This is a genomic window from Novosphingobium olei (assembly GCF_037076535.1).
Taxonomy (GTDB): domain Bacteria; phylum Pseudomonadota; class Alphaproteobacteria; order Sphingomonadales; family Sphingomonadaceae; genus Novosphingobium; species Novosphingobium olei.
On the sequence record NZ_AP029021.1, the window covers coordinates 502,686 to 959,460 of the forward strand.

Genomic DNA, 456,775 nt, shown 5'->3' on the forward strand with positions numbered 1-456,775 from the left:
GATCCAGCACGAGAGGATCACCTGCTTCGGCGCGGTCCCGGCGTTCTTCGAATTCATCGCCGCGCTGCCGCAGTTCGAACAGGCGGACCTGTCCTCGCTCCGCCTCGCCACCGCTGGCGGCGCGCGGGTCAGCCGGCAATTGCTCGAAACGTACCGCGCCAAGGGCATCGTCATCCGCCAGATCTACGGCCAGACCGAAGTCGGCGGCAACGCCACGATCATGCCCGAACACCTCGCCCTCGCGAGCCCGGAAAAGTGCGGCTGGGGCGGCGCGTTCATCGACATCCGCGTCGTTCGCCCCGACGGCACCGACTGCGCGCCGGGCGAACAGGGCGAAATCGTGATGCGCTCGCCCGGCATGATGGTCGGCTACTGGCGCAACCCGGACGAGACGGCCAAGGCCCTGCGCGACGGCTGGCTCTGGTCGGGCGACATCGGCGTGCTCGACGAGGACGGCCTGCTGACCTTCGTCGACCGGATGAAGGACCTGATCATTTCCGGCGGGCTCAACATCTCCGCCGCCGAAGTCGAGCGGGTGGTGTGCGAATTCCCGGGCGTGACCGAGGCGCTGGCCATCGCCGCGCCCGACCCGAAGTTCGGCGAAACCCCGCTGGTGGTCTACCACGGTGCGGCTGAAGTCGATGTCGCGGCGCTGATCCGCCACTGCGACGCCAATCTCTCGAACTACAAGGTGCCGCGCTACGTCGCCTTCTCGGCCGAGCCGTTGCCGCGCCTTGCCACCGGCAAGCTGTCCAAGCCGGCGGTGCGCGAGGCTTATGCCGGCGCGCACGAACGCCTTCCCAAAGTTCGCTGATCATCTCCGACCAAGGAGCCAAACCATGACCGAAACTGCTGCGATTTCGCGGGCCATCCCGCCGCACGTACCCGCCGATCTCGTGTTCGATTTCGATATCTATGGCGATGAACGCGTCGGCAGCGATGTCCAGGGCACCTATGCCGCGGCGCTGGCGCAGGCGCCCGATATCTTCTGGACCCCGCTCAATGGCGGGCACTGGATGGTGCGCCGCATGGATGCGATTGCCGCCGTGGCGGGCGATCCCGAACACTTCTCGGTGCGCGAGATGCAGATCCCGCGCGTGCCCAATCCGCCCTTCTTCATTCCGCTCAGCCTCGATCCGCCCGAAAACCTGCCCTATCGCCGCGCCATGTCGCCGCTGTTCGGCCCGGTCGCGGTGAAGGCGATGGAGCCCCGCCTGCACGAATGGGCGGCCACGATCATCGACGATGCGCTCGCCACCGGGGGCGAGTTCGATTTCATGGCGCACGTCGCCAAGGTGTTCCCGGTCAGCGTGTTCATGGAACTGATGGGCATGGACCTGTCGCGCCTCCAGGAATTCCGCGCGATTGCCGAAGCCTTCTTCGAAAACCAGCACGATGCGGCCAGGATCGAGGCGCTGAGCGGCCAGATCCTCGGCATCCTCAAGGGCCTCGTCGATGAAAAGCGCAGCGCACCCGATGGCAAGCTGATGAGCCACTTCATCGAGGCTGACATGGGAGACGGCCGCCGGATGAGCGAGGAGGAGATCCTCGCGATGAGCTTCGTGCTCTTCCTCGGCGGCATGGACACGGTGACCAACGTCACCGGATTCGCTTTCCAGCAGCTGGCGCAGATGCCCGATCTGCAGGCCCGCATCGCCGCCGATCCGGCCGGCCTGTCGACCGCGTTTGCCGACGAGGCCGTCCGCCTGTTCGGCGTGGTCAACACCCCGCGCCTTGTCGTCAAGGACATCGACCTGCTCGGCGTGCCCTTCCGCGAAGGCGAGATGGTGCTCAACCTGCTGCCCTGCGGCAGCCGCGACGACCGCAAGTTCGCCTCGCCCAACGTGTTCGACATCGATCGCAAGAAGGCGGCGCACGTTACCTTTTCCACCGGTCCGCACTTGTGCATCGGCCATGTGCTGGGGCGCGCGGAAATCCGCGTGCTGGCCGAAGAGTGGTTCAAGCGCGTCAAGTCGTTCCGGCTGGCGAGCGACGATCCCCGGCCCTTCCGCACTGGCACGGTCATGGCGCTCGAATCGCTGCCAATTGCCTGGGAACCCAAATGAACCATCGCCTTGACGGGGCCGACGCCCCTTACTGGCAGGGCCTTGAACAGGGCCGCCTGCTCCTGCCGCGCTGCGCGCATTGCGCGCGCTGGGCCTGGCCTGCCGCGCATCGCTGCGGCGCGTGCGGACATATCGGCGTCGTCTGGGAAGAGCGCCCGCTCAAGGCCACGCTCTATTCGTGGACGCGGACCTGGCACCGCTTCGGCATGACCGAAAGCCTCGACGTGCCCTACGTCAGCATCGTGGCCGAAGTCGCGGACTGCGGCGTGCGACTGATGGGCCGGATGGACGATCCGGCGCCTGCCGATCCGCGCATCGGCGAAGCGCTGACCGGCCGGATCGACGCAACCCTTGTCGGTGACGACCGCATCCCCGCCATCATCTGGAGCCGCACCGCATGACCAGCCATCCGTTGTACGGCACCACGGCGGTTGCGGGCGTCGGCCTGCGCCAGTTCAAGCGCGGCGCCGCGCCGCTGCCCGAACGCAGCCTGCTGGTCGAAGCGATCCTCGATGCCTGCGCCGAAGCCGGTCTCGATCCGGCCGAGGTCGACGGCTTCGTCTCCTATGGCGACGACAAGAACGAACCCGTCCGCCTGATGCCCGATCTCGGCACGCGCCGCCTGTCCTATTCGGCGGCCGTGTGGGGCGGGGGCGGCGGCGGCATTGCCGGCGCGTTCGGCGTCGCGGCGGGCGCGATCCTGTCCGGCCAGGCGAGCGCGGTCATCGTGTTCCGCGCCCTTGCCGAAGGGGCGAGCGGGCGCATGTCCGCTGCGGTCATGGCGCACCACCTCAACGATCACCTGCTTGCGGCCGGGCTCGTCGCGCCAGCGCAGATGTGCGCGATCCGCGCCCAGCGCCTGTTCGAACACCACGGCGTGAACCCTGCGCTGGTGGAAGATCTGGTGCGCGCGTCCTACCACCACGGTCGCAACAATCCCGAAGCCGTCGCCTATGGGCAGGATTTCGACATCGAAGCGCTGCGCACCAGCCGCTGGATCGCCGAACCCTTCCGCCTCTACGACTGCAGCCGCGAAAACGACGGGGCAGGGGCGCTGCTGCTGGTCTCGGCCGAACGCGCGCGCGATCTGGCCAAGCCGCCGGTCTACCTGCTCGGCTGCGCGCAAGGGGCTGAAGCGGGCTGGGGCGACCTGATGGAGAACGACGCCGACGACCTCTACGCCACCGGCGGCTTCCGCGCCGTGGCGCGCGACCTCTACACGCAGACCGGCCTGTCGCCGGCCGACATCGACTGCGTCCAGCTCTATGAAAACTTCGACGCGCAAGGCGTCATGTCGCTGATCGACCACGGCTTCTGCACCTACGAGAACGCCGCGGACGTGATCCGTTTCGACAACCTCATCGCCCAGGGCGGCGCACTGCCGGTCAACACCGCCGGGGGCAACCTGGCGCAGGGGTTCATCCACGGGATCGGCCTGCCCATCGAAGCCGTGCGGCAATTGCGCGGCGAAAGCGCGAACCCTGTGGCCGGCGCACGCACCTGCCTGCTGGCGGGCGGGCCGGGCGCGCCCACGGTCAGCTCGGCGATCTTCGCCAACGCGGTGCTCTGAAGCCTTTCGGGTCGCAACCCCGGGGATCGCCGATCCCCGGGGCCGATTGGCCTTTCTCCCGGCGCGGCGTCAGCCCTGCAGGATGGCCGGCGCCCTGGGCAGGAACACCGTCTTGGTCTCGCAGAACGCTTCCAGCCCCTCGACGCCGCCCTCGCGGCCGATGCCAGATTTCTTGAACCCGCCGAACGGATTGGTCAGGTCGAACTCGCGCCCGTTCTGCGTGAAGGTGCCGGTGCGGATGCGGCGCGCCACGGCATAGGCGCGGTCGGTGTCGTGGGTGAACACCCCGCCCGACAGGCCGAAGTCGCTGGCATTGGCGATTGCGATGGCTTCTTCCTCGCTGTCGTAGGGGATCACTGCCGTCACCGGGCCGAAGATTTCCTCCTGCGCGATGGCCATGGCATTGGTGGCGTTGGCAAAGACGGTCGGCTCGATGAAGTATCCGCGTTCGAGCGCTTGCGGGCGCACTCCGCCGGTCGCCAGCCGCGCGCCTTCGGCCAGGCCCTGCGCGACATAGGAAAACACCTTGTCGCGATGGCGCGCCATGGCGAGCGGCCCCATCATCGTGCCCGCCGCTTCGGGATCGCCCACGACCACCGCCTTCATCGCTGCGGCAAGGCTTTCGACATAGGCGTCATGTTTCGCGCGGGGCACCAGCACGCGGCTGAAGTTGATGCAGACCTGCCCGCACAGCAGCGTGATCAGCGGGGCGAGCGCCGGGCCGAGCGCGGCGGGGTCGTAGTCGTCGAGCACGATCGCGGCGGACTTGCCGCCCAGTTCCATCGTGTAGCGCGCCATGCGGGCCGCGCAGACTTGCGCGATGTGCAGGCCCACCACGGTCGATCCGGTGAAGGCCACCTTGTCGACGCCGGGATGACGCACCAGCAGGTCCGACGCCTCGCGGTCGGCGGGCAGCAGGTTGATCACGCCGGGCGGCAGGTCGGCCTCCTCGGCCGCTTCTGCCAGCAAAAAGGCTTCGAGCGGGGTCTCGGGCGAAGGCTTGAGGATGACGGTGCAGCCAGCGGCCAGCGCGGGCGCGAGCTTGACCAGCAGCGAGGCGAGCGGCCCGTTCCACGGCGCGATCGCCGCCACCACGCCCACCGCTTCCTTCACCACCACGGCGGTATCGCACGCCATGCCCTGCGCCGGGCCGACGCGCTCGAAGGCGTAGGATTCGGCCATCGCCGCATACATGTCGAGCAGGCCGGCAGCGCCGGCGCTGGCGCCGCTGGCCATCCATGCGGGCACGCCCACCTGGCCCAGCCAGCACGCATCGGCCGCCGCGCCGCGCCGGGCCAGCGCGGCGGACAGGCGGCGCATCCCGGCGGCGCGCTCGGCCGGGCTCATGCGGGGCCAGGGCCCGTTGTCGAACGCGGCGCGGGCGGCGGACACCGCCTTGTCCACTTCGGCAGGGCCGGCTGCCGCAACATCCTGCAGCGGCTGCTCGGTCGCCGGATTGACCGGACGCAGCCGCGCGCTTCCCTCCACATCGATCCAGCGCCCGCCGATGAACAGGCGATCGGGCTGGGACACGCGCGCCAACGCTGCGGAAATCGTGGTCATCGAAACTCTCTCCCATGCTCGGTGGCTCGGCGCCGACCTATAATCTAACACCATAAGATAAGGCCCGCGACAAGGGCTTTGCTGCGGCCACCCGGTGCATATATCTATTGATAGTAGATTTAGGCGATGATACGCCTTCGTTCGAATCGAAATACGGAAGAGGATATGTCCATGAACGCTCCTGCTGCGCTCGCCGCCGCCCCGGCGCTGCCCCTGATCCAGACGTTCGCGGACCTCAGCGAAGGCCAGCGCCTGGCGATGAAGCAGATCGCGCGGCATGACGAAGCGGTCGTTCCGAAGATCGAATTCACCAAGCCGGCCACCATCTTCACCTCGCCCGAACGCTTCTCGCTGGAGCAGGAGCACCTGTTCCGCGCCCGCGCCGTGCCGCTTGCGATTTCGGCGCTGGTGGCAGAGCCGGGCACCGCGATGGGCCACGATGCGCTGGGCATTCCGCTGATCATCAGCCGCGACAAGCAGGGCCAGGTCCACGTCTTCCTCAACGCCTGCCAGCACAAGGGCGCCAAGCTGCTGGAAACCTGCGATCCGGTGAAGGCCGGGCGGATGACCTGCCCCTATCACGCGTGGAGCTTCGGGCTCGATGGCAAGCTGCTCGCCGCCGCGCGCGCGGAAACCTTCATCAATCTGGACAAGACCGCCCGCAATCTGGCCGAACTGCCCGCGCGCGAACATGGCGGGATCATCTGGGTGATGCTCGATCGCCATGCAGAGCCGGACTTCTCCCCGCTGGTGCCCGAACTCGCCGACGATCTCGAAGCGCTCGATCTGCCGCGCATGCATGTCTACGGGCGGAAGCGGTTCGAAATCGCCGCGAACTGGAAGCTGGTGCTCGAACCCTTCCTCGAAGGCTACCACGTCCAGCGGCTGCACGCGCAGACCGTGGGCCCGATGTTCGCCGATGTGCCCAACGTGGTCGACCTGCTCGGCCCGACGATCCGCCAGCTTTCGGGCAAGGCCAACTTCACGCCCGAAGACCTCGATATCGAAGGCGAAAACGTCCACAAGACCGTCACCACGGTCTACAACATGTTCCCCAACTGCGTGGTCATCACCAGCCCGTGGTACATCTCGGTGATGCTGCTGCAGCCGCGCAGCGTCGATCACACCACGGTCGAATACCACATGCTCACCCGCAGCAAGCCCGACAATCCCAAGGCGGAGGAGCTCTACGCCCGCTCGTACGAGATGATCCTCAACGTCTTCGGCAACGAGGATTTCCGCGCAGCCGAGATCAGCCAGGCGGGGCTGTCCACCGGCGCACTCGACACGTGCGTCTATTCGGGGCTCGAAGCCTCGATCGCCACCTATTACGGGGTTCTCGACAGCTACCTGCCCTGATCGGCACATCGCGCTGGATTCCGCGCGCACCGCGTGGAATGAAGCGGTTTAATCGATCGATTAGGAAGCCCTGTCGCCCATGACCTTGCCCGTTGACCGCCCGCTCGCCGGCATCCGCATCGTCGATGCCGTCGGCGGGCCGCTCGCCGCGATTACCCGCCACCTCGCAGACCTTGGCGCCCGCGTAGACCGCTTCGCCGGCGACGATGGCCGCGATGCGCCGTGGCAGGCGGGCAAGGTGCTGCACGACGGCGCGATCGGTTCGGCCGAGGCGGACGCCGCCATCGCCGCCGCGCATGTCGTGGTGGTCGATGCCGCCGACTGGCCGTCGCTGGCCGATTGGCGGCGCAGGCGGCCCGAGCTCGTCTCCATGGCGGTGAGCCCGTTCGGAACCGACAGCTGCTTGTCCCACTGGCAGGCGACCGGCCCAGTAATCCACGCGATGAGCGCGATGCTCTCGCGCTCCGGCATCGGGCTCGGCGATCCGCTGTTGCCGCCGGGCGATCTCGCCCAGCTTTGCGCCGCGGCGCAGGCCGCCTTCGCGCTGACCGCCGCGCTTTATCGCGCGCTCGGCAGCGGGCGGGGCGCGCATTTCGATTTCTCGGTGCTCGAAGGCGCGGTGCAGGCGCTCGATCCCGGCTTCGGCATCAACGGCAGCGCCACGCTGGGCAAGCCGGTCGGCCTGCTCGACCGTGCCCGCCCGCCCAAGGGCCAGCTCTACCCGATCTTCGCCTGCGCCGATGGCTACGTCCGCATCTGCCTGCTCGCCAAGCGGCAGTGGCGCGGCATGTTCGCCTGGATGGGCGAGCCCGCGCAGTTCGCCGCTCCCGAATTCGACACGATGGCCGCGCGCTACGCCTCGCCCGATCTCATCCCGTACCTCGCCGCCTTCTTCGCCACGCGCACCCGCGCCGAATGCGAGCGCGAAGGCCAGGCGCACGGCGTGCCGATCGCGGGGCTGCGCTCGATGGCCGAATTCGTCGCCTCCGACCACGCTGCGGCGCGCAAGCCCGTGGTGTCCACGGCGGAGGGGCGGCAACTGGTCGATGGCGCCAGCACGGTCGATGGCGCGCGCATGGGGCCGCTTGCCGAACCGGTTGCGGCAAGCTTCGGTACCGTGCGGGAAAAGACCTCGGACGGGTTGCCGCTCGCCGGGCTCAAGGTGCTCGATTTCGGCGTGATCGTGGTGGGCGCCGAACAGAGCCGCCTGCTCGGCGACCTGGGCGCCGATGTGCTCAAGATCGAAAGCCAGGCCTTCCCTGACGGCAGCCGGCAATCCTATCTCAAGCACGGCATGTCGGTCAGCTTCGGCGCGGGTCACCGCAACAAGCGCAGCGTGGGGCTCGATCTGCGTTCCGAGCGGGGCCGGGCGCTGTTCCTCGATCTGGTACGGCAGGCCGATGTGGTGTGCTCGAACTTCAAGCCCGGCACGCTCGAAAAGCTGGGCCTGGGGCGCGAGGTGCTGCTGGCCGCCAATCCGCGCATCGTCCTGTCCGAAAGCTCGGCCTTCGGCGACAGCGGGCCGTGGAGCGGGCGCATGGGCTATGGCCCGCTGGTCCGCGCCGCGACCGGGCTCACGCTCGCCTGGCGCTATCCCGACGATCCGGTAAGCTTCAGCGACGCGATCACCGTCTATCCCGACCACGTCGCCGGGCGCATCTGCGCGATGGGGGTGGTCGCCCTGCTGATCCGCCGGTTGCGCACCGGGGCAGGGGGCCTGAGTTGCGTATCGCAGGCCGAAGTCATGCTGTGGCACTTCGCCGAGTACCTGGCGAGCGGCGAGATCGCGCCGGTGCGCGAAGCGCCGTGGGGCGCCTATCGCGTCAAGGGCGATGATGACTGGATCGCGGTCACCGTGCGCAACATGGCCGACTGGCAGGCGCTGGCCGCGCTCATCGGCTATGCCGATGCCGCTGCTCTCGATACGCCCAGCAAGCGCCACGCCGCGCGCGATGCCATCCGCGCCGCGCTGGAACAGTGGCTTGCCGGCCATACCCGCGACGATGCCGTGGCGGTCCTGCAGGGCGCGGGCGTGCCTTCGGCGCCGATGCTGCGGCTGGCCGAACTGCCCGAACATCGCTGGTATCGCGAACGCGGTTTCTTCCGCGTCGAGGATCATCCCTGGCTGGTGGAAAAGGTCATGGGCGAAAGCTTCGTGGTCCACGGCAACGACGTGCCGCCCCCGCCGAACGTGGCGGCGCCGCTTGCCGGCGAGCAGACGCTCGAGGCCATGCGCGACTGGCTCGGCCTAACCGACGACGCGTTGGCCGACCTTGTCGCCCAAGGCGTGCTCGAACCGACGGGCGAGGCGCTGCTGGCCGAAGCGCAGAGGCACGTGGCCACGGCCCCCGCTGCGGCCTGATCGCGCGCCGAGCTTCCTTGTTGGGCTAATTTTCGCCGGCGTCGGTGCCGGAATCCGTGTCACGCGTTGTTACGATCCAGCAACAAAGGTGGATGATGACGCAGCGGGTTCTTGAACGTGGTCCAACGCTGGAGCGGCTTCGCGCGCTCAAGATGGCGCGCTCGACGCATGCCTACGTGCGCGGCAACACGCAGAAGTTCTACGAATGGCTGGCAAGTTCGCCCGCATCGTCGCACTTGCCCGAAGCGCCTGCGGTGTGGATCTGCGGGGATTGCCATCTGGGCAACCTGGGCCCGGTCGCCAGCACCGAAGGCGATGTCGACGTCATGATCCGCGACCTCGACCAGACGGTGATCGGCAATCCCGCGCACGACCTGATCCGGCTGGGACTGTCGCTGGCAACGGCGGCGCGCGGGTCGGACCTTCCGGGCGTGACCACCGCGCACATGATCGAGGAAATGGTCGTGGGCTATGACCACGCCCTGTCGCTGGGCGACGAGGACGAAACCCCCGAACCCAACGTCGTACGCACGGTGCGCAGGCGGGCGCTCGGCCGGCGCTGGCGGCACCTTGCGCAGGAACGGCTTGACGATGTCGATCTACGCCTGCCGCGGGGCAAGAAGTTCTGGGCGCTGACCGATGCGGAACGCGCCGAGCTGGAACGCCTGTTCACCCGGCCCGAAGTGTGCGGCGCGATCCTGGCGCTGAAGGGGCGCGATGCCGACGATCGCGTCCGGCTGATCGATGCCGCCTATTGGCGCAAGGGCTGCAGTTCGCTGGGCAAGCTGCGCTATGCCGCGCTGGTCGCCATCGGCGGTTCGAAGAAGGACCCGGGCGGCTATGCGCTGATCGACCTGAAGGAGGCGGTTGCGACCGTTGCGCCCGTGACCGCCGCCGCCGCCGCGCGCATGCCTTCCGATCCGGCGGAGCGGGTGGTCGCCGGTGCCCGCGCGCTTTCGCCCAACCTTGGCGATCGCATGCTGGCAACACGGGTGATGGACAAGCCGGTGGTGCTGCGCGAACTGATGCCGCAGGATCTGAAGCTGGAAGTCGACCAGTTCACGCGGGCAGAGGCGACGCGGGCGGCGCGCTATCTCGCTTATGTGGTCGGCGTCGCCCATGCCCGGCAGATGGACTTGGCTGAGCGGCGCGAATGGCGCCGTTCGCTGGCGCAGCGCGCGCGCAGCGAACTGGATGCGCCGTCATGGCTGTGGGACAGCGTGGTGGACCTGACCGCCTCGCACGAGGCGGGCTATCTCGAACATTGCCGCCGCTACTCCCTGCTGGAAGCGGCCTGATACCAAGGTCCGCGCACCTTGGTATGAGAACGGTCAGCCCGCTGCGCGCCTTGCTTCGCCTCCGTTCTGCACGGCAAGCAGGCGGGCAACGTCGCGGCCCGGAACGGGGCGGCTGATCAGGTAGCCCTGGATCATGTCGCACCCTTCGCTGCGCAGCGTATCGAGCCATTCCTGCGTTTCCACGCCTTCGGCCAGCGTTTCCATGTCGAGCGCATCGGCCAGCGTGGTGATCGCGCGGACGATGGCGCGGGCGCTGTCCCCTTCGCCCAGCGCGCGCACGAAGCTCTGGTCGATCTTGATCTTGTTGAACGGGAACGAGCGCAGATAGCTGAGCGAGGAATAGCCGGTGCCGAAATCGTCGAGCGCCACGCGCACGCCCAGCGCTTGCAGCGAATGGAGGATCTTGAGCGTCTTTTCGACATTGCCGATGAACACGCTCTCGGTGATTTCCAGCTCCAATCGGGCGGCGGGAAGGCCAGTCTGTGCCAGCGTCTGGGTGACGCAGGTGGCAAGGCCATCGGCAACGAGCTGGCGCGGCGAGATGTTGACCGCCACCGAGATGTCGTCGGGCCATTGCGCCGCCTGCCGGCAGGCTTCGCGCAGCGCCCATTCGCCCAGCTGGACGATCAGCCCGGATTCCTCGGCGATGGGGATGAACACCGTAGGGCTGACCATCCCGTGTTCCTTGTGCGGCCAGCGCATCAGCGCTTCGAAGCCCTTCACCCGGTTCTGCGAGATCGAGAACAGCGGCTGGAAATAGAGCTCGAAGTCGCCATCGCGGATCGCGTGGCGCAAGTCGATCTCCATCCGGCGGCGGCGGCTCGCTTCGGCATCGAGCTCGGGCTCGAAGAAGTGGTAGGCGCCCTTGCCGTCGCTCTTGGCGCGATAGAGCGCAAGGTCGGCGCACTTGAGCAGCGCATCGGCGGTGTCGGCATCCTGCGGGCCGATGGCAATGCCGACGCTGGCCGAAACCAAGATGCTGCGCCCGTCGATCACCATTTCGCGATTGAGCCCGGTTTCGAGCACGCGGGCCAGCGCGGTGCAGTCGGTCGCGGGATCGAGTCCGGGCAGCAGCAGGCCGAATTCGTCACCGCCGAAGCGGGCGACCATCGCATCGGGGAAGCGGTCCTGCAGCGCCAGCGCAACGGTGCGCAGCAGTTCATCGCCCACCGGGTGGCCCATCGCATCGTTGATCGCCTTGAAATCGTCGATGTCGATGAAGGCGACGAGCGTGCGGTGCTGGGCGTTCTGGCGCGCGACCGCGCGGTCCAGCTTCTCGATGAAGAAGCGGCGATTGGGCAGGCCGGTCAGCACGTCGTGAAGCGAGGCGTGCATGATCTGCTGTTCGCGCTCTTCCACCGCATCGACCATATTGTTGAAGCTGAGCGCGAGCGAGCGCACTTCGGCTGCGCCTTCGACCCGGACCTTGGACACCGCGCCTTCGCCATAGGCGCGCGCGGCGTCCGCCAGCGAGCGCAAGGGGCGGGCGATCCCGCGCGACAGGCGGATCGCGGCGATGGCGCCGGCGATCAGGCCGATCATGCCGATCAGCGCCAGCACGATGCGCAGCATGGTGTAGCGGGCCATGGCCGCTTCGATCGAATGGGCAAGGACAAGGCGCGGCGCGCTGCCGTCCTGCAGGCTGGCGACCGCAGACACGCGCACGAGCTTGCCGCCGCGGCTGCCCTCGACTTCGGCGATGCGGCCAAGCGCGACGGCGCCGAGCCCGTTGCCAAGCTCCGCGCGATCGACCACGCGCGCTTCGACCGGGACGGCCGAGAGCCGGGCAAGCTGCGCCATGTCGGCCGGCCCCAGCGTCTTGGCGAGCACCAGCCATCCGGCAAGGTCGGGCATCTCGATCGGCACGGCAGCGGCGAGCGCCTGCGCGCGGCCAAGGCGGATGACGCCGCGATCGGCCCCGTTTTCAAGCCGGTTGAGCAGCGCGGCGCCGTTGATCGGGTGCCCCGGGCCGGACGCGATCACGCTGCCGTCGAGCTGGACGATCGCCGCCTCGCTCGCCCCGGCGCGATCGCGCAGGCTCTGCAGCGCGGAAACGAGCGTGGGCGCATCGCCGGTGGCGAAGGCTTCGCGGAAGCCGAAGTCATGCGCGACGACTTCGCCCGAATCCGCCAGCTGCTTCTGCCGGGTGGCGATGATCTGGTCGAACACGCGGGCATTGGCGGCAAGGTCGCGCTCGGCGGTTTCGCGGGCGAAGCGGGCGATGCCCGAACTGGCGACGGCGATGGTCACCGCCATCACCACCGCGAGCAGGGCGACATAGAGCAGGGCGATGCGGCTGCCGAGCGTGCGCACGCGCAAGGCGACGAAGCCGCGCACCGCGCGGACCAGCCTGTCTAGCGGCGAGCCCGCCCGCCGGTTCATGCGCCGTTGTCCGGTCGCACCGCCACGGCAATGCGGGCGCGCTTGCCCGGATCGAGCACCAGCTTGCCGCGCCATTCGCCGTTTGCCCCGCGGATGCGCGGGTGCCACACGACGATGTCGTAGCTGCCGTGGGCCAGGCCATCGATGCTGGCAAGGCCGTTGAGATCGCTGCGCGCGGCATAGGGCGTGTCGGTCACGCGGATATAGCCGCGCATCTTGTCGTGGATGTTGCAGCCCAGGGCGATCGTGCCGGCGATGCGGAACTGCTGCGTGCGCGTCTGGTCCTGCCCGTACAGGTCGATGCGGAACGGGCCGGGCTTCGAAAAGCTGTAGATCGAGTGGCGCACGGTGTCGAAGTTGGGGAAGGCGACCACCGCGCCCTGCGGCACGATCAGCGTGCCGGGAACGAAGGTCTGGTTCTTCTGCGCCATCGCGTTGCGCCACGGGAAGGACGGGCGGCGGGTGTCGCCGGCGGGGGGCCGGATCTCGATCACCGCATCGCGCAGCGGCATTCCGGCCTGGTCCACCACCTGCACCGGCAGCGTCGCGAGCGGGGCGGCCGAGGCCAGCAGCGGTGCGGCAAGCAGCATGCCGACAAGGGCGCAGCGACGGGGGGCGGTGCGGACGAATCGGATATTGGACGAGGGGCGCATGGCGCTTCGATTGACCGAAAACTCCTAAGAAACTCGAAACCGACACGACGGCATGCTTTAGAAATTCCTAAGAAATTCTGGTTAATTCCATTCGAACTCTTTCGAATTCGGTGCCATCTTCGTGACCCTATCCATGACCAACCCTGCATCCGGCGCACCCGGCCGGACCCGCCGCCGGCTGGCGGTCGCCGGCGCTGCCGCCGCCGCCGCGCTGCTGGCTGGCGCCACGCCCGCCCAGGCCGACCCGCTGCTCGATGGCGACAAGCTGATCCTGACCAACGGCATTGCCTCGATCGAAGGGGCGAGCGGGGGCGGGTTGGCGAGCTGGTCGACCATCGCGGGGATGGAAACCGATCGCGGCATCGGTCTGTCCGCCCATGTCACCGGCATCGCGCTGCCCGACTATGGCTGGGAAAGCCACGGCGTTGCGGTGGGCATCCGTGACCGCGTGGAGCTGTCCTATGCCCGGCAGAACTTCGACACGCGCAAGGTGGGCGCGGCGCTGGGGCTGGGCGAAGGCTTCCGCTTCAATCAGGACATCTTCGGCGCCAAGCTGCGCCTTGTCGGCGATACCGTCTATGGATCGCCGTGGCTGCCGCAGATCAGCATCGGGGTGCAGCACAAGCGCAGCCTCGACGGCGCGATCGTCCGCGCGGTGGGCGCGAAATCCGCCAGCGGCACCGACTTCACCGCCAGCGCGACCAAGCTGATCCTGTCGAAAAGCGTGCTGGTCAACGCCACCGCGCGGTGGACCAGTGCCAACCAGTTCGGCCTGCTCGGCTTCGGCGGGCCCAAGGGCAGTGCGCGCACGCTGCAGTTCGAAGGCTCGCTCGCCTACATGCTCACCTCGCGCCTCGTCGTCGGCGGGGAAGTGCGCACGCGGCCCGACAACCTGGGCATCGCGCGCGAGGACGATGCGCACGACCTGTTCGTGGCCTGGGCGTTCGATCGCCACGCCACGGTGACCGCCGCCTATGTCGATGTCGGCTCGGTGGCGACCTTCGATGGGCAGCGCGGCGCGCTCGTCTCGCTCCAGCTGGCATTCTGAAGGACTTGCCCGTGTCTGTGCTTTTCGCTCTCGCTCTCGTTGCCGCCGATCCTGCCGCTGCCGAGCCGGCGGCCCCGCCGCCCGAATCCGCCGCGCAGGAGGATCCTGGCGCGGTCGACTGGGCCAAGGAATTCGGCGTCGCCAAGAAGGTGCCCGATCCCGTAACCGGCGAACTTCCGGTCGATCCCTATTCCCAGTCCCTCGCCAACGCGGGGTCCACGCCCTTTACCGGCGCGCGCATGGCCGAGGCGTTCGGCGGGCAGGCGGGCATCCGCCGCATCGTGGGCCGTTTCGTCGATCTCAACATCGCCGATCCGCGCATTGCCGACATCTTCAAGAACCACGACATGATCCGCCTGCGCCGCACGCTGTTCGAACAGTTCTGCTACCTGCTCGATGCCGGCTGCACCTATTCCGGGCGCGACATGAAGAGTTCGCACAAGGGGCTGGGCGTGACGCGCGGCAACATGAACGCGCTGGTCGAAAACCTGCAGCGCGCGATGCGCGAGAGCAAGGTGCCGTTCGCCGCGCAGAACCGCCTGCTCGCCAAGCTGGCGCCGATGGACAAGGACGTCGTCGAGCGCTGAGCCGCGCAGGCGCCGGCAGCGGCGGAAAGTCTATTTAAACGATAGACAAATTCGCGCGAGCGGATATCAGTCCGTCCCGACGCGCCCCACGCGACCACGCGCGGGCGGCTTGCTTTCAGGGATTACGGACATGACCGATATCGCCGCCTCGCGCGGGGTGACCCGCCGTGCCGCGCTGGCCGGGGCCGCCGCTGCCGCAACCTCGCTCGCGCTTTCGCCCGCCGCTTCGGCCGCAACCCCGCCCGCGCGGCGGCCCAACGTGCTGTACATCATGGCCGACGACCTCGGCTATGCCGACCTGTCGTGCTATGGCCGGCGCGATTACCAGACCCCGGTGCTCGATGCGCTGGCGGCGCAGGGCACGCGCTTTACCCAGGCCTATGCCAACAGCGCGGTGTGCACCGCGACGCGGGTGGCGCTGATCACCGGGCGGTACCAGTACCGTCTGCCGATCGGGCTGGAGGAGCCGCTCGCCAACCGCCAGAACATCGGCCTGCCGCCCAGCCATCCGACGCTGCCTTCGCTGCTGGCCAAGGCGGGCTATCGCACGTCGCTGGTGGGCAAGTGGCACCTGGGCAGCCTGCCCGATTTCGATCCGCTGAAGAGCGGGTACCAGCACTTCTATGGCCTGCGCGGTGGCGGCGTGGATTACTACACCCACGCAACGAACGCGGGCACGCCCGACCTATGGGACGGCGGCACTCCGCTCGACCAGGCGGGCTACATGACCGACCTGCTGGGCGATCGCGCCGTGGCCGAGGTGCGGGCGGGCGCGAAGGAGGGTAAGCCCTGGTTCCTCAGCCTGCATTTCACCGCGCCGCACTGGCCGTGGGAAGCGCCGGGCGACGAGGCCGAATCCGTGCGCATCGCCGCGAAGAAGGACCCGCAGGCGCTGTTCGACTTCGATGGCGGTTCGCTGGCGACCTATGCCGCGATGGTGCGCCGGATGGACGAACAGATCGGCCGCGTGCTGGCCGCGCTCGATGCCACGGGCCAGGCCGACAACACCATCGTGGTGTTCACCAGCGACAACGGCGGCGAACGCTTTGCCGACACCTACCCCTTCACCGGGCGCAAGACCGAACTGCTCGAAGGCGGCTTGCGCATTCCCGCGATCGTGCGCTGGCCGGGCGTGGCAAGGCCCGGTGCGACGAGCGCGCAGCAGATCATCACGATGGACTGGCTGCCGACCTTCCTGGCGGCTGCCGGTACCGCGCCCGCGCCCGACGTGCCGAGCGATGGCATCGACATCCGCGCGGCGCTGACCGGCGGCACCCTGCCCGAACGCACGCTGTTCTGGCGCTACAAGAACCACGCGCAGCAGGCGGCGCGGCGCGGGCAGTACAAGTACCTGAAGATCAACGACAACACCTTCCTGTTCGATGTCGAGGCCGATCCGCAGGAGCGCGCCAACCTGAAGGACCGGGAGCCCGAGGTCTATCGCGCGCTGGTGAACGAGTGGAAGGCGTGGGACGCGACGATGCTGCCGCTCGACCCGGCTTCGCAGACGCACGGCTTCCTGCCGGGCGACCTGGCGGATCATTACGTCGCGAAGGAGTGACCGGGCGGCACCCACGCCGCCTTATCCGGCGGCGAGCCCGGACGATAACGCCTTTGGGAAGTGTACGGACCTGCGCGACCGGCGCGGGCGCCATGCGTGGCGCGTGCGCGTGGAGGGCAAGAGGAACGCTGTGGCGAGTGGCCGGCGGGGCGTTGGCTATCCCGGATCGGCTCAGCCTGAATTCGGACGGGGGCTCGAAACCCGGGCGGCGGCTCGCAAGGCGGCCCGGTCCGTAGCGATAAGTCCCGCGAGGATAAGTTCCGGGATTGGTCGCGGCCGCATGAAGGGGCCGGACCGGACTGGAACCGGACTCGCAAGGGAGGCGCTGCCACGCGGTTGAACCACCGCACCACATCCGCCCGTCCGTTGCAGTGGCGTTGGGTGTGCCCTGAGGGACTTGGGGCTTAACGCCCTCGCTGACCGCTTCCGAGGAAGCGGCCTCCCGCAGCGCCGACCCGCGCCGGTCGCGTCGGGCCTTTCCCATCGTGGAGATTGGCCCGAAGGAGCGAAGAGCAAGCCGGCCATGCCGCTCCCGGTCCGTGGGGTGGCGTATAACCTATATGGTACGTTTTGTCAAGGTTGGGAAGGAAGGGCAGAGAACAGGACAGATGCGAGGGGGTGACCCCCTCGCGCTCCCGGGACGTCTTCCGGCGCTGGTCAAGCGCTTTGGGGAGGTGCTGCGTTCGATCTCGCTGTTGCGCTGCAAGGACAAGGGCAGCCCTTCGACAGGCTCAGGGCAACGGGTATGGGGGAGGGGGTGGTTCTTGCTTCCGGGCTCGTCATGCCAGCGCAGGCTGGCATCGTTGGCGGTTTGCGGAACGGTTGGGAGGCGCTTGGCGGCCAGCGATCCCAGCCTTCGCTGGGATGACGTTATGTGCGCTCCCACACCCCGTCCGTCCTGAGCTTGTCGAAGGACTGTTCTTTTCTTTGGGCCGCGCGCCGCGCTCGCACCCCTCCACCACCATGAAGGGGTGATAAGCGTCTGTCTTTATTCAGGAATTCAGAATCTCAGGCCGCGTGAGATGGCCCAGGCTACGGCGGCGGCGATGATGATGCCGATCAGGGCGGCGAGGGGGTGGGCGCGGACGGGTTCGATCTTTGCGCCTTCGCCGGGCACGGCCTTGCCGGTGACCATCGGGGTGATCAGGTTGGTCTTGAGCACGAAGCGGTAGTAGAGGATCGCGAGCACGTGCAGCGCGATCAGCGCCAGCAGGACGGTGAAAGTCGCCTCGTGGATTTCGGCGGCCTGGCGACCGGCTTCGAAGCTGACGTAATCGGACAGCGGGCCGGATTCGAGGCCATCGACGTCAACCGCGAACAGCCCGGCGCCGACCATCGTGAACAGCGTGACGAGCAGCGCCGCGACGCTCCAGCCGCCCATCGGGTTGTGGCCGAAGCTGGGCGTGTGGCGGCGCGCGAACAGGCCGCGGGCATAGGTGGCAACGGCGCCCGGCGCGCGCAGGAACTGCGAGAAGCGCGCGGTGCGGCTGCCGAAGAAGCCCCAGAACAGGCGGAACACCAGCAGGCCGAGGATGGTGTATCCCGACAGGCGGTGCCGATCCATGTCGTGGTTTTCGCCACTCCACCACGAAAAGGCGACGAGCGCGACGAGCGCCCAGTGAAACACACGCGTCGGCAGGTCCCACAAGGGGACCTTGCCGGCTGGCGGCTGAGTTGCGTCCGTCGCGCTCATCGCTGGATCAGTCTTCCTTGCGGAACTTGCGGTGGCATTCGCCGCACACGCCGCCCAGCGCCTTCATCTGGCCACCGATCGCCGCGGCATCGCCGGTTCCGGCAGCGGCCACGAACTTGTTCGCTTCGGTGACGAGGCGGGCGTTGAGGCCATCGAACGTGGCGCGGTCGGTCCAGATTGCGGGCAGGGCGTCGGTCTTGAGGCCCGAGGACGGACCGGTGCCGGCGGGGAACAGCTTGCCCTGCTGCGGCGCGACCGCGGCGATGACCTTGGCATTGGCGAGCACCACGCCCTTGTTCGGCGCGCCCGACTTCAGTTCGCCACCGATGGCCTTCATCGCCTTGCCCATCTTTTCATAGTTGGCGTGGCGCAGGCTGACGGTCTGCTGCGGCGTGAGCGCGGAGACCGAGGCGACGCCGCCGGCAAGCGCGCTGGCCGCGGCAAGGGCAAGGACGAGGGACTTGGGCTGGATCATGGAACGTTCCGGATGCTTGAGGGAAACCATCGCGTGGCGCGCCCGGCGGGCAGGGCCGCCCGACGGTGCGAAAGAGCGTTGCGGGCGACGGGCGGGATCATGCTGTGCCGGTGTGGCGTCATCCGAAACCTTACGTCATGCGGGCGTTCTTCGCGGCCGCAATATTGCCGCCAAGCCGCGCGGAGGCAAGCGGAACGAAGGGATTCGGTACGCTGTCTGTACAATTCTTGCGAAAAACCTGTATGTGTATGCCCTTACGCGGTCGTGTGGCGCTGCAATCCGTGCCATCGCGCCTGCAAACAGGTCGCATCGGCGCAGGAGGGCGCAAAGCGGACGCATGACGATCAGCCCGAATTCATCGAGCCTGCCCCTGCGCATGGCGCTGATCGCGCTGGCCGTGAGCGTGCTGGTGTTCGTGCCCGGCGTGCTTGCCGAACGCTCGCTGGTGACCGTGCGCCAGGAAAGCGAGCGCGCGGGCTATTCCGCATCGGCCCTGCGCGAATACCTCGAGATCGGAACGCTGGCCGATTGGGCGCTGGCCGAAGTGCGCAGCGGGCGCGTGAAGGACGAGGCTACGCGGCGGATAGTGGTCGACCGGATGCAGGCCCAGATCGCCCGCATCGACCGCGCGACGAGCGCGGAGCTGGCGGTGATCCGCAAGGGGGCGTTCACGCCCGAGCGCGCGGCGGAAATGAACGAGGAGGAGAAGGAGCAGCGCCAGCGCACGGCGATGCTGCGCGCGATGGCGCCGCAAGTGCTGACCGGCTTCTACGAGGACGAATGGTGGCGCCAGATCCGCTATGGCGTGCAGGGCGAGGAAGCCGAAGTACGCGCGGCGCAGATGCGCGCGGTGGTCGCGCTGGAGCAGACGCAGATCGCCTTCTTCGCGACGTCGCTGGTGCTGGTGATCGCGGCGGTGATCGTGGCGGTGTGGGCGCGCGGCAACATCGTCGAACCGTTGCAGCGGCTGCTGAGTTCGACCCACCGCGTGGCGCGGCAGGACTTCGGCGTGTACCTGCCCGACAAGGGCCCACGCGAATTCCGCGCGCTCAACCGGTCGTTCAACGCCATGGCCGCCGAGATCGGCCGGGCGCAGGCGCGGCTCGAATCCGTCAATCGCCGGCTGGAGGACGAAGTGCGCGCCCGCACCGCCGACCTGCTTGCCGCCAACGCATCGCTGCGCGAGATGGACGATCGGCGGCGCGGGTTCATCGCCACCGCAGGGCATGAACTGCGCACGCCGGTGGCGGTGCTGCGCGCCGATGCCGAAGTGGCGCTGCGCGAGGCGCGCCCGACGATCGCCGGGCTTCGCGGCAGTCTTGACCGCGTGGTGCGCACGGCGGGCACGCTCGGCCGCCTGATCGAGGACATGCTGCGCGTGGCGCGCGCCGATGCCCCGGTGCTGTCCTACGAGCGCGAGAGCGTCGACATGGGCGATCTTGTCAGCCGCGCGCTCGCCGAGTTCCGCCCGGTGATCGAGGCCGACGGCGGCACCATCACGCTCGCCGGCCTTGGCACGCCGCTGCCGGTGCGGGTCGACCCGCTGCGCATCCAGCAGGTGCTGCGCATCGTGCTGGACAATGCCGTCACCCATGGCGGCGACGCGCTGTGCGTGTGCGTGCAGCTGCGGCTGGAGGCGGGCTTTGCCGTGGTGCGCATCTCCGATTGCGGCGAGGGTATCGATCCGGGCCTGCTGCCCAACCTGCTCGACCGCAGTGAATGGCCGCGCCGCCGCAGCGAGGACGGGCACGGGCTTGGCCTGACCATCGCGGCAACGATCATGGAAGCGCACGATGGCACCATTGCCATCGCTTCGGAAACCGGCTCTGGCGTGACGGTGACGCTGCGCCTGCCGTGCGAGGGCGCGCTGCCTGCGCGCGATGGCGGCCCTGCGGGCACGACGGGCGCGCTGGCCGCGGCGGCGACGCTGGGCGACGAGAGCAAGGAGGGGAACGGCGAATGCGGTTGCTGATAGTCGAGGACGAAGTGAAGCTGGCCGATACGCTGGCGCGCGGGCTGGAAGCCGAAGGCTACCGCGCGAGCCACGTCGGCACGGGCGCGGCGGCGCTCGACTTTGCCGCGCGCGAGACGTTCGACTTCGTCCTGCTCGACCTGATGCTGCCCGACATGAGCGGGTTCGACGTGGCCGAGACGCTGCGCGAACGCGGGATCGAGGTGCCGGTGATCATGGTCACCGCGCTCGACGAGGTGAAGGACCGCGTCGCGGGCCTGCGCGCCGGGGCGGACGACTACATCGTCAAGCCATTCGCCTTCGAGGAACTGCTCGCGCGGATCGAGGCGGTGCTGCGCCGCGCCCAGCCGTCCGAAGCGACCGGCGGCAGTCCGCTCGCCGCGGCGACCGGGCCGGTGTCGTTCGGGACGATCACCATCGACCACGTGCGCAAGCAGGCGACCGTCGACGGCAAGCCGTTCACGCTGACGGCCAAGGAGCTGGACCTGCTGACGCTGCTGGTGCTGTCGCCCGGCAAGGTGTTCTCGCGCCACGAAATCCTGCGCTCGGTGTGGACGATGGACGACGATCCGCTGACCAACATCGTCGAGGTCTACATCAGCCGCCTGCGCCGCAAGCTGAGCGGATGCGGCGCGCAGATCGAGAACGTGCGCGGCTTTGGCTACCGCATCGCCGAGGCGGCCTGAGGCGGCCTGAGGCGGGCGCCGGTCAGCCGGTGATGCGCAGGCGGGTGAAGATCATCCCGCTGATCGGCTCGCCGCCATAGACCGGCTTGAGCGTGGCGGGCAGGCCGATGGCGCTGACCAGGCCGCCGAAATCGAGCGCGACCTTGCCGATCGGCACCGAATGATAGCCACCGAGGCTGAGCTTCGAGACATTGAACACGCGGCCTTCGAGCGGGCCGGAATCGAACAGCTCGCCCTTGTCGCCGTTCTCGCCGCGTCCGAACACGGTCCAGCGGCCCCACTGCAGCGCGCTTTCGAGCAGGAAGGCATTGGTCGCATGCGCGTGGTGATCGCCGCCGGTCGGCGCGTTGCGGCCCCAGGCGAGTGTCGTCTGCAGGTTGCGCCGCTGGCCCAGCGGCAGGTTCCAGGTGGCCGACGCGGTGGTGCGGTGCACGTCCTCGTCCGGGTGGAGGCCCTCGGGGCTCTTGAGGAAGCCGTGGCTGACCTGCAGCGAAAGGTTGGCCGTGGGGTTCCAGCTGGCGCGCGCCGACCAGCTGTCGAAGCGCGGGCGTTCGATGTCCCAGCGGTTCTGGTCGGGCTCGCGCCCGGTGAACAGCGAGCCTTCGAGCTTGACGTTGCCGGCGACGATCCCGGCAGTGGCGACGCCGAAGGTGACATGGGTGGAATCGAGCCAGTGGTGCGAGATCGGCGCTTCCGGGTTCGCCATGCCCGAAAAGCGGTGCATGAAGGTGGTGGGGCCCAGCGCCGGTTCGCCCGGCAGGCCGAAGTAGACGAAGCCCGACACCCGATCGCCCAGCGGATGGCTGTAGGATGCGGCCAGTTCCATGAAGGCATCGTGCGGGTGCTGGCGATCGACCAGTTCGGTGCGGCCGTCGGCGGTCTCCCCCGTGGCGAGCAGCAGCGGGTAGCCGCGCTTGCCCATCAGCGGATCGAGGCTGCCCATCGCGCGCAACGTCAGCGTGCCGCCGCCCAGCGGGTGCTGCGCCATGCCCATCAGCATCGAGGCGGCAAACGCCTTGTCATCGCCGCGCGGGCCGCCCTGCCAGTCCTGCACGACGGTGAGGTTGCCGTGGACCATCGTCGCCCAGCCGCCGAGGCGGCCCATGATCGCCATCATCGGCGCCGAATCCGGCTGCCAGCTGGTGCCCGACGCATCACGCATCATCGAATAGCCGCCCAGCGCGCCGACCATGCCGCCCATGTCCATGTGGTCCATGCTGGCGTGGTCCATCGTGGCGTGGTCCATCGTGGCGTGGTCCGTCTGGTCCGCGCGCGTTGCCGGTGCGGCCATGTCCATGCCCGGCATTGCCCCATGATCCATCGCGCCATGGTCCATGGCCTGATCCTGGGCAAAGGCAGGCGTGGCCGCAAAGGCGAGGGCGAGAACGAGACCGTGGCGCAAGATGCAGACTCCCCGCGCGTGGCTTGACGCGCCGGTTGCAGATGAAACGAGCGCGCCGGAACGTCAACCGCAAGGCCGCCCGAAGGCTGCCTCAAATGCGGGTAACTCGCTGATTCGAAGAAGAAGTGGTGCCCAGAAGAGGGACCGTGACGTGCAGACAAGGCGTTACATCACAACGGTTTGCTGCCCTGATTCGCGAATTCGATACCGTCAAAAATACCGTTTCGCGCTTCTGCTTGGTCCTCGATGAGGACTCAAATCGCTGCGGACAGAGTTTCGACGCGCATTGCACCACACAGCATATGCTCGAAACCAGGCCCCGATCGGCGTCCGCAGCAAACGTGGCCATGTTAAGCGTCCACCTCCAAGCCGGCAACATCGGGGGCAATCAATTCCGCTAGCTGCTGTTGAACCACCTGCTTTCCAGTGGTCAGGTTTACGCTTGCGATCCGCAAGCGTTCATCGCCTTTCATTATGGCGTAAGCGGCTTTCAGACCATCGGCTGCTAGACCGGCGTGATGAGGGTATAACAACATCACCTCGCGGCACTCATAGAGTCGGGCATACGCCATCATCTGATAGACGTCTGACTGCGGCACTCCGCGTTTCTTGTCTTCGGGATTTTGACCAACCAGCTTCCACTTGGTGTCGATCACCAACTGAACCTGCCCATTCCGCTTGATCAGAATGTCCGGCGTCGTCTGGAAGCGCGGCCTGCCGCCTTCGCACTCCTCCATCAGGCAATAGCGCAGACCACTCTGCGAATGTACGGTCAGATCGGTCCCCAACAAAGCCTTGCGCGTCAGAGCTGCGATATAGGCTTCGAACAGATCGTTCATAGCGAACAGCAGTGTAATCCCCTGGCCCGCTCTGGCATCGTGGTTGGTGCGCTGCCATTCACGTTTTAGGAATAGCTTCGCCAGTTCGTAAAGGCTTTCCCAGCGACGGTTTGTCCGATCAATTCTCACCTGCGTCCAGGGTAGCGCACCGATAGCCACGTCGCTCACATCGGCGAGGATGAAACGGAGCTCGTCCAACCGCCGCTGCGTTTCCAGCGCGCGCGCGTGACTGCGCAGCAGTAAGACACAGGCCTTCATGATCCGCAGCAAGGGGGTGTCTGGATTCAGAGTGTCGAAGCGGCAGGCAAGCCGGTCGGGTCGCACGGCGTGATGGGTGAACTGACGGATGACATTGAGTCGCCCCCTCAGCGTCGCTAGATCGTCTTCCTGAGACATATAGCCGCGGGGCAGGCCGCGTCGTGCTTCGGCCAGCAGGCGATCAGTAAACAGGCGGATCAGAATATCGAGCAAGGTTTCCTTCTGCCGCGCCATTGCCAGCGCCTGTCCGTCTCCGAGTTTGAGACCAAGCGCGACGTCGAGCATTGACATGAGCCGAGTCCGGATTGCCTCGTCGCCCTCAGCGACGCCGGAATCGATTTTGGGCAGAATTTCAAGACTGCAACCCGGGGCGGCAATAACTCCAACAACTTGCTGGGCTCTTAGCTCGCTGTATCGATCGACAAGGATATTGTTCCCTGACTGATTCGCCAGCGTATGCGACCGCGCAGCCCGAAGTAGGGCATTTGCCTGACTCCGGGTGAAGGCGTTCTTCGGCGCTGCTCCGGTGTCATTGTGTACGCCCGTAGGCCCCCATTCGTGGACGGTCAGATGAGTCACGGGTGGAACCCGGCGATGGCGCGATCGGTAGGATCGGTCGCGCTCGGCGGGAAACATGCCAACCATTCACGCCACGAGCAGGCGGCAACCTGCTCGACAGGCACGCCGGGGAGCAGATGGGTGGCCAGCTCGGCGATCACTCGCCAAGCTCCTCCGCCGGCTTGACCACTTTGCCGATCAACCGATCGAATGCATCGGCCTTAAACGGTGCGAGCACCGACCAGCTCGAAACCCGGTCGCCTTCGATGCCCGGCGGCGGATCAAGCATGTCTTCCCGGATGAACCCGTCACCCAGCACCGCATGAATACGGCTCCAGTCCTCGAAGAAGTATTCCTGCATCAAGGGAATGACCTTGTCGCGCATGGCTGCGTGAACTTGCTCGGCTGTCTCGCAGTTAATGAAAAATGCGTGTCCGATGCGGTGCTCGCGATCGATGAGATATTCAATCCGCTGGTTGATGGTGGTCAGAACCCGGACAAGGTCGATTCCTGTCCGTTTGCTGGCGTCCAAAAGTAGGTCGGGCTCCGGGGCCATTTCCCGAAAATTGAACCGCCGACGAAGTGCTGTGTCAAGCAAAGCGATGGAGCGGTCCGCCGTATTCATCGTTCCGATGATGTGGAGGTTTGCGGGGACACCAAAGTCTCGTTTTTTTGAATATGGAAGCGTTAGCTTTAGTTCATTCGGCATTCCGAGCCGCTTGTCCGGCTCGATCAGGGTAATGAGCTCCCCGAAGACCTTTGAAATATTTGCACGATTGATCTCATCAATGATCAGTGCAAACTGGTCTGGAACCCCGTCCGTCTCGGTCTCTTCTCCGTCATCGTTCTCGACGTCGCCAGTAATTAGCCGGCCAAGAGCAGCCAAGTTTACGCGCTTCGTCGGCAGGGAATAGAGCGTGCGCATCGTGAAGTTGCCGTCGACAATTGTGTCGAGCGGCAAAGGCTCATCCAATGTGAGGAGCCAGCGCACATCACGTCGATGCGCATAATAACCGTCAGCCGAAGGTTCAAACCGATACTCGCCAGTCACCTCGGCAATCGCCCGAAAGGCGGTATTGCCGTACGGAACTATGACAATGTCACTGGTCTGAGCCCCTAAATTTCCTCCAGTGATAAGTAGAGTCCGGCCCTGACGAGGAGACGGACGAATGAAGCGGAGCAGGTTCAGCGAGGAGCAGATCATCGCTGTTTTGAAGGAGCAGGAAGCGGGGATGGCGACGGTGGATGTATGCCGTCGTCACGGGATCAGCTCGGCGACCTTCTACAAGTGGAAGTCGAAGTATGGCGGGCTGGAAGTGTCGGATGCCCGGCGGTTGCGCCAGCTGGAGCAGGAGAACGAGCGGCTGAAGAAGCTGCTGGCGGACTCGATGCTCGACAACGCCATGCTCAAGGAGATCAGCGCAAAAAAATTCTAGCGCCCCGTGCCATGCGGCAGGCGGTGGCTCATCTCCAGGAGGTCTTCGAGGTGAGCCAGCGTCGTGCCTGCGCGGTGCTGGGCGCGGACCGGACCATGGTGCGTTACGTCAGTCGTCGGCCTGACGATGCGAAGGCGCGCGAGCGCATCAGGGAGCTGGCCAGCCAGCGTCGCCGGTTCGGCTACCGGCGGCTGCACTGGCTGCTATGCCGGGAAGGCTGCGCAATGAACCACAAGAAGTTCCGACGGCTCTATCGAGAGGAGCGGCTGCAGGTGCGCCGTCGTGGTGGTCGCAAGCGGGCGTTGGGCACGAGGGCACCGATGACGGTCCCACAGGGACCCAACCAGCGCTGGAGCCTCGACTTCCTATCCGATGCCTTCGCCTGTGGCAGGCGGTTCCGGATCTTCGCCGTGGTCGATGATTACAGCCGGGAGTGCGTGCGCCTGATCGCCGACACGTCGATCTCGGGCGCGCGGGTCGGGCGTGAGCTTGATGCTGCAGTCTTCGAGCGGATGGCGCGGCCCCATACTATCGTCAGCGACAACGGCACCGAACTGACCAGCATGGCGATCCTGCGGTGGTCGAAGGAGCGCAATGTCGAGTGGCACTACATCGCGCCAGGCAAGCCCTACCAGAACGGGTTCATCGAGAGCTTCAACGCGCGGCTCAGGGACGAGTTCTTGAACGAGACGATCTTCACCAGCCTCGCCCATGCCCGTCAGGAGCTGGAAGCCTGGCGGCACGACTACAACCACTTCCGCCCCCACTCGAGCCTCGGGAACCGAACCCCAGCCGAATGGGGACGGGGTCAATCGGCAAACCGTATTGGGGGCATGCCCCCAATACGGTTGTTGCCATCACGCCCAGCGATGGGCATCACAACGGCCCAAGGCTCTACTCGTAGCTGGTAGAAACTTCGGGCTCAGACCACTGCTAAACCAAGCCCCTGCAAGCCACGTTCAACCCGTTGGCACCGACGGCAGCGACTGGTCTTGGCTTTGTCCGCTAGGGGCTCGCCCTTCCACAACCGCTTGCCCAGCCAGTCGCGGAATTCATCCTTGCGCATTCAATGCCCCCTTGATCATGCCCTCAGCTACCCTCACCATCGGCGAGACCATAGAAGATCGCGATTTGCCGCTTCACCTCCTCGCGTAGAGCATTGGAATCCTTCACCCTCAATTGCTTGTCACCCGCAAGGTTGAAGCCAATGTCCGTGTCGGGAGAACCTATCGCTTCGTTGTGAACCAGCAGAAAGTTCTCGTCCGGCAAACCGCGCCCACGATTAAGGCCCATTAGGTAACCGATTTCGTGGTGAACATTCTTGTTGCCGCCGGAAAGATCGGCAATCATCAGGCCAGAGTTCTCGATCAAATCAAGAATCTCTTGAGTGATCTTATAGGAATATCCAGTGTCGAATCTATCGACACGGATTTCGCGTAATTTGATGTCGAGTTGATGCCCCTTGTTCAGATCATCGATGGCCGCTTTGATGGCATCAAAATTCTGCTTCGTCTTTTCCGCAAACCACATCGAGATGAAAATCTGACGCTTACGTGATTCAGCGATCTTTTCAAAAATCTTGATCAGGTCAGCCGCGTTGATCGATCCGAGTTCATATTGGTGCGTGCGTAAGACCCAGTTGGTGAATTGGGTGATCTGGCCAGCGCTTGCGCCCGGTTTCAACTGCCAGAACAGGAAGGCGGCGAACAAGCCCTGCGCGCGGGAATGCTGGAGGCGTTCGTCGGCGTAGATATCGTTGACCGCGCGGATTGCATTGAACAGTGCATCGGTATCGGGAAGGTTGCCCAGCTCAAGCCGGACAAACTGGCCCTGCACATCCTGCAGGGACTGTATCAGGGTAGAGCGATAGCATTCCTCCGCTCCCACCACCTTCCCAAACACGGTTCGAAGGTGCGGCAGGTAATCGAAGTTCAGCCGCGCGCCCAGTTGGCGGCATTGGAGGTATTCAGTACCGAACTGCCCGTTCAACACTTCGTCGGGAAAACCATCGCTATCGTCGATAATGCCGCGAAGCGACTCCTCACTCGTCAGCTTGCGTGCTTTGGAATTGATGTTGTGGAACAGCGCCTTTTCATTGCGGGCGGCGTCAGCCTGACTGAACAGGATGATGCAGAACGGGGCGACGAAGCGGTCGTATTTTTCGTCATTCAAGGCCTCGAGCGCGCTCAGCCGGTGATTGCCGTCGATGCGTTTGAACAGCCTTTCACCGTCGGGTACCGATATGTCATAGCGAGAAGTGCGTGGGATGATGCGTAGATCGTTGGTGTTGGACCTGAATTTTTGCCCCCGCATAACAAGCTGCAAAGGGTCGTCCGCCGGCGCTCCGGCCTCCCCATAGGCCACATTAAGGGTGGCTGAGAGGATGATCTCAGGGAAGAACAGGTATTCGCCCGCTTCGAAATAGCGTTTAATTTCATCGACGTGCTCAGGCGTCAGCTCGCGCTGATAGGCAGGGTCGGCAACCGAGACGCTGGCGATTTCGCGCAGCGTGGCATAGCCACGGATGCATGGGAAACCGCCGAGTGAGAGCTCATATTTTCCTTCGAAAGTGATCCTCATGCGGCCTCTCCCAACAGGATCGCCTCGATTTCGCGCTTGGCGCTCTCAAGTTTGGCGGTAGCTGACTTTTCTAACTCTATGGCCTGATCACGTTTGGCACGAATTTCCTGCACAAGCCTTTCCTGCAAGCTTCTCGGTGGCAACGGCACGACAAGTTTTTTGAGAAAGTCATCATCGACTCGCCGATGGCCAGACGAACCCGTGAAGAACCGCTTAGCTTCTCTGCGGAGCCGGCCCATGCGCAGTAGCGAGTGGACATATTCAGGCAGGACAGCGGTGCTGCGCGGCCGAATTACATGGAACTCGGTCGATCCAAAGCCGACCCCGTTCGTTAGGTCCCGGGCGACTGCAGATTTCCCGTTCTCCATGCACGGCGTGATCTTTGCCCAAAGCACATCGTTATCGCAGAAGGTCGTGTACCCCGAACATTCTTCGATCCGCCGTTCGTCCACATATTCTACAATCCCTAGTCGGTCGGATATGGCGTCCATCGGGACAAATCCCGCCAGATCAGTGTCGTGCAGTCTGCCGAAAGATGTGCGCGGGTTGATATGACAAATCCGGCCCAAAGGCACAGAATCGAGCGACGCAGATTCAAGCGAAAACTTGGACTGATGCACCGGTGGGTCAAACCGCCATCCGCTAAGGTCGGCTGCAGCAACGCGGAATTTGCGGTTGATTAGCGTGTTTTCGATCTCCGGCAGTAAGTTAATGTCGAGTTCCGATAGGAGGAAATCGTCAATCGACTCCAGTAGCGCAGCAGCTTCAGCCCGTGCGTTTTTCAGCACTCCGATGGCATTGTGATACTTTGCCACTAGCGCTTCCTGCTCCGTTTGAGACGGAATTGGCAGTTTTATGCGCTTGAGTTCTGTAGATGTGATAGCTGGGTAATTACCGCCACTCGAACGTTGTTCCATTTGCCGAAGACTGATTTGAGACCGAAGGACCAGCAGAAGGTAATCGGCACTGATGCGTCCTGTATCGACGTGACGAATTACCCCAAAACCAGTCGAAGCTATGAAGGGATTGGGAAGATGATCGGCCGCCCTTGCAATCGCGCCACGGCTGGGCCTCGTCATTGAGACGAGCAAATCGTTGGGATGCACAATCATTCGTGCCCGACTTGCGGCCTCTTCGACCGGAACGAGGTCGAGCATCTTTATGTCACCTGTCACAAGGTCGATGCTTGAAATTTCAAGGTACGGAAACTCATCCCCAAAAAGAGATTGCTGATCCCATGCTTCGGAAGAGAAAACCGAGACAGAACCAAGCGTCGCAAAAGATCCACGTTCGATCTTATTCGTCAGCTCACGGAAGGATGCCCTATAGAATGCGGGATCATGCCGAAATTCAATTTCACCCCAACCCACAACGAAGAAACGCTCTCCGTCGAGATTGGGGTCTAGACAAAAGGGTGCGTCGCTCCCGCCTCGATATGGGCGATGAAGCGGCTTAGCTCTCCCGCCACTGCCTCCAGTTCGTTGGTCGCGGTTGGGCGTCCGGTGGCATCGTAGCCAATGTCCTCCGCAATCGCCATGTAGATTTCATAGTCGGAAACCCTGGCCTTCACCTCGGCCAGATATTTGTCGTTCAGCGCCTCGCGCAGGTTTTCAATGCGTTCGTTGTAGTCATCATTGGTGTCGGCCTTCCACTGCGCGAACGCATCGGTCTCCATATGCTTGGTCTTTGCGGCCTCAGCCTCGGCCTTCAAAGCCTTGCGGATCGCTGGGGTTAAAGTGCCCTGTTCGGACAGTGCCTCGGCCTTGGCGATCATCTCCGCATCGATGCGCTGGCACTCTGCATCCCCGCGTTTTAGAACCAGCTTCTTCTCGGCAATCAGCTTTTCGAGCGCGTTCCCGCCGTCCTTCGCATCATGCAGCTTGTCCTGTGCCTGTTCCTTGATCCGCTGGATCGCAGCAGTCGTCTTGGCGTCGTACTTCTTGAGGAAGAGCACCGAGCTTTTTACCCCCGCCCCATTGGCAGCGAAGGCGAACTGCGGCAGCGAGACCACGCTTACGATCCGCCAATGCTCCTCAATCCAGTTGCGGACATATTGCATCGACGAATTGGTCAGGATGCTGTCCGGGATGACCATCGCCATATAGCCGCCGGGCTTCAGGAAGCGGTGGCATTGCTCGATAAACAGCACTTCGGTGGTCTGCTGATCGCGGTTCTTTTCGGTGAAGGTCAAGCGGATGACCTCACCGTTGCCCGCGTCTTTCTGCACGACACGGACATTGTTCATCTTGGCGTCGACCCAGTCGATGTCCTTCCGGCCAAGATCGTAATTCTGCAGGTAGCTCTTCTCCGCCAGCTTGACCTTCGAGCCGAACGGCGGGTTGGTGATGATGAAATCAAAGGTTTCAGGGATGAAGCCCTGGTTGCCAGTCGCCAGGCGCATGGCATCGATCGATTCCAGCCCGTCGTGCGAAATGACATTGGTGTGGCCATCATCGTGGATGATCATGTTCATTTTGGCGGTGCGGGCGATCCCTTCGGAAATCTCGATCCCGTACAGATTGTTCTCGGCAAAATCGTGCCAGTGCTTCCAGTGCTGACGGTCCCCCTTGGTGAAGTAGCCATCCTCAGCCATCGCGTCCGCCTGTCGACGCACCTTGTCGAGAGCATGCAGTAGAAATCCGCCACTCCCGCATGACGTGTCGATCACTGCGCTTTCATTTGTGATTGGCAGCGCATCGACAATGAACTTCACGATGTTGCGCGGCGTGAAATATTGGCCGAACTCACCCCGGAAAAAGCCGGTCATGAACGTCTCGAATGCGCGGCCCTTACTGTCGAGGTCGGTTTCGCTGAGGTTCGTGTCGGCGAGATAACCAACCACTGTTTGCAGCTCGGCATTAGACAGGCGGATGTCGTCTTGGAACACCTCCTTGTCCTTGGCGCGACCCTGTTCGTAAATTGCCTGAACACGCCTTTTTAGATCATCGCCCTTGTCGCGGTCGCTCTTGAAGACCTGAAAGTCGTAAGGCTCACCCGGCTTACGCGGCGCGCGCTCATCCCAGATCTTGCAGAAGATCAGCTTGTCGAGCTCATCAAACGCTTCCGCCGGGTTGCGCTTGCCGCCCGCCCATAGGGCATCGTGCGCCTGTTTGAATTTTCGGGTCAGCTCGGTTTCCTGGACGACTTTCAGCTCGAAGCCGTTGACCCCGCCCTTTGTGAAGCGAGCGGCCGCGACATCCGCCTTGCCGAAGCGGGGGATGTCCGGCTCTCGGTTCTCGGCCCGCTCCATGCCGCCAAACCCGGCAACCTTGAAATAGTCATTGCGGATGCCCGACGTCATCCACATGAATTCTGCCTTCAAGGAATTGGCATAGCCGAAGCCCTGTTCGACAGCCTGATCCAGTTCGCCCTTGCTGGCTTCTTCCCGCTTGCACTCTACGACGATGTAAGGGGTCTTTCGCGCCCTGTCCTTGAAGACAACAATGTCGGCGGTTAGGCTCGGAACGCGATGTGGGACCGGAAATTCAATATCAAGCTGGTCAGCTGGGTATCCATAGTCCAAGATCAAAGCGACATAAGCACCGGCACGGACGATCTCCTCAGGATCGCTCAGGCGGTACTTCTTATTTTGGGCGCGGTAGGAAACGCTCTTCTGGTCGGCATCAATTGCAATCAGCTTTGCGTCTAGACCCCTCTGAACGATTTCAGGCACTTCCATTCCAATTTCCCCACGCGCGATTTTGACATCCCTCTTAGCGATCTGGTTGGTCTGAGGCCATGGCGAACTTCCAACAGGGGTGCGGTCACCCACACATGAAAAGATAGCGATCCCGTTGATGTGTGAGCGCCGCCGTCGCGCACCAGATCCCGTTGTAACCCAATTGTGATGCTACGCTTGCCACAGCAAATTCAATTGATTTCACTTGAAATTCGGATCCTGTGCGTTGGCCAGCAGGCTTCTGAGCGCGTCCAACGTTATGAGCGTGCATCTGCCGATCTTGATCGTTTCCAGCTCCCCTGACGCAATCAGCTGGTAGAGCTTGGACCGGCCTATCCCAGTCATCCGCACGGCATCGGGAATCCGGACGGCGAGCGGTTCGGCACCGTTTGTTCGGGTCGTCCTCGGGCGACGATCGAATGGGAGGTCGAGTTGTTCGTCCTTTGCAGACGCCTTGGCTTCCCGGCGCCTCATTCGCCCTTCTCCTGCGCGAGCTTGTCGAGCTGCCGCTTATGCGCTTCGTGCACCTTAGTCCGGAGGGTCGCATCGGGATGGGCAAGCAGAAGGCCATCGAGAGCGCACATGATGAAGACCAGACGGCGTTTGATGAACTCGGCGTTCTGCCTCGCCTCCTCACGCAGCTCTTGGCCCTGGAACAGGTCCGTGACGATGGCACCGATCCACTGGCTGCGGCTTTGCTTGGCGCGGGTGGCTTCATCCTGAACCCAGGCGGCGACGTGCTTGGGCAGATAGGTCTGGATGGAAACATTGCGTGTCATGCTGGACTCCATTCTGGTGGAGCCTGGATCACACTGCGAAAGGCAAGTTTGTTCTACTTATGTTCGATCACGCAGTCAAGCTCGTTGGAACTGGCGCATTTCCTCGCCTTTCGGCCATATGTGATTTGCGGGAATGCCTAAGACTGATCGCAAGTCAGATTTGACGGAGAAGCTGCCAATTTCTCCGATGCGCACTACCGTACTGTTATATATTAATTTTATCTCCAGTCTTCCCTGCGATTTGTCGCGTAGGGTGTGCATGTCAAGTCCCGATAATCCAGATGCAAAGCCCTGTGTTTGGGTTGGCGCAATTAATGGGGAAAAGTTCTCGTTTCCGAGGGTTTGAGCGGTTGAGCGGCATTCGAGCGGCACCTTCCAGTCACTGGAAACATGCCCAGCGTTCCGGAAAAATTCCAGATTGGGGACCAAATAGCCATCATGGGAATTCCAAGTTCGCGGCGCTTTCCGCAAAGGCTCGCAGTCCGCGTAAGCGACAAAGCGTGAGCCAATACCTTGACCCCAAACGCAAGCACACGAGCGAATCTTCAAACGTCAGAAGCTCACGTAGACAGAGCTTGATACGCCGAAACAATCGCTGTGATCTGCCTTGTGTTCAGGGTCTGCACCTGGTCCGTGGTGAACGCCTGAAGCTGGTCGCTCGACAGCGCGGAGATGTTGCCTTCCGAAATGCCTGTGAGGCCGTTGGTGCTGATCGAACCAAGCTCGGTTGTAGTGAACGTGGCGAGCCCATTCGCGCTAAAAGCCTCGATCTGAACTCCGGTAAAGGCAGCCACCTGTTCGGGAGTAAATGCGGCTGCCTGTTCGAGAGAGAGTGCGCCGATTTGTACGGGTGACAACCCCACGATAGCTCTAGGTGCAATGGCCGCGATCTGATCGTTCGAGAAGGCCTGAATACGTGTCGCTCCAAGCGCGCCGATCTGCAGAGCATTGAACCCGCCAACCTGCATTCCTGTGAGCACTGATACCTGGTCGGTGCTGAGAGCATTGACCTGGTAATAGGAGAATGCCGCCAGTTGTTGCGGCGTGAGCGCGGCTGTCTGATCATTGTCAAGAGATGCCACTTTGTCGGCGGTAATTCCGGTGACAGCACGAGGGTCAATCGCGGCAATGTCTGCAGGCGAGAAAGTGCCAAAGGCATCCCGGCTTAGAGCCGCGATCTGCTGGCCGGACATTGTGGCAATCTGCGCTGGCACGAGCGCCGCCACTTGCCCCGACGAAAGACCTGAGATTTGCGCTGGCGAGAATGCCGCGATGGCTCTTCCATCAAGTGCCGCGACCTGTTCGATGGACAGCGCAGAAATGGTTGAAGGGGACAGCGAAGCGATTTGAGTTCCGCTGATAGCGTGGACCTGCGTCGCCGACAGCGCGGCGAATTGCGCAGGCGTCAGCGCGGCAAGTTGGCTGGGCTGCAGTGCGGCGACTTGTGCTGCCGAAAGACCTGCAACCTGCTCTGGCACCAAGGTGCTAATCTGATCGGTTGTCAGGCCGGTAATAGCGGTCGTCGACAGCGAGGACAGGTCGGTAGAATCGAGAGCCGCGAGAACCTCGGATGACAGTGCGGAAACTTGCGCTGCCGACAATGCCCCAAGCTGCACGGGCAATAGGTGATCGGCCTGCGCGGGCGTAAGCGCAGAGACCTGTGCTTTACTCATTGCAGCTATCGTGGCCGTGCTGAGCGAACGTACCTGAGCAGGTGACATTGCACTCAGCAAGTCGGTCGAAATGGCAGGGATTTGCCTTGCCGTCAGGCCGCCGGTTTGCTCGGCAGAAAGCCCGAGCACTTGCGACTGCGAAAGCGCCGCAATCTGATTGGCAGACGCCGCGCCGATCTGGGCGGGCGAAAGGAGGGCGAGGCGCTCCTGATCCAGCGAAGCGAATGTCTCTATCGGCAACCCGGTGATCGAACCGGACGGTATCGATGGAAGCAAATCGTCGCCGATCGCGGCCAGCATGTCAGGCGTGAAAGCTGTAAGCTGCGAAGACGAAAGCCCCCCGATTTGAATGTTCGTGAATCCAGCGATCTGGGCCGGGGACATGGCAGAAATCTGTGCCGCCTTGAGGCCCGCAAAGGCGCTTGGTCCGATGGCCCTTACTTGCTGTGTTCCCAGCGCCGCAACGACGGGAGTGGGCAATGCACCAACTTGCACGCTACTTAGGCTGCCGATCTGCGCGGTATCCAGGGAATCAGTTTGCGCAGCCGTTAGAGCGCCAATCTGCGTAGTACTCAGTCCCGCAATTTGCCCTGAAGTCAGGCTGCCTATCTGAGCGTCAGTCAGAGCCGAAATGGCTTCGGCGGAGAGTCCACCGATTGCTGCGGATGTCATGGCCGCAAGGCGATCAGGCGCCAACGCTGGAAGTACGCTTGTCGCGATCGCTGCTGCCTGAGATCCGCCAAAACTCGCCGCCTGCTCGGTAGTCAGGCTACCGATCTGCTCAGCAGAAAGGACGGTGATCTGGGTCGGCTTGAGGGCGGCAATTGCCTTGGTCGACAGCGCCCCAATCTGTTCGGCGGACAGGGCAGCAATGTTGTTGTCTGGAAGGCCCGCAACCTGAGCGGCGGACAGCGTCGATACCTGCGCGGCAGAGAATCCGTCCATCTGTGGACTTGTCAGCCCCGCCAGTTGCGCAGGCTTGATAGCCGCCAACTGCGCTGTGCTGAGTGAAGCGATCTGTTCCAGGGTGAGAGCAGGCATCTGGCTGGCACTTAGGCCCGCAATAGCCTTGGTGGTAAGCGCAGCAACACCGGGCGTCGTGATTGCAGCCAGGCCCTCGTTGTTGATTGCCTGGACCTGCAGCGAGGTGAGGTTCGCAATTTGCGCGGGCGTGAGGTTTTTGACCTGGTCCGCGCTCATCGCACTGATCTGGGTGGCAGTCAGCCCACCGATGGCCTGCGGCGCAATCGCAGCGACCTGAGCCGACGACAGTTTTGCTACGGTCGTAGTAGCCAGCGAACCGATCTGAACGGCGCTGAAGGCTCCGATTTTCGCCGGATCGAGCCCGGCCACTTGTGACTGAGTAATCGCCGCGACCTGAGCGACCTTCATCGAGCGTACTTGTGGGATGGTGACGCTTGCCAGCTGATCGGTCGACAATGATGAGACCGACGCTGCGCTCATCCCTGCAAAAGCAATTACGCCAATGGCTGCGACATCTTCCCCGGACAATCCACTCACCGAACTCGAACTCAGAGCGCCGATTTGGGAGGCACTGAAGGCGGCGATCTGGGTCGTTGAGAATGCCCCTGCTTGTTCAGCCGAAAGCGCGCCAATCTGTGCAGTGGTCAGACCGGGAACGGCCTTGACCGATATAGCCGCTATCTGTTCTCCCGACATGGCAGAAATGGCTGCAACCGATGTAGCTGCAAGCTGTCCCGCGTTCGCTGCCTGCACCTGCGTTGTCGTAAGAGCCGCTGCTTGCGGTGCCGTAAGTGCGGCGAATTGAGAAGGTCGAAGGCTGGCGATCTGACCTGCAGAAAGTCCGGCCAGTTTCGTCGGCGCCAGACCTGCTACCTGCTCGGTGGTCAGGCCGGTTATCGCGGCGGGCGCTATTGCGCCAAGCTGGGATGAAGAGAAACCACTGAGGGTGGCGGTGCTAAGTGCGGGGATTTGCTTGCCCGAAAGCATGACCACCTGAGCTGAGGACAACGCAGCAGCCTGGGTCGGCGACAATGCACCAAGCTGCGCGGTCGAAAGGCCAGAGATGGCAGCCGGTTTGATCGCGCCAATCTGCGCGGACGACAGGGACGCGAACTTGTCTGGCGTGATCGCTGCAAGCTGCGCGCCGCTCATTGCACCGATCTGCTCGGGCGTCATCGCTTGAGTCTGGGCAGATGTCAGAGACGCAATTTGCGTTGTGCGAAGCGAGGGTATTTGCCGGGTCGTGAAGCCCGCAATTTGATCTGGTGAAAGTGCTGCCAGTTGGTCATTGGTCAGCCCGGAAACCGCGCTCGGATTTAGCGCGCCAATTTCGGCTCCGGTGAACTTGGCCAGGCTTGCCGGGGCCAGGACGGCGATCTGCCGCGAGCTCAGATTGGTAATCTGCCCTGCAACAAGCCCGCCGATCTGATCCGCTGACAATCCCGAAACCTGCGCTGTGGTAAGCGAAGGTATGGCGGTCGAGGCGATGGCGCCGACTTGCGAGGGCGATAGCGCCGACAGGTTCGCTACCGAGACCGCCGCCAATTGCGAGCCGTTAAGCGAACCCATTTGTGCCGACGTCAAAGCGGACAATTGCTCGGGCTTCAGCGCGGTGACCTGCCAGGGCTGAAGCACTGCCACTTGTTTCGGTGTGAACGCGGCTACCTGCTCAGCCGAGAGCGATGAAATCGTCTGGGCAGATTGGCTGGTGATGACAGCAGCGTTGAGACCGGCGATCTGCGATGGTGAGAAGCTGACAACCGCATTGGTGCCGAACGCCGCGATTTGTTTCGTGCCGAGCAGGTTGATCTGGCTGGCAGTCAAACCCTTGATCTGGTCGGCGGAAAAAGTGGCAAGTTGCGTAGGTGCAACGGCTGCCAGAGAAGTCGGTTTGATGGCCGAAATCTGATCGCCTGAGAGATCGGTCAGCTTGGTCGAAATCAGTGACGCAATCTGACCTGGGCCGAGGGCTCCAATCTGCGCCGACGAAAGTCCTTGGACCTTCCCGGGCGACAGCGATGAAATTTGAGCGGACGTGAATCCAACCATCTGCGCGGCTGTCAGGCTTGCGACCTGATCAATGGAAAGTGCTGCCAGGCCTTGGGGCGTAATGCCTGCAATTGCGCCGGGAGATATCGCGGCGATGTCATCGGTCGAAAACAGCGCAAGCGTTGCTGGCGCCATTGCCGTAAGTTGGCGGGCGTTGAACCCGGCGACCTGCTCGGGCGTCATCGCCTCAACTTGGGCACCGGACATGGCTGCGATTTGTGTGGTCGACAATGATGCGACTTGGGGGCGGGTAAAACCCGTTACTTGATCGGGCGATAGCGCCGCCATTTGCGAACGCGTGAGACCAGACATGGCTCTGGCCGCTAGCGCAGACACCTGCTGCTTGGAGAGCCCCGCAACGACATCGGTGCTAAGCGCGGAAACCTGAACTGCCGATAGCACTCCAGCTTGTTCGGTCGTGAGTTCCTGAACATCGACCGGGGTCCACTGCCGTATCGCAGTGGTCGAGAGCGACATGATCTGCCGAGTGGTGAGCGAGCCGATCGAGGTCATTGGAAAGCTATACGAAAACAGCCTTAATATCTGAGACGCCTAGGATTAGGGCTTTCCCGTATCAAGCATCCTCAGTGTAATTCACCAACATAAGGCGATTGACAGCGACATATGCGGCAACTCTAAAACAACAGTTGCTGGACCATCAGGCAACTGCTTCCAGCCCTTTGCGCTGGATGATCGAAAGCAACCTTAGCGCCGGGCCACCAGGCCGCTTCTTTCCGCGCTCCCAGTCGGAAACGAGGTTCTTCGACACATTGAGATAGCGCGCAAACACCGGCTGCGAGACATGTTCCGCCTCGCGGATCGCCTTGATCTCCTCTGGCTGGAGCGGGGTTGCCTGGACTAGGCAAGACTCGTCGAACTCGCGCAGTGTGCGCTTGTCGATGGATCCGGCCTCGTGCAGTCCTTCCATCATCTCGTGAACGGCGGCAAGCGCCTCGCTCTTATAGGTCCTGGGCATCGTCATTCACCTCGAACAGTCTCTCTTCGCGCACCTCGGTATCGATTTGCGCCTGCGTCAGTGCGAGCACGATCTTCGCGGCCTTCTTGTAGACCTTCAGCTCGGCCGCGCTGAGGTTGGCCTTATCGCTCTTGGCAAAGCCAAAGGCGAATATGGCCCGCTCCTCGTGGCGGAAGAAAACCAGCGTCCTATAGCCGCCGGACTTGCCTCCACCTTCGCGTGCGACGCGCTGCTTGATCAGGCCGCCGCCGAGATCGGCGTCGATCAGCCCACCATTGGCCTGATTTATGGCCGCAACAAGCGTCGCGTCACTTATTCCTTCACGGCTCGCAAACTTCGCAAACCAGCGATTCTTGTAGATGCGGGTTTGCTGCTTACCGGTCATAGTCACCATCCGACTATCATACTTTGTATTATGCTTCAATGGACAGTGGCACCGCCTCAGGGTCGGCCGGTCAGCATTGCCCGCTCGATCGCAGCGCCGATCGCCTCGGCTGCGTCCAACAGGTGCGCGTCCTCGAAGTGGGCATAACGGGATGTTGACTTGACCCTGGCGTGGCCGAGAAGTCGACCAATCATGGGAAGGCTCTCCCGGCCCATGACAGCATGACTAGCATAAGTATGCCGTAGATCATGGAGCCGCACATCCTTCAGACCGGCCTCATCGCGAAACTTCGCCCACGGGCTATGAATGCTCTGGATTTGACGATCGAAGCGCCAGTTCCAGAAAATCCATCGATTCTTGCTGCTGCGAGGCATGGCGAGGATCAGCTCACGCGCCTCATCACCCAGCCAGACTGTGCGCGGGCCGGTCTTGCTGTCACGCAGATGTAGGCGGAGGCCTTTGAGGTCGGGCCATTGCAGGGACAGAATTTCGCCGACCCGGCATCCAGTCAGAACGAGCAGCAGAATCGCCGAAGCATAAGCCTGCTCTGTCCGGTCCTCTCCAGCACGTGCTTTGGCAAGGACAGCGCCAAGCCGGGCTAGTTCGTCGTCTGACAGGAATCGATTGCGGTGGTTCTTCCGGTTCTGGCGGATACCATAGCAGGGGTTCGTGTTCTCGACGCGATATCCCCATTCCTCCGCCTTGTTCAGCGCAGCGCGCAAGATTTCGAGGCACCGGTTTGCAGCGCCGGGGCCAGACCTGTCAGTCAACGCGACGAACCATTTGGTCACTTCGGCCTCGTTGAGGCTATCCACAAACGCCTCCGGGAACGCCCCATCGATGTGACAACGGCGGTAGCCTGTGGCCGTTTCCTGCGTTGAGGGCTTCCATGCCGAGGAGCACTTCTCCCAGTATTCCCGCATGAAGTCGTCCATGCGCGGCGCATTGCGGATACGCTCGCGCGTAGTGGCTGGATCGTGGCCGACGCGCGCATGGGCAATGACTTGGCGCGCCACCATCACCGCCTGATGCCGCGTGATGACTGAAGCCGGACCTATCGTGATCGTCCGAACCCGTCCGCCCATCCGCGTCTGCACGATGTAGACATGCCGTCCGCTGGGATAGTGCCGAATGCCGAACCCGTTTTCCACGGCAATCCAGGTCGTCGTTCGCGCCTTGCCCTTCGGCGGTTGAGCCAATTTCGGGCTGACGCCGATCTCTGCCAGAGCCTTCTCGACGATCTGCTTGAGTGACAGGCTCGTCATGCGGAAAGTCCCAATGAGCCAGCGATCCCGCTCGATACCCGCGAAGCAGCGTCGGCAATCGTTTCGTCGGCGAGGTGAGCATATCGAGCAGTTGTCTCGGGCAGAACGTGACCGAGCAGTCCACCGATTGTTGCCAGCGGGACCTTTTCGCGCACAGCGACGGAGGCAAAGCTATGGCGAAGATCATGGATACGCACGTCGGGCAGCGCGCAACGCTTGCGGAAAGGATACCACCAATTGTCGATGTGGATGGGACGTGCGCCGGACTGGTTGGCGAAAACGTACTTGCTGTCTTCGCGCTTCTTGATCCCCTCAAGGATTTTCACGGCCTGGCTGTTGAGCCAGATGGTCTTGGGGCCTGTCTTGCTGTCGGGCAGGAGAAGTCGTGGCAATTGGACCCAGTCCCATTCCAGGTCGCGGATTTCGCCGAAGCGCGCACCGGTGAAGATCAGCAGGCGCGTGGCAGCGACCTGCGCCGGGTAATCTTCCTCGTCCGCGTCAAGTTCTCGGGCCAGACGACGGAACTCTTGGGGGCTAAGGAACCGCTCCTTGGACTTGGTCTTGAAGCGGGGCATGCCTCGGCACGGATTTGACCCTTTCCGAACGTAGCCGAGCTGCGCCGCATATTTGAACATGGCCGCCAGAACCGGGACCGCTCGGTTGAACTGGCTTTCGCGCACGGTCGCGCTATCGTCGCGCCAGCGCACAACGTCAGATTTGCCAATCAGGTCGAGCCGCATCGTGCCGAAGCGCGGTAATAGGTCGCGCCTGATCGCGTCGAGATTGCGCTTCTGCGTCGAGGCCTTCCAATGCCTTGCATAATCCGTCCAAAATTCGTCGGAATAGTCCGAAAACAATGGTGCGATCTTTACCGATACGCGGCGCGGCAAACCATCAAGCGCGACCTCGGCAAGCCGCTTGCGCGCCTCCCCCCGTGCGGTGGGGGCATCGACTTCGTCAACTTTCCCCAACGAGACGCGGCAATGCCTGCCACGGCGGCGCAGCCGAACGAACCAGTAGCGATTGCCGGACGGTCGAACCCGCAGCCCGAAGCCCGCAAGCTCCGTATCCCAGATGACGTACTCACTGGGTTCAGGCGGCATTTTCCGGCGAGCCAGATTGCCGTCAAGGAATGCCCGGTTCCCGGGCAAATGCCGTTTGGGGACCATATGGCCATCAGAACTATCGGAACTGCTCGGCAAAGTCTCGGAATTATTGCCAATTCTGGGGACCAGGCGGCCATCAGCAGCAGTCAAGCTGCCGAGCGCTTCAAGCGTTGCCTTTATTGAATTTGCTGCACTTTTGCCCATTTCTGCGGCTTAGGCCGCGTAGGGTGTGCTCTACACCGTACCCAGCTTTTGAGTCTCTGGCCGACCATTTTCCTGCAACAGACCAGGCGACACCGAATCACATTCCTGAGGAGTCGCAGCCGCTGCGGCGCCTGATGCAGGTTTTGTCAGTGTTTGAAGCAATGCTCGCGATGCCACGCTAGGAAGGCCGGATGCGGGCGCTCTAGCGGTCGCTGTGGTGGGATGGCGAAGCCGGTCTTGTTGATCAGTGAGCGGATGCTGTCGGGGTCGTTCGCCTGCCGGCTGACGAGAATCTCAAGGTCGTCATTCAATCCGATCAGGCCCCTATCGAACATCCAGTGGACGGTTCCTGAAAGGGCAATCCCATTGGTCACGATGTCCGGCCCGCCACGATCCACGGGCCGGATGTGGGCGGCCTCGACCTCAGCGCGGCGGCCGCCATTGATCAGTTTCAGGCCGGTTACCGCGCAGCGGGCATCATAGGCCTCAACCACGCGGCGGCGGAACAGTCGGTCGCGGACCAGGCGCGAGCCGAGATTCGCCACGCGGTCCCGCTCGATCTCGAACTGGAAAGGTGAGCGCTCCTCGCGCAGCAGGTTCTCGGGCGTCTCGTCGATCCTCGGCAGGAAGCTGTCATCTTCCGCGAGGCCAAGATCGATGATGCGGTTGAAGTCCTCCATGGATAGCGGCCGAACCGCAGACTGGGCGCGCCCAGAAATCTTGCCCTGCTCGTTGAGAACACCGCGTTCGACCAGCCCCAGGGGACCATTGAACGGGACCGGGTTGGGGAAGTCCAGGTAGGTGCCGGGTTCGATCAGGGCGAGATACATGTCCTTGGCGGTCGGGTCCGACACGACATGAGCTACTTTGGCCACCGCGAAGTATCCCCGCGTGTCGCGGATCTTGCTGGGCTCGTAGTAGATGATCCAATCGTCAATGCAGGCGCTGACGCGGGTCAGGTATTGGCGTGGGAACTGATACTGGTCTGCCGGGCTGTCGTCGTAGATCGAGTCCGTCCGATGAACGAAGATGCCTTTGGTCATGACACTCCCGCTCCCCCGTCAGCAGAATAGGCGCTTGCGCCGATTGTCGGTACGTCGCCCGTGGGCACTTCGGTGGCGTCGGGCAGGCCTTCCTTCTCGGCATGCGCCCTGACCTCGGTTGCCCGTTCCTCGATCTCCTTTGCGAAGACCTCCAGCATCGACAAACCTGCTGGCATAGCTGCCACCTCCTCGACCGCTGCGGGCAGTTCGCGCAGCAACCGTGCCGTCACCTGTTCCACCCGCTGCACCGTTCCCCGCGCTGCCAGACCTGCGGCTTCGGCCATGCGCCGCCAGTGGCGGCCGTAGATGTGGCGGCCTCGGCGTTGCCCGCCAATCGCCTGGGCGTGGTTCTGGGTGATGTTCGCCCAAGCGAGGCCAGACATCAGGTCATAGAGCGGGGCAAGCTGCGGCGCGCCCGGGCCGAGCAGGATCGAGTAATTCTTGGCATGCGAGTCGACGTTGCCGATCGCGATATTGAAGATCACGGCGTCGAGCAGCCGGGTGATGTCGCGCGCGGTCATATGCTGACGGACGAGGGCGAACATGTCGGCCATCGATGGGCCGCGCGTGCCGGTGCCGTTGAACTCATACTTGGCGGCAGGCGGGCGGCCGAGGGCCTGGCAGAAATCCTCCTGATGAAGGCGGCGGACATTGTTGCCGGTGCCTGTCCGGTCATAGCGCTCGACCAGCAGATAGCTGCGCTCCCCCGCAACGCCTGTGGTCACCGGCGCGACATTGAGACCGATGCGGCGGGCGAGAATCATGCACAGCGCTTCGTTCTGGACGCTGCCGGGCAGGCGTGGATTGTCGGGCTTTAGGATGTGCGTCGACGGCGCGCCGTTGACCGGTACTCCGATCTGACCGTCGATGACTGCTACCGGCAGCTTTTCCTGTGCGCCGGCAAGACTCATAGAGACGCCGTCTTCGCCCACAAGGAATGGTCGGGAGGGCAGTTCCTCGATGATCCGTTCAAGTGCACCGGCATTCGGGATCGGACGATAGCCGGGCTTGCCGCGCGGTTGCTGGGGCGCGATGCTGAGCGCGCCTGCCAGATCGTTGCCGGTCTGGGCGATCAGGCCGAGCGCGTCCTCCGGCGCAGCACCGAGTGCGCGCGTCATGGCGCGCAGCGGTTCGCCCTCGGGCAGGAGGTTCATCAGCCAGGGAAGGACTTGATCCCCCTCATAGGGCTCTGGCCGGATCGGCATGGCCAGCGAGATCGGGAAGTTGTCGGCGGATGAACCCCAGGCATCCGCATAGGCAAGGCGGGTTGGCTGCGCGTCGGCGCTGATCGTGGCGACCAGGCGGTCTTCGTGGTGCACCGGAAGGTCCACCGTCAGGCCTGCGGAATGCCGGTTGCGGTGAGCCGCAGGCCGACTGCCTTGGCTGCGGCGAGTGCCTTGCCGAGCTGCGCGGTGGGCTTCCCAGCTTCCAGATCGACGATGAAGCGTTCGCCGCTATTGATCGCGAGCGCCAGCTCCCGCTGGGTAAGGCCAAGGGCCTTGCGGGCCGAGGCGACGGCTGCGCCGAATTGGGTTGCGTTGTCGATCATGTCAGTCTTACCGAGCGGGAAGTTCTCATATGTGCTGTAGAGTTTCAAGAGCATTTCTTCCCGATCGGGAAGGAATCTCCTTAATGTTGAGGCCCATCCGGAAATTCTTACCGCTCGGTAAGTTGATTGGTGGCCTGGGCGGACGTTCCGTGCTATCGAGGGCGCGTCGAAGTCATTGGATCTGTCCATGTCGATCGCCAGCGCTCAATACGACGATGACGAAATACTGGCCATGACGCGGGCGGCCGCTGTATTGGTCGCGCGCTGGGGCGTTCAAGATGAAGCAGCAGAGCGGCTTCTCAACGGCGAAGGGCGGGCTGCAGCGCTGCTCGGCATCCATTACGCATTGCGATGCATATACGCTGACAGCAATAGAGCCGCGCGGTGGATAGGTGCACCTAACGAGGCCTTTGATGGAGCCAGCGCGCTTGATCTCATGCTGGCAGATGGCCTCGCAGGTATGCGGCGCGTCAAGGCCTACCTTGATGCGGAAATCGCTAGCTGAGCAGATAAGCGACCAGATCCTGAGCGATACAGCAGGATCAACCAAGGCCCGCGCTCGAGGCAGCAGGCGGCTTGCGGAAGCTACCTTGCAGGACCTTTGCGCCGGAACGCAACTGGTCAAGATAGTCAGCCCAGCTCTGCATCATCCTGATCCGCTCTCCCCAGTGCTCGCCGCGCGCGTAGGCGCGGCGGACATCATCGGTCTCGGCATGGCCAAGCTGGCGCTCGATCGCGTCGGGGTTCCAATGGCCTTGCTCGTTCAGCAGCGTGCTGGCCATGGCGCGGAAGCCGTGGGCGGTCATCGTGGTGCCATCGAACCCCATCCGCCGCAGCGCGAGGTTGATCGTGTTCTCGCACATTGGCCGGTCGCGCTTGCCTTGGGCGGGGAACAGGTAGCGGCGATTGCCGCTGATCTCGCGCAGCTCTTCCAGGATGGCGAGCACCTGACGGCTGAGCGGCACGCGGTGCGCAACACGCATCTTGGTCTTGTCGGCGGAGATGGTCCAGATGTTTCGGGTAAAGTCAAACTCGCTCCATTCGGCCTGCCGCAGTTCGCCAGGGCGCACGAAGACGTAGGGGGCGAGCCTTAGCGCCGCATGGGTGACCGGATAGCCTGAATAGGCATCGATCGCGCGCAGCAGATCGCCCGCTTCCTTCGGCGTCGTGATAGCGGCGCGGTGCGTCACCTTGGGCACGATCAGCGCACCGCGCAGGTCTGCTGAAACGTCCCGGTCTGCGCGGCCGGTGGCGATGGCATAGCGGAAGACCTGTCCGCAGGTGCTGCGCAGCCTTCGTGCGGTTTCGTAATGGCCGCGCTTCTCGACCGAACGCAGGACGGCGAGCAGTTCGGGAGCCTTGATCTCGCCGACCTTGCGGTCTCCGATGATGGGGTAGGCGAATTCGAGCAGCCAAGTCAGCTTGCCCACGGTCACATCGGCTCGACCCTCGCGTCGGGCCTTATCGAGCCACTCTTCGGCAACGGCCTTGAAGCTGTTCACATTGGCAAGCGGGCCGGTGATCTTGTCGATCTTGCGCTTGGCTGAGGGATTGATGCCCTCTGCGATCTGCTTCTTGATCTCCAGCCGTTTGGCGCGCGCCTCGGCGAGGGTGACGGTCGGATAGACCCCCAGCGCGGCTGTCGCTCGCTTCTCTCCAAAGCGATAGTCGACGCGCCAGCACCGCTGACCGGCCGTGGTGACCAGCAGGTAGAGGCCTCCGCCGTCGGAGAGCTTGTAGGGCTTGTCGCGCGCAACTGCCTTTCGGACAGCCAGATCGGTAAGCATGAAACCACCTTTTTGCCGGTTTCGATACCGTCAAAAATACCGTCGGATACCGTCAATTGCAACGATTTCAGCCGGATGCCGGTGGACGCCAGATCCGTGAAAAGCCTTTGATTTCTTGGATTTTTCCGGACGCTTGCGGATGCGTCCGGAAAGAAAAATGGTGCCAGAAGAGGACTCGCATCGAATAATGAATTGTGTGGTATAACAGCAACATAGGCAATGTGGTTTTTGCGAAGGCCCGCAGAAAAGCCCGCATTTCGATGTGGTCTAAAGGTTCGAGTCTTTTCATGGGACTCGAATCTTCCAGAAATGGCGGATTTCCGCCATTTCTGTACCGTGAACAAAAGCGGAAAATCTGGCAGCGCAGGGACCGAAAGGCCCGCAGAAATACGTTCTTGGGATGTTCCAGATCGGCCCGTCGGATCTCCCATGATCCCTGCCAAAGCAAAATTCAGAGCGGCTGGGGAGAAGCTAATCAGCTGAGCTACAAGTCGTCCGAGAATGCGATCACAGCCAGGGCCTTGGTTGCATCTCCGCGCCGTTTATATCGCCCAACAAGCGCGCCCTTGTCATCGGGTTGATTGATCCGACTGACCTCGAAAGACCCATCGACTAGAGGCGAGAGGCGATATCCGCGCCCATTCAATCGGCAGTACAGTTGCTTCGACCCTGATAGCGGCGTCCACTTGCAATCAGCTCCGGACAAATAGCGCCGCTCGAGCGCTAGGCGTTGTTCCTCTTGTTGGGCCCGGTAGCGCGCTTCCCGTTCAGCTTGAAGGCGCTGGCTTTCCACCTCGATGTGCTCTTGGAGTGCACCCACAATCGCGGGAAACTCGGTTCCTTCCATCTCCTCCCGAAGAAAGAGCCTTTCACAGGATTCCCTTAGTTCATCTCTAGGATAGTCGGTCAGATCCCGTTCTTGCAGGTCACGCATGCGCTGTGCGACGTCCGTCAGCGTCAACTGAGGCCCTGGCATTGCGTTGAGATGCTGGGTCAGGGCCGACAATGGAACCCAGCAGGGCGCTGCAGAGATGACCAGCCTTTCTCGTTCGGGGCCCCATTTCAGCCAGGCCGTGTTTTTCTGATTGAGCTTTGCAACAATCTCTGCGGCAAGGCGTGAGACGACATGTCCGTCTCGGATATGCTTCAGCGATGGGCTTTGCACATGATCGAAAAGCAATCTGCGGACGATGTCAGCCTGATCACGCAAGGTCGTTCTCCATTCTATTCAACAGAGGGTCCGGAGCGACAAGCAGTCTCCGATCTCCGTCTCAATCATGGGACAAGCTTGCGCAGCGCCCTGTTGCGAAGATCTGACAGCCGAAAGCGCTAGTTTCAGCCGCCTCCCAACATGTCCCACGTAACACCAAATCGCGCGAGATACTTACGCAGCCGGTCAGCATCATTGGTACTAGAACGTTTCGTGCGGGAGGCAGCAAACAGCGTGCGGCCAGCCTCAGAAAGCGAGCGGCTGGCGCGGCATGTCTCAAGGACATGAGCAAGCTGTACGCGGTCGAACGGGTCGATATTGGCCAACGCATTCTCGCCGAGGAGTTCCGAAATGACGTTGTCCTTCGAGGCGATTGAAGTGCTGCCTGACCAGAGTCGTCGCAACCGTGTGATCTCGGTTGCGACGACTTCGCTGTCGATCCGCCCCTTGGGTGAGAAGGTCGCCATCCGCGTAACGCTGGCAGCGAGATCGCGGAAGTTTCCCTGCCATTGCGCTTCGGCTGACATAGCAAAAGCAAGGTAGCGCTCGCGCGCTTCCTTGTTGAAGGTGACACGCTCACCCTCTCGCTGGGCGTGCCGATCAAGTTCATAATCAAGGTTCGGGGCAATGTCTTCGCGCCGCGCCGACAAGCCAGGGAGCGAAAAAGTCCAAAGATTAAGCCGGGCAAAGAGATCTTCTCGGAATGTGCCGTCCGAGACGCATCGAGCAAGATCGCGGTTGGTCCCCGCGATGAGCTGGAACTCGCTTTCTGCTTCGCGGTCGGCGCCGACGGGCAGGAAGCGCTTGTCCTCTATAGCACGCAAGATCATCGCTTGCTCATCGAGCCCGAGCTCGCCGATCTCGTCGAGGAACAGAAGGCCGCCATCAGCGGTGCGCAGCAGGCCAGGGCGATCACCCGCAGCACCTGTGAAAGCACCCTTCTTGTGCCCAAACAGAGCGGACATTGCGCTGTCACCGCGCAGGGTAGCGCAGTTCACTTCGACGAACTGGCCGCTCACCTGCCGCTTGAGCTTCTTCAGCTCGAAGATGCGCCGGGCGAGCTGGCTCTTACCTGCGCCGGTCGGACCCATCAGCAGGATCGGGGCGCGAGTGCGACTGGCGACCTGTTCGATCTCGTCGATCATCGTGTTGAACGCAGCATTGCGCGTTTCGATGCCAGACTTGAGGAACGACGTGCTTTCCGCGCTCTCGCTGGCGAAGCGTGTGGCGATGCTGTCGTAGCGCGACAGATCGAGATCGATCACGCTCCAGGTTCCCGCCGCATCAGGCGCGCCACGCCTGGGTTGGGTCTGGAGCAGGCGGCCGGGCAGGTAATGCGCCTCGGTCAGCAGGAACAGGCAGATCTGCGCCACGTGGGTGCCGGTGGTGATGTGGATCAGGTAGTCCTCGACATCCGGGTCGAGCGGTTGGGAACGCGCGAAATCGAGTAGCTTGCCGTAAACCTCTTCGAAGTCCCAGGCGTCGCCAAAGTCGATCACGTGGCGCTCGACCATCGTTTCGGGCGAAACCGAGGCGATGTCCTCGCTGACATACTCGGCCAGGCGGCTGTGCGCCGAGCCGTGGATCATCAGGAACCGATCGACCCGCAGGTCCTCGTGCATGCACAGGCCTACCGATGGCCGCCATTTCATCCAGCGCGATGGGCCGAACTTGGAAGCATCGAGCGTTGAGCCGAGAAAACTGATGACGGTGGTTGGCTTCATGCGCCTAGTTTATATTCTCTTATATGGAGATATACAAACTCTAGACTTTCTTGTGGAGCAGCCTCGCATCGATCATCGCTCGGGATTGAAAAATAATCATTTTAATACAGTGCATTATGCGATCTTTTTTCTCCAATAATCCAAACTGGCACGCCATCTGCAATTACTCTGGCGTCGGGTCGGTCGAACAGCCCGGCGCAAGCGGAACCAAGAGGCGGTCGGAATGGGCCGGCCGCCTCCGAGGTCCGAGGATTTCAAGGAGTTGGACTATGGCCAACAAGAACCTTTTCGCATCGGCGTTGTCGCGGTTCCTGCCGCGCGCCGATACGGTCAACCAGGCGGGTGGGTCCGCCTATGCCTATCGGCCCGAAGCCAAGCTGGCCCAGCTTGCCGCAACCGGCACACTGTCTGATGGCTTCTACTCGAGCGCGGAGACCCAGCTCGCCGATGTCGTGCTGGCCGCCAAGGACGTCGATCCCGAATGGGTCGCCAAGTGCGCGGTCTATGCCCGCCAGTCGGGTGCCATGAAGGATATGCCTGCCTTGCTGGCGGCTTACCTGACGATGGCCCATCCCGACCTGTCGGTCGGCGTGTTCAAGCGTGTGATCGATAACGGCCGCATGCTGCGCACTTTCGTGCAGATCATGCGTTCGGGGCAGGTCGGCCGGGCCTCGCTCGGCTCGCGCCCGAAGCGGCTGGTCCGCGAATGGCTGGAGCAGGCGTCGATGGCGCAGCTGATGCAGGCGGCCACGGGTAACGACCCGAGCCTGGCGGACATCGTCAAGATGGTCCACCCAGCACCGGCCAATGCCGAGCGGCGCGCCTTCTATGGCTGGCTGATCGGCAAGCCCTACGATGTCGCGGCACTGCCCGCCGAGATCGCGGATTTCGAGGCCTGGAAGCGTTCGCCCTCGGGCGAACTGCCCCAGGTGCCGTTCGAATGGCTGACCGCTTTCCCGCTCTCGCCTGAGCAGTGGGGACAGCTTGCCACCCGCATGGGCTGGCAGGCGCTGCGGATGAACCTCAACACGCTGGCGCGCAATGGCGCGTTCGCGGTGAACGGGGTCACCGAAGCGGTCGCGGCCCGATTGGCCGATCAACAGGCGATCGCCCGCGTTCGTCCGATGCCCTATCAGCTGATGGTGGCAATGGGCCAGGTGGGTGACGGTGTGCCGCTAGCCGTGCAGGCAGCGCTCGAAAGCGCGCTCGAAGCATCGCTGGTATCTGTGCCGAAGCTGGAAGGCCAGGTTGTGGTCTGCCCCGACGTCTCGGGCTCAATGAGCTCGCCCGTTACTGGCTACCGCAAGGGGGCCAGCTCGAAGGTGCGGTGCATCGACATTGCCGCGCTGGTCGCTGCCGCAGTGCTGCGCCAGAACCGCGATACCCGGGTGATCCCGTTCGAAGTGGACGTGGTCAAGCTGAAGCTCGACGCCAGCGCCCGCGTTGCCGTGAATGCGGCAAAGCTGGCCGGGGTTGGTGGCGGCGGGACCAATGTTTCGGCTCCGTTGGCGCTGCTCAACAAGGAGCGCGCGCGGGTCGATACGGTGGTGATCGTCTCGGACAACGAGTCCTGGGTCGATGCTTCGCGGCGCGGCGCCACGGCGACGATGAACGAGTGGAACAAGCTGAAGGCCCGCAACCCGGGTGCGAAGCTGATCTGCATCGACATCCAGCCCTATGGCTCCACGCAGGCCAAGGACCGGGCAGATATCATGAATGTCGGTGGCTTCACCGACGCGGTGTTCGACGCGATGGCGCGCTTTGCCTCTGGGCAGTCGCGCGATTGGGTCGAGATCGTTCAGACTACGGAGGTATGAAGGAAAAGGATCACGGCGAATGCCGGAAGGACTACATTGATAATGTCGGTGTCGCGGGTTCGATCCCCGCCTGTCCTTCGGGGCAGTAGCTCAGTTGGTAGAGCACGAATGTCTTTCCAAAATCTGGTCGCCGTGACCCTGCAACAGAATTCAGGAATTGCCGTGGCGAATGCCGGTGGGACTACATGTCTCCAAACCGAAGGTCCGACGAGTAAAGCGCCCAGAACCGCTCGCGGTGACGGGAGATGCGGGTTCGAACCCCGCCGCCGACACGTAGCTTAAGGACCGCGTCTCGCCATCCTTTGTCGCCACGGCAAACCCAATTCACGGCGAATGCCGGGCAAGGACTACATCCTGTCACGATGCAGGTCGCGGGTTCGAATCCCGCCGGGTCCACCAAGTGCGGGCCCGTAGCTCAGCGGATAGAGCGGCGCCCCTTGTGGGCAATGTCTTTCCCACTCCTCGTCGCCGTGGAACCGATCAATGCTGGCGAATGCCGACGGGACTACATCGGTAAAGGCCGAAAGGCCGAGCGGTTCGATTCCGCCCCGGAGCAATCCGGCCAGGGTTGCAAAGGGATGTCTCGTCAAACCTCGTCGCCAGTACCAGCAATTCGTCGGCGAATGCCGGTGGGACTACATGGGTAGAGCACCCGCCCTTGCAGCGGGAGGTCGGTGGTCCGAATCCACCCTCGGAGCAATCCGAAGTAGCTCAGTAAAATGTCTCGCCACACTTCGTCGCCGACACCATGATGAAACACGGGAGGTCAGCGATGACCAGTACGACTTTTGAATTCCAGGCCGTCGAAGGCGGCGTGCCGATCAAGATGTGGACGCGCGGTGTGCCGGTCGACGACAAGGCGCGCGACCAGCTTTCACGCGCGGCGAAGATGCCCTTCATCTTCAAGCATGTCGCGGCGATGCCCGACGTCCATGTGGGGATCGGCGCGACCGTTGGTTCGGTGATCCCGACCAAGGGCGCGGTAATTCCGGCAGCGGTCGGCGTGGACATCGGCTGCGGCATGATGGCGGCGCGCACCTCGCTGATGGCGCATGATCTGCCCGACAGCCTTGAAAGCATCCGCTCGGCGATCGAGCAGGCGGTGCCGCACGGGCGCGATGTCGGCCGGGGCAAGCGCGACAAGGGTTCGTGGGGCTCTCCGCCCCCGGCGATTGTCGAAGCCTGGGCCGTGCTGGTGCAGCGCTTCGAGCGGATCTGCGACAAGTTCCCGCGATTGAAGAACACCAACAACCTGGTGCATCTCGGCACGCTGGGAACGGGCAACCACTTCATCGAGCTGTGCCTCGATCAGGAAGCCCGGGTCTGGGTCATGCTCCATTCCGGCTCGCGCGGGGTGGGCAACGCGATCGGCTCGTTCTTCATCGAACTGGCCAAGCAGGACATGCGCAAGTGGCACATCAACCTGCCCGACGAGAACCTCGCCTACTTCCCGGAAGGGACCGACCATTTCGACGACTACGTCGAGGCGGTCGGCTGGGCGCAGGACTTCGCCGCGCTGAACCGCCGCATGATGATGACCAACGTCATCGCCGCGCTGCGGGGCCAGATCGCGAAGCCCTTCGATGCCGAACTCGAGGCGGTGAATTGCCATCACAACTACGTGACTAGGGAAAACCACTTCGGCGAAAACGTGCTCGTCACCCGCAAGGGGGCAGTGCGCGCGGCCAAGGGCGTGCTGGGTATCATCCCGGGCTCGATGGGGGCGAAGAGCTTCATCGTGCGCGGGCTGGGCAACCCGGAGAGCTTTGACAGCTGCAGCCACGGTGCAGGACGGATCATGTCGCGCACCGAGGCCAAGAAGCTGGTGACGCTCGACGAGCACATCCGCGACACCGAAGGCGTAGAATGCCGCAAGGACGCGGGCGTGATCGATGAGACGCCCAAGGCCTACAAGCCGATCGAAGCCGTCATGGCGGCGCAAGTCGACCTGGTGGAGATCGTCCACACGTTGAAGCAGGTGGTCTGCGTGAAGGGGTGATCCCTTTTGCGCAGGCAACCAACAAATCTTGAATGACGGGGCCATGATTACAATCGACGGATCGGAAGGCGAAGGCGGGGGGCAGATGGTGCGCAATTCATGCGCGCTATCGCTCGTGACCGGCGAGCCATTCCGGATCAGCAACATACGCGCAAAGCGTTCGAAGTCCGGCCTGATGCGCCAGCATGTGACTGCGGTGGAAGCCGCGTGCGTAATTTCGGGCTCGGAATGTGCCGGCCTTGCAGTCGGCGCGTCAGAGCTCGAGTTTCGTCCCGGCCGGGTGATCCCCGGCGAATATCAGTTCGCAGTCGGCACGGCGGGCTCAACCGGCCTCGTGCTCCAAACCGTACTGATGCCGCTCATCCTTGCCGATGGTCCATCGCGCCTCGTTCTCGAAGGGGGCACGCACAACATGCTGGCGCCGCCGTTCGACTTTATCGAGCGCACTTTTCTTCCGGTGATCAATCATATGGGGCCAAGTGTTTCTGCGCGGATCGTTCGGCACGGGTTCTACCCGCGAGGTGGCGGACGAATCGAAGTCGACATCACGCCTGCGCCTCTCCTGCCGGTCGACTGCGTCGACCGAGGTGATCCTGTGGGCGTGAACGCGCGAACGATCTTCACCGGCCTGCCGTTTGAGATTGCGGAGCGCATGTTGACGCGCGCGAAGCGCGACCTTGCCGACTGGCCCGACGACGCCTTTGCGGTCCGGGAGTTACCTCCAGAACAGGGGCCGGGAGTGATTCTGATGCTGGAGGCTCGCTATGCCAATGTCAGCGAAGTCGTCAGCGGCTTTGGCCAGCTCGGCGTGCCTGCCGAACGGCTGGCGAAGACAACGGCCGCGCGCATGAAGGGCTATGTTGAAAGTGAGGCATTTGCCGGGCCCTATCTCGCCGACCAGCTAGTTCTGCCTTTCGTATTGGCGGGAGCTGGGCGATTTTCAACCGTGAAGCCCACCCAGCACACACTGACTGCGATCGACATTGCGCGCCGCTTTACTGGAAGGCGGATAGAACTTGTCCAGCAGTCGCGTGGTGAGCATGTGCTGACGGTCGGATAGGCAGAGGATTTTTTGCTCGAACGGTGCCGGACGCCTTTCGGAATGCATCGACTCCGGCAGATCAGGTCCGCTCGAGAATCCATGAGTTGATATCTTCTTCCGCCCAGGCGACCGCATAGCCACCAAGCTGAACCGGTTTCGGGAACTTTCCTTCGGCCATCCAACGGTAGATTGTGGATCGACCGAGGCCGACCCGATGCTGGACCTCCTTTAGCCGAATGAGACGGGTGATCCGGCGTTGCTCGGGTGGGGCCAATGGTTCTGTTTCAGCCATGACGCCCTCCGAAGCCCGTGCCGCCTTCACCCAGTAGAGCATCCTTGCGTTCGAGCTCGTCGATGTGATCGGCGAGCAGCCTCGCCACTCGGTGGGCAGTTCCCTTTGCCCAACGGGGCTTCACGTCGTGGACCTGGTTGCCAAGGACGCGCTCGAGCGCAGAGGGAAGTTCGCCGACCAGTTCCTCGAAGAACTGGGCGATATCGGTCTGAAGCCAGCGAGTCGCCTGATCACCGCCAGCCCCCAAGAACAACAGCAAGTGAGCATGCGGCGCCATGCCTGATGAAGCGAGGATGCGCAGCGCTTCGCCAAGGCTGGGGCTTCTCTCGCCGCACAGCGTCCGACGCAGTGCATCCTTATGAAGGTCGGCCTCGCGCGCGATTTCGCAGCGGTTGCGCCCGCTCCGTTCAACGGCCGTTTGCAGCAGGTGCGCGAGGTCGCGCCGGGTTTGGCTTTCTCCAAGTACGCCCATGTCGATCACGGTTGTTTCTCCTCTGGCTAGCATGATCGACTCACCGGCTATGCGAAGAGGAAGGGTGTAGGAAAATGAAAAGAACATAAAAGGAACAAAGAGGAAGGCGCGAATCAGACATCTCCTGCGATTCGCTCAGAAATCGGCCGATTTGGCGCGGATTCCGACCTCATTGGCGCGATCTTCGGCCTGATTGGCGCTCAAGGAGATCGAGGCAGCGCGATTGCCGGCTCGCGCACCTCTTGATGTCGCTTTTTGCTTGGTCGGCAGGCCCCAAACAACGGTCGCGATTTCCTACAGGGGCATCGAGGGATCACGAAGAACAGACAGCGAACGGACCCACCGCTTGCTGCTCCTTCAACCCTCGAAAGGCCCTGCCTCATGAATACCCCTCTCCAGTTTGCCCGGCACACCCAGCTCAAGGACTACATCCTGCCCGCACTGGTTGCCCTCGCCGGTGCCGGCGCGGCCTATGCCGGCGCCGACACCACCTTCGATCCCGCTCTCGTGAAGTTCACCGATTTTCTCGAGGGCTCGGGCGGCAAGATCATCACCGTGCTCAGCCTCGCCGGCGGCCTCATCGGCCTCGCTTCAGGCCGCTTCACGCTCGGTCAGATCGCCGTTCCCGTGGGCGTTGGCATCGGCGTCGGCACTGGCGTGCCGATCGTCACCTCGGTCGTGACCGCGGTCATCTGAACAGCGGATCCGGTCACGGCGGGAGGGCGGCATCATGGCTGACAAGTACCTCGTACCCCAACGGCTCGACGATCCGGAGCTCATTGGCTTCTGGACCATCGACGAGTTCGCGGGGCTGCTGATCCCCTTTGCCTGGGGGATCCTGGCGCAGCACATCTTCATCGGGATCGCTCTCGCCTTTGCGACCTGGTTCGTCTTGCGGAAGGCGAAGTCCGGAAACGCGGGCTCGGCGCTGGTGCATGCTGCCTACTGGTACATGCCCGGGGGTTTCCTCGGGCTGAAAGCCACGCCGCCCTCCCATTGCCGCCTCCTGGCCGGCTGAGGGAGACGAGCGATGCGCGCAGAATTCGCATACGAAGAGGCCCAGAAATACTTGCGTCAGCGCAATTGGCTGGCGCTGGTCGCCGGCGGCCTCGCTGTCACTACGCTGTTCGGCGTGGGCGCGGCAGCAACCCGGGACCGGGAAGTCGTGCTGGTCCCGGTGACCAGCGAACGGCTCTCGCTCTCCAGTGCCGGACCTGACGCGCATTACCTCGAGCTCGTCACCCGCGACACCGCGCTGATGCTGCTCAACCGGAGCCCACAAGGCCTCGACTACTGGATGGCCGAGATCCTGAAGCTCGCCGATCCGGCCGCTCACGGCCGCCTCAAGGCCGAGCTCGTCAAGATCGTCGACGAGCAGCGCGGCTCGGACATCAGCCAGGCCTTCGTCATCCGCAAGATGGAGGTCGATCCGGCCGCCCTCACTTCGACCGTCACCGGCACGCTCAAGACCTTCGTCGGCGCGCAGGTGATCGCCAGCAACGATCGCAGCTTCCGGTTCCGCTGGAGCCGGCATGGCCTCGCCCTCGGCCTCGTCGGCTTCGAGCAGCTGCAAGACCAAAGCCAGAAGGACTGAAGACGGCCATGAGCTATCTTACCCCAACGACCGTGCTTGGCACCGGTCTCGCCTGTTTCGGAATAGGCGTCACTCGCCGTATCGACACCGGTTTCAAGGCGCTCGGCGCCGCCCTGTGCGCCCTCGCGTTCAGCGCGTCGCCGGCCTTCGCCGATCAGTTCGTCGAAGCTGCCGACAACGCCAAGATCGACTGCGTGCTCTCGCGCAGCGAGCTGACGCGCATCGCGCTGGTGGACGATGGCTTTGCCAACGTCTCGAAGATCGCCAGCGCCTATCCCTACAACGATTTCACCGTGACCCATGAGCCGGTCCGCGGCGACATCTACATTTCGGTGCCGCCGCAGTTTGCCGCCGACCGGGTCAGCTTCTTCGCGACGAGCAAGGCGGGCTACGTCTACAAGTTCGCGTGCCGGACGGCCGCCCAAGAGGCGAGCCAGATCTTCGTCACCAACCCGGCGCTGAAGACCCATGACGCCGAAGACTGGGAGCAGGCGGCAGGTCCCGATGAGACCGCGATCCGCCTGATCGAAGCCATGGCGGGGGATGCGGTGCTCCCCGGCTTTACGGCCCGCGCCGAACTGGGGCTCCCCCGCAAAACCGGAGGGATCGAGGTCCAGCTGGTCGCGGAATACTCCGGTGCCGAGCTCGTCGGTCAGCGCCTTATCCTGCGCAACCTTGGCAAGGAGCCGCTCGACCTCGCGGCCGACCGTGAGGGCCCGGCCGGAACAATCGCCTTTGCCTATGGCCGCGATGCGCTGCGTCCCGGCGAGACGACCAGCGCCTTCCTTGTCTTCCGCAAGGGAGGGCTCGAGTAATGGCACATGAAACCGAACGGACGGGCGGTGAGCCCGCCGCCAACAACAGCCAGGTGGCCGCCACTCCGGAGAGCCGGCGCGAAGTCGGACGCCGTAACCTCAATCGCCAGATCGCCCAGCGCCAGAAGGCTTTGCTGATTGGTGTTGGCGCCCTAGCCCTCATCGGCGGCGCGACGTTCCTGTTCAGCGGCGACAAAGGCAAAGGTTCGGGTGCTTCCGGCGAGGCGGTGTCGATCGACACCGGAGGGCTCGTTAATCGCAACCTGTCCGAACGCGAGTTCGTCGCGACTTACGGCAACCGGGCCGATGCACAGGACCGGGAGATCAAGGCGCTCAAGGAAGGCCAGGTGTCGCGCCCCGAGCTCGAACAGCAGCTCGCCGCGCTCAAGACCGAAAATGCGCAGATGCGCACCGACGGCCAGCACGCGATCGATGCGATCTCGGCAGAAAACGCGGCCTTGAAAGCGCAGCTCGACCAGGCCTCGCGCGCGCCGGCTACTCCAGTCATGCCGCCACCAGCCTATGGTCCTGGTGTCAATCCGGGTGTTGGCACCCCGACCCCAGGAGCAAACCGGCAAGGTGCCGACGGCCCGGCAGCGGACGCCAAGGTCAGCCTGATGAGCTTTGAGACCGGCGGAGCCGGACCCAAGAAGCCCGCCGGCGACACCGCCGCCTCGCAGCTCCTGCTGCAGGACAGCCCCGATTACCTGCCGCCTAACAGCTATGCGCCGGCTCGGGTCATTGTAGGTGTCGACGCCTCGACCGGTGTTGCCAGCCAGACCGATCCACTCCCGGTGGTGCTGCGGATTACCGGCCCGGCACGCTCGGTCATGCGGCGCGGCAAGGTGCTGACGACCGACATCACCGGTTGCCTCGTCAACGGCGCGGCCCGCGGCGATCTCAGTAGTGAGAAGGTCTACGTGAAGCTCGCACGCATGACCTGCGCGCAGCCGGGCGGCCGCTACGCGGTGAGCGAGGTCAAAGGCTTCATCAGCTTTGCCGGCAAGTCGGGCGTGCGTGGCCGCATCGTTAGCCGCGAAGGCAGCCTTGTTGGCCAGGCGCTGCTTGCTGGGATCGTCGGCGGCTTTGGCCGGGGTTTTTCCGCCAATGCCAATGGCGTCTTCACCGGCCAGATCGGGGCCGACGGCAAGCGTCAGGCGCTCTCGCCGACCGACATTGTCACAGGCGGCATCGGCCAGGGCGCCGGCGAGGCCGCCGACACGGTGAGCAAATACCTCATCGAACGCGCCGAACAATACCAACCCGTCGTCGAGATGCCGACCGGCATCGAGGTCGAGATCGTCTTTCTCGACGGCGTTCACGTCAGGAGCAACACGAAATGAATTACACGGATTTCCGGCCGGGCTTCAAAGCCCGCGCCGCTACGGCAGCGCTTGCCCTCACTACGGCCTTCGCCGTTGTCAGCCTCGGTCTCGCAGCGGTGACCTCTGCTCCGGCCCAGGCGAGTGACACCTTGAGCGCGGTGCGCGCCGCACTCAAGGCACGCCTTCCCAAGACCCCGATCGACGCGCTCACTTGCGAGGGTTTCGGCGGGCTGTGCGAAGTCGTGTCGGGGAGCACGTTGTTCTACGTCGATGGCTCTGTCCGTTACCTCCTGGTCGGGCGGCTCTACGACATGGAGACGCGCCGTGATGTGACGGCAGCGCGACTGCTCGAGCTCAACCCTGACCTCATCGCCGCCGGTGCAGCACGCGCGGGCGGCGAGAGCAAGGCGCAGGACGAAGAACCGGCAAACACGGTCCCGACCAAAGTCGATCTCACCAAGTTGCCCGCCGATGGCGCTGTGCGCTGGGGCAATCCGGCAGGTCCCAAAGTCGTGGTCTTTTCGGATTTCCACTGCGGGTACTGCCAGCGCCTGACCGGCGAACTCGCCAAAGCGGGGGTTCAGGTCGAGGAACGACCGATCTCGATCTTTGGAGCCAAGAGCCGCGCGCTCTCCGAGGCCGTCCTCTGCGCGTCCGATCCAGCCGCCGGGCTCCACGCCGCCTATGCTGGCGAGGCGCCGAAGACGCGTCCGGGCTGCAAGCCCAAGGGCCTCGATGCGAATGAAGCTTTCGCCAAGGCGAATGGCTTCAACGGCACCCCGGTCCTGGTGCGCGCGAGCGATGGCGCGGTCCTGCAGGGCTATCGCCCCGCAAACGAAATCCGCCGCTTTCTTGGTCTCACCCCGAACAAGGGAGGCCAGTGATGCGCCGCCCCGACGGACATTCCCTCGCTCCGCACCGCTTTGCGGCACTCGCCGTCCTTGTTGTCGCAATTAGCGGCTGCGCAGTGCTGGGCGGCAACGTCAAGGGGAGCTTCTCGTGCCGTGCGCCGGAGGGCAACTGCGCGCCGACCTCGGTGATCGATGAAGCGGCGACCCAGGCCTCCGGCAAAACGCCCGAAGCAATGAGGCCGCCCTCGGCACGCGTCTTGCCGCAGGTATCCGAGGGACGGCTGCGTGTCGTGCTCACGGCCTATCGCGACGCGGATGGGCGGACGCATGAAGCGCGGGTCGTCGAGGTGCCGCTGCCGACGAGCGCAGCGAGCCAGTTCCAGGATCCCGCGAGCCGCCGCGAAGTCGCCCGGGCACTCGCCCGTGCGGTGAGTGTCGCTCGCCATCCTGAGAGTGCGGCGGAGCCGCCGCGCCCGATCGTCTCCCCCGCCGATCTTCCTGCCGATCCTGCCACCACCGCCTTGCCGGACGTGCTCACTGCCCCCTTGCAGCACGCGCCGGCAGGGGGACCCGGGACTGCCTCCCTCCCGACCCGGGTCCCCCACCCAGACGCCCAGAAAGAGGAGCCCGCTCCTCAGGAAGGTCAAAAGCCATGACTTTCTCGCTTGCCAGCGCGCGCGACGCGCTGATGGGCTCGCTGTTTGCGGACACCGCCTCGGCCGAAAAGCCGCGTACGAGCTTCGGTCTCGACATGCTCTCGGACTGGCTCCCGTACCGGGTCTTCGACGAGAGCGCCGGGCTCTACCGCAATGCCCGTTCCAAGGGTTTCATCCTCGAGGTGACGCCGCTCATTGGCGCTGATGAGCGTACCGGTGAAATCCTGGGTCAGTTCTTCTCCGAAGGGCTGCCCCAGGGCGCCTGCCTGCAGGTGCTCAATTTCGCGAGCCCGCGCATCGGGCAGGTCGTCTCGCCGTGGTTCGCGCCCCGCTACGAACAGGGCGGGATCTACGAGGCGATCGCGCGCGAACGGATTGCCCGGTTCTATGATCTCGTCTGGGAGAGCGGTTCGGCGCACGCGCCCTTCCACGTGCGCAGCAGCCGTCTGATCGTCTCGCTTGGCGTGCCTGCAAGTGCCAGCGTCACCGATGCCGAACTCGCCGAATGCCGCGAGGGGCTCCTGGGGCTCATCCATTCGCTGGGTTTGGAAGCCCATGCGCTGCGGCCCTCGGCGCTGATCGGGCTGATCGACGAGCTGACGTCGCCAACCACGGCGCGCGAACCCGAGCGTGAAAGTTGGAATCCGCTCGAGCAGATCGACGTCCAGGCGATCCGCAGCGACATCGAGCTCGAGGTCGAGGACGACCGCATGGTGCTGCGCACCGAGCGGTTCCGCGAGATCGGCCGCGACCGCGCTGGCCATCCCGAAGTCGGCGAATGCCTGCCCGACAGCTTCGATCTGCGCCACTTTGCCGTGCGCGCGTTCCCCGAACGCTGGGCGCCTTGGGAATGCGCGCGCCTCATCGGCGACATGTTCACCGACAAGCTGCGGTTTCCTTGCCCGACTGCGACAATGCTGTGCCTCGTCTATCCCGACCAGGAGGCAGCTTCTGCGCGCGCGGGCTACAAGTTCATGCGCACCACGAGCCTGAGCCAAACCAAGAGCGCGCGCTTCCTCCCCAAGCTTGCCGACCAGTCGGCCGAATGGCGGCATGTCCAAAACGAGCTGCAGGCCGGCAAGAAGCTGGTGAAGCTATTCTACGGGCTCACCAGCTATTCGCCGCTCGGCCAAGGCGATGCGCATGAGCGGGTGATCAAGGCGATCTTCAAGGCCGCAGGCTGGGATCTCGCCGACGAGCGCTTTCTCCAGCTCCAGGGCCTGGTCGCATCCTTCCCCTTGAGCCTCGCCGATGGGCTGGCGGACGACATGCTTCGCCTGAAGCGCATGCGCACGATGCTGTCGACCACGGCGGCCAATATCGCGCCGATGCAGGGCGAATATCTCGGCCGCGCCGTTCCGCATCTTCTGCTTGTCGGTCGCCGGGGCCAGCCCTTCTGGTGGTCGCCGTTCGAGAACGGGGCCGGAAACCACAACATCGCGATCTGCGGCAAGTCAGGCTCGGGCAAGTCGGTCCTGCTCCAGGAGCTTTGCGCGGCCTTACGCGGTGCAGGCGCCAAGGTTGTCGTGATTGACGATGGCCGCTCGTTCGAGCACTCGGTCAAACTCCAGGGCGGCCGCTTCGTCGAGTTCACCCTGGCAGCCGGCTTCTCGCTCAACCCCTTCTCGATGGTCGACGATGCCCGGGCGGCGAGCGATGAAGACTACCGGCTCGACTGCTTTGCCATGATCAAGGCGATCATCGGCCAAATGGCGCGGCACGATGACAAGCCGAGCGATACCGAGCGCGGCCTCATCGACCGGGCGGTAACGACGGTCTGGGACACGCTCGGTTGCGGCGGCAGCATCGACGATATCGCGGCGGCCCTTGAACAGGGCGGCGGCGAGCTTGGGGCAAACCTCGCGACCGCGATCGCACCCTATTGTCGGGGCGGCAGCTACGGCGGGTTCTTTTCCGGCCAGGCCAGCTTCGCGCTCGACGATGATTTCACCGTCTTCGAGATGAGCGACCTTGCGAGCCGCGAGGAGCTGAGGAGCGTCGTCCTCTCGGCGATCATGTTCATGACCGGCCAAGCCATGACGCGGACCTCGCGAGCAACGCGCAAGCTGCTGCTGATCGACGAGGCCTGGTCGATGCTGCGGGGTGGCTCGATGGGCGAGTTCGTTGAGACCTATGCCCGCACCGCGCGCAAGTATGGCGGCGCGCTCGCGACCGCCACCCAGTCGCTCAATGACTACTACAAGTCGGACGGCGCCCGCGCCGCGCTCGAGAACAGCGATTGGATGCTGATCCTCCAGCAGAAGGCCGAGACGATTGCCGATTTTCGGCAAAGCGCCCGGCTCGACATGGACGATCGCACCGAGACCCTGATCCGGTCTTTGAAGCGCTCGGGAGCGGAATATTCCGAGATCTTCATCAAGGGCCCGGAGACCGAAGCGATCGGCCGTCTGGTCCTCGATCCGCTCTCTGCGACGATCTTCTCGTCCGACCCCGACACTTACGCCGCGATCCAGGCGCTCGAGGCTCGCGGCATGCCGCTCGCCGATGCAATCCGCAAGGTTGCGGGCCTCAGCCAAGGAGAGCGCTGATGGCCTTTCACCAGACGCCCTTCGACCACATTGGTGTGTGGTCGCCGCCGCAGCGCTTACTGCCGTTTCTACAAGGGACATGCTTCATCCTCATCGAGGCCTCGCGTTTTGCGGTCTCGAGTCTGCTGATTGTGCTCGGACTGCCGCTCTTTGCTTTCCTGTTCCTTGCGGGCTGGGACTTGGGGCTTCTGTTCACGCAGCTTGCCAATCTTGCCGACCACTACCGCGAGGCGGACGCAATCCGGCGGATTGCCTTCTCGCAGGACCTTCAGGGCGTGTTCCTCGCGACCTCGCTCGGCGTGCTTGTGGCACGCGCACCGCGGTTCCTGAAGCGCCTCGAAATAGCGCTCGCTCCGGCATCCAAGGAGACCACCAATGGCTGATGCTCGACCATTTCAGTCCTTCAATCGTTCCCTTGTGCTCCGGCTTGGCGGCGTACTCCTCGCGGTCTGCCTCCTTCTCTGGGGCGCCTGGGTCAGCCGCGAAGTGGCGCGTCCCCGTGAGCAAATCGTCACCGTGCGCTTGTCTGAAACGATCGCGCGCTTCGTCGATGCCGAAGCGCGCAGCGGGAAGGCACCTGAGGATGGGCAGGCACGAACGCTGGCTTACCTCCAGGCTGCCGAGGCCGCTGTGCGCGAGATGGGCAGCAACGGCCGGGTGGTGCTGGTCGCCGAAGCGGTACTGGCCGGTGATGTCCCCGATGCCACGGGCGAACTCGAACAGCGCGTTGCCGCCAAGCTTGGCCGGGAGAAGCGGCCATGACGGATCTTCTCGCGCGCACGCTGCGCCGGGTCCGGCGTCCGTTGCTCCTTACCGGGATTGTCGCCCTGCCGTTTGCCTGGGCGCCGATCGCCGCTTTTGGTGAGGATCATGCTTTCCTCATCAATGCGAGCCCGAGCCTGCCCAACTGGGCCTTCTGGCTCGACAAGCCGGCGCCGATTTCGCGCGGCAGCCTGATCTTCTTCGAGCCGCCGGCCTCGCCCATGTTGGACAGGCATTTCGGGAAAGGTCCGCATCTTTTCGGCAAGCGCGTGCTCGGCCTGCCGGGCGATGTGGTGAGCCACGAGGGCGCCGAGGTCCTGGTCAACGGGCGCAAGGTCGGCGCGCGCCTGGCGAAAACGCGGCTTGGCGTGACGCTCAGCCCCGGCCCCGAAGGCGTCATCCCGCGGAACTGCTACTACGTCGGGAGCGACCACCCGCGCGGCTTCGACAGCCGCTACGCCGAAGTGGGCTTTGCCTGCCGTGGCCACATCCTTGGCAGCGGGAGGGCGATCCTGTGAGGCGCGCGCTTATCCTTCCGCTCTGCCTTGCCTGCGTCCCTGCGGCCGAGGCTCGTGACTATGGCCAGCAAGGCGCGGTCTTCCCGGTGATCGAGCGCGATCTCCTCGAGCAGATCCATACGAGGCTCGCCGCCATGGAAAAGTCGGGCGAGACTGCGCGGCTCAACCAGGAACTGCAGCGGCGCACGGCGGCCCGGGTCAATCGGCCCGAGCCGGTCGACGGCCTTGTCCGCGCGAGCGCTGCCCGCCGCTGGAGCTTTGATCCGACGATCACGCTCGAGACCGATATTCGAGGGCCCAAGGGCGAGCTTATTCATGCCCGCGGCACGCGGGTGAACCCGCTCGACAGCGTACCACTGCGCGCCGAGCTCCTGTTCTTCGACGGCGATGATCCCGAGCAGCTCGCCTGGGCGCTGAGCCAGTCTAGGGCTGCGAAGCTCATCCTCACCAAAGGCGCTCCGCTCGAGCTGATGAAGGCACGGCAGCGGCGCTTTTACTTCGACCAGGGCGGCAAACTCATCCGCCACTTCGGGATCGGGGCGGTGCCGGCGCGGGTGCGCCAGCAAGGCCGCGCACTCGAAGTCAGCGAGATCGTCCTTCCACCCCGTCAAGGAGTCCGCCCATGACACATCTTCGTCGTCTGGTAGCGGCTGCGCTCGGAGCGCTGGGCCTGATGCTGGCCAGTCCAGCCAGTGCAGATGCGGGCCCCGGCCGCTGCACCGGCAGCTTCGTCAACCCGATCACTGACATCTGCTGGTCCTGCCTGTTTCCGATCTCGGTCGGGGGCCTCAAGATCTGGCCGTCGAGCCGTCCCGATCCTTCCAACCCGACCCTGCCGCTGTGCCTTTGCGGTTTGCGGCCGGGCATCGCCATGGGCTTCTGGGAGCCGGTCCGACTTGCCGACGTCAGCATGAAGCCTTGGTGCTTCGTCAACCTGGGCGGGATGAAGCTCGATCCCGGCTTCGATATCGGTTTTCGCTCGATCAAGGGGCCATCGGCGATCGGTGGGGCAAGCCAGAATTACTCGAGCTGGCACGTCCACTGGTATGCCTATCCGCTGATCTACTGGATGGAGATCGTCACCGATTTCCTGTGCCTGGAATCGGGCTCGATCGACATTCTCTACATCTCCGAGATCGATCCGCTCTGGCAGGACAGCGAACTCACGGCGATCATTAATCCCGAGGCGGTCCTGTTCGCCAACCCGCTCGCGCTTGCCGCCTGTGCTGCCGATTGCGTGTCCTCGACAGTCCACCTGCCGGTTGACGAGATGTTCTGGTGCGCTGGCTGCCAGGGCTCGATGTACCCGATGAACGGCAACGTCTCGGCCTCGATCGGGCACGTCCAGGCATCGCGGCTCGTGCTCTCGCGTTTTGCCTACAAGCTCCACCGCGAGCTCGTCGCCTGGGGCACGATGGGCAGCAAGGGGCTCTGCGGCAAATACCTGATGCCGGTGATGCGCAAGCAGCAATACCGCTTTCAGGCCACCAATCCGAACCCGGCGACCAAGGGCCGCTATGCCTGCCCCCCGATCGGCGCCGCCACCACCTTTCAATCGGCCGGACAGGTCATCCCCGCGATCGGCGAGGACATGGGCTACCTCGTCTGGCGCAAGCGGAACTGCTGCGCGCTATGAACCGGAAACTTCTTCTCATCCCACTGGGACTGGCTCTGCCACTCGCAGGGCTCGCGCTCGCCCAGAGTGCACCCGACGGCATCGACCTCGATGCCATTCGCGCCCGCTCGGCCGAGCATGCCGAGGACGCAGCCGCCCTGGCGGCGACTGTCCGCGGGCGGGCCGAAGCGGTGCACGATGACGCGCTCCAAACCCAGGACCAGGCCCAATCCGCTGGCGCGCGCTATGCCGACAGCCTGCCATCCGCCACGAACAGCATGGATGTCCTCGATTTCGATGCGATGGTTCGCGAGCGGGCTGAGGCGGAAAAAGCGCCGCTTGGCGAGAGCCCGCGCTTCATCGCCTTTGCCAGCCTGTCGATGCCGCCCGAGGCATTGAAGGCCTTGGTGCGCGACATGGGCCGAGCCGGCGGCGTGACGGTGCTGCGGGGCTTTCCATCCGGCGATTCCGCCCGGTTCAAGGCGCTCCTGACCGAGATCTGGCAAGGCGAGGATGCTCCGCAGGCGCTCGGGATCGACCCGCGCCTGTTCCGCGCCTTCCACATCGAGGCAGCGCCGAGCTTTGTCATGGTGGGGAGCGACTTCGCTCCTTGTGATGGCTTCGACTGCCAGGACGTCCCGCCGCCTCACGACCGGATCACCGGCAATGTGACGGTCGGGCAGGTCCTCGAAACCTTCAAAGACGGTGCCGGCCCCGGCGCCGCGCTGGCGCGCCTTCATCTTGCCCGCCTCGAGGAAGGAGAGGATCGATGAGAACAATCCTGACGCTGCTCTGCGCCGGGCTGCTATCGGCAGGCGCGGTTCAGTCGGCCACGGCCCAATCGAATTCAGGGCAGACGACCGCGGACGCGAAGGCTGACGGCAAGGCGTTCGGCAATGCGGTGATCGACCAGGTGAAGAGTGCAGCAACCACTGCACCCGATGCCTCGCGCATTCCCGGTTTCAACCCCGCCGGGACGCAGAGTCTGGAAGATCTGGCCGCCCATCCGGACCGGATCGAGGGCGCGGCGCGCAGTACAGCCACCTGCAATACGGCCATCCGCACGATCGAGGACTCGATGAACAATCGGGCGCGCTTCTCACCCCAGGAAATCAAGAGCATTCTCGCGCGATCGGGCAAGATCAGCGAGACCCCGCTCGACTACACCAGCGGCATGTCGGTGTCCGGCTCGAAGGGCAACTGTGTGCCGCTGCCGCCGGGCACCGGCTCGGTCGGCACTTACATGGCGACCTGCAACACCGGCTACACGGCCGAGCAGAAGTCCGCATCCTGTCCGATTACGCTCGATCCCAGCGCGGCCCCGCGACAAATCTATGGCTATTACTGCGTCGGCGGCAGCGGGGTCGATCCCGCCAGCATCTACGCTTGCAACCATTATCCGGCGCCGCAGTGCACGGTCACTCAGTCCTGGCCGATCAACCTCTGCGATCCCTATTTCGGGATCTACTGGGGCTGCAATTACCGCGACTTACGTGTCGACTTGGTGAGCTGCACCGCCCCGGTCGAGGGCGCCACGCCCTACACCACGACCACCGAAACCGTGGTGACGACCCAGCGCAATGAGAGCCAGTGCTCGGGTCTTGCGGGCGATGCCAATTGCTCGCAGGACAGCGAGGTCTGCACCGACAGCGATCCCGTCACCCGGATCGTCGACGGCGTGCCGGTGACCGAGCCCTGTTGGGCCTGGCAGCGCAATTACACCTGCTCGGCCAGGATCGCCGGCAATGATTGCAGCGAGCTCGAGGCGAACGGCAGCTGCCATTTCGTGCGCGAGGATTGCCTGACGGGTGACAGTACCTGCTCGACCGCCGAGCGCGTCTACGAGTGCCCGGTGCCACCGAGTGAGAGTTCTGGCCAGCAATATGTCTGCGATGGCGACGTCTACTGCATCGACGGCTCGTGCGAGACAATCCAGCGTGAAGCCAACGACGAATTCAAGGACGCGGTCGTCGCCTTGAGCGCGATGGACCAGGCGCGGCGCGAATTCGATCCTGGGACCATGACCCTGTTCAAGGGCGAGCGCGAGACCTGCTCGTCCAAGGTTTTCGGCGTGCTCAACTGCTGCAAGGGCAAGGGCTTCCCGCTCATCCCGGGCATCCAGCTCCTGGTCGCGCTCGGCTGCGGTCGCGAGGAAATTCTTCTTCATCAACGCGATGCGCAGGGCCTGTGCGCCTATGTCGGAACCTACTGCTCTTCGAGCTTCCTTGGCGTCTGTCTGACCAAGAAGAAGGTTTACTGCTGCTTTGAATCCAAGCTGACCCGCATCCTGCAGGAGCAGGGCCGCGCGCAGCTGCCCAAGCCCTGGGCCAAGCCCAAGTCCGAGCAGTGCCTGGGCTTCACGCTCGACGAGTTCGCCCGGCTTGACCTCTCCCGGATGGATTTCTCGGAAGTCTACGCCGAGTTCACCGACGCTGCGCGCCTCCCCGACGAGCTGCAGACCTCCGAACTGATCCAGCAGAAGATCCGCGACTATTATGAAAGGAGCAGCCAGTGAGCGCGCTTCGTACCTTTGTGACCGCCGCCCTCACGGCTGCGCTGGTCGTCCCGCCAATGCCGCTCGTCGCCCAGGACCATGGCTCGGATCAAGCCGTGACCGCCGGCGAGGCCGATGCCTTCTACTGCGGTGAGCGGCGTCTCGGGTACTGGTTCTACTGCGTGCGGCCCAAGCGGGCCGAACCGCGCGAGCAGGGATCGACGCCTCAGACGCAGTCGGCAACGGCCCAGCTGGAAGCCGTCACGGCCGAGCTACGCGAATTGAAGGCCCGTGCGATCATCGAGCCGACGCCTCAGAACGTGACCGCCTACATTCGTTTCCAGCGTGAGCAGCTTGATCGGGCCTCACTGTTTTCCGACGTCTGGCAGCGCGCGATCTGGCAGCAGCCCGAGCTTGACTACACGCTCGAGCGCCCCGTCGGCACGCTCGCCAAGCGACAATGGCAGGACGCCCGCGCCGCCGAGCGTGACACGATCATGGCGCACCTCGGTGACCGCTACGGTCTGTTCTATTTCTTCGCTCAAACCTGCGGCGCCTGCGAAGTCATGAGCCCGATCGTCAAGGCGGTCGCCGATCGCTGGCACCTGACGGTCCGGGCTATTTCGACCGACGGCGGTCCTTCGCGTCATTTTCCGCAATACACCGTGGAGAACGGGCAGCGCCCGCGCATGGGGCTTGAGCCCAAGATCACCCCGGCGCTGGTCCTGTGGGACAGCGAAGCGGGGCGCGCGATTCCGATCGGCTACGGGGTTCTGTCGGCCGACGAGCTGCAGGACCGCATCTTTCTCCTGACCTCAAAGGAAGCCGGCCATGATTTCTAAGCTGCGTACAGCGGCGCTCACGCTTGCCGCCACGAGCCTCGTTGCAACGCCTCTCCACGCCAATGTCGGCGACAGCATGGACCGCTTCATGAACGAGATGGGCGGCGCGGCCAATGTCACAGGGCCGAGCGCCTTCCAGGGCCAGTCGGCGGGCTATTACAGCCTCGGCAATGTCTGGACCCGCTTCCCGCAAAAGACGACCAACATCGCCAACCTCCAGCTGCCCAAAGCGCGGGCCGGCTGCGGCGGGATCGACATCTTCGCGGGAAGCTTCAGCTTCATCAACGCGAGCGAGATGGTCGCGCTGCTGAAAGCGGTCGCCAACAATGCGGTGGGCTTTGCCTTCAGCCTGGCGATCGACACGGTCTGCCCTGAGTGTTCGAAGATCATGCAGGAGTTTGCGCAGAAGGCGCAGCTCATGAACAACCTGTCGATCAACTCCTGTGAGATGGCGCAAGGGCTGGTCGGAGGAATCTGGCCCAAGGGCGACTTGGCCGACAAGGCGATCTGCGAGGCGATCGGCAACAGCGAGGGCATCTTCACCGATTACGCGGCGGCCAAGCATGGCTGCGGCACGCGCGGACAGCGAAGCGCGACCAACTCCGGGGCAGGCGCAAACTATGCCGACGTGAACCCGGCTGTGGCGCGCAATTACACCTGGCACGTCCTCAAGAAGTCGGCCTTCTTCAATCCCGGTGGGACATTCGACCGCGAGCTCGCCGAATATGCGATGACGCTGATTGGCACGGTCATCTACGTCCCGCCCAAGGACGATGAGCCGGGCAAGTTCGTGCCGTTTGCGGGCGATGCATCCTCGACCCTGGTGACCGCGCTGCTCGATGGGACGCAAGGCCAGACCATCCGGGTCTTTTCCTGCGACGAGCCGGACCTGTGCCTCAATCCGACGTTCCGGGACATGAGCCTCAGCTCCGCCAAGGCAATCCGGCCGCGGGTGGCTGCGCTCATCGGCAGCATGGTGGCTGCAATCCGCTCGGACACCGCGATTGGCGATGCCGAGAAGGAGCTGCTCCAGGTCGCATCGGTCCCCCTCTACAAGATCCTGACGGTCCAGGCCGCCTATGGCCGGGGCATGGCGACCGATGATCGCGACACGCTCGCCGAGATCACCAGCATCGATCTGCTCTACGCGGTGCTCGACCGGATCGTGTCCGAGGCCGGCCGCTCGATGGCGAGCTTCATCGCAGCCGACGAAGCCAAGCTCGCCATCTGGCGTTCGCAGGTCGCGGACGTCCGCTCAAGCCTCGCGCAGCGCCAGGCGACAGGGCAAGCCAAGGTCTCGGCCATCATGCAGATCATCGAAAAGACAGCGATGATCGAGAACATGCTGGCAGCCTCGATGTCGCCCTCGATGGCGGCATCGCTCGACTGGTCGCGCGCGCTCCAGTCCCGTTCCATCGTCCCCTAAGGCGAGACAAGTCATGATCGAGATCTTCACGGTCGGCGGCGGCGAGTACATCGTCAATGTCTTGAATGCCGTCGCCAGTTGGACGGGCGCGGGTGGCTACAAGAGCCTGATCCAGGTGACCATGGTGATGGGGCTGGCGCTCGCAGTCATCGTGCTTGCCTTCAATCAGGACTGGCGGGCCTGGCTCAACTGGTTCCTTGGCGCTACGCTCATCTACATGTGCTTGATGGTGCCGCGCATGGACGTCCAGGTGACGGACCGGGTCAACCCGAGCCTAGCCCCTGAGAATGTCGCCAACGTGCCGCTCGGTCTCGCGCTCATGGCGAGCTTCACCAGCCAGGTCGGCGATTATCTCACCCGCTCGGCCGAGCTCGTTTTTGGCCTGCCGGACGACCTCAACTACTCGAAGAACGGCATGATCTATGGCGCTCGGCTGATGGAGGCGACGCGCTCCCTGCGCATTTCGGACCCGGAGTTTGCCGCCAATCTCGACGAGCATGTCCGGCAATGCGTGTTCTATGACCTGCTGCTTGGCCGCTACTCGATGAAGCAGCTCGCCGAGAGTGATGACATCTGGACCACGATCGCGCCCGGAAGTGCGGCTCGGGCCCAGAAATTCCTGACGCGGCAAGCCGATGACAGCGTGACCGCTTCGATCGTCACCTGTCGCGATGCCTACACCGCGCTATCGAACCAGTGGGCGGGGTTGATCGATTCCATGGCGCTCAGCGCCGGACGGCAGCTTTATCCGCGTCAGAACGCGGCACTCGCCAAGAGCAAGCTGCTTGCCGACCTGCCAGTCGCCTACCAGTATCTCTCAGGCGTGTCGAAGAACGCGAGCTACATCTTCCGCCAGGTCCTGACGATCAACGCCATGAACCAGGCCATGCATGGGTTCGCCGGCGCGAGCGGTACCTCAAGCATCGACGTCTTCGCCCAGACCCGCGCCGATATCCAGACCGAGCGGACCTATGCCTCGATCGCGGAAAACGCGATGAAATGGGTGCCGATCCTCAATGTCGTGCTGACGGTCGTCTTCTACGCGATGTTCCCAGTGATCTTCCCACTGTTCCTGATGCCGAAGACCGGGCCAGTAGCGCTGCGCGGCTACATCACAGGGTTCTTCTACCTCGCGGCTTGGGGCCCGCTTTTTGTGATCCTGCACATGATTCTGATGTTCAAGGGCGCGAGCGATGTCGCGGCCGCCGGAGCCGGTACCGGCCTGTCGCTCGCAACCTTCGCAGGCATGACCGACGTCAACCGCGATATCGGGCTTCTGGCTGGCTATCTCGTGGCCTCGGTTCCGTTCCTGGCCGGCGGCGTCGCCAAGGGCGCGCTCGCAATCTCCGGCCAGGCAACCTCCTACCTCAACCCCTCGCAGAATGCGGCCGAGGAAGCGGCGCGCGAGGCGAGCACCGGTAATGTCTCGCTCGGTAACAGCAATCTCGATAATTCGACGGTCTTCTCACGCCAGTTTGCCCAAGGGGCGCTCAATCCGAGCATCTCCTACGGCGCCCCGCAGACGCGCGGATTCAGCGATGTGGGCACCCAGACGACGAGCTTTGGCGAGGCCGAGTTCGCGACCGTGCCGAATTCGCAGTACCCGTTCACGCCAACGCTCGGGCAGGATTTCACGAGCAGGCTCTCGACCATGGCGAGCCAGAGCCGGGGGCAGAGCGAGACATATTCGAACCTGGCCCAGCAATCGACCAGCTCGGCCGTCACCCGGTTCAACGAGATCCGCAACGCCTACAGCCAAGGCCGATCCTCGGAAACGGTCAGCGGCACTGGCAGCAACGACAGCATCGGTGCAGCCTTCAGCGAGGTCGACAATGCCTCCACCACCCTGCAGCGGCAGTTTGGCCTGTCGCGCCGGGCCGCCGACGACATCACCGTGTCGTGGTTCCTCAATGGTGAAGCATCTCTCGGCTTGAAAGGTGAAGCGGGCGTCGGAAGTGCATCTATTGGTGGTAAGGGAGGCCGGAATCAAAGCTGGACCGACAGCGACGTCGGCATTGCGTCTGAGGATCGCAACCGGATTTCCGGGACGCTGCAGCAGCTTTCTGATACGCGGAACTGGTCGAGCACGCGCGAAGGGTTCCTGCGCCAAACGAGCTCAAGTTCGAGTTCGCAGGTCTCGACCAGCGCCGCGGGTCTCAGCCGCTCGTTGACCGAAGCACAGACCTATTCGGTCGAAGCACGCCGCGCCGAAGAACTGGCGAGCCGACTTGAGAACCAGGCCTCCTGGTACGAAGGCGCGAACGCTGCCGGCTCGCTCAATCTCAGCCAAGTGTATCGGGAATGGGGCATGGCGGAGCTTGAAGCGAACCGCGACTATTACGGCCCAGTCCGCTTCGACGACATCAATTTCCAGATGAGCGCACAGGGCCAGCAGCTCCAGGCGCGGTTCGTGGAGAGCTACGCCGACCGGCTGCACGATGATATTGAAGGTCAATTGACGCTGCCCGAGTTCGCGCCGGTCAGCCGTCCCGCCGTTACGAGCCAAGGCAGCGTCCGCGCGCGTGGACCCCGTGGGGGCGGTGGATCAGGCAGTCTTGGCGCAGCTCCTGACACCTCGGGTATCAGCGAAGTAGTCCGCGCGGCACAGGCGCGCGGCCGCGGACGGATTGATCAATCGAGAGGCGGTCTAAACGCGATTACCCGCGGAGCCAAAGGGGCAAGCGAGGAGGCGGCCGACGAGGTGAAGGAATGGTAGAATCAGAGGATCAAATCGTTGATGACAACGAACGTGGCAAAAGCGGCTAGGCCGACGAAGATTGTGATCAACTTGATTCGCCCCCAAGGATCAGCCCACGTTTTCTTCCACGTGTACGCAGTCAGGCGATTTTCCGCGATGGCCCGGTCGATCTCTTTGAGACCCTTCCAGTCCTCAGTCGCAACCGGGTCGTCGGATGACTTCAACATAGGGCACCTATTCAGCAGGCAGGCTGCTCCGAAATCGCTGCAATATCCCAGAATTCCGAGCTTAATGCAGCGATTCTCGCACACAAAATCATGGGTGCCAAGCAGATGTTAGGCGGCAGTTTCATGAACTCAGTTCAAGATACCGACAGAAGGCATTCGCGAGTTGCATCTGACGAGGCGTGCGGCATTCGGCCTCGAAAACTTGCGGAGAGCCGACAAGGATCGTGACGCATTTCGCGCGTGAAGTCGCAACGTTCAATCGGTTCAGGCTGTAAAGAAACTCCATCCCGCGCGGCGCATCGGCATGCGAGGAGCTGGCGAGCGAATAGATCGAAATCGGCGCCTCTTGGCCCTGGAATTTGTCCACCGTCCCGACCCGCGCCTGGGGGAGCCGGCGTTGGATCTCGAACACCTGCGCATTGTACGGGGCGATGATCAGTATGTCCGCGATCCCGAGCGGCTTTTCGTTCCCCTCGCGATCGATCCAGGTCGCCCCCTGTGCCAGTATGTCGGAGACCAGTTCGGCGATAACGTCAGCCTCTTCGGATGAGCAATTCTGATTGCCGGAATGCTCGACGGGCAGAAACCTCAGACCCGTGCCATTGGCGATGCCCTTGGCGTTTACCCGCTGCCCGGCCGCTTCCGCCTTCGCTCCGAGCTTGCCCTCGTAAAAGAGCTCGGATGTGAACGCACAGATATCCGGATGCAGTCGCCAGGTGACGTCGAGAAACAGGCCTTCGTCGGGTGCGATGGTTTGCTTGCCCGAAAGCAAGTGGTCGAGAGCAGAGCAGCCGGTACCATCCGGGTGACTGCCTTGCATGGGCTGGTCGAGCTGCTGCGGGTCTCCGAGCAGAACCAGCGTTTTTGCCGCCTGCGAAACGGCCAGCACATTCGCCAGCGACATTTGCGCCGCCTCGTCGACAAAGAGAACGTCGAGACTTTCAAACGCATCCTCGGTCGACCACAGCCATGCTGTGCCGCCTGCAACGCTGCAATCCGCGTTGAGCGCGGCGAAGACCTCCGCATTGTTCTTCTTCGCGAACCGCAGCCGGTCGGTTCCTTCTTCCTTGGACCCGCCTTTCGGCTTTTGGATGCAGATCAGGGCGGTGTTGGTCTCCTCGGCGACCTCAATGACCTTGTTCAAGAGGTTGCGGATCACTTCGTGACCATTGGCCACGATCCCCACCTTCTTGCCTTGCCTGACGAGCTCGCAAATCATGTGCCCACCCGTGTGGGTCTTGCCGGTGCCAGGAGGCCCCTGGATCGGCAACACGCCTGCTGAGATGAGCGGGCCGATGCGCACGCCCGCATCAAGGGGCTTTTCACCGTCGCGCCGCACGGCGCTGCCGTCTGCAATGCGGGGCGCCACGCGCATCAGCATGTCGCGCGCCGCCTGGTAGGTTTCTCCCTCGTCCATGCCATGCTCGCAGACATGAGTTGCCAGTCTGACCAGCGCTTCCTGCATCGGTTTGGACGGCACATGCTCATGTACGAAGACCGCGGCCGGATGTTCGTCCGCCATCGCCGAGGCCTTCTTGATATCGATGGTGCGCTGTTCCCTCGAGATATCCTCAACGGTGCCCAGCGTCTGGCCGCCCTGCGTTCTCAGGCCTTTTCCAGCGCGAATATCGGCTTCCTGCACCGGGAAGCTGTAGCGATCGATCGGGCATTTGGCAGTGCCGCCGACCGTTTCCAAGAAGGTGAGACCTGCGAGGCCAGCGCGCTCGTCGATAAGCTCTTCTGCGGAGAGGTCACTGAGGCGGAAGTATTCCCACCAGGTCGCCTTCTCCTCGCGGCGGTGCCACTCGAGAAGATTGGCCAGGAGCCAGCGCGCATGCTGCTCGGCAGTGCGGTCTTCCGGATCGACAGGCACGCCGGCAGTCAGCTGCTCAATCAGCGGCGTGATCCGCTCGAGCCATTCGGAAAGGCCCTCGCTGGGTCCGCTCTCACCTGGTTCCGGTCTGGTTACCTCAATGCCTCGAGCAAGGAGCTTGGTGCGTTCGGCTTCCAGCCAATCGCGCAGAGCCTCGGTCGAGACACAGTCGTCGCGGTTGTAGGCTTCGACGGTCTGCCTATCCTCCGGCAGAATTCCCGCCGCGTCGTTCAGTTCGAGGCTCACCTGCAGCCGGTTGAGCGCCAGGTTGGCATCGGGAAGACTGGCGTCACGAATATAGCCATAAAGCGGTTCGAGCTTCTTGATGGAATAGCTCTCGACGCCCGCCCGCAGCGAATGGCGGACGACACTCAGCAGATCAACGAACACGAGGCCACGCAGCAGCGAATCCAGTTCGTCTTCGCGCGTGCCATATCGCCCCATCAGCCGTTTCAGCGCGCCAGGCTCGTACCCGCCGTAGTGGTAGACGTGGAGCTGCGGGAAGACCTTCATCCGCTCGAGCACGAAATCGATGAATGTCTCGAAGGCTGCCTTCTCGCCAGCCCGGTCAAGCGCCCAAAGCCCGCGGTACTGCGGCTGGCCTTCCTCACGGAAGTGGAAGCCCAAGAGATATTCCAGCCCATGCTGGCCGACGAAGGAATCCCCCTCGAAGTCGAGAAAGATGTCGCCCTCGCAAGGCTCAGGCAGGCAGTTGAGGCCGAAACCTGCCACCGGCGCCAGCAGTTCGTAGCGCAGTTCACCACTGGCTTTGGATTCGAGCTGGATCCTGGCCTGCTCGCGGACGCGGGTCAGAGATTCTTTCGAGCCACGCTCCGGCTTCCATTGCAGGGGCAGCGTCAGTTCCGCCAGCGCCGTCGCCGTCGTGACGCCGTGATCCTTGAGCTCTGCGATCTGCATCGAGGAAATGCCGGCCACGAGGCAAAGGTGATCGTCATCCCGGCGTTGCTTGTCGCAGCGCGTGCTCCAATTGCAGATATCACAGTTTGACGTCGGCTCCGGGTAGGTCTGCCCGGGCTTTTTGGTTTCGATCGCTCCAAGCAGTCCCTGCTTCACCTGACGGTGATAAGCGGCGAAATCGGCAAGCCGATACCGCTCCGGTTCAAAGTCGGTCCAGGGCGGGATGACGCTGGCGAAGACCGGCATGGTGCCTTGCACTTCCCCGATGAGCTCGGAGTAGAGGCACAGCTGGAGGACGGTGCCGCCTTTCGTTTCCCGGGCGAGCTTGGTGTCGGCGGCCTCATAGGACCAGTTGCCGAGGTCGCTTGGCGTATCAACGCGCTGCAGAATGTCGGCGCGGCCAACCCAGGATCCGCCTCTCAGCGCACCCTGGACGATCACATCAACGCCCGCCCGCATGGCGGCAATGGTTTGGGCGACGGCCTCGTCGCTGACGTCCACGCCTTCAATCACGACGCATGAAAGGCCTTGTGCGCGCAGATGGTCCACATAGGCCAGTTCGTGCTGCTTGCCGCGCTCCCAGAGCGCCTCGAGGGCTGGATCGAAGAATTTCGGACGCGAAAGTTCACCGCGCGCTGCCGCATGCTCCAATTGCGTCAAATGCCGACAATTCAAATAACCTACCAGGTCAGTTGCGCTGAGGCTCAAAGCGCTCTGATAGATCTGCATGCAGTCGACTCTCCTTAGATTGGGCGCCAACGTGAATCACAGAATTACTGCGGATTGGCCATAGCTTCATCGATGCTTCGGAATTTCCGAGTCCGCTTCATAGCATTTTCGTGAACCTCGATATTGCTCGATACGTCGTCGGCGGTGCTCAGCGCCTTGTCAGAGCGTACGTGGAGCGCCTAATCAAGACTTGCGGTGGGGGGAGACATTGTTGCCCCGGATACTGAGCTAAAGATACCCGAGGTAGATAATGTCGAAAGCGCTCCGCGATCTAATCCTGGCCAACGTGCCGCAGGATGGCTCAGCCATTGGTAACATGGCGCTGGTGGCGCTGCTGCGGGAAACTGTGCCAGGACTGACAGATGAAGAATACACTGGAGCAAAGGACGAGCTTGTCGCGGAGGGGCTGCTCGGCAAGGGTCGCGGCCGTGGCGGATCGGTGTTTCTGCTCGGGTTCGAGGACGACGAGGATGATGAAGGCGACGATAACTTCGCGCTGACCGCGCAGGAGCCTGCCGCACCGTCAGCCCCCAAGGCTGCTAGCGGCAAGAAAAAGGCGGCGCGCAAGACTGATGGGCCGATGCAGGTGCTAAGTTATCGCCATACCGAAACGCGGGTGAACAATCCCGAAGTGGGCATGGTCCACCCCGACAATGATCCGGACCAGCCCAAGACGGTGTGGAAATACGATCCCCACCTCGACCCCGAACTGATGTTCGACAGCCAGCGCGGAGCGGTCGAAAAGCTGATCGACGATGCGCTGGCGTCAAGCGATGCCGATGCGATGCGCGATGCGCTGGTGGAACTGAAACGGCTTCAGGAGCCGTATCTCAATTGGGCCGGCAAAGCCGAGGGAACGAGCTTTGCTGTCGATACTGTGTCGCTGCATGTGCATGAACGGGTGGACCCGGCGACGATCCTTGCCAATGCGCGCAAGCGGCTGAAGGGCGAGAACGCGGGTGAGGCATGGCGGCAGGCGGACCTGTTCGCCGCCGCGTTCGAGAACCTGCCGCTTCGGCAAGCGCTGGATTTCTACCACCATGAAAAGGGCTGGTCGAACCGGCTGATCGCAGGCGACAGCCTGCTGGTAATGAACTCGCTGCTGCACAAGGAGTCGATGGCTGGCAAGGTGCAGATGATCTACATCGACCCGCCTTACGGCATCAAATACGGGTCGAACTTTCAACCATTCACCAACAAGCGCGACGTGAAGGACGGGGCTGACGCGGACCTCACGCAAGAGCCGGAGATGATCAAGGCTTTTCGCGATACATGGGAACTCGGTATCCACTCGTACCTGACCTACCTGCGGGATCGGCTCCTGTTGGCCAAGGAGCTTTTGCACGAAAGCGGGAGCATATTCGTGCAGATTTCCGATGAAAATCTACACCATGTTCGCCAAGTGATGGATGAAATATTTGGTGCAAATAACTTTATTTCTAACATTGCTTTTTCGAAAACGTCTGGGCAGACAAGTGAACTTCTTGCAAATGTTGCCGATTATATTGTCTGGTATTCCAAAGAAAAGTCCTCTCTCAAATTCAGGCAGCTTTATTCGACGAAGGTGGTTGGTGGAGAAGGCGGGTCGGCTTATTCGAAGCTCAGGCTAGCCGACGGTTCGAGCCGGCCAATGTCCAAAATTGAGAAGATAGATCAAGCGAGTCTTCCCGAAGGTTCTCGCGTGTACCGCATTGACAATTTCACAAGTCAGCGTCCTCCGGGGAACTTCCCTGTCCCATTTCATGGCAGGGAGTTCGTACCAAACAAGGGATATTGGAAGACACATCTGGATGGTTTCCGGCGGCTCGGTGTCGCGGGCAGAATTGAGGCGACAACCGGCGGTATATACTACGTACGATATTTTGAGGATTTCCCGGTATTTCCGATCAGCAGTAGCTGGACGGATACTGGAGTCGCAGGCTTTGCGTCTGACAAAAGATATGTCGTGGAAACATCGGAAAAGGTGATTGAGCGCTGTCTACTTATGACCACCGACCCAGGTGATCTGGTCCTTGACCCGACATGTGGTTCTGGAACGACGGCTTTCGTATCGGAGAAATGGGGGCGGCGTTGGATTACCTGTGACACATCACGGGTCGCGATCACCTTGGCGAAAAGTCGCCTAATGACTGCGAGTTACGACTACTTCCGACTGCGTTATCCGCATGAGGGGCTGGGTGGCGGCTTTGATTATCAGACTGTTCCCCATGTCACTCTCAAGTCTATCGCAAATGAAGCCGGTCCTGACATTGATACGCTCTACGATGAAATGCACCCCGCTATCGCCCGGGCGCTCGAAGCTTTAAACTCTACTTTGCTTTCTGATCCGCCGGTAGTTTTCAAAATTGCGCAGGGACCGCGTAGTGGAAGGTCGCTGTCTTTTGCCAATGGCGAACGACTTGAAGAGTGGGAAGTTCCGTTTGTTCGACCTCACGAATGGCCGGCAAACACAACGGATGCCTTCGCCGATTTTCATGCGGCTCGACTGTCGATGCAAGCAGCTATGGACGCTGCTATCAAAGTCCATGCAGAACAGGAAACGCTTTACGATAGGCCGGACATAGACAAAAGCCGACTTCGTATTACTGGCCCTTTCTCGGTTGAGGCAGTGCCTGCGCCTTCCGTGCTCTCTCTGGACGACTCTGCACCACCAGAACAAGCTGACGCCACTGTAGCGCGGTCGGGCGAAACTTCTCGCCAGACGCAATGGCGTGACGAACTGATCCGCACCGGCATCCGCGCCAAGGGCGGTGCCATGATGAAGTTCACCGATCTTGAGGCGATCCCCGGCGTCAAGCATCTCCATGCGTCCGGTACGTTGGACAGCGGGGAGCGAGTCGTTGTCAGCTTCGGCCCGGAACACGCCGCGCTTGAACAAAAGCAGGTCGAGCGTGCCATTGAGGATGCCCAGACCCTCGTGCCCAAGCCCAAGTTTGTGGTCTTCTGTGCGTTCACCTTCGACCCGGAAGCGGCGAAGGATATCGACGAACTGAACTGGCCCGGTGTCACCTTGCTCAAGGCTCAGATGAACACCGACCTATTGACCGAGGACCTGAAAAAGGCCCGGTCGTCCAACCAGTCGTTCTGGCTGATGGGCCAGCCAGAGGTCGAACTGAAGTCGGTGGGCGACAACTGGCAGATCGAGGTCCATGGCTTCGACTATTTCGATCCCCGTGAAGGCACGCTGGTTTCCGGCGGCAAATCGAAGATTGCCATGTGGTCGCTGGACACCGACTATGATGGGCGAAGCCTGATGCCGCATCAGGTTTTCTTCCCTATGGCCGGCGCCAAGGACGGCTGGAACCGCCTGAAGAAGACGATCCGTGCCGAACTGGACGAGGACTTGCTGGAGCAATTCCACGGCACCGTTTCCCTGCAGTTCGAAGCGGGAGACCATCGCCGGGTCGCGGTCAAGATCGTCGATGACCGGGGTATCGAGTCGCTTAAGATCATGAACCTGGAGTGATGGCGGTGACCAAGCCAAAGTCGCTCATCATCAACACGCCGTTCGTGTGCCCACAGCAGCATTGGGCACCGAAGCAAGATGGTACGCTGGAAATCGTCCCGGAGCGCCGCCCCGCCAGCTACGAGGTGTTCGACGCCCGTAACAACACCCGGCGCACCGAGAAGCTCGAACTTGTCGAGACGATCCGGGGGCGCGTCGATCAATGGCGTGGTGCCGGTTATCCCGGCGTGACCATCGTCACCCGGCGCCTCCTCGAACACTGGCATGACAACACGGCGCGGGAATACCCGTTCTACTTCTGCCAGCTTGAGGCCATCGAGACACTGATCTGGTGCATCGAAGCGGCGGAGGAATACAAGCAGGGCATCTATGTGCCCGGCGATGGCGGGCCTTGGCAGCGGCTGTGCAACAAGATGGCGACAGGCGCGGGCAAGACTACGGTGATGGCGATGATCATCACGTGGCAGGTACTTAACGCGCTGACGTACCCGAAACGGAACAAGGATTTCAGCCGCGCCATTTTCATCGTCGCGCCCGGCCTGACGGTGAAGGGGCGCCTTCAGGTGCTGATCCCCAGCGCGGGCAGCTATTACGACGAGTTCAACCTGTGCCCGTCCGAAGCCCTGCGGCAGAAGCTCAATCAGGCGGAAATCCTGATCGAGAACTGGCACACGCTGATGCCGGCATCGGAGCCGAAGCGATCCGTGGTCAAGAAAGGGGCGGAGACCGACGAGGCGTTCACCCGCCGCGTTCTCGGCAAGCTCGCCGCGTTCAAAGACATCGTGGTCATCAACGACGAGGCCCACCACGCCTACCGTAAGCCTGCCGAGGTCAAGATAAGCAAGAAGCAGGCAGAGGAAGCCGGGATCGACCTCGACGAGGCTACCCGCTGGATTGAGGGGCTGGACCGTCTGCACAAGACCCGCCGCATCCAGCGGTGCTTTGATCTGTCGGCCACGCCTTTTGCACCGACCGGCAAGGCCAGCACCGATACCGCGCTGTTCGAGTGGATCGTTTCCGATTTCGGCCTCAACGATGCTATTGAAGCCGGGCTGGTGAAGACGCCGCGTGTCGTAGTGCGGGACGATGCGATGCCCGACGCGAAGACCATGCGGTCGAAGCTCTACCATATCTACCGCGATCCTGCGGTGGCGGAGGACCTAAACCGCAAAGCCGAACCCCACGAGGCGCTGCCAAAGCTGGTCAAGGATGCCTACACGATACTTGGGGCTGACTGGCGCGAGACCGCAAGACAATGGGCCGACAGCAAGCATCATTCGCCCCCGGTCATGCTCACCGTATGCAACCGGACGGAAACGGCGGCGCGCATCGAGCACTTCTTCAATCAGGGCGACTGCCATTGGCCGGAACTTCAAGCCCCCGGCAAGACCCTGCGTGTGGACTCCCGTGTTATGGAGAAGGCCGAGGTTGGCGAAACTGCCAGCGCGGACAAAGGGTATGAGGCCCGGCTGGAACAGGTGATCGACGAGGCCGCGATCCCCGAAACCAAGAAGGAACGCCTTCGGGCGATGAAGAAGGAGGAACTGCTCCGCGAGATCATCGACAATGTCGGCAAGAGGGGCGGTGCAGGTCAGAACCTCCAGAAGGTGATTTCGGTCGCCATGCTCTCCGAAGGCTGGGACGCAAAAAACGTCACCCACATCATGGGGCTGCGGGCGTTCACGTCGCAGTTGCTGTGCGAACAGGTCATCGGTCGCGGCCTTCGTAGGGTTGGTTACGACAAGGACGAAAATGGACTCTTTTTGCCCGAGTACGTCAACGTCTTCGGTGTCCCGCTTTCGATTTACGAGCCGGGCGAAGGTGGTGATGCCCCGCCGCCGCCAAAACCTAGCACGCAGATTGATGTGCTGCCTGACCGTGCCTCGCTTGAACTGAAGTGGCCGAACGTCCTTCGTATCGAAACGGTGGTGAAGCCGGAACTGACAGTGGAATGGGCGAAGGTCGAGCCGCTAACCCTCGATCCGGTCGCGACCGTCATCAGTGCCGAGATTGCCCCCGCGCTTGGCGGTGCGGCGGACATGAGCAAGGTGACGGCTATCGACCTGTCATTGCTACCGGAGGAGTTTCGCCTTCAACGGCTGACATTCGTCGCAGCGCGCAAGGCGTTCGCCGAACTCAAAGGCAACTTCAAGGGCAACGAGGAATACCTCGTTTTCCAGCTAATCCGACTGGTCGAGACCTTCTTGCGCTCAGACAAGATCGATATCCCGTCGCTATTCCATGGTGACCCGGTTCGCCGTCGCATCCTTATCGCGCTGAACATCGATCTGATCGTGCGGCATGTTCTGCGGTTCGTGACCGAGCAGAACACCACTGCCCTGACGCCGATCTTCGATGAAGAGAACCCGATTGGTAGCACCGGTCAGATGCGCGCTTGGTACACAACCAAGCCCAACATGCCGACTGTGAGATCCCACATCAGCCATGTGGTCGGCGACTCGGCGTGGGAGCAATATGCAGCGAATGTGTTTGAAAACCATGATGACGTAGTAGCTTACGCCAAGAACGATCATCTTGGATTCCAGATTCACTATTTGTGGCAGGGATCTCGCCGACGCTACATCCCCGATTTCATTGTGAGGCTGGCCAATGGCGTAACACTGGCTCTGGAAATCAAGGGGTCGGATAGCCAACAGAACAAAGCGAAGCGCGATGCTCTGGATGAGTGGGTAAAGGCCGTAAATGCGGTTGGTGGCTTTGGTCAGTGGGTTTGGGACGTCGTGTTTGAGCCCGCCCAGATGCACGATGTACTGTCGAAGCATGTTTGAACATCCGGAATGGCGCAAGCATGCCGCTTCTTGTTCAATCTCGGAGAAATTCGCTGAGATAGTGCTCCACCTTCTCCAGCGTTCTCCGGCGGGGTCTGCGCCCCATGCGTAGGTCCAGGACGAAGCGCGGATCGCCTACTGCCCTTCGCCCGAACCGGGTGGCGGACATGTGGGTCTCCTTGAGATGACGCTCGATACGCTCCAGCAGTTTCATGGCCTACCTCGAATCAGATTTGGCTTGTGTTCTTGGTATGTTCTTATTAGGAAGGCTCTATCGAGTCTAGGATGAATTCCTACATGCCACCTGGACCGCCCCTCGAAAGGCGCCGCCGATGGAGAATGTCAGAGAGGAGCTGGATCGTCTGATCCGGCAGAGAAACGTGGGTTATTCCGCGGTTTCGCGGCTGCTCAATCGCAATCCCGCTTATATTCAGCAATTCATCAAGCGTGGTTCGCCGCGCAAGCTGGATGACGAGGACCGGCGTATCCTTGCCCAGTTTTTTGGGGTCGATGAGCAGGTGCTCGGCGGACCCGCGCTTCCTATGCGTGATGGTTTGGTCGAAGTGCCAATTCTTAACGTCGATGCCTCCGCTGGGTTTGGTGCGATCGCGGAAAGCGAGACGGCCCATACTCGGTTCGGTTTCGATGAGCGGTGGCTGGGCAAGCTGACTCGGGCGAAAGGCCCCAGCCTGTCAATTATCCACGTCCATGGGGAATCGATGGAACCGACGCTGCGGGACGGCGATGAGGTCCTGGTCGACGCATCGGATCAAGGCTCGCGCCTGCGCGACGGAATCTACGTTTTGCGGGTCGACGATGCGCTTGTGGTGAAACGTGTGACGATCCAGCCAGGCGGACGGCAGATCACTATCTCGAGCGACAATGCCGCCTACCCGACCTGGACCGACGTTGAGCGCGCGTCGATCCATGTGGTCGGTCGGGTCATCTGGTTCGGTCGTTCTGTCTGATCGGCCGCGATCAGATCCCTGCAAATCGCTCTCGGTGGCGGGCCACGAAGTCTGCCCTTGGATGCAGTGATCGATCACGCGGCAACCGGATTTGCTGACCGGCCGGCGGAAACAGCTGCAGAAGCTCGGACGGCACCTTGTTGTGTGACACGAGCAGGCAGAGGTTGTCGTCGAAGGTGATGAGGTGGCGGTCGAACAGCCAATGAGCTGTTGCTGACAAGGCTACCCCGTTCTGGATGATGTCAGGACCGCCATCGGCGACCGACCAGATGTGCGCTGCCTGGGCTTCTGCCTTGCCGCCGCCATTGACGATCCTGAGCCCGGTGACCGCACAGGTATTGTCGTAAGCGTCGAGAACGTGATTGCGGAAGTTTGCGTCCCGGATCTTGCGGTTGACGAGCATCTGCTCGACCCGGCGCTCCGCGAAGTGATCGTGCAGGAGCAGATTGGTCTCCGGATCGATGCGTGGAGCATCGAGCTCCAACCGGATCCGGTTTTCGGGATCGAGAGTTTCGGCAAGGCCAGCATTGACGATGGCCACGAAATCCTCGTTCTCGAGCATGCGGACCGACTTGCCGCGCAGGCTCCGTCCGGCATCGCCCGGCTTTGCCATCTCGCGCAGAAACCGCTCGGCAAACCGGCCGCTGCCGTCGCGGTAGGGGACAGGCTGATCGAACTCGAGATAGTCACGGACCCGTGCGTAGAAGTGGCTGGGATCGCTCGGATCGGCATCGATGCGTTCGACGAAGGCCGCGGCGATATAGGCCATTCGCCCGCCAGAGACCCGCGTTTCGCGGTAAACAATCCAGTCGCTCGCGAGCTCTCGCGCAACCGACAGATAATTGCTCGGAAAGTGATACCGCTCGGTGATCGCGTCGTCGTACCGCGAATTGCCGCTGATCTCGAAAACGCCCTTCACAGTCCTGCCCGTAGCCCAAGTCGATAGACACCAGGTTGCCTGGAGAACGCCCCGCCGTCCAGGCTCGAAAGCGAAGAAGTCAGATGCCGATCTCGAAGGGCTTGGTGCGCTCCTTGGTCAGTTCGGGCGGCTTCTTCGAATGATCGTCCTTGGTCGAGGCGCCAGCAGCCAGACCCTTCGCGGCTGCCTGCCGGAGCCGCTCGGTTGCCTCCAACGCCGAAGTCTTTTCGCCGGTGTTGTGGGCCACAGCCTTCCCAAGCTTTTCCGCACTGTCGACCACGAGGGTCAGGTGATCGCGCAGGCGTGTCACGGTCACAAGGAAGGTCTGCTGGTTGGCAAGGTTGCGTTCACGGCTATCCATCACCGCAATCCCGCGATCCGAAGTGAGACCCTGGGCCATATGGGCATTGAGCGCGTAGGCGAGGTCAAGCCGCCTCAGCATCGGGTCCCCTCGCTCGAGTTCATGGCGCAGGCCGGATGACGTCACCAGCGTGACCCGCGCGTCCTCGACCGCTTCAATCCGCGCCTGGTCGGCATTGAACAGGCCCCGCCGATGATCGTTCTCGGTCCAGCGAATCCGATCGCCGTCATGGATCGAAAGGCGCTTCTCCTCGAACAGCGCGAGCCGATCGTCCTTTTCGCCAGGGCGGATGCGGCTCGGGCGAAGAGTTCGCATTCTGCCCTTGGCATCGCGGAGCCGGACCTCGCGAGATTTGTCGTCGATGCTCTCGACCTTGTATTCGCCGCGCGGGAGACGCTGCTGCTTGTCCGGGCTGCGAACATCGAGAACCATGCCGGGGCGGTAGGCCGAAAGGTATCGGAGTTCCTCTCGGGTCGCATTGACCCGCGACAGCACGGTCAGGTCCAGCGGGGTCTTGCCGAGCTCCCCATTGGCCTTGAGCCCGCGTTGCACGGCGTCATTGACCGCGCTGCGCAAGCGCCGGCCAGAGGCATAGATCGCGGTCCTATCGCGGTCCTGTGGTGCCAGCGCTAACCATTGCTCGGCAGCGACCAGCGCGCTGTCGCCCGTTGCCTCAATCGTCGAGCCTTTGAGATGACCGAGGGCGGTATGGACATCGCCCAATTGAGCAGCGGCCTGGGCGAGACGCAGCTGCGGGTCCCGGCCGCGCAGGTTGGTTGTCATGTCTGCGCGCGCGATGCCCGCCTTCTGGACGAGATCGAAGGGTTTGCCCGCATCGACGGCGCCGAGCTGGCGCGTGTCGCCAACAAGAACAAGCCGCCGAACGCCGGCAAGGTTGCCCAGCGTCACCAGGCGTTCCTTGTCGTGGTTCGAGACCATCGAAGCTTCGTCGAGGACCAGGACCCGGTCGCCCAGCTCTTCCTTCGCCTCAGCCTGAAGACCGGCATGGCCGGGGTCTTCCAGGAGCGGCGCCCAGTTCTTGAGCAGCCGAACCAAGGTCATCGACGTGATGCCGGTATCGCGCTCCAGCATCTGCACCAGGGTGTTCTGGACGGCGAGCCCGATGATCTCCTTGCCCTCCTCACCGAGGATCTGTGCCACGGGCTTCAGGACACTGCTCTTACCGGCACCTGCTACACCCTGGATGGCGATCGTCCGGTGGGTCGATGACAGGATCAGGCGCGCAGCCCCCTCCTGGCCAGTATTGAGGACGATACCGTGATTGATGGCAGCGACGGCCTTGACCCGTGCACCTGCTTCATTGCTGTCGAGAAGGGGGGCGACAGCATCTCTCCCGGCTTCGACGGCAGCGAGAATGCGATGCTCACTAGCAAGCGCCTCGCGCGAGGTGAGCCAGCCCTTGTGCTCTCCTGACCCTGGAACGAGATCGCCCGAACGGACCAGCGCGTTGACCCGCGTTTCGACGGCCGCGATCGTTGTGGGCAGACCGAAATCCAGCGCTGCTTTGTACAGGGCCTCACGCGGAAAGGCTGCTTCGCGCTGCGAGAGGTGGCGCACGGCAGATGCCGTTGCCTGGGCAGCGGCAACGGTTTCGCGGTCCTGCTTGAGCACGTGAGCCGGGATTAGCGGATCGGCAGGATTGCTCTTGATTCGCTCGGCAAAGTCCCGAAGCCACGCCTTGCCGCGCTCGATCAGGCTGGTTCCGGATGCGGGCGTGCGAGATGCTGGATTTGCGAGGGTCTGAGCCTGTTCAACCATCGCCGGCAGGTCGAGGCCTGCGGCCTGGGCATGGCCTTGCCAGCCCGACAAAAGTGCGCCCCTGTCGGCGACGGCCTGCTTGGCGCTGCGGGTGTCGAGGGCAGCAATCTTGCCAGCTTCAAGCCCGGGGCCCCGCCGCGCGTCGAGCACTTCCTGGCGCCGCGTGGAAAAGGCCATTACCTGCTCGCGTGTAAAGCCGGCAGCCTCGAAATTGCCGTGTTTGCCAACGGGCCCTACCGCATAGCCGAGCTTTTCAACCGAAAGGCGGAAGCGCGCCATCGTCATGCTGTTGAGGAGCGTGTTGAGCGACCAGAGCCGGTCGTTCTTCAATGTTCGCCATTTGCCATCGGCACCTTTTGTGGCGTTGGCGACTACGGCGTGGAAGTGGAGGTTGGGCTCCTGGTTGCGGTTGGTATCGTGCTGGAACAACGCCACGGTGAGGTTGCCGGTCTGTACCGTGCGCAGCTTCCCGTTTTCGACGAGGCGCGTTTCGGCCGCGTTCTTTTCGGCCCATCGCAGCGTCTCGATGACCGCTTCGCGATAGGCTTCGATGATCCGCTTGTCGCCGCCGACGAGGGCGAGAACCGACCAACTCTTGGGCAGCGAGAAAGTCAGGTCGGTCCCAGCGCGGTGCTGGTTTTCGTGGCCGACCCTGGTTCCGTCGGGGAGCTCGCCTTTGAGGAGCTTGTCGAAGACCGCGGCATCAACTTCTCCGGAAAGGCCCAGCGCTGCGGCGCCTGATCCCACCCATTGACCAGATCGGTCGGCGTCCGCGCTCGCGTAGTAGTTGTCGGCAGCAAAGTAGCTGGCCGCGCCGGAGGCTGACCTGACATTGGCAACCGAAAGCATGGATCCAGATCCTTCAAGCAAGGTGCCCCCTTGCTTTGCGGCCCTCAAAGATCGGGTTCGTAGAAGTCCTGTTCGCCGCTCTCGATGCCGCCTTCGAGCAAGTCCCGCTCGGCCCGTTCGCGAGGATGTTGTCGCTCGTTCGGCCGCTCGATCGGCTGCGGCTTGAGATCGCCCGAACCGGGCTTGTCTCCTGGTATGGGTGCCTTCTCATCAGGGGATGGCTGCGCCCCGTCGGTAGCTTCACTCCTGCCAGAGAGAAGCGGTCCTGGAGGCAGTGTCGCAGCTGTTCCGCCCGCCGCGGTGGCTTCGGTGGCTGCCTCACCCCTGCTCTCATCAAGCGCTCCCCGCACCTCATGGGAAAGCGTGGCTCGGGGCTGTTCGTCGCCCTTCTGGCTTGCCTCGTCGGGCGTGGGCCTCACGCCCTTCAGGTCGAGCTTCAACTGCCGGGGAGCGACCGGCTTGCCGGCACCATCGTCATTCGCGGCCGGCGCACCTTCGGCGGGTTTGGATCGCGATGCAGGCGAAGAGGTGCCCGCTGCGGCTCCCTCATCCCGGGCAGTCGGCTGGGGGCCAGGTTCGGATGCTCGCGCAATGAACCCTTCTGCCAACCGGGGTAAACGGCGCGGCACCAGGGTCACCGGAGCGGCCGGGAATCCGTCCGGGAACTTGAGGTAGCCGGAGAGCCGCGGCAGGTTCATGAACTGGTCCGGAAGGAGCAGTGGTTCGATCTGACGCCGGGGGGTCAGGCTGACGGCGTCGCGAGCATTGTTGTAGCCGTAGCTGTACCCTTCCTCCATGTCGCGCACCTGCCGATGTCCGATAAAGTCGGAACACCAGGTCGCCGTCTCCCGGTCCGCGGTTGCAAGGATGAGCTTGCTTCGAGCCAGCGACGACAAGGTCATCGCCATGTTCTCGCCGTAGACCTCCTTGAGCTTGGCAAAGGCATGGACGCCCGTGACGATCGCTCCTCCGAAATTGCGTGCGGTCTGGAGCCCTTTTTCCAGCGCTGGCAGCCGGTGCAATGCTCCCAGTTCGTCGACCAGGAACCAGATTCTGAGATCCGGTGTGCGCTCCATGGTCATCAGCGTGTTCATCGCGGTGTCGAGCCACAAGGTGAGCAGCTGCGAACAGATCGACATGTCGACGTAGCGCGCGGACAGGAACAGGATCGATCCCGGAGCGGATATACCTCGGGTCCAGTCCCGCACCGAGAAGCGCGGGCTATTGTTGGGCAGCAACTTGAGCGCCTTGGCATTGGCGTTGAACACGGCCCGGATCGACTCCGCCATGCGCGCCGCTTCGGGAGCGGTCAGCGGGTCGGCCATGGTGCCGCGCATGAGCTTGTGGACCTGCGCAAGATCGGCGGTCATGAGCCGGGTCGCGAGCGCGTGGTTGGTGGCCTGCCCGGTGCGCTGGAGATGCAGGCACATCTCGACGAAGAGCATGCGGGCTGCGAGCACCCAGAATTGCTCTGAGCCGCCACCATCGTGTGGAACGAGCGCTTCGGCGGCGGCGTGGAATTCGCCCTCGCTGGCGCAGTCATGGAACACGCTCCAGGTAGGACAGCGGGCATCGAGCGGGTTCAGGATGATGTCGCGCTCGGGGTCGTAAAAGGCCTCAATGAACGCTCCGGTGAGATCGAAAACCACCGCGCGTTGCCCACGCGCCCGGGCCTCGGCGAGGAGCTGGCTCAGGGCCACGGTCTTGCCGGTGCCGGTTGTGCCGATCAGCATCGTATGGCTCTGCTCAAGGCGCCATGGCCAGGACACGCCGGCGAGATGAGCCGGGCTGTAAAAGCCTGCCTCTTCGGTCGCTGCAGCGCCTGCCAGCCGCCATTTCCAGCCGAGCGCGGCTTGCAGCTCGTGAGCCCGTTCTGTGCTGTTGTGCCGGTCGATTTCTGCCTCGAGCTCGTCAAGGGTGACAAGCATCGCGCCGCGCTCGTGCTTGCGCTCCTTTGATTTGCCGCCAAACCGTTCAGCGAACCACCAAAAGGCGATAAAGGCAGGGACGAGGATGAGCGCAGAAAGGCCCATGCCGCGCCGAATGGCGGTGCCGAGGGCAGCTACGGCGTCACGCATTGGAGGAAAGTCGCGAACGACATTGAATGGCAGGCGGACGGTGCCGCCACCGGCCAGTTTCAGCTCCACCAGCTTGCCGGGATCGAACTCCATGAAGGCGTAGCCCGAAGCATAGAGATGCATCCATGCGAGGTAGATTTGGTGGTCGGTAAGCGCCGTGGTCACCTCCCAACAGGAGAGCCAGGCGGCGACAATGAAAGTCACCAAGAGCGGCCCTTTGAGTCCGGCCGCAAACATGAAGCCGAAGTGGCCGAGGAGCTGGCTGCCGCGCGTGAAGTTGAGGAGATTACGCTTCATCGCTGCCTCCCTCGGGTGCGGAGGCGCTGAGCCCGAGCCGAGCGAGCCTGCGATTGTAGGCCTCGTGTGTTCGCTGCCGCAACGAGCCATCAGTATGGCTGGCCAGGAGCGCTTCGAGGGCTACCGTGATGAACAGGTTTTGCCGTGCCGGGTCGAGGGCGCCAGGCCGCTTTCGCGCTTCGTTTTCCCGCTGCCAGGCATCGACCAGTTGATCGCGAATGACGATGCTGACGGAGACCTGCTGATCCCGGGCTTTGCCCTTGATCCAGTCAGCAAGTGGGCGGGGTACGTAGGTCTGAAGACTGAGATGCCGATCCATGTTCTGGGGTCCAATTGACCCTTGCGAACCTGGTTCGATCTTGCGGAAGACAGCGATGAGAGTAAATCAGGAACATTGGCGCGTCAATCGCGATAAACTGAAGCTACTTCAGAGAGTTAGGCGGATTCAATTTGCGCATAAATCGCGAATCCAAGGCATGCTTCATTCTCAAATTGGTTTGACACCAGCCCAAAAATTCAGCGTATCACCCTGATATACCTATACTAAATCTGGCAGTGTCACTGCGTACGGTGTGCTCAGTCTACCATGCTGCGAGTGCGTGATCCGGTCACTTCGCCGAACATTCGGAAGGGGTTGAATGGCCTCGATAGCGCGGAGCCAAAGCGCGTGCGGGCGCCGATGCCCGCACTCCGCTCGTCGCAACTGATCCCGAGCGGAAACGAACCAACGGCGAGCAAAAAAAGGGCAGGAACCGTTCCCGGCTCCCACCCTTTTCGGCGTCAGAATTCATCCAGCATCGACCCGTGAATGGTGTGGACGACACGCGTCGCCAGGTGTGCCGGCAGGGCGCAGTAGTCGCCTTCATCGAGGGCGATATATCCGAGCTCGTCGTCTGCCACGATGTGCTGATTGAAGTAGCTGTGCAGTGCCCGGCGTTCGGCGAGTTCCAGGGCCTCGAAGTAGCTGCGGGATGAAGCAGCGCAAGGTGCAGAATAAGCCATAAAGATCCTCCTGAGGTTGTCTCGAACGACAGAAGGAAGTGCGATGTTCGTGCGCATGACGGGTCAGGGACCGCGCGTCGGCGCGGCCGCGTCAGCGGCGGTGGGGGAAACGATTTTGTCGGGGGAGGGATTCATCCCTTCTCCGGCAAAATGGTGGGGCCCTGCCGTCCTTGAGGCGGCATACGGACGGACATCATGCTGGGCATTCCGTGAGCCAGCCTCTCTACCCTCTCGGTTGCAGGGGGCGGCTTTAGTCGGGCGCCGCTTTTCTCATTTCCTACACCCTGGGCGCGGTGGCAAAGGAGCTATCGAGGGACCACAAAACAAGGGGGCGGAAAGGACTGACATGCCCCGCAAGAACAATCCGGTCGATGCCTTGAAGAAGCTCCGGGAACAGCGCGACGAACTGGCGGCCAAGGAAGCAAAGCTTCGCCACGAGGCTGCGACTGCCCTCGGCCACATTCTGATCGAGTGCGGCGCCGAGACAATCGATCCGGCGCAGTTGCGCCAGATTGTCCGCGCATCAATGGCGCTCGGGATCGAGGAAACGCTGAAGCGGATCGCCCCTGCGTAGCCCCAACCAGCGGCGGCAAGGGGTTCGATGCCCCGCGCCGCCGCATAGCCACCGAGCAAAAGAAAAGGCCCCGATGGCATCTGCCACCGGGGCCTTGTCGTGGGGTAAGGACATTCAGTCCTCGTCGATATCGGGAGCGCCCTCGTTGCCGCCCGAACGGCCCTTGGTGAGGAAGTCGACCTTGTCGGCGATGATCTCGCAGCCGTAGCGCTTGGTGCCGTTCTGATCCTCCCACTGCGTGTAGTGGATGCGCCCTTCGACCGTCACGAGCTGGCCCTTGGTGCAGAACTTGGCGACGTTCTGGCCGAGGCCGTTGAAGCAGGTGATCCGGTGGAATTCACTGTCCTTGGCGGTGTAGCCGTTTTCGTCCTTGTAGGTCTTGCCATCCTTGCGGGCGGGACGGTCGGTCACGACCGAGATCGAGGTGATGCTGGTTCCGCCCTGGGTGGTGCGGGTCTCGGGGTCGCGAGCGATGCGGCCAACGAGGATAACGAGATTGGTCATGGGCTTTCTCCTGATCGAGCAATCCGGGGCCATCCCGGCTGCAAAACCCGAGCAGAAGCGCCCCGCGGCGAAGCGCACCGAAGGGAAACCCGGAACTGGTTCGGGTGGTGCGGGCAGTCGGGCACGCAGCATCGCGCCGAAAAGTGGGAACCGGTTTTCGGCACCAGCGATGCGCAAAATCGTGCCCGGCAACTCGGCCGGACCTGATCCGGGTTGCGCGTCTCGACGGGGGGTGATTCAGGGACAGGTTTGCATCGAAGCCGGGTGGAGCTGGATGCCTAGAACAGGTTTGCCCTGCCTCGTTTCCATCCGGTCTTGGCTGGATCATCCCTGCCCGACCTTCCACTGGAGAACCCCTTCCTAGATCATCGTACTGACCGCTCCTCCAACCGGTGGCTCATTCCTGGACGAAACTGCTTCGTCGGAGAGATGCATGTCGATCGTCACCCCTTCAGCGCCGTCCAGAGGGTTGCCTCGAAGCATCCAGGCCTGCGGCGTGATCAAGCGCGCCCAATCGGCAAAGGATGGGATCGAGCCCAGGTCTTCGCGTACGTGCTGTTCGCCGACCAGACGCACCGGAACGACCCGGCCATCGGCATTGACGAGGGTCTCGCCGAACAGGGTTTCGAGCATGAATATCCCCTCGGCATGGTGCCGCAGCGCGCGGTGCCGTGGGTCTGCCAGGATTGCCTTGGACTGGTCGAACCACTGGTGCAGCGGGAGATAATCATCGACCGTGCCGCCCCATTTCCGGACCGACGAGAGAGCGTGGTAGTAGCAGTGGGCCATGCTTGATCTCCTAGAGCTCGGTCGAATGATCATCGGTGGCGATGAAGCGCAGACTGCAGTCGAGCACGAAAGTCGCCTCAGCCACATCAATCACCAGTTCGCCGCAGGCACCGTCGTTGATCTCCCAGCCAGGATGGTGACGTTCAAGCGCCAGGTAGGTCAGCTGTTCGAGTGCCTGCCCGAGTGATTGCGGCTCTGCGGAACCGTCACCATCCGAGTTGCCTGCTTCGTCTTCCAGAATGGTGACATCGGGGCACGCGATCGCGGCACCAGCGGTATCGAGGCACGCGCATTCCTCAACAGCACCGCTGTCGCCGCAGCCATCAAAGCGGATCTCGACGCGGGCGATGCCGGCTTCCTGCAAGCGCGGGAGAATGACGGTCTTGAGCTGCTGAATCTCTTCGACCACCTGGGTCTGCCGCTCGGCCTGGCGAACGGCAAAATCGGCCATCACAGCCTCGATATCGATCATGAACTGCCTCCTGTAGAAAGGAGCCAACGACCTCCGCTGGCTCAAACTGACAGGCGCGCGCCTTTCCTCTGATGGGCGACGCCAGCGCCGATCCGGCGCTGGCGCGAAGACCGACAGGGCCCTAGTCGGTCCTGGCCGAAGAGCTCTTCGGATTGGTACCGAGCGGCCCGCGCCGATCGACCACGGTGATCCGCCGGGCCTTGGCTTCGATCACCAGACGTTCGAGCACGCCATTGCCCGGAAAGGCGATGACGTAGCGCGGATCGAGGGAGAGCATCCGCTCGTTGCGCTTGAAGCCGGCACGGGCACCCAAGCGCATATCGAGCGAGAACGTGACCTGGGGGATGCCGCGCCGTTCGGCCCAGCTCGACGCCAGGCGGTCGACGCCCTTGGTGTCACCGCCATGGATGAGCACCATGTCGGGCACGCGGTCGCGGACCTTGTCGAGCGTTGCCCAAACGTTGTTGCCGAAGGTCAGTGCATCCTCTTCGCATCCATGACGGGTGCGCCCGCCAGCGAAGACGACCGGGGTTCCTTCGGGCACCGCTGCACGGCGTTTGGCCTCGGCACGGGCGCGCAGGAAATCGCGACCTTCGACGAGCGCAGAAGTCATCATGGCGCTGTGATTGAAACGCGAACTGGAGACCGGCTTCCAGGAGGAACCGAACTCATTGAGGTACAGGGCTGCTGCGACTTCGCGCATCTCTTCGAGCGCCAGCATGGCGCTTTCGGCGCACTGCGCCCGCTCGACCTGGGTCTCGAGTTCATGGGTGTGGACCTCGGATCCATCAGCCGTAGCAATCAGCGCTCGGACCTCGTCGGTCGCCCGGTCAAGGGCTGTCGATTTGCGTTCCGCCGAGCGGTGAAAGATATTGACGAAGGCCCAGCCGAGATCCTCGGCATCGGCTTCAAGAGCGGTCCCCGACACCATCGCGAAGAGATCTGACCAGACCGCTTCAAGGGTTTGGACAACAGCCTCCCGAACCGGGAAATCGCTTGTCGATACGGGAGCGGGGCCAATCGAGAAGCCGGCAAGATCGAGCCCGGCGAGTTGGTCGGCGAATGATGTGTGCATGGGATGTCCTCCTGACTGACGTGAGGCCGACGCACCCGTTCATGGCTGCGCCAGCGAGAGCCCGTCAGGGCCAGCATTCAGGCAGGATTGCGCACCCGTCAGGGGAAACCCGGCTTGGCGGGCTGGCGCGGGCAGGCCTTGAGCCCGAAGGGCCAAGGCCAACACGGGCCCGCCCAAGCCGGGTTGCGCAAGGCTGGCGGCTGGCCCAGGGCCTCTCTCGCATGGCGACAGACCAAGAGCGGCCGGCATAGTTCAGTCAGGGATGGCAACCCAGCGCCGCGACCAACCAACTCGCAGGCCTCAAGCTGCGCGCTTGGTGTAGACCCCCTCGCCGTTCGACATGTGCCCGAGGCAATCATAGTCGCCGAACATGGCATCGAAACGTGATGCGATCTGCGACAGCCAGCGCTGTGCCCGCGGTGAGCGGGCCGTGCGCCAATCGGCGTCCCAATAGGCGCCGTCATCACGCTCCACGATCCAGACGGCCACCAGCCCGCCGTAGACCGATACGCCGAAATCCGCATAGGCATTGCGCATGAGGATCCGGTCCTCCCGGCCGCGCCAGCCGTCGTGCGGGATCAGCGAAGGGAAGGCTTTGCCAACCCGCTCGCGCAAGTCCTCGCGCAGCCATTCGTACTCGAATTCCCAGTCGTCCTCGGCTTCGACCTCGAGAACCGTGAATGCGACGATTGCGCCGCTGGGATAGCTGACCGATCGGCCCATGATATCCTCCCTCAGGCCGCGAGCGCAGCGTCGTCTGACGCGTCGTCAAACTGGCCAGGGGTGACCCTCCCGCCGAGCTTGAGCAGCAGGCTCGCGGCTTCTTCGGCCTTGGCTGCAGCGGTCAGGATGGCGCGGTCGTCATCCTTCAGAAGCTTTAGCCAATGCTCGATATAGCTTGCGTGGCTATCGAGGTGCGTGACCGGCAGCCCCAGCTCGGCGCCCAGCATGGCGCTTGCGAGTTCGGCGACCAGTTCCTCGGCGGCATAGGCAGCCGTACCGAAACGGTTCTTGAGATCGCGTCCCAAGCGGCTCGCATGGCCGGTCCAGTGCGACAGTTCGTGGGCAAGTGTGGCGTAGTAGTGATCGAACCCATTGAACAAGCTGGCCGGCGGCATCGTGACGCGATCCGCGGTCGGTTCATAGTAGGCCTCGCAGCCCTGATGACGCAAATTGACCGGGATGGCAGCAAAGAAGGCGTCGAGGTCGGCTTCGCGCCCTGCGGGCTCAACCAGTTCGAGCGTTGCAGCCGGATGGAAGTGCTCGGGCAGACCTTCGACCTGATCGGCATTGAAGACCGGATAGGCTTTCAGCACCCGGCGGGCTTCGTCGGTCTTTTCGCCGGTATCGGGGGCTTCCACCTCTTTGGTGTAGCTCTTGTAAAAGATCGCGATGGTCGACTTCTCGCCCTTGCGGACCTGGCCGCCGAGCGATTTTGCCTGATTGTAGGTCATCCAGAATGGCGAGGCGTAGCCGCACATGTCGGCCACCATCCACAGCCAGAACACGTTCATGCCCCTGTACGGTATCCCGCAGGCCCGCAAGGGCCGGGAGACCGGGACACCGCGCCATGGCTTGATCCACGGCTTCGTGCCTGCTTCCAGACGGGCGATGATTTCCTGGGTGATACGGGCAGCGGGCGACAGGCCGCCGCCCTGCTCCTTGCGATAGGCCATGATGGTTCTCCTGATTGAGGCATCTGGACAGTCGGCGACAGGTTCGCCGGTCAGTGCCACAGGTTCACGGGCCCCCTCTGCTCTGCTTCCAAAAAGGAAGCGGCCCTCCGGCGTAAGCCGAAGGACCGCTTCTCGAGGTACGAGTGGCCTTGCCTGTCAGGAGGAGGTCAGGCGGCCAGCTCGCGGGGGGTATGAGTTTCCTTGTCGACACCGAGCTCAGCGTCGCTTGCGTCGATCTCGGCTTCGCCAGCCTCCGGCGCAGCGGAGCCGAAGCGCATGACCTCAGGCACCCAAGCCAGGGCCTTTTCACGAACTTCGACCTCAGTGATGTAGGTGCCGGCGAAGACGCGCTCGGCGCTCATCGCGAGGTCACCCTTCTTGACCGAGGCAAAGCGCGAAGAGAGTTCGAGACCGCCGACATCGGTCAGCGCATCGAGGATCACCTGCTTCGACACTCGGTCGAAGTAGTTGGCTGCTGTCGGGCGCCACCACTGTGCCATATCGATGCCGATCAGGCTACCAAGGTGATCCTGGAACGGCAGCTGACGCTCGCCCGTCATGTTGAGGCTTGCCTCGAGCGACCGGGCAACGACAAAGCCAAGCCAGGCGGCCCGGCTTTCATCGGGCAGCGCCCGAAACAGATCGAAGCGGGCAGTCGCATCGGTGCCTGCACGCCAGCTTTCGTCGAGACTGGACCTGAGCACGGCCAGCGCGCCGCTCGCCGGAGCATCCTTGGCCTCGAAGCCAATGATCGGCCCTGCCGGAAGAGGCGCACGCAGCGTGGTTGCAGCCCGCGCCCGCCAGTCGTGCGTATCGGCATCAGCCAGCGTGAAGACCATGACATCGAGCGCAAGCCCGGGGTCAGAGGCAACATGCAGCGCAAGGACGTCGCGGCGCTGCATCGCGAGTTCGTCGACCAGACGTTTCGACAAGGTGGTCCGGCGCCTGTCCGAACCTTCTTCGCCTGCAACGACTTCGATCCCGTCGTCGGCTTCGGTGGGTTCAGCCTGACGCTCGCCGTAGAACACCGGCTGGAGAACCGGCGTGCCATCGCGGGAGAGCACCAGCACCATTCCTGCCTCGGCCTTGAGCTCGGGCGCGATAACCGGCGGTCGGGCACGGATTTCCTGGCATTCGCGTTCGATGGCCTCGATGGCCGCCTCGGCCGCTGCCACGGCCTCTTCGGCACTGTCCTCATCCTCGCGGATCGCCGCATGTTCGTCATAGGAGGCATCGAGATCGTCGAGCCGCGTCAATTCGGCTTCGGTCAGCGGCGCCGGTTCGGCGGGAAGCCTGACCAGCCCTTCGACCAGATCGTGGCTGGCATAGGGATCGAGCGTCGGCTTGACCCAGGCAAGACCCTGCTCGGCGGCGAGGGCTTTGGCCTGCTCTTCCATCTTTGCCGTCGCGAGGCTCTCGAGCAGCGCAACATCGACCCAGGACTCGCTGTCGTCGTCATCGAACAGTTCGCGCTCGATCCGGCCGCCGGCAGCGACGTAGGCATCGCGGCCGATAAGCCGTGCTCGTGGATCGCTGCCTCGGACAGTCCCGGAGAGGACCATGCGCCTAACGCTGTCGGGATTGGGCGCATAGTAGGCCGAGGAGACCTGCTCGAAGACGCGGGTCTGGATCTCCTGGTCCGAGGTCGCGCCAAAGGCTTTGGCGATGTCGAGAGTGATCTGGCCTGAGGCAAGGGCCTCGAACACGACCGGCGCAAGCGTTGCAAGGCGCAGACGGCCCTCGACAAAGCGGACCGTCAGACCGAAGCGGCGGGCAACATCTTCAACCGTCGCACCTCCTACCACCACCGCGGCAAAGGCCTGGGCCTCATCGGCTGGGTTCATGGCCAGACGGTGGAAGTTCTCTGCGAGGCTGGTTTCGATCGCGGCCTCAGCGCTGTCTTCGAGCACGAGGCAGGTGACTTCGTGATCGCGGGAAAGGATCTTTTCGTCGGCGAGCGCGAGCATCGCGCGGCGGCGACGCTCCCCAGCTTCGACCTCGAACTTGCCCTTGGCGGCGGGCCTGACGATGAGGTTCTGCAGCAGGCCGCAGGCTGCGATGCTGGCCTTGAGCTCGGTTTCGGCAGCTGGATCGCCGTGACGGCGGACATTGCGGGGAGACTGGACGAGCCTGTTCAGCGGGATCGACTTGATCATGGGACACACTCCTGATTGTGAGCCCGGTGCATCGACCATCGACGCCCAAATGGCTCAATCAGGGCAAAGCCCGCTCCACTCTTGTGCTTTCGCAGCAAATCTTCCGATAGCCACGGGCAATGACGAATGGCTATGGTTGCGGGCGATCCGGTTGGGCTCCTTTTAGGCTAGGGTCTCGCATTCCTCCTGCTGAGTTTACAGTGATGCATGGCTTCCGGTTGCATCCGCTGAATTCGTCTAAAGCCTTCTCAGTGACTTACTAATCTGAGGATCGCATGATAGCAGCATAACTGGGGTTCAATTGAAAAAGCTGGAATTCATGGGGGGATCCTTTGGCTCGCGGACCTAAAATCGGATCTTCGGACATTGCTCGGATTATTGAGCAAGCCGATATTGCAAGTGTCGCCGTGCGGCTTGGACTGCAGGTGGACAGCAGGTCCCGGCAACCGCGCCGTGCCATTTGCCCGTTCCATGATGACAAGGATCCGTCGTTAAATCTCTATCGCGGTGGCGTAGGGCGAGCTGAGCGCGACCATTATCATTGTTTCGTCTGCGGCGCTCATGGCGACGTCGTCTCCCTCATTCAGAATTATGAGAAGGTCTCGTTTTGGGAGGCGGTTCAGCGCCTCGCTTCGATTGAGGGTGTCGAGATAAGTTCTGTGCGCCAACCGGTCGTCAATCGTACGACTGGAGCGGCCCTTCTCGCGCGAAGCCTCGATGATATGCCGGCGACGGACCCAAAGTTCATCGCCTTTTGCGAGGAGCGAGGGTTCGATGTGGACTTTCTTCGCAGAAGAGGCGCGGCAAAATCAAGTCTCGACGATCTGATAAAACGCGCGAGAGTCGACCGCACGATCGAGGAGCAGCTCGTCGAGGCAGGCGTGCTTCGACGCGACGATGCCGGTGACCAGGTCGCCGATCTCTACGGACCAAAGTTGCGCGGCTTCTTTAGCGGCAGTCGCATCGTGTTTCCGATCGACGGGCCGCAGGGCGAGATTGTCGGTTTCGCTGCGCGCGCGCTTGACGATCAAAAACCAAAATATCTCTATTCATACGACTTTCCTCGCAGGAAATCGCTTTATGGCGAAGGACGCCTGCTCAAGGCACTTCAGGACATGCGTCTTACTGGCCGGCGTGAAGTCATTAGTATATATCTTGTGGAGGGAATTTTTGATGTCCTCCGTCTCGAACAGATGGGTCTTCATGCGTTAGGCGTTCTCGGCGCGCAGATCACGCCGGGCCAGATCGAACGCATCATCCGAATTCAGGAATTAGTTGCCGAATTTGATGGCGAGCTCCGCTTTTACATCTTTTTCGATTGGGATGATGCCGGCAAGCGCGGTGCGTACGATGCCGTGCTGCATCTCCTCAAGTTATTGGAACATGGTCATCCATTCGATCTGACAGTCATCTCCACACCGGCGGGAACCGTGGCTAAGGTTGATCCCGACACTTACTTGCGCGGTAAATCCTCTGAAACGGCGCGGGATCTGCTAGCGGCAGCGGGCGCTGGGCCACTTGAATTTCTTGCAGCTTATCGATTGGGGACAGAGCCCTCCAAGCTAGATTGGTCGTCGGTCAACCGCCTCCGGCTCGCATCGATTGCCCGAAGCGTCGCATATTCGCTGCGCGACCTGGACTGGGCGCGGATCATCGCCACATTACCAATCGCAGATCAACATTCTGGCCTGGCTCAGTTCGCGGCCTTGGTAAGCAGCTATGGGGGCCGGCAGGCTGCGTCGTCGCAGGCGCCGCAGCTTCTTGAGCAGTTTCGCGATCCTGCAGACGATCGCTCAGACCTTCTCACCGCACTGACACTCGGACGCTCGTCGACTTCGCGCCGAGAGTATCCCCTTGATGACGAAGCTTGGGAACGACTTGCGATCGCTGCGTCCCCTCTTTTTCACATCCATCGGGCGAGGCTGGCAGCGGCGGACGGGCCTTCGAGCCCGCTCCTGACGCGGCATTTGCCCAAAGGAGACGGTAAATACAGGCTCAAGGCCGGACCCGTTGCGCACGACGCAATTCTTCAGCAATATGCGCTAATCGAATTGCTGCGGGACCGCGACGATTGTCCAAGGTTTGCGGACAGCATCCCGGCCATACGATATGCGCGCGATTGTGTACTCGATGGGGGCATCTACAAGACCGGCAATGGGCGCCGACAACCCGCGTTGAGCTTTGCCTACCAGATCGACATGGCGATCGTAAACGGACTTACGCCGCCAAGGCGTGAGGGTATCTTTCGACCCTATTTCGAATGTTGGCGCTCGTTCATCGATTTTCTCGATGGTCGTATCAGGCGTTTTCGTCATGACGAGATGCAAATCCTGCGCCTCGACATTACTGGCTTTTACGATCACATTCGATCCGACATATTCAGCGATGCTCTCGCACAACCGCTCGAACGCGCACTCCACTGCCTGAATTTTGCAGATGGCGATATTGGTTCGTTCGCGCCCTTGCTCGCTCCTTCCGAACGTGCGGATGCGGTGGGGCGATCCGAAGTTTTCACCCGGTTCTTGCTCCAGCACAGCTTCGGACTTCGCTATTTCAACCCAGTTTCCGGCGAGGAAGCTATACAGGAGGCAAAGCGGGGCATTCCGCAGGGGCCTGACCTTTCCGCCTACCTCGCAAATATCGCTCTTTTCGACCTCGACGACATGATGGGCGCCGAGATTGCCAGGCTTAATGAGGCTGACACCGAACAAGGCGAGACAGAGGACCAAGACCGATGCTCGGCCGCCTACGCCCGCTACGTCGATGACGTTGTCATAATCTGCCGGGATTTCGAGACTGCCGCTCAACTTCGTCGCAAAGTTGAATCTCTGATTGCGCTCAAGGGTTTGTCGCTCAATCGCAAGAATGTGACGCCCCCACCGATGACGCGGGCGCAGGCGCGCGGCTGGATCACCGACAATCGTGCAGGTTTCGGTTTTTCCGGACCGCTTGCCGATTTGCCGACGACCGAGGCTATGGACCCGCTTGCCGACGCAGGCGAAATCGATCGGCGCACGGCGCTCGGTCTTCTGTTTGATCCGGATCTCGACAATCCGGGAAATGCCGAGATTGGGGTCGCCAAGATCAGCATCGCACTTACTGCGGCAGACATCCGGTTTAACGACCGCGCCAATGCATATCGACGCCTATGGTGCTTCGCGTCTGACAGACTGACTGACACCTCGGGCGAAAGTCTGGCTGCGTCCTTTGCAGAGCTACTCGCCAGGGCAGAACCCCGCGCATTGCTACTTGCAACCGAAACTGACCGGCTCGACATCGCTTTGGCGGCAATGGAGGGCCTAGACAGGGCGTTGCGTTTCGCGGTTCCTCCGGGCACATTCGGTGAAGAACTGTGCGAACGCATTGCGCGCAACCTGCAGACCTTATCTGCCTCGGTACTTGACGATCCGTTTACACCGCTCGAAGCACTGCTGCTTGGCAGCAACGATGGCCGGCTGCTTTCACGTTTCGACACGCGCTGCCAGATCGGAATTATCGCCTGCCTCGCCGCCGAGCAGCTGGGACCGCGCGAACGCACGTTCCAGTTCACGCACCTGCACAAGTTTCTTCTGCCGAATATAGGTGGCGGTCAGGCCCTACCGGAGGGCTTGCTACATTCACTTCTTAAGCACGACGCCGCGTTCGAACGCCAGTTGCCGACCCTCGTCGTCGCGAGCGGGCAATCATCGGATGCAGCCTTCTCCCGTCTTAATCAGACACTGGTCGAACTCCAGCGCGCAGCAGCCCATGGTGAGGATGAAGGTCCAGGCTCATTTACGCGATCCGAGCTGCGTGACCCCAACGAAGTCGTCAACGCTACACAATCGATCCTAAGCATCTGGGCTCCGGGGAATGATATCGATGGAGGTACAGAGCCTCCGACCGAAATCGAACTTGATGCAGCAGCGACGTTGGTCAACGTCACGTACGCCGTGTTTGGCGTTATCGCATCGCGTCGACCACGGTTGACACGGTTGATTGCTGGCGCGCCGGGCGCGATGCCATTGCCCTCGCCACCGGGCCTTAAGTCCTCCGGAATTCTGTTGTGGTGTCCTAATGGTCGCTTACTGCTCGCGTCGCCCGACGCAGCAGAAGCCCCGCCGGTTGGCGTGACTTGGACGGATTTGAATGAGCAGACTGTGCCTGGCGTCGCCTTGCGAGAAGCGACACTCCCCGCAGGCTGCAGACTGTTAGTCGAGAATGACCGGAGATGGTCGCCGGCAGAAATCGCAAATCTCTACCGCGCGGGGTTCACCCTGTTCGCGCAACAACTCAATCTCGATGCCGAACGTGTGCCAGTCCCGACAGCGTTCTCATTCTTCGCTAACATCGCAGATGACGTTATCGACTTTTCGAGCGTGCAGCTAATTTCATGGCCGGCGCCTCGGTCAAGCGTCGACGGCCACGCGTTCGTCCGTGTCGGGCCCTCGCTGGAGGCGCGCGGCGTTTACTCGGATGGAGCGGACTTGTGGCGCTATGGCTGGGCCGTGCGGGACGCCTGTAACCGCGCCGAGCCATCCCATGACGATGACGCCGGGATGGATGCCCAGGCCGCAACTGCGCTGGATGAGGATTTCCATCGGCGAGAAGCTATCGTCGCGCGCGTGCTTCCCCGGCTTTCTGGGGCCGATCGGTGGGGGCCGGGCGAGGGTGCGCCAGATAATCCGATCCCTACGCGCATCCGCCGCGCCCTGGCGTTGCTCGAGAGTTTCGATCGTGCCGGCACCGCTGCCGAAGCGGCGTCCTGCTTGGTCGCAGCCGTCTCTGAAGGAATGTTCATGAGCGAGCGCATAAATGCGCTCGACGACCTTACTTCGAACGGTAATGCAGCCGAGCTTCTTGCTCGAGCGACCAGAAGGGTGAGCCGCGCGCTTCCTGAAGCTGCTAAGCACTGGGACATTACTACCCCGCACTCGCTGCCGCACCGACGTAGCGCCGCGGCTTGGCAGACACTGTCAGTGGCAATCGGGAATGCGGGCACAAACATCCCTGGCGACGCCGCGGACTCGCTAAATGCGCTGGAAGCTGGTGCCGAAACACTCGCTGCAATCGCGGATCTGCGGGCGCTAGCATTTGAAATCGCGGCCGGCTTGCCCGAGGACTCGCTTAACCTTCTCGCCGATGCCGAGTTTGATCTTGCTTGGGTATCGGACATCGTGGGCCTTGATCTAATCATGATCAATGAGGGGTCGGCAACCACCGACCCCAGTCTCGCCATTCAGGTTACCAGGGTCGTGCGCGCGTTCTGCCAAGTGGTTCTAGGCCAACGCGGGGGGCTCAATTTCGTACGCGACCAGATCACGCCGTCCGGCTGGGTCGTGCTGGTCGCTATACTCATCCAAGTCGTGCCCGTACGCCAGCTAGGCAATTTTACCCGCCCGACCCTATGGCAGATACATTCTGGACCTGCCGGTGCTGAAGCTGCGCTCCAAGGCCTCCTGCGGTATTTTGCTAGCAGCTCGGAAGCGACCGCGAACGCCCCCAATTGGCCGTGGGACGTGTTCGAGCAACTTCTTCTGCAACGCCCCTCCGATCTGCCATCGCTTCTGCGGCAAGTCACCGACTCGACGGCAATCAGCGTTAGCGATGAAATATCTTGGTCGAATCCCCGAACTGGCGACAGCCAAGCCGACCGTCCGATCATGCGCCTGGCCGACGGCAGTTCCGTCAGCCTTGCCGAGTGGCAGATTGATGTGTCTTATGTGCGAGGCGAACGTGGCGCTTCGATGGAGGCCTATCCGGTCGGCAGCCGGATGCGCTTCCCGTATTCGATCTCGCGCCGCGGCGATCAAATCCTTGGCCTGCATCTCGTTTCGCGCAAGCTTGGCGAGGCCGCATTCGGAGGATCACTCCAGACTGAGTCATCTCCTGCGGAGCGCCGGTCGGTGCCGGAAGTCATGCCTGTTCCGGTAATCGTTGAAGGCACTTTAGAGGATCCCTCTACCGGCCAGGACCCCGCGACCTCGCTAGAAAATACCATAGTTCCATCCGCGCAGTCCGATCTGATTACGCTGGATGAGGCATTGGCGCTTATCGACAGAAAGCGCGTCCGATCCTGGAGCGATCGTTCCGTTGCCAAGAATTTCGGCACGCATCGAGTTGCGCTGGTCCAATGGGATGTTGCCGACAGCTATTACAGCCCGGGACACAAGGGTGGGGTTTACGAAGGTTTGGTCTCTCCCTCCGGTGACAAGCCAGCTGACCCGGCAACCGTTAAGAATGGCGGCGTATTTCTTTCGACGTCTGAACACCGCCGCCGCGCGCTGATCCGGGAAGTTCTGAAGGCCTGCGCGGAGTTCAAGGTCGATGGCCTCGTATTCCCGGAATACAGTCTCCGACCGGAAACGATCAACTGGCTTGCGCGTCAGCTTAAGACGCAACCACGGCAAATTACCGTTTGGTGCGGCACCTTCAGAGTTCCCAATGCGACACAACTCGACCTGGATTTCAGTGATAACGCGACGGCCCCCTATAGGTCGTCCATCGACGGACCGTTACCACCGGGGATCAACCGTTGGGAGGCGCATACAGCCGTTTTGACCTGTCTGCAGGCGAAGGTCGATGACCGCGCGATCGTGAAAGTGGAGCATTATGCGCGGCAGAAGCGCTACCCATCCGCTGCGGCCGGCGAATTGATCAGGCCGCCATTCGACCAGCCATGGCACCCGTTGCTGGTCGACGAAAGGGATCCGTTCAAGCTGGGGACGTTCTCATTGGAACTCGTCTGCTCGGAGATGTTTCCGCATGCCAGCAGCGCGAACTTCGTCGGCATCATTGAGGAAAACAACGAACTCGCTGACCGATACGGCCTAGGCAAGGGCGGCGAGACAATGTTCAACCATGTCAGCAATGACATTTACGAGTTCGCTCGATGGACGGCGTTTCGCAACGCAGCCAAGGTCGCCGGTGACACCAACCGCGCGCTTCTTAGAGGCGAAGCGCTCCAGCGGACGCTGATTGTCCTTCCCGCCATGACGACCCGATCGGCCGATTATCATATTTTCGGGCAAAACCAGTATCTGGCTGCTGGACTGGTCACTGCATTTTGCAATGCCGTCGTACCGCATGCGAGTTGCGGTCAGAGCGGCTTCATTGGCCTCGACGGGTGGAAGCGGACCGAAGGGATCAAGACGCCCTACGGATCCAAGGCTCCGGGCATCTTCCAGCTTGGCGATTCACACAGCGGCCCCTTAGGCGACACCGAAGCGGCTATGGTCATTGCCGACCTAGACTTGCTAAGAACCACGGATCAGCGCCCCCGACCGCATTATCAGCATCGGTCTTTGCGGCTTGTCGCGCATCTTCCAATCTTTTTCGCGACGGAAAAGGGGGGGCATGCCGGCGTCGGCGCATATCCAAACAAGCAGCGTCAGCCCCGGTCACGGACGATCGATGGGAAAGCATTCACCTTTGCGGAGGCACGCAGCAAGCTCGCCAAGGCGCTAGAACTCGAATCCGTCTGGCGGGCGAAACTGAATGTCGCTTCCCGCGATGAGGAACCGTCACCGGAATATCAGGCCGCCATCGCCGAAACGCTAGCGGCGCTTCGCGTGCTTGAGGAGTTTGCGGACGATCCTGCCTGGCTCCGTAAACGGACCGATTCCTTCAGATCCGAACGCTATGAAATGCCGCCAATGACACCATTGCCGGCTCTCGTCGATTGGCTGTACGTCGATGATCGATGGCTGCCGGGAACGAACAGTGCGGTGGCTCCGGTCGAAGGGGAAGACCCGCTGAAAAGCGACAAGCCATTGCTTGGCGTCCCTCGCTCGATGCAGGACGAACCACCGCGGGGCATCGGCTGACGTGGAGCGACAGATGACTAACACCGACTCTGAACGCTGCCTTGAAGACCTGGCACGCCGACTTGAGGCGTCGGGAGATTTTCGGGTCCTCCGGCGACTGAAGCTCAGTCAACGCATCGAGCCGAGCGACGGTGTCCAGACTCGAACGGGCATGTTTCTAGATGTTGAGAGTACCGGCCTAGATGTTCGCGTCAGCGAGATAATCGAAATCTCCGTCACGCCGTTCGAATACGGCCTTGACGAGCGAATCGTTTCGGTTGGACAGCCGTTGCACCAGTTCAATGAGCCAGCGGACCCGATTCCCGCCGAGATAACCGCAATCACTGGCCTGACAGACGAGCTTGTAGCTGGTCACCGGCTGGATATCCCCGCAATCGAAGCATTTGTGGAGCAAGCGAACATCATAATCGCCCACAATGCCGCGTTCGACCGACCGCTCGTCGAACGGATCTCCCCCATATTTTCCGCCAAACCGTGGGCCTGCACGATGTGCGATGTTCCCTGGAAGGAAGAGGGCGTCGAAGGGCGGCGATTGTCGGAGCTCTTGTCGGGCTTTAAGTATTTTTTCGACGCGCACCGCGCGGTCGATGATTGCGAGGCCGGTATTGCGCTTTTGACGATGACGCTTCCAAAGAGTGGCGAGCGGGTGCTCAGCAGCGTCTTGAGGACTGCGCGCCAGCCAACTTGGCGAATATTCGCGGATGCCGCGCCATTCGAGATGAAGGACGTTTTGAAGCATCGCGGTTACAAATGGAATGCAGACCGAGCGCTTGGCCCGAGGGCGTGGTGGAAGGAGGTTCCCTCCGATCTGGTCGACGCCGAGGTAGATTTCCTACAATCGGAGATCTTCCGGTCGCCGGTGCGTCTTCCGATGTTTGAGATAACTGCCTTTCAGCGCTATTCTATGCGTGCGATTTAGAGCCCCACGTTGGCATTCAGCGAACGCTATCGAAGAACACTTTTTTCCGAAGCAAGGGCTTTATATCTGGGGTGGCCGTTGGTGGCGAAAGCTGTTGTTTGATGCTTGGATTCCAAACCGCTGCAAAGTCCTAGCGGGGGTCGCTCAATCCCGACCGTTGATCAATGCATGTCGCGTTAATGGACGTGCTGAACACATAACATTATCCATTTGACGCGATGCTCCACCTCCACTGCACCAAGAAGCTGCTTGATCGGATCAAACCCGAGATCGCTGAGCCCAGACAGAGCGACACCGCACTGGGCAATTGGTATGCCACCGTCCTGTTCTGGAAGCCGCAGGTGGCGTTGCTGGTTTCTGAGCGCACGCTGCTTCCCGTGCTTATGCCGCTGGCCCCGGCGGCCACGCTTGCTCGAAGATTCCCCGCACAATTGGTGCTGGTTCTGAAGGAGCACGGCGTCCCAAGCGAATTCATCGCTCAGGAAGTTTGGCAGATGGACAAGGTCCAATATGTAAAGACCGCGAACCGGAGTGTCGTGGGCATCCTCATTGAATTCGTTAAGCAGGCCGAATTCTGGCTCGCCGCCTATGCTCATCAAAAGGGCGACGATGATGACCTCCTGGCGATTTCGGCTAAGCTCGCGGAGACCCCATGTAGCCCGTTATCCAAGGGGCCGATTTCGCCGGACAGAGCCCTTCATGAACTCGTGAAGGTTGGTGCACAGGTATAAGCCTGCTGGCCATCAGTTGCGCTCGGAGATCCTACAGCACTCGGCCGGAAACCCAGCCTACGCGGTCAGACAGGATCGATGGGCAAATCGACGATACGGAAAACAGCCCCAGATCCGGCATCACGGACAAGGTCAACGCGCTGGCCATCCCAGTGATAGTCGAGGTGCCGCCTCTGGAGCGGATTTGACGCGCAGTCCGGGTAAAAGAGCGCGACGCATTCCCCGCCGGGGTGCCGGATGCTCGGGTAGGCAATGCCGTCCGATCCCGCGCCCCTGAGGTGCCGCGCGAGCGCTTGAGATGCAGCATAGCTGTCGGGATCAAGCGCCGGACCTGGCTCTCCCGCCATAACTCGGAGATCATGCAAGTCTGCGTCGACTGACACGACGATCTCTCGGAACTGCGAAGTCCAGCCAGGCGCTTCCTTTGTCCGTGCCATGAAACCGGCATGGTGGTGGATCGTCTCGAACAGTGCAGTTTCAAACCGGTCCCCGACATAGAGCACACCATAGCTGCCATCCGTAAAGCGGCTCGGCCGGTCAGTGCTGACGTGGGTGAATGGCGCCATGAGGTAGGAGGCGCCGTTGCCGCCGACGCGCCGATCTACTGGAACGAGGTCTAGATTACCAATCGTCGCCATGATGCGAGGATTGGTCTTCTGCTCGGCCGAAATCAGCAGCGGCCAGTCCGCGGGATCGGCGATGTCCTCGAACAGGTCGATCGGCGGAAAGGCGCTGCGGATGATCCTGACAGCGCCCTTCCACTCAACTCTAGAAGCGGGAATTTCTGCTGCTTCGCTCACCAGCCACTGCGCTCAGCGTCGAGGTAGCGACGCACCCGCATGATGTCAGTGAGTTCACCTCCGAGCATCATATCGAGGGCGCTGGAGCCTCCGAACGCATCATTGGCTGCCCTAATCCAGGCATACCCGCGGGTCGCCTCCGAGAAGATGATTCGGAGCGCCTTGTGTATGCCCATGAGGTTGGAGAGACGCGCACGCCCATCGCGCGAAACACGTCCGGGGCCTTCCGCCTTCCATCGGCGATAGGAGCGCACTGGCATGTCGAGCAGCGTTGCCGCCTGCTCGTCGGTCAGCTCCCATTTACCGAACAGATTGAGGACCGCCCGGAACATGGCAGCTGCCTCGTCCTGGGTAATCGGATCGGGCCGGAAGGCGGTAACGGCAGTATCGACGGGTTGCAGAGCCAGCATGGCAGTTCTCCATATGGCATCATATACGGCATATAATGCCATTTGGCAAGGAACTATGCCGATGATGCCAGTCTGGCAATCACGCTCGCCGCGCCCTCGATCGGCACGAAGAGCCGGGTCTGATAGCGGATGATCTCGGTAAAGCAGCCTTGGGCCTTGTACCAGTCGAGCCGAGCAGCACTCCATCCCGTAAGCTCAAGTCGCTGTGAGCCATTGACCAGGCTGCGCTTGACTATAAGCAGCTCGCAGCCCGCGAATTCAATGGCCCGGCCAGTCGAAAGAACGGTCTGCACGATGTCATCGGCGGACAGCGTCTGTTCCCGCTCGAGACCCAGCGCCCGGCACAGTTCCGGAACACAAGGGACAGGAACCTCCCGGCCGAGAAGCGAGCGGCCATCCGCCGCCGAGATGCGGCTGACTCTGACAAAATCCGAAGGGAGCTTGTCCCAGACCGGCAGCAGGAGGCCGGTCGCAAGGTAGAGGCACTCGCGCTTGTGGCTGGTTTGCGCCTCCGCGACCTCGGTTGACCAGGCATCGCGGAAGGCGTCGATGGCAATATCCTCCCAGCTGCTCTCCGCCAACTGATCCTCGGTGATGTGACTGCGCTTGAGCGGGCGCAGCAATTCGAAGCGGGCGACGCGCGTACCGTCATCGGCAAGGATGCTTCGGGCGGGCACCAGCAAGGCGACTCGACCTGAGCGTGCGTTCCGAACCGGCCGCTGCCGCTGCCCGGTGATGCCGTGAAGCTCCTCGAGCCGCTTCAGTATGAGTGGCTTCAAGGCTCTGGCGATTTCCAGTTCGAGGAGATGGGTGGTCGCGCCCGATGCCGGATCGGTGCGCAGCAGCGTGTCGGACAGGACCGTGAAGTCCTCGACCGCGATGGTCTCCAGGCCAAGGTCGAGTGTACCGGCCTGCCGGGCGGCATCGATGCGCGCTTCGACCAGCCCCATGAACTCGTCGAAGATCGCGTTCTGCAGGGCTATGGGAAGCGCAAGAATGCGGTTGAGCCACCGCTGGATCGATGGCAGGTCATCGACCATCGAACCATCAGGCGCTTCGATCCGGAGACCTGTCAGCTCCTGAAAGCGCCCGAGACTGACGGCTTCGAGCTTGCCGGTGAACAACAGGCCGAACCAGCGATGGAGCGCCTCCTTGGCGTAGATGCTTTCGAGATTGTCAGCGGGATCGAACAGGTTCTGCCCGCCGGTCTGGCGCTGCCCGCGCGTAAGAGCACCAAGACTGTCCAGGCGCCGCGCGATCGTCGAGATGAAGCGGCGCTCGCCGCGCACATCGGTGGCCACGGGCCTGAACAGCGGAGCCGATGCCTGGTTGGTGCGATTGGTCCGGCCGAGCCCCTGGATTGCGGCGTCAGCCCGCCAGCCCGGCTCGAGCAGGAAGTGGACGCGGCGGGCCTGGTTCTTCGCGGCCAGATCGGCATGGTAGCTGCGCCCCGTTCCTCCGGCATCGGAGAACACCAGTATGCGCTTGGCGCCGTCCATGAACACCTGGGTCTCGGCGACATTGGCGCGCGGCGAGCGGGATTGGAGTTTCTGACGACCATCACGGTCGACGATGAGCCGACGTGTGCGACCGGTGACTTCCGCAACCTGGTCAACGCCGAAGCGTTCGATGATGGCATCGAGCGCAGTGGCAATCGGCGGCAGGGCGCAGAGCTGTTCGATCATCCGGTCGCGTGCGGAAAGCGCAGAGCGACAGAGCACGGGAGCGCCATGCTCGTCACTCATCGGCTCGGAGCGGGGATTGCCATTTTCGTCGGTGAACACGGTCATCAGGCGGACGGGGAAGCTCTTGGCGAGATAGTCGATCACATATTCCCGCGGGGATAGGTCGATCTCGAGAGCTTCGCGTTCCTTGTCAGACAGGTCGGCAAGTCGCCGGTCGAGCATAGCCTCTGCCGTAGAGACAAGCTGGACGACAACAGCATGCCCGTCGGCAATCGCCGTATCGATCGCGGGCAGCAGGCTGGGGAGCTTCATCGACAGAAGCAGCTGCGCGAAGAAGCGCTGCTTGGTTCCCTCGAAGATCGACAGCGCTGCAGACTTGGCACCCGAGTTGAGCGTCCCGCCGGTTTCGCTGTCGACGATCCGCGTGGCCTCCAGCGCTTCACGCAGGTTGGCGTGAATGATCGCCCAGGCTTCGGCATAGGCATCGTAGATCGCGATCTGATCCTCGGTCAGGCAATGCTCGAGGATCTCATATTCGACACCGGCGAATGAAAGAGCCCGGGCTGTGTAGAGTCCGAGCGACTTGAGGTCCCGCGCAACCAGTTCCATCGCGGCGATGCCGCCGTCGCGAATGTCGGCAACGAAGGTCTCGCGATTGGCAAAGGCGGTCTCCGGACCCCAGAGGCCGAGGCGCGTGGCATAGGCGAGGTTGTTGACATCGGATGCGCCTGTGGCCGAGGCGTAGAGCACCCTCGCTCGGGGCAGGAGGTTCTGCATGCGCACCCCGGCAATGCCTTGCTCCGATCCTTTGACCTTGCCTCGCGAGCCTTCGCCGCCAGCGGCATTGGCCATGGCGTGCGCTTCGTCGAACACGATCACGCCGTTGAAATCCTTACCGGCCCAGGCGAGGATCTGGTCCAGCCGCGTTGCGTCGTTTCGGCCTGAACGGAGGGTCGGATAGGTGACGAAGAGGATCCCGTCGCGCATGGCGATGGGGGTGCCGAGTTTCCAAGACGCAAGCGGCTGGATGTCGATCGGTAGGCCGCCCAGCGCTGCCCAGTCGCGCCGGGCATCTTCCAGCAGTGCCTCGTTTTTCGAGATCCAGATATGGCGGCGTTCCCCGCGCACCCATCGATCAAGAATGACGCTCGCAACCTGACGGCCCTTGCCAGCGCCCGTTCCGTCCCCGAGAAAATAGCCCTGCCGGTAGGTCTGGCCTTCTGCCGATGCCTTGAGCGAGCAGCCGTTGTCCTCTGGCTCGAACCGGCCGGGAAGATCGCGCGCATGGGCGCTTGCAGCGTAGATCAGCGTCTCTGCCTGGGCAGCAGACAGCAGCCCCTTAGCAACCAGCCCGTCGGGCAGCTGGGGCACAGCTTCGGGAATTGGTGCGGCGATCGACCCCATGGCGACGGACTCGACGAGCGGCGTCGGATGCTCGGCCGCGCCATCGATCACGATTCTGCTCGGGCGATAAGGCAGATAGTGGCCGACCTGAGGGGCAAGCGGCGCAGGGGTTTCGAGCGACCGGTAGGTGAGCGACCCGATGGCGGATGCCGTAGGCGTGATCCTGGCTGGTGTCGGCAGCGGCCTGCGCGGCACCGCCACCAGGCGAAACGGCGAACGAACCGGAAGGCTCGAGTGCTCGGTAACAGCCTCCAAGCTGGCGCGAGCCGGCAAAGCATCGACAAGATCGACCAGCTGGCGGAAGTCGTTTGTGCGGATGGCGACAGGTTCATTGGAGCCTTCCACCTTGTCGAAGACCAACAGCCGCGTGGTGATGGCGGTGCCCTGCCTGACGAACGCGCGTTCGACGACGGCATTGAGCCGCAGCGAGATCGGTCCCTTCAGCCCCGCCAAGAACTTCGCACAGTCGAACCATTCAGGCATGATCGCGACAAGCCGCCCCCCGGACGCCAGACGGTTCCAGGCCGACCGCAGATGGCGCGAGGCAGTGCGACTATCGTGCCCTCGCTCAATGCCTTGGGAATAGGGAGGGTTCATCAAGACGACGCTTGGGACGATGGCTGGATCGAGCAGTTCGTCGATCAGCTCAGCGTCATGGCCGGTCACTCTGGCCGCGGGGAACAAGGCGCTCAGGCAGTCGCGGCGAAGCGGCGAGATTTCGTTGAGATCAAGGCGCGAGCCAGCCTTGGCCGCCCAGACCGCGAGCATCCCCGTTCCGGCTGAGGGTTCCAGCACAAGTTCATCAGTGGCCAGCACGCAGGCCCGAGCAGCAAGCCAGCCAAGGCGCGGCGGCGTTGCAAACTGCTGCCATTCAATCTGCTCGTCGCTGCGATTGGTCTGGGTCGGAATTCGGTCATCGAGCCTGCAGAAGAACTGTTCCGCTTCATCAATCGGGCTCGAGAGCTGGATCTGATCGAACGTCTGCAGGTATTGAACCTGTGCCAGTTCAAGAGCTGCGTGGGCGTCACGCACCGACCAACGCCCGAGAGCATCGCTGCCCCCGAAGTGCTCGCTCATAATCCGCGTAACGTCGCTGCGTGACAGCGCGCGGCCTGCGGCGAGCTCTGAAGCCAAGATCTGGGCCGCCGTGGCAACAGCGGGCGGTGATGGTTCATCGAATGCAAAAGCAAGGGAAGAATTGGACATGGGAGCCTCCTGACGAGGTCCTGCCGCGGGCAGGCCTCAATCAGCCAAAGGCCTTCTCCCCTCTCTCTTCACGTCACGGCTTGGACCGCAGCCACGCTTGCAAAGCGTCGTTCCAGTCTTTCCCGTGACCGCGCGGGCGACGCGTGACGATCGTTCGGTTTTCACAAGCATAGGCGCTGCGCGCACGTTCCTCGGCAAGATCGCCGCCTGCATCATGGTCGACGAACAGGTGCAATTCACGCACGCTTTCCGGGATCGACACGAGGCCAAAACGCTCGTTGCCAAGTGAGGCCCAGCAAGGGACCTGGGTCAAGGCCTTGGCAGCAAGCGCGCTCTCGATACCTTCGGCAAGCCCGAGCCGCCCGTCGACAGGTTCGAAGAGGCGAACTGCGCCTGATGCCAAGCTCCCGAGTGCACGCTTGGGGTTGGCGAAAGGGGGAACCGCGGGCCTCAGCGGGTTAAGAAACGTGCGGTGAATTCCGACCAGCCCATGATCCATCGCCACTGCCGCGATCAGAGCAGGCAAGTACTGTGTGTTCCCCTTCGGTCCGAGCGGGGTGCGAGGGTGAAATCTGAGGGCGCGTGAGACCGCACGAATCCCGCGGGCCTGAAGATAAGCCTTGGCGGGAGTATCGTCGATTGGTCTTGCTTCGCGCCAGATGCGCTCTGCGAACGCATGGTAGGTGGGCTTGCCGACGCTGACGCCAGCATCGGCTTCGATCCTCCCTGAAATCATGCTTCGCGGCGAAACACCGCGTGCGGCGAGCGCAGTAAGGACCTGATCCTGGCTGCAGCCCGCGAAACAATGAAAGAGGATGGCGCGGCGTCCCAGAGTTACGCCGAGGGAGGGCGTACGATCATCGTGGGCGGGACATCGCGCCATGCCCTTGGAGCCGGACCAATACCCTCCCAGTTCCTCGCAAAGCTGCTTTGCCACTGACGCAAGGGACGAGCCGGTAGGACTGGATAACGCGTGGGACATGCGGGGCTCCTCAAGCTCAAAATACCGCCCCCTTGCGAGCGAGCTCTCCTCCCAATCGCCCGCGTAAAAGCACTTTCCTACACCTCATTGTTCACCATACGTTCCGTTTTGATTCGAGGCAATGCGACGAGATGGACGATGATCAGATTTGGAATGATAGGGATGCTCCTGATGAGCGTTTCCGCGGTGCAGGTTTCAGCCCAAGCAGACTCGCCATCCTTCGCGATATTCGAACATCGACCTACCCCTGTACAACCTGAGGCTGTCGAGCCGGCCCTTCCGGCACACGATGAGACGAATTTGAGTCTGAGCAAGGCGGCGTTCGCGCCCTCCTTCCGCGAGGTGATTTATTTGGCGAGTGTGCGAGAGGCAGAGCTTCGATATGGCCTACCCACAGGCTTGTTGCAGGCGTTGATCTGGACTGAATCGCGGTTCAATCCGATGGCGATCAGCCCCGCTGGCGCGGCGGGGCTGGCGCAGTTGATGCCAGGCACGGCTCGGTACCTCGGCATCACGAACCGGCATGATCCTGTCGCAAGTATTGATGGCGGGGCGCGCTACCTACGCGAGATGCTGGACAAGTTTGGGCAGATCCATCTCGCCCTCGCTGCCTACAATGCTGGACCTGGAGCGGTTTCGCGTGCTGGCGGCATTCCCAGAAATAGTGAGACGCCCGGCTATGTCCGCAGCGTGCTCGAACGATGGCAAGCAATTGGCTCGCGCATATGAAAGGTATTCGTCTAGGGATATACGAAGAGTGGATTGCTGGAGTGGGGAAGGCCGAATTTGATGGCTCGAAAAGAAGATCGAGGCACGAAGGATGACAATATCGTTCGCTTCGATTTCCGGGACAAACTGAAGAAGCAGCACGACAAGCGTCGGCGCAAGGAGTGGATGTTGGGTCTAGGCGCGTTCTCGATCGTATTCGCTGGAGGGATGTTGGCATTGAATTGGCCCGTGTCCGGTCTGACCTCGACCGCCCCGTCAGAACTCGCGCCTAAGCTTTCGCTGATGGCCGGAAGCACCTCAGCGCGCTTCGAGCTCTGCGGAATTACACGCCGCACCTGCGTCGTAGACGGAGATACCTTCTGGCTCGAGGGCGAGAAGATCAGGATCGCAGATATCGATACGCCCGAGATCAGCGAACCCAAGTGTGATTCTGAGTACCAGCTTGGTATGAAGGCGACTTACCGGCTTCGCGACCTGTTGAACGAAGGCACTTTCGAGGTCCGGCCGATCGGAAACCGCGACGAAGACCGATTTGGGCGTAAGCTTCGGGTCGTTGTTCGGGGCGGCCAATCACTTGGGGACCAGCTTGTGCGTGAGGGGCTGGCTCGCACATGGACTGGGCGTCGTGAACCGTGGTGCTGAAAGTGACCGTGCCATTGACTGGTCAACATTTGTTGTGGGACTTATCGGCAGGATCCGACCACGCGCGGACGTTCCGATCAGGCACCCAAAATGTCTTTTTCTAATTTAACCTACCAAGAGCCGGATATCGATTCGATCCCGGGGCGGAGAACTTTTGGCGAGCGCGAACCAGATCTACTGTACTCGCCTCTTGGCAACCATCAGACGACAAGCAAGCTCACGCTCCCCCCACCGGGTCGAGAAGGCGTCTGAAACCTCAAACCAGCTACCGTCGCTGCCTGCACCGTGATGGACGCCCATACAGGAACATTGGCACTCATGGCCCTTGGCGTTCTGGCAGGAGGGTGAGCAGATTTCCTGCTCACGATACGGCTGGATCACATAAAGGCGGCCATATTTCTGCAGCGCGCGATTCACGAAATCATCGAACCAGGCTTTCGGGATTTCCCAGAACTTGCGCGGTGCGATCCAGCTTGGTGTAATGCGGCGCCCGTTTTGGAGCCATTCGCGGTTATTGCTATCGAACGGCAACCGGACCCGCAAGAGCTCGCCTTTCCCCGTGCGCCGCAGAATGACGGGGATCTCGTCTTGCTTCCAAATGGCTTGGATCGACTGTTCCATGAAATGCCAACATTAGCAGGTTCGTCTCCGACCCTGAAAGCTAGAAATTGACGATTATCGGAGATATTGGAACATAGCAAAAACACCGACGCTCCGCTACACCTTTCCCCTAATGATCGTCACCGTTGTGGGAGACCTACCCAATGCCAGCGGGCACATATCGCGCATTTAAGTTGCCGGCTAGCTATTCGATCGAGGGCCGAGTTCATAAGAACGCGGTTAAGCAGCTTAAGCGGGCGGCGATCCATAAAGAATTCGCTGTTGGATCCAAGGCCATCAAGCGCTCCTCCTATACAGTCCTCCATCCAGACGAGGGCGCGCCGATCCTTATAGCGGACCGCCGTCTTACGGTTACGGACGAGCCGATCGATGTCTTCCGCTGCCGTAACTGGGATGCGTTCGTCGGCGGATCCAGCGAACTCGAAGGCGAATGGCTGATGCCTGCGCCCGCACGCTTTGAGCTACTATCTCCCATCCAAGCCATCGAGGCGCGCGACGCGGTGCTGAACGGTTGGCGCGGCGCATTCGAGTTTCGTGAGGAAAGGCGCGACGGCGATCGCGTGATCGAGACCGGGCTCCGTCCTCCTCAGATTGGGGCGCTATTCGGCGTGCTCTCCCACTGGAAGACGAGCAGTCTGCCCGCAACTGTGGTCATGCCGACCGGCACCGGAAAGACGGAAACGATGCTTGCGTTATTGGCGCGGGAGAGACTGTCGCGGCTGCTAGTGATCGTGCCCACAGGGGCGCTGCGCGATCAGATCGGTGACAAGTTCGTCTCGATGGGACTTCTCAAGCAGCTGGGAGCCTTGAGGGAGGACGCGCCCCTACCGATCGTCGCACTGCTGGAGCACAAACCCAAGACCGCCGAAGAGGTAGACGCCATCTTTATGGGCTGCAACGTGGTGGTCACGACGATGGCGGTCGCTGGTCAGAGCACCGAGGCGGTCCAGCGCCGCATGGCCGAGCTTTGCTCGCATCTATTCATCGACGAAGCGCATCACATCTCGGCCCGAACATGGGAGGCGTTTCGTGGGCACTTCGCTGATCGTCCAGTAGTCCAATTCACGGCCACGCCATTTCGCAATGACGGCAAGCACGTGGATGGAAAGGTCGTCTTTAACTAACCGCTTCGGAAGGCTCAGGCCGAAGGTTATTTCAAGGAAATCCGCTTCGCGCCGGTTGACGAACTGGACCAGGTCGAGGCTGACCAGGCTATTGCCATGGCCGCCATCGCGCAGCTTGCTTCGGATGCCGCTGCTGGTTTCAATCACCTCGTAATGGCGCGCTGTTCGGACATCAAACGCGCTGAACAGGTGCACGCCTATTACGCGGCACTCGCGCCCGAGCATGCGCCGCTGCTGCTCCATAATGGAATTCCTGCCGGCGAGGCCCGAGATGGTTTAGCCCGCCTCCGCCGCGGGGAAGCACGCATCGTAGTATGTGTGGACATGCTGGGTGAGGGTTTCGACCTCCCAGAGCTGAAGATTGCCGCGATCCACGATCCGCACAAGAGCCTCGCGATCACGTTGCAGTTCACGGGGCGGTTTACCCGCTTTCGCTCCGATCTCGGTGAAGCCACGATGATCGCCAATATCGCCGACCCTGGCGTCGGAGAGGCTCTACAGGACCTGTATGCGGAGGATGCGGATTGGAACGTCCTCCTCCGAGACCTTAGCGAGGGCGCCAACACTAGGCAGGCTCGTCGCTCGGACTTCATCGACGCGTTCCAAGATGCTCCCGACGTCGTTTCGCTGCGCAATATCTTCCCAAAGATGAGTGCGGTCGTGTTTCGGACAGGCACGCGACGGTGGCGGCCCGATCGGGCGATCGCCGCGATTGGTTCGACGGAAATCTATGCCGGTCCGACTGTGAACGAACGCAACAAGGTGCTGCTATTCATCACACGCGAGCATGATGCCGTGTCTTGGGGTGATGTCCGGGATATCCGAAACACCGAGTGGCACCTTTATCTCGTTCATTGGGACGAAGGACAGGGGCTCCTCTACATTAACAGCTCAAACAACAGCAGCATGCACGAAGATTTGGCCAAGGCCGTGGCTGGCGATGATGCAGCCATATTAAAGGGCGAACTTGTGTTTCGTTCGCTTCATAACGTGAACCGGCTGGTCCTTACGAATCTTGGTCTTAGCGATGTTATCAACGACCGGCTGAGGTTCAGCCTGCATGTGGGGCCGGATATCACTGATGCATTGCCAGAGGCAATGCGGACTAACAAGCGAAAGTCCAACCTCTTCGCACATGGTTACGAGGACGGCGCGCGAGTAACGATTGGCTGCTCGCAAAAGGGCCGGGTGTGGTCGATGATGACCGCTGAGGACCTCTCATCCTGGGTTGAATGGTGCCACGCGGTCGGTGCCAAGCTCCGCGATGATACGATCTCGACCCGCGATGTCTTCACCAACGTGATCCTGCCGGTTGAAATCAGTGAGCGTCCCGCCCTCATTCCGCTTCTGATCGATTGGCCGGAGGAATTCCTGAAGCGTGCCGAAGACGCTATCAAGGTCACAATCGATGGAGAATCCGTGCTGTTCTTTGATGTGGAACTGCAAGTTTTGGATTTTACGACCGATACGCCGATCCGCTTTCGGGTCGTCACTTCCAACAAGATCGCCGACTATATCGTTCGATTCGCGCCGGATGGCGTCTCCTACGAACCACAGGGCGCTTTTGCGGCCGACATCACGATTGGGCGCACCACAAGGTCGCTTGGGGACTGGTTCCGCAGAGAGCCGCCTGCGATACGCTTCGACAATGGCGGCTACCTTGAAGGAACTGAGTTATTCGTGCCTCCGATCGGGGCCGCGCGAAAGCCGTTCGACCGCGATCGGATCGTCGAATGGGATTGGGCTGGTGTCGATCTCTCGAAGGAATCGCAACGCGTGGAGAAGCGACCGGACTCAATACAGCGGCGCGTCCTTGATCGCCTTCTCGCCACTACCACAGAGGATGAATTCCCTATCATTTTTGATGACGATGATGCTGGCGAAGCCGCCGATATTGTCTGTATTGGGGTTCGCGACGGCAGGCTGGTAATCCATCTTTACCACTGCAAGTTTGCAGGATCCCCCAGCGCGGGGGCTCGGGTCGACGATCTTTATGCGGTGTGCGGCCAGGCGCAACGTAGCACGCACTGGCGTAGCGCAGTGCCGGAACTCTTCAAGCATCTTCGTCGCCGCGAGGACAGCCGCCGGGCAAAGCTCGCGGCTGCCGGGATTGACCACGTTTCGCGTTTCGAGCGCGGTGATCTTCGCGGCTTGCGCGATCTAGCCAAACAGGCGAAGCTTCTACTTCCGGAACTGAAGGTCTTTATCGTCCAGCCAGGGTTGTCCAAAAAGGCTTTGGTAAACCGACAGCTTGATTTACTCGGGGCGACCGAACTCTATCTGATGGACACAGCAGCGATTCCATTGGGTGTAATAGCGAGTGAGTAACTTCCGCTTACCCCATACTCCTGGGCCGGATGGGTGACAGACGCTACGTTCTCCGAGCGGCTCCTCAGGTTCGGGCCGCGCTTGGTAACGCTGCTTTGCTGGGAACTGTTGGCTTTGTAGGACTAAGTAAGCGACGGCTTGCTGCCTCATCATACCTGAAACCGGACAGGCATGAACCTCCCATTCTCGCTCATATCCTCGAGTGCCGCCACCGGTGCTACCCAGTCGGCAATGTCCGGATCTGACAAACGCTGACGTTGGGAAGCATCGTATGAAACGGCAGGGAAGTACCCGTTCCAGCTAGACCCTACAGGTGTTTAAAATCCTCGTCAGGCTCTTCCCGCAAACGCGCCCTTGATGACCTTGCCGCCCTCTCGGATCGTATCGAGATAGTCGCTCCACCATTGCGCCATGCGGACGCGCTCATCCCAGTGTTTGCCGCGGTGATAGACGCCGCGAACGGCATTGCTGTCACCGTGGGCCAAACCGCGTTCAATCGCGTCTGGATTCCAGAGGCCGCTTTCGTTCAGCATGGTGGAGGCCGTAGCCCGAAGACCATGGGCGGTGACTTCGTCCTTCGTGAAGCCCATCCGCCGGAAAGCGGCATTCAGGGTGTTTTCGCTCATCGGACGGACGGAGGCGCGAGCTGACGGAAACACATACCCCTCGGTGCCGACCATCTCGGCAAGTTCCTTGAGATACCCGACTACCTGCTTGGACAACGGCACGGCATGAGGGCGGCGCGCCTTCATCTTTCCCTCTGGGATGCGCCAGACGCCTTCTTCGAGGTCGATCTCTTTCCAATCGGCATGCCGCAGCTCGCCAGGGCGTACAAAGACATGGGGGGCGACAAGCAAGGCGTACCGGGTAATGAAATTGCCAGTGTAGTCCTGGATCGCACGGAGCAGCCCACCAAGATCCTTGGGCTCAAGGATCGCTGCATAGTGCTTTGCCTTGGGCGTTATCAGCGCCCCGCGGAGCATCGCCGTCGGGTCGCCTTTGCAGCGCGTCGTGGCAACCCCATAGCGAAACACGCGGCTGGCAAAGGATCGGGTCTTTTTGGCGGTCTCGTGCTTGCCCTTCGCTTCGAGGCGCTTGAGGGGAGCCAGCACCTCGAACGGCTCAATCTCGTCGATCGGACGGCTGCCGATGGCATCCGTCAGCTGGTCGAGGAAAAAGTTGGCCTTGATGATGGTCGCATCCGCCCGACCGTTCTGCACCATCATCTCATCAATGTACTCGCGGGCCACCGCCTCGAATGTCTGGGCAGAAAGAAATTCCGAACGGATCTTCTGCTTGCGCTTCTCCATCGCCGGGTCACCGCCCGCCGCGACTTTAACCCGCGCCTCATAAGCCGCTTGGCGTGCGTCCTTGATATTAATTTCGGGATAGGAGCCGATCGAGAGCTTCTTTTCAACGGTGCCGATTCGATAGCGGAATCGCCAGAGTTTTCCGCCCGATGGGGACACCTCGATGTACAATCCGCGGTCGTCGGCGACCTTGTACGGTTTGTCCTTTGGCTTGAGTGCGCGAAGCCGGGTTTCGGTCAGAGGCATGGGCGGGCCTTTTCCCAATGTGGTTTTCGCAAAGGCCCGTCAAAGGCCCGCAAAAATGTGCGGAACCCCCGAGAAAAGGCGGGACGATCCGGCACGATCCAAGGGCCAATTCCCTTGGATTTCTGCGGGTTTAATACACTTGCTGGGTTCTTCTGAGAAGAACAAATGGTGCCCAGAAGAGGACTCGAACCTCCACGCCGTTTCCAGCGCCGCCACCTGAAGACGGTGCGTCTACCAATTCCGCCATCTGGGCACGGAGGCGAAGGGCAAAGCGCCGTTTCGCCGGGTAGGAGCGCGCCTCTAGAGCGGGTCTGGCAGGGTGTCAACAAGGGTTTGTCGAAAGCAGCCGACTCTTTTTCTTCGGCATTGAACGGGCATGGCTCTCTGTGCCAAAGGCGGCAGCCGGAACTTGTGGGGCCCATCCGGAGTCCCCGCAGGGCAAGGCATTCACGTTCACACCAATTGCGGGCGGAACAGGGCATATGAGCAAGGGCAGGACGCGCGATCTCGAAGGACGGCTGGTGGCGCTGATCGGCGGCAGCGGCTTCTTCGGCACGCATCTGGCGCAGGAACTGCTGGCGCGCGGCGCGCGGCTGCGGGTCTGCAGCCGCCATCCCGAGCGCGCGTTCCGCGTCAAGCCGCTGGGCACGCTGGGCCAGGTGCAGCAGGTGGCGGTGGACATCGCCAAGCCGCACACGCTGGACGTGGCGCTGACCGGCGTGGATTCGGTGGTGAACCTGGTCGGCGCGTTTGCCGGCAACCTCGACGCGGTGCAGGGCAAGGGCCTGCGCCGGCTGGGCGAGATCGCCGCTGCCAAGGGCGTGCAGGCGCTGGTCCACATCTCCGCCATCGGCGCGGATGCCGAAAGCGACGTGGCCTATGCCCGCACCAAGGCGCAGGGCGAGGAAGCGTTGCAGGAGGCGTTCCCCGGCGTGACCGTGCTGCGCCCGTCGGTGATGTTCGGCGAGGACGACAAGTTCATCAACATGTTTGCAGGACTGATCGCGGCCTTCCCGGTGCTGCCGGTGTTCGGACCTGCGGCGAAGTTCCAGCCGGTGTTCGTCGACGACGTGGCCGAAGCGGTGGGCAACGTCCTGGCCGCGCCTGCGGCCCACGCCGGCAAGACGTACGAGATTGCCGGTCCCGAGCAGATCACCATGGCTGACCTCAACCGCCGCATCGCCAAGGCCGAGCATCGCGGCCGCGTGTTCCTGGATCTGCCGGACAGCATTTCGTCGGCGATCGCCACGTTCACCGGCTGGCTGCCGGGCGCGCCGCTCAGCCGCGACCAGTGGAAGCTGCTCGCCCAAGGCAACGTCGCCAGCGGCACGCTGCCCGGCCTGAAGGAACTGGGCGTCCATCCGCGCCCGCTCGAGCTGTTCCTTGACCGCTGGGCCGTGCGCTATCGCAAGTATGGCCGGTTCGGAGCGAAGACGCGCCTTGCCTGATGGCGGGGCGCTTAGCCCTCCATCACGCGCTGCGCGGGATCAGGCGTTGACGTCGGCGTAGTGCGTCGGCGGGTGGATCACGTCCATCCGTTCGGAAAGTAGCGGTCGAAAGCTGGGGCGGCTCTTGAACACAGAGTACCACCCCCTTGCCTGTTCATGCTGCGACCAGTCGATCCCGCCAAGATAGTCCACCACCGAAATCTGCGCTGCCGCCGCAAGATCGGCGAGGCTCATCGTCGCGCCCGCGAGCCAGGGGCGATGGTCGATCAGGTAATCAATGTAATCGAGGTGAAGGTTCGCCATGCGCATCGCTTCGCGCAGGATGCGGCTGTCGGGCGACTGGCGATAGACCAGCCGCTTCTTCATCCGCTCTTCAAGCAGCGGGTGCGTGACGTCGGCAAAGAAGTTTTCGTCGAACAGCGCGATCAGGCGGCGGATTTCCGCCCGGTTGGTTGCCGTGCCATTGATCATCGGCGCCTTGTCGACGGTTTCCTCGAAGTATTCGCAGATCGCGCGGCTGTCGACGATGGTGATCTGGCGTTCGGGATTGTGGATCACCGGCGTGCGCAGCGCAGGGTTGAGGTTCTGGAATTCGTCGCGCTGCTCCCACGGGTTTTCGCGGATGAGATCGTAGGCGATGCCCTTTTCGGACATCAGCAGGCGCACCTTGCGCGAGAAGGGGCAGAGGGGGAACTGATAGAGTTGCCACATGATGCGGCCGTCAATGGACGATGGCGGCAGGCCAAGTCCAGCGCCGTTGCAAGAGGCACCACAGTTTTGCACCGGGAACCTGTGGGGCCAGCCGGATTCTAGACCTTGCACGGCGAGATGCGAGGCAGGCGACCATGGCGGCAAGGGCATATTGGCAAGGGCAGATCCGGCTGGCGCTGGTTTCCATTCCGGTCGAGGTCTATTCGGCCACGCGATCGGGGGCGGCGATCGCGTTCCGCCAGATCCACGAGCCGAGCGGCAAGCCGATCAATTACGAGAAGGTGGTGGCCGGGATCGGCCCGGTCGATCGCGACGAGATCGTCAAGGGCTATGAAGTGAGCCGGGGCGAATACGTGCTGCTCGACGATGACGAGATCGAGGCGGTCAAGATCGAGAGCCGCAAGACGCTTGAGCTGGTGCAGTTCGTGGGCGCCGACGAGATCGAGCCTCTGTGGTATGAAAAGCCGTACTACGTCGTGCCGGCCGATGATCTGGCCGAAGAAGCCTATGTCGTGCTGCGCGAGGCTTTGCGCGCGGCTGGCAAGGTGGCGCTGGGTCAGCTTTCGGTGCGCGGGCGCGAGCAGCTGGTGAGCCTGAAGCCGTGTGGGCGGGGCATCGTGCTGGAAGTGCTGCGCTACGCCGACGAGGTGCACAAGGCGCGCGGGTTCTTTGCCGAGATTCCCGACGATGCGCCGTCCGAAGACCTGCTCGACCTGGCCACCACGCTGATCGAGAAGAAGACCGCGCCGTTCAAGCCCGAGGAATTCCACGACCGCTATGTCGATGCATTGCACCGGCTGGTGGAGAAGAAGGTGAAGGCGCGGGGCAAGAAGATCCTGGAGGATGTGTCCGAACCGGCACCGCGCGGTGGCAACGTGATCGACCTGATGGCGGCGCTGAAGAAATCGCTGGGCTCGGGGGATGGCGGCGGCGCAGAGAAGAAGCCGGCCGCGAAGAAGGCCGCGCAGCCCAAGCGTTCGGTGGCAAAGCCGGCCGCTGCGCCGCGGCGGAAGAAGGCCTGAGCCATGGCCAAGAAGCCGGTCGATCCGCTTGAAGCCTATAACGCCAAGCGCGATTTCGCGAAGACCGCGGAGCCCGCGGGCAAGCGCGCGGCGGGGAAGGGCGGCAATCGCTTCATCGTGCAGAAGCACGATGCAACGCGGCTGCACTGGGATTTCCGGTTGGAAATCGACGGCGTGCTCAAGTCCTGGGCGGTGACGCGCGGGCCGAGCCCGGACCCGGACGACAAGCGGCTGGCGGTGCGGACCGAGGACCATCCGCTGTCCTATGCCGAGTTCGAGGGGACGATCCCCAAGGGCGAATATGGCGGCGGCACCGTGATGCTGTGGGACCGGGGCACCTGGGCACCGATCGCAGGCAAGTCGGCCAAGGATCTCGACAAGGGGCACTTGCACTTCACGCTCGAGGGCGAGCGGATGAAGGGGGAGTGGATCATCTTCCGGCTGAAGCCGAGGGGGAAGGAAACCCGCGAAAACTGGCTGCTGCGCAAGGTGGAGGATGCCTTTGCCGAAAAGGGCGACGTGCTGGTGGAGCGGGGGCTGACCTCGGTACTGACCGGGCGGACGATGGCCGAGATCGAGGGCGACGTGAAAGGCGCGCATTCGCTGAAAGGCAAGAAGGGCAAGGCCTTTGCCGCCGAGATGGAGGCGGCGGCCAAGCGCAATGCCAAGGTTGCGCCGGCGCGCAAGAAGGCAGGCAAGGCGGCGCACGGCGCCAAGGGCTTGCCCACATTTCGCACGCCGCAGCTGGCCACGCTGGTGGACAGCGTGCCTGCCGGAAACGGCTGGATGCACGAGATCAAGTTCGACGGCTATCGCGCGCTGATCGCGACCGATGGCGCGGAGGTCCGCGTCTATACCCGCAACGGGCTCGACTGGACCGACAAGTTCGCCCCGCTGGTGTGCGAGCTTGTCAGGCTGGAACTGCCGCCTGCGCTGATCGACGGCGAGATCGTCGCCTATGACGACAAGGGCAATCCCGACTTTTCCAGCCTGCAGAAAGTGCTGAAGCGCGGCCACGGCGCGCAGGACGATACCACGCCGCTATCGTTCCACGCCTTCGACCTGCTCGAGCTCGACGGAGAGGATCTGGCCGCGCTGCCCAATATCGAGCGCAAGGAGCGGCTCCACGCTCTGCTGGCGCAGGCCAAGCCGCCGATCCACGTGGCCGACCACGTGATCGGCGCGGGCGAAAAGCTGTTCAAGGCAATGTGCGCTGCAGGGCAGGAGGGCGTGATCTCCAAGCGGATCGACGCGCCATACCAGAACCGGCGCAGCAAGAGCTGGCTGAAGGTGAAGTGCATCCTGCGGCAGGAGTTCGTGATCATCGGCTGGAAGAAGTCGAGCGCGCGGGGGCGGCCGTTTGCGTCGCTGCTGCTGGCGCAGAACGAGGGCAAGCGGCTGGTCTACAAGGGCAATGTCGGCACGGGCTTCGGCGGTGGGGCGATGGAGGAACTGGCCGCTGCAATGGGCAAGCTGGTGGTGGAGACGCCCCCTGCCGAAGTACCGCGCGAAGACCGACGCGGGGTGACATGGATCAGGCCCGAGCTGGTGGCGGAAATCGCCTTTGCCGAATTCACTGCTGAGGGATCGGTGCGCCACGCGAGTTTCGTGGGGCTGCGGGGCGACAAGCCCGCGTCGCAAGTCGTGCCCGAGCGGGTGGAGGCAGCGCCCGAGGAGGGGGACGTGGGCGCCGAGGTGAAGATCAGCAATCGCGACCGGGTGATATTTCCCGAAAGCGGTGAAACCAAGGGCATGCTGGCAGACTGGTACGCCCAGGTGGCGCCGCTGATGCTGCCGTTCGTGGGCAGCCGTCCGGTGAGTCTGGTGCGCTGTCCGCAAGGGCGCGGCAAGAAGTGCTTTTTCCAGAAGCACGATAGCGGCAGCTTCGGCGATCACGTGCGGCAGGTGCCGATCGCCGAAAAGGATGGGCAAGCCGAGGACTACATTTACGTCGAGGATGCCGCGGGGCTGCTGGCCTGCGTGCAGATGGGCACGATCGAGTTCCATAGCTGGGGCGCGCGGGTGGATGACGTCGAGGCGCCGGACCGGATGATCTTCGACCTCGATCCCGACGAGGGGCTCGGCTGGGACGAGGTCCGCCGCGCGGCACGGCACCTGCACGACCGGCTGGCCGACATCGGGCTTGCGAGCTTTGCCATGCTGTCGGGCGGGAAGGGCGTGCACGTGGTGGTGCCGCTGACGCCGGGCCATTCGTGGGAGGCGCACAAGGACTTCGCGCGGCGCTTTGCCGAGGCGCTGTCGATGGCCGAGCCCGACCGCTTCATCGCCACGATGAGCAAGGCGAAGCGCGTGGGCAGGATCTTCATCGATTACTTGCGCAACCAGCGCGGGGCGACGGCGGTTGCCCCCTATTCGGCGCGCGCGCGGGCGGGGGCGCCGGTCGCGCTGCCGATTGCGTGGGGCGAGCTCGACCAGTTCGACAGCGCGCATCCCTACTCGATCCGCGATGCCGAAACGCTGCTGCGGCGCGCCAAGGGCAAGGGCCTTGCCGGCTGGGGCTTTGCCAGCCAGACGCTCCCTGATCTGTAATCGCCGAAAAAAGTGCAAGCCAAGCCGCCTGACTTGCTGTAGGGGGCAGCGCAACGATGGCCCGGGCGTGTGCGCAAAGGGCATCACTGCCGCGGTGGGAGCGGCATCCACGACAACGACAAGAAAAGATCGGGCCGCACACCCGCTCCATAGGCATTTGTTATGACATTCGAAGGACTTAACTCCGCGCTCGACCGGGCGCTGACCGGCCATGGCTATTCGGCGCTGACGCCGGTGCAGGCCGCCGTGATCGAGGCCGAAGCCAAGGGTCGCGACCTGATCGTCTCTGCCCAGACCGGCTCTGGCAAGACCGTGGCATTCGGCCTGGCCATGAGCGACGAGCTGCTGGGCGAGCAAGGCGTGCTGCCCCAGGCCGGTGCGCCGCTGGCGCTGGTGATTGCGCCCACCCGCGAACTGGCGCTTCAGGTCAGCCGCGAGCTCGAGTGGCTCTATGCCGAAACCGGTGCGCGCATCGCCACCTGCGTTGGCGGCATGGACCCGATGCGCGAGCGCCGCACGCTGAACTTCGGCGCGCATATCGTGGTCGGCACGCCGGGCCGCCTGCGCGACCATATCGAACGCGGCGCGCTCGACTTGTCGAGCTTGCGCGCGGTGGTGCTCGACGAGGCGGACGAAATGCTCGACATGGGCTTCCGCGAGGATCTGGAAGAACTGCTCGACGCGACGCCGCAGGGCCGCCGCACGCTGCTGTTTTCGGCCACGATGCCGCGTCCGATCGAGATGCTGGCGAGCCGCTACACTGACAATGCGCTGCGCATTTCGACGATGAATGCGGCGCGCGGGCATGGCGACATCGCCTACCAGGCGGTGACCGTGGCGCCGGCCGACATCGAGCACGCCGTGGTCAACCTGCTGCGCCTGCACGAAGCGGAAACCGCGATCCTGTTCTGCGCGACGCGCGACAACGTGAAGCGGCTGCACGCGCTGCTGGTCGAACGCGGCTTTGCCGCCGTGGCGCTGTCGGGCGAACACAGCCAGTCGGAACGCAACAACGCGCTGCAGGCCCTGCGCGATCGCCGCGCCCGTGTCTGCGTTGCCACCGACGTGGCCGCGCGCGGTATCGACCTGCCGTCGCTTTCGCTGGTGGTGCACGTTGAAATCCCGCGCGATGCCGAAACGCTGCAGCACCGTTCGGGCCGCACCGGGCGCGCGGGCAAGAAGGGCACCGCGGTGATCGTCGTGCCGTTCCCGCGTCGTCGCCGCGTCGAGATGATGCTGCGCGGGGCGCGGATCGAAGCGGCGTGGATCGATGCGCCGGGGCCGGAGGAAATCCGCGCCGCCGACCGCGAACGCCTGCTCGGCACGCTGCTGCAGCCGGTGGAGGCCGACGAGGCCGACGCCACGCTGGTCCAGGAACTGCTGGCGCACAAGAGCGCCGAAGAACTGGCCATCGCGCTGGTCCGCGCGCATTCGGCCGCGCTGCCGCAGCCCGAGGATCTGATCGGCAACAGCCCCGAAGCCCGGGCCGAGCGCAAGCGTCCCGGTTTCGAGGACGTGGTGTGGTTCCGGCTCGACGTCGGCCGTCGCCAGAACGCCGATCCGCGCTGGCTGCTGCCGCTGCTTTGCCGTCGCGGCCACGTGACGCGCGGCGAGATCGGGGCGATCCGCATTTCGGCCAACGAGACTTTCGTCCAGATTCCGCGCGCGGCGGCCGACCGATTTGCCCATGCCGTGGCCCGCACGGCGGGTGTCGAGGGCGACGACGAAAGCGGCATCACCATCGAGCATTCGGCCCAGCCGCCGCGCGAGATGGCCCGCGACAACCGCCGCGCCGGCCCGCCGCATCGCGGTGAGCGCGCAAACGGCGACCGTCCGCATGGTGGCGAGCGTCCCTATGGCGATCGCTCGCACGGCGGGGACCGTCCCGGCGGCGAACGGCCAAGTGGAGGGGCGCCGTTCCGCAAGAAGGTCTACAAGGCCAAGCGCTTCGAGCGCTGAGGACGGCTGGGGGCTGATGCTCCCGTCCTTCCGCGCTAGTCGAAGGATCGCTCTGAGGCTTGGGGGCTGCGCTGTTTCGCAAGAAGAAGGGCAGCCCTTCGACAAGCTCAGGGCGGGCGGGCTTCTGATTGCGGAGCGTTTTGGCCCTATCGATTTGCGAGGTCTGCGGCTCGGCCGTCAGGTTTGTGCGCGAACCTCGGGATGCTCACTCTTTCCGTTTATCCTGAGCCTGTCGAAGGATCGTACTTGAGTTTGCGAGGCCGCGCTGTGCCGTTGAGGGTACGGCGGCCCTTCGACAGGCTCGGGGCGAACGGGGATAGGGGGGCGGACGTGCGCCCGCTTGTCAGATCGGCTCAACCTTCAGGACTTCGATGGCTTCGGCCTTGCCGTTGAAATCGATGCGTTCGCCCGCTTCCGCATCCATCATCGCGCGCGGGAGCGGGGCGGTGAAGGCGACCTTGCCTTCGCCGGCGTCCGCCTCGTCATGGCCGACGATGGCAATGGTGCGCTCCTGCCCGCCCATGCGGAAGGTGACGCGCGTGCCGAAGGCGACGCTTCCCCCATCGGCGGGGGGGATGAGCTCGGCGTTGGCGCGGCGGGCCTTCCAATAGCGCAAGTCCCGCTTGGCGGCCGCGAGCGCGGTCTCGTCGGGGTCGGCGGCGACCAGCGCTTCGAACTGCGCGATGCGGTCTTCGATCAGGGCAAGGCCGGTGGGCGTGACCCAGTTAGGACCGGGCGGGATCGGCACTTCGAACTTGGGTTCGAGATGTTCGTCGTCGCTTTCGCGGCGGAAGGCAACGCTCATGCACCTTGCTCCTGCGCCAGTTCGTAGGCTTCGCTGGCTTCCATCCAAGCGGTTTCGGCGTATTCCAGTTCCGAAGCCTTGCGACCGCGACGTTCCGAGAGCTGGCCCATGGTCAGCTTGGCGAGATCGCCCTTGACGCTGCCGGGCTCGAACATCGCGCGATCGAGCTCGCTGAGTTCGGCCTGGAGCTTGGCCACGCGCGATTCCGCCTCGGTCACGGTCTTCTTGAGGCCCTTCAACTGTTCGCGCAGCTGGGCATTGGCGCGGCGATCCTGCTTGCCGCTACCGCCCTTGCCGCCGGCGCTGCCTTCGGCCTTCGGCTGGTTGCGGCCCAGCACGAAGTCGATGTAATCCTCCATCGAACCGTTGAATTCGCGCGCGGTGCCTTCGTCGACAAGGACGAGGCGATCGGCGGTGAGTTCGACCATGTGGCGATCGTGGCTGATCAGCAGGACGGCGCCCTTGTACTCGTTCAGCGCCTGGACCAGCGCTTCGCGCGCATCGACGTCGAGGTGGTTGGTCGGCTCGTCCAGGATCAGCATGTGCGGCGCATCGCGCGTAACGAGCGCAAGGGCGAGGCGGGCGCGTTCGCCGCCCGATAGCGTGCCGACCTGCGCCGTGGCGCGCGGGCCGGAAAAGCCGAAGCGGCCCAGTTGTGCGCGCACCGCAGCGGGCGTCTTGCCCGGCATGGCGCGGGTCATGTGTTCGAGCGGAGTGGCATCGCCCGCCAGCTCTTCGACCTGATACTGCGTGAAGTAGCCGATCTGCATCTTGCCGGCCGCGTTCATGGCGCCTTCCATCGGCGCCAGCTGCGCAGCGAGCAGGCGCGCGAGCGTGGTCTTGCCGTTGCCGTTGCGACCCAGCAGGGCAAGGCGATCGTCGGGATCGATGCGCAGGTTGAGCCGGCGCAGGATCGGCGTTTCGGCATAGCCGACGGCTGCCAGATCGAGCGTGATCAGCGGCGGGCGCAGTTCTTCCGGGTCCGGGAAATCGAACGACAGCGAGGGATCTTCCATCATCGCCGCGATCGGCTGCATCTTGGCCAGCATCTTGGCGCGCGATTGCGCCTGCTTGGCGGTGGAGGCGCGGGCGCTGTTGCGGGCGATGTAGTCGCGCAACCGTTCGGCCTGCGCTTCCTGTGCGGCGCGCGCGGCGGCGACTTGGGCGGCGCGTTCGGCCCGCTGGCGTTCGAAGCTGTCGTAGCCGCCGGGGTAAAGCGTGACCTTGCCGCCCTGAAGGTGGAGGATGTGGTCGCACACCGAATTGAGCAGGTCGCGCTCGTGGCTGATCACCAGCAGCGTGGCGGGGTAGGACTTGAGGAAGTTTTCGAGCCAGAGCGTCGCTTCGAGATCGAGGTGGTTCGACGGTTCGTCAAGCAGCAGCACGTCGGGCTGGCTGAACAGCAGCGCGGCGAGCGCGACGCGCATCTTCCAGCCGCCCGAGAAGCTGTCGAGCGGCTGGCCCTGCATCTCTTCATCGAAGCCGAGGCCGGAGAGAATCCGCGCGGCGCGGGCAGGCGCGGTGTAGGCGTCAATCGCGATCAGGCGGTCGTGCACGTCCCCCAGGCGGTTGGGATCGGTGCAGGTTTCCGCTTCTTCGAGCAGCGCGGTGCGCTCCTTGTCGGCGGCGAGCACGGTTTCGAAGGGCGTGGCATCGCCGGCCGGCGCTTCCTGCGCGATGTAGCCCAGGCGGGTGCCGCGCGGCATCTCGATCTCGCCGTCGTCGGGCTCGATCTGGCCGATCAGCGCCTTCATCAGCGTGGACTTGCCCGCGCCGTTGCGACCGATCAGGCCGACCTTGCCCTTGGGCGGAATGGCAGCCGACGCGCGCGACAGGATTTCGCGCCCGCCAAGGCGCACGGTAAGGGACTGGATCGAAAGCATCGCGCGCCCCTAGCAGGGTGGGGCGAAGGGGGAAAGCGCAGCAGCCCGTCAGAAGCTGCCCTTGATGAGCAGCGTGAACAGCGGTCCGATCAGCTGGTTGCGTGTTTCGGTGAACAGGATGGGCGACTGGTCGCGGCGGCCGGCATAGACCACGCGGTCCCAGCGCCGGCGGGCGTTGAGGAGGTTGTCGGCCGAGGCGCGGACGGTGAGCCCGAACACGTTCTTGTTCTCGACATAGAGCCCGGCGAAGACAGGGCCCTCCCAGTCTCGACCGAATTCGCCGACGCGGTAGCCGAGCGACTGGTGCGAATAGTTGAACGAGCCGCCAATGGCCCAGTTGGTGCCGGGCAGATCGTCGCGCAGTTCGATCTCGGCAAGCCGGTCGGTGATGTTGCTGTAGGTGATGGTGCGCAGCGTGACCGGGTCCTTCAGCCGGGTGTGCTGCAGCAGCAGGTGCACATCGACCCGCGCGCCCTTCCAGCCGAGCGGTTCTAGCTGCAGCGTGGTGTTGCTTTCCAGGATGCGCACGCGGGCCCTGGGCACGTTGCCCACGGATTCGCCGTCGGGGCCCACGGGCACCACGGTGACGTAGTCTTCCACCTGCCGCCCGATGAAGCGCAGCTTGGTCGAGCCCCAGCGGCCGAGGTTCTTGTTGGCCTCAACCTCGAGCGTCCAGTCCTGCTGCGGCACCAGCTCGGCATTGCCGGCGTTGGCGTTGCCGTTGTCGAGAAAGCGGCGGGCTAGGAAATCGTAGAACGAAAGTTGCCCGACGCGGCGGCGGACGCGGACCGACAGGTCAAACGTCGGGTCCGGCTTCCAGGCGAGCGAGAGCGAGCCCTTGGGGCGGAAGAAGCGGCGTTGCAGACCGTCGGCTCCGGTCTGTCGCAAGGTCGACCATTCGGCGCCGCCGACGAACTGCAGCGTGACCGTCTTCGAGACCGGGCGGCTGACCGAAAGGCTGGCATCGTAGCGGTCTTCGGCGACGCCGCCCGTGCCGCCGGGGAAGGGTTCGCGGGTGAAGCTGCCGTCATCGGCGAGCGTGCCGACCGAGGCGACGTTGTCGAGGCGGTTGAACGCGCCTTCGCCAGCGATCTGCCAATCGCCGCCAAACATCTTCCAGCTGTATTCGGCGCGGGCGATGCGTTCACTGGTATCGCCGACCTGGGCATAGAGATCGCCATCGGCGGGACTCTGGTCGGCATAGGAGGTGACGACGGTCTGCAGGTAGGGTTCGTGGCTTTCGCGGTTGAGGCCGATCAGTTTCAGCCGGCCGGGGCCAAGCGCGAACTCGACATCGCCGCCCAGTTCCCAGTTCCACGTATCGTTGCGAACCTTGATCAGGCGCAGGCGATCGGGACCGCCCCACGGCGCTTCGGCGGGCAGGCGGGTGCGCTGCGAGCGTTCGTCGTAATGCGACCAGATCTTCTGGATCGAGGCGTTGAGGTTGATGACCGACGAGCCGGGGCCATCGATGACGAAGCGGCCGGCGAGTTTGGGATTGTCTTCGTCGCTGGTCAGTTCGTCGTGCCGGCGTTCGACGATTCTGCCGCCTGCGTCGCGGATCGTGGTGGGGCCGCCGGCGGCGCCGCGGTTGGCGTCGTTGACGAGGCTTATGGTATACTCGACCCAGTCCTGCCGGCCGCTGACCGAGATTTCGCCGTCGTAGAGCCGGGGGTGGGCATAGTGCGGGCGCACTTGCGGCTCCCAGCGGAACTGGCCCGAAAAGCTGTCGGTCCGGGCGATGATGTTGGCGACCTGGCCCGACAGGCCGGGCACCTTGAGCGTGGCCGCATCGACCAGCTCGATGCGTTCGACGGTGCTTGCCGGAATGCGCGAGAGCTGGGTGTAGATGTCGTCCGATTTGGACGAGAGGCGCTGGCCGTTGACCAGCACGTTGCCGCTCGCCTGACCAAGGCCACGCGCCTGTTCGGCTTCGCGGATCGAGAAGCCGGGCACGACGCGCAGCAGGTCGAGCGCGTTGCGGGGTGCGAAGCGCGCGAAGTCAGCGGGGGTAAAGACGGTCCGGCCGGATTCGAGCGCCGGGGTCGGCGCTTCCGTTTCCGGCGCGCTCGTCGATGCATCACCCGCAGCGAAGGCGGGTGTGGCAAGGGCCGAGGAGAACAGCAGCGGCGCGGCCAGATTGCGGAAAGATTGCATTGGCAATCATTGGCTTGCTCGCGGTGGCAGCGGGTGTCGTCATCGACGAGCGACAAACCGTGCCCGACCGGCGGCCGAACGACATGGGGTTAAAATTCCTGAAATATCGAAAGGGCCTTGCCAGTCTGCCGCAGTGCAACAATGGTAGCTCGTCCTATTGCTGCGGCCCGATGTGCAACCGCCACAGTTGATCCACAGCGGGACGGGAGGCCGTCATTCATGGTGTTCAACCGGTGCTCTGAGCGAGGTAGGCTCCGCAGGCGACCACGTGTGCGTGGCCCAAGCACCAATGGCCATTGTCACGATCCGGCCGAGGCCTCATCCGGCCAGTCTCATCCACTCCATCACGGTGGAGATGGACCCGGTCAGTAGGTCGACCGTGTCAGGATGGCTGTACCGAATGCGCCGCGATTGAAAATGGAAATGATCCAGATTGTGAACACGCTCGAGACGATCCATGAATCGGCATTGCTTTCGGCGGCGATGTTCGTTGCCTTTTTCGGATTTCTCCTGATTTTTTCCGAAGTCATCCAGAAGATCGACATCTTTCGTCAAAGCACCACCGTATCCAGTGATCGGTATGGCTCGCTGGATGGATTGCGCGGAATTCTCGCGTTTGGTGTGGTCACGCATCATGCCCTGACGGCTTATATCTATTTCACGACGGGCGCGTGGGACTGGAGCAGGAATCCGGTTCTCAATCACCTCGGGCAAACCACCGTTGCCATTTTCTTCATGATCACCGGCTTTCTGTTCACCGAGAAATGTACGGCCAGATCATTGAATTGGCGCTCGCTTTATATCTCGCGCATCGCGCGTCTGGCGCCGCTGTACAGCATTGTCGTCGTGATCGTGTTCGCCGCGGTGCTCGCCTTGTCGGACTTTACGCTGAGAGTGCCGCCGGCCGAGTTGCTGAAGCAGTTTGTCCAATGGCTGGCCTTTGTCTGCCTTGGCCGACCCGACATCAACGGCATGGCGATGAGCTGGACCCTGATTGCCGGTGTCAACTGGTCGCTGAAGTTCGAATGGGCGTTCTACCTGTTCGGCGTGCCGCTGCTGTTTGCCGTGTCGCGTGTGCTAAGCCGGGAATCGATGTTCGTCGGCTCGCTCGGCCTGCTCGCAGCTGCGATCGTCTTGGTGGGCATCCGCGGCGAGCTTGATGGGACGCCGCTGTACATGCTGCACTTCCTGTGCGGGATCACCTCTGCCTTCATTTATGAGAACAAGCTGGGAAGATCGATGATATCCTCGCGGATATTCCATCTCCTCGCCGCCTCATCCGCGATCCTGCTCGGATTTGTGCCCAACTCGCACAACGCCCTTGCTTTGGTGGTGGCGCTGCTGATCTTCCTCGCTTCGATCGGGGGCCTGTCGATCTTTGGCATTCTGAAGCGCCCGAGTGCGGTGTGGCTGGGCGATATCAGCTATGGCGTCTACCTGATCCACGGCCTGATACTCTACGCGACGTTGTACGCGTTGAAAGAGCATGGCCTGTTGCCGTACTTCGGATCGCCTTTGTTTATCGGCATCCTGCCAACGATCGGAGCCGTGGTGACGATCTTGGCTTCGCTTTCGTACGTTTACATCGAAAAGCCGATGATCGCTTTGGGCCGTAGCCTGGCAAAGAGGAAAACAGTCGGGGCGCAACCATGAGGCGCGCATGCGACGACGCCCGCATAGCGGGCCGTCGCTGATCCTGAGGCCCGCGTCAGTGGGCGGTGCCGAGCATCCGCATGCGTTCGCGCAGGACGTCGATGGCGATCTTTTCGATCTGCTCCATCGGACAGTCGGCATCGAGCAGCGCCGCAAGCGAGCGTTGCTTCTGGGCGATCAGGTCGATGCCCTGGAGCGAATCCATATGCCGCATGGCGATGTCCATGTCGGTGCACAGCCTCGCGCCGAGCGCTTCGACTTCCTGCGCGAGTTCTTCCAGCACCACCGCGATCTGACGGTGGGTGGCCTGATTGGCCATCGGCTTTTCCTTCCGTTCCGTCAGGCGGCTTCCGCAAGCTGGGCGCCGTCGCTCAGCGCCTGGAGATTGAGCACCATCACCATCTTGTCCTCGATCGCGGCAAGGCCTTCGAGGAACGGCACCACCGTGTCGTGGCCAGCGGTGGGCGGGGGCGGCTGCATCGCTTCGTCGGGCACGGTGACGATGTCGCTCACCGAATCCACGATCCAGCCGCCCACTTGCGCACCCAGCTGGGTGACGATGATCGCGTGGCGCGGGGTCGGCTCGGTTGCCGACCATCCGAGCCGCGCGGCAAGATCCACGACCGGCAGCACGGTGCCGCGCAGGTTGACGACGCCCGCCACATAGTGCGGCACGCGTGGCAGCCGCGTCGTCGGCGTCCATGCGCGGATCTCGCGGATCGACATGATGTCGAGCCCGAAGACCTGGCCTTCGACTTCGAATGTGATGAGTTCGCGGATCATGGCGCGGGCCTCCTGCAACGGGTGGATGGTGGGTCAGTGAGCGACGCGGCGGACCGCGGCGACGAGCTTCTGGGGATCGAACGGCTTGACGATCCAGCCGGTGGCGCCGGCTGCGCGGGCGCGGGCCTTCTTTTCCTCGCTGCTTTCGGTGGTCAGCACGAGGATCGGACGGTCGCGGTGGCGGCTGCCTTCGCGCAGCTTCTCGATCAGGCCGAAGCCATCGAGACGCGGCATGTTGATGTCGGTGATGACCACGTCGACTTCGTTCAATGCGAGCCAGTCGAGGGCGGCGACGCCGTCCTCGGCCTGGGCCACGTCGAACCCCTGGGTGGTCAGGGCATGGTTGAGCAGCGCGCGCATGGACGGGCTGTCGTCTACGGTCAGGATGCGGGTGGTGTTGCTCATTTCTCGGGCTCGCTTCAGGCTCAGAAGAGTTCGACGTCGCCGGTGGACTTGTCCGGACGGCCGGTGGGTTGGACGGGCGGTGCGAGGCGATCCTCGACCGTGCGGCAGCGCACCTGGCCGGAGGCCGGGCGGAAGTCGACGCGGCGGGCACAAGTGCCGCCAAGGTCCTCGCGGACCAGCTCGATGCCCTCCCTCTGCAGGAAAGCTCGGGCAAATTCGGCATTGGCGGTGCCAATGCGCATCATGTTGCGGTTGACGTTGGCGCCGCCGTAGAGGTGCGCCTTGAGCCGCCCCTTGCGCGCGCCCTTGCCGAGCATCGTGTTGACCAGAAGCTCCATCAGGTAGACGCCGTAATGTTCGTCCACCGTGGTGTTGCCGCATCCGGCCGGCGGTTCGGACAGCAGGAAATGGTTCATCCCGCCGACCCGCGCTTCCGGATCGAACAGGCAGGTGGCGACGCAGGAGCCGAGCACGGTCGAATACTCGGTCGACGGATCGCTGGTGGCAACAGCCTGGCCCTGCATCACGGTGACCCGCTCGACGGGGCGCGCCGCTGCGCCGGCGATGGGGCGTTCCATCATCATGTCAGGCAGCCTTGCTCAGCGCGTGGCGCGCGATGTGGCCGATCGGCGCGACCACACCCGCCGCGCCGAGCGAAATCGCGGCGCGCGGCATGCCGAACACGGTGCAGGTCGCTTCATCCTGCGCGATGGTGTGCGCGCCCTTCTGCGACATCGCGAGGAGTCCGCGCGCGCCGTCGCTGCCCATGCCGGTCAGGAGGATGCCCACGGCCTGTGGACCGACCAGTTCCGCAACCGAACCGAACAGGACATCGACGCTGGGCAGGTGGCCGGATACCGGCTCGCCCTTGCGAAGCTTGGTCGTCAGCAGGGCGTTGGCGCCGCCCAGCAGAAGGTGCCGGTCATCGCCCGGGGCGATATAGACGTGGCCGTCCTTGAGCGGCATGTCGGGTTCGGCAACCACGATCTTGGGCGGGCAGGATCCATCGAGCGTGCGCGCCACGGCGGGCGCGAAGCGGGCGTTGATGTGCTGGACCACCAGCGTGGGCGGGCAGTTTTCGGGGAATGCTCCGAGAAGGGTTTGCAGCGCTTCCACACCCCCCGTCGACGAGCCGATTGCGATGACCCGTGGCCTTTCGCGCAGGGAGCCGCGCGCTTCGGTCGTGATACGCTGGACTGACTGGCGCTGTGCCGCGGCTGCCGCCGGCGTGGCCGATGCGGCAGGACGCGCATGGAAGGTAACCTTCGATGCCTCGCGGATCATCTGCGCAAGCTTGCCGTTGTCGTCCATCGGCAGGCCGGTGCTGTTGTCGCTCTTGGCGTAGCAATCGACCGCGCCCAGCGCGAGCGCACGGGCGGTGGTTTCAGCACCCTTCTGCGTCGCACCCGAGACGATGATCACTGGCGTGGGGCGCAGTTGCATGATCTTCTCGAGGAAATCGAGGCCGTTCATACCCGGCATCTCGACGTCGAGGGTGACCACATCGGGGTCCAACTCGCGGATCACCTGGCGGCCTTCGGCGGCATTGGCCGCAGCGGCAACCACTTCGATGTCCGGCTCCTTGGCGAGGCGGCTCATCAGGATTGCGCGCATGGTGGGCGAATCGTCGACGATGATGACGCGGATGGTCATGCCGCATTCCTCCGGTAAATCGTGGGGCCCATGGGCGACAGCTCGGAGAGCGCCGGGCCGGTGACCCGCTCGCTGTGTCCGATGTAAAGCCAGCCGCCCTGCACCAGCATTTGCGCGAAGCGGGCGACGAGCCGTTCCTTTGTGGGATTGTCGAAATAGATCATCACGTTGCGACAGAAGATCACGTCGAAACGTCCTTGCATCGGCCAATCGCCGAGCAGGTTGAGCGTGCGAAACCGGGCAAGGCCGCGCACTTCGGGCGCAATCTTGGCGTCCTCGCCGCTGACCGAGGTCCACGCGCGGCGGAGCGGCTCGGGCACGGGCTTGAGATCTTCGGCGCGGTACGTCCCGCCTTCGGCTTTGGCGATGGCGTGGGTGGCGATGTCGCTGGCAAGCAGGCGAACGTCGCGCCGGGCGATTGCCTGACCAGCGGTGCGGTCGGGGCCGAGCAGAGTCATCAGCAGCGACCAGGTCTCTTCGCCGCTGGAGCAGCCCGCCGACCACAGGCGCACCTTGTCGCCGCGTTCGAGACGCGACAAGAGGTGCGGGCGGACGTCCTGCTCGAAATGTTCGAAGTGATGCGCCTCGCGATAGAAGAACGTGTGGTTGGTGGTGAGCGCGCAGATCGCCTTGCTGCGCTCGGCCGCATCCTCGCGCAGGCGAATGACGTAGGCCCCGAAGGTCTGGCAGCCCGAGGCGCGGACCAGCGGTGCCAGCCGCGAATAGACCAGCATCGCCTTGCCCTGCGGCAGGACGATCCCCGCTTCACGGTGCGCAAGATCGCTCACCGCCTTGAAATCAGCGGGGCCGTAGACGTCCGGGCTGATGCCCGGCAGCGTCTCGGAGAAGGTCGCGGTCAGGTTCACGCGGCCTCCGCCAGCGACTGGCCGGACAGCGAGCGCGAGACGAGGCCATCGACATCGACGATGAGTGCGACGCGGCCATCGCCGAGGATGGTCGCGCCGGCGACGCCTTCGACCGAGCGGTAATGCGTGTCGAGGCTCTTGATCACGACCTGGCGCTGGTCACAGATCGCGTCGACGAGCAGCGCGGCGCGCCCGGCGCGTTCGGTTTCGACCACGATCAGCACGCCTTCGTCGGCCTTTTCGACCGCGCCCCGCGCGCCGACCGCAAGGTGCAGCGGCACGACCGGGATGAAGCGCCCGCGCACGTTGATCATTGCGCGCGCCGCGCCGAGGCCCTGAACTTCCTTGGGATCGGGGCGAAGGCTTTCGACGACGTTGGCGAGCGGCACGACCAGGGTCTGGTCACCGACGTTGACGATCATGCCGTCGGAGATGGCGAGCGTCAGCGGTAGCGTGAGAGTGAAGGTGGTGCCGCGCCCTTCTTCGGATTCGATAGTAATGCGGCCGCCCAGATCCTTCACGTTCTGGCGCACCACGTCCATGCCGACGCCGCGACCGGAAATGTTGGAAATCTGCTGCGCGGTGGAGAAGCCCGGCGCGAAGATCAGCGCGTCGATCTCCTCCTTCGACAGCTGCACGTCAGGCGCGACGAGGCCCTTTTCGATCGCCTTGGCCAGTACGCGTTCGCGGTTGATGCCGCGGCCATCGTCCCCGATGCGGATGAGGATGCGGCCCGAACGGTGCTCGGCCGACAGGGTGAGCGTGCCATCGGCCGACTTGCCGGCCGCGATGCGGTCCTCGGCGCATTCGATGCCGTGGTCGACCGCGTTGCGGATGAGGTGGGTGAGCGGTTCGCCGAGGCGCTCGATCACGGTCTTGTCGAGCTCGGTGCTTTCGCCCGAGACTTCGAGCCGGACGTGCTTGCCGGTGCTGGCGGTCAGTTCGCGCAGAATGCGTGGCACGCGGCTGAACACCGAGCCGATCGGCTGGGCGCGGATCGCCATGGCCGATTCCTGAATGTCGCGCGTCAGGCCTTCGAGCACGGCGAGTTCTTCGGTGACGGCAAGGCCATCGCCGGCAAGGCGCTGGGCCATCATCGCCTGCGCGATGACCAACTCGCCCACGGCGTCGATCAGCTTGTCGAGCTTGCCGAGTTCGATGCGGATCGACTGCCCCGGTGCCGGCGGAGCGGGGACGCTTGCCTGCTGGGCGGCGCTTGGCGAGGGCGCGGGATCGGTGACCGAAGCGGTAACCGGCGCTGGGGATGCAGCCTGCGGGGCAGGTGCCGCCGCCGCCGGAGCGGACGCCGTTGCCGGTGCAGGCGCGGCAGGGGCCGGTGCTGGCGCAGCCGCGCGCGGCGCGGGCAGCTGGACGGCCGGCATTGGCGCGCTTTCGCCCACCGCGATGCCGCATTCATCGCCGACGAAATCGAAGATCTCGCGTACCGAATCCTCGGTCGCTTCGGGCGGGAAACCGAACGTCCAGCCGAGGTAGCCAGTGCCGATGTCGAGCGTATCGAGCGGGGGAATCGCGTCGATGTCGCATTCGATGCAGGCGCCACCCAGGGCGATCATCTCGCGCAGCATGAGCAGCGGTTCGCTGCCGTTGCGCATCGATCCCGCGTGCGGCCGGACCTTGAACAGCCAGACGGCGGGTTCGGCAGACCCGCCCTGATCGGCCGGCACTTCCCCGGACGTTTCCCCGCCCGATGCGGAACCCCCAACGGCGCCGGTAATGTCGTCGAGCATGGCATCGAAATCGAAGCCGAAATCATCGTCCGCGCTTGCCGATGCGCCCGCTTCCGCTTCCGGCGCGGCTTCCGGTTCGACGTCGGCACTGTGCGTGGCGGTTGCATCCGCGCTGCCGGCGTTGGAAGCCATGGCGGCCGTGAGTTCGGCCTGGAGGGCCGCATCGTCGGGCGTATCGCCTTGCCCGCGGGCAGCGCTGACATGATCGCTCAGCGTATCGAGTGCGCGCAGCAGCAGGTCCACGAGCGGCGCGGTGATCGCGACGGTGCCGTCACGAACGTCTGACAGCAGTGTCTCGAACGTATGGGTGAAGCCCTGCAGCGCGATGTAACCGAAAGCGCCGGCGCCGCCCTTGATCGAGTGGACGCCGCGAAACACGGCGTTAACGGTATCGGCGTCCTGCGTGCCGGCCTTGCAGGCCGCGAGACCCTGTTCGGCAGCGGCGAGCGATTCTTCGCATTCGGCGAAGAAGATGGCCTGAATTTCCTCGGCGTTCACAGCGCGCCTCCGCGCAAATCGCCATCGAACAGTTCCGCATCAAGCCCCAGCTGACGGGCGGTGTCGCGCAAGCTGGCGGAAGGATCGATCATGGCGCCTTCACCGGTGTGCCGCGCGCTGACCAGGACCTGGAGCATGGCCAGGCCGATCTGCGTGCATTCGCGCGCATCTATGTGGAGCGGCCCGGAGCCGAGCGCGGCGACCATCTCGGGCAGCAGCGCTTCGGCTGCGGCGCGGTCGCACCTCGACGGGAGGGTGATCGTCGGCATTGGTTCGGGTTCCCCCTTTGCGAGACCTCAACCGCGAACGCTTCCGACGATTCGGCTGGCGTGGAGCGGCACTTCGAAGCAGCGGACTAGCGCCCAAGCGGCAAAGGTCGGATTGCCCGCCGCTTAGGGTGAGATACCTATCAGGCGGGATGGAATTTGCTGGGCGGTTGAGCGCTATCAGCAGGACATGGGCGTCGCTCCAGACGTCCTTGAACTGATTTGAAAGTAAGGGCTTGTAACCAATGCACGATGCACGCGTCCTGGTGGTCGATGATTCCGCGGCGATGCGCGCCCTGTTCTCCGATATTCTCGATCAGGCGAAGAACGTCAGCGTGGTCGGGGCTGCCCGTAGCGCCGACGATGCGCGTGAACAGATCGAGGAACTGAAGCCCAACGTCATCACGCTCGATGTCGAAATGCCGGGCATGAGCGGGATCGAATTCCTTGAAGAGATCATGGAGAAGAACCCGCTTCCGGTTGTCATGCTGTCCTCGCTGACGCAGGCCGGCACCGAAACGTCGCTCAAGGCCTTCGAGCTTGGTGCGGTCGAGTGCTTCCCCAAGCCGCTGAAGGCGACGCCCGAACAGTTCGCCAAAACGGTCGGCAAGCTCGGCAAAATCGTGCTGGCTGCGGCCAACTCGAACGTGAAGGATCGCAAGGCAGGTCAGCGCCAGCATGTCGATGCTGGTGCGACCTTCGAATGGAATGGCCGCATCGTGGCGTTCAGCGCCTCGATGGGAGGCATCGACGCGCTGACCACGATCCTTTCGGGCTTTCCGCAGAACTGCCCGCCGACCGTGGTGTGCCTGCAGGCAGAGCCGATGCTGGTCGAAACCTTCATCAAGCGGCTCGACACCGACCTCAAGTGCAACGTCAAGGCTGCACGCGATGGCGCAGCGCTGACGCAGGGCACGATCCATATCGCCGCCGATCCACAGAGCCACGTGGTGGTCGAAGCCGGTCAGCCACCCAAGGTGCGACTGCTGCAGCGCGATCCGGTCGAAGGTGCGCGGCCGAGTGCGAACCTGCTTTACGGCTCGATCGCGCGCGCCGCGATCATGTCGGTTGGTGCGGTGTTGACCGGAATGGGCGCGGACGGCGCCAAGGGACTGAAGTTGCTGCGTGATTCCGGGATGGAGACCTTCGTCCAGGATCGCAAGACGGCACTCGTTGCCGAAACGCCGGACGCCGTGATCGCGCTGGATGCCGCTTCGCGCGAAGTCCCGCTCGACGATATCGGCGCCGCAATCCTCTCCAGTTGCAATCAGAGTTGAGGGAGCCCTGAAGGTCGCAAGAATACCCCGGACGACGCGTTTCCATTCCCCCTTCTTGGACGCGTCGTCTTATTGGTCCGGAACCGCTCGTCGTGCGGTTCCGGACCTTTTTGTGCGCGGGATTCAGATGTGTGGAGAAACCGGGGCTGGCGTCAGCCGGCGCTGCCCAGCATGGCGGCGCGGATCTCGATGAAATCGGCGCGGATCGCCTGAAGCGTTGCAGCGTCGAAACGCACCGCGCTGTCGAGCACGCTCTTGCGCGCGGTCTGGTACATGTGGATCAGCGCAGGGCCAGTCGGGTTTTCGGGATCCACGCCCAGCTGCAGTGCAGTAAGCGCCGCGGTGGCGCGGGTGAGCGCAGCGCTCTTGGCGGCATTGTCGCCATGGGCTTCGGCATAGATCGCCCGGCCGATCGAGCCGGTGAGCTGTTCGAGGCACAGGTCGACCAGCTGCAACGACGTCGCGCCCTTGACCCGTGCATCGAAATCGACGCGGCGATAGGCTTCGCAAGGGTCGCGGTGGAGCAGCATCGTTCCCTCTCCGGCTTAGTTGGACTTGGCGTTCCAGGCGTCGATCTGGGCCTGGAGAAAGGAGAGTGTCGATTTGGAGCCCGAAAGCCTTGAATCGAGCCCTGCGTATTGCGTGACCAGTTTCTGGCGGAGTTCTTCCTGCTTGGTCTCGATGTCGCTCTTCTGCGTTGCAAGCTTGCTCTGCAGAGCCGTCATGCTGGTAATCGAACCGCCCAGCGAGTTGGCGTTGGAGGTCGATGTTACCGCGCGAGACATTTTATCCAGCGTTGCGTAGACACCGTAGAGGCCGGTCGTGAACATCTTGGCCGCACCGGCGGGGCTGCTCGACAAAGTTGCGGAAAGACGCGTGCTGTCGAGCGTGAACGTGCCGTCACGGTTGGTCTTGAGGCCAAGGTCGGAAAGGGTGGAAGGTTCGCCCGTTGCGGCATTCGGCATGACCTTGCTGAGCGCCAGCGAATTAAGCTGACGCCGCAGTTCGCGCGCGCCGGGGTTGTTGTTCAGTGTTCCCGACGTGGGATCGGTGTCGGTGTTGAGTTCCGAAACCATCGTGTTCAGCGCGGAGACGAGATCTTCCATGGCCGTCTGGATCGCGCTGGCCGGATCGGAGAAGGTGATCGTCGTCGGCGATCCGACGTTTGTTCCGGTGAGCTTCAGCGTGAGGCCTGGAGCGGCGTCGGTGATGGTGTTGGTGGTCGACGTGCGCGAGACGCCATCGAGGACATAGGCTGCGTCGGTAGCGCTCGACTTCAGCCGCGTGGCGTCACCCGCCGGGGTCCATGCCAGATTCGACAGGCCTGGATCGCTCGCGTCCTCGGTGGCTTCGATCTGGAAGGCGTTGGCGGCGCCGTCCTTGCCCTTGAGCACCAGCTGCGCACCATTCGAGCCGGTCGCGACGTAGGCGGTTACGCCCGCGCCCTTCGCATTGATGGCGTTCGCCACGTCAGCGAGCGTGGCACCCGATGCCACGGTCACATCAACCTGGGCACGGCTGCTGTCGGCGGTGAAGGTCGTGCCGGATATCGTGCCGAAGCGGAGTGTCAGCGTGCCCGAGCCGACGGTGGCGGTCGAGCCGCCGCTGATCGCGGGCGAGACCAAGGTCTGGCCCTTGGCGATCGAGGTGACCTCTAGCGTGGATGTGCCGCTGCCGGTAAGCGAGCCCTTGGAAACCGTAGCGACCGCACTGTTGGCGATCTGCGGGTTGACCGCCAGGTCGCCCGTGCGCACGCGATCGCCGAACGAGGAGGCGATCGTCGAGACCATGCTCTTGAGCGTGGATGCGGCGGAAATCTGCGTCGCGAGCTTGTCGCTGCGCGAGCTGATCTGGTCCAGTCGCGACGCGAACTGCGCGCTGGCAAGCTGTTCGGCAAGGCTCGCGGTATCGATGCCGCTGCCGCCGCCGAGCGCGGAGACCAGCTTCGCCGTGGCCGAGCTGGACGAGGTGGCCGAGGTCGTCGAGGTCGAAGTCGTCGAGGTGGTGGTCATACGTCCTAGAACGGTTGGCGGGCGAAGCTGTTAAGCGCCGGCAGGGGGTTTTGCATCGCGTTTTTCGAGGCGCCCTTCGGCATCGAAGCGCAGTTCGATCGGCACGTCGATGCGCGGGCGGGCGGGGGTTTCGCCGCGCTTGAGCGAGAGCACGAAGGCAAGCACCGAGGCGACCGCGCCGTACAGCTCTTCGCGGATCGTCTGGTTCTCGCGCGTGGTGAAGTAGACCGAGCGGGCGAGCGCTGGATATTCGAGCGTGGGGACGCGCAGTTCGGCGGCCAGCTCGCGCATCGCCAGCGCCTTTTCACCGCGACCCTTGGCCAGCACGATCGGTGCAGGAGCGCGATCCGGGTCATAGGCCAGCGCCACCGAGAAGTGCGTCGGATTGGTCACCACGAACTGCGCATCGCGCATCGCCTTCTGCAGGCCGCCCATGGCAATATCGCGCTGGCGTTGCCGGATCGCCGCCTTGCGTTCCGGACTGCCTTCGCTTTCCTTGTGTTCGTCCTTGAGCTCCTGAAGGCTCATGCGAAGACGCAGGAAACGGCGCACCCACTGGATCGGGAAATCGATCAGCGCGATGATGGTGAGCCCACCGCCGAGCGCGAACAGCAGCGCGAGAAGGGTATTCCAGGCATAGGTCAGCTGGCTGACGACCTCGCCGCCGCCCAACCCGAGCAGCGCGGCAAGCCGGCCGTGTAGCCAGCTCCAGGCAATCGTGCCGAGCAGCGCCAGCTTGGCGATCCCCTTGCCGATCTCGATCCACCCTTGCGGACCGAGCATGCGCTTGAACCCGCTCATCGGATCGATGCGCGAATATTTTGGCGCAAGGTTGGCCGCGACCCAGCGGCCTTCGCCGCCCGGTCCCAGCTGGGCTGCGAGCGAAAAGAGCAGGATCAGTCCGCCAAGCACGAACACCGGCGGCAGCACGGCTTCGAGCGCCTGGATGATCAGGGTGCCGGGCGTGAAATCGTCGAGGCTGGCGCGATCCCAGACCAGTCCGCGGCGAGCGGTTTCGCCCAGCGCGGTGAGCACCCAGGGGCCCGCCAGCCTCATCCAGACCGCGCCGATGAGGATCGAAACAGCCGTCGTCAATTCGCGCGAGCGAAGGACGTCACCGTTTTTTGCAGCGTCCTTCTTGCGCTTGGCACTCGGGGCAAAGGTCTTTTCACCGGCGCTTTCGGCCATGGTTTCAGCGCTCCATCAGCGAGGCGCTGTGCGCGACAGCGGTGTGGGCGAGATCGGTGAGGCGATCGGTGACGAGCGGGGCCGAGGCGATCATGGCCAGCAGACCCGCCAGCACGCTTGCCGGAAGCCCGAGTGAGAACAGGTTGAGGCTGGGCGCCGAGCGGCTGATCACGCCGGTCATGACCTGAACCAGCAGCAGCAGCAGCGTGACCGGAAGCGCGATGACCAGCGCCGTGCTGAACATTTGCGTCGCAAAACCCGCGACTTGCGCCATGTGACCGGCGGAAAACCACGCAGTGCCCGGCGGGAAGGCGTGGTAGCTTTCGACCAGTAGCGAGAACCAGTCGAGATGGGCGCCAAGGCCCAGGAACAGCACCGTCATCACGACCGAGAAGTATTGGCCAAGCGCGGGCGAATGCGCGCCGCTTACCGGATCGGCCGTCGTCGCGATCGAAAGGCCCATGCCGCCGCCGATGAGCTCTGCCGCGATCAGCGGTGCGGCAAAGGAAAACTGCAGCACGAAGCCCATGGCCAGGCCGAGTACGGTCTCGTTGGCAATGGCGAGCATTCCGGCAAGCGAGAGAAGGTTGGGCGGTGCTGCAACATTCGTCCACCCACAGACGAGGACCGCGAGCGCGCCCGTTGCCATGACGCGCACCTGTGGTGGAACGGTGGTCGCCCCGAACAGCGGTGCGGCAAACAGGGCGGCGGCGATGCGGGTCATCACGAAGACCAGCCGCCAGAACTCCCCTTCCAGCGCGCCAAAGCCGAAGTCGAGCGCGATCATCGCCGATCAGCGTCCGGTCACGGCGATCTGGGCGAAGACATCCTTGAGGAAATCCCCGACGAGCCCGAGCATCGCTCCACCGAGCAGTACCAGCACCAGCGCGGTGATGGCAAGCTTGGGGACGAACGTCAGCGTCTGTTCGTTGACCGACGTCGCGGCCTGGATGATGCCGACGACAAGACCGACGGCAAGGCTGGCGAGCAGGACCGGGGCAGCGACCAGCGCTGCAACCCACAACATGCGGTCGGCAAGGCCGAGCAGGGCGGCGGTATCGTCCATCAGCCGAAACTCGACGCAAGGCTGCCCATCAGCAGCGCCCATCCATCGACAAGGACGAAAAGCAGCAGCTTGAACGGCATCGACACGATCGTCGGGCTCATCATCATCATGCCAAGGCTCATCAGCACCGAGGATACGACAAGGTCGATCACCAGGAAGGGTAGGAACAGCATGAAGCCGATCTGGAAGGCGGTCTTCAGTTCGCTGGTGACGAAAGCCGGCAGCAGGATCGAGAATGGCACGTCGGCGCTGCTCGCGAACTTGGGCGCATGGGCCATGTCGGCGAACATCGACAGATCGTGCTCGCGCGTCTGGCGGATCATGAACTTGTGGAATTCGGCGCCGGCGTTGGCGATGGCCTGCTCGGCATTGATCGTGCCGGCCGAATAGGGGTTGATCGCGGTCTGGTTCACCTTGTCGAGCGTGGGTGCCATCACGAACAGCGACAGGAACAGCGAAAGCCCGATCAGCACCTGGTTGGGGGGGGACTGCTGCAGGCCCAGCGCCTGCCGCAAAATGCCGAGTACCACCAGAATGCGGGTGAAGCTGGTCATCATCAGGATCAGGCTGGGCAGGATCGTCAGCAGCCCCATGATCAGGAGCAGCTGGAGCGACATCGAAAGGGTGCCGCCCGACTGCGCGCCAGCAAGCTGGCCGAACGCGCGATCAAGCGCGCCGGGGATGGCAGCGGCGGTCGAACCGGGTGCCGCTGCCGGAGCGGCGGCGGGCGCGGCGAATGCGGTGGCAGGCAAAAGCAATAGGGGCAGAATTACAGCGGCGCGCAGATCACGAAGACGCATGGCTTCAAACCTCGTCCGCGGCGCGGTCGGTGCGGGCCGGCGCTTCGGCGAGCGGGACAAGACCCGTCTTGCTCGCCGAGACGAGGATCTCGCGCCCGCGGAATTCGATCACGGCAAGGCGGAGCGTGGGGCTCAACATCTGCGTCTCGACGATCTTGACCGAGCGGGCGCCGGTGGTGGTGCCGAACTTGCCTTCCATCCGCTTCGCGAACTTGAGGCTAGCCCAGGCAAGGCCGCCTATCAGCGGCAGCAGGATGACCAGCTTGAGGATGTACCAGAGCATCAGGCAGCTTCCCCGCGCGGCGCGACCTGCTGGCCGACCAGTTCCACGATACGCAGGCCGAAGCGATCACCTTGCGCCACGACCTCGCCACGCGCGATGAGCTTGCCGTTGACCATCACGTCGAGCAGTTCGTCGGTCAGCCGATCGAGCATGACGACGCTTTCCTCGGCAAGCGCGAGAACGTCCTTGAGCTTCATCTCGGTCCGGCCGAGCTCGACGGTCAGGCGGACATCGACGTCCTTGAGGAAATCGAAGCCGCGGGTCTGGAAGGTCATCTATGCCTCTTTTTCAGGAAAGCTGGGTGAGCTGGACGGCGACGCGGTCATCGACCGCGCCGATGCTGCCGTGGGCGACCGTCCGGTCGGCGACGCGCAGCGGGATGGAACGGGCGATCGGTACGGAAAGCACCTGCCCGACTTCGAGCGCCGAGAGCACCGAGAGCGGCAGCGCCACATCGACGAGCACCGCCGTGACCGGCAAAGGCACATCGGCGTAGGGTGTATCTTCGGGCGAAGCCGGCTTGATCCGGCGGGCGGGCTTGCGGGGGGCGTTTTCGTGCTGGCCGAAAAATTCCGCGAGCATCGGCATCGGGATCGCGAGCCGCATTTCCCACGGCGTGCCGCCAGGTTCGGTGACCGACAGCGTCAGCACGGCGAGGCGGGCTTCGGCACTGTAGGGCTGCAGCTGCGCAAGGTTGCTGTCGCGCGCGATCGCAGTAATGGCCTCGGCCGTGCGCAGGCCGGTGGCAGCGGCAAACTGGTTGGCGAGCACGGCTTCAATGCGTTGCACCATCAGTTCGGCAGAAAGCGGCAATTCGCGCGGAAGAGGGTGGGGGGCATGGCCGGGGCCGCCAAAGGCGCGGTCGACAAGGCGCAGCGCAACTTCTGCGTCGATCGCCGAGAGCAGGCGTCCGCCCGTGCCCGCCACGCGATAGATGCTCCAGGCGGCAAGCCCCGGAACCCGGCCCGCCAGATCGTGAAGCACGAGCTCTTCCGGGGCCGCGCATTCGACCATCGGCGGTTCGCCACCCAGCAGCAGCGCAAGCGCGCCCCGCATGGACCGCGCCATGCGCTCGCTGGCGCGCGCCAGCGCGGGCAGGAGCTCGGCCGGGCCCGGGCCGGGCCGCACCAGCTCCGCCGCATGGCGGGCAAGAGGCCTTTCGGCGATGAGTGAGCGTTCGGGCTGCATCGTCAGATGTTCGTGCTGTCCGTCGGAAAGTGGAAATTCACTGGACGATGAAGGACTTGAAGTAGACGGCATCGACGCCGCCAAAGCCTTCGGTCTGGGTCAGGACCTTGTTGATCGCAGCGGTCATCCGCTTCTGCAGGCGATCCTTGCCCTGGCTCGACTGGATGTCGGTTTCGGGCGTTTCGGCGAGCACGTCGAGCAGCGCCGAGCGGATCGCCAGCTCATGCTTCTGCAGCCACAGGATCACGCGATAATCGCGCCGGGTCGAACAGGCGACCGACAGTTGGACGAGCGCGTCGCTGTCCTTGAGGTTCGAGGTGAACTCGTCGGCGAAGCTGTAGTAAACGGTACGATATTCGCTACCGCCCTCGCCTTCGGTTTCCTTACCCTCGCCGCCTTCGCCTTCGCCTTCCTTGGCTTTGGGCGCGAACGGATCCTCTTCCCCCTTCTTGATCAGCTTAGGGCGATTGTCTTCCTTGACTTCCTTTTCATGGCCGCCGCCGATGATTCCAGCCGCGACGAGGCCGTAGGCACCGCCGCCACCGATCGCGAGCATCCCGACTGCCACGCCGATGATCATCATCTTGCCGCCGCCCTTCTTCTTGGCCTTGGCTTCCTTGTCTTTCTTCTCGCTCATGCTGGATTCCCGAAAGGTCTAACGGCGCGGATCAGGCGAAGATGCCGTGGCGCGAATTGTTCTGCGGCGTTGCGGTCGTGGCGCGATCGCGCGTGGAAGGGCTGGCGGTGCCGGCGGTTGCCGTTCCGCGCGTTGCGGGCTGGCGCGGATCGCCTTGCCCGGCCTGCGCGGCATTGCCCTGGCTCTGGCCGTTCGCCCCGGTGCCGGCAGCGCCCGCGTCGGCAAGCTGGGCCTGCTGCGATTGCTGCGACTGGCGCGCCGTCGCTTCGTTTCGGTTCGCATCCTGCTGGCTGGCCGATGCTTGCTGGCCGGCGGAGGCGGCGGTCACGCTGGCCGATGCTACCGCCGGCGCAAAGCCCGGGTCGCTGCTGGACATGGCGACGGAAAGGCCGTCCTCTTCGGCCTTGAAGCGCAGCGAGACTTTGCCAAAGTCGGTATGGTTGAGCGCGACCGCTATCGGTGCCGCCGAACCTTCCGCGTCGGTCCGCGCACGGGCGATCGCGTCGACGAGCGTGCCGAAGCTCACCGGCTTCTGCACAGTCTGGTCGTTCGGCGCAAAGGCGACCTGGGCATTGTTGCTGGTGGTCTGGATCGGCGTGGTTGTGCCCGGTGCCACAGCGGTTTGCGCGGTCGCGGAAGCGTCCGCCTGCGTTTCGGACCTCGTGGCGCCAGCCTTGTCGAGCTGGCTGCTTGTTGCCGCAGGCTTGTTGTCGCTCTGGATGGCATCGGCCACCCGGGCTGGCAGGGCCTTGTCGGGGGTGGCGGTCCGGTCTTCGCGCTGCGAGCCAGCGGTGTTGCGGGGCGATGCGCCCGGACTGTCTTCCGCCTGGATCGCCTTGGCTGCCACGATGACCTCGGATGCCGGGGACTCGGCCGGCATCGGGACGTCTTCGCGGGATGCCTCGGGCAATCCGGTGCGGCTTGTCGTCGATGGCGCCGTCGTCGTCGCGGTCTGTGTTGCGGCAGACTTGAAGGTCTTCGCGGTGACGCCTGGTTTTGCTTCCGGCTCTGCCTCGGTGATGGTTCGCGTGTCGGTGGCGGGAGCCGTGGCCGTGGCATTGAAGGTAGCAGAGGCCCCAGCCTTGGTAGCTTGTCCGTCAAGCGGGGTTTCCATTGTCAGCGCGATCGCCGTGGTGTCCAACCCTTTCGCGCTTGGCGTTGCCGCTTCTTCCACGGTCGTGGTGACCTTGGGCGGAAGCGTCGTGGCGAGGGTCTGGACGCCTGAAGGGGCCGCATTGGTCGCTGATGGAGCGGAAAGCGTCGTCGTCGGTGCCGACAGGATTGCACGTGCCAGTTGCGCCGCGGCTTCACCTGCAATCGGGAGAGCTGTCAGCTGGGCCTGGACGAAATCAGTGGTTTCGTCGGTGGTCGCATCGTCGGTCGTCGCGTCCGCTTGGATCGTGGATGAGGGCATGCGTGCAGGGGCGGCCCCTGAAAGCTCAAGACCTGACTGTCGCAGTTGGCCGGTGGCGGCAACGGCGGCGGCAAGGCTCTGCCGGGCGGCAACGTCCTGCAAGCCTTTGCCGCCGGTCGATCCTTCGGGATTCAGCGCCTGAGCGTTGACGAGCGCCTCGGCAAAACCGGGCGAATTCGGGCTTGCGGTGGCGGAATTCGTGGTTGCACCGGCGGTCAGCGCCGCAAGGGTATCGCCGAGGGAAATCGTGTTTGCGGCATTGGCGGCAATCTCGACCATGAAACGGATCCTCCTCAACGATCTGACAGGACACACTCTTCAAGATGCGTGCCAGTTTGGGGCATCGGTCCGAAGTCGCTCAGCTTTCGTCGCGATTGCGACGTTGCGCCGCTGCCGGGGCCGCATTCGATTGCTGCAGCCGAGCGATGCGCCGGGCCTGCTGTTCGGCGCGATCCTGAACGGCAGCGCGGCGACGTTCGGCCTCGGCGGCTTCGGCCGCCCGCGCATCGGCGATCGTGCGAGCCCGCGCGACATCGCGTTCGTTGCCCGAAGCGATCCGCTCAAGCCCGCGGACGAACTTGTGCAATTGCTGCAGCGATCCGGCATCGGTTGCATCGCCACGCGCACCGTAATCGCTCACCAGCGTGCGGGTACGGTGGCCAAGGGCTTCGAGCTGGGCGAGGGTGCCTTCGGCCTTGCCCGCCTCAGCCAGCGCGGTCCGCCGCGCCACGTCACGAATGCGTTCCAGCCTTTGCAACCGCGCGAGACGGGCGCGCTCAGCCTTCATGGCCGAGCAGGCGGGTCAACGCCGCGATGCTGGCATCCATTGCGATGACTTCGCGCTGGCTCTGGGAGAGGAAGCCGCTGAGCGCGTCATGCATGGCAATCGCGCGATCGAGCTGGGGATCCGTGCCGTTGCGATAGGCGCCCATCAGCACGAGGTCGCGGTTCGCCTCGTAGGTGGCGACCAGAGCGCGGAACTGCCGGGCGAGCTGCTGATGGTCTTGCGCGGTGATATCGCTCATCACGCGGCTCAACGACGCGGCAATGTCGATGGCGGGATATTGTCCGCGCTGGGCCAGATCGCGCGAGAGGACGATGTGACCGTCGAGGATCGAGCGGGCCGTGTCGACGACCGGATCGTCCTGGTTGTCGCCATCGGCGAGCACGGTGTAGAGCCCGGTGATCGAACCGCCGCTCGCCGCGGAATTGCCGGCGCGTTCGACCAACTTGGTGATCGTAGCGAGCGCAGAAGGGGGGTAGCCACGTGCCGCGCCGGGCTCGCCCAGCAGCAACGCGATCTCGCGGCCGGCGTGGGCGACGCGGGTAAGCGAATCCATGATCAGCAGCACGCGCTTGCCCTTGGCGCGAAAGTATTCGGCCATGCTGGTTGCCAGCATCGCACCGCGAATGCGCAGGTTTGGCGCATGGTCGGCCGGCACGGCGACGACGACGCTGCGCTCGCGCTTGCTGCCGTGCATGTGGCGTTCCACGAAATCGGAAACTTCGCGCGCGCGTTCGCCGATCAGCCCGACGATGACGATCTCGGCCTCGGCGCCATGGGCGATCATGTCGAGCAGCACGGACTTGCCGACGCCTGAACCTGCCATCACGCCGATGCGCTGGCCTACGCCGAACGTGGTGAGCGCATTGAGCGCACGTACGCCTGTGTCGAAGGCAAGGCGTACCGGCGAGCGGTCGAGCGCGCCGGCGCGTATGCCGCCCGAAGGCCATTCCCGGCTCGCTTCGATCGCTGGGCCCCCGTCGATGGGCTTGCCTTCGCCATCGACGGCGCGGCCCAGAAAGGCTTCCCCGACCGGGAGCATGCCGGGCCGTCCTTCGGGCCGGACGCGCGAACCCGGGCGCAGCAGCACCGTGTCTCCCAGCAGCATCATCAGCGTGTTGCCGTTGCGAAAGCCGATGACTTCGGCGGCAAGCGAGCCCGCGCCGTGCGCGATCCGGCATTGCGTGCCGATCGGCACAGACAGCCCGCTTACTTCCAGCAGGCCACCGTCACAGGCGGACAGCAGGCCGAAGCGGCGCGGGGAAAAGTCTGGATGCGCTTCGGCGAAGCGGCCGAGCATGGGAATGGCGGGGCTCAACATGGCCGTGTTCAGCATTGCCTGAGCGCGTCCTCGATGGCCCGGCGCCACTGCTCGGGGCCATCCTCGACGCCGCCATGCGCGCCTTCGACGCGGATCGCGCCGCGTTCCAGCGCCGGATCGGGCTCGCAGTGCCAGGCTTCGGGAAGACGGGCATGAACCAGGGCCAGGTCTTCGGGATGAAGCCGGATCACGCGTGCATCGTCGGCTCTCGCCAGCATCGCGGCTGCGGCCGAAACCCTGCGTCCCAGCGCTTCCGCATCGGTCGCGACGCCCGCCAGCAGACTGTCGCATAACGCGAGAACCGTCTGGCGCAGGCGATCGTGCAACTGGTGGACAAGCGCTTCGTCCATGCGCACGAGCGCCGTCTCGATGCGGTGGCGCGCGGCATCGGCCTCGGCCTGTTCGACTTGCGCAGCACGCCGCGCATCCTCCGCCCCTTGCGCGTAGCCGTCGGCGAAGGCCTGTTGAACGGGATCTTCCTCGGGCTGGGCGGCTCCACGCGAAAGCGAGGCCGTCTCGATCGCGGTGCGCTCGCCCGCGGGCACGAAGCGCGCGTCGCGGGCAAAGGGGCCCGAACCGAGGCCGATCAGGTCGGCAAGGGCGTGTGCGCGTGGCGTGGATAGGGCGAACCGATCATGCAGCATCTCAGACATAATCGTCGTCGCCCGCGCCGAACACGATCACGCCTTCGGCCGACAAACGGCGGGCGGCGGTTATGATCGCCTTCTGCGCCTCGATCACTTCGGCCATCTTCATGCGACCGCGCCCCGCGATTTCGTCGCGCACGCCGTCGGCGGCGCGGCTGGACATGGCACGGAAGAAGCAGTCGCGCTGTTCTTCCGGAATGCCCTTGAGCGCGGCGATGAGCGTGTCGGAATCGACTTCGCGCAGCAGCGATCCCATCGACTTATCGTCGAGCACGTAGAGGTGCTCGAACTTGAACATCTCGTTTTCGATCGCCTTGGCCAGGGCTTTGTCCTGCTTGGCGATCTCGGGCATGACCCGCTTTTCGACCGCGCGGGCGGCCGCGTTGATGATGTCGGCGGCTTCGCGCGGGCCACCCATGGTGAGCGCGGCGCGGCCGTGGCATTCGGTGATGCGCCGAGCGAGCATCTCTTCCAGCATCACAATCGCCTCGGGCGCGACCGGGCCCAGCGTGGCGATGCGGTGAACCACCTGCGTCTGGATCGCGTCCGGCAGGGCGTGGAGGACCGCAGCGGCCACCTCGGGATCGAGCTGGACCAGCAGCACTGCGATCGCCTGCGGATGTTCATCGCGAACCAGCGGCACCAGCACCTGCGGCGTCAGCCAGCGTGCCAGCTCCAGTGAGCTGGTGGCGCTCGCCGCTTCGGGGGCGATGCGCTGCATCAGGCTGTCGGCCTTCACTTCTCCAACGGCGCGGGTCATCAGCGTGCGCACCTGGCCCACGCGATCATGCGCGGTCAGCCCCAGCTTCTCGGTCTTTTCGACAAAGCCAACGATGGCCTGAGCGATGGTGCGGGGTCCGATCTCGCCCAGCGCGCACATCTTTTCGCCGAGAAGGCGCAGTTCGCCAGGTTCGAGCTGGGACAGCAGGTGGGCCGCCTGATCGTCGTCCAGCAGCATGACCATGACGGCCGCGCGTTCGGGATCGCTGATCGTCGCGTCGCCCTCGATTGCGCTCATTTCGCTCATCGCGCGCCTTCCTCTTCAGGTTCCCTGAGCATCTGCCGCAGCGCTTCGACCGCGCTGTCCGGCTTTTCTGCGACCAGCCGCTGGGCGAGGCCGACCTGGGCGCTCAGCAGTTCGGGGTCGATCTGGCCGGTGGCGGGGTTGGTGAGCTGGGCCGGCCGCGTCGCCGCTCTTGCCCCTTCGACACCCTCGCCATCTTCGTCACCATCGCCCGCTTCGGCATCTTCATCTTCGTCGCCAGCCTTGCCCTTCTTCTTACGCGCCTTGCCGCCTGCCGCGGCGGGATCGCGCTTCAGCGCCTTGATCAGCGGCCGCACACCCAGCAGCAGCGTCATCAGCACCGCCAAAAGCGCCACCACGTTGCGCAGGATCGTTGCGAACCAGGGCGTTTCCCAGAACTTGGGCGGGGTCACCACAGCTGGCTGGAAGCTACGCACCGCCACGGCCACCTGATCGCCACGGGTCGTGTCCGCGCCGACGGCGGCGGAGACGAGCTGCTTGATCTGTTCGATCTCCGCCGGCTTGGCCTTGGCCATGATCGCGCCAGACAGCGCGACCGCGACCGAAAGCCGCTTGATCTTGCCGGGCCCAGCGTTGACCACCGCCACCTCGCGGCCAAGTTCATAGGTCTTGGTCGACGAACTTTCGCCGTTGGTGGGTGCAGCGCTGGGGGTTGCCGCCGGAGTCGGCGTGGCTCCCGGCGCGCCCGGCTGGGGCGTGGTCGGTGGAGGCGGGGTGTTGGAGAGAACGCCGGGCACGCCAGCGGCCGCACCTGCCCCAGAAGACTGGGAAGCGGACTGCGATTCCTGGCGGACCGCACCGTTCTTGTCATAGCTTTCGCGTGCCGACGTGGTCTGGTCCATGTCGAGCTCGACCTGGATCTCGGACGAAAAGTTACCTTCGCCGAGCATCGGGGTGAGGAGGGCGGAAACCTGCTGGCGCAGCTTTTCTTCCATCCGTCCCTGCATCTCTAGCCGATCGTTGTCGCCCGGCTTGTCGGACGACAGCAGCCGGCCGTGCTGGTCGATCACGCGCACCGCATCGATCGAAAGGCCCGGCACCGAGGCAGCGACCAGGTTCACGATTGCGGCGACCTGGCTGTCGGACAGCTGTCGACCGCGGGCGAGTTTGACCATGACCGAGGCCGACGGTGGCGAACTCTCGCGCACGAAGACCGACTTTTCCGGTTCCGCAAGATGGACGCGGACGGCCTCGATCCCGTCGATCTGCATGACCGTCAGTTCCAGCTCACGTTCGCGCGCGGCTTGCAGCCGTTCGCCTTCGACCGTGCGGCTGGCGCCCATCGGAAGCTTGTCGATCATCTGCTCGCCCGTTTCGGGCGTGGCGATCGCACCGTCGGAGGCGGCGACCATGCGGGCCTTGTAGAGATCGTCCTCGCCCACCGACAGGGCGCCAGTGGCGTTGTCGATGGTGTAGGGGATCGACGCCTTGTCGAGCGCCGCGACGACTTGCGCGCGTTCGCTGTCCGAAAGGTCCGAATACAGGACGCGTTGCGGTGCAGGCGCCATGGTCAGCCACAGGAGACCCGTGAGCCCCGCAGCGGCGACACCGCCGAACCATGGCAGGGCACGCCGCACCGGCGGCTGGCCCATGAACTGGCCGATGCGGGTGAGCACCGGGCCGCCGGCCGGATCGGTCAGCGGCGCAAGCAACGATGGTGCCGGTCCTGCCGGCAGGGTGCCGGAGGACGCGGGAACGAGATCCGCCATCTATCAGATCCCCATCCGCATGATGTCCTGGTACGCGGACAGCAGCTTGTTGCGGACTTGCAGCGTGGCTTCGAAGGCGACGCCGGATTCCTGCCGGGCGAGCATGACCTTGGCGACGTCGGTGACTTCGCCCTTTTCATAGCCCTCGCTCAGAACGTCGGCTTTCTGCTGCGTCGCAGAAACCTGTTCCAGCGCGGACTTGAGCGCACCGGTGAAGCCGCCAGCTGGAGCGGTACCACCGGTTTCGGCGGTCGCATCGCCCGGGTTGCGGATCTGCTGCAGCAGCTGCGAGCGTTCGACGATCTGCTGGCGCAGGGCCATGATCTGCTGAACGCCGGTTGCGCCGCCAATGGCGCCGATGCCGCTCATCGCCTGCCTCCCGCAGCGAGCCCGCCGAAGGCGATGCCGGCCTCACGAAAGCTGGCCAGGCGATAGCGCAACGTGCGTTCCGAAATGCCGAGCTGGCGCGCCGCGGCGACACGGCTGCCACCGCATGCTTCCAGCGTGGCGAGGATCGCGCGCGCTTCGGAAAGCTGCACGATGTTGGACAGCTTTCCGCCAGCCGATGCCGTCTCGGCCTGCGCCTCGATTCCGGCAAGGCGGACGGCGCGGTCGAACGCGATGTGCTCGGGGCCGATCTCGTGGGCTTTGCCGGCAAGGACTAGCGCGCGGCGGATCACGTTCTCCAGCTCGCGCACGTTGCCCGGCCAGGCGTGGCAGGCGAGCATCGCGATTGCAGCGTCCGATAGCCAAGGAATCGCCTGCCCGGCGGGCACGTGCCGCAGGATCATCGCAAAGGCGAGGGGGGCGATGTCTTCGCTGCGTTCGCTCAATGGACGCAGGGCGAGCGGAAAGACGTTGAGGCGGTAGAACAGGTCAGCGCGGAAGCGCCCCTCTTCCACCTCGAGCGGCAGATCGCGGTTGGCGCAGGCGATCACGCGAACGTCAACCTTGACCGGGGTGGTCGCACCGATTGGAACGACTTCGCCTTCCTGCAGCGCGCGCAGCAGTTTAGCCTGGAGCGACAGCGGCATCTCGGCGATCTCGTCGAGCAGCAGCGTTCCACCGTTGGCGGCGCGGAAGAAGCCTTCGCCAGCGGCATTGGCACCGGTGAAGGAGCCCTTCTGGTGGCCGAACAGCATGGCCTCGAGCATGGTCTCGGGCATGGCGGCGCAATTGATCGCGATGAACGGCTTGTCAGCGCGGGGGGAGCGCTCGTGGATGAAGCGGCTGAGGACTTCCTTGCCGGTTCCCGTCGGACCGTTGATCAGGACGGGAATCTCGCTTGCGGCGATGCGTTCGGCAAGCGCCAGCACCGAAAGGCTCTCGGGATCGGCCGCAATCGGCGCGCCCGGCGCCGAAGCACAGGCCATCAGCGCGGCCAGCGCGCCGGGCGATGCGCCGTCGGTGTAGCGAAGCACCAGGCGCTGACCGCCGGCGAGGCGGGCGATCGAGCAACTGTCCGCGCGCTCAAGCATCACAGAGGATCGCCGCGGGTCGGCAGGGATCTTGTCGGAAATGTCCCGCACTTCCACGCAGGCGCCGCCGAAGCTTGCCGCGATGCCCGTTGCACGTTGGACCAGCGGCGCGTGCAGACGGCTCGCCGCATCCGAAATGTGCAATCGTGTTTTCCCGCGACTCATCTTCTGAACCCCCGTCTTAACCATGTCTTCCGAGGGTCTTTTCGCGCGAAAACGTCAAACGGGCCGGAACTTTAAGCTGCGGGGTTTCCCCTAGTGTCAGCCCTGATGTCCGGCAGATTCCGGCAGGCGGCACCCTTAAACCCGGCAACTTTCTGCCGGTCTTACCCCCGACGGCCAGATCCATCGACGATCGGGCAGTCTTTCGGGAACGATCTCACTGGAGAGAAAAAATGGCGGTTATCAACACCAACATCAGCGCCATCAAGGCTGCCAACGCCTCCAACTCGGCTGGCAAGATGGCGGCAACGGCAATGGAGCGTCTGTCGACCGGCAAGCGCATCAACGGCGCCAAGGACGACGCAGCCGGCCTCGCGATTAGCACCACTATGACGGCGCAGATCAAGGGCATGAGCCAGGGCGTGCGCAATGCAAACGACGGCATCTCGCTCGCGCAGACGGCGGAAGGTGCGCTCAACGAAGTGACCAACATGCTGCAGCGCGTGCGCGAACTGGCGGTTCAGTCGGCTTCTGGCACGTACCAGGATTCGGACCGCGGCTACATGGACGCGGAAGTCCAGGAACTGTCGACCCAGATCAACAATGTGCTGACCAACACCAAGTTCAACGGCAACGCCGTGTTCGGCACCGCCGACAGCACTTTCACGATCCAGGTCGGTGCCGACACCAGCGATACCGTCGACATCACCAGCAAGGGCATCGCTGCGGTTACGTTCGATGTTAGCACCTCGGGCGACGCGACCACCTCGATCGGTGACGTCGACACCTCGCTCGGTGAAGTGAACGCCGCGCGCGCTTCGTTCGGTGCAGGCCAGAACCGCCTCGAATCGGTCGTCAACAACCTGAACGACAACATCACCAACCTGTCGGACGCGCGTTCGCGCATTCAGGACACCGACTATTCGGCCGAAACCACCGCGATGGCCAAGGCCCAGATCCTGAGCCAGGCGTCGACGGCGATGATCGCGCAGGCCAACCAGAGCCAGCAGAACGTGCTGTCGCTGCTGCGTTAAGATCGTCCAGAGTAATCGCCTGTCTCCACCAGGCGGCCCGGACCCGGCGATCCCCCGATCGCCGGGTTTCGGGCCGTTGGACATGCGGCATTGCCATGGCCAAGCCGCTATGGCTCGCAGTGCGAGTCGGCGCGAATTTTATTGCATATAATTAACAGTTTAGAGCCATCTGGAAATAAGTTGCCCGATCGCCGTCTCGGTTTTGGCAATCGATTGGCCCACCATCATGGCGGAAATGCGCGGAAATCCGTTCATCTCGCCTGCGGCTCGCCTCATCCCGAAATTATGCCATTGTATATGCGCGTAAATCTCGGAATTTTCTTATCGACATCGAAGCGACGCGGGCGCCGCACCTCTCTTCGACAGTTTCGGGGGTTAAGAAGGATGGCAAGAGCGCAGAGCGTGGTGGAGGTCGGATGCGGAGCCGTTGGTGCGACGTCTGCGGATCTGTCTGAATGTCCGGCGCAAGGGCGTCTGTCTGGCCTTGCCTCCGAACTCGAAGCGCTGGTCGGTGATGTCCGGAGCCGCCTTGCCTCTACATCGATCGATGGCGCCATCGATGCTGCCGATCAGGCACGCACCGCGTTCAACGCCGAAGAATTGACGCTCGGGATCGCCAAGAAGCTCTATCGCGATCGCCGCAGACGCGCGGAGATGTTCGATGCGGATCTGTTCGGCGAACCGGCCTGGGACATGCTTCTCGACTTGTTCATCGCCGCTTGCGAGGACCGTCAGGTTTCCACGACGAGCGCATGCATCGGGGCGAACGTGCCCGTCGCCACGGGGCTGCGCTGGATCCAGCTCCTCGAAAACCAGGGTCTGATCGCCCGCAGGGCGGACCCGCGCGATGCCAGGCGTGTGTGGATCTCGCTTACGGCTTCGGCTCGCCGGCGCTTGCGCACCTACTTTGCAAGCAGCCTTCAGCAACCGGGCCGGCCGGCGAATGCGGCCGGCGCGGCGGCTTGATCAGAAACCTGGCTCCCGGGAGTCGCAGCGCTGCGGCCTGCACAGTTCACAGTGCTTTCGCGGGGCGCTGAATTTACTGTGGGCCCCGCCGTACGATTGCGAGCGAGCGCTGGCGATCGCGGGCGATGGCCGCAATCGCTGCGGAATTAATTGAGCAGCAGGATCGACATGCGGCGGTTGCGCGGATCTGCCGGGTTGTCCTGAACCAGGGGTTCCTTGTCGGCAACGCCCTCGATGCGGTGGAAGCGGGATTCGGCGATGCCACTGCGCATCAGCGCCTGACGTGTCGCTTCAGCGCGGCCGGCGGAAAGCGACCAGTTGTTCGCCGCGTCTCCAGGCTTCCATTGCAACGAGTCGGTATGGCCGCGCACGGTGAGCCCTGACACGTCGGTGGACAGCACCTGTCCGATCGCGGTGACGAGTTCGAGCGCGTCGGGCGTAAGGATGGTGGTGCCCAGCTGGAACATCGAGAACTTGGCATCGTCGACAAGGTCGAGGCGGATGCCTTCCGGCGTCATGGTCATGCGCACCTGGCGCGACAACTTGCGCAACTTCTCGTTCGCGGCGAGCTTCTGCTGCAGCTTCTGTTCGAGCGCAGCCGTGCGCTTGACCTTCGACCCGCCGTCCTTGGCACCGCCGGTGGCATCGCGCGGGATGGTCAGGCTCTTGGTGCCGGTCTGGCCGGCGCGATGCTGATAGCTGTCGGCATCGGTCAGCGAAGATCCGCCGAGCAGGCCATAGGAGCCGGCGCTGCCTTCCTTCATCTTGACCAGAGTGGGCGTGAAGTAATCGGCGATGCCCTTGCGCTGCTTTTCGGTCGTTGCACCGAGCAGCCACATCAGCAGGAAAAAGGCCATCATGGCGGTCACGAAGTCGGCATAGGCGACTTTCCAGGCGCCGCCGTGGTGGCCGCCGGCAACCACGGTGATCTTCTTGACGATGATCGGCTTGGGCGGTTCAGCCTTGCCCTTGGGTGCCTTTGCCATCGCGAGCCGTCCTTCTTAGCGACCGCGCAGCGCGTCGAGCAGTTCGGAAAGCCCGGGGCGGAAGGCATGGCCGAGACCCGATCGCGCGCTTTCGACGACGAGTGGCTGCGGCCAGCCATGAAGGCTCGCGATGATGACTTGCTTGACGGCCTGGAAGATCATCTCGTCCTGATCGAGCACCTGCTTGAGCCGGCCCGCCAGCGGTGCGACCATGCCATAGGCGAGCAGAACGCCCATGAATGTGCCGACTAGCGCCGAACCGATCATCGCGCCCAGGATCGAAGGCGGCTTGTCGATCGAACCCATGGTCTTCACCACGCCGAGCACCGCGGCCACGATCCCCAGCGCGGGCAGCGCGTCGGCGAGGCCCTGCAGCGCGTGCTGCGCTTCGCTTTCTTCGTGGAAGTGCGTCTTCATCGCGTGGTCCATCACGTCCTCGACCGCGTGCACTTCAAGCGTGCCCGACGACACCACGATCAACGTCAGCGTATCGCAGATCAGCGCGGTGAGCGCGTGGTTGCCAAGCAGGCGGGGGTATTCGGCGAAAATTGGCGAATTCTTGGGATCGGTAACGTGACTTTCCAGGGCGACGGGGCCGTCGGAGCGGAGGATCTTCATCAACTTCGTGCACAGGACGATTGCGTCTATGTGATCCTGCTTGTTGTGCTTGGGACCCTTGAACACCTTGCCGAAGCCGGCGCCGATGCCTTTGAGTTCATGGAGCGAGTTGCCAGTGATGGTGGCGCCGAGCGCGGCGCCGCCGATGATCAGCATTTCGTGCGGAATCGCTTCCATCACCGGGCCGAGCGCGCCGCCGGTGATGGCGAAGCCGCCGAAGACCATCGCCAGAAGAACAACGATGCCGATGCCTGCGTACATGTCCGGGCAAGCCCTCTGGGTCGATTACTTGAGAAGGTCGAAGAGCGACAGGCTGGCAAGCTTGGTAAAGCTCGCCTGGCTTGCCTGAAGCACGGTCGACAGCTCGCTTAGGCGGGTCAGCGCCTCGGTCAGGTCGGTCGTGCCAAGCGTCGATTGCTCTTCGGAGCGGGTCTCTCCCATCACTTGCTGGCGCTGGGTGTTGAGGTCGATCCACGAAAGCCGTGCGCCGAGCACGGTCTGCGTGGTGGTAATGGAGTCCAGCCCATCGCCGAGCGTTGTCAACGCGGCGTTGGCAGCACTGGCAGCGCCGGTCCCGCCCGTGGTCAGCGTATCGGCAAGGCCCTTGATCGTGGCGAGCAGATCCTTGGACGTGCCGCCCGACTGGAATTCGAGGAATTCGGGGCCGGTGAAGCTGCGCGCCACCGATTGCCCATCGCCCAGCGAAAGCTCGCCAGCGCTGCCGCTGCCGATATAGCTGGCGTTGCCCGCGCTATCGAGCTGGTAGGCATTGCCGGCTGTATCGCCGCCGAAAAGCGCGTTGCCCGCGCTGTCGCGCGAATTTGCCAGTGCCACCAGGTTGCCGTGGATCTGGCCAAGTTCGGTGGCGATCGACTTGCGCTGGCTGTCGGTCAGCGTTCCGGTTGCCGCCTGGGTCGCCAGTTCCTTGGCCCGCGTCACGAAGCTGGCGAATTCGTTGAGCGCGGAATCGACGAGGTTGAGGTCGGCGGTCGCCCGGTTGGCCGCCGCAGTATCAATCTTGGCGATCGCATCGTTGCGCGCGAGCATCCGAAGGCGCGAAGCGGCCAGCGGATCGTCGGACGATGCGGTCAGCTTCTGGCCCGATCCGATCTGGCTCTGCAGCTGTTCGGCTTGCGAACGCAGTGAGGTGAGGTCGAGTGCGCCTCGGTCGAAGAAGGCGCTGGTGCTGGTGGCGAAGATCGTCATGGCGGGCCTTACCGGATGTTGAGCAGGGTATCGAACAGCGTCGTCGCGACCTGCATCACCCGGCCCGAAGCCTGGAATGCCTGCTGGTAGCGCACGAGGTTCACGGCTTCGGTGTCCAGATCGACGCCCGACTGCGCGGCAAGCGCGGTCTTGGCGGAATCCGAAATGGTCTTGAGCGCATCGCGCGTGATCTTGCGGCCGTTCACCGTGGCGGAGATGTCGAAGATGATGTCGTCCATCGCCACGGCGGGATCGTCGGCGTTGAGCGCACTCTGGAGTGAATCGAGGTTGGTGGTGTCCCGGCTGCCGGCCGCTGCACCCGATGCAGCAGTGGCGATCTTGCGCCCGTTCGCGGCGACCAGCGTGAAGCTTGCAGCAGTGGTGCCCGAGAAGATCGCTGCCCCGGGGTTGCCATCAAGGTCGCTGCCGGCTGCGTTGGCGGTGTTGACGGTGGTCACGATCTTGCCGGCGAGCGTGTCGAGATCGCCGTGGATTTGTGCGAGCTTGGACAGCGCCTGCTGCTGGCCGGCGAGCGAACCGCCCGACAGGGTAACGGCGGCCGAGCCGAGCGCGAAGCTCATCGTGCCGTTGCTTGCCGTAGTTGCGGTCAACGTCGTTGCCGTGCCGCCATCGACGAGCAGGGCGCCGCCCGACCCGCCGAGGCGGACCTGGACGCTGCCATCGGTTGCGAAGGTTGTCGCGACATCGCCGTACTGGCTGATCTGCTGGAGAAGGTTGTCGCGCTGGTCGAGCAGGGTCGTCTGGTCGCTGCTCGCATCGGCGGCGCGGGTCAGGCGCAGGTTGGTGCGCGCGAGCTCGGCAGCCATGCGGTTCACCTCGGTCACCCCCTGGTTCGCGGTGAACTGAAGGCCGTTGCCCACTGCATCGAGTTCCTGCGAGGCGATCTGGAAGGTGCCGGTCATGTTGCGCGCGGATTCGAGAACCGAGGCGCGCAGCGATGTGTCGGTGGGGTTCTGCTTGAGCTGCTGCAGCGCGCTCATGAAATCGGTCACCGAGCTGTAGGCGTTCGATTGTTCGATCGCCGCTTCGATGTTCTGCAGGCCGCTGACTTCGGCATCGGCCCGCGCGGTATCGGCGCCGGTGCGCCGCACTTCGGACTGGCGGAAGGCGTCTGCATTGCGCTGGATCTGGCTGACCCGCACGCCCGAAAGCGAAACATCGCGCGACGTGCCGAAATAGCCGGTCGAGGCAACTTCGGACAGCGAAGCGCTGCGCCGCACATAGCCGTCGGTCGATGCGTTGGCGATGTTCTGCGCGGTGACATCGAGCGCGATGCGCGCTGCTTTGGCGCCGCTGCGGCCGATCGAGAGCAGGTCGGAAGACATAGCTTCAGCCCTCCGTGGCTGACGGTGTGGCGGCGGTGGAGCCGGTGGTCGATGTTGCGGCCGCGCTGGTGGCGGCTGCGTTGCTCATCTCGAGCCCGCGTGCGAGCTGGGCCTCGATCTGGCGGGCGAGTCCGAAAGCACCGCTGTGGGCAGCTATCTCGGCAAACCTTTCATCGCGCATCTGGGTGAAGGTATCGTCATTCCCGCCTACGGGATTCCCCCCGAAGAGGTCCTTTTCCCCTCCGAAGCTGCCCTGCCGGGCGGCCGAGAGGATCTGGCGGACGAACATCGCCTCGAAGCCTTCAGCGGCCTGGCGCAGCTTGAGCCGCTCGGCCGTCTTCGCATCCTGCGCGGTGGCCGTCGTGTCGGTGACGGTGGAGGGAAGGAGCACGCTCACAGGATTTCCATCTCCGCCTTGAGCGAGCCCGCCTCCTTGAGCGCCTCGAGAATGGCGACGAGATCCGACGGGCTGGTGCCAAGCTTGTTGAGCGCATCGACCAGCGAAGAAAGCGAGGCACCGGGCTTGAACATCGCCACATGCGCTTCCTGTTCGGAGACGCTGATCTGGCTGTTGGGCGTGACGGCAGTCTGCCCGCGCGAGAACGGCCCAGGCTGCGAAACTTGGGGCTTTTCGTCGATCTTGACCACCAGCTTGCCGTGGCTGATCGCAGCGGGGCTCAAGCGGACGGCGCTGTTGATCACGACGGTGCCGGTACGGCTGTTGACGATCACCTTGGCGGCCGCCTCGGCCGGTGAGACCTGCAGCATCTCGATCGCGGCCATCGTGCTGGCGCGGCGGTCTGCGCCATCGGGCAGGCGCAGTGCGAGCGTCACGCCGTCTTCGACCGCCGCGGTGCCCGGATAGCGCGTGTTGATGGCATCGCGCACGCGGGCTGCGGTCAGAAAATCGGCCTGGAACAGGTTCCAGCGCAGGATCTCGCCCGTATCGAAACCGGTCGCGACCGCGCGTTCGACGCTTGCACCATCGGCGATGCGGCCCACGGTGGGCACGTTGACAGTCAGCTGAGATCCGTCCTTGGCGGTAATGCCGAGGCCGCCGACGGCAAGGTTGCCCTGCGCCATCGCGTAGATCTGGCCATCGGCGCCATAAAGCGGTGCCAGGATCAGCGCACCGCCGCGCAGGGACTTCGCCTTGCCGATCGTGCTCACGGTAACGTCGATGCGCTGCCCCGGCTTGGCAAAGGCGGGCAGATCCGCGGTAATCAGCACGGCGGCCGCGTTCTTGAGGCCGGGCGAGACGCCGGGCGGCAGCTGCACACCAAGGCGGCCGGAAACGCCGCGCATCGCCTGGGTAAGGTAATCGAGATTGTCGTCGCCCGTGCCAGGCAGGCCCACGACCACGCCATAGCCCGTCAGCTGGTTGGTCCGCACGCCCTGAAAGGCGCCCAGATCGCGCACCCGTTCGGCATGGGCGACCGGCGCAGCAAGCGGCGTGGCCAAGGTCATCAGGGCAAGGACGAGATAGAACAGGCGGCGCATGATCTTGGCTTCCCCGACGTCAGAACGGGCTGATTGCGTTGAAGAACTTGGACAGCCAGCCTTCGCGGCTGGCGCGGGTAACGGCGCCGTTTCCGGCATATTCGATGCGGGCGTCGGCGACGCGGCTGGAGGGGATCGAGTTGTCTCCGTCGATATCGCCCAGGCGGACGATTCCGGAGAACTGGACCCATTCGTTGCCCTGACTCAGCAGCAAGCGCTTTTCCCCCTTCACGAGCGCGGTCCCGTTGGCGCGGACTTCGGCGATGGTCACCGAAACCGAACCTCCCAGCGAGCTGGTCTGGGTCGCGTTGCCCTGTCCGTTGAACGACGATCCGCCCGAGGCTTTAAGGGCGTTGGGGTTGAGGAAGGACAGTGGGCCTGCGGTCGGCGGCACGATGTTGAAATCGCCGCTGCGCTGGGTCTTCGATCCTGCCGATTTCGACGTGGTCAATTGCTCTACCAGCACGATCGTCAGCGGATCTCCGACGGCGTGGGCGCGGCGCCCTTCGACGAGGCCGGCGTATCCGGCCGCCACGTTGAAGATCGCGCCGTTGCCCTGCGGCGCTGTGGGCGAGGGGGGCAGGGCAGGCTCGAAGCCTGGCGCCGGCTTTCCCTTGGCGTGCGCCGGGGGTGCGAGCCACATCCCGCCTGCGAGTGCAACGGCCGCAAGAAAGATGGTTGCCGGGCGCGGAAGACGGCGCGCCCGGCGGGGGACAAATACATCGTCGAATGCGGTGTCGAACGGCGCCCTGAACATCGTCACAGCGTCTGGTTCGCGTTCTTGAGCATTTCGTCCACGGCCGAGATCATCTTCGAGTTGATCTCGTAGGCGCGCTGGCATTCGATCATGTCGACCAGTTCTTCGACCACATTGACGTTCGATGCCTCGAGGTAGCCCTGTCGGATCTGGCCGCGTCCATCCTGTCCGGCGATGCCGACCTGCGCCGCGCCGCTGGCCGCGGTTTCGAGCAGGAAGTTGTCGCCCTTGTTCTGCAGGCCCGAAGGATTGGTGAAGCTGGCAATGGTGATCTGGCCGAGCTGGGTCGGTGTGCCCGAACCCGCCACCGTGGCCGAGACGGTTCCGTCCGGGGCGATCGTGATCGCGCTCGCACCTTCTGGCACGGTGATCGGCGGCTGCACGACATAGCCTTGCGACGTGACCAGCTGCCCTTCGGACGAGCGCGAGAAGTTGCCGGCGCGGGTGTAGGCCAGCTGCCCGCCGGGCAGCGCGACCTGGAAGTATCCGTCGCCGTCGAGCGCCAGATCGAGCGCATTGCTGGTCGATTGCAGCGAACCCTGGCTGTCGATGCGCGACGTGCCCTGAATGCCCACGCCGGTGCCGAGGTTGAGCCCCGTGGCATAGGCGGTTTCGCCGGAGGACTGCTGCCCGGCAACGCGGGCGTCCTGGTAGGCGAGCGTCGCGAAGTTCGCGCGGTCGCGCTTGAATCCGGTCGTACCGACGTTGGCGAGGTTGTTCGCGATCACGCGCATGCGCGTGTCCTGGGCTTCCAGACCGGTACGGGCGACGTGGAGGGCGGATGAAGGCATGGATCAGGTCTCCGTCAGGTAAGGCGCATCAGGGTGGCGCTGTTCTCGTCCACTTCCTTGGCCGTCGCGATCAGCTTGGTGCGCATGTCGAAGAGGCGCTGTGCCTCGACCATCTCGACAAGAATGGCGGTGGGATCGACGTTGGATTGTTCGAGGGCGCCGGTGTGGACTTTTGCTTCCTCGTCAGCCGGCAGCACGCCGCCGCCGACCACGCGGAACAGCCCGTCGAGTCCTTTTTCGATCTGGGAGCCCTCGAAGCTCGCAAGCTTCAGGCGGGCAACCTGCTGGGGCGGCGTGTCGGGCGTAGCGGGGTCGGCCACGAGCACCGATCCGTCGGGGCCGATCGAGACCTTCGATCCCAGCGGCACCGTCACCGGCCCGCTGTCACCGACGACGGGGCGTCCGTCGCCGTTGACCAGCAGGCCGGTCGGATCGATCGAGAGATCGCCCCGCCGAGTGTAGGCTTCGCTGCCGTCTTCGGCCTGCACGCTCAGCATCACCTTGCCTTCGAGCGCGATGTCGAGCGGGTTGCCCGTCTCGACGATCGTGCCCTGCTTCATGCTGGCGCCACGCACTTCGCCTTCGGTCATGGCGCGCGCTTCGAGGCTGGGGCCCTTCAGTGTGACGGGCAAGGCATTGAGCATTTCGGCGCGGAAGCCGGTGGTCTGGGCATTGGCCATGTTGCTGGCAATGACCCGCTGACGGACCATGGAGCCGCTCATGCCGGAATAGGCGGTGTAGATCAGGCGATCCATCGAAGCGGGTCCTCAGGCGTCAGGTGCGCAGGTTGATCACGGTCTGCGAGATCTGGCTGGCGGTATCGATCGCCTTGGCATTCGCCTGGAAATCGCGCTGCGCCGTGATCAGGCCGACCAGTTCCTCGGCAATGTCGACGTTCGAGCGTTCCAGTGCACCCGACAGGATGTCCCCGTACTGCCCAGCGCCCGGCTGGCCGTACGTCGCCGTGCCGGAGATGCCGGTCGAGACCCAGTTCGACGAGCCGACCTGCTTGAGCCCGGTCGGCGCGATGAACGAGGCGACCGCGATCTTGCCGACCACGGTATTGCTGCCATCGGCGTAGGAGGCGGTTACGTTGCCATTCTCGAGCACGGTCAGGCCCGCGAACTCCGCGCCGGCCGTGTTTGTCGAGGCGACGACGCAATCGGTCGGCGTGGTGCCCGTGACGTTGCCTGCGGCATCGGTCGGGAAAACCTGCAGCACGTTGTCCGAGCCGTCCTGAACCAGGCCATTCCCATCGAGAGAGAACGCGCCGTTGCGGGTGTAGTAGGTGTTGCCGGTGATAGACGACTTGGTCGTGAAGAAGCCGTCTCCGTTGACCATCAGGTCGAGCGCGGACCCCGTCTGCTGGACGGCACCCTGGGCAAAGTTCTGGGTGATGGATGTAAGCGTCGCGCCGATGCCCTGGATCTGCTTGGGATTGGTGAAGGCGCTGCCGGCCACGATGTCGGCGAATTCGGTACGGCTGCGCTTGAAGCCCACGGTTTCCGCGTTGGCGATGTTGTGGCTGATGACGTTCAGGTCTGTCTGCGCGTTCTTGAGGCCGTTAAGAGAGGTGTAGAAAGACATCGATCGTTCCTTGTTCTGATGGCGGCGAGGGGCTTCAGGCGAACTTGCTGTTGAGCGTCGCGAGCTGGTCCGAGATGGTCTTGAGCGTTTCGGCCATCGACGTGCTGTTCGACAGCGAGGAGAACTGGGCCAGCTGGGTCACCATCTGGATGTTGTCGGTCGGCTGGGTCGGATCCTGGTTCTGCAGCTGCGCGGTCAGCAGCTTCAGGAAGTCCCCCGCCCCGAGCGAGTCCCAGCCCGATTTCTTCGAGGTTGTGGTTGCCGTCGCGGTAGTCGCAGTGGCGGCGGTGTTGGTGACAGATGTGGTCATCACTTCATCCTCATCGTTTCGAGCATCAGCTGCTTGGCGGTCTGCATCGCCTCGACCACGTTCTGGTACTGGCGGCTGCTTTCGAGCATCTCGACCATCTCGGCGTTTTCATCGACCGGGGCGGACCAGACATCACCGTTGGCATCGGCCAGCGGGTGATCGGGGTTGTGCTCGCGGATGGGCGTGGCATCGGAGCGGTAGACGCCATCGACCTTGACCGTCGAAAGACCGGTCGCGCCATCGAGCTGCTGGGCAAACACCGCGCGCAACGGGCGGTAGGCTTCCTGTTCGCTGGCGGCGACCGTCCCGGCATTGGCCAGGTTCGACGCGGCGGCGTTCATCCGGACCAGCTGCGCCGACATCGCCCGACCGGCGACATCGAACAGCGTCATGGGGTTGCGATTGACGGGGCCGGCCACGATCAATCGCCCTTGATCGCGCGGGTGATCGTTTCCACCCGGCCCTTGATGAAGCTGAGCGTGGCGGAATAGCCGACCGCGTTTTCGGCAAAGGCGGTCTGTTCGGTGGCCATTTCGACGGTGTTGCCATCGAGGCTGGGCATGACCGGCACGCGGTAGCGCGTTGCCGTGCTGATCGCCTTGTCCTCGCTGGCGCCGCTGGTGCGGGCGGCAAGGGCCGTGGCAAAGTCGATGTCCTTGGCCTTGTAGCCCGGGGTGCCGGCATTGGCGATGTTCGAGGCGAGCTGGCCCATGCGTTGCGAGCGCAGTTCCAGCGCCGCGCCGTGAATTCCGAATAAGGTATCGCTCATCGTATGAGGGCCCTTGGTGCGGGGTGAGAGTATTCGTGCCGATCATTCAGCAAAGGGCGTGCCAATTGCGGCGAAACTTGCTGCAATGGGCGCCGATCCGCGCTTTGCAGTCTGCGCAGCGAGGTCCTGGCATCGTGTGCTTCCGGCAAAGCGTTGCCGCCTCCGGCAAAATCAGGGCGGGACCTGAATTTGTCTTCCGCCGTGCCGTTCTCGTTGGGGAGGAGGAACGAGCGCGCCATGGAGCTTGCCCATCTTATCAATACGTCCGCCGCGCTGGTTGTCGGCGGCGGCACCCTGCTTGCCACGGTCCTGCGCTGCGGGATCGGTGATTGCCGCACGACGCTCGTCGCCCTCGGCCGGCTGGCGCGCCCGACGTTCCATGCCGACAAGGTGCGGGCGGATCTTGCAGGGCAGGTCGCCCAAATCCGTCAGGACGGCGTGCTGCGCGCGCGCTTCCGCCATGTTGGCGATGCCGCCTTTGACGAGGCGACCGACGCCCTGATCCGTTCCCGATCGATCGAGGCCCTGATCGAACGCCATGAGCAGCACCGCCAGCGAAGGCGCACCGCGGCAACCGCTGCGGCGCGGACTTTGTTTCAGGCAGCCGATCTCGGCCCCGTGTTCGGCCTTGCCGGAACGCTCGTTTCACTGAGCCAGCTGCCCGCCGAAGGCGTTGCCCGGGCGGCGCTGTCCGGTGCCATCTCGCTTGCCGTGCTGACCACGCTTTATGGCGTGCTGATCGCCAACATCGTGTTCGCCCCGCTGGCCCGCGCCGTTGAGCGCCAGGCCGAAGCAGAAGAAGCGGCACGGCAGGAGGTGATCGACTGGCTTTCCTGGCAACTCGCGCCCGCCCTGCCGACGCAAGTCGCCGCCACGCGCGCTCCGGCCAGAACGCGTGGCGAGCCGGCGGCGTCAACGGCTCCAGCCGCGGCGGGGCCCGCTGCGGCGTCTGCCGATGCGCCCTTGCCAAGCGAAACCAGCATCGTGGACGAGGCAGCCTGACCCTTGCGCCCGTCGCTCACCTGGCAGACCATCCTTGCGGACCTGTCGCTGATCCTGTTCATGGTGACGGCCTCTGCGCTGTCCGATCCAGCGGCGGCGCCTGCCGCAAAGCCGCCGCTTCCTCCGCCAGCCCCAAAGGTGATGACCGCATCGCCGCAAGGGGAGCCGGTCGGCGTGTGGCGTGAAGCGCCCGGGATGCCAGCCCTTGCGCAATGGATAACGCAGGAAGGCGCCGATCCACGGCTGCGGGCGACGGTGCTGGTGCGCGAAACCGGCGATGCGCGGCGTGCACTGGACCACGCTCAACGGCTTGTCGCCCAGCTTGGCCCGCTCGAGCCCCATGCCCGGGTCGTGGTCGAGCCGAGCGGGCGCGACGGGGCAGGGGCCACCGTCACGCTGGGCTACGATGCCGATCCGGCGACGCGATGATGGCTGCGAGCCTGTGGCACGAAAATTGCTACACTCATCGCAAGATCAACAGCTTGCCGAGACAGTTCATGTTCAGCCGCCGCACCCTGACCCTTGTCGCCCCACTCGCCGGCCTGCTGCTGGCCGCACCGGCAACGGCTGCGGGTTTCGTCGATCCCGCGGCGATCGACCGGGCCGTGTCCGAATTTACCGGTTTGCCGATCGGTGTGCCGGGCGGCGCGCAATTGCCGGTCGATCGCCGGCTGCGGCTGCTGCCGTGTTCCGCTCCGTTCGCCCTGAGCTGGCGGAGCGCCGCGCATGACAGCGTGGTGGTGCAGTGTCCCGATCCGCGAGGTTGGCGGATCTTCGTGGCTGTGACGGGCCAGGCACAATCCGATGCAGGCCCCGCGGTGGCCAAGGGCGATGCCGTGACCATTGCCGCCACGGGGGACGGCTTTTCCGTGTCGCAACCGGGAGAAGCGCTCGACGCAGGGCCGGTGGGTGCCTGGATACGTGTTCGCACGAGTGCCAAGGCGGACTCGATGCGGGCCAAGATCGTGCGCCCCGGCCTTGTCGAACTGCCTGTAGAATAAGGCTTTTGCCGCCGGTCGGCAAAAAATCGCCGCTCCGGCTTAAAACGGGCCGCGCAACGTCGTTCTCTGCAATGTAACAACGCCGAGGAGCGGGACCATGCCACCCATTGAAATCGGACCGTCGCGCCCGGTTGGCGCGGTTCAGGTGAAAACCATCTGTGCCGACACCGGTCAGGTAGAGACGACCAAGACTTCGACGCCTGCAAGCGCCGCGCCGAAGATCGAAACCAGCGATGCCGTCAAGGGCGGTGCCGCACCGATCGATTCCGAGCGGGTCGCCACGATCCGCAAGGCCATCGACGAAGGCCGCTACCCGGTCATCCCCACCAGGATCGCCGACGCGATGATTGCCGCCGGAATGTTGTTGAGGAGCCCGCAGTAATGGCCATGTCGCTTGCCGCGCACGAGATTGCCCGCGAACCCATTGTGGACCCCGTGGAGCTTCGCGACACGTTGCGGCAGATGCTTGCCGTGCTCGAAGACGAAAGGCACGCGCTTGCAGGCCTGGACGTCGATGCGATCATGGGCTGCGCGGTGGGCAAGAACGCGCTCTGCGGGCGTCTCGACACCGCAGCCATGGCGATGGTCGACGAGGAATGCCGCGGATTGCTTGATGCTGCGCGGCGCCTGAACGAGGCAAACCGCCGCGTTCGCAACCTTATTGCGGCGAACGTGGCGCAGCGGCTTGACGCCATGACGGGTCAGCCCGCGCTGTATCGCGCCCATGCCGCGCCCGCGCGGATCGGTCGCGCGCGCTGAGCGCAAGCCGCATTCCGGCAAGGGCCACAGTTTGGCACGGCCCTTGCTGATCCCCTTTCGTGTGCCCCGCAGGGCGCGATGGAAAGGGAAGTGCGTGAGTTCAGTCCAGTCACTGCCGGGCGCGGGAAGGTCCGGCGAAGTCCACGCCGCGATCGCGCGCGCCGCCGAAGCCACGGGCGTAGATTTCAGTTATCTGCTTGCCCAGGCCAAGCTTGAATCCGGCCTCGATCCCTCGGCGCAGGCACGAACCTCCAGCGCCAGTGGCCTATACCAATTCACCGATGCGACCTGGCTTCGCACCTTGGGCAACCACGGCGCCGACCATGGCATGGGCTGGGCATCCGACGCGATCCAGAGCGGCGCCGTCCGCGATCCGCAGGTCCGTTCGCAATTGATGGCGCTGCGCTCCGATCCGCAAGTTGCTGCGCTCATGGCCGGCGAACTGGCCAACGACAATCGCGCCTACCTCGGCACAAATCTTGGCCGCGAACCGGACAGCGCCGAACTCTACATGGCGCACTTCCTCGGCTCGGAAGGCGCGGTGCGCTTCCTTTCCGCGCTCGATTCGGACCCCTCGCAATCCGCCGCCGCGATCCTGCCCAAGGCTGCCGCAGCCAACCGCGCGATATTCTTTGGCGCAGGCGGTGCGCGCAGCGTGGGCGAAGTAATGGACCTGGTGCGCGGACGGCTGGAGGCGGCGATGCCCGGTGTCGGCAGCACTTTGCCGGGGGCCGGCACTCTTGCCTATGGCGATGCCGCCTACCGCCCGACGCCGACGCTCGACTACCTGCCGGTTCCACTTACCCGCACGGGCGCCGAAGCGCCGACCTGGGGCGGGGACGTGGCGCGCGAATATCATGCCGTCGCCGCCGCCATGCCCACGGGCACGGCCCTCGCTTCTGCCACGATGGCCGATACCTTGCGCGAAACGTTCGGTATCGCCGAGGGCGGCGCAGCTCCGCAGCATGTACGCGCCGCCTATGGCCGCCTGCGCGCCTTCGGGCTCTGACGCATGCTGAAACGCTTCGGTTCAAGTCCGGGCGCTTTGGCGCTTCCGGCCGGGATTCTTACGCTCATCGTGCTGATGATCGTGCCGATCCCTTCGTTTCTGCTCGACGTGTTCTTCGTGCTCAACATCGCGCTTTCGGTCGCGATCCTGATGGCAGCGATGAACGCGGAAAAGCCGCTCGACTTCTCGTCCTTCCCGAGCGTGCTGCTGTTCGCAACGTTGCTGCGCCTCTCGCTCAACGTCGCCTCGACCCGCGTCGTGCTGGTCCACGGCCATGAAGGCGGAGCAGCCGCCGGCCACGTAATCGAAAGCTTCGGCGCGTTCCTGATCGGCGGCAATTTCGCGGTCGGGCTGTTCGTCTTCCTGATCCTGATGATCATCAACATGGTCGTCGTCACCCGCGGCGCCGGGCGCGTTTCGGAAGTGTCCGCGCGCTTCACGCTCGATGCCTTGCCCGGCAAACAGATGGCGATCGACGCCGATCTTGCCGCCGGCCTGTGCACCGCGGACGAAGCCAAGAACCGCCGTCGCGAAGTTTCGACCGAGGCCGATTTCTACGGCTCGATGGACGGTGCGAGCAAGTTCGTGAAGGGCGATGCGGTCGCTGCCCTGCTAATCCTTGGCGTCAACATCATCGCCGGCTTCTGCCTCGGCATGCTCAGCCACGGTCTTTCCGCGGGCGATTCCGCGCAACGCTACATCACGCTTGCCGTGGGGGATGCGCTGGTGGCGCAGGTGCCGTCGCTGCTGCTTTCGATTGCTGCCGCCGTCATCGTCACGCGCGTGACCGACACGCGCGACCTGTCTGGCCAGATCGGCGGGCAGTTCGCCAGTCCGCGCACCTGGCTGCCAGTCGCCGTGATCCTGGGCGCGATCGGCGCGATCCCGGCGATGCCGCAGACGGTCTTCCTGCCCGCGGCCGGCCTTGCCGGTTGGCTGTGGTGGAGCCTGAAGAAGCGCGAGGAGCGTTCGCGCCAGGCGCCCGTGGTTGAAGTCCTGCCGCCGCCCGATCCTTCGCGGATCACGCTCGAGGATGTCAGCGACCACACGCTCGTCACCATCGAGCTGGGCTATGGCCTCGTCCATCTCGTCGACGAGCGCCGTGGCGCACCGCTCGTCGCGCGCATCACCGGCGTGCGCAAGCAGTTGAGCCAGGCGTTCGGCTTCGTCGTCCCGCAGTTCCGGGTGCGCGATTCGCTCGAACTGCCGCCGGGCGACTATCGCATCCTGCTGGGTGGAGTCCTGCTCGGCAATGCCGCGATCCGGGCAGACCGGGTGCTGGCGATCGATGCGGGCGAGGCGCGGCGCGATCACGACCTGATGGGCGAGCCCACGCGCGATCCGAGCTTCGGTTGTCCCGCGCTGTGGATCGAACCCGCGCAGCGCGATCAGGCGATCGCCGAGGGTTTCCTCACGGTCGATGCCAGCACGGTCGTTGCGACCCACCTCAACCAGTTGCTGGGCGAGCGGCCGCACATGCTGCTCGGCCCTGACGAGGTGCGTTCGATCATCGAAGGCGTGCGTGAACGCAGCGCTGGCCTGGTCGAAACGATCCATCCCAATCCGCTGTCGCTCGGCGCGCTGACCCGCCTGTTCCACGCGCTGCTCGAGGACGGCATCAGCGTCGCCCACCCGCTGCCGATCCTGTCGGCGATCGGGCAGGCCGTGCAGCAATCCACTGAGCACGAACGCATGATCGATATCGTCCGCGCAGAGCTCGGCTCGATGATCGTCGCGCGGATCTGCCCACCCACGCAACGGCTGCCGGTGCTGACGCTCGAAGCCGGGCTCGAACAGATGATCGTCAACGGCATGCACGATCCCGTGACCGGCCAGCCGGTGATCGAGCCCGATCTGGCGCGTGCCATCGGCGAACGCGTGGCCGACATCGTTGCGGAACGTGGCCCTGCCGCGCCGCCCATGGCGCTTATCGTCCAGCCACGCGCACGGCGCGCGCTGGCCGCGCTGCTGCGCCTGCGGGCGCCGGGATGCCTTGTCATCTCGATCTCCGAATTGCCGCCGACGCAGCCGATCGAGGTCGTCTCGGTCATCGGCGAAGCGCCGGCGCCGCCCTCCTTGCCTGCTCCCACCGCTCAGGGACTTGCCGCATGAACTACGATCACCGCAGTTTCGCCGCCGCGCGCGCCTATCGCGACGACACGGCCGACCGCATCCGTCGCTTCCTTCCCATGGTCCGCCGCCTTGCCTGGCATGTGCACGGATCGGGGCGTGCCGGGATGGAGCTTGACGACTTGGTCCAGGCCGGGCTCGTCGCGCTGACCGAATGCGCGCAGAAGCACGCCGGTCCGACCGAGGACGGCTTTGCCGCCTATGCCAAGCTCCGTGTCCGTGGGGCCATGGTCGACCTTGTCCGCCGGGCCAATCCGCTGTCGCGATCGGCAGCAGACCGACGGCGCACGTTGCGCGATGCGACAGCTGCGTTGCAGACCAGGCTGGGGCGCGAACCCACCGAGCTTGAACTTGCGGCAGAGCTGGGCGTTTCAGGCGCCGATCTTGCCGACCTGCGCGCTGCGGCCGAGCCGGTGCGCTTCGAAGCCATCGACGATGCCTATTCGGATAGCGACAGTGCCTTCGCCGACGACCGGCCCGACAGCTTCGCGCTGCTGGCCGATGCCGAAATGCGCGAGCAGATTGCCGAAGCGATCGCAACGCTGCCGGAGCGGCTGATGATGATCATCCAGCTCTATTTCGTCGAGGAACTGAACCTTGCCGAAATCGCCGAGGTGCTGCAGGTGTCGGTACCGCGAGTGCACCAGCTCAAGGCTCAGGCGCTCGACAAGCTGCGCTCTGCACTGGGCGACGGGTTCGAGGTGTTGTGATGCCCCGCAACGACAGACCGATTTAGCGGCTTGCACAGGTCCCTCTTTTCTGTTTAATCGTTCGATTAAACAACTTTCCTGGAGAGGGACATGGCAATCAAGACCCGTATCACCGAAATGCTCGGCATCGAGCACCCGATCGTGCAGGGCGGCATGATGTGGGTCGGCACCGCCGATCTTGCCGCTGCCGTGTCGAATGCGGGCGGCCTTGGCATCATCACCGCGCTTACCCAGCCGACCCCCGATGCGCTGCGCGCGGAGATCGATCGCTGCCGCACGCTGACCGACAAGCCGTTCGGTGTGAACCTCACCATCCTGCCCTCGATCAATCCGCCGCCCTATGCCGAATATCGCCAGGCGATAATCGATTCCGGAATCAAGATCGTCGAGACGGCTGGCTACAAGCCACAGGAGCACGTCGATCACTTCAAGGAGCACGGGATCAAGGTGATCCACAAGTGCACCGCGGTCCGCCACGCACTGTCGGCTGAACGCATGGGTGTCGACGCGATCTCGATCGACGGCTTCGAATGCGCCGGCCACCCGGGCGAAGACGATATCCCGGGCCTGATCCTGATCCCTGCGGCCGCAGACAAGGTCAAGATTCCGATGCTCGCCAGCGGCGGCTTCGGCGACGGTCGCGGGCTCGTCGCGGCGCTCGCGCTGGGCGCCGAGGGCATCAACATGGGCACACGCTTCTGTGCCACCGTCGAAGCGCCCATCCACCAGGGCATCAAGCAGGCGATGGTCGATAACGACGAGCGCGCCACCGAGCTGATGTTCCGCAGCTATCACAACACCGCCCGCGTCGCGAAGAACAAGGTTGCGGTGGAAGCCGTCGCCATCGAACGGTCTGGCCAGCCATTCGAAGCCATTGCCCATCTCGTCAACGGGAAGCGCGGCAAGGAAGGGCTCGAAAACGGCGATCCTGATCATGGCATCTGGACCGCTGGCATGATCCAAGGCCTGATCCACGACATTCCGACCTGCCAGGTCCTGATCGACCGGATCATGGCCGAGGCCGAAGGCATCCTGAAGCAGCGCCTCGCCGGGTTCCTGGCATGAAGATCGACGCAACCACCAGCGCCGTCGTCACCGGCGGCGCATCGGGCCTCGGACGCGCGACGGCCGAAGCGCTTGGCGCTGCCGGCGTTAAGGTGGCGATCTTCGACCTTAACGAAGAGGCGGGCGAGGAAGTCGCCAACGCGATCGGCGGCCTTTTCTGCAAGGTCGACATCATGAGCGAGGAGTCGGTCGTGGCCGGCTTTGCCAAGGCGCGTGCCGCCCACGGGCAGGAGCGGATCACCGTTCACTGCGCAATGGCCAGCCGTAAGGGCAAGACGATCAGCCGCAACCGTGAGACCGGCGAATTCGTCCGTCTTTCGACCGAAGACTATGCCTTCGCGGCCGAGGGTATCCTGATCGCCAGCTACCGCGTCGCATCGCTCTCGGCGCTGGGCATGGCCAGCCTCGAGCCGCTCGAAGATGGCGAGCGCGGGGTGATCACGCTCACGGCATCGGTCGCTGCGCAGGATGCCCAGATCGGGCAGGTTGCCTACGGTTCGCTCAAGGCAGGCGTTAATGGCCTTGTCCTGCCGATGGCGCGTGACCTGATGGACCTGGGCATCCGCGTCAATTCGATCATGCCCGGCATTTTCGGCACTCCACTGCTCGGCCGCCTGCCAGAGAACGTGAAGGAAAGCCTCAACGCTTCGGTCCCCTTCCCGAAGCGTCTGGGCAAGCCCGAGGAATACGCCAGCCTGGCGATGGAACTGGTGCGCAATTCCTACTTCAATGGGCAGGCCATCCGCCTCGACGGCGCGATCCGCATGGCGCCGCGCTGATCGTCAGGACTTGGACCCGGGGGCGGCGACCATGATGGGATCGCCGACCCCGATCCGCTTGCCATCGGTAACGATGATCCTGTCACCGACCTTGGTGACTGCGAACAGCCGCCTGGCGAATTCCTCCGGCACGCCGACGCAGCCGTTGGTGGCATAGCCCTTGCGCACATTTGCGCCGTGGATCGACACGCCATCGTTCGTCATGCGCAGCATGTACGGCATTGGCGCATCGTAAATGTTCGAAACGTGGTCGGCGTCCTTCTCCATGATCGGGAAGACGCCGAGCGGGGTGGGCTTGTCGCCATAGCCCTTGAGGATGGCCGTCGCGCCGATCTCGTGCCCGTCACGGAATACCGACAGGGTGCGCGCGGCAAGGTCGACGGTGATGACTGTCGGCCCGGACGGTCCCTTGCTTTCGTCCCAGTAGAACTGCCCGTATTTGATCGGGCCGTCGATCTTGAGGATCGACCTGACCACGAACGGCCCATCGGGCAGGGGCTTGAGCGGTGCTGGCGAAGCGATGGTAGGCGCGGCCGACGACGGTGCGGCGGCACTGACCTCGATCGATCCGATCCGGTGGCGCAGCTTCGCGCTGGCGATGTCCACCACGTCACCGCCTGCCTGCCAGAACAGCAGCCCGCCAAGCACCGCGATCACGCCGGCCACAGGCAGGACCAGCGGGTTGCGGCTCAGGAAATCGAACGGTCCGGACTTGCGCATGACGGCGGGCTTATCTTCCTTTTCGCGGCGGCAATACCATAATGGATGTGATGGCGACGAGTCCCTTCAGGCCAGCGCAATGATCGCCATGGCATGTGTGCGTCGATGGAACAGGTGACCTCGTTCTGGCGCATGTTCGAGCGCTACCTCGACAGTGCGCCACCCCTTCTGCTTGGTGTCTTTGCGGCCATTGCCTTGAGCATGCTGGCAGCGGGCCTGGGCCGGGTATCGCCCCGGCTCGGCGGCTTCCTGCGCTTTAGCGGCAACATGCTGCTGCTGGGCGTGTTCGCGCTGGCGGCGATGCGCTTCATCCGGCTGGATCCGGCGTTCGATTCCCTGAGCGCGAACCTTGCCATGCCCGCCCAGACCGTATCGGGCGGAGAAACGCGCGTGCCCCTGTCGGCTGACGGACATTACTGGATCGAGGCGCGGGTCAACGGCACGCCGCAGCGCTTCATGGTCGACACGGGCGCGACCCTGACGGCGATATCCACCGAAGTCGCCCGGGCGGCGGACATTCGCCCCGATCCGCTGCGCTTGCCGGTTATCGTCCGCACCGCGAACGGGTCGACGCAGGCGCAGATGGCGCGGATCGGCGAAGTGCGCTTCGGCTCGATCGTCGCGCGCGACATGGACGCGATCGTCACCGGATCGACCGGCGGCCTCAACGTCCTTGGCATGAACTTCCTCTCGCGGCTCAAGGGCTGGCGCGTAGAGGACGGCGTGCTGGTACTTACGCCGCGTCATGCACAGGCGGCTTCGGTTCAGGACTGACCGGGCCAACTCCTAGCCAGGTGAGCCGGCGCCACACCGCTTCGAGCGGCCCCTGCCGGTAACGCGCAAGCCACCAGCGCGGCCAGGCGAGCATCGCCAGCCAGCCCAGTAGAACGAAGGCGGGCAGGGCGCCCCTTGGCAAAGATCGCGAAAGGTCAAGCCCCCATCCGGCGAACAGCGCGGACATCAGCACCGTCGTGCCGAGGTAGTTGGTGAACGCGCAGCGGCCCGCAAGCATGATCCGCCGCGCGAACGCCGCCGTTTCGACACGCGGCCAGATCAGCATCAGCAAGGCGGCATAGCCCATCGCCATCAGCAGGTGGGGCAGGGCCGACAGGTTGCCCAGCGCCGCGAACATGGCGCGGGGCGGAAAGCCGTGGCGCCACAGCCAGCCGAGCAATGCCAGCGTCATCGCTGCGCCAGTACCGGTCCCCAGGATCGCGAGGCGGCGCATGGCCTTGGCCGGCCACGCACCCGCGAAGAAGCCGCTCATCTGCAGCGCCATGCCCACCAGCATCAGCGGGAAGGTTTCGGTCACCGTTGCCAGCAGCGTTTCGAATGGCAGGAAGGGTGCAGTTTTCAGGCGCAGGCGGATCGCCTCGAAAAATCCTGCATGCAAGATCCTGAGATCAGCCGTCACAGACGCGGCAATTCGGACCATCATGCCGGCCTGATCCGCCATGTCGGCCGCGCCCGCCTGACCGGCAAGCACGCGCTGCTCCGCCGCAATCCCCTGCAATTCGCCGATCGCGCCGACGCCGTGGCTCATGAAATAGATGGCAAGGCCCAGCGCTGCGAGCGTGGTCGGCGCAAGACGGCGCAGCGCCAGCGCCCCGAAGCCGCACAGTGCATAGGGAAACAGGATGTCACCCCACCACAGCAGCAGATAGTGCAGGTATCCGGCAAGGGCGAGCCAGAAGAGGCGCCTCGCCTGCATCCATTCGGGCTGCAAGCCCCGCCGCCCGACCATGTCGCAGAACAGGGCGAGGCTGGCGCCGAACAGCAACGTGAACAGGACGCGCATCTTGCCTTCGAACACCACGAAGGCGAATGCGAACCATGCAGTGCCGGCGGCATCCGACTGGCCGATGCGCGGGCTGAACGTGGCCAGCGTGGGGCCCCAGAAACCCGTCACGTTGATTGCCAGGATGCCGAGGATGGCGACACCGCGGACGAAGTCTAGTGCTTCGATCCGGTCAGTCCCGGCGGGGGGCGTCGCGTGAAGAGACGCGGATGGCGCGGTCAAGCGCTCAGGGTTTCGTGACGAGGCAGGTGATGCCCGCCGCCTTCAGCCCGCCACAGGCGCGCGTCGCGTCGGCTTCGCTGGCATAGCCGCCGGCCTGCAGGCGCGTGATGCCTTGCGCCGAAAGGTCGATGCGGGCGTGGCCGGCGATTTCCGGCCGCAGCCGCGCCTTGGCCCACAACGCATCGGCGTTGGCCTTTGTGGCGAAGGCGCCCAACTGGACGCGCCACGGACCCGCGGCCGGAATTGGCCTTGTCGAAGACGGGGCAGATGGCGTGGAAGTGGCGCTGGCAGGAGCCGTTGCGGGCTTGGGGCCGCGCGAAGACCGCGGCGGAAGCGTGACCGCGCCGGCATAGTCGGCGCCTGCGCTGACGGGGCGGGTCGGATCGCTTTCGTAAGCCGGCACGCCTGCTGCCTGTCCGACCACGCGCACTGGCCGTGGCGGCACGGGCGCAGGGGTGGGCGGCGACGGAGGCTGGAGTTGCGGTTGGGGCTGCGGCTGGATTTGGGCGGCGGCGGCAGCTTCCTGCACGGCAAGGCCTCTCGCCGTGCCCAGGTCGGCGCCGCCAAGCTGGGTGGCGCGGGCGCGCTCTTCGCGCTGCTGCAATTCGCCGGCTAGCGCGATGCCGCGCTGGCGCTGGTCGAGCGGGATCGTCTGGTTCATCGTCGCAAGGCCCGACAGCGCCTGCGGCAGGCCGCTCGCCGCCGCGCGCGTCAGCAAAGCATAAGCACGGACCCAGTCGCGAGGTGCGAAGTCGCCGTTGAAGGCCGCCACCCCGACCAGGTATTGCGCTCTCGGCTCGCCCCGTTCGGCCGATTGTTCAAGCCAGGGCATCGCGTCCTTTTGGCGACCTGCCTGGAACACCAGAAGGCCATAGTTGTCCGCCGCGCGGGCATGGCCCTGTTCGGCCGCGGCGCGGTAGAACTGCTCGGCCTTGGCGAGATCGGGTGCGACTCCGCGCCCCAGCTTGTAGGCCTGCGCCATGTCGAACTGCGCGTCCGGATCGCCCTTGGCCGCCGGGCCCTGCCATTCCTTGACGGCACGCGCGTAATCGCCCTTGGTCCAGGCCTCGACTCCGGCACGGACGTCGGCAAATGCAGGCGCGGCCAGCAGCATGGCCGGCAGGGCGAGAATGATGACCGGTCGGCGCATGGATCGAGGCTTTCCCTTGTCTAGCCGCCAATAAAGCACAAGCGTTACAATAGCAGACATAGTCAACAAGGCATTAGCAAAGGCTTGACGACGCAAGCCCTGTCCCGGTTCGGGTCACGCAAGGGCGTTAACCAATATTTTAGGCAGTTTTGCGATTCCTACCGGCGAACCTGTTCCAAGGCTTCCAGGGGGATACGTTGCGCGTACTGGCATTGGCATCGCAGAAGGGTGGGTCCGGCAAGACGACCTTGTCCGGTCATCTCGCCGTTCAGGCCCAACGCGCGGGCGCCGGCCCGGTTGTCCTGATCGACATCGATCCGCAAGGGTCGCTGTCGGACTGGTGGAACGAGCGCGAGGCGGAATATCCCGCTTTTGCCCAGACCACCGTTTCGCGACTGGCTGCCGATCTGGCCATCCTGCGCCAGCAGGGCTTCAAGCTGGCCGTGATCGACACGCCGCCGGCGATCACCATGGCGATCCAGTCGGTCATCTCGGTTGCCGAACTCGTCGTCGTTCCCACGCGCCCCAGCCCGCATGATCTGCGCGCCGTCGGCGCCACCGTCGATCTGTGCGAGCGGGCGGGCAAGCCGCTGATCTTCGTAGTAAACGCGGCAACGCCTAATGCACGGATCACCGCCGAGGCCGCCGTCGCGCTTTCGCAGCACGGCACCGTGGCGCCGGTGACGCTGCACCATCGCACCGACTTTGCCTCGTCGATGATCGACGGGCGCACGGTCATGGAAACCGATCCGCGCGGCAAGTCCGCGTACGAAGTCACCCAGCTGTGGACTTACGTGTCCGAGCGGCTCGAAAAGAACTTCCGCCGCACCGTGTTCGCCGTGCCGCAGCCTGCCGCGTCCGCCGCGCCGCTGTCGCTTGCCGGTGCCCCGCGCCCTGCCGGTGGCTTCGGTCGCCGCGTGATCGGCTCGTGACGGAGGAAACCGACATGGCCGAACCTCGCCCCGTCGCCTCGCTCACTGCGGGGCTCCTCGCGCGCAAGGGCACCGCTCGCCCGGCGATGCGCCCGCAACTCCATTCCTTCGGCTTCGATGAAAGCCCCCGCCTGCCGCCCGTCCACAACGACGCTTTTTCGCCCGAAGACGATCTGGGCTGGAACGACATGGGCGAAGACAGCGCACCGGCGGAGATCCCCGGCGGCGTCGTTGCCATCACCCCGCACACGCCGGTGGCCGACGAAGCACCGCAACCCGAAGTGCTGCGCCAGATCGATTCGCTGGTCGACGTCATCACCCGCAAGGCCGCGATGGACGCGCGCGTCGCCGCGGCCGAGGCGCAGGCCATGCCACGCCCGTCGCGCCGCAAGGGTGAAGCACTGAAGGAAGGCCGCAAGGCGGCGTTTACCCTGCGCCTAGATGCCGAACGCCACCTGCGCCTGCGCATCGCCGCCGCGATCGAAAGCCGCAGCGCACAAGCGGTCGTCGCAGAGGCGCTTGACCATTTTCTTAACGCCATTCCGGGCATGGACGACCTTGCTCGTCGTGCGCGCGACCAGTGAACCTCGGGGAACAGACGTCATGACCCTCCGCGCCGATACGAAACGCCTTGTGACCGTTCGGGTGGCCCTGTCACTTTCGACGATCGTTGCTGCCGGCTTGCTTGCCGGGTGCACCTCCGGTCCGCATCCGTCGCGGCTCGCTGCCGGCGCGGAAGCGGCGGCCGTTGCCGGAAAGGCGGACAAGGGCGTATCGCTAGCGGAACAGGCCGTGCTGGCCGACCCGCGGAACCCTGCCTATCGCACGCTGCTCGGCAATGCCTATCTGCGCGCCGGCCGGTTCGAATCGGCTCGCCAGGCGTTCGATGAATCGATGCAGCTTGGCGAAGACAGCGGCAAGGCCGCGCTCAGCCTGGCGCTGGCAGACATCGCGCTGGGCCGCTTCGATACCGCCGCCGACACGCTGGAAGCCTATCGCGCGGCGATCCCGGCTTCGGACTACGGTCTCGCCATGGCGATGAGCGGCCGCACCGTGCAGGGCGTGAGCATTCTGGTGGGAGCCATCCGCGGGGGCGATAATTCGCCGAAGATGCGCCAGAACCTTGCCTTCGCCTATGCGCTGGCCGGACAATGGCGCGAAGCCCGCGTGATGGCGGCGCAGGACCTTTCGGCCGATCAGCTCGATGCGCGCATGCAGCAGTGGCTGCTCACGGCGGGCCCGCGCGAAACGCGCACCCGGGTCGCCACGCTGCTCGGTGCGCCGGTCCGCGCCGATGCCGGCCAGCCGCAGGCGCTGGCGCTGGCCAACTTCCCCGATGCGACGGGCGCGCGTCAGGCCGACGCCACCCCGAACACTCCTGCCGCGCCCGCCCCTGAGGTCGCGCCCCAGCTCGCACAGGCCGCGGCGCAGGAACTGCCACCCCTGCCTTCGGGCGAGTCGGCAAAGGCAACCCCCGCTGCTGCCCCCGCGCCGACGATCGCGGATGCCAGCCGCACGCCGTCGATGCTCCTTGCCGCCATCGATGCCCCGCAGCCGCGCCCGGCCTACCGTGTGGTGGGTGCCAACGTCGCGCACAAGCCGTCGATGATCGCGCGCGCGCCGCTGTCGGGCGGGACTCACCTTGTACAGTTGGGCGCGTTCTCAACCTCGGAAGGCGCGCAGCGCGCCTGGCGCCACTTCGTCGCGAAGAACCCCGCGCTCGGCGCACACAAGCCGGTGATCGCGCAGGTGACCGTCAACGGGCGTCAATTCTGGCGCGTCCAGGCTGCCGGCTTCCAGGGCTATGCCCGTGCCAGCGCGCTCTGCGGCAGCGTGAAGGCCAAGGGCGGATCGTGCCTGGTGATGGCCAGCGCAGCGCGCAGCGGTCCCGCACCGATGTCGGAAACGAGATTTGCCCGCCGGCGCTGAGCCGACGGTCTGGATTACCCCCTGAAATGAACCAACTGGGGCCGGGCGAGATCGTCCGGCCCCGTTTTTGTCGGCGTATGGTCAGTCGACCCGGCTTCCGCCCTTGAACAGGGCGACCACGCGTCCTTCCACCGGGCGGCGATCGAACGGGGTGTTGCCCGCAGCCGCCGCCATCTTGTCCGAATCGACGATCCATGGACGGACCGGATCGACCAACGCGATGTCGGCCTGCGCGCCAGCGCACAGCACTCCGGCATCGACGCCGAGCAGCGTGGCGGGATTGCGCGCCAGCAGGGCAAACGCACGCGCCATGTCGATATGGCCATCGCGCACCAGCGTCAGCGTCAGCGGCAGCAGCGTCTCGGCGCCCGCCATGCCCGGCTCGGCATCGCTGAACGGCAGGCGCTTGTCTTCCGCCCCGCGCGGATCGTGGCCCGAACCGATCACGTCGATGGTCCCATCGGCGATCGCCGCAATCACGGCCTTGCGGTCGGCATCGCTGCGCAGCGGCGGAGACAGGCGGCAAAACGTGCGGAAATTGGCTAGCTCGAGGTCCGAGAGCATGAAGTGGGCCGGCGTCACGCCTGCTGTCACGCGGATGCCCCGGGTCTTGGCCGCGCGCACCAGATCGAGCGCCCGCGCCGTCGTCACCTGCCGGAAATGCAGCCGCGCGCCGGTCATTTCAGCCAGCGCGATGTCGCGTGCGACGGCTAGCGCCTCCGCCTCGGCCGGAGCCGACGGCAGGCCCAAGCGCGTCGCCATCTCGCCCGCAGTCGCCACGGCGCTGCCGGTCACCCCGGCATCCTCGGCATGGGTCACCACGACAAGACCCAGCATCGCGCAATAGGACAGGAGGCGCAGCATCACGCCCGAATCGCCAATCCACTGCCGCCCGGTGGCGACCGCGCGCGCGCCGGCATCGCGCATCAGGGCGAGTTCGGCGAGGTGCGCACCTTCGAGACCCACCGTCGCTGCAGCCAGCGGATGCACCCACATGTCCGGCTTGCCTGACTGCGCCGCAAAGCGCACGCGCGCCGGGTGGTCGAGCGGCGGGCTCTGGTCGGGCATCAGCGCGGCGCGGGTAATGCCGCCGAAGTGGAACGCGGGCTTGTCGACCGCGAAGACGCCGAGGTCGACGAGGCCGGGCGCCACCAGCGCACCCCTTGCATCCACGACGTCGTCGCCGTCGTGCGCCTGAATGTCGGGCCCGATGGCGGCGATCCGCCCGTCGACGCAGCGAATGGCGCCAAGGACCGGTTCGCCTTCGGGCAGGACGAGGCGGCCGCCGATGATGGTGAGCGGGCGCGGGGTCATGCGGCGTCTCCGGAAAGGGCATTCCAGCCGGGAACGCGGCGCGTCCGGCGGGTCAGCACGTCGAGACAGGCCATGCGGATGGCGACGCCACGCTCCACCTGGTCGGTGATCAGGCTGCGGGTGGGATGGTCGGCAACCTGGCTGTCGATCTCGATGCCGCGGTTCATCGGGCCGGGATGCATGACAAGCGCCCCCGCGTCCGCCTTCGCCAGCCGATCAAGCGTCAGGCCATAGAGGTAGCGATATTCGCGCGGCGAGGGGATGAACTGGCCCTGCATCCGCTCCTGCTGCAGGCGCAGCATCATCACGATCTGTGCACCTTGCAGCGCAGCGTCGAAATCGTGGAACACGCGCACGCCCATGGCCTCGATATCGGCGGGCATCAGCGCCGGCGGGGCGCAGACGCTGATATCGGCACCGAGCGCGGTAAGGCTCAGGATATTCGAGCGCGCCACGCGGCTGTGCAGGATATCGCCGCAGATCGTGACCTTCAGCCCGTTGAGGTCGCTGCCGGGCGCAAGCTTCAGCGCATGGCGCATGGTCAGCGCGTCGAGCAGCGCCTGCGTCGGGTGTTCGTGCTGGCCGTCGCCGGCATTCAGCACCGGACAATCGACCTTTTCGGCAATCAACCGCACCGCGCCCGAGCTGCCGTGGCGGATCACGATGGCGTCGGCGCGCATGGCGTTCAGCGTCATCGCGGTGTCGATCAGCGTCTCGCCCTTCTTCACGCTGCTGGTGGCGGCATGCATGTTGACCACGTCCGCGCCCAGCCGCTTGCCGGCGATTTCGAAGCTCAGCAACGTGCGCGTCGAGTTTTCGAAGAAGGCGTTGATGATGGTCAGGCCCGAAAGGACTTCGGCGCGCTTGTGCGACTGACGGTTGAGTTCGACCCACTGCTCGGCTTCGTCGAGCAGATAGAGGATCTCGTGCCGGGCAAGCTGGGCGATGCCGGTCAGATCGCGGTGCTGGAAGGCGAGGCCGCCCTGCGGATAGCGTCCTTGCGGGTCCCGATCGACGGGGTTGGGGTTCGATGGTTGCATCGAAGACCACCCGTTAGTCTGCATAGTGTCTGCACTCAAGGGTTCGGGGTGGCAAGTTGCCGCGCAGGCCCGTAGATATCCCCCATGAACTTTGCCCGCTCGGTCTGGAAGATCCTTGTCGCCATCAAGGACGGCCTCGTCCTCGTGTTCCTGCTCCTGTTCTTCTGGGCGCTCTATGCGGTGCTGACGATGCGCCCGACAGCGGGGATGGTCCGCGACGGCGCGCTCTACGTAACGCTCGATGGACCGGTGGTGGAAGAAAAGGCGCGGCTCGACCCGACCGCGCTGCTGCTTTCGCGCCAGGCGCCCCAGCACGAAGTGCAGACCCGCGATCTGGCGCAGGCCATCGAATCGGCGGCGGACGACAGCCGGATCAAGGCCGTCGTGCTCGATCTCGAAGATTTCCCCGGCGGCAGCCAGGTGGCGATGGAGCGCATCGGTGCAGCGATGGACAAGGTCCGCGCGGCCAGGAAGCCCGTGCTGGTGCGCGCCATGCTCTACACCGACGATGCCGCCCTGCTCGCCGCCCATGCAAGCGAGGCGTGGGTCGATCCGGTCGGTGGACTGGTCCTTACCGGGCCCGGCGGCACGCAGCTCTACTACAAGACCCTGCTCGACAAGCTGCAGGTGAAGGCACACGTCTTCAAGGTCGGCACCTACAAGAGCGCGGTCGAGCCCTATATGCGCGCCGATGCCTCGCCCGAAGCCAAGCAGAACCTGCAGGCCCTGCTCGGGTCGCTGTGGGAAGACTGGCAGGCGAACGTCAAGCGCGCCCGCCCCAAGGCTGACATCGCGGCGATCACCAGCGATCCGGTGAAGTGGCTCGCAGCTTCGAACGGCGATGCGGCGCAGGCGGCGGTACGCTCGGGCCTGGTCGACCACATCGGCGACAAGGTGGCTTTCGGCCGCCACGTGGCCGAAATCGTCGGCGCCGATCCGGCAGGCCCGGACGGCGCATTCCGTTCTACCGGGCTTTCGACGTACCTCGCCGATCGACCCGCGCCATCCTCGGGCGATGCGATTGCCGTCGTCACGGTCGCGGGCGACATCGTCGATGGCAACGCGGGCCCGGGCGCTGCGGGGGGTGACCGCATTGCCGACCTGATCGACCAGGCGGCCTCCTCCGGCAACTATTCGGCGCTGGTGGTCAGGGTCGATTCGCCAGGCGGCTCAGTGCCTGCGGCCGAGCGCATTCGCGCTGCCATCGAGCGGATGAAGGCCCGCAAGATTCCGGTCGTGGTGTCGATGGGAAGTCTTGCCGCCAGCGGTGGCTACTGGGTTTCGACTCCGGCTGACCGCATTTTCGCCGAACCGGCGACGATCACCGGCTCGATCGGCGTGTTCGCGGTGATACCGACGTTCGAAGGCGCGCTGGGCAAGCTCGGTGTGACCACTGACGGCGTCCGCACCACACCGCTATCCGGCCAGCCCGACGTCCTTGGCGGGCTCAACCCGCAGATCGAGGCCGTTACCCAGAGCGAAATCGACGGGATCTACACCCGCTTCCTCGGCCTGGTCGGCAAGTCGCGCGGTAAGACCAGCGACCAGGTCGATGCCATCGCGCAAGGGCGCGTGTGGGACGGGGGCACCGCGCGCCAGATCGGTCTTGTCGATCAGTTCGGCGGCGTGGAAGACGCGCTCGCCTACGCAGCCTCGAAGGCCGGCGCCAAGCAATGGCATGCGGTCTGGCTGGGGGCGAGCAGCGATACCTTCGATAGCGTGATCGAACAGATCATGGGATCGAGCGCCGATCAGGGCGATGGCCAGGCAGGCGCGCGGGACATTGCCGGGCTGGTTTCGCGTCGGCAGGGCCAGCTTGCCAGCCGCCTGCTCGCCGATCTCGATCGCCTGACAAGCGGGGTCGGAGCACAGGTCTATTGCGTCGAATGCGCCGGCTTTTCCGCGCCGGCGCAGGCCAACCAAGAGCAGACAGGGATCTGGAAAACCCTGCTGCTCCGGCTGCTTGGCTGAAAGGGTCAGTCGGGCGGGGGCGCTTCGACCGGCGTGCCCGGCTCGATGACATCGGGCTGGGGCGGGCTGATCTCGTCGGGTTGTCCGGCCGGATCTTCCTGCGGGGTTGGCGTGGCAGGGGTTTCGGGCGGCGATTGCGGCTCGATGCGGTCGGGCTTCGGCGCGTCGGGTTGGCTGGCCATCTTCTCGGTGATCCTCGGCTCGTGTGAAGACCTGCAACGGGGGCGAGGATAGCATGGTTCCGCCCCGGCACGGCACGCCAAAGGCATGCTATCCATGGGTGCTTGCCCTTTGCGTGTGCCTGCGATAGGGGCACCGCTCGCTTTTCGCCGGATGCGGGCGTGGCGGAACTGGTAGACGCAGCAGGTTTAGGTCCTGCCATCGCAAGATGTGGGGGTTCGAGTCCCTTCGCCCGCACCAGAGCCGCCCGGCCGGCTCCGCCACCAACAAAATGACGTGACGTCTTACGAGAAAGTTGGATCACAGATGCAGATCGTCGAAACCAGCAACGAGGGCCTGAAGCGCGCCTACACCGTGACCATCGCCGCGGCCGACATCGCGTCGCGCGTCGAGGGTGAGATCTCCAAGATCGCCCCCCAGGTCCGCATGCCCGGCTTCCGCCCCGGCAAGGTGCCCGCCAACCTCGTGCGCAAGATGCATGGCCCCGCGCTGCACCAGGAAGCGCTGCAGACCTCGATCCGCGATGCGATGGACAAGCTCGTCGCCGACCACAAGCTGCGCCCGGCGATGAACCCGGATGTCGCGCTGGCCGATGGCTACGAAGAAGGCAAGGACGCCGAACTGACCGTCAGCCTCGAAGTGCTTCCCGAAATCACCGTGCCATCGCTCGACGGCATCAAGCTGGAAAAGCTGGTGGTTCCGGTCGAGGAATCGCAGGTCGACGAACAGATCGAGCGCATCGCCTCGGGCCAGAAGTCGTTCACCGACGCGCCTGAAGGCACCGCCGCCAAGGATGGCGACCAGCTGATCATCGATTTCCTCGGCAAGCTCGACGGCGTCGCCTTCGACGGCGGCACTGCCGAAGACCAGCCGCTCGAAATCGGCGCGGGCCGCTTCATCCCCGGCTTCGAGGAACAGCTCGTCGGCGCCAAGGCGGGCGATGAAAAGGTCATCACCGTGACCTTCCCCGAAGATTATCCGGCCGAAAACCTGAAGGGCAAGGAAGCCACCTTCGACATCAAGGTCAAGGCGGTGAAGCACCCGGGCGAATTCGAAGCCAACGACGATTTCGCCAAGATGCTCGGCCTCGAAAGCCTCGAGCAGCTGCGTGGCCTGCTCAAGGGTCAGCTGGAGCAGGAAACGGCCGGCCTTACCCGCACCGCGATGAAGCGCGCGCTGCTCGATCAGCTCGCCGCGGGTCACGACTTCGCCGTGCCGCCGTCGATGGTCGAAGCCGAATTCGCCCAGATCTGGCAGCAGCTGGAACAGGAAGCCTCGAACGAGGAAAATCCTGAGGAAGCGCTGAAGGAAATCGAGGCCGAGAAGGACGATTACCGCAAGATCGCCGAGCGCCGCGTGCGCCTTGGCCTGCTCCTGTCGGAAATCGGCCAGGCCAACGGCGTGCAGGTGACGCAGCAGGAAATGGAAATGCTGATCCGCCAGGCGGCGCAGCAGTACCGCGAGCAGGACCGCCAGCGCTTCGCCGAATACGTCCGTTCGGAGCCCATGGTCGCTGCCCAGCTGCGCGCCCCGCTCTATGAAGAAAAGGTCGTCGACTTCCTGTTCGACAAGGCCGAAGTTTCCGAACGCGAAGTGACGCGCGACGAACTGCAGGCCGCGATCGAAGCGGACGAGAACGGCGCTGCGCCGGCCAAGGTCGAATCGAAGAAGAAGGCTCCGGCCAAAAAGAAGGCCGCTGCCGCTGAAGAGGCTCCGGCCGAGGCCGCTGCCGAGGAAGCCAAGCCCGCCAAGAAGGCGCCGGCCAAGAAGAAGGCTGCCTCCGAAGACGCGCCGGCCGAAGCCGCTGCCGAGGAAAAGCCTGCTCCCAAGAAAAAGGCTGCTCCCAAGAAGAAGGCCGAAGAGGCCTGAGGCGCGGCTCCTCTGGCAAACAGGGGGCGTGATTGATAGGAAGGCCCGGTACGCGCGATGCGTGCCGGGCCTTTTGCTTTGTCCGATGGCCCGTGTCTCGGGGGTGGGGGGAGCGGAGTGAAGCAGCCAGCCGCGCGCGCCAACCGGCTCGATCGTGTCCTGCTAGGCGCCAGCCTCGTCGCTGCGGTTTCCTTCGTCGCCTGGCGGACGGGGCGCGGCAACGGGCTCGGCAACGATACTTACGCCATGCTCGTCACGTGGCAGGAAATGGTGCACCACGGTCGTTACGTCGCCTCGCGCTACACCGGCTACATCGATCCGCTGCCCTAGCGGCGCGGCATCATTCTCCCCAGCGCTTGAGCGAAGGTGTGGCCAGCGGCGCGGTGCGTGCGCGTTCGTAGGCGGCGCCGGCTTCGAGCACGCGCTTGTCGTCCCACGCCGCACCGATCAGGCTGAGCCCCACCGGCAGGCCTTCAACCGCGCCCATCGGCACGCTGAGGTGCGGATAGCCCGCGATCGCCGCCAGCGAACCCGCGCCGATGCCGGACAGCCCGTGCGATTCGGTCACCATGTCGATCGGCCAGGCGGGCCCTTCCGTTGGCGCCACCAGCAGGTCGACCTTGTTTTCGCGCAGCAAGCGGTCGATGCCCTCGGGCCCTGCCAGCCGCAGCGAGTTGGCGCGTGCCTGCTCATAGGCGGCGCGATCGGTCGTTTTGTCGGCGAGCTCGAACGTTTCCTGCCCGAACCAGCGCAGTTCGGTGTCGGCATGCGCGCGGTTGAAGGCAATCACGTCGGCAAGGCTGCGCACCGGCGGCGTGCCCGGCAGGCCGGCAAGGTACGCGCCAAGGTCGGCGCGCAGTTCGTAGAGCAGGACGGTGAATTCGTCGCGGAACATCGTCTCGTCGGGCTTGTAGGCGATCTCCACGATCTCGGCGCCGCCGCGCTTCAGGTCCGCCAGCGCCTGGTCGAACAGCGCGAGCACCTTGGCGTTCGACCCAGCCTGCTGCCGCAGCACGCCGATCCGCCTGCCCTTGAGCGTCGCGGTATCGAGCCCTGCGGCAAAGTCGCCTCGGTGCGCATCGGCGGGGGCCGTCGCGGCATCGGCGGGATCGCTTCCGGCCATTGCGGTCAGCAGCAGCGCTGCATCGTGCACGCTGGTGGCCATCGGACCCGGAGTGTCCTGGCTGTGGCTGATCGGCACGACATGGGTGCGGCTCACCAGCCCGACAGTGGGCTTGAAGCCGACAATTCCGGCAACACTCGCTGGGCAGGTGACAGATCCATCGGTTTCGGTGCCGATTGCCGCCCAGGCAAGGCCCGCTGCCACCGCTGCCCCGCTGCCCGAGGACGAACCGCAAGGGCTGCGGTCGATGGCGTGGGGATTGTGCGTCTGCCCGCCCACCGCGCTCCAGCCGGAAACGGAATGGTCCGAACGGATGTTGGCCCATTCCGACAGGTTGGTCTTGCCCAGGATCACCACGCCGCTTGCCCGCAGCCGTGCCACCAGCGGCGCATCGCGGCCGGTCACGTTGTCCTTCAGCGCAAGGCTTCCTGCCGTGGTCGGCATCGGGTCGCGCGTTTCGATATTGTCCTTGATCAGCACGGCGCGCCCGGCGAGCGGCCCCTTGCGCTTGCGCGCGGCGGCCTCCTGCGCCTCTGCGTCCGGGTTCAGCGCGATCACCGCGCCCAGCATCGGCCCGGCATCGTCGATCGCGGCAATGCGGGCGCGATAGTCGGCCACGCCGGGTTCAGCCAGCGCGGGGAGGGCGCCTGCGCCGGCAAGCGCAGCGCCAAGCGGCAGGGCAAGCAGGGTGGATTTCAGGCGGGCTGTCATCGCGCAGGCGTCCCCTCGGGTTTGCTCTTCGCCGCGAAGCTGCGTCGGCAGCGCGGTGAGGGCAAGCAGCGGCGCTAAAAAGGGTGCTACCCGTTAGTGTCGGCATCAGGGTTTGCGCCGATGTTGGGTTAACGCCCTTGAACATCGCGCCGGGGCACGCGACATAGGCCCTCGCAAATCACATGAGGAACATCATGCTCGACCTGTTCGGCGCCACTGGCGCTCAAGGAAAGTTCACCACCGACCCCATCACCGGCGCTCTCATCCCGGTCGTGGTCGAACAGTCGAGCCGCGGCGAGCGCAGCTTCGACATCTATTCGCGCCTGCTGCGCGAACGCATCATCTTCGTGACCGGCGAGGTCGAGGACCACATGGCCTCGGTGATCATCGCCCAACTGCTGTTCCTCGAATCGGAGAACCCGTCGAAGGACATCTCGATGTACATCAACTCGCCGGGTGGCGTGGTGACCGCTGGTCTCGCGATCTACGACACCATGCAGTACATCCGCCCGCGCGTTTCCACCGTGTGCATCGGCCAGGCCGCCTCGATGGGTTCGTTCCTGCTCGCAGCGGGTGAGCCGGGCATGCGCATCGCGCTGCCGAATGCGCGCATCATGATCCACCAGCCGTCGGGCGGTGCGCGCGGCATGGCCTCGGACATCGAAATCCAGGCGCGCGAGATCCTGCGCATCCGCAAGCGGATGAACGACCTCTACGTCAAGTTCACCGGTCGCACGCTTGATGAAATCGAGAAGGCGATGGACCGCGACACTTTCCTCGAGGCAGAGGAAGCCCGTGCGTTCGGTCTGGTGGACAAGGTCTTCGAGTCGCGTCCCGCAACGGATCAGACCGGCGTCGAAGAAGGTTCGGGCGGCGCGCCGACGCCCTGATGAATGCTTTTTCCACGGTACCTTAAGCCGAAAGCAAGGTACCGTGGGATAAGCCGGTTTACCTGTTTTCGTGTCCGGTTGATTAATGCCCTTGGGGTAGTAGGATGATCGGGCCCGCCTCTCGTGGAGAGGCGCCTGGGATTGAAGAATGACCAAGCTTTCCGGATCGGATACCAAGAGCACCCTCTACTGCAGCTTCTGCGGAAAATCGCAGCATGAGGTGCGCAAGCTGATTGCCGGGCCGACCGTGTTCATCTGCGATGAATGCGTCGAACTGTGCAACGACATCATCCGCGAGGAAACCAAGGCAGGCATCGCCGGCAAGAAGGACGGCGGCGTCCCCACCCCGCGTGACATCTTCGAGACGCTGAACGATTACGTGATCGGCCAGGACCGCGCCAAGCGCGTGCTCTCGGTGGCAGTCCACAATCACTACAAGCGCCTGAAGCACAGCGGCAAGGGCGGCGACGTCGAACTGTCGAAGAGCAACATCCTGCTCGTCGGCCCGACCGGTTCGGGCAAGACGCTGCTCGCCCAGACGCTGGCGAAGACCTTCGACGTGCCGTTCACCATGGCCGATGCCACCACGCTGACCGAAGCCGGTTACGTTGGTGAAGACGTCGAAAACATCATCCTCAAGCTGCTGCAGGCCAGCGACTACAACGTCGAAAAGGCGCAGCACGGCATCGTCTACATCGACGAGATCGACAAGATCAGCCGCAAGGCCGAAAACCCGTCGATCACGCGCGATGTGTCGGGCGAAGGCGTGCAGCAGGCATTGCTCAAGCTGATGGAAGGCACCACTGCCTCCGTCCCGCCGCAGGGTGGCCGCAAGCATCCGCAGCAGGAATTCCTGCAGGTGGACACCACCAACATCCTGTTCATCTGCGGCGGCGCGTTCGCGGGGCTCGAAAAGATCATTGCCGACCGTTTGCAGAAGCGTTCGATCGGCTTCGGCGCGCACGTTGCCGATCCGGACAAGCGCAAGGTGGGCGAACTGCTGCAAAAGGCTGAGCCGGAAGACCTGCTTAAGTTCGGCCTGATCCCCGAATTCGTCGGCCGTCTGCCGGTGATTGCCACGCTCAACGACCTTGATATCGAGGCGCTGGTGAAGATCCTGCGCGAACCCAAGAACGCGCTGGTCAAGCAGTATGCCAAGCTGTTCGAGCTCGAAGACGTCGCACTGACCTTCACCGAGGATGCGCTCGAGGCGATCGCCAAGAAGGCCATCGAACGCAAGACCGGCGCGCGCGGGCTTCGCTCGATCGTTGAAGGCCTGCTGCTCGACACGATGTTCGACGTGCCGACCGAAAGCGACATCGCCGAAGTCGTCGTCGACAAGGATGTCGTCGAAGGCCGCAAGGAGCCGGTGCGCGTGCTCAAGGGCAAGGAAGCCGCTGCCTGATCGGCAGCGCGGCTACAGCACCCGTCCAGAATGCATGAAGGGCTGGCTTCCGCAAGGAAGCCAGCCCTTCTGCTTGATGCGATCGTCGCGCTCGGATCAGTTAGGGAGCGAAACCGCGTCGGTCACGTGAATCACGCCGTTCTTCTGGAACACATCGGCCTGCGTGACGGTGGCGGTGCCGCCCTTTTCATCGGTCAGCACAACCTTGCCGCCAACCACTGCCGCCGTCAGCACACCACCGGAAACCGTGGTCAGCTTGGTGCTGCCGCCGTCGGCCTTGATCTTGGCAATAAGCTGTTCGGCCGAAACGCGACCCGGGACGACGTGATAGGTCAGGATCTTGGTCAGCGTGGCCTTGTTCTCGGGCTTCAGCAGCGTGTCGACCGTTCCCGCCGGCAACTTGGCGAAGGCGGCATTGGTGGGGGCGAAGACGGTGAACGGGCCAGAGCCGTTCAGCGTGTCGACCAGACCGGCTGCCTTCACGGCCGCAACCAGCGTGGTGTGATCGGCAGAATTGACCGCGTTCTCCACGATCGTGCGGCTGGGCAGCATGGCAGCGCCGCCGACCATCACCGATGCATGGGCGGCGTGACCGGAATGGGGGCTGGCAAGCGCGGGTGCCGACGCAAGGCTGCCGGCGGCAACAGTAGTGGCAAGCGCCAGACCGGCGGTGCGAAGGGGGAAGCGGATCATCGTGGTCTCTCCTCGTGTGGCGGGAAGAGACGCGGCGGGTCAGGGGTGCGGAGCACGCAGGCGGCGAGGGGATAGCCGGCACGCGACCGCAGATCCACGATCCGCATCGCCCCTTCCCGCACTGGCAAGTGGGGACGATCCGCCAGCTAACGACCTGTCCCGAAGGGAAATTCGCGCGGGCGAACGTCAGACCACTTCTTCGCGGTGAAGGCGGCAGGCGTGGCTTTCCTCGGCCACTTCGATCTGCACCGTGGTATGGCCGATGCCGAAGTCGTGCTCCAGTTCCTCGGCCAATTCATGCAGGAACGCATCGCCGGGGTGCCCGGCCGGCATGACGAGATGCGCGGTCAGCGCGGTTTCGGTCGTGCTCATCGGCCAGATGTGCAGGTCGTGCACGGCGGTCACGCCCGCTTGCGCGGCCAGGAACGTGCGCACCTTGCTCTCGTCGATCCCGGCCGGGACGCCGAGCAACCCCATCTTGACCGAGTCTTTCAGCAATCCCCAAGTGCCGCGCGCGATCACCGCCACGATGACGAGGCTGGTGACCGGATCGATCCACGTCGCCCCGGTCAGCATTATGGCAAGGCCCGCAAGCACGACCCCGGCGCTGACCGCGGCGTCGGCCACCATGTGCAGATAGGCGCCGCGCACGTTGATGTCGTGGTGCCGGCCGCGCATGAACATCAGCGCCGTGGCCATGTTGATGGCGATGCCGATCGCCGCCACGACCATCACCGGCCCTGCCTGGATCGGTTGCGGATCGAACAGGCGGCGCAGCGTTTCCACCGTGATCGCGCCGAGCGCGACGAGCAGCAGCGAGGCATTGCCCAGCGCGGCGAGGATCGAGCTCGACTTGAAGCCCCAGGTGAAACGTGCCGAAGGCGGCCGCTTGGCTAGCACGCTGGCACCCCACGCGATCAGCAGGCCGAGCACGTCGGACAGGTTGTGTCCCGCATCGGCGACCAGCGCCATCGATCCCGACAGAATGCCGTACAACGCTTCGACCACCACGAACCCGGTGTTGAGCACCACGCCGATGGCAAAGGCCCGGCCGAAATCCGCCGGCGCATGGGAGTGCGCGTGCCCGTGTGAGTGCCCGTGCGAGTGGCCGTGGCCATGATCGTGGCCGTGATGATGATGCGCGTGCGAACCGGACATGGGTGGACCCCTAGCGGTTTGATGCGGCTTGGAAAATGCCCTTGGTGCGCCAGGGGGCCTGTAAGCCGGGTTCTGTAGCGCCGACGGTATGCGATTGAGCGCACCGTATCGCCGCTGGCAGCCATTCCTCTAGGCAGGCCGTTGCCGGACTGCTCAAGCAATCAACCCGGACCGCTGGCCCGAAACTGGCCTGCCTCGCGCAAACGAGGCGCGCGGTCCCTATTCGATCTTGCTCCGGGTGGGGTTTGCCGTGCCGCTTCCGTTGCCGGTCGCGCGGTGCGCTCTTGCCGCACCCTTTCACCCTTACCCCTTCGAGAAGGGGCGGTCTGCTCTCTGTGGCACTTTCCCTTGACCGTCGGCTGACGCTTCCGGCCCGGCGGGTGTTACCCGCCACCCTTGTTTCGTGGAGCCCGGACTTTCCTCGGCATCAGACGAACTGACGACGCGGCTGCCCGGCCCCCCGGCGCGAGGGGTCACCTAGCATGCCCCATATCGCGTTCCAACAGCAGTTCGAACAACAGCGCGCCCAGTTGCCCGTCGATCTCTCCGGTGATGCGATGGGGGCGCCAGCGCCGTTCGAACGCGCGGACGGCGGCGGCGGGATCGCTGATGTCGTAACCGAAGCGTTCGAGCGCGAGGAAGAAGGCGCCGTCGTTGTCGAACAGCAGCCGCATCTTGAGCTTGGGCTTGGGCAGTGCGAGGCGCAGGCGGGCGAGCATGTCCCAATCGAACAGTTCGCCCGGATCGGTCTTGCGGGCAGGGGCGATGTCCGAATGGCCGACGACGTTGGCGCGCGGCACGTTGTGGCGCTTGACGATATCGGCCAGCAGCGGGGCGAGCGCTTCCATCTGCGCATCGGGAAAGGGGCGGTAGCCCCATTCGTGCCCCGGGTTGACCAGTTCGATCCCGACGCTGGCCGAGTTCACGTCGGTCACCCCGCGCCAGTAGGAGCGCCCCGCGTGCCAGGCGCGCTTTTCTTCGGGGACGAGGCGGGTGACAGTGCCGTCCTCGTCAATCATGTAGTGCGCGCTGACTTCGGCAGCGGGATCGCACATCCGCTCCAGCGCTTCCGCCGCGCTCTGCATGCCGGTGTAGTGGAGCACCACCATCGTCACGGGCAGCTTGCGCTCGTTCCAGTTGGGCGAGGCGACGTCCCGGTGGATCAGCCAGCGGTTCATGGCCAGCGGCTCAGCGGGCCAGTCAGGCCGCCGCCGGGAGCACCGCGCCGAGCACCAGCGCCTCTGCCGTGGCGTGGACCTGCACGCCGCCGCCAAGCTGCGCGGCGATGAGCTGGACCATCGCGGCCGGCGCGGTCTTGCTGGAGAGCCCGCCTTCGCCCTGCCGTCCTTCCAACGCTTCGCCGATGGTCGGATCGAAAGCGACCCGGGTGCCGCTGGCGCGGACTACGATCTCGGTCGCTTCCGCCCCGGCTTCGGCACCGATATCGAGCTGCCCGCCGCGCACCAGCGCATCGATGCCGATCAGCGCAAGGTTGAGCAGGATCTTGATCGCGCTTTTGGGCAGGCTGTCGCTGCCGAGCACCCAGTTGACCGCAATGCGCCCGTTGTTGCCGACGAGTGCATTGACCAGGCTTTGCGCTTCGGACAGCGGGACCATGTCGCCAAAGCCGCCGGCGGCGCCGAAGGCGAGGCGGAAGAAGCGCAGCTTGTCGGCAGAAATGCGCGCGCTTTGTTCGAGCAGTTCGAAGCACTTCTCGCGCATCGCCGGGTCTTTTTCCTCGGCCAGCAGTTCGAGACCGTTGGTGAGCGCACCCACCGGGCTCAACAGGTCATGGCACAGCCGCGAGCAGAGCAGGCTGGCGAGATCGAGCGAGGCAGTGGTCATGAGCGGGTTTCGCATCCTGTCGGGAAGGGGGCTGGAAAGGAGGGGGTTGACGGGGTTGACACGGTCCTGAGAGAAAAATCGCGCGGGGCAATTCCATGCAAAATCCGGGTGATAGCCGAATGATGCAGAAATGGGCGGAGGACCGTCATGCGGTTCGCCTTACCCATCTGCGACCTCGTAGGAAAGAGGGGCGAACCCCGAGGCGGCATCGCGCCAGAGCGTCACGCTCCCACCTGCTGCAATAGCCCAGATCCGCCCGTCCCGCGCGGCATCGGCGGCATCGCGGGACGATGGACGGGCAAGGCCGTTGGGATGCGAATGATAATAGCCTAGCAATTGGGCCTGCTGGTCCGTTCGCGCTTTGCGATGGGCCGCGATCAAAGCTGCCGGATCGATTTCGAAATGGTGTGCAGGGTCTGCCGCGACGTTGGCGGTGGCAGCGGCCTCGACAATTCGTTCGCCTGATCCGAGCAGCAGGCCACAGCATTCATGGGGGTGGGCCCTTGCCGCCGCATCAAGGATTGCGGCGTGGGCCGAAGCTGTCAACGTCACCGGCACGTGCGGAGATTGGGCGCAAAGCCCTTCGCGCACAACCCTTGACTGCACGGTAATGGCGCATCGCGGGCTGGGCTGAGTGGTCCTACATAAGGCCCGGATTCCCGATGTTACCCATTGTGCGGCATGACACCTTCGGACCCGCCCCGAAATTTTCGGGGAGCGTGCGGAGAAGCGCCGTGCTGCGCAACAAGACCATCATCGCCAAAGTCTGGATCGGATGCATCATTCTGGCGGTCGCTGCGGTCGTGTCGACCACGATCAGCCTGATCGGGATGAGCCGACAGCAGGAAGCCATGCACGCCATCGCCGGCGCGACCGATCTGCTGCGCAATCACATGGAGGCCGACATGGGCCACGATGCGATCCGTGGCGAAGTCGTCAGCATCGTCGCATCGCGCCAGACAGGCGCGATCGATGGCGCAGCCGCAGCGAGCGAACTGCGCACGCGCATCGACGACTTTGCCCAGCACATGGCGACAACCGCCAAGGCGGCCGACGCGCCCGGCGTGGCCAAGGCCCGCGCCCGCGCAGACGCGGCATTCCGCGCCTATGTCGATATCGCCCGCCAGATTGCCGACGAGGCGGCCGCAGGGCGCGTGCCAGACGATGCCAAATTGCGTCAGTTTCAGCAGCTTTTCGAGGAGCTGGAAGGGGAAATGGCCAAGGTATCGGATGCGGTGCAGGCCCACGTTGCGGAGACTTCGGGCGACGCTGATGCCATTGCCGGGCAGGCACGATGGATGACCATCGCCAGCCTGCTCATCATTCTGCTCGCGCTTGCAGGTGTTGCCCGCACCGGCCGTCGATTCCTGATCGATCCGATCCTGAGTCTGGCTGCGCGGGTACGCGAATTGGCGGACGGGAAGCTTGACGTGATGGTGAGCGGCGATGGCCGCAGCGACGAGATCGGCGACCTTGCGCGATCGGTCTGCGACCTGCGCGACGGTCTTGCCGAAGCGAAGGCGGAAACCGCCCGCCAGGCGGACACGATCATCGCCTCGATCGGCACCGGCCTTAGCGAGCTTGCATCGGGCAACATCGCCTATCGCATCGAACAGCCGCTTGCCGGCCGCTTCGAGAAGCTGCGCAGCGATTTCAATGGCGCGCTTGGCGAGCTGGGCGCCGTGCTGGCAGGCATGCAGAGTTCGACCGAACACCTTCATGCGGTTGCGCGCGACATCGGCGGTGCGGCCGGGGACCTGTCCAACCGCAACGCCAACCAGGCGGCGAGCCTGGAGGAGACCGCCGCGGCCATCGCCAGCCTGGCCCAGCGGGTGGCGGGATCGACCGACGCAGTTTCTACCGCACGCCATGCCGTTGACAGCGTGGGCACGGAAATGAGCCGGGGCGGGGAAGTGATCCAGGATGCCGAAGCGGCCATGGACAGGATCGAGCTGGCATCGCAGCAGATAGGCAGCATCGTCAGCGTGATCGATGGCATCGCCTTCCAGACCAACCTGCTTGCGCTCAACGCGGGGGTCGAGGCGGCGCGCGCGGGCGAACAGGGCAAGGGTTTTGCCGTGGTCGCCAGCGAGGTCCGTGCGCTTGCCCTGCGCAGCGCCGATGCTGCGCGCGAGATCAAGCAACTGATCGAGAACTCATCGCAGGAAATCGGCGAAGGCGTGCGGCTGGTGCGCGATGCGGGCGCCAGCCTGCGCGCGATTACCGAGCAGATGAGCGAGATCAACCGGATGATGGAGGTGGTCGAGGCTGGCGCCAGCGAGCAGAACGCCTCGCTCGCCTCGATCGACGCGACGTCGAAGCAGATCGAGAAGATCACGCAGAGCAATGCCGCCGTGGCCGATCAGGTGAGCAAGGCCAGCCGCGATGTCGTCGCCTCGATCGGGGAAGTCGTCCAGCAGCTCGACCGTTTCGTGATCGCCCGGACGCAGAACCGCGCGCCGAGCTTCGGGCTCGCGGCGTGAAGCTGCGCCGCGCCCCGGTTGCAGCCAGCGCCGTGCTGGCGTGCGTGGCGCTTGCAACGCCGTTGCGCGCGGCGGACAAGCCGGTGGAACTGGGCACGGAGGTCACCGTCGATGTCGTCGGAGTGGCCAAGGGCGGAGCCGATCATCGCGCACGGGTGCTCTCGAACGTGGACCTTACTGCCGCGCTCGACCTTGAAGCACTTGCGGGATGGTCGGGTGCGCGCGCCTTCGTCTACGTGCTCGACAACCATGGCCTGCGACCCAACGATGCGGCGGGCAAGCTGGAAGGCGTGAACAACATCGAGGTGCCCAAGGCGGGGACGCGACTGTTCGAGGCGTGGGTGGAACAGGACCTAGGCCGCGGGGCAAGCCTGCGCGTGGGGCTCTATGACCTGAACAGCGAATTCTATGCGACGGATTCCTCTGCAGTGCTGATGGCGCCACCGTTCGGCATCGGTTCGGAGTTTGCCGCGACCGGTCGCAACGGTCCTTCGATCTTCCCCTGCTCGGCGCTGGCCGCGCGGCTTTATGTGCCCGTGGGCGACGACGACGCGTTTGCCCGGCTCGCCGTGCTGGGGGCCAAGGCCCAGACGCTGGGCGATCCAGGGGGCATTGATCTGCAGTTTGGCGACGGCCTGCTGTTCGTGGGCGAAGTGGGCGAAGCCAAGGGCAGCACGCGGCTGACGCTGGGAGGCTGGGGCTATTCGCGCGGCTCGCTCAACGCGTACCTCATCGGGCCCGATGGCGAGCCTGTGCGCAAGCCTTCGTTCGGCGCCTATGCGATGTTCGAGCAAGACCTGCTGGCGCGAGACGACCGCAAGCTGACCGCCTTCGTGCGGGCGGGGCTCAGCAACAAGGACGCGGCGCCATTTCGCGGCGCGCTGCAAGCCGGCGTGCTGCTGGCGCCGGCGCTGGTTGGACGGCCCGATAGCCTGTTTTCCGTGGGCTTTCACGAATCCTGGACCAGTCGATCTTTTCGCGCGGCGGGCCGCGCAGAGGGCATGATCCCGGCCAACGAGCAGGGGATCGAGGTGACGTATGCGGACAAGATTCTGCCGTGGCTTGCGCTGCAGCCCGACGTGCAGTGGGTGCGCCATCCGGGCGGCGACGAACGGGCGCCTGCGGGCGTGATCCTGAGCCTGCGGACGATGGCGAGCTTCTGATTTGAAGCGCCGGGCAAGGGCGCCGCAGCGGCTCTTGTTGGAATTGAAACGATACCCATATGGCCGTGCATGGGGGGACATGACGCGATCATCGAAGGTGTGATTGCCCCCGGCGGCCAGCGGCTCGACCGGGCACTGGCGGATTCCACCGGCCTGTCGCGCGAGAGGATCAAGGCGCTGATCGACGAGGGCCGGGTCGAGCTTGCCGGCAAGGCGGTGAAGCAGGCCTCGCTCAAGGCGGCAGAAGGAACCCCGTTCGCCGTGCGCGTGCCCGAAGCGGCCCCGGCCGAGGCGGTGGCGCAGGACATTCCGCTTAACGTCGTGTTCGAGGACGCGCACCTGATCGTGGTCGACAAGCCGGCCGGGCTGGTGGTGCATCCGGCAGCGGGCAATCCCGATGGCACGCTGGTCAATGCGCTGCTCCACCATTGCGCGGGCCAGCTTTCGGGGATCGGCGGTGTTGCGCGTCCGGGCATCGTCCACCGGATCGACAAGGATACCTCGGGCCTGCTGGTCGTGGCCAAGAGCGACGCGGCGCACGAAGGTCTGGCAAAGCAGTTTGCCGACCATTCGATCAGGCGCGCCTACAAGGCGGTGACCGCGGGCGTGCCGATGCCGCCGGCCGGCACCGTGCGCGGCGCGATCGGCCGATCGAACCACGATCGCAAGAAGATGGCGCTGGTAGAAGAGGGGCGCGGCAAGCACGCGGTGACGCATTACCGCACGCTGGAACCGCTCGACGGGGCGGCGCTGGTCGAATGCCGGCTGGAGACCGGGCGGACCCACCAGGTGCGCGTTCACCTTGCATCAATCGGTCATGCCCTATTGGGAGATCCTGTCTATGGACGACCTCCGGCACGCATCAGACCCATTCTCCAGCGACTCGGCTTCAGCCGCCAGGCGCTGCACGCGGCCGAGCTCGGGTTTCTCCACCCGATCAGCGCGGAGCCGCTTCATTTCGCCAGCTCGACGCCCGTCGACATGCGGGAACTCATCGTCGAACTATGCGCTCAAGAACAGGGTGCGCGGCTTATGGAGAAGCTGTAGTGTAGGGTTTCTGCCCGAGTAGATTCCATGTGTGGCCCCACCGCCCGACGCCCAGTAGGGGTTAGGTATCGGGGTACCGACGCGACGAAAGGAAGTGTTCAGGTGAGCGAACAGACCAAAGCGGCCAGCGTCCCCGCGCTTAACGGGGAAGCCAGCCTCAACCGCTATCTATCCGAGATCCGCAAGTTTCCGGTGCTGACCGCAGAGCAGGAATACATGCTCGCCAAGCGTTACCAGGAACACCAGGATCCACAGGCCGCCGCACAGCTGGTGACGAGCCACCTGCGGCTCGTGGCCAAGATCGCCATGGGCTATCGCGGCTATGGCCTGCCGGTCAGCGAGCTGATCAGCGAAGGCAATATCGGCCTGATGCAGGGCGTGAAGAAGTTCGAGCCCGACCGGGGCTTCCGCCTCGCCACCTACGCCATGTGGTGGATCAAGGCTTCGATGCAGGAATTCATCCTGCGCAGCTGGTCGCTGGTCAAGATGGGCACCACCGCCGCGCAGAAGAAGCTGTTCTTCAACCTTCGCCGGATGAAGAAGAACCTCGAGGCGTTCGAGGACACCGACCTGCATCCGGACGACGTGCGCAAGATCGCGACCGACCTCGGTGTGCCCGAGCAGGAAGTGATCAACATGAACCGGCGCATGATGATGGGCGGCGATGCTTCGCTGAACGTCTCGATGCGCGAGGACGGCGAAGGTTCGTGGCAGGACTGGCTGACCGACGATCGCCCGCTGCAGGACGAGACCGTGGCCGATGCCGAAGAGGCGCAGGTGCGGCACGAACTGCTGGTCGAGGCGATGGAAAGCCTCAACGATCGCGAGCGCCACATCCTGACCGACCGTCGCCTGATCGACGAGCCCAAGACGCTCGAGGAACTGAGCCAGGTCTACAACGTCAGCCGCGAGCGCGTTCGCCAGATCGAGGTGCGCGCGTTCGAGAAGCTGCAGAAGGCGATCCAGAAGATCGCCGGCGAGCGCAGGCTGCTGGTGGCGGGCTGAGGCCCTTCGCCAAATCAACGAAAAGCGGGGCGGCCGGGGGAAACTCCGGCCGCCTTTGCGTTCAGCGACCGGCCCTGAAGTAGAAGCGCAAGCCCAGGCCGCAGATCAGCGTCACGCCGATCCACAGCACGATCTGGGAGATCACCACCGTGCGGTTGAAGCCATCGTCGGCGGCAGGGAGCAACAGCAGGAACAGCAGGCCGAGCGACGCGGCGGCGAAGATCAGCCAGGTGCGGGGGGAAGGGGTGCTGGACATGGCCTGGAAATAGGCCGCACCGGAGACATGGGCAAGCATTGCGCTGGTGCATTGATCGCGCCGCGTTCGCGTGGCTATTGTAACGGCAATGCTGACCGACGCGCTCAAGCCTTCCCGCCCCAAGAAGTCCCACGGATTTGCCTATCGCCTCGGCTGGTGGATCGGCCGGGCGATCGTCATATTCCTGGCCGTGTCGGTGGGCCTGACGCTGCTCTACAAGTTCGTGCCGGTGCCATACACGCTGACCATGGCGATGGACGCCAACGGCGTGACCAAGGACTGGACCCCGCTGTCGCGGATCGATCGCAACATGGTCGACGCCGCCATTGCCGGCGAGGATTCCAAGTTCTGCAGCCATTCGGGCTTTGACACCGATGCGATGCAGCAAGCCTTCGAGCGGAACCTGAAAGGCGGGCGCATTCGCGGCGGGTCGACCATCAGCCAGCAGACCGCCAAGAACGTGTTCCTGTGGCAGGGCGGCGGCTATTTCCGCAAAGGACTGGAAGCCTGGTTTACCGTCCTGATCGAGCAGATCTGGGGCAAGCGGCGGATCATGGAGGTCTACCTCAACGTCGCGGAAACGGGGATCGGCACCTATGGCGTCGAGGCGGGGGCCATGCGCTATTACAACAAGGGGGCGCAGAGCCTGAGCCGGGTCGAAGCCGCGCGGATCGCGGCGGCCTTCCCGGCGCCCAAGAAGCGCGAAGTGATTGGCGCCAGTGGCTTCACCCGCAGGCATGGCAACGCCATTGCCGCGCGCGTGAACGTGGTGCGCGGCGATTACGATTCCTGCGTATATCGCTGAAGATGAGGCGCTGAAAATCAGGCGCTGAAGATCGGGTGCGAGGGCCGCCCAGGGCTGATGGGCGGCCCTCGTTCCGTCAGGTGTACGCCTGTCCTGCCGGAACCTCGATCGATACGGCGCCGTCCCTAGGGAAACGGACCATGGCCCATTGGTAGGACTACTGCGCATGGCGCGCAGTGCCGCGACGCACGGCCCGGACAAAAATACGGCGCGGACGGCATGGTGCCATCCGCGCCGGTCCGCCGCCTCGGGAGGGATTGAGGCGGCGGGAGGGGTTGCGCTTCGATCAGAAGTTCAGGTTGAACGAGCCGACGATGGTGCGCGGCGCGCCGAATTCGACCTGCGGGTTGTTCGAGGCAGCAGGCTGCGTCGACAGGTTGGCGAAGTACGACTGGTCGAACAGGTTGATCACGTTCAGCTGCAGCCAGGCCGCGCCATTGCCGATCTTGCCGATGGTGAACCGGGCATCGAGATCGACCGTGGTGTAGCTGGGCGCGATCACGTCGTTGACGTCGGTCAGGTAACGCTTGCCGACGTACTTGCCCTGGACGCCGAGCGACACGCGTTCGAGATCGAACTGCACGCGGCCGCCCACCTGCCACTTGGGCGTTTCGGCGACGAACTTGTCCTTGGTCGGCGAGATCACCGCGCCGGTCTTCGGATCAAGCACGTTGTCCTGCAGCTTCGCGCTGATCCACGAGCCGAACGCATAGAGCGACAGCACGTCAACCGGCTTGAAGGCGACGCTGGCATCGACGCCATAGCTCTTCACCTTGCCGACGTTGCGATCCGTGTTGAGCGTCGAGCCGTCATCCAGCAGCACCTGCGAGGAGATGATCCGGTTCTTGTAGCCGATGTACCAGCCCGAAAGCTGCGCCTGAACCTTGCCCGTGGCATAACGCATGCCGAGGTCGAAGGAGTTGGTGCGTTCCGGCTTCACGTCGATGGTCGGCTGGATCTTCACGCCGTCAAACGCATAGAGGTTGTCGGTCCGCGGGGCCGAGAAGCCCTGACTGAAGTTGCCGAACACGCTGACTTCGGGCGTGAACTTGTAAACGAAGCCGGCGTTGGGCAGCACGGTGTTGTAGTTGACCGTGCGGCCCTTGTACGGCGCGGCATAAGTCGGGAACTTCGCCGCGACGACCGCTGCGCTCTCGCTGGTGCAATAGGCATCGTTCGAGCTGCCGGGGATGGTCCAGCAGTTGTTGGTCAGGTTGCGCTTGAAGAACGGCGCACGCACGCCGGCCTGCAGGGTCAGCGCGTTGTCGAAGAACTTGCCCACGTATTCGCCCGCGACCTGGTGCAGGATCGCGTAGGACAGGCGATCACGCTTCTGGATCACGTTGCCGGCCGCATCGACCGCGGCCACATCGCTCTTGATGCCACCGAAATCGTCAAGCGGGTTGCCGTTCGACGCGAGGTAGCCCGCTTCACCGGTCTGGCGATGACGCGCGCGGTCGTACGTGTAAGCGAGGCGCACGGTCTGCGACGGGTCGATTTCCCAGCGCAGCGAGGCGGTGGCGCCCAGGCGATGCGTGCGCGTGTTCGATGGGAAGTAGAGGCGCACGTAATCGTTGAGATCGCCGTCACCGTTCAGGTCGACGCCGGTGGCAATGCCTGCACCCAGGCGCGAGCCTTGGCGGTTGTAGGCGCCGTTCTTGCCTGCATTGGCGTTGCTTTCGGCAAAGACCGAGGTGCCGCCACCGTTGGCCAGGGTGTACTGGTAGCTGCCGTCGACCGTGAAGATCAGGTTGCTGGCCAGCGTGAAGCGCGAATTGAAGCGGATGTTGCCGGTGTCCGACGGATTGATCGACGTGCCGTAGTAGTTGCTGCAGGTGCTCGTCGAACCGTTGCTGGGCGTGACCGTGCCCTTGGGGCCGAGTGAGCAGGAAGCATCGTTGTTGAAGCCGAACAGCGTATCGAACTGCGTGTCGCTGAGCTTCGACAGATCGAGCGGGTTCGCAGCCGAGATCGACGCTGCAGCCGGGATCGTGCCGGTGCCGAGCAGCGTGCGCATGTCGTTCACGCCGACGCGGCGGTAGAAGTTGTTGCGGTTCTGGTTGTAGTGGCCGGCGATCGACAGGAAGTCGCCATTGTTGCCGAGCGGCTGATAGATGCGCGCGTTGTACTGCGTCTTCTTGATTTCGCCGGGGCCACGGAACTGGTCGTAGCGGGTGTTGCTGGCAGCGACGAAGGCGCGCGTGCCCCAGGGGCCGATCTCGCCGGTGTCGATCGCGCCGAACACGCGGTTGTAGTCATAGGTGCCGTGCGAATAGTTGAACGTCGCGCCCAGGTCCTGCTTGGGCAGGCGGGTGCGATAGTTCACCGTGCCGCCGGCGGCGCTGGCCGTGGGGCTGTCAACGTCGGTGGCGCCGAAGTTGATGTTGACCTGTTCGATCAGTTCCGAATCGAGCTGCTGGTTGGTGTAGAGCGCGTAGTTGCCCGAATCGTTCACCTGAATGCCGTCGAACGTGGCCGAAACGCGCGCGCCGTCGAAGCCGCGGATGCGCAGGTTGCCGCCGCCGGCGCCATAGGGGTCGGTGCTGGTGAAGTTGACGCCGGGCACGATGTTGATCGTATCGAAGATCGCCTTGCCCGGGTTCTGGCGAGCGATCAGCTCCTGCGTCAGAACGGCCTTGGCCTTGGGCGTGTCAGGCGTCTTGATGCCATCGACCGCGCGTTCACCACGCGCACCGGTGACGATGATCGAATCCTCGACATCGGCCGAGCCGGTGGACTGTGCATAGGCCGACTGGCCCGCGACGACGATCGCCAGCCCGCTGGCGGCGATGAGGAAATTGCGTTGCATCGAATAGCCCCGTTTGTTGCCCGGGGGAGAGTGCCGGGCGGTCAGTTTGCGAACCCACATGCGAACCGTCGCACGGCGGGCCCCGGCCGGACCCGCACCATCGGCGGCGGGCCTTGCCAGGACGGATGCGCTTCTAGCGGCACCCGCCCGCCTGCCAAACCGGTTGCATGTGACACGATTGTGACGCTTCGGTAATCGGCGAAACACTATCGTTAGATATGGAAAATTTCCGGCGCCCTCACGCGGCGCTGGCGCACAAAAATTGCGCCATTTCAACGATGCACGGTCTCAATGCTGCGTCTGTGACTTTGCTGCAACGCAGCAGGGAAATCTGCTTTTGACGCATGCGAGCAGGGAACCGCGTGTGATGAATCGCCGCATCAAGCGGGTGCGTGCGCGAGAAAACGGCGCCTTGGTTGCCGGCAGTGCAATGCCGCACCATTGCGCCGGGGTCAGTTCGCCTCGGTAGGCGTGGGTGATTCGACCGTGAGCAACCAGCGCTGGGTGCCCTCGAGCCCGATCGCGGTCAGCCGTCCGGTGGCATAGGCGCCCGTGTCGATGCCGATGCGCAAGGGAGTAACTTCGGGCGAGTCGGTGATCGTGTGTCCGTGAACCACGGCGAAATCGCGCAAGCTGCGGTCCTGGAGGAACTCGCCGCGAATCCAGCGCAGGTCGGCAACCTGCTGCTGCTCTATCGCCACGCCGGGCCGTATGCCCGCATGGACGAACAGGTAGTCGCCGATACGGATGCGGTCTTCCATCGCCCGCATGAAGGCGACGTCCTCCGCCGGTACGACTTCGGGCATGAGCGCGCGCAGCTCCTCGATCGTGGTGCGCGCGTAGGCGTCATAGTCCATGTAGCTGAGCATCGTCTCGCGCCCGCCATGGCGCAGGAAATGCCGCAGCGTATCGTCGCGACGGAACGAGCCGAGGAACATTTCCTCGTGATTTCCGGCCAGTACCCGCACCTTGCGTGTGCTGGCCCAGTGGCGCGCGGTGCGCATCACGCCGGCGCTGTCGGGCCCGCGATCGACCAGATCGCCAAGCAGGATCACCGTGGTGTCGGCCGGGCCGCGCGCCGCGTCATCGGCCTCGATCCGCTCGATGATCGCCTGAAACAGATCGTGCCGCCCGTGGATGTCGCCCACCGCATAGACCCTCTCGCCCGCCGGAATCGCGGTCGGCGGAGCGGGTGGGTCCTGGGGACCGCTGAAGATGGAGCGAAGCTTCTTGAGCATGGCAGAGGGCTAGCAACGCCCAAATACGCCCATTGTGCCGCAGTGCACAAGCCGATGCGATTACCTGATGCGGAAATGCCACATTCTGACGTCAACCGGCAATATTCTGTTACATTAGGCTTGTGCGCTGCAACATACCAAGGCACCGCTGTTGGCGCAGGACCAAGCCGCCCCGCATCCCGGTCACGGGACAGGACAGAGGGTGACAGGTCCGGCGCAGGTGGGACGACGCGTCAAGACCAAGCAAAGGAATGTCCATGCGCACGTCCATCAAGGCCCTTCTGGCCTCGACCCTTTTCCTCGCCGCCGCCACGCCGGCGCTCGCGGACGACACCGCTCCACCCAGCGATATCAAGATCACCGGTTCGGCCGCGATCGTCAGCCAGTATCGCTTCCGCGGCATTGCCCAGTCGGACAACAAGCCGGCCGTGCAGGGCGCGATCACCGTTTCGCATTCGTCGGGCTTCTACGTTTCGACCTGGGGTTCGAGCGCCAGCGCGGGTAACGGCGCGGTCAACATCGGCGGCACCGAAATCGACGTCTACGGCGGCTTCGCCCACGGGCTGGGCAGCAGCGGCGTGAACATCGACGTCGGCGTCTATGGCTACCTCTATCCGGGTGCCACCGCCGGCAACTACTGCGAGATCTACGGCTCGCTGTCGAAGGCGCTGGGCCCGGTCAACGCCAAGGCCGGCATCAACTTCGCCCCCGCGCAGAAGAACCTGCGCGTCTACCCGACGCACACCAACACCTATGTCTACGGTGAACTGTCGGGCGCGATCCCCAACACCCCGCTGACTGTCCACTCGCACCTTGGCCACACCGGCGGCGCGTTCGACTGGACCAAGGACTATCTCGACTACTCGGTCGGCGTTGGCGCCACCTACAAGAACCTGACGCTCGACGTGTCGTGGGTCGGCACCAACGTCAGCCGCAAGGACGCGGCCGCCAAGCCGATCACCTCGCCGTTCGAAACCTACCGCGCGGCCAAGGACGTCGCGGTGGTCTCGCTGACCGCGACGTTCTGATCCGGACCGCCGCGGCACGGGGGGTGTCGCGGCGGACCCGTCACGCGAAAGGCCTGTGGGGCAACCGCCCTGCAGGCCTTTCCTTTTGGCAGCGGCTGCCTATCTCTCGGCCATCCTTTCCCGAGACGAGGCGAGCCCCACGTGACCAAGTACCTGCACACCATGATCCGGGTCACCGATCCGGACGCGACGATCGCCTTTTTCCGCCTGATCGGGCTTGAGGAAGTGCGCCGCTTCGACAACCAGGCCGGGCGCTTCACGCTGATCTTCCTGGCAGCGCCGGGTGAAGAAGGCGTCGCGGAAGTCGAGCTGACCTATAACTGGCCGCCCGAGGACGGGCAGGGCGAAGTCTACACGGGCGGGCGCAACTTTGGCCATCTCGCCTATCAGGTCGACGATATCTACGAGACTTGCCAGCGCTTCCTCGACGCGGGCCTGACGGTCCATCGCCCCCCGCGCGACGGCCACATGGCGTTCGTGAAATCGCCTGACGGCATCTCGGTCGAACTGCTGCAGAAGGGGCGGCTCGAACCGCGCGAACCGTGGGCGAGCATGGAGAATATCGGCACCTGGTAAGCGGCGCGCAAAAGCGTGCAGGGGACTGCCGAAACCCCTTGCCACCGCCGATACCGCTGGCTAAAGCGCGCGCCTGCCCACAAGGCGCGCCGCTTTAGCTCAGTCGGTAGAGCACATCATTCGTAATGATGGGGTCACGTGTTCGAGTCACGTAAGCGGCACCATTTTCTCCCAACATGACTGTCCATCGAAGCTGCAACGCCTGCGCATCTCTGCGCGCGTGCGGCGCCATTTGTGTCATCGCGCGCGATTTGCCGGTCTTCCCTGCGCCGCTGCCGGACGAGCACTGCCACAGGCGTCCGCAGGCTTGGTAAAGGGCAGTCTGCAGTTGCTCGTTCGCCCGGCACCCCGAAGTGCGCGCGATCGGCGCTGCTGGAGCGCCATGCGGCGGCTGCATGGGCGAGGTTCCCGCTTAGTGATCCGTCGCCGCCAGTTCGGCGCTGCTCACTTGACTGAAGCCGGCTCCTGATCCTGGCCACATTGGGCTTGATGCAGAAGAAAAGGGCAGCCGCTGCTGCGACTGCCCTAAGTGTGTTCCATGTCACTGGGGAGGTGATGCATGGACTTTGCTGGAGATGCCGCCCCAAGCGGGGAGGCTGTCCTTCCGTCGGCGGCTTACTTGGCCGAGAGGACGATCTGCCCGGTATAGCGACCCGGCTTCACGGTCTTTGCCCGGCCATTGACGCGCAGTGTGCCGTTGAGCTTGGCGCCGGGCGCGATGTCGAGGGCGGTGAGGTACGATGGCCCGGTTACCGTCCAGACCGAACCAGCGCCCAGCGTCACCGACAGGCCCTTGCCGCCCGGGATCGCCCCGGCGGTGTTCACCACGTGACCGACTTCCTGGTACGTCGCACGGCGCGGGGCCGCACCCGACGCCGGAGCGACGGTGGAGGTGGAAATTCGGCCCGTAACGCTGGCGTTTTCAAAGCGCAGCGCCATGCCGCTGCCCTTGGGACGCGCGTTGTAGAAATCGCCCGCGACCGTGGTGTTGCGGAACGTGGCGGTCACGTCCGGGCTGATCGGCGGACCCTTGGGCGCGCCCGGGGGCGGGCCGCTCATGCCCGGGGGAAGCGCGGTCATGCCTTCGGGAATTTCACCCTTCAGCATCGCCACCATGAACGGATCGTCGTTTTCCATGGACTGCAGGATAACGCCGTTGCCGGCCGAGACTTGCGCTCCGTCGACCACGACGTTCGTGCCAAGGCCCTTCACGAGGATGGCGGTCTGCGCGGAATCCATCACGCTGCCCTTGTCGATGGTCAGCGTGCCGCCGCCTTCGCCCGAGTGCATCACGATGCCGTAGCGATTGGAATGTACGCGCGTGCCGTTGGTGAAGGTGACGCTGCCCTGGGCCGCCATGATGCAGGCCACGTCTGCCGCGCGGACGATCGAGCGGCTGAAGGTGTCGACGCTGTCGCCGATCGAGTAGCAGCCGTATCCGCTGTCCACGGTTTCGATCACGCTGTCGTTGACGAACATGCGCACGTGCGTGTTGTCGTCGGTGGACATCGCGCCCCAACCTTGGGCCCGAATGTGCGAGCGGTTGTAGGTAACCGTGCCCTGATCGACCAGGTTGGTCGCGCGCACGTTGCCCGACAGGCCGAGCATCCATGGCACTTCCATCATCTTGCCCACGTCGACGGTGAACTTGTAGTCGGCCGGCAGCGTACCGTTGAGCACTTCGATTTCGGCATCGTTGACCGTCACGTCGGAATGGCCGCCGACGAAGATCGCCGTGCGGATCGCACCGCGCGTGCGGATCACGGGGCGGTCGATCGTCACCTGCGCCTGATCGCGGGCGGCGATGCCGGCACCGAAGCCGGCGAAATCGTTGCCGCCGTTCCCGACGAGGTCGATCACCGGATGATCGATGCGATAGGCGCCCTTGCCGCCTACGGTGATGCCGTTGAACCGTTCCCCGTGCGAGGTGATGACTGCGTTCGACAGCACGCCCGGCTGGCTCGAATACCCGCCGGCAAGCGCAGCCGTGACCGAACGCGCCGGATCGAGCGCGCCATCGGTGACATAGGCGGCGGCCCGGAAGTGGTGTTCGGGCAGATCGTGATACTTGACCGGAATGTCGTCGGTCACGCTCAGCACCACCTTGCCGGCATAATGGCCCGGAACGAGCGGCATTTCGACGCCGTTCACGGTGAGGGTAAGCAGCTTCCCGGCCGGTGCCGAAGGCATGTCGGCAGCGGTGAGGGTCAGGTCGTCATAGGCGGTCGTGGTGGCGACCGGGGCGGCGTGCGCCAGCGGCGCCAGCAGCGCGATTGCAGTGCCCAGCAGGGCGGCCTTGTTCATCTCTCGATCCCTTTGTTGGCGACGAGGTCGCTGGAGGTCGTATTGGGGGGGAGGGGCAGCAGGAACTTCAGCGAGCGGAAACGATCAGCTCGCCACCCGACTTCAGGTGGATGCGTTGCGGTTTGAGCGAACCGTCCGCCGTCACGGCGCGGACGGTGACGCCCTTGGGCGCGTCGATCGCAGGAACGGAGGCCGCAGCCAGCACGACTTCTGATGCAGCGGTCGCCGTCCAGCGGCTGCCGGCATCGGCGGTGAGGACGACATTGTGCAGCGCGCCGGCAAGCTGCGCGCCCTCCAGCTTCAGCGCCAGCGCCCGGTCGGTATCGGTGTTGGCGACATCGCCCTTGAGGACCGCCTTGCGCAGCGTGAGCGCCACGCCGGGCACGGGCTTGCCGCCAGTCTTCGTCGCGTTGGGATCTTCGTTCTTGATCACGCTGAGCAGCTGGCCCGACGTGCTGGTGATGGCGCCGCCTTCGATGGTGATGGCGGCGTTTGCGCTCTTCACCAGGATGGCAGGACCTGCGGAGACGAGCGTCGTGTCCTTGAGGTTCAGCTCGGCCGTCTCGGTCGGGTCGAAGGCCATGACGGAATGGATCATCACCCCGTTGCGTCCGACCTTGCCGGTCACGCCGTTGAGGTCGATCCGCGCCTTGCCGGCGATGATGCCCAGTTCGCCGCCGCTTTCCACGACGGTGCGGTTCAGCACCACGTGCGCGCCGAAATCGGCATAGGTGCCATAGCCCTTGCGCTTCACGCGCAGGACGCAGTCGTTCGCCTCGAGATAGAGTTTGCCGCCGGTGGCATCGGTGGACAGCGCGCCCCAGCCATCGGCTTCGATCGTGGTGCGGTAGAAGAAGCTGCGCGAATTGCTCATGGCGAGCACGGTGCGCGCGTTGCCGTCGAGGCCGAGCGGTGCGGGCGGCTCCATCATGCCGGGGCCGATGTGGCGAATATAGCCGACCGGCAGCGCGCCGCCATTGGCGATCAGCGTGGAATCATAGACGCGCAACGTGGCGTTTTCGGCGGCAACGAGTGCGGAAGAGGTCGCGCCGCTGGTTTCGATGCGAACATGGTCCACGACGAGTGTGGCGTCATCGCGCACCAGCGCGCCTGCACCTATGCCCAGGAAGTCGTTCTTGCCCATCCCGGTCAGCGCGATCTGCGCATTCTTGAGCGTGAACGCGCTGCGCCCACCGCTGACTATGACGCCGTTGTACTGGTCCTTGGGCGAGTTCAGCACCAGGCCATCGGATGCGGTGGCGCTACCATCGCGAACAACCAGCGCGGCATCGTATTTGGTGTCCGCCATCGTGGGCATCGCTAGGGGCGGGCCGGGTGGCACGCCCTGGGCGTTGGCAAAAGGCATGGCGAGCGCGGTTGCGAGCAGGAGGCCCGCACAGGATAGCGATCTGGTTGTCATGACATTCCCAATTGGGGGCGGGGGCCGGTCACGCCCCCCGCCTTTCGGTTCAGAAGGACACGCGGGCCGTCGCGCCGTAAGTGCGCGGCGCACCGACGGTGTTGTAGCCAACGAAATACCCGGTCTTCACGGCCTTGTCGGCAATGTTGCGGGCGAACACGGTGAAGCCGTACAGCTTGTCGGCCGACTCCCACGAGATGGATGCATCGGCGGTGGCGTAGCCCTTCTGCAGCGCTGCCGACGTGTTGTTCGGCGCAACGAACTGCTTGCTGACATAGCGACCATCTACGCGCGCGGTGACGCTGCCGCTCGTGTCCAGATCGAACACGTGCTGGTAACCGCCCTTGACGGTCCACGCCGGGGCGTGCGGCAGGCGCTCGCCCTTGAAGTTCACCGCAGTGAACGGATCTGCCGGGTGCAGGATCAGATCGCCGTCGATCTTCGAATGCAGGTACGAAACGCTTACGTTGACGGTATCGTCGACGGTGAGGGCAGCCTGTGCATCCAGTTCGAGGCCGTAGTTGGTGGCATCGACATTGTAGAACACAAGGTTCGGACCAGCTGCGCCGATGAAGAAGTCGACGACCTGGTAGTCCTTGTAATCGTAGTAGAAGCCCGAAGCGTTGATCTGCAGGCGGTTGTCGAAGAAGCGGTTCTTGATGCCGGCTTCGTACGAGTGCAGGCGCTCAGGCTTGAACGGGCTGCCGTCGAACGCATTGACGCCGCCCGGACGGAACGCGCTGGAGGCAGTGAAATACGCCAGCGACGTCGGGCTCAGATCGGCTTCCAGACCGGCGCGATAGTCGAAGAAATCGCCCTTGATCTTGCCGCCGACGATGTTGCCGAACACGTCGGTGCCCCGCGCGCGGCGCTTGTCCCAGCTCTGGCGCACGCCGCCGATCAGGCGAAGGCTGTCGGTCACCGGAACCGTGACCTGTCCGAACACGGCGTTCGAGATGCCCCGGTTGCGCGAGAAGCCAGCCTGGCTGCCATATTCCGCGTTGGCTTCCGAGAACGTGTACTGGCTGTATTCGTAGTGATACAGGCCGACGATCCACTTGACCGGTGATGCGGGATCGGAGGCATAGCGAACTTCGCCGCTGTCCTGCTCGATGTTCTTGGGATCGTAGCCGTACGCGCCGCGACCGCCGAAGTACCCGCGGTTGGTTCCCGAACCGTGCTGGTAGGCAGGGATGATCGTCAGCGTGCCAGGCCCGACCTTCCAGTCGATCTGCGACCACACCTTGTAGCCGTGGTAGTTCTGACCGCCGATGCCGGGGTCTGCCGTGGTGTAGTAATCGCCCGTGGTGAAGTTGGCGGATTCAACGGCACCCTCGCCCTTGCCCTTGATCCACGCGCTTTCGTACCCGGCGAGAACCGAAAGATCCTCGGTGGGCTTCCACAGCAGCTTGGCGCGAACACCGGCGCCCTTCTGGTCGTTGTGGCCGTTGCTGAGGTAGCCATCGCGCGAGATGCCGGTACCCGAGACGCGCAGCGCCAGGGTTTCGCCGATCGGCACGTTGAGCGCCGCTTCGCCACGGAACAGGCTGTAATTGCCGACGCCGATGTTGGCGCTGCCGCTGGTTTCGCCCAGCTTGGGGTTTGCGCTGATCATGTTGACCACGCCGCCGGTGGCGTTGCGGCCGTACAGCGTCGACTGCGGCCCGCGCAGCACTTCGACGCGGTCGAGGTCGTAGAAGCCGATCGTGTTGGCTTCGGCGCGGATAGAGTAGACGCCATCGAAGTTCGTGGAAACCGAGCTTTCGCCGACCCCGGGAGGCGTGTCGGTGCCGAGGCCGCGGATCGAGATGACGAACCCGCGCGCCGCGCCCTGCACTTCGACGCCGGCCACGTTCTGCAGCGCTCCGTCCGCCCCAGTCTGGGCAAGCGCGCTGATCTGCTGACCGGTGACGACCGCGATGGAGATCGGGGTCTTCTGGATCGTCGAGGTGGTCTTCTGTGCGGTCACGATGATGTCCGTGATGCCCGCAACCGGCGGTTCGGCACCGCCAGGCGCGTCTTCAGCCGCATGCGCCAGTGCCGGCGCCATCATGACGAGCGCGATCGCGCCCATCGAGCAGTTCCATCCTGTTTTTTTCATCCCATTCCTCCCAAGATAAACCGATTAATTATTGTGAAATTCCATGACTGCTTGCGGCCTCTCACCACGCAGTTGCCCCGGCATCGACCGGGATATCCGCGCCGGTGACGTAGCCAGCCTCGTCGCTGGCAAGCCATGTAGCTGCGAACGCGATGTCGCGCGGTTCGCCCAGTCGCTTGACCATGTTCTTGGCCAGCACCTTCGCCTCGAAGGCAGGATCGGACGACAGGTGCCGATCGGTGGCCGCGGTCCGGATGAAGCCCGGCGCGATGGTGTTGGCGCGGATGTTGTGTGGCGCGCCTTCCATGGCCAGCTGGCGCGTCATCGCCAGCACGCCGCCCTTGCCGGCGCAGTGGGCCAGCGCCGGCGAGCCTTCAAGCGCATGGCGTGCGTTGGCACTGGCGAAGTTGATGATTGCCGCGGCACCGCTGGCCTTGAGGAAGGGCCAGGCTGCCCGCGTGGGCAGGAACACGATGTCGAGTTCGCCGGCCAGCGTGCGCTTCCAGTCATCAAAGGTCAGCGTCTCGATCCAGTCGAACACGGCAAAGGCTGCGGCGTTGACCAGGATGTCGATGCGGCCGTGCCGGGCGCCGATGGCCGCGAACAAGGTCTGCACCTGCGCTTCGTCTGTCAGGTCGGCCGAATGATCTGCGCCTTTGATGTCCACGGTTTCCACCGTGGCTCCTTCTTCGCGGAACATCTGGGCGATGCCTTCACCGATGCCGTTGGCGGCACCGGTGACGACCGCCACCTTGCCCTTCAGGCGATCAACCATGGAGACCCCCAGCCACCGCCACGGCGTCGCCCGAGCGGGTGATGCGGCCGGCCGCAATGACCACGACGATCAGGCCGACGACGGCTGCGGCCGAAAGCACGCTGAAGGCGTTCTGCAGCCCGCCGGTGGCGTTGGCCGAAAATGTTACGATCACCGGGCTGAGGAACTGGCCCAGGGCAAAGGCGCTCTGCCACATGCCGGCGCCACGACCGCGAACCTGGAACGAGAGCAGGCTCATCGCCCAGACCAGAAGGGTCGGCAGCAGCAGGCCCGCGCCGAGCTGGTTGAGGAAGCAGCCCGCGAGGAAGCCGGTGGGCGTGCTGGCGCGGCCCATGGCAAGGAAGCCGACGGCAAGCAGGCTGAATTCGATGGTCAGCAGGCGCTGCACCGGCCAGCGACCGATCCGCGAGTAGATGAAGGTGCCGAGCGGCACGCCGATGCTGGCGATCGAGGTAAGGAAGCCGACGCGTGCCGGATCGGCTACGCCAAGGACGCCAAGCCCGCTCGCCGCCTGGATCTGCACGGTGTAGAAGAAAACCGCACCATAGATGGTGACCGCAAGGATCACGGCCATGCGGCCCCAGGGAAAGCCGGCCCAGCTCGAATTGTGGGGCGCAGCTTCGGCCTCATCGCCGCCGTTGTTGCGGACATCGCCCTGCGGTTCCCACGTGAAGCGCAGGACAAGCGCCAGCATGATCAGCGCCGAGGTGTAGACCCAGAACGGCGTGCGCCAGCCGAACGCGCCCAGCTGCCCACCGACGTTGAAGAACACCAGCGCCGACATCGAGGCAAACGCGGTCTGCGCGGCTAGCCATTTGTCACGCGCGGCGCCGTGGAAATAGTCGCCGATCATGGTGGTCGAAAGAACCATGATCAGCGCTTCGGCCACACCGACGCCGACGCGGCTGATGAGGATTGCGGTCAGGTCCTTCAGGAACACGGGCGCCACGCCGACGATGGCATAGAGTACGAACGAGGCGATCAGCAGGCGACGGCGGCCGAAGTAGTCTCCCAGCGCACCGGCCGCGGTGGACAGCAGCGCAACGCACAACGCCGGGATCGTCAGGATCATCGGAACCCAGTAGTCGAAGCCGGGCACCGAGGCGTATTCCGCCAGAATCTTCGGCAGCACGGGCGCCAGCAGTACGATCGCCATTGTTGAAAGCGTAATCGGCAACAACAGCGCGATGCCTGTCATCGCTGTGGGTTGATGATGCTTGGTCATGCAATGTCCTTGTCGAGCGGACGAGGCTTTGCCGAAGTTTGCTGCGACCGCTCCCACATTTGTGGGAGCGGTCCCACATGCGGGCCGTAAAAACGCGCCGCGCCCTCGTGCAATCCTCTACCGTGTTCTTGTTGAGCGCATACCGCCAGCTTTGCCATCAATTGACAAATGCAATCTGCGAATGGCTCCCTATCCAAAAAGCAGGATGGTGGATTTTGTGCGGACGGTGAGGCAAGAGGGCACGGACAGGAGGATCCAAGCCCCGTGAACAACAGGCGCCCGACCGGAACGGACGTGGCACGTCTTGCCGGCGTATCGAAATCGGCGGTGTCGCGGGTCTATGCTGGCGGCTTTGTTTCCGAAGAGGCGCGCGAACGGATCGTCGAGGCCGCGCGCATCCTCAAGTACCGGCCCAACAACACCGCGCGGTCGCTCACGACCAATCGATCGCACCTTATCGGGCTGGCGATCACCGGGCTCGACAACCAGTTCTACCCGTTGATGGTGGACCTGCTCCACCAGGCGCTCCGCGATGCGGGCTATCGCATGGTGCTGTTCGTCACGCACGGTGAGGCAGACCTCGACCCTGTGCTGGACGAGTTGCTGGGATACCGGCTGGACGGGGTGATCCTCGCCTCGAGCAGCCATGCCGCGCGCGTCGGGCACGAATGTCTCGAAGCCGGGGTGCCCGTGGTGATGCTCAACAATGTGGACCCCGAAGACCGCGTGCCTGGGGTCTGCACCGACAATGTGGCCGGGGCCGAGGAAATCGCACGGTTTCTGCTGGATGGGGGGCATCGGCAACTGGGTGTGGTCAGCGGGCTGGAGGAAAGCCTCGCCGCCGCCGAGCGAGCCGCTGCGTTCAGCCGGATCGTGGAAGCGCACGGCGAGGCGACGGTGCGGACCGAATGCGGGCATTTTTCCGAAGACGGCGCCTATGCTGCGGCACGCCTGCTGCTGAGCGGCCCCAACAGGGTGACCGCCCTGTTCTGCGTCACCGACTTCATGGCCTTCTTCGCGCTGGCAGCGGCGCGCGACCTGGGGTTGGAGCCGGGGCGCGACGTGGCGATCTTCGGCTTCGATGACGATCCGATTTCCAGCTGGCGCGCGTTTCAGCTGGCAACTTTCCGGCAGCCGCTTGAAGAAATGGTGGCGACCGCAGTCGACATGCTGGCCGCGCAAATCCGCGGGCAAGCGCTGCCGATGGGCACGCGGCGTCTAGCGGGGAAGATCATCCCGCGGCTCTCAGCAAGCTTTGCGTAGATGGGCGGCAGGGAACGTGAAACTGGAGCGGGTAGCGGGAATCGAACCCGCATAGCCAGCTTGGAAGGCTGGTGCTTTACCACTAAGCTATACCCGCTCGGGCCGGCATCTAGCCGATGCGGCGCGCTTGCCACCAACGACGTGTCGCCGTCAATCCCCTAAGGCTGGCGAAGGCGGCGAAGCGACCTGTCGAACGGCGGTCCAAGCGACGTGCCAGGCCGAATTACCGATGGCTTGAGCGGAAGCGGCGGGGAGTGCGGTTTTACCCGGCGAGCGCGGGGACGATCGAGCTTTCGGCCGCGCGGCGCGGAAGGCGGCCGTCGACCTGGGCGCCGTGTTCGATGGTCAGCGCTTCGTAGTGAAGATCGCCTTCGATCCGCGCGCTGCGCAGCACGACGAGCTCTGTCGCCTCGACGTTGCCGACGACCTTGCCGGAAAGCCGCGCCGCCTTTGCGACGATCGAGCCGCGGATCGTGCTCTGTTCGCCTTGCACCACGCTGGCGCAATGAATGTCGCCGTCGACGTCGCCATCGATGTGCAGGTCCGAGGAGGCGGTGATATCGCCGCGCACGACAAGGTCGGCGCCAAGGATCGAGAAGGTCCCGCCAGCGCCGCGCTCGATCCTGCCCGCAGATGTATTAGCCACGGTCTTTCTGGAAAACATCGCGATTGGCCTCAAGGAAGGGACGCGGGTTGACCGGACGGTCGTTGATGCGGACTTCGAAGTGCAGATGCGGACCGGTCGACCGGCCAGTGCTGCCGATCTGGCCGATGACCGCGCCGGCCGACACCTTGTCGCCAAGGTGCGCCCCGATGCGCGACATGTGCGCATAGCGCGTCATCAGGCCGTTGCCGTGGCTGATCTCCACGCAGTTGCCATAGCCCTGGCGCACGCCGGTGAAGCTGATCGTCCCGGCCGCCGCGGCGTAGATCGGGGCGCCGATCGGCCCACGGAAATCGAGCCCTGCGTGGAATGCGGCTTCGCCATCGAACGGGTCCGCTCGGTAGCCGAAGCCGCTCGAGATGTATTCGAGGCTGGCGGGCAGGGTGTTGGGGATACGGGCAAGCCCGTTCTGCATTGCGCTCATGCGTTCGAGCGCGCGACCGAAGGCGACGAAGCGCGGATCGGCCGGAGCGGCGCCGGCGCGGATCAGCGGACCACCCATGGCCTTGCGATCGGCAGCGGCGATCATCGCGGGATTGAGCCCGACGCGGCGGATCGCGGTTTCGGCGCGGGCGCTGCGCGCCTCGGCCAAGCGGGTCAACTTGTCGACCAGTGCCAGCTGACGCGCTTCGATCCGGGCAAAGCGACCAGCGTCCGGGCCCGCGGCGGGATTGGCGAGGGAGATTTTCGTCCTGTCGGCCTTTTGGGATGTGGCGTCGGCGGGATTGGTGCTTGCGGCGTTTGCGGGCAGATCGCCGGCGTGGCCCTCGATCATTTTTTCGAGATAGTCCTGCCGCCGCTCGAGTTCCTGCGCTACGCCACCAATACCGTTGCGGTACTTCGCGACCTGCGCTTCGGCATCGGCCACGGCAGCCTCGCGCTGTTCCAGCCGGTTGCGCTCGGCGCCGGCGACCATTTGTGCCACGAGCACCCAGCCGAGCACGCCGATCCAGGTTAGCAGCACCGCACCGACGACGGCAGCAGCCGTCATCTGCAGCTTGCCGGACACGCGCACGAATCTCACCGTGCCATCGGCACGCATGAAGAACTCGCGGTCGGGAAACCACCGGCGCAGGCGCGCGAGCACCTTGTGGGTGGTGATGGCTGGCAAGATGGGCGACCCCCGGTGTTGTTCTGTGCGGCTGCGTCCGATCGCAGCGCGGGTGGCGTCTAGGCTGTGGTTTCCGCAGGGTCGAATCGAACGAGGCTGAGTCGTGCCGCTGTGACGACGAGTCGAATTTTCCCACCGTTATTTTTGCGTTGAACGGGAACCGGTGGGCCGAATCGGCATTGTTGCGCGCCGTTTGGACCGAGTCGCGAACGGCCAAGGCTGACAAGGCCCGCTGGCGGTGGTAGGGGCGGCGCATGTCTACGCAGCCCCAGTTCGCCGCTTCCTCGATCGAGGATCTCGTCGCTTCGCTCGCCCGCGCCGGTCGCGTTGCGGGTCGTGTGCTGGCGCGGCTGACTCCGCCAGAGAAGGAGCGTGCGCTCAAGCTCGCCGCGGCAACGCTGCGTCGGGCCTCGGCGACGGTGCTGGCCGCCAATGCCCGCGATGTCGCCGCGGCCGAGGCGAACGGCCTGACCAGCGCGATGATCGACCGGTTGCGGCTCGATGAAAAGCGGCTCGAAGGCATTGCCGCAGCCATCGACGACGTGGCCGTCCTGGCCGATCCCGTGGGTGCGGTGATCGATGAACAGGCCCGCCCCAATGGCATGGTGCTGCAGCGCGTACGCATCCCCATCGGCCTGATCGGCATCATCTACGAAAGCCGCCCCAACGTTACCGCCGATGCCGCCGCGCTTTGCGTGCGTTCGGGCAATGCCGTGCTGCTGCGCGGCGGGTCCGAGGCGGTGCATTCCAATCGCGCGATCCATGCAGCGCTGGTCGAGGGCCTGGTCGAAGGGGGCGTGCCCGCCGAAGCGGTGCAGCTCATGCCCACGCAGGACCGGGCGGCGGTCGGCGCCATGCTGACGGCGGCCGGGCTGATCGACATGATCGTGCCGCGCGGGGGCAAGAGCCTGGTTGCCCGCGTTCAGACAGAGGCGCGCGTGCCCGTTCTCGCCCACCTCGACGGCATCAACCACACCTATGTCCACCACGATGCGGAGCCTGCGATGGCGAGCGCGATCGTGCGCAACGCCAAGCTGCGTCGCACCGGCATCTGCGGGGCGATGGAAACGCTGCTGATCGATGCGACCTATCCCGATCCGCATGGACTGGTGGAGCCGCTGCTGGCCGAAGGTTGCGTTCTGCGCGGCGATGCCCGGGCGCAGGCGATCGACCCGCGCATCGCGCCCGCCAGCAACGAGGACTGGGATACCGAATATCTCGACGCGATACTTTCGGTCGCGGTGGTCGACGGGCTGGACGATGCGCTGGCGCACATCGCGCGCCATTCGTCGGCACATACCGATGCGATCGTTGCCGCCGACCAGGCCGTGGCCGACCGTTTCCTGACCGAGGTCGACAGCGCGATCGTGATGCACAACGCTTCGAGCCAGTTCGCCGATGGCGGCGAGTTCGGCCTTGGCGCCGAAATCGGCATCGCCACCGGGCGGCTTCATGCCCGTGGGCCGGTCGCGCTCGAGGGCCTGACCACCTACAAGTGGCTGGTGCGCGGTTCGGGGCAAATCCGGCCCTGACCGCACCATGGCATCCCGGCGGCCGGTTGACCCGGCCACGGAGCGGCGTACATCCCGCTTCGGACGGGTGCGAAAGGACAAGCGATGCGTAGCAACCGACTGGGTTCCACTGGCCTGATCGTCTCCGAACTGTGCCTGGGCACGATGACCTTCGGCACGACCAACGGCCGCTTCGGCGCGATTGCCGGGCTGGATCAGGGCGCATCGACCGCGCTGGTGCGCCAGGCGCTCGATGCCGGCATCAACTTCATCGACACCGCCAATATCTATTCCGAAGGCAAGTCCGAGGAGATCACCGGGCAGGCGCTGCGCGACCTTGGCATCAAGCGCAGCGACGTCGTCATCGCCACCAAGGCCATGGGGCCGATGGGGGCAGGGCCGAACGACGCCGGCATGTCGCGCGTGCACCTGCTCGACCAGATCGATGCGAGCCTGTCGCGGCTCGGCATGGACCACGTGGACCTGTACCAGATCCACGGGTGGGATTCGCAGACGCCGATCGAGGAAACGCTGCGCGCGCTCGACGACATCGTCCGTACCGGCCGCGCTCGCTATATCGGCGTGTCCAACTGGGCGGCGTGGCAGATCATGAAGGCGCTCGGCATATCCGAACGACTTGGCCTTGAACGCTTTGCCTCGCTGCAGGCCTACTACACCGTGGCCGGGCGCGATCTTGAGCGCGAGATCGTGCCGATGCTCCGCAGCGAAGGGGTCGGGCTGATGGTATGGAGCCCGCTTGCCGGGGGTCTTCTCTCCGGCAAGTATACACGCGCCGGGGAAGGCGAAGGGCGCCGCGCCAGCTTCGACTTCCCGCCGGTGGAGCGCGAGCGTGCCTTCGACGTGGTCGATGCGATGCAGCAGATCGCCACCGCCAAGGGTGTGACCGTGGCGCAAGTGGCGCTCGCCTGGCTGCTCTACCAGCCGGTCGTCTCCACGGTGATCGTCGGTGCAAAGCGCGCCGAGCAGCTTGCCGACAACATCGGCGCCTGCGAGGTCGAGCTGACGGCCGATGAACTGGCCAAGCTGGACAAGCTTTCGGCCTTGCCGCGCGAATACCCCGGCTGGATGTTCGAGATGCAGGGCAGCTATCGCGACCGCGCGGTTTCGCCAAGGCGCGTGCCCGGTTGAACAGGCTTGCGATTCTGACCGGCCTGCTCGGCGGCAGCTTCAATCCGGCGCACGGCGGCCACAGGCGGATAAGTCTGTTCGTCGCCGATGCGCTGGACCTCGACGAGGTATGGTGGCTGGTATCGCCGGGCAATCCACTTAAGGACAAGGCGGGGATGGCACCGCTGCCGGCGCGCGTGGCCTCGGCCGCCGCGCAGGCGCGGCGCGCGCCGATCAAGGTTAGCGCGATCGAGCGGGAACTGGGCACCCGCTTCACCATCGATACCCTGCGCGCGCTCAGGCGGCGGTACCCCAAACGACGCTTCGTGTGGATCATGGGGGCAGACAATCTGGCGCAGTTTCACCGCTGGCGCGACTGGCGCGGTATCGCGCGGGAGATGCCGATTGCGATTGTCGCGCGTCCGGGGTATGATAGCGCCGCCTTGGCGAGCCCCGCCATGGCCTGGCTGCGCCGCTGGCGCCGGCGAAGCGGACAGAGACTTGATGGCGCAAGCGGGAGCGCACCAGCGCTGACCATCCTGCGTTTCGATCCCGATTCGCGCTCGGCAACGGAAATCCGCGCCGCCGATCCGGACTGGCATCGCCGGATATCGTCGTTGCCCTCGCTCCGCGATGCGGTGACGCATCGGGCGATCGACGCCAGATCCTTCCGGGACTTGCGCGCTTGACCCCCGCAACGCTCCTCCAACCCACCCTGCAGCGCGGCAAGACCGGTGCCATTCCGGTTTTTGCGCGTTGTGTCATTCAACCGCGTGTCATTGAACTGCCCGCCACGGAGACCATCTTCACCACATGACTACCCTCGAACCCGTGCCGGCCGCTGCCGGTATTGCTCCCAAGGCCGCTCCGGCCAGCCTGCACGATCTGGTGCTGCAGTCGCTTGACGACGACCAGGCGCAGGAAATCGTCTCGATCCCGCTCGAAGGGAAGAGCTCGGTCGCCGATTTCATGGTCATCGCCTCGGGCCGTTCGACGCGCCAGGTCGCGTCGATGGCGCAGAAGCTTGCCGAGCGGATCAAGCACGGTGGCTATGGTTCGGTGCGCATCGAAGGCCTGCCGGCTGCCGACTGGGTGCTGATCGACGCTGGCGACGTGGTGGTTCACCTGTTCCGCCCCGAAGTGCGCTCGTTCTACAACCTCGAACGGATGTGGGCGTTCGGAGACCAGGGCGCGGCCTGAGCCAAGCGGGCGCCGCTGTTCCCTACCCCCGAGCAGGGGGAGGGGGAACGACTGGCGCCACGACATGTCCTTGATACGCCATGCTCCTCCACATCATCGCCCGTGGCCGCATCGGCCGCTCGCCCGAGGGCGAGCTGGTAGACCGGTATGCCAAGCGTATGGGCAAGGACTTCAAGGTGACCGAGCTGCCCGACAAGGGTGGCAGCGTCCCACCGCCGATGCTGAACCCGGTGCGCACCGTTGCGCTCGACGAGCGCGGCCGGCAGCTGACCAGCGTGGAATTTGCCAAAATCCTCGAACGCTGGCGCGATGATGGCGTGCGCGAGGCGCGCTTCTTGATCGGCGCCGCCGACGGGCATGAGGAAGCGCTGCGCAAGGATGCCGATCTGCTGATCGCGTTCGGATCGTGCACCTGGCCGCACATGCTGGCGCGCGCGATGCTCGCCGAGCAGCTGTTTCGCGCGACCAGCATTATCGCTGGTCATCCCTATCATCGCGAGGGATAAGCACGGGCGTTAGCTTCCATGACGTCGCGCGCCGCACTTCTTCTCCTTTCCGCCTGCCTTGCGCCTCTGGTCGCGTGGGCTGCGTTCGGCCAGGCCGCGCCCTACGGTTCAAGCGCAGAGGCGGGCAATGCCTTGCGCGAAGCATCGCAGGCGCTGGCGATGGCCGAGGCACGGGCAGAACGGCTCGACCGGCAGGCCCGCCAGTCACGCGCCGAGGCAGAACGCACCGCCGCCGAAACCGCGGCCACTGCCGCGCGGATCCAGCAGTCCGAAGCCGAGATCCGCCTCGCACAGGCGCAAGCCGTTGCGATCGATCGCCAGCGCGACGCGCTGCGCTTGCGCATGGCTGCGCGGCAGGAGCCGGTGGTTCAACTTACTGCCGCGCTGGAAATGATCGCGCGTCGGCCTCTGGCGTTCAGCCTGATGCGCACTCAGTCGCTGCGCGACACCGTCTACTTGCGCGCCGTGCTGGAATCGGTAGCGCCGGAAGTCCATCGTCGCACCGCTGCGTTGCGCGGCGAGATCTTGCGCGGTCGCGCCCTCAAGAAGAGTGCACAAGCGGCCGCTGCCCGGCTGAAGGCCGGCGAGGCGGCGCTGGCGCGGAGAAGGAGTGAACTTGTCGCGCTGGAAAGTCGCCAGCGCGTTGCAGCCCGCGCCTCGCAGGGCAGCGCCAGCCGCGAGGCCGATCGCGCGCTCGCTCTTGCCGAAGAAACACGTGACCTGTCCGCACTGGTCGGCCGGCTGGAAGCCGATGGCGCGTTGCGCGCGCAGCTGGCCGCCTTGCCGGGACCGGTGCAGAGGCCGGCGCGCCCGGGCGACGTGCTCGTAGCCGATCCCATCGCGACAGCGCCGAGTGCCGAAGCGCGCTTTTCGTGGATTGCACCGCTCGGCGGACGCATCGTCACCGGCTTCGGCGAAGCGACGCAGGCAGGCGCCGCGCGCGGCCTGACTTTCGCGCCGTCGCCCGGCGCGCAGGTAGTGGCGCCTGCAGCTGGACGCATCGCCTTTGCCGGGCCCTATCGCGGCTTCGGTCGGATCGTGATCATCGAGCACGACGGCGGCTGGTCAAGCCTGGTCACCGATCTCGGCAACCTGACCGTCGCCGTGGGAGACCGGGTGCTGCAGGGCTCGCCCCTCGGCAGTGCGGGCGCCGGTCGGCAGACCGTGACGGTCGAGTTGCGCAAGGATGGCCAACCGGTCAATCCGCTGACCGTGACCCAAGGCTGACTTTACGTCAGCGGCGAGCCGCAATCGCACGATCCTGACCTTTCGCCATCTGGCGTTCAGCGCGGTCGCGCTATAGAAGCAGGCGCAATGAAGCTTCCCATGCCCAAGGCCGCGATGGCCAAGCCCCCCGCTTCGCCGCGGCGCCTTTCCACGCTGCTGCGCATGACCGCGCTGGTCAGTGCGGTCGCGCTGCTGCCTGCCGCCACGGCCGGTCTCGCTGCGGTCGACGCCAAGAGCGGCCCGCAGTTCGGCAAGCTGCTGGCGGTCTACGAACGGATCAAGGCGAACTACGTCGAGCCGGTGGACGACGACAAGCTGATCAAGGGCGCGATTGACGGGATGCTGGCGACCCTCGATCCGCACAGCTCCTACCTGGATGCGCGCGATTTCGAGAACCTGCGCACCCAGACCGATGGTTCCTATGGCGGACTTGGCCTGTCGGTGACGATGGACGATGGCGCGGTAAAGGTGATCGCGCCGACCAAGGGCAGCCCCGCCGACAAGGCTGGGGTCAAGGCGGGCGACTACATCACCCACCTTGACGGCAAGCTGATCTATGGCGGCACGCTCGACGAGGCGGTGGACCAGATGCGCGGTCCGCCGAATACTTCGATCAAGCTGACGATCTTCCGCCCCGGTCGCGACGAGCCGTTCGACGTGACCGTCACGCGCCAGATCATCGACCTGAAGCCGGTCGACTGGAAGGTCGACGGCAACATCGGCGTGATCTCCGTGTCGCAGTTCAGCGCCAATGTCGGTTCCGAAGTCGCTGCGGCGTGGAACCAGATCAAGCTCAAGACCGGCGGTCGTCCGGGCGGGCTGGTGCTCGACTTGCGCGGCAACCCCGGCGGCCTTCTGGACGAGGCTGTGTCGCTCTCCGACCAGTTCCTGGAAAAGGGGACGATCGTCTCGCAGCGCGGCCGCTACGCTCGCGACAACGAGGTTTACAATGCCCAGCCTGGTGACATCGCCAAGGGCGTGCCGGTGATCGTGCTGATCGACGAAGGTTCCGCTTCCGCGTCCGAAATCGTGGCGGGCGCGCTGCAGGACCAGCACCGCGCGCTGATCATGGGGCAGCGCAGCTTCGGCAAGGGCAGCGTTCAGACGCTGATCCAGCTGACGTCCACCACCGCGCTGAAACTGACGACGGCGCGCTACTACACCCCTTCGGGCCGCTCGGTGCAGGAAGGCGGCATCGATCCCGATATCGCCGTGCCGCAGATTTCCGATCCGGATCTGCGCAAGCGTGCGCTGCGCTCTTATCGCGAAAGCGACCTGCGCGGCCATCTCGTCAACGAGATCAAGGACGACAAGGATCTCGAAAAGGACAAGATCGAGGACCCCCGCTTCAAGATGACGCCCGAGGAACTGAAGGCCAAGAACATCGAGGACTTCCAGCTGTGGTATGCCGAACAGACGCTTGGTCGCACCACCCCGCAGGCCCTCGCTGCCCGCAAGCGCTGAAAGCACGGAAACGATGACCCCGCAGCAATCTCGTAGCGCCGCCTATACGCTCGCCCTGCTGGTGCCCGCCGCACTGATGGGCGGGGCGCTCGTCTCGCAGTACGTCTTCGGTCTCTACCCATGCGAGATGTGCTGGTGGCAGCGCTACCCGCACATCGCGGCCATCGTGCTGGCCGGGCTGGCGCTTGCATTGCGCAAGAGCCCGCTGGGCGACGTGCTTGTCCGGCTGGCAGCAATCGCCATCGGGATCAGCGGGCTGATCGGCGCGTTTCATGCCGGTGTCGAATATCACTGGTGGGAAGGGCTTACCGCCTGCACGCGCACCGCGTCCGCAGGCGGCGACCCGCTCGCCGCAATCATGGACGCACCGGTGATCCGCTGCGACGTGGCGCAGTGGACGCTGTTCGGGGTGAGCCTTGCCGGCTTCAACTTCCTGATCTCCACGGTTGGGGCCGTGGCTGTGTTCGTGCTGCTGGGCCGGGGAAAGACGAGGATCGCATGACCGCTGTTTCGCGCAAGACTGCCAGCATGCTCCGGGTCGACCAGGCCGGCGAATATGGCGCGACCCGGATCTATGCCGGGCAGATGGCGGTGATGGGCGACCGCGCACCGGGCTCGCAGGAAATCGCTGGCATGGCGCGGCAGGAAGAGGAGCACCGCAAGCGCTTCGACGCGATGATCGCGCAGCGCGGCGTGCGCCCCACGGCATTGCAGCCCTTGTGGTCCGTTGCCGGTTTTGCGCTTGGTGCGGCGACAGCATTGCTGGGGCCCGAAGCGGCCATGGCCTGCACCGCCGCGATCGAGACCGAGATCGACCAGCACTATACCGAACAGCTTGAGGAATTGGGCGAGGACGATCCCGAGCTGGCCGCGATGATCCGCGAATTCCGCGACGACGAGCGCGAGCATCGCGATGCCGCGTTCGCTGCCGGGGCCGAGCGTGCGCCCGCCTACCCGCTGCTGTTTGGTGCGGTGCGCCTGGGCTGCCGCGCCGCGATTGCCCTGTCCAAGCGGATCTGAATCGCATTTCGCGTCTTGATTGACCGGAGCCAAGGATCTGGCTTCATTGTGCGTTCAAGGCCAAGGGTGCCGAACATCTGGATGTGCCAATGGACGGCGCAAGTTCTGAACGGAGTGCCACATCGATGAAGCCGTTTCTTGTCGCAGCCGCTGCTGCCTCCGTCCTGGGCCTCTCCGCCTTTGCCCCGTTGCCCGCGCTGGCGCAGGCCGCTCCGGGTGAGAAGGTCAATCAGCTGATCGTCTATGGCGACGATCCGTGCCCTGAATCGGCCGATGGCGCGATCACCGTCTGTGCGCGCAAGGATGAATCCGAACGCTTCCGCATTCCGCCGCCGCTGCGCGACAATCCCAACGCGGCCGTCAACCAGAGCTGGACGGACCGGGTCAAGGCGTATGAGACGGTGGGCGCGGCGGGCGCCTATTCGTGCTCGCCGGTCGGCTCCGCCGGCGCATCGGGCTGCATGGCCAAGCTGATCAACCAGGCCTATGCCGAAAAGAAGCAGTCGACCGACGTGCAGATGGGCAAGCTGATCGAGGCCGAGCGCGAGAAGCGGCTGAAGTCGATCGATGCCGATGCCGCCGCCGAACAGGCCCGCGTCGAACAGCTTGAAAAGGAATACGACGCCCGTATTGCCCGCGAACGCGCGGCCGAGGCATCGCCAGCGCCTGCCGCCCCGTCGGCAACGCCCGCGCCGGGATCGCTCGCCACCCCGCCGCAGGACTGACTGGTCAGCGCACCACGCGCCCGTTCGGCATCACGTGCGGCCGCTCGCGTTCGATCCACGCGAGCGCCGCCGCGCTCGCGTCGGACGTTGCGGCAAACGTGAACCCGGGTAGGTGCAGGTCAACGACGAAGCGCAGCCTGTCGCCGGTGGCCCCATCGGTCAGCGTCACCGTGCCATCCTCCTCGATCGCGAAACCGCCATCGCCCAGTGGCTGGTCAACGCGTAGGCTGGTCGTGCTGTAACTCACCATCTCGCCGCCCAGCGCAACCGAAACCTCGTAGCTCTCGATCTGATCCGCATTGGCTGCGCCGCGTTCCAATGCCGCCGCGACCGATCCTGCCGCCGCGATACGCGCATCCACCTCGGGCCGGCGCGAGCGGGCCAGCGCCATGTGTTCGCCCGCCACGATCAGGCCCCCATCCATCGCGTGGGCAGCGCCGCTTGCCGCGTCGACCAGCTCGACCAGCCGCAAGCCAAGAAGCGGGCCTGTCGTCGCCAGCTGGCGCCAGTCCTCGACATAGGCGCCAGACGGCGCGAATTCGAGCACGGCATTGCCGATGAAGCGCAGCTCGGCAGGCTCGGGCCAGATCTCGTGCGGCTCGTAGCTGCGCGCAACGGACCACGACATGCGCGCCTGCGCCGCATCCCACAGCGTGTCGCCGGTCCAGCCCTGCCGCATGGCGAGCGGCGTGCGATTCCCGTGTGACAGCCGCAGGTCGATGGTAAAACTTGCCGACTGGAACCAGAACACCAGCGTCGCCTCGTCGGTCTCGCCGGTGCAGAAGGTGATGCTCTTGCGGCGGAATGCACCCAGCAGGCGGGGCGGGAAGGGCACGCCTTCAAGCCGGCCAACGGGGCCGAGCGCATCCAGCAATTGCGTTAAATTCATGCTCGCGCGGCTTCGACGTTGCGGCCGAAGCTGTCGAGCGGCACGGCATCGTTGAGCACAAGTTCGCCCCGCGCCACCCGCTCCTTGAGATAGCGGAACGTCTGCGCGGTCTGGTTGAAGAGATGCTCGCCGGACTTGAGTGGGGCATATCGTGGAACTTCCCCGCGCACCACGGGCGCCACCACATGATCATAGTCGCAGGCATGGAACAGCGCGAAGGAGTACCGCTCCTGCGCCACCTTCTTCACCCGGTGCCGCGTCGCGACATACCGTCCGTTCGACATGATCTCCATCATGTCCCCGATGTTTATGATCAGCGAGTTGGGCAGCAATGGCACGTCCAGCCATTCGCCGTCGCGATCGACGATCTGCAACCCGGCCGTCGTCGCGTGGAGCAGGGTAAAGCACTCGTAGTCGGTGTGCGAGCCGATCCCCGGGCGATCGTGCGCGGCGGGATCATGGGGATAATGGATCAGCCGCAACTGGCTGGGCGGGTGCTGGGTGTGGGCGTCGAAGAAATCCTCGTCCAGCCCAAGCGCCAGGGCGAACGCGCCGAAGATCTGCCGCCCGATCCCGGTCACGTGTTCGTAGTAGGCAAGCACGTCTTCGCGGAAGCCCGGCATCGCCGGCCACAGGTTCGGTCCCAGCAGCGGCCGGCGCCCGTCTGTGGGAAGGTAGTCGCAATTAATGTCAAACGCCTCCTTCAGGTCGGGCGTGGCGTTGGCGAACTGTTCCTCGCCCACCGGAACGTAGCCCGAATGGTTGAGCGAACCGCCGATGTAGCTTGCCATCTTGGCCGCCTCATCCTGCGCGAAGTAGGTCTTGGCGCGCGCAAGCACCCGGGCGAACACCGCCGGATCGAGCTGCGCTCCGGTGATGTAAAGGAAGCCCGCATCGGCACAGGCACGGTCGAGCTGCTCGGCCACGGCCTTTCGCTCGGCAAAGCTGCCGTGCGCCAGCGGAGTGATGTCCAGCACGGGAAGAACGGCGGTTTCGGTCATGCCCACCGCCATAGGCCGCCCGGGTCATAACGCCATTGGCGACATTCTTATGTTTTTCATCGATCTCATCTATGCCCTTCGGTCAAGTCGCGGTATTTGTGGGGGCATGAGTGACCGCGTCCCCCTGATCGACCGCAAGTTCGCCAGCCGGGTCGACTGGAACCTGATGCGCACTTTCGTCGACATCGTGCGCGCCGGCGGCATCGGCGCTGCCGCGCGCCAGCTGAACCGCCAACAGCCGAGCATCAGTGCAGCGCTCAAGCGCCTTGAAGAGCACGTTGGGGCAACGCTGCTCACCCGCACCGCCAGCGGCGTCGAAATGACCGAGGCGGGCAAGGCGATGATGGTCCTGTGCGAGGACATGCTCGAAGCCGCGCGGATGATGCCGCACCAGATTGCGCAGGCGACAAAGCGCGTCGAAGGGTTCGTACGCATCCAGATCGTCTCGGGCCTCGTCTCGCCCGAATTCGACGAGGCGATCGCCAGCTTCCACCGTCGCAACCCGGCAATCCACATCGAGATTCGCGTCTCCCCCTGGCGGGAGGTGCTCGACGCGCTCGAACAGGGCGAGGTCGAGATCGGTGTCGGCTATGACAGCACCGTGCGCGGCAGCCTGATGTACGAACCGCTGCTGGTCGAAAGGCAGCAGCTCTATTGTTCGCGCTCCAGCCCCTATTTCGGCTATCGGGTCAGCCGCCTGCACGAACTGAAGGACGAAGGCTTCGTCCTGACGGGGGAGGACGAGATCGAGCTGATCACCCATTTGCGCCGTCGATACCGCTTGGGCACGCGGGTGAGCGGCCAGGCCGAGGACATCAACGAGGCGCGCCGCCTGATCAAGCTCGGCGTCGGCATCGGTTTTCTGCCCGTTGCCGCGGCGGAGGCGGAGGTCGCCAAGGGCGCGCTGTGGCCGATGCTCCATGCCGATTTCGAACCGGCCTACGACATCTATCTGCTCGCTCGAACCGATCCGGCGCGCGACACCGCAACCCAGCTTTTCTGGGATGAAGTCTTCCGACGGGTACGATCGCTGCACAGGTCATAGATCGGATCTATGCCTTTCATCGGATATATACGCCTGTCTTCATGACGCGTCGCAACGCAACCTGCGAACCATATCGGGAGTCGCAGAATGCTTGCCAGTGCCAAAGCCACTTTGGTCAACCTGATTCCACCGGCAATGGTGGCGGTTTTCCTGCTGTTCTGGGCATACGGCCCCAAGGCATTGCTCGCAAATCCGTGGACGTTGGTGGTCTGCTCCTCGCTGGTCACGATCATCGTCCTCGGCCTCGAATTCGTGTTCGAACGCCACGAAGGCTGGCGCCTGAACAAGCGCGAGTTCTTCACCGACCTCTATTACGTCGTGCTCAGTTCCACGGTCATCGCGTGGATGACGCAGACTTTCGCCGAAGCCCCGCTGCAGGCGGTCAAGACCTCGCTCGGCATCCACACGCCTTGGGTCGGCCATTTGCCCTGGCTGGTGCAGGTGGTCATGGCCGTATCGATCATCGAATTCGGCCAGTACTGGATGCATCGTCTGATGCACAACGTAACGCCGTTCTGGCTGACTCACGCGCCGCATCACCACATTACCCAGCTAAACGCCGCCAAGGGGGCTGTCGGCAATCCGATCGAGCTGTTCCTGATCACGCTCAGCGTGCTGACCTTCTTCGAATTCGACCAGACCGCGCTGTTCGCCTGCTTCAACACCACCGCCGTGATTTCGACCTTCGCGCATGCCAACGTGAAGTCGAACCCGCCGATCTGGTATTCGTTCTTCTTCACCACGATTCGCCATCACAGCCTGCACCATTCGACCGACTACGAAAGCACGCGCTGCAATTACGGCAACTCGATGATCCTGTTCGACCGGATCTTCGGCACCTTCAAGGAAGGCGAAAGCGTGCTGGTCGGTCAGGACGAACGCCGCCGCCTGTCGATCTGGGAACAGACGATCTTCCCCTTCCAGCCGCTGATCGCGCGGTACAAGGCTGGGCGCGCCGCTTCCGCTCAGGTCGCCAATGAAGCGGGAGGCGCAGCGGCGGCATGATCGTGACCCGCCCCGCGAACGCTGAAGCGGCAAGGCGCGCGCTGGCGCGGGGCAATTTTGACACGACGTTCGATCAGGCGGAGGCGCTGCTCGCTGCCGAGCCCGACAACCCCGAAGCCCACTTCCTCCTCGGCATAGCAGAATCGAGCACCGGGGGGATCAGCGCCGGCATCGCCGCGATCGAACGGGCCGTCGCGCTCGATCCACAGGGCGAATACCGCGCCCATCTCGCCAAGCTCTACACCCTCGTCCGCCGTGAAGGCGATGCCGCCGCCACGTTGCGCGCCGCCGAACAGGCGCTGCCGGCCGATGCCCTGTCGCGCGATACGATGGGATGCGTCTATGCCCGCCTGGGCGATCATGCCGCCGCGCTCGCCCACTTCGACGCCGCCGTCGCGCTGGAGCCAGACAACACCGAGTTTCGCTACAACCAGGCGGTCACGCTCAACTTCCTGGGTCGCGTGGGCGAAGCAGAAGCCGCGCTCGAAGCGCTGGTGACGCTCGATCCCGCCGCCGCGCGGGCTCACCATCTGCTTGCCAGCCTGCGCAAGCAAACGCGCGAGGCCAATCACGTCGCCCGCCTCGGCCAGACCCGCGCCGCCGCGAGCGATGGCCGCGATCGCCTGCTGCTGGGCTACGCGCTGGCCAAGGAGCTTGAGGACATTGGCGAGGCAGATCAGGCGCTCGATACGCTGATCGCCGCCAATGGCGAACACCGCCGCAGCCTGCCGTACGATTTTGCCCGCGACGCCGCCGTGTTCGATGCGATCGAGAGCGCTTGGGGCAATCTGGCGCAGGCTCCCGTCACCGATCCCGCCAGCGACGCGCCGATCTTCATCGTCGGCATGCCGCGCACCGGCACCACGCTCGTCGACCGCATCCTCTCCTCGCACCCGGACGTCGAAAGCGCGGGTGAGCTTCAGGCGATGCCGCTTGCCGTCAAGCAGGCCGCAGCCACGCGCAGCCGCATGGTGCTCGATCCCGAAACCGTGCTGGCCGCCGCCAGAGCGGACCTCGGCGCGATAGGGCGCGCCTATCTCGATCGCGCGCGGCCCCACCTGCGCAGCGATGCAGGCCGCTTCATCGACAAGTTTCCGGGCAACTTCCAGTACGTGGGGCTGATCGCCCGCGCGCTGCCGAAGGCGAAGATCGTCTGCCTGCGCCGCAACCCGATGGACACGGTGCTCAGCAACTTCCGCAATCTCTTCGCGATCAGTTCGCGCTACTACGACTACAGCTACGACCTGCTCGATACCGCTGCCTACTACGCGCGCTTCGACCGCCTGATGGCGTTCTGGCGTGAGGCGCTGCCGGGCCGCGTGCTCGAACTGTCCTACGAAAGCCTGGTTGCCGATCAGGAAGGCGAAAGCCGCCGACTGCTTGCGCATTGCGGGCTCGACTGGTCCGACGCGTGCCTGTCGTTTCACACCAACCGCGCGCCGGTCTCGACGCCGAGCGCGGCGCAGGTCCGTCGCCCGATCTACGCGGAATCGGTCGCTCGCTGGAAGCGCCATGCCGAAGTTCTCGAACCCGTCCGCCAGTTCCTCGTGGCCGTCGGCGTGGCTGTCGAGTGAAGGAGATCACCTTGACCATCCGACGCCCCCTTCCGCTCCTCGCCGCGCTGGCGCTGGTCGCCACGGCATCCCCGGCGCTGGCCGACGCACCTGCAACCAAGCTCGTGCGCTGCGGTGCGGCAGACTGCCTGCTGGTGAAGGGTAACCGCGCCGATCCGAAGAGCCCGGTCACGATCAACGATCACGCCGTCCCGGTTGAAGGTGGACGTCACTGGAGCGCGCGCCTGCCGGTTGCAACGGTGCGCGCCTGGACCGAGCCTTGTGCCCGCACGCTGTCCGTTGCCGTGGCCGACGAGGCGTTCGAAGCCCGGCTTCCCGTGGGAATGCTGGGCACACCCAAGGACTTGGCCATGCTCGTTGTCCGGGCGAAGTAATAACCCGACAGAAGTGGAGTAATAAAACTACAAATAATCCTTCAATATTGTAAGTTTCATCGCCGGGCGCTATACAACGGATAGCAGCCGCCCGAAGAGCGGCGCGTGTTTTCCGCGCAGGAGATGAAGATGAAGAAGGCTTTCGTGGCGATCGCCATGTTCGCATGTGCAACGCAGGCTTCGGCCGCAACGCAGACCACCACCGCAAATCCGTTCGCCAAGGACGCGGCGATCCTCGACCTCAAGGGTCTTGATCTCGCCACCGCCGATGGCCAGCAGCGCCTCGCCATCCGTCTCGACGCGGCCGCCCGTGCGGTTTGCGGCGAGCGTCTCGAAGGCGTCCACCTCGCGCTCGAAGCCAAGGCTCAGGCTTGCCGCGCGGCTGTGACCGCCGATGTGCGCAACCAGATCGAAGCGCGCATGGCCGCGGCCGAAAAGACCGGCACCCGCGTCGCCTCGCTGCGCTGATCCGTACCGAAGGCCCTGCTCCGCGCAGGGCCCTTCAGCTTACTTGGCCGGCCACCACGTCAGCGTGTGGACGTCGTGCGCCGAAGTCCACACGCCCTGCGGCGTCCAGCGCAGCGCTCCGCTGCCAACCGGCTTGCCGACCCGCGACAGGATCGCGTTGGTCGCCGCATCGATCACCACATATTCCTGATCTTCGGTGGTGCGCAGCCACACCTTGCCGTCGCCGGTATCGATGTCGCCCCATTTCAGGTTGTCGCCAACCTTGATCCGCGCGGTCACCGCCATCGTTGCGGGATCGACCCGCGCCACGGTGCCATCGCCCTGCTCCTGCACCCAGACGGCGCCTTCGCCAGCGACGAGGAAGCCCGGCGCCTTGCCCAGCGGTGCCGTGCCGGTCACCGCGTTGGTTGCGGGATCGATCCGCTGAAGCAACTGCTCCTTCGCGCTCACCGCCCATAGCGCGCCCAACCCGAACGACAGATACCATGATCCAGGGGCGACCGGGATCGTCGCGACGACCTTGCTGGTCGCAGGATCGATCCGCGCGATCTTGCCTGCGGCGTCCGATCCGATCCATACCGATCCCGCGCCGGTCACGGTGTTGAGTTCGCCCTCTCGCTGGTTGGCGATACCGCTCGATATCGTCGCGAGCAGCTTGCCCGTCTTCGCGTCGATCCGCTTGACGGCGTTCTCTGGGCAATCGGCGACCCACAGCGCGCCGAAATCGACGCTCATGCCCCCACAAGGCCGGCCCATCGGTGCCTCGGCGAGCTTGCCCTTGACCGACCACTGCTCGACCCGGCCCTTGTTCGTCGCCCATACGGTTTTGCCGTCAATTGCGAGGAAGTCGGCGAAGCCCGGCACCACTTGCACGTGTGGCGCTGGTGGCGCGTCCTCGGCGTGGGCAGCAAGCGGCGCAAGCACGGCGGCGGCAAGCAGGGCGGCCTTGAGCCCGCGCATCGCCGTCACGCCTTCTGCGCGATGTAGGCGCGCCAGCCGCCGAGGTGGGTGATGTCCTCGGCACCGGTCAGCGCGCGGGGTTCGGCGACGAAGCCTTTCACGCTCGTCCCATCCGCCAGCGTCACCGTGCCGATGGCGAGCGGCGGCGGCACTTCGACCACGAAGCTGCCGAACTCGGCCACGCCCAGTTCGTAGACTTCGACCGCAATGGCCGCACCATCGGCGCTGTGCACCAGCGCGGGCTTGGGCGGCACGCTGTCGGCCATGGCATAGAGGCGATAGGTCGGCGCGGTCTGCGTCGCCTCGACGAACTTCGCCTCACGCGAAGTCAGCTGCCAGTGCAGCGGCATGTCCTTGAGATGCGCGCCGACGACGGCGAGTTTGACGGTCTGCATGCGGCCCTCCAGATCGAGCGGGGGTGGGGATGGAAGCTGTGCTTGCGCGAGGTAGGCTTCGGCCGCCTCGATCAGTGCGCGGTCGGTGTCGGCCGGGCCGATCAGCGTCACGCCGAAGCCGGTTGCGTTGGCGCGCGTCCCCGCCGGCACGGCGATGGCCGCCATGTCGAGCAGGTTGACGAAATTCGTGTAGTAACCGAGCGCGCTGTTGAGCGTGATCGGCGCTGCGTTCAGTTCGGCCACGCGGTAGGTGGCGCCCGTGGTCGGGAAGACCATCAGGTCGATGTCTTCCCACAACAGGTCGGCATGGCGCTTCAGCTCGGCCAGCCGATAGATGCCGTTGAATAACTCGACCGCGCCGATTTCCAGCCCCGGTGCCACCACTTCGCGCACCGTCGGGTCAAGCGCATCGGGATCGTTGCGCAGCAGCGTTTCGAGTGAAGCGGTGCGCTCGGCCACCCACGGCCCGCCATAGAGCAGCTGCGCCGCTTCCTGCAGCGGAGCATAGTCGATCTCGATGATCTCGGCGAAGGCGCCGAACGCTTTGAGCGCGCGGTCGTAGAAGTATTCGGAGTCGATATCGCCCATGAAGGCGCGCTGGTCGTGGCGCGGTACGCCGATGCGCCTGGCCTTGCGCGGCATGTCGGCGAGCGGCTTCGACCAGGCATCGGCCGCATCGAACCCGGCGACCACGCCGTCGATCAGCGCGGCATCGGCGGTGTCGCTGGTGAACACGCTGATGCAGTCGAGCGTGCGGCAGGCCGGCACCAGCCCGGCATTGCTCCAGCGGCCCTTGCTGGGCTTGAACCCGATCAGATGCTGGAACGCGGCGGGCACGCGGCCGGACCCTGCCGTATCGGTCCCGAGCGCGAACGCCACAAGCCCCGCCGCTACCGCGCTCGCCGAGCCCGAGCTCGATCCGCCGCTGACATAGGCGAGGTTGTAAGCATTGCGCGGCGCGCCATAGGGGCTGCGCGTGCCGTTCAGCCCGGTCGCGAACTGGTCGAGGTTGGTCTTGCCGACACACAGCGCGCCCGCCGCCAGCAGCCGCTCGACCGTCGTCGCATTCCGCGTAGGGGCATAGGCAAAGGCCGGGCAGGCCGCCGTCGTTTCGAACCCGGCAACGTCGATGTTGTCCTTCACCGCGAAGGGTACCCCGGCGAGCGGCAAGTCCTCGCCCGCCGCCACGCGCGCATCGATAGCGCGGGCCGCTTCGCGCAGGGCATCGTCGGTCGCCCGAGAGATCCAGATCTGCGGTTGCACCGCTTCGTAGGCGGCTAGCCGCGCAAGGGTCTCCTCCGCCTGCGCGAGCGCGGACGATGCGCCGCTGCGCACGGCCTGCGCAATCGCCGCAACGCCGCGACGGTCCAGCGTGGTCATGCTTCCTCCACCGTTGCGAGGGCTCTGAGCGCCAGCATCGGCGTTCCCGGCTGCACCGCCTGTTTTTCCTGCGCATAGAGCGCCGCGACCACGCCCGATCCGGGACTCTCGACGCGACATTCCATCTTCATCGCCTCGATGATCGCGATCGTTTCGCCGGCTTCCACCGTGTCGCCCACGTCGACCAGCATCTTCCACACACTGCCGCCGAACGGCGCTTCGATCAGGTCGGCGCCTTCGGGCACCTGGATCGCGCTGGCCGGGGCGGGCTCGGCCTCAGCCGCTTCGGCGCGATCGAATTCGCCGCGCCGCTGCCACTCGGCGCGCTCTTCGTCGAACGCCGCCTGCCGGCGTGCCTCGAAGGCGGCAATCGCCTCGGCATTGTCCTTCAGGTAGGCGCGATAGTCGGCAAGGCGGAATTCGGACGGCTCGATCCGGATCGAGCGTCGCCCGGTGGGGAAGTCGCGTCGCCAGGCTTCAAGCTCCTCCGCGCTCACCGGATAGAACCGGATCTGATCGAAGAAGCGCAGCAGCCAGGGCTTGCCCTCGATGAACGCGTCGGTTTGGCGGTGAGTGTTCCACACCTGTATCGTGCGACCGAACAGCTGGTAGCCACCCGGACCCTCCATGCCGTAGATGCACATGTAGGCGCCGCCGATGCCGACCACGTTGGGCGGGGTCCATGTCCGCGCCGGATTGTACTTGGTCGTCACCAGCCGGTGGCGCGGATCGACCGGCGTCGCCACTGGAGCGCCGAGGTAAACGTCGCCGAGGCCCAGCACGAGGTAGTTCGCTTCGAAGATCAGGTTCTCGACGGCCGCGACATCGGGCAAGCCGTTGATGCGGCGGATGAACTCGATGTTGTCGGGGCACCACGGCGCATCGTCGCGTACCGCGCCCATGTACTTCTCGATCGTCTCGATCGTCGCCGGGTCGCGCCAGCTCAGCGGCAGGTGAACGATGCGCGAAGGGATCGCGAAATCCTCCAGATCACCGAGCCGCTCTTCCGCCGCGATCAGCGTGGATAGCGCCTGCGCCTGCGTCATCGTCGCGCCGTCGAAGTGGAACTGCAGCGAACGGATGCCGGGCACGATATCGATCACGCCGGGCAGCGCCATGCGCTCCAGCTCGGTCATCAGCGCCTGCACGCGGATGCGCAGCTCGATATCGAGCACGATCGGCCCGTATTCGACCAGGATGTTGCGATCGCCCTGCTGGCGATAGACCGTGCGCGGGTTGTTCGGTCCTTCGGGGATTTCCGAAAGGATCGGCGACAGCGTCTCGATCGGGCGCGCCGGGCCGCAGTCGGGTCGCTCGCCGCTTGTCAGCAGGCGCCGCTGCAGGCTGTCGGCCAGCGCTGCATCCACCGCGTTCACCGGACAGAAGCGCAGCTTGTCGCCGGGGGAGAGCTGCCCAATCTTCCACCGGTCCGCCGCGATCACGACGAACGGGCACACGAAGCCGCCGAGCGAGGGGCCATCGGGGCCAAGGATGATCGGCATGTCGCCGGTGAAGTCCACCGCGCCGATGGCATAGGGATTGTCGTGGATGTTGGACGGATGCAGCCCCGCCTCGCCTCCATCCTTGCGCGCCCACTGCGGCTTCGGACCGATCAGGCGCACGCCGGTGCGGTTGGAGTTGTAGTGGACCTGCCACTCGGCCGAAACCAGCGTGTCGATGTCGCCGTCGGTAAAGAAGTCGGGCGCGCCGTGCGGGCCATAGAGCACGCGCAGCGTCCATTCGTTGCCCATGTCGGGTAGCGTGGCGGACGGCAGGGGCGCTTGGCGGGGCTCGGCGCCCAGGTGAAGCGTGTCACCCGCCAGCAGCCGCCGCGCGGCATGGCCGCCGAACTGGCCAAGCTCGAACGTGCTGCGGCTGTCGAGATAAGTCGCGATGTCGAGCCCGCCTTCGAACAGGATATAGCCGCGAAGGCCTCCGCCCGCCGCGCGGCCCAGCGCCAGCGTCTGCCCGGCGCGCACCGCGATCGCCTCGCCCCGACCGATCCGCCTGCCATCGAGCGTGGCAGAGAAATCCGCGCCCATCAGGCATATGCGCGTGTCGGTGTTGAAGGTCATCGTCGGGCCGGTGATCGTTACCTCCAGCCCCGCCGTCCCTTCGGCATTGCCGAGCAGCCGGTTGCCGAGCCGGAAGGACTGGTCGTCCATGGGGCCCGATGGCGGCACGCCCACCGACCACAAGTGCTGCCGCCCGGGCCAATCCTGCACCGTCGTTGCCGTGCCGCCGCTGGCGATGGTCACGCTGCGCGGCGCGTAGACGACGTCCTGCAGAGCGCGGGTCGATACCTCGCCACTGGTGAAGGCGTCAGATCGCACAACCTCGCGCAGCCAGCGCAGGTTGGTCTCGATCCCGTCGATCCGCGACGCATCGAGCGCCGCCTGCATCGCCGCGACCGCCGCATCGCGTGTTTCGCCATGGACGATCAGCTTGGCGAGCATCGGGTCGTACCACGCGCTGACGTTGCTTCCCGCCATGCACCAGGTTTCGGCGCGGATATCGTCGGGGAAATCGACCGCGGTCAGCGTGCCGGAGGTCGGGCGATAATCGAGCGCGGGGTCCTCGGCATAGAGCCGCACCTGCACCGAATGCCCATGCGCGCGGGGCGGATCGGTGTCGAGGAAACCGAAATCGCCCGCGCCGCCCCGGATCATCCATTCGACGAGGTCGACGCCCATGACCTCCTCGGTCACGCCGTGTTCCACCTGCAGGCGGGTGTTCATTTCGAGGAAGAAGAACTCCTCACGCTCGGCATCATAGAGAAACTCGACCGTGCCTGCCGACAGGTAGTTCGCCGCCTGGCCCAGCCGGATCGCGGCGGAGATCAGGTCGGCGCGCACCGCCGCCGGCAGCAGCGGGGCGGGGGCTTCCTCCACCACCTTCTGGTTGCGCCGCTGCAAAGAGCAATCACGCTCGCCCAGCGCGACGATGCGGCCGTGGCCGTCGCCGAAGATCTGCACCTCGATGTGCCGCGCGCGGCGGATATAGCGTTCGAGGAACACGCCCGCGTCGCCGAAGTTGCCCAAGCCCTGCCGCGCCACGGCGGCAAAGCCTTCGCGTACCGCCGCTTCGTCCTCGCACACGCGCATGCCGATGCCGCCGCCGCCAGCCGTGGCTTTCAGCATGATCGGATAGCCGATCTCGGCTGCCGCCTTCGCCGCTTCCTCCTCGTCGGTCAGCAGGCCCGTGCCCGGCGCCAGCGGCAGCCCGTGCTTCTCGGCTAGGTCGCGGGCGGTGTGCTTGAGGCCGAAGGTGCGGATGTTGTCGCCGGTCGGGCCGATGAACACGATCCCGGCCGCCGCGCATGCTTCGGCGAAGTCCACGTTTTCGGCCAGGAAGCCGTAGCCCGGATGGATCGCGCCTGCACCGGTCGCCTTGGCCGCCGCCAGGATCGCCTCGACGTTGAGGTAGCTTTCCGATGCGCGTGCGCCGCCGATGCATACCGCCTCGTCAGCCTGCACCACGTGCAGCGAATCCTTGTCCGCTTCGGAATAGACAGCGACCGATCGCAGCCCCATCTTGCGCAGCGTGCGGATGATGCGCGTGGCGATCGCGCCGCGGTTGGCGATCAGGACCGTGTCAAAAGCCGGCTTTGGGGCGGTTGCTGCGCTCATGCGGTGACGATCATCCGGACGGGGGTGGGGTTGAAGCCGTTGCAGGGATTGTTGATCTGCGGGCAGTTCGACACGACCACCGTCACGTCCATCTCTGCGCGCAGGTCGACCGTCAGGCCCGGCGCGGAAATGCCGTCGACGATCCCCAGCGACCCGTCGGCTTCCACCGGCACGTTCATGAAGAAGTTGATGTTCGAAACGATGTCGCGCTTGCCGCGCCCTTCGATCAGGTTCGCCTCGAGGAAGTTCTCGACGCAGGCATGCTCCGACTTGGTGTGATGACCATAGCGCAGTGTATTGGATTCACACGAACACGCACCGCCGATGGTGTCGTGGTAATCGACCGCGGTGGCGGTGATGGTCATCATCGGCCGGCCTTCGTTCGATCGCAGCACGGTACCCTGACGCAGGAACAGGTTGCCCTGCGCCGCCACGGTGTCTTGCGCGCTGTAGCGTTCGGCATCGTCGGCTGTGGCATAGAGCAGGAAGTCGACCGCCTGGTTGCCTTCCAGGTCGACGATGCGCAGCGTCTGCCCGGCGGCGACATGGTGCAGCCAGGGCGCGCGCGCCGGCACGACGCAGTCGTGCACGACCGGGCCGGAAAGCCCGGCGAGATGGGGATCGGTGCTCATGGTTCTGGTCCTTCCCTCTCAGCGGCGGAAGTAATCTTCGACGTTCAGGAAGGCGCGCTGGCCTTCGGGCGTTGCATTGCGGATCGGGTCTTCCTCGCCCGTCACCGCGCCGCGCCAGGCGGTCGCGCGCAGCGGGGTCACGGTCCAGTCGGCCCGGGGATCGAGCACGTGGGGCACGTTGGCGATCACCACGATCACGTCCATCTCGGCCCGCAGCACCACCTGCCGGCCAGGCGCGAAGGGACCGATCTGCGGCGTAATTGTGCCGTCGGCCTCGATCTTGGCGCCCTTGAACAGGTTGATGCAGGGATGCACGTCGCGGCGCTGCAGCCCGTGCTTGGCTGCACCCAGCAGAAAGCGGTCTCGCCCGTTGGGATAGGCGCCGCTGTTGCGGCCTTCGCCGTATTTCGCTTCGTTGGTGGCGGCATTCGATGTGCCGCAGAACGCATCGTGCGTGCCCGCATCGTCGTCCAGGATGCTCAGCAGCACGCGGCCCATGTCCGACAGCAACAGCTTGCTTGGACCCAGGTAGGCGTTCCATTGCACCTTGACCGTATCGGCCACGTTGAGCCGCTCGCTCGGCATCTCGGCGTTGAACACCTGCAATCCCGCGCAGGCATCGCCCTTCAGGTCGATCAGCCGCAACCGCGTGCCCCGCGTCAGGCGGCGCGTGGCATAGCCGCCCGCTGCGATCGTCTCTTCCCAGACGATGTCGGCAGGATCGACGTCCGCCGGCAGGTCCGAGGCGACCGGCGGAAGCTTGGGCATCGCCTCTACCACGGTGCCGGCCATGGCACGGGCATGGTCGCGCGCTGCGAGAGGATTGTCGAGAACGGCAGTCATGCAACGGCTCCATTGCTGCTCTCGGCCACGTCCGGCTCGTAAAGCGGGGGCAGGAGAGCGGTGGTGGTAACGAGCTGGAGTTGGTGGACACCGCGCACCCGGCGCAGCGCGTCGCACAGCTCTTTCAGGCGGACGGCGGGCCCTTGCACCAGCAGGACCTCGAGCGACTGGTCGTCTTCCAGGAAGACGTGCTGCGACGAGATCACTTCCTTCAGGTATTCGCCCTGGGTCTGCGCCAGCTGGTGGCGCACCCGGCCGCGATCGCCGCGGTAGACGATGGTGATCGTGCCGGCGAGCATCTCGTCGGGGCGCGTGTGCGCCTCATGCTCGGCCAGCGCGTGGCGGATCAGCTCGGCGATCAGCTGCGAGCGCGAAGGCAGGCCGCGCTCCTCGACCATCACGTCCAACTGGCGGAACAGTTCGCCCGGCAGGCTCATCGACAGCCGGGCAAGGCTGGTGGGTTCGCTGTTCATGCCGAAGCCCTCTCTTTTGCAATTGCCGGCGTCGGTTCGGCTGACGCCGTGTCGCCCGCCGTGCTGGCTCCGCTCGCCGGAGACTTGCGCAGTGCAAGGTCGTAGACCGCCGTGGCGCCGAAGCGGTGCGGCGCGTGCGGATCGTGGCGGCGCTTGTCGAGCGCCAGCACGCGGGTGCCCAGGCTGAACGCTTCGCGGATATCGTGCGTGACCATGATGACGGTCAGCGAATAATCGCGCCACAGCTGGGTGATCAGCGCGTGCATGTCGGCGCGGATGCCGGGATCCAGCGCGCCGAACGGTTCGTCCAGCAGCAGGATGCGCGGCCGCTTGAGCAGCGCCTGCGCGATGGCCAGCCGCTGCTGCATCCCGCCCGACATCTGCGCGGGGTACAGGTGCATGGCATCGCCAAGGCCGACCGCGGCCAGCATCTCGGCCGCCTGCGCCTCGGCCGCCTTGCGCGCTGTGCCGAACAGCCGCGCCATCAACGGAGCCTTCTCGCATTCCAGACCGAACACCGCGTTGCCCAGCGCCGAAAGGTGCGGGAACACCGAATAGCGCTGGAACACCACGCCGCGATCAGGCCCGCATTCGGGGGTGAGCAGTTCGCCATCGAGCAGGATGCGCCCGCGCGTCGGCACTTCCTGCCCCAGGATCACCCGCAGCAGGCTGCTCTTGCCCGCGCCCGAAGGGCCGACGATCGAGACGAAGGATCCTGCCTCGAAATCGAGCTCGACCTTTTCGAGCACGATCTTGTCGCCGTATTCGACCCACACGTCGCGCAGCGAAAGGATCGGCCCTGCCGAAGCAGCGGGGGCGGCAGGAGCGGGGGGGGGCGGCGCGCTCAATGACTTGCTCCGTGGGCCCAGGGGAAGGCGCGCTTGCTCAGTTGGGCGAGCGCCACGTCCATCACGATCGCCAGCAGCGCGATCCACGCGACGTAGGGAATGATCACGTCCATCGACAGATAGCGGCGGACCAGGAATATGCGGTAGCCAAGCCCGATGTCCGATGCGATCGCCTCGGCCGAGATCAGGAACACCCAGGCGGGCCCGAGCGCCAGACGCAGCGCGTGGATCAGCCGGGGCAGGGCCTGCGGCAGCGCCACCCGCAGCATGATCTGCCACGATCCGGCGCCCAGCGTCTGCGCCTTGATGATCTGTTCGCGCGGCAGGCTGCCGACATAGGCGGCAATGTCGCGCACCATCACCGGCGTGATGCCGATGACGATCAGCGCCACCTTGGCCGTCTCGCCAAGGCCGAGCGCGATGAACAGGATCGGCAGCAGCGCGATCGGCGGGATCACCGCGATGCCGGTTACCAGCGGCCCGATCGTAGCACGCACCGGCGGCAACACGCCAAGCACCAGCCCGATCACCAGCGAGGTCAACGTCGCGATGCCGAGCCCGAGGCCGAGCCGTTCGAGGCTGGCCAGCGTATCGGCCCAGAACACGTACTGTCCCGAAAGCTGATCGGGCTGGAACAGCAGCGGCACCATGCCCGTCACCATCCCCTGCGGCAGCGGCAGGATCTTGTCGAACGGGTTCGCCGCGTGCCGGCTCACGGCCAGGAACAGATAGACCAGCAGCAGCAGCAGGATCGGCACCGCGCCCAGCAGGACCGCGTCGCTCCTCCGTATCTGGCGATTTACCCAGCGCATCGTCTTGTCCTTGTTGCGTTCCCGAAGGGCAGGGCCAGAACTGGGTGGATCAGAGCTTGCCGTCGGCGGCGAGCTTCATGAAGCTGTCGTCGAAGCGCAGCGTGACGTGTGCCGGATCGCCCAGCGTCTTGGCGCCGGGGAAGGCCATGCCCACCGCGTCGGCGGAACTGGCGCCCTTGAACAGCCCTTTCGAAAAGCTGAAGTCGCGCACTTTGGTCATCGTCGAAACCAGCGCCGGCGCGTCGGCCGCCGCCGCCGCTGCCTTGGGATCGGCGTAGAGGAAGGTGGTCTTCAGCTGCTGGTCGAACACCTCGGGCGTAGTGCCCGAAAGCTTGGCCATCGCGGCGCGAGCGGCCTTCCCTTGCGCATCCTGGCGCTGCATCAGCGCCATCGTTTCATACCAGATGCCCGCCAGCGCCTTGCCGAGGTTGGGGTTGGCCTTGAGCGTGGCGGTGTCGACCACCATCAGGTCGAGGATTTCGCCCGGGATCTGCGCCGAGCTGAACACCTCGGAAACGCCCGTTTGGCCCTTCATCACCGAAAGTTGCGGGTTCCACGCCACCGCCGCGTTCACGTCGGGCGCATTGAACGCGCCGACGATGTCCGCATCAGAGGTATTGACCGTCTTCACATCGGTCGATTTCAGGCCGGCTGTCTCCAGCCCCCGCGTCAGCAGGTAGTGCGATACCGACAGCTCCACGAGGTAGACCTGCCGCCCCTTGATCGCGGCGAGCGAATTGGCACCTTTCAGCAGGATGCCGTCGTTGCCGTTCGAATAGTCGCCGACGATGATCGCGCTGGTGTCCTTGCCGCCTGCGGCTGGGATGGTCAGCGCATCCATGTTGGTCACGGTCACGCCGTCGAACTTGCCGGCAGTGTACTGGTTGACCGACTCCACGTAGTCGTTGACCTGCACCAGGTTGATCTTGATGCCGTACTTGTCGGCCCACTTCTTCACGATGCCGGCCTGCTGGGCATAGGGCCAGGGCATCCACCCGGCATAGATCGACCAGCCAATGTTGAACTCGGTCTTGGGTGCGGCGGACGGCGCCGCCGAGGGCGAACACGAGGCCAGCGCTAGCGCGGCTGCGATTACTCCAGCGGTTGCGAACTTGGCTCGGAGGCTGGTCGCCGTGATGGTCATCGAGTCGATCCCCTTTCGCAGTGCAGCATCACCACGGATCGCCCGCTTGTCCATCGAAAAATATTACGACTTTAAAAAAGGGTAATAACGGCCTTATGCCCACTCGGGTGTGGGCCACAGCAGTGCAACCCTGCTGCCGTCCCACGATTTCCGCCGATCCGGCGATTCGCCTGATTCGTTCCGGACGATTTGCTGCACCGCCGTCGTTCCAGGTTTCTATTCGGTTCGGACGTACGTCAAACGGCGTACATGCCGACGTAAAACTGTCACTTTTTGCGCTGCGGCACCCTTTTTAATCATACTGAGCAACTGCGGAATTATTACGCTTGACGCATTAGGTAATATCCATACCCTATTGAGCATCGCCAATACGAGCGATGGAACGAAAGGGTGGAAACGGCGTCGGGCAACCGGCGTCAGCGAAGGGGACCAGCGATCCGCAAGCCGGCCTGCCATGCTGCCAATCTGGACTCTGCGCCCTTGCGGCGCGGCGGGCGGACGCGGCGTAACGGCCAGCAAGCCGCTTCCTCCTCCTCCGCCCCCCCTCGAATGCACAAGGACAACCGGGCTCCAGTCAGCGGGTCGCGGAAATGAAAGGCGCCGGCCACGCAGCCAGAGCGTCGACGGGAGAGTGATGTCACCACACCACAGGCATTAAAGCTAGGGGGTCGGAGTGACTAAGACATTGTTTCGCAACACGCTGCTCGGAGCGACCATGCTCATGGGCCTCGGCACCACGGCCGCGTTCGCACAGGAAGCCCCGCAGGCCCAGACCGGCGCATCGGGCGCCGCCGACGGCGCCAGCAACGAGATCGTCGTCACCGCCACCCGGCGCGCGACGTCGCTGCAGGACGTTCCGATCAACATCACCGCAGTCGGCGCCGAACAGCTCGAACGCCAGCGCATCAACGACGTGCGCGACATCGCCGATTTCACGCCCGGGATGACGATCGCGGACACCGGCGCTGGCAGCACCGGCACGATCGTGCTGCGCGGCCTCAATGCATCCGACAGTTCGGCCACCGGAAACAGCTATGACAGCGCCCTAGGCATGTATCTCGGCGAAGTGCCGCTTTACTATGACTTTAAGCTGCTCGACATCGCCCGCGTAGAAACGCTGCTCGGGCCGCAGGGCACGCTCTATGGCCTGGGCACGCTGGCCGGCGCGATCCGCAACATTCCCAACCGGCCCAACACCGACAAGATCGAGGCCGAGACCCACGGCCGCGTCTATGCCAAGTCGCATTCGGGCAACACCGGCTACCAGCTCGACGGGATGATCAACATCCCGATCGTCAAGGACCACATCGCGTTCCGCAGCGCGACCGGCTATTACTACGATCCCGGCTTCATCGATTACCCGCTGCTGCTGCAGAAGCCGGGCGTCTCGCTGCCCCAGCCCGATGGTCCCACTTTGGTCTCGCCCGCAAGCTACGCCGCGAACCTTTATCGCAAGGACGATCTCAACTTCGAGCGCACCTTCACCACGCGCAACCAGCTGCTTTTCAAGCTGAACGAAGACCTGCAGGTTGATTTCACCTACGCCTACCAGAAGACCAAGACCGAAGGCGGCCAGTCAAACAGCAACGGCGTGCTCGGAACCAGCAAGTACGAAAGTGCCGCGCGCTATGTCGAACCGGTGGATCGCCAGGCCCACCTCATGGCGATGGAAATCACCGCCAACCTCGGCAACATCGCCCAGCTTGTCGCTACGACCGCTTATACCAACGTGCGCAACCGTCGCCGGGGCGACAACACGGACCTGCTGCTCGATCTCGACTACGGCTACGAAAGCTTCCCAGCCTTCTCGAGCTGGAATGAAAGTGACGATCGCCGCAAGCAGTTCAACCAGGAAGTCCGCTTCGTTTCGACCCACGGTGGCCCGTTCAGCTGGGTAATCGGAGGGTTCTACAACAACCAGCGAAATCACCGCGATTACGTCGAGCACCTGCCCGGCCACCCCTGGATCGATCTCGCGACCAATCCGAACGAAGTCGAATACGCATCGTTCAACCGCTCGCGCGTCACCGAAAAGGCGGTGTTCGGCGAAGGCACGTTCAAGATCACCCCGCAGTGGCAGGTAACCGCCGGTGGCCGCTGGTTCGAATATACTTCGAAGATCGCTGGCCGCGCGGTGGTGCCGATCCTGGGTGATCCTGTCAGCCCCTATGATCTGACGGCTGCCGGTGGCACGACGAAGAAGCAGGGCTCGGTCTGGAAGTTCAACACCTCCTACAACTTCACGCCCGACATCATGCTCTATGCGACTTACAGCAAGGGCTATCGCATCGGTGGCCCGAACGCGGTCGCGCCGTGCATCCTGCCGCTCAACCCGAACGTCCAGAACGTCTGCGCCCTGCCCAACGAACAGCAGTACGGGCCTGACTCGACCAAGAACGCCGAAATCGGCATCCGCACCCAGCTGTTCGATCGCAAGCTGACCTTCAACGTCAACGTCTATTCGATCAAGTGGGACGGCATCCAGGTCGCCTCGGCCACCGTCAACGGCATCGTCGGGATCACCGTCAACGGCGGCAAGGCGAAGTCCGAAGGTGTCGAAGCTTCATTCCAGCTGCGTCCCACCGATCGGCTCTCGATCCAGGGCACCTATTCGTACACCAATGCTCGCCTGACGCAGGATGTGCCCGCAATCATCGCGGTCAACGATCCGGCGGGAACGTATCCGAGCTCGCCGATCCAGCTCGATGCGCTCAAGGGCGATCAGCTGCCGGGGTCTGCCAAGAACAGCGGCAGCCTGGGCGCCACCTACACGATCCCGGTGGGCGAGGGGAAAGTCATCGCCGACTGGACGGCGACCTACCGCGGCTCGGTTGTCACCCGTCTCGGCTGGGATCGCGCCTATGGCGAAAAGCTGCCGGGCTACGTGCTCCATCGCGCCTCGTTCGGGTACGAAGCCGATCGCTACAGCGTGACGCTCTTCGCCAACAACATCTTCGACAAGTACGCCGTGTCGGCGGTCTCGAACGACCTCTCGCGCGTTGGCCTCAACGACGGTGTCCTGCTGCGCTACTATCGCAAGTCGGTGATCGATCCACGCACGGTCGGCCTCGAATTCCGCCTCAAGTACTGACCTTTTTCCCCTGAGGTGGCGCCGCCGGCAACGTCGGTGTCACCTCCACCACCGCGCTCTTTCGCGTCGCACCCTGCCAAAAGGCTCCCCCGTCATGATGACCGCCGTTTGCGCGCGTGCCCTGCAGCATGCGGGCCCCCTCGCTGCGCTCGCCTGCCTGCTTGCACATCCCGCGCAAGCCGCCCCCGCCACTCCATCGCTGTTCCACGAACGCTGGATCGATGGCGCCAGCGGCGATGAGCCGGCGGTGCAGGTCCAGGCGCTCGACGGCGATACCTTCGTCCTGCGCCAGTCGGTCCGCACCAATTTCGAAGCGCCGTTCCTCTATCTGCTGTTCGGCCGGGAAAGGGCTTTGCTGGTCGATACCGGGGCTCCCGACGGGCACATTCGCCCCACCGTCGATCGGCTGATCGCGGACTGGGCGACCCGCCACGGCGGCAGGGCGCCGCACCTCGTCGTGGCGCACAGCCACAGCCATGACGATCACACCGCCGGCGATGCCGCTTTCCGCGCACGACCCGACACCACCGTCGTCGGCCTCAAGCCGGCCGACGTCGCTACCTTCTTCGGCGTGCGCAGCTGGCCGAACGACATCGTGCCCTTCGATCTGGGCGGCCGCAGGCTGTCGATCATTCCCACGCCCGGCCATCAGGCGGCGGCGATCATGGTCTATGATCCGCGCCTGAAAGTGCTGCTCTCGGGCGATACGCTCTACCCCGGCCGGCTCTACGTGCCGGTCAACTTCCTCGCCGATGATCGCGCGAGCGTCGATCGACTGGCCAGCTTTGCCGCAACCCACCCGATCCGCGCCGCGCTCGGCGCGCATATCGAAATGACGAAGACGCCGGGGAAGGACTACGGCCACGAAGCGCCGACTCATCCGGACGAACACCGGCTCGAACTGCCTGCAGCGCAGATCCGGCAGCTGCGCGCAGGTCTCAAGGCCCCGCTTGACGCGGCCGATATCCGCCAGGTCCACGATCATTTCATCATCGTCACCGTACCGCCCAGAGCAGAATGAAAGCTCATAGATCACCTCTATGCCTTCCATCAGACTTTGCCCTCTGGCGAGATGGGGGTGCTTGCAGGACCCTCAAATCACGGACGAAATCCGCAAATATCAGGGACTCGTGAGATGGACGGAATTCGCGTTGGCAAGCGTGTCGTGGGCACCCAGTCACCGGTCACCATCGGTTGGGAAAACGTGCCGAAAGTCGAAGGCGGCTTCTTCAAGCGGCTGTTCTTCTCGTGGTTCCAGCCTGCCGTGCTGTTCGGCCTGATCGCGTTCTGGTATTATGCGCCCAATTCGATCGCCAAGGCTTCGGTCGCCATCGGCATCGGCATCGGCTTCCGGGTCTTCCTGCTTGTCTTGGAACAGATCGCCCCGCGCCACGAAAGCTGGAACCTGACCTGGAAGGAACTGGCCACCGACCTGTTCTACGTCGGGCTCGGCTACACCGCGCTCGGCCTGGTCGATTTCTTCATCAGCAGCGATGCGCTGATCGAAGCGGCGCGAAACAGCTTCAACTGGGACAAGCTTGCGTGGTTCACCCACTGGCCGCTGCTGCTCCAGGCCTTCATCATCGTTTTCATCTTCGATTTCGGCCAGTACTGGATGCACCGCGGGATGCACAACTGGTACCCGCTGTGGCTGCCCCACTCGGTCCACCACTACATCACCCAGCTGAACATCAACAAGGGCGCGGTCGGGAACCCGCTGGAACTCTTCCTGATCGGGCTCGGCATCGGTGGGATGTTCGATTTCCTTCCGCGCGCCGCGCTGCTTGCCGGCGCCATCGGCATGGCCATCGGCACCTACCAGCACATCAACGTGCGCTTCAACACGCCCGCCTGGTGGCGCTTTCTGTTCAACACGACGGAGCACCACAGCCTGCACCATTCGCGCGACTTCGAAGCCACCCGCAGCAACTATGCGAATTCGTTCATCGTCATCGACCGCATCTTCGGCACCTGCCTGGATGGCGAAGCCGAACTGCTCGGCATGGAAGGCGGCCGTCGCATGTCTATCCGCGAACAGATGACCTATCCCTTCACCGAAGGCTGGAAGACGCTGAAGGAACGGATGGGGCGCGCCGCTGCAGTGTCCGCCGATCCTCACGCGGTGCCGGCCGAATGATCGCGCACGAACTGAAAGTGATGGCATGACCGCTGCCGCCCTCTGGACCGAAGCTGCCGGACCGCGCCCCTTGAACCTTCGCCGCCTTGTCGAACGGATCTGGACCGTGCGCGGCAGCCTGCCGCTCGATCCGGCGCTTGCGCCCGAAGCGGCGCTCGCCCGTCTTGATCCCCTGTTCCAGGAATATGGTACCACGGTCACCCGCGATCAGCGCGGCCTGGCCTACGACAAGAAGGATCCCGGGGCGCAGGACCCGCTTGCCACCTTCGACAGCGGTAGCCTCGCCGTGGTCGAAGGCGGGGAAGGGGCGGTGCTCACCTGGCGGCTGGTCAGCAAGTCCCTGCTCGCCTGCTTCTTTGCTCCGCTGCTGTTCCTTGCCTTTGCGCAGACGGCCGTCTTCATCGGCGATCACCTGGCCGCATCGGCCGATGCCAAGGCGGACAAGAAGGATGAGAAGAAGGAGTCGGTGCTTTACCAGAACCCGCTCGACAAGGCGCTCGGCGCACCGGCGCCCGAAAAGCCCAAGGACGACGACAAGAAGAAGGACGCCAAGAAGGAGCGCAAGCTGTCGCCGACGCCTGGCTATGTCTTCGCCGGGATCTTCGCCGTGCTCTACATCGTCGGGCGCGTGCTCGAACCGATGCTCGTCCGCCGCCGTTTCCGCCGCCTGCTCGAACAAGGCTGACGCACGTGAATTCGTGCCGTCCAGAGAATGACGGTAGGGCTGACAGATAAAGAACGCGTAGCGGGCGGAACTCAGGCTGAAACACGCGCTTCCATGAAGCGAACGTATCGCGACTGCGCGCGGGGCCTTGGTGCCTCACCCGACGCACCGCGCTTCAAGGCGTATCCACGCTCCCGCGCCAACTCGTCGACATTGACACAGGCATCGACGTGCCAGCCCGGTGCACCCTGTCGTACTGTCTGCACGGCGTCGTTCCAGCTTTTCGCTTCAAGAAAGCGGTAATCATGCTGTTCACGCATCGAATCCGATGAATTGCGGCCAAGCTCGGCCACATAGAACGCGGCCGTTGGATCGGTGTTCTGCGCATCGGGATCTTCGAGTTCGAATTCGATCCAGCCATCCAGATGCGCGGCCTTCATAGCCGTGCTGAACCGTGCCGCGCAGGCGCGGATGAGTTCCGCATCATCGAATGCCACCATCGGGTGCACCTCGTGACTTTCAAACAGATTGCCGTCGCGCATCCCCCCGATTTCCACGAGATAGAGTTTCACGGCATTCCTTTCAGGGGGGCGAGGCTTCGGTCAGACCAAGGATGGGCGAGGTGGGCATGGAACCCGCCACTTTGCCGTGTGTTCCACCGATCACGACCCGGCGGCTTTACCCGCGCGGCAAATCGGACGATCGGACAATCTTCTTGTGCCAGACTTGGCTAAACCCACTGAACGCATTGCCATCATTGGCGCCGGCGCAACCGGCACGTACTGCCTCAATGCCCTGATCGCCAAACGGGCGGCGGCAGAAGTGACGGTGTTCGAATCCAGCGCCTGTCCGGGCCCGGGGCTGGCCTATTCCCCGGATCTCAACGACATCCACGCGCTGTCCAACATCGCCGGGTTCGAGATACCGCCCCTCCTCGAAACACTGAACGAATGGGCTGTGCGCCAGCCAAGGCAATTGCTCCAACAGTGGGGGATCGCCGATCGCGCCGGCGACGATCGTTCTTTCTTTCCGCGTGCGGTGCTGGGGGCGTGGCTTGCGGATCAGTTCGCCCGGCTGGCCGCCAGCGAAGCGACTTCGGTTGTGGTCCACACCGGTGCCGAAGTGCTTGATGTGATTGCCATGCCCGGCGCCTGCCGCGTGGAATGGCGCGGGTCAGACGGTGTGACGGCGGTAGATCAGTTCGATCGGGTCATCGTGGCTTCGGGATATGGCGCAATCGGCACCGAAGGCAACGATGCCGAGCGCAGCACTGGAAAATCGGCATCGATAGCGGCCAACAATGGGGCGTCGAAACGCTTCGGCGTCCTGGGATCGTCGCTTTCCGGAATCGACGCGGTTGTCGCGATTGCGATGGCAAGAGGCCGCTTCGAGCAGGAAGCCGGTCTGCTGCGCTACATCCCCGACCAACCGTGGGAAGCAGTGCTGATGAGCCGTAGCGGGCTATTGCCGGAAGCCGACTTCTGGTTCCCGCACCCGCTACCCGAACTGGAAGGCTTCACGCCGGAAACTGCGAGCGCTTGTCTCACCGGTGAGGACGGCGATCTCGACCGGCTGTTTGCTCAGTTTGCTGCGGTCCTTATGCGCGATGCGCCGCAATGGTCTGCAAGGATCGGGCTTGAAGAAGCCACGGCTGATGATTTTGCCGAGCGCTATTTCGCCAAGCGTCAGTCCAGTGATGCCTGGGCCCATGCCCGGAAGAATTTGGAAGACGTAAGGTCGTGGAGCGAGAACAAGGACACGCCTGCGTGGCGAATCGTCATCCTCAAGGCTCACGAAATCTTCGCCACAGTCATCACACTGCTGACACCGCACGACCTTTCGCGCCTGCACCGCGGCTTGAAGCGTGTGTTCACAGACAACTATGCGGCCGTGCCCCATCTTTCGATCGAGCGCATGCTTGCGCTTCACGACGCCGGCGTGGTCGATGTGGTCGCTCTCGGGAGTGACTACGATATCCGCCCTGAGCGCAGCGCCTGGCGTGTGCAGTCGCCGGCCTGGTCAGCGCGTTTGGATGAGCTGATCGACGCGCGCGGGCCGCAGGCAGCGGCGCTGACCCTCTTTCCCTTTCCCACCTTGCGGCTTCAGCTCTGTGCCAGCGCGCTCGAGGAAAGCCAGGATTGGCGCGACGGGATCAACCCGGCCCCGGACCTTACCGCAAGCGAGCAAGACCCCGCTTTGCGGAACGTGCATCTCTGTGCGCTGCCATTCCTCTTGCGCAACCGGCCGTTCGTTCAGGGCCTCGTCGAATGTGCCGCGATGGCGCAGGCGGTCAGCGAAGCCATCAGCGCCACCTCCCCTTTTGAAAACGGGGCCTATTCGACGGCCGAACAGCTGATCGACCTGCTCGACAAACCGTCTGTCATTCTCCCGACTGGGGAGGTCCTGCCTTTAGCCGGTTGAGGGGGCAAGGGTGCCAGCATCGACCCACCATCCAGACAGATGCGAACGTCGATGGACAGGAAAATGGAGCGGGTGAAGGGAATCGAACCCTCGTATTCAGCTTGGGAAGCTGCTGCTCTACCATTGAGCTACACCCGCGCCGGGCAGGGCGCGCGATTGCCACAAGCTCTGCGGCTTGGCAACAGCGCAATCAGGCCCTGATCCCCAGCCATCGCGCCAGCGGCGGGATCCGCCGCAGCACCAGCCGTTCGACGATCGCCATGGCGACAAGCGAGATCGCCAGCATCGGCAGCAACAGCGCCAGCGCCGCCAGGATCGCCACCACGCCGCCGATCCGTGCAGGCACGGTTGGCAGCGGCGGAGCGCCCAGCTCGCCATCGTTCCTTCTCTTGCGCCACATCACGAAGCCGCTGACCGCCAGCGTCACCAGCATCATCGCGGTGGCAAGGCCGATCAGCTGGTTCGCAAGACCGAACAGCGCGCCTTCGTGCCAGGCGACACCGTATCCCACCGCGCGGTCGATCGGATGCTTGTCGGCGAAGGCTTCACGCGCCGTCACCTTGCCCGTGCGCGCATCGATCCGCAGCGTCACCGCGCGGGGCCGGTCCTGTGTGTCCGACCGTACCGTCCAGTCTTCGCGCGGGGGTGCGCCGAAGGCCTGTGGCGCGCCCGGCGGTACCACGACGACGGGGAAGGGCAGGTGCTGCGCCTTGGCTTCGGCAACAACCTCGCTCAGCGTCGGACCCTGCGGCCCGCCGTGATGGGCATGAGGCATCGGCATCGCCATCGATCCCGCGCTCGCCCCTGCGTTTGCGGCGGCGAGCATCGCGGCGTGATCGTGCCCGGCATGGTCGTCGCCCGCCACGGGAGGCGGCGCCTTGCCACCCACGGTCCAGGCCTGCTGCCCCTTTACCCAGCCCATTTCCACCCGCACAGCGCGGAAGGCGGAGCCCCAGACATCGGCCCAGGGCAGCCCGGTCAGCAGCAGGACTAGCGCCAAGCCCGATACCCAGAACCCGGTCACTGCGTGCAGATCGCGCAGGGCAGTCCGTCCACCCGCCGACAGGCGCGGCCAGACCACGCCGGCAAGGCCCCGCCCACGCGGCCACCACAGGTACAGGCCGCTGACGATCAGCACGATCGCCCAGCTTGCGGCAAGTTCTACCAGCCAGCTGCCGCGCCGGCCAAGCAGCAGCTGGCCGTGCACGTCATGCGCGATCTGCGCGATGCGCGTCTCGCTGCCGAGCGAGCCCATGACGAGCCCCTGCGGCGAGACGAACACATCGCGCATGCCGATGTTGTGCGGCAGTGCCAGGTGGACCAGTGCGGCATCGCCTTCGCGTGCGGGCAGGCGGTAATAGTGCACGGTCGAACCCCGAAAGGCCGAAAGCGCGGCGTCGATCTGGGTTTCGGGCGAGACGCTGCCGCGGTCGGGCATACCGGTGAAGGCGCGCTCCTCCCACGCATCGATCTGCGGCTTGAACAGGTAAACCGCGCCCGTGCAGGCCAGCACCACGATCAACGGGATCACGAACAGGCCGGCATAGAAATGCCAGCGCCAGATCGTGCGATAGAGGGCGGCGCGTTGCTGCGCGGGTGCGGTCATGACCGGAGCCTCCCGTTCAGAACCGCGCGCGCAAGCCGGCATAGATCGCCCGCCGCTCGACCGGGTAATAGATCACCGACGCGGCGTTCGCGCTGATGACGGCGGCCACGTCGCCGATCGCCTTCTTGCCGGTGATGTTGCGCACGTCGGCAAACACGTCGAGCCCGTTGCGCAAGGTCGCCGCGGCGCTCAGGCCGACCAGCGCGTAGCCCGGCGTCCGGGTGGTGTTGGCATAGTCGGCATAGGCCCCTTGCGGCACCCATTCGAGATTGGGCGCAATGTGGAGCGCATCGCCGCCGAAGCGCACTTCGCTGCGCAGGACATGGCGCGGCACCACCGGCAGGCGGTTGTCACCGAATTGCGCATCGTCCCGGAAGCGGAAGTTGGACCACTGCCACACCTGCCGCAGGCGCAGCCAGTCGACCGGCTGCCACGAAAGCCCGGCCTCGATCCCTTCGTGCAGTGTGCGGTTTGCGTTGAACGTGCTTGCAGGAATGTCGGTGGTCACCGTGTACTGCAGCATTTCGCCCTTCAGCGTGGCGCGATAGTAAGTGACGTCCCACGACAGCGGCCCACGCTTGCCGCGCGTGCCCACTTCGACGGTCCACGCCTTCTGGGGCTGCACGGGCACGAAGTTGACCGTCTGCGCCAGTTCGACGAACGTTGGGAATTCGACCGAGCGGTTGGTGTTGGCGTAGACGTCGATCCCCTCGGCCGGCTGCCACAGCACGCCGATCTTCGGGCTGAACGCCTGGAAAGAGGCGCGCGCGTTGACCGTGCTGGGCATCGTGCGGTCCTGTTCGCGCCAGCCGTCGGCCCAGATGCCGCCGCCGATCAGCGAAAGCCCAGCCACGGGCGTGACGCGCAGCTCGCCATAGAGGTTGGCCGTGCGCGCCCGCTGCGTCGCCTGGAAGATTTGCGCCCCGCGATGCCCGTTCACGTTGACGAACTGCTTCGCGTCGGTCGTGCCCCAGCGGATCTCGCCGCCCAGCGTGGCGGAGAGGATGCCGCCGGTCCATTCGGCCCGCGCGAAGGTGCCCTTGTCCTCGCTCTTCTGATCGATCACCACGTAGATCGGGTGGAACAGCTGCTTGTTGTTGTAGAACCCCCCGAACGTCAGCGTGCCCGCGCCAAGGTCAATGGTCGTCCGGTTCTGCAGGCGAAGGCTGGTGATGTCGCGCTGCTGGTCGCCCGCCGTATTGCCCTTGGCAGGATCGTTCAGTGCGTCACTCCCATTGAGCGCGCCGGGAAGCTGCTGGTGGATGTCGTTGACGCTGGCATAGAAGCGCGTCGTGATGGCGTCCGCCAGCTTCAGCCCGACATTGCCGTTGAAGCGCACCGAATGGCGCTTGGCATGCGTGCGGTCGCCATCGTGACTGTCGACCGAAATGCCGGCCCAGGCATTGGCGCGATCATCGCCGAAGCCGCCCGACAGTAGGCCACGGATCATGTTGTACGATCCCCCGTCGATGCGGGCGAAGACTCCGCGCGCACTGTCCCCGCTCGGCGTCACGCCATTGATTGCGCCGCCCAGCGTGCCTGATCCAAAGCGCAGCGCATTGCCGCCGCGATAGACTTCGAGATGGTCGAGGAAGATCGGCTCCAGTTCCTGGAAATCGCCGTTGTCGTCGGACAGGTTGATCGGCACGCCGTCCTGCAGCAGCGTCAGCCCGCGCATGTGAAAGCTGCGCGAAAGGCCCGACCCCCGGATCGAGATGCGCACTTCCTGCCCGAAACGCGGCTGGGTGTAGACGCCGGGCGAAAAGGCCAGCGTGTCGCGCAGCGAAACCACGGTGCGATCGGCGTAGTCCTCGTAAGGAACCACGTCGACACCGCCGGGGGTCTTGGCGATCTGCTCTTCGGCGATGGTCGCCTGGCCCTGGCCCACCACGATGATCGCAGGGGCTGCATCGCCGTCGTCGGGCGCTTGCTGGGCGTGGGCAAGGGGGGCGGCAACTGGGGCGGCCGCAAGCGGCAGCAGGCTCGCCAGCGCGAGCGTGGTACGGGAAATCTTCATGAAAAACAGCCAGTCCTGAAATGCGGATTGTCTGGCGCCGCGCCATCCGCGCGCGCCGTCACGTCAGTTCAGCCGCAAGTGCGGCTCAGGACAGGGCAGGTGGGCCGCAGGGCGGGGGCAGGATCCGGGGGGCGCGGCGCAGTGCCGGAAGCGCGACCGGTCCGAACCCAAGCGCGACAAGAAAAGCGATCGCGGCAGCCAGCAGCGCGGGATCGGCGCCCGAAAGAGCCGCCATGCCAAGGCCGGCAAAGGCGCAGTGCTCGTTCGCCTTGGCCTGCTCGGGGGCCTGCGCGGGCGCGCCGTGCTTGGCGACCGTGATCGTCATGGGACTGTGCAGGCCGGTCGCATCGGCGCAGACCAGCACGGTAAAGCTCGACGTCGCGGTCTTGCCGGGCATGAAGCCCGCGGGGATCAGCGCGCGCATGGCAAGCGCAAGCGCGACCAGCGCCATGGCCAGCGTGCGATTGCGCAAAAGGATTGCCCGAAGCCCCCGCATGGCCGCGCCGTTACGCCTCGCTGCTGCGCTTGTCATCAGCGCAAGCATGAATCTTCTACTTAAGCGCTTCTTCGTGGAGCCAGGCGCGGAAGCGGGCAAAGTCGCCGTCGCGCGCCTTTCGCCGCGGGTAGACAAGGAAGTAGCTCCGCGTGCCTTCCAGCGGGCGGTCGAACGGCACGGTAAGCAGGCCTGCGGCAAGCTCGCCTTCCACCAGGAAGCGCGGCAGCAGCGCGGCGCCTGCCCCTGCGACGGCTGCCTGTGCCAGCATCAGGAATTGCGAGAAGCGTTGGCGCGGCGGGCCTGCGGCAAGCTCAAGCCCGTCGGCGGCGAACCAGCGGGCCCAGGCATCGGGCTGGGCCGAAAGCGCCAGCAGCGGTGCTTCCAGCAAGTCGCGCGGGGTGGCGATGGCAAGCCGTTCGGCCAGCGTCGGAGCGATGACCGGCACCATGACTTCGGCAAACAGGCGTTCGTGGACCAGCGGCTCGCCGCTGGCGCCTGCGGGCCAGTCGGGCGGGCCGACGTGGATCGCGGCATCGAAGTCCTCGGCCGCGAAGTCGAACAGGTCGGTCCGCGCGATCATGCTGACCATCAGGTCTGGATGGATCGCCGAAAGCGCGGGCAGCCGTGGTGCGAGCCAGCGCATGCCGAAGCCGGGCAGGGTGGCGAGCGTGACGCCTTTGTCGTCCGGCGCGATCAGTCGCCGCGTTCCGGCACGGATCAGGCCAAGCGCGGCAGACACCTCGCCAAGGTAGGCCTGCCCCGTGCGGTTGAGCGCCACGCGGCGGCCGTGCCGCTCGAACAGGGGCGTGCCGAGCCAATCCTCCAGATGCGCGATCTGGCGGCTGACTCCGCTTTGCGTCAATCCAAGCTGATCGGCCGCCCGGCTGAACGTGCCTTCGCGCGCAGCGGCCTCGAAACAGCGCAGCATCGATAGCGGCGGCAGCAAGCGGGGATCATCATCCTTCATGACCATCAGTCATTTATAGCGCCGTATAATCCGCTTATCCAGCATGAGTAGCGCGTGTAACATGGTGCCAATTCCGATTTCGAGGCGTTTTACATGACCAAGCTCACTTCCACATGTCCCGCCAGCGGCGCCGTGCTCTGGGAAGGCGAAGCGGCCGATGCCGGTGCAGTCGCCGCCGCCGTCGTCCGCGCGCGCGCCGCGTTGCCGGGCTGGTCGCGCACGCCGCTGGAGGAGCGCGTCGCGCTCGCCCGCGCCTATGCCGCGCGGCTGAAGGATCAGGCCGAGCCGCTCGCCCGCACGATCGCGCAGGAAACCGGCAAGCCGCTGTGGGAAACGCGCCAGGAAGTCGGCTCGATGGTCGGCAAGGTGGAACTCTCGATCCGCGCCCAGGCCGAGCGCGCCGGCACCCGCACCGATCCCGCGCCCTTCGGCAGCGCCATGCTGCGCCACAAGCCGCATGGCGTGATGGCCGTGCTCGGGCCCTACAACTTCCCCGGCCACCTGCCCAACGGCCACATCGTTCCCGCCCTGCTCGCCGGCAACACCGTGGTGTTCAAGCCGAGCGAGGAAACCCCGCTGGTGGGCGAGGCGATGGTCGCGCTGTGGCATGATGCAGGCCTGCCGGCAGACGTGCTGCAGGTGGTGCAGGGTGCGCGCGAAACCGGCGCGGCGCTGGTCGATGCCGATATCGACGGGCTGCTGTTCACCGGTAGCGCCACCACCGGCGCGTTCCTGCGCCGCGCGCTGGTCGACCGGCCGCACGTGATCCTCGCGCTCGAGCTTGGCGGCAACAACCCGCTGATCGCGTGGGACGGCGCGCCCGAGACCGTCGCCTCGATCGTCGCGGCCTCGGCCTTCGCCACCACCGGCCAGCGCTGTTCCTGCGCGCGCCGCCTGATCGTGCCGACAGGCGCGGCGGGCGACGCCATGGTTCAGGCGGTGGCCGCGCTTTCCGACCGCATGACCATCGGCGCGTGGGACGAAGACCCGCAGCCGACGCTCGGCTCGCTGATCTCGGCCCGCGCCGCCGACACTGCGCACCGCGCCTACGATGCGCTGGTGGCCGGCGGGGCCAAGGTGATCCGCCCGCTCGCCGCCGTTCCCGGCCGCTCCGCCGCCTTCGTCACCCCGGCGATGATCGATGTGACCGGGCTCGATGTGCCCGATGCCGAGATCTTCGCCCCCGTGCTGCAGGTTCGCCGCGCCGCCGATTGGGACGAGGCGATCGCACTCGCCAATGCCACCGCGTTCGGCCTGTCGGGCGGGCTGATTTCGGAAGATGGCGCGAAGTGGGAGGACTTCCGCGCCCGCAGCCGCGCCGGCGTGGTCAACTGGAACCGCCCGACCACGGGCGCAAGCGGGGCGATGCCGTTCGGCGGCCTCGGCGCATCGGGCAACCACCGCCCGAGCGCCTATTACGCGGCGGACTACTGCGCCTATCCGGTCGCCTCGTTCGAAAGCCCGGCGCTCGCCGATCTCACCGCCGACCTCCACGGGCTGAAGGGCTGATACGATGCGCGAGGTCAACTTCGATGGACTGATCGGCCCCAGCCACAACTACGCCGGCCTCTCGCTCGGCAACCTGGCCTCGGCGCGCAACGCGGGCGGGGTTTCCTCCCCCCGCGCCGCCGCGCTGCAGGGCCTCGCCAAGATGCGCCGGGTGATGGAGATGGGGCTCAGCCAGGGCTTCCTGCTGCCCCACGCGCGGCCCGATGCCGACTGGTTGCGCACCCTCGGCTTTGCCGGAAGCGACGATGAAGTCTGCGAAGCGGCGTGGAAGGCGGATCCCGCGCTGCTGCGCAATGCCATGTCGGCCAGCGCGATGTGGACTGCCAATGCCGGCACGGTCAGCCCCGCGCCCGATTGCGCCGACGGGCGTTGCCACATCTCGGTCGCCAACCTGTCGACCATGCTCCACCGCTCGATCGAGGCGCCGCAGACGCTGCGGCAACTGAAGCTCGCCTTTGCCGACACGCGCCACTTCGCGGTGCACGATGCTCTGCCCGGGGGCCTCGGCGACGAAGGCGCGGCGAACTTCATGCGCCTTGCCACCGCTCACGGCGAACCCGGCCTCGAAGTGCTGGTCTATGGCGAGCAGGGCCGCGCCGAATTCCCCGCGCGCCAGCACAAGGCGGCGAGCGCAGCGGTGGCGCGGCGCCACGGGCTGTCTGAAGCGGGCACGCTGCTCGTCTGCCAGAGCGACGCCGCGATCGCCGCCGGCGCGTTCCACAACGACGTCGTCGCCGTCGCCAACGAAACCGTGCTTTTCACCCACGAACTCGCCTTCGAAGACCGCGATGGCACTTATGCCGCGATCCGCGAACGGCTGCCCTCGGTGCAGATCGTCGAGGCGCCCGCCGCGCGGATCAGCCTCGACGCCGCGATCCGCTCGTACCTGTTCAACTCGCAGCTGATCTCCCTGCCCGAAGGCGGCATGGCGCTGGTCCTGCCCGGCGAAGTGCGCGAAGTGCCGGAAGTGTGGGACTGGCTGCAGGAAATCGTCGCCGGCAATGGGCCGATCCGGCGGCTGGAAGTTGTCGAAGTGCGCGAATCGATGCGCAACGGCGGTGGCCCCGCCTGCCTGCGACTGCGCGTGGCGGTGAGCGACGAGGCTCTTGCCGCGATCGATCCGCGCTTCCTGCTCGATACCGCCAAGGCCGACCGCATGGCCCAGGTGATCGAGGCGCACTGGCCCGAACGGATTGCTCCGGAAGACCTCGGCGATCCGGCGCTCTGGCGGCAATGCCGCACCGCGCGCGCCGCGCTGCTCGATACGCTGGGCTTCGCTTCCGGAGAACTGTGACCTTGCGCCTTGCGCGCCGCCGGTGTCATCTGCGCCGATAACAAGGCGGAGAGGACACTTGCGGCACGTTCTGGCGATCGATCAGGGGACGACCTCCACCCGCGCGATCCTGTTCGACGAGGACGCCCGCTCGGTCCGCGTGGCGCAGCGCGAATTCGCCCAGCACTATCCGCAAGCCGGGTGGGTAGAGCACGATGCCGAAGACATCTGGCGCGATTGCCTTGCCGTCGCGCGCGAGGTGCTGGACGGCGTGCCGCCATCGCAAGTCGCCGCCATCGGCATCGCCAACCAGCGCGAAACGGTGGTGATATGGGACCGCGCGAGCGGTGCGCCGATCCATCGCGCCATCGTCTGGCAGGACCGCCGCACCGCCGAAACCTGCGCCGCGCTGAAGGCCGACGGGGCCGAGGCGATGGTCACCGAGCGCACCGGGCTGCTGCTCGATCCCTACTTCAGCGCGACCAAGGCGGCGTGGATGCTCGACCACGTGCCCGGCGCGCGCGAACGAGCGGAACGCGGCGAGCTGGCCTTCGGTACGATCGACAGCTTCCTGCTGTGGCGGCTGACCGGCGGCAAGGTGCACGCCACCGACGTGACCAATGCCGGGCGCACGCTGCTCTACGACATCCGCCGCCAGTGCTGGGACGAAGACCTGTGCCGCCTGCTGCGCGTGCCAAGCGCGATCCTGCCGCAGGTGCGGGACAATTCCGGCCTGTTCGGCACGACCGACCCCGCGCTGTTCGGCGCCAGCCTGCCCATCGCCGGGATGGCGGGGGATCAGCAGGCGGCGCTGTTCGGGCAGGCCTGCTTCGCGTCCGGCATGGCGAAGAGCACGTATGGCACCGGCTGCTTCATGCTGATGAACACCGGCGGTGAAGCGCCGCGCTCGGCCAATCGGTTGCTGACGACGCCCGCCTATCGCCTCGACGGGCAGATGACCTACGCGCTTGAAGGGTCGATCTTCGTGGCGGGCGCCGCGGTCAAATGGCTGCGCGATGGCTTGGGCGTGATCGCCCACGCAAGCGAGACGCATGGCCTGGCGACGCAAGTCGACGACAGCCACGGCGTGGTCATGGTCCCGGCCTTCGCCGGGCTTGGCGCGCCATACTGGGACCCGGACGCCAAGGGTGCGATCTTCGGCCTGACGCTCGGCGCAACGGCCGCACATCTGGCACGCGCGGCGCTGGAATCGGTCGCATTCCAGACGATGGACCTGGTCGAAGCGATGGTGCGCGACAGCGGCGCGCTCGCCGCCGCGCTGCGCATCGACGGCGGCATGGCGGCCAACGACTGGCTGTGCCAGTTCCTTGCGGACATGCTGGGCGTCGCGGTGGAAAAGCCGACCAATCTCGAAACCACGGCTCTAGGCGCGGCGTTCCATGCCGGCCTCGCCACCGGCGTCTGGTCGGGGCTCGACGATCTTTCGCGCACGTGGGAAAGCGCCGCACGCTTCACGCCGGCCATGCCGTTGGAACGTCGCGCCGGGCTGGCCGCCTTGTGGCGTGACGCGGTGCGCCGCACGCTTTCACAGGGCTGATACGTTGCATTGCGCAACCGAGGCTTGACCGCTTGCCGGGCGGGCGGCACACCCCTTTCCACCTTGCTCAACAGGGAGAGGAATCCTCGATGTTCAGTCACGTGATGGTCGGCAGCAATGACATTGCCGCCTCGAAGAAGTTCTATGACGCAACCTTCGCTGCGTTCGGCGGCAAGCCCGCGATCACGGACGAAAAGGGCCGCCTGATCTATCAGCACAACGGTTCGATGTTCCTCGTGACGCCGCCGATCAACGGCCAGCCGGCCACCGGCGCCAACGGCGGTACGATCGGCTTCGCGATGACCCCGGAACAGGCCGATGCCTGGCACGCTGCGGGCGTCGCCAATGGTGGCGTCGCTTGCGAAGATCCGCCGGGACCGCGCGCCGGCAGCCCGTTCTACCTCGCCTACCTGCGCGATCCGGATGGCAACAAGCTCTGCGCGCTGCACGTGATCGGTTCGTAAGCGTCTCACGGAGCAGCGTGGACTGACCCGGCCCCAAGCCGTTCGTGTCGAGCGTAGTCGAGACACGGGTGCGCAGCGCCTCTCGACTTCGCTCGAGGCAAACGGGGAGGGTCAGGGCAAGATAAGCAAAGAAAAGGGGCGCGACCGGACTTCCGGCGCGCCCTTTTTTCTGTCCCCAAAGGTGGGGCGATCAGCGGACCGACTTGGCCACCGCGTCCAGCACGCCATTGGCGAACTTCGCCTCGCGCGCGTCGAAGAAGGCGTGCGCCACGTCGAGGTATTCGTTGATCACGGTGCCCACGGTCACGTCCTTGCGCGCCATCAGCTCCCAGGCCCCTGCGCGCAGGATCTGCAGCATCGTGCGGTCGAGCCGCGCGACCGACCAGCCCGAGGCGAGCTTGGCGCCGAGCAGGGCGTCGATCTCGTCGCGGCGGGCGGCAACACCCTTCACCACGTCGTCGAAGAAGGCGACGTCGGCTGCGGCATATTCGACATCCTCGATCTCTGCGCCGAGGCGGTGCATGTGGAATTCGTCGAGCAGCAGGTGTAGCTCAGGGCTTTCCATCTCGAGCTGGTAGAGCGCCTGAACGGCGGCGAGGCGGGCGGCGCTGCGGGCGCGCGTCTGGTCCTTTCCGCTGCTCACTGGCCGAGCCTCAGCGCGATCGAGCGGGCGTGCGCGGCAAGGCCCTCGGCCTCGGCGAGTTCGACCGCGGCAGGGCCGACGGCGGAGATGGAAGCATCGCTGACGGCGATGAAGCTGGTGCGTTTCATGAAATCCAGAACCGAAAGGCCCGAAGAGAACCGCGCGCGGCGGCCGGTGGGCAGGACATGGTTGGGGCCGGCGACGTAATCGCCGATGGCTTCGGGCGTCATCCGCCCAAGGAAGACGGAGCCCGCATGGCGGATCTTGTCGAACAGGCGCTCAGGGCTGTCGGTAGCGATCTCGACGTGTTCTGCCGCCAGCGCGTTGGCGAGCGCCGGCGCTTCGTCCAGGCTGTTCACCACGATGATCGTGCCGTGCGCGTCCCAACTCGCCTTGGCGACCTTGGCCGTAGGTAGCAGCGCGATTTCGACACCGACCATGTCGGCCACCTGATCAGCGAAGCCTTCGTCGTCGGTGATCAGGATCGCCTGCGCCGAAGGGTCGTGCTCGGCTTGGCTCAGCAGGTCGGCGGCGATCCACTGCGGATCATTCTTGCGATCGGCGATGACCAGGATTTCGGACGGGCCCGCCACCATGTCGATGCCAACCACGCCGAACAGCTGGCGTTTGGCTTCGGCCACCCAGGCATTGCCGGGGCCGGTAATCACGTCGACCGGCTTGATGCGCTTGGTGCCATAAGCGAGCGCGGCCACCGCCTGCGCCCCGCCGACGCGCCACACTTCGTCCACCCCGGCAAGGTGCGCCGCGGCCAGTACCAGCGGGTTGACCAGCCCCTTGGGCGTGGGCGTTACCACCACCAGCCGTTCCACCCCCGCAACTTTGGCCGGAATGGCGTTCATCAGCAGCGATGAGGGATAGGCGGCGCGCCCGCCCGGCACGTAGAGCCCTGCGCCATCCACGGAGGTCCAGCGTGCGCCGAGGCGGATGCCGGCGGCATCGGTATAGTCGCGGTCTTCGGGCAGCTGCGCTTCGTGATAGGCGCGGATGCGCTGCGCGGCCAATTCGAGCGCGGCGCGCAGGTCGGGCTTCAAGCCGTCGAAGGCTTCGCGGCAGGCCTCGGCCGGAATGCGCCAGTCGTCGTCTGCGGGCAGGTGCTGGTCGAACCGCTCGGTGTATTCGGCCAGCGCCTCGTCACCGCGCAGGCGGACGTCGTCGATGATCGTCTGCACATCGCGCGCCACGTTCTCGTCGCTTTCGCGGCGATCCTTGACGAGGCGGGCGAAGGCCTTGTCGAACCCGGCGTCGCTGGTCCTGAGCTTGAGCATCACGCGGCCGCCTTGCGCTTGGCGACCATCTCGCGGAAGGCATCGACCAGCGCGCCGATGCGTGCGCTGTCGGTCTTCAAGGCGGCGCGGTTGACGATCAGGCGCGCCGAAACCGGCAGGATGCGGCTCGTTTCGACAAGGCCGTTGTCCTTCAGCGTCTTGCCGGTGGAGACAAGGTCGACGATGCGGCTGGCAAGCCCCAGCGAAGGCGCCAGTTCCATCGCGCCGTTCAGCTTCACCACCTCTGCCGCAACGCCCAGCTTTTCGAAGTGGCGGCGGGTAAGGTTGGGATACTTGGTGGCGACGCGGGCATGGCTTTCACGCGCATTGGCGCCGCTTTCGATCGCGCTGACCGGCTCTGCCACCGACAGGCGGCAATGCCCGATGTCGAGGTCGACCGGCGCGTAAAGGTCGGCATAGTCGAACTCGTCGATCACGTCGGACCCGACGATGCCGATCTGCGCCGCGCCATGGGCCACGAATGTGGCCACGTCGAAGGCGCGCACGCGGATGATCTTCACGTCCGGCCGGTTGGTGGCGAACGAGAGCGCGCGAGAGGCCTTGTTGAAGAAGTCTGCATCGGGCACCACGCCTGCCTGTTCGAGCAGGGGCAGCGCCTCGTCGAGGATGCGGCCCTTGGGCAGGGCGAATACGAGCTGGGCGGCGGCGGTCATGACGATGCGCGCCCTATGGCAAAGGGCCGGAAAGGGCAACCTCATGGAACCGATCATGGAGATCGAGAACGTCGCCAACGCGATCCGCTGGCAGGCCGACCACGCCGCCAACAACGGCGCGCCGTGCACCGGCCGCGTGGTACGCGCACAGCTCGCCCTGCTCGATGGGGCAAGCGCCGTGGGCCGCGCGCTGGCGCACTGGCCGGGCCGCCCGCTTGAAGATGCGCTGCCGCTGCGGCTGGCGGGCGGGCACCATTTCCTCAGCCTCACCGGCGCGGATGCGCGCCTTGGCGCCGTCTATCGCGGGGAGGTGACCGATCAGGCGGAGGTCGACGCGCTGGTCTACGCCGTCACCCGCGATCACGATGCCGCGCTCCTTCCCTGGCTCGACGGACCGCCGCAGACCAACGAAGCGGGGCGTTCGGCCTCGATCATGGCGGCGCTTCTGTGGCTCTCGCCGCGCCTCGGGCCCCGTTTCGAGATGAACGAGCTGGGCGCGAGCGCGGGCGTCAACACGATGATGGAGCGCTTTCACTTCGACCTTGGCGGCACCACCGCCGGCCCCGCCGATTCGCCGATGCAGATCCGGCCCGAATGGAAAGGGCCGCCCCCGCCGCAGGCCCCGGTCGAGATCGTCGCCATCGAAGGCTGCGACCGCGCGCCGGTCAGCCTGGCCGATCCCGAACAGGCGCTGCGGCTGAAGGCCTATGTCTGGGCCGAGGTGACCGAACGCATCGCCCGGATCGACGCCGCCATCGCGCTGGCGCAGGCCCGGCCGCCCAAGCTGGTGCAGATGGACGCCGCCGATTTCGTCGACCAGCGCCTCGCCACGCCACAGGCCGACGATACCACGCGCGTGCTCTACCATTCGATCGTGTGGCAATACCTGCCACCTGAAACCCGCGCGCGGATCGAGGATGCGATGGCGCAGGCTGGCGCAAAAGCCGACGCCCAACGCCGCCTCGCCTGGGTCAAGCTCGAAACCAACCGCGAGACCTTCCGCCACGAACTGCGCGTGCGCAGCTGGCCCGGCGGCGGGGAGGAGGTCCTGCTCGGCACCGCGCACGCCCACGGCGCGTGGGTGGAATGGTTCGGCGCCTAGAGCAGACGTTTGGGCTTGAGCCTTGCCGCCACGCGCGGCGCTATGCGTGACAGGCGCTCCTCCCACCCGCCGTGGAACGAGCCCCATTCCCACAGCGCGACGAGCGCCAGCACGCCCACGGTGCAGCCGACGAAGCCGATTGCCGGCACCGCCGTCCACGCGCTCCACCCCCCAAGCGCCAGCAGCAGCCCCGCGCCTACGAGGTGGCTCAGCGGCAGGTTGCCCAGCGGGCTGGCAAAGCGCTTGAACAGCCCCACGCCCAGCAGGAACAGCAGCAGCCCGCCGCACTGCGTCAGGATCAGACCCGGCGTGGCGGGCCCTGCCGGCGCTTCCAGGATCAGCGCATCGGCCACGGCGGTCACCACCACCCCGCCCACGATCGGCATGTGCAGGTAGGTATAGGCGTTGCGCGCCACGCGGCCCGGTTCCTGGTGATGCTCGATGTGCCTGGCCCCGCGTTCGGCGCCGACGTCGAAGTAGATCCACCACATCAGGACGGAGCCGGCAAAGGCGACGAGGAAGGCGGCAATGTGCGCGCCATCGGGCTTCAGATCGGCAAAGCTCGCGCCGGTGACGATGATCCCTTCGCCCAGCGCGATGATGATGAACAGCGCGCAGCGCTCGGCCATGTGGCTGCCCGAGATGACCCAGTCCGACGGCTGCGAGCGGCCCAGCAACGGCGTGCGATAGCCCATGATCGGCCCTGAATACTCGACCAGCAGCGCCACCAGCCACAGCACGATCCGTCCCAGCGGTTCGTGCGCCAGCGCCCCTGCGATCCAGCACGCTGCCGAAAGCCCGAAGTAGCAGGCCATCCTGACCATCGTCATCGCCGCGCCCCGGTCCTCGCGCCACAGCGCCCAAGCCATGAACAGCGTGCGCCCCACCTGCAGCGACAGGTAGGCGCTGACGAACAGCAGGCCGCGATCCTGATCGCCATGGGCAAAGGCGCGCGGCATGGCGACGGCCATTACCAGGCTCGCCAGCATGCCGAACAACAGCATCACCCGCACGGGCACGCGTTCGGGTTCCGCCCAATTGGCCGCCCATGTCGTATACATCCACGCCCACCACACCGCGAGGAACAGCAGCGCGCTTTCGGCAAGCCCGGTCCACGACAGGTGCTTCAACAGCACATGCGACACTTGCGTGATGGCGAAGACGTAGACGAGGTCGAAGAACAGTTCGAGGTAGCTGACCGGCGCATGGCCGCCGCCGTGCCCGCGCAGCAGCGACGAGCGGTCGCGCGCCGGTTCGTTCATGTCCTGGCTTCGGTGCGGGCGAGGAAGTCCTCCATCGCCGCGATGAAGCGGTCGGCCGCCTCCCAAGTCACGAAGTGCCCACAATCGTGCACCCGCTCGACGGTCAGGTCGGGGATCGTTTCGGCAAGGCCATCGACGTTCGCGGGCGAAAGCGCGGGATCGTCCATCGCCCAGACCACCAGCGTGGGGATGTCGAGCACCGGCACGTTCAGCGGCTTGTAGTCCGCCGGCAGTTCATAGGGCGCGTCTATCGGCGGCACGAACACGGGGCTGGCGCGATACCAGTTGACCATGGCTTTCGCCGTCGCCGGGTCCGCCCAGTCGGCCTCGAGCGCGGCGCGCTCCTCCGGCTCCATCTTGTCGCTGAACAATTGGGTGGTCTGCTGGCCGAGCAGCGGCTTCAGCCCGCCCTTGTCGAGCGCCGCGTCGTTCAGGGAATCGCGGAAATCGCGGAAGTACTGGCTCGCCTGCCGCTGCGCCTTGTCGGTCCAGACGAGCTTGGGAAAGACACCGGGATGCGGCGCATTGGCGACGATCGCGCGGGTCACGCGGGTCTTCTGCCCGGTCAGCGCCACGCCCCAGGCAATCGCGCCGCCCCAGTCGTGCCCCACCACGGTAAAGTCCGCCACGCCCAGCGCATCGGCCAGGCGAAACACGTCGCCGATCATGTTGTTGGCGGTGTAGTTTTCGACGCCATCAGGCTTGGCCGACCGGCCATAGCCGCGCTGGTCGGGCGCGATGCAGCGATAGCGGTCCGAAAAATGGCGGATCTGGTGGCGCCAGGTGCGATGCGATTCCGGAAAGCCGTGGAGGAAGATCAGCACCGGCGCATCGCGCGGCCCTTCGTCCACCACGGCAAGCTCGATGCCGTTCTTCAGCATGACCATCTTCTGCTGCATCCCGGTCATGCCCCTTCCTTCATCTTCGCGGCGTAACCCGCCTCGAACAGTTGCGCCATGCGGTCCATCAGCGGCTCAGGCGTGCGGCGCAGTTCGCCGATTTCCTTCTCGAAGCCGATCGCGGCGATGATTTCGCGCTCGCCGGCGGCAATCGCGTCGATGATCTCGCGCGCGATGGCGTCGGGCTCCAGCCCGTTCTCGATGTTCCGGTCGCTCACCCCGCGCGCCGAACCGTCGGCCGTCAGCGCGTTGCGCGAAACGTTGGTGCGGACCGATCCGGGGCAGATCGTGTGCACCGACAGGCCAAGCCCGGTCACTTCCACGCGCAGCGCGTCGGCATAGCCGATCAGCCCGAACTTGGCGGCGCTATAGGCGGTGCGCATCGGCGATCCGACCTTGCCGGCGATGCTCGAAACGAAGCCCAGCCGCCCCTTGCCGCGCGCCGCCATCTTGGGCAGCACCGCCTGCGTCAGCGCGATGGGGGCAAGCAGGTCGACCGCCACGATCCGCTCGTAGACCGGAAACGCGGTTTCGAGCGCTACCGAACGCTGCGAAATGCCCGCGTTGTTGATCAGCAGGTCGATCCCGCCCGAACGCGCCGTGGCCCAGTCCCACGCCTGCGCCGCCGCCGCTTCGGCCGCGGCATAGTCCGTCGCCTCGAACGGCAGGACCAACGCTTCCGCGCCGCAGTCCTTCGCCACGGCATCCAGCGCCTCGCGGTTGCGGCCAGACAGGACCAGCCTGGCGCCATCCTTTGCCAGTTCCTTCGCCATCGCCACGCCCAGGCCCGACGATGCGCCGGTCACCCAGGCGACTTCGCCCGCAAATGTCATGATTTCTCTCCCGTCCTGTCCTGTGTCTTATGGGTAGCTGACCGTGGTGGCGATGCGCGGCAGCGGGATAAACTCGTCGCTGTCGCCGGGCACTTGCGGAAACCGGCCTTGTTCCCAGTCCTGCTTGGCCTGGTTGATGCGCTCGCGGCTCGAACTGACGAAGTTCCACCATACGTGGCGCGGCGTTGCGAAAGCCTCGCCGCCCAGCAGCATCACCCGCCCGCCGCTTGCCGAAGTCAGCTTGAGCGCCTTGCCCGGCGCCAGCACGACCAGCGCATAGGGTTCGAGCGGGATGCCCTCGATCTCGGCCTCGCCACCCACCAGCATCACCGCGCGTTCGTCGGCCTCGCTGTCGATCGGCAGCGCGCCACCCGGCGCAAGCACGATCTCGGCATAGATCGTCTCGGCATATTGCGTGGTGGGCGCGGTCTTGCCCCACAGCGAGCCCATGATGACGCGGGCCTGCACGCACGAATCCTCAATGAGCGGCAGATCGGCGCGGGATTCGAATGCGGGGTCGATCTCCTCGCGTCCGTCGGGCAGGGCAAGCCATGTCTGCATGCCATACAGTGTCTGGGTCGTTAGCCGTTCGGCCGTTGGGCTGCGCTCGGAATGGACGATGCCACGCCCGGCGGTCATCAGGTTGACCTGTCCGGGGCGGATCGTCGCATAGCTGCCGATGCTGTCGCGGTGGTCGATCGCGCCTTCGAACAGCCAGGTCACCGTGGCCAGGTTGATATGCGGGTGAGGGCGCACGTCCATCGCGCTGCCGGGCGGCAGGTGCGAAGGGCCGAACTGGTCCACGAAGATAAACGGGCCGACCATCGTGCGCTCGCGCGTCGGGATGGCGCGGCGCACTTCGAACGCGCCCAGATTATGGGTCACCGGGCGCAGAGTCTGGATCAGGACGTCGTTCATGCCGGCACCTTCAGGTCTAGCAGGGCGAGGAGGTTTTCAGGGAAGATCGGTTCGGGCCAGCCTGCGATCTCGTCGCGGGTGAACCAGCGGTGGGTCATGCCCATCGCCACTTCCAGCTCGGTGCGGCCATGGTCGACCACGTCATGCGTTTCGATCTCCACACGAAAGAAGCGCTCGTCCGATCGGACGGGTTCCCCTTCCAGCGTCACGAAGTCGTCGGCCCGCGCGGCGATCTCGCTCCCGCAGTCGATGTCGAGGCCCGTTTCCTCGCGCAGCTCGCGCCGGGCGGCGGCAGGAAAGTCCTCGCCCGGATCGCACTCGCCACCCGGCGCGCACCAGAACGCGCGCCGACCCGGCGGGCTATATCGGAACAGCAGTACGCACCCCTGTGCATCGCTTAACAGGATGCGCGCGGCACGCCGGATGCGCCGCTGGGACGCGTCGTCACTCACCGGGCGCGCGGGCCCTGATGGCCAATGCGTGGACGCGCTGGCCGGGAATGTCGCCCAGCGCGGCGTTGACCATGCGCTGGCGCTGAAGGCGCGAAATGCCCGCAAAGGCGGCGCTCTCGATCTCCACGATGAAGTGCGATTCGCCCGATCCGTCGTGCCCCGAATGGCCGGCGTGGCGGTCGCTTTCGTTGATCACGTCCAGCCGGGTGGGGGCAAAGGCCTCCTCCAGCTTTCGTTCGATTTCCAGCGCGATCGGACCGGTCATGACTTCCCTTCCAGATGAAGAGGCACCATGTGCAATCGGGTGAAGCAAGACAAGTTCCATGGCCGCGTCCACCACACCGGGCGTATCTGCAACGCGCCCGGCTGCGACGAGCCGGGGGAATTCCGCGCGCCCGGCGGACGGCCCTCGGGCTTCGACGGGCCCGGCGATTACCGCTGGTTCTGCCTCGAACACGTGCGCCAGTTCAATTCGGGCTACGATTTCTTTGCCGGCATGACGCCCGAGGAAATCCTCGCGGCGCAGTCTCCCATCGCCGGTTGGGAAAGCCAGACCCGCGCCTTCCGCCCCGATGCCGGGATCGACCAGGCGCCGCGCTGGAACGACTTTGCCGATCCGCTCGAAGCGATCCAGCAGCGCGCGCGGGCCCGCCGGGCCGATGCGATGCACCGCCAGGAAGCGGCGCGGCGCGGCATCTCGCCGGTCGAGCGGCGCTCGTACGAAGTGCTGGGGCTCGATCTCGATGCCGATCGCAAGGCGCTGCGCAGCCGCTATTCGGAACTGGTGCGCCGCTATCACCCCGATCGCAACGGCGGTGACCGCAGCTACGAAGGGCGGCTGCAGGAAGTGGTCGAAGCCTACAATCATCTGCGTTCGACCACTGCCTTCGCCTGAACCGCCTTGCGCCACTTAACTGTTCGATTAAACAGCGCGCAAGAGGAGATCAGATGCGATGAACGAAACCGCGACCTATGCCGACATCGTGACCGGCCGGCGCAGCATCCGCGGCTTCAAAGCGGAGCCGGTGCCCCGCGCGGTGATCGAGGAAGTGCTTCAGCTCGCCCTGCGGGCGCCATCGTCGCACAACACCCAGCCGTGGAACTTCACCGTCGTGGCTGGCGAGCCGCTCGACAGGATCCGCGCCGGGAACACCGAACGCAATCTGGCCGGCGTGCCCGACAGCCGCGAATTCCGCGCCGGCGGCGCCATCGGCCCGCAGCACCGCGAACGGCAGATCGATGTTGCCAAGCAGCTGTTCGGCGTGATGGGCATCGCCCGCGACGACAAGGAAGGCCGGATGGACTGGGTCCTGCGCGGCTTCCGTCAGTTCGATGCGCCCGTCTCGGTCGTGGTGACCTACGACAAGGTGCTCGAAGGCAGCGACATCGCGCCGTTCGACTGCGGCGCGGTGACCAACGCGCTGGTCAACGCCGCCTGGTCCAAGGGGCTGGGCTGTGTGATCAACAGCCAGGGGATCATGCAGTCGCCCGTGGTGCGCGAACATGCCGGCATTCCGGAAGACCAGGTGATCATGATCTGCGTGGCGATGGGCTGGCCGGACGATGACTTTCCCGCCAACGCCGTCGTCTCCAACCGCAAGAGCGTGGCCGAGTGCGCGCGCTTCGTCGGCTTTCCCGACTGACGGACCGCGCGCAGGCGGCCGCGGCGCGTCAGGTGGCGATGCCGATCGTCGTCGTGGCGGCGTAGCCTGCGCTGACCGACCCGGTCATGGCAGGCGTCATCACCGCCATCTGCGCGCTGGTGTTGTCGCCGAAGACATTGTCCGACGAGATCGAACTGGCGTTGTAGGCGCTGACGCTGCTTGAATAGCTCGACTGGGCATAGACCGCCGCGCAGGCCGTTGCCGGCATGGCAAGCTGCGAAATCAGCACCGCGCTGCGCCCGCTGGTGGCATTGGCGAGGCTCGAAAACACCTCGAAGTGGATGTGCGGGTAGCGGCCGCTGTAGCAGCCGGGGAAGATCGTGGTGAACGTGACCTGCCCGTTGCTGTCGGTCACCTGCACGCCGCGCAGGTAGCTTTCGTTCGGCAGGCTGTAGAGCGAATATTTTCCGTCCTTGTCGCAGTGCCAGATGTAGACGGCATAACCGGCGAGCGGAGCGCAGCCGTTGTTGGCATCGACCACGGTGATCGTCAGCGTCAGCAGCGTGCCGGTAGCGACGGTGGTCGACGTGCCGACGAAGCTTGAACGGATGTCGCTGCGCACGACACCGCTGGCGGTGAGCGCGTTCGATGTAAGGCCCGATGACGTGTTGGTGCCATCGGCGGGGTAGGGGCCATTGGTTTCCGTGGCGGGGACGGTGCAGGCACCGGCGGTGGCCGTTGCAGTCGCGGTTGCCGTTGCCGTGGCGGTGGCGGTCGCGGTCGAAGTTGCGGTGGCGCTCGATGTCGACACCGTGACCGTCGAGCCCGAACTGCCACCGTCGCCGCAACCGAGCACGATCGCCGAACCGCCGGTCGCGGCGAACAGGCCGATTGCGCGGCGGCGGTCGACGCGCATCTTGTCCATCCGCGCGAGATCTTCCGCCAGGCCGTGGCCGTGATGATCGTCGTGTTGTTCGTTCGTCGTGTTCATGTCGGTCCTCCCGTTGCGCTGCGAGGGCAAACGCGGGGGAAGGTGCGATCCTTCGCGAAAATCACTCCACCGTGGCGAGATCCGGTTCCACCCAGCCGCGGCGGGCTTCCACGCTGAACAGGCGGTCCCTGGAATAGAAGCAAAGCGGCCAGTCGCGCGGGCCGATCTCGCTGGCGAGGAGGGCATTGACCGCATCGACCAGCGGGGTGCCGGCGGACAGCAATGCGGCGAAGGCGCGCACGCCGCGGATGTAGAGCTGGGTGAGCGTTTCGTGATAGCCGGCGCTGTCGGTGTTCTGGCCGCCCACGGCTTCGTTGTAGGTGCGGATGACACCGGGAAGATCGCGTTCCAGCACGACATCGGGATGTTCGCGCAGCAGGCACAGGCAGGCCGCGAGGTGCGCTTCGTGGGTCCATTCCTGCTTGGGCAGGGTAGCCGCGAGGAGCCCGCCGGCGACGTGGCGCACGGCTGCGTTGGAAGCAAAGGGGCGAATCGGGTGGTCGGTCATCGAGGGGAAAATCCTGGGGGAAGGGGGGCGAAAAGGCAGGCGCTAAATCGGCAGGGTTGACGGGGTTGACACGGTCCTGAGCAATAACTCACCACCGCTTCCCGACCTTCGGGCATAGGGCCGATGAGGCGGCGGGTACTGGCCAGGAACGGCGGAAAAGAGGGAAATTCGGGCTGGCATCGGGCAATGGATAGCCCACCTGCCGGATGTAGGACAGCGCAGCAGCCGGTCATGGTGACACAATTTGTATATGCAATACCCTACAGGCGGCGAGGGTTCGTGTGATGCCGAAAGGGGATTCAACGACCCTCTGGCACCGACCGGACAGGGCGGCCAGCCCCTTCTTAAAAAGCAAAAGGCCCCGCCGCGAGCGACGGGGCCTTGCTGTTCGGAAAGAACGGCTGGATCAGGCGGCGACGGGCGCTGCCTGGCGAACCGATTCATCGACGTGTTCGGCAAACTGTTCGAAGTTGTCGATGAACTTGCGCACGAGATCCTGCGCGGTCTTGTCGTATTCGGCGCCATCGGCCCAGGCACCGCGCGGATCGAGCAGCTTCGCATCGACGCCCGGCACCGCGACCGGCACTTCGAAGCCGAAGTTCGGATCTTCGCGGAATTCGGCTTCGTTCAGGCTGCCGTCGAGCGCGGCGTTGAGCAGGGCGCGGGTGGCCTTGATCGGCATGCGCTTGATGCCTTCCATGGTGGCCTTGCCGCCCGACCAGCCGGTGTTGACCAGCCAGCACTTCACGCCGCCCTTGTTGATGCGTTCCTTGAGCAGGTTGCCATAGACCGACGGGTGGCGCGGCATGAACGGCGCGCCGAAGCAGGTCGAGAAGGTGGCTTCCGGCTCGGTCACGCCGATTTCGGTGCCGGCGACGCGAGCGGTGTAGCCCGAGAGGAAGTGGTACATCGCCTGTTCGGGGGTGAGCCGCGCGATCGGCGGCAGCACGCCATAGGCATCGGCGGTGAGGAAGATGATGTTCTGCGGCACCGGGCCGAGGTTCTTTTCCGAGCAGTTCGGAATGAAATCGATCGGGTACGAACCGCGGCTGTTCTCGGCGAGGCTGTTGTCGTCGAGGTCGATTTCGCGCGTGACGGGATCGATCACGACGTTTTCGAGTACGGTGCCGAAACGCTTGGTGGTGGCGAAGATTTCCGGTTCGGCTTCGGCCGAGAGGCGGATCATCTTGGCGTAGCAGCCGCCTTCGAAGTTGAACACGGCGGTGTCCGACCAGCCATGTTCATCGTCGCCGATCAGCGTGCGGCTGGCATCGGCCGACAGCGTGGTCTTGCCGGTGCCCGACAGGCCGAAGAACACGGCGGTATCGCCGTTGGGGCCGATGTTGGCCGAGCAGTGCATGGGCATGACGCCCTTCACCGGCAGCAGGTAGTTGAGGATGCCGAACACCGACTTCTTCATTTCGCCGGCGTAGCTGGTGCCGCCGATCAGGATCAGCTTTTCGGTGAAGTTGACCGCGATCACCGTTTCGCTGCGCGAACCGTGGCGTTCGGTATCGGCGCGGAAGCTGGGCAGATCGATGATCGTGTATTCGGGCACGAACGAGGTCAGCTCTTCAGCCGTGGGGCGAACCAACAGCGTGCGGATGAACAGGTTGTGCCAGGCGAATTCGTTGATCACGCGCACGTTGACGCGGTATTCGCTCTGCGAGCCGCCGAACAGGTCGGCCACGTAGAGCTTGTCCTTTTCGCCCAGCGCCTTGATGAAATCGGCCTTGAGGTTGGCGAAGTGTTCGGGCGTCATCGCCACGTTGGTCTTGCCCCACCACACGGTGTTTTCGGTTTCGGCATCGCGGACGATGAACTTGTCCTTGGCGCTGCGACCGGTGTGCTTGCCGGTGGCAACGACCAGCGGGCCGTCCTTGGCGAGGAGGCCTTCGCCGTTGCGGATGGCGTGTTCGACCAGCGGCCCGGTGGGAAGGTTGGCGAACAGCTGCGCCGGTTCAGGATATCCCTGCTGCGAGAGCGAGACGTTCAGGCTGGTATCGGACACTTCAAGCCTCCCGTTGTGCGGGCCTGGCAGGGCGGGACGGGTCCCGGCGCTGCGCGGCGGCGCAGAATCTGAATACGAATGCACGTGAGTTTCCATCGCGCATAGTGCTTGGCCTTTGCTGCGTCAAATGGCGTGCGGCAACACAGTTTTTTGCGCGGTCGATTGCAAGGAATTCAACTGGAACTGCGTTACGCGAATGTAAAGAAGCCCGGCGACCCGGCCGCTCCGATTGCCAGCCCGTGCTGCGCCGGTTAAGCCTCGCCGCCCGCCCAACCGCCACCGCAGGCAACCGGACCCGAAACGAGCCATGGCCGACAGTCCCGTCGAGCACCCGGAAACGTCGATTGCCGCACCGGGCAGCGCGGCCCGGCCCGCATCCGGCGCCCGCGTCGTGGCGCTGGTCGACGATGACCGCAACATCCTGACCACGCTGTCGATCGCGCTGCAGACCGAAGGCTTTGCCACGCGCGTGTACAACGATGGCGCGGGCGCGCTGAAGGCACTGCTCGACAATCCGCCCGACCTGGTGGTGTGCGACATCAAGATGCCGCGCATGGACGGGTTCGAACTGCTGAGCCGCTTGCGCGAGAAGAGCGCGCTGCCGCTGATCTTCCTGACCAGCAAGGACGACGAGGCGGACGAGGCGCTGGGCCTGTCGATGGGTGCGGACGATTACATCGCCAAGCCGTTCAGCCAGCGGCTGCTGATCGCGCGCATCCGGGCGATCCTGCGGCGCAGCGACATCGTGCGGGCGAGCCCGACCGAAGGCACGGGCGAGCCGGCCGAGCCGCTGCCCGAGCCGATCCGGCGCGGTGCGCTGACGATGGACCCGGCGCGCCATCAGGTGGAATGGCGCGGGCAGCAGGTTTCGCTGACGGTAACCGAGTTCCTGATCCTGGAGGCGCTGGCGCTGCGCCCCGGCGTGGTCAAGACGCGCAACCAGCTGATGGACGCAGCCTATCACGACGACGTGTTCGTCGACGATCGCACCATCGACAGCCACATCAAGCGCCTGCGCCGCAAGTTCCGCGCGGTGGACCCGGCGTTCTCTGGAATCGAGACGCTGTACGGCGCGGGATACAGCTTTGCCGAAGGCTGATCGGACGCTGCCCGCGCGGCTGCGGCGGGTGCGCTGGCGCGGCGTATCGCTGACCAGCCGCATCCTGGCCGTCAACGTCATCGCGCTGGCGCTGCTGGCGGGCAGCTTCTTCTACCTCGACAGCTATCGCAAGCAGCTGCTGGCCGAACGCTTCAAGCTGGCGCGGGCCGAGGCCGAGATCGCCGCCGATGCGCTGGAGGAGGCAGCCCCGGCGCGGCGGCGCGACCTGCTGGTGCGGATCGGCACCGAGCGCACGCTGCGGCTGACGTATTACGATGCGCGCGGGCGGCTGCTGGACGACAGCTTCCAGCTGGGGCCGCCATCGTTCGCCTTCATCGATCCGGCGCGCGAGCCGTGGTACCAGAAGGCGGCGCGCGCGCTTGACCGCGGGGTGGACTTCATCGTCGGCGCGCCGAGCATCGAGCGATATCGGGAGCCCCCGCAGCCGGGCGCGGGCAACTGGCCCGAGATCGCGCTTGCCCGCGAGACGCGCGCGACCGAAGTGTACTTGCGCTATGCCCCCGACCGCACGCCCGTGATCACCGCGGCAACGCCGGTGGGGACGAACGGCGACATGCTGCTGTCGATGCGCAATGCGCTCGACATCACGCAGGCGGTTCGCGACGCGCGCCAGACGCTGGTGATCATCATCGGGCTTGCGCTGCTCGCGTCGATCCAGCTGTCGCTGTTCCTGGCGCGCACGATCGTCCAGCCGCTGCGCCAGCTGGTGCGCGCGGCGGTGCGGGTGCGGCTGGGGCGCGATCGCGAGGTGGTGGTGCCGCGCCTGCCCGACCGGGGCGACGAGATCGGCCTGCTCGCCCGCGCCATATCGGACATGACCAACGCGCTGCGCCAGAAGATCGACGCGGTGGAAAGCTTCGCCGCCGACGTGGCGCACGAATTGAAGAACCCGCTCGCGTCGCTTTCAAGCGCGGTCGAATCGATGGGCAAGGTGGAGGATGCGGACTTGCGCCGCCAGCTGCTCGCCATCGCCACGCACGACGTGCAGCGCATCGACCGGCTGATCACCGAGATCGCCGATGCCAGCCGGATCGATGCCGAACTTTCGCGCGCCACGTTCGTCGAGTTGGACCTGGCCGAGCTTGCCGCGCAAGTGGTGGCGGCGCGCGGCGCGCGTCCCGACCAGCACGGCGATTGCCCGATCCGCTTCCACAGCGACACGATCATGGCGATCGTCCACGGCGATGCGCTGCGGCTTGAACGCGTGCTCGACAACCTGCTCGACAACGCCGCCTCGTTCTCGCCCCCCGGCGCGGCGGTCGAGGTGGACGTGACCGCCGATGGCGAGCGCGTGCGGCTGACCGTGTCCGACCACGGCCCCGGCGTGCCGCTGAGCGAGCGCGATAAGGTTTTCGAGCGATTCCATTCGGTTCGCCCGGCCGGGGAAGCCTTCGGCGCGCACAGCGGCCTTGGCCTGGCCATTGCCCGGACGATCGCCGAGGCGCATGATGGCACGCTGGGCATCGCCGACCGCGCCGATGGCGCGCAGGGCGCCTGCCTCGTGCTCGAACTGCCGGCCGCCGGCGAGGAGGAAGCGTGACCTTGGGCCTTGGCGGGACGCCGCACCAGGCAAGCTGCGTGATGATCGGGCGGCGGGCGCTGCTGATCGAGGGCGCACCGGGCGCGGGCAAATCCAGCCTGGCGCTCGCGCTGATCGACCGGGGCGGGGTGCTGGTGGGCGACGACGGCGTGCTGCTCGACGTGGATGGCGACACGCTGCTGGCAAGCCCGCACCCGAACATCGCGGGCAAGCTGGAAGTGCGCAACCTGGGCATCGTCGACATGCCGTCGGTGGTGGCAGCACCGGTCGCGCTCGTGCTGGCGCTCGATGCGCGGGCGCCGCGCTTCGTTTCGGGGGCGGAAACGGCGGTGCGGGCGGGGCTGCCGCTGCCGCTGATCCGGCTCTATCCCGATACGCCGGTGCTGGCGCTGCGCGCCGAACTGGCGCTGGCGCAGTATGGCCTGCCCGAACGCTGAGTCGGAAGTTCGCGAAAGGTTACGGACCGCCTAGCACCGCGAGCGGACTTCCCTTCGCGGCTGCGAAAGCGCAAGAACGCGGCACGTATGAACCCCGACTCGGATCAGAGCCCTCAGCGCATCCTGCTGGTGACCGGCGTGCTGGGCGCGGGCAAGACCACCGCCCTGCGCACGTTCGAGGACATGGGCTGGGAAGCGATCGACAACTTCCCGATCCGCCTGCTCGACCGCCTGCTGGAAACCGAACCCGGCTCGGCGCGGCTGGAGGCGGGGGCGCCGCTGGCGATCGGCTTCGACACGCGCACCCGCGGGTTCGATCCGGCCAAGATCATCGAGCGCGTCGATGCGCTGGCCGCGCGCGCGGACCTTTCGATCAGCACGCTGTTCCTCGATTGCGGCGGGGCCGAGCTTGAGCGCCGCTTCAACGAGACGCGCCGCCGCCATCCCATGAGCGCCGACAAGCCGGCGCTGGCCGGGATCGCCGCCGAGCGCGAACTGCTCGATCCGCTGCGGCGCTGGGCCGACGTGGTGATTTCCACCACCGACTTCACCACCAACGATCTGCAGCAGGCGATCCGCGCCGCGTTCGGCAGCGAGGCGCCGGGCCGTTCGACGCTGACGATATCGAGCTTCGGCTTTTCGCGCGGGACCCCGCCGCTGGCCGACCTGGTGTTCGACATGCGCTTCCTGGCCAATCCGCACTGGGTGGAGGACCTGCGCCCGCTGACCGGCAAGGATGCGCCCGTGGGCGACTACATCCGCCAGGACCCGGCCTTTGCCGAGGCGTTCGAGCGGATTCGCGGGCTGCTGGAACTGCTGCTTCCGCGCTTCGAGGCGCAAGGCAAGGCCTATGTCCACGTGGCGTTCGGGTGTACCGGAGGGAAACACCGTTCGGTCTACATGGCAGAGCGCATCGCTTCGGCCTTGCGCGAGGCAGGTTTTTCACCCACATTGCTGCACCGCAACCTGGCGTCGCGTACCGCGGACCTTGTCGAGAGGCCGCAAGTGTGACCCACGGGCTGCCAATGAAGACGACCTTCGGGAAGAGAGCGGCTCTGGAAGACATGCCTGCGGATTGCCAGTGTTCAAGCATGCCGGAGTCCTATGCCAAGCCTGTGTTCAGACAGGATAGAGCAGGATGCCGGGCAGCACTTCGGAGCCTTTCCCTTCCATGATCGGTCTTATTCTCGTTACCCATGGCGCTCTTGCCGACGAATTCATCCACGCGATGGAGCACGTCGTCGGCCGCCAGTCCGACGTCGTCGGGGTCTGCATCGGACCCAATGACGACATGGAGAAGCGACGCAAGGAGATCGCCGACGCGATCCGCCGCGTCGATTCGGGCAAGGGTGTCATCATCCTCACCGACCTGTTCGGCGGCACGCCTTCCAACCTTGCCATCTCGCTGCTGGAAGCGGGCCGGGTGGAAGTGATCGCCGGCATCAATCTGCCCATGCTGATCCGCCTCGCCAAGGCGCGGACCTGCATGGACGTCAAGGACGCGACGGCCGCTGCGCGCGATGCGGGGCGAAACTACATAACGATCGCGTCCGAATTCCTGGGACAGGATGCGTGAACGATGGGGGATTCTGCATACGCCGCTCGTGAGACGGTCACGATCGTCAACCAGCGCGGACTGCATGCGCGCGCCAGCGCCAAGTTCGTCAACGCCGTGGCCAAGCTGCCCGAAGGCTTTGACGTGACCGTGGCCAAGGACGGGACCGAAGCCAACGGCGCGTCGATCCTGGGCCTGATGATGCTGGGCGCGGCCAAGGGGGACAGCGTGGACATCACCGTTACCGGTGCCGAAGGCGATGCCGACGCCGTGCTGATGAAGCTCGCGGGTCTGGTGAAGGACGGCTTCGGCGAAGATTGAGCCGCTTGCCTAGCACGGCGCGCTGACGCAAGGCGGGTCCATGCCGCGCAAGGTCATCACCGGGTTTTCCAATCCCACCGTCAAGTTCGTGCGTTCGCTGCGCGAGAAGAAGCATCGCCGGCTGGCGGGCAAGTTCCTGGTCGAAGGGCTGCGGCTGCTGACCGACGCGCGCGAGGGCGGGCGGTTGCCGGAAATGCTGCTGATGGCGCAGGGGCGCGACGAGCATCCGCTGCTGGCGGAACTGGAGCGCGCGGTCGAGGCGGCGGGCGGCGAAGTGATCGAGCTGCCCATCGACCTGCTCGCCAAGGTGACCGGCAAGGACAACCCGCAGGCCGTGGCCGGGGTCTTCGCCGAATGGGACACGCGCCTTGCCCGCATCGACCGCACGGCCGCGCCGATCTGGCTGGTGGCGCAGGCGATGCGCGATCCGGGCAACCTTGGCACGATGCTGCGTACGGCAGACGCTGTGGGGGCGGGCGGGCTGATCCTGCTGGACGATTGCGTCGATCCCTTCTCGGTCGAGGCGGTGCGTGCGAGCATGGGCGGGATCTTCACCGTGGCGCTGGCGCAGGCGCGCTGGGAGGAATTCGAAGGCTGGCTGCGGCAGGCGGATGGGCAACTGGTTGCGGCATCGCTGCGCGAGGCGCAGCCTTATCGCGGCGCGCCTTATGCCGCGCCGTGCTTCGTCATGGTCGGCAACGAATCGCAAGGCTTGCCCGAGGCGTACGAAATGGCCTGCGACCTGCGCGTGACGATGCCGATGAAGGGCCGCGCCGACAGCCTGAACGCGGCCGTTGCCGCCGCCGTGCTCGCCTATGAGGTGCTTGCCGCAGTCGAGCGTTAAGGGCGCGGTCAGGCGCTTGGTGCTATGTCGCTGATCATGCGACGTTTTGCTGTCATTTCGGGCGCTGTTGCCGCCACACTCGCGCTTGCCGGGTGCGCCACGCCCGGCGGTGGCACGACGGCGCTGGCCGGCACGCAATGGCAGATCGTGCGCGTCGACGGCGCGGCCAGCGCCGCGCCCGACAAGGCACGCATCGCCTTCGATGCCGAGCGCATTTCGGCCAACGTCGGCTGCAACGGCATGGGCGGGGCCTATCGCCTCGAAGCGGGCCGCGTGATCGCTGGCCCGCTGATCGCCACGCAAATGTTCTGCGATGGGCCCGTGTGGCAACAGGAACAGGCGGTCAGCGCGCTGCTGGCCGGCGCGCCCGCGTTCGAGCGCAACGGCAGCGAATTGCGGCTGAAGTCCGCCGGCCACGCGATCGAGGCGCGGCGCCTGCCCTGAGGGGAGCTTTGCGCCATTCAGGTGTGCGGCATTCCCGGGAAGTTCAGCATGGTTTCGGGCGGATCCATCCAGCCTACCGCCTCTTTGAGGTAAACGTTCGCGATGGGTCTAAACGCTGAAGGATCGGTTAGCGAGGACGCAAAGACGTTCATAAGGTGCCGAGCTCCCGCGGATTGCGCGTGAATCCGGGCCCCGCAGGATCCGCAGTATGCTGTCGTCACTTCGTGGCCGCTGTCTGACGATCGGCGAAAGCTCATGGTTTCCCCGCTAACGGCAAAGGCATGGGCGGGGACGGAGAAGGCCGATACAAAGGGGGCACCGCTGAGCCTTTGGCATGACCTGCAATGGCAATTCACCGACCAGATCGGACTTTCCGTGCATGTGTAGCGCACGTTTCCGCAGAGGCATGCACCTGTGATCGGCGGCGCCATCTCAGCAAGGTTGGAAAGGATGGTCTTGCGCAAATCCATGCCAGGTTCCTTAGTGCCAAGCCAAAAATGATACGTCCTAAACGCTAGGGCATGCCAGCGATCCCACAAGCCCGCAGATGAACTCGCCTCGGTTTCAATCCCCCGCGACGAAGGCGGAGACTTGCCAGGTGCCGTCGTTGCGTTCGACGATCATGCGGCGGGCGAGCACGCTGCGCAGGTTCTTCGTTTCGACCTGGCCCTTGAGGCCGTCTTCGGTTTCGACGCCGGTAAAGCGCCGTGCCGGGTCGAAACCGGGTTGCAGGGTGACGACTTCCCAATCGAGCGACGCCACGCGCGCGGCATCGGCTTTCGGCTTGGCGAGCAGCGGGATGGCGCTGCCGGTTGCCAGCATGGTTTCGCCCGGATCGATCGTTTCGGGCACGTTCCAGAAGAACCACGGCATCACCGCAAGTCCATCGCGGGTGTCGCAGCCCATGCGCAGGATCGTGGCGAGGTCGGTCCACAGGGCCGTGCCGGCCTGCGGCGTGGCGAGCCGCTTGGCGAGTTCGTCGCGGCCATGGCCGCCGCCGTAATCGAGCGTGACGTCGGGCGCGGCGAGCGCGACCAGCGCCTTGGCATCGCGGCGGGAAACGGCATCGGTCAGCTTGCCGTGGAACGCGGCCCAGCCGGGCAGGCGGGCGCATTCGTCGAGCGGGCGCAGGCTGGCGACCTTGCGCTCGGTGGCGGCATCGCTCGCGTCATCCTCGGGATCGGCCGTGCTGGACGGTTCTGTGCTGGCGGCGGCAGCGGGGGCGGATGGGGATGCCGGCGGCGCCTCGCTGGCAAGGGGCGCCGGCGCGGGTTCGGAAGCTTCTGTGGTGGGCGACGGCTCGGGCGCGTTGCAGCCGGCGAGCGTCAGGACGGCGGCGGCGAGCGATGCGCCAGCCAGGACCCTGCCAAGTCCGCCATGCCCAATCAACGCTTCTTGCCGTCCCTTCAGGTGTTCACGTCCTCAATCGCAGGCAACGCCGCCGGTTCCGCCACGCTATCACCGTAACGCGGGCTTGTCTCCACCAGCGGCACGTCGTCAATCTCGCGCTTGCCGATCTCGATGTGCTTGTCGCGCAGGCGTTTGCCCGCCGACAGCACGTTGCGTTCGAAGCTGCCGACGAACTTGTTGTAGTTGCCGACCGCGCTTTCCAGCCCCGAGCCGACCCGCTTCAGATGTTCGGCCGCGACGGCGAGGCGATCGTAGAGTTCGCCGCCCATGCGCCCGATCTCGCGCGCTTCGCGGGCCAGGCCGTCCTGACGCCAGACCTGCGCCACGGTGCGGGCGATGGCGACGAGGTTGGTGGGGCTGGCGAGCAGGACGCGCCGTTCGAAGGCGAAGTCCCACAGCGTGGGATCGCGTTCGAGCGCGGCGGCGATGAAGTGTTCGCCTGGCACGAACATCAGCACGTAGTCGGGCGCTTCCTCGAACTGGCTCTGGTACGACTTGGCGCCCAGCGTCTGGATATGGTTGCGCATCGACTGGACGTGGGCGCCAAGCGCGGCCTTGCGCGCCTCGTCGCTTTCGGCCTCGAACGCGTCCTGATAGGCGTTCAGCGACACCTTGGCGTCGATCACCAGCAGCTTGTTGCCGGGAATGCGGACGATGGCGTCGGGGCGCAGGCGGCCTTCCTCGGTATCGACCGAATGTTCGGTGACGAAATCGGTGTGTTCGGACAGGCCGCACTGTTCGAGCACGTTGCGCAGCTGCAGTTCGCCCCAGCGGCCGCGCGTCTTGGGGCCGTTGCGCAAGCTGTTGCCGAGCTGCGCGGCGGCCATGCGCACGGCTTCCTGCCCATCGCGCATCGACTGGATCAGGCCGGTCAGCTGCCCGAAGGCGTCGACGCGCTGCCTTTCAAGGCCGGTGACCTGCTCCTCGTAGCTCTTGAGCCGCTGGTCTACGGGCGCGAGCAGGGCCTTCAGCCGTTCGGCGCTGGTTTTCTCGCTTTCCTCGAACCGGGCGTGGGCGCGGTTGAGGAAGGCTTCCTGCGCCTTTTCCAGCACCTTGTTGCCGGCGTTCTCGAATTCCTTGCGCAGCGCTTCCTGCGCTTCGACCAGCAGGCGCTTCTGTTCGGCGAAGTTTTCGGCATCAGCCTTGAGCGCGGCGAGTTCGGCGCGCAGCGCTTCACGGCTGGCGCGCGTTTCGGCGAGCTCGGCGCGCACCGTTTCAGCGTCGGCGGCGCGCTGGTCGGCGGAGGCGAGGCGGGTGGAGAGCGAATCGCGTTCGGCGCGGATCGCGGCAAGTTCGCCGCTCACCTGGTCGAGCAGGCGTAGCCGTTCGCTCTGCGTGGCAAGATCGACGGCCATCGCCTTGACCCGGTCCTCGTGCGCGCGGGCCTCGCCATCGCGCGCGGCGTGGCGCGCCTTCCATTCGGCGACAGGACGGCCGCCAAGGAACCAGCCGACGGCAAGGCCGGCGAGCGTGGCGACGAGGACGAGCAGGGCAAGGGCGAGAGGCGAGTCCAACGACGGGCTCCGACTGGAAGGGGAACGAAGCGGGAACCTAGACCGTCCCGGCACGGTCTGGCAAGCGGTTCGGGCATTGTGTCATTCGACATGGAACAGCGCGGGCCGTTCACGCGCTCTTTGGCCATAGACGATCAGCAACAAGGGCCGAAACAATGTCGATCGAAGCCATGATCCGCGAACACCCGCAGGTGTCCGCGACCACCTACAACGAAGCGCTGGGCAAGGCGGTGCGCCATGCCATGTACTGTTCGGCGATCTGCACCTCGTGCGCCGATGCGTGCCTTGCCGAGGCGATGGACATGGACCAGTGCGTGCGCACCTGCCTAGATTGCGCGGACATCTGCGCCGCCACGGCGCGCGTGGCGACGCGGCGCACCGGATCGAACCGCGAAGTGCTGGTTTCGCAGCTGCTTACCTGCATTCGTTCATGCGAAGTCTGCGAAGCGGAGTGTGCCAAGCACGACCATGATCATTGCCGCCGCTGCGCACAGATGTGCCGCGAATGCGCCGACGACTGCCGGGCGGCGATGGAATCGATCCAGGCGGAAATGGCCTGACGCGCGGCGATGCAGGGTTGTCCTGCGCCGCGCGGCGGGCGCGGTTCAGGCGACCTTGCGCAGCTTTTCGAGCTTCTTGAGCGCCATGTTGCGCTTGAGCCGGCTGAGATGGTCGATGAACAGGATGCCTTCGAGGTGGTCCATCTCGTGCTGCAGGCAGGTGGCCATCAGCCCTTCGAGCTGTTCCTCGTGCACCTTGCCGTCAAGGTCCTGCCAGCGGGCGCGGATGCGCGCGGGGCGTTCGACTTCGGCGTAGATCTCGGGCACCGAAAGGCAGCCTTCCTGGTACAGGCTGTGCTCTTCCGACGGATCGAGGATCTCGGGATTGATGAACACCCGCGGCTCGCGCTTGGTCGGCTGGTGGGTGTGGTGGTGGCCGCCGTGGCTGTGGCACACTTCGGGTTCGGCGTCGGGATCTTCGGGCTGAAGATCGATCACCAGCACGCGCAAGGGAATGCCGACCTGGATCGCGGCGAGGCCGATGCCTGGCGCATCGTACATCGTATCGAACATGTCGGCGACGAGCGTGCGCAGCTGGTCGTCGAAATTGTCGACGGGGACCGACACCTGCTTGAGGCGGGGATCGGGAACTTCGATGATCGGAAGAATGGCCATGGGGCGCAGATAAGGCGAGCGGCGCGGAGTCGCAAGGCAGGGCTTTCGATCAGTGTGATCGAAAGCGGGGCGGAGCGTCAGCCGATCGGGCGACGGGCGCGCAGGGCCTGGGCGAGGGTGCCTTCGTCGAGGTAGTCGAGCTCTCCGCCGACGGGCAGGCCGTGGGCGAGCTGGGTGAGGCGGACGGGGTAGGCTTCGAGCCGTTCGGCGATGTAGTGCGCGGTGGTCTGGCCTTCCAATGTGGCGTTCATCGCGAGCACGACTTCGTCGATGCCGCCTGCCGCGACGCGGTTGAGCAGGCTGGCGATGGCGAGGTCTTCGGGCCGCACGCCTTCGAGCGCGGACAGGCGGCCGCCCAGCACGTGATAGCGGCCGGTGAACAAGCGCGCGCGGTCGAGCGCCCAGAGGTCGGCGACTTCCTCCACCACGCAGATCGAGCGCGGATCGCGGCGCGGGTCGGAACAGATGCCGCAGGGGTTGGTGGTATCGACATTGCCGCACACATCGCATTCGACGAGCGCGTCGCGCACGACCTGCAGCGCGCCGACCAGCTGGTCGAGCGCGGTTTCGCGGCGCTTGATCAGCCACAGGACGGCGCGGCGCGCGCTGCGGGGGCCAAGGCCGGGAAGGCGGGCCAGGGCGCCGGCCAGCGCCTCGATCTCTTGCGATGCCATGGGCTTCCTCTATCCCACCGTTTGCTGTCCGACCAGTCTGGTTGGCGCCTGCCCCGTTCCGCGCGGCCTGAGCTTGTCGAAGGCCCGTCCTTTTCTTTTGCGATCCCTGAAGTAAGGACAGCCCTTCGACAGGCTCAGGGCAATCGGCCTTGGGAGTAACAGGCTGAAGGCAGGCTACGGCGTGAAAGTCATCTTCATGGGAACCCCCGACTTCGCGGTGCCGACGCTCGAGGCGCTGGTTGCGGCCGGGCACGAGGTGGTCGCGGCCTATAGCCAGCCGCCGCGCCCGGCGGGGCGGGGCAAGAAGCTGCAGCCATCGCCGGTGCAGCTTGCGGCAGAGGCCCACGGGATCGAGGTGCGCGTGCCCGTTTCGCTGAAGGGGGCCGAGGAACAGGCGGCGTTCGCGGCGCTGGGCGCGGACGTGGCGGTGGTTGCGGCCTATGGCCTGATCCTGCCGCAGGCGGTGCTCGATGCGCCGCGCCTTGGCTGCCTGAACGTCCATGGCTCGCTGCTGCCACGCTGGCGCGGGGCGGCGCCGGTGCAGCGCGCGATCCTGGCGGGCGACGCCGCCACCGGCGTGACGATCATGCAGATGGAGCGCGGGCTGGATACCGGGCCGATGCTCGCGACGGTGGAGACGCCGGTGGCGGGCAAGACGGCGGGCGAACTGACGACGGAGCTGGCCGAGAAAGGCGCGGCGCTGATGGTCGAGGTGCTGGCCGACATCGGCGTGCATCCGCCGGTGGTGCAGCCCGAGGAGGGCGTGACTTACGCGCACAAGATCGACAAGGCCGAGAGCCGGCTCGACTTCACTGCGAGCGCGGAGCAGGTCGAACGGCAGGTGCGCGCCTTTGCGCCGGCGCCGGGGGCGTTCTTCGAGCTGGAGGGCGAGCGCTATCGCGTGCTGGCGGCCGAGGTGGTTGAAGGCGGCGGCGCGCCCGGCACGGTAATCGACGCGGCGTTGACCATCGCCTGCGGTGGCGGGGCGCTGCGCCCGACGATCGTCCAGCGCGCGGGCCGGCCGGCGATGGACACGGCGGCGATGCTGCGCGGGCGGGCGATTGCGGCGGGGACGGTCCTTGGCTGATTCCATGACGTCTCAGCCTGTCGCGCCGTCGCAGAAGAAAAGCCCAGCCCCGAGCCAAGCCCGGGGTGACGATGTTGAAAGTGTGGTTCTGTGACGCGTTACGCCCTCACGCTCGAATGGGATGGCACGCCTTACATGGGGTTCCAGCGCCAGGCGCACGGGCCGTCGGTGCAGCAGGCTATCGAGGAAGCGGCCGAGACGGTGGTCGGCCATGCGGTGACGCTGCACGCCGCCGGACGGACCGACACCGGGGTCCATGCGCTGGGCATGCGGGCGCATTTCGACAGCGACAAGGCGCTGCCCCCGTTCCGGCTGTCCGAGGCGCTCAATGCGCGGCTGCGCATGGCGGGGCAGGCGGTGGCCGTTCTCGATTGCGTAGAGGTCAGCGAAGACTGGCACGCGCGCTTTTCGTGCATCAACCGCGCGTACGAATATCGGATTGCCAACCGCCGCGCACCGCTGACGCTGGAGGCCGGGCGCGCCTGGCGGATCGCGCGCGATCTCGATGCGGAAGCGATGCACCGGGCGGCCCAGGCGCTGGTGGGCAAGCACGATTTCACCACCTTCCGTTCGGTGCAGTGCCAGGCGGCAAGCCCGGTCAAGACGCTCGACCGGCTCGACGTGCGGCGCGAGGGCGATCACGTGATCATCGAGGCGGCGGCGCGCAGCTTCCTGCACCATCAGGTGCGATCGATGGTGGGGTGCCTGGCTCTGGTCGGTCGCAGCGAATGGCCGGTCGAACGCGTGGCCGAAGCGCTCGCCGCGCGGGACCGTTGCAAACTGGGACTGAATGCGCCACCCGAGGGGCTCTACTTCGTTAAAGCGAGCTATCCGGGAGAATCGTGATGCCAGAGACACGTGGTCTGCAACTGCTGTCGACGCTTGAGGAAAACGGCACGCTGACGGTCGAGATTGTCGAACAGACCTTGCCCGAGCCGACCGGTCATGAAGTGCTGATCCGGGTGGAAGCTGCGCCGATCAATCCGTCGGACCTTGGCCTGCTGTTCGGCCCTGCCGATGTCGAGAACGCGACCTACTCCCCGCGCAAGATCGTGGCGAAGATGCCCGAAGGCGGCACCCGCGCAATGAAGGCGCGCTGGGGCATGGCGATGCCGGTGGGCAACGAAGGCGCAGGCACGGTGATCGCGGCGGGCGATGCGCCCGAAGCGCAGGCCCTGCTGGGCAAGGTGGTGACCTGCATCCCCGGCGGCATGTATGCGCAGTACCGCATCGCCGATGCGCGCGGTTGCATGGTGTTGAACGACGGGACCAGCGCCGAGGACGGGGCATCGGCTTTCGTCAATCCGCTGACCGCGCTGAGCTTTGTCGAATGCATGAAGCGTGAAGGCCACACGGGCCTCGTCCACACGGCGGCGGCGTCGAACCTTGGCCAGATGCTGGTGCGCATCTGCCAGGAAGACAACGTGCCGCTGGTCAACATCGTGCGCAGCCCGGCGCAGGTGGCGATCCTGAAGGAGATCGGCGCAGAACACGTCGTCGACAGCAGCGCAGCCACCTTCCACGACGACCTTGCCGCAGCGCTTTCGGCCACCGGCGCGACGATGGCCTTCGATGCCACGGGTGGTGGCAAGCTGGTGACGCAGATCCTTTCGGCGATGGAAAAGGTCGCCAACGCGAATTCCGAATACAGCCGCTATGGTTCGAACAGCCCGAAGCAGGCCTATATCTATGGCCTGCTCGATCTTTCGCCCACGGTGCTGCAGTTGAACTTCGGGTTCAGCTTCGGGATCAACGGCTTCCTGCTGATGCCCTTCCTGCAGAAGATCGGCGAGCACAATGTCGAGCGTCTGCGCCAGCGCGTGCGCGACGGGCTGACCACCACGTTCGCCAGCAAGTACAAGGCGAAGGTGAGCCTTGACGAGGTGCTGACGCGCGACGCGGTGCTCGACTACAACGCCCGCCGCACCGGCGAGAAGTACCTGATTTTGCCCAACTGAGCCCGGCCGGGGGTCGAATCGTATAAGGGATTCGCCGCAGGTGAAGGCAGCAGGCTCCTAACCGTCAGCGTGTAGTCCGGGTGGTCTCGTACCATCGGAGTTCCGCTGGGGTTGGGAGATCCCTGCTTGATTGGCAAGTTACGCGATGCCCTGCTGCGCCATCCGCTGGCGATGGTCCACCTCATCCGGCATGAGGTGGAGCCGGCAGATCGCGAATGGTTCGAGCGCTCGCGCCTCCACCAGATCGACAGCGTACCGGTGGATGCCTTCGAAGTGGTGCGCGCCGGGCTGATGTTGCTCGTCGCCTCGCCGCGCGATCCGGTGCTGATCTTCGGCCAGATCGCCTGCGCGGCGCTGCTGATCGGTCTTATCAGGATCACTCGCCACCGGGCCGCAACGGGCGCATCGCCCCGCGTCCTGTTAGGCGCATGGTCGCGCTATCTCTATGTCCGGGCCGTGGCGATGACGATGATCAACGTCGCCATGCTGCTGGAGGTTTCGCCGGATCGGATGGTGCCGCTGGCCATGCTGATCGGTATCATCGGCACGCTTGATTTCTACGGCCAGTTCACCCTGCCGGTGCCAGGGGTCATCGCCGGCTGGATCGGCTGTGCGGGCTTTTCCGTCGCCATGGCGCTGCGGCCGGAAGTTGCGGGCTGGCTGGTGCTGATGGTCGGCGCACTGCAGGCGGCGTGGATCCACGTGCAGATGTTCAATCTGAACTACATGTACGCCACGCGGCGGCTGCGCACGCGCAAGCTGCAGACCGCGCACGAAACGATCCAGCTGCTGCTCAACCAGTACGACGAACATGGCAGCGACTGGCTGGTCGAAACCGATTCCAAGGGGCACATCGTCCAGCCGTCGGACCGACTTAGCCGCACGACCGGCATGTGCCCGCGCGAGCTCGAAGGGCGCAAGCTGGTCGACCTGTTCGAACGCGGCGCCGAGCGCGATGCGCTGCGCCGCGCCGCGCGGCAGATGAAGCCTTTCCGCGACCTGCCGATCACCTTTGCCCATGGCGACGATCTTCGCCACTGGTCGATATCGGGCTGTCCGATCTATGCCAGCAATGGCGAACATCGCGGCTTTCGCGGTTTCATCCGCGATGTGACCGACCGGCGCGAGGCGGAGAACCGCGTGCGCTATCTTGCCCAGCACGACCCGCTGACCGGGCTTGCCAACCGCGCCGAATTCCATGCCCGGCTGGAGCAGTTGATGGAGGACAAGCCGCGCGGGCGAAAAGTTGCGCTGCTGTTCATCGACCTCGACCACTTCAAGGCGATCAACGACAGCATGGGCCACGATGCGGGTGACCGCGTGCTGGTCGAGACCGGGCGGCGGCTGGTCGAGATCGCCGGATCGGGCGCGGTCGTGGCGAGGCTGGGCGGCGATGAATTCGCGGTGATCCTGCCGCGTGTCTCTGGCCCCGAGCAGGCGCTCGACACGGCCGACGCCTTCGTGCGCGGACTGGTCGAGCCGATCGCGATCGAGGGGCGCAAGGTGCAGGCCGGAGCCAGCGTGGGCGTGGCGATCGGCCCGGACCACGGCAGCGAAGGCGCACAGCTGCTGCGCGCGGCGGACCTCGCGCTCTATGACGCCAAGGCGCATGGGCGGGGCACGGCCTCGCTTTATCACGAAGGCATGCAGCGCGAGCTGCTGGAGCGGCGCGACCTGGAGGCGGACATGCGCGTCGCCTTTGCCGGCGGGCAGTTCCAGTTGCACTACCAGCCGCTGCACCGGCTCGACACCGATGCCATCGCCGGGTTCGAGGCGCTGCTGCGCTGGCATCATCCCGAGCGCGGCAACGTGCCGCCCGATGTGTTCATCCCGATCGCCGAGCAAAGCGGGCTGATCGTGCAGATCGGCGAATGGGTGCTGCGCGAGGCGCTGGCCGAAGCCGCGACCTGGCCGAAGGACCTGACCGTGGCGGTCAACGTCTCGGCGGCGCAGCTGCGGGGCGGGGAACTGTTGCGGCAGGTGGTCTCGGCGCTTTCGACCACCGGCTTCGATCCGCGGCGGCTGGAGCTGGAGATCACCGAGACGATGCTGATGGAGGACAGCGAGGCGCAGCTGCGGCTGCTGCACCGCCTGCGCGCGCTGGGCGTGCGCATCGCGCTCGACGATTTCGGCACGGGCTATTCCTCGCTCAACTACTTGCGCGCATTCCCGTTCGACAAGATCAAGATCGACCGCTGCTTCGTGACGGACCTTGCCCGCAACGACGAGAGCGGCGCCATCGTCGAGGCGGTGCTGGAGCTGGCCGCCAAGCTCAACATGCAGACCATTGCCGAAGGGGTGGAGGATACCGAACAGCTTGCCCGCCTGCGCGAACGCGGCTGCGAGCAGGTGCAGGGCTATCTGTTCAGCAGGGCGCTGCCGGCAAGCGACCTGCCGATCGAAAAGATATCGCGCAAGACGAGCGTGCCGTTGCCGGCCGTCGCGACGATTGTGGGCGAACCCCAGGGACTGCGGGTTTCGCCAGCGTTGCGACTGGCGACCGAAGGGACTTCGGCGCTGAAGGTCGATTGCGGGAATTAGCCCGGCCGCCTGGGGCGACCGGGACAATCAGGATCAAGCCTTGGCGACGACGCTTTCGGGCAGGTCCTTGCCAAACACGCGCTGGTAGTATTCGGCCACCAGGACGCGCTCGGTTTCGTCGCACTTGTTGAGGAACGACAGGCGGAAGGCAAAGCCCGCGTCGTTGAAGATCTGCGTGTTCTGCGCCCAGCTGATCACGGTGCGCGGGCTCATCACGGTGGACACGTCGCCCCCGATGAAGCCCTTGCGGGTGAGGTCTGCCACGCGGACCATGTTCGCGATCAGCGCCGGGTCCATGTTCGGCACCTTGCCGGTGACGACCGAGATTTCCGTTTCCGCCGGCAGGTAGTTGAGCGCGACGACGAGGTTCCAGCGGTCCATCTGGCCCTGGTTGATCGCCTGCGTGCCGTGGTAGAGCCCGCTGGTATCGCCGAGGCCGACCGTGTTGGCGGTGGCGAACAGGCGGAAGAACTTGTTCGGCCGGATCACGCGGTTCTGGTCGAGCAGCGTGAGCTTGCCTTCGGTTTCGAGCACGCGCTGGATCACGAACATCACGTCCGGACGGCCCGCGTCGTATTCGTCGAACACCAGCGCGGTCGGCGTCTGCAGCGCCCAGGGCAGCAGGCCCTCGCGGAATTCGGTGACCTGCAGTCCATCGCGCAGCACGATGGCATCGCGCCCGATCAGGTCGATGCGGCTGATGTGCGCATCGAGGTTGATGCGGATGCACGGCCAGTTGAGGCGCGCGGCAACCTGTTCGATGTGCGTCGACTTGCCCGTGCCGTGATAGCCCTGGACCATCACGCGGCGGTTGTAGGCAAAGCCGGCGAGGATCGCGAGCGTGGTGTCCGGATCGAACACGTAGCTTTCGTCGCGATCGGGCACGCGCTCGTCTGCGGCGGAGAACGCCGGGACCTTCATGTCGATGTCGATGCCGAAGGTTTCGCGGACATCGATTTCGGTGTCGGGCGCGGCGATCAGCGTCGTCGCGTGGTTGGTCGGAATCTCGCTCATCGCCTGTTCGCCTATACGGGGCGGGCAAGGCCTGCAATAATCTTTGGGAGAGGTTTGGGTCCGAGAGGGAGATTTTCATGAAGCTTTACGGCGCGATGATTTCGCCATTCGTCCGCAAGGTTGCGGTTGTCGCTACGGAAAAGGGCATTTCCTGGGAACTGGCGCGCGGCGGGCCGGGCGTGCCCGACCCCGACTTCCTTGCCGCCAGCCCCTTGGGGAAGATCCCCGCGATCGATGACGACGGGTTCACGCTGGCCGATTCGTCTGCAATCGCAACCTATCTCGATGCCAAATATCCCGAGCCGCGGCTGATCCCCGAAGACCCGCGAGGCCGCGGCCGGGCGATGTTCTACGACGAGTTCGCCGATACCGTGCTGGGCGCGGCGGGTCTCAAGATCCTGTTCAACCGGCTGGTCGGCCCCAAGCTGCTGAAGGTCGGCGGCGACGAGGCGCTGGCGTTGCAGGGCGAGGCGGAACTGCCGCGCTGGACCAACTGGTTCGAAAGCGTGGTGCCGGAGACGGGTTGGTTGCTGGGCGACACCTTCACCATCGCCGACATCTCGGTCGCGTCGCTGTTCCGCACGCTTGCCTATATCCGCCACGGCGTGGATGCCGAGGCGCGGCCGAAGACGGCGGCGTGGTTCGGACGCGTTGCGGCGCGCCCCGCCTGGGCCAAGGTCGCGGAAATGGAGGATGCCTTCGCCCAACGGATCATGGCGCTGGTGGACGCCTGAGCACGGCCGGCCCGGAGTGGGGTGCAGAGCGGGGCGCGCAGGCGGCCCCGCCAGCCTCTCGCTTAGACGCAAGCTTGCCCGTTCCAGTCGATCTGTCCGGTACGATGAACGGGCGGTCCCGAATCGGCTGTGGCGCGATGTGGCCCCGCTGGGCTGCCGGCGAAGCGGAGGAGTGCGCATCATGACGTGGATCGATGGTTACGTGATCCCCGTGCTCGAAGCGCGCCGGGCGGATTATGCCCGCATGGCCCGAACGGCCGCGCACGTGTTCATCAAGCATGGGGCCTTGCACGTTCTGGAAAGCTGGAGCGCTGACCTGCCGGCTGGAGAGGTGACCGACTTTCGCCGCGCGGTGGCAGCCGAAGAGGGCGAAGGCGTGGTCTTTTCGATGATCGTCTGGCCTGACCGGGCCACGCGCGATGCCGGACACAAGGCGGTGTTCGAGGACCCCCGCATGGCCGAGGCGATCGACATGAGCGTGTTCAATTCAAAGCGCATGATCATCGGTGGGTTCGAGGAGATCCTGTCGATGCGCGCATCCGGGGGAGAAGGGGCATGAGCAGGCAGGTACCGTTCGTCTGGTACGAACTGATGACGACCGATGCGGCTGGCGCAGCAGCGTTCTATGGCAAGGTGGTTGGCTGGACGGTGTCCGAGCCCGAACCGGGATCGCCGATGGATTATCGCATGATCCTGCGCGATGACGGCGCGCCCACCGGCGGACTGCTGGCGCTGACGGCGGAGATGCAGGCCGGCGGTGCCCGCCCGGCCTGGGTGCCCTATCTTGGAACGAGCGACTTCGATGCGACGCTGGCGGCGATCGAGAGCGACGGCGCCACCGTGCTGTTGCCGCGCACCGACATTGCCGAGGGCAGCTTTGCGATGGTGACCGACCCGCAAGGCGCGCCGTTCTACCTGATGCAGCCCCGGCCACCCGAAGCCAGTCCCGACGCACAGAGCCACGTGTGGGATCGCGCCAAGGCGCAGCACGCGCGCTGGAACGAGCTTGCCACCAGCGATCCGGCGGCGGCCAAGGCGTTCTACGCCCGGCATTTCGGCTTCGAATTCAACAGCGCGATGCCGATGGGCGCGGCGGGCGAATACAGCTTCATCGACTTCGACGGGCAGCAGCTGGGGCGGTGATGCCGATCATGGATCCGGCAAGGCCGCCATCGTGGCTGACCTATTTCGGCGTGCCTTCGGCAACGGCGGCCAAGGATGCGATCGAGGATGCCGGGGGCTTCGTCATGATGGGGCCGCACGAAGTGCCGGGTGGCGACTGGATCGTGGTGGGCATCGATCCGCAGGGCGCGGCATTCGGCGTGGTCGGCCCGCAAGGCAACTGACGTTCACGGGAGAGAGCCGATGGCCAGTTTCACCTTCTTCACCAACCCCATGTCGCGGGGCCAGATCGCGCGCTGGGCGCTGCACGAGGCTGCCGCCGACTACGAGACGGTGCTGGTGCCGTGGGATGCCAAGCCGCAGGCGCTGCTCGACGCAAATCCGATGGGCAAGGTGCCGACCTTGATCCATCATGGCGACGGCGGCGACCACGTGGTGAGCGAGGCAGCCGCGATCTGCCTCTACCTTGCCGAAGTGAGCCCCATGGCCGCGCTGGCGCCGCGGGACGAGGAGCGCGCGGCGTACCTGCGCTGGACCTTCTTTGCCGCGGGGCCGGTAGAGCAGGCGGTGACGGCGCGCAGCCTGGGCTTCGAGCCGAAGGGGCAGCAGGAAACCATGGCGGGCTTCGGCAGCTTCGACCGCATGGTCGAGACTCTTGCCGGGCACTTTTCCCAGAATGCCTATGTCTGCGGCGACCGTTTCACCATGGCCGACGTCTATGTCGGCAGCCAAGTGGACTGGGGACTGATGTTCAAGTCCCTGCCCGAACGTCTTGAATTCCTTGCCTATGCCGAGCGGTTGCGGGCGAGGCCTGCCTACCAGGAGGCCAAGGCGGTTGACGCCGACCTGATCGCGCAGGCGCAGTCATGAGCGCCGCCCCGGTAACGCTGTGCCTGTGGTACGAAGGCGATGCGCTCGACGCCGCGACATTCTACGCCCAGACCTTTCCGGACAGCGCGGTCATCGCGGTGCACGGCGCGCCGTCGGACTATCCCGACGGGCGCGAAGGCAGTGTGCTGACGGTCGATTTCACCGTGCTCGGCCTGCCGTGCATGGGACTGAACGGCGGTCCGGCGTTCAAGCACAGCGAGGCATTCTCGTTCCAGGTGGCGACCGACACGCAGGAAGAGACCGACCGCTACTGGAACGCCATCGTCGGCAACGGCGGGCAGGAATCCGCCTGCGGCTGGTGCAAGGACAAGTGGGGTCTTTCGTGGCAGATCACCCCGCGCGCGCTGACCGACGGCATGGCCGATCCCGATCCCGCCGTGCGCAAGCGCGTGTTCGAGGCGATGATGACAATGGGCAAGATCGACATCGCGGCGATCGAAGCGGCGCGAAAGGGGTGACCGGCGTGCTGCGGCTGCACGGCCACCCGTTCTCCTCATACTGCTGGAAGGCGCTGATCGCGCTCTACGCCAACGACACGCCGTTCGAGTTCGTGCAGACCTCGGGCGAGCTTCCCCTGAGCGCGCAGTTTCCGGGCATGGTCCACCCCGGCGGACACATTCCCGTGCTGGAAGACGGGGCGCAGGTGATCGTCGAGGCGACGTCTATCATCGAGCATCTTGCCGTCCACCATCCCGGCCCGGCGCCGCTGATCCCGACCGATCCGGCCGAGGCAGTGGTGGCGCGCATGCTCGACCGGGTGTTCGACAACTATGTCATGGGCAACATGCAGCGCGTGGTCGCGGCGCATCTTGCCAGCCGCGATGCGCCCGAGCTTGGGCTGCGCAGCGAACCCGACGCCGCCGAGATCGCGGCGGCCAAGGCGCGGCTGCGGCAGGCCTATGGCTGGCTCGAAAGCTGGCTGGGGCAGAACCGCCTGCCGCCGCATGTGAGCCTTGTCACCTGCGCGGCGGCGCCGAGCCTGTTCTACGCCGACTGGATCGAGCCGATCGGTGAAGATCAGCCGCGCTTGGGGGCCTTGCGCGCCGAATTGCTCGCGTTGCCGCCAGTGGCACGCTGCGTTGACGACGCCCGCCCGTTTCGCGCGTTCTTCCCGTTGGGCGCGCCGGACCGGGATTGAGACGCCGCGATTGAGGAGAAAATACGCCATGCACGAACTGTCGATCAGCCGCTTCATTGCCGCCTCGCCCGCTAAGGTTTGGGACGTGATGACCAACCGGCAGGGCGAATGGTGGTGCCCCAAGCCCTGGCGCGCCGAAGTCGTGGTGCAGGAACGGCGCGCGGGCGGCCGCGCTTCGCTGACGATGTATGGCCCGGATGGCGAAGTGGTGCCGAACGAAGGCATCTACCTCGCCTGGGACGAAGGGCGTCGCTTCGTGACCACGGACGCGGTGACGGCGGATTTCGTGCCTGCGGGGCCGTTCATGATCGGCATCTGGGAAGTCGTGCCCGAAGGCGATGGCGCGCGCTATGTCGCGAGCGCGCGGCACTGGACGCAGGAAGCGATGGAGCAGCACGCCGCGATGGGCTTCGTCGACGGCTGGGGTGCCTGCGCCGACCAACTGCAGGCGCTGTGCGAGAACGAGAGCGAGAGCTAGAGCTCCCGCAGCGCCTGCGCGGGCCGCGTGCGCAGCAGCGACAGCGATCCGGCGAGCGCCAGCACCAGCACCAGCGCCACCCCGGCGCCGAGCACGCCGAGCACGCGCGGCCAGTCGGGGAGCCAGGCGAATTCGAACAGCCGGGTCATCACCAGCCAGCCGGTCAGCGTGCCGAGCCCCAGCGCCACGGCGGCGAGCAGGGCGCAGAGCAGCCCGTATTCGGCCAGCAGCAGGGACAGCAACTGGCGGCGGCTCGCGCCCAGAACGCGCAGAATGACGGTGTCGTACTGCCGGCGTTCGCGCGCCGCGGCGATGGCGCCGGCCAGCACCGCCATCCCGGCCAGCACGGCAACGCTCGCGGCGGCCAGGATCGCCGTGCCCATCTGCGAAAGGATGTCGCGCACCTGGCCCAGCACCGGTCCGATCTCGATTACCGAGGACGAAGGCAGCGCGGCGACAAGGCCGGAAAGGATCGCGCGGCGCACTTGCGGCCGCTTGTCTTCACCCGGCAGGCTGACCGTGGCGGCAAGGTTGTGCGGCGCATCGGCGATGGCGTTGGGGCTGAACACCAGCACGTAGTTGAAGCCCATCGAGTCCCAGTCGATCCGGCGGAACGAGGCGATCGTCGCGGTGCGCTCGACGCCGAGCAGGGTCACCGTGATGCGGTCGCCCAGCTTCAGGCCGAGCACGTCGCGCAGCGCATCGTCAACCGAAACCAGCGGCTCTCCGGCATAGTCCTTTGGCCACCACCGGCCCTGGGTCAGCACGTTGCCTTCGGGCAGGTCCGCCGCATAGGTGATGCCGCGATCGCCGCGAAGGACCCAGGCATCGTCGGGGATCTGCTTGAGATCGGCCACGCGGATCATGCGGTCCTTCGGGCCATAGGCGACGACCGCGCCGCGCATCGCGGGCACGGTGCGGATCGTGGCTCCCGGCGCGGCCTTGCGCACCACGCGTTCGAATTGCGGCAAGGAAGCTGGCGGCACGTCGAGCACGAAGTAGTCGGGCGCCTTGGTCGGCACGCGTCGGGCGATGTTGGCATCGAGGCTGGTCTGCACGCTCGCCAGCAGGACGAACGCGGCAAGGCCGAAGCCCAGCGCGACGACCAGCGCCGAGGTCTGCGCGCCGGGGCGATGAAGGTTGGCGAGCGCCATGCGCGCGATCGTCCCGCGCGGACGCGGCAGGCGCGCGGCGAGGAGGGTGAGCCCGGCGCCCAGTGCGGCGAGCGCGAGGAACAGCGCGGCGGCTCCCGCCAGGAAACCCGCGGACAGCAGCATCTGCGGCGAGGTCAGCACGGCGAGCGCGACGATGCCGGTGATGCCCAGCGCCACCGGCAGCGCCGCCGCGCGCCATCGCGTGGCGAGCGGCGCGACGCGCGCGCGCATCAGCGCCATCGCGGGGAATTCGCGCGCGCGGATCAGCGGCGGGGCGGCGAACGTCAGCGCGATCAGCAGGCCGTAGGCAGCGGCAAGGGCAAGCGCGAGCGGATCGATCACCACGCCCGCCTCGATCGGCAGCAGGCCCTGCAGCGCGCGACCGATCAGCGGCGTGGTCGCCACGCCCAGCGCAAGCCCGGTGGTGATCGCCAGTACGGCGGCGACAACCAGCTGCAGCAGGAAAATGCGGGCTACGTCCCCGCTCGTCGCGCCGAGGATCTTGAGCGTGGCGATGCTCGAACGCCGTGCCTCGAGGTAGGAGGACACGCCGTTGCCGATGCCGATCCCGGCAATGGCGAGCGCCGCCAGCGCGACGAGGACGAGGAACTGCCCCATCCGCGAAACGAAGCGGTCGAGCCCGGGGGAAGCCTTGTCGCGCGTGCGGATCTCGAAGCCGGACACCGGGAACTTCGCCTTGACCGCATCGGCCAGCGCCTGCGGGTTCGCACCTTCAGGCAGGCGCACACGGTACTTGGTCCGCGCCATCGAGCCGACCTGCACGAGGCCGCTCGCCGCCAGCGCCTGTTCCGAGACGATCACCGTGGGGCCGAGCGCGAAGCCTTCGCCCAGGCGGTCGGGCTCGCTGCCGATCACGCCGCCGACGGTCAGCACGGCCTGCCCGATCTGCACCTTGTCCCCCGTGCGCACGCCGAGGCGGTCGGACAGGCCCGGTGCGATCCATGCAGTGAGGCCGGGTGGCGGTCCTGCCGCTCTGCCGCCATCGAGCGTGAAGCGGCCATAGAGAGGCCAGCGCGCGTCGACCGCTTTCAGCTCGACCGGAACCGTGGCGGAAAGATCGCCGGGGCGGCGGGCGAGCGCCTGCAGCCGGGTACCGACCGACAGCGTGCCGAGCCGGTCGAGCGCGGCGCGTTCCTCAGCAGTTGCGGTGCGCGCGGCGAGCGTGAATTCGATATCGCCGCCGAGCATCGCCTGTCCGCGCGCGGCAAGCTCGGTGCGGATCGCGCCGGTCAGCGTGCCGATCGCGGCCAGCGCGGCGGTGCCGAGCACGAGGCAGACGAGCAGGAGGCGCAGGCCCCGGAAGCGCCAGTCGAGCCCGCGGCGCGCCAGCCGCCAGGCGGTGGACCAGCTTATCGCCCCGTGATTGCTGGGCATCAGGCCGCGCTGTCCGAGGCGATGCGCCCGTCGGCAAGGCGGACGATGCGCTGGCAGCGGCGGGCGAGGTCCTCGTCATGCGTGACCATCACCAGCGTCGCCCCGGCGGCTTCGGCGCGGCTGAACAGCAGATCGGCAACGCCCGCGCCGGTTGCGGCATCGAGGTTGCCGGTCGGTTCGTCGGCGAACAGGATGCGCGGGGAAGGAGCGAGCGCGCGGGCGATGGCGACGCGCTGCTGCTCGCCGCCCGAAAGCTGGGTGGGGTAATGGTTCAGCCGGTGGCCCAGCCCGACCGCTTCCAGCGCGGCCCGCGCCGTATCCATCGCGCCCTCCGCGCCTGCGAGTTCGAGCGGGGTCGCCACGTTTTCGAGCGCGGTCATCGTCGGCAGCAGGTGAAAGGCCTGGAGCACGATGCCGATCCGGCCGCGCCGCGCTTCGGCAAGGCCATCCTCGGTCAGCTGCGCGAAGTCCTGCCCGGCGACGAGCAGCGTGCCCCCGCTCATCCGTTCGAGCCCGGACAGCACCGCCAGCAGCGAGGACTTGCCCGACCCCGAGGGCCCGAGCAGCGCGACCGTCTCTCCCACGCCGATCTCGAGATCGATGCCGCGCAGGATCTCGACCCGCGCCTCGCCCTGCCCCAGCGCGAGCGTGAGCTGCTTTGCGTGAATGACGGGGCCGGTGAGGAAGGGAGCGGGCGCTCTGGGATCGCTTGTCACGGGCGCGACCATGCCTAGATTGGTTGCCTGTCGCAACCTTCCCGAAAGACCCCGATGCGCCGTTCGTCGATTGCCCTTGCGCCTGTCCTGGTGCTCGCCGTGCCGCTCGCCCTTCCGCTTGCAGGCCTTGCCGGCTGCTCGCAGAAGGCGCCCGCGCCGGAGGTGGTGGCGACCGGCGCGCCTGCTGCGGCTGCGGCGACGGCGCCGGTTCCGGCCGATGCGCCGGTGATCCTGGCGTTCGGCGACAGCCTCTATGCCGGGTACCAGCTGCCACCGACCGACAGCTATCCCGCCAAGCTGGAAGGCGCGCTCAATGCCGAGGGGGTGAAGGCGCGGGTGGTCAATGCGGGCGTTTCGGGCGACACGACCGCCGCGGCGCGCCAGCGGCTCGCCTTCACGCTCGACAACCAGCCGGTCAAGCCGACGCTCGCGCTCGTGGGGCTCGGCGGCAACGACATGCTACGCGGCCTGCCGCCCGCCGAGACGCGGGCCAATCTCGACGCGATCCTGGCTGAGTTCCAGAAGCGCAAGATCCCGGTGATGCTCACCGGCATGCTCGCCGCGCCCAACCTTGGCGCGGATTACGTCAAGGCGTTCAACCCGATCTGGCCGAGCCTTGCGAGGAAGTACGATGCGCCGCTCGTGCCGTTCTTCCTCGCCCCGGTGCTCGGGCAGGACAAGCTGCTGCTCGAAGATCACGTCCACCCCAACACCCAAGGCGTTGAGCGCATCGTCGCGGCAACGAAGGATGAGGTCGCGAAGGCCCTGAAGGCAGCCGAAGCGCGGAAATAGAGCGCCATTCCGGAACAGGGCTGCCCTGACTTGTCGAAGCGCCACTTTCCTTCGCGAGCCTGCGCCAGGTTCCAAGAAAAGGGCAGTGCTTCGACAAGCTCAGCACAGACGGATTTGGGGATCGAGCGGAGGATGGTCCACCAAGCCCGCTTGCTCTGAGCTTGTCGATGAGATGCGTTACTTTGCGGGTCTGCGCCGGGTTTCAAGAAAAGGGCAGTGCTTCGACAAGGTTAGCTTAGGCGGATTTGGGGATTGAGCAGAGGACGGTCCCCACACCCGTCTGCCCTGAGCCTGTCGAAGGGCCGCTTTCCTTTGCGCACCCGCGTCGGCTTTCAAGAAGAGGGCAGGCCTTTGGGCCTTCACACCCGCTCGACGATCCCGTTGGCGACTTTCCACACCGCCGCCTGGCCCTCAATCTCGGCGAAGGGGGCGAGTTCGGTGCCGGTCATCCACACCTGCGCGCCGGATGCGGCGAGGCGCTCGTACAATGCCGCGCGGCGCACCGGGTCGAGATGGGCGGCGATCTCGTCCAGCAGCAGCAGGCGCGGGCGTTCGGCGCTGGTCAGCGCGGCGTGCGCGAGCACGATGGCGATCAGCATCGCCTTCTGCTCGCCCGTAGAACAGTCGGCGGCAGGCGCGTTCTTGGCGGCGAGCGTGACGGCAAGATCGTCGCGGTGCGGGCCCGTCAGGGTGCGCCCGGCGGCGCGGTCGCGGCGGCGGCCTTCGCGCAAGGATCGGCGCAAGGCATCGGGATCGGCCGGCGTTTCGCTGGCGTAGGCGAGGGCGGGGCGGGCGAAGGGTGCCTCGGGCTGCGTCGCGATCTCGCGCGCCAGATCGGCGACGAGCGCGCGGCGCGCCTCGGCCAGCGCGGCGCCGTTTTCAGCCAGCTGCGCCTCCAGCGCGTCGAGCCAGGCAGGGTCGGGCTCGGCGGGGTCTGCCAGCAGGCGGTTGCGTTCGCGCAGCGCGGTTTCGTAGCGTGTGGCGGTGCGCGCATGATCGGGGCGCAGTGCCAGCACCAGCCGGTCGAGAAAACGGCGCCGATCGCCGGGGCTCTCGGCGAAGAGCCGATCCATCGCCGGGGTCAGCCAGGTGATCGAAAGCCAGTCGGCCAGCCGCGTTGCCGGACCCGCCGCGCCATTGATGCGCACGCTGCGGCTGTTGGGGGCGGCGGGCGTGGTCGCGGTGGCGAGCGCGACGTCGCCGTGCTCCATTTCGGCCGTCACGGCGAATGTGCCATCGCCGCTGCGCCCGGCCATTTCTGCAGCAGCGGCGCGGCGCAGGCCCTTGCCCGGCGCGAGCAGGCTGATCGCTTCGAGCACATTTGTCTTGCCCGCGCCGTTCTCCCCCACCAGCACGTTGAACCCGCGCGTGTCCTCAAGCCGGGTGGCGGCATGGTTGCGGAAATCGCGCAAGGTCAGGCGAGTGAGGGCCATGGCTGCGGCGTTAGTGCGTCTGCGCCCAGCGCGCAAAGGTCATCTGGGGAGTGATTTCCCATCGTCATGCCAGCGAAGGCTGGCATCGCTATCGTCTGGCCGCCCGATCAGCCCAATCATTCCAGCCCGTTCTCGGGTTTTGCCGGTGCTGGATCACCAGATAACAGCACCATGACCACAGCGATGCCAGCCTTCGCTGGCATGACGAGAGGGGGAGCGGCAACCACGCACGACCTTAACGTCATCCCGGGCTCGACCCGGGATCCCGCTTTCTTGCCTCCGCCTGCCATAGAAGCGGGACCCCGGGTCTAGCCCGGGGTGACGGGTAAGCAGGTGTGGCTACACCGCGTGCCTCTGCGCGATGCGCAGCGCAGTGATCAGGATGTAAATGAACGGCACGGGGATGGTGAAGGCGATGGCCGGGCGCTGGAAGTACTGGGCGCAGGCGACGAGCACCAGGAAGCAGCCGAGCACCGCGACCACCGCGCCAAGGATCAGTGCGAGGCCCTTCCAGTGCACCGGCACGTATCCGAACAGCCATTTGCGGAACCAGATCTCGCGGTCCATCAGCCCTGCCCGCGCTCCAGAAGTCCGTGCTTCTTCAGGCAGTGGCGCAGCTGGTCGTAGGTGAGGCCCAGCGCCTTGGCGGTCTGGCGCTGGTTATAGCGGTTGCGACCCAGGTGATGTTCCAGGATCGCACGCTCGTGCGCCTCGACCGCGCTGCGCAGGTCGGCGATCTCGTCGAGCGCGTGGGGCAGGGCGTGGGTGGCGGGGCGCAGCGGGGTCGCTGCCGGGGCATCGTTGGCGGGGGCCGGAGCCGGGGCGTGGGCCGCGTGGGCATTCGCCGGCTTCCACGGGCTTTCGAACGGATCGAACTGGACATGGCCGATCGGGGCGGAAGGATCGTCCCAGCGATAGACCGCGCGTTCGACCACGTTGCGCAGTTCGCGCACGTTGCCGGGCCAGGCATAGTGTTCGAGCTGGTCGGCGACGTGCGGGGCAAAGCCGGGCCAGGCGTCCCAGTGCAGTTCCGCCGCCATGCGACGGGCGAAGTAGTCAGCCAGCACGGCGATGTCACCCTCGCGCACCCGCAGCGGGGGCAGGGTGATCACCTCGAAGCTGAGGCGATCGAGCAGGTCGGCGCGGAAGCGGTTCTGGGCCGCCATCTTCGGCAGGTCCTCGTTGGTCGCGGCGACGATGCGCACGTCGACCCGGATCGGGCGGCTCGCGCCGATGCGCGTGACTTCGCCATATTCGACCGCGCGCAGCAGCCTCTCCTGCGCGCCCATCGACAGCGTGCCCAGTTCATCGAGGAACAGCGTGCCCTTGTCGGCTTCCTCGAAGCGGCCGGCGCGGGCGCGGGTGGCGCCGGTGAAGGCGCCCGCCTCGTGCCCGAACAGCTCGGCCTCGATCAGCGTTTCGGGAAGCGCGGCGCAGTTCATCGTGACGAGCGGTTCCTGCCAGCGCGTCGACAGGCGGTGGAGGCGTTCGGCGATCAGTTCCTTGCCGGTGCCGCGTTCGCCGATGACGAGGACGGGACGGCGCATCGGCGCGGCGCGGCTGGCACGTTCCACCGCATCGAGAAAGGCACCCGACTGGCCGATGAACTGGACTTCGCGATCCACGCTTTATGCCCTCTTCTCAATCGCGCGCCAAGGGATGGCATATTTTCCCAACCTTGCGCAAGATTTCCCATCGGGTTCACGCTCCGTGATGGCAAAATCGCCGGAAATCAGGGGTTCGCGCAGTTTGGCACGCGCCTTGCTGAAAGGTGAACAACACCGCCGGACCTGATCGGCGGCCACCGGAGAAAACCCATGTACACCGCCCGCTTCTTCTCGACCAAGCTCGGCCGCGCAAGCCTCGCCAGCATCATGGCGATGGTGGCGATGAACTGCTTCGCGCTGAGCCAGCAGCTCCACGCCGCGCCGCAGGTGCTGGCATCGAGCGCCGCGATCACCGGGGAGCTGGCGTGACCGTGGACCTGACCCCGATCGGCCCGGACCGCCGGGCGGGCGCCGAGGGCCGCACCTCGCGCTTCGACGCGGAAATCGACGCGCTGCGCCAGCGCCAGTCGACCACCCGTGAAACTTTCACCCGCGACGCGGCCGGCCAACCGCGCGCTTCCTTCACGACCGGAGTAAACCTGATGGGCATCTTTTCGCGGACGCGCGATATCATTGCCGCCAATTTCAACGACTTGCTCGACAAGGCGGACGATCCCGCCAAGATGATCCGGATGATCATCATGGAGATGGAGGAAACGCTCGTGGAAGTCCGCGCGTCGGCCGCCCGCACCATTGCCGACCAGAAGGAAATGCAGCGCCACGTCGCCAAGCTCGACCGCCTGCAGGCCGACTGGGCCGACAAGGCACAGCTTGCGCTGTCGAAGGACCGCGAGGACCTCGCCCGCGCCGCGCTCGTGGAAAAGAAGAAGGCCGGCGACATGGCCGCGCAGCTCCAGTCCGAAATCGCCGTGCTCGATGATTCGATGCGCGCTTACGAACAGGACATCGAAAAGCTGCAGACCCGCCTGCGTGAAGCCCGCAGCCGCCAGACCGCGATCGCCGCGCGCCTCGAAAGCGCCGAGAACCGCGTCCGTCTGCGTTCGCTGCTGACCAACGAACGCGTCGATGAAGCGCTTGCCCGCTTCGACCAGCTCGAACGCCGCGTCGATTATGCCGAAGGCCGCGCCGATGCGCTGAGCCTGGCCGATGGCACCGCACCCAATCTCGCCGACGAGATCGCCGCGCTCGCCGGGCAGGACAAGATCGACGAGGAACTCGCCGCGATGAAGCGCGCGCTGGGCAACTCTGGCAACAAGGATGGCCAGTGATGGAAGACGTCGTCGTTCCGCTCGTCGCGATCCTCGGCATCTTCGTCGGGATGCCCTGGGTGATCCTGCACTACATCACCCGCTGGAAGACCGCCGCCACGCTCACTTCGGGGGACGAGGCGCTGCTCGAGGAACTCTACCAGCTCGCCCGCCGGCTCGATGAGCGCATGGATACGGTCGAGCGCCTGGTCGCTTCCGACAATCCCGAATTCCGTCCGGCGCGGATCGTCCACGACCGCGATACCGACAACCAGAAGCTGCGCGAGCTCGATCGCATGCTCGCCGAAAAGAGGGGGACCCTGTAAATGTCCGCGCAACGCACTCGCTTCTATCGTGACAAGGTCAACGGCAAGTTCATGGGCGTCGCGGCGGGCATCGCCGACTATACCGGCGTCGACGTGCTCTGGGTCCGCCTCGGCCTGATCATCGGCACGGTCTGCGGTATCGGCTTCCTGCCGATCGTCTACCTCGTGCTCGGCTTCCTGTCCGAAAAGAAGCCGGCCTATCTCTACAGCGACCGCCAGGAGGAAAAGTTCTGGCAGGGTGTGCGGCAGAGCCCGGGGCGCACCGCCCGCGAAGTCCGTGCCCAGTTCCGTGACATCGATCGCCGTCTGGCCGATGTCGAAAGCTTCTACGTTTCGTCCAATCCGCGCCTTTCGGCCGAGATCGAAAGCCTGCGCTGACCGCTGCCACGCGTCGCGCGCTCAAGGGGGAAATCATGGACCATCAATCACTTGCACTGCTGATCCCGCTGGCGCCGTTTCTGCTGGCCGGGTTCGCGATCTGGACCAAGCACAACCGCAAGGTGGAAGAGATCCGCGCACAGAACACCGCCGAAAAGGCCGCGCAGTACGCCGCGCAGAACCAGGCGCTGGAAGAGCGGGTCCGCGTGCTCGAACGCATCGTCACCGATCGCGGCTACGATGTGGCCACGCAGATCGAGGCGCTGCGCGACGTGCGCCGGCTAGAGGACCGGCCGGGGCAGCCCGAAGGCCACGCCTGAGCAGCGTCCACCACGGCAAGATACAAAGGGGAGTAGTCACATGCCGTTCGATCTTTCGCCTGCGATGATCGGCGTTCCCGCCATCGCCATCACCGTCGGCTGGGTGGTCAACACCTGGCTCCGCGTCCGCCACGGCTACCCGCTGGAAAATTCCTGGGGCAAGCCGGTCTATCCCAAGACGTCGAGCGCCGAACTGGAGCGCATCGCGCTGCTGAGCCAGGAAAACGCGCAGCTGCGGGCGGAACTGGGTTCGGTCAAGGACCGCCTCGGCAACGTCGAGCGGATCGTCACCGATAGCGGCTACGCCCTGACCCACCAGATCGAGGCGCTGCGTTCCGAAGGACGCGCGCAATGAATTGGGCGGGGCCAGAATTCGTCCTGTCGATCGTGGCGATCTCGACTGCGGGATGGCTGATCAACAACTGGGTACGCGCCCGTCATGGCTACGCGCTGGAAGACGAATGGGGCGGCAAGACCCCGCGGGCCGACGATGAGGCCATCGGCAAGTTGCGCACCGAAAATGCCAACCTGCGCGAACAGCTTGATCGCGCCCACGATCGCCTGGCCAATGTCGAGCGGATCGTCACCGACAGCGGCTTCGACGTGAGCCGCCAGATCGACGCCCTACGCGAAGGAAGAACGCAATGACCGGGATGGAAGTCTTCGCGCTGTGCGCGGTGGTCCTGCTGCTGATCTGCGCGATGGGCATGGGGCTGGAAGCGTACAAGCGGCGGATGGACCTGCGCGAAAAGGAGGTCGAACTCCTGGCCGCGCGCACCGCCGAAAAGGCCGCGCAATATGCCGCCGGTGCCGAACGGCTGGAACAGCGGGTTCGCGTGCTGGAACGCATCGCCACCGACCGCGCGGCGCAACTGGCCGAAGCGATCGATCGCGTGGGCGATCACGCCGGCGAACACAACCCGGCCCTGGCCGGACAGATCGAAGCGCTGCGCGAAGCGCGGGCGAACTGAGGATACTACCGTGGGCTTCTGGACTTCCGTTGTTGCGATCGTCGCGATCATCGCCTGGGCCACAACCCGCCAGGCACGCTTTCGCAACCAGTCGGGCGCGCCGATTTCGGGCAGCGATCCCGTGTACACCGCGCAGCTCGAGCGCGAAGTCGCCGACTTGCGCAAGCGGCTCGAGGTGCTGGAACGCATCGCCACCGATGGTGCCGAGACACGCCGCCTTGCCAACGAGATCGAATCCCTGCGCGACCGGTAATCCTGTCGCCAGCCAAAGCGGAGACCGCCGATGACCATTGCATCGATCGACACCATCGTGGTGACGCTGGCCGCCCTTGCCGGTCTGGTCGTCGTGGCCCGGACCCTGACCCGCGCCTGGGAGCGCTGGCTCGAATGGAAGCGGCTCGAGCTCGAGCGCAGCGGCGGGGGCGATCCCGTCGTCTCCAGCCGGATCGAGATGTCCGACTTGCGCGAACGCCTGCGCAAGCTTGAAGCGATCGCCGCCGGGGTGGACCTGTGAGCCGCGCCAGCGACGGCGCCAAGGCGGGCATCGGCCTTGGCAGCGCGCTTGCGGTCACGATCTCGTGGAGCCTCCACAAGTCGGTGATCTGGGCGGCGATCCACGGGGTGCTGTCGTGGTTCTACGTGATCTACTACGTCCTCATGCGCCCCGGCGGCCTTTCGGGGTGATGGACGGCGGGCGAGCCGCTCGCTAGAGCCGGAGCCCATGCGCAGTCTCGAAGACATCCTCGAAGAGTACGAATTCCTCGATGGCGATGAACGCTATCGCCTGTTGATCGAGCTGGGGCGCGAGCTTGAGCCGATGCCCGATGCGCTCAAGACCGACGCCACGCTGGTGCGCGGCTGCTCGGCCAGCGTCTGGGTCTATCCGGTGGCGCAGGAGGGCGGCGCGGGCCTGCACTTCCTTGCCGACAGCAACGCCGCGATCACCAAGGGCATCGTCGCGCTGGTGCTTGCGGCGGTGCAGGACCGGCCCGCCGCGGAAGTGGCCAAGACCGATATTGCGGAGCGCTTGGCGCCGTTTGATCTCAAGAACCAGCTTTCGTCGAACCGCACGCAAGGGGTGCCGAACATGATCGCGTTGGTGCGCGATCACGCCGCGCGCCTTGCCGCCGCGGCGAACTGAAGGGCGCCCGGGCTTGCGCCGGCACTTGTGGACGGGCGCGGGGCTGGCGTTCGTCGGCATCGGTGCCGTCGGCGCGTTCCTGCCGCTGCTGCCCACGGTTCCGTTCCTGCTGCTTGCGCTGTTCTGCTTTGCGCGCGGCAATCCAGCATGGGAACAGCGCCTGCTCGATCACCCGAAGTGGGGGCCGCCGCTTGTCGAATGGCGCCAGCGCCGCGCAATCCCGCGTCGTGCCAAGGTCGCCGCGCTTTGCGCCATGGCGGTGAGCGTGGCGGTCACGGCGGCGACGGCCGGCTGGCCCTGGGTGCTGATCCCGGCGCTGGTCATGGCGCTTTCGGGCACCTGGATCTGGACCCGCGCCGAATAGGCGATCAGGCCCGTCGCATCTGCGCGGCCACGAAGAAGGCGAGCGCGAGGCCCACCGCCCCGCCGAAGATCACGCCACCAGCGGCCAGTCGCGCCGCCGTGTCGTCCGCGCCGTAGAGCGCGGGATACCAGGTCATCGCCACGCCATCGCACAACAGCGCTGCCGTTGTCGCCAGCGTGTAGCCCGGCACCACCTGGTCGGCGCCAAGCCCGCCCAGCCGGCGCAGCAGCAGTACGAAGGGCAGGGTGCCCGGCACGGTGGCGGCAAACACCAGCGCGCCCGTGCTTCCGCCCAGCAACTGCGCATCGCTCAACGCCCGCAGCAGCACCGCCGCCGCGTACCACAGCACGATGCCTGCAACGATCATCACGCCCGATTGCCGGGCGCTGAGCGCGGCGGATCCGGCAGGGGCGTGATTGGAAGCAATGGCGTTCATGGCAATCTCCCGAGTCTTTGTAGCGGTCGCTACATTCCTACACCGATGTAGCAGCCGCTACAAGAGCCTGCTACGAGCGCGTGGATGATCGATCGCGAAACCCGCCGCAGCGAAGTCGAAGACAAGCTGGCCGCGCATGTGCTGGCGCATGGCCTCGGCCGCACCTCGGTGCGCGATCTCGCTGCCGCGGCGGGCACCAGCGACCGCATGCTGCTCTACTACTTCGCGGACAAGGCCGAGGTGGTGTCGGTCGTGCTCGCGCGGATCGCCGCCGACATGGCGCAGGCGCTGGATGCCGCGCTGCCCGAAGGCGAGCGGCTGCCGCCCGCAGACCTGCTGGCCCGCGTCGGCGTGATGGCCTCGAGCGCGGCGATGCGGCCCTACATGGAACTGTGGAGCGAGATCGCGGCGAAGGCCGGGCGCGAGGAAGCGCCGTTCGCGGCCATTGCCGATGCCATCGCCGCGGGTTTCCGCGCCTGGGCCGATTCCCGGCTGGCGATCGCGGACGATGCGCGGCGTTCGGCCATGGCGGCGCTGATGATCGTGGCGATCGATGGCGCCGCGCTGCTCGCCCCGATGGCCGGCGGTACCATCGCGCGCGACGGGCTGGCGCTGCTGGGCGAATTGCTAGACGGGCATTGTTCCTGATTTGTTCTTATCGTACCATCGGCTTCGGGAGGCATGCCACGGAGTTGAATGGCGATGGTTACGGTTACGGTGGCGAAGGCTGCCGGCTCTATGCTCTGGTTCGACCGGCTGGTCACGCTGGCGGGCGCGCTTGCCTGGCCGCTGGCACTGGTGCTGGTTGCGCTGCTGTTCCGTGCGCACTGGATCGCGCTGCTCCACCGGCTCGACGAACTGCGCTGGGGGGACAAGTCCGCCCGCTTTTCCCGCCGGCTCGACCGGCTGGAACGCGCAGCGCCATTCCCGCCGCCACTGCCCGCTCCGGAAGATGAGCCGGACCTCGCGCTATCGGGCGATCACGCACGCTTCCTGCAATTGCTGGAACTGTCGCCCAGCGCGGCCGTGCTCGATGCCTGGAGCCGGGTGGAAGACGGGCTGTCCCGGCTTGCCCGGCGGGGCGGGGGCGATGCGCTCGATCGCCGGGTGCGCGCGCAAGTCGTCGAACTTGCCGCCCTGCGCGCCGCCGCCACCCGGGGCGAGGCGGTGACCGTGCCCGACGCGCTGCGCTTCCGCACCGCCGCCAAGCGCGTTCTCAACGAGATCAATCTGGCGTGACGGCATCCTTCGCGCGCTGCGGCAGCACCGCGACGAGAAGCACGATCACGGCGAGCAGCACCGCCGATGCGATCGGACGGCTGAATTCGAGCCCACCCTTTGCCACCGGCTTGTCGAGGAAATCGCCGACCGTCGCGCCCAGCGGCCGGGTCAGGATGAAGGCCGCCCAGAACAGCGCCACGCGGTTGAGCCGGGTCAGGAAGTAGAGCGCCGCGATCACCGCCAACGCGATCGCGAACAGCGTCGCCCCGCCGAGATAGCCAAGGCCGTTGGTGTCCGCCGTCCAGTCGCCCAGCGCGGTACCCAGCGTCTGCGACATCGAGATCGTCAGCCAGTAGAACCATTCGGACCGCCGGTCGATCAGGTGGTCGACCTTCACCGCGCCGGTTGCGAAATGCCATGCCGCCAGCGACGCGATCACCAGCGCCAGCAGCAGCGCCGAACCCCCGGCATAGCCGATGCCCAGCGACCGCGTGGCGAAGTCGGCCAGCGTCGTCCCCGCCGTGGTCGATGCGATGATCGTGGCCCAGTAAAGCGCGGGGTGAAAGCGTTCGGCCCGGACCTGCGCCGTGGCCAGAACCAGCAGCACGGCGACGAAGATCGCGGTGCTGGCAAGATAGCCGAAGTCGAACGTCATCGACAGCGTGTCGCCGGCGGTTTCGCCAAGCGTGGTGGCGAGGATCTTGACGATCCAGAACGAGAGCGTGGCCGCAGCGACCTTGCTTTCGCGCGCTTGCTGCATCGGCGCTAAACTCAATCCACCGCTTCGCGCAGCACCGCGATGCCCCGGTCGCGCTGTTCCTTCAGCTCCTGCTTCAGCACGGCGGGATCGCGGGCGAACACGAAGCCGAAGCTGACGCCGCCTTCCTTGCCCTGCGTCGCATGGTGCAGCTTGTGCGCCTGCACCAGCCGCTTGGCATAGCCGCGCTTGGGCACGTAGCGGAACCAGCGCTGGTGGACCAGGCCGTCGTGGATCGCGGTATAGATCACGCCATAGAACAGGATGCCAAGGCCGATCCACGTACCCGGCCACCACGCGTTTGCGCCCAGCACCAGCGGACTGCCGAGTGCGAACATCGAAATCGACATGGCCGCGCCGACCAGCGCGTAAAGGTCGTTCTTCTCGAAGAAGCCGTCGTGGCGTTCGTGGTGGTCGCGGTGCCAGTTCCAGCCGAAGCCATGCATCACGTACTTGTGGCTGCTCCACGCCACCAGCTCCATGGCGAGCACGGTGGCGATGACGATTCCGATGGCAAGCACGCTATCCATGGGGACGAGCCTCTACTCCCTTGCGCGACAAACCGCGACACTTTCTCGCTCGGTTGAGACAACCAATTTCGCGGGCGTTCATTGTCATTGCGACATGTTCCTGAGGGTGAGCGGCACGAAATTCCGCCGCCCGAAAGTGAAAGGACCGACAGTCATGAAGAAGATCGTTCTTGCCGCCCTCGTCCCCGCCGCACTGCTCTCGGCAGCCGCTCCGGCCAGCGCGCAGGCCTGGGGTCACCGTGACGATGCCGCCCGCTACACGCCCGTCCGCAACGACGACGTCCGCCGCGATATCGACGGCCTGCGCTTCCAGATCGACCGCGCCGAACGCAACCGCGCCATTTCCCGCCGCGAAGCCGATGGCCTGCGTCGCCAGGCCCGCGATATCCAGCGCCAGTACGCCTACATGTCGCGCGGCGGTCTTGACCGTGGCGAATATCGCACCCTTCAGCGTCGCGTCGCCGAAGTGCGCGGCCACCTGCGGATGGAACGCTGGGACCGCGACGGCCGCCGCGGCTAACCCCCACTTTGCGTAATTAAATTACGCCAACGGGCAACAAGGCGCGCCTTTCCTGCTTGAATTGCGGGGAAGGCGCGCCTAACCGCGTGCCATGGCCAAGACTCCGCGCACGCTCTACCAGAAGATCTGGGATTCCCACGTCGTCGAAGATCGCGACGATGGCACCAGCCTGATCTACATCGACCGCCATCTCGTGCACGAGGTGACGAGCCCGCAGGCATTCGAAAGCCTGCGCGCCGCTGGGCGCAAGGTGCGCCGCCCGGACCTGACGCTCGCCGTCCCCGATCACAACCTGCCGACCACCGCGCGCCTCGATGCGGCGGGCAACCGCCTGCCGATCGCCGATCCGGAAAGCGCGCAGCAGCTCGCGATGCTCGAGAAGAACGCCCCTGCCTTCGGCATCCGCTATATCGGCGCGACCGACCGCGAACAGGGCATCGTTCACGTCGTCGGCCCCGAACAGGGCTTCTCGCTGCCCGGCGCCACGATTGTCTGTGGTGACAGCCACACCGCCTGCCACGGCGGCCTGGGCGCACTCGCCTTCGGCATCGGCACCAGCGAGGTCGAGCATGTGCTCGCAACGCAGACCCTGCTGCTCAAGCGGTCGAAGGCCATGGAAGTGCGCGTCGAAGGCGAGCTTGCCCCCGGCGTTTCGGCCAAGGACGTGGTGCTGCACATCACCGGCGTGCTCGGCGCATCGGGCGGCACCGGCTACGTCATCGAATATACCGGCAACGTGATCCGCGACCTGTCGATCGAAGGGCGCCTGACCGTGTCGAACATGGCGATCGAACATGGCGCGCGCGCCGGCCTGATCGCGCCCGACCAGAAGACGTTCGATTACCTCAAGGGTCGTCCCTATGCGCCCAAGGGCGCCGAATGGGACGCCGCCGTTGCGTGGTGGACCAGCCTCGCCACCGATCCCGGTGCCACGTACGACAAGGTGGTCACCATCGACGCGGCGGACATCGCGCCTTCGGTCACCTGGGGCACCAGCCCGGAAGACGTGTTGCCGATCACGGGCGTGGTCCCAGCGCCTGAAAGCTTCGCCGATGCATCGAAGCAGGACGCCGCGCGCAAGTCCCTCGATTACATGGGCCTCGTTCCCGGCCAGCGGCTGCAGGACGTCGAGGTCCAGAACATCTTCATCGGCAGCTGCACCAACAGCCGCATCGAGGATCTGCGCGCCGCCGCTGCGGTGCTGAAGGGCCGGCGCAAGGCCGACAACGTCCGCTGGGCGATCGTCGTGCCGGGTTCGGGACTCGTCAAGGAACAGGCCGAAGCCGAAGGGCTCGACCGCGTGTTCACCGAGGCCGGTTTCGAATGGCGCGAGCCGGGTTGCTCGGCCTGCCTCGGCATGAACCCGGACAAGGTGCCTGCGGGCGAACGCTGCGCGTCGACCAGCAACCGCAACTTCGTCGGACGGCAAGGGCCGGGCGCCCGAACCCACCTCGTCAGCCCGGCAATGGCCGCCGCCGCCGCCGTGACCGGCCGTCTGACCGACGTGCGCGAACTGGTCTGATCGTTTACAGCGCAAGGACCACCGTCTAGCCTCGCTCCCGCTGACGGGAAGGGGGCGAGGATGGAACTGATCAAGGGCGTGCGCGCGCAGGAGCGGCTGTACGGCGGCGTGCTCTGGCTCGTCTCGTTCGTCTTTGCCGGGTTCCTGATCGGCCTCGGCAACCTCGTCATCGGCGATCTGCCGCTGGTCGATGAAAGCGTGATCGCCGCGCCATCGGGGCCGTCCCCGGTCCAGCGCGATCTTCGGCGCCAGCTCGATGCCGCAACCGTCGACGCCGCGCGGATCGACGACCGGCTGGAGATCCAGCGCCTGCAACTGGCGCAGGCGCAGCGCGCCTCGCAGACGGCAAGCGAGACCTTCAGCGCATGGATTGCCGCGCGCACCGCCACCACCGATCCGCAGCAGGACCCTGAAGTCCTCTCGCGCACCCGCGCGCTCGAACAGCTCAAGGATACCGAGCGCACGATCCAGGGCCGCATCGCCACGCTGGAGAACGAAAAGGCGCCGCTCGAACAGCGCATGATCGCGCTGCGACAGGCGCAATATGCGGCCGAGCGCGATGCGCTGCCCGCGCAGGAACGGGCGCGCTTTGCCCAGGAGCTGCGCGTGTTCGGCCTGCGCCTTGCCATCACCCTGCCCATGCTGGGGGCGGCGGTCTGGCTCTTCCTGAAGAAGCGGCAGAGCGACTACTGGCCCATCGCGCGCGGCTTCGTGCTGGCCGCCGTGTTCGTGTTCTTCGTTGAGCTTGTGCCGTACCTGCCGAGTTACGGCGGCTATGTCCGCTATGCCGTGGGCATCGTGCTGACGCTGGCGGCCGGGCATTTCCTGATCCGCAACATGCGCGCCTGGCTTGCCAGCCGGCAGGCGGCAGAAGCCCAGAACGAGGCCGAGCGGCGCGCCCGGGTCGATCAGGACGAAGCCTTTCGCAAGATGGCGGCCAAGGTCTGCCCCGGCTGCGATCGCCCGATCGCGAGCACGGGCGATGCCGAAGCCAACTTCTGCGTGCATTGCGGGCTAACGCTGTTCGACCACTGCCACGCCTGCAACACGCGCAAGATGGCCTTTTTCCGCTATTGCATGACTTGCGGCACGCCGTCGGACGACAAGGCAACCGCGCCCGCGTGAACCACAGCCTCAAATCCGCCTTCGCCCCTGTCGTTTCCCCCGATACCCGCGTGCTCGTCTGCGGCAGCCTGCCGGGCGAAGCCTCGCTCAGGGCAGGGCGCTATTACGCCAATTCGCGCAACCAGTTCTGGCAACTGATCGGCGGCGCAATCGGGTGCGATCTCGTGGCCCTCGATTACGAGGCGCGGCTCGTTGCCCTGCTCGCGGCCGGCGTGGGCCTGTGGGACAGTGTCGCCCGCGCCACGCGGCAGGGCAGCCTCGACACCGCGATCCGCGCGGTCGAGGCCGCGCCCCTGGCCGAACTCGCCGCCACATTGCCCGATTTGCGCGCCGTCGCCTTCAACGGTGGCACATCGTGGCGCATCGGCCGCCGCCAGTTCGGGCCTGAAAGTGCGCTCGCGCTCGTTCAGCTTCCGTCCAGCAGCCCGGCCTATTGCCGCGTTTCGGTCCACGAAAAGCAGCAGGCGTGGAACGACTTGCGGAAATTCCTGCGCTGAATCTTGAAATTGGCGGCTGGGGCGTCGACACTGGCGCGCCAGACCAGAGAGGGAGCGACGACGCGTGACGAAGAAGAGCGACAACTGGACCGGCAAGGCTGCCATGGCTGGCGCCGCCATCGGCTCGGCCGCAATCGCCGCAGCCCTCCTCTACACCTCGCGCCGCAAGGAGCGCGCCGAAAAGGCCGCGCCCAAGGCTCCCCCCGTGGATGCGCCCGAAACCGACTGACCCAGGCCCAACTCCGGTGTTGCATGGCGCTTTGCCGCGCGTATAGCGAAGCGTCATGGAACCCGTGAACCAGATCGAAGGCCGCGCCTATCCGTTCGGCCTGAAGAATGTCGATACCGACGTGATCATTCCCGCGCGCTGGCTGAAGACGATCAGCCGCGAAGGGCTGGGCAAGGGCGCGTTCGAGGCGATCCGCCAGGATCCGGACAACCTGTTCGACAGCCCTGAGTATGCGGGTTCGCCGATCCTTGTCGCGGGCGACAACTTCGGCTGCGGTTCCAGCCGCGAACACGCCGCCTGGGCGCTGGGCGACATGGGCATCAAGGCGGTGATCGCGCCTTCGTTCTCGGACATCTTTTCGGGCAATGCCTTCAAGAACGGCATCCTCACCGTGGTCCTGCCGCAGGAAGCGGTCGACCGGCTGGTCGAAGTCGCCAAGACCGACACCATCCACATCGATCTTGAAAACCAGACGGTGACGACGCCCTTCCAGGATCGCTTCACCTTCGAGATCGATCCGTTCCGCAAGCACTGCCTGCTCAATGGGCTGGACGAAGTCGGCCTCACGCTCGCCCGCGATGCCGCAATTTCCAGCTACGAGGCGAAGCTTGCCGGAGAGCGTGGCTTCCTGACCCACGGCACGGCCGTCGCGGCTTAACTGTCCGGTTAATTACCGCTTTCCTTCGCGCGGGAAACTTGCTTTTCTGATCCCTGCAACCCGGCGCGCTGCGACGCGCCGACCATCGACATGCGGGAGAACAGATAGATGAAGGCCTTGCAGACCCACGCCGTGGGCGGACCCGATACGCTCGTCCTGGACGATCTGCCCGATCCGGTCGCCGGTCCCGGCCAGGTCGTGGTCGCGGTCAAGGCGTGCTCGATCAACTTCCCCGACACGCTGATGATCCGCGACATGTACCAGTTCAAGCCGCCGCGGCCGTTCTCGCCCGGTGGTGAGCTCGCCGGCGTGATCGACAGCGTGGGTGAAGGCGTCACCGAGTGGAAGGTCGGCGACCGCGTGATCGCGATGGTCGGCAACGGCGGCCTGCGCGAAAAGGTCATTGCCGATCCTGCGCGCCTGTTCGCGCTGCCCGAAGGCGTCGATTTCGAAACCGGCGCGTCGTTGCTGATGACCTATGGCACCAACATCCACGGCCTGGTCGATCGCGGCCAGATCAAGGCGGGCGACACCGTGCTCGTGCTCGGCGCGGCGGGCGGCATCGGCCTTGCCGCGATCGAACTGTCCAAGGCCTTCGGCGCGCGCGTCGTCGCCGCCGTGTCGACCGAGGAAAAGGGCAAGATCGCCCGTGAAGCCGGGGCCGACGAAGTCGTCATCTACCCCCGCGCGCCGCTGGACAAGGCGCAGTCGAAGGAACTGGCCGACGCGTTCAAGGCCGCTTGCGGCCCCAACGGCGCGGACATCGTCTACGACGTGATCGGCGGCGATTATTCCGAACCGGCCGTGCGCGCCATCGCCTGGGAAGGCCGCTTCCTCGTGATCGGCTTCACCGCCGGCATCGCCAAGCTGCCGCTCAATCTCACCCTGCTCAAGGCCTGCGACGTGCGCGGCGTGTTCTGGGGCGCATGGACCGCGCGCGAACCGCAGAAGTTCAAGGACGAGGTCGCGCAACTGTTCGAGATGGTCAAGCAGGGCAAGATCGCCCCCCGCGTCTCGGCCCGCTTCCCGCTCGAACGCGGTGGCGAGGCGATCGCCATGCTCGAAAACCGCCAGGCCGTCGGCAAGGTCGTGGTGACGATGTAATCCTGCGGGCGGGAAGGGCGGAAGCTCAGGCTTCGTCCTTCCCGCCATAGGTCGGCAGGCCCAGCTTCCAGTGGATCGCTGCGCCGCGCAGGGCAAACCCGCCCAGCGCTGCCACCGGCCAGACCAGCGCGTTGGGCAGGCCCAGCGTCTTGCCCGCAGCGCACAGCAGCGAGGACAGCGCCGCTGCGGTCACGTAGAGTTCGGGCCGCATCAGGATCGACGGGCGCCCGGCCAGTACGTCGCGGATCACCCCGCCCACGCAGCCGGTGATCACCCCCATCAGCATCGCCGGCACCGGCGCCACGCCATAGGCGAGCGCCTTGGCCGTCCCCAGCACGGCATAGGCGCCCAGGCCCACCGCATCGGCCCAGTCGAGCATCGGCCAGTCGTAGTTCGAGGCCGCCCACCAGCGGCTGGGCGTCACCCACACCACCAGCGCCACGCCCAGGCATACCGGCGCGACCAGCGGATCGCGCACCCAGAACACCGGCGCGCCGATCAGCAGGTCGCGCACCGATCCGCCGCCAACCCCGGTGATCAGCGCGAAGAAGGTCATCGTCACCAGCGTCTGCCGCAGCCGCGCCGCCAGCAGTGCGCCCGACAGCGCGAACACGCCTACCCCGATCAGGTCGAGCAGGCCGAGCACGGCGGTGAGCGAAGGCGTGGGCAGGATCGGGCCGGGAAGGATCGGAGCGGGCATCACCTGGCGTCTAGCATTCGCAGGCCCCGCTCCGCCAGCCCGTCGGGCCCGCGCCGCTCAGTGCGGCCGCTCGACCAGCGTGATCGCGGCCGTGCCGCTCGCCTTCACCGGCAGGTAAAGCCCCTGGCCCGCCGCGATCAGCGTGCCGGTTTCCACCTCGTCGATCTGCGCGCGGATCAGCAGTGCCCCTTCGCGCTTCTGTTCGATCGCGCGGTCGATCTTGCCGATCAGCTTGTCATAATCCTTGGCGAAATCCTGCGCGAGCGCGTCGGCGATCACCCCGTTGACTTCGGGCAGGCTGGCGAGCTTGAGCAGCAGTTCGGTGCCCACGCCGTCGGTCGCGCCGTCCACCGACAGGTCGACGAAGCGCACCTTGCGCGAATTGGGGGCATTGGTCGGCGTGCCGGTCAGCCACACGGTGCCGCGTGACGTGCCGAGGCGGTTGGCCACGTCGCTTGCGGAAAACTGCACGCCCACCGCGATCTTGCCATGCCCGGTGCCATAGGCGGTAACCTTGCCGAACTGCGCGCGGACCGGCCCCACGCCGGGAATGTCGAACGGGCGGACCGAACGCTTGACCAGCGCCTTGGCGATCACCGGCTCCAGCTCGCGATAGTCCGCGATCACCGGGATGAAGAACACCAGCTTGCCCGCGCTCCGGTCGAGCGGTGAGGGCGCGGGCAGGGGCTTCGGCGCGGGATCGGCGGGGCGCGGCCCGACGAACGTCTCGGTCGTCGCCGTCATGCCCAGATCCAGCCGCAGCTTGCCCCCGCGCGCCGCATCGCCTTCCACGCGGTAGCCGCCATAGTGCAGCTTGTCGGGCGTGATGCGCATCCACACCGGCGGATTTTCGCGGTTGAGCTGCAGCGAGGTGAACGCCTGCGCCCAGGCGTTGGCCACTTCACCGCGCAGGTTCAGCTTGGCGACCTCGCGCTCCACCGTGCGTTCGACGTCCTTGATCACCGGCGCCAGCTTCTCGTTCGCCTTGTCGGTAAAGCGGATGCGCTGGCCCAGGAAATCGATGCCGGGCTCGGTGGTCCAGCCATATTCGATCCGCACCTTGGCGCGCGGGTTCCAGTCCCGGGCAAGGTCCAGCCGCACTACCGCGCGCACTTGCGCATCGGCGCTCGCCGTCTCCTTCAGCATGCCGGCCACATTGCGCGCATGGACCACTGCGTGGATCGGCATCGTCACGATGAAGTCCGACCCCCGGCCCGACAGCGACAGCGCCCCGCGCGTCACCTGCCCTTCCAGGTCGCATTTCAGCTTCGGGGTCTTCACCTTGACCACCAGCAGCTTGACCTTGCTCGATGTCACGCAGGTCTTGCCGCGCTCGTCGATCGTCCACAGCAGCCGCGGCACCGCGCTTTCCAGCGAGGCGCGGAACAGCGCGAGCCGCGCTTCGACCGGCACCGCGATGTGCGATTTCTGCGCCGGCGGATCGAACCCGTCGGTCGCGCGCGGCGGTGGCGTGAACTTCGTCTGGCGCCCGCACGAAGTGAGTGCGAGCGCGGTCATGGCCAGCGTGATGAACCTGCTCTGCTGCATTTGGCCCCCTTCGGACAGGATACCTGCCCGCGCGCACAATGCAAAAAGCGCCATCCGGTTTCCCGATGCCGCATGCAAAAGGCGCCATCCGGTTTCCCGACGGCGCATGCAAAAAGGGCCGCCCGGTCGCCCGGACGGCCCCTCGCTCACCGTGGATGGAGGTGGAGCGATCAGATGTGGATCGGCTTGCCCTGCACGCCCATCGCCGCTTCCTTCAGCGCTTCCGAATGCGTCGGGTGCGCGTGGCAGGTATAGGCGATGTCCTCGCTCGTCGCGCCATATTCCATGGCGAGCGCAGCTTCGGCGATCATCGTGCCGGCAACCGATGCGATCGCCCAGACGCCCAGCACGCGGTCGGTCTTGGCGTCCGCGATCACCTTCACGAAGCCGTCGGGCTCGTGGTTGGTCTTGGCGCGGCTGTTGGCAAGCATCGGGAACTTCGAAACCTTGATCTCGCCCTTCTCCTTGGCCGCTTCCTCTGTCAGGCCGACGCCGGCGAATTCGGGGAAGGTGTAGACCACGCCCGGGATCACGTCGTGGTTCACGATGCCGGTGAGGCCAGCGATGTTCTCGGCGACGGCAATGCCTTCGTCCTCGGCCTTGTGCGCCAGCATCGGACCCGGAATGCAGTCGCCGATCGCCCACACGCCGTCGACCTTGGTGGCAAAGTCGTGGTCGGTTTCGATCTGGCCGCGCGCGTTGAGTTCAAGGCCGATCTTGTCGAGGCCCAGGCCATCCACGTTCGGACGGCGGCCGATCGCCACCAGCACGCAGTCGGCTTCGATCGTCGCCGCATCGCCGCCCTTGGCCGGTTCGACGGTGAGGGTCGCCTTCGCGCCGTCCACGGCAACGCCCGTCACCTTGGTGCCGAGCTTCAGCTCCATGCCCTGCTTCTTGAAGATCTTGGCGGCTTCCTTGCGCACGTCGCCGTCCATGCCGGGCAGCAGCTGGTCCAGGAATTCGACCACGGTGACCTTGGCGCCCAGGCGGCGCCACACCGAGCCCAGCTCCAGCCCGATCACGCCGCCGCCGATCACCACCAGGTGCTCGGGCACCTTCTTCAGCGCGAGCGCGCCGGTGCTGTCGACGATCACGCCGGCATCGTTGTCCACGCTCACGCCCGGCAGCGGGGTCACGCTCGAGCCGGTGGCGATGACGATGTTCTTCGCCGTCACCTTCTGCCCTGCCACGGTGACGCTGTGCGCGTCCTCGAAGCTGGCATAGCCCTTGAGCCAGGTGACCTTGTTCTTCTTGAACAGGAACTCGATCCCGCCGGTCAGCTGCTTGACCGAATCCAGCTTCTGCGCCTGCATCGCGTCGAGATCGAGCGTCACTTCGCCGGTCTTGATGCCATAGCTGGCGAAGGTGCCGTTCTTCGCCTCGTCGAACTTCTCCGAGCCGTGCAGCAGCGCCTTCGAAGGAATGCACCCGACGTTGAGGCAGGTCCCGCCCAGCGTCTCGCGGCCTTCCGCACACGCGGTCTTCAGACCCAGCTGCGCCGCGCGGATCGCCGCGACATAACCGCCGGGGCCGGCACCGATGACAAGGACGTCGTAATCGTATTCAGCCATTGCTTGGCTCCTTCAGATCCTCCCCTTTGAAGGGGAGGATTCAATATCAAAGATCGATCAGCAGGCGGGTCGGATCCTCGATCGCTTCCTTGATCGTCTTCAGCGCCGTCACCGCCTCGCGCCCGTCGATCAGGCGGTGGTCATAGGACAGCGCGATGTACATCATCGGGCGGACAACGATCTCGCCATTGCGGACCACCGGGCGGTCCTCGATGCGGTGCAGGCCGAGCACGGCGGACTGCGGCGGGTTGATGATCGGGGTAGACATCAGACCGCCGAACACGCCGCCGTTGGAAATGGTGAAGGTGCCGCCGGCCATGTCGGCCATGGTCAGCGTGCCGTCACGTGCGGCCTTGCCGTAGTTGGCGATGGCCTTCTCGATGTCGGCGAAGCTCAGCTTGTCGACATCGCGCACCACCGGCACGACCAGCCCGTTCGGGGCCGACACCGCGACCGAGATGTCGACGTAATCGAAGTAGACGATTTCTTCGCCCTGGATCTGGGCGTTGACCGCCGGAATGTCCTTGAGCGCAAGGACCGAAGCCTTGGCGAAGAAGCTCATCAGGCCAAGCTTCACGCCGTGCTTCTTCTCGAACACGTCCTTGTACTTGGCGCGCGCTTCCATCACCGCGGTCATGTCCACGTCGTTGAACGTGGTCAGCAGCGCGGCGGTTTCCTGCGCGCTCTTCAGGCGCTTGGCGATCGTCTGGCGCAGGCGCGTCATCTTGACGCGTTCCTCGTTGCGGCCGGGCGCGGTGGGCGCAGCCGCCGGGATCGGCGCGGCGGCGGTCGCGGCGGGAGCTGCAGGCGCGGCCTGCTTGGCCTGGGCCGCTGCCAGCACGTCTTCCTTGGTCAGGCGGCCGTCCTTGCCGGTGCCCTTGACGGTCGACGGGTCGATGCCGTGTTCCAGCACCGCGCGGCGAACGGCAGGGCTGAGCACGGCAGCGTCGTCACCCTTGGGCGCGGCGGCATCGGCCTTGGGCGCGATGGTGTCCGAAGCGGGGGCTACCGGCGCTTCGGTGCGCAGGGCAGGGGCGGCCCCGCCGGCAGCGGCCACGCCATCCTCGATCATCGCCAGCAGCGCGCCGACCGACACGGTGTCGCCTTCCTTCGCCACATAGTTGCCCATCACACCCGAAGCCGGGGCGGGCACGTCGACCGCGACCTTGTCGGTTTCGAGGCTAACGATCGGCTCGTCGAGCGCAACCGCTTCGCCTGGCTTCTTGAGCCACTGGCCGACCGTCGCTTCGCTGACGCTTTCACCCAGCGTCGGAACCTTGACTTCGATGGACATGACTTGCGTTTCCTTGGGGAGAATTCTTCTGATGGATCAAGCGAGCGCGGCGCGGCTCAGCCCTTCTGCTTGCGGCGGATTTCGCCACGCACCGAAAGCGAAAGCGCATCGGCCACCAGCGCGGCCTGCTCGGCGGCGTGCCGCTTGGCGAGGCCGGTCGCGGGCGATGCCGAAGCCGAACGACCGGCATAGCGGGCGCGCGCGACCTTGGCCTTGGCGGCCTTGAGCGATTCCTCGATCAGCGGCTCGACGAAGAACCACGAACCGTTGTTCTTGGGCTCTTCCTGGCACCACACCACTTCTTCCAGGTTGGGCATGCGCGAAAAACGCAGCGCCAGCGGTTCGCCGGGGAAGGGGTAGAGCTGTTCGAGGCGGATGATCTGCACGTCCTTGGCTTCCGCCGCATCGCGCGCCTCGATCAGGTCGTAGGCGACCTTGCCCGAACACAGGACCACCTTGCGTGTGTCCTTGTCCGCCGCACCATTGGTGTCGGACAGGATGCGCATGAAGTGGCCTTCGCCGATGAAGTCCTCGCGCACCGACTTCGCCAGCGGGTGGCGCAGCAGGCTCTTGGGCGTCATGATGATCAGCGGCTTGCGGAACGGGCGGTGCATCTGCCGGCGCAGCACGTGGAAGTAGTTGGCCGGCGTGGTGATGTTGCACACCTGCATGTTGTCTTCGGCGCAGAGCTGGAGGTAGCGTTCCAGGCGGGCCGACGAGTGCTCCGGACCCTGGCCTTCGTACCCGTGCGGCAGCAGCATGACGAGCCCGTTGGCACGCAGCCACTTCGATTCCGAAGAGGCGATGTACTGGTCGATCATGATCTGCGCGCCGTTGGCGAAGTCGCCGAACTGCGCTTCCCACAGCACCAGCGTCTTGGGGTCGGCGCTGGCATAGCCGTATTCGAAGCCGAGCACGCCGTATTCCGACAGCGGGCTGTCATGCACCTCGAAGCGGCCGTGCGGCAGCGTGGCGAGAGGCACGTACTTGTGCTCGTCGGTCTGGTCGACCCACACCGAATGGCGCTGGCTGAACGTGCCGCGGCCCGAATCCTGGCCCGACAGGCGCACGTTGAACCCTTCGGTCACCAGGCTGCCATAGGCCAGCGCCTCGCCCGTCGCCCAGTCGAAGCCCACGCCGCTGGTGAACATCTCGCGCTTGGCGTCGATCACGCGGCCCAGCGTCTTGTGGATGGTCAGGCCTTCGGGAACGGTGGTCAGCACGCGACCCAGGCTGTCGAACAGCTTGGCGTCGATCCCGGTCGAAACGTTGCGGCGCGCGGTCACCGGGTCGGCGGGCTTGTTCAGCCCCGACCAGCGGCCGCCGAACCAGTCGGCCTCGTTCGCCTTGTAGCTCTTGGCCGCCTCGAACTCGGTCTCGAGCGTGGCGGTGAAGTGGTCCTCGATCTCGCCCTTGGTGGCGCCATCGATCACCCCTTGCGCGATCAGGCGTTCGGCATAGAGCGCCGAAACCGCCGGATGCTGGCGGATCTTGGCGTACATCAGCGGCTGGGTGAAGCCCGGCTCGTCGCCTTCGTTGTGGCCGAACCGGCGGTAGCACCACATGTCGACCACGATGTCGCGGCCGAACTTCTGGCGATAGTCGATGGCCAGCTTGCAGGCGAAGGTCACCGCTTCGGGATCGTCGCCGTTCACGTGGATGATCGGCGCCTGCACGCCCTTGGCCACGTCCGAGGGATAGGGCGAGCCGCGGCTGAACTGCGGGCTGGTGGTGAAGCCGATCTGGTTGTTGATGACGAAGTGCAGGCACCCGCCGGTGTTGTAGCCCTTCACGCCCGAAAAGCCGAAGCATTCCCAGACGATGCCTTGGCCGGCAAACGCCGCGTCGCCGTGGATCAGCACGGGCAGCACCTGCTTGTGCTTGCCTTCGCCCAGGTCGTCGCGGAACGCCTGCTGCGCGCGGGCCTTGCCCAGCACAACCGGGTCCACCGTCTCGAGGTGGCTGGGGTTGGGCTGCAGGCTCATGTGCACCTTGATCCCGTCGAACTCGCGGTCGGTCGAGGTGCCCAGGTGGTACTTCACGTCGCCCGATCCGCCGACGTCCTCGGGGTTGGCGGTGCCGCCCGAGAATTCGTGGAAGATCACGCGGTAGGGCTTGGCCAGCACGTTGGCGAGCACGTTCAGCCGGCCGCGGTGCGCCATGCCGTAGATGATCTCGCGCACGCCCAGCTGGCCGCCGTACTTGATCACGGCTTCCAGCGCCGGGATCATCGATTCACCGCCGTCGAGGCCGAACCGCTTGGTGCCGACGTACTTCTTGCCGAGGAACTTCTCGTACTGTTCGCCGCGCACCACGGCAGCCAGGATCGCCTTCTTGCCGTTGGGGGTGAAGTCGATCGACTTGTCGCCGCCTTCGATGCGGTCCTGGATGAAGCGGCGCTCCTCCACGTCGGCGATGTGCATGTATTCGAAACCGACCTTGCCGCAGTAGTTCTTGCGCAGGATCGCTTCGACTTCGCGAATGGTCGCCCATTCCAGCCCGAGCACGCCGCCCATGAACACCTTGCGGTCAAGGTCGGCGGGCAGGAAGCCGTGGAACGCCAGCGAAAGGTCGGCGGGAAGGTCCTGGCGGGCAAGGCCCAGCGGATCGAGATCGGCGGCAAGGTGGCCGCGCACGCGGTAGGTGCGCACCAGCAGCATCGCGCGGATCGAATCGTTCGCGGCCTTTTCCAGCGCGGCTTCGTCCAGCGCGGGCGCGCCGCCGCCCTTCTTGGCGGCCTTGGCGATCTCGAGCTTGAGTGCCATCGGGTCGAGCGCCTGGGTCAGGTCGTCGCCGTCGGCGGCATCCATGATTGGCCAGCGCTTCGAAGCCCACGAAGGGCCGGCTTGCGGACCTTCCTGGAAGGGATCGACGTCGAACTCGTGAACTTCCTGACCCATCTGTCACTCCTGGTGCCCCCGGGGAGGGTGGGGCTTCGGATCTTGCACGGTGCGCAAGGGCTGCGCGCCGCACGAGGTACTTTCCTGCGGGCGAAGCGTTCCGCCCTATTTTCGTCAACCATTCGCCCCGGTGCGAACACGCGCCATAGGGCTTTGGTGCAAAGGCCTGCCGAGCGGGCCTCTATGTAGTATGCCGGAGCGGGGATTACCTGCCGGGCCGGCCGGAAATACGACTGCGCGCCTGTACGACGGCGCGCCGGGGAGCGGGCGATGTGCCCTGCCGCCCCGGCGCACCCGCCGGATCAGGCGAGCGAGGGGTCGATGCCCTTGCACGCCACGAGCAGTTCCTTGACCGCGTCGACCGAAACCTTGAGGCCGGCCTTGTCGGCTTCGTCCAGCTCGATCTCGATCACCTTTTCCACGCCGCCGGCGCCGATCTGCACCGGCACGCCGACATAAAGCCCGTCAACGCCGTACTGGCCATCGACATAGGCGGCGCAGGGCAGGATGCGCTTCTGGTCGTTGAGGTAGGCTTCGGCCATCGCGATGCCCGAGGTGGCGGGGGCATAGAACGCCGAACCGGTCTTGAGCAGCGCGACGATCTCGCCGCCGCCCGAACGGGTGCGCTGCACGATCGCGTCGATGCGCTCCTGCGTCGACAGGCCCATCTTGACGAGGTCGGGAACGGGGATGCCGTTGACGGTCGAATAGCGCGTCACCGGAACCATGGTGTCGCCGTGGCCGCCCAGCACGAACGTGTTCACGTCCTTGACCGAAACGTTGAATTCATCGGCGATGAAGTGGCTGAAGCGCGCCGAATCGAGCACGCCGGCCATGCCGACGACCTTGTTATGGGGCAGGCCCGAGAATTCGCGCAGCGCCCAGACCATCGCGTCGAGCGGGTTGGTGATGCAGATCACGAAGGCGTCGGGGGCGTTGGCCTTGATGCCTTCGCCGACCGCCTTCATCACCTTCAGGTTGATGCCGAGCAGGTCGTCGCGGCTCATGCCGGGCTTGCGGGCAACGCCGGCGGTGACGATGATGACGTCCGCGCCCGCGATGTCGGCGTAATCGTTCGATCCGGTGATCTTGGCGTCGAAGCCTTCGATCGGGCCGCACTGCGACAGGTCGAGCGCCTTGCCCTGCGGCACGCCTTCGACGACGTCGAACAGGACGATGTCGCCAAGTTCCTTCTGGGCGGCGAGGTGAGCCAGCGTACCGCCGATGTTGCCGGCGCCGATCAGGGCAATCTTCTTGCGTGCCATGAGCTTTTCGGTCCTTTCCCGAAACATGCGGGACAACAGGTCAGGCCACCGCCCTGTTAGGGACCTCCCGCGCCCCGCATGACGGGAAGGTTCGGACGGCTGGCAGGCGCCCTAGGCCCGCTCGCACGCGAAAGCAACCCGCAAAAATCCCTGATTTCCGGGTTTTTTCGATAACAGTTCGCAATAGCAACAAGTGGCCTGCGACCAAAGTCGAAGCCGGCCGGGGGAAGCTGCGGCGAAGCTCTCGCTCAGCGCGCCCGGGCCAGCTTGCGCGATGCTTCCCGCGCCATGCGCCGGTCCAGCGCGCGGCACACCTCGATCCACCAAACCACGCCTTCTGCATCGCCCGTCGCCTTGGCGATCTCGGCGGCTTCGCATGCCCGCTCGGCGGCGCAAATCCCGTGTGCGGCGAACAGACGCAGGGCGGCGGCCAGCACCCCGTCGGCATCGAACAGCGCGCCGTCCTGCTGCGGGGCGTTGTCGTTGACCGCGCGTTCGATGGCGCGGCGGCGCGGGTTGCGGCTGGGACGGACGAGGCAGGGCGAGATCATCCCGTAGCGGGGGGCAAAGCGCAGCATCGAACGGTCTCCAACCATCTTCGCCGACCCGCTTGCGCAGGCAACGGCGTCTTCCTTGCCGCTGCTGTTAGCCCCGGCCACGTGAACACTCGGTTGGCCCTCACGGTAAAGGAAGCGATAACCTCTCGTCTCGCCCTTCACGCACGACGAAGCGTGTCGGCCGGCGATCACGCGCCCGGCTTGGCGATCCACTTGCCCGCGTTTTCATACGCCGGATTGACCGCGCCGCCCTGCGGCAGGTCGTTGCCCTTGTACACCGCATCGCCGCCGCGCTGCTCCACCTCGGGGGCATAGGCCGGGGCGCTTGCGTGCGGCAGCGGCTGCTGGCCGAACGATGCGGTGGCCGCCACGGGCGCGGGAGTTGCCGCCTGCTGGCGCAGCGCGGCCAGCCGCCCTTCCTCGAACGCGCGCTCCAGCGCCACGGGATCGGCGATGTCGGCGCTGGTCGGCGCCCAGGTGCGCGGATGCGGGGCCGCCACCGGCTCGCCGCCGGTATAGACCGCGCTGAATGCCCGCGCCTGCCCGGCGCCGCCCGCCCAGCGATAGAAGCGGTGTGCCCCGATCGCGCCGATGAAGGTCAGCTTGTCCGCCCACGAAGGGTGCACCGCCCAGGTGTGGTAATGCGTGGCAAGGCCCACCGGGGCATAGACGTAACCGGCCAGCGCATCGGCCGCCACGCGCCGCGCGCGGTCCCAGAACTGCGCCACCGGCTTTCTGGCCAGCGATCCGTCGCAGGCGAAGCTGAACTGGCAGCCGGGCCGTTCCGAACCCTGGTAGACCACGCCGCACACCGTCTTGGGGAAGGCAGGATGCGCCACGCGGTTCAGGATCACCTGCGCCACCGCGCGCTGCCCGCCGTCCGGTTCGCTCGCCGCCTCGTAATAGATCGCCGCGGTCAGGCACTGCTGCGCGCGCCAGCGGTCCTCGCTCGTCCCTTGCGCGAACACCGGGCGCCCAGCCGGGCCGATCCGCGGCGCGTCCTCGTCGTCGCGCCGCGCGGACCAGGCCGCCTCGGCGCTGTCGGGCGAAAGCAGCCCCGAATCCTCGGGCGCGACATAGTAGAAGGCAGAGCCGGGAAAGCTTTCGCCCGGCTGCTCGAACGGTTGCAGCGCACCGCCTTGCGCCGCCGCGCGCTGCACGCCGCGCGGATCGCCCCAGCCGACGCTGCCCAGCACCGCCGCGCCAAGCCCGATCGCCGCGATCCCGGCGAGCCGCTGGCGCAGCATCGAAGGCCGCCGCAGCGCGCGCCGCACCGAAATCATGTCCTTCTGCCGGATGCGCGCGGCAAAGTCGCGCGGCCGCAGCTCGGTCGGCAGCGCGATCGCCAGTGCGATCGACCGTGGCTCAGCCTTCGGCCCCTCGGCCGCGGATGCGCGTCCGCTCTCCGCCGCCAGCGGGCTCGGCAGGATCACCGGTCGATAGGCAATCGTCAGGGGCAAGGGGCGTTGGTCATGGCTAGGGCAGAATAGCTAGGGCAGAATGGTCAAGGTACCGCCAAGGATCTCCGGGCTCGTCGCGCTCCATAACGCAAGAGCGGGCGTCTGGCTGCATCGCCAGGTCACGCTGTCCCGATACGGCACGCTTGCTTGCCGCCGGGTTAAGGCAATGCGTCCAAGGCAGCGCGTCGTGCCCAGTGTCGGCTCTCAGCGCATCGACCGCAGACGTCGCCCTCACGCCGACAGGGGCATCAGCTCTCTTTGCTGGGGGCCAACAGATCGGGCACGGTCAGTTCGACCACCAGCCCTTCGGGGTGCCAGGTGCGTTCGATCCTGCCACCGATCGACCGGACCAGCCGGTCGGTCATCTGGCTGCCGAATCCCAGGCCTGCGGGGGAAGAGAGGATTTCCGGGCCGCCGCGTTCGGTCCACACGAACTGCAGCGCATCTTCACCGCGCTCCCACGAAACCACCACGTTGCCTTCGCGCAGCTTCAACCCGCCGTACTTGACCGAATTGGTCGCAAGCTCGTGCAGCACCAGCGCGAATACCGAAATCAGCTGCTGCGCGATCACCGTGCGCGGTCCGTCGATCTGGCAGCGCTCGCCATAAGGAAGCAGCACCGACCGCACCAGGGTTTCCAGATCGACGCTGTCCAGCGCGCTCGGGTCGATCGGCTCCTCGGCGAACGCGGCATCGCTCGCCCGTCCAAGCGCCGCCAGCTTTTCGCGCAGGATCGTCGTGGCAGACCTCGGGTCGCCGCTCAGATCGGCCTGTCGTTCGGCCAGCTGGATAAGGCCCGCAAAGACCGAAAACACGTTCTTGATGCGGTGCTGCATCTCGCGCGCCAGCAGCTTGTCGCGGCTGGCCGCTTCCTCCAGCCCGCGTTCCAGCCGGTTCTGCGCGGTCGTATCGCGCGATACGCACATGATCGAGATCACCCGCCCTTCGCTGTCGGACAGCGGGGTCAGCAGATTGTCCCAGTGGACCGCGCCGACGCCGGTTTCGCTGCGGCCCAGGAAGCGCGCGTTCTCTCCCTGCGCGGCCTGGCGCAGCGCTTCTTCGCCAAGCGGGCGCACATCCTCGGGCAGCAGGCCAAGCCAGGGCATGCCGAACCCGTTCGCCGGAGAAACGCCCAGCGCGTCGCACCCGGCGCGGTTCATGTGCATCACCCGGCCGTCGGGGGACAGGAACTTCACGCAATCGGGCGTTGCATCGAGCGCGTCCCGCCTCAGGTCGGCCTCGAGCGGCGGCTGGTCCTGTCGCTCGCTGCCAGCGCCTCCACCAGGGTGCACGGAACTGCTCGCGAATTGCGAAAAGACGGGCTCGCCCCCGCTGGCGCCTCCACCTTCCATGCGACTCGCTCCCCACAGCAAGGCAAACGTTCGTATCATCGCGCCGTTGTACGCTCAACAAACAGCGCCGCGCTCGACGGCCGCAGACGGTGCGAGCCGGCCTCCATCGGCGTTTTTCCTTCCTCTTGCCCGCAGGGGCAAAGCCCGCTACCGGCGCCACCGACGCCATCGGTGCCCCGGAGACGGGGCTAAGAGGGAATTCGCGACGCCTTGTCTGCACAAGGTGGACCGAAGCTGCCCCCGCAACTGTGTCCGGCGAGCGATCCGTCCCTGTGCCACTGGCTCTTGCCGGGAAGGCGGGCGGATATCGCGATGACCCGGACGAGCCAGGAAACCTGCCGGTGTGCGGTCGTTCCGCGGCCGGGCGGGGTGTACCGGGCGCATGCGAGGAACCGGCGCGCCATTTGGCCCCGCACCGGTCCCCGCCATGGACGGCAATCGTGTCGTTCATGGGCCGGGGGAAATATCATGCGTTCGTCGTTCATCGCCCTCTCGTGCGCGCTCGCGCTCACCGCGCAGGTTGCCCGCGCCGAAGAGGACGCGGCACCGATCACTGTCTTGGCCACCGGCAGCGAAACCGCCATCGACCAGACCGGCCAGGCCATTGGCGTTCTTACGGCCGAAGACCTGCAGCGGCTGCAGGGCCCCGATCTGGTCCGCGTGGTCGAACACCTGCCCGGCGTCGCCTTCGCCCGCACCGGCGGCCCCGGCAGCCAGACCAGCCTGTTCGTGCGCGGCGCCAATTCCGAACACGTCCTTGTCCTCGTCGATGGCGTGCGCCTCAACGACGTGTCCTCGCCCAAGGGCGCCAACGATTTCGCCACGCTGCAAACGGGCGGCCTCGGCTCGGTCGAGCTGCTGCGCGGGTCGAACTCGGTGATCTGGGGGTCGGAAGCGATCGGCGGCGTGCTTGCCGTCACCTCGCGCGAACTGAACGGCGTCGAAGCCAATGCCGAAGGCGGTACCCACGCCAGCTTTTCGGGCAACGCCGTCGCCGGCATCTCGAACGCGCGCGGCGCGCTGACGCTCAACGGCGGGTATGACCGCACCGACGGCGTCTCTGCCGCGCGCAGCGGGACCGAGGCCGATGGCTACGAACAGTGGCGCGTGGGCGGTACCGGCCGCTTCGAAGTGGTCCCCGGGCTCAGCGTCGTCGCCACCGCGCGCTATGCCCGCAGCCACAGCGACATGGACGGCTATGCCCCGCCGCTCTACACCTTCGGCGATACGCTGGAATACCAGATCACCCGCCAGTTCACCGCGCGCGGCGGCCTGCGTTACCGTTCGACCTTGCTCGATCTCGATGCCGGCTATGCCTTTTCTGACACCCGCCGCGATACCTACGATGGCGGGGCGGGCGATATCCTCGAATACGGCTATGCCGGCCGCAGCCAGCGCGCGGAGCTGACCGGGCGCCTGCGCCTGCCCGAACACTTCGCGCTCGATTTCGGCGCGGACAGCGAACGCCAGACCCTGCCGCGCGAAGGGTCCGCCAGCCCGCGCAGCCGCCTCAACTCGGTCCACGCCCTGCTCGGCTGGTATGGCGACCGGGCGGAACTCGCCGCCGGCCTGCGCTACGACGATCACAACCAGTACGGCGATGCCTGGACCTTCGGCGCCAACGCCAGCGTCCGCCTGACCGCCAACCTGCGCCTGCGCGCCAGCTACGGCGAAGGCTTCCGCGCGCCGACGCTGTTCGAACTCTACGATCCCACTTACGGCAACGTCGCCTACCAGTCGCTCGGCATCGATCCGCTGCGCCCCGAACGCAGCCGCAGCTACGACGCCGGCCTCGAATGGGGCAGCCGCGATCATGTCTTCGCCGCGGTCAGTGTTTTCCGGCGTGACACGCGCAACCTGATCGAGTTCTTCTCGTGCTATGGCGTGTCCACGCCCGCGTGCGACGCGGCGAACATTGCGGGGTTCGGCTTTGGCGGGATCTATTACAACGCAAGCCGCGCCCGTGCCGAAGGCGTCGAGCTTGAATGGTCGGCCAAGCCCTCGGCCAACCTTGCCGTGGGCATGAACGCCACCTTCCTGCGCGCCCGCGATCGCAGCAAGGGCACGTTCACTTACGACAAGGACCTGCCGCGCCGCCCGTTCGCCACGGTCACCGGCTCGATCGACTGGAAGACCCCGCTCACCGGCCTGTCGCTGGGCGCCGACCTGCGCTTCCGTTCGGAAAGCTTCAACGATCGCGCCAATGCGACCAGGCTTGAAGGCGGCATGATCACCGACCTGCGCGCCTCCTACGCGATCCTGCCCAGCCTCGAACTCTATGGCCGGGTGGAAAACCTGTTCGATGCCTACGTCCCCACCGTGGCCGATTACAACACCTGGGGCCGCGCCGCGTTCGCGGGCGTGCGGGTGCGCTATTAAGGCGGCTTGCCTCGAAGCGGCGGCGCGCGCTCTTGCGGGTTGCGCGCCGCTGCTGCTTGCCGGGTGCATCCCGGCGAGCCGGGCGGACGCGCCGCCCGCGCCGCGCGTCCACCCCACGGTCGTCAGCCTCAACCCCTGCGCCGATGCCATCCTTGCCGAAGTCGCCGACCGCAACCAGATCCTCGCGCTGTCGGCGTGGAGCCGCGATCCGCGTTCCACCAGCATGGACCTCGCGCTGGCGCAGCGGCTGCCCAGCACCCACGGCACGGTCGAGGAAGTGCTCGCGCTGCGCCCCGATCTCGTCATCGACGGCCGGTTCATCGCGCCCGCCACCGCCAGCGCCTACGCCCGGCTCGGCCTGAAGCTGGAGACGGTCGACCTTGCCGCCACGGTGGAGGATGCCCGCGCCCAAGTCCGCCGCCTTGCCGGCCTCGTCGGCCATCCCGATCGCGGCGAAGCGCTCGTCGCGCGGATGGACGCCGCGCTTGCCGCCGCCGCGCCGCCGCCGGGCGCGCCGCCGATCCCCGCCGTGGTGTGGGAGCCGGGCGGCATCGTGCCGGGGCAGGGGACGCTGGTGTCCGACCTGCTGGTCCGCACCGGCTACACCAATTTCAGCGCACTGCGCGGGCTGGGCCAGGCCGATCGCCTGCCGCTCGAACGCATGCTGGCCGATCCGCCGCGCGTGATCCTGGTGGCCGATGCCGGCGACCGCGCCGCCGCCGACCAGGACCGCGCGCTCGCCCATCCCGCCCTGCGCGCGCTCACCGGTACCACCCGCGCCGCCTTCGCGCCCAACCTGCTCTATTGCGGCGGCCCCACCGTGATCCGCGCCGCCCAGCGCCTCGCCGAGGTACGCACCCAGATCCTCCCCCGACGGGGGAGGGGGACCGCCGCAGGCGGTGGAGGGGTAATGGCGAAAGGCACCGCACGATGACCCGCCCGGTCCTCGTCCTTTCCGCCCTGCTGCTGATCGCGCTGCCGCTGTCGCTGCTCGCAGGCCAGGTGTGGATCGATCCGTTCGGCCCCCCGGTGCGCAATGCCGTGCCGATCCTGATGGAGCTGCGCGCCCCGCGCGCGGTGCTGGCGCTGCTGGTCGGAGGCGGTCTCGGCGCCAGCGGCGCGGCGATGCAGGGCTACTTGCGCAATCCGCTCGCCGATCCCGGCCTGTTCGGCGTCGCGCCGATGGCGGCGCTGGGCGCGGTGCTCTCGTTCTACACCGGCTATGCCGTTCAGCCCTATGCGCTCCCCGCCTTCGCGCTTGTCGGAGGCGCGCTCGCCATGGCGCTGCTCGCGCTGATCGCCGGGCGCACCGCGGGCCTCGCCCTGTTCACGCTGGCGGGCATGATGATCGCCAGCCTTGCCGGCGCGCTCACCAGCCTCGCCATCAGCCTTTCGCCCAATCCTTTCGCGCTGTCCGAAATCGTCACCTGGCTGATGGGCGCGCTCGCCGATCGCGGCTGGAGCGACGTTGCCATCGCCGCGCCGTTCACGCTGGCGGGCCTTGCCATCCTGTCGCGCACTGGCCGCGGCCTCGATGCGCTGACGCTGGGGGAAGATGCCGCGCGTTCGCTCGGGGTCGATCCGGTGCGGCTGCAATGGCTGATGGTGGCGGGCGTCGGCGCGCTGGTCGGCGCAGGCGTGGCGGTTGCGGGGATCATCGGCTTCGTCGGCCTGATCGTGCCGCACCTCGTCCGCCCGTTTACCGATCACCGCCCGTCCGCGCTGCTGCTGCCGAGCGCGCTGGCCGGCGCGCTGCTGCTCCTCTTGGCCGATTGCCTGTGCCGCGTGGTGCCGCTCCCCGGCGGTGAGCTGCGGCTCGGCATCGCGCTCAGCCTTGGCGGAGCGCCGTTCTTCCTGCACCTGCTGCTGCGCCTGCGCAGGGATGTCGCATGACGCTCGCCGCCCGCAGCCTTTCCATTCCCGGTCGCCTATCGGACGTGTCGCTCACGCTCGATCCCGGCACCGTTACCGCCATCGTCGGCCCCAATGGCGCCGGCAAGTCCACCCTGCTGGCCGCGTTGGCCGGGTTGATCCCCGGTGCAGTCAGCTTAGGGCCCGATGCGTTGCGCACGCTCCCCCCACGTCTGCGGGCGCAGCGCATCGGTTACCTTCCCCAATCGGGCGACGTCGCGTGGAACGTCTCGGTGCGCACGCTGGTCGGGCTCGGCCGCCTGCCGCACGATGCGGGCGCGCGGGCCGATGCCGCCGCCATCGCCGCCGCGCTCCACCAGCTCGATCTCGAAACCCTCGCCGATCGCCCCGTGGCGCGGCTATCGGGCGGAGAGCGCGCCCGCGCCCTGCTCGCCCGCGTGCTGGCGGGGCAGCCCGACTGGGTCCTGGCCGACGAACCGCTCGCCGCGCTCGATCTCGCGCACCAGCAGGCCCTGCTCGCCCGCTTCCGCGCGTTGGCGGGGGAGGGGCGCGGTTGCGTGCTCGTGCTGCACGATCTGGCGCTGGCGATGAACCACGCCGATCGCGTCGTCGTGCTTCACGAAGGCCGGCTCGCCGGGCAAGGCGCCCCGGCCGATGTCCTCACGCCCGATCTGATCGCCCGCGTCTGGGGCGTTGCCGCGCGCTGGCTCGGCGAACCTGGCGCACAGGCGCTCGCGCTTCCCTGAACTGATCACCCGGTACCGATGGTCCGGTGAAACCGCGAAGGGCCCGCCCGGCCTCTCCGCCGGGCGAGCCCTTGCGCATTCCCGCGTGCTGTCGCTCAGCGCGAACGCATCGCGAGCCGCGTGTCGCTCGCCGCGATGGCAAGGCGGCGCGCATCGGCGGTGCCGCTGATCGCGTTGCGCTTGCAGGCGCGCACGATGCGGCTGGCGGTGATGTCGCGGATGTCGGCGCTGCCGCAGACTTCGTTGGCAGCCCGCGCGATGCGCGCGTCGAGCAGTGCGATCCCGCGGTTGGTGGTGAGGTTGAGGTCGTCGTAGCGAACCTCGAGCGTCTGCGCGTCAGAGGCGGCGGCGTCAGCCTTGGCTTGGGCAGATGCAACGAAAGCGAAAGGGGCGAAGGCAAGGGCCATCGCCGCGAAACGTGCGGTGCGAACCATGCGATAATCTCCTGGGAACTAGGGTGTCGTATAGTTGTCGCGAACCCGGGCGCCAATTGGACCTGCTTTAACCTGATGTAAACGATTCTTTTTGACTACAAGTATTAAACCGAAACAACGGACATTACTGTACAGTTGTTTAGTTTCAGAAATTATCAGTTATCGTTTCAATGAAGACGATTGTGTTGCAGGAAGACGTTTGCTGTCACGCGCTGTCATCACGCACGACAAAACTCCCCGCCGCGCCGGGCGGCAGGGGATGGTTGTTGAACCGGAAAATCGGGGATCAGCCGTGGCGGTTAAGCGCCGCGGCAAAGTCGATGGCGAAATGCTCGGTGAAATGATCGCGCTCGATCAGCGGGATCGCCGGCCGCGTCGCCGCCGCCTCGGTGGCGGGCCCGTGGAACAGATTCGCCGCCAGCGGCGCGCGGTGTGCCGCTCCTTTGCGCAGGTCTGGTTCGGGCAGCTCGGTCACGGGTGCGGCGTCCAATGGTTCGATCGCTGCGCACCATAGCACCTCGCACTGTCGCCGAATTGTATGGTTGCGACACGGCGTTGTTTTATTGAGGAATTGCGGCAGCGGCGGGAAAGGTTTGCCGATCGCGGTGCAATGGGTCGCGGTGCGGGGATGGGGCAGGCATGCGAACGTCGCCTGCCCCGATCGCCACCTTGCCGCTGGCCTCCTCGCTCCCCACATCCGCCGCTCTTCCAAGACAGGCACAAGACCGTTGCCTGAATCGAACAAATCTGGAACATCGGCATCATGTCCCTCACGACCCTTTCGGTGCGCGGCGCGCGCGAACACAACCTCAAGGGGATCGACGTCGATCTCCCCCGCGACAGCCTGATCGTCATCACCGGCCTGTCGGGCTCGGGCAAGTCGAGCCTCGCGTTCGACACGATCTATGCCGAAGGCCAGCGCCGCTACGTCGAAAGCCTGTCGGCCTACGCGCGCCAGTTCCTCGAAATGATGCAGAAGCCCGATGTCGAACACATCGATGGCCTCTCGCCTGCCATCTCGATCGAACAGAAGACCACCAGCCGCAATCCGCGCTCCACCGTCGCCACCGTGACCGAGATCTACGACTACATGCGCCTGCTCTGGGCGCGGGTCGGCATTCCCTATTCGCCCGCCACGGGCCTGCCGATTTCGGCGCAGACCGTCAGCCAGATGGTCGATCGCGTCATGGCCCTGCCCGAAGGCACCCGCGCCTACCTGCTCGCGCCCGTGGTGCGCGGCCGCAAGGGCGAATACCGCCGCGAACTCGCCGAATGGCAGAAGGCGGGCTACACCCGCGTGCGCATCAATGGCGAACTCATGGCCATCGAGGACGCCCCCGCGCTCGACAAGAAGCTCAAGCACGACATCGAAGTCGTGGTGGACCGCATCGCGGTCAAGGACGGCATCCAGACCCGCCTTGCCGACAGCTTCGAACAGGCGCTGAAGCTCGCCGAAGGCCTCGCCTACGTCGATCTCGCCGACACCACGCTCGAAGCCATCGGCCTTGCCGCCGCAGGCGCCGCCCGCCCTGAGCCTGTGGAAGGGCTGTCCTCCTTGTCCGAGGGCGCGGCGGCGAAGGGGCAGAAGAAGGGCGCGATGAAAAAGACGGGCCTTCCGCCCAACCGCATCGTCTTTTCCGAAAAGTTCGCCTGCCCCGTCAGCGGCTTCACCATCGACGCGCTCGAACCGCGGCTGTTCTCGTTCAACGCTCCGCAGGGCGCGTGCCCGGCCTGCGACGGCCTCGGCGAAAAGCTGCTGTTCGATCCGCAGCTGGTCGTGCCCAACGAACACCTCTCGCTCAAGCAGGGCGCCATCGTGCCCTGGGCCAAGAGCAACCCGCCGTCGCCCTACTACATGCAGGTGCTCTCCAGCCTTGCCGAACACTTCGGCTTCAGCCTGTCGACGCCGTGGGACCAGCTGCCGGCCGAAGTGAAGGTCGTCATCCTCTACGGCACCGCGGGCAAGCCCGTGCCGCTGACTTTCGTCGACGGCAAGAAGTCCTACACCGTGTCCAAGGCGTTCGAAGGCGTCATCGGCAACCTCAACCGCCGCATGCTGCAGACCGAAAGCGCCTGGATGCGCGAGGAGCTGTCCAAGTTCCAGACCGCGCAGCCGTGCGAAACCTGCGAAGGCAAGCGGCTCAAGCCCGAGGCGCTGTCGGTCAAGGTCGCCGGAAACGACATCTCCAGCGTCACCCGCCTGTCGGTCGCCGCCGCGGTCGACTGGTTCCTCGGCCTCGATGCCCAGCTCACCAGCCAGCAGAGCCAGATCGCCAAGGCCATCCTCAAGGAAATCAACGAACGCCTCGGCTTCCTCAACAACGTCGGGCTCGATTACCTCAACCTCGATCGCACCTCGGGAACGCTGTCGGGCGGTGAAAGCCAGCGCATCCGCCTCGCCAGCCAGATCGGCTCGGGCCTCTCGGGCGTGCTCTACGTGCTCGACGAACCCTCCATCGGCCTGCACCAGCGCGACAACGACCGCCTGTTGGAAACGCTGAAGCGCCTGCGCGATCTGGGCAACACGGTGATCGTGGTGGAACACGACGAGGACGCCATCCGCACCGCCGACTACGTGGTCGATCTCGGCCCCGGCGCGGGTGTCCACGGGGGCGAGATCGTGGCACAGGGCACGCTTGACGAGATCCTCGCCAACGAAAACAGCCTCACCGGCCAGTACCTCACCGGCGCGCGCCGGATCGAGGTGCCCAAGCATCGCCGCAAGGGCAACGGCCTCAAACTGACGGTCGAAGGCGCGCGCGCCAACAACCTCAAGAACGTCACCGCCTCTATTCCCCTGGGCACCTTCACCTGCGTCACCGGCGTGTCGGGCTCGGGCAAGTCGAGCTTCACCATCGACACGCTCCACGCCGGCGCCGCGAGGCAGCTCAACGGCGCGCGCGTCATTGCCGGCCCGCACGACCGCATCACCGGCCTCGAACACTGCGACAAGGTGATCGAGATCGACCAGTCCCCCATCGGCCGCACCCCGCGCTCCAACCCGGCGACCTACACCGGCGCCTTCACCCTGATCCGCGACTGGTTTGCAGGCCTGCCGGAAAGCGAGGCGCGCGGTTACAAGGCCGGCCGCTTCAGCTTCAACGTCAAGGGCGGCCGCTGCGAAAAGTGCCAGGGCGACGGCCTGATCAAGATCGAGATGCACTTCCTGCCCGACGTCTACGTCACCTGCGAGGAATGCAACGGCAAGCGCTACAACCGCGAAACGCTCGAGGTGAAGTTCAAGGGCCTGTCCATCGCCGACGTGCTCGACATGACGATCGAGGACGCCGAAAGCTTCTTCCAGGCCGTGCCCCCGATCCGCGACCGGATGCACATGCTCAACGAAGTGGGCCTCGGCTACGTCAAGGTCGGCCAGCAGGCCACCACGCTTTCGGGCGGCGAGGCGCAGCGCGTCAAGCTCGCCAAGGAGCTGTCCCGCCGCTCCACCGGGCAGACGCTCTACATCCTCGACGAGCCCACCACCGGCCTGCACTTCGAAGACGTGCGCAAGCTGCTCGAAGTGCTCCACCGCCTCGTCGACCAGGGCAACTCGGTCGTGGTCATCGAACACAACCTCGATGTGATCAAGACCGCCGACTGGATCCTCGACATGGGCCCCGAAGGCGGCGTGCGCGGCGGCGAACTCGTGGCCGAAGGCACCCCCGAACAGGTCGCCAAAAACCCCCGCAGCTTCACCGGCCACTACCTAAAACCCCTCCTCACCCGCTGACCCGATCCTCCCCCCCCCTGGCGGAGGTGGCCTCGCGCAGCGATGACGGAGGGGGCATCAATACCCCCCAAGCCCGGCCCGGCAACGCGCCGGAGCCGCGCAACGTGAGAAAGACGGCAAACCTCCCCCAACGGGGGAGGGGGGCGCAGGCGGATCGAGCGGGCTGCCGGGGGCAGTCCGCCCGCCGAGCCCGGCGCGGCAACGCGCCGGTGCCGCGCAGCGGGTGGTGGAGGGGTTATTCCACGCTCCCCACCCCCTGCCCAAACCACCAGTCCCCAACCGCGCGCGATCCACTACGCTTCCGCCCAAACCATAACGGACGGAAAGAGGATCACCATGGAAGCACCAGCCGCGCTCACCGCGCGCGTCGTCACGCTGTTCGTCGTCTGCGCTCTGGGACAGGTCGGCGGCTCGCTCATGCTGGGCAAGACCGCCGGCTTCACCCACCCCGGCTGGAGCGCGGTCTGCGCGCTCACCTACGCCGTCTCGCTCTGGGCACTGGCGACGCTGATCCGCGAAGGCGGCCCGCTCAGCCTGCTCATGCCGATCCTCGCCGCCACCGTGCCGCTCGTCGTGATACTGATCGCGGTATTCGTGCAAGGCGAGCCCGCCTCCTGGCCCCGCCTCGGCCTGCTGACGCTCGCCTGCGCCGTGATCGGCGTCTCCGGCACCCTCTGATCGCAGGCGGTGCAAGAGAAAAAGGCGAAGGGAGCAGGGCGAGGGCCATCGCCCTCGCGCTCCCGGGAATGAGGACACCCGCGCCCTCCCTTCCGAACGTCACCCCGGACTTGATCCGGGGTCCAGCTTGTTCTTGTTACAGCAAGCTGCCCTGTCGCGATGTATCCTCGCGCTTGGCCGGTTGCATCACGCGCGCATCCACCCTCTGACCGCAGGCGATGCAAGAGGTAAAAGCCAAGGGGCAGGGCGAGGGCCATCGCCCTCGCGCTCCCGGGAATGAGGTCACCCGTGCCCTCCCATCCGAACGTCACCCCGGACTTGATCCGGGGTCCAGCTTGTTCTTGTTGCAGCAGGCCGCCCTGTCGCGGCGTCTCCCCGCGCTTGGCCGAGTTCATCACGCTCGCTCCATCCTCTGACCGCAGGCGCCCCCTACCGGAGAGGCGGCACCGCGCCAGTGATGACGGAGGGGGACGAGCCGCGTCCGCTAAAGCACCGCTGCAAAAGCCCCAGCGGCCCCATCACCTCAGGTCAAACGTCCTCCCCGCTCTCTCCGTCGTCTCAGCGAAGGCTGGGATCGCCCGTCGCTGCAGCCCAGGCACTCCACCCTAACACCGCAACGCCAATCCAGGACTTCAAGGGGAGAAGAGCAAATGCGAGGGCTGTCGCCCTCAGGCTCCTGTCGCGATCCCTTTGATGCAAAAATCGGGTTACTGGACAGAGCCGCCGCTTTGCGGCATCCGGTTCACAACGCGCTGTGAGGATGTTCGTTGAGCACTTTATCTGTATCCGGTTTCTCCTGTTTGGACGAACTGCAGTTTGAGACCTCTCCTGTTGTCGCCATTATTGGCTCACAGGGAAGCGGGAAAAGCGTCACGATCAAGTTAAACTACTTTGCAGCGGACATAAATCGCGAACATATCTCGTGCGCCGAACGGGGTTTATCGTTCGAGGAATTTAAAAAGCATCTGGCTAATAAGTTTCGTGTGTGGTTCCCAGTCGAAGCGTGGGGGCAAAAGAGATTTATTATCTCATATTATTCGGACGATTTTTACGTCAGAATTATGAGGAGGATGAAGTCTGGAAGGCCATCTGAAGAATTGGCGTTTACTTTTAGCGACTGGTACGAAGACTTTTATCTGAAAAGTCGCGATGCTTTTTTGCAGGCTAATGCCCGCTCTCTAGACGAAGATCTTTTTGCGCAGGAGCTTAAGGTTTCTGCTGATCCTCTTGAGGCGACACTGAAAATGCGGTTGGGAATTCGTCAAAATATCCGGCGAAGACTTGGGGCATCTTTTATAGAGAATCAGACATTCATCCCGGCTGGCCGAGCATTCTTTACTGGTATCGGAAAGTTAGTGGCCGCGTTTAATAACTTGGGTGCTATCGACCCATTGACTATTAAGTTTGCGGAACAGTTTTCCGAAATTCGGTCACGTGCGGGGTCTACTGGCAACCTTATGCGCATACGCCGAAAGTCGCTGGAGACGGTCGAACGAGATCGTAAGTACAGCGAGCAATTTTTCGGTGGTGAGCTGGTTTTTGAGCCAGGTTCCGAAAGAGTGAAGATTACAGATGGTCGGCAAGTTCCATTTACTGCCATGAGCAGCGGTCAGCAAGAGTTGCTGCCAATGTGGTCTATCATACAGTATCTTTCCGAACTCGAAGCCTTCAGGGATGGCAACGCTCGGTCTTTTCGTGAGTTAATCTATATCGAAGAGCCCGAAGCTCACCTTTTTCCACGCGCTCAAAGTGATTTCTTGGCTTACCTATTTGAAAGCCTAAAATTTTCGGATGATCGAAAAAGCCTGATTCTAACTACCCATTCTCCATATATCATGGGTCGTTTGAACGTGTTTTTAAAGTCCGGCATTCTTTCTAGAAGGAAGAAAAAGAATACAGATATCAATGATATTGTTCCGCGTGAGCGTTGGATCAGGCCTCAAGACTTTAGGGCCTATGCAATGATGGATGGTGGAATGTGGAATATCGTTGACTCGGACGGGCTTATTGATTCATCTTACTTAGATTCAATCTCTGACGATATTGCCAGTGATTTTGATCGCCTTCTCGAAGTAGAGATGGAAATATAGCTATGTCTCATTGTTATAATAAAGGCGATAAAATTATAAAAATTGGTGATCCCAAGTCGTCAGAGATAAATATAGAAAACGACGATGAGGAAGTTCTTGAGATTTGTCTTGTGGATGGTGTATTGATTCAAGATAACTCTCGGCGGTGTGATAAACTTATCAGAAGTTCTGGATCTTGGATTGCTCTTATCGAATTTAAGGGGCGAGATGTCGAATCTGCGGCAGATCAATTGTTTCAAACGCTTGGTCATTCGCAAATCAAGTGTAAGCTTGAAAGTAAGAGGTTGGCAGTCGTAGTGTCGAAAACTGTCCGCGTACCAAGTTTTGACAATTTCATGAAGAAACAGAAGCAAAGATTCGCGAAAGATCACAAATCTTTGTTTCGAGTTGAGCGTTCGGGAAGGACGATGTGCCCCAAGAGGTTGTGCAGTGCGTCGTGATTTGTTAGGCTGAAAACCCTTCTTTCCTACACCCCCCATCCCAGCCTAAACATTCCTGTTTTGTTCCAACAGGAGTCCAGGCGGCATGGCGCGCAGCGGTGATGGATCGGATCGTTCGCAACTCTCCTCAAGGGAAGGCGCGCAGGCGGGGACCAGTTCCTTCGGGCGCGGCTGGATTCCGCTCGAGCGCGATATCGGCCTCCCCGGCGATGCCCTTCTGAACAACGCTGGGCCAGACGACGCGCCTGCCGCGCAAAGGAGCGCCCCGGCCGCCGAGGCTCTGCCGCAAGAGGGCGCCGCCACCCCCGTCTATCCGCAGGCCTTCACCCCCGAAAAGCGCGGGGCGTTCCTGCTGGCGCTGGCCGAACATGGCAACGTGCGGCTCGCGGCACGCGCGGCGGGGACGTCGGCGCAGAGCGCCTATGTCGCGCGGCGGCGCGATGCGGGCTTTGCCGCCGGGTGGGAGGCCGCGCTGCTCTGCGCCGCCGATCATGCGGGCCAGGTCCTCGCCGATCGCGCCATCCACGGCGTGACCGAGCCGGTGTGGTTTCGCGGCGAGGTGGTCGGCACGCGCACCCGCTACGACAACCGCCTGCTGCTCGCCCATGTCGCGCGGCTCGATGCCCACGCCGCGCGCGCCGGCAAGGACAGCCGCGCCATCGCCCGCGATTTCGATGTCTATGTGGGGGAAGTGCTGGCCGGGCAGCCAGACCCCGGCGCGCTGTGCCTGCCGCTCGACAAGGTCATCGAAAACGCCCGCCGCGTCGCCACGCTGGAATTTCCCGAAGACCTCTGTGATGTCGACGATGCGCTGATCGAACGCGCCATGCTCGAACCCGAATTCGAGATCCATGAGGACGAGGAGGGGGACGAGGAAGGGGAAGAAGGCTTCGGAGAGGGCGAGCCCGGGGAGGCCGATCCCGAAGAGGTGTGGGAAGTGGCGCAGATGCTCTACTGCGAGGACGCCGTCGCGCTGGCAGAGGCCGACTGGCACGCCCGCCGCGCCGCCAACCTCGCCCGCGTCGATGCGCTGCTCGCCGGTTCGCACGATGCGGTGGCACAGGGCAGGGCGGACGGCGAAGACCCCCTCCTGCCGCCGATGGAATTCAAGTCCTTAGGACCGTGTAAACCCCGTCAACCCCGCCGTCCGGTGGGGGCCAATGGGAAGGGCGGGGAGGGCCTGGCTCAGCTCCCGCCCGAGGTGGACCTGCCCGAGGTGGACTTGGCCGCCGATCGCGCGGCCAGCCAGTCGATCGCCGATTGGATCGCGTCCTGCGGGATCGCGCCGTCGGCCATCAGGCTGTCGCCGGTGCGGTTGTTGCGGATCGCGATGGACGGCGTGCCGCCCACGCCCGCCGCCTCGGCCGCGGCGCTTTCGCCCATCACCCGGCGCAGCGTCTCGGGCGCGCGGCGGCAGGTGCGCAGCGCCGGTACGTCGCTGGCGCCCGCCTCCTGCGCCAGGCTGCCGATGGCATCGCTGCCCCGGCCCGCGCTCGCCGGGATGCCCCGCCCGTTGGTGGCGGTCAGCGCCAGGTACCGGTCCAGAAAGCGGTAGAACCCCGCCGCGCCGGCTTGTTCCGCCACGCACAGCGATGCCGCCGATGCGGCGATGGCCGGCTCGCCGTGAAAGGGCAGGGGCATCAGCCGCACGATCAGGTTCAGCTTGCCCGTGCTGTTGGCCCCGGTGGTGTTGGCCCCGGTGGTGTTGGCGTTGTTGGCATCGACCAGCTTCTCGCCCGTCTGCCCGAACTGCTTGCAGTACGGACATTCGGGATCGAGCCAAACGATCAGCGTCAGCCCTGCCTCGGCCGGGCCATAGACGCGGTCGCCCGTGCCGACCGGCGCCACCAGCGCGCCACTGCGCCAGCCCCCCTGCGCCGCAGCCGGGGTGGCAGTTGCGGCGAGCGCGAAGGCGGCGGCGGCGGCGATAACGGCCACGAAGATGGGGCGGATGGTCATGCGATCAGGTCCTGGTGCTCGCCCAGCGCGGGCGCGTGGAGCGAAGGGCGGGCGGGCTCATGGGCAAAGCGGATCGGCGTGCCGATGTGGCGGCGGCCCAGCTGGTCGGTCAGGATGAAGCCGCGCGCCTTCACCTGTTCGTCGTCCAGCGCTTCCGGATACGTCTTGACCGGGCCCCAGCACACGTCAAGCCGGTCGAGCAGCGCGCCCGCCTCGTCCAGCGTCATCGCCGCGAACGTCTGGGCGAGCAGGTCCACCACCGGCTGCTGGTGCGGCCCCGGTTCGTTGCACAGCGGGGCGAGGTCGATGCGGCCCAAGTGCCCGAGCAGCGCCTCGATGAACTTCTTCTCCTGCCCCGCGATCGCCAGCATCCGCCCGTCGCCGCAGGCGTACCAGCGATAGAACGCGCCCCCTCCCGTCGTCCGTTCATGCGCCACGTTGGGCTGGCGCCCTTCGGCAAGCGTCGGGCCCATCACGTTCGAGGTGGCCGACAGCAGCGTTTCCTGCATCGCGATGTCGATGAAATCGCCCCGCCCCGTCCGCTCCCGCGCCAGCAGCGCCATCAGCACGCCCGACAGCCCCTGCAGCGCCGACAGGTAGTCCGACACCGGAATGCCCGGCATCGCCGGCTTGCCGTCGGCGCCGAGCGTTGCGCCCAGCACGCCGGTCATCGCTTCCAATGCCAGATCGTGCGCCGGGCGCCTGGCCAGCGGCCCGTCCTGCCCGAACGCGCTGATCGCGCAGTACACGATCCGCGGATTGCGCGCCGAAAGGGTCGCATAGTCGATCCCCAACCGCGCGGCGACTCCGGGCCGGCTCGATTCGACGACGACGTCGGCGGTGTCGACCAGCGCCAGGAACGCGGCGCGGTCGGCCTCGTCCTTCAGGTTCAGGACGACGCTTTTCTTGCCCCGGTTGAAGGCGCGGAAGTAGACGGTGTCGGGCCCGTCGGACAGGCCGATGTGGCGGGTGTGGTCACCGCCCGGCGCTTCGACCTTGATCACCTCGGCCCCGTGATCGGCCATGGCAAGGGTGAGGTAGGGGCCGGGAATGAAGCTCGACAGATCGAGCACCCGGATGCCGGCCAGTTTCACGCAAATTCTCCCGTTCCGCTTCAACCGTCTGATTAAACGCGGATCGGGCAAGCGGGCCGCCAGGTCAAGCGGCGAGAGGGCGGGTCAGTTGTCGTTGCAGTGGTGGCGCGAAAGGATGCGGCCGAGCCGGTCCAGGCGTTCGTTCTCGATATCCTCGAGCTCGCGCAAGAGGCGAGTTATTTCCACATTGTCGATCGCGAAGGCGAGATCGTCGAAGGCCTGTGGCACCGGCTGGATCGGGAAGGCCATCTGCAGGCAGCGGGTCAGGCGCGCACGCGCCCAATCGGAGCTTTCGACAAGCCGACCGATCCGGTTTGCGCCAACGCTGAGCTTTCGACCCCGACTGTCCATATTGTCCTTCGTCGCCTTTCGGCCCGATCTTTATGTCAAATTATTGAAGCCAAGTCGAATCTCCAATCCGCAATTGCCGTAAGGAGGGTTGCGCGAAGGGTTCGGCGACCTGGTCCGTTTTTCATATCTCCAGCTGGCTGCCGAGCTCGATCACCCGGTTGGTCGGCAGGTGGAAGAACTGCATCGCCGAAGAAGCGTTGCGGACCATCCACGCAAAGAACGCTTCGCGCCACACCGCCATGCCCGAACGGCGACCCGGCCGGGCCGACGGAATTAACGTTTGGCGCGACAGGAACCAGCTGGTTTCCATCGGCCGCAGCGGCCCCCCGGCACGCGTTTCAGCGGCGAGTTCGGCGGGCAGGTTCGCTTCGTCCATGAAGCCCAGGTGCACCACCATGCGGTAGAAGCCGTGGCCCAGCTCTTCCACTTCGCGCCGGGCGTGCGCGGCGACGTGGGGCACCGCCTCGGTCATCACCGTCAGCACGATCACGCGTTCGTGCAGCACGTGGTTGTGCTTGAGGTTGTGCAGCAGCGCCGGCGGGATGCCTTCGACCGTGGAGGCGAGGAACACCGAGGCCCCCGCCACGCGCTTGACCCGGCCGGGCACGCTGTCGAGAAACAGGTCGAACGGCATGGAATCCTCGGCAAGCCGTTCGCGCATGATCTGCCGCCCGCGCGCCCAGGTGGTCAGCACGAAGAAGCAGATGCCGGCGACGAGCAGCGGGAACCAGCCGCCATCGGGCACCTTGGTGGCGTTCGAGGCGAAATAGGCGCCATCGACGACGAGGAACACCGCCGTAAGAGTGCCGGCGGCGAGCTTGGGCCACTTCCACACCTGCATCGTCAGCACCCCGGTCATGCAGGCGGTGATGAACATCGTGCCGGTAACGGCGATGCCATAGGCCGCCGCCAGCGCGCCCGAAGAGCGGAAGCCCAGCACCAGCAGGATGACCAGCGCCAGCAGCAGCCAGTTGACCAGCGGCACGTAGATCTGCCCCGCCGCCTTTTCGCTGGTGTGGCGAATGGCAAGGCGCGGCAGGAAACCAAGCTGGATCGCCTGCTGCGTGACCGAATAGGCGCCCGAGATCACCGCCTGGCTGGCAATGATCGTGGCGAGCGTTGCCAGCACCACCAGCGGCAGGCGCAGCGCTTCGGGCGCCATCAGGAAGAACGGGTTTTCGACCGCGGCGGGCTGGCGCAGCAGCAGAGCCGACTGGCCGAGGTAGTTGATCAGCAGGCAGGGAAAGGCGCAGTACAGCCAGGCGAGCGAGATCGCGCGGCGGCCGAAGTGGCCCATGTCGGCATAGAGCGCTTCCGCGCCCGTCACCGCCAGAACCACCGAACCGAGCGCGAGGAAGGCGAGGCCGGGATCGAGCAGGAAGAAATTGAGCGCATACCAGGGGTTGAGCGCGGCCAGCACTTGCGGCGCCTGCGCGATCTGGATCGCGCCCATCACGCCGATGACGATGAAGTAGATCACCATCACCGGCCCGAACATGCGGCCCACGGCAGCGGTGCCGCGCGACTGGATCGCGAACAGGCCGACGATGATCGCGATGGCGATCGGCAGGACGAAGTGGGCGGCACCCGGTGCGGCCACCTGCAGCCCTTCGACCGCCGACAGCACCGAAACGGCCGGGGTGATGATGGCATCGCCATAGAACAGCGCCGTGGCGACAAGGCCCATCATCATGATCGTGCCCGCCCAGCGGCGGCCGCCCGCAGCGTTCAACTGGCGCCCGATCAGCGCCATCAGCGCCAGGCTGCCGCCTTCGCCCTTGTTGTCGGCGCGCAGGATCACGAACACGTACTTGATCGTGACGATCAGCGTCATCGTCCAGAAGATCAGCGACAGCACCCCGAACACGTGCGCGGGATCGACCGCGAGCGGATGTGCGCCGATGAAGCTTTCCTTCAGCGCATAGAGCGGGCTGGTGCCGATATCGCCGAACACCACGCCGATCGCGCCGAGCGCAAGCGTGGCAAGGCCTTCGCCATGGTGCCCATCGTGCGCGGGCGCGCTTGAAGGCGATGCGGCGGCGGCGGGCGTGGTGCCGGGCGCGGAACTGGCGGCGCCGAGCGTGAGAGTCTGGTCCATGCTGCCCGAATGCGCCGCCCGCCCGCGGGTTTCACGCATCTTTACGGGATGTTTATGCCGGGGGGTGGGGCGGGGAGACCGGAAGGCAATCAATTCAACAAGCTAGTCGTCGCCCCGTGCTCGACACGGGGCTTGGCTATCCTTGAGACCTTGCATTTGCGATTCTGGTCTTATGCGCTGGACCTTGCCCCGCGCTAGTATCCTGCGGTGGTGGCGCAGGGCAGTAGCGCGAAGAAGCCAAGCCCCGTGTCAAGCACGGGGCGACGAGGGGTAGTGGTGGAAATTCGGCAGGCAGATGCTAAGCGCCTGCGGATGAAGGCAAGAAGCTTGAGCCTTTTGGCCGCACTCGCAACGGCGGCATGCAGTCCATCTCTGCCAGATGGATATACTGTGGTAGTTGCCGACAGAGGCAAGTCCTGGCTCGCCAAACCTGACGGAACGATTGTGCATGGCGCACCGATCAAGCAGCTTTACAACGGCTCCGGGCACCTTCTTTTGATCGCACCGGCGAGCACCATCGATGCCGAGATCGAGGGCCCTCGGCCTCTCGACGGTAACTGCTACGTCGCAATTCTTATCGACAGCCGAAATGGGCGTGCACAGCAGTTGAGACTTGCTGAAGCGCATCGCCTCGCCGCCAGAATGACCTTGGTGGAGGCGTCCACTAGGCGCTGTCTGCCAGGGATGCCGACGTCCTAGATCGGGGTCGACGATGCCCGTTTGCGGGTGTGAATTGTAATAGCTCAATAAATGAGGCCGAACTGACCGAAACGACTGGAAGTGGGCGGTCAGTGTTCAGTTATACAAAACACCTTTTTCGTCGCCCCGTGCTTGACACGGGGCTTGGCTTTCCTTGCGACAATGCATTTGCCATTCTGGCCCGATGGAGAAGGGCGGCTGGGTCACCATCATGGCAAACCGCTTTCGCGGCGGGATGTATGTCGGCGTCACAGCCGATCTGATCCGGCGCGTGGGGCAGCATCGTGAAGGCGCGGGTTCGCTGCACGCCCGGGATTTCGGCAAGGCACGGCTGGTCTATGCCGAGCGGCACGAGGACATCGAGGCTGCCATCGCGCGGGAAAAGCTCGTCAAGAAATGGCGCCGGGAATGGAAATTCTGATCGAGGCGGAGAATCCCGATTGGCTCGACCTTTGGGAACAGTGGTATCCAGCAACGGCGGCGCAAGGCGAGAGCGCGAAGTAGCCAAGCCCCGTGTCAAGCACGGGGCGACGACAGGTAGTGGTGGGAAGCGGTCGTAGGACTTGATGCACTACGCCACAAAAATGGAAGCTGGGGGGGCAATAGCCAATGCGAACAGCGCAGCCACCGTCCATCTGCTCCCGCGCAGTTGAAGTGCAAGCGCCGTAACAAACAGCACTGCAAGCACCGTAAGGTAAATGTTCTGAACACGCTCAACATTTGCAAAGCACGCGGCAACTTCGTCCGGTCGCTCGTTGAGTTGACACTCGGCCATGAATAGCACCGGTAAAGGGCAGAGGGAGAACATGGTTGCCCCGATCAATCCCAGTGTGAAGCTGAGCACCTTCATATCATGACTATAACACGTTCCGTTTGGTCAGCAATGTCGGCGTCTCTTGAGCGACGCCTTCTGGGCGTTACCCGCCATCCCCTGAAGGCCGCCCCCTTTCACCACCTCTCCCCATCGCGTTCGGCAGCGGCTATGGCGGTGGGGCATGGCGCGCCATTCCGTCTCTTCCGATCCTGCGCCGCTGGGCAGTGCCGAGGGCTATCTCGCGGCGCTGGGGCTGGTCGCGCTGATGACGTTGCTTGGCGCGCTGCTTTCGGCGCGCGGCAATCTGGCCGATATCGGGCTGCTTTATCTGGTGCCGGTGATGTTCGCGGCGACGCGGCACGGGCTGGTGACCGGGATCGCCACGGGGCTGGTGTCCTCGCTCGCCTACAACTTCTTCTTCATTCCGCCGGTGCTGACGTTCGCGATCCGCGATCCGAGCCATGCGATCACCGTGCTGGTGCTGCTGGGCGTGGCGGTGGTGGCGAGCCAGATGGCGGCGCGGGTGCGCCAGCAGGCGCGCGCGGCGCAGGATGAGGCGGGGCGCGAGGCGGCGCTCGCCGGCTTCGCGCGCGTGCTGATGGGGGTGACGCGGCGCGACGAATTGTGGAGCGTGCTGGCCGGCGAACTGGCGCGGCGCTTCGACGTGCGGGTGGTGGTGTGCGAGGCGGGGCCGGACGGTGCGGCGCAGCTTGCGGCCTCGGCGCCGCCGGTGGAGCGGCTGGACCTGCTCGAGCTCGTTTCCGCGCAGTGGAGCCTCGACAATGCGCTGGCGGCAGGGCCCGGCGCGGCGACGCCGACCGCGTCGGAATGGCTGTTCCATCCCGTGGTGGAAGGCACGCGGGCTGTGGCGACGGTGGGCCTTGCCCGGCCAGATGCGACCGCGCCCTTGCGCGCCGAGCGGCTGCCGCTGCTCGCCAGCCTGATCGACCAGGCGAGCCTCGCCCATGCGCGGATCGCGCTGGAGGATGAGATGGTTGCACTCGGCCGGGTGCAGGAACGCGATGCGCTGCGCGGGGCGCTGCTGTCATCGCTGGGGCACGACCTGCGCACGCCGCTGACCACGCTGCTGGGCTCGCTGCGCGCGCTGGAGGCGGGGCAGGCGGGGGCTTCGCTGGCCGTGGCGCGCGGCGCGGCGGAGCGGCTCGACCGGTTCATCTCCAACCTGCTCGACATGGTGCGGATCGAAAGCGGCACGGTGGAAGGCACGCGCGAGGCGGTGGACCTGGGCGAAGCGGTGGCGGCGGCGCTGGACGACTTGCGCGGCGGCGCGGGGGCTGCGCGCGTGGCGGTGGCGGTGCCGGACGACCTGCCGCTGGTGCTGGCCGACGCGCGGCTGCTGCACCATTGCCTGATCAACCTGATCGACAACGCGCTGCGGCATGGCAGCGAGGGCGGGGTGACGGTGGAGGCGCTGGCGGGCGGGGACGGGGCGGTGGAACTCGCGGTGCTCGATCGCGGACCGGGCCTGCCGCCGGGCAGCGAGACGCGCGTGTTCGGCCAGTTCGAGCGGCTCGAAGGATCCGACCGCGTCGGCGGCACCGGGCTCGGCCTTGCCATCGTGCGCGGCTTTGCCGAGGCGATGGGGGTGCAGGCGCTCGCCGCAAATCGCGCCGACGGGCCGGGGGCGCGCTTCGTGCTGCGCTTTCCGCCCGCGCTGCTGCGGCGCGTGGAGGCGGCGGAGTGAGCGCGGGGCGCAGCATCCTGGTGGTGGACGACGAGCCCGAGATCCGCGCGCTGCTGGCGGGCGCACTGGCGGGCGCGGGCTACGTGGTGGAGGAGGCGGGCGATGCGCGCGCCGCGCTTGCCGCGCACCATGCGGGCGGGCACGCGCTGGTGCTGCTCGACCTGGGCCTGCCTGATCGGGACGGGCTGGAGCTGGTGCCGCTGCTGAAGCGCGCGGGCGCGGCGGTGGTGGTCGTCTCGGCGCGCGATGCGGTGGCCGAAAAGGTCGCCGCGCTGGACCTTGGCGCCGACGATTATGTCACCAAGCCGTTCGATGCGGCCGAAGTGCTGGCGCGCGTGCGCACCGCGCTGCGCCACCGCGTTGCGCCTGAAGCGAGCGCGAACGTGGTGCGCTTTGGCGGCACGTGCGCGATCGACCTGGTGGCGCGGAGCGTGACGCGCGATGGCGCCGATGTGCACCTGGCGCCCAAGGAGTACGCGCTGCTCGCCATGCTGGCGACGCACGGCGGCAAGGTGCTGACCCACGCGCAACTGCTGCGCGAGATCTGGGGGCCGGGGCACGAAAGCGACGTCGAATACTTGCGGGTGGCCGCGCGCGGCATCCGTCGCAAGCTGGAAGGCGGGGCGGGCGATGCGCCCTCTGCGGTGCGCAACGAACCGGGTGTTGGCTACCGCCTCGCCATCGAGTGAGCGCGGCGGCGCTGTGCGCGTGCCCGATAGACTACGGCATTCCCGAAGCCTTGCGGCGCAATTGTTTCCGCGATGCGGGAATGTCGCGAATCGCGCGGTAAACCGCTGATTTACGTTAATAACGCTCTAACTTTGTGTCCCAGCCCGGGAATAGATCCATCCGTGCGCATTTCCGCATCGCTTCGGACATTTTTTCTGCACGGACATTTTCATACCTTTTTCATCAACTTGGGAAAAAGCAGACAAGATAAAGTAACCTTAGTTATGGTTAATTGAGACTACAGGTAAGTTGTCGCCTCCCTAACCGACCAATAGGTAATCGCCGGTCATAGAGAGTTAACGTCCAGAAAGATTCTGGGCAGTCGCGGGGGCGGGACAGGCCAGTGGGCTCGGCAAGTGGCCGAAGCTCATTAACCAATATGCCCTTCGTCGACCGGCACTGCGGCACAGGGGGCATTATCATGGCGACCACGAGCACGACACCGAGCGTCAACACCACCTCGATGTTCAACACGCCGCAGGCGGTTGACGATACCTACACTTTCTCGCAGACCTACCTCGAAGGGCTGGCCAGCAACGGCATCGTCACGCTGTCGCTCGACGTCATGGCCAACGACCTTGGCGGCGCGGCCAAGGACCTGTGGGCGGTGGTCGACCAGGAAGACACTGGCCCCGTCACCTACTCCGCCGCGGAAACCGCCGACCTGATCTCGAAGGACGCCACCGGCGAGTGGAAGACCACGCGGCCCGGCACCAAGGTGGCCGTGGTCAACGGCAAGCTGTCCTACCAGATGGACGCGAGCGCGATGGCGGTGATCAAGGCGCTGCCCGCCGGCCAGACCGTGACCGACGTGATCTCGTACTCGATCCGCCTTGCCAACGGCACGCTGAGCGTCGCCGAAGTGACGATCACCATTGCCGGCACCAACGATGCCGCGGTGATCACCGGAACCTCGGCGGTTACCATCACCGAAACCGATTCCGCCCTTTCGGCCGGCAGCAAGCTCAACGTCACCGACGTCGACACCGGCGAGGCGAAGTTCCAGGTCCAGAGCAACGTCGCGGGCAACCACGGCTACGGCACGTTCTCGATCGATGCGAACGGCAACTGGACCTACAGCGCCGGCGCCCACAACGAATTCGCCGCCGGGCAGAGCTACACCGACAGCGTGACGGTGAAGTCCATCGACGGGACCAGCCAGGTCATCACCGTGACCATCGTGGGCACCAATGATGCGCCGGTGGTTTCGGGCGCGGTGACCGGGACGGCGACCGAAGGCGGCGCGAGCTCGACGCTCAATGCCCTTGCCAACGCCAGCGACGTCGACCTCGGCGCCTCGCTTTCGGTGACCAACGTGCCCGGCACGCTGCCCGCGGGCGTGACCTACAACGCTGCGACGCACAGCTTCTCGTTCGATCCGTCGAACAGCGCCTATGACTACCTCGCCGCCGGCGCCACGGCGACCGTGACGGTGACCTATGGCGTTACCGATGGCACCGCGACCGTACCCGCCTCGGTCAGCTGGACGATCACCGGCACCAACGATGCCGCCATCATCACCGGCACCTCGACCGCGACGATCACCGAAACCGACGCGGCGCTCAGCGCCAGCGGCAAGCTGAATGCGACCGACGTCGACAGCTCGGCCGCGTTCGTCGCGCAGACCGATGTCGCCGGTGACCACGGCTACGGCACGTTCTCGATCGATGCCGCCGGCAACTGGACCTACGCCGCCGGTGCGCACAACGAATTCGTCGGTGGCCAGACCTACACCGACAGCGTGACGGTCAAGACCGCCGACGGCACCAGCCAGGTCATCACCGTGACCATCACCGGCACCAACGACGCCGCCGTCATCACCGGCAGCACGGGCGCGACGCTGACCGAAAGCGACGCGGCGCTGAACGCCAGTGGCAAGCTGGACGCGAGCGACGTCGACAGCTCGGCGGCATTCGTGGCGCAGACCAACGTGGCGGGTGACCACGGCTACGGCACGTTCTCGATCGATGCCGATGGCAACTGGACCTACGCCGCCGGTGCGCACAACGAATTCGCCGCCGGGCAGGCCTACACCGATAGCATCACGGTCGCGACGGCCGATGGTACCAGCCAAGTCATCACGGTGACGATCACCGGCACCAATGACGCGGCGGTGATCACCGGCTCGTCGTCCGCCGACCTCACCGAAAGCGATGCGGCGCTCAGCGCCAGCGGCAAGCTCGACGTGACCGACGTCGACAGCTCTGCGGCGTTCGTCGCGCAGACCAACGCGGCCGGCGACCACGGCTACGGCACTTTCTCGATCGATGCCGACGGCAACTGGACGTATGCCGCGGACGCCCACAACGAATTCGTTGCCGGCCAGACCTATACCGACAGCGTGACGGTCGCGACGGCCGATGGCACGACGCAGGTCATCACGGTAACGATCTACGGCACCAACGACGCGGCCGTCATCACCGGCACGGCTTCGGCCGAAGGCGACGAAACCGACGCCGCGCTGACGCTGGGCGGCAAGCTCTCGGCGACCGACGTCGACAGCTCGGCCGACTTCCAGGCGGGCACGCTCGCCGGGTCGCACGGCTCGTTCACCATCGCCGCCGATGGTACGTGGAGCTACACCGCCGACAGCGCCAACGATGCGCTGAACGTGGGCGACAGCGTGACCGACAGCGTGGTGGTCAAGACCATCGACGGCACCGAGCAGACGCTGAGCGTGACCATCCACGGCACCAACGATGCCGCCGTCATCACCGGCACGGCTTCGGCCGAAGGCGACGAGACCGACGCCGCGCTGACGCTGGGCGGCAAGCTCTCGGCGACCGACGTCGACAGCTCGGCCGACTTCCAGGCGGGCACGCTCGCCGGATCGCACGGCTCGTTCACCATCGCCGCCGACGGCACGTGGAGCTACACCGCCGACAGCGCGAACGATGTGCTGAACGTGGGCGACAGCGTGACCGACAGCGTCGTGGTCAAGACCATCGACGGCACCGAGCAGACGCTGAGCGTGACGATCCACGGCACCAATGATGCTGCCGTGATCACCGGCACGGCATCGGCGGAAGGCAATGAAACCGACGCGGCGGTGACGCTGGGCGGCAAGCTCTCGGCGACCGACGTCGACAGCTCGGCCGATTTCCAGGCGGGCACGCTCGCCGGATCGCACGGCTCGTTCACCATCGCCGCCGACGGCACGTGGAGCTACACCGCCGACAGCGCGAACGATGTGCTGAACGTGGGCGACAGCGTGACCGACAGCGTCGTGGTCAAGACCATCGACGGCACCGAGCAGACGCTGAGCGTGACGATCCACGGCACCAATGATGCTGCCGTGATCACCGGCACGGCATCGGCGGAAGGCAATGAAACCGACGCGGCGGTGACGCTGGGCGGCAAGCTCTCGGCGACCGACGTCGACAGCTCGGCCGATTTCCAGGCGGGCACGCTCGCCGGGTCGCACGGTTCGTTCACCATCGCCGCCGACGGCACGTGGAGCTACACCGCCGACAGCGCCAACGATGCGCTGAACGTGGGCGACAGCGTGACCGACAGCGTGGTGGTGAAGACCACCGACGGGACCGAGCAGACGCTGAGCGTGACGATCCACGGCACCAACGATGCCGCCGTGATCACCGGCACGGCTTCGGCCGAAGGCGACGAGACCGACGCGGCGGTGACGCTGGGCGGCAAGCTCTCGGCGACCGACGTCGACAGCTCGGCCGACTTCCAGGCGGGCACGCTGGCCGGGGCGCACGGCTCGTTCACCATCGCCGCCGACGGCACGTGGAGCTACACCGCCGACAGCGCGAACGATGCGCTGAACGTGGGGGACAGCGTCACCGACAGCGTGGTGGTGAAGACCATCGACGGCACCGAGCAGACGCTGAGCGTGACCATCCGCGGCACCAACGACGCGCCGGTGGTTGCTGCTGCGCTGACGGCGGCGGCCAACGAGGATGGCGCCGCGTTCAACCTCGACCTGCTGGGCGGGGCGAGCGATGTCGACAACGCGAACCTGCATGTTTCGGACGTGACCGGCCTGGTCGCAGGCGTGACGCTGTCGGGCGATACGCTGATCGTCGATCCGGCGAATGCGGCGTTCCAGTCGCTGCAGGCGGGCGAGACGCGCGAGATCGTGGTCAACTACAACGTCATCGACGGGCAGGGTGGCAGCGTGGCGCAGAGCGCGACGATCACCATCACCGGCACCAACGACGGCGCGACGATCAGTGGTGACACCACCGGTGGCACCGTGGTCGAGGATGGGGTGACCCAGCTGACCGGTCATGTGAGCGTGGCCGATGCCGACCACGACCAGGCGGCGGCGATCGCTGCGAGCGCGACCGGCACGTACGGCAGCTTCTCGGTCGATGCGGCGGGCAACTGGTCCTACCAGCTCGACAATGCGAGCGCTGCGGTCCAGAGCCTCGCCAACGGGCAGGTGGTCAGCGAGCAGTCGTTCACCAGCGAATCCGCTGACCACTCGGCATCGGTGACGCTGAACTTCTCGGTCCAGGGCACCAACGATGCGCCCAAGGTGACGCTGACCCAGTCGGCCACCGCGACCGAGGACGGTTCGCCGGTTTCGCTCAACGCGCTGGCGGGCACGTCGGACGTCGATGCGACCGACACGCTTTCGGTGACCTACACCTCGCTGCCGGCAGGCGTGACGTATGACGCGACGACGCACCAGTTCACGCTGGATCCGACCAATGCGGCGTTCCAGCACCTGGCCGCCGGGGCGACCGACACGGTCACGGTGAACTATGGCGTGAGCGACGGCACCACCACGACGCCGAGCAGCCTTTCGTTCAAGGTGACCGGCGTCAACGATGCCGCCACGATCACCGTGGACAGTGCGGTGACCAACGACCGCGCGGTGACCGAAGCGGGTGTGGCCGCAGGCGATGCGAACGCTTCGGGCAAGCTGCTGGTGACCGACGTCGACGATGGCCAGGCCGCGTTCCAGACCCCGGCTTCGCTGGCGGGCACGTATGGCACCTATACGTTCAATGCCACGACCGGCAGCTGGACCTACACGCTCGACAACACCAAGGCGGCGACGCAGGCGCTGACCGCGTCGCAGACGGTGCAGGATCACCTGACGGTGGTTTCGGCCGACGGCACCGCGACGCACGACATTGCGGTCACGGTAACCGGCGCCAACGATGCCGCCACGATCACCGTGGATGCGACGGTGGCGAACGACCGTGCGGTGACGGAAGCGGGCGGTCTTGCCAATGCGACCGCAGGCGATGCGAGCGCTGCGGGCAAGCTGCTGGTGACCGATCCGGACTCTGGCCAGGCCGCGTTCCAGACGCCGGCTTCGCTGGCGGGCACCTATGGCACGTACACGTTCAATGCCACGACCGGCAGCTGGACCTACACGCTCGACAACACCAAGGCCGCGACGCAGGCGCTGACCGCGTCGCAGACGGTGCAGGATCACCTGACGGTGGTTTCGGCCGACGGCACGGCATCGCACGACATCGCGGTGACGGTGACCGGCGCCAACGACACGGCGACGTTCGGTGGCACCAGCACCGGTTCGGTCACCGAGGACAGCACCACGCTGACCAGTGCGACCGGCACGCTGACCGTGACCGATCCGGACCTGAACCAGGCGAGCTTCGTGGCGCAGACCAACGCGGCGGGCACGTACGGTTCGCTCTCGATCAACTCGGCCGGTGCGTGGACCTATACCATCGACAACACCAAGTCGGGCTTCGCCACGCTCAACACCGGCACGACCGCACACGATATCTTCACCGTGCAGTCGGCCGATGGCACGACGACGACGATCGACGTGAGCGTGGTGGGTAACACCGATGTGACGCTGGCGGCGGTGCAGACGGCGAGCGGCGATCCGAACGACTTCGACTCGCAGGGTGCTGCCGGGGACATCAAGTTCCAGGGCAACGGTCAGTCGGCCGATACGGTCTATGGCGGTCCGGGCAACGACACCATCAACGGCAACAGCGGCAACGACACCCTGTACGGTGGTTCGGGTGACGACAAGCTGGACGGTGGCGCCGACAACGACACGATCTATGGCGGGTCGGGCAACGACACGATCACCGGCGGTAACAATGTCGACGTCCTCATCGGTGGCTGGGGAGCGGATACGCTGACCGGCAACCAGGGCAACGACACGTTCAAGTTCCTGAGCGCTCTCGACCGCGGCGACACGATCACCGACTTCACGCACGCCAATGGCGAGCAGGACAAGATCGACGTGTCCTCGATCGACGCGGACCAGAACACGGCCGGCTTCCAGCACTTCACCTTCAACGGCACGACGCCGACCGCCAACGGCCTGTGGTACGTGGTGAACGGCAGCGACGTGGTGCTTTATGGCGATATCGGCGGCAACACCGCGACCATCGAGCTGCATGTCACGCTGACCGGGGTGACCTCGCTGACGGCGGCAGACTTCATTCTCTAAAGCCGGGTCGCAAACCAAGGGAAAGGGGCTGCTGCGGCGGCCCCTTTTTCGTTTGGGGCTGGGTTGGCGTTCGAACCGAGCGGCGCGGGCATGGCCCCGGCGTGGCGCAACAAAAAAGCCCGGAAGGCTGGTCCCTCCGGGCTTTGTGCTTGCTGTCCTGTCGCGAGCGCTCAGGGAACCGGCAGTTCCTTGACGGCATCGAGTTCCACCGGGGCGGCAGTGCGCGGTGCGGCGGGATCGCGCAAGGCGCGTGCGCTGGCGCTGCCGAGGGGCAGGCCGTCGATGCCGCGCAGCAGGGGCGTGAGCAGCGGCACGTCGCCGCGATGCTTGACCTTGTCGAAGTGATCGTCGGGATCGTAGCGCGGCTCGCCCGGCAGCAGCCAGGTCTGTTCGAGCGCACCCATGGCGGCCAGCACGCGGGCCTGGGCGATGTAGGCGCTGGCCATCGCGCTGTTGTAGTTGCCGCGCGCCAGCAGCAGTTCGCGGGCGAGATCGAGCACGTCGAGCGTGGTGCGGAGCCCCGCCTTTTCCTGCAGCAGGGCACCGTCATAGGCGCGGCGGGCCGATTCCACCGCGCTGGCATAGCGATCGACCGCGGCGCCGAGCGCCTTCCAGTCATCCCAGGCGGCGGCGAGCGTGGCGCGGTTTTCGCGCAGCGCCGCATCGATCAGGCGCCAGTCGGAATCGTTGGCGGCGATCGCCTCGCCCACGCGGGCCTGGCGCAGGCCGCTTTCGTAGATCGGGCCGGACAGGACGACCTGGCCGGAAAAGTCGCGCTGGTCGCGGCGGGGCAGTGTTGTCAGCAAACCCTGCACGTTCCAGCCGTTGACGTAATCCGCCTGTCCCTTGAGATCGACGCGCGGCATCAGGTCGGCCTTGGTGGATTCGAGGCTGGCGCGGCTGATCTTTTCGCGTTCCTGCGCGGCAATGAGCACGGGGTTGTGGCCTTCGGCGTAGGCATAGGCCGCTTCGAGCGAGTCCGCGGGAAGGCGCAGCGGGTTGGGCGCGGCAAGGGCGCCGGCGGGAGCACCGATCATGCGCAGGAACGTCGCTTCGCCCGCCGCCGCATCGCGCTGCGCGGTGAAGACCTGCGCGCGGCCGAGTTCGACGCGGGTTTCGACCTGCTCGACATCGGTGGAGGTCACCTCGCGCCGCTTGAGCCGAGCGCGGTTATCGGACAGTTCCTGTTCCAGCGTAGCGAGGTTGTCGCGCGCAATGGCCACGGCGGCGCGATCGCGCAGCAGGCCGACATAGGCGCCGATCGCATCGAGCAGGGCCTGTTGTTCGGCCGAGCGCATGACCTGCCGCTGGTAGCCGAGCTGGGCCAGGGCATAGCGTTCCGACGCGGCGTTGCGGCCAAAGGTGAAGATCGGCTGGGTGAGGACGGCGGTGGTGGTGAGACTGCGCGTCGTGTTGTCGGACCACCCGTTGCCCGGCGTGCGCAGGCCTGAGCGCGTGATGTCGTAGCCCACCTGGTAATCGAGCCGTGGGCCGAAGGCGGCGCGGGCCTGGGGCACGCGGTAATCGATCCCGCGCAGTGCAGCGCGCTGGGCAAGGACGGTGGGGCTGGTCCAGTAGGCCAGCCTGAGCGCCTGCGGCAGGGCATCGACCGGGGTGCCGGCGCGCGATGCTTCGGCAATGTCGGCGGGTGTGCCGCCGGGAAGGTCGGGCGAATAGCGCAGCGCGCTTTCGGGGGCGGGCGCGGGCGGGCCCATTTCCGATGGGGCCAACGTGGGCTGACTTGGTGCATCCTGGGCGCGGGCGGCGAGCGGGCTCGCCACCAGTGCTGCCCCCGCGAGCAGTAGTGTCTTCACGTGCATTCCCCCCTGATCCCTCACTTAATTGTCCCGGAACGCCCGCATGAACTGGTCGCGCAGCGGCTTGGTCAGGTACGACAGCATCGAGCGAGAGCCGGTTTCGACATAGACTTCGGCGGGCATGCCGCTCTTGAGATCGAGCCCTTCCTTGCGGACCTTGTCCTGCTGAACCGCGATGCGGATCGTGTAATAGGCCTGGCGCGCTTCGGGATTGTCGGTGCGGTCGGTGGCGACGTAGATGACCTTGCCCGGGATTTCGGGAGTTGCCGCGTGGTTGAACGCGGTGAAGCGGACGCGGGCGTGCTGGCCTTCGATCACCTGGTCGATGTCGGCCGGGCTGACCATCGCCTCCACCACGAAGACATCCTTGTCGGGCACGATCTCCATGATCGGCTCGGCCGCGCGGATCACGTCGCCGATGGCCGAGAACGCGACCTTTTCGACCGTGCCCGAATAGGGCGCGCGGATTTCGGTGCGCTGCTTCTGGTCGGCGGCGGCGACCGAGCGGACCTGCTGCTGGTTGAGCGCGGTGTTGACCTGGGCAAGGTCGGTACCTGCCTGGACGCGGCGGGTCTGGACGAGCTGGATCGACTGCTCCTGCGCTTCGGTGATGCGGGCGCGGGCCTGCGCGATCTGCGACTGGAGCGAACCAACGTTGCCATCGAGATCGACCGCGGTGCGTTCCAGCTGGTTGAGCCGGTTGATCGTGACGAGCTGCTTGTCCCACAGATCCTTCACGCCCTGGCGTTCGGGCTCGATCAGCTTGCGCTGCTGCTTGAGCGCGGCGATCTGGGCTTCGAGGCCGTGGATTTCCTGGTTGTACTGCTGGACGCGCGCGGCGAGCTGCGAGCGGATCTGTCCTTCTTCCGTCTGGCGCAGGCGGAACAGCTTCTCTTCGTCCGCCATCGCCTTGCGCGCGGTGTCGGTGTTGGCGCCGGTCAGTTCGGGCGGGAAACGGATGCCGCCTTCGCCAAGGCGTTCAGCCTCCAGCCGTGCGCGCTGGGCGAGCAGCTGTTCGACGGTGAGGTTGGAAAGCGCGGCATCGGTGCCGGTGACGCGGTCGTCGAGCCGGAGCAGCAGCTGACCTTCCTTCACGTGTTCGCCATTGTGGACGAGGATCGCGTCGATCACGCCGCCGGTCGGGTGCGCGATGCGCTTCACGCGGCTTTCAACGCCGACCTGGCCGCTGCCGATCACCGCGCCGCCGATGGGCACGAACGCAGCCAGCAGGAACAGCACGACGAACAGCCCGGCAACGGTCATCAGCAGGCGCTTGAGCAGAAGCGGTTGGGCGACCTTGGCCGCGGCATCGCCTTCCCACAGCACGGGGAGCAGCATGCGCGCGGGATCGGTGGGAAGCTGGGCGTTCATGCGGAAACTCCCGAAGCGGCCGCAGTGGCGGCTTCATCGTCCTTGGCATCCGAGCCGTTGCCGGGCTCGATGCGGGTGGCGGTGTTGGCCTGCTGGATGCGCGCGAGCACGGTGTCGCGTTCGCCGAAATCGGCGATGCGGCCAGCCTGCATCAGGGCGATGTGCGTGGCCGGGCCGAGCGTTGCCGGACGGTGGGTGATCATGATGACGATGCCGCCGCGCTTGCGCATGTTCAGCACGGCATGGGCCAGTGCGGCATCGCCTGCGGCATCGAGGTTGGAATTGGCTTCATCGAGCACGAGCAGGAACGGATCGCCATAAAGCGCGCGGGCGAGGCCGAGGCGCTGGCGCTGTCCTGCGGAGAGTTCGACGCCGCCCGCCGATACGTGGGATTCATAGCCATCTGGCATCGACAGGATCAGTTCGTGGACGCCCGCCGCCTTGGCCGCGGCGACAATGCCTTCCGACGTGGCGGCGGGATCGAAGCGGGCGATGTTCTGGCCGATGGTACCGTCCATCAGGTCGACCACTTGCGGAACATAGCCGAAATAGCTGCCGAGCGTTTCGGCGTCCCATTGATCGAGCGTGGCGCCATCGAGGCGGATCTCGCCACGGTTCGGGCGCCAGATCCCCAGGATCGCGCGCACCAGCGAGGTCTTGCCGGCCGCGCTCGGCCCGACGATGGCCAGCACCTGTCCGGGCGTGAGCTGAAGGGTGACGCCCGAGACGGTGAAGCGCTGCGTGCCCGGGGGTGCGACCCACAGATCGCGGATCGCGAGTTCGCCCGAGGGGCGGCTCAGCTGGACTTCGCGGGCAGGCGGCTTGCGGTAGGCGGAAACGGCCTGGACCACCCGGCTCCAGCCTGCGCGCGCGGCGACAAGGCCGCGCCAGTTGGCGATCGCCTGGTCGACCGGCGCCAGCGCGCGGCCCGACAGCACGGAAGAGGCGAGGATCACGCCGCCGCTCGCCTTGCCATCGATCACCAGCAGCGCACCGACCGAAAGGATCAGCGATTGCAGCAGCATGCGGAACATGCGGCTTGCCCCGCCGAGACGGGCGACCGTGCGCGAAAGGTAGGATTGGGCGCCGATGAAGCTGTCTTCCCAGCCCGAGGTGCGCGCGACCAGCCGGTCCTGCATGCCCATGGCAAGCGCGGATTCGGCAAAGCGGATTTCGGCGAGCGCGGCGGCGGACCGGCCGCTGGTGATATTCGAAAGCTCGCGCGAGCCCGACATCGTGCGCCGGTTCGAGATGATGGCGAGGGCAGCCATGACGAAGACACCGAACAGCGCGGTCAGTCCCAGCCACCAGTGCAGCGAGGCGAGCACGATGAGGAACATGATCACCCAGGGCAGGTCGATCAGGGCGATAGGGCCCTGGCCCGCGAGGAACGTGTGGATGGAATCGAGGTCGCGGGTGAACTGCAGCCCGTCGCCCTTGTCCGGGCCGTTGCGCAATGGGCGGGTGACCGTGGCATAGTGCACCGCGCCGAACAGATCGTCGTGCACGCCGTTGGCGACACCGAGGAGCGCTTCGCTGCGGATCGCCTCGAACACGGCCTGGAAGGCATAGACCAGCACGAGCATCACGAAGAGGCCGATGAGGGTCGGAACAGACCGGCTTGGCAGGACCGAATCGTAGACCAGCATCATGTAGGCCGAACCCGCGAAGACCAGCACGTTGAGCAGGACACTCGCCACCGCGACGAGGACCAGGCCCCCGCGATACCGGCTTATGAATAGATTAAGAATCTGACGGTCCACGCCTTGGAAATCCCACGTTTTTTGTGGAGCTAAAGCAATAACATTACGCTCGCAAGGACGCAGGACGAGGGCTGTTACGTAGCGATTCTACGATTTTGTTAACTAAGCAAAACTTCCTGCGGTTAAGCAGGTTCAGCGCAGGTCGGGCATGCGCCCCTGGGGCTGGGACTGCTCGTCGACAGGGCGCGCGCCCTCGACCATGATTTCGCACCAGACGCCGCGCCGGTCGAAATTGAGCTCCACCGCATCGAGCCCCGGCTGGGGCATCAACAGGCGGGTCCCGACCCCTTCGCGCGATGGCGAGGATACGGGCGGCCCGCCCTGTTCCTTCCACAGGATGTACAGGCTGCGCCCGTCCACCGCGAGGAACCAGGTCAGTTCGACAAGGCCCTGATCGTCGGACCAGGCACCATGCTTGACCGCGTTGGTGGCAAGTTCGTGCAGCGCCATGATCAGGGGAATGCAGGTGCGATCGGGCAGGATCACAGGATCGCCCGAAAGCTTCAGCCGAGTGCGCCGGCCGAACAGTTCGAGCGTCCGCTCGGCGATCTCGGGCAGGCGGCCCTCGGTTTCGGTGCCGATCCGCAACAGGTCGCTCGCCTGTGCGAGCCCTTCAAGGCGGCTGGAAAATTCGCGATAGAAATCAAGCGGATTGTCCGCCTTGGGACCGCGCGAGGCGAGGGCCTGTACGATCGTGAGCATGTTGCGCACGCGATGGCGAAGCTCGCGGTTAAAGCCTTCGGCCTGTTCATGCAGCGCATCGAGTTCGCGCACCGCGCCGCGCAAGGCGGAGCCGGTGGTCAGGATCAGCCCGGCCGAGAAGCAGAACATCAGGAAGAACGCCGCGCGCATCGGGTCGATCACCGCAAACCACGCGCCGCCGCCGAACAACCGTTGCGAAACAATCGCCGCGATACAGGCGACGAGGACGGCGTATGCGGTATCGAGCAGTAGCGCCCCGATGAGGATGCTTGGCCAATAGGTGAGAAAGGGCAGGGCGCTTGTGCCTGGATCGACCAGCGCGCGTACCGCCGTGGGGAACGCAACCAAGAGAACGAGAAGCACTACTTGTTCAGCGGGAGACCGCTGTTTCACCAGCGCTTGCCGGATCACCTTTGCTCGGGTCATCTGCGTCGTTTCCTTCGAGGGCCCCTGGGCGTTCTTCGCGCCCGGCGGTTTGGTCCGCTTCGGATACTTCTATGGACCCGCATCGACGACAACGCCAGCGCCGCGATGCGCCGGCAAGAGTTAGGCTGCCAATAACATACTGGATAAACCGTGGCTTAACCACGGATCAGGTTGCGCAAATGATTGCCGAGCTGTGGCCGTTGCGTGACGAGCGGCCGTCCGCCCGATCGCGCGTGCCCGGATCAGGCGGCGCGGGGCAGCGCCATGGCGCGAGGCGGAGCGAGACGCAGCGCATCGGCCAGAGCGATGATCGTGGCCACGGCGTGCGCCTCTTCGGCGGTCAGGCCTGCGAAATCGGGCAGGAAGGCGCGGCAGGCCTGGATGAAGTTGCCGGGGTTGCGTTCAAGGTCCGACCGGTACTGGTCAAGCGAGTGGCACCCGTCGATGTCGGCCCAGCTGAGGCCCTGCGGCGAGGGGCGTTCGTGAAAGGACCAGAGCGCTAAGATTGCGCGCTCGACCGCATCGCGCGCCTGTTCGGGCAGCGCGGCGCCCGATGCACGGGCTTTCAGCCTTTGGCGATAGCGGCGCTGCCGCTCGGCGTTGGTCATGGCCATGGTGCGCACCGCATAAGGCAGGCACCGCAAGCATCCGGTTAGCCGACGTTACGTGACTGCCCTAAGGGCAACGTCAATGAAGACGGTCACTCGCCCGGATCGTTGATCGCCAACAGCGCGAGTTCGGTGCGGTTTTCGATCCCCAGCTTCTGGTACATCGCGTGAAGGTAGACCTTCACCGTGCCTTCGCCGATGTTGAGTTCCGCGCCGATGTCGCGATTGCGCATGCCGCGCGCGACCAGGCGGGCAATCTTGCGTTCGCGCGGGTTGAGCCGATCGAGCGGGCCGGCCTGCGGGCTGAGCGAAAGATCGAGCGCGCGCTGCAGGAAGATCGGGGCGATCGCCTTCTGTCCACCATGGACCTTTTCCAGCACGTCGACGAGTTCGTCCTCGGCGCCGTCTTTCGACACGATGCCATCGACGCCGGCGCGCATGACCGAAAGCAACTGGCGATCGTTGATCTCTGCCGTCAGCAGCACGATGCGGCGCTTGTCGCCCTTGGCGCGCAGCACTTCGAGCGCTTCGACCCCGTTCATTCCGGGCATGTTGATATCGAGCAAAACAATCGCCGGATCGTGCATGTCGATCGCGGCCAGGGTTTCCTCGCCGCTGGCCGTCGCGGCGACGATCTGGAACTGCGTGCCACGCAGGACGGCCTCGACGCCGGCGCGGATGAAGCCATGGTCGTCGGCTACCAGTACGGGAATCATGCGGCCATCCTTGCAGGCAGAGAGATATCCAGCGTGACGCCCTTCGTAGCGTCGGCGATTTCGAGCCTGCCGCCCAGCGCCTCGACGCGTTCGCTGATCGAACGCGGCCGAAGCGGGTCGGGGCCCGTCACGAAGCCGAGCCCATCGTCGCGAATCTGCATGCGCAACGCCCCCGCCTCGCCGATGATCGACACCGTCACGCTTGCGCAATGCCCGTGGCGCACGGCGTTGGCAACACCTTCGCGGACCAGCTGGCGCAGTTCGTAAGCCAGCTCGATCGAGACCGGCAGCGGACGCATTGCCGCATCGAGCCGCGTGTCGATGTGCCAGTGGTGCGACAGTTCGACGAGCAGGGCTTCCAGCTCTTCGGCAAGGTCGGTGCGGCGGTCGCCGTCCTCGCCCCTGCGCAGGCGATCGATCAGGCCGCGCAGCTGGACCTGTTCGCGGCGCAGGGCCTGCTTGATCGAATCGATCTCGCCCTCAGGGTCATTGCCTTCGCGGATCCACCGGCGCAGCGCCTCTATCCGGAACAGCGTGCCGGCGAGGAACTGCGCAACGCTGTCGTGCAGATCGCGGGCGAGTGCATTGCGGATGCCGGAAACCGCCGCCTCGCGCGAAAGCGAAGCCATCTCCTCGCGATCGAGCGCAAGGCCGACCTCGCGGGCGAAAGCCTCGACCAGGGGCAAGTCGTCCACCGACAGATCCCGCATCCCCCAAGCGAGCAGCTGGCCGGGGCCGGCGGCCGTCGCAAAGGATGCGATGATGCCTTCGCTGATGCCGCAGTGATCGGCGAGCGGCACAGATATCCTGCCCGTCCACGCCGCCATCCCGGCAACGGGCAGCGAGGCGATGCGCCGGCGGCGTACGGTGTCGAACATCATCGGCGCAATGCCGAGGGCAAGATCGTCGGACAGGTCGCCGGGTGCCGCCATCACGTGGGTCGACGTGCCGTCGTCCAGCACGATCTCGACCAGCGGCTCCTCGTTGCGCAGAAGCGCGATGGCAACGCCCTTGGCCCCGAGGGCGTTGCGAACCTCGGCAATCGCCTCGGCCAGCACGCGAAGGCGCCGTTCGCCCGGCACGCCGCCCGGATCCTGCAGCTCGACCCGCCGGGACAGGCGTCCATCGCCGCTCAGCCAGACCATCACGATCGAAAGAAGCAGCATGTAGACTTGCCGGCGACCGAACCGGTAGATGTCGAGATTGAAGTGCAGCATCACCAGCGCGCCACCTGCTGCGGTATTGGCTACAAGCAGCGCAAGTGCGGTGACGGCGATCCCGCGCCAGCCCCAGCGCAGGTTCGAGCTGACCAGAAGAAAGGCGGCAAAGGCCATGAAAGGACTGGAGAAGTCGCTGTTGCCGGCCTCGGTGAAATAAACTCCCCCGACGAATGCAATGATGTCGATGACGTGGACCGCGACGGCCAGGCGAAAATCGTACCACCAGCTGCGCCACGCCACGATCACGAGTGCTGCAGCCAGCGTCATGTAACCGGCCAGGATGGCAAGGCCGACGACGCCGGCACGGGCGGGCTGGGTCGGTTCTATCAGCACGGCCAGCAGGAAGACGACGGCAAGCACCGCGCGCGTGGTCGCAAGAACCTTGGCGATGCGCCGCATGAACATGCGCTGAGGTTCCTGCCTCCCCATTGGATCGACCCGTCCTCGTTCTCGTTTCGCCACGCGCCCCCCGGCATGTGGATGCAATACCTTTAGCCAACGCTGTCAATTGCACGAAACGGAAAGGGCGTAAGGTGCAATACCGCAAACGTGAACTTGCGCTGGGACGGATATTAGATCATTTTCAACTCGTGATGTGGGAAAAAATCTTTCTTCTTTGCCAATTGGATGCCTCGGATGATGAAGGGCGGATCTAAACAGGTCAGGTTGACGGGAGAACGAGGCCACCTTTCGATAGAAGGCGGTCTCGCAGGACGGCACGCTCCATGATGATGACGACCTTTCCTCTGCAGGACGAGGACGATGTTCTCGACGCACTCACGCCCAAGCAGCGGGAAGTGCTGGACCTTTTGATCCAGCACAAGACCTCCAAGGAAATATCCAGGCTTCTCGGCATATCGCCCCACACGGTCGACCAACGGATCATGCTCGCACGCGCGAAACTGAACGTCGCGACCCGCGGAGAGGTGGCGCAGCAATACCGCCGATTGGTCGAGGAACGGCGGAATTCCGCCATCTCTAGTCCCGCGATCATATGGGAAAAACCCGTATATCAGCCGTCCTATGTCGAAATGACCGAATCGGATGGGCAAGGTCCGGATCGGGAAGACGGGGTGGCGTTCCAGACCACCATAGGCCTCCTTCGCAAGGCGCCGCAGGAGACGGGGCAGAGCGAAGCGGCCAGGGCGGTCAAGGCCTACTACCGCGTTCTCCCGGAGGTGTTCGACGGACCAAACGGAACCCTGGTGCGTCTCGGCTCGATTGCCGCGATAACCGTGTTCCTGATCCTGATCGTCCTCGGCGGACTGTCGATCTTTTCGCAGCTGTCCGAGATCATCGGTCACTGATCCGTCTGCCATCTCCCGTCACAGCGGGCCCGGGCATTTGCTTTGGGCGGAAGGGGGAAGACCATGAAGTTCGAAAAGATCGAAGCGAGCGCGATGGACCGGGCCATGAGCACCGGTGTTGCCCAGTTGCGGATCACCCGTGACCTTCATCAGGCCGAAGCCGCGCTAGACGAAGCTCTCTTGCGTCAGGCACAGTTGCTCCAGACCATGGTCGGCGCGCGGCGCGAGACCGGCGTTGCGCCCTTCCTCGGCCAGGATGCGCTGATGCGCCTGCTCAAGAGCCAGCAGGGGCTGGTCGATGCGGGCGGCGAACTCGCCCGGGTCCATGGCCGTCTCAACACGATCGCGGTCGAAACCAACGGCGGCAACGATGCCTGTCCGCCCGCTGCGCGCGAAGCCGATCGCGACGACGTGGCAGCGAAGGTCGCCTGATGGTGGTTGGCTGCTGCCGGGCGACGCCCTGTCGTTCGGCAGCCGGCCGCAGGACGGCGCTGCAGAAGGTGTGATGCGCAGATGCTTTCGCTCTGGATCCCTCGCATTGCCCTGATCGTCACCGTGCTCTTCGCGGCACGGCGCGGCGGTGAGCCCGAACGGCTCGTGGCCGCGGTGCTTTTCGCCACTTTCGCACTCGACGTTGCGAACCACACCTGGTTCGGCGCACCTGATTGGTTCGCCATCAATCCCGGCCATCTCGTGATCGACACCTGGGCGTTCATCTCCCTGCTGTGGATAGCGCTGAGGGCCAACCGCGGCTGGCCCCTGTGGGTCGGTTCGGGCCAGGTGATCGTGGTCATGGGGCACATTGCCAAGGTGTGGGAGCTGGACATGGTCCGTTGGGCGTACTGGGCAATGACCCAGGTTCCCTTCGTCTTCCAGCTTTGCGTCCTGGTGATCGGCACGGTCGCACACGTCGCAAGATCACGCCGCGTTGGCGCATATGATGCCTGGCGTCCGGCCTGAGAAAGGCGGCCTTCGTGCCGCCATGTGGACCCCCAAGCTGCTGGCCAGGCCGGCGCATGGCGGTCCGGGACCGAAGGAAGTAACAGGATGACGGTAAGATCGATGATTGCCGCAGGGCGCGAGGGAAGCCTGGCCGTTCAGCAACTCCCCAACAGCACGGACCGCGAGGACGGTTCGCTCGTCCCCACCACCACCACCGGCCATGCCGCGCTGGCGCTTGCCCACGAACTCTATGTCGGCAGGCGCAAGCGCGAACGCTTCCTGAGCGGCGACCTGTTCGGTGAGCCCACCTGGGACATCCTGCTCGACCTCTACGTCGCCGCGCGCGAGGATCGCCGCGTACCGACCACCAGCGCCTGCATCGGGGCCCACGTGCCGCCGACGACAGCCCTGCGCTGGCTGCGCATTCTTGAAGCCAAGGGGCTGGTTGAACGCGAAGACGACGGCCGCGATGGCCGCCGTACGTTCGTCCGCCTGACCGACCGGGGCCTGCTGGCCATGGACGGCTGGCTGGAAGGCATGCTGCTCGCGCTCGACAAGGCGATGGCCAAGGCCAAGGCACAGCCCGCAGGCTGAACTGACCAAGCGCGAGCGGTCAGTGCATCAGCGGCGGTAATACCGGCACTTGCGCTGCCCCTTCTTGGCGATTTCGTGCCCTGCGACACCGCCAGCGGCCGCGCCGAGGATGGTGGCAGTGGTGCCACCGGCAATCACGTTGCCGAGAATGGCGCCGCCGGCCGCACCGACGACGGCACCTTCGGTCTTCGAAAGGCGCTTGCCGCAACGCGCCTCGGCGGGGGCTGCGGCAAGGACCGAAAGGGCGCCGACGGCGAGCAGGGCGGGGCGGGTAAATCGGAACATCGAACGAACTCCTGTGGATCGGAATGGAACGAGCGAAACGTGCCCGCCAACGCTCCATTCCTGCCCGAGTTCCGGCGCGGCTGCCAGAGCGGTTGCGGCCAACCGCTCGTCGCAGCGCGCCTCGCCGGCCGTCAGCTGTCCTGCTGACGCCGCTGCTGGCGAGACATCCCGCCGCGCTGACCGTCGCTGCCGGCGTCCTGCTGCTGCTCCATCTGCTGCGACCCATTGCCCTTCCGGTCACCGCCGCCCTGTTGCTGTTCAGCCTGCGATGCGGGCCGCCCGTCCTGGCCGTGACCCTGGCGATGGTCGCCGCCCATCTGCCCGCCGAGCGAGCCTTGGTCTGCCCCACCGCCCTGCGCGCCGGGGACGTTGCCGTTGTTCTTGCCGTTCATCATCGTTCTCCCGCACCGCGTTCATGATCATCGGTGCACGCGATCAACCGGGCGGAGGGGGAAGGCGTTCCTCCTCGAAGGCCCCTGCGCGCGCATTCCGCCGCACGCCCAGCACGCTACGGTCTTCATCCAGGTCGATGACGAGGTCGGCGCGGTCCGGGAGATCATCCAGCAGCGCACGCGTGATGCGCTCGTAGTGGGCGATGAACCGGGCGAGTGCGACGGAGTCCATGCCTCGCCCCGCCTGGCGCAGCGGCTCTTCCTGTTCGCCGCGCCACCGTGCGACGATGTCGAAGCCGGGGGCGCGCAACATCACGAGGAAGTCGATCCGCGCAAACAGCGTGGCATAGTCTCCGGCCAGCGCCGCATCGGCATGGCCGCGCCAACGTCCATCGGGATCTTCTTCCGCTTCGAGCCTGTTGATCGGCCGCGAAAGGCCTGCCGCGCCTTGCGGCCTTGCGCCGAGGCACCAGCCTTCGAGGATCAGCACGCGAGTATCCCGGTTTGCCCGGGGCCATTGCGCTTCGGGCAGGCGATCGTCGGCGCCCTTGTCGAAGCGGGGCAGCGCAGCCGCTTCGCCCCGCTGAAGCGCGGCGATCACGTCGAAGCCGAGCGCGATGTCGTGCGTGCCGGGGACGCCGCGCGTGGCAAGCAATGGATGGACCGTTTCGGCAAGGATGCGCCGCTCGGCCTTCGTGCGATAGAGATCGTCGAGCGAGAGGATCGCCGTGGCGCAGCCGCGTGCCCCAAGCCGCGCGGCGAGGGCTGTGGCAAGCGTCGACTTCCCCGATCCTTGCGCGCCGCTCAGTCCAATGACCAGCAGGCGGCCTTCGTGCGATGGCAGGAGCTTTGCGAGCTCGGCATCGACGATGTCGAGGGCGGACAGGGGCCCAGTCACGTGTTCTCCCGCGGCGATTGCCGGGGCAGGCCTAACAGGGCGGCGGCCGACTGACCAGCCGCCGCCCCGTTGCGATCAGTCTTGCAGGACCCAGCGTACAGCCGTCTCGTATGCGCCCGGCATGGCGGTGCCTTCGCTGCTGCGAGCAGGTTCGAACCGTGCGCGCCGGGTGACGCGGTCGCAGGCCACGGTGTCGAGTTCGGGATGTCCGCTGCTCGCCGTCACTTCGCAGCCGCTCGGCCGTCCGTCTGCACCGATGCTCAGGCGCAGGCGGGTAACGCCGGTCCATTCCTCGCGGATCGCCCGCGTGGGATAGTCGTTGCGGGTGATCCAGCTGCCGGGATCGCCCTTGGCCCGCGCCGCCGTGGCCGGGCCGGTGGGCGTTGGTGACGGATCGGGCTTGAGGAACGGCTCCTTGGGACCGAGATCGATCGGTCCCAGGGGCGGAAGCAGGGGCCCAGGATCAAGCGTTCGCGTGTCTGTCGATGGAACCAGCGGATCCAGCGGCGTGCGCGGCGCGGTGCTGTCGGTATGCGCGCGCGCCGCAGTGCGTGGCGATGGTTCGGGCTTTGGCGGCTTGGGCGGCGGTGGCATCCAGTTCCAGTTCTGGTTGTCGAGGCCCCTGTCGATCACCCGGGTGATAATCCCGCCCGCAAAGGTGGAGAGCAGCGCCGCTCCCAACCCCACATGCAGCGCGATCACCGCCGCGCCTGCACCGAGCCTTCTACGCCCGCCGCGTTCCGCTCCATATCCCATGGCCACACCCTCTCTCGAATGCCGCCCCGATCCCTTGCTCGACCGGCCTGTCGGATCAAAGGCCGGGGACGGTCTGGTTATTCGAGCAAGCCTACGCCTTATTTCTCTACCGCAAAGGTAGAACAAACGAACGGCCCGGTTCCGTTCCAAAAAACAAGAGGCCCCTCTTCCGCCGGGGAAGAGGGGCCCTTCGAGCCTGGCCGGGTCCGCCCATTGCCGGGCGGTCGGGCCGAAGATCAGAAGCTCTTGCGCACCGTCATGCCGATCTTGCGCGGCGTGCCGATGTTGTAGCCGATGCGCGCGCGGCCACCGCGTTCGCGGTCGAGCGAGAGCAGCGGCGTTTCGTCGAACAGGTTGTTGACGTAGAGCAGAACCGACAGGCCGTTCTTCCATTCAACCCCGGTCGACAGGTTGACGAGGTTGTAGCTCGGCAACTGGTACGAGCCGAAGCTGTAGGTTCCCGAACCCGAAGCGCCGGTGGCCGGGTTGAAGAACAGCGAGTTGCTGAAGTTGCCCGCGCCGGCTTCCTGGTCGGACGGCTGGGTGAACCGGTTGCCGACGTGGCTGAAGGTGGCGTTGAAGGTCCAGTCCATGTCGTCGGCAACGGCATAGGCGTAGCTGGCGGTGGCCGACATCTGGAACTTCGGCACGGTCGGCAGGCGGTTGCCATCGCGGATGCCCGCAATGATGTTGCCGCCGGCGTCGGTCACGTTGCTGTCGAACTTGGAATCGATCACGCTGCCGTTGATCGACAGGTCGAAGCCCGGCGCGGGGCGCGCGCTGAGTTCGACTTCAAGACCCGCGGTGTGCGCCTTGGGCACGTTGAACACCACGCGCGACGAGCACGAGCCGGCGTCCGCCGTCACCTGCAGGTTGCGGATGCGGTTGTAGAACACCGCGGCGTTGAAGGTCACCCCGCTGGTCGAAGCCTTCACGCCGGCTTCGTAGTTCCACAGGCTTTCGTCCTTGTAGTTCGGACGCCCACCGTAAGTTGCGGCATCCGGACCGTTGGCGCCGCCCGAGCAGAGCGGGATGTTGAGTGGATCGTTCACGCCGCCAAGGCGGAAGCCCTTCGACGCCTGCACGTTGAACGACAGGTCGCGGCTGGGTTCGTAGCTGACGATGAAGCGCGGGTTGAAGCCGTTCGACTTGGTCTTGTCGCCGATATTGCGATCGCCGTTGGCGAAGACGCCGCCGGAGATGAAGTTGCGGGTTTCCTTGAAGTCGTAATAGCGGCCGCCGGCGGTCAGCTTGAAGTCGCCAGCCTTGTAGCTGGCTTCACCAAACACCGCGAACTGCTTGATCTTGTAGGGAATGTCGGCGTTGTAGGGCGAATCCGCCGGGAAGCCGTTGGCCACGGCATCGGACACGCCCGCGCCCAGCGCCGCGTCGATATAGGCATCGTAGCCGGGCGTCGGCAGGCGCTGTGCGTAGGTGCGCTTGATGTCGCTGTAGAAGCCGCCGAGCACCCACTGCAGCGGGCCCGCACCGGTGGAGGACAGGCGCAGTTCCTGCGTCCAGGTGTCGAGCTTGGTGGTATCGCGCAGGTTCGAAGGCAGGTTGATCGCATCTGCGGGCAGGCCCAGGCTGACCCCGACCGAACCGGTCAGCGCCGATGCATCGCGGCTGACGAGGATGTTGCGGTGGATGTAGCTCGTCACCGAAGTCACATCGATGTTGTCCGTCACAGGCGCGTTGATGGTCAGGTCAGCGAGCGTGGTCTTGTCGTGGAACTGCTCGCGCAGCTTCAGGTACTGCGTGCGCTCGTCGATCGGCGCGCCGCCGGCCAGCGGGCTCTGGTAGAGGTTGTAGACGTCCTCGCGGTTGAAGCCGTTGACCTTGATATCCTGGTAGACGATGCGCGGCGTGATCTTGAGCCCTTCGACGGGTTCGAGCAGCAGCGCGGCGCGGCCGCCGAAGCGTTCGCCATCGTTGATGTTCTTGCCGGCGGCCGGGCCGATGGCGTTGATGAAGCCGGCGAAGTGTTCGCCATAGCCGACCACGCGCAACGCGGCCTTTTCGCCCAGCGGCACGTTCACCGCGCCCTTGAGCGAATAGCCCACGTCGCCGCCCTTGAATACGTTGACGTCGCCGGCAACCTGGCCCTCGGTCTTGCCGAGCTTGGGCTGGTTGGTGATGTAGCGGACCGTGCCGCCGACCGAACCGGAACCGAACAGGGTGCCCTGCGGACCGCGCAGCGTTTCGACGCGGTTAAGGTCGAACAGATCGAAATCGGGGGTGAACAGCGACAGCGAGGTCACCGATTCATCGAGGTAAATGCCGACCTGTTCCTTGACGCCGGGCTGGTCGCGGACGATCTGGCCGGCCGAGACGCCGCGCACCGAGACCTGGCTCTGGCCGGGCCCGAGGTTCTGGACGGTAAGGCCGGCGACCGCGCGCGAGATGTCCTCGATCGAGTTGGCGCCCATCTTCTCGATCTGCGCCGACGTCTGCGCGTTCACCGAGAACGGCACTTCCTGGATGCTCTGTGCGCGCTTGGTGGCGGTGACGATGATTTCGTTGCCGTCCGAAGCCGTAGCGTCGGCGGTCTGGGCGTGGGCCGGCGCAGCGACAAAGAAAAGCGCGGTGGTCGAAGCGAGCAGCATGCTGCGCGCCGTGATGGCGTGACGGGCCATTTCAAGTCCTCCCTGCAACAACATAAGGGTTGTGTTCTTAACGACGCCGATTGGCGTCATGGGGTCTTATTGCTGCAACTGCGCAGGGTCGCGCAATCCTGCCTGCAGGTGCAGCATTGATTTGCCGCCCGCCTGTGATTCCATTGCAACAGGCGGCGTTCAACCTGCTGGGAACATGGTGTTATTTGGAAGGGATCAGGCCCACGCCTTCGCGAAGATGTCGAGCCGGGCCAGCATGCGTGCCTTGTATTCGTCGCCCAGCCACGCCGCGCTGATCGCATTGCGTTCGATCTGCAGCAGTTCGGCCTTGGTCAGATTGCTGCGCCTTTGTGCGCGGATCAGCACCTCGGTCAGGTACTCGCTGCCCATATAGGCCGGATCGTCCGAAGCGATCGTCACGTTGAGCCCGGCGTCGAGCATTCCGCGCACCACTTCGATATCGCCGCTTTCGCCGCGGACTTGTCCAGAAAAGCTCGGACACACGGTGAATGACAGACCGCGCTGTTTGGCCAAGGCGACCAGTTCCGGCGACTGCAGGATGTTGCCGCCGTGGTCGATGCGGTCGACCTTCAGGTCAACGATCGCCTGGCGAATGTGGGCGAGCGTGTTCTCCTGGTTGACGTCGCAGTGGACGGTCACTTTCAACCCGGCGGCGCGCGCCTTGGCGAAATGCGCGGCGAACTTGCCGGGCGGGTGCCCCCTTTCGTCGCTGTCGAGACCCACCCCCACCAGATGCTCGCGATAGGGGAGGGCGGCGTCGAGCGCTTCCATCGCGGTATGCGGATCGAGATCGCGCACGAAGCACAGGATGAGGCCCGAGGAAATGCCGTAGAGCTTGGCCGCCTCCGCACGGGCGCGACTGATGCCCAGGATGACCGTCTCCATCGCGACGCCGCGCTTGAGGTGTTCCTGCGGATCGAAGAACATCTCTGTATGCAGCACGTTCTGCGATGCCGCCTTGGCGAGATAGGCGAGCGCAAGATCGTGGAAGTCCTGCTCGGTGACCAGCACCTTCATCCCGTCGTAGTAGATCGCCAGGAAACTCGGAAGGTCGTGGTACTGATAGCTCGCCTTCATCGCGGCGACATCGGCGAAGGGCAGGGTGATGCCGTTTCGCTGGGCAAGCATGAACTTCATCTCGGCCTCGAGCGTGCCTTCGAGATGCACGTGGTATTCGGCCTTGGGCATCACGCGGATGAAGCGCGCCATGTCGATTTCATCAGGGGTTGCCGGCACCGGCATGGGCGGCAGCGCAAACGGGGCTGGCGCGGGCGTCGCAGCCGCGGGCGTCGCTTCCTGGGCCAGTGTACGGCCTGCCATCATCGCGCCGCCGATCGCTGCAGCGCCCCGCACCATGTCCCGCCTTGTCAGCCCCATCTCCGGTACTTGCTCCTCTGTCGCGTTCGTTGCACCTATCCCAACGAGGCGCGCGCTATGTCCAGCGCCTTGTTCGACCGGCCTCGCCGGCAGGGCCGAAAACACGCTCCCGCTTGACCGGGCGGCCCGTCTCCACTAGGGGCCGCAGCGTTCCGCAGCCGGATTCGGTTTGCGGGAAGAGCTGAACATTGCCGGTGCGTGCGCAAGACCCGTCTTTCGCGTCATCCGTCAAAGTAACCCGGCGCCAAGGCACGGGTGGAGCGTTTCAAGCTCGTCATGGTGTCCTTTTGCAAGGGCAGCGCCCGCTTTTGACAAGCGGTGACGGTCTTTTCTCTCTTCGCCACGCGGCCCCGAGCGCCACAGTCAAGGTGAAGAGTACTTCATGCCTACGATCAACCAGCTGATCCGCAAGGGTCGCGAACCGCAGAAGGCCAAGAGCAAGGTCCCTGCGATGGAGCAGAACCCGCAGAAGCGCGGCGTTTGCACCCGCGTCTACACGACCACCCCGAAGAAGCCGAACTCGGCGCTTCGCAAGGTCGCCAAGATCCGTCTGACCAACAGCCGCGAAGTCATCTCGTACATTCCGGGTGAAGGCCACAACCTGCAGGAGCACTCGGTTGTGCTGATCCGCGGCGGCCGTGTGCGCGACCTTCCGGGCGTTCGCTACCACGTCCTGCGCGGCGTGCTCGACACCCAGGGCGTCAAGGATCGCAAGCAGAGCCGCTCGAAGTACGGCGCCAAGCGTCCGAAGTGACGGCCCCTTCAGGCCGTCATCCCAGCGAAGGCTGGGATCGCTGGCGGCCTTGAGGAGCGGTTCGCTCTAAGGTTTTACAAACGTCGCAACAGGCCGAAAACGATCCCAGCCTTCGCTGGGATGACGGATTTCAAAGGGTCTTGCGGCGGTTTAACAAGGAATTTGCGATGTCTCGTCGTCGTCGTCCCGAAAAGCGGGAAATCCTGCCTGATCCGAAGTTCGGTGATCAGGTCCTGTCGAAGTTCATGAACAACCTCATGCTCGACGGCAAGAAGTCGGTCGCTGAGTCGATCGTGTACGGTGCGCTGGACACCATGCAGACCCGCGCCAAGGCGGACCCGCTGCAGCTGTTCCACGATGCGCTGAACAACGTGAAGCCGCAGATCGAAGTCCGTTCGCGCCGCGTCGGTGGTGCGACCTACCAGGTCCCGGTCGAAGTCCGTCCGGAACGCGCCCAGGCGCTCGCCATCCGCTGGCTGATCACCGCTGCGCGCAACCGCAGCGAGACCACGATGTCGGCCCGCCTTTCGGGCGAGCTGCTCGACGCCGCCAACAACCGCGGCAACGCGGTCAAGAAGCGCGAAGACACCCACCGCATGGCCGACGCGAACCGCGCGTTCAGCCACTACCGCTGGTAAGGTGTCCGGACGTTTCTGGCGTCTTTAAACGGTCACGAACGTAACCATATGGGGCGGGCCTGACATTCAGGCCTCCCCAGCACCCAAGGAAACCTCCCATGGCCCGCAGCCATCCGCTCGAGCGCTATCGCAACTTCGGCATCATGGCGCACATCGACGCCGGCAAGACGACGACGACCGAGCGCATCCTTTACTACACCGGCAAGTCCTACAAGATCGGCGAAGTCCACGACGGCGCCGCCACCATGGACTGGATGGAACAGGAACAGGAACGCGGCATCACGATCACGTCGGCCGCGACGACCTGCTTCTGGCAGGATCACCGCCTGAACATCATCGACACCCCCGGCCACGTCGACTTCACCATCGAAGTCGAACGTTCGCTGCGCGTGCTTGACGGCGCGGTCGCCGCGTTCGACGGCGTTGCCGGCGTCGAGCCGCAGTCGGAAACCGTGTGGCGCCAGGCCGACAAGTACGGCGTGCCGCGCATGTGCTTCATCAACAAGCTCGACCGCACCGGCGCGAACTTCAAGTACTGCGTGCAGACGATCATCGACCGCCTGGGTGCCAAGCCCGCGGTGCTGTATCTGCCGATCGGCGCCGAAAGCGACTTCAAGGGCCTGGTCGACCTCGTCGAACAGCGCGCGATCATCTGGAAGGACGAATCGCTGGGCGCCGAATTCTTCTACGAAGAAATCCCGGCCGACCTCGCCGACGAGGCCGAGCTCTATCGCTCGCAGCTCATCGAACTCGCCGTCGAACAGGACGACGATGCGATGGAAGCCTACCTCGAAGGCAACGAGCCCGACGTCGCAACGCTCAAGGCGCTGATCCGCAAGGGCACGCTGGCGCAGGCGTTCGTGCCCGTGCTGTGCGGCTCGGCGTTCAAGAACAAGGGCGTCCAGGCGCTGCTCGACGCGGTCGTCGACTACCTGCCTTCGCCGCTCGACATTCCTGACGTGCAGGGCGTGAACCCCGACACCGACGAGCCGGACACCCGTGCGACCTCGGACGATGCTCCGTTCTCGGCGCTCGCGTTCAAGATCATGAACGACCCCTTCGTCGGCTCGCTGACCTTCACCCGCATCTATTCGGGCACGCTGACCAAGGGCAGCTACCTGAACTCGGTGAAGAACAAGAAGGAGAAGGTCGGCCGCATGCTGCTGATGCACTCCAACAACCGCGAAGACATCGATACCGCCTATGCGGGCGACATCGTTGCTCTGGCCGGTCTGAAGGAAACGACGACGGGCGACACGCTCTGCGCCGAAAAGCAGCCGATCATCCTTGAGCGCATGGAATTCCCCGAGCCGGTCATCGAGCTTTCGGTGGAACCGAAGACCAAGGCCGACCAGGAGAAGATGGGCATCGCGCTCAACCGTCTCTCGGCCGAAGACCCTTCGTTCCGCGTCTCGACCGACCATGAATCGGGCCAGACCATCATCAAGGGCATGGGCGAACTTCACCTTGAAATCCTCGTCGACCGCATGCGTCGCGAATTCAAGGTCGAAGCCAACGTCGGCGCGCCGCAGGTGGCCTACCGCGAATACCTCGGCAAGCCGGTCGACATCGACTACACCCACAAGAAGCAGTCGGGCGGCACCGGCCAGTTCGGCCGCGTCAAGGTCAAGCTGACCCCGGGTGAGCGCGGTTCGGGCTTCGTCTTCAAGGACGAGATCAAGGGCGGTAACATTCCGAAGGAATATATCCCCGCGATCGAGAAGGGCTTCCGCGAAACCGCCGAAACCGGCTCGCTGATCGGCTTCCCGATCATCGACTTCGAAGTCCTGCTCTACGACGGCGCGTACCACGACGTCGACTCGTCGGCACTGGCCTTCGAAATCTGTGCCCGCGGCGCCATGCGCGAAGCGGCCCAGAAGTCGGGCATCAAGGTCCTCGAACCGATCATGAAGGTCGAGGTCGTGACGCCGGAAGAGTTCATGGGCGACGTCATCGGCGACATCAACAGCCGCCGTGGCCAGATCCAGGGCACCGACAGCCGGGGTAACGCCCAGGTCGTCGAAGCCATGGTTCCGCTCGCGAACATGTTCGGCTACGTGAACCAGCTGCGCTCGTTCACGCAGGGCCGGGCGAACTACTCGATGCAGTTCTCGCACTATGACGAGGTCCCGGCGAACGTCGCGACCGAACTCAAGTCGAAGCTGGCCTGATCGGGTCGATCCGAACGGTTCTGAAGACCCACCTGTAATGCTTGCCTGATCGATCCGATCAGGCTAGGGGCGGCGCCTGATTTTCTGGCGAGTCCGGCTGGTGCCGCCTCCAAGAGCAATCAACATTTAGCGAAAAGAAGGTTTGAGCAATGGCTAAGGCTAAGTTTGAGCGGACCAAGCCGCACTGCAACATCGGCACCATCGGTCACGTCGACCATGGCAAGACCACGCTGACGGCTGCGATCACCAAGGTGCTCGCGGAAACCGGCGGCGCGACGTTCACCGACTACGCGAACATCGACAAGGCTCCGGAAGAGCGCGAGCGCGGCATCACCATCTCGACCGCCCACGTCGAGTACGAAACCGCCAACCGCCACTACGCCCACGTCGACTGCCCGGGTCACGCGGACTACGTGAAGAACATGATCACCGGTGCCGCCCAGATGGACGGCGCGATCCTGGTCGTGAACGCCGCTGACGGCCCGATGCCGCAGACCCGCGAGCACATCCTGCTTGCCCGCCAGGTCGGCGTGCCGGCGCTGGTCGTGTACATGAACAAGGTCGACCAGGTCGACGACGAGGAAATCCTCGAGCTGGTCGAACTCGAAGTTCGCGAGCTGCTGTCGTCGTACGACTTCCCGGGCGACGATATTCCGATCATCAAGGGTTCGGCTCTGGCCGCTCTCGAAGGTCGCGACGACAACATCGGCAAGAACTCGATCAACGAGCTGATGGCCGCTGTCGACAGCTACATCCCGCAGCCGCCGCGCCCGACCGACAAGCCGTTCCTGATGCCGGTCGAAGACGTGTTCTCGATCTCGGGTCGTGGTACGGTCGTGACCGGCCGCGTCGAGACCGGCATCGTCAAGGTTGGTGAAGAAGTCGAGATCGTCGGCCTCAAGGACACCACCAAGACCACCGTCACCGGCGTCGAAATGTTCCGCAAGCTGCTCGACCAGGGTGAAGCCGGCGACAACATCGGTGCGCTGGTTCGCGGCATCAAGCGTGAAGACGTCGAGCGCGGCCAGGTCCTCTGCAAGCCCGGTTCGGTCAAGCCGCACACCGAGTTCTCGGCCGAGGTCTACGTGCTGTCGAAGGACGAAGGTGGCCGTCACACGCCGTTCTTCGCCAACTACCGCCCGCAGTTCTACTTCCGCACCACCGACGTCACCGGCGAAGTGATCCTTCCCGAGGGCACCGAGATGGTGATGCCTGGCGACAACGTCACGCTGTCGGTCAAGCTGATCGCTCCGATCGCGATGGATGAAGGTCTTCGCTTCGCAATTCGCGAAGGCGGCCGCACCGTCGGTTCGGGGGTTGTCAGCAAGATCACGAAGTAATATAGGCCGCGCACCGGCGGGGGATTCGCTCCTCCGCCGGGCCGGTTTTTTGATTCAGTCGGCCCGCTTTCCCCGCGCTTCATCAGCTGGGGCAGGGTGAGAGGGTGGGGCGACTGGATTTTTTGTTTTACGCTCTTTCGCATCGGTAAACGGACATGGAAGCCCAGAACATCCGCATTCGCCTCAAGGCCTTCGATCATCGCGTACTTGATCAGGCAACCGGCGAAATCGCTGACACCGCCCGCCGCACCGGCGCGCTCATCCGGGGCCCCATTCCGCTCCCGACGCGCATCGAGAAGTTCTGCGTCAACCGCGGCCCGCACATCGACAAGAAGTCGCGTGAGCAGTTCGAGGTTCGCACCTACAAGCGCCTGCTCGACATCGTTCAGCCGAATGCTGCGACCGTCGATGCGCTGATGAAGCTGGACCTTGCGGCCGGCGTCAACGTCGAGATCAAGCTCGCCTAAGCGAGCTTGCCTTTAGCCCCGGCGAAGGCCGGGGTGGCCGAAGGCGGACAGATCAACGACGCAAGTTTCGGACCTTCGGGTCCACAATTCCTTCCGGTCCAAAGCCGGCTTGGTGGCAAATCGGTCACCGCGACATAGGGATACCTCCGGCGCCGTCCTTCGGGGCATAGCCGGGCAAGCGTCCCCCGATCGCTCCTGTTTGGCAGGAGCACTCAGCCCGGTCGGGGGCATGCTTCACATACGGGCTGAACACGCCTGTCGGGATGGGCCCGGCAGGCCTCTGTGATGGAGTATGGATCATGCGCACCGGCGTGATCGCGAAGAAGGTGGGGATGACTCGCCTTTTCCAGGACGACGGACGGCACGTGCCGGTCACCGTCCTGTCGCTAGAAGATTGCCAGGTGGTTTCGGTTCGCACCGCTGAGCGTGACGGTTACGTCGCTCTCCAGCTCGGTGCCGGCGAAGCCAAGCAGAAGAACGTTGCCAAGCCGCAGCGCGAACACTTCGCCAAGGCGGAAGTGGCGCTGAAGATGGAAGTCGCCGAGTTCCGCGTCGCCGACGACGCCGTGCTCGAAGTGGGCTCGACCATCGCCGCTTCGCACTTCGTCCCCGGCCAGTACGTGGACATCACCGGCCACACCCAGGGCAAGGGCTTCCAGGGCGCGATGAAGCGCTGGGGCTTCGGCGGTATGCGCGCCACGCACGGCGTGTCGATCTCGCACCGTGCCCACGGTTCGACCGGTAACCGCCAGGATCCGGGCCGCGTCTTCAAGAACAAGAAGATGGCCGGTCACATGGGCGACCGCCAGCGCACCCAGCAGAACCTCGAAATCGTCCGCACCGACGATGAGCGTGGCCTGATCTTCGTCAAGGGCTCGGTCCCTGGCTCGAAGAACGGCTGGCTGCTCGTCCGCGACGCCGTCAAGGTCAACCGCCATGCGGAAGCGCCCTATCCCGCCGGCCTGAAGCAGGCCGCCAACAGCAATGACTCGGCAGCTGCCGACACGCCCGCGGATGTCGCGGCTGTCGAAGCGACCGAAGGTCAGGAGGGCTAAGTCGTGAAGGTTCAGGTTCTCAACCTCGACGGCACCACCGGCAACGGCGAAGTCGAATTGTCGGACGACGTGTTCGGTCTCGAGCCGCGCGCCGACATCCTGCACCGTGTCGTCACCTGGCAGCTCGAAAACCGCCGCGGCATCGCCCGCAAGGCGCGCGAGCGTTCGGACGTTGCCCGCACCGGCAAGAAGTTCGGCCGTCAGAAGGGTGGCGGTACTGCCCGTCACGGTGACCGCAAGGCACCGATCTTCATCGGCGGTGGTAAGGCTCACGGTCCCCGCGTTCGCGAATTCAACATCTCGCTGAACAAGAAGGTCCGCGCGCTCGGCCTCAAGATGGCGCTCTCGTCGAAGGCGAAGGCCGGTCTGGTCATCGTCGACACGCTCGACGTCGAAGGCAAGACCAAGACGCTGGCCGCCACGCTCGCCAAGTCGGGCTTCGGCAAGAAGGTCCTCGTGATCGACGGTGAAGGCGTCAACGACAACTTCGCCAAGGCCGCCCGCAACATCGTCGGCGTGAACGTGCTCCCCGCAGTGGGCGCCAACGTCTACGACATCCTGAAGCATGACACGCTGGTGCTGACGCGCGCTGCTGTCGAAAAGCTGGAGGCGCGTTTCAATGGCTAAGGACGCGATCGACACGCGCCACTACGACGTGATCGTGGCTCCCCACATCACCGAGAAGTCGACGCTGCTGTCCGAGCACAACGCCGTGGTCTTCAAGGTTGCCGACAAGGCGACCAAGCCGGAGATCAAGGCAGCGGTTGAAGCCCTGTTCAACGTGAAGGTCACCGGCGTGAACACGCTGACCCAGAAGGGCAAGACCAAGCGCTGGAAGGGCAAGCCCTACAAGCGCTCGGACGTCAAGAAGGCCGTCGTGACGCTGGCAGCAGGCCAGTCGATCGACGTCACCAGCGGTATCTGAGGCGGGTAGAACCATGGCACTCAAGACCTATAATCCGACCAGCCCCGCCCGGCGCGGCCTGGTCCTCGTCGACAAGTCGGCGCTGTGGAAGGGCAAGCCCGTCAAGGCGCTGACCGAAGGCAAGCGCAAGACCGGCGGCCGCAACAACAAGGGCCACGTGACCAGCCGCGGTATCGCGGGCGGCCACAAGCAGAAGTACCGCTACATCGACTTCAAGCGTCGCAAGTGGGACATGCCGGCCACCGTCGAGCGTCTGGAATACGATCCCAACCGCACGGCGTTCATCGCCCTCGTCAAGTACGAGGACGGCGAGCAGGCCTACATCCTGGCGCCGCAGCGTCTGGCCGTCGGCGACACCATCGTCGCCGGTGAGAAGACCGACGTGAAGCCGGGCAACGCCATGCTTCTGTCGCAGATGCCGGTCGGCACCATCATCCACAACGTGGAGATGAAGCCGGGCAAGGGCGGCCAGATCGCCCGTTCGGCAGGCACCTATGTCCAGCTCGTCGGTCGTGACCGCGGCATGGTCATCGTTCGCCTGAACTCGGGCGAGCAGCGCTACCTGCGTGGCGATTGCATGGGCACCGTCGGCGCCGTGTCGAACCCCGACAACGCCAACCAGAACCTTGCCAAGGCCGGTCGCAACCGCTGGCTCGGCCGTCGTCCGCTTACCCGCGGCGTCGCCAAGAACCCGGTCGACCACCCGCACGGTGGTGGTGAAGGCCGCACCTCGGGTGGCCGTCATCCGGTTACCCCGTGGGGCAAGCCGACCAAGGGCGCACGCACCCGCCACAACAAGCAGACGGACAAGATGATCATCCGTTCGCGTCACGCGAAGAAGAAGAGGTAACACCCCATGGCACGCTCCGTCTGGAAGGGCCCCTTCGTCGACCTGCACCTCCTGAAGAAAGCGGAAGTCGCTCAGGATGCAGGCGGCCGCGCTGGCCCGATCAAGACCTGGTCGCGTCGTTCGACCATCATCCCGCAGTTCGTTGGTCTGACGTTCAACGTCTACAACGGGCAGAAGTTCATCCCCGTCTCCGTCTCGGAAGAGATGGTCGGCCACAAGCTTGGCGAGTTCGCTCCGACGCGCAACTTCCCCGGCCACGCCGCTGACAAGAAGGGCAAGCGCTGATGAGCAAGCCTAAGGCACCCCGTCGCGTTGGCGACAAGGAAGCGCTGTCGGTCGGCACGCAGATCCGTGGTTCGGCGCAGAAGCTGAACCTGGTGGCGGCGCTGATCCGTGGCCACAAGGCCGAAGACGCGATGAACATCCTCGCCTTCTCGAAGAAGGCGATGGCGGTTGACGCGCGCAAGGTTCTCGCCTCGGCGATCGCCAATGCGGAAAACAACCACAACCTGGACGTCGACTCGCTCGTCGTGGCGGAAGCCTCGGTCGGCAAGTCGATCACGATGAAGCGCTTCCACACCCGTGGTCGCGGCAAGTCGACCCGGATCCTGAAGCCGTTCTCGCGCCTCCGGATCGTCGTTCGCGAAGTCGAGGAGGCCTGATCATGGGTCACAAGTCGAACCCCATCGGTCTGCGCCTGCAGATCAACCGTACCTGGGACAGCCGCTGGTACGCTGAAGGTCGCTCCTACGAGCAGCTGCTCAAGGAAGACCTCCAGATCCGCAAGTACATCGTCGAGAACCTGCCCCAGGCTGCGATCTCGAAGGTGGTCATCGAGCGTCCGGCCAAGCTGTGCCGCGTGTCGATCTATGCCGCTCGTCCGGGCGTCATCATCGGCAAGAAGGGCGCTGACATCGAGAAGCTTCGCTCGAAGCTCGCGACGATGACCCAGAGCGACGTCAAGCTGAACATCGTCGAGATCCGCAAGCCGGAAATCGACAGCAAGCTCGTCGCCCAGGGCATTGCCGACCAGCTCGTTCGCCGCGTGGCCTTCCGCCGTGCGATGAAGCGCGCGGTGCAGTCCGCCCTGCGTCTTGGCGCCGAAGGCATCAAGATCACCTGCGGCGGCCGTCTCGGCGGTGCGGAAATCGCCCGCGTCGAATGGTACCGTGAAGGTCGCGTTCCGCTGCACACGCTGCGCGCGAACATCGACTACGCCGAAGCCGAAGCCCACACCGCCTATGGCGTGATCGGCATCAAGACCTGGATCTTCAAGGGCGAGATCCTCGGTCACGACCCGATGGCGCAGGACCGACTGATGATGGAAGCGCAGACTTCCGGCGTCCGTCCGGCGCGCGACGACCGCAGGAACTAAGCCATGCTGCAACCGAAGAAGACCAAGTTCCGCAAGGCGTTCAAGGGCCGCATCCATGGCGTTGCCAAGGGTGGTACCGACCTGAACTTCGGTTCCTACGGCCTCAAGGCCCTGGAGCCGGAGCGCGTCACCGCCCGCCAGATCGAAGCCGCCCGTCGTGCGATCACCCGCCACATCCGCCGTCAGGGCCGTCTGTGGATCCGCGTGTTCCCCGACGTGCCGGTGTCGAAGAAGCCCGCCGAAGTCCGTCAGGGTAAGGGTAAGGGTTCGATCGAATACTGGGCAGCCCGCGTGAAGCCGGGTCGCATCCTGTTCGAGCTCGATGGCGTTCCCGGTCCGCTCGCGGCCGAAGCGTTCAGCCGCGCGGCGATGAAGCTGCCGATCAAGACGAAGGTCGTCGCCCGCCTGGGTGATACCTCGCACCTTGGCGGCGAGTAAGGAGAGACTACGATGGCCAAGTTCGAAGACCTTCGCGTCAAGAGCGACGACCAGCTCTCTGCTGATCTCGCCGAGCTCAAGCGCGAGCAGTTCAACCTGCGTTTCCAGGCGGCGACCAGCCAGCTGGAACGTCCGGCGCGCATCAAGGAAGTGCGCCGCGACATCGCGCGCATCAAGACGCTGCAGACTGAGCGTTCTCAGTCGGCCAAGGCGTAAGGAAGCCAATATGCCCAAGCGTATCCTGGTCGGCACCGTTGTGTCCGACAAGACCGACAAGACCGTGGTGGTCAAGGTCGAGCGCAAGGTGAAGCACCCGCTCTACGGGAAGATCATCCGCCGCTCGAAGAAGTACCACGCGCACGACGAGCAGAACTCGTTCAAGACCGGAGAAACCGTCCGCATCGAGGAAACGGCGCCGATCTCGAAGCTGAAGACGTGGAAGGTCATCGACCGCGTCACGGCCGGCAAGACCGCCGCGATCGAAGCCGACGTCTGAGGGTCAGGCGGGTTCTTTCGGGCGAGGGTGGACATCTGGTCCGCTCTCGTCGATAGGGCCCGTCCGAATTGCGATTTTGGAACTGCCGGACTGGTTCCGGCAAGCCAGTGAGAAGGAACCGGATCAATGATCCAGATGCAATCCAATCTCGACGTCGCGGACAACAGCGGCGCCAAGCGCGTCCAGTGCATCAAGGTGCTGGGCGGGTCGAAGCGTCGTTTTGCCGGCGTCGGCGACATCATCGTGGTGTCGGTTAAGGAAGCGCAGCCGCGTGCCCGCGTCAAGAAGGGCGACGTGCACCGCGCCGTGATCGTTCGCACGAAGAAGGACGTGCGCCGTGCTGACGGCAGCGTGATCCGCTTCGACAGCAACGCCGCCGTGCTCGTCGGCAAGAACGAAGAGCCCATCGGCACCCGTATCTTCGGCCCCGTGGTCCGCGAACTGCGCGGCAAGGGCTTCATGAAGATCATCTCGCTCGCTCCGGAGGTGCTGTAATGGCCGCCGCGAAGATCAAGAAGGGTGACAGCGTCGTCGTCCGTTCGGGCAAGGACAAGGGCCGCACCGGCACGGTGCTGCAGGTTCTGCCCAAGGACAACAAGGTCGTCGTCGCCGGCGTGAACATCGCCACGCGTCACCGCAAGCCGAGCCAGGCGAACCCCCAGGGCGGCATCGACCGTTCGGAGGCGCCGCTCCACATCTCGAAGGTCGCGGTCGCGGACAAGGATGGCAAGCCCACCCGCGTTCGTTTCGAAGAGCGCGACGGCAAGAAGGTCCGCGTGGCCGTCAAGTCCGGGGAGGCCATCGATGGCTGATAAGTACACGCCGCGTCTGAAGGCCAAGTACGAAGCCGACATCGCCAAGGCGATGCAGGAAAAGTTCGGCTACAAGAACGCGATGGAAATCCCGCGCATCGAAAAGATCACGCTCAACATGGGCGTGGGCGAAGCGAGCCAGGACAAGAAGAAGGTCACCACGGCCGCTGCGGAGATGGAACTCATCGCCGGTCAGAAGCCCGTGATCACCAAGGCGAAGAAGTCGATCGCGCAGTTCAAGCTGCGTGAAGGCATGCCGATCGGTTGCAAGGTCACCCTGCGCCGTGAACGCATGTACGAATTCCTCGACCGTCTCATCACCATCGCCATGCCCCGCATCCGCGACTTCCGTGGTCTGAACCCGAAGTCGTTCGATGGTCGCGGCAACTATGCGATGGGTCTGAAGGAGCAGATCATCTTCCCGGAGATCAGCTACGATCAGATCGAGAAGGTGCGTGGCATGGACATCATCGTCACCACCACCGCGAAGACCGACGAGGAAGCGCGCGAGCTGCTCCGCCTGTTCGGCTTCCCGTTCCCGCTGGAAGCTGCTGAACAGCAGCAGGCCGCGTAAGTCAGTTCCAAGGAAGAGCTTAAGTCCATGGCGAAACTGAGTTCGATCAACAAGAACGAGCGTCGTAAGAAGCTGGTTCAGAAGTATGCAGCCAAGTTTGCTGCGCTCAAGGCCCAGGCCGACGATGAATCGCTCGATGAAACCGAGCGCCTGATCGCCCGCCTCAAGCTGGCCGAGCTGCCGCGCAACGCGAACCCCACCCGCGTGCGCAACCGCTGCAACACCACCGGCCGTCCGCGCGGCTACTACCGCAAGTTTGGCCTGTGCCGCGTCGAGCTGCGCGACCTTGCCAACAAGGGGCTCATCCCCGGCGTGACCAAGTCGAGCTGGTAAGGATCATCCGATGGCATTGACCGACCCCCTGGGTGATATGCTCACCCGCATCCGCAACGGCCAGCAGGCGAAGAAGGACGCAGTCCTCTCGCCCGCTTCCAAGCTGCGTGCGCACGTGCTCGAAGTCCTTCAGCGTGAAGGCTACATCCGCGGCTTCTCGGAGGACACCACCGGTGCCCACCCGCAGCTGCGCATCGAGCTCAAGTACTTCGAAGGCCAGCCCGCGATCAAGCACGTGGCCCGCGTCTCCAAGCCCGGCCGCCGCGTCTACTCGGGTTCCAAGGAACTCCCGGTGATCCGCAACGGCCTCGGCATCACCATCGTCTCGACGCCGAAGGGCGTGCTCTCGGATGCCGAGGCACGCGCTGCCAACGTCGGTGGCGAAGTGCTGGCGGAGGTGTTCTGATGAGCCGCATCGGCAAGAAGCCGGTGGCGATCCCCAACGGGGTCTCCGCCGATATCGCGAACGGCGTGCTGACCGTGAAGGGCCCGAAGGGCACGCTCACGCTCAACCTGCGCGACGAGATCAGCTACACCGTCGAAGGTGACAGCATCCTCGTCAAGCCGGCGAACGACACCAAGCAGGCGCGCGCCTTCTGGGGCATGCAGCGCACGCTCGTGTCGAACCTCGTGACCGGCGTCACCGAAGGTTACACCAAGGTCCTCGAGATCACCGGTGTCGGCTACCGCGCCACGGCCCAGGGCAAGAACCTGAAGCTGCAGCTCGGCTACAGCCACGACGTCGATTTCCCGGTGCCGGAAGGCATCGAGATCAAGACGCCGGACAACACCACGGTCCAGATCATCGGGATCGACAAGCAGAAGGTCGGCCAGGTTGCGGCCGAGATCCGTCGCTGGCGCAAGCCCGAACCCTACAAGGGCAAGGGTATCAAGTACCGCGGCGAGTTCATCTTCCGCAAGGAAGGGAAGAAGAAGTAATGGCCAAGCTGTCCCTCTTCGATCGCCGCCGCCGCCGCGTCCGCACTGCGCTCAAGGCGCGTGCCGGTGGCCGCCCGCGCCTTTCGGTGCACCGTTCGGGCCGTCACATCTACGCCCAGATCATCGACGACGCCGCCGGCAAGACCATTGCCGCTTCGTCGTCGCTGGTGAAGGGCCAGAAGTCGATCGGCGCCAACGTCGATGCGGCCGCCCAGGTCGGCAAGGACATCGCCGAGAAGGCGAAGGCTGCCGGCATCACCACCGTCGTGTTCGATCGCGGCGGCTTCCTGTTCCATGGCCGCGTCAAGGCGCTGGCTGACGCTGCCCGCGAAGGCGGCCTGGAGTTCTGACAATGGCTGACGAAACCAACCTGGAAGCCGCCGCTCCGGTCGAATCGACCGGCGGTGAGCCGCAGCGTGAAGGTCGTGGCCGTGGCCGTGGCCGTGGTGGCAACGATCGCGGTGGCGAGCGTGGCGGCCGTGGCCGTCGCGACGATCGTCGCGGCCGTGGCAACAACGAGGAAGAAGGTGGCGAGGAGCTCATCGAGAAGCTCGTCCACATCAACCGCGTTTCCAAGACCGTGAAGGGCGGCAAGCGCTTCGGCTTTGCCGCGCTCGTCGTGGTCGGTGACGGCAAGGGCCGCGTCGGCTTCGGCCACGGCAAGGCCCGCGAAGTGCCGGAAGCCATCACCAAGGCAACCGCTTCCGCCAAGAAGAAGATGGTTCGCGTTCCGCTCAAGGAAGGCCGCACCCTGCACCACGACGGCAAGGGCCGTTTCGGCGCTGGCAAGGTCAACGTGCGGTCGGCTCCGGCCGGTACCGGCATCATCGCCGGTGGTCCGATGCGCGCCGTCTTCGAAAGCCTGGGCGTGGCTGACGTGGTGACCAAGTCGGTCGGCACCAGCAACCCCTACAACATGATCCGCGCCACCTTCGACGCGCTGACCGACCAGACTTCGCCGAAGTCGGTTGCCCAGCGTCGTGGCAAGAAGGTTGCCGACCTGCTGGGTCGCGGCGGCGCCACTGCGGTTGAGGCGGAAGCCGAAGCCGCGGCCATCGTGGAGTAAGCAATCATGGCGACTATCAAGATCAAGCAGATCGGTTCGCCGATCCGTCGCCCGGAACATCAGAAGAAGATTCTGATCGGCCTGGGCCTCGGCAAGATGCACCGCGTGGTCGAGGTGGAAGACACCGCCGAAGTGCGTGGCGCGATCGCCAAGCTTCCGCACATGGTGGCCGTGGTCGACTGACCCCGTCCGCGCCCTGCGCAAGAACACGAAAGGCCCCGGCATCACTGCCGGGGCCTTTTGCGTTTCTTAAGGGATCGGCGCTTGACGCGGCGCCCGTGATGCAGTGCACAATCGCATGGGCGCGTCAGGGGTTTTCCGGAGGGTGCGCGTGTCAGGGAAGGCCATGATGCTGAAGTCCACGTCCGAGGAGATGCTGAACCTCGACTTCCTGCGATTCTATGCCTCCGCTGCGATTGTCTGGCATCATTCGCACGAATTCCTTATCCCCGAGGCGCAGCGCGCGACCGCGGGGGAGAGAACGGCGGGCCTTGCGCTCTTTGTCGACCTGTTCTTCCTGATATCCGGCTTTGTCATCGCGCATGTCTATCGTGGGCGCGTGGCCAGCCTCCCGCAGTTCGGGCGATTCATGCAGCGCCGGATCGGCCGACTGTTCCCGTTGCACCTGCTGACGTTCGTGCTGGCTGTCGCGATGTGGGCAGTCATCGGGCGGTTCGCTCACGCGGACCATGCGCCTTCGAACGATCCATCGTGCATGGTGCGGACCGTATTCCTGGCTCATGCCATATTTCCGGGGTGCAACGGGCTCTACTACAATGGGGTGAACTGGTCGATCAGCGCCGAAATGCTCATGTACATCCTGTTTCCGCTTCTTTCGCTGGCGGCTGTACGGGCGCGGGGGGGCGGACTTTTCGTGGTTCTGGGCTTCACCGCATTCGTGGCTTTCTTGGCGTTCCGGGTGAATGACACGGCCCGGGTGTGGACGGATCTCTATCCCCCAATCCGCGCCTTGCCCTCTTTCGCGCTGGGCGTCTCGGCCAGCTACGCGCGAGGCCTTCTTGCGCGTGTGCGGGGTGGATCTTGGCTCACCGTGCCTCTCGTCGTTGCGAGCACGGTGGCCGCGATGATCGGCGCGCCGGGGTCGGCCCAGCTGGCCCTGATCGTGGCCACGGGCTTGTCGGCCATCGCAGCCGATGTGCGGGGCGAGGTATTGCCGCTGGTGCGGCGTTTGGCGCCGCTCGGGCAGCTGACCTATTCGGTTTACCTCTGGCACGGCTTCTTCATCCTCGTCCTGCTCAACGCGGCAGGGGACAAGCTGCTGCACCTGTCTCTGGCGCCGATGGTTGCGCTGATGATGTTTACCTATGCCGCGTCGCGATCTGGAGCTACCTGTCATGGCGCTACTTCGAGACACCGGCCAGGCGCTGGGTTGATGGCCTGTTCGGCGGGCGTGGCAAGTCTCGACCGGCGCCTTCCCCGGTCGGCGGTTGACGCACGCACGGTTGCCACCCGGAGGAGTCGACAACCCTTTCGCTTTCGCCTAAGGGCCGCGCTTCCCATCAAGCGCGACTCAAAGCGAAAGCGAGTGCTCCGACATGACCAAGCTTAACGAACTCTCCGACAACTATGGCGCCCGCAAGGGCCGCATGCGCGTGGGCCGCGGCATCGGCTCGGGCAAGGGCAAGACCGCCGGGCGCGGCCAGAAGGGTGCCAAGGCGCGTTCGGGCGTCAGCATCAACGGCTTCGAAGGCGGCCAGATGCCGCTCCACATGCGTCTGCCGAAGCGCGGCTTCAACAACATCTTCGCCAAGGACTACGCCGAAGTGAACCTCGGCATGATCCAGAAGGCGATCGATTCCGGCAAGCTCGCCACCGACGGCGTTGTCGATCATGCGGCGCTCAAGGCTGCTGGCCTGGCCCGTGGCGGCAAGAACGGCGTGCGCCTGCTCGGCAAGGGCGAACTGACCACCAAGGTCAGCTTCAAGGTCGCCGGCGCGTCGAAGGGCGCGGTCGCTGCGGTCGAGAAGGCTGGCGGCGCGGTCGAGGTGCTTGCGACCAAGGTCGAAGCAGCCTGATCCGATTTAATCGCGTATTGAGGGCGCGGGGGTTCTTGGAATCCCTGCGCCCTCTCTATATGGGCTTCACGCAAGGCTCGTTCTTTCGGGCCAACCTCACGTGAATGCGGCGCCAGTTCGACAGTCCCGGCGCCCCAGCAAGGCTTGACACCAGACCAATGGCATCCCGCGCCGATAACATCGCCAGCAACCTCAACCTGGCGAACTTCTCGAAGGCCACAGAGCTCAAGAAGCGCATCTGGTTCACGGTGGGCGCGCTCATCGTGTTCCGGTTCCTGAGCTTCGTGCCGCTGCCCGGCGTCAACCCGCTGATCATGGAGACGCTGTACGACCAGACGCGCGGCGGCATCCTCGATATCTTCAACGCGTTCTCGGGTGGCTCGCTGCAACGCATGAGCCTCATCGCGCTCGGCGTGATGCCGTACATCACCGCCTCGATCGTGGTGCAGCTGGCCGCCTCGCTCCACCCCTCGCTCGCTGCCCTCAAGAAGGAAGGCGAAAGCGGGCGCAAGAAGCTCAACCAGTACACCCGCTACGGCGCGGTGCTGCTGACCGCGATCCAGGGCTGGGTGCTGGCTTCGGGCCTTGAAGCCTATGGCGCGTCGAGCGGGCTGCAGGCGGTGGTCAACCCCGGCCTGCTGTTCAAGGTCGGCGCGGTGATTTCGCTGATCGGCGGCACCATGTTCCTGCTGTGGCTGGGTGAACAGATCACCAGCCGCGGCATCGGCAACGGCGTTTCGCTGATCATCATGGCAGGCATCGTCGCGCAGATGCCCAAGTTCTTCGGCAACCTGTTCGAGCAGGGCCGCACCGGCTCGCTCAACCCGTTCGCGATCGCGGGCGTGCTGGTGCTGATCGTCGGCGTCGTGATCTTCATCTGCTTCTTCGAGCGCGCCACGCGCCGGCTGCTGATCCAGTATCCCAAGCGCGCGTCGCAGAACGGCATGATGGCCGCTGATCGCAGCCACCTGCCGCTCAAGCTCAACACCGCCGGCGTCATTCCACCGATCTTCGCCAGCTCGCTGCTGCTGCTGCCGCTTACCATCACCCAGTTCGCCGGCAACGCCGTCTCGCCCGACAGCACCACCGGCCAGGTGATCGTGACGCTCAACCAGTACCTCGGCCACGGCAAGCCGGCCTACATGGTGCTCTACGCGCTCGGCATCATCTTCTTCAGCTTCTTCTACACCGCCGTGGTGTTCAATCCTGAAGAGACCGCCGATAACCTGAAGAAGAACGGCGGCTTCATCCCCGGCATCCGCCCGGGCAAGAACACCGCCACCTATCTCGACTATGTCCTGACCCGCATCACCGTACTCGGCGCTGCCTATATCACCGTGGTCTGCGTGGTCCCCGAATGGATCATGGCCGAAACCGGCATGGGCACGCTGTTCTTCGGCGGCACCAGCCTGCTGATCGTGGTCAACGTGACCGTCGATACCATCACCCAGATCCAGTCGCACCTGCTGGCACACCAGTATGGCGACCTGATCAAGAAGGCCAAACTGAAGGGACGCCTGCGCTAAGCGCGGGGCCATTAGGGGGACGCAAGGCACGTGAACATCATCCTGTTGGGACCGCCGGGGGCGGGCAAAGGCACCCAGGCGCAGCGGCTCGTCGAGCGGCACGGCATGAAGCAGCTTTCGACCGGCGACATGCTGCGCGCCGCGGTCAAGGCGGGCACGCCGGTCGGGCTTCAGGCCAAGGCAGTGATGGACGCGGGCCAGCTCGTTTCCGACGAGATCGTCTCGGCGCTGATCGGAGACGAGCTCGACGCGATGCCGGCGGGGCAGGGCGCCATCTTCGACGGCTACCCGCGCACCGCGCCGCAGGCGGAATCGCTCGATGCGATCCTCGAAAGCCGCGGCCGCAAGCTCGACCACGTGATCGAGCTTGAAGTGAACGAGGACGCGCTCGTCGAGCGTATCACCGGTCGCTACACCTGCGCCGCCTGCGGCAAGGGCTATCACGACAAGTTCGAGAAGCCCGCCGTCGAAGGCACCTGCGACAAATGCGGGGGACACGAATTCAAGCGCCGTCCCGACGACAACGAAGAGACCGTGCGCACCCGCATGGCCGAATACCGCGCCAAGACCGCGCCGATCCTGCCGATCTACGAGAGCCGCGGCATCGTCGCCCGCGTCGACGGCATGGCCGATATGGATGACGTGACGGCTGCCATCGAGGCAATTATCGGCTAGTCTCATGGGGAGGGCGCGTCGTCGTGGCGCGCCGTTCTGCCATTGAGGTCCCGTCGATGAACCTGCGCACCCCCGCGCTCGCCCTTCTGCTTGCGAGCGCGGCCGCCCAGCCGGCCCAGGCCGAGGTCGTGGCCAAGGCCGACAACGGCTTCGTCGTTCGCGTCGCGGCGCATGTCACCGCAAAGCCTGCCGATGCGTGGAAGACGGTCATTGTCCCCGCGCAATGGTGGCAGGCCCAGCACACCTTTTCGGGCAGTGCGGCCAACCTCAGCCTCGATCCAGTTCCCGGCGGCTGCTTCTGCGAACGCCTGCCGCTGCCCAAGGACGCGGCCAAGGGCGACCGCCCCGGCGGCGTGCAGCACATGCGCGTGCTCTATGCCGAGCCGGGCAAGGCGCTGCGCCTGTCCGGCGCGCTGGGACCGTTGCAGAGCGAGGCGGTGCAGGGCACGCTGACGATCACCATCAAGCCCACCGAGACCGGCAGCCGCATCGTGTTCGACTACGTTGTCGGCGGCTTCATGCGCTACCCGGTGGCCGACATCGCCTCGGCGGTCGACAAGGTCATGGCCGCGCAACTCGCCTCGCTGGCGACCAGGCTCGGCCCGGTCAGCGCGGAGCCGGCCGCCGAATTGCCGCCCGCGACACCGTCGCAACCTGCCCCCGAGGCGACAGGCCCCGCGCCGTCGCCGGGCGAAGGCAGCGATCCTGCCCTTGCACCCACGGCGGCCGTCGCTCCGCAAGGCTGGAGCCTTCCGCCGGGGCCGGGAAGCAAGCCCGTGCGCCACAGCGCGGCAACGCCCGCCGCTGCAGCCCGGTCCGTAGAACCGGCGACCCGCCCGGCGAAGGCGTCCGGCGGCACCACCACGCTGGCAGACGCGAACGCGGCGACGGTGCCCGCCTCGGTCTCGAAGCTGCCTGCGGTGACCAAGCCAGCTGCGGCCAAGCCAGCGACGGCAAAGCCGGCCGCGCCGAAGCCTGCATCGCCAAAGTCGGCAACCCCCGCCAAGACGACGGCTGCCAGAAAGCCTGCCCCAGCCGCACGGCCGGTCGACAAGGAGCACGAGGATGCGAACGCCGCGTTCGATGCGGCCCTCGGTGGAACGGACACGCCGGACAAGCCGCAATAGGCCCAGGCGGGGCCCATCGGCAGCAAGGCGTGCGAGGCGCAGAACGAGAGCCAGTCCTTCGACAAGCTCACGACAGACGAGCTGGGGATCAGGCGCAGTCCGTCACCGCCTGCCCTGAGCGTGTCGAAGGGCTGCCTATTTCTTCACGGCGCACCCACCTTGCGCGTTCTCATCCCAACCCATGAACTTCGCTGCCCGCGCCCCGTCGCGCCGGTCCCAGCACGCCTGCGGTCCTGCCCGCCATCAGGGCGATGGCCACCAACGGGACCGGGGCGATTGCGGCAAGGCCCATGCGGTAACCGCCGCTCGCATCATAGACGATCCCGAACAGCACCGGCCCGATGAAGTTGCCGAGCTGCGATATGGTGTTGCCCATCGCCAGACCGGCCGCGCGCTCGCCGGGGTGCAGCAGGCGGGACAGCAGCGTCACCGGCAGCAGCCCCGCAGCCTGCGAGCAGGCCATGAACAGGCAGTATCCGGTCGACACGGCGAGCGCAGGGCCGCGCGTCGCCGATGACAGCAGCGCAAGGCCCAGCGCCGCCGCGATCAGATGCGCGCCATACGCGAGGAAATAGCGCCGCGCCGAACTGTCGACGAACATGCCCGTGCCGATGGTGGTCAGCGCAGTGATCACGCCGCACAGCGCCACCAGCGCGCCCGCCTGATCCACGCTCCAGGCGTTGAACGCCATCAGCATCTTGGCCGCATAGACCACCACCGCGCTGACCGGCACGAAGTTCAGCAGGTTGGCAAGGCCCAGCAACAGCACCAGCGGATGGAGCACGGCGCGCCAGCCGTGCCGCACGCGCCCCTCCGCCGCCTCGGTCGCATCGCGCGCCAGCCGCCGGACAAGCCAGGCGCGCTCCTCGCCCGCAAGCCAGCGTGCGGTTTCCGGGCGGTCGGGCAGGATGAGGAAAACCAGCAACCCGATCAGTACCGAAGGGATGCCCTCGGCGATCAGCAGCCACTGCCAGCCGCGCAGGCCCAGTGTTCCGTCCAGCCGCAGCAGCGGCCCGGCCAGCCCGCCCATCACGATCATCGCCACCGGCAGCGCGACATAGAAGCGCGAGACGGCGCGGGCGCGATATTCGGGCGGAAACCACCCGGCGATGTAGAGCACCACGCACGGGTAGAAGCCCGCCTCGGCAATCCCCAGCAGGAAGCGCACGAGATAGAATTGCCAGGCATTGCCGACCAGCGACGTCGCGGCGGAAAGAAGACCCCAGGTCACCAGGATGCGCGCCAGCCATCGACGAGGGCCGACCTTGTCGCCCAGCAGGTTCGACGGCACTTCGAACAGGGCATAGCTGATCGAGAACATCGCCGCGCCGATGCCATAGACGGTCGCCGAAAAGCCCAGATCGGCATTCATCGTCACCGCGGCGAAGCTGATGTTGGTCCGGTCGATATAGGCGACCAGATAGGCCAGCATCAGCAACGGCAGCGTTCGCCACGCCACCTTGCGCATCGTCGTGCGCTCGATCGCGCCATCGCGCTCGTCATGTTCCATCGCACCCCCCGCTGCGCCGGATTCTCCTCCGGCCGCAGCTTGCGCATGTGCGCGCGGCCCCGCAAGTCCGGCGTTTTCAGGGCAATTGCGGGCTGATCTCGCTCCACCTCGGACCAAGCGCCTACCCACGAGGCGAAAAAACGTTACGTTCCAGATCGCAAGGAGCGCGACTCGGCCAGGTGCTGCCGATCGCCACAGACGCTCCACCGGTCGCACGTGTCGAAAAAGGACTGCCGGCCAACCCTGCATTCAGGCAGGACGCCGGCCACCGGGGGAGAATAGCATGGCCGTGAGCGATCACGTCGACCTTCCGACCTTCATGGAAGGCGTCAAGAAGCGCAATCCCAACCAGCCCGAATTCGTCCAGGCGGTTCAGGAGGTTGCCGAAGACATCTACGAATTCATCCAGGACAAGGAAGAATACCACGCGCAGCAGATCCTGCGCCGCATTGCCGAGCCCGACCGGGTCGTGTCGTTCCGCGTGTGCTGGGAAGACGATGCCGGCAACATCCGCGTCCAGCGCGGCTACCGCGTACAGAACAACAACGCGATCGGACCCTACAAGGGCGGCATCCGCTTCCATCCCAGCGTCAATGAAAGCGTGCTCAAGTTCCTCGCCTTCGAGCAGACGTTCAAGAACGCGCTCACCGGCCTGCCGATGGGCGGCGGCAAGGGCGGCTCGAACTTCAACCCCAAGGGCAAGAGCGTGCGCGAGATCATGCGCTTCTGCCAGAGCTTCATGACCGAGCTCTACCGCCACATCGGTGCCGACGTCGACGTGCCGGCGGGCGACATCGGCGTCGGCGGTCGCGAGATCGGCTTCATGTTCGGCCAGTACAAGCGCATCACCAACCAGTTCACCGGCGTGCTCACGGGCAAGGGGCTGGAATACGGCGGCTCGCTGATCCGGCCCGAGGCGACCGGCTATGGCGCGGTCTACTTCCTCGCCAACATGCTGGCGACCAAGGGCGAGGACCTCGTCGGCAAGAGCGCGGTCATTTCCGGCTCGGGCAACGTCGCCACGCACGCCGCCGAAAAGATCGTCCAGCTGGGCGGCAAGGTGCTGACTCTGTCGGATTCGGGCGGCTTCGTCCACGATCCGGACGGTTTCGACCAGGAAAAGATCGACTGGGTCAAGACGCATAAGACCCACCGTCGCGGCCGCATCCAGGACTATGTCGAAGCCTTCCCCAAGGCGACTTTCCACGAAGGCAAGACCCCGTGGGGCGTCCCTTGCGATGTCGCGCTGCCCTGTGCCACGCAGAACGAACTGCTGGGCGAGGACGCGCGCACGCTCGTCGCCAACGGCTGCAAGGCCTTGGCCGAGGGTGCGAACATGCCGACCGACCTCGAAGGTGTGCACGTGTTCAAGGCGGCCAAGCTGCTCTACGCGCCGGGCAAGGCCTCGAACGCCGGCGGCGTCGCGGTTTCGGGCCTCGAGATGAGCCAGAACTCCGAACGCCGCGCGTGGAAGGAGGAGGAACTGCAGCAGATGCTCAAGGACATCATGTTCGGCATCCACCAGTCCTGCCTCACCTGGGGCGACCAGGGCGGCGGCTATGTCGACTACGTGAAGGGTGCGAACATCGCGGGCTTCAAGAAGGTGGCCGACGCGATGCTGGCCTTCGGCGTGGTGTAAGGCGCGCCGCTTCCAGCTTGGGCACAGCCCCGGCCGCCAGACCGATTGGCAGCCGGCCGGGGCTGGCCTATGCACCACGCCGGGGGGCCGCTCCGGCCGTGCCAGGCTGGAATGTCATGACCAATATCGAAGCGCGCGATGGGCGCGCGGCTTTGCCGGAATCCGCGCTTTCAGAACTGGCTATCGTCGCGCTCGCCTTCCTGGTCGGCGTGGTGCTCTCGCACCCGATCCCGATGCTCCTGCTCGATCAGCCGCCGCGCTTTGCCGGCTGGTTCGATCAGGGCCAGTACCTCACCTCGGCCCGCGCGCTGTTCCATGGCGATCTTTCGCCCGGGCAGCACTGGTACCCGATGCTCTATCCGCTGCTCCTGGCGCCGTTTGCCGGCCTGCCGCCGCTGGTGCAGACCACGCTGGTCGATACCGCCTGCTTCCTCGCCGCGTACTGGGGCTTTCGCGAAGTGGCGCGGCTGGTTGGCCTGAGCGGCATTTCGGCGGCGGTCGTGTTCTTGCTTTCGACCATCGCCTGGCCGCAGATCGGCAGCGGCTGGCTGATGCCCTGGACCACCACACCCTCCGCCGCGCTGATCTGGCTCGCGCTCGCCTGGACGACGCGGACGCTGGACCGCGACCACCCGCAAGCGTTGAGCCTGCGCCGCGCCGCCGCGCTGGGTGCGGTGCTGGCGCTGATCCCGCTCGGCCGCCCCGGTGACGTGCCCGTCGCGGCGCTGATCGGCGCGATCGCGGCCTGGGGCCTGATCCGCCACGGGCGGCGCTGGGACGCGCTGGGCGCCATCATCGGCGCCGGGCTGGCCGTCGTCGCACTGGGCCTTGCGTTGCACCTTGCGATCCACGGCCCGCGGCCGTCGCTCTACATGCTGCTCTCGGCGGCGTACGGCACCAACCTCGCGTGGACGGGGTGGAAGGCCTATCTTCTGCTGGTCGAACCCCGCCCATGGTATCCCGAAGGCTACGGCCTGCTGCGCGTGCTGCCCTGGCTCCCGTTCGGCCTTGCCGGCCTGCTGCTGCTGCTGGCCGATGCGCGCCGCCGCATGCTTGGCCTGCTGCTTGTGCTGCCGGCTGCGGCCTATACCGTCGTCATGCTCGCCTACATCGACCTGCTGCCCAGCGGGCTCTGGGCGTTCGGCAATGTCCATTATTTCAAGTGGCTGCTGCCCGCGCTGGCGCTGGGGATGGTGCACTGGCTCTCGCGCCTCAGGCACCGGCCCGCTGCCGCCGCGCTCGCCGTCACGCCGCTGCTGCTGCTCGGCGCGCTGCGGCTCGATCCGGTGCCGGTGGCGGCGGACCGCCCGGCGCGCCTGGTCGTGTTCGAAGGCGTGGATGACGACGGCGCCCTGGTCTATTTCGGCCATTCGTCGATCGAGGACGCAGCCGGGGCGCAGCGCAACCTGCTCGACGTCCACCTCGTCCCCGCGCCCGACCAGCATCGCGTCCTGGGCGAAGCGCTGCGCCGCGATTTCGCCGGCAACGAAGTGTGGCAAGATGTCCCGCGCGGGGTGAGCTGGCCGGTCAATCCGATGGAAGTCGCGACCCGCCCCTTGCACGGCCCGTTCCCGCGCCGCCCGGTTGCGCGCTATGCGCCGTCGCTTGGCATCGGCTGGCCGTGCTGGCTGCCGCCCTATGCCTGTCCCGTCACGCTGCCCACGCCGCCATTGCGTTGATCAGGCGCGGAACACGAAGCGGCGCGAAAGGAGGAAGTTGACCGTCAGCCCTGCGATCGATCCCGCCGCCACCCCCAGCACCGGCGCGTGCGCGACCAGCGGCACCGCCACCACCAGCGCCGAATAGACGCCGAGGTTCACGATCCCGCCGCCCGCGTTGGCGACCAGGAACCGCGCCCATTCCCCCACGCTCGGCGCTTGCGTGGCGGCAAAGGTGAAGCGCCGGTTGCACGCCCAGGTAAACGTCGCGGCGACGAGGTAGGACAGCGCCCGCCCGGCAAACAGGCCCGCGCCCATGGAAACGGCAAGGGCGAGCACACCCGCATCGACCAGGAAACCGGCCGCGCCGACAAGGGCGAAGCGCAGGAAGGCGTTCACCTCGATGCCGGATCGGCTTCGGTCAGCGCGTGCACGCCTGCCAGTTCGAGGTAGCGCAGCCGCTTCACCTCCTGTTGCGCCCGCGTTACCGAATCGAGGATCAGGCCGCTGAACACGCTGAACCAGCCGATGATCATCAGCCCGGTCGCCAGCACCGCCGTGGGCAGGCGTGGGACAAGGCCCGTGCGCACGAATTCGGCCACCACCGGAGAGCCCGCCGCGATCGACAGCAGCATCAGCAGCGCGCCCGCGATGCCGAACAGGTGGAACGGCCGCTCCAGCTTGAGCAGGCCGATGATCGTGCCAAGGATGCGCAAGCCATCGCGCACCGTGCTCAGCTTGCTCAGCGAACCTTCCGGTCGGTCGGTGAAGCGCGTGCGCACTTCGTCCACCGGCATCTGCAGCTCGAGCGAATGGATGGTCAGTTCGGTCTCGATCTCGAACCCCTGCGAGGTGATCGGGAACGACTTGACGAAACGGCGGGAGAACACGCGATACCCGCTCAGCATGTCGGTGAAGGTGTTGCCGAAGATCACCCGCACGATGCCGGTCAGCATCCAGTTGCCGAAGGCATGCGCCGGGCGATAAGCGGTGTCGCTGATCGCGCTGCGCGCGCCCACCACCATGTCGAGCCCGTCGTCGAGCAGCCGCGCCACCAGTTCGGGCGCGGCGGCGGCGTCGTAGGTCGCATCGGCATCGCACATTACGTAGATGTCGGCATCGACGTCGGCGAACATGCGCCGCACGACATAGCCCTTGCCCTGCCGCCGTTCGATCCGCACCACCGCGCCGTGCGCCCGCGCGATATCGCCGGTGCCGTCCTTGCTGTTGTTGTCGTAGACGTAGATCGTCGCCCCGGGCAGGGCGGCGCGGAAGGCGTCGATCACCGGGCCGATCGCCAGCGCCTCGTTATAGGCGGGCAGCAGCACCGCGATGCGCGGCTGCGGCGCGCCGGCTTTCGCCTCCTCCGCTTTCGTCCCCTGGGCCTCGATCCCAGTCGTTGCAGACCATGCCCGTGGCGCCTGCGCTTGTGCCGTTATCATGTCCGCCCCGTGTCGCCCCGTTCCGCGCGATGGCACTCGCGCCGCGCCCTGCCAGTTGTTAACCATGTCTGGTATTAGGCGCGCAGTCCTTAAGCCTACGATAACGCGGCAAAAGCAAGCGATGACCGGTTTCCCGGCGGCAAGGGGAAGGGGCAACGCGCCCCTTTGACGATCCTGCGGCGATAGGGTATTATCGCACGTGGACGCAGCAGACCGCTCTTGCATCGGCAACGGAGCGGAAATCGCGCGTTTGCGCGGCATGGCGGTTGACGCTCAACCCCAAAAGTCCTAAGCGCGCCTTTCACTCTCAACCGGAAGGGTTCCCGGCAGTCAGGGCGAATGCTTTGTTCTGCGCGGGTTTTTGCCATTTTCGGGGCGGCGTGAAGCGATGAGATAGGGTCTCGACTCGATGTCGGCACCCTGTGGAGCAAACGGAGAAACAAGTGGCTCGTATTGCCGGGGTCAATATCCCCACCAACAAGCGCGTTATCATCGCGCTGACCTACATTCACGGTATCGGCCCGTTCAAGGCCAAGCAGATCGCCGACAAGCTGGGCATCGACCAGACCCGTCGCGTGTCGGACCTCTCCGACGCCGAGATCCTGCAGATCCGCGAAACGATCGACGCTGAACACACCGTGGAAGGCGATCTTCGTCGCGAAACCGCGATGAACATCAAGCGCCTGATGGACCTCGCGTGCTACCGTGGTCTGCGTCACCGCAAGGGCCTGCCGGTCCGCGGCCAGCGCACGCACACCAACGCCCGCACCCGCAAGGGCAAGGCCAAGCCGATCGCCGGCAAGAAGAAGTAAGATCGACCTGTAAGGGTCTGATCTTCCCAACGGTTTCTCGACAGGAATTCAGCACATGGCACGCGAACCTCAGCGCATTAAGCGCCGCGAGCGCAAGAACATCACCAGTGGTGTCGCGCACGTCAACGCCAGCTTCAACAACACCATGATCACCATCACCGATGCCCAGGGCAACGCCATTTCGTGGTCATCTGCCGGCATGATGGGCTTCAAGGGCAGCCGCAAGTCGACCCCGTACGCCGCCCAGGTGGCCGCGGACGACGCCGGCAAGAAGGCCGCCGAGCACGGCGTCCGCACCCTCGAAGTCGAAGTCAAGGGCCCGGGTTCGGGCCGCGAGAGCGCCCTGCGCGCCCTTCAGGCGGTCGGTTTCACCATCACGGCGATCCGTGACGTGACCCCGATCCCGCACAACGGCGTGCGCCCTTCGAAGCGCCGTCGCGTCTGACCTGCCTTTCGGCACCCGGCGCGGCGGATCCACCGCGCCGGAGCGCCCAATATCTTTGACCGGGCGCGGCCATCCCTCGGCCGACCTCCGGCTCCCGAACTAACCCCAGGGGAATTCCATGACTGTCAACATCAAGAACTGGCAGGAACTGAAGAAGCCCAACTCCCTCGAGATCAAGTCCGGCAACGACGCCAAGAGCCGTGCGACTTTCGTCGCCGAGCCGCTGGAACGTGGCTTCGGTCTGACGCTCGGCAACGCGCTGCGTCGCGTGCTGCTGTCGTCGCTCCAGGGCGCGGCCGTCACCTCGATCAAGATCGAGAACGTGCTGCACGAATTCTCGTCGCTGGCTGGCGTGCGCGAAGACGTGACGGACATCGTCCTCAACGTGAAGCAGATCGCGCTCAAGATGCAGGGTGAAGGCCCCAAGCGTCTGCAGCTCTCGGCCACCGGCCCGGGCGAAGTGAAGGCGGGCGACATCGCCGTGACCGGCGATATCGAGGTCATGAACAAGGACCTCGTGATCTGCCATCTCGACGAAGGCGCGACGTTCAACATGGAACTGACCGTCGACACCGGCAAGGGCTACGTCCCCGCCGTGTCGAACCGTCCGGTCGATGCCCCGATTGGCTTGATCCCGGTCGACTCGCTCTACTCGCCGGTCCGCCAGGTCTCGTACAAGGTTGAAAACGCCCGTATCGGCCAGGAGCTCGATTACGACCGTCTCAACCTGACGGTCGAAACCGACGGCACCGTCACCCCTGAAGACGCCGTGGCCTATGCCGCGCGCATCCTGCAGGACCAGCTTTCGCTGTTCGTCCACTTCGACGACCAGCTGCCGACCGGCCACGCGCCTTCGGTTTCGGGTGGCGTTGCCACGCACGCGCCGGAAGAAAGCGACGCCAACCAGCTCAACCGCTACCTGCTCAAGAAGGTGGACGAACTGGAACTGTCGGTGCGTTCGGCCAACTGCCTCAAGAACGACAACATCATCTACATCGGCGATCTGGTCCAGAAGACCGAAGCCGAGATGCTGCGCACGCCGAACTTCGGCCGCAAGTCGCTCAACGAGATCAAGGAAGTCCTCTCGTCGATGGGCCTGCGCCTCGGCATGGACATCCCCGGCTGGCCGCCGGAGAACATCGAAGAGATGGCCAAGAAGCTGGAGCAGGAGCTGCTCGGTTAAGCAATTCGGGGGCGCCCGTTGTGGCGCCCCTAATTCGGGTCATTTGGCGGCGACCCCGACAGCCGCCTGGATCGGGCTACCTGATACGGGCCCCCTACGAACGGAGACAAGAACATGCGTCATAAGCTGGGACAGCGTAAGCTCGGCCGTACTTCCTCGCACCGTATCGCGCTGCTGCGCAATCTGGCGGCTGCTCTGATCAAGCACGAACAGATCACCACCACGGTGCCCAAGGCGAAGGAACTTCGCCCCTACCTCGAAAAGCTCATCACGCTGGCGAAGAAGGGCGGTCTCTCGAACCGTCGTCTGGCCCATGCCCGCCTGCTCGACGAAGCGCAGGAAAAGAAGCTCTTCGAAGTGCTGGCCGCGCGCTATGCCGATCGCAACGGTGGCTACACCCGCATCATCAAGGCCGGCTACCGCGCTTCGGACGCCGCCCCGATTGCGGTGATCGAACTCGTCGACCGTGACACCGCCGCCAAGGGCCTGGACTCGGGTCCGGTGCAGACCGCGGACGAGGACGAATACGAAGCAGCCTGACACGGGCCGCCTGATCGGCGCTTCGTTCGGACACGAACAAGGAAGGGGCGGGGCCGCAAGGTTCCGCCCCTTTCGCTTGTGCGGGGCGGGGGGTGACACCTGTTGCATACGCAAGCTCACCAATGCACGCGCGGGCTCTGTCCTACGGCGGGCAGGTGGGTTAGGGTCGCCGCCATGAAGCCTGCCATCCCATTCGCAAATCAGCATTCCTGGTCGTCGCGCCGGTCCTTCCAAAAGCCTGAAAAGGCCGTCGCGGGTTTTTCCTCAGGACCGTGTCAACCCCGTCAACCCCTCAGCGTTTCTGCGCTTTTCGGCTCGGTCGTCGCCATCGCTGTCGCCGGCCTGCTGATCCCCTGCCAGCCCGTCCTTGCCAACACGAGTTCCGCCCCGATGTCGTCCCAGCCCGCCCAGCCTGTCCTGCAGCCCTATCCCGCCAGCCCGCGCGGCGATTTCGTCGAAACGCAGTTCGGCGAGCAGGTGGCCGATCCCTGGCGCTGGCTCGAAGCCGACGTGCGCACCGATGCAAAGGTCCACGAATGGGTCGCGGCGCAGAGTGCCTTCACCGACGCCTATCTCAAGGCGCTGCCCGAACGCCCGGCCTTCGAAGCGCGGCTCAAGGGCCTGTTCAATTATGCCCGCTTCGGCGTGCCGCGTGAAGAAGGTGGGCGGCTGTTCTATGCCTACAATTCGGGGCTGATGAATCAGGCGCAACTGCTCGTGCGCGATGCAGCCTCGCCCAAGGGACGCGTGCTGCTCGATCCAAACGGCTGGGCCAAGGACGGCGCCACCGCGCTCGATGCGTGGGAACCGTCGCCCGACGGCAACCTGCTGGCCTACACCGTGCAGGACGGCGGCTCGGATTGGCGGACGATGAAGTTCGTCGCCGCCGCCGATGGCAAGCCGCTGGCCGACGAGCTGAAGTGGGTCAAGTTCAGTGGCGTTGCCTGGGTCGGCAATGATGGCGTGCTCTATTCGCGCTTCGCCGCGCCGAAGGACGGCGAAGCCTTCCAGGCGCGGAATTACGACCAGCAGGTCTACTACCACCGCCTAGGCACCCCGCAGGATCAGGATCGGCTCGTCTATGCAACGCCGGACAAGCCTACCTGGGGCCACGGCGCGCAGGTCACCAGCGACGCGCGCTGGCTGGTCGTCACCAGCCACGAAGGCACCGACCCCACCACCGCCATCGGCATTGCGCCCATCGGCAAGGGGGATTGGCAGGTCCGCCCGCTGATCCCCGACTTGTCCGCGCAGTGGGACCTGATCGACGGCGTGGGCGATGTGCTGTGGTTCGTCACCAGCAAGGATGCCCCGCTCAAGAAGATCGTCCGGGTCGATCTCTCGGGCGCGGAGCCGGTCTTCACCACGATCGTCCCGCAGAGCGACGCCAACCTGGATGGCGCGGCGATCGTGGGTGACCGGTTGGTCGTGGCCTACCTGCGCGACGTGAAGGCCGATGTCCGCCTGTTCACGCTCGATGGAAAGCCCGCCGGAACGCTCGCGCTGCCGGGCGTGGGCTCGCTCGCGGGGCTGTCGGGCAAGCCGGGGCGGGCGGGGGGCTACTTCGGCTTCACCGGCTTCACCATGCCGTCGACCGTGTTCCGCTTCAGCGAGGACGATGGCAAGGCCAAGGTCTGGGAACAGGTCGCGCTCAAGTTCGCGCCGGGTGACTACGTCAGCGAACAGGTGTTCTACCCGTCGAAGGACGGCACCAAGATCCCGATGTTCGTGATCCGGCGCAAGGATGCGAAGGGTCCGGTGCCGACGATCCTCTATGGCTACGGCGGGTTCAACATCTCGCTTCCGCCGGCGTTCTCCTCCGCGCGGATGGCCTGGCTGGAAAGCGGCGGGGCCTATGCCATCGCCAACTTGCGCGGCGGTGGTGAATACGGCGATGCATGGCACGATGGCGGCCGCCGGGCCAACAAGCAGAACGTGTTCGACGACTGCATCGCCGCGGGCGAATGGCTGATCGCCAACGGTGTGGCGCCCAGGGGCGGGCTTGCGGTCGAAGGCGGATCGAACGGCGGTCTGCTGGTCGGCGCGGTGGTCAACCAGCGGCCCGACCTGTTCGCCGCGGCGCATCCGGCCGTCGGCGTGATGGACATGCTGCGCTTCGACCGCTTCACCGCCGGCCGGTACTGGGTGGACGATTACGGCCACCCCGATCGCGAGGCCGACTGGAAGGTGCTGCGCGCCTATTCGCCGTACCACAACATCGCGAACGGCAAGGACTATCCGGCGATCCTGGTGACCACCGCCGATACCGACGACCGCGTGGTGCCGGGGCACAGCTTCAAGTACGCTGCCGCGCTGCAGGCGGCGCAGATCGGGGACAAGCCGCACCTGATCCGCATCGAAACGCGCGCCGGGCACGGGTCGGGCAAGCCGGTCGACAAGATGATTGCCGAAAGCGCCGACGTCTATGCCTTCCTCGCCCACTGGACGGGGCTGACGCCACGGCCCTGAAGGTCGCGGCCTTTGCCCTGAAAGTCGGGCGCTTTCCGTCGTTTTGCCTCTCGCCTAGCGCCCGCCATGGGTGCTAGAGCGGGCGGGATAAAAGATGAAACGTGCGGAGAGGACAGCAAGGCGGACAAGCCGCGCCATCTGGCGCTGCGCAGCGCGCGTGCCCGCGCTGGTGCTCGCCTGCCTGCCGGCCGCCGCGCTGGCGCAGGCGGCGATGCCCGCGGCCGAGGATGCCGAAGGCGCGGCGCACGTTTCGGCAGAGCGGCACGCTACCGGCCTGACCACCGCGATCGCGCAGCCAGGAGCGCCCGCCGCCGCCGCACCGCAGCTCGCCATGCCGCGCATCGCCACGCCGGCCTATCCACCGACCAGGCGCCTGCCGCTGGTCGAACGCGCGTTCGGGCAGGACGTGGCTGATCCCTACCGCTGGCTGGAACAGAGCCCGGCCAGCAGTCCCGAAGTGGCGCAGTGGGTTGCAGGCCAGAACGCCGCCAGCGCCGCCTATCTGGCGCAGTTGCCGGGGCGCGATGCGCTGGCCGCGTGCATCCGCAGCCTGTTCGACTACGAACGCATCAGCCTGCCGCGCCGCGCGGGCAAGTCCTACTTCTACTTGCGCAATCCGGGGCTCTCCAACCAGAGCGAGCTTTACGTCCGCGCAGGGCTGGATGGCGAAGAGCGGGTACTGCTCGATCCCAACGGCTGGTCGAAGGATGGCACCGTCGCGCTCGATGCCTGGGTGCCGAGCCCGCAGGGGCGGACGCTGGCCTACACGGTGCAGGTGGCGGGCAGCGACTGGCGCACGATCCGGCTGATCGACGTGCGTTCGGGCAGGCTGCTTGATGAGACGCTGGCCTGGGCCAATGACACCACGATCGCATGGGTGGGTGAGGAAGGCTTCCTCTACTCCCGCTTTCCCGAGCCCGCGAAGGGTGCCGAGCATCTGGCCCCCGTCTATGGCAAGGCGGTGTGGTACCACCGCGTCGGCACGCCGCAGGCGGCGGACCTGCTGGTCTATGCGACGCCCGACCATCCCGAGCAGGGCCACAAGGCAGCGGTTTCGGCCGACGGGCGCTGGGCGGTCATCACCAGCGAGGTCGGCACGCTGCCCGTCCGCGCCATCCACCTGCTGGACCTGCGCAGCGGCAAGCCGGGACAATGGGCGCAGGCGAGCATCGCCGACGGGTTCGATAACGACTGGAAATTCGTCGATGGCATTGGCGACCGGCTGTGGTTCGTCAGCAACATGGGCGCGCCGCGTTACCGCCTCCTGGAACTCGACCTGTCGGGCGCACCCGCCTGGAAGGTGGTGGTGCCCGAGCGCGAGCAGCAGCTTGCCGGCGCCAATGCGGTGGGCGACCGGTTCATCCTGTCCTACCTCAACGGCGGGTCGAGCGTGGCGGTGGTGACCGACTTGAAGGGCAAGCCCAGCCGCGCGATCACGCTCAACGACATCGGCTCCGCCTCTGGCTTTGGCGGACGTCCCGGGCAGGAGGAAACCTTCTACCAGTTCGCCAGCTTCAACCGCGCGCCGACGATCTATCGCATGGACCTGCGCACCGGACAGACGACCCCGTTCGCCCAGCCGCGGATGAGCTTCAACCCCGACGACTATCTGGTCGAGCAGCGCTTCTATCCGTCGAAGGACGGGACGAAAGTGCCGATGTACATCGTGCGCAAGCGATCGCTCGTCGGCCGTGCGGTGCCGACGCTGCTTTATGGCTATGGCGGGTTCGACATCGCGATGACGCCGACGTTTTCGCCGGTACGCATGGCCTGGCTGGAAGCCGGGGGCGCCTTCGCGCTGGCCAATATCCGTGGTGGGGGAGAATTCGGCCGCGCGTGGCACGATGCCGGGCGGCTGGACAAGAAGCAGAACAGCTTCGACGACTTCATCGCCGCCGGGGAATACCTGATCGCGCAAGGGATTGCCGCCAAGGGCAGCCTGGCGGTGCAGGGCGGCTCCAACGGCGGGCTGCTGGTGGCCGCCGTGGTGAACCAGCGCCCGGACCTGTTCGCGGCGGCAAATCCCGACGTCGGCGTGCTGGACATGCTGCGCTTCGACCGCTTCACCGCGGGGCGTCTGTGGACCGGTGATTATGGCCGGCCGGAGAACGAGGCCGACTGGCAGGTGCTGCGCCGCTATTCCCCCTATCACAACATCGCCGATGGCACGGACTATCCGGCGATCCTGGTGACGACCGGCGACAGCGACGATCGCGTGGTGCCGGCGCACAGCTTCAAGTATGCCGCCGCGCTGCAGGCGGCGAAGATCGGCGACAGGCCGCACCTGTTGCGCGTGGAAAGCAGGGCAGGGCACGGCGCGGGCAAGCCGCTCGACAAGACCATTGCCAGCGGCGCCGATACGCTGGCCTTCCTTGCCTACTGGACCGGGCTCAAGACCGGGGCGGCGGTCACGGCGCCGTGAACGGCTACCCGGCGGCGGTGCAGGGCGCGGCTACGGCGGAAACACCCTTTTGTGGCGCGCGATTTGCGCGAGCGCAAAACCATGCGTCTACGCGCTTGCCGCCCGCGCGGCCTGCGACTATCCGCTAGGCAAGCCCCTGTAGAGCACTCTGCAAGACGACCCTGCAAAAGGATCCAGCACGATGACCATGTTCGACGATCGCGAACGCGCCGAGGAAGCCAAGTTCGCGCATGACGAGGAAATGCTGTTCCGCGTCCATGCCCGCCGCAACCGTCTGCTCGGCCAGTGGGCGGCGGAACGCATGGGGCTCGATGCCGCAGAGACCGAAGCCTATGCCAAGGCAGTGGTCCAGGCCGATTTCGAGGAAGCCGGCGACGAGGACGTGATCCGCAAGCTGCTGGGCGATCTGGTTTCGGCCGGTGTCGAGATCGACGAGAGCGAGATTCGCACGGCGATGGACGCCAAGGCCGTCGACGCGCGCCGCCAGCTGATGGGCGAAGTCTGATGCCGATGGCGGCGGCCGACATCGAGGCGATGATCAAGGCGTCGCTGCCCGATGCTGAAGTGACCATCACCGACCTTGCCGGGGACGGCGATCATTATGCGGCCCACGTCGTCAGTCCCGCGTTCAAGGGGCTTTCGCGCGTGGCGCAGCACAAGGCGGTCTATGCCGCACTCGGCGGGCGCATGGGCGGTGTGCTCCATGCCTTGCAACTGACCACCGGGGTCCCCACCTGATCAACCGATAAGGCGCGGCTGATGGTCCCTGCGAGGGGCGGTCGCGCGCAACCAGGATAACCAGAACCGCCATGGCCCAAGACCGCATTTCCCAGATCGTCAGCGACAACGACGTCGTGCTGTTCATGAAGGGCACGCCGCTGTTCCCGCAGTGCGGCTTCTCCAGCCGCGCCGTGGCCATTCTCGACCACCTCGGCGTGGAATACGCCAGCGTCGACGTGCTGCAGGACCAGGAAATCCGCCAGGGCATCAAGGCCTTTTCGGACTGGCCGACCATCCCGCAGCTTTACGTGAAGGGTGAATTCGTCGGCGGTTCGGACATCATGATGGAGATGTACGAGGCTGGCGAACTGCAGCAGCTGATGCAGGAACAGGGCGTCAAGGGCGCCGCCTGAGCCATCGCCGCGGGCATCGCCCGGCAGACTTGCACGAATGCGAACGCGGCTCCTGCACCAGGGGCCGCGTTTTTTCGTTGCGCGGTGCGTGCGGCGCTTGGGGAACGGGGATTTCGGGAGGCCCCGGGAGGGGCGGAGCCGGGAGACTGAAGACCGGCTCCGCCCCGATGAAGAAGACATCTTCGGGACGACACACTCTTTGCATGGTGCGTGCCAATCCGGCCGATGGATGAAAGACCGCCCATCACGATAGTTAATACCCGGCAACCATGGCAGCGGTTTGTAAGCCGTGCCGACAGGTGGTGCCGAGGGGACCCGAAGATGCACTTGGCAAGGGCATGGGCCACCGGCATGGTATGGTCATGGATGAGATGGATGACCTGGGGGACAACGAAGCCCCGCCGACCGCAACGCCTGCTGCCACCGTCGTCGTGTTCCGTCGCGATCCCGCCGGAGGGCCGGCGCAGATCCTGATGGTAGAACGATCGAGCGAGATGCGCTTTGCCGGGGGCGCGACGGTGTTTCCCGGCGGCAAGATCGATCCCGACGACCACGACCTGGCCCGCCGGTATGGCAGCCATCTCGATCCCGACGATGCCGCCGCGCGCGTGGCTGCGGTGCGCGAATCGCTGGAGGAAACGGGCCTTGCCGTGGGCATCGCCGGCGACGTGACCGCCGAAACGGCGGCGCAGGCGCGGCGGATCGCGATCTCGAGCGGGCGGCTGGCCGATGCGCTCGACGCGCTGGGCTGGACGCTCGATCTCGACCGGCTGGTGCCTTGGGCCCGCTGGTGGCCGCGTCACCGCCACATCCGGGTGTTCGACACGCGCTTCTATCTGGCGGACCTTGGCACCGGAGCGGTCGACATCACGGTCGATGCGACCGAGAACCACCACCTGTTCTGGGCGAGCGCGCAGGAGGCGCTGCGGCTGGCCGACGAGGGCGCGATCAAGGTGATCTTCCCGACGCGGCGTAACCTGGAACGGCTGGCGGCCTATCCCGATTTCGAGGCGGCGCGCGCGCATGCGCTGGCAACGCCGGTCTCGATCATCACCCCGCGCGTGGAAGTGCGCGACGGGGTCAAGTGGCTGACGATCCCGGTGGAGGCCGGATACCCCTACGACGGCGAACCGCTGGAGCAGGCGAGCCGGGCATGACATCGGCGTTGGCGAAGGGCTGTGATGCGTAAAATCCCTTAGGGATAACATTGCGCTTCACGTACCGGCTGGCAAGGATCGTAAGCGTACCTTCGCAAGTGGAGGTCCGTCATGCCGATGCCCAAACTTCGCCCCTCGCCCGAACGCTATCTCGATCCGGCTGGAGAGGCTGCCCGCGTTGCGCGGTTGGCGGGCGATGGCGACGTGCCGATCGTCTCGCCGGTCCATCGCCTGCAGCACGAACTTTCGATGTTCGAACGGGGCGAGGTGGCTGCGGCCGCAGCGGCGGACGGCGAATATCGCTATCCCGGCTGGTTCCGCGTCGCCTTTCCGGTTGGTGTGTCGGCCGTGCTATGGAGCGCGATCATCTGGGGAATCCAGGCGCTGCGCTGAGATTCCGCGCTCAGAAGACGAGCAGCGCAATCCCGATCCAGAGGACCTGGCTGAGTGCTAGGCCGATGAGCAGGCCCTTGGTGGCCTCAACCCCTTCGGGGTGAACCGGCGTGTGGGAGCCGGTCAGCGTGTAATGAATATTGAATGCCTTGGTCATCTCTCTGCGTCCCTTACCGTGACCGGGTCCGCCATGACGGCCCAGTTCACTTTTCATTGTCAGCCACGCCCTTGGTAGAACGTTTGCCGAAAACGGCATTACGCCATCCAGGACGGTCAAGCACGAAAATATCCGCCTTGTCGTAAATCTGCAACGTTACAGCGGCGAAATTGTGCCAGAAATGGGCGCTTTTTTGCTAAGTACCCGGTTGCAAACCACGAATTAGCTTCCACACCGTCTCGTGAAGGTTCTGGGATTCGGCCAGGGTGAGGCACGGCGCGGTTACCATGCGTTCGGGCACGCTGCGGGCTTGGACGCGCAGGGCATCGCCCTTGGGCGTGAGCGAGACGATCACGCGGCGTTCGTCTTCGGCATCGCGCTGGCGGTTGACGAGACCGGCGGCTTCCATCCGCTTGAGCAGCGGGGTGAGCGTGCCGGTGTCGAGGAACAGCTGCTGGCCGATTTCGCCCACCGCGCGCGGGGCACGTTCCCACAGCACCAGCAGGACCAGGTATTGCGGGTAGGTCAGGCCCAGCTCGTCGAGCAGGGGCCGATACGCGCGTGTCAGGATGTTCGACGCGGCGTAGAGCGGAAAGCACAGCTGGCGATCGAGACGCAGGACCTCGTCCGCCGGGTTTGCCGTGCTTTCCGTGTTGCTCATGCTTCAGGCCGTAGTGACGTTGAGGCCTACGTCAATATTGCCTTTCACCGCGTTCGAATAGGGGCAGGTCGCGTGGGCGGCGGCGACGAGCTCCTCGGCGCGATCCTGCGACAGGCCGGTAATGGCGACGTTGAGATCGACGCTGAGCGCAAATCCGCCGCTGGCATTGGGGCCGATCCCGACCACCGCATCGACGACGATGGCATCGTCGGGGATCTTTTCGCCCATGCCGCGCGCGACGTGGATCACCGCGTTTTCGAAGCAGGCGGCATAGCCCGCTGCAAAGAGCTGTTCGGGGTTGGTGGCACCGCCCTTGCCGCCGAGCGCGGTGGGCAGGGCGAGGTTGACGTCGAGCAGGCCGTCGTCGGTGCTGACGCGGCCGCTGCGGCCGCCGACGGCCTTGGCACGGGCAGTGTAGAGAGTGGTCATCGCGGAAACTCCTTGTCGCTATGCGGCGTTAGCCGCTGCGTCTCTATATGGTGTACAATTGGATCGTGTGCAATATAAATCTGAGAAGGACGCGCTACGCGTTGTCCACGCGCTGTTGTTAGCCGTCCTTTGACCATGCGGAAGCGGGTTTTCCCGACGGTTTAGCCCGGTGTTAACCATACCCCGAAAGGCTGTGGCGACCTCTCTGCGCGAAGCTGTGACCCATGAAGAGCCCGATCGCCCGACTCACGCCTGGCCTGATCGTCCGCCTTGCCCGCGGGCTGTCGCTGCTGACCCTGCTCACGCTGATGTTCGGCTATGCCGACGGGTGGCTGACGCTGGAGACAGCGGCGCTTGGCGCTTTCGGGCTCGGCACGCTGCTGATGCTGGCCTTTCCGGACCAGCGCGCGTCCGAACTGCTGGGGGCGATAGCGATCTGGGCGACCACGGCCGAGTTCATGTCGGCGGTGCAGACCGGCGGCTTCGACCTGTGGCGCTGGGCGGTGACGGCGGCAACGCTGGCCGTGCTGATCATCCCGATCAAGGTGCAGTACTTGCGCACACTGGCCCGCACCGCCCCCGACAGGACGATCGGGGAGCTGGACCGCCGCGCCTGGTCGGTCGGCGCGCTGCCCCATACCGACGCGGCCCTCGCGTCGATGCGGGAAAGCGGCGAGGTGGTCGCTGCACCCATCGAGCTGGTTAAATCGTCGGGATAAATACCTGATATAAAATCGTTTCCTTCGCGCTGAGAGCGAGGGAGACACCAGCCATGGCGAAGGCCGCGTTACGTTCGGTGCCCACTGCAGCCACGTTCGCGGCCGCTGCCGCGCTGCGCAGTCCAGCGGCATCGACCCTCCACACCCGTCGCCAGGGCGGGCTCGACCTCGCCTTCGTCCACCATGCGACCGAGCTGTGGCTGGTCCTGCGGCGCCAGGACCGCGGCGGCGTTGCCCTGCGGCTGCCGCTGTTCGCCGAACCTGACGAATGCACCGTCGAGGAAACCACGCGCGGGATCGACATCTGCTGCAAAAGCGTGGCCGGCACCGTGCGGATCGCGTTCGAAGGCGATGACTTCGATCTGGAACAGCTTCGCCTAACCCTGCGCATCCGTCCGGCGCAGGACATCGCTTTGCGCGACATGCCGCGCGATCTGGTGCCGCTCGATGCGCAGGATGATCCCGCGGGCGCTTCGGGCCGGATCGAGGCGAAGCAGCGGCGGCTGAACACGGGGCTGATCTATTTCGAATTCGACCGTCCCGCCTTCGGCAAGGTGCTCTATATCCAGAACCTGTCCGCCCTGAACGACTGCTTCAACCTGACCGGCAGCAAGCCCGAAAATGCAGTGGGCGGCGAATGGCCCGATCTCGGCTATCGCCCACCGGTTGACCCCGAGACGGGCGCCGCGCTGCTTGTCGCGGGGCGCGAGATCACGCTCTACGATACGATCCTGGTCATCCGCCGCTATGCCGAAGACGACGAGGCCGATTCGGCGTGGCAGTTCCTTGATATGCTTGGCGCCGCTTATCGCTGGCTGGGCGCACCGGTGCCCGCCTGGCGCGACTGGGTCGATCGCTCGCAGCGCACGCTCGCCGATCTGGAAAACGCGCCCGAGGCGCGGATCGAGCATTACGGGGTGTCGTACTTCCACCCCTACACCGCCAGCGAATATCCCGACGTGATGGTCCAGCTGTCGCTGCTGTCCGCCTTGCGTGATTGGGAGGTGTGGAGCGACGCGCCGCAGCCGCTGTCGGCGCAGATACTTGCCGGCATCGAGCGTTTCTATGACGCCGAGCTGGGTACGATCCGGCGCTACCTGCCCAATGTGGGCAACGACAAGGACGCGGATGCGGTGGATTCATGGTATCTCTACCACCCGCTGCTCAACCTTTCGAACGTGGCACTTGCCGGCAATGAACAGGCGCGCGACCTTTTCCTGCGCAGCATCGATTATGGCATCCGCGCGGCGCGGCACTTCGCCTATCGTTGGCCGATCCTCTACAATGCGCGCGATTTCAGCGTCATCCGTGCCGTCGCGGAATCGGACCAGCGCGGCCAGACCGACGTTGGCGGGATCTATGCCTGGGTGATGCTGCAGGCGTTCGAGCTGACGCGCGAGAAGCGCTTCCTGGACGAGGCGGTGCAGGCGATCGAAGCCGCCAAGGGCATGCGCTTCGACCTGAACTACCAGGCGAACCTGACGGCGTGGGGTGCCACGGCCTGCATCCGCCTGTGGCGCATCACCGGCGACAAAAGCTACCTGACGCAAAGCTACGTCTATCTGGCGAGCTTCTTCCACAATGCGCAATTGTGGGAGAGCGAGATCGCGCTGGCGCGGCATTACACCAATTTCCTGGGTGTCACCTGCCTGCAGGATGCGCCGTACATGGCCGCCTACGAATGCTTCGACAGCTTTTCGGCATTCGAGCGCTATCTCGACCTGGGCGGGCCGGACCTGATCACGTCGGTGCGGCTGCTGGTGGGCGAATACTGCCGCCATGCCCTTAGCCGGGCGTGGTTCTATTACCCCGACGCCCTGCCGGCCCACGCGATCAGCGACGACCCGCGCAACGGGTACATCCAGCGCGGCCTGAACTTCCCGCTTGAAGACCTTTATCCCGACGGTCAGCAGGCAGGGCAGGTGGGGCAGGAAATCTATGGCGCGGGCGCGGCGCTGGTCTACGCGACGCGTGCCTTCCACCGCATCGAAGGCGCGCCTTTCGTGCTGTTCTGCGACCATTTCGTGCGAGCATGGAAGCGCTTCGACGAAACCACGGTGAGCTTCCGGCTCGACGGGCAGGACGGCTGCACAGCGAGGATTTTCCTGCGCTTCGAAGGCGATGCGCCTGATTCCTCGCGTGTCGGGTTACGCAGCTTCGATGGCCGCGACATCGCGTTTCGCGCTGATGGCGGACTGCTGTGCGCCGAGGTTTCCGCCGCCGGCAGCTTCCTGCTGAAGTACCCCGACACCCGCAGCGCGCACGGCGGGGGCGCGACGCAGGTTGAGTACAGCGGCCTGTCAGCGCGTCAGGGCTGAAGCCCGCCGCCCAGCGTGCGATAGAGCGTGACCATGTTGGTCGCCTTGGCAAGGCGCGCCGTCACCAGCGCTTGCCGGGCGGTATAGGCAGTGCGCTGTGCGTCGAGCGGTTCGAGATAGTTGGCGATGCCGTTGGCAAAGCGCGATTGCGAGATGCTGGCCGCGCGCGTGGCGTTGAGCGCCAGCGATTCCTGCGCGGCAACCTTGGCGTCGATCGTGCCGCGCCGGGCGAGGGCATCGGCCACTTCCCTGAATGCCGTCTGGATCGTGCCTTCGTACGTTGCAACTGCGGCATCGCGTGCGGCCTTGTTCGCGGCGAGCGTGCCGCTGTTCTTGCCGAAATCGAACAGCGTCTGGCTGGCCGTGCCGCTGGCGCTCCAGCGGAAGCTGTCGCTGCTGAACAGCGAAGACAGGCTCTGGCTGGCAAGGCCGAGCAGGCCGGTCAGCGAGATCGATGGGAAGAAAGCGGCCCGCGCCACGCCGATGTTGGCATTGGCCGCCTTGAGCAGGTGTTCGGCCTGCAGCACGTCGGGACGGCGCAGCAGCACACTTGAATCGAGCCCGACGGGCAGGCTCGAGAGCACCTGGTCGCCATTGCCGAGCGTCGTGGGCAGCAGGTCGGCGTTCACCGGCGCCCCCGCCAGCAGATCGAGCGCGTTCTTCGCCTGGGCAAGATCGGTTTCGTAATCTGCGACCGCGGCGCGCGCGGTATCGACCTGGGTCTGCGCCTGCGCGGTATCGAGCCCGGTGCCGATGCCGATCTGTTCGCGGCGGGTGTTGACGCGCAGCGACTGTTCCTGGCTCGCCAGCGTTTCGCGCGCGACGGCCAGCGCGTCGGCGGTGGCGCCATAGGTCAGCCAGGCGGTCGCGACTTCGCCGACCAGCGCGATCTGCGCCGATTTGCGGCCTTCGTCGCTGGCGAGATAGGTTTCGAACGCGGCCTTGGACAGGTTGCGCGCCTTGCCGAACAGGTCGAGTTCGAAGGCGGAAATGCTGGCGGAGGCGCTGTAGCTTTCGTTGGTGCCGGCGCCGAAGTTGTTGCCCGTGCCGGCCCCGCTTGCCGCCTGGCTCGAGGCGTTGTGCGTGGCGCTCGCCGTCGCCGTCGCGCCGATGGTCGGGAACTGCCCGGCGCGCTGCACGCGGTACTGCGCGCGGGTCTTTTCGACATTGGCGATCGTGGCGCGCAAGTCGCGATTGTTGGTCAGCGCGAGCGCGATGGTGTCGCGCAGGCGCTGGTCGGTGAAGAACGTCTGCCAGCCCATCTTGTCGATGGCGCCGTCGCCCGGGGTCAGCGCCGGGAACGCGGTGCCTTGCGGCAGGGCGGGTGGGACCGGCGCCGCCGGCTGGATGTACTTGGGCGCGAGGTTGCATCCGGCGAGCGAGAGCGCCGACACGGTCGCGATCAGGGTGCGCATCGTGGTCATGCCGTGGCCTCCTCGTGGGTTTCGCCGGCGGGCTTGGCCTTGCGGGAGAAGATGCTCTTCACCACCACGAAGAACAGCGGCACGAAGAAGATCGCCAGCACCGTGGCCGACAGCATGCCGCCCATCACCGCCGTGCCGATGGCCTGGCGTCCGTTGGCGCCCGCGCCACTGGCGATCACCAGCGGCACGACGCCGGCGATGAAGGCGACGCTGGTCATCACGATCGGGCGGAACCGCAGCTCGGCCGCTTCCATCGCCGCTTCGAGCGGAGACAGGCCGCGGGCAAGACCGGCTTCGGCGAACTCCACGATCAAGATCGCGTTCTTGGCCGAAAGACCGATGGTGGTGAGCAGCGCGACCTGGAAGTAGATGTCGTTGTCGATGCCCCGCAGCGTGACCGCAAGCACCGCGCCGATCACGCCGAGCGGGATGACCAGCAGCACCGAAACCGGCACCGACCAGCTTTCGTAAAGCGCGGCAAGGCACAGGAAGATGAAGAAGATCGAGGCGGCATAGAGCAGGCCGGATTGCGAGCTGGCCGCGCGTTCCTGATAGGACAGGCCGCTCCACGCAACGGTGTAGCCGCTGCCAAGTTCGCCCGCCTTCTGCTCCATCAGCTTCATCGCGTCGCCCGAGCTGGTGCCCGGGGCGCCCGCGCCCTGCATCTGCTGCGCGGCGATGCCGTTGAAGCGCTTGAGGATCGGCGGACCGCTGCCCCAGCTGGCGGTGGCGAAGGCGGAGAAGGGCGCCATCGTGCCATTGTCGCTGCGCACGAACCACTGGCCGAGGTCGGACGGGTTGGAGCGATAGGGCGCATCGCCCTGGACATAGACGCGCTTGACGCGGCCACGATCCACGAAGTCGTTGACGTAGGTGCCGCCCCACGCGGTCGCCAGCGTCGAATTCACGTTGGCGGGCGAGATGCGATAGGCGGTTGCCGCGTCGTCGTTGAGATCGACCTTGAGCTGGGGCGTGTCCTCAAGCCCGTTGAAGCGCACCTGCGCCAGCTTGGGATCGGAATTGGCGGCCTCGATCAACTTCTTGCGCGCTGCGGTCAGCGCGGGCACGCCGTTGCCGGCTGCGTCCTGCAACCACATTTCGAACCCGCTCGAACTGCCAAGGCCGCGGATGGCGGGCGGCGACAGAACGAGGATCTGCGCCTCGCGATCGCCCATGAAGTGCTTGCTGATGCGCTGCGCGATCGCGCTGGCGCTCTGCTTGGAACTGCCACGTTCGTCCCAGTCCTTCAGCATGACGAAGCCCATGGCGATGTTCTGGCCGCTGCCCTGGTTGCCGCGACCGGCGGCCGTGAACACGTGGACGACGTCTTCCTTCTCGCTTTCGCGGATATAGCGGTTGACGCGTTCGGCCACGCTCTGGGTCTGCTCCATCGTCGAGCCAGGCGGCAGCGTGATGGCGAGCATCAGGTTGCCCTGGTCTTCGTCGGGCAGGAAGCTGGTCGGCAGGCGGACGTAGAGGAACGCCATGACGGCCGAGAGCCCGAGGAACACCAGCATCCACGGACGCGGGCGATCGACGAAGCGGCCAAGGCGGCTGTGATAGCCGCCCTGCAGCCGGTCGTAGCGCTTGTTGAAGCCATCGAAGAAGCGGCCGCGCGGCTTTTCCTCCTGCCGCAGCAGCGTGGCGCACAGCGCCGGGGTAAGCGAAAGCGCGACCAGCACCGAAAGCGCCATGGCCGAAACGATGGTGACCGAAAACTGGCGGTAGATCGCGCCGGTCGAACCGCCGAAGAAGGCCATCGGCACGAACACGGCGGACAGCACCAGCGTGATGCCGATCAGCGCCGAGGTGATTTCGTCCATCGACTTCACCGTCGCCTCGAGCGGAGGCAGGTGCTCCTCGTGCATCACGCGTTCGACGTTTTCGACCACGACGATCGCATCGTCGACCAGCAGGCCGATGGCGAGCACCAGGCCGAACATCGTCAACGTGTTGATGGTGTAGCCGAACAGGGCAAGGATGCCGAATGTGCCGAGCAGCACGACCGGCACCGCGATCGCCGGGATGAGCGTGGCGCGCCAGTTCTGCAGGAACACGAACATCACCACCACGACCAGCGCGATGGCTTCGAACAGCGTCTTGACCACTTCCTCGATCGAGATCTTCACGAACAGGCTGCTGTCGCGCGGATAGGACACGGCGTAGCCGGCGGGCAGGTCGCGCGAAAGTTCGGCCACCTTTTCCTTGACCAGCTTGGCCGTCTTCATCGCGTTCGCGCCAGAGGCAAGGCTGACGGCAAGGCCGGTCGACGGATAACCGTCGAACAGGTTGTAGCTGCCATAGCTTTCCTGGCCGAGTTCGACGCGGGCGACGTCCTTCAGGCGAACGGGCACGCCGTTGCTGTCGGACTTGACGATCACGTTCTCGAATTCAGGCACCGTCTGCAGGCGCGAACGCGCCGTGACGGTGGCGTTCAGCCGCTGGCCTTCGGGCGCGGGCTGGGCGCCGACTTCACCGGCGGAAACCTGCGTGTTCTGCGCCTGGAGCGCGGTGATCACGTCCGACGGCATCAGGCTGACGGCGGCAAGCTTGGCCGGATCGAGCCAGATCCGCATCGCATATTGCCCGCCGTAGATATCGGCGCTGCCAACGCCTTCGACGCGCGAGAGCGGGTCCTGGAAGTGCGTGGCGAGATAGTCGGCGATGTCGGCGTTGGTGCTCTTGTTGCTGCTGTCGTAGAGGCCCACGACCATCAGCGCATCGCTCTGCGACTTGTTGACGTTCACGCCCTGCTGCTGGACGGCCTGGGGCAGGCGGCTCAGCGCGCGGCTGGTGGCGTTCTGGACCTGGACCTGCGCGGTATCGGGATCGGTGCCCTTCTCGAACGTGGCGGTGATCGAGGCCGAGCCCTGGTTGCTGCTCGACGTGAAATAGAGCAGGCCGTCGATGCCCTTCAGCTGCTGTTCCAGCACCTGCGTGACGCTGTTCTCGATCGTCTGGGCATCGGCGCCCGGATAGGTCGCGTTGATCGAGATCGTCGGCGGAGCGATGTCGGGGTACTGCTCGACACCCATCTGGGTGATCGCGAGCGCGCCCGCCGCCATGATGACGATGGCGACCACCCAGGCAAAGATCGGGCGGTTGGCGAAAAAGCGGGAGAGCATCGCCTGGGTGTCCTACTTGCTCGCCGCGGAGTTGGCGGGCGATCCGGCGATCACCGCCTTGACCTTGGCCCCGGGCTTGGCCTTGAGCAGGCCATCGACCACGACCTTGTCCCCGGGCTTGAGGCCCTTGGTCACCAGCCACTTGTCGCCGATGGCGGTATCGGCGGTGATGTCGCGGGATTCGATCTTGCCCTCGGCATTGACCAGCAGCACCGATGCATCGCCGCGCGGCGTGCGGGTCACCGCCTGCTGCGGGATCAGGATGCCATCGGGCACCGTCGCTTGGGCAAGGCGCGCCTTCACGAACAGGCCGGGCAGCAGCAACCCTTGCGGATTGGGCACGGTGGCGCGCAGGGTGACAGTGCCGGTATCGGTGCCGACATCGACGTCGGCGAAGTTCAGCCGGCCTTCGACCGGGTACTCCGTCCCGTCGGCCAGCACGATGCGCACCGGCACCGACCCCACGGGCTTCAGCGAACCCTTCTGAAGAGAGCGCCGCAAAGCCAGGAAATCGTTGCTCGATTGCTGGATGTTGACGAACAGCGGATCGAGCTGCTGGACCTTGGCCAGCGCATCGGCCTGGCTTGCGGTGACCAGCGCGCCCTTGGTCACGGTGGACCGGCCGATCTGTCCGGTGATGGGCGATGTCACGCGGGTGAAGCCGAGGTTGACCTGCTGCGTCTGCAGGGCGGCGCGGTTGGCGGCAACTTGCGCCTTGCTCTGGTTGTAGGTGGCCGCCGCGTCCGCCGCGTCCTGCTTGCTGACGCCGCCTTCCTGCGCGAGCAGGCGGTAGCGTTCGGCCTTGAGCCGGTTGGCTTCGACCGTGGCTTCGGCATTGGCCAGTGTGGCGCGCGCCTGGTTGGCCGATGCGGCGTAGAGCCTGCTGTCGATCTGGTAGAGCGGCTGGCCCGCGCGCACCCGGCTGCCTTCGGCGAACAGGCGTTCGAGCACGATACCCGAGACCTGCGGCCGCACTTCCGCCACCAGCGACGCTTCGGTCCGGCCCGAAAGCTCCGTCTCCAGCGGCACGGCCTGCGTCTTGGCGATGACCACGCCGACGACCGGCGTGGGCATCTGCTTGTCATCGGCCTTGGCGCCGCACGCGGAGAGCGAGGCGACCATGGCAATCAGAGGGAGTGCAGGAGCGAAGGCGAGCAAGCGGGACGGCTGGCGCAAGGCAGATACTCTTCAGGCTATGTCCAGCGAGATCGCGTCCCGTCGGAACGATGGCGCCGCCATTTGCGGCGCGTCGGCGACGAAAACGATTTCGACGGATCCGGTTCCCGAGGCGGTGTCGCCAGCATCACTTTGCACCATGGTGCAGTGCGGCATCGCCTTGAGTCGACGCCGGTCCGTTAACACAGATCGGGCGCTTGGCATCGCCCTTTATCCCGATATTGCGGGCCTACGACAGAATGTTACATGTCGCGGGAAATGCTTGCGTCACGCCGCTTTTTCAGCGCGAAGCGTAGAGCAGGCGTCCGGGCCCCAGCGCTTCGAGCACATTCGCGATTTCGCGCTGGGAAACGGCAAAGCAGCCCTGGCTGCGGCCAATGCGGCCCTGCGACGCGGCAAGGCCAGGATCGACATAGCTTGCCGCGTGGATCACGATCCCGCGCTCGTCGGCAAGGTTGTTTTCGGGATCGAGGCCGAACAGGCGGCGCGAGCGGCCGTGCTTGCCGTAGTAGGTCGGGCCGGTCAGGAACGCCCCGCTGCACGATGCTTCCGAACCCGGGCGGTTCGAAAGCCGTTCGACCCAGCCGCTGTTGGCCGGGTCCGATCCCTTGCCGTGCGAAACGAGGTGGGTGGACAGCACGCGCCCGCCCGCGATGTCGACAAGGTGGAAGCGCGGTTCGCGCGAGGGGACCGAGAAATCGACGATGCCGATCACATCGCGCTCGGCCACGCGCCCGTGATGCTGCTGTAATGCGGCCAGCGCCTGCGGCAGCAGCTTGGGCGCGCCCGGGATGTCGAGCCCGGCCGGCGCGCCAAGCGCGCTTTCGCCGCCCGTGGCCCAGGGCGTTGTCGGTGGCACGACCAGGCCGTTGCCGCCCGGCACTTGCGGCGCGATGGCTTCGGCTGCGGAACGCGGAAAAAGCATGGTGGTGGCCGTAGCCGCCATGGCGCCAAGAAACTGGCGCCGACCCAACGTCATGATGCGAGACCCCGATCTGTTGTGTCCGATCTTGTGGACTGACTTAGGGGGCCAAAGGTTGATGCAAAGTATGAAAGGACACTCCTGCGGCAGGACGTGCTGTTCATGCCATCGGACGTTGTCCCAAAGCGGGAACGATTTGTCCCGTCGCGCGTGTGCAACCGCCTGCCGCACGGACAGCGGGACGGCCGCAAGGAATGCGACCGTCCCGCGATTCGCGCGAAATCAGGCCGGCAGGTCGCTGAATTTCCCGCGGGCGGCGATCTCGCCAAGCGGCTTGCGCGCTGACGGCGCTTCGCGTTCGCGATAACCATCGGGCAGCTTGTCTGGCGCATCGCGCCGACCGATCGCGACCGCTGCCTCGATGCGGACGTCTTCGGGAATGCCCAGCTCTTCGCGCACCCGGGGAAACTCGATCCCGACCATCGCGTGGGCGTGATAGCCCATGTGCGTTGCCTGCAATGCCATCAGTGCCCAGGCCGCGCCGGCATCGAAGCTTGCGCTGCGGTTGGTCTTGGCGCCCTCGGGGCGCGGGAACGTGCTTTCCGAAAGCACGAACACCAACGCGCCCGCGTCCTTGGCCCAGACCGAATTGCCCGGCACCAGCAGCGACACGAAATGCTCCCAGTTTGCATCGCCGCGCACCGCATAGAGGAAGCGCCACGGCTGGTGGTTGTACGCCGAAGGGGCAAGGCCCGCCGCTTCAAGGATCACGTGAAGGTCCGCTTCCGGCACGGGCGCGGCATCGAACGAGCGAGGAGACCAGCGGTCGGCGATCAGCGGCAGGACGAGCGGGTGGGCGCTGCGGGCAGTCATGGCGAAATCCTTGCGCAAGAGGCGTGAAGCGGAAAAGCCGGGGAGGCGCTCGGCCTCCCCGGTCGGGGCAAAGGGTGGTGTCAGTTGCGGTGGAAGGCAATCCGCCCGCCGCCGAAAGCGGCCACTTGCAGCAGGCCGCCAGCCATCGACACGTTCTTGAAGAAGTGGATGAACTGGTTCTGGTCGCCAAGCTGTCCGTGGAAGGCAAGGGCGGTGACGATCGAGAACCCGGCCAGCGCCAGCGCGACGAGGCGCACGCGATAGCCCGCGATCAGCGCGAGGCCGCCGACCAGTTCGACCAGCACGGCCAGCGCCAGCGCCAGCTGCGGGAAGGGCAGGCCAGCGTGCTCGATATAGCCGATCGTGGCGGCCGGCGCGGTCAGCTTGGAAAGGCCGCTCAGCACGAAGATCGCGGCGATCAGTACGCGGCCGGTGAAGGCGAGCGCGTTCTGGATGGCGGGGGTCGATGCAGAAACTTGGCTGGAGGTGAAGTCGGCGGTGGTCATGGGTCGGGATCCTTTGGCGCGTGATGCAGGCGGGCGGGGCAGTCCGTCCGGCGAGTGCGGAGCTACGCCACGCAGCAACTTCCCGAAATCCAGATAAAAGCATCCGAAACGTTCGATGGATTGGAAAAGTGAATTTTGCTGCCCGATGACCCAGTTCTTTTGTGCTGACTTCAAACGGTCACCGAACTGGAACCTGCGTGCAACGCAAGGCGGCTAGCGGCCCCAGCGCAGAACTACTGCGCATGAGGGGTACTACATAATGCGTCTTGGACTTATCCTGCTCGCCGGCACCGCGCTTTCCGCCAGCGCTCCCGCGCTCGCCCAGGAGCAGGCCGCTCCTGCCGCCGAGGACGCGGGCACTTCGCCTGAAATCGTCGTGTTCGGCCAGGGCCAGACCCGCCAGGTCCAGCAGCTGTCGAATGCCGACATCGCCATCCTCGCCGCCGGGTCCAGCCCGCTGAAGGCGGTCGAGAAGCTGCCCAGCGTCAACTTCCAGTCGGCCGATCCGTTCGGCGCCTACGAATGGTCGACGCGCATCACCATCCGCGGCTTCAACCAGAACCAGCTCGGCTTCACGCTCGATGGCATTCCGCTGGGCGACATGAGCTATGGCAACTACAACGGCCTGCACATCAGCCGCGCCATCAGCCCCGAAAACATCGCCTCGACCACGGTCAGCCAGGGTTCGGGTTCGATCGACACGCAGTCGACGAACAACCTTGGCGGCACGCTCGAATTCACCTCGATGGACCCGGCCGCGATGCTCGGCACCGCCAACCAGGCGCTGGACTTCAACGCCACCGCCGGTTCCGACAACACCTATCGCGGCTTCGTCCGTGGCGCGATCGGCAAGGCCGACGCCGCGCGCATCATGGCCTCGTTCGCCTATGGCACCGCCGACAAGTGGAAGGGCGATGGCAAGCAGCGCCAGTGGGCCGTCAACGCCAAGGCGATCGTGCCGGTGGGCAACGTCGATTTCGAAGGCTTCTTCAGCCACTCCGACCGCGCCGAGCAGGATTATCAGGACCTCAGCCTCGAGATGATCAATCGTCTCGGGTACGATTGGGACAACTTCGGTCCGGCAAATTATCAGCTCGCGCTTCAGGTTGCCGATATCGCTGCCAACCGGGGCGACAGCGGCACCACCCCGCTCAACCCGGCCGCCGGAACCACCTATCCGGGCAAGATCAAGTCGGTCGACGATGCCTACTACGATGCCTCGGGCCTGCGTCGTGACACGCTCGCCTCGATCGGGCTGAAGGCGCCGATCGGCGAGAACGTCACTTTCAAGCTCAAGACCTACCTGCACAAGAACGAAGGCCAGGGCACTTGGGGCACGCCCTATGTCAACAGCCCGACCGGCGTGCCGATGGCCGTGCGTACCACCGAATACGACATCGACCGCAAGGGCGTGTTCGGCAGCCTCGCCTTCGACGTCGCCTTCAACAAGCTGACCGTCGGCGCCTGGTACGAAAACAACGATTTCGAGCAGGCACGCCGGTTCTACGCTTACGCAAGCCGCTCGAACCCGGGGCGCGACCACCTGAAGTTCATGCGCAATCCTTTCTTCACGCAGTGGGACATCGCCTTCAACACGAAGACCTACCAGTACTTCGTCGAAGACGAGATCAAGCTGGGTGATGCGACGATCAGCCTGGGCTGGAAGGGCTTCAAGGTCGATAACAAGGCGCGCGCCATTGTCGCGGGTGGCCGCACCGTGGGCGATCTTTCGACCAAGGACTGGTTCCAGCCGCATGCGGGCGTGAACTACAGGTTCGGTGGCGGGGTTGAAGCCTTCGCCGGGTTCACGCAGGTGACCCGCGCCTTCGCGTCGGCCACCACGGCGGGCCCGTTCTCTTCGACACAAGCCGGGTTCGATGCGATCAAGCCCTACCTCAAGCCCGAACAGTCGGACACGTACGAATTGGGCCTGCGCGTTACCGAAGGCGCGTTCCGCGGGGTGCTTGGCGCCTACCACGTCGATTTCCGCAACCGCCTGCTGACAATCGCGACCTCGGTCGGCATCGTCGGTGCGGCGAACGCGCTGCAGAACGTTGGCAACGTGCGTGCACAGGGCATCGAGGCGAGCGGCGAATACAGGTTCGACTTCGGTCTCTCGCTGTTCGCCTCGTACAGCTACAACGACAACACCTACCGCGATAACGTCGTCGTCCGCGACAGCGCCGGCAATGTCACCAGCACGGTGCTGACCCGGGGCAAGACGGTGGTGGATTCGCCCAAGCATCTGGCCCATGCCGAAATCGCCTACGACAGTACTTCGGTGTTCGGCCGGATCAGCGTGAACTACATGTCGAAGCGGTATTTCACCTACACCAACGATCTCGTCACGGCGGGTGATGGCAAGGGCTTCGTGCCCAGCCGCGCGCTGGTCGATGCCGCGATCGGCTATCGCTTCGATGCGGGCCTGCGCCAGCCGCTCGAAATCCAGGCCAACGTCACCAACCTGTTCGACAAGCGCTACATCGCCACGATCGGATCGAACGGCTTTGGCAACATCGGCGACAACCAGACCTTCCTGGCCGGCGCGCCGCGCCAGGTGTTCGTCACGTTGAAGGCTGGCTTCTGATGCGTCACAAGGAAGCGATGAACCATCGTCTCATCGATCGTCGCCTCCTCAAGAGCGCCGCGCTGCTTTGCAGCGCGGCGTTTCTTGTTGCCCCGGGGCTGTCTCTCGCGCGTCCCGTCCTGATGATCTCGATCGACGGGCTGCGTCCCGGCGACGTGCTTGAAGCGGACAAGCGCGGGCTCAAGGTGCCCAACCTTCGCCGCATGGTGAAGGAAGGCGTTTCGGCCACGGGCGTCACCGGCGTGCTGCCGACGCTGACCTATCCCAGCCACACCACGCTGATCACCGGCGTCGCACCCGCAACACACGGCATCGTCAGCAACACCACGTTCGATCCCAGGCAGATCAACTATGGCGGCTGGTACTGGTATGCGCAGGACCAGAAGGCGCGCACGCTGTGGGACGCGGCGCACGATGCCGGGCTGACCACCGCCAACGTGCACTGGCCGGTCAGCGTCGCGGCGAAGTCGTTGACGTGGAACCTGCCGCAGATCTGGCGCTCGGGCCACGAGGATGACGCCAAGCTGGTCAAGGCGCTCTCGACCGAGGGCTTGGTGGATGAACTCGAACACGATTGCGCCGGCCCTTATGCCCAGGGCATCGACGAATCCGCCGATGGCGATGAAAACCGGGCGCGGTTCGCGGCCGCGCTGATCGCGCGGCACAAGCCCGGATTCATCACCGTCTACCTTGCCGGGCTGGACCACCAGGAACATACCACGGGTCCCGGCTCGCCAGAGGCGAATGCCGTGCTCGAACGGCTGGATGCGCTGGTCGGACGCCTGCGCGATGCCGAACTCGCCGCGCATCCCGACGCCGCGATCGCGCTGGTCAGCGACCACGGCTTCGCCGCCACCGATACCGAAGTGAACTTCTTCCGGGCCTTCATCGATGCCGGGCTGATCACCCTGGATACCGATGGCAAGGTCACCGGATGGGATGCGATGCCGTGGAGCTCGGGCGGCTCGGTCGCCATCGTGCTGGCGCGGCGTGACGATGCGGGGCTGAAGGACAAGGTGCGGGCGCAAGTCGCCAAGCTCGCCGCCGATCCGCAGGCGCGCATCGCGACGGTGATCGAGGGGCCGGCGATCGCAGCGGCGGGCGGCAATCCGCAGGCCGACTTCTATCTCGACTTGCGCCCCGGCGCCGTTGCCTCGCCCTTTGCGGGCGCTTCTGCACCCTTCGTCCGGCCCGCCCGGGTCAAGGGCATGCACGGATACTTCCCCGGTCTTGCCGACATGCGATCGACGTTCCTGCTGACGGGCAAGGGAATCGCGGGCGGTGGTAGCCTTGGCGAAGTGGACATGCGCGCGATCGCTCCGACTCTGGCGCAGCTGATGGGCGCAAGCCTTCCCGATGCGCAATCCCGGCCGCTCGACTTAAGTAAAGTGGCTGTCAAAAACATGAAATAAAAATGTCATAATTGAAATCGTTCCGGCGGGGTTCCAATATTTTTTCATCGGAATTCCGCCGTAGTCCGTTGAATGGTCACGGGACGGTCAACAGTCGGCAAAGAATGCTGCGATTTTCTTCGCCGTATGTAACACAACTGTCTTTGGCTGCGCCTAGTTGGGCCTCACCCGAGGGGGGAATTAACTCCTCGCAAGTGAGGGAACCATGACTTTCAATCACCAGATTCGCGCCGGCCTGCTGGTCGGAGCGGGCGCCATCGCGCTCGCCGCCAGCCCCGCATTCGCCCAGTCCTCGATCTCCGTCGCGCCTGCCGATGAACAGGCTGCCGACGTTTCGGGTGGTACGGGCAGCAACTCGGGCCTGACCGAAATCGTCGTCACCGCGACCAAGCGTGAAACCAACCTCCAGAAGACCCCGATCTCGATCTCGGTCATGGGCGCCGAAACGATCAAGGAACGCAAGGTCCAGAGCTTGCTCGACCTGGCCGACGGCGGCGTGCCTTCGCTGCGCGTGGCGACCTTCGAAGCCCGCCAGTCGGCGCTGACCATCGGCATCCGCGGCATCGTTCCGCTCGACGCCAACCAGCCCGCCCGCGAACAGGGCGTCGGTGTCTACATCGACGGCGTGTACCTAGGTCGCCAGCACGGCCTCAACACCGGCCTGTTCGACATCGAGCGCGTCGAAGTGCTCAAGGGGCCGCAGGGCACCCTGTTCGGCCGCAACACCGAAGGCGGCGCGCTGTCGCTCGTCTCGAAGACGCCGACCGGCGAATTCGGTGGCAGCATCGATGGCGGCGTGGGCAACATCGGTTCGCGCAACGCCGCGCTGCACTTGAACCTGCCCAAGTTCGCCGGCTTCTCGATCAAGCTCGACGGCGTGTACCAGCACCAGGACGCGATCACGAAGAACCCGCTCGCCGATCAGGCCGGCTGGGGCTACTTCAACCGCAAGGGCTTCCGCGCCGCCGTGCGCTGGCAGCCGGTCGACGGCGTGACCAACGATTTTTCGTATGACGTTGCCCGCGACGAGAACACCCCGTTCTACAGCCAGCTGCTGAACTACAACCCGAACAACTGCCTGAGCGGCGGCACCAACAAGGCGCCGATCGCCATTCCCAGCGGCAGCACCTGCGTGACGCCGGGCACCGCCTTCACCGGCACGCAGGGCACGATCAAGCCGCTCGCCCCCGGCATCGTCGTCAATGGCAACAGCCTGATGCGCACCGCCGACATCGGCGTTCCCCAGCGCAACAGCGTGGACAAGACCCACGGCTTCACCAACGTGCTGAAGTGGAAGGTCTCGCCCGAAATCGAACTGCGTTCGATCACCGCATGGCGCGGCGTCGACGTGCAGCAGTGGGATAACTCGGGCGGTGCGCACCGCGTGCCGGTCATCAACTACACCACGGCTTGCACGGACGCCTCGCCCTGCGCGTTCAGCCGCTACAGCCTGGCCGACCTGCGCCAGCGTCAGTTCAGCCAGGAATTCCAGGCTGTCGGCACCGTGGGTTCGGTCGATTACGTCGCCGGTCTGTACTACTTCAACGAACACGTCAGCGACGACGCGGCGACGCCGAACTCGATGGGCGCGGTCTATGTTTCGCCGACCGAAGCCAAGTACGTGACCATCCCGTTCTGCACCGGCAGCACACCCGCCTTCGTCGGCAAGGCTGTCAACGGCTGCTCGATCGACCGCGCCTCGCAGGTCACGTCGAAGAGCTACGCGGTCTACGGCCAGGCCACCTGGAACGCCACCGAAGCGCTGCACATCACGCTTGGCGGCCGCTACACCTGGGACGAAAAGCAGGGCGATCTGACCTGGTCGCGCAACATCAACTACGCCGTGAACACCGCCGCGGCGGCCGCCAACGGGTACCAGCGCCTCGACAAGAAGTGGCGCCGTTTCAACCCGATGGCGACGGTTGCCTATGACTTCAACGACGATGTCCACGGCTACGTCAAGTATTCGACCGGCTACCGTGCCGGCGGTGCCAGCTCGCGCACCTCGAACTACCAGGCGTTCAACCCGGAAGACGTGAAGAACTACGAAGTCGGCCTGAAGGCTGACCTGTTCAACCGTCATGCCCGCATCAACCTTGCCGCCTACATGATGGACCGCAAGGGCAGCCAGGTCGACCTTTCGACCATCCAGCCGACGGCGACGGGCAACTTCAACAACCTCGTCACCTTCAATGCCCCCGGCACCACCAAGATCCGCGGCATCGAGGCGGACCTGACGATCAAGCCGATCGAAGGCCTGAAGATCGACCTGTCCTACGCCTATACCTACACCGACATCCCTGCGGTGCCGGTGACGTATCGGGAATTCACTTCGGCCGGCGTCGCGACCGGCAACAGCACCACGGTGCTGCAGAAGTTCTACATCGTCTACACCCCGCGCAACGCCGCGAGCGCCGCGATCGACTACGAGTTCCCGCAGATCCTCGGCGGTGCCCGTCCGAAGTTCCACATCGACGCGAACTATTCGCAGGCGACGCAGAGCTTCGACCAGTTCGCGACGAAGGCCGATGCCAGCTTCATCGTCAACGCGCGCCTTTCGCTGCTCGACATCGGTCTTGGCGGCAACGCCAACAAGATGAACATCGGCGTGTGGAGCCGTAACCTGTTCAACAACCAGCTGGTCTATCGCCGCGACCCGTCGAACAGCCTGCCCGCCGTTCAGTCGACCGCAGCCAGCGGCGTGCCGAACGTTGTGGTGATCGGCAACAACGGCAACATCCTGGGTGACTACGGCAACTTCAACATGCCGCGCACCTTCGGCATCGACGCTTCGATCAAGTTCTGATCGAAAGGTCCGGCCGGCTCACCGGCTGGCCGGGCCCACCAAGTTCCACCCTGAGACTGGCGGCGGCAGGAGCGATCCTGTCGCCGCTTTTTCGTGATGAAGGGGTGTCCAAGTTGACAAAGTTGACAGACTTCTAAAGCAAAACTGCATTTTCCAGCCGGTGGCGCGCGCTGGCCGTGCAAGTGATTGATTGACTTGGCTTCAAGGAGCGGGGCGCGCAGATTTAGCGCCAGTCCGGGTTGTAGGACAGTCTTCCCGGGATCAGGACATTGCAAGTTGCGTATGCAACAGGGTATCTGCTCTTGGGTCGAGGTGGCGGCTGAGGGGGCAAGAACGGTGCTTCGACAAGCTCAGCACGGGCGGGTGGAATACTGATGTCGAGCCAGGCCCCGCGTGGGTGCGGTTCAGGCGGCGCGCAGGCCTTGGCGGTGCTGGGCGATGATCTTTTCGTAGCTGGCGAACAGCTCGGCGAAGTGATCGTCCATGGTGCGCGGGGGCGGTAGGTCAGCGCGGGGACCAGCGAGGCCCGCAAGCCGCTGGGTGGCGTAATCGACCACCGCATCGGCGGCGGCGGCGGCATCGGCGCTTTCGTAGATGAAACCGCCGGAGGCGCGCGCCTGGTCGGCGGCCCCGCCTTCGTCGGGCGCGATCAAGGGCAGCCCGCTGGCGCGCGCTTCGGCAGCGACCATGCAGAAGGTTTCGGCCTCGCAACCGTGGATCAGGGCATCGGCGCTGGCCATGACGCGGGCGAGCTCGGCGCGCTCGGTGATCGGGGCGAGGATGCGGATGTGCGGGTTTTCGCCAATCTTGCGCTCGATCGCCTTGCGATCGCGCCCTTGTCCGGCGAGCACCATGCCGACCGGGGTGCGGGTGCCCGCCGCCGTTACCGCTTCCACCAGCATCGGCCAGCGCTTTTCAGGCGCGAAGCGGCCGACGCCCAGCAGCAGCGTGGCTTCGGGCGGCAGGTCGGCCATGGCGAGCATGCCGGCGCGCAAGCCTTCATCGCGCAGCGCGGGCGAAAACACGCCGGGATCGACGCCCATCGGATTGGTGACGACGCGGGTGAGGCCCCCGGCCGCGAGCCGGTCGCTCAACCCCTGGCTGGCGCTGACGATCATGTCGTAGCGGGTGTCGAGCCGGAGCAGGTGCTGCCAGTAGCGATCGAACAGGGTGTCGATGGTGGGGCGCGTGGCGATCGGATCGAGCCAGCGGTAGGCATAGGCCGACAGCGGATCGGCATGCATGATCAGCGCGCGTGGCGCGGCGCCGGGCCAATCGGCGATGACCGAAGCGCTGCGCCAGGGTGAGGAGGCTTCGATGAAATCGGGCTGTTCGCGATCGAGCGCGGCATAGAGCCCGGGAATGTCGGAGAAGTAGCGGTAGTTGAAATCGAGCGGGAACAGCGTGGATTTCAGCCAGACGATCCGGGCGTTGGGGCCGCGATGTTCGACATGATCGCGGCTGCCGGGCGCGATGACGACGACTTCGTGCCCCATGGCCGCACCGGCCTTGAGCTTGCGATCCACGTACGTGCGCACGCCGCCGCCCTTGGGCGCATAGAACGCGCAGACATCGACAAGTTTCATAGAGCTGGCTCAGCTCCTCGTGATCGGTCCCACCGATGCGAGGCCGTTACGGTAATTCAGCACGATGCGCAACGGGGTGGGGCCGTTGCCGGCCTGCGCGGCCACGCTGCGGGCCTTGGGCTTGGACCAGCCGAGCTTGGGATTGCCCGAAAAGCCGATGCCATCGCGAGTCCAGTTGAACTTGCGGTTGCCGTCGCGATCGTGAAGCAGCGTCACCGCGTAGGTGCCGGGGCCGGGCAGGCGCACGCACAGGCGCGGCACGGCGGCGGACGGGGTGGCGACTTCCACGCGGCGGAACGTCTTGCCCGCCATGATCAGCACGTTGTCATCGGCCAGGAAGTCGTTGTCGTTATCGGGATAGACTTCGAGCTTGAGGCTGCCGGTGTGATCCTTGAGGCCGACGACTTCGACCATGAACGAGGGCCCGCTTTCGCCCGGGCGGCACTGGCCTTCTGCCTTGCCCAGGTCCGGCGTCGAGCGCAGCGGACCGTTGCCGAGCAGGAGCGGCGCGGCGGCAGCTGCCAGCAGCGCAGGGGCGGCGGCGAGGAAGAGCGGGCGGATGGTCATGCGGTTCGTTCCCTTGCGGCGAGATCGATCAGCAGCAGGACGATGAAGATCGCCACGTGCATCGATATCGTCAGCATCGAAAGCATAGCGATCATGACTCCGGTCTTAACCTGCGCGCCCACGAGCAGCGCGGTGACCCCGGCAAAGGCGATATCCTTGTTGGGCAGGAAGGGCAGGCGCGAGAGCAGCAGGCGCACGGTGGAGAGCAGCAGCCAGGAACTGAGCGGCGCTTCGGGCAGGATCAGCGCCCAGGTGAGCGCGGTGAGCCCGGTCTTGAGCACGATGCGGCCGCAGTGTACCCCGAACACGAACCACAGATCGCGCGCAGGCAGGCTGAACAGGCCGTTGCGGAAGAACATGATCACCGCCGAGGTGGTGAGCACCAGCCCCAGCGAGGCAGCCATGACATTGGCGCTGACGCCAAGGCCCAGCGTGCCGATCACCGGCCAGGTCAGCACCAGCATGATCACGGTCATTATATTGCCGGCAAGGGCGGAGAGGATGGCGACGTCCTTGACCGCTCCGAAGGGCGAGCCCTCCATCTTCACGTGGCGGCGCGCCCAGTCGTAGAAGTAGACTTCACCGATGTAGCCGAGCAGCAGTTCGTTGCCGACCAGCTTCTTCAGCAGCGGCAGGATCCCGGTGTAGGGGATCTGCCACAGCCGGCGGAAGATCATGAAATCGCCGAGCGGGCTGAGGAAATAGCTGATCAGGAACACCAGCCAGATCAACGGGTTGGTGGGGAGGATCGACTGGACGATGCCCCAGTTGAGCTTGCGCAGTTCGATCAGCACCGCGATCAGGATCGCGGCGGAGATCGCAGGCCCCAGGTAGCCGCCCCATTTGCGGAGCAAAGACTGGGCGGGCTCGGCCGCAGCAGGCAGCGGCGGCTGGACGATCGAGGAGTCGGACATCGAATCGGACCTTTAGCGGAACTGGAAGCGCGGTGCGCGCGAAAGCGCCGCCGATGGACCGAGGTCCTCCATCGCCCGCAGGTAGCGGTGGGCAGCTAAATCTACGGTGAACCGGCGGGCTTCGGCACGGGCGGCCTCGGCCTGGAACGGGTGGTCGAGCACGGTGTCCATCGCCTGGGCCAGCGCCTGCGGATCGCGCGGGGGCACCAGTGCGCCGAAGCGGCCGTGGCCCAGCAGCGAGGCCATCGACACGCTGCAATCGGTGGCGACGACAGGGATTCCGGCGGCATAGGCCTGAAGCACGACGGTGGGCAGGCCTTCGTAATCGGACGAAAGCACCAGCGCATCGGCGCGGGCGAGTTCGTCGTCGAGCGGGAAGGTGTGGCCGGGCAGGTGGACCCGCTCGGCGATGCCGAGGCGCGCGGCGCGCGCTTCGAGCGCGGCGCGCTGCGGGCCTTCGCCGCAGATCGTCAGGCGGTCACCGGCGCGCGCGATGCGGGCGAAAGCGTCGAGCAGGCCGAGGAAATTCTTCTGCGGCGCCAGCCGGCCGATCGCGAGGAAGCGGCGGGCGGGGCCGGGATGCGCCGGGCGGGGCAGGGCGGCGAGGTGTTCGAGCTCCGCATTGGACAGGGCGGGATTGTCGATCACCGGCACCTTGTCGGGCAAGACGCCCATCATCTCGGTGATCTCCTGGGCCATGGCCGGCGCGATGGCGACGATGCGGTCGAGCCGGCGGCCCTGGATGCGCAGCCACAGGCGATAGAACGGCATGGCGATGCGCGGCAGATCGGGGCGCATCAGGTCGTTGCTGATCTTGGCGACGATCGGCGGGCAGCGGCGGCCCAGCAGCAGCTTCATCGCGACCGAGACGACGGTGTAGGAATTGCCCGCGCAGAACAGCACGTCGGGACGGTGGCGGCGGATCGCGCCGGGCAGGCTGGCGATCATCCACAGCGTTTCGAGCGGGCCGGTGATGCCCGCACGATCGAGCACTTCGTAGGCAAGGCCCGGCCATTCGGACCGCATCGCGCCCTGTTCGCGGCCCATGACGAGGCGGGCGTCGGCGCCCTGTTCCACCCACGCGCTGTGCAGGCGCAGCGCGACGCGCTCGACCCCACCCGGCTCGAAGCTGTGCAGGAACGTCAGCACGCGCAGACCGCGTGACGCCGGAAGTTCTTCGCGAGCCATCGGTCCCCGTCCGCGCCTCAGCCCGAGGACCCGAGCGCGGCGTAGCGCGCCGGCGCGTGGCTGCGGACGAAGCGGGCAAGCGTGCGGTCGATGCTGTCCATCAGGGCGGGCACCGTAGTGTCGCCGGGGTGGACGGCAAGTCGCAGCGTCGGCAGCGCGAGCGGCAGCGCCGTGCGGGCCAGGCGTGCGAAGGCGAGCGAACTGGCGATGCGGCCCTTGCTGCGGCTGGCCCAGGTGACGACCGGGCCGCGCGCGACGACTTCGCCGGTGGTGGGGCGCCACACCTTCATGTGGTCTTCGGCAAGCGGCAGGCCGAGGGCGCGCAGCGCGGCGTGGGCGCCTTCGCCATAGAGCCAGGCGGGGGCGATGAAGCCGGTGACCGGGCGGCCGAGGATGTCTTCCAGCAGGTCGCGCCCTTCGCGCATGCGCACCAGCGCTTCGGACGGGGGCAGGTTGAGGAATTCGCCTTCGCCCGCGGTCATGTGCTTGCCCTTGAACCCGGCGAGCCCTTCCGTGGCGGGCGTTTCGTCGCGATGGGACCAGCCGTGCAGGAACATCTCGATACCGGCATCGGCCCAGCCGCGCAGGCGCGTGGCGAACACGGCGTTGCCGGCGATCGGGGCTTCGCGCCAATGATCGGGGATCACCAGCATGGCGAAGCGGGCGGGGCCGGTGTGCCGCTCGATCAATTCGGCAAGGCGATCGACCTGGCTTTCCGAGCGCGGCGAGACGTCGTGGATCGAAACCAGAAGGCGCCGCTTGTCGCTGTGTGCAGGGGACGGTGAGGCCGTTCGATCCAAGTTTCGACTATCCGCATGACGGGACTTTTCCCGGCGCTCTGGCGCGTTGGCGTCAGGTGGCGGGGGCGGTCCGATCTTTCAAGTGCCGGAAAAAGGCCCATGCCGGCCGAAGCCTGTGATGCGGCGCGTGCTGCAGGGGTGTGCGTTCCCGGTTCCGTCGCGCGGCCTGTCGCAAGGGGGCCAATTTTGCAACGATTATTTGTGCCGCTCGGTCTGGCGAGGATACCGCGCGGGTGGTCGCAAGTTCATTGTCTATCGCAAAGGTAGATATATGTTGGAAGCCTTAGTCGGGACGTAAACCGAGTCGACCGGCCGCTTCTTCGATGGAGACGATGCGATGGCCTTCGAACAGACACATGCAACCACGCGCGACCCGGTGATCCTGACGGTTCCGGGGCTGGGCAATAGCGGCGCAGGCCACTGGCAGACGCGCTGGGAAGACACCCTGCCGGACTGCCGGCGCGTGGACCTGGGGCTGTGGGACGATCCCCACCGCAACACCTGGGTGAACAAGATCAACCTCGCGGTCGAGCGTGCCGAGCGCCCGGTCGTGCTGGTGGCGCATTCGCTTGGCTGCCATGCGGTGGCGTGGTGGGCCGAGTACGAGCGGCTTTCGGGCGGTGGCAGCCTGTCCAAGGTGATCGGCGCGCTGCTGGTCGCGCCGCCCGATGTCGAGGACACGCCGATCGATCGCCGCCTGACCCGCTTTGCGCCGGTGCCGGCAGGCGAGCTGCCGTTCCGCAGCGTGCTCGTCGCCAGCCGCGACGATCCGTACATGCCGTTCGGGCAGGCGCGGGTGCTGGCGCGGCAGTGGGGCGCGAGCTTTGCCGATGCGGGCGCGGCGGGCCATATCAACGCGCGGTCGGACCTGGGCGACTGGACGTTTGGGCGGCTGCTGCTCAACCGGCTGCTGCCGCGTCCGCTGTCGCTGGACGAAGGTCCGGCGCGCTATGGCACGGGCGAGCGCCGGTACATCGATCCGGCGCTACGCCGACTGGGCGCCTGACGCGCCAGCCAGCGGCTCCGCACAGGGACCGGCGTGGGGACCGGCGCGATCGATGGCAAAGCCGGAGATGCGCGCTGGTTCGCTGCCGTCCGGTCCATCGTGTTGCCACCGCACGCCGGTGGTCGATGGGCTTTCCCACAACTCCGCCGTCATCGGCGCGCCATCGGGCGTGAGCCAGCGGCCGTCCTCGGGGAACGCGGCAGCGTGGCCGCAGCGGTCGGACCGCCAAGCGGCAAGCGCGGCAACATGGTCTTCGAGCGCAAGGTCGCGGGCCTGCCAATCGATCCAGGTCAGTTCGTTGTCCTGCGCATAGGCGTTGTTGTTGCCGCGCTGGCTGCGGCCGAATTCATCGCCCGCCGTCAGCATGATCGTGCCGGTCGAGACGAACAGTGTGCCTAGCATGGCGCGCGCGAAGGCGGCGCGGGCGGCGAGGACGGCAGGATCGTCGGTGGGGCCTTCGACACCGTTGTTCCAGCTGAAGTTTTCGCCGTGCCCGTCACGGTTGCCCTCGCCATTGGCGTGGTTGTGGCGGTGTTCGTAGGCGAGCGTGTCGGCGAGGGTGAAGCCATCGTGCGCGGCGAGGAAGTTGACCGAGCGCGAAGGGCCCTTGCCGAAAATGTCGGCCGAGCCCGCCAGCCGCGTGGCGAGCGCGCCGACGCCTTCATCGCTGCGCCAGAAGCGGCGAACGTCGTCACGGAAGCGGTCGTTCCATTCGAGCCAGTTCGCCGGGAACGCGCCCAACTGGTAGCCGCCGGGGCCGATGTCCCATGGTTCGGCAATCAGGATGCGGTCGGCGAGCAGCGGGTCAGCGGCAATCTCGGCGAAGATGGGCGCGTGGCGGTCGAAGCCGGGCGAGCGGGCCATCACCGGTGCCAGATCGAAGCGGAAGCCATCGATGCCGCAATGGCGCACGAAGTGGCGCAAGCTGTCGAGCGTCAGGGCGCGCACCGCCGGGTTGGCGAAATCGAGCGTGTTGCCGCAGCCGGTGTCGTTGATCAGGCTGCCGTCGGGCGCGTGGGCGTACGTATCGTTGTCGAGCCCGCGAAAGCTGAGGATCGGGCCCAGCACATCGCTTTCCCCGGTGTGGTTGAACACCAGATCGAGCAGCACGCCGATCCCGGCGGTGTGGAGCGCGGCGACGGTATCGCGCAGTTCGGCAACACCGCCCGGGCACAGGCGCGGATCGAGCGCCATCGGCACGACCGGATTGTAGCCCCAAGCGTTCGACAGGCCGAGTGGCGGCAAGTGGCGTTCGTCGATCCAGGCGACGATCGGCATCAGTTCCACCGCGCTGACCCGCAGCTTGCGCAAGTGCGCGATCACCGCCGGATGGGCTAGCGCCGCCACGGTGCCGCGCTGCGCTTCCGGTATCTGCGCATGCAGCATGGTGAAGCTGCGCACGTTGATTTCGTAGATCAGGCCGCCGCGCGTGAAATATGGTGGCGCCGGCGGTGCTTCGGGCAGGGGGCCGGTGACGCGCGCCTTGGGCACGATCGCGGCGGTGTCCGCGCCATAGATCGACAGGCGCGGGTCATAGGCGAAGGGCCGATCGAGTTCGACCGCGTGGGGATCGACCAGCAGCTTGGCGGGATCGAACCACAGTTCGCGTTCGGGCGCCCAGACGCCATCGGCGCGAAATCCGTAGGTCACGCCCGTCAGGTTGCCGGGAAGGACAATCTCCCACCCGGGGCCGCTGCACGCCATTTCGAAGCGGCGCTCCTGCCCGCTGTCGAACAGGCAGAGCCACACCGTCTCCGCGCGCGGGGCGCGGACCGAGAAGCGGGTCTGGCTCTGTTCGACCGTGGCGGTCACGTCACCACGTCGGGCGCGGATCGGCCGGTGTGGCGGGCGATGCCGACAACGGCTTCAGCAGCGGCGATCAGGTCGGCCAGCGCATCGGGCGTGTCGCGATCGAGGAGGCCTTCGGCCGGTTCGTAGCGTTCTAGGTAGACGCGCAGCGTCGCGCCTTCGGTGCCGGTGCCCGACAGGCGGAAGACGATGCGCGAGCCGCCTTCGAACAGCACGCGCAGGCCCTGGTTGGCGCTGGTCGAGCCATCGACCGGATCGAGATAGGCGAAGCTGTCGGCGCTCGCCACGACCAGCGGGCCGAAGGACTTGCCGGGCAGGCCGGGAAGAGCGGCGGTCAGTTCCGCGATCAGGGCGTTGGCCGTATCGGTGGGCAGTCCTTCGTAATCGTGGCGGGCGTAATAGTTGCGGCCGAAGCGCTGCCAATGTTCGCGCGCGATGGCATCGACGCTCTGCCCGCGCACGGCGAGGATGTTGAGCCACAGCAGCACGGCCCACAGGCCGTCCTTTTCGCGCACGTGGTCGCTGCCGGTGCCGGCGCTTTCCTCGCCGCAGATCGTCGCCATGCCGGCATCGAGCAGGTTGCCGAAGAACTTCCAGCCGGTGGGGGTTTCGAAGCAGGGAACGCCCAGCGCCTCAGCCACGCGGTCCGCCGCCGCGCTGGTCGGCATCGAGCGGGCGATCCCTTTCAGCCCCGCGCGATAGCCGGGGGCAAGGTGCGCATTGGCGGCAAGCATGGCGAGGCTGTCCGACGGGGTGACGAAGCGGCCGCGCCCGACGATCAGGTTGCGATCGCCATCGCCATCCGATGCCGCGCCGAAATCGGGGGCGTCGTCGGCAAACATCAGGTCGAACAGCGCCTTGGCGTGGACCATGTTGGGATCGGGGTGGTGTCCGCCGAAATCTTCGAGCGGAACGCCGTTGCGCACGGTGCCGGGCGCGAATCCCAAACGCCTTTCGAGGATCTCGACCGCATAGGGCCCGGTCACCGCGTGCATGGCATCGAACGCCATGGTGAAGCCCGCAGCGACCTTGGCGCGGATCGCGGCGAAATCGAACAGCGTTTCCATCAGGTCGGCATAGTCGGCCACCGGATCGATCACAGACACGGTCATCCCGCCGACCGCGACCGAGCCGCAGGTGTCCAGATCGACGTCCGGCGCCTCGACCGTCAGCCAGCGGTCGATCACCTGGGTGCGGGCATAGATCGCGTCGGTCACGCCTTCGGGGGCGGGCCCGCCATTGGCGATGTTGTACTTGATGCCGAAGTCTTCGTCCGGGCCGCCGGGGTTGTGGCTGGCCGAAAGGATCAGCCCGCCGCTTGCGCCGTACTTGCGGATCACGTGGCTGGCCGCGGGCGTCGACAGGATGCCGCCCTTGCCGACCAGCACCTGGGAATAGCCGTTGGCGGCGGCGATACGGATCGCCTGCTGGATGACGGTGCGGTTGTAGTAGCGCCCGTCGCCCCCAATCACGAGCGTCTTGCCGGTGACCGGGCCTACGACGTCGAACACCGACTGGATGAAGTTTTCGGCATAGTTGGCCTGCGCGAACACGCGCACTTTCTTGCGCAGGCCGGAAGTGCCGGGCTTCTGCCCTTCGTAGGGCGTGGTCGCTACGGTCGTCGTCATCGGTCCTCCACCAGCGCGGCGTAGAGATCGGCATAGGCCTTGCCGCTGCGGCTCCACGAAAAGTCGCTTTTCATCCCGGCGCGCTGCAGGCCGCGCCAGACGTCGGTTTGGCTATAGAGTGAAATGGTACGGTCGATCGCATCGGCGAGCGCGGAGTAGTGCACCGCGTTGAACTGGACGCCGGTGGCCGCGCCCGCCGCCAGCGCGGCGAGGTTGGCATCGACCACGGTATCGGCCAGCCCGCCGGTGCGGCTGACCACGGGCACGCAGCCGTAGGCGAGGCCATAGAGCTGGGTCAGGCCGCAAGGTTCGAAACGGCTGGGCACCAGGATGGCGTCGCCGCCCGCCTGCATGCGGTGCGACAGGGCCTCGTCATAGCCGATGCGCACCGAAACCTTGCCCGGGTGGCGCGCCGCCGCGGCGTGCAACGCGCCTTCCAGTGCGGCATCGCCAGAGCCGAGCACCGCGAGCCGGCCGCCGAGGCCGACGAGGTGGTCGACCACTTCGAGCAGGACGTCCATGCCCTTCTGCCAGGTGAGGCGGGTGATGACGACGAACAGCGGGCCATCATGGCTATCAAGCGCGAATTCGGCTTCGAGCGCGCGTTTGTTGGCGATGCGCCTGGGCAATGTGCGGACCGAGAAGCGCTGGGCGAGCGCGGGATCGGTTTCGGGGTTCCATTCGGCGGTGTCGATGCCGTTGACGATGCCGTGGACGCGCGCGCCCCGGCTGCGGATCAGGCCTTCGAGGCCCATGCCGAATTGGGCCTCGCGTATTTCTCGCGCATAGGTGGGGCTGACGGTGGTGATCGCGCTCGCCGCTTCGAGCCCCGCTTTCAGGAAGCCGACGCCGCCGTGATATTCCACCCCGTCGAAGGCGAACGCCTCGCGCGGGAGGCCGAGGCCGCCGAAGATGTCGGCGCCGTAATGGCCCTGGAATGCCATGTTGTGGATGGTCATGACCGAAGGCAGCGAAACGCCATCGTAGCGCAGGTAGGCGGGCGTCATCGCCGCCTGCCAATCGTGCGCGTGGGCGAGGTCGAAGGCGAGGCCCTTCACCGCGCCGGCGGCGACATCGGCGGCGGCGCGGGCGAAGGCGGCAAAGCGGCGCCAGTTATCGCCCCAATCGCGCCCGCCACCATCGGCATAAGGTCCGCCATCGCGCGCGAAGAAGGCCGGGGCGTCCACGACGAGCAGCGGATGCGCGCCGAGCTTGCCCTTGATCAGCCGGGCCGGCTCGCCCAGCAGCGAAGGCCAGGAATGGACGGGCTTGGCCTTTCCCAGCGCGGCCATGACCTTGGGATAGCCCGGCAGGATCGTGGTCATCTCCACCCCGTGCGGGGCAAGGGCGGCGGGCAGGGCGCCCGCCACGTCGGCCAGGCCGCCGGTCTTGATCAGCGGGGCGGCTTCCGAAGCGATCGAGAGGACGCGCAAGGTCACGCCAGCCTGTCGATCATCGCCTTGGTGATCAGGCACACGCCGTTTTCGGTGCGGCGGAAGCGTCGGGCATCGAGTTCGGGATCTTCCCCGACGACGAGGCCTTCGGGGATGCGCACGCCCGAATCGAGGATCACCCGCTTCAACTGCGCGCCGCGCCCGATATTGCAGTAGGGCAGGATGACGCCTTCCTCCACCGACGAGAACGAGCCCATCTTGACCCCGGTGAACAGCAGCGAACGCCGGGCGAGCGCGCCCGAAACGATGCAGTCCTGGCTGATCAGCGACGAGATCGCCATGCCGCGGCGGCCTTCTTCATCGTGCACGAACTTGGCCGGCGCGGCGACGACCTGGTCGGTCCAGATCGGCCAGTCGCGGTCGTACATGTTGAGCTTTGGCACCGTGTCGGTGAGATCGAGGTTGGCGTCGAAATAGGCATCGAGCGTGCCCACGTCGCGCCAGTATTCCTCGATTTCCTCGGCCGCGCGGATGCAGCTGTCGGTGAAACGGTGAGCGACCGCCTTGCCGTGCTTGACGATGTAGGGGATGATGTCTCCGCCGAAGTCGCGGCTGGAAGCGGGGTCTGCGGCATCGCGCTGGAGCTGTTCGAACAGGAACTTCGTCTCGAACACGTAGATGCCCATCGAGGCGAGCGAATGCGCGTCATCGCCCGGGATCGTCGGCGGATCGGCGGGCTTTTCGACGAAGGCGGTGATGGTCGATGCTTCGTCCACCGCCATCACGCCGAAGCCGGTCGCGTCCTTCTTGGGCACCACGAGGCAGCCTACGGTGACGTCCGCGCCCGAGCTGACGTGCTGTTGCAGCATCAGTTCGTAGTCCATCTTGTAGATGTGGTCGCCGGCCAGGATGACCATGTACTTGGGCGCGTGGGCCTGGATGATGTCGATGTTCTGGAACACCGCGTCGGCCGTGCCTTCGTACCACTGGTGTTCGGACACGCGCTGCGACGCGGGCAGGATGTCGAAGCTTTCGTTGCGCTCTGGCCGCATGAAGTTCCACGCGCGGTTCATGTGGCGGATCAGCGAGTGCGCCTTGTACTGCGTGGCGACGCCGATGCGGCGAATGCCGGAATTGATCGCGTTCGACAGCGCGAAGTCGATGATCCGGCTGACCCCGCCGAAATAGACCGCCGGCTTGGCGCGATTGTCGGTCAATTCCTTCAACCGGCTGCCGCGTCCGCCGGCGAGCACATAGGCCATGGCATCGCGTGCCAGCGGCTGACCGATCGTCCTGTCCCTCATTCTTCCTCTCCGTTTCCGGCAAATTCGAACATCAGCGTGGATAGTCCCGGCAGGACGATGAGCGCCGCCCCGTCCTTTGCTTCGATGGACCCCAGGTTGCCCTGGCCCGATCCGCCGTAGTGCGCGGCATCGGAATTGAGCACTTCGCGCCACGTGCCATCGTGCGGCAGCGGCAGGCGGTAATGGCCGTGGGTGGCGGGCGTCATGTTGCAGACGACCGCGACCGGGCGCGCGCCCGGCGCCTTGCGCACCCAGGCGAACACGCTGGCGAGCGCATCATCGACGACCAGCCATTCGAACCCTTCGGGCTCGCAATCGCGGGCGTGCAGGGCGGGGCAATTGCGATAGGCGGCGTTGAGATCGCGGACCCAGCGCTGCATGCCGGCGTGGGGTTCGTACTGCAGCAGGTCCCAGTCGAGCGAGCGGGCCTCGCTCCATTCGCGGCGCTGCGCGAATTCCTGCCCCATGAACAGCAGCTTCTTGCCGGGATAGCCCCACATCAGCCCGTAGTAGGCGCGCAGCGAAGCAAACTTCTGCCAGTCGTCGCCCGACATCTTGTTGATCAGGCTGCTTTTGCCGTGGACGACTTCGTCGTGGCTCAGCGGCAGGACGAAGTTTTCGGCGAAGGCGTACATCAGGCCGAAGGTGATCTCGTCATGATGGTATCGGCGGTGGACCGGGTCGCGGGCCATGTACTTCAGCGTATCGTGCATGAAGCCCATGTTCCACTTGAAGCCGAAGCCGAGCGCGCTCGACCGCGGCTCCCCCGCTTCGATCGGCAGCGTGACGCCGGGCCACGAGGTGCTTTCCTCGGCCACGGTCATCACGCCGGGGTGCTGGCCGTAGAGCGCCTTGTTCATCGATTGAAGGAAGCCGACCGCCTCCCAGTTTTCGCGCCCGCCCTGCGCATTGGGAATCCAGTCGCCGCCTTCGCGCGAATAGTCGCGGTAGAGCATCGAGGCGACCGCATCCACGCGCAGGCCGTCGACGTGGTACTGTTCGGCCCAGAACAGCGCGTTGTTGACAAGGAACGCCTCCACCTCGCGCCGGCCGAAGTTGTAGATCGCGGTGTTCCAGTCGGGATGGAAGCCCAATCGCGGGTCTTCGTGTTCGTACAGGTGGGTGCCATCGAAGCGTGACAGGCCGAAGGCATCGGTCGGAAAGTGCGCGGGCACCCAGTCGACCAGTACGCCCAGACCCGCCTGATGCGCGCCGTCGACGAAGCGGGCAAAGCCGGCGGGTTCGCCGAAACGCGCGCTCGGCGCATAGAGCCCGGTGGTCTGGTAGCCCCACGAGGGATCGTAGGGGTGCTCGGACACCGGCAGGAACTCGATATGGGTAAAACCCATGTCGACGCAGTAGGGGATCAACTGGTCGGCGAGGTCATCCCAGCTGTAGAATTCGGCCGTGTCTGGCTTGCGCCACGAGCCGGGATGGACCTCGTAGATCGAGACCGGTTCGCGCCGGGCATCGGCCTTGGCCCAATGCGCGCGGTGGGCGTTATCGGCCCAGTCGGGCTTGCCGGGGCGCGCGACGATCGATGCAGTGGCGGGGCGCAGTTCGGCGGCGAAGGCGTAAGGATCGGCCTTGAGCGGCTGAACCGTGCCGTCGGGCCCCACGATCCGGTACTTGTAGGCGCGGCCCGTGCCGATGTCGGGCAGGAAGATTTCCCACACGCCGGTGTCGGCTCGCTTGCGCATCGGGTGGCGGCGGTGGTCCCAGTCGTTGAAATCGCCGACCACCGCGACAAGGCTGGCGTTGGGCGCCCAGACCGCGAAGTGTACGCCGCTTGCGCCTTCATGGTCGATCGGATGCGCGCCCAGCTTGTCGAACAGGCGAAAGTGGGTGCCTTGCCCGATCAGGAAATCGTCGGTGGGGCCGAGCACCGGGCCGAACGAGTAGGGGTCGGTGACGGACCAGTGGTGGACGCCCGCGCTGCAGCGATAGCGCACCGGCTGCGGCTTGCCATCGACCAGTCCTTCGAACAGCCCGCGCGGATCGACCCGCGTAAGCGTGCCGAGCGCGGTGCCGTCGAGCGCGAAGGCCTGCGCCTCCTGCGCGCCGGGCAGGATCGCGCGTGCAAAGGAGCCCCCGGGCCCGGGATGGACGCCGAGGAGCGAGAACGGGTCGGCGTGCGTGCCTTCCAGCAAGGCTTCGATGGCACGCGCGTCGGGCTTCATGTCGACTTTTCAGACCCCCCAGATATCGCGCGCGTATTCGCCGATAGTCCGGTCCGAAGAGAACCAGCCGACGTTGGCGATGTTCCGCAAGGCACTGGCGCGCCACGCTTTTTGATTTTCCCAGCGCGCATCGACGCTGCGCTGTGCGGCGTGATAGGCGTCGAAATCGGCGGCGACCATGAACCAGTCGCTGTCATAGAGCCCGCCCATCAGCGCGGTGTAGCGGTTTGGATCGTCCGGGCTGAACACGCCGCTGGAGATGGCATTGATTGCCTGCTGCAATTCGCGGCTGCCTTCGATCACCGCGCGCGGGTTGTAGCCGGCGGCACGCTGTTCGAGCACTTCGTCGGCGGTCAGCCCGAAGATCACGATGTTTTCGTCGCCGACGCGATCCTTGATCTCGATATTGGCGCCATCGAGCGTACCGATGGTTAGCGCGCCATTGAGCGCGAACTTCATGTTGCCGGTGCCGCTGGCTTCCATGCCGGCCGTGCTGATCTGTTCGGACAGGTCCGCCGCCGGAATGATCCGTTCGGCAAGGCTGACGTTGTAGTTGGGCACGAAGACGACCTTGAGCAGACCGCCGACCGAAGGATCGGAATTGACGCGCCGGGCGATGTCGTTGGCGAGTTTGATGATCAGCTTGGCGTTGTGGTAGCTCGGCGCCGCCTTGCCGCCGAAGATCTTCACGCGCGGCACCCAGTCGCGTTCGGGGTGGCTGCGGATCTGGTCGTAGAGCGCGACGGTTTCGACCAGGTTGAGCAGCTGGCGCTTGTATTCGTGGATGCGCTTGATCTGCACGTCGAACAGCGCATCGGGATCGAGCCGGACGCCGGCAATCTGCTTGATATGCGCGGCGAGCGCGACCTTGTTGGCGCGCTTTACTTCGGCGATGCGTTCGCCGAGCGCGGCATCGTCGGCCAGCGCGTTGAGATCGGCGAGCTTTTCCGCATCGTCGAGGAAGGCATCGCCGATCGCGTCCTTGAGCACGCCGACGAGGCCCGGATTGCATTGCTGCAGCCAGCGGCGCGGGGTGACGCCGTTGGTCTTGTTGTTGATCTTTTCCGGGTACAGCGCGTGCAGGTCCGAAAAGACCGTCGACTTCATCAGGTCGGTGTGCAGCGCCGCGACGCCGTTGACCGAATGCGCGCCGCAGAAGGCAAGGTTGGCCATGCGCACGCGGCGTTCGCCATGTTCGTCGATCAGGCTGATCGCGGCGATCTGGGCATCGTCCATGCCCGCCTTGCGCGCTTCGCGCAGCACGCGGCTGTTGATGGCATAGATGATCTGCATGTGGCGCGGCAGCAGCCGTTCGAACAGCGGCAGCGGCCAGGTTTCGAGCGCTTCGGGCAGCAGGGTGTGGTTGGTGTAGGCGACGGTCTTGCGCGTCACTTCCCACGCTTCGTTGAATTCGAGCCCGTGGTCGTCGACGAGGATGCGCATGATCTCGGCCACGGCGACAGCGGGGTGCGTGTCGTTGAGCTGGATCGCGGCCTTGTCCGGCAGGGTGCGCACATCACCGTGGTATTGCGCGTGGCGGCGGACGATGTCCTGGATCGAGGCGGAGGTGAAGAAGTATTCCTGCCGCAGGCGCAGTTCCTGGCCCGAAGGCGTGGAGTCTGCCGGATAAAGCACGCGGACCAGCGCATCGGCGCGCGCGTCCTCGACCAGCGCGCCGACGTGGTCGCCCGCGTTGAAGGCATCGAGGCGGATCGGATCGAGCGCGCGCGCGGTCCACAGCCGCAGCGTGTTGACGCGCTTTCCGCGCCAGCCGACGACCGGCATGTCATAGGCGCTCGCCTCGACGCGTTCGGCGGGCTTCCATTCGACGCCATCGCCGCGGTCGATCACCTCGCCGCCGAAGCCGATGCGATAGGCGCTTTCGCGCCGGTCGAATTCCCACGGGTTGCCGTGGCTGAGCCAGGTTTCGGGCAGTTCGACCTGCCAGCCATCGTCGATGCGCTGGCGGAACATGCCGTTCTTGTAGCGGATGCCATAGCCGTAGGCCGGGATGTCGAGACTGGCGAGGCTCTCCATGAAGCATGCGGCGAGTCGCCCGAGGCCCCCGTTGCCGAGCGCGGCGTCGGGCTCAAGGTCTTCCAGTTGCGAGAGGTCGAAGCCGTGGGCAGCGAGCGCCTTTTCCATCTCGCGCGTGAGGCCCATGTTCGACAGCGCATCGCGCAGCAGGCGGCCGATGAGGAATTCGAGGCTGAGGTAATAGACCCGCTTGCCGCCCTGGTCGTAGGTCTTGCGCGTGCTCTCCATCCAGCGGTCGATGACCGCGTCGCGCAGCGTGAGCACGGTGGCGGTGAACCAGTCGTGCGGCTTGGCCGCGCGCTCGTCCTTGCCGACGCGATGGCGCAGCACGTCGATGATGTGCGCGTCGATCTCGGCGGCTTTGGAGCCGGTACTCAAGGGGATGTCGAGGCTCATGGCAATGCGCTCCACCTGGTGGGTCCGAAGGAGACGCAAGGGCGACGCCCTCCGCACCTGCGGACCAGTTGACCCGGCCTCTCAGGACGGCATTCGCCGCTCGTTCCCGTCATCGTGCGGCTGCCCTGGCAATGCGGCCGCACGATCCTCCCGGAACCGAGCCTAGGCGAGGCTTGGCGCGTTCCACAAGTCGCGATGCCCTGCGCATTGCAAAAAATCCCCCCCGCGTCGCAACATTCGTGCGCAACGCATGGCAAGGGCAGTGCCACGCCATCGCCAGCGTGGCGACGGGGAATACGTCTGCGGCGCGGGGCGGCAGCGATCAGCGCATATCTATGCGCAGGCCCGCCCAGATCGTGCGCGGTGTGCCGAGGTCCTGCGTGCCGCCCGAATTGCGCGTGACGATGACCTCGTCGGTAAGATTTTCGCCCCGCAGCACGAGGCTGAAAGGACCGGCGAGCGGGACTTGCGCGAACGCGTCGAGCGTGGTCGCCGGGGCAAGGGAGTCGCTCTGCAGGTCGTCCTCGTACTGCAGGCCGACATGGCGCAGCGTGAGGGCCAGGCGCCAGCGTTCGGCCGGCTGCCAGCTTGCGGTGGCGCTCGCCGCCCAGCGCGGCGTCTGCGACGGGCGCTTGCCGTCGAGCGGCTGACCCGGCGCGCGGACATGCGCATCGGTATAACTGAGCGAGCCGGCGAGCGAGAAGCGGCTGGCGGTGTAGCTGGCGCTCGCCTCGATCCCGCGGGCGTGGACGGCATCGACGTTCTGGCGCTGGCGCGTGGTCGCATCGATGGTGACGTTGGCGATTGCGTGGCGCACTTCGTTGTCGAAAGCGGTGAGGCCAAGCGTCACGCCTTCGAGCGGGCGCAGGTCAACCCCGCCTTCGAAGCCGATCAGTTTCTCGTTGCGCAAGTTGGCATTGGCGAGCGTGGTGATCGGGAAGACGGTGAACTGGCGATAGAGTTCGTTGAGCGTCGGCTGGCGCAAGCCGGTGTAGACCGATCCGCGCAGATCGATCGCGCGGGTCGTATGGAGCAGCGCGCCACCCCGGAAGCTGCCTTCCCAGCCCGCGCGGTTCGCATAAGTGGTCGAGGCGGGCTGGATCGCACCGGCCAGATTGGTCACTTCGTAGAATCCGTTGCGGACCGACCAGCGGTCGGCGCGGGCACCGGCGGTCAGCACCAGCGGCCCGGCGGTCCAGTCGTCCTCGAGATAGAAGCCGACGTCCGAATTGGTGCCGCCGGCGCGGCGGTGGCCCGAAACCTTCCCGAGGCGGTAGGTATCCTCGATCGTGCGTCCTTCGGCGGAGCGCCAGTCGGCACCGAGCCGCAGGACGTGGCCGCCGCCAACCGGCGGGCGCAGCTCGAACTTGGCACCGGCGCCGGTCGAAGGCGTCTTGCGCTGGTCGAGCGTGGGCAGGAACGTCGTCGCGCTGATCACGGTGTTGTAGAAATCGCGCGTCTGCAGGTACGCGAGCGCATCGAACGCCCAGGCGCCGCGCCCGACGAGGCGCAGGCTGGCGTCCTGCCCGTTCATCCCGGTGTCGGCGCCCTTGAATCGCAGCGTACGGTTGTCCTCGAACGCGGCGACGCGGGCCTGCAGCTCGATGTCGGGGGTGAGCGGCGCGACGGCGCGCAGCGAGGTGGACCAGCTATCGAAGCGGGCGCGGGTGGAGGCGGGGACCCGCTGGCTTGCAGGCGTGGTACAGAACCCCTGTCCGCGATCCCACCGGCCCGATACCACCGCGAAACCGCTACCGAGGCGCGGGGCGAGCGTACCCGAAAGCTCGCTCTCACCACGATCGTTGACGAGCGCGGAGCCGGTCAGCAGGCCGAGCTGGGCGGGCCCCGCGCTGGTCATGGCGATCGTGCCCGCAACCGCGCCCGCGCCGAATGCGCCCGAGCCGCCGCCACGGATCACGCTGACGCTGCCGAGGCGCTCTGGCGCGATGGCCGAGAGCGGGATGTAGCCGAAGAACGGATCGGCCATCGGCACGCCGTCCAGCAGCACCAGCGTGCGGCTGGTGGCATTGCCGCCCAGCGCGCGCAGCGTGATGCCTTGCGCCGAAGGGTTGGACGAGCGGCTGTCCGAACGGCGGAACTGCTGCACCCCGGCGGCAGCGGACAATGCATCGTCGATCCGGCCCGAAGCGGCGGAAAGCAGCCGGTCACGCTCGATCTGCTGGACGTCGTAGGCGGGGGCGGCTGGCGTGGCGGCAAGGCCTTCGCCCGTGACGACGATCTGCTGCGCCTGATCCTCCTCCGCGGCGAAAGCCGGCGTGGCGATGCCGGCCGCGATCACGGCAAGCGGAACGATGGGGCGCATGGAAATCCTCACGATGTTCTGGTCTTTGCGCCGGCCCTAGGCGGCGTGGACAATTTCCGCAACGCCACGGTTTTCCTGTAAAGGGCCCCGGCAAGGAGCGAGGCCGCAGGTGGAGTGGGCCTCCATCAAGGCCGAGCGACGCTGCAGGGGCCTTCACCAGGGAAACCCCTTGGGGCTGGACCAAAAAGCGCCATCGCAGCGTCGGCTCGGCTCGCAATATTCCCGATATTGCTCCGCCTCGCCTTCTCGCGCTGGCGCTTTTTGCCTCCAGCCGTGGCGCTGTGGAATTTGTCCACGCCGCCTAGGGGGACCCGCCGCGATCCTGTCAGCCCCAGTCGGAAGTAGAACGGTCGAAGGTGCATGCGAGCGCGGCGAAAGGCCATGCGGTAAATGGCGTATGGGCCGTGCCGCGCTGCGGCATAATTTCGTGTGCACCGCATCATCAGAAGAGGAACCATGCGCGCGCA

The 456,775-nt window shown here is 65.4% G+C and carries 425 protein-coding genes, 6 tRNA genes, 1 other RNA gene, 1 pseudogene and 1 riboswitch (2 of these 434 only partly in view); of the genes and pseudogenes, 220 read left to right on the forward strand and 213 right to left on the reverse strand.

The window, feature by feature from the left end; genetic code table 11:
* The 4 genes in view from AACH40_RS02430 to AACH40_RS02445 are tightly spaced (at most 25 nt apart) and all read left to right on the forward strand, a layout consistent with a single transcriptional unit that may run on beyond the window.
* Positions 1–814 carry the 3' portion of a class I adenylate-forming enzyme family protein gene (locus AACH40_RS02430; RefSeq protein ID WP_338644051.1) on the forward strand. The gene continues 689 nt to the left of window position 1, outside the view, so the window shows 814 of its 1,503 coding nt (coding positions 690–1,503); its start codon lies off the left edge, out of view; its stop codon occupies positions 812–814.
* A gap of 25 nt (positions 815–839) precedes the next feature.
* The gene (locus AACH40_RS02435) at positions 840–2,066 is read left to right on the forward strand and encodes a cytochrome P450 (protein ID WP_338644052.1); all 1,227 of its coding nucleotides are present in this window, start codon (positions 840–842) and stop codon (positions 2,064–2,066) included.
* The gene (locus tag AACH40_RS02440; RefSeq protein WP_338644053.1) at positions 2,063–2,467 is read left to right on the forward strand and encodes a Zn-ribbon domain-containing OB-fold protein; all 405 of its coding nucleotides are present in this window, start codon (positions 2,063–2,065) and stop codon (positions 2,465–2,467) included. Before AACH40_RS02435 ends, AACH40_RS02440 begins: the two co-directional genes overlap by 4 nt.
* Positions 2,464–3,636 (forward strand): thiolase C-terminal domain-containing protein, encoded by a 1,173-nt coding sequence (locus tag AACH40_RS02445; protein WP_338644054.1) that lies wholly within the window; start codon positions 2,464–2,466, stop codon positions 3,634–3,636. The genes AACH40_RS02440 and AACH40_RS02445 overlap by 4 nt, the downstream gene beginning before the upstream one ends.
* Before the next feature lie 69 nt (positions 3,637–3,705).
* Here the strand turns inward: AACH40_RS02445 and AACH40_RS02450 are convergent, their stop codons facing one another.
* A complete protein-coding gene (locus AACH40_RS02450) occupies positions 3,706–5,199 on the reverse strand; it encodes an aldehyde dehydrogenase (RefSeq protein ID WP_338644055.1) in 1,494 nt (497 codons plus the stop codon).
* A 171-nt stretch (positions 5,200–5,370) separates the two neighbouring features.
* On the opposite strand from AACH40_RS02450, the gene AACH40_RS02455 reads away from it, so the two are divergent.
* From AACH40_RS02455 to AACH40_RS02465, 3 genes are all read left to right on the forward strand, one after another.
* Entirely contained in the window at positions 5,371–6,558 is a 1,188-nt protein-coding gene (locus AACH40_RS02455; protein ID WP_338644056.1) for an aromatic ring-hydroxylating dioxygenase subunit alpha, read from the forward strand.
* A gap of 79 nt (positions 6,559–6,637) precedes the next feature.
* Complete coding sequence (locus AACH40_RS02460; RefSeq protein WP_338644057.1) at positions 6,638–8,920, forward strand: CoA transferase; 2,283 nt, start codon at positions 6,638–6,640, stop codon at positions 8,918–8,920.
* Between the two features lie 92 nt (positions 8,921–9,012).
* Positions 9,013–10,218 carry a DUF2252 family protein gene (locus AACH40_RS02465; RefSeq protein WP_338644058.1) on the forward strand — a complete coding sequence of 402 codons (1,206 nt, stop codon included), beginning with the start codon at positions 9,013–9,015 and terminating at the stop codon, positions 10,216–10,218.
* 33 nt (positions 10,219–10,251) lie between these two features.
* Here the strand turns inward: AACH40_RS02465 and AACH40_RS02470 are convergent, their stop codons facing one another.
* Entirely contained in the window at positions 10,252–12,600 is a 2,349-nt protein-coding gene (locus AACH40_RS02470) for a putative bifunctional diguanylate cyclase/phosphodiesterase (protein WP_338644059.1), read from the reverse strand.
* Entirely contained in the window at positions 12,597–13,253 is a 657-nt protein-coding gene (locus tag AACH40_RS02475) for a methylamine utilization protein (protein ID WP_338644060.1), read from the reverse strand. The genes AACH40_RS02470 and AACH40_RS02475 overlap by 4 nt, the downstream gene beginning before the upstream one ends.
* A gap of 133 nt (positions 13,254–13,386) precedes the next feature.
* Here AACH40_RS02475 and AACH40_RS02480 point away from each other — a divergent pair, with 133 nt between their 5' ends.
* From AACH40_RS02480 to AACH40_RS02490, 3 genes are all read left to right on the forward strand, one after another.
* The gene (locus AACH40_RS02480) at positions 13,387–14,301 is read left to right on the forward strand and encodes a DUF3034 family protein (protein ID WP_338644061.1); all 915 of its coding nucleotides are present in this window, start codon (positions 13,387–13,389) and stop codon (positions 14,299–14,301) included.
* 11 nt (positions 14,302–14,312) lie between these two features.
* On the forward strand, positions 14,313–14,888 hold the full coding sequence (locus AACH40_RS02485) for a group I truncated hemoglobin (RefSeq protein WP_422394873.1): 576 nt from the start codon (positions 14,313–14,315) through the stop codon (positions 14,886–14,888).
* A gap of 130 nt (positions 14,889–15,018) precedes the next feature.
* Complete coding sequence (locus AACH40_RS02490; protein ID WP_338644062.1) at positions 15,019–16,449, forward strand: sulfatase family protein; 1,431 nt, start codon at positions 15,019–15,021, stop codon at positions 16,447–16,449.
* A gap of 1,000 nt (positions 16,450–17,449) precedes the next feature.
* Here AACH40_RS02490 and AACH40_RS02495 read toward each other — a convergent pair.
* Positions 17,450–18,142, reverse strand: a complete 693-nt coding sequence (locus tag AACH40_RS02495) for a cytochrome b/b6 domain-containing protein (RefSeq protein WP_338644063.1) — start codon at positions 18,140–18,142, stop codon at positions 17,450–17,452.
* 7 nt (positions 18,143–18,149) lie between these two features.
* Positions 18,150–18,617 carry a cytochrome c gene (locus AACH40_RS02500; protein ID WP_338644064.1) on the reverse strand — a complete coding sequence of 156 codons (468 nt, stop codon included), beginning with the start codon at positions 18,615–18,617 and terminating at the stop codon, positions 18,150–18,152.
* Positions 18,618–18,954: 337 nt separating this feature from the next.
* Between AACH40_RS02500 and AACH40_RS02505 the strand changes: the two genes are divergently transcribed.
* Both AACH40_RS02505 and AACH40_RS02510 read left to right on the forward strand, forming a co-directional pair.
* Entirely contained in the window at positions 18,955–20,589 is a 1,635-nt protein-coding gene (locus tag AACH40_RS02505; protein ID WP_338644065.1) for a HAMP domain-containing sensor histidine kinase, read from the forward strand.
* The gene (locus tag AACH40_RS02510; RefSeq protein WP_338644066.1) at positions 20,577–21,275 is read left to right on the forward strand and encodes a response regulator transcription factor; all 699 of its coding nucleotides are present in this window, start codon (positions 20,577–20,579) and stop codon (positions 21,273–21,275) included. The genes AACH40_RS02505 and AACH40_RS02510 overlap by 13 nt, the downstream gene beginning before the upstream one ends.
* A gap of 22 nt (positions 21,276–21,297) precedes the next feature.
* Here the strand turns inward: AACH40_RS02510 and AACH40_RS02515 are convergent, their stop codons facing one another.
* From AACH40_RS02515 to AACH40_RS02530, 4 genes are all read right to left on the reverse strand, one after another.
* Positions 21,298–22,677, reverse strand: a complete 1,380-nt coding sequence (locus AACH40_RS02515) for a hypothetical protein (RefSeq protein ID WP_338644067.1) — start codon at positions 22,675–22,677, stop codon at positions 21,298–21,300.
* 350 nt (positions 22,678–23,027) lie between these two features.
* Positions 23,028–24,353 carry an McrC family protein gene (locus AACH40_RS02520; RefSeq protein WP_338644068.1) on the reverse strand — a complete coding sequence of 442 codons (1,326 nt, stop codon included), beginning with the start codon at positions 24,351–24,353 and terminating at the stop codon, positions 23,028–23,030.
* Positions 24,350–24,493, reverse strand: a complete 144-nt coding sequence (locus AACH40_RS02525) for a hypothetical protein (protein ID WP_338644069.1) — start codon at positions 24,491–24,493, stop codon at positions 24,350–24,352. The genes AACH40_RS02520 and AACH40_RS02525 overlap by 4 nt, the downstream gene beginning before the upstream one ends.
* Entirely contained in the window at positions 24,490–25,383 is an 894-nt protein-coding gene (locus tag AACH40_RS02530; protein WP_338644070.1) for an AAA family ATPase, read from the reverse strand. Before AACH40_RS02530 ends, AACH40_RS02525 begins: the two co-directional genes overlap by 4 nt.
* A 118-nt stretch (positions 25,384–25,501) precedes the next feature.
* On the opposite strand from AACH40_RS02530, the pseudogene AACH40_RS02535 reads away from it, so the two are divergent.
* Positions 25,502–26,568, forward strand: a pseudogene (locus AACH40_RS02535) (IS3 family transposase); the annotation flags it as partial.
* Between the two features lie 289 nt (positions 26,569–26,857).
* On the opposite strand, the gene AACH40_RS02540 reads toward AACH40_RS02535, so the two are convergent.
* From AACH40_RS02540 to AACH40_RS02600, 13 genes are all read right to left on the reverse strand, one after another.
* The gene (locus AACH40_RS02540; protein ID WP_338644071.1) at positions 26,858–28,348 is read right to left on the reverse strand and encodes a hypothetical protein; all 1,491 of its coding nucleotides are present in this window, start codon (positions 28,346–28,348) and stop codon (positions 26,858–26,860) included.
* Positions 28,345–29,718 (reverse strand): restriction endonuclease subunit S, encoded by a 1,374-nt coding sequence (locus AACH40_RS02545; RefSeq protein ID WP_338644072.1) that lies wholly within the window; start codon positions 29,716–29,718, stop codon positions 28,345–28,347. Before AACH40_RS02545 ends, AACH40_RS02540 begins: the two co-directional genes overlap by 4 nt.
* 32 nt (positions 29,719–29,750) lie before the next feature.
* Complete coding sequence (locus AACH40_RS02550) at positions 29,751–32,027, reverse strand: restriction endonuclease subunit M (protein WP_338644073.1); 2,277 nt, start codon at positions 32,025–32,027, stop codon at positions 29,751–29,753.
* Between the two features lie 201 nt (positions 32,028–32,228).
* Positions 32,229–32,501 (reverse strand): helix-turn-helix domain-containing protein, encoded by a 273-nt coding sequence (locus AACH40_RS02555; RefSeq protein WP_338644074.1) that lies wholly within the window; start codon positions 32,499–32,501, stop codon positions 32,229–32,231.
* The gene (locus AACH40_RS02560; protein ID WP_338644075.1) at positions 32,498–32,806 is read right to left on the reverse strand and encodes a hypothetical protein; all 309 of its coding nucleotides are present in this window, start codon (positions 32,804–32,806) and stop codon (positions 32,498–32,500) included. The genes AACH40_RS02555 and AACH40_RS02560 overlap by 4 nt, the downstream gene beginning before the upstream one ends.
* Positions 32,807–33,366: 560 nt before the next feature.
* Positions 33,367–38,025, reverse strand: a complete 4,659-nt coding sequence (locus AACH40_RS02565) for a hypothetical protein (RefSeq protein ID WP_338642508.1) — start codon at positions 38,023–38,025, stop codon at positions 33,367–33,369.
* Positions 38,026–38,170: 145 nt separating this feature from the next.
* On the reverse strand, positions 38,171–38,488 hold the full coding sequence (locus AACH40_RS02570; protein ID WP_338642507.1) for a DNA-binding transcriptional regulator: 318 nt from the start codon (positions 38,486–38,488) through the stop codon (positions 38,171–38,173).
* Entirely contained in the window at positions 38,472–38,873 is a 402-nt protein-coding gene (locus AACH40_RS02575) for a type II toxin-antitoxin system RelE/ParE family toxin (RefSeq protein ID WP_338642506.1), read from the reverse strand. Before AACH40_RS02575 ends, AACH40_RS02570 begins: the two co-directional genes overlap by 17 nt.
* 56 nt (positions 38,874–38,929) lie before the next feature.
* Positions 38,930–40,138 (reverse strand): tyrosine-type recombinase/integrase, encoded by a 1,209-nt coding sequence (locus tag AACH40_RS02580; RefSeq protein ID WP_338642505.1) that lies wholly within the window; start codon positions 40,136–40,138, stop codon positions 38,930–38,932.
* Complete coding sequence (locus AACH40_RS02585; protein WP_338642503.1) at positions 40,135–41,448, reverse strand: site-specific integrase; 1,314 nt, start codon at positions 41,446–41,448, stop codon at positions 40,135–40,137. The genes AACH40_RS02580 and AACH40_RS02585 overlap by 4 nt, the downstream gene beginning before the upstream one ends.
* Positions 41,449–41,594: 146 nt before the next feature.
* Positions 41,595–42,491, reverse strand: coding sequence for an HNH endonuclease (locus tag AACH40_RS02590; protein WP_338644076.1), 897 nt, complete (start codon positions 42,489–42,491; stop codon positions 41,595–41,597).
* Positions 42,488–43,810, reverse strand: a complete 1,323-nt coding sequence (locus AACH40_RS02595; RefSeq protein WP_338644077.1) for a type II toxin-antitoxin system HipA family toxin — start codon at positions 43,808–43,810, stop codon at positions 42,488–42,490. The genes AACH40_RS02590 and AACH40_RS02595 overlap by 4 nt, the downstream gene beginning before the upstream one ends.
* A 14-nt stretch (positions 43,811–43,824) precedes the next feature.
* Positions 43,825–44,088 (reverse strand): helix-turn-helix domain-containing protein, encoded by a 264-nt coding sequence (locus AACH40_RS02600; RefSeq protein WP_422394874.1) that lies wholly within the window; start codon positions 44,086–44,088, stop codon positions 43,825–43,827.
* A gap of 139 nt (positions 44,089–44,227) precedes the next feature.
* Between AACH40_RS02600 and AACH40_RS02605 the strand changes: the two genes are divergently transcribed.
* A complete protein-coding gene (locus AACH40_RS02605; protein ID WP_338644078.1) occupies positions 44,228–44,545 on the forward strand; it encodes an MbcA/ParS/Xre antitoxin family protein in 318 nt (105 codons plus the stop codon).
* Between the two features lie 37 nt (positions 44,546–44,582).
* Here the strand turns inward: AACH40_RS02605 and AACH40_RS02610 are convergent, their stop codons facing one another.
* The 4 genes from AACH40_RS02610 to rtcR all read right to left on the reverse strand — a co-directional run bounded on the left by AACH40_RS02610 (position 44,583) and on the right by rtcR (position 48,761).
* Positions 44,583–45,827: a tyrosine-type recombinase/integrase gene (locus AACH40_RS02610; protein WP_338644079.1), complete on the reverse strand. Its 1,245-nt coding sequence runs from the start codon at positions 45,825–45,827 to the stop codon at positions 44,583–44,585.
* A 67-nt stretch (positions 45,828–45,894) separates the two neighbouring features.
* The gene (locus AACH40_RS02615) at positions 45,895–46,116 is read right to left on the reverse strand and encodes a hypothetical protein (RefSeq protein WP_338644080.1); all 222 of its coding nucleotides are present in this window, start codon (positions 46,114–46,116) and stop codon (positions 45,895–45,897) included.
* Positions 46,117–46,311: 195 nt separating this feature from the next.
* Positions 46,312–47,037, reverse strand: a complete 726-nt coding sequence (locus AACH40_RS02620; protein WP_338644081.1) for a hypothetical protein — start codon at positions 47,035–47,037, stop codon at positions 46,312–46,314.
* 125 nt (positions 47,038–47,162) lie between these two features.
* Positions 47,163–48,761 carry an RNA repair transcriptional activator RtcR gene (gene rtcR / locus AACH40_RS02625; protein ID WP_338644082.1) on the reverse strand — a complete coding sequence of 533 codons (1,599 nt, stop codon included), beginning with the start codon at positions 48,759–48,761 and terminating at the stop codon, positions 47,163–47,165.
* A 269-nt stretch (positions 48,762–49,030) separates the two neighbouring features.
* Here rtcR and AACH40_RS02630 point away from each other — a divergent pair, with 269 nt between their 5' ends.
* The 4 genes from AACH40_RS02630 (at position 49,031) to rtcA (ending at position 53,637) form a co-directional block, all read left to right on the forward strand.
* Complete coding sequence (locus AACH40_RS02630; protein WP_338644083.1) at positions 49,031–50,578, forward strand: RNA-binding protein; 1,548 nt, start codon at positions 49,031–49,033, stop codon at positions 50,576–50,578.
* A tRNA-Ile gene (locus AACH40_RS02635) sits at positions 50,577–50,658 on the forward strand. The genes AACH40_RS02630 and AACH40_RS02635 overlap by 2 nt, the downstream gene beginning before the upstream one ends.
* Before the next feature lie 692 nt (positions 50,659–51,350).
* Positions 51,351–52,577 (forward strand): RtcB family protein, encoded by a 1,227-nt coding sequence (locus AACH40_RS02640; RefSeq protein WP_338644084.1) that lies wholly within the window; start codon positions 51,351–51,353, stop codon positions 52,575–52,577.
* A 43-nt stretch (positions 52,578–52,620) separates the two neighbouring features.
* On the forward strand, positions 52,621–53,637 hold the full coding sequence (gene rtcA, locus AACH40_RS02645) for an RNA 3'-terminal phosphate cyclase (protein WP_338644085.1): 1,017 nt from the start codon (positions 52,621–52,623) through the stop codon (positions 53,635–53,637).
* A 61-nt stretch (positions 53,638–53,698) separates the two neighbouring features.
* Here rtcA and AACH40_RS02650 read toward each other — a convergent pair whose 3' ends face one another.
* Both AACH40_RS02650 and AACH40_RS02655 read right to left on the reverse strand, forming a co-directional pair.
* Positions 53,699–53,911 carry an AlpA family transcriptional regulator gene (locus AACH40_RS02650; RefSeq protein WP_338644086.1) on the reverse strand — a complete coding sequence of 71 codons (213 nt, stop codon included), beginning with the start codon at positions 53,909–53,911 and terminating at the stop codon, positions 53,699–53,701.
* Positions 53,904–54,383, reverse strand: a complete 480-nt coding sequence (locus AACH40_RS02655; protein WP_338645897.1) for a hypothetical protein — start codon at positions 54,381–54,383, stop codon at positions 53,904–53,906. Before AACH40_RS02655 ends, AACH40_RS02650 begins: the two co-directional genes overlap by 8 nt.
* A 381-nt stretch (positions 54,384–54,764) precedes the next feature.
* Between AACH40_RS02655 and AACH40_RS02660 the strand changes: the two genes are divergently transcribed.
* Genes AACH40_RS02660 through AACH40_RS02745 form a run of 18 tightly spaced genes read left to right on the forward strand, consistent with a single transcriptional unit; the run spans position 54,765 to position 72,546 of the window.
* Positions 54,765–55,079 (forward strand): hypothetical protein, encoded by a 315-nt coding sequence (locus AACH40_RS02660; RefSeq protein ID WP_338644087.1) that lies wholly within the window; start codon positions 54,765–54,767, stop codon positions 55,077–55,079.
* 34 nt (positions 55,080–55,113) lie between these two features.
* Complete coding sequence (gene traL, locus AACH40_RS02665) at positions 55,114–55,401, forward strand: type IV conjugative transfer system protein TraL (protein ID WP_099185468.1); 288 nt, start codon at positions 55,114–55,116, stop codon at positions 55,399–55,401.
* A gap of 12 nt (positions 55,402–55,413) precedes the next feature.
* Positions 55,414–55,977: a type IV conjugative transfer system protein TraE gene (locus tag AACH40_RS02670; protein WP_030538243.1), complete on the forward strand. Its 564-nt coding sequence runs from the start codon at positions 55,414–55,416 to the stop codon at positions 55,975–55,977.
* 8 nt (positions 55,978–55,985) lie between these two features.
* Complete coding sequence (locus AACH40_RS02675) at positions 55,986–56,792, forward strand: type-F conjugative transfer system secretin TraK (protein ID WP_338644088.1); 807 nt, start codon at positions 55,986–55,988, stop codon at positions 56,790–56,792.
* Positions 56,792–58,135 carry a TrbI/VirB10 family protein gene (locus AACH40_RS02680; protein ID WP_338644089.1) on the forward strand — a complete coding sequence of 448 codons (1,344 nt, stop codon included), beginning with the start codon at positions 56,792–56,794 and terminating at the stop codon, positions 58,133–58,135. The genes AACH40_RS02675 and AACH40_RS02680 overlap by 1 nt, the downstream gene beginning before the upstream one ends.
* Positions 58,132–59,001 (forward strand): DsbC family protein, encoded by an 870-nt coding sequence (locus AACH40_RS02685; protein WP_338644090.1) that lies wholly within the window; start codon positions 58,132–58,134, stop codon positions 58,999–59,001. Before AACH40_RS02680 ends, AACH40_RS02685 begins: the two co-directional genes overlap by 4 nt.
* Entirely contained in the window at positions 59,001–59,624 is a 624-nt protein-coding gene (locus AACH40_RS02690) for a hypothetical protein (RefSeq protein WP_338644091.1), read from the forward strand. The genes AACH40_RS02685 and AACH40_RS02690 overlap by 1 nt, the downstream gene beginning before the upstream one ends.
* A complete protein-coding gene (gene traC / locus AACH40_RS02695) occupies positions 59,621–62,173 on the forward strand; it encodes a type IV secretion system protein TraC (protein ID WP_338644092.1) in 2,553 nt (850 codons plus the stop codon). Before AACH40_RS02690 ends, traC begins: the two co-directional genes overlap by 4 nt.
* The gene (locus tag AACH40_RS02700) at positions 62,173–62,556 is read left to right on the forward strand and encodes a hypothetical protein (protein WP_338644093.1); all 384 of its coding nucleotides are present in this window, start codon (positions 62,173–62,175) and stop codon (positions 62,554–62,556) included. The genes traC and AACH40_RS02700 overlap by 1 nt, the downstream gene beginning before the upstream one ends.
* Positions 62,549–62,935: a TrbI F-type domain-containing protein gene (locus tag AACH40_RS02705; protein WP_338644094.1), complete on the forward strand. Its 387-nt coding sequence runs from the start codon at positions 62,549–62,551 to the stop codon at positions 62,933–62,935. Before AACH40_RS02700 ends, AACH40_RS02705 begins: the two co-directional genes overlap by 8 nt.
* A complete protein-coding gene (locus tag AACH40_RS02710) occupies positions 62,932–63,453 on the forward strand; it encodes a S26 family signal peptidase (protein ID WP_338644095.1) in 522 nt (173 codons plus the stop codon). The genes AACH40_RS02705 and AACH40_RS02710 overlap by 4 nt, the downstream gene beginning before the upstream one ends.
* Positions 63,450–64,079, forward strand: coding sequence for a type-F conjugative transfer system protein TraW (traW, locus tag AACH40_RS02715; protein WP_338644096.1), 630 nt, complete (start codon positions 63,450–63,452; stop codon positions 64,077–64,079). Before AACH40_RS02710 ends, traW begins: the two co-directional genes overlap by 4 nt.
* Positions 64,076–65,089, forward strand: a complete 1,014-nt coding sequence (gene traU / locus AACH40_RS02720) for a conjugal transfer pilus assembly protein TraU (protein ID WP_030538253.1) — start codon at positions 64,076–64,078, stop codon at positions 65,087–65,089. Before traW ends, traU begins: the two co-directional genes overlap by 4 nt.
* Positions 65,086–65,841, forward strand: a complete 756-nt coding sequence (trbC, locus tag AACH40_RS02725) for a type-F conjugative transfer system pilin assembly protein TrbC (protein ID WP_338644097.1) — start codon at positions 65,086–65,088, stop codon at positions 65,839–65,841. Before traU ends, trbC begins: the two co-directional genes overlap by 4 nt.
* A complete protein-coding gene (locus tag AACH40_RS02730) occupies positions 65,838–67,583 on the forward strand; it encodes a conjugal transfer protein TraN (protein ID WP_338644099.1) in 1,746 nt (581 codons plus the stop codon). The genes trbC and AACH40_RS02730 overlap by 4 nt, the downstream gene beginning before the upstream one ends.
* Before the next feature lie 56 nt (positions 67,584–67,639).
* Positions 67,640–68,404: a conjugal transfer protein TraF gene (locus tag AACH40_RS02735; protein WP_225011234.1), complete on the forward strand. Its 765-nt coding sequence runs from the start codon at positions 67,640–67,642 to the stop codon at positions 68,402–68,404.
* Entirely contained in the window at positions 68,394–69,830 is a 1,437-nt protein-coding gene (locus AACH40_RS02740) for a conjugal transfer protein TraH (RefSeq protein WP_338644100.1), read from the forward strand. The genes AACH40_RS02735 and AACH40_RS02740 overlap by 11 nt, the downstream gene beginning before the upstream one ends.
* Before the next feature lie 13 nt (positions 69,831–69,843).
* Positions 69,844–72,546 carry a conjugal transfer protein TraG N-terminal domain-containing protein gene (locus AACH40_RS02745; RefSeq protein ID WP_338644101.1) on the forward strand — a complete coding sequence of 901 codons (2,703 nt, stop codon included), beginning with the start codon at positions 69,844–69,846 and terminating at the stop codon, positions 72,544–72,546.
* A gap of 330 nt (positions 72,547–72,876) precedes the next feature.
* Here AACH40_RS02745 and AACH40_RS02750 read toward each other — a convergent pair whose 3' ends face one another.
* The gene (locus AACH40_RS02750; RefSeq protein WP_338644102.1) at positions 72,877–76,275 is read right to left on the reverse strand and encodes a TM0106 family RecB-like putative nuclease; all 3,399 of its coding nucleotides are present in this window, start codon (positions 76,273–76,275) and stop codon (positions 72,877–72,879) included.
* A gap of 250 nt (positions 76,276–76,525) precedes the next feature.
* Between AACH40_RS02750 and AACH40_RS02755 the strand changes: the two genes are divergently transcribed.
* The gene (locus AACH40_RS02755; RefSeq protein WP_338644103.1) at positions 76,526–79,741 is read left to right on the forward strand and encodes a site-specific DNA-methyltransferase; all 3,216 of its coding nucleotides are present in this window, start codon (positions 76,526–76,528) and stop codon (positions 79,739–79,741) included.
* Positions 79,741–82,530, forward strand: a complete 2,790-nt coding sequence (locus AACH40_RS02760) for a BPTD_3080 family restriction endonuclease (protein ID WP_338644104.1) — start codon at positions 79,741–79,743, stop codon at positions 82,528–82,530. The genes AACH40_RS02755 and AACH40_RS02760 overlap by 1 nt, the downstream gene beginning before the upstream one ends.
* Positions 82,531–82,564: 34 nt before the next feature.
* On the opposite strand, the gene AACH40_RS02765 is transcribed toward AACH40_RS02760, so the two are convergent.
* Positions 82,565–82,744, reverse strand: coding sequence for a hypothetical protein (locus tag AACH40_RS02765; protein ID WP_338644105.1), 180 nt, complete (start codon positions 82,742–82,744; stop codon positions 82,565–82,567).
* A gap of 118 nt (positions 82,745–82,862) precedes the next feature.
* On the opposite strand from AACH40_RS02765, the gene AACH40_RS02770 reads away from it, so the two are divergent.
* On the forward strand, positions 82,863–83,498 hold the full coding sequence (locus AACH40_RS02770; RefSeq protein WP_168452301.1) for a S24 family peptidase: 636 nt from the start codon (positions 82,863–82,865) through the stop codon (positions 83,496–83,498).
* 10 nt (positions 83,499–83,508) lie between these two features.
* On the opposite strand, the gene AACH40_RS02775 is transcribed toward AACH40_RS02770, so the two are convergent.
* From AACH40_RS02775 to AACH40_RS02795, 5 genes are all read right to left on the reverse strand, one after another.
* Positions 83,509–84,267 (reverse strand): HNH endonuclease, encoded by a 759-nt coding sequence (locus AACH40_RS02775; RefSeq protein ID WP_338644106.1) that lies wholly within the window; start codon positions 84,265–84,267, stop codon positions 83,509–83,511.
* Between the two features lie 229 nt (positions 84,268–84,496).
* Positions 84,497–87,406 carry a MobF family relaxase gene (gene mobF, locus AACH40_RS02780; protein WP_338644107.1) on the reverse strand — a complete coding sequence of 970 codons (2,910 nt, stop codon included), beginning with the start codon at positions 87,404–87,406 and terminating at the stop codon, positions 84,497–84,499.
* Between the two features lie 44 nt (positions 87,407–87,450).
* On the reverse strand, positions 87,451–89,781 hold the full coding sequence (locus AACH40_RS02785; protein WP_338644108.1) for a type IV secretion system DNA-binding domain-containing protein: 2,331 nt from the start codon (positions 89,779–89,781) through the stop codon (positions 87,451–87,453).
* Positions 89,771–90,100, reverse strand: coding sequence for a hypothetical protein (locus tag AACH40_RS02790; protein WP_338644109.1), 330 nt, complete (start codon positions 90,098–90,100; stop codon positions 89,771–89,773). Before AACH40_RS02790 ends, AACH40_RS02785 begins: the two co-directional genes overlap by 11 nt.
* A 461-nt stretch (positions 90,101–90,561) precedes the next feature.
* Positions 90,562–90,783: a hypothetical protein gene (locus tag AACH40_RS02795; protein WP_070156248.1), complete on the reverse strand. Its 222-nt coding sequence runs from the start codon at positions 90,781–90,783 to the stop codon at positions 90,562–90,564.
* A 346-nt stretch (positions 90,784–91,129) separates the two neighbouring features.
* On the opposite strand from AACH40_RS02795, the gene AACH40_RS02800 reads away from it, so the two are divergent.
* Entirely contained in the window at positions 91,130–91,357 is a 228-nt protein-coding gene (locus tag AACH40_RS02800; protein WP_338644110.1) for a DUF6437 family protein, read from the forward strand.
* A gap of 114 nt (positions 91,358–91,471) precedes the next feature.
* On the opposite strand, the gene AACH40_RS02805 is transcribed toward AACH40_RS02800, so the two are convergent.
* From AACH40_RS02805 to AACH40_RS02835, 7 genes are all read right to left on the reverse strand, one after another.
* Complete coding sequence (locus tag AACH40_RS02805) at positions 91,472–91,861, reverse strand: single-stranded DNA-binding protein (protein WP_338644111.1); 390 nt, start codon at positions 91,859–91,861, stop codon at positions 91,472–91,474.
* A 360-nt stretch (positions 91,862–92,221) separates the two neighbouring features.
* Complete coding sequence (locus AACH40_RS02810) at positions 92,222–92,650, reverse strand: DUF6915 family protein (RefSeq protein WP_338644112.1); 429 nt, start codon at positions 92,648–92,650, stop codon at positions 92,222–92,224.
* A 10-nt stretch (positions 92,651–92,660) separates the two neighbouring features.
* A complete protein-coding gene (locus AACH40_RS02815; RefSeq protein ID WP_338644113.1) occupies positions 92,661–93,122 on the reverse strand; it encodes a DUF6878 family protein in 462 nt (153 codons plus the stop codon).
* Positions 93,123–93,243: 121 nt separating this feature from the next.
* Positions 93,244–94,197: a DUF2493 domain-containing protein gene (locus AACH40_RS02820; protein WP_338644114.1), complete on the reverse strand. Its 954-nt coding sequence runs from the start codon at positions 94,195–94,197 to the stop codon at positions 93,244–93,246.
* A 300-nt stretch (positions 94,198–94,497) separates the two neighbouring features.
* On the reverse strand, positions 94,498–94,920 hold the full coding sequence (locus AACH40_RS02825) for a hypothetical protein (RefSeq protein WP_338644115.1): 423 nt from the start codon (positions 94,918–94,920) through the stop codon (positions 94,498–94,500).
* 11 nt (positions 94,921–94,931) lie between these two features.
* Positions 94,932–95,873, reverse strand: a complete 942-nt coding sequence (locus tag AACH40_RS02830; protein WP_338645900.1) for an ArdC family protein — start codon at positions 95,871–95,873, stop codon at positions 94,932–94,934.
* A 167-nt stretch (positions 95,874–96,040) separates the two neighbouring features.
* Positions 96,041–98,029 (reverse strand): ParB/RepB/Spo0J family partition protein, encoded by a 1,989-nt coding sequence (locus tag AACH40_RS02835; protein WP_338644116.1) that lies wholly within the window; start codon positions 98,027–98,029, stop codon positions 96,041–96,043.
* 332 nt (positions 98,030–98,361) lie between these two features.
* On the opposite strand from AACH40_RS02835, the gene AACH40_RS02840 reads away from it, so the two are divergent.
* From AACH40_RS02840 to AACH40_RS02850, 3 genes are all read left to right on the forward strand, one after another.
* A complete protein-coding gene (locus AACH40_RS02840; RefSeq protein ID WP_338644117.1) occupies positions 98,362–105,834 on the forward strand; it encodes a CHC2 zinc finger domain-containing protein in 7,473 nt (2,490 codons plus the stop codon).
* Between the two features lie 13 nt (positions 105,835–105,847).
* A complete protein-coding gene (locus AACH40_RS02845) occupies positions 105,848–106,753 on the forward strand; it encodes a 3'-5' exonuclease (protein ID WP_338644118.1) in 906 nt (301 codons plus the stop codon).
* 218 nt (positions 106,754–106,971) lie between these two features.
* Positions 106,972–107,484 carry a DUF6933 domain-containing protein gene (locus AACH40_RS02850; protein ID WP_338644119.1) on the forward strand — a complete coding sequence of 171 codons (513 nt, stop codon included), beginning with the start codon at positions 106,972–106,974 and terminating at the stop codon, positions 107,482–107,484.
* A 65-nt stretch (positions 107,485–107,549) separates the two neighbouring features.
* Here the strand turns inward: AACH40_RS02850 and AACH40_RS02855 are convergent, their stop codons facing one another.
* The 4 genes from AACH40_RS02855 to AACH40_RS02870 form a co-directional block, all read right to left on the reverse strand.
* Complete coding sequence (locus tag AACH40_RS02855) at positions 107,550–108,284, reverse strand: RES family NAD+ phosphorylase (RefSeq protein ID WP_338644120.1); 735 nt, start codon at positions 108,282–108,284, stop codon at positions 107,550–107,552.
* Positions 108,281–108,694, reverse strand: a complete 414-nt coding sequence (locus tag AACH40_RS02860; protein ID WP_338644121.1) for an MbcA/ParS/Xre antitoxin family protein — start codon at positions 108,692–108,694, stop codon at positions 108,281–108,283. The genes AACH40_RS02855 and AACH40_RS02860 overlap by 4 nt, the downstream gene beginning before the upstream one ends.
* Positions 108,695–108,747: 53 nt before the next feature.
* Positions 108,748–112,989: a strawberry notch family protein gene (locus tag AACH40_RS02865; RefSeq protein WP_338644122.1), complete on the reverse strand. Its 4,242-nt coding sequence runs from the start codon at positions 112,987–112,989 to the stop codon at positions 108,748–108,750.
* A gap of 73 nt (positions 112,990–113,062) precedes the next feature.
* Entirely contained in the window at positions 113,063–113,971 is a 909-nt protein-coding gene (locus AACH40_RS02870) for a DUF7146 domain-containing protein (RefSeq protein ID WP_338644123.1), read from the reverse strand.
* A gap of 171 nt (positions 113,972–114,142) precedes the next feature.
* Here AACH40_RS02870 and AACH40_RS02875 point away from each other — a divergent pair, with 171 nt between their 5' ends.
* Together AACH40_RS02875 and AACH40_RS02880 are read left to right on the forward strand one after the other, a co-directional pair.
* On the forward strand, positions 114,143–114,700 hold the full coding sequence (locus AACH40_RS02875; protein WP_318248295.1) for a lytic transglycosylase domain-containing protein: 558 nt from the start codon (positions 114,143–114,145) through the stop codon (positions 114,698–114,700).
* A gap of 60 nt (positions 114,701–114,760) precedes the next feature.
* Positions 114,761–115,342 (forward strand): thermonuclease family protein, encoded by a 582-nt coding sequence (locus tag AACH40_RS02880; RefSeq protein ID WP_338644124.1) that lies wholly within the window; start codon positions 114,761–114,763, stop codon positions 115,340–115,342.
* Between the two features lie 174 nt (positions 115,343–115,516).
* Here the strand turns inward: AACH40_RS02880 and AACH40_RS02885 are convergent, their stop codons facing one another.
* Positions 115,517–115,963: a hypothetical protein gene (locus AACH40_RS02885; RefSeq protein WP_338644125.1), complete on the reverse strand. Its 447-nt coding sequence runs from the start codon at positions 115,961–115,963 to the stop codon at positions 115,517–115,519.
* A gap of 143 nt (positions 115,964–116,106) precedes the next feature.
* Between AACH40_RS02885 and AACH40_RS02890 the strand changes: the two genes are divergently transcribed.
* Both AACH40_RS02890 and AACH40_RS02895 read left to right on the forward strand, forming a co-directional pair.
* Complete coding sequence (locus AACH40_RS02890; RefSeq protein ID WP_338644126.1) at positions 116,107–117,087, forward strand: DEAD/DEAH box helicase family protein; 981 nt, start codon at positions 116,107–116,109, stop codon at positions 117,085–117,087.
* 96 nt (positions 117,088–117,183) lie between these two features.
* Positions 117,184–119,415 carry a DEAD/DEAH box helicase gene (locus AACH40_RS02895; RefSeq protein ID WP_338644127.1) on the forward strand — a complete coding sequence of 744 codons (2,232 nt, stop codon included), beginning with the start codon at positions 117,184–117,186 and terminating at the stop codon, positions 119,413–119,415.
* Positions 119,416–119,744: 329 nt separating this feature from the next.
* On the opposite strand, the gene AACH40_RS02900 is transcribed toward AACH40_RS02895, so the two are convergent.
* Positions 119,745–120,971, reverse strand: coding sequence for a tyrosine-type recombinase/integrase (locus AACH40_RS02900; protein WP_338644128.1), 1,227 nt, complete (start codon positions 120,969–120,971; stop codon positions 119,745–119,747).
* A 166-nt stretch (positions 120,972–121,137) separates the two neighbouring features.
* Positions 121,138–121,224: transfer RNA gene (locus AACH40_RS02905), tRNA-Leu, on the reverse strand.
* Positions 121,225–121,453: 229 nt separating this feature from the next.
* Between AACH40_RS02905 and AACH40_RS02910 the strand changes: the two genes are divergently transcribed.
* Complete coding sequence (locus tag AACH40_RS02910; protein WP_169492191.1) at positions 121,454–122,419, forward strand: complex I NDUFA9 subunit family protein; 966 nt, start codon at positions 121,454–121,456, stop codon at positions 122,417–122,419.
* Positions 122,420–122,458: 39 nt separating this feature from the next.
* Here AACH40_RS02910 and AACH40_RS02915 read toward each other — a convergent pair whose 3' ends face one another.
* Positions 122,459–123,130, reverse strand: a complete 672-nt coding sequence (locus tag AACH40_RS02915; protein WP_338644129.1) for a glutathione S-transferase family protein — start codon at positions 123,128–123,130, stop codon at positions 122,459–122,461.
* Between the two features lie 134 nt (positions 123,131–123,264).
* On the opposite strand from AACH40_RS02915, the gene AACH40_RS02920 reads away from it, so the two are divergent.
* From AACH40_RS02920 to AACH40_RS02930, 3 genes are all read left to right on the forward strand, one after another.
* Positions 123,265–124,152: a Ku protein gene (locus AACH40_RS02920; RefSeq protein ID WP_338644130.1), complete on the forward strand. Its 888-nt coding sequence runs from the start codon at positions 123,265–123,267 to the stop codon at positions 124,150–124,152.
* Positions 124,153–124,155: 3 nt separating this feature from the next.
* Positions 124,156–126,702: a DNA ligase D gene (gene ligD, locus AACH40_RS02925; RefSeq protein ID WP_338644131.1), complete on the forward strand. Its 2,547-nt coding sequence runs from the start codon at positions 124,156–124,158 to the stop codon at positions 126,700–126,702.
* A gap of 162 nt (positions 126,703–126,864) precedes the next feature.
* Positions 126,865–128,661 carry a DEAD/DEAH box helicase gene (locus tag AACH40_RS02930; RefSeq protein ID WP_169492195.1) on the forward strand — a complete coding sequence of 599 codons (1,797 nt, stop codon included), beginning with the start codon at positions 126,865–126,867 and terminating at the stop codon, positions 128,659–128,661.
* Positions 128,662–129,004: 343 nt separating this feature from the next.
* Here the strand turns inward: AACH40_RS02930 and AACH40_RS02935 are convergent, their stop codons facing one another.
* Genes AACH40_RS02935 through AACH40_RS02945 form a run of 3 tightly spaced genes read right to left on the reverse strand, consistent with a single transcriptional unit; the run spans position 129,005 to position 133,506 of the window.
* A complete protein-coding gene (locus AACH40_RS02935; RefSeq protein WP_338644132.1) occupies positions 129,005–129,466 on the reverse strand; it encodes a GreA/GreB family elongation factor in 462 nt (153 codons plus the stop codon).
* Positions 129,463–131,349, reverse strand: coding sequence for an ABC-F family ATP-binding cassette domain-containing protein (locus tag AACH40_RS02940; protein WP_338644133.1), 1,887 nt, complete (start codon positions 131,347–131,349; stop codon positions 129,463–129,465). Before AACH40_RS02940 ends, AACH40_RS02935 begins: the two co-directional genes overlap by 4 nt.
* Before the next feature lie 48 nt (positions 131,350–131,397).
* Entirely contained in the window at positions 131,398–133,506 is a 2,109-nt protein-coding gene (locus AACH40_RS02945; RefSeq protein WP_338644134.1) for a TonB-dependent receptor plug domain-containing protein, read from the reverse strand.
* Between AACH40_RS02945 and AACH40_RS02950 the strand changes: the two genes are divergently transcribed.
* Together AACH40_RS02950 and AACH40_RS02955 are read left to right on the forward strand one after the other, a co-directional pair.
* Positions 133,506–133,697, forward strand: coding sequence for a hypothetical protein (locus AACH40_RS02950; protein ID WP_338644135.1), 192 nt, complete (start codon positions 133,506–133,508; stop codon positions 133,695–133,697). The genes AACH40_RS02945 and AACH40_RS02950 overlap by 1 nt on opposite strands.
* Before the next feature lie 232 nt (positions 133,698–133,929).
* The gene (locus tag AACH40_RS02955; protein WP_338644136.1) at positions 133,930–135,159 is read left to right on the forward strand and encodes an acyltransferase; all 1,230 of its coding nucleotides are present in this window, start codon (positions 133,930–133,932) and stop codon (positions 135,157–135,159) included.
* A gap of 55 nt (positions 135,160–135,214) precedes the next feature.
* Here the strand turns inward: AACH40_RS02955 and AACH40_RS02960 are convergent, their stop codons facing one another.
* Genes AACH40_RS02960 through AACH40_RS02995 form a run of 8 tightly spaced genes read right to left on the reverse strand, consistent with a single transcriptional unit; the run spans position 135,215 to position 141,381 of the window.
* Entirely contained in the window at positions 135,215–135,478 is a 264-nt protein-coding gene (locus AACH40_RS02960; RefSeq protein ID WP_169492200.1) for a hypothetical protein, read from the reverse strand.
* A 20-nt stretch (positions 135,479–135,498) separates the two neighbouring features.
* Entirely contained in the window at positions 135,499–135,942 is a 444-nt protein-coding gene (locus AACH40_RS02965; RefSeq protein ID WP_169492201.1) for a chemotaxis protein CheW, read from the reverse strand.
* Positions 135,943–135,975: 33 nt separating this feature from the next.
* A complete protein-coding gene (locus AACH40_RS02970) occupies positions 135,976–136,347 on the reverse strand; it encodes a response regulator (RefSeq protein ID WP_169492202.1) in 372 nt (123 codons plus the stop codon).
* A 20-nt stretch (positions 136,348–136,367) separates the two neighbouring features.
* Entirely contained in the window at positions 136,368–136,928 is a 561-nt protein-coding gene (locus AACH40_RS02975; protein WP_169492779.1) for a chemotaxis protein CheD, read from the reverse strand.
* Positions 136,929–136,932: 4 nt separating this feature from the next.
* Positions 136,933–138,000 carry a chemotaxis-specific protein-glutamate methyltransferase CheB gene (gene cheB, locus AACH40_RS02980; RefSeq protein ID WP_169492203.1) on the reverse strand — a complete coding sequence of 356 codons (1,068 nt, stop codon included), beginning with the start codon at positions 137,998–138,000 and terminating at the stop codon, positions 136,933–136,935.
* Positions 137,997–138,866 carry a CheR family methyltransferase gene (locus tag AACH40_RS02985; protein ID WP_169492204.1) on the reverse strand — a complete coding sequence of 290 codons (870 nt, stop codon included), beginning with the start codon at positions 138,864–138,866 and terminating at the stop codon, positions 137,997–137,999. Before AACH40_RS02985 ends, cheB begins: the two co-directional genes overlap by 4 nt.
* On the reverse strand, positions 138,863–141,112 hold the full coding sequence (locus AACH40_RS02990; protein ID WP_338644139.1) for a chemotaxis protein CheA: 2,250 nt from the start codon (positions 141,110–141,112) through the stop codon (positions 138,863–138,865). The genes AACH40_RS02985 and AACH40_RS02990 overlap by 4 nt, the downstream gene beginning before the upstream one ends.
* On the reverse strand, positions 141,109–141,381 hold the full coding sequence (locus AACH40_RS02995; RefSeq protein ID WP_169492206.1) for an STAS domain-containing protein: 273 nt from the start codon (positions 141,379–141,381) through the stop codon (positions 141,109–141,111). Before AACH40_RS02995 ends, AACH40_RS02990 begins: the two co-directional genes overlap by 4 nt.
* 242 nt (positions 141,382–141,623) lie before the next feature.
* Here AACH40_RS02995 and AACH40_RS03000 point away from each other — a divergent pair, with 242 nt between their 5' ends.
* Positions 141,624–142,655 carry a chemotaxis protein CheB gene (locus AACH40_RS03000; RefSeq protein ID WP_169492207.1) on the forward strand — a complete coding sequence of 344 codons (1,032 nt, stop codon included), beginning with the start codon at positions 141,624–141,626 and terminating at the stop codon, positions 142,653–142,655.
* Positions 142,656–142,807: 152 nt separating this feature from the next.
* Here the strand turns inward: AACH40_RS03000 and AACH40_RS03005 are convergent, their stop codons facing one another.
* The 18 genes from AACH40_RS03005 to AACH40_RS03090 form a co-directional block, all read right to left on the reverse strand.
* Positions 142,808–143,185, reverse strand: coding sequence for a flagellar protein FliS (locus tag AACH40_RS03005; RefSeq protein WP_169492208.1), 378 nt, complete (start codon positions 143,183–143,185; stop codon positions 142,808–142,810).
* Positions 143,186–143,200: 15 nt separating this feature from the next.
* A complete protein-coding gene (gene fliD / locus AACH40_RS03010; RefSeq protein ID WP_338644141.1) occupies positions 143,201–144,667 on the reverse strand; it encodes a flagellar filament capping protein FliD in 1,467 nt (488 codons plus the stop codon).
* 30 nt (positions 144,668–144,697) lie between these two features.
* The gene (locus tag AACH40_RS03015; protein WP_169492210.1) at positions 144,698–145,855 is read right to left on the reverse strand and encodes an EscU/YscU/HrcU family type III secretion system export apparatus switch protein; all 1,158 of its coding nucleotides are present in this window, start codon (positions 145,853–145,855) and stop codon (positions 144,698–144,700) included.
* Between the two features lie 4 nt (positions 145,856–145,859).
* Positions 145,860–146,642: a flagellar biosynthetic protein FliR gene (gene fliR / locus AACH40_RS03020; RefSeq protein WP_338644143.1), complete on the reverse strand. Its 783-nt coding sequence runs from the start codon at positions 146,640–146,642 to the stop codon at positions 145,860–145,862.
* Positions 146,643–146,648: 6 nt separating this feature from the next.
* Complete coding sequence (locus tag AACH40_RS03025) at positions 146,649–146,921, reverse strand: flagellar biosynthetic protein FliQ (protein WP_169492212.1); 273 nt, start codon at positions 146,919–146,921, stop codon at positions 146,649–146,651.
* Complete coding sequence (gene fliP, locus AACH40_RS03030) at positions 146,921–147,721, reverse strand: flagellar type III secretion system pore protein FliP (protein WP_338644144.1); 801 nt, start codon at positions 147,719–147,721, stop codon at positions 146,921–146,923. Before fliP ends, AACH40_RS03025 begins: the two co-directional genes overlap by 1 nt.
* Positions 147,722–147,725: 4 nt before the next feature.
* Positions 147,726–148,004, reverse strand: a complete 279-nt coding sequence (locus AACH40_RS03035) for a flagellar biosynthetic protein FliO (RefSeq protein ID WP_169492214.1) — start codon at positions 148,002–148,004, stop codon at positions 147,726–147,728.
* The gene (fliN, locus tag AACH40_RS03040; RefSeq protein ID WP_169492215.1) at positions 148,004–148,279 is read right to left on the reverse strand and encodes a flagellar motor switch protein FliN; all 276 of its coding nucleotides are present in this window, start codon (positions 148,277–148,279) and stop codon (positions 148,004–148,006) included. Before fliN ends, AACH40_RS03035 begins: the two co-directional genes overlap by 1 nt.
* 13 nt (positions 148,280–148,292) lie before the next feature.
* Positions 148,293–149,192 (reverse strand): FliM/FliN family flagellar motor switch protein, encoded by a 900-nt coding sequence (locus AACH40_RS03045; protein WP_338644145.1) that lies wholly within the window; start codon positions 149,190–149,192, stop codon positions 148,293–148,295.
* Positions 149,193–149,229: 37 nt separating this feature from the next.
* Positions 149,230–149,829: a flagellar basal body-associated FliL family protein gene (locus tag AACH40_RS03050; protein ID WP_169492217.1), complete on the reverse strand. Its 600-nt coding sequence runs from the start codon at positions 149,827–149,829 to the stop codon at positions 149,230–149,232.
* Positions 149,830–149,860: 31 nt separating this feature from the next.
* Positions 149,861–151,522: a hypothetical protein gene (locus AACH40_RS03055; RefSeq protein ID WP_338644146.1), complete on the reverse strand. Its 1,662-nt coding sequence runs from the start codon at positions 151,520–151,522 to the stop codon at positions 149,861–149,863.
* Between the two features lie 79 nt (positions 151,523–151,601).
* Positions 151,602–152,030 (reverse strand): hypothetical protein, encoded by a 429-nt coding sequence (locus AACH40_RS03060; RefSeq protein ID WP_338644148.1) that lies wholly within the window; start codon positions 152,028–152,030, stop codon positions 151,602–151,604.
* Positions 152,020–153,348, reverse strand: a complete 1,329-nt coding sequence (locus AACH40_RS03065) for a FliI/YscN family ATPase (protein WP_338645903.1) — start codon at positions 153,346–153,348, stop codon at positions 152,020–152,022. Before AACH40_RS03065 ends, AACH40_RS03060 begins: the two co-directional genes overlap by 11 nt.
* A gap of 8 nt (positions 153,349–153,356) precedes the next feature.
* Positions 153,357–154,001, reverse strand: coding sequence for a FliH/SctL family protein (locus AACH40_RS03070; protein WP_338644149.1), 645 nt, complete (start codon positions 153,999–154,001; stop codon positions 153,357–153,359).
* Positions 153,994–155,022: a flagellar motor switch protein FliG gene (fliG, locus tag AACH40_RS03075; RefSeq protein WP_206069401.1), complete on the reverse strand. Its 1,029-nt coding sequence runs from the start codon at positions 155,020–155,022 to the stop codon at positions 153,994–153,996. Before fliG ends, AACH40_RS03070 begins: the two co-directional genes overlap by 8 nt.
* On the reverse strand, positions 155,019–156,749 hold the full coding sequence (gene fliF / locus AACH40_RS03080) for a flagellar basal-body MS-ring/collar protein FliF (protein ID WP_338644150.1): 1,731 nt from the start codon (positions 156,747–156,749) through the stop codon (positions 155,019–155,021). The genes fliG and fliF overlap by 4 nt, the downstream gene beginning before the upstream one ends.
* Before the next feature lie 3 nt (positions 156,750–156,752).
* Positions 156,753–157,118, reverse strand: a complete 366-nt coding sequence (gene fliE, locus AACH40_RS03085; RefSeq protein ID WP_169492221.1) for a flagellar hook-basal body complex protein FliE — start codon at positions 157,116–157,118, stop codon at positions 156,753–156,755.
* Positions 157,115–158,392, reverse strand: a complete 1,278-nt coding sequence (locus tag AACH40_RS03090) for a sigma-54 interaction domain-containing protein (RefSeq protein WP_422394875.1) — start codon at positions 158,390–158,392, stop codon at positions 157,115–157,117. The genes fliE and AACH40_RS03090 overlap by 4 nt, the downstream gene beginning before the upstream one ends.
* A 230-nt stretch (positions 158,393–158,622) precedes the next feature.
* Here AACH40_RS03090 and AACH40_RS03095 point away from each other — a divergent pair, with 230 nt between their 5' ends.
* Together AACH40_RS03095 and AACH40_RS03100 are read left to right on the forward strand one after the other, a co-directional pair.
* Positions 158,623–159,423 (forward strand): flagellin, encoded by an 801-nt coding sequence (locus AACH40_RS03095; protein ID WP_338644152.1) that lies wholly within the window; start codon positions 158,623–158,625, stop codon positions 159,421–159,423.
* 384 nt (positions 159,424–159,807) lie between these two features.
* Positions 159,808–160,389: a MarR family transcriptional regulator gene (locus AACH40_RS03100; RefSeq protein WP_338644153.1), complete on the forward strand. Its 582-nt coding sequence runs from the start codon at positions 159,808–159,810 to the stop codon at positions 160,387–160,389.
* A 146-nt stretch (positions 160,390–160,535) separates the two neighbouring features.
* Here AACH40_RS03100 and AACH40_RS03105 read toward each other — a convergent pair whose 3' ends face one another.
* The 13 genes from AACH40_RS03105 to flgB are packed head-to-tail and all read right to left on the reverse strand — an operon-like array spanning position 160,536 to position 170,259.
* The gene (locus AACH40_RS03105) at positions 160,536–161,375 is read right to left on the reverse strand and encodes a flagellar motor protein MotB (protein WP_338644154.1); all 840 of its coding nucleotides are present in this window, start codon (positions 161,373–161,375) and stop codon (positions 160,536–160,538) included.
* Between the two features lie 15 nt (positions 161,376–161,390).
* Positions 161,391–162,254, reverse strand: coding sequence for a flagellar motor stator protein MotA (motA, locus tag AACH40_RS03110; RefSeq protein ID WP_169492226.1), 864 nt, complete (start codon positions 162,252–162,254; stop codon positions 161,391–161,393).
* Between the two features lie 24 nt (positions 162,255–162,278).
* Entirely contained in the window at positions 162,279–163,199 is a 921-nt protein-coding gene (locus AACH40_RS03115; protein ID WP_338644155.1) for a flagellar biosynthesis protein FlgL, read from the reverse strand.
* 8 nt (positions 163,200–163,207) lie between these two features.
* Positions 163,208–164,545, reverse strand: a complete 1,338-nt coding sequence (flgK, locus tag AACH40_RS03120) for a flagellar hook-associated protein FlgK (RefSeq protein ID WP_169492228.1) — start codon at positions 164,543–164,545, stop codon at positions 163,208–163,210.
* A gap of 4 nt (positions 164,546–164,549) precedes the next feature.
* Entirely contained in the window at positions 164,550–164,942 is a 393-nt protein-coding gene (locus AACH40_RS03125) for a rod-binding protein (protein ID WP_338644156.1), read from the reverse strand.
* The gene (locus AACH40_RS03130; protein ID WP_169492230.1) at positions 164,939–166,045 is read right to left on the reverse strand and encodes a flagellar basal body P-ring protein FlgI; all 1,107 of its coding nucleotides are present in this window, start codon (positions 166,043–166,045) and stop codon (positions 164,939–164,941) included. Before AACH40_RS03130 ends, AACH40_RS03125 begins: the two co-directional genes overlap by 4 nt.
* A 19-nt stretch (positions 166,046–166,064) precedes the next feature.
* Entirely contained in the window at positions 166,065–166,802 is a 738-nt protein-coding gene (locus tag AACH40_RS03135; protein ID WP_338645905.1) for a flagellar basal body L-ring protein FlgH, read from the reverse strand.
* 2 nt (positions 166,803–166,804) lie between these two features.
* Entirely contained in the window at positions 166,805–167,593 is a 789-nt protein-coding gene (gene flgG, locus AACH40_RS03140; RefSeq protein ID WP_169492231.1) for a flagellar basal-body rod protein FlgG, read from the reverse strand.
* A 14-nt stretch (positions 167,594–167,607) separates the two neighbouring features.
* A complete protein-coding gene (locus AACH40_RS03145; protein ID WP_338644157.1) occupies positions 167,608–168,348 on the reverse strand; it encodes a flagellar basal body rod protein FlgF in 741 nt (246 codons plus the stop codon).
* Between the two features lie 19 nt (positions 168,349–168,367).
* Positions 168,368–169,180 carry a flagellar hook-basal body complex protein gene (locus AACH40_RS03150; RefSeq protein ID WP_169492233.1) on the reverse strand — a complete coding sequence of 271 codons (813 nt, stop codon included), beginning with the start codon at positions 169,178–169,180 and terminating at the stop codon, positions 168,368–168,370.
* 34 nt (positions 169,181–169,214) lie between these two features.
* Positions 169,215–169,490, reverse strand: coding sequence for a flagellar hook assembly protein FlgD (locus AACH40_RS03155; RefSeq protein ID WP_169492234.1), 276 nt, complete (start codon positions 169,488–169,490; stop codon positions 169,215–169,217).
* The gene (gene flgC / locus AACH40_RS03160; RefSeq protein ID WP_169492784.1) at positions 169,490–169,882 is read right to left on the reverse strand and encodes a flagellar basal body rod protein FlgC; all 393 of its coding nucleotides are present in this window, start codon (positions 169,880–169,882) and stop codon (positions 169,490–169,492) included. The genes AACH40_RS03155 and flgC overlap by 1 nt, the downstream gene beginning before the upstream one ends.
* Positions 169,883–169,911: 29 nt before the next feature.
* Positions 169,912–170,259, reverse strand: coding sequence for a flagellar basal body rod protein FlgB (gene flgB / locus AACH40_RS03165; RefSeq protein ID WP_169492235.1), 348 nt, complete (start codon positions 170,257–170,259; stop codon positions 169,912–169,914).
* Between the two features lie 237 nt (positions 170,260–170,496).
* On the opposite strand from flgB, the gene AACH40_RS03170 reads away from it, so the two are divergent.
* The 10 genes from AACH40_RS03170 (at position 170,497) to AACH40_RS03215 (ending at position 178,714) form a co-directional block, all read left to right on the forward strand.
* A complete protein-coding gene (locus tag AACH40_RS03170) occupies positions 170,497–171,261 on the forward strand; it encodes a MotA/TolQ/ExbB proton channel family protein (protein ID WP_338644158.1) in 765 nt (254 codons plus the stop codon).
* Between the two features lie 3 nt (positions 171,262–171,264).
* Complete coding sequence (locus tag AACH40_RS03175; protein WP_169492237.1) at positions 171,265–171,690, forward strand: hypothetical protein; 426 nt, start codon at positions 171,265–171,267, stop codon at positions 171,688–171,690.
* 53 nt (positions 171,691–171,743) lie between these two features.
* Positions 171,744–172,262, forward strand: coding sequence for a flagella basal body P-ring formation protein FlgA (locus AACH40_RS03180; protein WP_338644159.1), 519 nt, complete (start codon positions 171,744–171,746; stop codon positions 172,260–172,262).
* 97 nt (positions 172,263–172,359) lie between these two features.
* Positions 172,360–172,644, forward strand: coding sequence for a flagellar biosynthesis anti-sigma factor FlgM (gene flgM, locus AACH40_RS03185; RefSeq protein WP_169492238.1), 285 nt, complete (start codon positions 172,360–172,362; stop codon positions 172,642–172,644).
* Positions 172,644–173,021, forward strand: coding sequence for a flagellar protein FlgN (locus AACH40_RS03190; RefSeq protein WP_338644161.1), 378 nt, complete (start codon positions 172,644–172,646; stop codon positions 173,019–173,021). The genes flgM and AACH40_RS03190 overlap by 1 nt, the downstream gene beginning before the upstream one ends.
* 94 nt (positions 173,022–173,115) lie before the next feature.
* A complete protein-coding gene (locus tag AACH40_RS03195) occupies positions 173,116–174,030 on the forward strand; it encodes a lytic transglycosylase domain-containing protein (protein WP_338644163.1) in 915 nt (304 codons plus the stop codon).
* A gap of 3 nt (positions 174,031–174,033) precedes the next feature.
* On the forward strand, positions 174,034–176,142 hold the full coding sequence (locus AACH40_RS03200; protein WP_338644164.1) for a flagellar biosynthesis protein FlhA: 2,109 nt from the start codon (positions 174,034–174,036) through the stop codon (positions 176,140–176,142).
* On the forward strand, positions 176,139–176,870 hold the full coding sequence (locus tag AACH40_RS03205) for a sigma-70 family RNA polymerase sigma factor (RefSeq protein WP_338644165.1): 732 nt from the start codon (positions 176,139–176,141) through the stop codon (positions 176,868–176,870). The genes AACH40_RS03200 and AACH40_RS03205 overlap by 4 nt, the downstream gene beginning before the upstream one ends.
* A gap of 90 nt (positions 176,871–176,960) precedes the next feature.
* Positions 176,961–177,935, forward strand: coding sequence for an NAD(P)H-dependent flavin oxidoreductase (locus AACH40_RS03210; protein ID WP_169492242.1), 975 nt, complete (start codon positions 176,961–176,963; stop codon positions 177,933–177,935).
* Positions 177,932–178,714 carry an SDR family oxidoreductase gene (locus AACH40_RS03215; protein WP_338644166.1) on the forward strand — a complete coding sequence of 261 codons (783 nt, stop codon included), beginning with the start codon at positions 177,932–177,934 and terminating at the stop codon, positions 178,712–178,714. Before AACH40_RS03210 ends, AACH40_RS03215 begins: the two co-directional genes overlap by 4 nt.
* 3 nt (positions 178,715–178,717) lie before the next feature.
* Here the strand turns inward: AACH40_RS03215 and AACH40_RS03220 are convergent, their stop codons facing one another.
* Positions 178,718–179,434 carry a L,D-transpeptidase family protein gene (locus AACH40_RS03220; RefSeq protein WP_338644167.1) on the reverse strand — a complete coding sequence of 239 codons (717 nt, stop codon included), beginning with the start codon at positions 179,432–179,434 and terminating at the stop codon, positions 178,718–178,720.
* A gap of 105 nt (positions 179,435–179,539) precedes the next feature.
* On the opposite strand from AACH40_RS03220, the gene AACH40_RS03225 reads away from it, so the two are divergent.
* Entirely contained in the window at positions 179,540–180,208 is a 669-nt protein-coding gene (locus AACH40_RS03225) for a retropepsin-like aspartic protease family protein (protein ID WP_338644168.1), read from the forward strand.
* On the opposite strand, the gene AACH40_RS03230 is transcribed toward AACH40_RS03225, so the two are convergent.
* Together AACH40_RS03230 and AACH40_RS03235 are read right to left on the reverse strand one after the other, a co-directional pair.
* Positions 180,168–181,454 (reverse strand): DUF418 domain-containing protein, encoded by a 1,287-nt coding sequence (locus AACH40_RS03230; protein WP_338644169.1) that lies wholly within the window; start codon positions 181,452–181,454, stop codon positions 180,168–180,170. The two genes, AACH40_RS03225 and AACH40_RS03230, sit on opposite strands and share 41 nt — an antisense overlap.
* 4 nt (positions 181,455–181,458) lie before the next feature.
* Complete coding sequence (locus AACH40_RS03235; RefSeq protein ID WP_338644170.1) at positions 181,459–182,604, reverse strand: SPOR domain-containing protein; 1,146 nt, start codon at positions 182,602–182,604, stop codon at positions 181,459–181,461.
* Between the two features lie 197 nt (positions 182,605–182,801).
* On the opposite strand from AACH40_RS03235, the gene AACH40_RS03240 reads away from it, so the two are divergent.
* Genes AACH40_RS03240 through AACH40_RS03250 form a run of 3 tightly spaced genes read left to right on the forward strand, consistent with a single transcriptional unit; the run spans position 182,802 to position 185,465 of the window.
* Positions 182,802–183,536 (forward strand): ParA family protein, encoded by a 735-nt coding sequence (locus tag AACH40_RS03240; protein ID WP_169492248.1) that lies wholly within the window; start codon positions 182,802–182,804, stop codon positions 183,534–183,536.
* Between the two features lie 14 nt (positions 183,537–183,550).
* On the forward strand, positions 183,551–184,120 hold the full coding sequence (locus tag AACH40_RS03245) for a hypothetical protein (protein WP_169492249.1): 570 nt from the start codon (positions 183,551–183,553) through the stop codon (positions 184,118–184,120).
* Positions 184,121–184,139: 19 nt separating this feature from the next.
* The gene (locus tag AACH40_RS03250) at positions 184,140–185,465 is read left to right on the forward strand and encodes an SPOR domain-containing protein (protein ID WP_338644171.1); all 1,326 of its coding nucleotides are present in this window, start codon (positions 184,140–184,142) and stop codon (positions 185,463–185,465) included.
* An 81-nt stretch (positions 185,466–185,546) separates the two neighbouring features.
* On the opposite strand, the gene AACH40_RS03255 is transcribed toward AACH40_RS03250, so the two are convergent.
* Positions 185,547–186,779 carry a dihydroorotase gene (locus AACH40_RS03255; RefSeq protein ID WP_338644172.1) on the reverse strand — a complete coding sequence of 411 codons (1,233 nt, stop codon included), beginning with the start codon at positions 186,777–186,779 and terminating at the stop codon, positions 185,547–185,549.
* A complete protein-coding gene (locus AACH40_RS03260) occupies positions 186,776–187,819 on the reverse strand; it encodes an aspartate carbamoyltransferase catalytic subunit (protein WP_338644173.1) in 1,044 nt (347 codons plus the stop codon). The genes AACH40_RS03255 and AACH40_RS03260 overlap by 4 nt, the downstream gene beginning before the upstream one ends.
* An 84-nt stretch (positions 187,820–187,903) precedes the next feature.
* On the opposite strand from AACH40_RS03260, the gene sppA reads away from it, so the two are divergent.
* Complete coding sequence (sppA, locus tag AACH40_RS03265) at positions 187,904–189,790, forward strand: signal peptide peptidase SppA (protein ID WP_338644174.1); 1,887 nt, start codon at positions 187,904–187,906, stop codon at positions 189,788–189,790.
* Between the two features lie 5 nt (positions 189,791–189,795).
* Here the strand turns inward: sppA and AACH40_RS03270 are convergent, their stop codons facing one another.
* Positions 189,796–189,972 (reverse strand): hypothetical protein, encoded by a 177-nt coding sequence (locus tag AACH40_RS03270; RefSeq protein ID WP_338644175.1) that lies wholly within the window; start codon positions 189,970–189,972, stop codon positions 189,796–189,798.
* Between the two features lie 153 nt (positions 189,973–190,125).
* Between AACH40_RS03270 and AACH40_RS03275 the strand changes: the two genes are divergently transcribed.
* The 3 genes from AACH40_RS03275 (at position 190,126) to AACH40_RS03285 (ending at position 192,169) form a co-directional block, all read left to right on the forward strand.
* Positions 190,126–190,210: transfer RNA gene (locus AACH40_RS03275), tRNA-Leu, on the forward strand.
* 66 nt (positions 190,211–190,276) lie between these two features.
* Complete coding sequence (gene tig / locus AACH40_RS03280; protein ID WP_338644176.1) at positions 190,277–191,839, forward strand: trigger factor; 1,563 nt, start codon at positions 190,277–190,279, stop codon at positions 191,837–191,839.
* A gap of 117 nt (positions 191,840–191,956) precedes the next feature.
* Complete coding sequence (locus tag AACH40_RS03285) at positions 191,957–192,169, forward strand: hypothetical protein (protein ID WP_338644178.1); 213 nt, start codon at positions 191,957–191,959, stop codon at positions 192,167–192,169.
* A 10-nt stretch (positions 192,170–192,179) separates the two neighbouring features.
* On the opposite strand, the gene AACH40_RS03290 is transcribed toward AACH40_RS03285, so the two are convergent.
* Positions 192,180–193,673 (reverse strand): amidase, encoded by a 1,494-nt coding sequence (locus AACH40_RS03290; RefSeq protein ID WP_338644179.1) that lies wholly within the window; start codon positions 193,671–193,673, stop codon positions 192,180–192,182.
* A 194-nt stretch (positions 193,674–193,867) separates the two neighbouring features.
* On the opposite strand from AACH40_RS03290, the gene clpP reads away from it, so the two are divergent.
* Positions 193,868–194,563 (forward strand): ATP-dependent Clp endopeptidase proteolytic subunit ClpP, encoded by a 696-nt coding sequence (gene clpP, locus AACH40_RS03295; RefSeq protein ID WP_169492258.1) that lies wholly within the window; start codon positions 193,868–193,870, stop codon positions 194,561–194,563.
* 148 nt (positions 194,564–194,711) lie between these two features.
* Positions 194,712–195,968 (forward strand): ATP-dependent Clp protease ATP-binding subunit ClpX, encoded by a 1,257-nt coding sequence (gene clpX, locus AACH40_RS03300; protein ID WP_169492259.1) that lies wholly within the window; start codon positions 194,712–194,714, stop codon positions 195,966–195,968.
* Between the two features lie 96 nt (positions 195,969–196,064).
* Here clpX and AACH40_RS03305 read toward each other — a convergent pair whose 3' ends face one another.
* The 6 genes from AACH40_RS03305 to AACH40_RS03330 form a co-directional block, all read right to left on the reverse strand.
* Positions 196,065–196,661: a fasciclin domain-containing protein gene (locus AACH40_RS03305; protein WP_422394876.1), complete on the reverse strand. Its 597-nt coding sequence runs from the start codon at positions 196,659–196,661 to the stop codon at positions 196,065–196,067.
* A gap of 186 nt (positions 196,662–196,847) precedes the next feature.
* Entirely contained in the window at positions 196,848–197,819 is a 972-nt protein-coding gene (locus AACH40_RS03310; RefSeq protein WP_338644180.1) for a cation diffusion facilitator family transporter, read from the reverse strand.
* 45 nt (positions 197,820–197,864) lie between these two features.
* Positions 197,865–198,283, reverse strand: an RNA gene (gene rnpB / locus AACH40_RS03315) — RNase P RNA component class A.
* 9 nt (positions 198,284–198,292) lie between these two features.
* The gene (locus AACH40_RS03320) at positions 198,293–198,997 is read right to left on the reverse strand and encodes an N-acetylmuramoyl-L-alanine amidase (protein WP_169492262.1); all 705 of its coding nucleotides are present in this window, start codon (positions 198,995–198,997) and stop codon (positions 198,293–198,295) included.
* Positions 198,998–199,019: 22 nt separating this feature from the next.
* Complete coding sequence (locus AACH40_RS03325) at positions 199,020–199,664, reverse strand: histidine phosphotransferase family protein (RefSeq protein WP_169492263.1); 645 nt, start codon at positions 199,662–199,664, stop codon at positions 199,020–199,022.
* 159 nt (positions 199,665–199,823) lie between these two features.
* The gene (locus AACH40_RS03330; protein ID WP_338644182.1) at positions 199,824–200,270 is read right to left on the reverse strand and encodes a M67 family metallopeptidase; all 447 of its coding nucleotides are present in this window, start codon (positions 200,268–200,270) and stop codon (positions 199,824–199,826) included.
* Between the two features lie 128 nt (positions 200,271–200,398).
* On the opposite strand from AACH40_RS03330, the gene AACH40_RS03335 reads away from it, so the two are divergent.
* The 4 genes from AACH40_RS03335 to rpoH all read left to right on the forward strand — a co-directional run bounded on the left by AACH40_RS03335 (position 200,399) and on the right by rpoH (position 205,362).
* A complete protein-coding gene (locus AACH40_RS03335; protein WP_338644183.1) occupies positions 200,399–202,147 on the forward strand; it encodes a HAMP domain-containing methyl-accepting chemotaxis protein in 1,749 nt (582 codons plus the stop codon).
* Positions 202,144–203,310 (forward strand): carbohydrate porin, encoded by a 1,167-nt coding sequence (locus tag AACH40_RS03340; protein WP_338644184.1) that lies wholly within the window; start codon positions 202,144–202,146, stop codon positions 203,308–203,310. Before AACH40_RS03335 ends, AACH40_RS03340 begins: the two co-directional genes overlap by 4 nt.
* 69 nt (positions 203,311–203,379) lie before the next feature.
* Positions 203,380–204,357: an RluA family pseudouridine synthase gene (locus tag AACH40_RS03345; RefSeq protein WP_338644185.1), complete on the forward strand. Its 978-nt coding sequence runs from the start codon at positions 203,380–203,382 to the stop codon at positions 204,355–204,357.
* A gap of 102 nt (positions 204,358–204,459) precedes the next feature.
* Positions 204,460–205,362 carry an RNA polymerase sigma factor RpoH gene (gene rpoH, locus AACH40_RS03350; protein WP_169492268.1) on the forward strand — a complete coding sequence of 301 codons (903 nt, stop codon included), beginning with the start codon at positions 204,460–204,462 and terminating at the stop codon, positions 205,360–205,362.
* 61 nt (positions 205,363–205,423) lie between these two features.
* Here rpoH and AACH40_RS03355 read toward each other — a convergent pair whose 3' ends face one another.
* Positions 205,424–205,657: a hypothetical protein gene (locus AACH40_RS03355; RefSeq protein ID WP_338644186.1), complete on the reverse strand. Its 234-nt coding sequence runs from the start codon at positions 205,655–205,657 to the stop codon at positions 205,424–205,426.
* A gap of 49 nt (positions 205,658–205,706) precedes the next feature.
* Between AACH40_RS03355 and mtgA the strand changes: the two genes are divergently transcribed.
* The gene (mtgA, locus tag AACH40_RS03360; protein ID WP_169492272.1) at positions 205,707–206,423 is read left to right on the forward strand and encodes a monofunctional biosynthetic peptidoglycan transglycosylase; all 717 of its coding nucleotides are present in this window, start codon (positions 205,707–205,709) and stop codon (positions 206,421–206,423) included.
* Positions 206,424–206,709: 286 nt separating this feature from the next.
* On the opposite strand, the gene AACH40_RS03365 is transcribed toward mtgA, so the two are convergent.
* Both AACH40_RS03365 and AACH40_RS03370 read right to left on the reverse strand, forming a co-directional pair.
* Positions 206,710–209,232 carry a TonB-dependent receptor gene (locus AACH40_RS03365; protein ID WP_338644187.1) on the reverse strand — a complete coding sequence of 841 codons (2,523 nt, stop codon included), beginning with the start codon at positions 209,230–209,232 and terminating at the stop codon, positions 206,710–206,712.
* Between the two features lie 452 nt (positions 209,233–209,684).
* Positions 209,685–210,470 carry a metallophosphoesterase gene (locus AACH40_RS03370; RefSeq protein WP_338644188.1) on the reverse strand — a complete coding sequence of 262 codons (786 nt, stop codon included), beginning with the start codon at positions 210,468–210,470 and terminating at the stop codon, positions 209,685–209,687.
* Positions 210,471–210,727: 257 nt separating this feature from the next.
* Between AACH40_RS03370 and AACH40_RS03375 the strand changes: the two genes are divergently transcribed.
* From AACH40_RS03375 to AACH40_RS03385, 3 genes are all read left to right on the forward strand, one after another.
* On the forward strand, positions 210,728–211,498 hold the full coding sequence (locus AACH40_RS03375) for a TorF family putative porin (RefSeq protein WP_338644189.1): 771 nt from the start codon (positions 210,728–210,730) through the stop codon (positions 211,496–211,498).
* A 141-nt stretch (positions 211,499–211,639) separates the two neighbouring features.
* Positions 211,640–212,074, forward strand: a complete 435-nt coding sequence (locus tag AACH40_RS03380; protein WP_338644190.1) for a VOC family protein — start codon at positions 211,640–211,642, stop codon at positions 212,072–212,074.
* Positions 212,075–212,162: 88 nt separating this feature from the next.
* A tRNA-Thr gene (locus AACH40_RS03385) sits at positions 212,163–212,238 on the forward strand.
* A gap of 451 nt (positions 212,239–212,689) precedes the next feature.
* On the opposite strand, the gene AACH40_RS03390 is transcribed toward AACH40_RS03385, so the two are convergent.
* From AACH40_RS03390 to AACH40_RS03410, 5 genes are all read right to left on the reverse strand, one after another.
* Positions 212,690–214,378 (reverse strand): hypothetical protein, encoded by a 1,689-nt coding sequence (locus AACH40_RS03390; RefSeq protein ID WP_338644191.1) that lies wholly within the window; start codon positions 214,376–214,378, stop codon positions 212,690–212,692.
* Between the two features lie 67 nt (positions 214,379–214,445).
* On the reverse strand, positions 214,446–215,798 hold the full coding sequence (locus tag AACH40_RS03395; protein ID WP_338644192.1) for a hypothetical protein: 1,353 nt from the start codon (positions 215,796–215,798) through the stop codon (positions 214,446–214,448).
* Positions 215,799–215,847: 49 nt separating this feature from the next.
* Entirely contained in the window at positions 215,848–217,899 is a 2,052-nt protein-coding gene (locus AACH40_RS03400) for a TonB-dependent receptor (protein WP_338644193.1), read from the reverse strand.
* A 61-nt stretch (positions 217,900–217,960) separates the two neighbouring features.
* Positions 217,961–218,674, reverse strand: coding sequence for an SDR family NAD(P)-dependent oxidoreductase (locus tag AACH40_RS03405; RefSeq protein ID WP_338644194.1), 714 nt, complete (start codon positions 218,672–218,674; stop codon positions 217,961–217,963).
* Positions 218,667–219,899, reverse strand: a complete 1,233-nt coding sequence (locus AACH40_RS03410) for an MFS transporter (RefSeq protein WP_338644195.1) — start codon at positions 219,897–219,899, stop codon at positions 218,667–218,669. Before AACH40_RS03410 ends, AACH40_RS03405 begins: the two co-directional genes overlap by 8 nt.
* A gap of 264 nt (positions 219,900–220,163) precedes the next feature.
* Here AACH40_RS03410 and AACH40_RS03415 point away from each other — a divergent pair, with 264 nt between their 5' ends.
* Positions 220,164–221,162, forward strand: coding sequence for a LacI family DNA-binding transcriptional regulator (locus tag AACH40_RS03415; protein ID WP_338644196.1), 999 nt, complete (start codon positions 220,164–220,166; stop codon positions 221,160–221,162).
* A 23-nt stretch (positions 221,163–221,185) separates the two neighbouring features.
* Here AACH40_RS03415 and AACH40_RS03420 read toward each other — a convergent pair.
* The 3 genes from AACH40_RS03420 to AACH40_RS03430 form a co-directional block, all read right to left on the reverse strand.
* A tRNA-Gly gene (locus tag AACH40_RS03420) sits at positions 221,186–221,259 on the reverse strand.
* A 165-nt stretch (positions 221,260–221,424) separates the two neighbouring features.
* Entirely contained in the window at positions 221,425–221,808 is a 384-nt protein-coding gene (locus tag AACH40_RS03425) for a polymer-forming cytoskeletal protein (protein WP_338644197.1), read from the reverse strand.
* Positions 221,801–222,937, reverse strand: a complete 1,137-nt coding sequence (locus AACH40_RS03430; RefSeq protein ID WP_338644198.1) for a M23 family metallopeptidase — start codon at positions 222,935–222,937, stop codon at positions 221,801–221,803. Before AACH40_RS03430 ends, AACH40_RS03425 begins: the two co-directional genes overlap by 8 nt.
* Before the next feature lie 254 nt (positions 222,938–223,191).
* On the opposite strand from AACH40_RS03430, the gene AACH40_RS03435 reads away from it, so the two are divergent.
* The 10 genes from AACH40_RS03435 (at position 223,192) to AACH40_RS03480 (ending at position 231,718) form a co-directional block, all read left to right on the forward strand.
* Positions 223,192–224,469 carry a glutamate-5-semialdehyde dehydrogenase gene (locus tag AACH40_RS03435; protein WP_338644199.1) on the forward strand — a complete coding sequence of 426 codons (1,278 nt, stop codon included), beginning with the start codon at positions 223,192–223,194 and terminating at the stop codon, positions 224,467–224,469.
* An 84-nt stretch (positions 224,470–224,553) separates the two neighbouring features.
* A complete protein-coding gene (locus AACH40_RS03440) occupies positions 224,554–225,597 on the forward strand; it encodes an aldo/keto reductase (protein WP_338644200.1) in 1,044 nt (347 codons plus the stop codon).
* The gene (locus AACH40_RS03445) at positions 225,594–226,265 is read left to right on the forward strand and encodes a nicotinate-nucleotide adenylyltransferase (protein WP_338644201.1); all 672 of its coding nucleotides are present in this window, start codon (positions 225,594–225,596) and stop codon (positions 226,263–226,265) included. The genes AACH40_RS03440 and AACH40_RS03445 overlap by 4 nt, the downstream gene beginning before the upstream one ends.
* Positions 226,266–226,389: 124 nt before the next feature.
* Positions 226,390–226,776 (forward strand): ribosome silencing factor, encoded by a 387-nt coding sequence (rsfS, locus tag AACH40_RS03450; protein WP_169492286.1) that lies wholly within the window; start codon positions 226,390–226,392, stop codon positions 226,774–226,776.
* Positions 226,777–226,856: 80 nt separating this feature from the next.
* On the forward strand, positions 226,857–227,282 hold the full coding sequence (locus AACH40_RS03455; RefSeq protein WP_338644202.1) for a 23S rRNA (pseudouridine(1915)-N(3))-methyltransferase RlmH: 426 nt from the start codon (positions 226,857–226,859) through the stop codon (positions 227,280–227,282).
* An 18-nt stretch (positions 227,283–227,300) separates the two neighbouring features.
* Positions 227,301–228,509, forward strand: coding sequence for a murein hydrolase activator EnvC family protein (locus tag AACH40_RS03460; RefSeq protein WP_338644203.1), 1,209 nt, complete (start codon positions 227,301–227,303; stop codon positions 228,507–228,509).
* 87 nt (positions 228,510–228,596) lie between these two features.
* Complete coding sequence (locus AACH40_RS03465; protein ID WP_422394877.1) at positions 228,597–229,973, forward strand: S41 family peptidase; 1,377 nt, start codon at positions 228,597–228,599, stop codon at positions 229,971–229,973.
* Between the two features lie 13 nt (positions 229,974–229,986).
* On the forward strand, positions 229,987–230,475 hold the full coding sequence (locus AACH40_RS03470; RefSeq protein WP_338644204.1) for a disulfide bond formation protein B: 489 nt from the start codon (positions 229,987–229,989) through the stop codon (positions 230,473–230,475).
* Positions 230,472–230,993, forward strand: coding sequence for a demethoxyubiquinone hydroxylase family protein (locus AACH40_RS03475; protein WP_169492291.1), 522 nt, complete (start codon positions 230,472–230,474; stop codon positions 230,991–230,993). The genes AACH40_RS03470 and AACH40_RS03475 overlap by 4 nt, the downstream gene beginning before the upstream one ends.
* Positions 230,994–231,118: 125 nt before the next feature.
* Complete coding sequence (locus AACH40_RS03480; RefSeq protein ID WP_338644205.1) at positions 231,119–231,718, forward strand: hypothetical protein; 600 nt, start codon at positions 231,119–231,121, stop codon at positions 231,716–231,718.
* Between the two features lie 4 nt (positions 231,719–231,722).
* Here the strand turns inward: AACH40_RS03480 and AACH40_RS03485 are convergent, their stop codons facing one another.
* On the reverse strand, positions 231,723–232,607 hold the full coding sequence (locus tag AACH40_RS03485; protein ID WP_338644206.1) for a hypothetical protein: 885 nt from the start codon (positions 232,605–232,607) through the stop codon (positions 231,723–231,725).
* Positions 232,604–233,608, reverse strand: coding sequence for an isopenicillin N synthase family dioxygenase (locus AACH40_RS03490; RefSeq protein WP_338644207.1), 1,005 nt, complete (start codon positions 233,606–233,608; stop codon positions 232,604–232,606). Before AACH40_RS03490 ends, AACH40_RS03485 begins: the two co-directional genes overlap by 4 nt.
* Positions 233,609–233,714: 106 nt before the next feature.
* Between AACH40_RS03490 and AACH40_RS03495 the strand changes: the two genes are divergently transcribed.
* The 5 genes from AACH40_RS03495 to AACH40_RS03515 all read left to right on the forward strand — a co-directional run bounded on the left by AACH40_RS03495 (position 233,715) and on the right by AACH40_RS03515 (position 238,074).
* A complete protein-coding gene (locus tag AACH40_RS03495; protein WP_169492295.1) occupies positions 233,715–234,653 on the forward strand; it encodes a LysR family transcriptional regulator in 939 nt (312 codons plus the stop codon).
* Positions 234,654–234,740: 87 nt separating this feature from the next.
* Complete coding sequence (locus tag AACH40_RS03500) at positions 234,741–235,658, forward strand: sterol desaturase family protein (RefSeq protein ID WP_338644209.1); 918 nt, start codon at positions 234,741–234,743, stop codon at positions 235,656–235,658.
* Positions 235,655–237,232: a tetratricopeptide repeat-containing sulfotransferase family protein gene (locus AACH40_RS03505; protein WP_338644210.1), complete on the forward strand. Its 1,578-nt coding sequence runs from the start codon at positions 235,655–235,657 to the stop codon at positions 237,230–237,232. Before AACH40_RS03500 ends, AACH40_RS03505 begins: the two co-directional genes overlap by 4 nt.
* 11 nt (positions 237,233–237,243) lie before the next feature.
* Entirely contained in the window at positions 237,244–237,606 is a 363-nt protein-coding gene (locus tag AACH40_RS03510; protein WP_338644211.1) for a hypothetical protein, read from the forward strand.
* Positions 237,607–237,735: 129 nt separating this feature from the next.
* Positions 237,736–238,074: a UrcA family protein gene (locus tag AACH40_RS03515; protein ID WP_169492298.1), complete on the forward strand. Its 339-nt coding sequence runs from the start codon at positions 237,736–237,738 to the stop codon at positions 238,072–238,074.
* A 39-nt stretch (positions 238,075–238,113) separates the two neighbouring features.
* Here AACH40_RS03515 and AACH40_RS03520 read toward each other — a convergent pair whose 3' ends face one another.
* From AACH40_RS03520 to AACH40_RS03560, 9 genes are read right to left on the reverse strand one after another with little or no spacing between them, the layout of a single operon-like run.
* Entirely contained in the window at positions 238,114–239,034 is a 921-nt protein-coding gene (locus AACH40_RS03520) for a YncE family protein (protein WP_338644212.1), read from the reverse strand.
* A gap of 5 nt (positions 239,035–239,039) precedes the next feature.
* Positions 239,040–240,809: an allophanate hydrolase gene (gene atzF / locus AACH40_RS03525; RefSeq protein WP_338644213.1), complete on the reverse strand. Its 1,770-nt coding sequence runs from the start codon at positions 240,807–240,809 to the stop codon at positions 239,040–239,042.
* On the reverse strand, positions 240,806–244,438 hold the full coding sequence (uca, locus tag AACH40_RS03530; protein ID WP_338644214.1) for an urea carboxylase: 3,633 nt from the start codon (positions 244,436–244,438) through the stop codon (positions 240,806–240,808). The genes atzF and uca overlap by 4 nt, the downstream gene beginning before the upstream one ends.
* Positions 244,435–245,070, reverse strand: coding sequence for an urea amidolyase associated protein UAAP2 (locus tag AACH40_RS03535; protein WP_169492302.1), 636 nt, complete (start codon positions 245,068–245,070; stop codon positions 244,435–244,437). Before AACH40_RS03535 ends, uca begins: the two co-directional genes overlap by 4 nt.
* 18 nt (positions 245,071–245,088) lie before the next feature.
* Positions 245,089–245,913, reverse strand: coding sequence for an urea amidolyase associated protein UAAP1 (locus AACH40_RS03540; protein WP_338644215.1), 825 nt, complete (start codon positions 245,911–245,913; stop codon positions 245,089–245,091).
* A complete protein-coding gene (locus AACH40_RS03545; protein WP_169492304.1) occupies positions 245,910–246,386 on the reverse strand; it encodes a CopG family ribbon-helix-helix protein in 477 nt (158 codons plus the stop codon). Before AACH40_RS03545 ends, AACH40_RS03540 begins: the two co-directional genes overlap by 4 nt.
* A complete protein-coding gene (locus tag AACH40_RS03550) occupies positions 246,383–247,234 on the reverse strand; it encodes an ATP-binding cassette domain-containing protein (protein ID WP_338644216.1) in 852 nt (283 codons plus the stop codon). Before AACH40_RS03550 ends, AACH40_RS03545 begins: the two co-directional genes overlap by 4 nt.
* The gene (locus AACH40_RS03555) at positions 247,231–248,046 is read right to left on the reverse strand and encodes an ABC transporter permease (RefSeq protein ID WP_338644217.1); all 816 of its coding nucleotides are present in this window, start codon (positions 248,044–248,046) and stop codon (positions 247,231–247,233) included. Before AACH40_RS03555 ends, AACH40_RS03550 begins: the two co-directional genes overlap by 4 nt.
* Before the next feature lie 49 nt (positions 248,047–248,095).
* A complete protein-coding gene (locus tag AACH40_RS03560; protein ID WP_338644218.1) occupies positions 248,096–249,190 on the reverse strand; it encodes a putative urea ABC transporter substrate-binding protein in 1,095 nt (364 codons plus the stop codon).
* A 715-nt stretch (positions 249,191–249,905) separates the two neighbouring features.
* On the opposite strand from AACH40_RS03560, the gene AACH40_RS03565 reads away from it, so the two are divergent.
* From AACH40_RS03565 to AACH40_RS03580, 4 genes are all read left to right on the forward strand, one after another.
* A complete protein-coding gene (locus AACH40_RS03565; protein WP_338645913.1) occupies positions 249,906–252,281 on the forward strand; it encodes a TonB-dependent receptor in 2,376 nt (791 codons plus the stop codon).
* A gap of 94 nt (positions 252,282–252,375) precedes the next feature.
* Entirely contained in the window at positions 252,376–253,302 is a 927-nt protein-coding gene (locus tag AACH40_RS03570; protein ID WP_338644219.1) for an MBL fold metallo-hydrolase, read from the forward strand.
* 114 nt (positions 253,303–253,416) lie between these two features.
* On the forward strand, positions 253,417–254,418 hold the full coding sequence (locus tag AACH40_RS03575) for a sterol desaturase family protein (RefSeq protein WP_338644220.1): 1,002 nt from the start codon (positions 253,417–253,419) through the stop codon (positions 254,416–254,418).
* Positions 254,419–254,443: 25 nt separating this feature from the next.
* Positions 254,444–255,103, forward strand: coding sequence for a hypothetical protein (locus AACH40_RS03580; RefSeq protein WP_338644221.1), 660 nt, complete (start codon positions 254,444–254,446; stop codon positions 255,101–255,103).
* Positions 255,104–255,174: 71 nt separating this feature from the next.
* On the opposite strand, the gene AACH40_RS03585 is transcribed toward AACH40_RS03580, so the two are convergent.
* Positions 255,175–255,654 (reverse strand): hypothetical protein, encoded by a 480-nt coding sequence (locus AACH40_RS03585; protein ID WP_338644222.1) that lies wholly within the window; start codon positions 255,652–255,654, stop codon positions 255,175–255,177.
* Between the two features lie 154 nt (positions 255,655–255,808).
* Here AACH40_RS03585 and AACH40_RS03590 point away from each other — a divergent pair, with 154 nt between their 5' ends.
* Positions 255,809–257,503: an FAD/NAD(P)-binding protein gene (locus AACH40_RS03590; RefSeq protein ID WP_338644223.1), complete on the forward strand. Its 1,695-nt coding sequence runs from the start codon at positions 255,809–255,811 to the stop codon at positions 257,501–257,503.
* A 64-nt stretch (positions 257,504–257,567) separates the two neighbouring features.
* On the opposite strand, the gene AACH40_RS03595 is transcribed toward AACH40_RS03590, so the two are convergent.
* From AACH40_RS03595 to AACH40_RS03615, 5 genes are all read right to left on the reverse strand, one after another.
* A tRNA-Gly gene (locus AACH40_RS03595) sits at positions 257,568–257,641 on the reverse strand.
* 52 nt (positions 257,642–257,693) lie between these two features.
* Complete coding sequence (locus AACH40_RS03600; RefSeq protein WP_338644225.1) at positions 257,694–259,109, reverse strand: PepSY domain-containing protein; 1,416 nt, start codon at positions 259,107–259,109, stop codon at positions 257,694–257,696.
* Positions 259,110–259,125: 16 nt separating this feature from the next.
* A complete protein-coding gene (locus tag AACH40_RS03605) occupies positions 259,126–261,126 on the reverse strand; it encodes a TonB-dependent receptor family protein (RefSeq protein ID WP_338644227.1) in 2,001 nt (666 codons plus the stop codon).
* A gap of 85 nt (positions 261,127–261,211) precedes the next feature.
* On the reverse strand, positions 261,212–261,622 hold the full coding sequence (locus AACH40_RS03610; protein WP_206069403.1) for a hypothetical protein: 411 nt from the start codon (positions 261,620–261,622) through the stop codon (positions 261,212–261,214).
* Positions 261,623–261,677: 55 nt separating this feature from the next.
* Complete coding sequence (locus tag AACH40_RS03615) at positions 261,678–262,589, reverse strand: LysR substrate-binding domain-containing protein (RefSeq protein WP_338644229.1); 912 nt, start codon at positions 262,587–262,589, stop codon at positions 261,678–261,680.
* Between the two features lie 93 nt (positions 262,590–262,682).
* Between AACH40_RS03615 and astD the strand changes: the two genes are divergently transcribed.
* The 4 genes from astD to AACH40_RS03635 all read left to right on the forward strand — a co-directional run bounded on the left by astD (position 262,683) and on the right by AACH40_RS03635 (position 267,393).
* On the forward strand, positions 262,683–264,098 hold the full coding sequence (gene astD / locus AACH40_RS03620; protein WP_338644231.1) for a succinylglutamate-semialdehyde dehydrogenase: 1,416 nt from the start codon (positions 262,683–262,685) through the stop codon (positions 264,096–264,098).
* Between the two features lie 4 nt (positions 264,099–264,102).
* Positions 264,103–265,392: an N-succinylarginine dihydrolase gene (locus AACH40_RS03625; protein WP_338644232.1), complete on the forward strand. Its 1,290-nt coding sequence runs from the start codon at positions 264,103–264,105 to the stop codon at positions 265,390–265,392.
* Positions 265,393–265,450: 58 nt separating this feature from the next.
* Complete coding sequence (gene glpK, locus AACH40_RS03630; protein WP_338644233.1) at positions 265,451–266,929, forward strand: glycerol kinase GlpK; 1,479 nt, start codon at positions 265,451–265,453, stop codon at positions 266,927–266,929.
* A gap of 89 nt (positions 266,930–267,018) precedes the next feature.
* On the forward strand, positions 267,019–267,393 hold the full coding sequence (locus AACH40_RS03635; RefSeq protein ID WP_169492327.1) for a VOC family protein: 375 nt from the start codon (positions 267,019–267,021) through the stop codon (positions 267,391–267,393).
* 190 nt (positions 267,394–267,583) lie between these two features.
* Here AACH40_RS03635 and nusB read toward each other — a convergent pair whose 3' ends face one another.
* From nusB to hisG, 3 genes are read right to left on the reverse strand one after another with little or no spacing between them, the layout of a single operon-like run.
* Positions 267,584–268,036: a transcription antitermination factor NusB gene (gene nusB, locus AACH40_RS03640; RefSeq protein WP_169492328.1), complete on the reverse strand. Its 453-nt coding sequence runs from the start codon at positions 268,034–268,036 to the stop codon at positions 267,584–267,586.
* On the reverse strand, positions 268,033–269,322 hold the full coding sequence (gene hisD, locus AACH40_RS03645) for a histidinol dehydrogenase (protein ID WP_338644234.1): 1,290 nt from the start codon (positions 269,320–269,322) through the stop codon (positions 268,033–268,035). The genes nusB and hisD overlap by 4 nt, the downstream gene beginning before the upstream one ends.
* Positions 269,322–269,996: an ATP phosphoribosyltransferase gene (hisG, locus tag AACH40_RS03650; RefSeq protein WP_338644235.1), complete on the reverse strand. Its 675-nt coding sequence runs from the start codon at positions 269,994–269,996 to the stop codon at positions 269,322–269,324. The genes hisD and hisG overlap by 1 nt, the downstream gene beginning before the upstream one ends.
* A 43-nt stretch (positions 269,997–270,039) precedes the next feature.
* Between hisG and AACH40_RS03655 the strand changes: the two genes are divergently transcribed.
* On the forward strand, positions 270,040–271,098 hold the full coding sequence (locus AACH40_RS03655; protein ID WP_338644236.1) for a DUF2332 domain-containing protein: 1,059 nt from the start codon (positions 270,040–270,042) through the stop codon (positions 271,096–271,098).
* On the opposite strand, the gene AACH40_RS03660 is transcribed toward AACH40_RS03655, so the two are convergent.
* The 6 genes from AACH40_RS03660 to AACH40_RS03685 are packed head-to-tail and all read right to left on the reverse strand — an operon-like array spanning position 271,095 to position 275,727.
* The gene (locus AACH40_RS03660; protein ID WP_338644237.1) at positions 271,095–272,360 is read right to left on the reverse strand and encodes a low temperature requirement protein A; all 1,266 of its coding nucleotides are present in this window, start codon (positions 272,358–272,360) and stop codon (positions 271,095–271,097) included. The genes AACH40_RS03655 and AACH40_RS03660 overlap by 4 nt on opposite strands.
* The gene (locus AACH40_RS03665; protein ID WP_338644238.1) at positions 272,357–273,268 is read right to left on the reverse strand and encodes an alpha/beta hydrolase; all 912 of its coding nucleotides are present in this window, start codon (positions 273,266–273,268) and stop codon (positions 272,357–272,359) included. Before AACH40_RS03665 ends, AACH40_RS03660 begins: the two co-directional genes overlap by 4 nt.
* The gene (locus AACH40_RS03670) at positions 273,265–274,092 is read right to left on the reverse strand and encodes an SDR family NAD(P)-dependent oxidoreductase (RefSeq protein WP_338644239.1); all 828 of its coding nucleotides are present in this window, start codon (positions 274,090–274,092) and stop codon (positions 273,265–273,267) included. The genes AACH40_RS03665 and AACH40_RS03670 overlap by 4 nt, the downstream gene beginning before the upstream one ends.
* Positions 274,093–274,119: 27 nt before the next feature.
* On the reverse strand, positions 274,120–275,010 hold the full coding sequence (locus AACH40_RS03675) for a pirin family protein (RefSeq protein WP_338644240.1): 891 nt from the start codon (positions 275,008–275,010) through the stop codon (positions 274,120–274,122).
* On the reverse strand, positions 275,007–275,462 hold the full coding sequence (locus tag AACH40_RS03680; RefSeq protein ID WP_338644241.1) for an NUDIX hydrolase: 456 nt from the start codon (positions 275,460–275,462) through the stop codon (positions 275,007–275,009). The genes AACH40_RS03675 and AACH40_RS03680 overlap by 4 nt, the downstream gene beginning before the upstream one ends.
* On the reverse strand, positions 275,455–275,727 hold the full coding sequence (locus AACH40_RS03685) for a BolA family protein (protein ID WP_338644242.1): 273 nt from the start codon (positions 275,725–275,727) through the stop codon (positions 275,455–275,457). The genes AACH40_RS03680 and AACH40_RS03685 overlap by 8 nt, the downstream gene beginning before the upstream one ends.
* A 39-nt stretch (positions 275,728–275,766) precedes the next feature.
* On the opposite strand from AACH40_RS03685, the gene AACH40_RS03690 reads away from it, so the two are divergent.
* Together AACH40_RS03690 and AACH40_RS03695 are read left to right on the forward strand one after the other, a co-directional pair.
* Positions 275,767–276,357 (forward strand): J domain-containing protein, encoded by a 591-nt coding sequence (locus AACH40_RS03690; RefSeq protein WP_338644243.1) that lies wholly within the window; start codon positions 275,767–275,769, stop codon positions 276,355–276,357.
* A gap of 58 nt (positions 276,358–276,415) precedes the next feature.
* Complete coding sequence (locus tag AACH40_RS03695) at positions 276,416–277,105, forward strand: nitroreductase (protein WP_169492339.1); 690 nt, start codon at positions 276,416–276,418, stop codon at positions 277,103–277,105.
* A 28-nt stretch (positions 277,106–277,133) separates the two neighbouring features.
* Here AACH40_RS03695 and AACH40_RS03700 read toward each other — a convergent pair whose 3' ends face one another.
* From AACH40_RS03700 to AACH40_RS03710, 3 genes are all read right to left on the reverse strand, one after another.
* A complete protein-coding gene (locus AACH40_RS03700; RefSeq protein ID WP_338644246.1) occupies positions 277,134–278,057 on the reverse strand; it encodes an intradiol ring-cleavage dioxygenase in 924 nt (307 codons plus the stop codon).
* A gap of 61 nt (positions 278,058–278,118) precedes the next feature.
* Positions 278,119–278,565 carry a hypothetical protein gene (locus tag AACH40_RS03705; RefSeq protein ID WP_338644247.1) on the reverse strand — a complete coding sequence of 149 codons (447 nt, stop codon included), beginning with the start codon at positions 278,563–278,565 and terminating at the stop codon, positions 278,119–278,121.
* Positions 278,566–278,971: 406 nt separating this feature from the next.
* Positions 278,972–280,576 (reverse strand): phosphoenolpyruvate carboxykinase, encoded by a 1,605-nt coding sequence (locus tag AACH40_RS03710; protein WP_338644249.1) that lies wholly within the window; start codon positions 280,574–280,576, stop codon positions 278,972–278,974.
* A gap of 307 nt (positions 280,577–280,883) precedes the next feature.
* Here AACH40_RS03710 and AACH40_RS03715 point away from each other — a divergent pair, with 307 nt between their 5' ends.
* The 8 genes from AACH40_RS03715 to AACH40_RS03750 all read left to right on the forward strand — a co-directional run bounded on the left by AACH40_RS03715 (position 280,884) and on the right by AACH40_RS03750 (position 286,837).
* Positions 280,884–281,675, forward strand: a complete 792-nt coding sequence (locus AACH40_RS03715) for a response regulator transcription factor (protein WP_169492342.1) — start codon at positions 280,884–280,886, stop codon at positions 281,673–281,675.
* The gene (locus AACH40_RS03720; protein ID WP_338644250.1) at positions 281,662–283,236 is read left to right on the forward strand and encodes a sensor histidine kinase; all 1,575 of its coding nucleotides are present in this window, start codon (positions 281,662–281,664) and stop codon (positions 283,234–283,236) included. The genes AACH40_RS03715 and AACH40_RS03720 overlap by 14 nt, the downstream gene beginning before the upstream one ends.
* Positions 283,233–283,673 (forward strand): HPr kinase/phosphorylase, encoded by a 441-nt coding sequence (locus AACH40_RS03725; RefSeq protein ID WP_422394878.1) that lies wholly within the window; start codon positions 283,233–283,235, stop codon positions 283,671–283,673. Before AACH40_RS03720 ends, AACH40_RS03725 begins: the two co-directional genes overlap by 4 nt.
* Positions 283,674–283,760: 87 nt before the next feature.
* Complete coding sequence (gene rapZ, locus AACH40_RS03730; RefSeq protein WP_338644252.1) at positions 283,761–284,684, forward strand: RNase adapter RapZ; 924 nt, start codon at positions 283,761–283,763, stop codon at positions 284,682–284,684.
* A gap of 160 nt (positions 284,685–284,844) precedes the next feature.
* The gene (locus tag AACH40_RS03735) at positions 284,845–285,249 is read left to right on the forward strand and encodes a PTS sugar transporter subunit IIA (protein ID WP_338644253.1); all 405 of its coding nucleotides are present in this window, start codon (positions 284,845–284,847) and stop codon (positions 285,247–285,249) included.
* Between the two features lie 3 nt (positions 285,250–285,252).
* On the forward strand, positions 285,253–285,549 hold the full coding sequence (locus AACH40_RS03740; protein ID WP_338644254.1) for an HPr family phosphocarrier protein: 297 nt from the start codon (positions 285,253–285,255) through the stop codon (positions 285,547–285,549).
* A 40-nt stretch (positions 285,550–285,589) separates the two neighbouring features.
* Complete coding sequence (locus tag AACH40_RS03745) at positions 285,590–286,393, forward strand: RNA methyltransferase (RefSeq protein ID WP_338644255.1); 804 nt, start codon at positions 285,590–285,592, stop codon at positions 286,391–286,393.
* A gap of 36 nt (positions 286,394–286,429) precedes the next feature.
* Positions 286,430–286,837, forward strand: a complete 408-nt coding sequence (locus AACH40_RS03750; protein ID WP_169492348.1) for an META domain-containing protein — start codon at positions 286,430–286,432, stop codon at positions 286,835–286,837.
* Between the two features lie 17 nt (positions 286,838–286,854).
* Here the strand turns inward: AACH40_RS03750 and AACH40_RS18875 are convergent, their stop codons facing one another.
* The 3 genes from AACH40_RS18875 to rmuC form a co-directional block, all read right to left on the reverse strand.
* Positions 286,855–287,307, reverse strand: a complete 453-nt coding sequence (locus AACH40_RS18875) for a GFA family protein (RefSeq protein WP_422394879.1) — start codon at positions 287,305–287,307, stop codon at positions 286,855–286,857.
* Positions 287,308–287,401: 94 nt separating this feature from the next.
* On the reverse strand, positions 287,402–288,226 hold the full coding sequence (locus AACH40_RS03755; protein ID WP_338644256.1) for a hypothetical protein: 825 nt from the start codon (positions 288,224–288,226) through the stop codon (positions 287,402–287,404).
* Between the two features lie 17 nt (positions 288,227–288,243).
* The gene (rmuC, locus tag AACH40_RS03760) at positions 288,244–289,761 is read right to left on the reverse strand and encodes a DNA recombination protein RmuC (protein ID WP_338644257.1); all 1,518 of its coding nucleotides are present in this window, start codon (positions 289,759–289,761) and stop codon (positions 288,244–288,246) included.
* A 155-nt stretch (positions 289,762–289,916) separates the two neighbouring features.
* Between rmuC and AACH40_RS03765 the strand changes: the two genes are divergently transcribed.
* Positions 289,917–290,321 (forward strand): four-helix bundle copper-binding protein, encoded by a 405-nt coding sequence (locus tag AACH40_RS03765; protein WP_338644259.1) that lies wholly within the window; start codon positions 289,917–289,919, stop codon positions 290,319–290,321.
* Positions 290,322–290,366: 45 nt separating this feature from the next.
* Here AACH40_RS03765 and def read toward each other — a convergent pair whose 3' ends face one another.
* Both def and recR read right to left on the reverse strand, forming a co-directional pair.
* Positions 290,367–290,936 carry a peptide deformylase gene (gene def / locus AACH40_RS03770; RefSeq protein ID WP_169492352.1) on the reverse strand — a complete coding sequence of 190 codons (570 nt, stop codon included), beginning with the start codon at positions 290,934–290,936 and terminating at the stop codon, positions 290,367–290,369.
* A 77-nt stretch (positions 290,937–291,013) separates the two neighbouring features.
* Positions 291,014–291,610 (reverse strand): recombination mediator RecR, encoded by a 597-nt coding sequence (recR, locus tag AACH40_RS03775; protein ID WP_338644262.1) that lies wholly within the window; start codon positions 291,608–291,610, stop codon positions 291,014–291,016.
* 181 nt (positions 291,611–291,791) lie between these two features.
* Between recR and fmt the strand changes: the two genes are divergently transcribed.
* The 4 genes from fmt to AACH40_RS03795 all read left to right on the forward strand — a co-directional run bounded on the left by fmt (position 291,792) and on the right by AACH40_RS03795 (position 297,196).
* A complete protein-coding gene (gene fmt / locus AACH40_RS03780; RefSeq protein ID WP_338644263.1) occupies positions 291,792–292,697 on the forward strand; it encodes a methionyl-tRNA formyltransferase in 906 nt (301 codons plus the stop codon).
* Between the two features lie 90 nt (positions 292,698–292,787).
* Positions 292,788–293,543, forward strand: a complete 756-nt coding sequence (gene truA, locus AACH40_RS03785) for a tRNA pseudouridine(38-40) synthase TruA (RefSeq protein ID WP_338644264.1) — start codon at positions 292,788–292,790, stop codon at positions 293,541–293,543.
* Positions 293,543–294,655, forward strand: a complete 1,113-nt coding sequence (locus AACH40_RS03790; RefSeq protein WP_338644265.1) for a zinc-binding dehydrogenase — start codon at positions 293,543–293,545, stop codon at positions 294,653–294,655. The genes truA and AACH40_RS03790 overlap by 1 nt, the downstream gene beginning before the upstream one ends.
* Before the next feature lie 126 nt (positions 294,656–294,781).
* Positions 294,782–297,196, forward strand: coding sequence for a putative bifunctional diguanylate cyclase/phosphodiesterase (locus AACH40_RS03795; RefSeq protein WP_338644266.1), 2,415 nt, complete (start codon positions 294,782–294,784; stop codon positions 297,194–297,196).
* 33 nt (positions 297,197–297,229) lie between these two features.
* Here the strand turns inward: AACH40_RS03795 and AACH40_RS03800 are convergent, their stop codons facing one another.
* A complete protein-coding gene (locus tag AACH40_RS03800; protein WP_169492358.1) occupies positions 297,230–298,210 on the reverse strand; it encodes an AAA family ATPase in 981 nt (326 codons plus the stop codon).
* 77 nt (positions 298,211–298,287) lie between these two features.
* Between AACH40_RS03800 and AACH40_RS03805 the strand changes: the two genes are divergently transcribed.
* From AACH40_RS03805 to AACH40_RS03840, 8 genes are all read left to right on the forward strand, one after another.
* Positions 298,288–298,944 carry a glutathione S-transferase family protein gene (locus AACH40_RS03805; RefSeq protein ID WP_338644267.1) on the forward strand — a complete coding sequence of 219 codons (657 nt, stop codon included), beginning with the start codon at positions 298,288–298,290 and terminating at the stop codon, positions 298,942–298,944.
* 181 nt (positions 298,945–299,125) lie between these two features.
* Positions 299,126–299,503, forward strand: coding sequence for a DUF1428 domain-containing protein (locus AACH40_RS03810; protein ID WP_169492360.1), 378 nt, complete (start codon positions 299,126–299,128; stop codon positions 299,501–299,503).
* On the forward strand, positions 299,500–300,087 hold the full coding sequence (locus tag AACH40_RS03815) for a VOC family protein (RefSeq protein ID WP_338644269.1): 588 nt from the start codon (positions 299,500–299,502) through the stop codon (positions 300,085–300,087). The genes AACH40_RS03810 and AACH40_RS03815 overlap by 4 nt, the downstream gene beginning before the upstream one ends.
* Complete coding sequence (locus tag AACH40_RS03820) at positions 300,084–300,290, forward strand: hypothetical protein (protein WP_338644270.1); 207 nt, start codon at positions 300,084–300,086, stop codon at positions 300,288–300,290. The genes AACH40_RS03815 and AACH40_RS03820 overlap by 4 nt, the downstream gene beginning before the upstream one ends.
* Positions 300,291–300,309: 19 nt before the next feature.
* Positions 300,310–300,936, forward strand: a complete 627-nt coding sequence (locus tag AACH40_RS03825; RefSeq protein ID WP_338644271.1) for a glutathione S-transferase family protein — start codon at positions 300,310–300,312, stop codon at positions 300,934–300,936.
* Positions 300,933–301,415 (forward strand): VOC family protein, encoded by a 483-nt coding sequence (locus AACH40_RS03830; protein WP_338644272.1) that lies wholly within the window; start codon positions 300,933–300,935, stop codon positions 301,413–301,415. The genes AACH40_RS03825 and AACH40_RS03830 overlap by 4 nt, the downstream gene beginning before the upstream one ends.
* A gap of 5 nt (positions 301,416–301,420) precedes the next feature.
* Positions 301,421–302,095 carry a glutathione S-transferase family protein gene (locus tag AACH40_RS03835; RefSeq protein ID WP_338644273.1) on the forward strand — a complete coding sequence of 225 codons (675 nt, stop codon included), beginning with the start codon at positions 301,421–301,423 and terminating at the stop codon, positions 302,093–302,095.
* A gap of 28 nt (positions 302,096–302,123) precedes the next feature.
* Positions 302,124–302,573: an SRPBCC family protein gene (locus AACH40_RS03840; RefSeq protein ID WP_169492365.1), complete on the forward strand. Its 450-nt coding sequence runs from the start codon at positions 302,124–302,126 to the stop codon at positions 302,571–302,573.
* Here AACH40_RS03840 and AACH40_RS03845 read toward each other — a convergent pair.
* Entirely contained in the window at positions 302,570–305,122 is a 2,553-nt protein-coding gene (locus tag AACH40_RS03845; RefSeq protein ID WP_338644274.1) for an ABC transporter permease, read from the reverse strand. The genes AACH40_RS03840 and AACH40_RS03845 overlap by 4 nt on opposite strands.
* Positions 305,122–305,850, reverse strand: coding sequence for an ABC transporter ATP-binding protein (locus AACH40_RS03850; RefSeq protein ID WP_422394880.1), 729 nt, complete (start codon positions 305,848–305,850; stop codon positions 305,122–305,124). The genes AACH40_RS03845 and AACH40_RS03850 overlap by 1 nt, the downstream gene beginning before the upstream one ends.
* Before the next feature lie 42 nt (positions 305,851–305,892).
* Between AACH40_RS03850 and AACH40_RS03855 the strand changes: the two genes are divergently transcribed.
* Positions 305,893–306,630, forward strand: a complete 738-nt coding sequence (locus AACH40_RS03855) for an arylesterase (RefSeq protein ID WP_338644276.1) — start codon at positions 305,893–305,895, stop codon at positions 306,628–306,630.
* 359 nt (positions 306,631–306,989) lie between these two features.
* On the opposite strand, the gene recF is transcribed toward AACH40_RS03855, so the two are convergent.
* The 3 genes from recF to pspF form a co-directional block, all read right to left on the reverse strand.
* On the reverse strand, positions 306,990–308,063 hold the full coding sequence (gene recF, locus AACH40_RS03860) for a DNA replication/repair protein RecF (RefSeq protein WP_338644277.1): 1,074 nt from the start codon (positions 308,061–308,063) through the stop codon (positions 306,990–306,992).
* A gap of 339 nt (positions 308,064–308,402) precedes the next feature.
* Positions 308,403–308,630 carry a hypothetical protein gene (locus AACH40_RS03865; protein WP_338644278.1) on the reverse strand — a complete coding sequence of 76 codons (228 nt, stop codon included), beginning with the start codon at positions 308,628–308,630 and terminating at the stop codon, positions 308,403–308,405.
* Positions 308,630–309,688 (reverse strand): phage shock protein operon transcriptional activator, encoded by a 1,059-nt coding sequence (pspF, locus tag AACH40_RS03870; RefSeq protein ID WP_338644279.1) that lies wholly within the window; start codon positions 309,686–309,688, stop codon positions 308,630–308,632. Before pspF ends, AACH40_RS03865 begins: the two co-directional genes overlap by 1 nt.
* A 192-nt stretch (positions 309,689–309,880) precedes the next feature.
* Here pspF and AACH40_RS03875 point away from each other — a divergent pair, with 192 nt between their 5' ends.
* Genes AACH40_RS03875 through AACH40_RS03935 form a run of 13 tightly spaced genes read left to right on the forward strand, consistent with a single transcriptional unit; the run spans position 309,881 to position 314,378 of the window.
* A complete protein-coding gene (locus tag AACH40_RS03875; protein ID WP_169492372.1) occupies positions 309,881–310,039 on the forward strand; it encodes a hypothetical protein in 159 nt (52 codons plus the stop codon).
* Positions 310,036–310,899, forward strand: coding sequence for a phage shock protein PspA (gene pspA / locus AACH40_RS03880; protein ID WP_169492373.1), 864 nt, complete (start codon positions 310,036–310,038; stop codon positions 310,897–310,899). The genes AACH40_RS03875 and pspA overlap by 4 nt, the downstream gene beginning before the upstream one ends.
* The gene (gene pspB, locus AACH40_RS03885) at positions 310,899–311,204 is read left to right on the forward strand and encodes an envelope stress response membrane protein PspB (protein WP_169492374.1); all 306 of its coding nucleotides are present in this window, start codon (positions 310,899–310,901) and stop codon (positions 311,202–311,204) included. The genes pspA and pspB overlap by 1 nt, the downstream gene beginning before the upstream one ends.
* Positions 311,205–311,582: an envelope stress response membrane protein PspC gene (pspC, locus tag AACH40_RS03890; protein ID WP_169492375.1), complete on the forward strand. Its 378-nt coding sequence runs from the start codon at positions 311,205–311,207 to the stop codon at positions 311,580–311,582.
* A 35-nt stretch (positions 311,583–311,617) separates the two neighbouring features.
* Complete coding sequence (locus AACH40_RS03895) at positions 311,618–311,902, forward strand: hypothetical protein (RefSeq protein WP_169492376.1); 285 nt, start codon at positions 311,618–311,620, stop codon at positions 311,900–311,902.
* A gap of 40 nt (positions 311,903–311,942) precedes the next feature.
* Positions 311,943–312,257 (forward strand): hypothetical protein, encoded by a 315-nt coding sequence (locus AACH40_RS03900; protein WP_169492377.1) that lies wholly within the window; start codon positions 311,943–311,945, stop codon positions 312,255–312,257.
* On the forward strand, positions 312,254–312,550 hold the full coding sequence (locus tag AACH40_RS03905) for a hypothetical protein (protein WP_338644280.1): 297 nt from the start codon (positions 312,254–312,256) through the stop codon (positions 312,548–312,550). Before AACH40_RS03900 ends, AACH40_RS03905 begins: the two co-directional genes overlap by 4 nt.
* On the forward strand, positions 312,547–312,873 hold the full coding sequence (locus tag AACH40_RS03910) for a hypothetical protein (protein WP_338114827.1): 327 nt from the start codon (positions 312,547–312,549) through the stop codon (positions 312,871–312,873). The genes AACH40_RS03905 and AACH40_RS03910 overlap by 4 nt, the downstream gene beginning before the upstream one ends.
* 10 nt (positions 312,874–312,883) lie before the next feature.
* A complete protein-coding gene (locus tag AACH40_RS03915) occupies positions 312,884–313,126 on the forward strand; it encodes a hypothetical protein (RefSeq protein WP_338644281.1) in 243 nt (80 codons plus the stop codon).
* A gap of 30 nt (positions 313,127–313,156) precedes the next feature.
* Positions 313,157–313,387 carry a hypothetical protein gene (locus tag AACH40_RS03920; RefSeq protein WP_169492379.1) on the forward strand — a complete coding sequence of 77 codons (231 nt, stop codon included), beginning with the start codon at positions 313,157–313,159 and terminating at the stop codon, positions 313,385–313,387.
* The gene (locus tag AACH40_RS03925; RefSeq protein ID WP_169492380.1) at positions 313,384–313,557 is read left to right on the forward strand and encodes a hypothetical protein; all 174 of its coding nucleotides are present in this window, start codon (positions 313,384–313,386) and stop codon (positions 313,555–313,557) included. Before AACH40_RS03920 ends, AACH40_RS03925 begins: the two co-directional genes overlap by 4 nt.
* 37 nt (positions 313,558–313,594) lie before the next feature.
* A complete protein-coding gene (locus tag AACH40_RS03930; RefSeq protein WP_169492381.1) occupies positions 313,595–314,014 on the forward strand; it encodes a SufE family protein in 420 nt (139 codons plus the stop codon).
* A gap of 13 nt (positions 314,015–314,027) precedes the next feature.
* The gene (locus AACH40_RS03935; protein WP_169492382.1) at positions 314,028–314,378 is read left to right on the forward strand and encodes a YbaN family protein; all 351 of its coding nucleotides are present in this window, start codon (positions 314,028–314,030) and stop codon (positions 314,376–314,378) included.
* 4 nt (positions 314,379–314,382) lie between these two features.
* Here AACH40_RS03935 and AACH40_RS03940 read toward each other — a convergent pair whose 3' ends face one another.
* Entirely contained in the window at positions 314,383–314,814 is a 432-nt protein-coding gene (locus tag AACH40_RS03940) for a hypothetical protein (RefSeq protein ID WP_338644282.1), read from the reverse strand.
* Positions 314,815–314,898: 84 nt separating this feature from the next.
* Between AACH40_RS03940 and AACH40_RS03945 the strand changes: the two genes are divergently transcribed.
* Together AACH40_RS03945 and AACH40_RS03950 are read left to right on the forward strand one after the other, a co-directional pair.
* The gene (locus tag AACH40_RS03945; RefSeq protein ID WP_169492384.1) at positions 314,899–315,462 is read left to right on the forward strand and encodes a TetR/AcrR family transcriptional regulator; all 564 of its coding nucleotides are present in this window, start codon (positions 314,899–314,901) and stop codon (positions 315,460–315,462) included.
* Positions 315,463–315,510: 48 nt separating this feature from the next.
* Positions 315,511–316,053 (forward strand): hypothetical protein, encoded by a 543-nt coding sequence (locus AACH40_RS03950; RefSeq protein ID WP_338644283.1) that lies wholly within the window; start codon positions 315,511–315,513, stop codon positions 316,051–316,053.
* Here AACH40_RS03950 and AACH40_RS03955 read toward each other — a convergent pair.
* Together AACH40_RS03955 and AACH40_RS03960 are read right to left on the reverse strand one after the other, a co-directional pair.
* Positions 316,040–316,795 carry a hypothetical protein gene (locus AACH40_RS03955; RefSeq protein WP_338644284.1) on the reverse strand — a complete coding sequence of 252 codons (756 nt, stop codon included), beginning with the start codon at positions 316,793–316,795 and terminating at the stop codon, positions 316,040–316,042. The two genes, AACH40_RS03950 and AACH40_RS03955, sit on opposite strands and share 14 nt — an antisense overlap.
* 11 nt (positions 316,796–316,806) lie before the next feature.
* Positions 316,807–317,322: a sterol desaturase family protein gene (locus AACH40_RS03960; RefSeq protein ID WP_338644285.1), complete on the reverse strand. Its 516-nt coding sequence runs from the start codon at positions 317,320–317,322 to the stop codon at positions 316,807–316,809.
* Positions 317,323–317,476: 154 nt separating this feature from the next.
* Between AACH40_RS03960 and AACH40_RS03965 the strand changes: the two genes are divergently transcribed.
* The 7 genes from AACH40_RS03965 to AACH40_RS03995 all read left to right on the forward strand — a co-directional run bounded on the left by AACH40_RS03965 (position 317,477) and on the right by AACH40_RS03995 (position 322,977).
* The gene (locus AACH40_RS03965) at positions 317,477–317,842 is read left to right on the forward strand and encodes a hypothetical protein (protein ID WP_338644286.1); all 366 of its coding nucleotides are present in this window, start codon (positions 317,477–317,479) and stop codon (positions 317,840–317,842) included.
* A 91-nt stretch (positions 317,843–317,933) separates the two neighbouring features.
* A complete protein-coding gene (leuC, locus tag AACH40_RS03970) occupies positions 317,934–319,364 on the forward strand; it encodes a 3-isopropylmalate dehydratase large subunit (RefSeq protein ID WP_338644287.1) in 1,431 nt (476 codons plus the stop codon).
* 60 nt (positions 319,365–319,424) lie between these two features.
* Positions 319,425–320,489, forward strand: coding sequence for a zinc ribbon domain-containing protein (locus AACH40_RS03975; RefSeq protein ID WP_338644289.1), 1,065 nt, complete (start codon positions 319,425–319,427; stop codon positions 320,487–320,489).
* Positions 320,486–320,986: a DNA-deoxyinosine glycosylase gene (locus AACH40_RS03980; RefSeq protein WP_338644290.1), complete on the forward strand. Its 501-nt coding sequence runs from the start codon at positions 320,486–320,488 to the stop codon at positions 320,984–320,986. Before AACH40_RS03975 ends, AACH40_RS03980 begins: the two co-directional genes overlap by 4 nt.
* Positions 320,987–321,050: 64 nt before the next feature.
* Positions 321,051–321,215, forward strand: coding sequence for a hypothetical protein (locus tag AACH40_RS03985; protein ID WP_169492126.1), 165 nt, complete (start codon positions 321,051–321,053; stop codon positions 321,213–321,215).
* A 55-nt stretch (positions 321,216–321,270) separates the two neighbouring features.
* Positions 321,271–321,873, forward strand: a complete 603-nt coding sequence (gene leuD / locus AACH40_RS03990) for a 3-isopropylmalate dehydratase small subunit (protein WP_169492391.1) — start codon at positions 321,271–321,273, stop codon at positions 321,871–321,873.
* Between the two features lie 108 nt (positions 321,874–321,981).
* Positions 321,982–322,977 (forward strand): NADPH:quinone oxidoreductase family protein, encoded by a 996-nt coding sequence (locus tag AACH40_RS03995; protein ID WP_169492392.1) that lies wholly within the window; start codon positions 321,982–321,984, stop codon positions 322,975–322,977.
* Positions 322,978–323,002: 25 nt separating this feature from the next.
* Here AACH40_RS03995 and AACH40_RS04000 read toward each other — a convergent pair whose 3' ends face one another.
* From AACH40_RS04000 to AACH40_RS04040, 9 genes are all read right to left on the reverse strand, one after another.
* Entirely contained in the window at positions 323,003–323,677 is a 675-nt protein-coding gene (locus AACH40_RS04000; RefSeq protein ID WP_169492393.1) for a trimeric intracellular cation channel family protein, read from the reverse strand.
* A gap of 57 nt (positions 323,678–323,734) precedes the next feature.
* Complete coding sequence (locus AACH40_RS04005; RefSeq protein WP_338644291.1) at positions 323,735–325,225, reverse strand: DUF4403 family protein; 1,491 nt, start codon at positions 325,223–325,225, stop codon at positions 323,735–323,737.
* A 170-nt stretch (positions 325,226–325,395) separates the two neighbouring features.
* Positions 325,396–326,796, reverse strand: coding sequence for a dihydrolipoyl dehydrogenase (lpdA, locus tag AACH40_RS04010; RefSeq protein WP_169492395.1), 1,401 nt, complete (start codon positions 326,794–326,796; stop codon positions 325,396–325,398).
* Between the two features lie 46 nt (positions 326,797–326,842).
* Positions 326,843–328,090, reverse strand: coding sequence for a 2-oxoglutarate dehydrogenase complex dihydrolipoyllysine-residue succinyltransferase (odhB, locus tag AACH40_RS04015; RefSeq protein ID WP_338644292.1), 1,248 nt, complete (start codon positions 328,088–328,090; stop codon positions 326,843–326,845).
* Between the two features lie 56 nt (positions 328,091–328,146).
* Positions 328,147–330,990, reverse strand: coding sequence for a 2-oxoglutarate dehydrogenase E1 component (locus AACH40_RS04020; protein WP_338644293.1), 2,844 nt, complete (start codon positions 330,988–330,990; stop codon positions 328,147–328,149).
* Between the two features lie 302 nt (positions 330,991–331,292).
* Complete coding sequence (gene mdh / locus AACH40_RS04025; RefSeq protein ID WP_338644294.1) at positions 331,293–332,255, reverse strand: malate dehydrogenase; 963 nt, start codon at positions 332,253–332,255, stop codon at positions 331,293–331,295.
* Between the two features lie 248 nt (positions 332,256–332,503).
* Complete coding sequence (locus AACH40_RS04030) at positions 332,504–332,833, reverse strand: hypothetical protein (protein ID WP_169492399.1); 330 nt, start codon at positions 332,831–332,833, stop codon at positions 332,504–332,506.
* A 167-nt stretch (positions 332,834–333,000) separates the two neighbouring features.
* Positions 333,001–334,272 carry a cell wall hydrolase gene (locus AACH40_RS04035; protein WP_240959406.1) on the reverse strand — a complete coding sequence of 424 codons (1,272 nt, stop codon included), beginning with the start codon at positions 334,270–334,272 and terminating at the stop codon, positions 333,001–333,003.
* Positions 334,273–334,520: 248 nt separating this feature from the next.
* Complete coding sequence (locus AACH40_RS04040) at positions 334,521–335,564, reverse strand: PAS domain-containing protein (RefSeq protein ID WP_338644297.1); 1,044 nt, start codon at positions 335,562–335,564, stop codon at positions 334,521–334,523.
* A gap of 226 nt (positions 335,565–335,790) precedes the next feature.
* Positions 335,791–335,968, forward strand: a riboswitch (cobalamin riboswitch).
* 124 nt (positions 335,969–336,092) lie between these two features.
* On the opposite strand from AACH40_RS04040, the gene AACH40_RS04045 reads away from it, so the two are divergent.
* The 4 genes from AACH40_RS04045 to AACH40_RS04060 are packed head-to-tail and all read left to right on the forward strand — an operon-like array spanning position 336,093 to position 340,621.
* Positions 336,093–338,003: a TonB-dependent receptor plug domain-containing protein gene (locus tag AACH40_RS04045; protein ID WP_338644299.1), complete on the forward strand. Its 1,911-nt coding sequence runs from the start codon at positions 336,093–336,095 to the stop codon at positions 338,001–338,003.
* Positions 337,927–338,937, forward strand: coding sequence for an ABC transporter substrate-binding protein (locus AACH40_RS04050; protein WP_338644300.1), 1,011 nt, complete (start codon positions 337,927–337,929; stop codon positions 338,935–338,937). Before AACH40_RS04045 ends, AACH40_RS04050 begins: the two co-directional genes overlap by 77 nt.
* Positions 338,934–339,896, forward strand: a complete 963-nt coding sequence (locus tag AACH40_RS04055) for an iron ABC transporter permease (protein WP_338644301.1) — start codon at positions 338,934–338,936, stop codon at positions 339,894–339,896. The genes AACH40_RS04050 and AACH40_RS04055 overlap by 4 nt, the downstream gene beginning before the upstream one ends.
* A complete protein-coding gene (locus AACH40_RS04060) occupies positions 339,893–340,621 on the forward strand; it encodes an ABC transporter ATP-binding protein (RefSeq protein WP_338644302.1) in 729 nt (242 codons plus the stop codon). The genes AACH40_RS04055 and AACH40_RS04060 overlap by 4 nt, the downstream gene beginning before the upstream one ends.
* A gap of 95 nt (positions 340,622–340,716) precedes the next feature.
* On the opposite strand, the gene AACH40_RS04065 is transcribed toward AACH40_RS04060, so the two are convergent.
* Both AACH40_RS04065 and AACH40_RS04070 read right to left on the reverse strand, forming a co-directional pair.
* Positions 340,717–341,055 (reverse strand): UrcA family protein, encoded by a 339-nt coding sequence (locus tag AACH40_RS04065; RefSeq protein ID WP_338644303.1) that lies wholly within the window; start codon positions 341,053–341,055, stop codon positions 340,717–340,719.
* A 286-nt stretch (positions 341,056–341,341) separates the two neighbouring features.
* A complete protein-coding gene (locus AACH40_RS04070; RefSeq protein WP_338644304.1) occupies positions 341,342–341,530 on the reverse strand; it encodes a hypothetical protein in 189 nt (62 codons plus the stop codon).
* Between the two features lie 288 nt (positions 341,531–341,818).
* Between AACH40_RS04070 and uvrA the strand changes: the two genes are divergently transcribed.
* The 3 genes from uvrA to AACH40_RS04085 all read left to right on the forward strand — a co-directional run bounded on the left by uvrA (position 341,819) and on the right by AACH40_RS04085 (position 347,553).
* A complete protein-coding gene (gene uvrA, locus AACH40_RS04075; RefSeq protein WP_338644305.1) occupies positions 341,819–344,785 on the forward strand; it encodes an excinuclease ABC subunit UvrA in 2,967 nt (988 codons plus the stop codon).
* Between the two features lie 336 nt (positions 344,786–345,121).
* The gene (locus tag AACH40_RS04080; RefSeq protein WP_338644306.1) at positions 345,122–345,463 is read left to right on the forward strand and encodes a hypothetical protein; all 342 of its coding nucleotides are present in this window, start codon (positions 345,122–345,124) and stop codon (positions 345,461–345,463) included.
* Positions 345,464–346,230: 767 nt separating this feature from the next.
* Positions 346,231–347,553 carry an AAA family ATPase gene (locus tag AACH40_RS04085; protein ID WP_338644307.1) on the forward strand — a complete coding sequence of 441 codons (1,323 nt, stop codon included), beginning with the start codon at positions 346,231–346,233 and terminating at the stop codon, positions 347,551–347,553.
* A gap of 567 nt (positions 347,554–348,120) precedes the next feature.
* On the opposite strand, the gene AACH40_RS04090 is transcribed toward AACH40_RS04085, so the two are convergent.
* The 5 genes from AACH40_RS04090 to AACH40_RS04110 form a co-directional block, all read right to left on the reverse strand.
* Positions 348,121–349,041 (reverse strand): hypothetical protein, encoded by a 921-nt coding sequence (locus tag AACH40_RS04090; RefSeq protein WP_338644308.1) that lies wholly within the window; start codon positions 349,039–349,041, stop codon positions 348,121–348,123.
* A 137-nt stretch (positions 349,042–349,178) separates the two neighbouring features.
* A complete protein-coding gene (locus tag AACH40_RS04095) occupies positions 349,179–349,952 on the reverse strand; it encodes a DsbA family protein (protein ID WP_338644309.1) in 774 nt (257 codons plus the stop codon).
* A complete protein-coding gene (locus AACH40_RS04100) occupies positions 349,949–351,046 on the reverse strand; it encodes a CoA transferase (RefSeq protein WP_338644310.1) in 1,098 nt (365 codons plus the stop codon). Before AACH40_RS04100 ends, AACH40_RS04095 begins: the two co-directional genes overlap by 4 nt.
* An 84-nt stretch (positions 351,047–351,130) precedes the next feature.
* The gene (locus AACH40_RS04105; RefSeq protein WP_169492412.1) at positions 351,131–351,397 is read right to left on the reverse strand and encodes a hypothetical protein; all 267 of its coding nucleotides are present in this window, start codon (positions 351,395–351,397) and stop codon (positions 351,131–351,133) included.
* Between the two features lie 121 nt (positions 351,398–351,518).
* A complete protein-coding gene (locus AACH40_RS04110; protein WP_422394896.1) occupies positions 351,519–353,495 on the reverse strand; it encodes a potassium transporter Kup in 1,977 nt (658 codons plus the stop codon).
* An 883-nt stretch (positions 353,496–354,378) separates the two neighbouring features.
* On the opposite strand from AACH40_RS04110, the gene AACH40_RS04115 reads away from it, so the two are divergent.
* The gene (locus tag AACH40_RS04115; RefSeq protein WP_422394881.1) at positions 354,379–354,615 is read left to right on the forward strand and encodes a GIY-YIG nuclease family protein; all 237 of its coding nucleotides are present in this window, start codon (positions 354,379–354,381) and stop codon (positions 354,613–354,615) included.
* Positions 354,616–354,765: 150 nt separating this feature from the next.
* Here the strand turns inward: AACH40_RS04115 and AACH40_RS04120 are convergent, their stop codons facing one another.
* Positions 354,766–355,044 carry a hypothetical protein gene (locus tag AACH40_RS04120; protein WP_338644312.1) on the reverse strand — a complete coding sequence of 93 codons (279 nt, stop codon included), beginning with the start codon at positions 355,042–355,044 and terminating at the stop codon, positions 354,766–354,768.
* Positions 355,045–355,189: 145 nt separating this feature from the next.
* On the opposite strand from AACH40_RS04120, the gene AACH40_RS04125 reads away from it, so the two are divergent.
* The 3 genes from AACH40_RS04125 (at position 355,190) to AACH40_RS04135 (ending at position 363,851) form a co-directional block, all read left to right on the forward strand.
* Positions 355,190–356,713 (forward strand): DUF4118 domain-containing protein, encoded by a 1,524-nt coding sequence (locus AACH40_RS04125; RefSeq protein ID WP_338644313.1) that lies wholly within the window; start codon positions 355,190–355,192, stop codon positions 356,711–356,713.
* Positions 356,710–357,402, forward strand: coding sequence for a response regulator transcription factor (locus AACH40_RS04130; protein WP_338644314.1), 693 nt, complete (start codon positions 356,710–356,712; stop codon positions 357,400–357,402). The genes AACH40_RS04125 and AACH40_RS04130 overlap by 4 nt, the downstream gene beginning before the upstream one ends.
* 461 nt (positions 357,403–357,863) lie before the next feature.
* On the forward strand, positions 357,864–363,851 hold the full coding sequence (locus tag AACH40_RS04135; protein ID WP_338644315.1) for a VCBS domain-containing protein: 5,988 nt from the start codon (positions 357,864–357,866) through the stop codon (positions 363,849–363,851).
* Positions 363,852–364,021: 170 nt separating this feature from the next.
* Here the strand turns inward: AACH40_RS04135 and AACH40_RS04140 are convergent, their stop codons facing one another.
* The 7 genes from AACH40_RS04140 to AACH40_RS04170 form a co-directional block, all read right to left on the reverse strand.
* A complete protein-coding gene (locus AACH40_RS04140) occupies positions 364,022–365,665 on the reverse strand; it encodes a TolC family protein (RefSeq protein ID WP_338644316.1) in 1,644 nt (547 codons plus the stop codon).
* 24 nt (positions 365,666–365,689) lie between these two features.
* Positions 365,690–367,039, reverse strand: coding sequence for an HlyD family type I secretion periplasmic adaptor subunit (locus tag AACH40_RS04145; protein WP_338644317.1), 1,350 nt, complete (start codon positions 367,037–367,039; stop codon positions 365,690–365,692).
* On the reverse strand, positions 367,036–368,802 hold the full coding sequence (locus tag AACH40_RS04150; RefSeq protein ID WP_338644318.1) for a type I secretion system permease/ATPase: 1,767 nt from the start codon (positions 368,800–368,802) through the stop codon (positions 367,036–367,038). Before AACH40_RS04150 ends, AACH40_RS04145 begins: the two co-directional genes overlap by 4 nt.
* A gap of 132 nt (positions 368,803–368,934) precedes the next feature.
* Entirely contained in the window at positions 368,935–369,930 is a 996-nt protein-coding gene (locus tag AACH40_RS04155) for a sensor histidine kinase (RefSeq protein ID WP_338644319.1), read from the reverse strand.
* A 242-nt stretch (positions 369,931–370,172) separates the two neighbouring features.
* Complete coding sequence (locus AACH40_RS04160) at positions 370,173–370,544, reverse strand: hypothetical protein (RefSeq protein WP_338644320.1); 372 nt, start codon at positions 370,542–370,544, stop codon at positions 370,173–370,175.
* 86 nt (positions 370,545–370,630) lie between these two features.
* On the reverse strand, positions 370,631–371,254 hold the full coding sequence (locus AACH40_RS04165; protein ID WP_169492421.1) for a response regulator: 624 nt from the start codon (positions 371,252–371,254) through the stop codon (positions 370,631–370,633).
* Positions 371,251–372,879, reverse strand: coding sequence for a sensor histidine kinase (locus AACH40_RS04170; RefSeq protein ID WP_338644321.1), 1,629 nt, complete (start codon positions 372,877–372,879; stop codon positions 371,251–371,253). Before AACH40_RS04170 ends, AACH40_RS04165 begins: the two co-directional genes overlap by 4 nt.
* Before the next feature lie 320 nt (positions 372,880–373,199).
* Here AACH40_RS04170 and AACH40_RS04175 point away from each other — a divergent pair, with 320 nt between their 5' ends.
* The 4 genes from AACH40_RS04175 (at position 373,200) to AACH40_RS04190 (ending at position 375,317) form a co-directional block, all read left to right on the forward strand.
* The gene (locus tag AACH40_RS04175; protein ID WP_338644322.1) at positions 373,200–373,781 is read left to right on the forward strand and encodes a helix-turn-helix transcriptional regulator; all 582 of its coding nucleotides are present in this window, start codon (positions 373,200–373,202) and stop codon (positions 373,779–373,781) included.
* Positions 373,782–373,844: 63 nt separating this feature from the next.
* Positions 373,845–374,213, forward strand: a complete 369-nt coding sequence (locus tag AACH40_RS04180; RefSeq protein WP_338644323.1) for a hypothetical protein — start codon at positions 373,845–373,847, stop codon at positions 374,211–374,213.
* Between the two features lie 81 nt (positions 374,214–374,294).
* Positions 374,295–374,741: a hypothetical protein gene (locus tag AACH40_RS04185; protein WP_338644324.1), complete on the forward strand. Its 447-nt coding sequence runs from the start codon at positions 374,295–374,297 to the stop codon at positions 374,739–374,741.
* Between the two features lie 87 nt (positions 374,742–374,828).
* Positions 374,829–375,317: a MarR family transcriptional regulator gene (locus AACH40_RS04190; protein WP_169492424.1), complete on the forward strand. Its 489-nt coding sequence runs from the start codon at positions 374,829–374,831 to the stop codon at positions 375,315–375,317.
* Positions 375,318–375,344: 27 nt separating this feature from the next.
* On the opposite strand, the gene AACH40_RS04195 is transcribed toward AACH40_RS04190, so the two are convergent.
* The 6 genes from AACH40_RS04195 to add all read right to left on the reverse strand — a co-directional run bounded on the left by AACH40_RS04195 (position 375,345) and on the right by add (position 381,661).
* On the reverse strand, positions 375,345–375,602 hold the full coding sequence (locus AACH40_RS04195; protein WP_169492425.1) for a glycine zipper 2TM domain-containing protein: 258 nt from the start codon (positions 375,600–375,602) through the stop codon (positions 375,345–375,347).
* 131 nt (positions 375,603–375,733) lie between these two features.
* On the reverse strand, positions 375,734–375,997 hold the full coding sequence (locus tag AACH40_RS04200) for a hypothetical protein (protein WP_338644325.1): 264 nt from the start codon (positions 375,995–375,997) through the stop codon (positions 375,734–375,736).
* 40 nt (positions 375,998–376,037) lie between these two features.
* The gene (locus tag AACH40_RS04205; RefSeq protein WP_422394882.1) at positions 376,038–376,892 is read right to left on the reverse strand and encodes a kinase; all 855 of its coding nucleotides are present in this window, start codon (positions 376,890–376,892) and stop codon (positions 376,038–376,040) included.
* Positions 376,893–376,967: 75 nt separating this feature from the next.
* Entirely contained in the window at positions 376,968–377,648 is a 681-nt protein-coding gene (locus tag AACH40_RS04210) for an energy transducer TonB (protein ID WP_338644326.1), read from the reverse strand.
* A 236-nt stretch (positions 377,649–377,884) separates the two neighbouring features.
* Positions 377,885–380,284, reverse strand: coding sequence for a TonB-dependent receptor (locus tag AACH40_RS04215; RefSeq protein ID WP_338644327.1), 2,400 nt, complete (start codon positions 380,282–380,284; stop codon positions 377,885–377,887).
* Between the two features lie 195 nt (positions 380,285–380,479).
* Positions 380,480–381,661 carry an adenosine deaminase gene (gene add / locus AACH40_RS04220; RefSeq protein ID WP_338644328.1) on the reverse strand — a complete coding sequence of 394 codons (1,182 nt, stop codon included), beginning with the start codon at positions 381,659–381,661 and terminating at the stop codon, positions 380,480–380,482.
* 382 nt (positions 381,662–382,043) lie between these two features.
* On the opposite strand from add, the gene rpsL reads away from it, so the two are divergent.
* The 29 genes from rpsL (at position 382,044) to AACH40_RS04365 (ending at position 401,258) form a co-directional block, all read left to right on the forward strand.
* On the forward strand, positions 382,044–382,415 hold the full coding sequence (rpsL, locus tag AACH40_RS04225; protein ID WP_169492430.1) for a 30S ribosomal protein S12: 372 nt from the start codon (positions 382,044–382,046) through the stop codon (positions 382,413–382,415).
* A gap of 167 nt (positions 382,416–382,582) precedes the next feature.
* Positions 382,583–383,053, forward strand: coding sequence for a 30S ribosomal protein S7 (gene rpsG, locus AACH40_RS04230; RefSeq protein WP_169492431.1), 471 nt, complete (start codon positions 382,583–382,585; stop codon positions 383,051–383,053).
* A gap of 98 nt (positions 383,054–383,151) precedes the next feature.
* A complete protein-coding gene (gene fusA, locus AACH40_RS04235) occupies positions 383,152–385,224 on the forward strand; it encodes an elongation factor G (protein WP_169492432.1) in 2,073 nt (690 codons plus the stop codon).
* Positions 385,225–385,373: 149 nt separating this feature from the next.
* Complete coding sequence (gene tuf / locus AACH40_RS04240; protein ID WP_169492433.1) at positions 385,374–386,564, forward strand: elongation factor Tu; 1,191 nt, start codon at positions 385,374–385,376, stop codon at positions 386,562–386,564.
* A gap of 155 nt (positions 386,565–386,719) precedes the next feature.
* Positions 386,720–387,031: a 30S ribosomal protein S10 gene (gene rpsJ / locus AACH40_RS04245; protein WP_011444906.1), complete on the forward strand. Its 312-nt coding sequence runs from the start codon at positions 386,720–386,722 to the stop codon at positions 387,029–387,031.
* A 299-nt stretch (positions 387,032–387,330) separates the two neighbouring features.
* Positions 387,331–388,086 (forward strand): 50S ribosomal protein L3, encoded by a 756-nt coding sequence (gene rplC, locus AACH40_RS04250; RefSeq protein ID WP_338644329.1) that lies wholly within the window; start codon positions 387,331–387,333, stop codon positions 388,084–388,086.
* 3 nt (positions 388,087–388,089) lie between these two features.
* The gene (gene rplD, locus AACH40_RS04255) at positions 388,090–388,713 is read left to right on the forward strand and encodes a 50S ribosomal protein L4 (RefSeq protein ID WP_169492435.1); all 624 of its coding nucleotides are present in this window, start codon (positions 388,090–388,092) and stop codon (positions 388,711–388,713) included.
* Positions 388,706–389,011 carry a 50S ribosomal protein L23 gene (locus AACH40_RS04260; protein WP_169492436.1) on the forward strand — a complete coding sequence of 102 codons (306 nt, stop codon included), beginning with the start codon at positions 388,706–388,708 and terminating at the stop codon, positions 389,009–389,011. Before rplD ends, AACH40_RS04260 begins: the two co-directional genes overlap by 8 nt.
* Before the next feature lie 13 nt (positions 389,012–389,024).
* Positions 389,025–389,861 carry a 50S ribosomal protein L2 gene (gene rplB / locus AACH40_RS04265; RefSeq protein WP_169492437.1) on the forward strand — a complete coding sequence of 279 codons (837 nt, stop codon included), beginning with the start codon at positions 389,025–389,027 and terminating at the stop codon, positions 389,859–389,861.
* Positions 389,862–389,867: 6 nt separating this feature from the next.
* A complete protein-coding gene (gene rpsS / locus AACH40_RS04270) occupies positions 389,868–390,146 on the forward strand; it encodes a 30S ribosomal protein S19 (RefSeq protein ID WP_169492438.1) in 279 nt (92 codons plus the stop codon).
* Positions 390,146–390,523, forward strand: coding sequence for a 50S ribosomal protein L22 (gene rplV / locus AACH40_RS04275; RefSeq protein ID WP_169492439.1), 378 nt, complete (start codon positions 390,146–390,148; stop codon positions 390,521–390,523). The genes rpsS and rplV overlap by 1 nt, the downstream gene beginning before the upstream one ends.
* A 2-nt stretch (positions 390,524–390,525) precedes the next feature.
* Positions 390,526–391,236 carry a 30S ribosomal protein S3 gene (gene rpsC, locus AACH40_RS04280; RefSeq protein ID WP_169492440.1) on the forward strand — a complete coding sequence of 237 codons (711 nt, stop codon included), beginning with the start codon at positions 390,526–390,528 and terminating at the stop codon, positions 391,234–391,236.
* 3 nt (positions 391,237–391,239) lie between these two features.
* Positions 391,240–391,674, forward strand: a complete 435-nt coding sequence (gene rplP / locus AACH40_RS04285; RefSeq protein WP_039334360.1) for a 50S ribosomal protein L16 — start codon at positions 391,240–391,242, stop codon at positions 391,672–391,674.
* 12 nt (positions 391,675–391,686) lie between these two features.
* Entirely contained in the window at positions 391,687–391,890 is a 204-nt protein-coding gene (gene rpmC, locus AACH40_RS04290) for a 50S ribosomal protein L29 (protein WP_169492441.1), read from the forward strand.
* A 10-nt stretch (positions 391,891–391,900) separates the two neighbouring features.
* The gene (gene rpsQ / locus AACH40_RS04295; RefSeq protein ID WP_169492442.1) at positions 391,901–392,170 is read left to right on the forward strand and encodes a 30S ribosomal protein S17; all 270 of its coding nucleotides are present in this window, start codon (positions 391,901–391,903) and stop codon (positions 392,168–392,170) included.
* Between the two features lie 126 nt (positions 392,171–392,296).
* Complete coding sequence (rplN, locus tag AACH40_RS04300) at positions 392,297–392,665, forward strand: 50S ribosomal protein L14 (protein WP_169492443.1); 369 nt, start codon at positions 392,297–392,299, stop codon at positions 392,663–392,665.
* Complete coding sequence (rplX, locus tag AACH40_RS04305) at positions 392,665–392,982, forward strand: 50S ribosomal protein L24 (RefSeq protein ID WP_169492444.1); 318 nt, start codon at positions 392,665–392,667, stop codon at positions 392,980–392,982. The genes rplN and rplX overlap by 1 nt, the downstream gene beginning before the upstream one ends.
* A complete protein-coding gene (rplE, locus tag AACH40_RS04310) occupies positions 392,975–393,556 on the forward strand; it encodes a 50S ribosomal protein L5 (RefSeq protein ID WP_169492445.1) in 582 nt (193 codons plus the stop codon). Before rplX ends, rplE begins: the two co-directional genes overlap by 8 nt.
* A 27-nt stretch (positions 393,557–393,583) precedes the next feature.
* Positions 393,584–393,889, forward strand: a complete 306-nt coding sequence (gene rpsN, locus AACH40_RS04315) for a 30S ribosomal protein S14 (RefSeq protein ID WP_169492446.1) — start codon at positions 393,584–393,586, stop codon at positions 393,887–393,889.
* A gap of 10 nt (positions 393,890–393,899) precedes the next feature.
* On the forward strand, positions 393,900–394,295 hold the full coding sequence (gene rpsH, locus AACH40_RS04320; protein ID WP_169492447.1) for a 30S ribosomal protein S8: 396 nt from the start codon (positions 393,900–393,902) through the stop codon (positions 394,293–394,295).
* Positions 394,295–394,828, forward strand: coding sequence for a 50S ribosomal protein L6 (gene rplF / locus AACH40_RS04325; RefSeq protein WP_338644331.1), 534 nt, complete (start codon positions 394,295–394,297; stop codon positions 394,826–394,828). The genes rpsH and rplF overlap by 1 nt, the downstream gene beginning before the upstream one ends.
* A complete protein-coding gene (rplR, locus tag AACH40_RS04330) occupies positions 394,828–395,178 on the forward strand; it encodes a 50S ribosomal protein L18 (protein WP_169492449.1) in 351 nt (116 codons plus the stop codon). The genes rplF and rplR overlap by 1 nt, the downstream gene beginning before the upstream one ends.
* Positions 395,179–395,180: 2 nt before the next feature.
* Positions 395,181–395,894: a 30S ribosomal protein S5 gene (gene rpsE, locus AACH40_RS04335; RefSeq protein WP_169492450.1), complete on the forward strand. Its 714-nt coding sequence runs from the start codon at positions 395,181–395,183 to the stop codon at positions 395,892–395,894.
* Between the two features lie 6 nt (positions 395,895–395,900).
* Positions 395,901–396,077 (forward strand): 50S ribosomal protein L30, encoded by a 177-nt coding sequence (gene rpmD, locus AACH40_RS04340; protein WP_169492451.1) that lies wholly within the window; start codon positions 395,901–395,903, stop codon positions 396,075–396,077.
* A 163-nt stretch (positions 396,078–396,240) separates the two neighbouring features.
* Positions 396,241–397,464 carry an acyltransferase gene (locus AACH40_RS04345; RefSeq protein WP_338644332.1) on the forward strand — a complete coding sequence of 408 codons (1,224 nt, stop codon included), beginning with the start codon at positions 396,241–396,243 and terminating at the stop codon, positions 397,462–397,464.
* On the forward strand, positions 397,451–397,930 hold the full coding sequence (gene rplO / locus AACH40_RS04350) for a 50S ribosomal protein L15 (RefSeq protein ID WP_338644333.1): 480 nt from the start codon (positions 397,451–397,453) through the stop codon (positions 397,928–397,930). Before AACH40_RS04345 ends, rplO begins: the two co-directional genes overlap by 14 nt.
* A gap of 158 nt (positions 397,931–398,088) precedes the next feature.
* Complete coding sequence (secY, locus tag AACH40_RS04355) at positions 398,089–399,456, forward strand: preprotein translocase subunit SecY (RefSeq protein WP_169492454.1); 1,368 nt, start codon at positions 398,089–398,091, stop codon at positions 399,454–399,456.
* 30 nt (positions 399,457–399,486) lie between these two features.
* Positions 399,487–400,131: an adenylate kinase gene (locus tag AACH40_RS04360; RefSeq protein ID WP_338644334.1), complete on the forward strand. Its 645-nt coding sequence runs from the start codon at positions 399,487–399,489 to the stop codon at positions 400,129–400,131.
* A gap of 56 nt (positions 400,132–400,187) precedes the next feature.
* Positions 400,188–401,258 carry an SRPBCC domain-containing protein gene (locus AACH40_RS04365; protein WP_338644335.1) on the forward strand — a complete coding sequence of 357 codons (1,071 nt, stop codon included), beginning with the start codon at positions 400,188–400,190 and terminating at the stop codon, positions 401,256–401,258.
* A gap of 169 nt (positions 401,259–401,427) precedes the next feature.
* Here the strand turns inward: AACH40_RS04365 and AACH40_RS04370 are convergent, their stop codons facing one another.
* The gene (locus AACH40_RS04370; RefSeq protein WP_338644336.1) at positions 401,428–402,768 is read right to left on the reverse strand and encodes an MFS transporter; all 1,341 of its coding nucleotides are present in this window, start codon (positions 402,766–402,768) and stop codon (positions 401,428–401,430) included.
* 283 nt (positions 402,769–403,051) lie between these two features.
* Between AACH40_RS04370 and gdhA the strand changes: the two genes are divergently transcribed.
* Both gdhA and AACH40_RS04380 read left to right on the forward strand, forming a co-directional pair.
* On the forward strand, positions 403,052–404,407 hold the full coding sequence (gene gdhA / locus AACH40_RS04375; protein WP_338644337.1) for an NADP-specific glutamate dehydrogenase: 1,356 nt from the start codon (positions 403,052–403,054) through the stop codon (positions 404,405–404,407).
* A gap of 116 nt (positions 404,408–404,523) precedes the next feature.
* Positions 404,524–406,086: a hypothetical protein gene (locus tag AACH40_RS04380; protein WP_338644338.1), complete on the forward strand. Its 1,563-nt coding sequence runs from the start codon at positions 404,524–404,526 to the stop codon at positions 406,084–406,086.
* Here AACH40_RS04380 and AACH40_RS04385 read toward each other — a convergent pair whose 3' ends face one another.
* Positions 406,087–406,464, reverse strand: coding sequence for a GtrA family protein (locus AACH40_RS04385; RefSeq protein ID WP_338644339.1), 378 nt, complete (start codon positions 406,462–406,464; stop codon positions 406,087–406,089).
* Entirely contained in the window at positions 406,461–407,507 is a 1,047-nt protein-coding gene (locus AACH40_RS04390; RefSeq protein WP_338644340.1) for a glycosyltransferase family 2 protein, read from the reverse strand. Before AACH40_RS04390 ends, AACH40_RS04385 begins: the two co-directional genes overlap by 4 nt.
* Before the next feature lie 443 nt (positions 407,508–407,950).
* Between AACH40_RS04390 and rpsM the strand changes: the two genes are divergently transcribed.
* The 11 genes from rpsM to AACH40_RS04445 all read left to right on the forward strand — a co-directional run bounded on the left by rpsM (position 407,951) and on the right by AACH40_RS04445 (position 418,061).
* Complete coding sequence (gene rpsM / locus AACH40_RS04395; protein ID WP_169492462.1) at positions 407,951–408,319, forward strand: 30S ribosomal protein S13; 369 nt, start codon at positions 407,951–407,953, stop codon at positions 408,317–408,319.
* A 55-nt stretch (positions 408,320–408,374) separates the two neighbouring features.
* Positions 408,375–408,764: a 30S ribosomal protein S11 gene (gene rpsK, locus AACH40_RS04400; RefSeq protein ID WP_008065643.1), complete on the forward strand. Its 390-nt coding sequence runs from the start codon at positions 408,375–408,377 to the stop codon at positions 408,762–408,764.
* Between the two features lie 118 nt (positions 408,765–408,882).
* Entirely contained in the window at positions 408,883–409,947 is a 1,065-nt protein-coding gene (locus tag AACH40_RS04405; RefSeq protein ID WP_169492463.1) for a DNA-directed RNA polymerase subunit alpha, read from the forward strand.
* A 114-nt stretch (positions 409,948–410,061) separates the two neighbouring features.
* Positions 410,062–410,487: a 50S ribosomal protein L17 gene (gene rplQ / locus AACH40_RS04410; protein ID WP_169492464.1), complete on the forward strand. Its 426-nt coding sequence runs from the start codon at positions 410,062–410,064 to the stop codon at positions 410,485–410,487.
* Between the two features lie 390 nt (positions 410,488–410,877).
* On the forward strand, positions 410,878–412,956 hold the full coding sequence (locus tag AACH40_RS04415) for a prolyl oligopeptidase family serine peptidase (RefSeq protein WP_338644344.1): 2,079 nt from the start codon (positions 410,878–410,880) through the stop codon (positions 412,954–412,956).
* Positions 412,957–413,050: 94 nt separating this feature from the next.
* A complete protein-coding gene (locus AACH40_RS04420; protein ID WP_338644345.1) occupies positions 413,051–415,378 on the forward strand; it encodes a prolyl oligopeptidase family serine peptidase in 2,328 nt (775 codons plus the stop codon).
* 181 nt (positions 415,379–415,559) lie between these two features.
* Positions 415,560–415,883 carry a DUF1476 domain-containing protein gene (locus tag AACH40_RS04425; protein ID WP_169492466.1) on the forward strand — a complete coding sequence of 108 codons (324 nt, stop codon included), beginning with the start codon at positions 415,560–415,562 and terminating at the stop codon, positions 415,881–415,883.
* A complete protein-coding gene (locus AACH40_RS04430) occupies positions 415,883–416,116 on the forward strand; it encodes a BolA family protein (protein WP_169492467.1) in 234 nt (77 codons plus the stop codon). The genes AACH40_RS04425 and AACH40_RS04430 overlap by 1 nt, the downstream gene beginning before the upstream one ends.
* A gap of 71 nt (positions 416,117–416,187) precedes the next feature.
* A complete protein-coding gene (gene grxD / locus AACH40_RS04435) occupies positions 416,188–416,511 on the forward strand; it encodes a Grx4 family monothiol glutaredoxin (protein WP_169492468.1) in 324 nt (107 codons plus the stop codon).
* 362 nt (positions 416,512–416,873) lie between these two features.
* Positions 416,874–417,668, forward strand: coding sequence for an NUDIX domain-containing protein (locus AACH40_RS04440; protein WP_338644346.1), 795 nt, complete (start codon positions 416,874–416,876; stop codon positions 417,666–417,668).
* 111 nt (positions 417,669–417,779) lie between these two features.
* Entirely contained in the window at positions 417,780–418,061 is a 282-nt protein-coding gene (locus AACH40_RS04445) for a hypothetical protein (RefSeq protein ID WP_338644347.1), read from the forward strand.
* 10 nt (positions 418,062–418,071) lie between these two features.
* Here AACH40_RS04445 and AACH40_RS04450 read toward each other — a convergent pair whose 3' ends face one another.
* The 3 genes from AACH40_RS04450 to AACH40_RS04460 all read right to left on the reverse strand — a co-directional run bounded on the left by AACH40_RS04450 (position 418,072) and on the right by AACH40_RS04460 (position 419,308).
* On the reverse strand, positions 418,072–418,218 hold the full coding sequence (locus tag AACH40_RS04450; RefSeq protein ID WP_338644348.1) for a hypothetical protein: 147 nt from the start codon (positions 418,216–418,218) through the stop codon (positions 418,072–418,074).
* Between the two features lie 196 nt (positions 418,219–418,414).
* Positions 418,415–418,879 (reverse strand): MarR family transcriptional regulator, encoded by a 465-nt coding sequence (locus AACH40_RS04455; protein ID WP_338644349.1) that lies wholly within the window; start codon positions 418,877–418,879, stop codon positions 418,415–418,417.
* A gap of 3 nt (positions 418,880–418,882) precedes the next feature.
* Positions 418,883–419,308, reverse strand: a complete 426-nt coding sequence (locus AACH40_RS04460) for an organic hydroperoxide resistance protein (RefSeq protein WP_169492472.1) — start codon at positions 419,306–419,308, stop codon at positions 418,883–418,885.
* A gap of 224 nt (positions 419,309–419,532) precedes the next feature.
* Here AACH40_RS04460 and AACH40_RS04465 point away from each other — a divergent pair, with 224 nt between their 5' ends.
* Both AACH40_RS04465 and AACH40_RS04470 read left to right on the forward strand, forming a co-directional pair.
* Entirely contained in the window at positions 419,533–420,027 is a 495-nt protein-coding gene (locus tag AACH40_RS04465) for a hypothetical protein (protein ID WP_338644350.1), read from the forward strand.
* Positions 420,028–420,080: 53 nt separating this feature from the next.
* Positions 420,081–422,345, forward strand: coding sequence for a hypothetical protein (locus tag AACH40_RS04470; protein WP_338644351.1), 2,265 nt, complete (start codon positions 420,081–420,083; stop codon positions 422,343–422,345).
* Here AACH40_RS04470 and AACH40_RS04475 read toward each other — a convergent pair.
* The 6 genes from AACH40_RS04475 to AACH40_RS04500 form a co-directional block, all read right to left on the reverse strand.
* Entirely contained in the window at positions 422,336–423,769 is a 1,434-nt protein-coding gene (locus AACH40_RS04475; RefSeq protein WP_169492475.1) for an efflux transporter outer membrane subunit, read from the reverse strand. The genes AACH40_RS04470 and AACH40_RS04475 overlap by 10 nt on opposite strands.
* Positions 423,766–426,894 (reverse strand): efflux RND transporter permease subunit, encoded by a 3,129-nt coding sequence (locus AACH40_RS04480; protein ID WP_338644352.1) that lies wholly within the window; start codon positions 426,892–426,894, stop codon positions 423,766–423,768. The genes AACH40_RS04475 and AACH40_RS04480 overlap by 4 nt, the downstream gene beginning before the upstream one ends.
* Positions 426,895–426,906: 12 nt before the next feature.
* Positions 426,907–428,070, reverse strand: a complete 1,164-nt coding sequence (locus AACH40_RS04485; protein WP_240959413.1) for an efflux RND transporter periplasmic adaptor subunit — start codon at positions 428,068–428,070, stop codon at positions 426,907–426,909.
* 280 nt (positions 428,071–428,350) lie between these two features.
* Positions 428,351–429,049, reverse strand: a complete 699-nt coding sequence (locus AACH40_RS04490; protein WP_338644354.1) for a murein L,D-transpeptidase catalytic domain family protein — start codon at positions 429,047–429,049, stop codon at positions 428,351–428,353.
* Between the two features lie 225 nt (positions 429,050–429,274).
* A complete protein-coding gene (locus AACH40_RS04495; RefSeq protein WP_338644355.1) occupies positions 429,275–429,865 on the reverse strand; it encodes a nitroreductase family protein in 591 nt (196 codons plus the stop codon).
* Positions 429,866–429,945: 80 nt separating this feature from the next.
* On the reverse strand, positions 429,946–430,371 hold the full coding sequence (locus AACH40_RS04500) for a DoxX family protein (protein ID WP_338644356.1): 426 nt from the start codon (positions 430,369–430,371) through the stop codon (positions 429,946–429,948).
* Between the two features lie 259 nt (positions 430,372–430,630).
* Here AACH40_RS04500 and AACH40_RS04505 point away from each other — a divergent pair, with 259 nt between their 5' ends.
* From AACH40_RS04505 to AACH40_RS04515, 3 genes are all read left to right on the forward strand, one after another.
* A complete protein-coding gene (locus AACH40_RS04505; RefSeq protein ID WP_338644357.1) occupies positions 430,631–432,958 on the forward strand; it encodes a TonB-dependent receptor in 2,328 nt (775 codons plus the stop codon).
* A gap of 17 nt (positions 432,959–432,975) precedes the next feature.
* Positions 432,976–434,370, forward strand: a complete 1,395-nt coding sequence (locus tag AACH40_RS04510; protein WP_338644358.1) for an ectonucleotide pyrophosphatase/phosphodiesterase — start codon at positions 432,976–432,978, stop codon at positions 434,368–434,370.
* 205 nt (positions 434,371–434,575) lie between these two features.
* Positions 434,576–437,176 carry a TonB-dependent receptor gene (locus AACH40_RS04515; protein ID WP_338644359.1) on the forward strand — a complete coding sequence of 867 codons (2,601 nt, stop codon included), beginning with the start codon at positions 434,576–434,578 and terminating at the stop codon, positions 437,174–437,176.
* Between the two features lie 404 nt (positions 437,177–437,580).
* Here AACH40_RS04515 and AACH40_RS04520 read toward each other — a convergent pair whose 3' ends face one another.
* From AACH40_RS04520 to AACH40_RS04540, 5 genes are read right to left on the reverse strand one after another with little or no spacing between them, the layout of a single operon-like run.
* Positions 437,581–438,762 carry a glycosyltransferase gene (locus tag AACH40_RS04520; RefSeq protein WP_338644360.1) on the reverse strand — a complete coding sequence of 394 codons (1,182 nt, stop codon included), beginning with the start codon at positions 438,760–438,762 and terminating at the stop codon, positions 437,581–437,583.
* 9 nt (positions 438,763–438,771) lie between these two features.
* Positions 438,772–439,329, reverse strand: a complete 558-nt coding sequence (locus AACH40_RS04525) for a DUF2141 domain-containing protein (protein ID WP_169492483.1) — start codon at positions 439,327–439,329, stop codon at positions 438,772–438,774.
* Positions 439,326–440,243: a hypothetical protein gene (locus AACH40_RS04530; protein ID WP_240959415.1), complete on the reverse strand. Its 918-nt coding sequence runs from the start codon at positions 440,241–440,243 to the stop codon at positions 439,326–439,328. The genes AACH40_RS04525 and AACH40_RS04530 overlap by 4 nt, the downstream gene beginning before the upstream one ends.
* 12 nt (positions 440,244–440,255) lie before the next feature.
* Complete coding sequence (locus AACH40_RS04535) at positions 440,256–441,431, reverse strand: glycosyltransferase (RefSeq protein WP_338644361.1); 1,176 nt, start codon at positions 441,429–441,431, stop codon at positions 440,256–440,258.
* 17 nt (positions 441,432–441,448) lie between these two features.
* The gene (locus tag AACH40_RS04540; protein ID WP_338644362.1) at positions 441,449–442,231 is read right to left on the reverse strand and encodes a polysaccharide deacetylase family protein; all 783 of its coding nucleotides are present in this window, start codon (positions 442,229–442,231) and stop codon (positions 441,449–441,451) included.
* Positions 442,232–442,568: 337 nt separating this feature from the next.
* Here AACH40_RS04540 and AACH40_RS04545 point away from each other — a divergent pair, with 337 nt between their 5' ends.
* Positions 442,569–443,237, forward strand: coding sequence for an alpha/beta hydrolase (locus tag AACH40_RS04545; RefSeq protein WP_338644363.1), 669 nt, complete (start codon positions 442,569–442,571; stop codon positions 443,235–443,237).
* On the opposite strand, the gene glgX is transcribed toward AACH40_RS04545, so the two are convergent.
* The 7 genes from glgX to AACH40_RS04580 form a co-directional block, all read right to left on the reverse strand.
* On the reverse strand, positions 443,217–445,049 hold the full coding sequence (gene glgX / locus AACH40_RS04550; protein ID WP_338644364.1) for a glycogen debranching protein GlgX: 1,833 nt from the start codon (positions 445,047–445,049) through the stop codon (positions 443,217–443,219). The genes AACH40_RS04545 and glgX overlap by 21 nt on opposite strands.
* Complete coding sequence (locus tag AACH40_RS04555; RefSeq protein WP_338644365.1) at positions 445,046–446,674, reverse strand: alpha-D-glucose phosphate-specific phosphoglucomutase; 1,629 nt, start codon at positions 446,672–446,674, stop codon at positions 445,046–445,048. Before AACH40_RS04555 ends, glgX begins: the two co-directional genes overlap by 4 nt.
* A complete protein-coding gene (gene glgA, locus AACH40_RS04560; protein WP_338644366.1) occupies positions 446,671–448,113 on the reverse strand; it encodes a glycogen synthase GlgA in 1,443 nt (480 codons plus the stop codon). Before glgA ends, AACH40_RS04555 begins: the two co-directional genes overlap by 4 nt.
* Positions 448,110–449,372 (reverse strand): glucose-1-phosphate adenylyltransferase, encoded by a 1,263-nt coding sequence (gene glgC, locus AACH40_RS04565; RefSeq protein ID WP_338644367.1) that lies wholly within the window; start codon positions 449,370–449,372, stop codon positions 448,110–448,112. Before glgC ends, glgA begins: the two co-directional genes overlap by 4 nt.
* Positions 449,369–451,552, reverse strand: a complete 2,184-nt coding sequence (gene glgB / locus AACH40_RS04570) for a 1,4-alpha-glucan branching protein GlgB (RefSeq protein ID WP_338644368.1) — start codon at positions 451,550–451,552, stop codon at positions 449,369–449,371. Before glgB ends, glgC begins: the two co-directional genes overlap by 4 nt.
* Before the next feature lie 9 nt (positions 451,553–451,561).
* A complete protein-coding gene (locus AACH40_RS04575) occupies positions 451,562–453,985 on the reverse strand; it encodes a glycogen/starch/alpha-glucan phosphorylase (protein ID WP_338645920.1) in 2,424 nt (807 codons plus the stop codon).
* A 322-nt stretch (positions 453,986–454,307) separates the two neighbouring features.
* Positions 454,308–456,308, reverse strand: a complete 2,001-nt coding sequence (locus AACH40_RS04580) for a TonB-dependent receptor plug domain-containing protein (RefSeq protein ID WP_338644370.1) — start codon at positions 456,306–456,308, stop codon at positions 454,308–454,310.
* A gap of 456 nt (positions 456,309–456,764) precedes the next feature.
* On the opposite strand from AACH40_RS04580, the gene AACH40_RS04585 reads away from it, so the two are divergent.
* Positions 456,765–456,775, forward strand: partial view of a hypothetical protein gene (locus AACH40_RS04585; protein ID WP_169492494.1) — the 5' end (the start) only. Its footprint extends 193 nt past the window's final position; 11 of the gene's 204 nt are visible here — the first part of the coding sequence; it begins with the start codon at positions 456,765–456,767; the stop codon falls past the right edge of the window.

Bases quoted from the DNA above. Each gene is read 5' to 3' on its own strand.
- AACH40_RS03400 (WP_338644193.1), bottom strand. From the start codon at position 217,899: ATGAAAAAAACAGGATGGAACTGCTCGATGGGCGCGATCGCGCTCGTC.
- AACH40_RS02705 (WP_338644094.1), top strand. From the start codon at position 62,549: ATGGCTGATGCTCGACCATTTCAGTCCTTCAATCGTTCCCTTGTGCTC.
- AACH40_RS04190 (WP_169492424.1), top strand. From the start codon at position 374,829: ATGACGGTAAGATCGATGATTGCCGCAGGGCGCGAGGGAAGCCTGGCC.
- AACH40_RS03310 (WP_338644180.1), bottom strand. From the start codon at position 197,819: ATGTCCGGTTCGCACGCGCATCATCATCACGGCCACGATCATGGCCAC.
- AACH40_RS04195 (WP_169492425.1), bottom strand. From the start codon at position 375,602: ATGTTCCGATTTACCCGCCCCGCCCTGCTCGCCGTCGGCGCCCTTTCG.
- tig (WP_338644176.1), top strand. From the start codon at position 190,277: ATGCAGATCGTCGAAACCAGCAACGAGGGCCTGAAGCGCGCCTACACC.
- AACH40_RS02890 (WP_338644126.1), top strand. From the start codon at position 116,107: ATGCCAGCGGGCACATATCGCGCATTTAAGTTGCCGGCTAGCTATTCG.
- AACH40_RS03100 (WP_338644153.1), top strand. From the start codon at position 159,808: ATGGCAAGAGCGCAGAGCGTGGTGGAGGTCGGATGCGGAGCCGTTGGT.
- AACH40_RS03170 (WP_338644158.1), top strand. From the start codon at position 170,497: ATGGAGCTTGCCCATCTTATCAATACGTCCGCCGCGCTGGTTGTCGGC.
- AACH40_RS04465 (WP_338644350.1), top strand. From the start codon at position 419,533: ATGAAGAGCCCGATCGCCCGACTCACGCCTGGCCTGATCGTCCGCCTT.
- AACH40_RS02445 (WP_338644054.1), top strand. From the start codon at position 2,464: ATGACCAGCCATCCGTTGTACGGCACCACGGCGGTTGCGGGCGTCGGC.
- AACH40_RS03560 (WP_338644218.1), bottom strand. From the start codon at position 249,190: ATGACCATCACGGCGACCAGCCTCCGAGCCAAGTTCGCAACCGCTGGA.
- AACH40_RS04215 (WP_338644327.1), bottom strand. From the start codon at position 380,284: ATGGCCCGTCACGCCATCACGGCGCGCAGCATGCTGCTCGCTTCGACC.
- clpX (WP_169492259.1), top strand. From the start codon at position 194,712: ATGACCAAGCTTTCCGGATCGGATACCAAGAGCACCCTCTACTGCAGC.
- AACH40_RS03750 (WP_169492348.1), top strand. From the start codon at position 286,430: ATGCGACGTTTTGCTGTCATTTCGGGCGCTGTTGCCGCCACACTCGCG.
- AACH40_RS03705 (WP_338644247.1), bottom strand. From the start codon at position 278,565: ATGACCGACCACCCGATTCGCCCCTTTGCTTCCAACGCAGCCGTGCGC.
- AACH40_RS03345 (WP_338644185.1), top strand. From the start codon at position 203,380: ATGGGGGGACATGACGCGATCATCGAAGGTGTGATTGCCCCCGGCGGC.
- AACH40_RS02740 (WP_338644100.1), top strand. From the start codon at position 68,394: ATGATTTCTAAGCTGCGTACAGCGGCGCTCACGCTTGCCGCCACGAGC.
- AACH40_RS03745 (WP_338644255.1), top strand. From the start codon at position 285,590: ATGCCGCGCAAGGTCATCACCGGGTTTTCCAATCCCACCGTCAAGTTC.
- flgK (WP_169492228.1), bottom strand. From the start codon at position 164,545: ATGTCTTCCGACCTGCTCTCGATCGGCCGCAGCGGCGCCAAAGCAGCG.
- AACH40_RS04470 (WP_338644351.1), top strand. From the start codon at position 420,081: ATGGCGAAGGCCGCGTTACGTTCGGTGCCCACTGCAGCCACGTTCGCG.
- AACH40_RS02435 (WP_338644052.1), top strand. From the start codon at position 840: ATGACCGAAACTGCTGCGATTTCGCGGGCCATCCCGCCGCACGTACCC.
- AACH40_RS03035 (WP_169492214.1), bottom strand. From the start codon at position 148,004: ATGCTCTGGTACATCCTCAAGCTGGTCATCCTGCTGCCGCTGATAGGC.
- clpP (WP_169492258.1), top strand. From the start codon at position 193,868: ATGCTCGACCTGTTCGGCGCCACTGGCGCTCAAGGAAAGTTCACCACC.
- mdh (WP_338644294.1), bottom strand. From the start codon at position 332,255: ATGGCACGCAAGAAGATTGCCCTGATCGGCGCCGGCAACATCGGCGGT.
- AACH40_RS03940 (WP_338644282.1), bottom strand. From the start codon at position 314,814: ATGAACGCCATTGCTTCCAATCACGCCCCTGCCGGATCCGCCGCGCTC.
- AACH40_RS04165 (WP_169492421.1), bottom strand. From the start codon at position 371,254: ATGATTCCCGTACTGGTAGCCGACGACCATGGCTTCATCCGCGCCGGC.
- AACH40_RS02605 (WP_338644078.1), top strand. From the start codon at position 44,228: ATGTCGATCGCCAGCGCTCAATACGACGATGACGAAATACTGGCCATG.
- AACH40_RS02995 (WP_169492206.1), bottom strand. From the start codon at position 141,381: ATGCCGACGATCACCCTCCCGTCGAGGTGCGACCGCGCCGCAGCCGAA.
- AACH40_RS02500 (WP_338644064.1), bottom strand. From the start codon at position 18,617: ATGATCCAGCCCAAGTCCCTCGTCCTTGCCCTTGCCGCGGCCAGCGCG.
- AACH40_RS03460 (WP_338644203.1), top strand. From the start codon at position 227,301: ATGACGTCGCGCGCCGCACTTCTTCTCCTTTCCGCCTGCCTTGCGCCT.
- AACH40_RS02760 (WP_338644104.1), top strand. From the start codon at position 79,741: ATGGCGGTGACCAAGCCAAAGTCGCTCATCATCAACACGCCGTTCGTG.
- AACH40_RS03660 (WP_338644237.1), bottom strand. From the start codon at position 272,360: ATGAACGAACCGGCGCGCGACCGCTCGTCGCTGCTGCGCGGGCACGGC.
- AACH40_RS03815 (WP_338644269.1), top strand. From the start codon at position 299,500: ATGAGCAGGCAGGTACCGTTCGTCTGGTACGAACTGATGACGACCGAT.
- AACH40_RS03575 (WP_338644220.1), top strand. From the start codon at position 253,417: ATGGACGGAATTCGCGTTGGCAAGCGTGTCGTGGGCACCCAGTCACCG.
- hisG (WP_338644235.1), bottom strand. From the start codon at position 269,996: ATGACCGCCGCCGCCCAGCTCGTATTCGCCCTGCCCAAGGGCCGCATC.
- AACH40_RS04260 (WP_169492436.1), top strand. From the start codon at position 388,706: ATGGCTAAGGACGCGATCGACACGCGCCACTACGACGTGATCGTGGCT.
- AACH40_RS02575 (WP_338642506.1), bottom strand. From the start codon at position 38,873: ATGACCGGTAAGCAGCAAACCCGCATCTACAAGAATCGCTGGTTTGCG.
- AACH40_RS04155 (WP_338644319.1), bottom strand. From the start codon at position 369,930: ATGACCCGAGCAAAGGTGATCCGGCAAGCGCTGGTGAAACAGCGGTCT.
- AACH40_RS04180 (WP_338644323.1), top strand. From the start codon at position 373,845: ATGAAGTTCGAAAAGATCGAAGCGAGCGCGATGGACCGGGCCATGAGC.
- fliE (WP_169492221.1), bottom strand. From the start codon at position 157,118: ATGAGCGGCATCGGCGCCATTGGCGGCGCAACCGGCGTTCAGCAGATC.
- AACH40_RS03535 (WP_169492302.1), bottom strand. From the start codon at position 245,070: ATGAGCACCGATCCCCATCTCGCCGGGCTTTCCGGCCCGGTCGTGCAC.
- AACH40_RS03375 (WP_338644189.1), top strand. From the start codon at position 210,728: ATGCGCACGTCCATCAAGGCCCTTCTGGCCTCGACCCTTTTCCTCGCC.
- AACH40_RS03320 (WP_169492262.1), bottom strand. From the start codon at position 198,997: ATGAACCGCTGGCTGATCCACCGGGACGTCGCCTCGCCCAACTGGAAC.
- AACH40_RS03055 (WP_338644146.1), bottom strand. From the start codon at position 151,522: ATGGTCGAGATTGCCGCCAATGCCGCAAACACGATTTCCCTCGGCGAT.
- rtcR (WP_338644082.1), bottom strand. From the start codon at position 48,761: ATGAAGCCAACCACCGTCATCAGTTTTCTCGGCTCAACGCTCGATGCT.
- AACH40_RS02970 (WP_169492202.1), bottom strand. From the start codon at position 136,347: ATGAGCAACACCACCCGCATCCTGACCGTAGACGACAGCCCGTCCATG.
- AACH40_RS02745 (WP_338644101.1), top strand. From the start codon at position 69,844: ATGATCGAGATCTTCACGGTCGGCGGCGGCGAGTACATCGTCAATGTC.
- AACH40_RS02785 (WP_338644108.1), bottom strand. From the start codon at position 89,781: ATGAAGCGTAATCTCCTCAACTTCACGCGCGGCAGCCAGCTCCTCGGC.
- rpsS (WP_169492438.1), top strand. From the start codon at position 389,868: ATGGCACGCTCCGTCTGGAAGGGCCCCTTCGTCGACCTGCACCTCCTG.
- AACH40_RS02850 (WP_338644119.1), top strand. From the start codon at position 106,972: ATGCTCCACCTCCACTGCACCAAGAAGCTGCTTGATCGGATCAAACCC.
- AACH40_RS03440 (WP_338644200.1), top strand. From the start codon at position 224,554: ATGCGTAGCAACCGACTGGGTTCCACTGGCCTGATCGTCTCCGAACTG.
- uvrA (WP_338644305.1), top strand. From the start codon at position 341,819: ATGTCCCTCACGACCCTTTCGGTGCGCGGCGCGCGCGAACACAACCTC.
- AACH40_RS02875 (WP_318248295.1), top strand. From the start codon at position 114,143: ATGAGCGTTTCCGCGGTGCAGGTTTCAGCCCAAGCAGACTCGCCATCC.
- AACH40_RS02555 (WP_338644074.1), bottom strand. From the start codon at position 32,501: ATGAGGCGCCGGGAAGCCAAGGCGTCTGCAAAGGACGAACAACTCGAC.
- AACH40_RS04050 (WP_338644300.1), top strand. From the start codon at position 337,927: ATGCCTACGTCCCCACCGTGGCCGATTACAACACCTGGGGCCGCGCCG.
- AACH40_RS03505 (WP_338644210.1), top strand. From the start codon at position 235,655: ATGATCGTGACCCGCCCCGCGAACGCTGAAGCGGCAAGGCGCGCGCTG.
- AACH40_RS02940 (WP_338644133.1), bottom strand. From the start codon at position 131,349: ATGCTTTCGATCCAGTCCCTTACCGTGCGCCTTGGCGGGCGCGAAATC.
- AACH40_RS04555 (WP_338644365.1), bottom strand. From the start codon at position 446,674: ATGACGACGACCGTAGCGACCACGCCCTACGAAGGGCAGAAGCCCGGC.
- rplE (WP_169492445.1), top strand. From the start codon at position 392,975: ATGGCTGATAAGTACACGCCGCGTCTGAAGGCCAAGTACGAAGCCGAC.
- AACH40_RS04525 (WP_169492483.1), bottom strand. From the start codon at position 439,329: ATGACCATCCGCCCGCTCTTCCTCGCCGCCGCCCCTGCGCTGCTGGCA.
- AACH40_RS02505 (WP_338644065.1), top strand. From the start codon at position 18,955: ATGACGATCAGCCCGAATTCATCGAGCCTGCCCCTGCGCATGGCGCTG.
- AACH40_RS03370 (WP_338644188.1), bottom strand. From the start codon at position 210,470: ATGCTCAAGAAGCTTCGCTCCATCTTCAGCGGTCCCCAGGACCCACCC.
- AACH40_RS03065 (WP_338645903.1), bottom strand. From the start codon at position 153,348: ATGTTGAGCCCCGCCATTCCCATGCTCGGCCGCTTCGCCGAAGCGCAT.
- AACH40_RS04145 (WP_338644317.1), bottom strand. From the start codon at position 367,039: ATGAACGCCCAGCTTCCCACCGATCCCGCGCGCATGCTGCTCCCCGTG.
- AACH40_RS04475 (WP_169492475.1), bottom strand. From the start codon at position 423,769: ATGACCACGATGCGCACCCTGATCGCGACCGTGTCGGCGCTCTCGCTC.
- AACH40_RS03135 (WP_338645905.1), bottom strand. From the start codon at position 166,802: ATGTTCAGGGCGCCGTTCGACACCGCATTCGACGATGTATTTGTCCCC.
- AACH40_RS03960 (WP_338644285.1), bottom strand. From the start codon at position 317,322: ATGGATAGCGTGCTTGCCATCGGAATCGTCATCGCCACCGTGCTCGCC.
- AACH40_RS04530 (WP_240959415.1), bottom strand. From the start codon at position 440,243: ATGTCCGACTCCTCGATCGTCCAGCCGCCGCTGCCTGCTGCGGCCGAG.
- AACH40_RS03250 (WP_338644171.1), top strand. From the start codon at position 184,140: ATGACCCTCCGCGCCGATACGAAACGCCTTGTGACCGTTCGGGTGGCC.
- AACH40_RS03410 (WP_338644195.1), bottom strand. From the start codon at position 219,899: ATGACCAAGCATCATCAACCCACAGCGATGACAGGCATCGCGCTGTTG.
- AACH40_RS03965 (WP_338644286.1), top strand. From the start codon at position 317,477: ATGAAGAAGATCGTTCTTGCCGCCCTCGTCCCCGCCGCACTGCTCTCG.
- rpsL (WP_169492430.1), top strand. From the start codon at position 382,044: ATGCCTACGATCAACCAGCTGATCCGCAAGGGTCGCGAACCGCAGAAG.
- rplB (WP_169492437.1), top strand. From the start codon at position 389,025: ATGGCACTCAAGACCTATAATCCGACCAGCCCCGCCCGGCGCGGCCTG.
- rplQ (WP_169492464.1), top strand. From the start codon at position 410,062: ATGCGTCATAAGCTGGGACAGCGTAAGCTCGGCCGTACTTCCTCGCAC.
- secY (WP_169492454.1), top strand. From the start codon at position 398,089: ATGGCATCCCGCGCCGATAACATCGCCAGCAACCTCAACCTGGCGAAC.
- AACH40_RS04390 (WP_338644340.1), bottom strand. From the start codon at position 407,507: ATGATAACGGCACAAGCGCAGGCGCCACGGGCATGGTCTGCAACGACT.
- AACH40_RS02750 (WP_338644102.1), bottom strand. From the start codon at position 76,275: ATGCAGATCTATCAGAGCGCTTTGAGCCTCAGCGCAACTGACCTGGTA.
- fliG (WP_206069401.1), bottom strand. From the start codon at position 155,022: ATGAGCGAAATGAGCGCAATCGAGGGCGACGCGACGATCAGCGATCCC.
- AACH40_RS03810 (WP_169492360.1), top strand. From the start codon at position 299,126: ATGACGTGGATCGATGGTTACGTGATCCCCGTGCTCGAAGCGCGCCGG.
- AACH40_RS03045 (WP_338644145.1), bottom strand. From the start codon at position 149,192: ATGCAGCCCGAACGCTCACTCATCGCCGAAAGGCCTCTTGCCCGCCAT.
- AACH40_RS03095 (WP_338644152.1), top strand. From the start codon at position 158,623: ATGGCGGTTATCAACACCAACATCAGCGCCATCAAGGCTGCCAACGCC.
- AACH40_RS04105 (WP_169492412.1), bottom strand. From the start codon at position 351,397: ATGGACAGTCGGGGTCGAAAGCTCAGCGTTGGCGCAAACCGGATCGGT.
- AACH40_RS04520 (WP_338644360.1), bottom strand. From the start codon at position 438,762: ATGAAACTTGTCGATGTCTGCGCGTTCTATGCGCCCAAGGGCGGCGGC.
- AACH40_RS04210 (WP_338644326.1), bottom strand. From the start codon at position 377,648: ATGGGATATGGAGCGGAACGCGGCGGGCGTAGAAGGCTCGGTGCAGGC.
- AACH40_RS03995 (WP_169492392.1), top strand. From the start codon at position 321,982: ATGAAGGCCTTGCAGACCCACGCCGTGGGCGGACCCGATACGCTCGTC.
- AACH40_RS02735 (WP_225011234.1), top strand. From the start codon at position 67,640: ATGCCGCTCGTCGCCCAGGACCATGGCTCGGATCAAGCCGTGACCGCC.
- AACH40_RS03395 (WP_338644192.1), bottom strand. From the start codon at position 215,798: ATGACAACCAGATCGCTATCCTGTGCGGGCCTCCTGCTCGCAACCGCG.
- AACH40_RS02450 (WP_338644055.1), bottom strand. From the start codon at position 5,199: ATGACCACGATTTCCGCAGCGTTGGCGCGCGTGTCCCAGCCCGATCGC.
- AACH40_RS03540 (WP_338644215.1), bottom strand. From the start codon at position 245,913: ATGACTGCCGTTCTCGACAATCCTCTCGCAGCGCGCGACCATGCCCGT.
- AACH40_RS02610 (WP_338644079.1), bottom strand. From the start codon at position 45,827: ATGCTTACCGATCTGGCTGTCCGAAAGGCAGTTGCGCGCGACAAGCCC.
- AACH40_RS02955 (WP_338644136.1), top strand. From the start codon at position 133,930: ATGATCCAGATTGTGAACACGCTCGAGACGATCCATGAATCGGCATTG.
- astD (WP_338644231.1), top strand. From the start codon at position 262,683: ATGACCAAGCTCACTTCCACATGTCCCGCCAGCGGCGCCGTGCTCTGG.
- AACH40_RS03910 (WP_338114827.1), top strand. From the start codon at position 312,547: ATGACCGGGATGGAAGTCTTCGCGCTGTGCGCGGTGGTCCTGCTGCTG.
- AACH40_RS04200 (WP_338644325.1), bottom strand. From the start codon at position 375,997: ATGATGAACGGCAAGAACAACGGCAACGTCCCCGGCGCGCAGGGCGGT.
- AACH40_RS02690 (WP_338644091.1), top strand. From the start codon at position 59,001: ATGCGCCGCCCCGACGGACATTCCCTCGCTCCGCACCGCTTTGCGGCA.
- AACH40_RS04545 (WP_338644363.1), top strand. From the start codon at position 442,569: ATGGCCTTCGAACAGACACATGCAACCACGCGCGACCCGGTGATCCTG.
- AACH40_RS03025 (WP_169492212.1), bottom strand. From the start codon at position 146,921: ATGGACGATACCGCCGCCCTGCTCGGCCTTGCCGACCGCATGTTGTGG.
- AACH40_RS03070 (WP_338644149.1), bottom strand. From the start codon at position 154,001: ATGTCTGAGATGCTGCATGATCGGTTCGCCCTATCCACGCCACGCGCA.
- AACH40_RS02510 (WP_338644066.1), top strand. From the start codon at position 20,577: ATGCGGTTGCTGATAGTCGAGGACGAAGTGAAGCTGGCCGATACGCTG.
- AACH40_RS02965 (WP_169492201.1), bottom strand. From the start codon at position 135,942: ATGATCCGCGAACTCATCACATTCGAAGTCGAAGGCCAGGTCTTCGGG.
- rapZ (WP_338644252.1), top strand. From the start codon at position 283,761: ATGAACCCCGACTCGGATCAGAGCCCTCAGCGCATCCTGCTGGTGACC.
- sppA (WP_338644174.1), top strand. From the start codon at position 187,904: ATGAACTTTGCCCGCTCGGTCTGGAAGATCCTTGTCGCCATCAAGGAC.
- AACH40_RS03305 (WP_422394876.1), bottom strand. From the start codon at position 196,661: ATGATCCGCTTCCCCCTTCGCACCGCCGGTCTGGCGCTTGCCACTACT.
- add (WP_338644328.1), bottom strand. From the start codon at position 381,661: ATGGGGCTGACAAGGCGGGACATGGTGCGGGGCGCTGCAGCGATCGGC.
- AACH40_RS02860 (WP_338644121.1), bottom strand. From the start codon at position 108,694: ATGCTGGCTCTGCAACCCGTCGATACTGCCGTTACCGCCTTCCGGCCC.
- AACH40_RS03555 (WP_338644217.1), bottom strand. From the start codon at position 248,046: ATGCGCTGGGTAAATCGCCAGATACGGAGGAGCGACGCGGTCCTGCTG.
- rplN (WP_169492443.1), top strand. From the start codon at position 392,297: ATGATCCAGATGCAATCCAATCTCGACGTCGCGGACAACAGCGGCGCC.
- AACH40_RS03060 (WP_338644148.1), bottom strand. From the start codon at position 152,030: ATGAAGGCTGAGCGCGCCCGTCTCGCGCGGTTGCAAAGGCTGGAACGC.
- AACH40_RS04175 (WP_338644322.1), top strand. From the start codon at position 373,200: ATGATGATGACGACCTTTCCTCTGCAGGACGAGGACGATGTTCTCGAC.
- rpsK (WP_008065643.1), top strand. From the start codon at position 408,375: ATGGCACGCGAACCTCAGCGCATTAAGCGCCGCGAGCGCAAGAACATC.
- rsfS (WP_169492286.1), top strand. From the start codon at position 226,390: ATGACTACCCTCGAACCCGTGCCGGCCGCTGCCGGTATTGCTCCCAAG.
- AACH40_RS02700 (WP_338644093.1), top strand. From the start codon at position 62,173: ATGGCCTTTCACCAGACGCCCTTCGACCACATTGGTGTGTGGTCGCCG.
- AACH40_RS03945 (WP_169492384.1), top strand. From the start codon at position 314,899: ATGATCGATCGCGAAACCCGCCGCAGCGAAGTCGAAGACAAGCTGGCC.
- AACH40_RS03605 (WP_338644227.1), bottom strand. From the start codon at position 261,126: ATGAAGATTTCCCGTACCACGCTCGCGCTGGCGAGCCTGCTGCCGCTT.
- leuC (WP_338644287.1), top strand. From the start codon at position 317,934: ATGGCCAAGACTCCGCGCACGCTCTACCAGAAGATCTGGGATTCCCAC.
- pspB (WP_169492374.1), top strand. From the start codon at position 310,899: ATGGAAGACGTCGTCGTTCCGCTCGTCGCGATCCTCGGCATCTTCGTC.
- AACH40_RS04510 (WP_338644358.1), top strand. From the start codon at position 432,976: ATGAACCATCGTCTCATCGATCGTCGCCTCCTCAAGAGCGCCGCGCTG.
- AACH40_RS03365 (WP_338644187.1), bottom strand. From the start codon at position 209,232: ATGCAACGCAATTTCCTCATCGCCGCCAGCGGGCTGGCGATCGTCGTC.
- AACH40_RS02640 (WP_338644084.1), top strand. From the start codon at position 51,351: ATGACCAGTACGACTTTTGAATTCCAGGCCGTCGAAGGCGGCGTGCCG.
- rpsJ (WP_011444906.1), top strand. From the start codon at position 386,720: ATGGAAGCCCAGAACATCCGCATTCGCCTCAAGGCCTTCGATCATCGC.
- AACH40_RS02680 (WP_338644089.1), top strand. From the start codon at position 56,792: ATGGCACATGAAACCGAACGGACGGGCGGTGAGCCCGCCGCCAACAAC.
- uca (WP_338644214.1), bottom strand. From the start codon at position 244,438: ATGAGCGCAGCAACCGCCCCAAAGCCGGCTTTTGACACGGTCCTGATC.
- AACH40_RS04160 (WP_338644320.1), bottom strand. From the start codon at position 370,544: ATGGCCATGACCAACGCCGAGCGGCAGCGCCGCTATCGCCAAAGGCTG.
- fliP (WP_338644144.1), bottom strand. From the start codon at position 147,721: ATGCGTCTTCGTGATCTGCGCGCCGCTGTAATTCTGCCCCTATTGCTT.
- AACH40_RS04005 (WP_338644291.1), bottom strand. From the start codon at position 325,225: ATGCAGCAGAGCAGGTTCATCACGCTGGCCATGACCGCGCTCGCACTC.
- AACH40_RS03955 (WP_338644284.1), bottom strand. From the start codon at position 316,795: ATGCAGCAAGCGCGCGAAAGCAAGGTCGCTGCGGCCACGCTCTCGTTC.
- AACH40_RS04115 (WP_422394881.1), top strand. From the start codon at position 354,379: ATGGAGAAGGGCGGCTGGGTCACCATCATGGCAAACCGCTTTCGCGGC.
- AACH40_RS03210 (WP_169492242.1), top strand. From the start codon at position 176,961: ATGGCAATCAAGACCCGTATCACCGAAATGCTCGGCATCGAGCACCCG.
- AACH40_RS03490 (WP_338644207.1), bottom strand. From the start codon at position 233,608: ATGACCGAAACCGCCGTTCTTCCCGTGCTGGACATCACTCCGCTGGCG.
- AACH40_RS03610 (WP_206069403.1), bottom strand. From the start codon at position 261,622: ATGCGGGGGCTTCGGGCAATCCTTTTGCGCAATCGCACGCTGGCCATG.
- AACH40_RS02460 (WP_338644057.1), top strand. From the start codon at position 6,638: ATGACCTTGCCCGTTGACCGCCCGCTCGCCGGCATCCGCATCGTCGAT.
- AACH40_RS03220 (WP_338644167.1), bottom strand. From the start codon at position 179,434: ATGCGCAAGTCCGGACCGTTCGATTTCCTGAGCCGCAACCCGCTGGTC.
- AACH40_RS03090 (WP_422394875.1), bottom strand. From the start codon at position 158,392: ATGAGTCGCGGGAAAACACGATTGCACATTTCGGATGCGGCGAGCCGT.
- AACH40_RS03670 (WP_338644239.1), bottom strand. From the start codon at position 274,092: ATGACATTTGCGGGCGAAGTCGCCTGGGTGACCGGCGCATCGTCGGGC.
- AACH40_RS03005 (WP_169492208.1), bottom strand. From the start codon at position 143,185: ATGCTGCTCCACCGCGACCCTTGCGAAGCCTATCGCCGCGTCGATTTC.
- atzF (WP_338644213.1), bottom strand. From the start codon at position 240,809: ATGACCACGCTGGACCGTCGCGGCGTTGCGGCGATTGCGCAGGCCGTG.
- AACH40_RS02895 (WP_338644127.1), top strand. From the start codon at position 117,184: ATGGCCGCCATCGCGCAGCTTGCTTCGGATGCCGCTGCTGGTTTCAAT.
- AACH40_RS03570 (WP_338644219.1), top strand. From the start codon at position 252,376: ATGATGACCGCCGTTTGCGCGCGTGCCCTGCAGCATGCGGGCCCCCTC.
- AACH40_RS02915 (WP_338644129.1), bottom strand. From the start codon at position 123,130: ATGTGGCAACTCTATCAGTTCCCCCTCTGCCCCTTCTCGCGCAAGGTG.
- AACH40_RS04500 (WP_338644356.1), bottom strand. From the start codon at position 430,371: ATGACCACCGCCGACTTCACCTCCAGCCAAGTTTCTGCATCGACCCCC.
- AACH40_RS04505 (WP_338644357.1), top strand. From the start codon at position 430,631: ATGCGTCTTGGACTTATCCTGCTCGCCGGCACCGCGCTTTCCGCCAGC.
- AACH40_RS04515 (WP_338644359.1), top strand. From the start codon at position 434,576: ATGACTTTCAATCACCAGATTCGCGCCGGCCTGCTGGTCGGAGCGGGC.
- AACH40_RS02455 (WP_338644056.1), top strand. From the start codon at position 5,371: ATGAACGCTCCTGCTGCGCTCGCCGCCGCCCCGGCGCTGCCCCTGATC.
- AACH40_RS03270 (WP_338644175.1), bottom strand. From the start codon at position 189,972: ATGGCCAGCCAACCCGACGCGCCGAAGCCCGACCGCATCGAGCCGCAA.
- AACH40_RS03975 (WP_338644289.1), top strand. From the start codon at position 319,425: ATGGAACTGATCAAGGGCGTGCGCGCGCAGGAGCGGCTGTACGGCGGC.
- flgB (WP_169492235.1), bottom strand. From the start codon at position 170,259: ATGAGCGATACCTTATTCGGAATTCACGGCGCGGCGCTGGAACTGCGC.
- AACH40_RS03830 (WP_338644272.1), top strand. From the start codon at position 300,933: ATGAGCGCCGCCCCGGTAACGCTGTGCCTGTGGTACGAAGGCGATGCG.
- AACH40_RS04580 (WP_338644370.1), bottom strand. From the start codon at position 456,308: ATGCGCCCCATCGTTCCGCTTGCCGTGATCGCGGCCGGCATCGCCACG.
- AACH40_RS02655 (WP_338645897.1), bottom strand. From the start codon at position 54,383: ATGGGCGTACTTGGAGAAAGCCAAACCCGGCGCGACCTCGCGCACCTG.
- AACH40_RS03545 (WP_169492304.1), bottom strand. From the start codon at position 246,386: ATGAACAGCGAACCCACCAGCCTTGCCCGGCTGTCGATGAGCCTGCCG.
- AACH40_RS02920 (WP_338644130.1), top strand. From the start codon at position 123,265: ATGGCGGCAAGGGCATATTGGCAAGGGCAGATCCGGCTGGCGCTGGTT.
- AACH40_RS02805 (WP_338644111.1), bottom strand. From the start codon at position 91,861: ATGACCAATCTCGTTATCCTCGTTGGCCGCATCGCTCGCGACCCCGAG.
- AACH40_RS03825 (WP_338644271.1), top strand. From the start codon at position 300,310: ATGGCCAGTTTCACCTTCTTCACCAACCCCATGTCGCGGGGCCAGATC.
- AACH40_RS04110 (WP_422394896.1), bottom strand. From the start codon at position 353,495: ATGGACCAGACTCTCACGCTCGGCGCCGCCAGTTCCGCGCCCGGCACC.
- rpsC (WP_169492440.1), top strand. From the start codon at position 390,526: ATGGGTCACAAGTCGAACCCCATCGGTCTGCGCCTGCAGATCAACCGT.
- AACH40_RS03225 (WP_338644168.1), top strand. From the start codon at position 179,540: ATGGAACAGGTGACCTCGTTCTGGCGCATGTTCGAGCGCTACCTCGAC.
- AACH40_RS03000 (WP_169492207.1), top strand. From the start codon at position 141,624: ATGCACGATGCACGCGTCCTGGTGGTCGATGATTCCGCGGCGATGCGC.
- AACH40_RS04135 (WP_338644315.1), top strand. From the start codon at position 357,864: ATGGCGACCACGAGCACGACACCGAGCGTCAACACCACCTCGATGTTC.
- AACH40_RS02945 (WP_338644134.1), bottom strand. From the start codon at position 133,506: ATGCAATCTTTCCGCAATCTGGCCGCGCCGCTGCTGTTCTCCTCGGCC.
- AACH40_RS02465 (WP_338644058.1), top strand. From the start codon at position 9,013: ATGATGACGCAGCGGGTTCTTGAACGTGGTCCAACGCTGGAGCGGCTT.
- AACH40_RS03155 (WP_169492234.1), bottom strand. From the start codon at position 169,490: ATGACCACATCTGTCACCAACACCGCCGCCACTGCGACTACCGCGACG.
- AACH40_RS02565 (WP_338642508.1), bottom strand. From the start codon at position 38,025: ATGACCTCGATCGGCTCGCTCACCACTCGGCAGATCATGTCGCTCTCG.
- AACH40_RS03855 (WP_338644276.1), top strand. From the start codon at position 305,893: ATGCGCCGTTCGTCGATTGCCCTTGCGCCTGTCCTGGTGCTCGCCGTG.
- AACH40_RS03485 (WP_338644206.1), bottom strand. From the start codon at position 232,607: ATGAATTTAACGCAATTGCTGGATGCGCTCGGCCCCGTTGGCCGGCTT.
- AACH40_RS03190 (WP_338644161.1), top strand. From the start codon at position 172,644: ATGGCCATGTCGCTTGCCGCGCACGAGATTGCCCGCGAACCCATTGTG.
- AACH40_RS03515 (WP_169492298.1), top strand. From the start codon at position 237,736: ATGAAGAAGGCTTTCGTGGCGATCGCCATGTTCGCATGTGCAACGCAG.
- AACH40_RS02585 (WP_338642503.1), bottom strand. From the start codon at position 41,448: ATGGGCAAAAGTGCAGCAAATTCAATAAAGGCAACGCTTGAAGCGCTC.
- AACH40_RS02755 (WP_338644103.1), top strand. From the start codon at position 76,526: ATGTCGAAAGCGCTCCGCGATCTAATCCTGGCCAACGTGCCGCAGGAT.
- AACH40_RS04020 (WP_338644293.1), bottom strand. From the start codon at position 330,990: ATGGGTCAGGAAGTTCACGAGTTCGACGTCGATCCCTTCCAGGAAGGT.
- fliR (WP_338644143.1), bottom strand. From the start codon at position 146,642: ATGATCGCGCTCGACTTCGGCTTTGGCGCGCTGGAAGGGGAGTTCTGG.
- AACH40_RS04425 (WP_169492466.1), top strand. From the start codon at position 415,560: ATGACCATGTTCGACGATCGCGAACGCGCCGAGGAAGCCAAGTTCGCG.
- AACH40_RS04065 (WP_338644303.1), bottom strand. From the start codon at position 341,055: ATGGTTCGCACCGCACGTTTCGCGGCGATGGCCCTTGCCTTCGCCCCT.
- rtcA (WP_338644085.1), top strand. From the start codon at position 52,621: ATGATTACAATCGACGGATCGGAAGGCGAAGGCGGGGGGCAGATGGTG.
- AACH40_RS02880 (WP_338644124.1), top strand. From the start codon at position 114,761: ATGGCTCGAAAAGAAGATCGAGGCACGAAGGATGACAATATCGTTCGC.
- AACH40_RS03920 (WP_169492379.1), top strand. From the start codon at position 313,157: ATGACCATTGCATCGATCGACACCATCGTGGTGACGCTGGCCGCCCTT.
- AACH40_RS04380 (WP_338644338.1), top strand. From the start codon at position 404,524: ATGACCAATATCGAAGCGCGCGATGGGCGCGCGGCTTTGCCGGAATCC.
- AACH40_RS02495 (WP_338644063.1), bottom strand. From the start codon at position 18,142: ATGAGCGCGACGGACGCAACTCAGCCGCCAGCCGGCAAGGTCCCCTTG.
- rpsQ (WP_169492442.1), top strand. From the start codon at position 391,901: ATGCCCAAGCGTATCCTGGTCGGCACCGTTGTGTCCGACAAGACCGAC.
- rpsN (WP_169492446.1), top strand. From the start codon at position 393,584: ATGGCGAAACTGAGTTCGATCAACAAGAACGAGCGTCGTAAGAAGCTG.
- hisD (WP_338644234.1), bottom strand. From the start codon at position 269,322: ATGCTCAAGCTCAGGACCAGCGACGCCGGGTTCGACAAGGCCTTCGCC.
- AACH40_RS04080 (WP_338644306.1), top strand. From the start codon at position 345,122: ATGGAAGCACCAGCCGCGCTCACCGCGCGCGTCGTCACGCTGTTCGTC.
- AACH40_RS03115 (WP_338644155.1), bottom strand. From the start codon at position 163,199: ATGACGATCTTCGCCACCAGCACCAGCGCCTTCTTCGACCGAGGCGCA.
- AACH40_RS04060 (WP_338644302.1), top strand. From the start codon at position 339,893: ATGACGCTCGCCGCCCGCAGCCTTTCCATTCCCGGTCGCCTATCGGAC.
- AACH40_RS03905 (WP_338644280.1), top strand. From the start codon at position 312,254: ATGAATTGGGCGGGGCCAGAATTCGTCCTGTCGATCGTGGCGATCTCG.
- AACH40_RS02820 (WP_338644114.1), bottom strand. From the start codon at position 94,197: ATGCACACATCATTCGCCGACCAACTCGCCGGGCTCGATCTTGCCGGC.
- AACH40_RS03580 (WP_338644221.1), top strand. From the start codon at position 254,444: ATGACCGCTGCCGCCCTCTGGACCGAAGCTGCCGGACCGCGCCCCTTG.
- AACH40_RS02900 (WP_338644128.1), bottom strand. From the start codon at position 120,971: ATGCCTCTGACCGAAACCCGGCTTCGCGCACTCAAGCCAAAGGACAAA.
- flgM (WP_169492238.1), top strand. From the start codon at position 172,360: ATGCCACCCATTGAAATCGGACCGTCGCGCCCGGTTGGCGCGGTTCAG.
- AACH40_RS04460 (WP_169492472.1), bottom strand. From the start codon at position 419,308: ATGACCACTCTCTACACTGCCCGTGCCAAGGCCGTCGGCGGCCGCAGC.
- recR (WP_338644262.1), bottom strand. From the start codon at position 291,610: ATGGCATCGCAAGAGATCGAGGCGCTGGCCGGCGCCCTGGCCCGCCTT.
- rplX (WP_169492444.1), top strand. From the start codon at position 392,665: ATGGCCGCCGCGAAGATCAAGAAGGGTGACAGCGTCGTCGTCCGTTCG.
- rplP (WP_039334360.1), top strand. From the start codon at position 391,240: ATGCTGCAACCGAAGAAGACCAAGTTCCGCAAGGCGTTCAAGGGCCGC.
- tuf (WP_169492433.1), top strand. From the start codon at position 385,374: ATGGCTAAGGCTAAGTTTGAGCGGACCAAGCCGCACTGCAACATCGGC.
- AACH40_RS03600 (WP_338644225.1), bottom strand. From the start codon at position 259,109: ATGACCGCACCCGCGCAGCAACGCGCCGCCCTCTATCGCACGATCTGG.
- grxD (WP_169492468.1), top strand. From the start codon at position 416,188: ATGGCCCAAGACCGCATTTCCCAGATCGTCAGCGACAACGACGTCGTG.
- AACH40_RS03255 (WP_338644172.1), bottom strand. From the start codon at position 186,779: ATGACCCCGCGCCCGCTCACCATCATCGGCGGCCGCCTCGTCCTGCCC.
- flgC (WP_169492784.1), bottom strand. From the start codon at position 169,882: ATGACGCTGTTCGATGTCGCCGGTCGGGCGATGTCGGCGCAGCTGGTC.
- AACH40_RS02560 (WP_338644075.1), bottom strand. From the start codon at position 32,806: ATGACACGCAATGTTTCCATCCAGACCTATCTGCCCAAGCACGTCGCC.
- odhB (WP_338644292.1), bottom strand. From the start codon at position 328,090: ATGTCCATCGAAGTCAAGGTTCCGACGCTGGGTGAAAGCGTCAGCGAA.
- AACH40_RS04430 (WP_169492467.1), top strand. From the start codon at position 415,883: ATGCCGATGGCGGCGGCCGACATCGAGGCGATGATCAAGGCGTCGCTG.
- AACH40_RS04055 (WP_338644301.1), top strand. From the start codon at position 338,934: ATGACCCGCCCGGTCCTCGTCCTTTCCGCCCTGCTGCTGATCGCGCTG.
- AACH40_RS03635 (WP_169492327.1), top strand. From the start codon at position 267,019: ATGTTCAGTCACGTGATGGTCGGCAGCAATGACATTGCCGCCTCGAAG.
- AACH40_RS02480 (WP_338644061.1), top strand. From the start codon at position 13,387: ATGACCAACCCTGCATCCGGCGCACCCGGCCGGACCCGCCGCCGGCTG.
- AACH40_RS04415 (WP_338644344.1), top strand. From the start codon at position 410,878: ATGTCGTCCCAGCCCGCCCAGCCTGTCCTGCAGCCCTATCCCGCCAGC.
- AACH40_RS03655 (WP_338644236.1), top strand. From the start codon at position 270,040: ATGGAACCGATCATGGAGATCGAGAACGTCGCCAACGCGATCCGCTGG.
- AACH40_RS03235 (WP_338644170.1), bottom strand. From the start codon at position 182,604: ATGCGCCGACCGGTCATCATTCTCGCCCTGCCGGCCATGCTGCTGGCC.
- AACH40_RS03895 (WP_169492376.1), top strand. From the start codon at position 311,618: ATGGACCATCAATCACTTGCACTGCTGATCCCGCTGGCGCCGTTTCTG.
- AACH40_RS02475 (WP_338644060.1), bottom strand. From the start codon at position 13,253: ATGCGCCCCTCGTCCAATATCCGATTCGTCCGCACCGCCCCCCGTCGC.
- rpmD (WP_169492451.1), top strand. From the start codon at position 395,901: ATGGCGACTATCAAGATCAAGCAGATCGGTTCGCCGATCCGTCGCCCG.
- rplC (WP_338644329.1), top strand. From the start codon at position 387,331: ATGCGCACCGGCGTGATCGCGAAGAAGGTGGGGATGACTCGCCTTTTC.
- AACH40_RS03695 (WP_169492339.1), top strand. From the start codon at position 276,416: ATGAACGAAACCGCGACCTATGCCGACATCGTGACCGGCCGGCGCAGC.
- AACH40_RS02675 (WP_338644088.1), top strand. From the start codon at position 55,986: ATGAGCTATCTTACCCCAACGACCGTGCTTGGCACCGGTCTCGCCTGT.
- AACH40_RS02550 (WP_338644073.1), bottom strand. From the start codon at position 32,027: ATGGAAGTGCCTGAAATCGTTCAGAGGGGTCTAGACGCAAAGCTGATT.
- AACH40_RS03840 (WP_169492365.1), top strand. From the start codon at position 302,124: ATGCACGAACTGTCGATCAGCCGCTTCATTGCCGCCTCGCCCGCTAAG.
- AACH40_RS02765 (WP_338644105.1), bottom strand. From the start codon at position 82,744: ATGAAACTGCTGGAGCGTATCGAGCGTCATCTCAAGGAGACCCACATG.
- AACH40_RS04575 (WP_338645920.1), bottom strand. From the start codon at position 453,985: ATGAGCCTCGACATCCCCTTGAGTACCGGCTCCAAAGCCGCCGAGATC.
- AACH40_RS03015 (WP_169492210.1), bottom strand. From the start codon at position 145,855: ATGGCCGAAAGCGCCGGTGAAAAGACCTTTGCCCCGAGTGCCAAGCGC.
- AACH40_RS03685 (WP_338644242.1), bottom strand. From the start codon at position 275,727: ATGACCGGTCCGATCGCGCTGGAAATCGAACGAAAGCTGGAGGAGGCC.
- AACH40_RS02825 (WP_338644115.1), bottom strand. From the start codon at position 94,920: ATGGGCCGATCGGTCAGCTATCCCAGCGGCGCAATCGTCGCATTCACG.
- AACH40_RS03950 (WP_338644283.1), top strand. From the start codon at position 315,511: ATGGCGATGGTTACGGTTACGGTGGCGAAGGCTGCCGGCTCTATGCTC.
- rplV (WP_169492439.1), top strand. From the start codon at position 390,146: ATGAGCAAGCCTAAGGCACCCCGTCGCGTTGGCGACAAGGAAGCGCTG.
- AACH40_RS03930 (WP_169492381.1), top strand. From the start codon at position 313,595: ATGCGCAGTCTCGAAGACATCCTCGAAGAGTACGAATTCCTCGATGGC.
- lpdA (WP_169492395.1), bottom strand. From the start codon at position 326,796: ATGGCTGAATACGATTACGACGTCCTTGTCATCGGTGCCGGCCCCGGC.
- AACH40_RS03050 (WP_169492217.1), bottom strand. From the start codon at position 149,829: ATGAGCGAGAAGAAAGACAAGGAAGCCAAGGCCAAGAAGAAGGGCGGC.
- AACH40_RS02930 (WP_169492195.1), top strand. From the start codon at position 126,865: ATGACATTCGAAGGACTTAACTCCGCGCTCGACCGGGCGCTGACCGGC.
- AACH40_RS02865 (WP_338644122.1), bottom strand. From the start codon at position 112,989: ATGTCCAATTCTTCCCTTGCTTTTGCATTCGATGAACCATCACCGCCC.
- AACH40_RS03845 (WP_338644274.1), bottom strand. From the start codon at position 305,122: ATGCCCAGCAATCACGGGGCGATAAGCTGGTCCACCGCCTGGCGGCTG.
- AACH40_RS03475 (WP_169492291.1), top strand. From the start codon at position 230,472: ATGACCGCTGTTTCGCGCAAGACTGCCAGCATGCTCCGGGTCGACCAG.
- AACH40_RS03435 (WP_338644199.1), top strand. From the start codon at position 223,192: ATGTCTACGCAGCCCCAGTTCGCCGCTTCCTCGATCGAGGATCTCGTC.
- AACH40_RS02885 (WP_338644125.1), bottom strand. From the start codon at position 115,963: ATGGAACAGTCGATCCAAGCCATTTGGAAGCAAGACGAGATCCCCGTC.
- AACH40_RS03735 (WP_338644253.1), top strand. From the start codon at position 284,845: ATGATCGGTCTTATTCTCGTTACCCATGGCGCTCTTGCCGACGAATTC.
- rpsG (WP_169492431.1), top strand. From the start codon at position 382,583: ATGTCTCGTCGTCGTCGTCCCGAAAAGCGGGAAATCCTGCCTGATCCG.
- AACH40_RS03790 (WP_338644265.1), top strand. From the start codon at position 293,543: ATGCCAGAGACACGTGGTCTGCAACTGCTGTCGACGCTTGAGGAAAAC.
- AACH40_RS03850 (WP_422394880.1), bottom strand. From the start codon at position 305,850: ATGGTCGCGCCCGTGACAAGCGATCCCAGAGCGCCCGCTCCCTTCCTC.
- AACH40_RS03290 (WP_338644179.1), bottom strand. From the start codon at position 193,673: ATGACAGCCCGCCTGAAATCCACCCTGCTTGCCCTGCCGCTTGGCGCT.
- rpsH (WP_169492447.1), top strand. From the start codon at position 393,900: ATGGCATTGACCGACCCCCTGGGTGATATGCTCACCCGCATCCGCAAC.
- AACH40_RS03565 (WP_338645913.1), top strand. From the start codon at position 249,906: ATGCTCATGGGCCTCGGCACCACGGCCGCGTTCGCACAGGAAGCCCCG.
- AACH40_RS03405 (WP_338644194.1), bottom strand. From the start codon at position 218,674: ATGGTTGATCGCCTGAAGGGCAAGGTGGCGGTCGTCACCGGTGCCGCC.
- AACH40_RS04445 (WP_338644347.1), top strand. From the start codon at position 417,780: ATGCCGATGCCCAAACTTCGCCCCTCGCCCGAACGCTATCTCGATCCG.
- AACH40_RS04045 (WP_338644299.1), top strand. From the start codon at position 336,093: ATGCGTTCGTCGTTCATCGCCCTCTCGTGCGCGCTCGCGCTCACCGCG.
- AACH40_RS02795 (WP_070156248.1), bottom strand. From the start codon at position 90,783: ATGGCTTATTCTGCACCTTGCGCTGCTTCATCCCGCAGCTACTTCGAG.
- recF (WP_338644277.1), bottom strand. From the start codon at position 308,063: ATGGCCCTCACTCGCCTGACCTTGCGCGATTTCCGCAACCATGCCGCC.
- AACH40_RS03205 (WP_338644165.1), top strand. From the start codon at position 176,139: ATGAACTACGATCACCGCAGTTTCGCCGCCGCGCGCGCCTATCGCGAC.
- AACH40_RS03200 (WP_338644164.1), top strand. From the start codon at position 174,034: ATGCTGAAACGCTTCGGTTCAAGTCCGGGCGCTTTGGCGCTTCCGGCC.
- AACH40_RS03325 (WP_169492263.1), bottom strand. From the start codon at position 199,664: ATGACCACTGCCTCGCTCGATCTCGCCAGCCTGCTCTGCTCGCGGCTG.
- AACH40_RS02650 (WP_338644086.1), bottom strand. From the start codon at position 53,911: ATGGCTGAAACAGAACCATTGGCCCCACCCGAGCAACGCCGGATCACC.
- AACH40_RS04170 (WP_338644321.1), bottom strand. From the start codon at position 372,879: ATGTTCATGCGGCGCATCGCCAAGGTTCTTGCGACCACGCGCGCGGTG.
- AACH40_RS03465 (WP_422394877.1), top strand. From the start codon at position 228,597: ATGAAGCTTCCCATGCCCAAGGCCGCGATGGCCAAGCCCCCCGCTTCG.
- AACH40_RS02470 (WP_338644059.1), bottom strand. From the start codon at position 12,600: ATGAACCGGCGGGCGGGCTCGCCGCTAGACAGGCTGGTCCGCGCGGTG.
- AACH40_RS03765 (WP_338644259.1), top strand. From the start codon at position 289,917: ATGTCGATCGAAGCCATGATCCGCGAACACCCGCAGGTGTCCGCGACC.
- AACH40_RS02540 (WP_338644071.1), bottom strand. From the start codon at position 28,348: ATGAGGATCACTTTCGAAGGAAAATATGAGCTCTCACTCGGCGGTTTC.
- AACH40_RS02960 (WP_169492200.1), bottom strand. From the start codon at position 135,478: ATGGCCAATCAGGCCACCCACCGTCAGATCGCGGTGGTGCTGGAAGAA.
- AACH40_RS02615 (WP_338644080.1), bottom strand. From the start codon at position 46,116: ATGAAAAGACTCGAACCTTTAGACCACATCGAAATGCGGGCTTTTCTG.
- glgC (WP_338644367.1), bottom strand. From the start codon at position 449,372: ATGAGGGACAGGACGATCGGTCAGCCGCTGGCACGCGATGCCATGGCC.
- fliF (WP_338644150.1), bottom strand. From the start codon at position 156,749: ATGGCGGATCTCGTTCCCGCGTCCTCCGGCACCCTGCCGGCAGGACCG.
- AACH40_RS03500 (WP_338644209.1), top strand. From the start codon at position 234,741: ATGCTTGCCAGTGCCAAAGCCACTTTGGTCAACCTGATTCCACCGGCA.
- fusA (WP_169492432.1), top strand. From the start codon at position 383,152: ATGGCCCGCAGCCATCCGCTCGAGCGCTATCGCAACTTCGGCATCATG.
- AACH40_RS03130 (WP_169492230.1), bottom strand. From the start codon at position 166,045: ATGCGCCGCCTGTTCTATCTCGTCCTTGCCCTGATGACCTTGGCCACG.
- AACH40_RS02570 (WP_338642507.1), bottom strand. From the start codon at position 38,488: ATGCCCAGGACCTATAAGAGCGAGGCGCTTGCCGCCGTTCACGAGATG.
- AACH40_RS04185 (WP_338644324.1), top strand. From the start codon at position 374,295: ATGCTTTCGCTCTGGATCCCTCGCATTGCCCTGATCGTCACCGTGCTC.
- AACH40_RS03245 (WP_169492249.1), top strand. From the start codon at position 183,551: ATGGCCGAACCTCGCCCCGTCGCCTCGCTCACTGCGGGGCTCCTCGCG.
- AACH40_RS02790 (WP_338644109.1), bottom strand. From the start codon at position 90,100: ATGGATCGGCATCTCAGTCTTCAGACCTACGTACCCCGCCCACTTGCT.
- pspC (WP_169492375.1), top strand. From the start codon at position 311,205: ATGTCCGCGCAACGCACTCGCTTCTATCGTGACAAGGTCAACGGCAAG.
- AACH40_RS03675 (WP_338644240.1), bottom strand. From the start codon at position 275,010: ATGAACGACGTCCTGATCCAGACTCTGCGCCCGGTGACCCATAATCTG.
- AACH40_RS03800 (WP_169492358.1), bottom strand. From the start codon at position 298,210: ATGAGCGAGATTCCGACCAACCACGCGACGACGCTGATCGCCGCGCCC.
- AACH40_RS18875 (WP_422394879.1), bottom strand. From the start codon at position 287,307: ATGGATTTGCGCAAGACCATCCTTTCCAACCTTGCTGAGATGGCGCCG.
- traU (WP_030538253.1), top strand. From the start codon at position 64,076: ATGACACATCTTCGTCGTCTGGTAGCGGCTGCGCTCGGAGCGCTGGGC.
- AACH40_RS04370 (WP_338644336.1), bottom strand. From the start codon at position 402,768: ATGGAACATGACGAGCGCGATGGCGCGATCGAGCGCACGACGATGCGC.
- AACH40_RS03665 (WP_338644238.1), bottom strand. From the start codon at position 273,268: ATGACCGGGATGCAGCAGAAGATGGTCATGCTGAAGAACGGCATCGAG.
- AACH40_RS03520 (WP_338644212.1), bottom strand. From the start codon at position 239,034: ATGCGCGGGCTCAAGGCCGCCCTGCTTGCCGCCGCCGTGCTTGCGCCG.
- AACH40_RS04095 (WP_338644309.1), bottom strand. From the start codon at position 349,952: ATGACCATCCGCCCCATCTTCGTGGCCGTTATCGCCGCCGCCGCCGCC.
- AACH40_RS02590 (WP_338644076.1), bottom strand. From the start codon at position 42,491: ATGACCAAAGGCATCTTCGTTCATCGGACGGACTCGATCTACGACGAC.
- AACH40_RS02870 (WP_338644123.1), bottom strand. From the start codon at position 113,971: ATGTCCCACGCGTTATCCAGTCCTACCGGCTCGTCCCTTGCGTCAGTG.
- AACH40_RS03390 (WP_338644191.1), bottom strand. From the start codon at position 214,378: ATGAACAAGGCCGCCCTGCTGGGCACTGCAATCGCGCTGCTGGCGCCG.
- AACH40_RS04420 (WP_338644345.1), top strand. From the start codon at position 413,051: ATGAAACGTGCGGAGAGGACAGCAAGGCGGACAAGCCGCGCCATCTGG.
- mtgA (WP_169492272.1), top strand. From the start codon at position 205,707: ATGCTGACCGACGCGCTCAAGCCTTCCCGCCCCAAGAAGTCCCACGGA.
- AACH40_RS02800 (WP_338644110.1), top strand. From the start codon at position 91,130: ATGCCCCGCAAGAACAATCCGGTCGATGCCTTGAAGAAGCTCCGGGAA.
- AACH40_RS02730 (WP_338644099.1), top strand. From the start codon at position 65,838: ATGAGAACAATCCTGACGCTGCTCTGCGCCGGGCTGCTATCGGCAGGC.
- fliN (WP_169492215.1), bottom strand. From the start codon at position 148,279: ATGACCTTCCAGACCCGCGGCTTCGATTTCCTCAAGGACGTCGATGTC.
- flgG (WP_169492231.1), bottom strand. From the start codon at position 167,593: ATGCCTTCATCCGCCCTCCACGTCGCCCGTACCGGTCTGGAAGCCCAG.
- AACH40_RS03865 (WP_338644278.1), bottom strand. From the start codon at position 308,630: ATGGACCGCGAGATCTGGTTCCGCAAATGGCTGTTCGGATACGTGCCG.
- traC (WP_338644092.1), top strand. From the start codon at position 59,621: ATGACTTTCTCGCTTGCCAGCGCGCGCGACGCGCTGATGGGCTCGCTG.
- leuD (WP_169492391.1), top strand. From the start codon at position 321,271: ATGGAACCCGTGAACCAGATCGAAGGCCGCGCCTATCCGTTCGGCCTG.
- AACH40_RS04490 (WP_338644354.1), bottom strand. From the start codon at position 429,049: ATGACGTTGGGTCGGCGCCAGTTTCTTGGCGCCATGGCGGCTACGGCC.
- AACH40_RS03805 (WP_338644267.1), top strand. From the start codon at position 298,288: ATGAAGCTTTACGGCGCGATGATTTCGCCATTCGTCCGCAAGGTTGCG.
- ligD (WP_338644131.1), top strand. From the start codon at position 124,156: ATGGCCAAGAAGCCGGTCGATCCGCTTGAAGCCTATAACGCCAAGCGC.
- AACH40_RS03480 (WP_338644205.1), top strand. From the start codon at position 231,119: ATGAAGCCGTTTCTTGTCGCAGCCGCTGCTGCCTCCGTCCTGGGCCTC.
- AACH40_RS03145 (WP_338644157.1), bottom strand. From the start codon at position 168,348: ATGGATCGCCTGATCTACACCGCCTATTCCGGCATGAGCGGCTCCATG.
- AACH40_RS02815 (WP_338644113.1), bottom strand. From the start codon at position 93,122: ATGATCGATATCGAGGCTGTGATGGCCGATTTTGCCGTTCGCCAGGCC.
- AACH40_RS02490 (WP_338644062.1), top strand. From the start codon at position 15,019: ATGACCGATATCGCCGCCTCGCGCGGGGTGACCCGCCGTGCCGCGCTG.
- AACH40_RS04405 (WP_169492463.1), top strand. From the start codon at position 408,883: ATGACTGTCAACATCAAGAACTGGCAGGAACTGAAGAAGCCCAACTCC.
- AACH40_RS03150 (WP_169492233.1), bottom strand. From the start codon at position 169,180: ATGTCTTTCTACACCTCTCTTAACGGCCTCAAGAACGCGCAGACAGAC.
- motA (WP_169492226.1), bottom strand. From the start codon at position 162,254: ATGTACGCAGGCATCGGCATCGTTGTTCTTCTGGCGATGGTCTTCGGC.
- AACH40_RS04535 (WP_338644361.1), bottom strand. From the start codon at position 441,431: ATGGCTCGCGAAGAACTTCCGGCGTCACGCGGTCTGCGCGTGCTGACG.
- AACH40_RS02935 (WP_338644132.1), bottom strand. From the start codon at position 129,466: ATGAGCGTTGCCTTCCGCCGCGAAAGCGACGACGAACATCTCGAACCC.
- AACH40_RS03495 (WP_169492295.1), top strand. From the start codon at position 233,715: ATGAGTGACCGCGTCCCCCTGATCGACCGCAAGTTCGCCAGCCGGGTC.
- AACH40_RS02580 (WP_338642505.1), bottom strand. From the start codon at position 40,138: ATGACGAGCCTGTCACTCAAGCAGATCGTCGAGAAGGCTCTGGCAGAG.
- AACH40_RS02710 (WP_338644095.1), top strand. From the start codon at position 62,932: ATGACGGATCTTCTCGCGCGCACGCTGCGCCGGGTCCGGCGTCCGTTG.
- AACH40_RS03470 (WP_338644204.1), top strand. From the start codon at position 229,987: ATGACCCCGCAGCAATCTCGTAGCGCCGCCTATACGCTCGCCCTGCTG.
- AACH40_RS02670 (WP_030538243.1), top strand. From the start codon at position 55,414: ATGCGCGCAGAATTCGCATACGAAGAGGCCCAGAAATACTTGCGTCAG.
- gdhA (WP_338644337.1), top strand. From the start codon at position 403,052: ATGGCCGTGAGCGATCACGTCGACCTTCCGACCTTCATGGAAGGCGTC.
- AACH40_RS04455 (WP_338644349.1), bottom strand. From the start codon at position 418,879: ATGAGCAACACGGAAAGCACGGCAAACCCGGCGGACGAGGTCCTGCGT.
- AACH40_RS04125 (WP_338644313.1), top strand. From the start codon at position 355,190: ATGGCGCGCCATTCCGTCTCTTCCGATCCTGCGCCGCTGGGCAGTGCC.
- AACH40_RS02975 (WP_169492779.1), bottom strand. From the start codon at position 136,928: ATGATGGAACGCCCCATCGCCGGCGCAGCGGCGCGCCCCGTCGAGCGG.
- AACH40_RS02630 (WP_338644083.1), top strand. From the start codon at position 49,031: ATGGCCAACAAGAACCTTTTCGCATCGGCGTTGTCGCGGTTCCTGCCG.
- AACH40_RS02685 (WP_338644090.1), top strand. From the start codon at position 58,132: ATGAATTACACGGATTTCCGGCCGGGCTTCAAAGCCCGCGCCGCTACG.
- rplR (WP_169492449.1), top strand. From the start codon at position 394,828: ATGGCCAAGCTGTCCCTCTTCGATCGCCGCCGCCGCCGCGTCCGCACT.
- cheB (WP_169492203.1), bottom strand. From the start codon at position 138,000: ATGACCATCCGCGTCATCATCGTCGACGATTCGCCCACCATGCGCGCA.
- rplO (WP_338644333.1), top strand. From the start codon at position 397,451: ATGACCAAGCTTAACGAACTCTCCGACAACTATGGCGCCCGCAAGGGC.
- AACH40_RS04440 (WP_338644346.1), top strand. From the start codon at position 416,874: ATGGATGAGATGGATGACCTGGGGGACAACGAAGCCCCGCCGACCGCA.
- AACH40_RS04365 (WP_338644335.1), top strand. From the start codon at position 400,188: ATGAACCTGCGCACCCCCGCGCTCGCCCTTCTGCTTGCGAGCGCGGCC.
- AACH40_RS03455 (WP_338644202.1), top strand. From the start codon at position 226,857: ATGCTCCTCCACATCATCGCCCGTGGCCGCATCGGCCGCTCGCCCGAG.
- AACH40_RS02440 (WP_338644053.1), top strand. From the start codon at position 2,063: ATGAACCATCGCCTTGACGGGGCCGACGCCCCTTACTGGCAGGGCCTT.
- AACH40_RS02845 (WP_338644118.1), top strand. From the start codon at position 105,848: ATGACTAACACCGACTCTGAACGCTGCCTTGAAGACCTGGCACGCCGA.
- AACH40_RS03260 (WP_338644173.1), bottom strand. From the start codon at position 187,819: ATGCAACCATCGAACCCCAACCCCGTCGATCGGGACCCGCAAGGACGC.
- AACH40_RS03105 (WP_338644154.1), bottom strand. From the start codon at position 161,375: ATGGCAAAGGCACCCAAGGGCAAGGCTGAACCGCCCAAGCCGATCATC.
- rplF (WP_338644331.1), top strand. From the start codon at position 394,295: ATGAGCCGCATCGGCAAGAAGCCGGTGGCGATCCCCAACGGGGTCTCC.
- AACH40_RS03715 (WP_169492342.1), top strand. From the start codon at position 280,884: ATGGCCGACAGTCCCGTCGAGCACCCGGAAACGTCGATTGCCGCACCG.
- AACH40_RS03615 (WP_338644229.1), bottom strand. From the start codon at position 262,589: ATGAAGGATGATGATCCCCGCTTGCTGCCGCCGCTATCGATGCTGCGC.
- mobF (WP_338644107.1), bottom strand. From the start codon at position 87,406: ATGCTTTCGGTTGCCAATGTCAGGTCAGCCTCCGGCGCGGCCAGCTAC.
- AACH40_RS02910 (WP_169492191.1), top strand. From the start codon at position 121,454: ATGAGCAAGGGCAGGACGCGCGATCTCGAAGGACGGCTGGTGGCGCTG.
- AACH40_RS03355 (WP_338644186.1), bottom strand. From the start codon at position 205,657: ATGCTTGCCCATGTCTCCGGTGCGGCCTATTTCCAGGCCATGTCCAGC.
- AACH40_RS04450 (WP_338644348.1), bottom strand. From the start codon at position 418,218: ATGACCAAGGCATTCAATATTCATTACACGCTGACCGGCTCCCACACG.
- AACH40_RS02835 (WP_338644116.1), bottom strand. From the start codon at position 98,029: ATGATCAAGTCGATCCCGCTGAACAGGCTCGTCCAGTCTCCCCGCAAT.
- glgB (WP_338644368.1), bottom strand. From the start codon at position 451,552: ATGAAGCCCGACGCGCGTGCCATCGAAGCCTTGCTGGAAGGCACGCAC.
- AACH40_RS02810 (WP_338644112.1), bottom strand. From the start codon at position 92,650: ATGGCCCACTGCTACTACCACGCTCTCTCGTCGGTCCGGAAATGGGGC.
- AACH40_RS03740 (WP_338644254.1), top strand. From the start codon at position 285,253: ATGGGGGATTCTGCATACGCCGCTCGTGAGACGGTCACGATCGTCAAC.
- AACH40_RS04000 (WP_169492393.1), bottom strand. From the start codon at position 323,677: ATGCCCGCTCCGATCCTTCCCGGCCCGATCCTGCCCACGCCTTCGCTC.
- AACH40_RS03215 (WP_338644166.1), top strand. From the start codon at position 177,932: ATGAAGATCGACGCAACCACCAGCGCCGTCGTCACCGGCGGCGCATCG.
- rpmC (WP_169492441.1), top strand. From the start codon at position 391,687: ATGGCCAAGTTCGAAGACCTTCGCGTCAAGAGCGACGACCAGCTCTCT.
- AACH40_RS03900 (WP_169492377.1), top strand. From the start codon at position 311,943: ATGCCGTTCGATCTTTCGCCTGCGATGATCGGCGTTCCCGCCATCGCC.
- AACH40_RS03625 (WP_338644232.1), top strand. From the start codon at position 264,103: ATGCGCGAGGTCAACTTCGATGGACTGATCGGCCCCAGCCACAACTAC.
- AACH40_RS02775 (WP_338644106.1), bottom strand. From the start codon at position 84,267: ATGGCCTATATCGCCGCGGCCTTCGTCGAACGCATCGATGCCGATCCG.
- AACH40_RS03700 (WP_338644246.1), bottom strand. From the start codon at position 278,057: ATGAACACGACGAACGAACAACACGACGATCATCACGGCCACGGCCTG.
- AACH40_RS04480 (WP_338644352.1), bottom strand. From the start codon at position 426,894: ATGCTCTCCCGCTTTTTCGCCAACCGCCCGATCTTTGCCTGGGTGGTC.
- AACH40_RS02830 (WP_338645900.1), bottom strand. From the start codon at position 95,873: ATGGCCTATCGCAAGGAGCAGGGCGGCGGCCTGTCGCCCGCTGCCCGT.
- trbC (WP_338644097.1), top strand. From the start codon at position 65,086: ATGAACCGGAAACTTCTTCTCATCCCACTGGGACTGGCTCTGCCACTC.
- def (WP_169492352.1), bottom strand. From the start codon at position 290,936: ATGGCCATTCTTCCGATCATCGAAGTTCCCGATCCCCGCCTCAAGCAG.
- fliD (WP_338644141.1), bottom strand. From the start codon at position 144,667: ATGACCACCACCTCGACGACTTCGACCTCGACGACCTCGGCCACCTCG.
- traL (WP_099185468.1), top strand. From the start codon at position 55,114: ATGGCTGACAAGTACCTCGTACCCCAACGGCTCGACGATCCGGAGCTC.
- rpsE (WP_169492450.1), top strand. From the start codon at position 395,181: ATGGCTGACGAAACCAACCTGGAAGCCGCCGCTCCGGTCGAATCGACC.
- AACH40_RS02770 (WP_168452301.1), top strand. From the start codon at position 82,863: ATGGAGAATGTCAGAGAGGAGCTGGATCGTCTGATCCGGCAGAGAAAC.
- AACH40_RS04120 (WP_338644312.1), bottom strand. From the start codon at position 355,044: ATGAAGGTGCTCAGCTTCACACTGGGATTGATCGGGGCAACCATGTTC.
- AACH40_RS04345 (WP_338644332.1), top strand. From the start codon at position 396,241: ATGATGCTGAAGTCCACGTCCGAGGAGATGCTGAACCTCGACTTCCTG.
- AACH40_RS04030 (WP_169492399.1), bottom strand. From the start codon at position 332,833: ATGCTGCGCTTTGCCCCCCGCTACGGGATGATCTCGCCCTGCCTCGTC.
- AACH40_RS04495 (WP_338644355.1), bottom strand. From the start codon at position 429,865: ATGACTGCCCGCAGCGCCCACCCGCTCGTCCTGCCGCTGATCGCCGAC.
- AACH40_RS02660 (WP_338644087.1), top strand. From the start codon at position 54,765: ATGAATACCCCTCTCCAGTTTGCCCGGCACACCCAGCTCAAGGACTAC.
- AACH40_RS03875 (WP_169492372.1), top strand. From the start codon at position 309,881: ATGTACACCGCCCGCTTCTTCTCGACCAAGCTCGGCCGCGCAAGCCTC.